A 461,373-nucleotide genomic window follows, 5' to 3' on the forward strand; every position below is an offset into this window, starting at 1 on the left:
GCGCGTCTTCAAGTCGCTGGCCGCGCAGAAGCCCGCGCTGGTGCTCGCCCTGGGGCCGCTGGCCGCCAACGCCGCGCGCCGCTCCCTCGGCGAGGACATCCCCGTGCTCTTCGCCATGGTGCCGTACCACGAGAAGTACGGCCTGGAGGCGTCCAACGTCACCGGCATCGCGCTCACCAGCGACTTCGGACCGGAGCTGGCCGCGCTCAAGGCCGTGGCTCCCGGCGCGAAGCGCGTGGGCATCCTGCATGACCCGCGCTCCTCGGCGGGCGCGGTGGCGCAGGCCCGCTCCGCTGGCACCGCCCTGGGGCTCACCATCGTCCCGCTGGCCGTGGAAGCGCAGGAGCGCGTGGGCGAGGTGCTGGAGGGCGCGGCGGGGAAGGTGGACGGCCTCTTGATGGTTGCGGACAAGACCGTGGGCAACGCCTCCGTCGTCCAGGCGCTCATCGCCTTCAGTGCCTCCCACAAGGTGCCGCTGGTGGCGCTCACGGCCAGCCAGGTGAAGGAGGGCGCGACGCTGGCCCTCGCTCCGGCCCCGGTGGGGCTCGGTCAGCAGGCAGGGAGGCTGGCGAATCGCATCATCCTCGAGAAGGTCGACCCCGGCGCGCTGGCGGTGGCGCGGCCCGAAGGCCTGGACCTCTCGTTCAACCTCACCGCCGCGAAGAAGTCAGGTCCGTCCTGTGACGTCGCGCTGGAAGTGCTCCGGTTCGCGGCGCGCCGGGACTTTGCCGTGAAGGTCTACGAGTGATTCCACGCTACAGCCGTCCCGAAATGGCCTCCCTCTGGTCCGACGTCGCCCGCTACCGCCGCTGGCGCGACGTGGAGCTCGCCGCGCTGGAGGGCATGGTCGCGCAAGGCCTCGCCCCCAAGGAGGCGCTGGCGGACTGCCTCGCCCGCGCCGGTGACTTCACCGAGGCGGACGCCGCGCGCATCGAGGAGATCGAGCGCACCACCAAGCACGACGTCATCGCCTTCCTCACCTTCGTGGAGGAGCGCGTGGGCCCCAGCGCCCGCTGGCTGCACCTGGGCATGACGTCCTCGGACGTGCTGGACACGTCGCTGGGGCTCACCCTGCGCGACTCCCTGGACCTGCTCCTCAAGGGCATGGACCGCGTGATGGCCGCGGTGGAGAAGCGCGCCTTCGAGCACAAGCACACGCTGCAGATGGGCCGAAGCCACGGCATCCACGCGGAGCCCATCACCTTCGGGCACAAGCTGGCCATCTGGTACGACGAGCTGCGCCGGGGCCGCACGCGCCTCGAGCACGCGCGCGACACCATCGCCGTGGGGAAGATCTCCGGCGCGGTGGGCACGTTCGCGCACCTGCCGCCGTCGGTGGAGGAGCACGTCTGCCAGAAGCTGGGCCTCAAGCCCGCGCCCGCCTCCAGCCAGGTGGTGCAGCGCGACCGGCACGCGGAGTTCTTCACCGCCATCGCCCTGGTGGGCGCGAGCCTGGAGAAGTTCGCCGTGGAGATCCGCCACCTCCAGCGCACGGAGGTGCGCGAGGCGGAGGAGCCCTTCACGCCGGGACAGAAGGGCAGCAGCGCCATGCCGCACAAGCGCAACCCCATCCTGTCGGAGAACCTCACGGGCCTCGCGCGCCTCTTGCGCGGCTACGCGGTGAGCGCCATGGAGGACGTGGCGCTGTGGCACGAGCGGGACATCTCGCACTCGTCGGTGGAGCGCGTGATTGGTCCGGACGCCACCATCCTGCTGGACTTCATGCTCCACCGCTTCGCGGGCCTGGTGGAGAACATGCGCGTCTACCCGGAGCAGATGAAGAAGAACCTGGACCTGCTGGGCGGCGTGGTGAACTCGCAGCGCCTGTTGCTGGAGCTCGCGCGCAAGGGCATGGACCGGCAGGCCGCGTACGTCGTCGTCCAGCGCAACGCGATGAGGATGTTCGAGGAGGGCGTGGACTTCCGGCAGGCCCTGCTCAACGACGCGGACCTGCTCAAGATGATGACGCCCGAGGAGGTCTCCGACTGCTTCTCCCCGGGCTACCACACGCGTCAGATGGACGCGGTGTTCCAGCGCGTCTTCGGCCGCGCGAGCTGAAGCGCGCGGCCTCGGGCGAGGGGGCTAGAGGTAGCCCTTCGCCCGCAGGTGCCCTTCGATGCGCGAGTGCACGTCGCCGGGCGTCAGCGCCAGGGACGTGCCGGTGATGCGCTCGTAGGCGGCCACGTACTTGGTGGCCAGGTCCACGCGCACGTCGTCCGGGATGGCTGGCAGCGCGCCGTGGCCGGAGAAGTTCCGCTCGCGGATGAGCCACTGGCGGATGTTCTCCTTGTCCAACATCTTCTGGTCCTCGCCCTTGGCGAAGCGCGCCTCGTACTCGTCCGCCACCCAGTAGCGGCTGGAGTCCGGGGTGTGCATCTCGTCGATGACGAAGAGCTCGTCGCCCACCTTCCCGAACTCGTACTTCGTATCCACCAGGATGAGGCCGCGCGTGCGCGCCCACTTCTGGCCCTCCTGGAACAGGCCCCGCGCGGCATCCGTGATGCGGGCCCAGTCGCGCGGCGTGGCCAGCCCGCGCGAAAGGATCTCCGCCTCGGAGATGGGCTCGTCGTGCTGGCCGTACTCGGCCTTGGTGGACGGCGTGAGGATGGGAGCTTCGAACGCGCTGTCCTTGCGCAGGCCTTCCGCGAAGGGCACCCCGTAGGCGGTGTGCGTGCCCTTCTCGTAGTCGCGCCACAGGCTGCCCGTGAGGTAGCCGCGCACCACCACCTCCACGGAGAAGGGCTGGCAGGCGCGCGCCACGGTGACGTTCGGGTCCGGCACGTCCAGCACGTGGTTGGGGACGATGTGCTTCGTGCGGTCGAACCAGAAGGCCGCCAGGCGGTTGAGCACCTCGCCCTTGAAGGGGATGGTGGTGAGCACGTGGTCGAACGCGGAGAGGCGGTCGCTCGTCACGAGGATGAGCGTGTCGCCCTTGCGGTACGTGTCGCGAACCTTGCCCTTGTAGGGCGTGCCGAGCGACGGCAGGTCCGTCTGGCGAAGCGTGTGGGTGAGTTGCGCGTGGAGGGCGGAGGTGTTCACGTCGGAGGCGCCTCGCGGCCCCGGTCACTGGCCGCCTGAAAGAGGCGGCGTCAGCGGGGCCAGCTCATGAGGCGCGCGACTCTACTGGAGGCCCGCCGTCATGGAAGCAGGACCGTAGGCCGTTGCCAGATAGAGGAACGCCGGGTTGATCCGCAGGATGCCGTCCACGTAGGCGACCGCGTATGGCGCGCCCGCCGCCCGGTCCACCCGCACGGCGCCCTCCGGCTGGATGCCCCAGAGCGCCAGCAGCGTGCGCGCCACCAGCTCCGCGGCCTCGCGCTCCGACAGGCCCTGGAGGCTCTCCCGACGGTCCTCCGGCCAACGGTCGCCCGTCCGCGCGTCGAAGACGAACTGGAGGCCGCTGCCCGCGTCCGGCGGCTGGAGCAGGTCCGCGCGGGGCTCGAAGCCCGGCGCCGCGACGAACTCGTTGCCCTGGATGATGGGGAAGAGCGCCACGCCCTGCGCGGACTGCCCGGCCTGCTGCTCCGACTGGCGGGCGATGTCCCGGAAGAGCTCCAGGCGGACGGCCGGGGACTCGAACTCCACCACCTCTGGCGAGCTGCTCAGCGCCTGCCGCGCCGTGAGCGAGGAGCGCACGGGCGCACCCGTCCCGTCGCACGCGGTGGTGAGCAGGGACAGCGACAGGAGCAGGCCAGGGACCCAGCGACGCATCAACGGGAATATACCGATCACGCCGACGCACCACCAGCTAAACTCCGGTGCATGCGTCCAGGTGCGGAGCTGACTGTCGTCCTTCATCAGACCCGTTCACCCGACAACCTCGGTGCGGTCTGCCGGGTCATGGCGAACTTCGGTTTCGAACGGCTCGTCCTCTCGGAACCCGTGGTCCAGGACTTCAGCCTGGCGGAGAAGATGGCCGTGAAGGGCGGCCACATCCTTTCGGGCATGCGCGTCACTCCCACCCTCCAGGAGGCCCTGGAGGACTGCGTGTACGTGGTGGGCACCACGTCGCGCACCCAGGTGGAGAAGCGCGCCCCGCTGACGCCGGAGGACGCGGCGCGGCGGTTGGCGGAGGAGAGCACGCGGGGCCGGGTGGCGCTCCTGTTCGGCGGGGAGCAGCGCGGGCTGTCCGACGAGGACCTCACCCACTGCCAGGATCTGCTCGTCATCCCCACGTCGGACGTGCAGCCGTCCATGAACCTGGCCCAGTCCTCCGCGGTGCTGCTGTACCTCTGCCACCGGCAGGGACTCACGTCAGCGCCCGTGCTGCCCCAGGAAGAGGAGGCCGGCGCGCGGCTGGGGACGCTCAACGCGCTGAGCGGGCGCATGCGCGCGGCGATGCTGGCGGCGGACTTCCTCAACCCGCAGGCGCCGGAGCACGTGCTGCATGAGCTGGAGCGGACGTTGATGCGTGCGCGGCTGACCCAGCGTGAGGCGGAGCTTTGGCTCAACGCCTTCAAACACCTGGGCCGCGCGGTGGCGCCGGGGACCTCCCGCGGTTGAGGCGGGGGGCCGGCGCCACGCGAACAGCCGGGGCGACTTAAGCCGCCGCGTCCTTCTTGTACGTCTCGGCGTAGTGCTTCTCGCACAGACCGGCCTTGGGGCCGACCTTGGCGCGGCACTCCGGCTTGGAGCACACGCGGTAGCGCGTGTGGGGCAGCTCACCCTGGCGCCACTTCTTGAAGTGGAAGAAGCAGTAGTTCTTGGCGCGGTAGGGGCGCTTGCAGCCCTCCACGGTGCACGCCTTCTTGCCGCCGCCCTTGGCGGTGCGCGGCCAATGGGTGAGCTTCGTCGTCTGGGTGGCCTCGGCCATGGTACGGACTCTCCTGCGAAACGATGCTTGAAGACCCGTGACGCCACCTGTGGGTGGATCCGCCACGATGTGAAGGCGGACGGTGTATCGCCGGGTTTCGCGGAACGCAAGGAGCCTGGAGACCCGCCAGGGCCCTGGAGGCCCCATCCGTCAGGGGGCGGCCAGGCCTTCATCCGCCTTGGGAATGCCCCCGGACCGCCCGGAGGGGGTGCGCGGCACCGGGGAGAGCAGCTCCTCCAGCACGGAGCGGGCCCCGGCGGCGCGCTCGCCCGGCGTGCCACCCGAGGCCAGCGTGGACGGCGGCGCCTCCACCAGGGGCAGGTCCTCCAGCTTCACCCTCAGCGTCATGGGGCGGCCCAGCCGGCGCAGGTGGAGCCGGATGTGTTGGCCCACGCCGCGCGCGGCCACCTGCCAGCGCAGGGTGTGCGCCCGCTCCACGGACAGCCGGTCCATGTTCAGGATGACGTCCCCGGTGCGCAGGCCGGCGCGGGCCGCGGGGCCGTCCTCCACCACGTCCGTCACCACCACGCCCCGGCCGCGCGGGTTCAGGTTGAACGCCTGCGCCACCTCCGGGGAGAAGTCCTGCACGCTGATGCCCATCCACCCGCGGCGCATGCGCCCGTGGGCCTTGAGCTGCGGAATCACCGTCTTCGCGATGTCGATGGGGATGGCGAACCCGATGCCCTGGCCGGATACGTTCACGGCGTTGGCCACCGCCACCACGTCGCCGTGCAGGTCCAACACCGGTCCGCCGGAGTTGCCCGGGTTGATGGAGGCGTCCATCTGCAGGTAGTCGAAGTCGCCGTCGCGGCCGTTGGGCGTCACGTCCGTGCGGCCCACGTAGCTCACCACGCCCACCGTCACCGAGTGCGCCAGCCCGAACGGGTTGCCGATGACGACCACCCAGTCCGCGATGCCCACGTGGGACGCGGACGCGAGCTTCAGCACCGGCAGCTTGCGGGGCGCGTCCACCTTGAGCAGCGCGCAGTCCGTGCGCTCGTCCTCGCCCACCACCGTGGCGGGGAACTCCTCCACGTAGCCGTTGGCGCTGCGGATGGAGATGGTGACCTCCGAGGCCCCGTCCACCACGTGCGCGCTGGTGAGGATGTATCCGTCCGGATGGATGATGAACCCGGAGCCGATGCCGCGCTGGGGCTCCTCGCCGGGAGCCACCTCCGCCATGTCCTGGCGCGTGGTGATGGACACCACGGCCGGCATGGCATTGCGGGCCACGTCACTGAGGTTGGAGTGCTGCCGGGAGACGGCGCGGTTCTGCGACTCCAGCCACAACTTCCCGGGCGTGCGGGCCCCGGCGCTGCCCGCTGTCCCCAGCGCGCACGCCAGCACCGCCCACTTCAAGCCGCCCCCGAACCGCGTCCAACCCATGGGCCCCGCCTTCCCACCACCGTCCAACCCAATGCCCCGGCGCAACCTAGGCACGGGGTGGGGCGGGCGGAAGGGGGAGGCCGGCGATCAGCAACCGGCCCCGCGGTGCGGCCCCTACTTCTTCTTGGCGATGATGTCGTTGATGGCCGCGCGGTCCTCGGCGGTGATGCGCTCGCGCGGGCCCGCCGCGTTGGCGGACTTCTGGGACACGGCGCCCTTCGCGCTCTCCACCGCGTCCTCCACGCCGCCCTTCACCTTGTCCAGGGTGGAAGGGTTCACCGAGCGCTTCCAGGTGCGCTCCATGTGGTCCAGCGGAGACCGGCCGCCCACGTTGCCCCGCGCCAGGAAGACGCCGAGTCCCACCGCGCAGGTCGTCCAGACCAGGAACTTCAACACGCCCATGATTCACATCCTCCTACGTCGTCTTACATCGGCCAGGGGCACATGGCGAGTTTCCGGACCTGTCGCTCCACAGTCGCTGACAGGGGGCCTGGGGGCCCTTAAGGTCCACGCGCTTGCAGCCCGAAGAACTCATCAGGGCCGCCCAGACGCGGGCGGCGGGATTGGACGTGGGGCGGGGGGACGCGGCGCTGGAGCGCGTGCGGGCCCTGGCCTCGGCGTTGTTCGCGAAACTGCCGGAGCCCCCGGTGTACCGGCGGGCGGAGGACCCGTCCCGCAAGGCGGCCCAGGCGCTGCTGCCGGAGATGGAGCGGGTGCTGGCGGAGGCCTTCGCGGTGGCGCGCGAGCCGGCGGTGTCGCCGCTGGTGGACCGGCTGGTGGCGGCCCTGCGCGCGCACGCGGAGGCGCTGGTGCACACCGCGGACGGCCGGCTGGAGGCGGCGGAGCTGGCGTGGCGCAAGGCCCAGGAGCTGGAGCGCGCCGCGCACCCCACGCGGCAGATGGTGGGCCAGCCGTCCCGGCCGCCGCCGGTGTTCGACAAGGGCACGGGCCTGTCGCGCTACGACCCGCGCAACGCGGCCCAGGCCACCGTGAAGCTGGTGTGCCCCAACACGGGCTGCAAGCGCATGGGGGACTACGCCTTCATCCCGACGCACGCCTACCACCGCTTCGTCTGCCCGGCGTGCCGCGTGCCCTTCCTGGCCTACTTCGGTGAGTTGAAGGGGCTGGAGGTGGAGCACCGGCGCAGCTCCAAGCGCTACCGCTTCACGGTGGATGAGGTGGGCAGCACCGTCACCACGCGCATCGACTTCGAGGAGGCGGGCGGACAGGAGTTCCCGGCCGCGCGGCGCGACCTGCTGGCCTTCCTCTACACGGAGCAGCGGGAGCTGAAGGTCGTGGTGAACCTCACCAACGGCAAGCTGATGTGGGTGAGCCCCGCGTCGTCCTGCTTCGTGGTGACGGCGGCCTTTGGCGAGGGCGCGCCGGAGCTCACGGCCTTCCGCGCGTTCCGCGACGACGTTCTGCGGAAGAGCCGGCTCGGCCAGGGGTTCATCGACGGGTACTATTACTGGGGCCCTCCGCTGGCGGCGTGGGTGGTGCGCAGGCCGCGGGTCCGGGCCGGGGTGCGCTGGGCCCTGACGCGGGTGCACGGCCGCCTGACACGGAAGGAACGCGGATGACACAGCAGGCTGGGACGCAAGAGACGCCGCCGCCGCCGGGCGCGCGCGGGGACAAGGCCAAGACCGCGCTGTCGGTGGTGGCGGTGCTGGGGCTGGCGGCGCTGGCGTTCCTGGGCGTGCGCGAGGCGCAGCGGGCGCGGCTGGTGCCTGACGGAGTCTCGCCGCCGACCTTCCAGCTCACGAAGCACGAGGGCGGCTCGCTCGCGCTGTCGGACCTGAAGGGGCGCGTGGTGATGCTCGACTTCTGGGCCACGTGGTGCCCGCCGTGCCGTGAGGAGATGCCGTCCCTGGTGAAGCTGGCCAAGGAGTACGAGTCCCAGGGGCTCGTCTTCGTGGCGGCCAGCCGGGACGAGGGCTCCACGGCGTCGCAGGAGGTGGACTACTTCCTCCAGCGCTTCCAGCCGGAGCTGCGGCCCTATGTCGTCTACGCGGACGACAACGTGGCGCGCGCGTTCCAGGTGAACGCGCTGCCCACGCTCTACTTCCTGGACAAGGACGGCAAGGTCATCGACGCGCAGCGCGGCATGCTGTCCGAGGACGGCCTGCGCCGCCGCATCGAGCGCGCGCTCAAGAAGTAGGCGGGTGCGTCAGAGCACCTGGCGCACGGCCTCCTCCAGCTTCGCCCTGGGCACGGCGCCCACCACCTGCTTCACCACCTTCCCGCCCTTGAAGAAGAGCAGGGTGGGCATGGCGCGGATGCCGTACTGCTCGGGCGTCCGCGGATGGTCGTCCACGTTGAGCTTGGCCATCTTCATCCGGCCCTTGTACTCGGCGGCCAGCGAGTCGATGACCGGCGCGAGGACGCGGCACGGCGGGCACCAGGTGGCGGTGAAGTCCACCAGCACCGGCTCCTCCGACTCCAGCACCTCGCGTTGGAACTCCGCGTCTCCCAGTTCGATGACGTTTCCAGCCATGTGCCCCGTCCTTGTGGGTGAAGGGCGCGGGGCCCCTTGGGCGTGCCGCGCCTCGTGCACACGGGATGTAATCGCGGGCGGGAGCGCGGACGAGCGCCCCGGGCGGGACGCATTGTTCCGCCAGGAGCCCCCTATTCCTCTTCCCACGGGAGCGCGGCGCCGCGCGCGGACAGGAGCTTCAAGAAGGCGCGCACCTTCAGGGGGAGCTGCCGGCTGCTCGGGTAGACGGCGAAGATGGGCAGGCCCGGGGGCGTGTCCGCTTCCAGCACCGGGACGAGCAGCCCCGCGCGCACGTCGTCCGCCACCAGCGACGCCGCGAGCCGCACGATGCCCAGCCCCGCGCGCGCCGCCGCCTGGCCCGCGCGCTCGCTCGGCACGCGCAGGCGGCCCGTCACCGGTACGGTGCGCGCGCTCCGGCCCTCTCCGAAGAACCACACCTCGTCGGTGCCGGACTCGGCCAGGAGGATGCACTCGTGCGCCGTCAGCGCCTCGGGCGTCCGGGGCGTGCCGTGACGGCTGAGGTAGTGCGGGCTGGCGTAGTAGCCCGTGCGCAGCCGCCCGAGCCTGCGCGCCATCAGCGACGAATCCGCGAGCGGCCCGGTGCGCAGCGCCAGGTCGTACTCCTCCGCGATGAGGTCCACGTGCGTCTGCGCGAGCGACACCTCCACGCGCAGCCGGGGCTGGTGCAGGAGCAGCTCCGCGATGACGGGCGTGAGCAGCTCGCCCAGGAGCGACAGGGTGGCGATGCGCAGCGTGCCCTGGGGCGTGCCGCGCGACTCGCTCACCGCCGCGTTCACCTCGCGGGCCTCGGCGACGAGCCGCGCGCAGTGCGCGTGGTATTCGCGGCCCGCTTCCGTGAGGCGCAGGCGGCGCGTGTTGCGCTCCAGCAGCCGGATGCCCAGGCGCTCCTCCAGGGCGGCCAGCCGGCGGCTCACCGTGGACTTGCGCAGGCCCAGGCGCTCCGCCGCGGAGGTGATGCTGGCCGTCGCCACCACCTCCGCGAAGAGGACCATGTCGTCCAGCAGGGGCGGGTTCGCGGCCACGACCGCGAGCCTATGCTCCGGCTGGAACGGGCGCGAGCCCGCGGTGTCCCTGCCGTCAGTCGTTGGCCGCGCCCGCGAGGATCCACGAGCGGACCAGGATGTTCAGGCCCGGGTGCTGGTCGAAGTACTCCGGCTTGCCCGTGGGCATGCGGTCCCCGCACACCGTGCCCTCCATCTTGCGCACGAGCGCCGAGTTGTCCGGGTCACCGGGCATGACGCGCTGGAGGGTGCCGCAGGCCTTGGCGGTGACGTTGACCAGGCTCGCGTGGCTGCTCATCGGCGCCAGGCTCAGGTTGCCGGCCTTGCCGTGGCAAGTCGTGCACTGCCCGGAGTCCCACAGCGACTGGACGTCCGCGGCGTAGTGGGGCACCGACACGGGCAGGGTGACGGTCCGCACCACGGGCAGGTTCACGCCATCCGAGACGCTCACGTGGAAGGTGAACGCCGTCTGTTCGCCCACGACGGGCGAGTACCACTGCGCGCTCTCGCCGTGGGTGCCGCCCACCCAGGTGCCCTGGGGGACGGGGTCGACCTGCATCCACGTGTAGGTCAGCGGGTCTCCATCAGGGTCGCTCGCTGTGATGGTCAGGGTGCCCGTCGTGCCCGCGACCAGGGCCGTGGGCGCGGAGATGGTGTCGCTCACGGTGGGCGGTTGGTTGGACGTGGAGGCGGCATCATCACCACAGGCGATGACTCCAAGCCCGATGACCAGCAGGGTTGGCAGGAACCGTAGGGAAATGTGCATGGGGGTCCTCGGAACACGAGTGGCCCGCCAAGCTGGAGACGGTGGTGATTCCCACCCAGTGGCCGTGGGGGTTGGCCAAAATCAGGCTGAAGCACGTTCAGGCTGTTCTTGAGTGCCTGCCACCCTGACAGGCCGCCAGGGCAGGGGCCGTGCGGTCAGGAACCGGAGGGCGCGCTAGATTATCCAGTCACCCATGTTCCTCATCGAGACCGAGAAAGAGTTCCTGGACGCGTTCCGCCCCCGGGACCGCAAGTTCGTCGAGCTGCCGAAGGACACCCGGTTCCCGCTCTTCGTCCGGGACTACCTCGCGTGGGTCGACCCCTACGGCGTGCGCGTCTTCCTGGTGTTCACCGCCCCTGGCAGCAAGCGGCCCACGGGCATCGCCTTCCGGCGTGATCAGCAGGGGGACCCGGCGTCGCCCCACATGTGCGAGTGGTGCCACACCTCCACCGGGGCGGACGTGGGGCTGCTCACCACGGATGCCAACTCGAAGCGCAGGGTGGGCACGAACCTCTGCCTGGACCTGCGCTGCGGCGAGCGGCTGGAGGCCGTGACGAACCGCGCGGGTCAGAGCGTCCTCGACAACAACAAGAGGCTCGTCGAGCGCATGGCCCGCTTCGCGAAAGAGGCCCTGGGCATCGACGGGAACCCGGACGCCTGAGGACGCGCGGGACGGCCCGTGAGTCGGGCCGTCCCAAACACGGGGCTACTTCTTGTCCGCGGGCGGCGCACCCGGTCCGGGCACCGGCTCGGTGCCGGGCGGCGGCGGCTGGCCGTGGGGGACGATGGTCTCCTTCGGGCCGGTCTCGAGCTCCGACTTCACCAGCTTGAAGTCCACGCGCCGGTTCTTCGCGCGGCCGAGCGCCGTGTCGTTGGTGGCGATGGGCCGGTCGAACCCGAAGCCCTGCGACGTGAGGCGCTTGCGGTCGATGCCCTTCTTCGTCAGGTACTCGAGCACCGACTTCGCGCGACGGTTGGACAGGTCCATGTTGAGCGCGCGCGAACCCTTGTTGTCCGTGTGCCCTTCAATCTGCACGGGGCCCAGCGTCGGGTTCTTGGCGAGCACCGTCGCCACCTCGTCGAGCAGCGGGTACGACTGCTTCTGGATGACCGCGGAGCCCGTCTCGAAGAGGATGTTGCCCTTGATGCGGATGCGGTCCGACTCCACCACCACGTAGGGCGGAGCGTCGTACGGGCAGCCATTGTTCTCCGGCGGGCCGGCCACGTCGGGGCAGTCGTCCTCGCCGTCCGGAATCTCGTCGAAGTCCGTGTCCGGGCAGCCGTCGAAGTCCTTCAGGCCGGGCACCGTGACGCACTTGTCCAGCGGGTCGATGACGCCGTCGCCGTCGGTGTCCTTCTCCTCCACCGGGCAGCCCTTGTTCTCCTTCGGGCCGGGCTTGCCGGGGCACATGTCATCGCCGTCCGCCACGCCGTCGCCGTCGTTGTCCGGATCCGGGCAGCCGTCGAAGTCCTCGAAGTCGTCCTTGTCCTCGGGCTGCGTGGGGCAGCGGTCGCGCACGTCGGGCACGCCGTCGCCGTCGGAGTCCGGGCCCTCGTCCTTGAAGGTCTTGTCGTAGCGCACGGCGAACATCACCCGCAGGGCCTCGCGGCCGTAGCCGGTGGTGACGTTGAGGCCGCGGCCCACGTCCAGCTCCACGCCCCAGTCGCCCCACACCTTGGCGCGGGCGCCCACCAGCAGCTCCCACGGCGACTTGAGCGAATCCGCCTGGTCGAAGTTGAAGGGGCGCGCCAGCGGCGTGCGCAAGTGCATCTCCGCGGTGGCCTTCACCTCGCGCAGCCGGCTGATGTCCGGCAGGTCCACGATGCCGCCCGCGCCCAGCGTCAGCTCGTCGTCCACGCGCAGGTTGAGGTACTGCGCCGCGGGGCGCACCAGCACGCCCGCGTTGCCCAGGACGCGCACGGGCCCCAGCCGCTTCTCCAGGGCCAGGCGCGGGGCGAACACCACGCCGCTCTCACCCGTGAAGCTCCGCGCGCTGCCGGTGGGCAGCCGCACCTCGGTGACGAGCGCGAGCCCCAGCGGGAAGCGGTCCGGGTTCAAGAGGCTCACGCGAGGCAGCACGCGGATGTCGCCCAGCGTGGTGCCGCTGACGCCCGCGGCGCCGGGGAAGTCCGGCGAGTTCAGCGCGTCGCCCAGGAGCGAGAAGTTGTCGCCCTGGATGAGCGTGACGGGCAGGTCCACGCCCAGCTCCAACCGCTCCAGCAACTGGTAGGAGAACAGCAGGTGCGCGTCCAGCCGGTACGGCAGCAGGTTCCCCAGCTTCTCGTCACCCAGCTTGAGCGCGAGGATGCGCCAGTTGAAGTCGAAGAGCAGCGCGCCCCGGTAGCTGCCCACCGGTTCCACGGTGGCGCCTTCCAGCCCGATGCCGCTGGACTGCGCGGCCGTCGGTTTCACCGGGACGGCGTCGAAGCCTCGGGAGAAGGGGTCTGGCTGGGCGTGGGCCGCTGCCGTGGTGAGCAGCAGGCCCAGGACCGCGAGTCGCAGGGCCGCGCCGCACGCGGACCGGCTCCATGAAGGGTGGGAGTCGGGGCATTGCATCCTGAGGCTCTTAGCACCCACCTCCCCCCGCCGGAAGAAAACCCACCCCCGGAAGTGCATGAGCTACAGCCTCATGCCATTTCTACAAACCCCGAGCCCTTCGGATCCGCCGCGTGTCTTGTTGCTTACGACACATTTCACGAGGGGCCTCCGGTTTCCCGGCGCGCGTGACGCCGTGCGAGCAGCGAGAAGAAGGGCCATGAACCGGTGGCTCCTGTGGGGATGTGTCCTGGTCGCGGGCTGTGGCACCCGCGAGGCGAACGTGCGGCGAGACGCGCTGCCCGCCGCGCCCGCGAACACGGTCGTCTTCGAAGGCAGCTGTGACGCGTCCGGCGCGGTGGAGCTGGGCCACGGCCTGTTCGTGGTGGCGGACGACGAGGACAACATCCTGCGCGTCTACGATGCGCGGAAGGGCGGACGTCCGCTGCGCACGGTGGACCTGTCTCCGTCGCTCGAATTGCCGGTGAAGAAGAAGCCGCCGGAGACGGACATCGAAGCGGGCTCGCGGCTGGGCAACCTGGCCTTCTGGCTCACGTCGCACGGCCGCAACAGCGCCGGCAAGAAGCAGCCCGCGCGCCTGCGCTTCTTCGCCACCGGCGTGGAGGACCCCGAGCACGTGCAACTCGTGGGGCAGCCGTACACGCAGCTGCTAGAGGACCTGCTCGCGGACGCCCGGCTCGCGCCGTACGGGCTCGCTCGGGCGGAGCCGCTGCCGCCCAAGGAGCCCGGTGGCCTCAACATCGAGGGCATGACGGCGATGCTGGACGCGCCCGGGATGCTGATTGGCTTCCGGAGCCCGCTGACGCAGGGCAAGGCGCTGGTGGTGCCGCTCCTGAACCCGGAGGCGGTGGTGCGCGACGGCGCGTCCGCGCGCTTCGGGGAGCCCCATCTGCTGGAGCTGGGTGGGCTGGGCATCCGCTCGCTGTCGTCGTGGCGGGGGCGCTACCTCATCATGGCGGGGGCCACCTCCTCCGAGGCGAAGTCGCGCCTGTTCACCTGGAAGGGCGGGGACGACGCTCCAGTGCCGGTGACGTCGGTGGACCTGTCCGGCGTGAACCCGGAGGCGTTCTTCACGCCCGACACGTCGGAGGACATCCTGCTGCTCAGCGACGACGGCACCGTGCGGGTGGACGGCGTGGAGTGCAAGCGCCAAAAGGATCCGGCGCTCAAGCGCTTTCGCGGCGTGTGGACGGCGTTGCCGGAAAACCCCTGAGCGCCGGAAGGGGCGCGGTCGTCAGCGCTCCATGAACTCCGCCGCCGGGAGAATCTGGACGGCGTCCGGGCGCACCGGCAGCTTCTGCTGGAGGATGAGCTCATCCAGCTTGAGCAGCTCCGGCGGCTTGGGTGACGCGTAGGTGATGGGCGAAGGCGCGCCGGACTTCAGCTTCTGCGCCAGCCCCTGCGCGTCCTCCGTGACGTACACGAACGCCAGCTTCTCCGGCGAGAGCTGCCGCTTCACGGCGGCCTGCACGGACTCCGGCGTCATCGTCTTCAGCGCGGAGCGGTAGGCCTCCAGGAAGTCCGGCGTGCCGTAGTAGAGCGAGTCGATGGCGTAGCCCAGCCGCCGCTGGTCGGTCTGCTCCCACAGGCGCGTGTAGCCCTGGAGGAAGCCGCGCACCAGGTCGAAGCGCTCCGGGGTGAGGGGCTCCTTGGACATGCGCTCCAGGAAGAACACCGCGCCGCGCGTGGCGAACACGCCGTTGGCGGGCACCACGGGGCGCAGCCAGATGGACACGTCCTGCTGGGTGCGCACCAGGTTGGTGCGGTTGAAGGTGCCGTTGCCCCGGTCCTCGATGAAGTGCTCGGCGTAGGCGTAGTCGCCGTAGTTGAAGCCGCGCTGCTCGCGAAGCTCGTTGAAGAGCACGCCGATGAACTGGCGGTGCTCGCCCAGGTTCGACAGCGCGAACGCCACCGGGAAGAAGTCCGGGTCGCCCCGGCGCATCGGCGTGACGAAACCCATGCTCACGGCGGTGGAGAGCGTGGGCTTCTGGAGGATGAGCGTGCGCCCCGCGGAGGACTTCACGGTGGGCAGCTCCACCCGGGGCGCGCCCTTGGCGGGCAGCGCGCTCAGGCGCGACGTCATGGTCTGCTGGAGGTTCGCGTCCACCGGACCCGCGAGCCCGATGACGAGCCGGTCCTGCGTGAAGACGCGGCGCGCGTGCGCCTTCACGTCCTCCAGGGTGATGGACTGGAGCCCCTGCACGGTGCCGCCGGTGTAGTGGGCGTACGGGTGCCCGGCGTAAAGCAGCGCGTCCAGGCCCACCTTGCCGAGCGTCTCGTCGTCTTCACTGCGCAGGCCGTTGCGCACGGCATTGAGCGCGTTGGCGCGCAGGCGCTCGAACTCCGCGGGGTCGAAGCGCGGCTGGAGCAGCGTGTCCGTGAAGAGCAGCAGGAACGAGGGCAGGAAGTCCTGGTGGACGCGGCCGGAGAGGGTGGTCATCTCCTTGTCGGTGACGACCTTGAGCTCGGCGGCCATGGGGTAGAGCGCTTCCAGGAGCTGCGCGGCGGTGAGCTGCTGCGTGCCGCCCTCCGCCATCAGCTTCGCGGTGAGGGCGGTGAGGCCCTCCTTGCCCTTCGGGTCGTCGATGGAGCCCGTGTGGAAGACGAGCCGCAGGCTGACGATGGGCGTGTCCGCCCGGGCCTGCACGACGAGGTGCATCGGCGGCGGCTCGTTCAGCGGCACCGCGGGCACCGAGCCCGGCTCGGGAGGCGGCGGCGTGGGGGCGGGCGCCGGGGGCGGTTCCTCGGCGGGCTTGTGGTGGGCGCAGGCGGCGAGCGACAGCGCGGCGGCCAGGACGAGCGACACGGTAGCGCGGGTCTTCATCACGGCGTCCCTCCGGCGGAGACGGCCTTGGGGGTCAGGGTGAGCACGGTGAGGTTCTTGTCCTCGAGGTACTTCCTCGCGAACAGGGTGAGCTGCTGGGGCGTCACGCTGCCCAACTGCTTCAGATAGCTGGCGAGCGCGTCGGGGCGGCCCATCACGCCCGCGTAGAGGGCCAGGTCGATGGCCACGTCGCGCGGCGTCTCCAGGTCCATCAAGAGGCCGTAGCGCAGGTGGTCCTGGATGGCCTTCAGGCGCGCGCCGTCCACCGGAGCGCCGGCCACGGCCTTCACCTCGCGGCGCAGCACGGCGTCCACGTCGGCGCGGAACTTCTCGTCCTGCAGGGTGGCGTCGATGGGGAACAGGTACGGGTCGCGGTGCGGCGTCGTGTAGACGTTGAGCGACTCGACGTACTGCTTCTCCAGCACCAGCTCCTTGTACGCGGGGCTGGTGTCGCCCACGAGGTACTCGGCGAGAAGGGTCTGGATGGCGGCGTCGGGCGTGTCCGCGCGGGCGGCGGGCGTGTGCCACGCGAGCACGTGGCGCGGCTGCGTGGGCTGCGGCCAGTCCACGTGGACGGTGCGCTGCTTCGTCTGCGGGGGCTCGGTGGGGATGCTGACGCTGGTGGGCTGGCGCTGCCATCCGCCGTAGGCCTTGGTCACCTGGGCGACCACCTGCGCGTCGTTGAAGTCACCGACGATGAAGAGGGTGGTGTTGGCGGGCGTGTACCAGCGCTCGAAGAACGAGCGGCTGTACGCGTACGCCTTGGGCATCGCCTGGATGTCTTCGTAGAAGCCCAGCGTGGTGTGCTGGTACGTGTGGCGCGTGAAGGCCGTCTTCGCCAGGGCCTCCTCCAGCTTGAGGTCCGGGCCCGCGGCGTTCTTGTGGTACTCGCCCAGGACGGCGAGCGCCTCCGTCTGGAAGGCCGGCTCGGAGTACTCCAGGTTCTGGAAGCGGTCCGCCTCCAACTCGATGAGCTTCTCCAGGCCGGCGGTGGGGCCGTACACCTGGTACACGGTGATGTCGTCGGTGGTGAACGCGTTGTCGTCGAAGCCGAAGCCGCCGAGGATGCGCTCGCGCTGGCCCTCCGGGTTCGCCTTCGTCCCCTTGAACATCATGTGTTCGAAGAAGTGGGCGAAGCCGGTGCGGCCGGGCTCCACCTCATTGCGCGAGCCCACGCGCACGGCGGTGACGTACGCGACGATGCCGGGCGAGTTGAACGGCACGCGCACCACGGTGAGCCCGTTGGGCAGGCGCGTGGTGTTCAGCGTGTAGGGGAAGAAGCGGGAGGCATCTGGAGGCTGCTGCTGCGCGGAGGCCGGGAGCACCGGCATCAGGAGCAGCAGCAGGAGGGGCAACAGGCGGCGCATGCGCGGACCCTTTCGGTGCTGGGGACGCGCGGGACGTTACGCCGGAGGTTGGCCCGAGGTGGGACGCTTTCTGACGGCGCCTGTCACCTGCGCGCCAGTGCGTCGCCTCAGACGGTGATGACAATCTTCCCGAAGTGGCCGCCGGACTCCATGTACTGGAGCGCTTCGCGAGCCTGGGCGAAGGGGAAGGCGCGGTCGATGACGGGCCGGATCTTCTCCTGCGTCATGGCCTTGAGCATGTCCTCGAACATCTCGCGGCTGCCCACGTAGGTGCTGACGACGCGCAGGCGTCTGGCGCCGGTGGCCGTGGTGTCCGGCTTGCCGGGAGCCCCGGTGAGCAGCCCGATGAGCGCGATGTGGCCGCCCTCCCTGGTGGCCTGGATGGAGCGGGGCAGCGTGCCCGCGCCGCCGACCTCCAGCACATGGTCCACGCCCTGGTTGCCGGTGAGGGTGAGCACGGCCTCCTCCCAGTCCGGCGTCGTGCGGTAGTTGATGAGCCCCTGCGCGCCCAGCTGTTTCGCGCGCTGGAGCTTGGCGTCCTGGCTGGAGGTGATGAGGACGCGGGCCCCGAAGTGGTGGGCGAACTGGAGGGCGAAGATGGACACGCCGCCGGTGCCCTGCGCGAGCACGGTCTGGCCGCGCTTGAGGCCGCCCTGGGGGACGAGCGCGTTCCAGGCGGTGACGGCGGCGCAGGGGAGGGTGGCGCCCTCCTCGTAGGAGAGCCAGTCCGGCAGGAGCACCAGCCCTTCGGCGTCCAGGCAGACGTACTCCGCGAGGACGCCGGGGACGCTGCCGCCGAGCGCGTGGGCGACCTTCTCCGGGGTGCGCTCGCCGTCGGTCCACACCTGGAAGAAGGTGGGAGCGACGCGGTCGCCGGGCTTCACGCGGGTGACGCCGGAGCCCACGGCGACGACCTCACCCGCGCCGTCCGAGCAGGGGATGAGGGGGAGCTTGAGGCCGGGGTAGGTGCCGCGGGCGATGATGAGGTCGCGGTAGTTGACGGAGACCGCGTGGATGCGGACGAGCGTCTGGCCGGGGCCCGGTTGGGGCTGGGGCGTCTCCACGAGGGTCCAACTGGAGGAGCCGGTGGGGGTGTGGAGCTCATACGCCTGCATGGGTGTGCCTCCGGAAAAGGGGCTGCCTGGAGGGCAGGCAGGGGAGGGGATGATGCGGGAGCGGCCGTCGCGTCTTCAGGAGGATTGACGGAGGGCGTTCAGCGGTTAATGTAGGACGGGTGCGGAGCAGATGGGGCCGCATGACGTACATCGAACCGGGGGCGACCTGGCTTCGACGGGGGCAATGACGTTCGAGACGCGTGCCGAGCTTGTTGGGTGCTCGTAAAACTTCCGACAACAACACAAAAGCCAACGACAACGTTGAGCTCGCGCTGGCTGCCTAACTAGCAGTCTCTAGTGCGCGGTCCCCCTGCTCTCGGTCCGTGGGGTAGGGATGGGCCGTCATAATGCGGACTGGTCGCCAAGGGTGCCTGGGCCCGAGGTGACGAGATCTTTCCAGGACCGGCATCAGGGATCCCGTCCGTGGGAGCCCGGGTGACGTAGCAAATCGCGGACTACGCACGTAGGGTCGAAGAGCCGACGGCTTTCGGACGAGGGTTCGATTCCCTCCGCCTCCACAGTGAAGCCTGGCAATCCAGTACGGGTTGCCAGGCTTTTTCTTTGGGCGGGAGCCACCGTGAGCAACGTGATGCCGTACGACGACCTCTGTCCCATCACCTGTGACGCTTTCGCCCGGGCGAAGCTGGATGCGCTGCCCGAGGCTGTTCGTGAACGTCTGGAGCAAGCCGTGAAGGCGGATGCCGCCGTGCGCGGCTATCCCGTACCGCGTCTGGTGGATCCGGTCGTGCCTCGCCCGCAGATTGCTACTGCTGTGCGCGTGGAGGGTTGGCGCGCCAGATACGTGGTGGACTTCTTCAAGAAGACCCTGGTGATCACGAGCGTGGAGCAGATGGCCGACGACACCCGTAAGTAGGGGGACGACACTCCGCGCCACTGCCATTCCGGCGTCACCGTTCTTCCATTGCCCTCCAGCGGGATGTTGGCCTCTAAACGACCGCTCGTAATTCTCGAACGGTCTCACGCTGCGCGTCGAGCAGGTGCGGCGCGCAGCAAGGGGCTGGCCGTCTTCTGCGTGTTGCGCGCGTCGAGGTAGGCGTCCACCTCGGTCATGAGCGCCTCCATCTTCTTGCAGCGATGGTTGGGTGACGTTGGCGTGCACGTCCCACCACAGGCGTTCAATGCGGTTGCCCTCCGGGCAGTACGGCGGCAGGAAGTGCAGCACCAGTCGCTCACCCAGTGCCTCCAGCGCCTTTGCGCGTCTTCTTGCTGGAGTGGGTGGCGGCATTGTCGAGGATGAAATGCAGACGCTTCGCTCTGGGATAGCCGGCGTCCACGGCGCGCACCAGGTCGATGAAGAGCGCACTCGTCTTCTTCTCCCCCTGCACCCAAGTCACCCGAGCCGTGCGCGCGTCCAGCGCCCCCGCCACGAAACGCTTCTGGTTGTTGCCCGGGGTAACGACCTCTCTGCGCTGTCCAGGCAACGTCCAGTCGGGGCCGATTTTCGGGTTGAGGTGCACGTCCATCTCATCCTCGAAAAACACGGGCTCGCCGGGCCGGGCGAAGGCCGCACGGCATTTCAGCTGCCAGAGGCGCCGTCGGCGTCTGCGCTCCGGCCAGGGGCAGCGCACCACGGGACGTGGACGCCTTCTCTGGGCTCCCACCGAGGCCAAGGCGCGTCCCATCGTCGCGGGCGAGACACGTACCCGGCCTCGCCTCTCCACCTCACGAACCAGCAACTCGCGCGTCCACGTCGTGCGCCGCCAACCGGACTGCTGCGGCGTGCCTTCCAGCACCCGGCACAACGTCTGCCGGAATCGCTCGTCCACTTTGCGCTGCCCATTCTGAGCGCGCCCGTCCAAGAGGCCTTCTCGGCCTGAGTTCTGGAAGCGCTGAACCGCAGCCACCACCGTGGACATGGCGCACAGCAACTGCCGCGCGGCTTGCGTCCGTGACTGACCACTGGCCACCTTCGCGACCGCCAGACACCGCCGCAGGGTGAGCGGGCAGCCAGTCCTCTCTCCCCAGCGAATCAGCCGCCTGCGGTCAGGACATCGCAGGCGTAGCTGTTGCCTTCCCTGAGGCAGGGCTCGCTTCTTCATCCGGTTCTTGCGCACACAAGGCCGAACGGTGCGAGCTCCTGCCCCTTTCCTTCGGCTCCCAGCGCCTGCCTACCCTCCGAGCCGATCGGGATTCATGCGCGGTCGTTTAGAGCACCTGGACCTCTTCCGCCTGCATCCCATTCTTTCCCCGCACGGCGATGAAGCTGACCAGTTGCCCCGCATTGAGAGTCTGGACTCCGTCCGACTGAATGGCCCTGACATGCACGAAGAGATCGTCTCCGAACTGGGGCGTGATGAATCCAAATCCCTTCTCTTCGTTGAACCACTTCACGCTTCCCGTCTGCCTCTCCGACATGCGGCTATCCCCTTGCGCTTCGCCTGGAGAAATCCAGGTCGTTGTCGTGAATTTGGGAGTGACATGATTGGAGCCACCTTGGCCTGAAGTCGCATGGCACCGCCCCTTCAGGCCCGGCATGACCAACTACCCAGGCCGCATGACGGTGACGGACCATGAGGGGCGCGAGGTGGGTGCCCTGGAACCCGTGGCTCCGTGGATCGATGGGCTCCTGTACGACAGCGGCATCCTCCAGGAGCGCGTCCAGGAGGCCGTGGGCCGCCTGCACCTCGGCTGGTTCGGATGGGACTCCGACGGCCGGGACGCGGAGTCCGCGCGATGAACGAGCGCCGCTTCCCCCTCCTCGTGATTCAGAAGGACTTCGACAACGGGATACCCAGGACCATCCCGTGGGCCCTGCCTGAGCGCGCGTACGCCGAGTACTCCAGGCGCTACCGCACCACCGAACAGTCCCTGGAGCGGCTCGCGGAGCGTGGTGGGTTCGCGCCCGGCGAACTGGACATGTTCGTGCCCGGCTGGCGTGCGGAGCTGGGGCTGTGACGCCCTGTTCCTGCCCCCGCAAGCGCAAGGACCTGCCGTGCCCGATGCCTGGGGGCTCCGCGGGCGTGGTGCTCCCTCGCGGCTTCCACCGAGGCCCGGGCGGCAGACGATGGCGCCGCGAGCTCGTGCCCGGCCCGGCCGGAGAGGTGTCTCGGTGGGCGTGGACGCGCTGGACGCCCGCTGGGCCTCGCAGCCCACGTGCCCCAGGGTGAGGCGCCGCCCCTTCTGTGGGGCATGCCCCCCGTCAGCACCGAGTCCGCCGTCCTCATACTGGCCGTGAGCCAGCTCCTGGTTCCGCTCCTCAATGGCCTGCTCTCGCGCCGGCAGCAGCGGCAGGAGGCCGCCGTGGATCAGGTGCCCCTGCTGGTGCAGTCGCTAGGCCGTGTCTGATGGATGCAGGTGGCGCAGGTAGGAGAAGATGAGCGCCACCTGCACCAGGGCCAGGTAGTTGAGCGCGAGTTTGTCGTAGCGGGCCCCGATGGCGCGCTTGTCCTTCAAATGGCCGATGGCCCGCTCGATGACGTTGCGCTGCCTGTAGAGGGCCGGGTCGAAGTGAGTGCGGCATCGCGCGTTGAAGCGGGTCTGGTCCGCGCGACGCGGAAGCATGGCGCGCACGTGGTGCTTTCGCGCCCAGGTGCGCACGGCCTCGAAGCTGTAGCCCTTGTCCGCCACCAACGTGCCCGGCCGCTGGCGCGCGCGTCCTCGTGGGCCTTGGACACGGACCGCGTCCAGGGCGGGGACGACTCCCGTCAAGTCACTGGCCTGCCCCGCCGTCAGGGCGATGGAGAGCACGTGGCGGTGACTCTCACAGGTGAGGTGGAGCTTGGTGGAAAAGCCCCCGCGCGAGCGCCCCAGGGCGTGGTCTTCGGGCTCGTGCGGGCCCCCCTTTTGCCGCCTCCGGCGGCTGCGCGGGTGGCGCGCACCACGGTGGAATCGACGAAGAGAACGCTCATGTCCAACTCGTCCTGGGCTCGCAGTTGCGCTTGGAGCGTGTGCATCAACCGCAGCCAGGTGCCGTCCTTGCGCCAGCGCACGAAGCGGTCATAGACGGTCTGCCAGGGGCCATAGCGCGAGGGCAGGTCGCGCCAGGGGGCGCCCGTGTGCAAGCGCCAGAGAATCCCATTGAGCACGCTGCGGTGGTCGCTCCAGGCCCCGCCTCGCCCCTGATGCGGCAGCAGAGGAGCCAAGGCCCTCCACTGCCGCTCGTTCAGCTCGTAGCGCATCATCCCGGCTTGCCTCCTTCTGGGAGACAACACCTGGAGACGCCCTATTCATCAGACACAGCCTACCGGCACGCGGCACCTGGTGTTAGCGAGCGCCGAGCAGGGCAGGCGCCCCAACCTCCGCGCCGGGCGCTGCCGGTGCGGCACTCAGGTGGCCCCGAGCGAGGGCCCGCTCGTGCTGAAGGAGATGACTCGCGGGACCACCTTCAGGAAGAAGTGGTTGGTGCTGTGCCCGCGGTGCGCGTGAGCGCCAGTCAGTCCAAGTCCTCCAACTCCAGCTCCGCTAGCTCACGGTAGAGAGGCACCACCTCCACGGCGAGCAGGTCCTCCAGCAGCTTCCGGGCCCCGGCTCTATCGCCCGCCTTCGCAAGGTCTCCAGCCAGCATCCGCGTGCGCGCCAGTCGCATCGAGCCCTCGCGGATCCGCGAGCGAGCCTCGCGCAGAAGCGCGGTCGCAGCAGCCGCGTCCTGGACGGCGGCCTGTGCATCCGGCTCAGGGATGGCCACCTCGCGCGCAGTACGCAGCAGCAACTCACGCACGTCCGCGGTGAGCGCGAGTGCTTCGCCGGCCTCGACGCGCGCGGCGAGCGCACGCACCTCGTCCCAGTTGATGTCCTGCCTCATGCCGCTACCGCCCCTTCCGTTGCCGGAATCATCTGTCGTGTGGCCATTCCCCTTGCTGGCCCTCACAGAGGCGGAAGCAGTCGTAGCAGGAGCCTATCCAGTCCTGCTCCTGGCACTTCGCGTACTCGTTCATACAGTAGCGCTTCCACTCCGGCAGGTCCTCCCGGGCCAGCTCCTTGGCGACCCTGGCGCCAAAGAGGATTTCCTATGCCTCGAAGTCGGTGGCCCCGCAACGAGCGGGGTTGCCCGGGTGCGTCTTCACGCAGCAGCTCACCGTGGAGTCCTGGGGGCCACACTGCGCCTGGGCCAGGTACACCGCAGTGGCGCTGGGCTCGGCGGCGCTCGCCCGGGCATGGGCACCGCCACCGCAGCTCGCCCCCACCAGCGCGAGTGCCGCCACGACCATGGTCACGAATCGAGTGCCCTGATTGTGCATGTATGGCGGTCTATGTCTGTTTTGGTTGAAGTTCAATCCCTCTCAAGAGGGCGCGGGGACCGCGCACGGAGGCCGCCCCCGAGGCGCGGTGCACCTGCGCGATGAGCGCGGGCAACTTGTCGCCCGGCTTCGGCTGCGGATCCAGCACGTCCCCTTGCTTCGGCGCGAAGTCTAGCGAGTGGAAGCTGATGAAGATGGGCAGCGGGGCCGTGGCCTCTACGCTGGTCACCTCAGCTGTCGCCTCCGTGCCCTTGAGGCGCACGGTGTCCCCCTGGTGGACCTCGCGCAGGCCGCGCTCCACCGCCAGCGTGGTGCCTGCGGGCGCCCGGCGCCGCTCCGGCGGCGTCTTCGTCTCACTGTGGGTGGGCACGACGCGGACATCGCACGCGCGGGTACGAGTGTCGAGGGTGTCGGTTCTACCGGCATCCCAGGCTGCTGGCTTTCGTCGCGCCTGCGCCCAGAGGATGTGTTCGCGGAAGCGAAAGGCCAGGAGCAGTAGAGGCCCCGCTCCTGGCTCTTCGAGGCCATCCCGAGCCGGCAAACCCGGGTGCAACCAGCCATCCTGCAAACTACCTCCGACAGCAACGCCAAGCGAGGGCCTCCCGGGCGGGGAGGGGACCTCAGTGGACGCGCGCCGGCGTCTCTTCGCGCGCCGCCGGGTGTGCTCGTGACACGGCGGCCCGGGCCTTGGGCGCGTGGGCCACGCCCTCCTCGCGGTAGCGCCGCACCAGCGTTTCCAGGTGCCCGCGGTCCAGGGAGGTGTGGAGGGCCTGCGCGGCCTTTTGAAGCAGGGCCCGCTCGGGGTCGGTCACGGAGAGGTCCGCGGCGGCGAGCGCGTTCAGGGACTCCTGGAGGACTTCACGCGCGCTGGCCGGTGCCGAGCGCAGGCGTTGGAGCCAATCGGACTCGTCGTCCACGAAGCGCACCCGCGTCTCCCTTCGCCGCGCCGGGGTGAGCCGGGAGAGTTCGTGGGTGAGCACGGCGGACTCCTCCTCGCGGAGGCGGCCGTCGGAGATGAAGAGGAACCACGCGCTCTCCAGCAGCAGGCTCTCGTTGCGCGGCGCCACCTTGCGCAGCGCCGCGTTGGCCTCCTCCAGCGCGTGGCGCAGCCGCACGTAGCGGAGCATGGAGTCGCCCAGCCGCCGGGTGCGCCGCCAGTTGTCCACGGAGGACGTCACCACGTTCAGGAAGGGCACGATGTTGCGCGCCACGCTGTCACCCAGCAGCTTCGCGCCCAGGTCCTCGCCCAGGTCGGTCGCCTTCGCTTGCGTCAGGTGCTCCACGCGCTCCAGGCCGAGCGGGTCCTCTTCCTCGTCGTGCTCCCCACCATGGAAGAGGGAATAGAGTCGCGAGAAATCCGCGGGGTCCTCCGGGTCGAAGCGGATGTGGAAGGCGCTGGCCAGGTCGCACGCCAGCCGCAGGTGGATGAGGGCCCGCACCATCATCTCCGCCGTGACGACCAGCCCCGAGGCGGGAAGGGCCACCATCAACCCGGCGACGCCCGCGTCCGCCGAGGCCGCGGTGATGCCGGTGGTGACCGAGCCACTCCCCGCGCCGGTGAGGAAGGCCGCCTCGCAGGCCTGCCGGATGAGGCTTTCGGTGGTGTCAGCGCCCGTCCCCTTCGCCGCGGCGACCGCGTGCAGCCGGTGCGTGTCGTAGTGCCGCAGGTAGATGGACAGCAACTGGGTGAACCAGCGCCCCGTGCGCAGGTCCCTGGGGGACAGCTCCTGCAGCAGCGTCCTCGTCAGCTGCCAGGAACGCACAAGGACCGCCGCGCCTTCCTCACGCTCCCCTGGGACGACTTCCAGTGTCTCCGTCATGGTTCCTCCTCGCGGACTCGCAGCCGCAGTTGAAGGATGTGGAGACCTGGCTGACCCGACACCCGGCCCCCTGAAGTCCCCCAGACCCGCGCGAGCGACCGCCGCATGGATGGGGAAGCAGCACGTCCGTCAGGTGGATCGCTTCCAGGCCCGGACGGTAGGCTGCCGCCCCACTCGAAAGGGGTTGCCGTCTTTCATTCCAATCCCTTGGGGGAGAACCATCGTGTCGTTGCTTCGACGTGCCCTGTGGCTCGCGGTGTCTGGAGTTGTCATCAATGGATGTGGTGGAGAGGTCCAGGCGCCCATGCGGGAGCCGGACCTCTCCGTGAAGTCGGATGCGCTCTATTCCGAGAATGGAGTCCAGCTCTGGTCGCTCACGGACCCGGTCATCCCGGTCTGCTGGCTGACCCCCGGCTACGACGTGGACAAGCAGCTCATGATGGAGTCCCTCGCGCGCACCTGGGAGTTCGAATCCCAGGTCCGATTCATCTGGACCGAGGAGTGCCCCACCACGGGCACCACGAAATACGTCCGCCTCGAGTTGATACCGAGCGCGCCCCCGGATAGCGGAGGAGGCATCGTGGGCGTGGGGATGGCGAATACCTTGCTCCTGCCATCGCAAGGCAGATCGGGCTTCATCGACCTGCCCGGGACCAACTTCTCGGGCCGGCTCAGCCGCCTGCAATATCTCGCCTCCCACGAACTCGGGCACGTCATGGGCTTCAACCACGAGCAGCACCGCGACGACGCCCAGGCCCCGTGCAGCGCGAATGTGAACCTCGGTCCGGCGTACACCCGCTACGACCGCAACTCGCTCATGCAGTCCATGAACGCCTGCAACAGCAATATGTCCGAGACCCTGAGCGCGTTCGACAAGGTGGGCGTGGCCAGCGTCTATGGCCCGAGGCGCTGGACCGACCAGTTCTGGACCCTGGGTGATGCTCCCGGGGAGGTCCTGCGCCAGTTGGCGGACGTGGATGGGGTCGCAGGCGACGAACTCATCTACTTCCACAGCAACGGCGTGCGCGTGGCCTCGGCGAACGCCTCGCAGCGGACCTTCCAACTGGCCCAGGTCTGGCTGGCGGACTTCGGGACCAGCGCGGGCTGGAGCGGCACCCTGCACCCCCGCTCCGTCGGCGACGTCAACGCAGACGGCCGGGCCGACATCGTCGGCTTCGGCGAGAACGGCGTCTCGCTCTCCTATTCCACGGGCTACAGCTTCACGCCGGGCGCCTTCAGCTTCGTCGGCTTCCACCACGCCAGTCCGGACTGGCCGAGCGCCCTGGCCGCGCCGCGCATGCTCGCGGACGTCAACGGCGACGGCACCGACGACATCATCGGCTTCAACGGCAGCGGCACCGTGGTCTCGCTGTCGCAGTGCACGGGAGCCCTGTGCGCCGCGAGCACGCAGTTCGCGGCCCCCGTAGTGGCCCTGGCCGCCTTCGGCAGCTCCGCCGTGCAGGGCGGCTGGGACGGAGTGCGCCACCCCCGCCGGGTCGCCGACGTGAATGGCGACGGCAAGGCGGACATCGTGGGCTTCTCGGAGTGGGGCGTCATCGTGGCGCTGTCCACCTCCACCGCGACCACCGCCTCCTTCGCGCCGCCGGCCCTCTGGGTCGCCGACTACGGAGCGGATCCCAGCGTGGGAGGCTGGGCCACGGCGGATTACCCGCGGTACCTGGGCGACCTCAACGCGGATGGCCGCGCGGACATCATCGGGTTCGGCCATGACTACGTCTGGGTCTCGTTCTCCACCGGCACGACGTTCCTCCCGGCGCAGCGGGTCCTGAAGAATTTCACGGTCGCCAGCGGAAGCTGGCAGGCCGCCTTCCCACGCTTCATCGGTGACGTGGACCACGATGGGAAGGTCGACCTGGTGGGAAGCCGCCCGCTGGGCACCCAGGTATTCCTGGGCAAGACGTTCGACGCGAACGCCCTCGCGCCGTAGCCCCCTCGGAGTCACCGGAGCGGCGCCGTCCTCGCGAGGCCGCCGCTCCGCGCCAGCCCGCTCGCTTGACCGCCCGCGCGGAGGACGGAGAACATCCGGAACCACGAGGGACGCGGATGCTCTTCTATTACGAATGTCAGCATTGCAAGCGGGTCAGTGATCTCTTCAACGCAGGGGAGGCGCTGCCGCAGCCGCCCCCCTGCAGCGAGTGCGCGAAGAAGTTCGGCCCGACGCCCTCCGTCCAGAAGTCCATCAACGCCTACCTCTTCAACTGCCGACGGTGCGCGTACACCTCCGGGCTGTGCTCCGCGGACGACTACCCGACGCTCAAGGGCGCGCGTCCCCTGTGCCCCAAGTGCGGCCAGGCCGACGAGGTGTTCCTCCTCAAGCCGCACGTCGCGAAGAAGCCGACGCGCCTGCTCAAGCGCAAGGCGCCGGGGCAGTTGGACCCGACCCAGGTGAACGACCTGGACCTCTACGGCACGGAGGACGTGGACACCTCGATGCTGGAGGCGTTCGAGCAGCACACGAAGAAGAAGCGCAAGCTGGAGCTGGGGCCGGAGGACGCGACGGTCTACGAGCAGCCGTTCGAGGTCGAGGACACCTCCGACAGCGCGCGGCTCGCGACGAGCGAGGCGGTGTACCAGTCCCGCAAGCGCTTCCGGCGGAAGTTCGACGCGAAGTACGGCGCGCTCAACGACACGTCCAACCCGCTGAAGACGGAGCTTCACACCGGCAAGGTGGTGTCGTTCTCCACGTACAAGAAGAAGCTGAATGACTCGGAGACGATTGGCACGAAGTCCTACCCCCGCGGGGGCAGCTCCATGCCCACCGTCGTCAACGCGGCGAAGCTCATCGAGCGCGACGTCACCTGGGACTACCGGGAGCTGGGGCCCAATTCGTTCCTGCGCAGGCTCAGCTCGCTTCTGTTCGTCATTGAGTTCAACGGCGGAGGCGACACCAACGTCCCGGTCGAGGTCCAGGCCATGTGGGCCGCGGGCTCCCTCTTCCTGGCGTCCAACAACATCACGTACTCCGATGCACTGCTGAAAGAGCTCCAGACGCAGACGTCGCTCAAGACGTTCCTCGCGGACATCAAGCTGCCCAAGTCATCGTCCGGCACCTACGCGACGAAGATGCGGAAGATTGGCAAGCTGCACGCCGACAAGCTCCCCCAGTACCAGCGGGAGTTCAACAGCGGCGTCTATCCGTCCTACTTCCAGTACAAGTGGCCGTACGTATTCAACGCCCTCACGCAGTCCCTGTCGTTCGGCTCCGCGAACACGCTGGGGCTGACGGTGGCCAACCACGCGAATGGCTTCGAGCACTGGACGCTGGAGGGCGCTCCCGTCCAGGCTGGCAAGGTCTACGTGGTGCTCCCCAAGAAGTTCGGGAAGGGCACGGGGGACACCCACTTCACCAAGAAGGACATCCACGCCGAGGAGCTCTTCTACCCGGTGCTCACGGCGCTGGATGGGGCGGGGAGCCTGACTTCGTTGCAGCCCGCGTTCATCGGCGGGGTCAAGACCCCCTGCCGGACCTGCGCCATGGTGTTGGAGACGGCGGCGAACACGCTGGGTGACAAGCTCATCCTGCCCACGAATGCGTTCGGGCATTACTGGTCGGGGTCGGGGATGCACGTCCCCAACAAGACCTTCAACCCGAACGACGAATCGATCATGTTCGGCAGCAAGGCCAAGATCCAGAGCGGCTCCCACGCCATCTACGCCACGGAGATGCCCAGGTCCCCCGAGCACAAGTGATGAAGTGGAAGCGCCTGGCAATCCGATAGGGGTTGCCAGGCTTCTTCCTTGGGCGCTCAGCGCCTCAGGGGCACTTGCTCACCATCAGCTCGCCGCCGTTGTTGCTGGCATTGATGCGGAAGCTGAACACGTAGTCGCCGGCCTCTGGAATCGCGAGTGAGGACTCCTTGCCGGGGCCCGCGGCGAGCGCCATGGGCTGCTCGGAGGCAATCACCACCGGGTTCCCACCCAACACCGCGAGCTCCGTGGACCAGTCCGCGCTGGCGAACTTGAAGGTATACGCGGTGACGTCCGGCTCGTTGACCACCACCTGGTAGATGTTGTCGCCCTTGTAGGCGAACCGGCGGTTGGCGGGCGTCGCGCCGAAGTTGTCTCCGCCGACATAGCTGCCCCGGATGAAGAGCTCCTTGCCGAGCGGCCCAAGCCCATCCACCGTCGGGGCGTCGCAACGCGCCAACGGCCCCTGTCCAGAGAGTCCACCGCCCGGGCCTGTCTGCGGGCCTTCCGCCGTCGGCGAAGCGATGACGAAGAACCGGCCCTCGAACGGCCTCAGAGCGATGTCATGGTGCCCATCCACGAGGGCCACGTCCTCGCCTCCCATCAGCCCGACGAGCGCTCCCGCACTGCCAATGGCCGTCCCAGCAACAGTGATGACGGCGGGCGTTGCCTTCACGTTCAACACATACAGGACGTGGTCGCTGCCCGTGTCCTTGCGGTCGATGTAGACGGTGTCGTCCGAGTAGATATGCGTCCGGCTGCCGTTCGCCAGCGCCGGATGCGCATCGCGCAGCGCCCACAGTGACGAAACATACAGCTTCAGGTCCGCCTGCGCGGGCGTGAGCACCGTGGCGGGTGCTCCCACCGTGGTCGGAATCCCATCCACGATGGCGGAGGTCCGGGAGACATGGTCGTCGCAGAGTCCCCGGACGGCACAGGTTGCGTTGTCCTCCTTGGCCGCGAAGCCCGGCAGCTCCTGGCCGACCTCGTCACCGTAGTAGAGGGTGATGGGGCCGCTGTACCCGGCCATGAAGCTGAAGGCGGCCTTGTGCCGCGCCCACCAGGAATTGTCCTCGGGCTGCGCCAGGCCTCCTCGCTGGAGGAGGTCGCCGAAGCGGACCAGGTCGTGGTTGGTCAGCATCAGGTTCGGCATGGCGTGGGCCGGATAGGCCAACTGGTTCTGATACCCCGCCTGGAGGTTGTTCGCTCCACGGTTCCCCGTGCCGGACTCCTCGACGGCCAGCGTCTGCACCAGGCTGTAGCGCACCGGAAAGTCGAATGCGGACAGCAGCGCGGGGCTCGCGGCGGGGCCATAGCCGTTGCTGGCGATGTCCGCCGGCCCGCTCCAGATCTCCGCCACCATGTACCCCAGCGGATGGACGGACTGGCCCGCCGCGTTCGTGTAGCTCACGTCCGCCGCGGCCTGGGCGACGGCGGTCCGCAGGTCGTCCCAGTACTGCACCGGGACCTGTGCGGCCTGATCCAAACGCCAGCCGTCGACCTTGTAGGTGGTCACCCAGTGCGCGGCGACCTCCTTGAAGAACTCGAGGTCGTCCGGATAGACCGCCGAGCGTCCCGTGCCTCCCTGCTGCCCCGTGGTGGAGAGCTTGCGGCCCTGCGGCGAGGGGTAATCACTGGCGTTGACCTTGTAGTGACCGAACACACCGTCCAGGAAGACATACATTCCCCGGGCATGCGCGCCGTCGACCAGCTCCTGGAGTCTGGCGTTGGTGCCGAACTTCGGGTCGACGTTGAAGTAGTCCGACGCGAAATATCCCGTGGCATCCAGGCGGCTGGCCCAGTCGTCCTGGCCGTTCACGGGAACGCTCGCGAAGACGGGTGTCAGCCAGAGTGCGTTGACGCCAGTGGACTTGATGGCGTCGAGGCTGTTGATGATGCCCAGCAAGTCCCCCTTGTGATGGCTGGTTCCGTAACCGGTGTTGTAATCCGCGGTGCTGTCGGCATCGACGAAGGCCTCGACCATGACCTGGTACAGGCGAAGGCCGCACGCGGGTTCGCCGTTGCCCTTGAAGCAGGCCAGGCGGCTGTCGGCCCGGGCCGCGGCGGTGTCGACGGTGGCGGTGTACGGAGTGCCCGCATCCACTCCCGCGTCCACCCCGCCATCCTCCACGCCAGCGTCCTCACCCGCATCCACCGGAGGCGGAGGCTGGGTCCCACCATCGCTTCCACTGTTCCCGTCATGGCAGGCGGCCAGGACACCCGCCATGGCCAGCGTGAGAAGGGACTTCCGCCAATGCATGAGCTGCGCTCCTCTGGGGACGACGCCCCATGAAAATCCGGAGCGCAGCATAACGGCGGCATGTCGAGGCCCATCCTCCAAGCGCATCGCGAGGTTCAAGCCGTGACACGGACGCCCTGTCGCAGGGACTTCAGAATGGATATCAGCGCATACGCATTCGGGATGCGACCGAGTTCCATCCACCCTCCACCGCTCACCTGCACGCGCACCTGCCCGTCGATGGCGCGCGCCTGCAACACGTCCGAGATTGCGACCTACCGACTGTTCGCGATGAGTCCCTCGGTGGAAAGACTCACCGTGTTGCCCACGGAGATTCGCTCCCCCTGGCGAAGCTGCTCCATCCAACGCTCCGTGAGCACCGGATCCACTTCGTCGAGTACCGCCTTCACGAGCTGGTAGAAGCCAGTGAGCGAGCCCGCTCTCCGTTCTTCGCCAGCCGGGACCAGATGGCCTGGGACAGTGACCCGCCAGCATGAGGGTTGTGCGTCAGGTGCACTTCGTATCGCACCACCTGCTGCCACGTCAGACGCACCGCGCCCTGCCGCTGATGGTGAACGAGCCCCTCCGAATACAACTCCACCCGCTGCTGCCGCAGAAACCACAGGAGGGCGAAGAACGCGCCCCACACGACGACGACAATCAGCCACGCGATGATGATCTCGAAACGGCTGTAGGCAGGCCGCTTCGCCATCACGGCATTGTGCAGCGACAGGAAGAGGAAGACAGCGAAAATAACCACCGCGATCCAAGGCGAGATGCAGTGGACCCGCAGGGGCTGGCGTCCAGGTGTCATGAATCCGCGAAATCTAGCAGCGGCATGAACAGACGAAAATTGCTCGGGCCTGTTCACGGCGCGCCGACCTGAGTTGGCGGCAGGCACGACGCCCGGTCACGACCCTTCCTCTGGGCATCAATGCCATCCACCCCGGCGACCATGTCGTTCTTGGTCACATGCCGTCCCGAACCTGAGTTTCGCTCGCAGCCTTCGATTGTGCTTCGGACCTTGTTCACTCGCGATCGGGAACGAAGTTCGGTGCTTGGTCCTCGTGGAACACCCTTTCCAAGTGGATCAGGGCACCTGTCCCATCAAGTGTGGCGACGAGTTCCAGCGGCCCGCTGCCTTGCTTGAACTCTTCCCCGAATTGCTCCTTCAAGGTCCAGACGGCCTCGTTCACCAGGTTGGTGCCCTCGGATAGATTGCGCTCCGCCCGATTCAGCAAGCCGCGCAGCACTTGCTGGTGCTTTGCATCAGTGGAGTCCCAGGACCATGCCCCTTGCAGCTCAGGCACGCGGCGGTTGAGCATCTGGAGGAAGTTCTGCTGCCGTTCGACTTGCCGCTGGAAGTCCGATCCAAGGCCGTCAAGGCGAAGCCGTGCGACTTCTTTCGCGAGCGGGAGCGCGGAACGCACTTGGATTGCTGCGCCCCGCACAAACGCGGCGAGGTGGAGCTCCTTGGCGCGGCGCTCGAACATCAGCGCATGGTCCTGAGCCGCCGCCGAATGGTTCTTGAGGCCCCTCCCGGTAAGGTTCATCTTCTGGGCTTCGACAAAGCGCTGGTCGAGGGCCGGCTCCAAGGCCGCCATGGTCTGCTGCGCCTCGCGCTCGATAGCCTCAAGCTGATTGGCGAAGGCGATGATGTCAGCCTCGGAGAGGTCACTTCGATGAACGGCCTCCGCCAGTTGTTTGAGGTAGGTAAGGCTTCCCTGAAGACCGCCGAGCCGTTCTTGCTCAAGCCACTCTTTCAGGTCCGCGATGCCGCTCTCAATGGAGGCAAGCCGCTTGTTGATGTCCGCGAGAAATTTCTGCGCGGTGATGATGGCGAGTCCCTGCCATAGCGCCAGGGTCACTGCGCCGGCTTTCGACACAGCCTCAAGACTTGCCTGTGAGACGACCCGCCCCTTTTCATTGATGACATTGGCTCGGATGCCACCCAGCTTCGAGGGCATCATCTTCAAAGAGCCATCGGCCAGTCCCTTGGATGCCTCGGCGGTAAATCGGAGCGTGTAGCGATTCGTGAGCATCTGCCCCGCCGATGAGGCCAGTGCAGGCGCCCCTTGAAGGAGCCCCTCCACGCCATCACGCAGCGCCCGGTTGATGACCATTTCTTCACGCCGCGTGCCTTCCAGGTGGGCGAGACGGGTCACCGTGCCGAGCTTCATCGACCCGATTGACCACTCGATGGCTGTCCCCGGCGCGTTGTCCCCAGATGCCGCTTCTGGCGCGGCTACGAGTTGGGGCGGGACATCCAAACGCGTCGCCAGGACTCCTCTGACCGCCTCTCTGGCCCCCGCATTCGGGCTTACAGAAAGCCTTGCGCCTTCTGCCCGACGGAATCTCCTCGCCATGGTCCACGCGACGAAGCCTGTGACGCCCACTCCCACAAGCAGCCCGACAAACAAGTACATCCAGGTTTGCACCAGCCCCCCTTGGCAGCGTTCCTGCCTTCTTACCAGGAAGGGCCGAAGGCACGCGCCCCGTCGAGGTGCAATTCCAGCGCACCGGTGGGATGGATGCGATGTGGAAATCAAGGGCCGCTGACGGGAGGCCGCCCGGGCCGTGAGCCCTCTCGCCACCAGCCAGGCTTGCTCAGAGTGTCTTCTTCACTGGGGCCTCACGGAGCCTCCGCGCGAAGAAGGACAGGATTTCATCCCGTGCCGCGAGGGTCGGCTCTCCGGCCGCGTCGATGAGGTGCGCGGTCACGACGCTGTGCGCGCCGCCAACGATCCGCTCGAAGAAGGGTGGGGGACTGGGGTTCGCGGACGACGACGGCAGCACCCGGGGCTGGAAGCGAGGCCCCAGCGCTTCGGCGTACGCGGCGAAGCGCTGCGCCGTGCAGAAGCGATCGCCGTCGAAGCGGTAGGCGAGCACCGTCAGGTCCTCACGCTCGAGCCGCTCCTTCACGGCCGCGGCCTCCTCGGGGGCGATTTGAATCGCTCCTGGAGCGTCGAGCGGCAGCGAGGGCTGGCACAGGACGGGCGCCAGCACCGCGGGCTCGAGCATCATGCTGAGCGCGAAGTTGCCGGTGAAGCACATGCCGATGGCGCCGACGCCGGGTCCTCCACATTCCTGGTGCGCGAGGCTCGCGAGCGCACGCAGCCACTGCGTCACGGGGCTTGACGCATTCGCCGCGAACGCGCGGAACTCCGCGCTCACGCAGGCCCGTTTCATCACGGCGAGCCCCGCCTCCGCCCGCGGATAGGCCCCATCCCTCCCGAACAACGACGGCATGTAGACCGTGAAGCCGGCGTCCCGGACCCAGCGTGCGAAGCGCGCGACGTGAGGGCTGATGCCGGGCATCTCGGCCATGACGATGACCGCGGGACCTCTTCCGGCGACGTAGACGGCGCGCGGGGTCGACTGGAGCGTGATGGTGCGTCGCTCGAAGTCATCCAGGGGATCGTCGGCGGTGGGCTCGGGTGCGGGAGGAGTCATGCCCGGACGATGCGGGAAATCCTCCCTGGCGAGCCAGTGGCGGCATTGACAGCTTTCGGTCTACTCTTGCCAGGTATGATCTGGCATGTCGTGCTGGATGGCGTGGCCGAGGGCCCGCTGGGTGTCGGCCTCGATGTGATCAACACGGCCGCGCGCCTGCTGGAATCAGGCCTCGTCCCGGGCGCTCCCCGCGCGAACCCGCTGCGTCAACGCGTGGTGTCGCTGGACGGCCGCCCGGTCCGCTCCGGCACGGGGCGCCCTGTCTGCGTGGATGGCGCGCTCAGCCTGCGAAGCGTGAAGGCGGGAGATGTGCTGCTGGTGCCCGGACTCTCCGCGGCCAGCGAGCGCGCCGTCGAACAGTTGCTCTCCCGCTCCGACACCGCGCGCGGCATGGAGCTGCTCGCGCGAGCGGCGGCGAAGGGGGCCAGGGTCGCGGCATCGTGCTCGGCGACCTTCGTCCTGGCGGCGGCGGGGCTCCTCGACGGACTCAACGCGACGACGACCTGGTGGCTGGTGCCCTCGTTCGTGCGCCGCTTCCCCCAGGTCACCGTCCGCGCGGACCGGATGGTCATCGAGAGTGACGGCGTCCTCACCGCGGGTTCAGCCTTCGCGCACGCTGACTTGATGCTGGCCATCGTCGCGCGCGTCGCGAGCCCGTCACTGGCGCACCTGGTGGCCCGCTACCTCGTGCTGGATGAGCGCGTCTCTCAGTCCCGATACATGGTGATGGAGCACCTGCGCGTCTCGGACCCGGCGCTGCGCTCGGTCGAACGGTTCATCGCCGCGAACCTCGGCCGGCAGTTGTCGTTAGCGGAACTCGCCCGCGCCGCCGCCACGTCCCCGCGCACGCTCGCGCGGCGGGTCCAGGCGGGCCTGGGCATGACGCCGCTCGAGTTCGTGCAGCGGGTCCGCGTGGCGCATGCCTCCCACCTGTTGGAGACGACCCGGGACTCGGTCGATGACGTCGCGGCGCGGGTGGGCTACGCCGACGCGGCTGCCTTTCGGCGCGTCTACCGGCGATACGCCGGCGAGAGCCCCCGCGGCAGACGGCCAGGGCCCAGGCCTTCACGGGCTACCCGTAGGGCGTCTCTTGATGGCGCTTGAACGGGTACGCCAGCTGTCCCAGGTAGGTCTCCGGCGGCTGGAACTTCGTGGTCCCGTACTTCGAGGGCCAGTGGGCCGGCATGTGCGCGGTGCCGAAGATGACGTCGATGAAGGACAGGAAGACGGCGAAGTTCTTGTCGATGCCTTCGTCATCCGACGTGTGGTGCCAGTGGTGGAACTCCGGCGTGGCGAAGATCCAGCGCAGGTAGGGCCAGCGGTGGTTGACGTTGGCGTGGATGTACACCGCGTGGAACGACACGAAGACGAGGTAGCCGTAGATGGCGGACGGGTGGAAGCCCAGGAGGAACACCGGCACGAAGCCCGCGAAGCGGTTGACCAGGGTGTCCACCAGGTGGCTGCGCGAGCTGGCCAGCCAGTCCATCTGCAGCGGCGAGTGGTGGATGGCGTGGAAGTTCCACATCCACCCGAAGGTGTGGAAGGCCCGGTGCACCCAGTAGCTCACCAGGTCGATGACGAGCAGGATTTCGAAGAACTGCAACCAGATGGGCTGCGCGGCCACGTGCGCCTGGAAGTCGAGCTTCACGGCCCAGGACAGGAACACCTGCACGGGGATGAGCACCGCGAAGGAGATGAGCTGCACGCCCACGTGGCTGACGAAGAAGTGCTTGAGGTCCGTCTGCCAGCCGGTGCGGAAGATCTTCTGCTCGTGCAGCCCCCACAGCCGCTCCATGGGAATGAACACGAGCCCGAGCACCAGCAGGTCCAACGCGAAGAAGTCCAGGCCCGCGCTCATCGCGCGTGGCGTGTGCGTCAGGGGCTCCGCCTCGCTGCCCCCCAGAAGCAGCGCCACCATCGCCAGCACCATGGCGATGCCGCCGTGCGCCTTGGAGCGCAGGGTCATCACGCTGAAGGTGCCCAGCAGGAAGGTGGCGACGATGGACACCTGGAGGATGCCCCGGAAGACCTCCAGATGCTCCACGTAGAAGGCCCGGCCATCGTTTGACACGAGCACGTGGGGGAACAGGAAGCAGAACTCCGCGACCACGCAGAGCACGCCCAACAGCCCGCCGGTGACACCGGCGCGCTTGCCCAGGTCGATGCGCCGGGCGGGAGCAAGAAGCATTTCCAAGGAGGACCGTCCAGAAGGAGTGCGGCGGGGCGTAAGCCTACACCACCCTGGCGAAAGAGCAGGGTCAGGGCAGGAACTCGATGTACCCCTCCGTGCCATGCACGCGGATGCGTTGCCCGTCTTGAATCCGCCGGGTCGCGTGCTCCACGCCGACGACGGCCGGCAGGCCATACTCCCGGGCGATGACCGCGCCGTGGGTCATGAGTCCTCCCACTTCGGTCACCAGACCCTTGATGGACACGAACAGGGGCGTCCAGCTGGGGTCCGTGAAGGGCGTGACCAGGATGTCGCCTTCCTCCAGCTCCGCGTCCGTCATGTCCAGGAGGACGCGCGCCCGTCCCTCCACCACGCCCGAGGAGACCGCCAGCCCGACGAGGGCTCCGGCGGGGAGGCCGGCTCGCTTGTACGCACCCGTGACGATCTCTCCATCGGAGGTGATGACCCGCGGGGGCGTCAGCTTCCGGTTGCGTTCGTGTTCGTCCTTTCGCTGGCGGATGAGCTGGCCATCCACCTGGTTCGTGCGCACGACCTCGCGAAGCTCCTGGAAGGAGAGGGAATAGATGTCTTCCTTTTCCTGGAGCACGTGGGCCTGCACGAGCCGCTCGGCCTCCTTCAGCAAGGCCTGCCTGTAGACGAAGTAGCGATTGACGATGCCGTACTTCGGGTACTCGCGGTAGCCGATGAAGTTCCGGAGCCGGCGGATCATCCGTTCTGTTTCTCCGGCCTTCTCTTCGCCTTCCGGCAGTTGCCGCAACCGCGCCAGGAGCTCCTGTTCCTTCTTCAAGGCCTCCTGCTGCCCCTCCTCGAACTTCCGGCGGCTGGCTCCGGGCGTGAAGGCCTTGATGTTGCCAAGAATCAAGGGGACGAGCGTCGTGGGGCTTTCGCGCCAGCGCGTCCGCGTCACATCAATCTCCCCGACGCAACGCATGCCAAATCTGTCGAGATACGCGGAGATGGCGTCGTGGGCAGCCTGCCCACCCTCCAACCCGGCCAGGCCTTCCAGGAAGCCTTCATCCCGGGCGCTTCGCAGGTACTCGACCACCTCCGGATGCGGCCGGATCGCGTCCGCGACATCCAGGAGCGCCAGCCCCATCTCCGAGGTGATGTTGTTCGGTACGGACTGGGACAGCGTGTCCGCGGCGCTCTTCTCGCCCAGCCAGGCCTGCATCTTCTCATTGAGCCAGGACGCGGCGTTCATTCCTGACATGAGCGCGCCAAAGCTTCGAGGCTCGAACAAGCTCCGCCGCAGGGGCTGGAAGTCTTCCAGGATGAAATCCAGCAACTCCATTCCGGATTTCGTCTGGATGTTCTGCTTCAGCGCTTCGATTGACGCCTGGCTCTGGGCAATCAGGTCAGCGACGACGGCCGGGTCGTCATGGACAGGCGGAGGCGTCCCTGGCTTGCCTTGAGCAGGCTCCGGGGAGGGCAGGGGTTGGATGAAGTCGCCCCGTGCGATGAGGGTCTCGAGGGCGTCCCGGATGATCGGCTCGGAGCGGCCCAGCATCTCCAGCATGGCCCCCCGGCTCGCCGGTGACGCCAGCTCCTTCATGCAATCGACGAACAACCTCCCACCCGCGGCGTACATGGGGCGAGCAGCGGTCAACTGCCACAAGGACAGCCCCAGGGGCTTCATGGGGTCGGTCATCATCTGCTGGTGGCCGACGGAGACGAAGATGTGGTTGCCGCCGTCTCCCACGTCCGGGATGGGGTACAGGGTCGTGATGGGCCGGCTCTGGACAAAATAGAACGTGTCGTCGAGCAGGCACCACTCGATGTCCTGGGGATGCCCGAAGTGCGCTTCGATCCGTCTCCCCAGGTGCTCGAGCCGCACGATCTGCTCAGCCGTCAGCACGGGGCTGTTCCGCCGCTCGGTGGTGGCGAGGGTCTTCTCGGTGATCCGTCCGTTCCGCACCTTGTAGCCATCGGCGTTGACCAGACCGGAGACCAAGGCCTCCCCGAGGCCGAAGGTCGCCTCGATGGAGGACACCTTCCGGTTCGACGTCACCGGATCGGCCGTGAACAGGATTCCGGCCGCCTGCGCGACGACCATCTTCTGCACCACGACCGCCATGTGGACCTTGCGGTGGTCGAAGCCGTGTTGGATGCGATAGGCGACTGCCCGCTCCGTGAAGAGTGATGCCCAGCACCGGCGGATGTGCGTCAGGATGGCCGCCGTCCCGATGACGTTCAGATACGTGTCCTGCTGGCCCGCGAAGGACGCCGTTGGCAGGTCCTCCGCCGTCGCGCTGGACCGGACGGCATAGGACACCTGCTCGCCAGTCCTGGAGAGGAAGCGGGTGATGGCTTCCTGCACGTCCTCGGGGATGGCGGTCCCTTCGATGACCGCTCGAAGCTCCGCGCTCACCGCCCGGAGGCCCTCCCGGTCTTCTGCCTTCAGCAGCGACAGCCGTTCGAGCCATTCGGCTGTCGCCGGTGCTTCGCCCAGGATCCGCTTGAAGGCTTCGGTCGAGACGCAGAAGCCCTCCGGGACGTGGACTCCTTCCAGCCTGGAGAGCTCCCCCAGGCTCGCGCCTTTCCCTCCGACCTCCATGATTCGAGTCCGGTCGATCTCCTGAAAGCCAAGCGCGTAAGCAGTCATCCCTGCACCTCCCTCGTGAAGAGGCCGCGACTATAGGCATGACAAGCTTTGAAGCTGACTGGTTGGCGCCTATTTATTTGGAACTTCAGGTCGACCTGGATTTCAGGTAGAAGAGGCTGAGTCACAGGGGCTGGCCAAGAGAAAAGGGCTGCGTTGGATTGCAGCGGCAGCTACTGTCGCCTCATGAAGACCGTGGATGAATGGAAGGCAACGCTGCGGGCCGCGATGAAGGAGGCCCTGCGCACCCGGAACGCGCCCGCCTCGGCGGTGCTTCGGGAGACACTCGCCGCCATCGACAACGCCGAGGCGCCCGACATGAGCGTGGCTCCTGCCACGGTCGGTGGCGACTTCGCCGGCAGCGCGGGAGGACTCGGAAGTGGAGAGGTGCCCCGGCTGCTGTTGTCGCCGGAGACGGTGGAGGCCCTCGTCCAGCGTGAAGTCCAGGAGCGTCGCGACGCAGTGGCGCTCTACACCCGGCTCGGCAAGCACGAAGAGGCCCGGACACTCCAGTCGCAGGTGGACGTGCTGCTGGCGCTTTGAGCGCGGGCGGTCCACCTCAGCCATGGCGAGATTCCGAGGATCCTCGCCAGTCCGTTGGCCACATGCCTGCCAATGGAAAGTTGCCGCATCAGCAGACAGTCCATAATCGAACGTCAATGTAAGCGCATGCGTTCAATGCCAATTGGCAATGTCTATGCTGAAGGGCTCCGGCTCTTGCTGACCCAACAGCAAGAACTGGCGAACGAGTCTGGACACATCCCCCTCCACCCACCTCGTGCCAGAATGACAAATGAAAAGCGCAATGATAGGGAAGTCATGTCCAACCGTGTGCGCGCCTTTGGGGCACTCACCCTCGCGTGCCTCACGCTGGCTGCGTGCTCAGGTGGCCCCGAGGCGAGCGGGCCCGAACAAGCACCACCGTCATCCTCCGTGATGGAGCGGCGTGATGAGTTGAAGCTCAAGTTTGGCAAGGCCCTCGCGTCCGCGATCGCCAGCGACGCCTCGCTTCGCGAGTTGCTCAAGAACGAAGCAATGAAGATGTTCGACAGGGACTACGACGTCCTCTATCGCTTGATTCAAGATCGCGAACTCGCGACCGGGAAGACGGTCCGGGAAACCCTGCTGGAGCACTTCGAGTCGGAAGACCTGCTCGCGGAGGTCGACGCGACCCTTCCTCTCTTGACGATCTTCGTCCCGACTCTTCCGGAGAACAGCTTCTCGGCCGCAGCCTGGGATCCCGCGACCCAGGTGCCCTCCGTGGGGGTCACCACCCGGCGCACGAACGACGTCGCCATCATCAACGCCACGGGCGAAATCTACACCCTGGAGTCCCAATACATCCCGGGGTTCCCGGTGGTCGTCGTGAAGGAGAACGAGCGCGTCGTCCAGGCCTCGAACGCGGCACGGGCATCCGCCACCGGAAGAGAGCTTCTTGCGAGCGACGGTACGAAGTTCACGTTCCTGGCCGACTGCTTTGATGGGACACGGGTTTCCGCCAAGGCCATTGATTGGCTTGCCATTGATGCGGATGCGAAGCAGCTTGCCGCCTACAATCTCTACAACCCTTACGACGGCGTTGACGGCTGGCAGCGGGATTACATCTATTACAACATCACCCCCAGCCAGCCGACGGGCGCGTTTTCATATGCCTATCAGGAACATGTCGGAAGTTTCCGTCTGGTGGGCGACCCTGCCTCCGCGTACTCGAAGATCGCCGACCAGACCGGGGATCCAGTCCTCAAGTCTTATACGACGAGTCCGAACTCAGGGTGGACCGGGGGCTACTATGAATTCAAGGTACGGACCCTCTTCAATGCGAAGAACGGGCTTGGAACAGAGCTGATCAATTACTTCAGCGCCACCCCCGACGAGCTGTTTTTCGTTGAGTACGTTCGAACGGGCTTCCTCTACATTCCCAAGGTTACGTTCCTGAACGTCAAGTTCATCAACCTTCCATTGTTCTCGTGGGACCTCAATGACTACGCCACGACGATCTCTGTTGAGATTGAAGAGGTCGACACCACGGAAACATTTGTCAGCACGGAGTCCAAGACCGTCAAGTTCGCAGCCAACTTTGGGATTGAGTTCTCGATCCTGAAGAAGATTGGTCTCAAGTTTGGCGCCAGCCTGGAGCAGACGCAGACGCAGACAACTCAGCGGACCTATTCGCTGGGGAACGACCTTCTTGGGGCGGTCGTCGTCAACTTCGCGGACAACTTCCTGCTGTACCCCATGCCCGGCAGCCCTGGAAACCCGCCGATACACGTGGTGAGGGAATACAATTCGGGGTGGTACAGCATCAGTGTCTTCCCCAAGCGGGTGCAGTGAGATTCAGGCTGCGCGCCTTCCCGCAGAGTTCCTTTCACGAGGTGAGGACCCCATGAAGCATCTCCTGGCTGTGGCTGCGTTCCTGGCGTCGGGTCTGGTGGCGTGCGGAGGTGATTCCGGCCTGGAGGGCGCCGGGAACGAAGCACCGCGACCCGCGGTGGTCTCCGAGTCCGGCGGCTCCGTGAAGGCAAGCGCCTGTACCCAGTATTACGTCCCCCGGCTCACCACCTATTGGGACTCCTACCCCATGCGAGACGATGGGCTGCTCGGTCAGTGCGAGCTGGATGCGTCCTGCAATGCCACCTGCTGGGGCGTGGAGAGTGCCTATCCCGTGTACACCGACTACTTCTATTGCACGCGTTGCCTCTGAGGCTCACACAGGCCAGGGACGCCCCTCACTCAGTACTCGGAGCTGGGGGGCTTCTTCTTGGTTCCCTGGAGGTCCGACGGCGCCAGGCCCGGCAGGCTCCCGAAGCTGGCGCGGCGCCTCAAGACGGGCCCTCCTCGCGGTGCCTCCACGTGCAGCCGACGGTCCCCGGGGGCGACCGGCAGGTCCAGGGCCCGGGCCGCCGCGATGTCTGTGTTGTGAGCCTGTCTCAGCTGTAGCGCGGCGGCCCTGCGGTTCCCGCTGGCGGGGGGCAGGACATGTCCGTTGCGCACCAGGTGCACCGCCAGATGCACGCCCCAGGCGCCGCAGCTGTCCTGGCCCCTCTTCAGCGGCCCATCGTTGTCATCCTGATACTGGATGGCGCAGTGCTCGATTTCGATTCCGGGGAAGGGCAGTTGCAGCAGACGCAGGTCTTCCACGGGCACGTCGTCGGGGTGAAGCGGGTCCAGATAGAGCAGCCTCACCTGGCGGCCCCCGAGCGGGTCGGGCGCGCCCAGCGTGAAGTAGAGCAGGGCCCAGTGATTGCCACCCCGGTTGAGCGGCTGGACGATGATCCGCGTGTTCGTGGTGATCGCCGGGTGCACGCCGGTGGTGTACGCGGCGGGGCCCATCTGCAGCCACTGCGGCCTGCTGACCCCTGGCAGGACCGCGACATCCGCCCGGTCCCGGAGCAGGTACCGCTGGAGGTTGTAGATGTCGTCCTCCTCGTAATAGTAGCCGGGGGCCTGGAGGTCCGGAGCCTCTTGCGACGGGGCCTCGAACGACCCCAGCGCCGCGAATTGCTTCTTCAGCGACTCGACATCCTGCTCCTTGCTCGGCTCCTCCCGCGCTTCGGCGCTGGCTGACGAGACCTCCTTCTTCTTCGAGCCATCGACGGGAGCGGGCGCCACCAGGGGACGGAGCGCGACCCGCCGCACCTTGCCCATGTTCCGGATGGCCAGCAGCGGGAGGTCCGTGATGGGACGCGGTACCGCCGGCGCATCCTCGGCCCCGCCGGGTTTGGAGCCACCCGATAGGGAGCCGCCGAGCTCGGAGCCCCCAGGGCTGGCGGTGCCGCCCGTCCGGAAGAGGTCTCCGTTTCGCATCACCAGCCGGTTCGCGAGCATCGCCCGGCGCGCGAGCGTCTCACTGTCGTCCAGCACCGTCAGACCGTAGGCGCTGGAGGTGTTGCTCATGATCTCCAGGTGGTGCTTGAGGAAGTTGGTGAAGAACGCCCTGACCGACACGCGGGTCCCACAGATTCGCATGACCCCGTGAACCAGGTCTCCGCCCGTCGGGTGCTTGCTGGCGCTTTCGACCATGAACAGCAAGCCACCCGGCTTCTTGGCGTCGGGTGCGCTCGCCAGCAGCGTCTGGAAGAAGGCCAGATACTCCGCCTTCTCGCTGGAGGTGTTGTTGGTCGTGTCGATGATGACGGCGCCCAACTGCTTCTGATTCGGGAGGGCATCCTTGGGGATGTTGATGGGGTTCGGCGCGCCGTCCATGACGAGCATCCGAACGCCATCCTTCACGGGGACTGCCTCGTAGATGGAGTCATGGTCGAGCTCGAAGTACGGAGCCCAGGCATGGAGCAATTGCGTGCCTGTCAATCCGCTGTCCTTCATGCTCCCCTTGGCGTTGAACAACGCCTTGGAATAATGCATCCCGTAGAAGCTGGCCATCCGGAGCGCGGCCATGCCGGAGAGCACGGAGATCTTCTTCACGGTGAAGCCTTCGCGGGTCGCGACCTCCTCGTCACCGTCGCTCTTGCCGCTCTTCTTCTTCGGCGCCGGTGCGTCGTCGTCCTCGTAGTCGGACTCCGACCCGTAACCGGAGTCCTCGGGCTCGGGACGGCGCTTCTTCTTGGGACCCCTGGCGATGGGCAGCGCGTCGGGGAGCGCGTAGGCGATGTTGGCCTTGAGCGCGGGCAGCGCGCAGTCCGCCGGGCGGCCGGTGTACCTCGCGACGGCCGTCGCATAGGTACCGCCGTCGGCCCGGGGCGTCGTCAGGGCGTGGTCATGCAGGACGGACATCAGGCGGTCGACGGCTTCCAGGGCCGCGGAGGTGTAGCCATTCAAGGTGCCAATGGAGTCGGGCACCTTCTGCTTGCGCATCTCGGTGATGAACTGGTCGGTGACCACGAGCGCCGCGGCGATGGCCGCCGCTCCCGTGTCGGGCGGCAGCAGCCCCGGATCCAACCGGATGCCGTCCGGGAGGTCCGCGAGCGTCGGGAACACCGAGCCGAACCCCTCCCGCGAGACGACCTCGATGCCAATCCCCCTGGCACGAATCTGCTGGGTCAACACCGCGCCGAAGACACACTGGACCGCCCGCCATTCGCCCTGGTCCTTCGGGAAGACCTTGCTCGGCCCTCCGATGATGCAGAGCATGGGGTAGCCGTGGATCCGCCAGTCCGGGCTCCGGCTGTCCACGTGGGGACTGCCTCCGCTGAGCTCGAAGTTCAGGAGCTTCTTGCCCTTGCAGGCCCGGATGGCCTCCACGCAGACCGCCCGCTTGGACTGGATGGCGATGTCGCTGAGCGGAATCGGGAGGTCCCGGGTCCCTGGCGCGAACAGGTCGCAGAGCTCGAACACGCGAGCCCCGTCGACATGGTGGCGGCCACCCGCGCGAGCGGAGGTGTCGACCGGGAGCTTCGGGCCCAGGATGAACCCGGGGGTGGCGGAGCGCGGATAGGACCGGGACGGAAAGCTTCGGCCCTTCGCCTTGCCCACGGAGAAGAACGTGAACGGCACCATCGAGGTGGCGGACACGGTCATGACCGAGAGCAGCCAGTCCAGATCGTATTGGATCCGGGCCGTGCCGGTCTTGGGGTCGACTTCCACATTCCAGGCCATGCGCTGGAGGATGTCACCTCGGGAGCGGCGAGAACATGACCTGCCGAGGGGGCAGGGGGCGCGGAGCCTGGAGGGACAGCACGGACGGCACGAAGTCGGGCGCGGCGAGGCGCAAGAGCCCCATGCCGATGCCGGCCAGTCCCAGCATCAGCCCTGGCGCCTCGGTGAACCTCGGCAGGCCGCAGCGCCACACTCCGTCCTGGCCCTGGGCCAGCACCCGCGCGGCCCGCGAGCGCGCGGCCTCCTTCCAGGCCCCGTCTCCCAGCACCTCACCCGCCAGATGCAGCACCTCCAGGTTGCCCACGTCCCCGTGGCACAGGCAGTGGCTGCCGCCGAAGCCTTCGCGCTGCACGGTGGCGAGCCCCGCGACGACCTCGTCACGCAGCCGCGAATCGTCCAGGTGGCGCAGCGACAGCAGCCGGGCCAGGACTCCGCCCGCGGCCCCGTTGCACCAGGCCGTCATGAAGCCGCCGGGCACCAGCGGCTCGCCTTCCTTCGACGTGCGCAGATCCTTCCAGTTGCCGCGCTCCGGGACGAACAGGGCCCGCTCGAAGGCCAATCCCTGGCGCGCGGCCTCCCGGTAGCGCTCGTCGCCGGTGAGCGTGGCCAGCTCCAGCAGCGCCCAGACCAGGCCGGCCGCGCCGTGGGCCAGGCCCGTGAGCGCGCGCCCGGCGGCGGGCACCACCCAGGCGCGTCCACCGTGCCCGGTGTCGCTCGCCGTCTGGAGCATCCGCTCGCCGCACTTGCGCGCCAGACGGAGCGCCTCCGCGCTGCCGGTCTGCTGGTGGAGCCGCATCAGCACCAGCGCGGTCCCCGCGACGCCCGCGACCAGGTCCAGCGCCGTGTCCGCGTCGATCTTCGCCTCCAGCGAGGCCAGGCCCGCGTGGACTTCGTCCAGCAGTTCGGTGTCGTCCAGCGCCACGGCGAGGTGGCCGAGGACGTAGACGTTCGCGGCGCGTCCCGCGAACGCTCCCACGCCGGAGGGGTCCTGGGACTCGGGCGCGCGCCACTGCTCGCGCACCGGCACCGCCGCCCTGCGCGCCAGCACCGCGAAGTCCTCGCGGCCGGTCACCGCCGCCAGGTAGCCGAGGAAGAGCGCCACGCCTCCCACGCCGTCGAAGAGGTCCGTGCGCAGGGGAGAGAGCCCCCAGCGACGGCGCTCCAGGTCCTGGAGGCCCACGCCAATCCAGCCCACGTCGTGGGCCCCATGGATGGCGCGGGCCGCCAGCAGTTCGCCCAATTGAATCGCGCCGGCCAGGCACGCCTCGGGCGTGGCGGGCGGGGGCAGGGCATCCCCGGCGGACCCCGACACGCGGGGCGCCACGGGCTCCCGCTCGCGTTCGAGCGTCACCAGCGACTGGCGGATCAGCGCCACCTGGTCGGCGCAGTCCTCGGGGCCCATGTCCGCGAGCAACTGGCGCGAGCCCTCCAGGCCGGCGCTCGGCAGATGATCCGGGATGCAGAGCCCCCGGCTGTCCCAGACGTGGCGGGAACCCGGCCGCGCGGTGAAGACAGGCACGTCTCCCAGCCGGAGGTCCTCGTGCTCGGAGGGCGTCAGCCGCGCCAGCGCGGGGCGCACGCGGACCTCCGCCCACAGCTTGTCGAGCAACTGGTCCCGGTCGAGCGCGTCGCGCAGGAAGTCCGGGTGCAGGCCCTCCTGGAGGAGGAAGCCGTAGCGCATCGTCGCCCGGGCGATGTGGCGCACCTCCACGTCCCGGAACCCCTCGAGCCTCCGCGCCACTTCCCCGCGATGCTGGAGCAGCAGCCCGTATGTCTCCTGGAAGCCCTCTTCGATGCACGGCCCGAACTCCGTGACGTCCACGGGCCGGCCCTCCAGCAGCGGGCGGTTGTGGGCCCCCGCGGTGGCCGGCTGTTTGCGGACGACGTGCAGGGTGTCCCGGGCGCGGTCCTCCAGCATGGGCGCCGCGTGCGGGAAGAGCTGGCCGGCCTCGCCGCCCAGGCCACTCAGCTCCACGCCGGCCCGGCCCTCCCTGCCGAACATGAGCGTGGGCAGCAGGCCGCTGCTGATCACCGACCGCTCCAGGAAGCGCGCGGCACGGGACGCCGCCGTGTCGTCGGCGCGGGGTGGGGGCAGCTGATGGAAGAGCCCCTCCAGGTCCACCAGCACGGGGAACTCCCCGGCGGCGAGGAGGTTGCCGGAGTGGAGGTCCACGCCGCGCAGCAGATACAGCAGAGCCAGTTGGCTGCCCTGCCGCCAGTAGAAGCGCGCCACGGCGTCGCGGTCGTCGCATCCGCCGGTCTCGACGTGCTCCACCCAGCCGTGGGTCGCGCGCGTCAGCACCTTCAGCCGGCGGTGCGGATGGCGCAGGCCCCAGCGCTCCAACTGCTCCAGCAGGTCCTGGTAGCGCGCCTCGATCTCCAGCGACCGCGGCTTGTAGACGACCCGTAGACCGGAGCGGAAGGTCAGCAGCGCCACGCTGCGGCCCTCGCGGTGCGAATCCCCCGCGCCGGTGCGCGCCTCCACGAGCGGCCCTGGATCCACCCCCGCGCCGAGCACGGCCACCAGGGACTCCCGGTCCTCCGCCAGGTGCGTCAGCAGCTCCAGGCTCGTCTGGATCCAGCGCTCCAGCGACGTCACCAGGAGCCGCGCCAGCACCGGGTACTCCTCCAGGAACGCGGCGAGCCGGCCCGGGGTCTCCAGGTGGTGCAGGGCGAAGTGCTCGAAGCGCGCCTGGGGTGTTTCACCCTGCAGCTCTCCGCGCAGCCGGGCCACGTTGAGCTCCAGCACCAGCGACCGGGTCGCGGTCTGCATCAGCCGCTGCTCCAGCGCGTCCACGAGCCAGGCTTCAGCGCGCGCATCCAGCAACGCGTCGGCGGCCAGGCCGGTCCGGGCGGACAGCGCATCCACGCCGGCCCGCAGCCGCCGCAAGCCCAGTTGGAGGAACCGGCGCGTCAGGGACGACACGCGCATCCGCGGACCAGGATCCACGGAGGAGGGGAGGGCGACGTCGGCCGCGCCATCCGACAGCACCTCTTCCAGGAGCGGCAGCCAGGTCAGTGCTTCCGGACGCGGGGTGCTACTCGCGAGCCTGCGCACGAAGGACGCCGCGTCCAGCCCCACGCTGCGGAGCCGCTCGTCGAAGGACGCCTCGTCTCCCAGCGTGCTGCGCCGCCACGCCTGGAGGCGCGACTCGGCCTTCTGGATCGCCGGGGCGGAAGGGCCCTCTTCCGTGGCCTCCCGCTCATGGAGGAAGGCAGCCTTCTCCCACGCACCCATCTTCGAGCCTTCTTTCATGCGCGCCCTGCACGTCCGTATGGACCTGGAAAAAAGACAGGCGCGAGGACCGGAGCCCCCGCGCCTCGGGTGGAACGGAGCGACTCCGGTGGGAGCCGCCCGTCACACACCGTCCATCAGCACATCGAGAACGTGAGGTTGGTGCAGATGTACTCACAGGAGTTGGTGGCGGTGAAGCCGATGTCGATCCGGCCGCCGACGACGTCCATCAGCTCGGTCTCGCTCAGCTCGTTCAGCGTCGCGCCGGAGGGGTTCGCGGGCAGCTGGGCGCGCTGCTCGGCGGTGAGGCTCTCGCGGAACGACGGGTCCTTCCAGGCGCGGATGATCAGGTCGGGGGTCATCATGTTGGGCCGCCTCCTTTTTGACGGCCCTTCCAGGCTAGCCCGCGAACTCCGGCTGCTACAAACGTCCGCGGCCTTTTCATGTATCACCGGGTGTTTCCGGTATGAGTCGCGGGCACCCCATTCCTCCTGGCTCGTGGAAGGGAAATCACGCGTGGTGAAACGCCCCGCGCGAAAGGCCCTCCGGGACTACTCCTCGGGTGGGGCTTCGGGCGGCTTGTGCATCGACTCACGTGCGCGAGCCCGCTCCTCACGCTGCTTGTCGACCAGCGCTCGCGCCTTCTCCTTCTGCGGCTCCTCCAGGAGCGCTTCGATCTCGCGGTACGCCGCCGTCTCGTTGTCCTCCATCGCCTGGAGCAGGAGCTGTTGCCGCTTCAGCTGCTCCTCGTTCAAGGGGGCGGGAGGCTGGGCCGGAGGCCTGTACGCAGGCCGGCCTCCCCGGCCCGCGGGGCCAACCCTGACAGGCATGGCTCCCGGCGGCGGATTGCCCCCCATCGGAGGAGTCCAGATTGCCCGCAGCTCTTCGCGCAGGGGCCTGTTGGTCACGGCCAGCGCTTCGTCCCGCTGGCCGATCTTGATCAGCTGGTCCGTGCTCAGCCCCAGCTCCTGATAGTGCTCGAGCAGCAACGCGAGGGGCGACTCGAAGAGGACTCTGGGCGGCGGCTGCCTGCGCTGCTCCACCGACGGGGACGATGCGCAGGCTGTGACAAGGGCCACCAGCAACAACCACGGCGCGAGATGACGCGGCGACATCGGTCCTCCTTGGGAAATGAGCACGGGCGTGGAGCTTCGCTCTCTGACGTAGAGTACACGGGTGACGTTTCCGCCTGATGACTCCGCCGGCCTGAATGACGGCTACGTGTACCGCGAACGGATTGGCGCCGCCGCCGTGGGGCGCACCGCGCTCGCCTGGCTGGCAGGCGCGTACCGGCACTCCACCGAAGAGGAGTGGCGTGCACGCTTCGCGCGCGGCGAGGTGCGGCTGGACGGCGTCATCGCGACTGGCGACGAGGTGCTGCGGGCCCACCAGGAGCTCTGCTGGCACCGGCCGCCCTGGCGGGAACCGCAGGCGCCCGACAGCTTCGAGCTGGTGTACGAGGACGCTTCGCTGCTCGCGGTCATCAAGCCGAGCGGACTGCCGACGCTGCCCTCTGGAGGCTTCCTCAAGAGCACGCTGCTCTCGCTCGTGCGGCTGCGCTGGCCGGAGGCCTCCGCCCTGCACCGGCTGGGGCGGGCGACCTCCGGGCTGGTGCTCTTCTCGCGCACGCATGAAGCCGCCGCGAAGCTCCTGCGCGACTGGCGCGAGGGCGACGTGGAGAAGCGCTACCGGGCGCTCTCGGACGGGGTCGCGGTGCAGGCGTCCTATGACATCCACGCGCGCATCGGGCTGGTGCCCCACCCCTTGCTGGGGTCGGTGCACGGGGCGACCGAGAACGGCAAGCCGTCACACAGCCACGCGGAGGTCCTGGAGCGGCGTGACGGGCAGACCCTCTTCGAGGTGCGCATCCACACGGGCCGCCCCGAGCAGATCCGCATCCACCTGGCGTTCATCGGCCATCCGCTCACGGGAGATCCGATGTTCTCCTCGGGAGGTCTTCCTCGCGAGCGGGACCCCGGCCTGCCCGGAGATGGCGGCTACCTGCTCCACGCGGAGACGCTCGTGTTCACGCATCCGCTCACGGGAGAGCGCGTGCGGCTGCACGCCCCTCCTCCGGCCGGGTTGAGGCTGGCGTCGGAGGGCTGAGCCCCACACGCAATGGCATCAATAGGTGCCCCAGCGCGTGGGAAGCGGTCCGCTCCATTGCGTCTGGGTTCCCGGGGTCGTCAGCGGCGCGGTGCCATTGATGCGCATGACGCTGGAGCTCGCATTATTGAGGCCGGACCAGTCCGCGGCGATGTTGCGGCAGTAGCGGTCTTTCGCGAACCCGGTGGTCATGTCGTGGATGCAGGGCGTGGCATCCCAGACGCGGTCCGCCTGCAGGCGCTGGACGGCGGTGACGACGCTGGCGGGCATCTCCCCGGAGGCCCGGACGAAGGGAACGCCATCGACGGGCACGCCCTTCGACGACAGCAGCTCGAACACCTTGCCGGAGTAGCTCAGCGTGCCAGGCATGCTGAAGTCCCAGCCACTGGCGCTGAAGGGCTGGGTCTGTCCACAGGAGGCCGGGTTGCCGGGAGCGTCCGTGCAGGTCCCGCCGAGGTGCAGCACCAGCACGGCGCCCGTCTCCACCGTGTAGCCCTGGGGGAAGGTGAAGGCGAACTCGGAGTTGGTGAGCTCCTGGAGGGAGATGCCGGTCAGCGTCCCGCCGGAGACGGCCACCAACTCGATGAGGTCCTGCGGAGCGTCAGGGTTGATCTCGGTGATGCGGAGCGAGGCCTCCGGCGGAGGCTCCCCCGCATCCGGGGAGCCCGCGTCGCCGGAGCCCGCGTCCTCGGTCCCCGCGTCCGGAGTGCTGGCGTCCATGCCCGGGTCACCCGTGCCTGCGTCCCCTGTCCCCGCGTCCGGCGCGGAGGCCTGAACACAGCGTTCTTCAGCGCAGACGATGTCGGGGCCCCGGGACGCGCAGTCCGCCGTGTCCGTGCACTCAGGGTCGGAGCAGGCGGAGACGAGCGGGAGCAGGGCAAGGGCTGCGAGGCGGGGGCGGAGCATGGGGCGGACCTGGGGTCGGGGTGTGGGGAGCGGGGATGCGCGCTGAAACATAGGAGAAATGGGCTCGCGGGTGAGGAGGAGGGCGCTGGCCCGGCTCCTGGCCGCCCGTCACCTGGAGATGGAAAGTGGCGTCGCGGCCCGCCGAAGTACAATGAGACACTGGTTTCGCCTCGCCTCGCCTCACCTTCCTTCGACCTGCCCCCTGGAGCCCGTGCGAGCCGCCCCCCGCATGACTTCCGTCTGATGTCACGACGCACGATATGGATGATGGGCGTCGTCGCCCTGGTCTTCCTGGGGGCGCTCCTGCTCATCCGGTGGCACGGCGGCCGTGGCGCTTCGGTCGTGGCCCGGCCGGGAGTGGCTGCCTCGCGGGAGCTCGCACCCCGTGTGACGCAGCCGGCGTCACCGCGTGAGGGCTTCCTGGGCGTCATCGTCGCCAGCGGCAGCGTGGACGTCGCCGCCCGGATGGAAGGCACCCTCGAGCGGATGAACGCGCAGGTCGGGGACACCGTGCGCCAGGGCGCGGTCCTCGCCCAGTTGGACACGCGGGCCCTTCAGCGCGAGCTGGCGGTGGCGCAGGCGTCGCTCCAAGCAGGGGAGGCGGAACAGCACATCGCCTCCATCGCGCTCACGGAGATGCAGGAGCGGCTCCAGCGCCGCTCCGATCCGAAGCAGCGCGCCCTGGGCGCCCTCTCCGAAGAGGAGCTGGCCACCGCGCGCTTCCAGGAGCAGACCGCCGTGGCCCGCCTGCGCGCGGCGGAGGCGATGGTGGCGGAGCGCAAGGCGCGCGTGGCGCAGATGGCCCAGCGGATCTCCGATGCCTCCGTGCTCGCGCCCTTCGACGGGCAGGTGGCGAACCGCTACCTCGACACCGGCGCGATGGTGGCCCCCGGCCGCGCCGTCTTCCACCTCATCCGCTCCGGGGCGCAGCAGGTGCGCTTCGCCATTCCGGAGGACCAGGCGGCGAGCCTCCCGGTGGGCACGCGGCTGTCCGTGGAGGTGCCATCCCTGGGGCAGGTCCTGGATGGGCGGGTGGAGAACCTTGCGCCGGAGGTGGACGCCGCCTCGCGCATGGTCCTCGCCATCGCGAGCGTGCCCCGGGAGGGGCATGGGCCGGTGCCCTCGGGCGTCGTGGTGCGGGTGTTCGTCCAGAAGGACGCCGCTTCCCAGGCGGTCACGCCATGACGTCCAGGCCGAGCCCGTATCGCAAGGAGGCGCTGGAGTACCGGGAGCGGGCCCACGCGGAGTCCGGCGGCGACCTCTTGCGGATCAGCCCCGCGTGGACCCGGTGGGCCTACTGGGTGCTGGTGGGCGCGCTGGCCTGTTCGCTGCTCTTCTTCTGCGTGGGCACGCTCTTCGAATACGCGGCGGGCCCCGCGCTCATCCGCGTGGAGGGCAAGACGGACCTGACGGTCGCGTTCTCCGGCGTGGTGCTGACCGTGGACGTGCAGCCCGGCCAGCGCGTCGTCGCGGGCGAGCCGCTGGTGCACTTCGCGTCCGAACAGGAGCAGGGGACCCTGGCGCGCATCTCCCGCGAGTTCGAGCTGCAGCTCGTCCGCTACCTGCGCGACCCCTCGGACGAAGGGGCGCGCCAGGCGCTCACGGGCCTCCGGGCCGAGCGCGAGCTGGCCCAGGCCCGGCTGGAGGAGCGGACGCTGCGCGCACCGCACGCGGGCGTCGTCGGGGACCTGCGGTTGCAGCCCGGCCAGTACATCCCCTCCGGCACGCGCGCGCTGTCGCTCCTGGGGGACGACGCGACGGTGGTGGTGCTGGGCTTCCTGCCGGGGCAGTACCGGCCGCTGCTCGTGCCGGGCATGGACCTGCGCCTGGAGCTGCAGGGCTTCGCCTACGAGTACCGCGACCTCGTCATCGAGTCCGTGGGTGATCAGATCATCGGGCCCGGAGAGGCGCGGCGCTACCTGGGCTCGGAGCTGGGGGACGCCATCCCCTTGGAGGGGGCGCTGGTGCTCGTGCGCGCGCGGCTGCCGCTGCGGACGTTCGTCCGCGAGGGCCGGACCTTCAACTACTACGACGGCATGCCGGCGCGGGCGGAGGCGCGGGTGAAGTCGGAGAGCATCCTGCTCACGCTCGTCCCCGGACTGAAGGAGCTGCTCCCCCATGGCGGATGAATCCGGACGGGGGCTCGTGGATCGCTTCCCCGCGCTGCGGAGGCTCCAGGCGGCGGCGCGCGGACAGCGCATCCCGGAAGTGCGGCAGATGACGCCCGCGGAGTGCGGCCTCGCCTGTCTGGCCATGGTGCTGGGCTTCCACGGACGGGGCGTGGGCCTGGACGAGCTGCGGCGCGTGATGGGGACCGCCCAGGATGGGCTCGCGGCGGCGCACCTGCTGACGGCGGGACGCGCCTTCGGTCTGAGGGGGCGGGGCGTCTCCGTGGACCTGGACGGCGTGCCCTTCCTGCCCGAGGCGTCGGTCCTCCACTGGAAGTTCACCCACTACGTCGTCCTGGAGCGGTGGGCCCACGACGGCGTGCACATCGTCGATCCGGCACAGGGCCGCCGCTTCGTGTCCATGGAGCAGTTCCGGCAGTTCTTCACCGGCGTGGCGCTGCTCTTCGAGCCCGGCGAGGGCTTCGTGCGGGCTCCAGGCAGACCCAGGCGCAGGTCGCGCTACGTGGAGAAGTTCGCGCGCCAATCCCAGACGCTCACGCGGGTGTTCGTCCTGTCGTTGATGTTGCAGGTGCTGACGCTCTCCATCCCCCTCTTGACGGGCCTGGTGGTGGACCGCGTCGTGCCCCGGGGCGACTACCACCTGCTGCTGGTCCTGGGCGTGGGCCTGGGCGCGCTGGTGTGCTTCCACCTGCTGACCTCGCTGGTGCGAAGCCACCTGCTGCTGGAGCTGCGCACGCGGGTGGACTCCGACATGACGCTCGGCTTCCTCGAGCACCTGGTGTCGCTGGCGTACCCCTTCTTCCAGGTGCGCGCCGCGGGCGACCTGATGGCGCGCCTCAACGTCACCGCCACCGTGCGAGAGGTGCTCTCCTCCAGCCTCGTGTCCACGCTGCTGGATGGCCTGCTGGTGGTGCTCTACTTCGTCATCCTGACCGTGGCGAGCCCGGGCACGGCCCTCCTGGTGGGCGCCCTGGGCGCGTCGCAGGTGCTGGTGTTCGAGGTGTCCCGGCGCCAGCAGCGCAGCCTGCTCGCGCGCAACCTGGAGCTGGAGGCGCGCAACCAGAGCTACCAGATTGAAATGCTGACGGGGATGCAGACCCTGAAGGCCTTTGGCGCGGAGCACCGCGCCGTGCAGCACTACTCCAGCCTCTTCGTGGATGTGCTCAACGTCTCCCTGGCCCGGGGCCGGCTGACCGCCTGGGTGGACGCGCTCTCCGGCACGCTGAAGCTGAGCGCGCCGCTGCTGCTGCTCTGCCTGGGCGCGCTCCAGGTCCTGGAGGGGCGGATGAGCCTGGGGACGATGCTGAGCCTCAACGCGCTGGCCGTGGCCCTGCTCACGCCCCTGGCGAACCTGGTGACCACCCTGGGGCAGCTGCAGTTGGTGGGCAGCTACATCGAGCGCATCGACGACGTGCTGGACACGCCCGTGGAGCGCGACCCGGCGCGGCCGGAGGCGAGCGCGCAGCTGCAGGGGCGGATTGAGATGGAGCGCGTCTCGTTCCGCTTCGGGCCCCTGGCGCCGATGATCGTCCAGGACGTGTCCGTGCGCATCGAGCCCGGGCAGCTGGTGGCCATCGTGGGGCGCTCCGGCGCGGGGAAGAGCACGCTCGCGAACCTGCTCCTGGGGCTCTACCTGCCCACGGGCGGGCGCGTGCTCTACGACGGGGTCGACCTGGAGCAGCTGTCCCTGAGCGCGGTGCGGGAGCAGGTGGGCATCGTCCTGCAGGAGCCCTCCTTCTTCGGGGCGACGCTGCGCGCGAACATCGCGCTCGGGGACCCCGCGGCGCCCCCGGAGCGCATCGTGAGCGCGGCGAAGCAGGCGCAGATCCACGATGAGATCCTGGCCATGCCGCTCCAGTACGACACGCCGCTGGCGGACCGGGGAATGTCCCTGTCCGGAGGGCAGCGCCAGCGGCTGGCCCTGGCCCGTGCCCTGGTCCGCGATCCGAAGATCCTCCTCCTGGATGAAGCGACGAGCGCCCTGGACTCCGTCACCGAGCACCAGGTCCAGGACGCGCTGGCTTCGCTCCACTGCACGCGCATCGTCATCGCGCACCGGCTGAGCACCATCCGCAAGGCGGACCTCATCCTGGTGATGGAGAACGGGCGCGTCGTCGAGCAGGGGCGCCATGAGACGCTCGTGCAGGAGGGCGGGGCCTACGCCCGGCTGGTGTCCGCCCAGCTCTGATTGTTTGAAGGTTATCTCGATTTGCAGCTATTCCTTGTAGAGGACTGCCATTCACCTAGAGTGGTGGCAACCCTCACCAAGGAACATCCATGTTTTCAAGAAGGGTCGTGCTCGCGGCGGGCTGCATCGCATTGGGATTCGGCTGTGGTGAGCCGTCCGACGAGACGCAGGAGATTCTCGGCAACCTGGTCCAGGCTGGCTTCCCGTCGCATGACATCCAGGTCGTCGACGGGAAGGTCTACGTCGGACGGGACGCCGAGGTGTCGCTGGCCGCCTCGCGCGAGATGGTCGCGGCGGGCTCGACCACGGAAGAGCAGTACCGCACGAACAACCTCGTCAGCCCGTCCCTGACGAAGATCTGCGTCGACGGCCCGGGGTTCACCGGCGCCTTCAGCACGGCGCTGGATCTCGCCATCCAGAACTACGACGAGCTCGCGCTCCCCTTCGCCATGGCGCGCGCCCCGAGCACCGGCTGCAGCTTCACCATCAGCGCGGTCATCAACCCGAGCTTGAACGGCGGCTCGGCCGGGTTCCCGTCAAACGGAAATCCGTATGGGCAGATCATCATCGGAGGCCTGCTCAGCCAGTACGGCGTCGACGTCATCGAGCACGTCATCACGCATGAGATTGGCCATACCCTCGGCTTCCGCCACTCGGACTACTACAACCGCAGCATCAGTTGCGGCAGCGGCGGCGATGAAGGCGACGCCGGCATCGGCGCGGTCCACATCCCGGGCACGCCGACCACGGCGTCCGTGGGGGCCTCGATCATGAACTCCTGCTTCCGCTCGGTGGAGTCGGGCGAGTTCACCGCCAGCGACCTCACCGCGCTGTCCACGCTGTACCCGGCGGCGGCGGTCCCCAGCCTGGTCAGTGGCCTGGCCTCGAACCGCTGCCTGGATGTGACCGGAGGCAGCTCCGCGCAGGGGACGTCCACCCAGCTCTGGGAATGCAACGGAACCGCCGCGCAGCAGTGGACGCTGACCGCGCAGGGGGAGCTGCGAAGCAACCTGGCGCCCAACCTGTGTCTGGACGTCGCTGACGGAAACCCCGCGCAGGGCACCCGCGTGCAGATCTGGGGATGCAACGGGACGGCCGCCCAGCGGTGGACCCGGGTGGGCTCCACGCTCCAGAGCGGGCTGGGGGCCAACCTCTGCCTGGACGTCTTCAACGCCGACACGACGCCGGGCACCCGGATCCAGATCTGGGCGTGCAACGGGACGAACGCCCAGAACTGGTTCACGCGCTGAACCCGGGGCCCTGGCCCGGTCTCAGCGTCCGCGCGTCATGACGCCGCCCTGCTCCAGCAGCCCGAACAGCTCGAGCAGGGCCTCCACGGGAAAGACATACCCGTACTCGGCATGGGCCGCGTCGCGGATGTCCGCCACGGAGCGCTTGCCGTCGGCGTAGCTCGCGAGCGCATCCGCCAGTTGGTAGAAGCGCAGCTCGCTCTCGCCCTGTTCGCGCAGCGCCGTGGCCGCGGCGTTCATGGCGGCCTTCACCATGTCCACCCGGGCCTGCGAACCGGGGGCGGCATGGCGCTCCAACTCGTCGAACGACGCGAGCTCCTGGCCCTTCACGCGGCGCGGAACGAAGGCCCGGGCCTTGCGCTCGGCTTCGCTGGGGGAGGGCTCCTTCAGGGACACCCCGCGCGCCTTCGCGTCCGCTTCCAGCCGCTTCAGCGCCTGGGACTCGGCGGTCTCCAGGGCCTGGACCAGCGCCTTCACCGGCTCGGCGGGCGCGCCCAGGGCCAGGCAGGAGCGCAGGGCGTCGCGTTCGCGCTGGTAGCCCGCGCGCACCCCGGCGCGGGCCAGACGGGCGAAGCCGGGCACCCCAGCGGCGGGCGTCGCGGCCAGCTCGCGGCGGGCCCGGAACTCGTCCTCGGCCACGCGCTTCGCGCCGTGCACCGCCACCAGGCGCGAAAGCTCCAGGGCGCCCGTGCCCTCGGCCCACGCGGCGACGGTGATGGTTGCCAAGCCCGCGAACGCGGCGCGGTGCAACTGGGTGGGGTCCACGTTCTCCGGCCGGTCTCCACTGGTGTGGTAGCCATCATCGGGCCACGTGGAGAAGGCGACGCCGGGGATGCCGTGGTCGTTGAAGAGCTGGTGATCCGAACCGCGGCCGTAGCGGTCCATGTGCGCGTCCATCGGGTCGCGCGAGCCGGTGACCGACCCGATGCGGAAGTCCTTCCTCACCGGGTAGGCCACCGCGTTGAAGCGGTTCATGAAGGCCACCGTGGACTCGGACACGGCGTTCACGAAGCTGCCATTCCAATCCGGCGTATAGGAGACCTGGAAGCGCGAGTGGACGCGGGTCAGGCTGGCGCCGAGCATGTCGAAGTTGAACTGCGCCACCCGCCGCACCGGATCCGCGCCGTGATGGGAGAACCACTCGCGGGTGCCCTCGAACTCCGGCAGCCACAGCACGCGCAGGGTGCGCACCGGCCGGGGCAGCACGCCCTGGCGGATGAGCGTGGTGTACGTCCGCACCAGCTCCAGCAGCGTGGCGGAGCCGGAGGCGTTGTCATCCGCGCCGGGCTTGTAGTGGTCCAGGTGGGCCGTGAGGACGACCTCCTCTCCCGCCAGCGTCCCGGGGATGACGCCGCTGACGATGCTGAGGTGCCCCGTGGGCGCTTGCGTGGCGACGCTCACGTCCACCTTCACCGGTCCCTCCCGCAGCTGGGTGCGCAGCTCATCCGCCTGCCGGTTCGACACCATGAACAGGAAGGGCGTCCGCATGCCCTGCGGGATGAGGCTCCGGGGGACGGCGGCCCAGCCCACCTGATCCGGGAAGTCGCCGTCCATGCGGTGGGGCGCGTTCCAGGGCGGCGTCGAATAGGAAGACACCACGCCCACGGCGCCGTACTTCACCACGGCGGTGCGCAGCGTGGCCGAGATGGAGCCCTGGCTGAGCACCACCTTGCCCTTCACGTCCTTGCCCGCGTAGTCGGCGTCCTGGGTGCCCATGCCCACGTCGACCAGCTCCAGGTCCTTGCCCTCGAAGTTGCCGCTGCCCATCGCCAGGGACATGGGCAGGTCCGCGTGGGATGTCACCCGGTACCGGTGGGGACCCGCGACCCACAGCTCGCCGCGCGTGGCCCGCCACTGGGGTCCGTCCTTCATTGCCTCCAACTGGACGTCCTGGAGCCCCGCGGCCTCGGCGGCGGCCTTAGTCCAGGCGGCTGCCTCCGCGTAGCCGTCCACGCTGTCCCGAGCGATGAGGGACAGCCGCTGCACGCCGTCATGGATGCGGTCGCCCGAGCTCTCCTGGATGAGCGCACGCACCACGTCGTCCCGCAGCACCAGTCCGGTGGTGGGAGAGATGGGCCCCAGCGGAGACGCGGGCGCCTGGGCGGAGGCGCTGAGGGAGACAGACAGCGCGAGGAGGGCGAAGGGCAACGGGCGGATGGGCATGTTGTCGCCGTTCTACACCGTGCCCGTGGGGAAGGGCCTCACGCGGACGCCGGGGCCGAATCCGCCGCGAACCCATCGCGATTCCCGCGATGGGCTCATGGCCTCAAGCGCGAGACTTAGTAGCAGTCTCCACAGGCGTAGATGCCCGTCGGGCCGGCGTCATACGTGTCCGTCCCGTTCGTGCAGTACAGGTGCTGCTCGTTGTAATAGCCGCCGTAGGAATAGCGGCAGGGCGCAGCGCCCGCGGGCAGGAACGGACACTCCCAGATGGGCAGGCTCGTGTAGCCCGCGGCACAGGTCGGCCGGAGCGACTGCTCCTGGCTGGCCGCCGGATCCTGCATGCCCTCGGCGGTGTCCATCTCGGTCCCGCCGCAGCCCGCCAGCAGCCCCGCCGCCAGCATCCATCCACCGATGAGCGTCTTCGTCTTCATGCTTCCTCCCAGGTGTATCAGTCTGTGGTGTTTATACGGCTTTCCAAGGCTGACACGTCTGGAGAGGGAATTCCAAGGCCGGTGGGGATGGAGTGTCACACGTGCTTCATTCCGGGGGGATGGCTCATGCGCTGACTGCGTTCAGGGCAGGATGCAGATCTTCTTGCCGGAGGGCTCCGTGGAGGAGCGCTCCCGGCAGATGAGGTCCGGATTCACCGCGGTGCAGTCCGTGTCCGTCTCGCAGAGTCGCGTGCAGTAGCCCTCGGGGTTGCTGTCAATCGTGTAGCAGAAGCCGTTCGCCGGACAGCCGGAGCCGGCGCCCGCCTTCGGACACCAGGTGACGATACATCCCAGCTCCAGGAAGCACTGCAGGCCCGCCGGGCAGGTCTCCGGCGCGTCCTCCTGGAGAATGCGCGCCGTCGCCGGACGCGGAAAGCAGAAGCCCAGCAACCCGGTGGGGTTGCTGGGCCTCTGGACAGCCACTTCCTGGCGGCGGACTACCGGACGACGGTCAGCGCCGTGTCATCGATGAAGAAGCTCGTCTGCAGCGACGAGTCCTCCGTGCCGTTGAAGTAGATGCGGACGGTCTGGCCCTTGTACGCGGCCAGGTTGAACGTCCGCTGAACGTAGGCCGTGCCCTTGTCCAGGTTGCTGTACGTGGCCAGCGTGGCCAGCACCGTGCCCGCGCTGTTGCGGACCTGGACGGCCAGCTTGTCGTAGGCCGTCGTGGTCGTCGTCTCCGCCGTGGTGATGCGCGCCCAGAAGGTGAACGTGGCGCTGCACGCCGAGGCGGGGATGGTGACGTCCTGGTAGGCGAACTCGGTGCGCGTGGTGCCGTAGCCGTTCATGTAGGCCTTGTACGTGCCCGTGCGCGGCGCGCTGCCGGACGTGGTGCCGTCGATGACGCCGGACGACGTCGTCCAACCCGTGTTGCCGCTCTCGAAGCCCGCGTTGGCGAGGAGCTGCTCGGTGATGGAGCAGCTGCCCGTGCCGTTGTTCACCGTCACCGACACCGTGGCGGACGTGCCCACGTTGTTCGCCGCGTCATACGCCTTCGTCGTCAGCGCGTAGGTGCCGTTGGCCACCGCCGTCGTGTTCCAGGAGATGCTGTACGGGGCTGCCGTCGCCGTGCCCAGCAGCGTGGTGCCCGCGAAGAACTCCACGCGCGACACGCCCACGTTGTCGGTGGCGCTGGCGCTCAGGCTCGCGGTGCCGCTCAGCGTGGCGCCGCCCGCGGGCGAGGTGATGGACGTCGTGGGCGGGGTGGTGTCGCTGCCGCCGCCACCGGTGATGAAGAGCGTGTACAGCAGCTTGTTGGGAGAACCGGTCCCCGGGCTGGTGACCTTGTTCGGCGTGGCGTTGTTCACCAGCGCGTCGCGCACCTGCGCGGGCGTCGCGGTGGGGTTGGCGCTCAGGTAGAGCGCCGCGGCGCCGGCCACGTGCGGAGACGCCATGGACGTGCCGCTCATGGACGTGCTGGACGAGTTGCCGGAGTTCGACGCGGAGGTGATGCTCGAGCCCGGCGCGAAGATGTCCACGCACGTCCCGTAGTTGGAGAACGACGAGCGGGCGTCGCTGCTGGTGGTGGAGCCCACGGTGATGGCGTTGGGCGTGCGGGCCGGCGAGTAGTTGCAGGCGTTGGCGCTGTCATTGCCGGCGGCGACCACCGTGGTGACGCCCGCGGCGATCAGCCGCTCCGTCGCGTCGTCGATGGCCTGGATGCCCACATCGCCCAGGCTCATGTTGGCGACCGCGGGCTTGACGTGGTTGGCCGCCACCCAGTCGATGCCGCCAATCACCTGCGCGTCGTTGCCGTAGCCCGTGCAGTCCAGCACGCGCACGCCGTGCAGGGTGACCTTCTTCGCCACGCCCCAGGTCGTGCCGCCCACCGTGCCGGACACGTGCGTGCCGTGGCCGTGGCAGTCGGACGGGTCGCTGTCGTTGTCGATGAAGTCGTAGCCGTTGCCGATGCGGCCGGTGAACTCCGTGTGGGTCTGCCGGATGCCGGTGTCGATGACGTACGCGTGCACGCCGGTGCCGTCGACGTTGTACGTGTAGGAGCTGTTGCGCGGCAGGTCCCGCTGGTCGATGCGGTCAATGCCCCAGGTCGCGTTGGTCTGCGTCGCGGACACGTGGATGAGGCCGTTCTCCTGCACGTAGGCCACGCGCGGGTCGGACAGCAGGCGGCGCGCCTCGGCCTCGGTCATGTTCGCCAGGAAGCCGTGGATGGAGTGCTCATAGGTCCGCAGCACCCGGCCGCTGGTGGCGGACACCAGCTCCCGGGCGATGTTCGCCGCTCCCTGCTGCCGGACCTCCTGCGTGGCGTCACGCAGGACCACGATGTACTCGTTGGGGATGGCCCGCTCGCGGCGGATCATCTGCGCCGTCTGACCGATCTGCTCGCTGTCGGACTCCGGGCCCTCCGGCATCGGACCGCCGCACGCCGCGGCCAGAAGGGAGATGACGCTCACCGCCTGGGTCAGTTTCAGTTTCATTCGGCCTCTCAGGGAACGTGCGGGCACCGGGACGGAAGCCCTCGCACAAGCGGTGAAATTATATTTTCATGAAAAAGCGGTCAATCCCGTGGGGCCCCGCACGGGAGCGCGAACTGACACACTGTCGGCTGGATGGAGGTGGACGAACGGTGGCTGCATCGAAGTCGATGGTGGGATTGACCGCGGGGCTGCTGGTCGGCGGTCACAAGGCGGCCAGGCTGTTGGAGGCCGAGCTCGAAGCCACCGGGCTCAGCGCCGGTGAAGCGGTCCTGCTGTCCGTGCTGGCGTCGGGCGCCATGACGATGACCGGCGTCATGTCCACGCTGCACATCGGGGCGTCCACGGCGACCAGCCTGGTGTCGCGGTTGGAGAAGCACGGCTACGTGCGGCGCTCCCGCAACCCCGAGGACGGACGCTCCCTGCTGGTCGCGATCACCGACTCCGGAGCCGTCCAGTGCAAGGCGGCGGAGTCGGCCTTCTCCAAGGTCGACGCGAAGCTCGCGGAAGCAGGCCGTGACGCCGTCCGGGGGCACACCGCGCTGATGAAGCGGCTCTCCGATCTCTCCTGAAGCTTTCGCTTACTACGAAAGTGTAATACGTTTTCGTAGTAACGAAGGAGGAGGGAAGGGTCATGGACGACGGCGTTTTTCTCGAACGATTCTCGCGCGGGGAGCTGAGCGGCTTCGCCCACCTCGACCATGTGCGGGTGGTCTACCTCTACACGCTCAGGGCGGGGCGTGACGCGGCCGTCGAGCTCACCCGCGCGGGCCTGCGGGCGCTGACGGGCCGGCTCGGAGTCCCGGAGAAGTACCACGAGACCATGACGGTCGCGTGGGTCCGGCTGGTCAGTGCGCGGGCAGCGGCAAGCCCTGGCCACGACTTCACCGCGTTCATCCACGACAACCCGCGGTTCCTGCGCAAGGACCTGCTCGTGGACCACTACTCGCGCGAGGTCCTCTTCGGCGCGGAGGCGCGGGCCCGGTTCGTCGAGCCGGACGTACAGCCCCTGCCGTAGGGGGCCGGGGCGGCGTGCCGGACTGGGTCCTTTACATTGAGCGAACGTTCACTCAATGATGCGAGGCATGCCTCGTACGGCTGACGCCAATGCAGTCCTCCGGGAGAAGACGCGGGAGCGCGTGCTCCAGGCCGCGGTGCGGCTCTTCTCCCGGCACGGCTTCGATGGGACCAGCGTCCGCGCGCTCGCGCAGGAGGCAGACATCGCCGTGGGGCTGCTCTATTCGCACTTCGAATCGAAGGAGGCGGTGCTCTCCGCGCTGATGCAGTCGTCGATGCTGGACGTCGCGCACACGCTGGAGGCGGCGGACCGCGAGCCCTCCGCGCGGGGCTTCGTCACGGCCCTGCTCACGTCCGCCGTGGAGATGCTGGACGCGCACCGGGACCTCTGGCGGCTGAGCCAGGGGCTGCGTCACCAGCCGGAGGTGCTGGCGCGGCTGAAGCTGCCGCTGGAGCACTTCCTGGACGCCACGCACCAGCGGCTGAAGGAGGCGCTGGCGGCGCGCGGGGTGCCCGAGCCTGACATCGAGGCGCGGGTGCTCTTCGCCCTGGTGGAAGGCATCTCCCAGCAATACGTGCAGCACGAAGGCGGCTACCCCGCCGCCGCGGTGATTCAGGCCGCGGCCCGCAGGTGGCCCGCGGCTCCCTCACGCAAGCGAAAGGCAGACACCCCATGAAGCGGCTGAAGGTCCCAGGCGGTGAGATGGCGTGGCATGAGGAGGGGCAGGGCACGCCGGTGGTGCTGGTGCATGGAACGCCGTCGTCCTCGCGTGAATGGCGGGACGTGGCCCGGCGGCTCTCGCCGTCGTACCGCGTGCTCGCGCCGGAGCACCTGGGCTTCGGTGACAGCGAAAGGCCCGGGGACTGGCGCACCTATTCGCTGCCCTGGCACGTGGAGAACCTGCGCGCGTGGTTCGACCAGCTGTCGCTGGGGCGCTTCCACCTGGTGGTGCATGACTTCGGGGGGCCCATCGCGCTGCCGCTCGCCATCGCGGCGCCGGAGCGGGTGCTGAGCCTCACCGTGGTGCAGAGCTGGCTGTGGGACCTGAAGGGCCCCAATGTCGACAACGCGCTGATGCGCTGGCTGTATCTGTCCTGGAACTTCTCCGCGCGGACGCTGGTGAAGATGTCCTGGGGACGCCGCGCGAAGCTGACGCGGGAGCTGCACCAGTCCTTCATGTCTCAATTCCCGGACCGGGCGTCACGGATGGGCACGTGGGGCTTCGCGCGCTCCATCTCCCACGAAGGCCCGTGGATGGATGAGCAGGGGCAGGGCCTGGGCCGGCTCGCGGACATCCCGGCGCTGGTCGTCTGGGGCAAGGCGGACAAGGTCGTGAAGCCGGAGCACCTGTCGCGGTGGAAGCAGGCGCTGCCCCACGCGCGGGTGCTGGAGCTGGAGGACGTGGGCCACTTCCCGCAGCTGGAAGCGCCTGACGCGGTGGGTGCCGCGCTCATGGAACAACTGGCCCGTGTGGGTCAGCCCCGCTCCATTGACTCCCTGTCACCAGCGCCCGTTTGATCCACGGCGTCCGCTGTTGCTCCCCAGGAGTCACCCCGTGCCTCATCCCAATGCCCAGACGGCCCTGGACATGCTGGAGTACTGCCGTTTCGCCTACAAGGCGTACGCCCAGGGCTGTGTCTACCCGATGGATCCGTTCTACGAATCCCACGGGGCCGGGATGTGGCAGGGCGCGAGGGACCGCGTCCTGGCGCAGGTGCACAAGCTGCTCGGCAGCGAAGCGGACATCCACAAGTTCGACCCCATCGAATACGACCTGAAGACTCCGCCGGACCCCACGAACGGGGTCGTGTACCGGGGCGGTACGAAAGACGCTCCCTACATCCTCTTCCAGCCCCGGCCGCTGGACCGCTCCATCTCCTTCTCGAAGGGCGTGGACCTGGAAGGGGAGGACATCCCCATCAAGGTCGAGGACTTCTTCGGGGAGAAGACGCTGCTGGGCCTGGAGCACGCCGCGGCGACCGGTTCGAAGCGGTGCTGCTACTTCCAGGGCAAGACGGGGATGACGCAGACGCATCCCACGGCGGGCTGGCCCAGCTGGATGGGCGCCGCCATCTACGACCCCGACCTCGAGCGGTTGACGGTCGTCTTCCGCGGGAGCCGGAGCGGCAGCGGCGGGCGCGCGCTGGGGCAGGCGCTGGTCAACAGCGCGGGCAGCCCGGACTGGGTCACCGACATGAACCACCTGAAGGAGGTGAAGGTCGGCCGGTTCAGCAACGCGACGCTCTCCGCTGGCTTCTGGTACGCCTACGCGAGCTGCCAGGAGTCCCTGGCGGCGGCCTGCCTGGAGGCGATGCACGGCCGCGTTCCCCGGGAGATTGTCTTCACCGGCCACAGCCTGGGCGGCGCGCTCGCGCAGTGCGCCTATCTGGACCTGGCGGGCGGTGAGCTGCTGGAGAAGGTCTACGCGAAGATAAAGAGCCGGGTGAGCGTCTGCTGCTACGCCATCTCCGCGCCGCCCGTGGTGCTGGGGGAGAAGTCGAAGGAGAAGCTGGAGCTGCACATCGGCGGGCCCGCGCAGGTGTTCCACTACTTCTCGCCGTACGACGCCGTCCACAACAGCAAGAAGGTGAAGACCTCCGCGGTGACGGCCGTGAACTCCATCGTGGGCGTCACGACCCATCCGCTCACGTCGCCGTGCCATCTGGGCGTGGAGATCCCCCTCAAGGACTGCACGCTCGCCTTCCCGGACGCGCATGAGCCGGTGGAGGTGCGCAAGGGGCTGGTCGGGCTCATCCGGAAGGAGAGCCACATGGGCCTGCCCGCGGACCCGGGCTTCTGGCCCACGTTCGACTTCAACCCCGTCGGGGCCTGGGGCGCGTCGGTGCGGCCCGGTGGGGACTGGGCCGCGGAGGCGCTCGCGGCGCACCTGAAGATCGCGCTCATCACCAGCGTCTCGGAAGAGCGGGCGCGGCTGCGCGCGCAGCTCTGGGCGGACGTGGTCAAGGGCAGTGGAAAGAAGAAGGACGACTACGCGGTCCTGGACGACATGGACGGGGCGTCGTTCGATGCCTTCGCCGATGCGTGCGGCCTGGTGTCGGAGCTGAGCAATCCCTTCACGGACAACCGCTCGAAGAACAAGACGCAGCTGCGGGACCTGCGCAACGAGATGATCAAATCATTTCGAGGGGCCTCGGGACACAAGGCCTCCTCCAGCGTCTACTTCGTCATGCTCCAGTACCTGACCGCCGCGCAGTACGGCCTGGATCTCGGTTGATTCAGGGGCGCCCGGAGGACTCACTTCCGGTTCGCGCAGAAGGGGGCGTCGAAGGTTCCCGACAGAGCCGTCCTCGTTCCGTTGGACTTCTCCAGGACCTGGACATCGAAGGTTCCCACGAGCCGGTCCGTCGTGGCGGTCGTCAGCTGGATGCTCCCGCTGGTGGCCACCGCGAGCGTCTCCGTTCCTCCGTCCGTGAGACGCTGCTGGATCTGGACGAACCCGGGACCGGTATCGGTGCCGACCTCGAAGGTCCCTGTCGCGGGGGGGCCGAGGACCCAGACCGATGCGAAGCGGGACGGCGGAAGGACATAGCCGGCGTCCGCTGGGGTCGTGCAGAGCCCGGAGAAGTCACTGTCGGCCAGGACGGCAATCGAGAAAGCGGTTCCCCCGTCGGGGTTGCGCGGCAGGAGCTCGCCGGACCAGGTCACCGGGAAGGCCATGTCGCCCTGCAAGGACCCCACGCCCTCCGCCTGCTCCGACTTGGAGTCACAGGCAGGAAGGAAGAGCAATCCGATGACGGGCAGGAGGTTCAAGCGCATGAGGCGTCCTTGATGAGCGGGGCGGGTGTTCTGGGGAGCCTATGCGAGCAGTGGGAACGCGTTCCGGCCATTGTACCGGGGCCCGGGAGACGCCACGCAGCTAGGCCGCTGTCGCGACGATGAACAGCCGGGGGAAGGGCAGCAGGACCGTCCCGTCGGGCCGCGCAGGGTAGGCCCGGGCAATCCCTTCCTGGTATCGGCCGAGGAAGTCTGTCTTCTCTCCCGCGTCGAGCGGTTCGAGGAAGGGCCGGAGCCCCGAGCCCTTGAACCACTCCACCACCGCGCCAGCGCCTCCGGTCAGCGGGTGGAAGTAGGTCGTGCGCCAGACGTCGACCGTGGCTCCGGCGTCGCGCAGCACGCGGAAGTACCAGCCGGCATCATGGCGCTCCGTCCGGGCGCTCGCGGCTGCCTTCAGCTTGTCCGCCCAGGGCCCCGCGCTGGCGGTCTCCCGCATCAGCCGGTGGGACGGCTCCTCCAGGTTGTCCGGCATCTGCACCGCGAGGCTTCCACCCGGCGCCAGCTTGTGGAGGAGCGCGGGGAACCGCGTGCCGTGGTCCGGCACCCACTGCAGCACCGCGTTCGCCAGGATGACGTCGTAGGGGCCCGGGTCGCTCCAGGTCGCGATGTCTCCCAGGTCGAACCGCACGTCCGGCAGACGCTTGCGCGCCGCGGCGAGCATGTCCGGGGAGCTGTCCATTCCGGTGACGGCGGCGTTGGGGAAGCGGGCGCGCAGCAGCTCCGTGGAGTTGCCGGGACCGCAGCCGATGTCCGCCGCGCGCTTCACGTCGGCCGTGAGAATCCGCGCGAGCAGGTCCCGGATGGGGCGGTTCCGTTCGTCCTCGAATCGCGTGTACTGCGCCGCTGACCAATCCATGGGCGTCCCCTTTTTCTTGGGAACCTACCGCGTCATGGCGGTGTCATGGGTTGTCCATGTCTTGGCGGGCATGAGCCTGCCATTCTCGGATGGGTTAGCGTTCAACCATGCGCTTTTATCGTGCTTCCGCTGTCGTGTTGCTGATGGGGGTCCTCGCCTCGGGATGCAAACGGGACGCGGAGGTTCCTCCTCCCAAGGCCGCTGCCCCGGCTGAAACACCCGCGCCCTTCGTCCAGGCGGGTCTGGTGGCCCCCGCCACCGTCGCGGGACAACCGGACACGGGTGAGGTGGATCTCGCTGCGCTGCGTGACTCCGTGGCGGATCCGAAGGTGCTCTCCGAAGAGGAGGTCGCGGCGCTCTCGCGAACCGCCGCCCGCCCACCGGAGGACCCCGCGCGCGTGGCCGCACCCCCTCCGGCGAGCCCGCGCGCCCGCGAGGCCCCGGGGCTGGGGGAGGCGGAGCTGTTGGACGCCACGATGGGGGAGGAGATGGAGCGCCGCCAGCGGGATGCTCGCGCGGACCGTGCACGGCTCGCGGCCATGCCCGCCGCGCAGGCTTCCGCCGAGCCGGAAGCGGACGGGGTGGAGGGCGGTGTGGCCGGGGGCGTCATCGGAGGCGTCGTCGGAGGCCTGCTTGGAGCGCCGGCCCCTTCGGGTGCCGCACCGCCTTCGGAGGAGCGCCGCAATCAGATCATGCAGGGCATCAGGGGCTTCGGTAGCGGCGGCGGTGGCGCTGCTGCCCCTGGCTCCAGGGCCGGGCTGAAGCCCGCGAAGAAGCAGGCCGCCAAGGCTGAAGAAACCCCGAAGCCCGTGCTGCCCCGCGTGGAGGCCGCGCCTCGCGCCGCCAAGGTGCTGGTGATGGGGGATGACGGCCGCTACCAGCCCCTCAAGGCCCGCGCCGTGCGCGTCGTCACGTACATCCAGGGGGCCCGGGCGCGGACCGTGGTGGATCACCTCTTCGAGAACGACTCCGGCCGCAGCCTCGAAGGCACGTTCTATTACCCGCTGCCCGGCGGCGCGACGGTGGCGGGCTTCGCGCTGTACTCGGGGGCGGTGGCGGTGGACACGCCTTCGCTGTTCCAGTCGCCGGACCTGCTGCCTCCCTTGGGAGATGCGCCAGCGGAGCCGGAGCGGCTCTCGGCCTCCGCGCCGCCCTCGGTCCGTGGCGCGAAGCGCTCCTGGGGTGACATCCAGGAGGCCCGCGTCGTGGAGCAGAAGCGCGCGCGGGAGGTGTACGAGGACGTCGTGCGCCGCAACGTGGACCCCGCGCTGCTCGAATGGTCGGGCGCGTCCACCTTCAGCGCCCGGGTCTTCCCGCTGCCGCCGAAGTCCCTCAAGCGCGTTGTCATCGCGTATGAGCAGACGCTGCTCTTCGACGGGACCCACCTGCGCTACACGTGGCCGCTGCCTCCGGACGCGGGCAAGGAGTTGCGCGTCAGCGCCCGCGTCCACGTGGACCCCAACCTGGTCTCGCAAATCCTCGTGCAGCCGGAGGCGGTGGTTTTGAAGCGCAGCAAGCTGGACGCCTGGTGGGTCCAGGACATTCCCAACCTCTCCGGGGACGGCGCGCTGAGCGTGGCCCTGGCACCTCGGGAGAAGGACGCGGACGTGCTGGTGGGCTCGGACGACGCGGGCCTTCCGGGCCGCGCCTTCCACGCGCGGGTGCGGCTGCCGGAGCGGCTCACCTCTGGCGCGGAGGGGCCTCCCACGGGCCGCGCGGTGCTGGTGGTGGACACGTCGCTGTCCGCCGAGGACGGCAACGCCTGGGCCATCCAGGCGGCCACGCTGCGCGCCCTGCTGGAGAAGGACGCGACGTTGAAGGAGTACGCGGTGCTCCTCTTCGACGTGCGTCCGCGCTGGCTGCACGGGCCGGGCTTCCGCCCCAACGACGCGGCGAACCGCCAGGCCAGCTTCGCGGAGCTGGAGCGCGTCTTCCTGGAGGGCGCGTCCCATGTGGATGGCGCGTTGGACGAACTGGACCGGGCCGGGCGTGAATGGCTCAAGCCCTCCGCCGCGGGGGAGCGGGTGACGGCCTTCCTGCTCTCCGACGGCAACATCACGTGGGGGCAGAGCCGCGTGGACGCGCTCCTCTCCCGGCACCCGTGCGCGGAGTCCCTGCGCTGGGTGACGTACCGCTTCGGGGAGGCGGCGGTGAACACGGAGCTCTTCGACGCGCTGGCGCGCTCCAGTGGTGGGCGTGTCGTGACCGTCCTCTCCGCGGCGGAGGTGGATGCCGCGGCGAAGGCGCATCGCGCTGCGTCCGTGGTGCTGTCCCGCGTGTCGGTGGTGGGCGCGGACGTGAAGGACCTGGTGGTGGCGGGCCGGCCCCGGCTCGTCTTCCCCGGGCAGGAGCTCCAGGTCGCGGGGCGGCTGCCGGGCAAGGGCGAAGCGGCGCTGGAGGTGGTGACCCAGGCCGGCACCGGGCCCGAGCGCACCCTGAGCATTCCCCTGCATGGATACGGGGGCAGCGGGTTCGCGCCCCGGGCGTGGGCGGAGCTCTTCGTGTCCCAGTTGGTGTCCCTGGATGACGAGCGATTGGACCGGATGGTGGTGGCGCTCAGCCAGCACTACCGCCTGGCCAACGCCCGCGCGTCCATGCTCGTGCTGGAGTCCGAGGGTGACTACACGCGCTACGCCGTCCGCGACGAGCAGGTGGACCTGGCGAACCTGGAGTCGCTGCGTCGCAGGGAAGAGGACCAGCGCCGCGACAAGCTCCTGGGCATCGCGCTGGATGGCGTGCCCGCCGAAGGCCGCGCGGTGGTGGCCCAGCTCGCCGGGCAGAAGGGCCTGCCCGCGCTCCTGCGGCGCCAGCCGCTGAAGGACGCGCCCTACGCGGGCGGTGACGAGCGGCTCCAGGCCGAGCTGGCCTATCGCAAGGCTCGGCGGGAGAACCGCGACGACGTGATGATCTACGAGGCCGTGGCGCGCAGGCGTGCCTTCTCCGGGGACACCTGGGGCGCGGTGCGTGCGCTGTCGTCGCCCGTGGAGCTGCGGCCTCGCGACGCGGAGGCGCTGCGGCTGGTGGGGTACGGACTGCTGGCGCTGGGGCAGTACCCGGCGGCGGCGGAGCTCTTCGAGCACGTGCGCCTCAGCCGCCCCTTCGAGGCGCAGGCCTTCCTGGAGGAGGCGCTCGCGCTGGACGCGGCCGGGCGCTATTCGGAGGCCGCCCGGAACTACGAGATCGTCCTGGCGCGTCCCTGGAAGCGTCATGGCGACGAGCTGCGGACGGTGGCGGGCTTCCACTACGCCCGGATGCTCGCGGGGCTGGAGCGGCAGCCCCGGCTCGCGCAGGTGGCCTCCGTGCTCAAGGCGCGCCGCGCCGGGCTCAAGGGACCTTTGGGCGAGGGGATGTTCGCGGAGGCCCGGCCCATCGACTACCAGCTCACCACGCACTGGAACTCGGACAGCACGGACATCGACCTGTGGGTCATCGAGCCGGACGGGGAGAAGTGCTTCTACCAGCACAAGCAGACGTCGCTGGGCGGGCAGCTGTACTGGGACATCACGGATGGCCTGGGGCCGGAGCTGTACCACGCGCGCAAGGCGGCGCCGGGGCCGTACCACGTGCTGGTGCACTACTACGGCAACCGCTCGTCGCGGTACGTGGTGCCCACCGCGCTGCTGCTCGTGAGCGACCGGAACGTCTTCACGGCCGACGACGCGGCCCAGCGGCGCTTCCAGGTGCGCATCCTGCCCAACACGAACGCGCGTCTGTTGTTGCGGCGCGAGGAGCTGGTGGCGTCGAAGGACCGCGTGACGGCGCAACCCTCACCGTGACATCCGCTCGCGCGGCGTGCCCCATGCCGGGCACGCCGCCAGCGTTTCAGCTCACGCCATCACGGGCACTGCGAGATGCAGTAGGCGCGGTAGCTGTTGCAGTAGTAGGGGTCGCCGCCGCCAAAGTAACACTGGTAATACTTCTGGTCGCACGCGTCGGTACAGGCGCTGGGGACCGCCATCTCGACGACGCGCTGGGTCTCCTCGGGGCTCATGGGCTCCATCTCCTCGGCGCCGCCGCAGCCCGCAAGCAGTCCAACGGCCATCAGTCCGGCAATGATTGCCACTCGCATTCGCTTCTCCTGGTCTTTTGGGGGAATGGGTGCTGCCCCGCCAGGATAGCGCTGTCTTTCAATGCAGGACAATGGGCAGGCGTCTCCAGGAAAGCCACGCGGTCCCCGGAGACCCGTGGCGGACATTGTTTTCGAGCACCCGCTCGTGGCCGTTGTCGAAGCGATTGTTATCCTTCAGCGCCCTGCGAGAGGAAGGATGGAGACCCATGACGAAGACCCCCGCCACCCGGACCGGGCTGAGGGAGGACCTGCGGCGCTTGGGCCTGGAGGAGGGTGACCTGGTGATGGTCCATGCCGGCCTGCGGAGCCTGGGGCCCGTGCTGGGCGGGGTGAACACCGTGGTGCAGGCGCTGCAAGACGCGGTGGGCCGCCGGGGCACGCTCATGGCCTATCTGGACTGGGAGATGGGCGTGGAGCCGGAGGACTTCGAGGACGCGCGCCTGCGCGATGAAATCCCCACCTTCGACAAGCGCACCGCGCGGGCCGCCCGCGACCACGGCATCCTCGCGGAGACGCTCAGGACCTGGCCCGGCGCGGTCCGCAGCGACCATCCGGACGCGGGCATGGTCGCCATCGGGCCTCGGGCGGAGTGGCTCTGCGCGGACCACGCCTTCCAGTATGGCTATGGCCCACGCTCGCCGCTGGCCCGGCTGGTGGAGGCGGAGGGCAAGGTGCTGATGCTCGGGGCGCCGCTGGAGACGCTCACCCTGCTGCACCACGCGGAGCACCTGGCGGACCTCCCCGGCAAGCGCGTGGTCCGCTACCAGCGGCCGCTCCAAGTCGACGGCGAGCGGCGCTGGGTGGACTTCGAGGAGTTCGATACCAGCGAGCCGGTGACGGACGCCCTGCGCGCGTCCAGCGTGGACCCATTCACGCGCATTGGAGAGCAATGCCTCGCGGAGGGAATCGGCCGCTCCGGAAGCGTTGCCCGGGCCGTGTCGCATCTCTTCGACGCCCGGCGGCTGCTGCACCGGGGCGTCGCATGGTTGGAGGCGTACCCCAGGCTCAAGGACAGCCGGAGCTGACCTCGAGCGCGTCATAGGCCATCCAGCCGTTGCGGCGGGTGCCGGTGGCGGCGATGACATAGCCGTAGATGAACTTCATGGTGCCGGACTGCTGGCGGTAGCGCCCCGCGCTGTCCAGCACCCAGAGCGGGATGTCGATGGACGGTGCGCCCGAGTTCGTCGGCACGTCCAGGCGCTGGAACTTCGTGCCCGCGGGGAAGTGGTCCACCGCGACGCCGCCCAAGCCGAAGCCCGGCACGTTGAAGGTGAGGTTCGCCGAGCGCAGGCCGTTGGCCCGCACGAGCGGCAGGTAGTCCCCCGCGCGCTCGTTGGACGACGTCGTGTCGTAGACCACCTTCTTCACTTCGAGCGCCGGGTCGTGCCAGTTGCGCACGGCGTAGCACGCCATCTTGCTCAGCCCGGAGCTCAGCGCGGAGACGTGGCCGACCTTCTCTTGGAAGGAGGTGAGGCCCAGGATGGCGGACATGGGCAGCCAGCCGGAGCTGGAGTTGGACGTCGACGTCGCGAAGGCGTGCAGCTCACCCGCGAACGTGCGCGTCTGGCCGTAGTTGAAGAGGGAGCGCGTCCGCGTGGACGTGCCCACCACGGTCCCGTTGCCGTCGCGGATGGGCACGCCCGTGGTGATGCCCCAGGAGTCGTCATCGTCCGGGTCGTTGGTCTGCACGCGGTTGCCGCCAGAGGGCCGCAGCTTGCAGTTGTACGGGCTCTCCTCGCACACCGTCCCGTTCACGCCGGAGAAGGCCGCCTGCCGCGTGGTGGCCAGATCCTCCGCCGCGACCGTCTCACCCTCGAAGGCCTCGCCGCCGCACGCGACGGAGGCCAGCACCACCGTGCACAACACTGGCTTTCTGAAGTTCATGGTAAAAATGGAAGTCTGATTTTGCTGGTTTTGTCAAATGACGCGGCGGAGCCAATGCCGGGTGGGTGGCATGGCCGGAATGCGTCGCGCACGCGCAGTGCGTTCAGCGATTGTTCCGGGCAGGAAACGCCACGGCGTGGAGGTGCTCTGGCAGATGTTGTCGCTGCCAGTCGCGTTCCCGGGCGGTGGCTTCGGCGGCGTCCGAGACGTCGCCCACGCCATGGGCGGCGGCGGTGGCCGCGAAGGTAGCGGCCTGTGACGCGTGGCTGGCGGCGTGGACGGTAGCGGCGGCGTGTCCCGCGGCGCGGGCCGCGGCGCATGCGGCGGCGTGCGCGGCGGCATCCGAGGCAGCGGCGTGCGCGGCGATGGCCGCCGCATGCACATCGGTGATCAGCAGCTCTCCCCGTTGCCACGCCCGTGCCGCCTCGATGGCGTGGCGGGGGCGGTGGTCCTCCGGGAACTTCTGTTCGAAGCAGGGGAGGACCCGCTCGGCGCAGTCAGCGGCCCAACGGGCCAGGCACTCATGGTCGGACCTGTCGAGCTCCATGCTCAGCCCCTCCCGGCGTCACACTGCTTGCGTATTCACTGTCATTCCCGCCTCTCAGGTCAATGTGTGGCTCGACTGCCTTCATGTGTAAGGGGAAGACCGCGCCGGAGCCGTGAGCCTTCAGCGCTCCGGCTCCTCGCCTTCGTTCAGGAGGCCGTGCTTGCGGAGCTTGTCGTGCAGCGTCGCGCGGCCGATGCCCAGCGCCTTCGCGGCCTCCGTGCGCTGGCCCTTGGACGCCGCGAGCGCCGCGAGGATGAGCTCGCGCTCGTGCGCATCCAGCTTCTCGCGCAAGGTGGTGCCGGTGTGGGCCGGAGCCTGGTGCGTGGGCGCGCTGGTGCCTCCGGGCAACAGCTCCAGGTCCAGGGTCCCGTCGGCGGACAGCACCACGGCGCTCTCCAGGGCGTTCTCCAACTCACGGACGTTGCCGGGCCAGGGGTGGGCCGTGAGGCGCTCCAGGAGGGCGGGCGTCAGGGGCACCGGTGGCATGTGGAAGCGCTCGGTGTGGCGGGCGAGGAAGTGCCTCGCGAGCGCGGCGATGTCCTCCGGGCGGCTTCGCAGCGGGGGCACCTGGAGCGTCACGACCTTGAGGCGGTAGTAGAGGTCCTCGCGGAAGCGGCCCTCCGCCACGCGCTGGGGCAGGTCGCGGTGGGTGGCGGCCAGGACGCGGACGTCCACCGGGAAGGAGCGGTCCTCGCCCACGGGCCGCACCTCGCCCTCCTGCAAGACGCGCAGGAGCTTCGCCTGGAGGGGCAGCGCGAGCTCTCCCACTTCGTCCAGGAGCAGCGTGCCTCCGGAGGCCTCGCGGAAGAGGCCGGGCCGGGCTCGCACGGCACCGGTGAACGCGCCTCTCGAATGGCCGAAGAGCTCCGCCTCCGCGAGTTCCGGCGTGAGGGCGGCACAGTTGAAACGCACGTAGGGCTTGTCCGCTCGCGGGGAGGCGCGCACCAAGGCCTCTGCGACGCGCTCCTTGCCGGTGCCGCTCTCTCCTGTGATCAGCACGGTGACGTCGCGAGGGCCTACGCGTTGGATCAGCAGGGCCAGCCGCGCCATCGACGGTGACACGAAGACCAGCGAGCGCAGCAGGTTCACCTCGCCGGACAGCCGCTCGTTCTCCGCCTCCAGGCGGACCCTCCCGAGCGCCCGGCGCACCACGGCCAGCACGTCGTCCACGTCGAAGGGTTTGCGGAAGTAGTCCAGCGCGCCCAGCTTCATCGCCTCCACGGCGTGACGTTCCGAGCCATGCGCGGTGATGAGGATGACGCGGGGCGCATGCGGACGCGCGGCGACGCGGCGGAGCAGTTCCATGCCATCCATACGCGGCATGCGCAGGTCGCTGAGCACCAGATCCACGGGCGGCTCGGAGTCCAGCCGCGCGAGCGCGGCCTCGCCGTCCACGGCTTCCTCCACGGTGAGCCCGTCATCCTCCAGCAAGCCGCGCAGCGTGTAGCGCACGCCCGCGTCGTCATCCGCTACCAGCACGCGGGCCTTCATGGCAGGGCCTCCTTTCGCGGTGATTGCGCGGCCGGGAGGCTCAGCTCCGCCACGCAGCCTCCGCCCTCACGGGCGCGCAGGTTCAACTCTCCGCCGTGCTGGCGCATCAGCGCTCGCGACAGGGCCAGGCCCAGGCCGGAGCCGTGGGGCTTCGTGGTGATGCCCGGCTCGAAGACGCGCTCACGCACCTCATCCGCGAGCCCGGGACCCCGGTCCCGTACCTCCACCCGGCCGCCACCTTCCCGTGACGTCCATGCCTGGAGCTCCACGGTTGTTCCCCGAGGCGCGGCGTCCAGCGCGTTCTGCACCACGTCGATCAACACCTGCCGCACCTTGCGCGCGTCGCACCACGCCTCCACCGGCGGCCCCTCCGCGACCCTGAGCCCCACGCCCCGCTCTCCCGCCATGCCCTCGTGCAACTCCGCCACCTGCCGGCACAGGCCATCCAGCGGCACGTGGGCTTCATTGAGCGGGAGCAACGGCCGGGAGAAGTTGAGGAACCCTTCGAGGATCTCCTGCATCCGGTCCACCTCCCGGCGCAGCACCGCGAGCCGCTCCGCGGGCCGGCCCTCCACCTCGCGGGCAATCATCGCGGCCAGGCCCTTCACGCTCGCCAGCGGGTTCTTCAATTCGTGGGCAATCTCTCCCGACAGCGTGGTGAGCGAGCGCACCCGTTCCTCATGGGCGTTCAGTGCTTCATCCCGTGCATCCAGCGCCGTTCGCACCATGCCCCGGAACGTGCGCCGCAGGTTCGTGCCGACGAAGTTCGTCCACAGGACGAGGAACCCCGTCACCGCGAGCATCGTCAGGAGCAGCGCGGTGTTGTGCCCCGCGCGCGGGCCTCCACCGAAGAGCGGGGGCACCAGGTCCTCCACCGTGCCCGTCAGCGTCACCGCCGCCTGCACGCCCACCAGCGCGAGCAGGTAGCCCGCCCACCTGCGGGCCCGCGCGGGCGTGAAGAGGATGGCCGTGGCCAGGGACACCGGCAGCACCAGGGGAATGAGCGGACTCTCCAGTCCTCCCAGTGACAGGTTCACCACCGTGAACAGGGGGAACGCCACCAGCGGCAACATCCTGCCCGACTCATGCGTCACCACCGGCTGACGCCGCCACGCCGTGACGACCCCCAGCCCCACCACCACGAGCGCCAACGCGAGCGCCACGCACCACCGGCGCCACACCGCCGTGTCTCCAATGAGCCCCAGCGAACCCATCACCACCGGCAGGGGACTCAGGACCGTCAGCACCCGCGTCACCTGGCGGAACAGCCGCGAGAACGCCTCGCGTTGAACCTGCTCGATTCCGGCGGTCGTGGGCTGGGTTGGGGAATGCAAGGCGCGTCCTCCTGGACCGTGGGCGCTACCCTATGCCCAAGCAAGGCGGATGCCCCAGCCCGCGTGCCCCGGGGCTCCTTCCTCCATGCGCTCTTCGTGTCCGGGGACCCGGCGCCGGGCGTCGGAAATCCGAACAGGGAAGGCCCTGCCCCCGGGGGCTCCCCTGGCGTTCAGTGCTGGCACGTCCAGTGCTCAAGGTGACGCCAGGACACGGGTTGAGGACCTGCCCGTGAGCCGGACGCGGACCCCCGGGCCGGGCAGGCGTAGCGTGGCCACGCCGCGCTCGGGGGGCGCTCCCATCGCGGCGAGGCCGCGCCAGGAGGCACGGGTGTCGGGACCGGGCAGCAAGAGGAAGCACTCGAAGCGGGGCATCGTCGCGGGGGCGGTGCTCGTCGCCGTCATCATCAGCGGCATCCTGTGGCTGCGGCGGCCGGCCCCGGAGCCGCCGCCGCGCTTCACCGGCTACGTCGTCAGCGACAACGTCTATCTGTCCTCGCCGGTGGCCGGCATGGTGGCGTCCGTGGCGGTGGTGCGCGGACAGCGCGTGGAGGTGGGCACGCCGCTGTTCCGCATGGAGCCCACGTCGCTGACGGCGCGGGCCGACCAGGCGCGGGCGCAGGTGGGGCAGATTGAAGCGCAGTTGCTCGCGCGCCAGTCGGACGTGGCCCGGGCGCGTGCCTCGCTCGCCGCGGCGCAGGCGGAGGCGGACCGCGCGGACGCGGAGCTGGCCCGGCTGGTCGCCGTCCAGAAGGCCATGGAGGGCGCGGTGACGCCCCAGCAGTTGGACCTGCTGCGCGCCACGGCGACGCGCGCCCATGCCCAGCGCGACGCGGCCCGCACGGACGTGGCGGCGGCGGGCGCGCAGTTGGAGGTTGTCCGCGCCCAGCTCGCCAGCGGACGCGCGGGTGTCACCGCCGCGGAGCAACAGGTCGTGGAGCTGGCGCCCGTGTCCCCCGTGGTGGGCCGCGTGGAGGACGTCCTCTTCCAGCAGGGCGAGTGGGCCATGCCCAACGCCCCCGTCGTCAGCATCATCCCGGACGCGAAGCTGAAGGTGCGCTTCTACGTGCCGCAGGGGAGGGTGGCGTCCTTCCCGCCGGGCACCGACGTGGCCATCGCGTGCGATGGCTGCGACACCGGGATGACCGCCCGCGTGGACTTCGTCGCTTCACGGCCGGAGTACACGCCGCCCATCATCTACAGCCTGGAGACGCGGCAGAAGCTGGTGTTCCTGCTGGAGGCGGTGCCCTCCGCGCCCACGCGCCTGTTGCCCGGGCAGCCCATCGACGTGACGCCGCTGACGCAGGCGCCCGTGCAGGTGGACCGATGAACGGGCGGGCCATCGACGTGCGCGGGCTCAACAAGTCCTTTGGCGACCGGCACGTCGTGCGGGACGTCTCCATCGCCGTGGACGCCGGACGCATCACCGGCTTCCTGGGCCCCAACGGCTCCGGCAAGACGACGACGCTGCGGCTCCTGTGCGGACTGCTCACGCCCGACAGCGGCGAGGGCACCGTGCTGGGCCTGGACTTCCGCGCCCGGGGTGACGCCATCAAGCGCCAGACGGGCTACATGACGCAGAAGTTCTCCCTCTACGAGGACATGACGCTGGAGGAGAACCTGGCCTTCGTCGCGCGCGTCCACGGCCTGGACCAGCGGCGTGAACGGGTGGGGGACACGCTCCACCGGCTGGGCCTCTTCGACCGGCGGAATCAACTCGCGGGCGCGCTCTCCGGTGGCTGGAAGCAGCGCCTGGCCCTGGCCGCCGCGACGCTGCACGAGCCCCGCCTGCTGCTGCTGGACGAGCCCACCGCGGGCGTGGACCCCAAGGCCCGCCGTGAGTTCTGGGACGAAATCCACACGCTCGCCGCGGGCGGGCTCACGGTGCTGGTGTCCACGCACTACATGGACGAGGCGGAGCGCTGCCACGACATCGGGTACATCCTGTATGGGCGCCTCATCGCGCGGGGCACGGCGGACGCGCTCATCCGCGACTCCGGGCTGGTGACGTTCCTGGGCGAGGGGCCCGGCATCGACCGCGCGGCGCACCTGCTGGCCCAGGCGGACGGCGTGCTCAGCGCCTCCGCGTTCGGCGCCGCCGTGCACGTCAGCGGCCTGAAACGCGAAGCCCTGGAGGCCGCGCTCGGCCCCTGGCGCAAGGAGCCCTACCGGTGGAGCGAGGTGACGCCCTCCCTGGAGGACGTCTTCATCCAGCTCATGGGTCGCGAACGCGACGAACGGTATTCGTCATGACGGGCTCGCTTCCGCGCATCCTGGCCGTGCTGCTCAAGGAGTTCACGCAGCTGCGGCGCGACCGCATCACCTACGCGATGATCCTCCTCATGCCGGTGATGCAGTTGCTCATCTTCGGCTACGCCATCAACATGGACCCCCGGCACCTGCCCGCCGCGGTGCTGTCCCACGACACCAGCACCGTGGCGAACTCCGTCGTCGCGGCGCTGGAGCGCACCGGCTACGTGGACGTGCGCTACCTGCCGCGCTCCGACGAGGAGTTGGATCAGCTCATCCGCCGGGGACAGGTCATGCTCGGCATCACCATCCCTCCGGACTTCACCCGGCGGGTGCTCAAGGGGGAGCGCGCGCAGATCCTCGCGGAGGCGGACGCGTCCGACCCGCAGGCCGCGGCGGGGGCGCTCGCCGCGGTGAGCGTGCTGCCCTCGGAGGCGCTGCGGAACGAACGGCTGGGTCTGGGCCCGCCCCGGTCCACCGCGCCCCCCTTCGAGGTGGTGGTGCACCGGCGCTACAACCCGGAGAGCCGCTCGCCGGTCCACATCGTGCCGGGCCTCCTGGGCATCATCCTGTCCATGACGCTGGTGATGATGACCGCCATGGCCGTCACCCGTGAGCGCGAGCGCGGCACCATGGAGACGCTGCTGTCCACGCCCGCCACCCCGGCGGAGATCATGGTGGGCAAGCTCACGCCCTACGTCGTCGTGGGGCTGGTGCAGACCGTCGTCGTGCTGGGCATGGCGCGGGGGTTGTTCTCGGTGCCCATGGCGCGCACGCCCGCGGGATGGCTGGCCCTGGCGTGCGGCATCGTGCTGTTCATCGTGGGCAACCTGTCCCTGGGCTACCTCATCTCCACCGTGGCGCGCAGCCAGCTGCAGGCGATGCAGATGTCCATGTTCTACATGCTGCCGTCCATCTTCCTCTCCGGCTTCGCCTTCCCCTTCCTGGGCCTGCCGCCGTGGGCGCGGGTGCTGGGCGAGATCATCCCCGTCACCCACTTCCTGCGCATCGTCCGGGGCGCGCTGCTCAAGGATCAGGTGCTCGCGGACATGGGGAACGACCTGCTCGCGTTGGGTTTGTTCGTGCTCGCCGTGGCCGGTGCGGCACTCGCGAGGTCACGCACGACGTTGGATTGATTGACGCCACACGTCGAGCATGACGCAGCCGCGAAAGTGGGGGGCCTGGACGGACGGACGATCCAAACGGACCGCTGTTTGCAACCTTACTTCCGCACCGGAGCCACGTTTCATGTGGTTTCACGTGGTTTCGCGGGGGGTCGGCCCCGCGTCCGGTCTGGAGATGCCCATGTCCCGTGACGACTTCTTCGCGGTAGGTGCGGTGCGGACTTCGCGCCTGCTCGTGGCCCTGTTCGTGGCGTCCTTCGCCGCCGGCTGTGGGGACGACGATGACGACTGCGTGCCCAGGACGTGCGAGTCGCAGGGTTTCAACTGCGGCGATGCGACGGACGGCTGTGGCAAGACGCTCGACTGTGGCACCTGCGGAGCGCCCGCCACCTGTGGCGGCGGCGGCGAGGACAACGTCTGCGGTTGCCCCGACATCAAGACGGCGTGCAGCCCCGGGAACGAGTGCGGCACCGAACCGGATAACTGTGGTGGCACCGTCTCCTGCGGCACCTGCGCGGCGCCGGAGGTGTGCGGCGGGCGCGGCGTGGCGCAGACCTGCGGCATCCCCTCGGAGGCGCGCGAGTGCAGTGACGGCTGGTGCTGGGAGTATCCGCTGCCCCACGGCTACAGCTTCAAGGGCGCGCACTTCAGCGCGGCCAATGACGGCTGGGCCGTGGGCGAGGACGGCTTCATCCAGCACTGGGATGGAACGCGCTGGACGCGCGTGGGCAGCGGGACGCTGAACACCCTGCGCGACGTGCACGCCCTCTCCGGGACGGACGTGTGGACGGTGGGCGCGGGCGGCACCGTGCTCCACTCCACGACGGGCAGCGCCTTCTCCGCCGTGGGCTCCGGCACGACGCGCGACCTGAACTCCGTGTGGGCCTCCGGGCCGGGGAACATCTGGGCCGTGGGCGCGGGCGGCACCGTGCGGCGCGACCAGGGCAGCGGCTTCCAGGGCGTGGACGCGGCCACGACGAAGGACCTCAACGGCGTGTGGGGCAGCGGGCCCGCGGACGTCTGGATGGTGGGGCAGTCCGGGACGCTGCGCCGGTATGACGGCAACGCGGTCTCCGGCATCGACGCGGGCACCACGGACATCGACTTCCACGAGGTGACGGGCACCGGCCCGGACGACGTCTGGACGGTCGCCTCGGATGACCCCTGCATCTTCTGCGACGACTTCGGCCAGGTGTTCCGCACCACGCCCGCGGGCATCGAGCAGTCCCTGCGCTCGTCGGATCAGTTGTTCTACGTGTACGCCGCGTCGCCCTCGCTGGTGCTGTCGGGCGGAGAGGACTTCGGCTACGTCTACAACGGCACGAAGTGGACGGACACGGACGAGGACGCCGTGGGGCCCATCGCCGGCAGCGGGCCTGACAACGTGTGGTCCTTCGGTTCGGGCGGGCAGGTGCAGAAGTGGAGCGGGCAGGTGTGGACCTCCCAGGCGCCGCTGCGCACGTTGAGTGTGGCGCGGGCCATCCATGGCACGGGGCCGTCGGACGTCTGGGCGGTGGGTTCCCCGGGCCGCGTGCTGCACTGGAACGGCGGCGGATGGATCGAGCCGCAGCTGGACTTCTCCCCCGTCGACAGCGTCTCGGGCGTCTACGCGGCTTCGCCGACCGACGTCTGGGTGACGTCCTCGTTCCATGACCGCATCTACCGGTTCGACGGGGCCCGCTTCATCACGCAGCACCAGTCGGAGAACTCGCTGGCCCTGAATGCCATCCATGGCTCGTCCGCGACGGACATCTGGGCGGTGGGCGATTCCGGCCAGGCCATCCACTTCGACGGCGCCGCCTGGACGCGCAAGCCCACGGAGAGCACGGCGGCGCTCCAGGCCGTCTGGGTGCAGGGGCCCTCGCTGGCCATCGCGGTGGGCGACGCCGGCACCATCCTTCGCTGGGATGGCACCGCCTGGAGCACGATGACCTCCAACACCAACAAGGGCCTGAAGGCCGTGTGGGGCAGCGGGCCCTCCGACGTCTGGGCCGCGGGCGCGGACGGCACGCTGCTGCGCTACAACGGCGCGCTTTGGCTCCCCATGGCCAGCGGCACCACGTCCCAGCTCAACGGGCTGATGGGACGCTCGGCCACCGAAATCTGGGCGGTGGGCGACAACGGCACGTTGCTGCGCTTCGACGGCGGCAAGTGGACCTCGGAGACCACCGGCACCCGCCGCGTCCTGCGGGCCGTGTGGGCGCCGTCCTCGTCGGAGCTGTGGATGGTGGGGGACACGGCCGTCCTGCACAGACCCTGACACCACGCGAGCAGGCTTGAGCGCGTGACGCCGCAGGGGCTCCCGGGCGGCCGGGGAGCCCCTGCCGTGCCGTGTCCCGAGCACGGCCTTGCATCATCACCATCGTCTTCTGGTACCCCCATCAGAAGGAGACGGGTGATGTGTTGCAACACACGGATCTGGCATTCCCACCACTGCATCCTGCCGCCGTACGTCAGCCGGCAGATTGCGCAGAACGGCTCCCCGCAGCAACGCGCGCAGGCCCTGCGGACGCTCTCCATCGACAACACCCTGCGCGCCATCCGCTTGTCGAGCAGCGGTGCACCGCAGGCCGCGAAGCGGTTGATTCCCGGCCCCATGGTCGTGGAGAGCCAGAAGCTGCGCACCGTCTACGACGTGAAGAACACCGAAGCCCTTCCGGGGACGGTGGTCCGCAAGGAGGGGTCGGACGACGTCAGCGACGCGGCGGTCGACGAAGCCTACGTCGGCCTGGGCGCGACCTACGACCTCTACTGGGACGTCTACGGGCGCAACTCCATTGACGGCAACGGCATGCCGCTGAACGGCCACGTCCACTATGGCAGCGGCTACGACAACGCCTTCTGGGACGGCGAGCGCATGGTGTTCGGCGACGGCGACGGCGACCTGTTCAACCGCTTCACCATCTCCGTGGACGTCATCGGGCACGAGCTGGCCCACGGCGTGACGGAGCACGAGGGCCCTCTTGCCTACTTCTCCCAGGCGGGCGCGCTCAACGAGCACATGTCGGACTGCTTCGGCTCGCTCGTGAAGCAGCGCCTGTTGAACCAGACGGCGGACCAGGCCGACTGGCTCATCGGCGCGGGGCTCCTCACGGACAAGGTCAAGGGCAAGGCCCTGCGCTCCATGAAGGACCCCGGCACCGCGTTCGATGATCCGGTGCTGGGCAAGGATCCGCAGCCGGCCCTGATGAAGGACTTCGTGAACACGTGGGAGGACAACGGCGGCGTGCACATCAACTCCGGCATCCCCAACAAGGCCTTCTGCCTCGCGGCCATCAACCTGAAGGGCTACGCGTGGGAGAAGGCGGGCCTCATCTGGCTGGAGACGCTGCGTGACTCCCGGCTGAAGCCCAACGCGTCGTTCCTCTCCTTCGCCCGGCTCACCGTGACGGCGGCCGTCCGGCTCTACGACAGCGGCGACGAGGAGCAGATCGTGCGCGACGCGTGGAACCAGGTGGGCATCAAGGTCTCCAAGGAGCGGGCGGGCGCGCCGGCCTGGACGCCGCAGGTGCCGAAGCAGGCCGCGCAGCAGCCGGTGCAGCGCAAGCACTGAACCCTGGAGTCGACGGAATGCGAATCCAGCTCAAACGGGAGGGAGGCATCGCCTTCTTCCCGGGCCTCACCAGGCCTCGCACCGTGGAGCTGACGGCCCTGCCTCCCGCCACGGCGGAGGCGCTCCAGCGCGAGGTGCGGGAGGCCCGCTTCTTCGAACAGCCGGCCACCGTGGGCGGCGGTCCCACGGCGGGCGCGGACCGGACGAGCTACGCCGTCACCATCGAGGATGACGGCGGGAGGAAACATTCGGTCCGGCTGGTGGAGCCGGTGACGGAGCCGCACCTGCGCTCCCTGCTGGCGCTCATCCAGAAGGCCGAGCAGGAGCAGCGCGCTCCCTAGCGAGTGCGGAGGACGTTCTCCCCCCGTGTCACGAACGTGTGACGCGGCTCGCTCGTTCATGTGACAGGACGAGGGCGCCGGTAACGGTGTGGCAACAACAGGGGGCGGTGCGTGGCGGAAGGCGGCGCCATTCGGTAACGGGAGCGCCACATCGGGACCGGGCGGGTCCTTCCCTGTTCCCCGCCGGCTCTCACGCACCCATGTCCTTCGCCTCGTCCCACCGCTCCGTCCTTCAGGCCCTGCTGGCTGGTACCGCGCTCCTCTTCTCCCACTCCGCCCTGGCCCAGGAGACCCCGCCCGAGCCCGCTCCCAAGAGCGAGGCCGTGCCTCCCGCCGCCCTGCCGCCTCCCGCGGAGGAGAAGGAGAAGGAAAAGGAGAAGACCAAGCCCTGGTACGAGACCCTCCGCCTCCGGGGCTACACGCAGGTCCGCTACAACCGGCTGCCCAGCTTCCGGGTGAACGACGCGCTCATCAACGAGCAGGGTGACCGCTTCCTGGGCAAGGACACCGGCTTCGGCATCCGCCGCGCGCGGCTCGTCGTCTTCGGGGACGTGCACCCGCACGTGTCCATCTACCTGCAGCCGGACTTCGCCTCCGTCATCGGTGACCAGTACAACGTCGCCGTCATGCGGGACTGGTACGCGGACATCTTCGTGGACGCGAAGAAGGAGTTCCGCTTCCGCGTGGGCCAGTCGAAGGTGCCCTTCGGCTTCGAGAATTTGCAGTCCAGTCAGAACCGCCTGGCGTTGGACCGCAACGACGGCATCAACAGCGCGCTGAAGGACGAGCGCGACCTGGGCGTGTTCTTCTACTGGGCGCCCGCGCACATCCGCGAGCGCTTCAAGTTCCTCGTCGACAGCGGCCTCAAGGGCTCTGGCGACTACGGCGTCGTGGGCCTGGGCGTCTTCAACGGCCAGGCGGCCAACCGCGCCGAGCGCAACAACAGCCCCCACGCCGTCGCGCGCGTCACCTATCCCTTCCTCTTCGGCTCCCAGTACGTGGAGGCCGGTGTCGGCGGGTACTACGGCCGCTTCAACACCACCGCGACTCCGCGCGATGACGCGGCCTATGCGCTCGCGCGGGGCCCGAACATGGTGGATGCCCGCGGCATCGTCAGCCTGACCGTGTACCCGCAGCCGCTGGGCTTCCAGGCGGAATACAACTTCGGGCGCGGGCCGTCGCAGGGCTCGTTCCCGGACGAGGCGCTGCTCATCGACAGCCGCAAGCTCCAGGGCGGCTACGCGCAGCTCATGTACAAGCTGGACGGGGTGGGGGGCGTGTCGCTCATCCCCTACGTGCGCGGCACGCTCTACAAGGGCGGCAAGAAGTTCGAGACCAACGCCCCCCTCTACGACGTGCGCGAGCTGGAGCTGGGCGCGGAGTGGCAGATCTGGAAGGCGCTGGAGCTGACGGCCGCCTACGTCATCGCGGACCGCACCTCGTCGCGCTACCCGTATGCACAGGAGCAGGGGCACGTGACGCGCCTCCAGCTCCAGTTCAACTACTGAGTCAGAGGCGCGGGTCGACGGGCTCGCTCTCCCGTGTGACGGGGTCCACCTCCAGGAGGAGCGCCGCCGTGGCGCGGCTGGCGGAGGCCTCCGGGGAGAAGACGTGCGCCAGTCCGAAGGGCCCCTGACGGAAAAGGGGGCCCCTTCTTCCTGCGCCTATCCGCCGACCGCCTGGTCGATGGCGCCGAAGATGCTGGCGCCCGAGTCATCCCGCATCTCGATGCGCACCCGGTTGCCGCGCTTGAGGAACGGCGTCTTCGGCGCGCCGTCCCGGAGCGTCTCCACCACGCGCACCTCCGCGATGCACGAGTAGCCCGCGCCGCCGTCCTTCACCGGCTTGCCGGGACCGCCGTCCGGGCCCCGGTTGGACACCGTGCCCGAGCCCACGATGCTGCCCGCGCACAACGAGCGCGTCTTCGCCGCGTGGGCCACCAGCGTGCCGAAGTCGAACGTCATGTCCACGCCCGCGTCCGCGCGGCCGAAGGGCTCGCCGTCGAGGGAGACCTCCAGGCGGCGGTGCAGCTTGCCCTCCCGCCACGCGGTGCCCAGCTCGTCCGGCGTGACGAACACCGGTGAGAAGGCCGACGCGGGCTTGGACTGGAAGAAGCCGAAGCCCTTCGCCAGCTCGTTCGGGATGAGGTTGCGCAGGGACACGTCGTTGACCAGCCCCACCAGCACGACGGCGCCCAGGGCCTGCTCGCGCGTGGCGCCCAGCGGCACGTCGCGCGTCACCACCACGACCTCGCCCTCCATGTCGCAGCCCCATGCCTCGTCGGCGAGCGGGATGGGCTGGCGGGGCCCGAGGAAGCCGTCCGAGCCGCCCTGGTACATCAAGGGGTCGGTCCAGAACGAGGGCGGCAGCTCCGCGCCGCGCGCCCTGCGCACCAGCTCCACGTGGTTCACGTACGCGGAGCCGTCCGCCCACTGGTAGGCGCGGGGCAGGGGCGCCGCGCACCGGGCGGGGTCGAAGGCGGCTCCGGGGACCTCTCCGCGCTCCAGCCGCTCCGACAGCGCGCGCAGGGCCGGCGCGTGGCGGTCCCAGTCATCCAGCGCGGCCTGGAGCGTGGGCGCGATGGCGGACGCATCCGCCTGCCGGGACAGGTCCTTCGTCACGACGACCAGCCGCCCGTCCCGTCCTGCTTCAAGAGAGGCGAGCTTCACGGCTGGCCGCCTCCGGACGGGGACATCTTCGCCTTGGGCAGGTCCGCCCAGCAGGCGTCGTAGTCCTTCTGGAGGACGGGGCTCTCCATCGCCTGGCGCGTGGGCGCGATGACCCAGCGGGTCTCGAACATGAAGGCGAGCGTGTTGTCGATCTTCTTCGGCGTCAGCTCCGCGGCGACGGCGGCTTCGTACGTCTTGCGGTCCGGGCCGTGGGCGCTCATGCAGTTGTGGAGCGACGCGCCGCCGGGCAGGAACGCGTCCGCCTTGGCGTCGTAGACGCCGTGGACCAGGCCCATCAACTCGCTCATCACGTTGCGGTGGAACCAGGGCGGCCTGAAGGTGTTCTCCGCGACCATCCACCGGGGCGGGAAGATGACGAAGTCGCAGTTCGCCGTTCCCGGCGTGTCACTGGGCGACGTGAGCACCGTGAAGATGGACGGATCCGGGTGGTCGTAGCTCACCGTGTTGATGGTGTTGAAGCGCGCCAGGTCGTACGTGTACGGCGCGTAGTTGCCGTGCCACGCCACGACGTCGAACGGCGAGTGGTCCAGCGTCGTCTCCCAGAGGTTCCCCTGGAACTTCTGCACCACGCGCGTGGTGCGCTCCACGTCTTCATAGGCCGCGTGCGGCGCCACGAAGTCGCGCGGGTTCGCCAGGCCGTTGGACCCGATGGGCCCCAGCTCCGGGAGCCGGAACTGCGCGCCGTAGTTCTCGCAGATGTAGCCGCGCGCGGGACCGCCGGGCAGCTCCACCCGCATGCGCATGCCGCGCGGGATGACCGCGATGTGGCCGGGCGGGACCTCCAGCACGCCCAGCTCCGTGACGATGCGCAGCGTCCCGGACTGGGGGACGATGAGCAGCTCGCCGTCCGCGTTGAAGAACGCCGTGTCCGTCATGGACGCGTTCGCCGCGTAGAGGTGCACCGCCGCGCCCGCGCCTTCGGACGGGGAGCCGTTGCCGCCCAGCGTGAAGAGCCCCTCCAGGAAGGTGGTGGGCGTGGTGGGCATGGGCGCCGGGCTCCAACGCAGCCGGTTGGGCGAGGGTGGCACCTCCCGGAACGGCCCGCTCTTCAGCGTGCGGGCGTCCACCTGCCGGTACGCCGGGTGGCCCGCGCTGGGCCGCAGCCGGTACATCCACGTGCGCCGGTTCACGCCGCGCGGCGCGGTGAACGCAGTGCCGGAGAGCTGCTCGGCGTAGAGGCCGAACGCGACGCGCTGGGGCGTGTTCTGGCCCACGGGGAGCGCACCGGCGACAGCCTCCGATGCGTGCTCGTTTCCAAAACCTGTCAGGTGGCGGACGTTTTCCATGGCGTCCGAAATAGTAACAGATGTAACCAACCCGGCAAGGCTCAGGGGCCGGGCTTGAGGGCTCGGATGGCGGCGCGCTCCACGCGCTCCAGCAGGGAGCGCAGCACCTGTCGTTCAGCGGGTGACAGCTCCGCGAGCACCTCCGCCTCCGCTTCGAGCGCGGCGGGGGCGACGCGCTGGTAGAGCCTGCGCCCCGAGGCGGTCAGCGTCAGGCGCCGCGAGCGGGCGTCGCTCTGGCTCGTGGCGCGCCGCACCAGGCCACGCTCCTCCAGCGAGCGCGCGGCCCGGCTCACCGGGACCTTGTCCATGCGCGTGCGCCGGACGAGCTCCAACTGGGAGCGCTCGCCGTCCTCGCCCAGGACGGCGATGAGCCGCCACTCCTGCGTGGAGAGGCCGTCCTCGGCCGCGTACACGCGGGCGATGCGCTGGCTCACGACGTTGTCCGCGACCGACAGGCGATAGGGGAGGAAGTCATCGAGGGTGAGGCTCGCGGCGCGTGCTTTCTTCATCGGGCGACGGACTATAGCCAGCCACCCAGGCAGGCGGACGCGCTGGGCGCATTGCGTGAGGGGCCGGTGGCGCGGACCTTCAGGGGCAGGGAGGCCAACAAGGTGAAGCGTCAGAAGGCGAAGACGTGCTGAGTCGTCAGGCCTTGATGGACAGGAGGACGGTCTTCAGGGGAATGCCCGGGTGCTAGTGTCGAGCACCCATCCGTCCCTGGAAGGAGTGCGCTCCATGCTGTCGCTGCTCGCCACCGTCCTGCTCGCGTCCGCGCCCGTGACTGCTTCGTTGTCGCTGCTCACGCCGGAGGACGCGCCCGCGCACTCCGCGCGACTGCTGGTAGCGCAGGCTGCTGAGACCGGCGTTCAGGAGGTCCCTGTTCCCTCGACTCCCTTTCCGGACCGGAGCCTGGATGCGCGCATCCAGGAGCTGACGCAGCGGGTGGGCCTGCTCCAGGAGGAGATCGACGGCATCCGCCTGGGCCGCCCGCGCAGCTCGAAGATCATGACGACCATCGGCTTCATCCTCGCGGCGACGCTGTTGATTGGCCTGCCCATCGTGATCGACGGCCTGATGGATTCGGGCTCGGATCAGAAGACGAAGCTGCTCGTGGGCCTGCCCATCACGGCCGTGGGCGTCGTGGGCGTGGTCCTTGTCGTCGTGGGCTTCAGCCGGGGAGGGCGCATCGCGCGGGAGAACAAGGCCCGGCGCAACGCGCTCATCGAGGAGAAGACCCACCTGGAGTCGGAGCTGCGGGACCTGAGGGCCCGCCGCGATGGCCTGCGCTCGCGACAGTGGCAGCCCCGCCCCTCCGTCCCCCTCATCGCCGTGAGCTTCTAGTAGGCGCACGCGCGGTTGTTGCACCACCCCTGCGTCGTGCCGCAGACGCAATCCGAGTCGTCGATACAGCGGGTGGACGGGCACGTCGGGCCGCCGCCACCGCCGCCACCCGGGAGCTGGTAGGAGCAGGCGTTGCGCGTACACGCCACGGACTGCGCGTTGGGACACGCGTTCCAGCAGTCATCCACCGAGGAGCACCGGACGGAGATACAGAGCAGGCCCGCGGCCTCCTCGGGCGTGGGCTCGGAGGCCAGCGCCTCCGACGCGTCGCTGGCGGCACACACCGCCTGCGTGGCCATCTCCAGGGCCGGCGCGGACGGCTCCGCGAAGGCCGCGGTGGCCGCGAAGGACAACAGGACGGCGACACTCCAGGACAGGCTTCGACGGGACGATGACATGGCGGCGGGCTCGTTCCTCCCAGTGAAGCCATGCGGCACTGCATGGGGAATCCTGGGAACACCAAATTAACATGGCTGTCCGGGATGGGCCCGCGCGCCCCCTGGTGACCGCGGCCATCAGCCCCTGACGGCGGACATCAGGGCCGGGCCTCCAGGCGCGGGCCAACCCACTGGAATCACGTGAGGGACATGCGCTCCGGGGGCGGCACGACGGTTGCTGTAGGGGAGGGCACACGACGTCTTCGCATTCCGAGGCCCACCATGAAGCTCCGCTCCTCCTCCTTCTCCGCGCCGTCCCTCTCCTCCGGCTCCCGCACGCGCAGCCCCAGCGCGCCTCCGAAGCTGGAGACGGTGACGCCCCGGAAGGCGCCCTCTGCGCTGGAGCTTCAGGATGGCAAGAGCAAGCTCAAGCCGGCGGACCACGGCGTGGTGCACCCGGACCTGCCGGGCATCCGGACCCGCCGTGACAGCCGTCAGTCCGGCGCGGACTTCGCGGACTTCACGCAGGACGCGCGCAACTCCACGCACACGCTGATGAGCCGCCCCGTGGGCAACCAGATGCTGACGGAGCTCAACGGCCGCACGCAGCACGTGAACCCCGGCGCGACGGGCACCGCGCACAAGCCGCTGACGGTGGCGGACATCTACTCCGGCCGGGACGAGGCCATGCCCATGTCGCACCGCCCGCGCCACGACGGCACGCTCCAGTCGCTGCGCCCGGCGTACCGCCAGGACGGCCAGGCGGGTACGGGCCAGGCGAGCCGCATCAACTACAACGAGAACCAGCCGAGCCAGCGCTTCAACAGCCTGGGCCACGAGTCCGTCCACGCCTGGCGCGCCGCCAACGGCGTGCAGGTCAGCCCCCTGGCCGTCAGCACGCACTCGGACGCGGAGGTGTTCAAGCGCTACCCCAGCCACTCGGCCGCGATGAAGGACACCGTGGAGACGCGCCTGCAGCTCCAGGAGGAGTTCGAGACCGTCGGCCTGCGCCCCACGCCGCGCATGCCCAACGCCCCCTCGGAGAACCGCATCCGCGCCGAGCACGGGCTGCCCGCGCGCCAGGACTACTCGGGCTTCCGGCCCGGCGCGAACAGCAACCAGCAGAACTTCGAGAACTTCGACGCGGGCTCGGATGACCGCGGCCGCTTCCAGAAGTTCATGGGGACGCCGTCGCCGCTCGGGCGGATTGTCGGCGACCTGGAGAAGTAGGCGCTCGCGACGACACCCTGCCTGACGCGGATTGCCGCGCGCGCGCAGTCCCCCCACCGTTCCTGAAAAGACCGCAGGCCCGGGGGGACCTCATGCGCGCGCGACTGCTGTTCATCCTCATCCCGTCCCTGATTCTTCCGGGGACGTACGCCGGAGCACGGGATGCCAGCCCGGCCGCGCACGGCGCGCATGGCAGGCCCTCCGCGATGTCGAGCCTGAGCTCGCTCGCGGAAGGCGCGGTGCTCTTCGACAACCTGGGGAACTTCCAGCGGAAGGTGACGACCCGGTCGCCCGAAGCACAGGCCTTCTTCGACCAGGGCATGCGGCTCACGTATGCCTTCAACCACGACGAGGCCGCGCGCTCGTTCGCCCGCGCCGCGCAGTTGGACCCCTCGTGCGCGAGTTGCTTCTGGGGCGTCGCCCTGGTGCTCGGGCCCAACTACAACGTGCCCATGCTGCCGGACCGGGCGGCGACCGCGTGGACGGCGCTACAGAAGGCCCAGGCGCTCGCCCCCACGGCGACCCCCACGGAGCAGGCGCTCATCGGCGCGCTGTCCCGGCGCTACGGCGGGCCGGAGCCCCGCACGCCCGAGGAGATGAAGCCCTTCTCCCAGTCCTACGCCAACGCCATGCGCGACGTGGCGAAGCGCTTTCCGGATGACGACGACGTGCAGGTGCTCTTCGCCGAGTCCCTGATGGACTTGAACCCGTGGAAGCTGTGGACGCTGGCGGGCAAGCCGGAGCCGGGGACGGAGGAGATTGTCTCGCGGCTGGAGTCGGTGCTCGCGCGCGCGCCGAAACACCCGGGCGCCAATCACTATTACATCCACGCCGTGGAGGCCTCGGAGCACCCCGAGCGCGCGCTGGCCGCCGCGGACCGGCTGCCGGGGCTGATGCCCGGCGCGGGCCACGTGGTGCACATGCCGGCGCACATCTACCAGCGGGTGGGCCGGTACGCGGACGCCTCGGAGAGCAACCGCCGCGCCGTGCAGGCGGACAATGACTATCTGCGGCAGGTGGAGCCCATCGGGTACTACCCCATGTACCTGGCCCACAACTGGGGCTTCCTGTCGTTCTCCTCCTCCATGGAGGGACGCGCGGGGGAGTCCATCCGCGCCGCGCGCGAGTCCGCGAACGTCCTGCCGCCGGAGATGCTGAAGGAGATGCCGGGCATGGACTTCTTCGCCGCCGAGCCCCTGCTCGCGATGGTGCGCTTCGGGCACTACGACGCGCTGCTCACGGAGCCCCGGCCGGATCCGAAGTACCCGGTGCTGACGGGGCTGTGGCTGCACGCGCACGGACTGGCGCTCGCGGCGAATGGGGAGTTCAAGGAGGCCCGCGCGGAGCACGCGGAGCTGGTGAAGCTGGCCGCCAGCGTCCCCGACACGATGACCGCCGGGAACAATTCGGCGAAGGACGTGCTGGACGTGGCGGCGCGCGTGCTCGACGCGTCCATCGCGGAGCGCCAGGGCTGCTCGGACGCGCTGACGCGCTGGGAGGACGCGGTGCGCGCCGCGGATCAGCTGGCCTATTCAGAGCCCAGTGACTGGTTCTACCCCGTGCGCCACTTCCAGGGCGCGGCGCTGCTGGACGCGAAGCAGTACAAGGCCGCGGAGGCCGTGTACCGCGAAGATTTGCGCCGCAACCCCGGCAACGGCTGGGCGCTCTTCGGGCTCGCCCAATCGTTGAAGGGCCAGGGGCGCACGGCCGAGGCCAACGCCGTGCAGCAGCGCTTCAAGACGGCCTGGGCAGGCTCCGACTTCGCGCTCACCCGCACGGCCTTCTGACGTCAGCGGGCCCCGGCGCGGCGGAAGCCGTACACCCATGCGCCCGCGGCGACGAGCGCGGGCAACACCACGGACACCGTGAGCGCGCCGAACACGGCGTCGTTCACGGGCTGCCCGATGAGGTCCACGCCGGACACCCGCAGCCACGCCTTCACGCAGGTGATGCCCCAGTTGGCCCAGTTGGCGACGATGACCGCCCAGGCCAGCCGCCGCTGTCCCACGGGACCGTAGCGCAGCATGGGCAGCGTCCACGCGACGCCCAGCAGGAAGAACGTGCCCATCAGCGCGTTCAGGTGCGCGGCGAGCGCCATCCCTGGATCCGCTGGCACCTTGCCTGTCATCGCCGCGGAGACGTAGCCGCCGGTGAGCAGGCCCACCAGCATCAGCCACGCGGCGGCGTGGGCCATCAGCCGGGCCACGGGCTGGACGAGCGGGACGACGGGGGACTCGGGAACGGCGGCCTCGGAGAGGGGACGGGCGGAAGCAGTGCGCATGGTGGGCGGAGCGTCATCCTCGCACCCGGCCTCGCGTGGACGCCAATCCCCCCTCCTGACTCCCAGCGTCAGAAGCGCGCCTGGAGCAGCACGCTGACGCCCACCGCGTTGGCGGGCTGGAAGACGGGCCGGGCGACGCCGAGATCGTCGGACTCGAAGAGGGTCCGGTTCGGGTCGTGCGTGTAGGAGACCTCCGCCAGCACGCCGGCCACCGGCCCCAGGTCCCAGCGCAGCGTGGCCTTCGCCGTCACCACCAGCTTCGGGTCCTCGCCCACGGGCAGGAGGCTGAGCATGTTGGGGCCCTGGAACACGGCGGTGTAACTGCTGCCAGGGAATCCCAACGGTGCGGCCTCGAGCGACGCAGGCCGGGTGACGCGCATCAGCAGCCCGGGCGTCAGCCCCCAGTCCTGGAGGTGGTAATCACTGCTCAGCGTGCCGGAGACCTCCGCGCGGGTCTCCGCGTCGTTCAGGAAGTCCTGGTACGGAGGGAACCCGGGCACGTCGACCTGGATGAAGCCGAGGGAGCGGACGTAGGCCAGCGCATGCGCCCGCCAGAAGCCCTGCTTCACCCGGGCCTCCAGGGCTCCGGCCCCCGACGTCTGGGTGCGCCGCTGGGGCGGGTCGGATTCCCGATCATGCAGGCCCTGGGACACGATGCTGCCTTCCAGCGACACCGACGCGGCGAAGCCGCCGGGGTAGGTCTCGGGCTGGAAGAAGCGCTCGAAGAAGGTCGGGTCGCCCGTGTAGAGCTTCAGGTCGACGTTGTTCCCGATGGGGGCGCCCCGGTGCCAGACCGCGCCCAGCGAGGCCCCGCGCACGGGGACGTGCATCTCGATTCCCAGGTTCGCGACGCCGGGAATCTGTCCCCGGTCGAGCACGGTGCCCTTCGCGGCCAGCCGCACCTCGGGTGTGACGTCCAGGAAGCCGCCCGCGAGCAGGGCGTAGCGGCGCGAAACCTCCAGCTCCAGGTCGTCGAGCACAGGGGCGGACTTGAGCGCCACGAAGGCGTCCCACCGCCGCCGGGACAGGCGCAGCTCCAGCGCGGACTCGGCGGCCGAGCGGCGCGGGAAGGCCTGCCGCTCCCACGTCACCGGGTAGGTGAAGCCCATGTAGAGCCGGGACGTGGACATGGGGTGGACCCCCACGGAGAGCCCCTCTCCTGCTTCCCAGCCCGAGGGCCGGTAGCGCACCCGGATGGTGCTGCCATTGTCCGAGAAGCCAATGCCCGGCGAGCCCCCCGTGATGAGGAAGAACGACAGCGCGGCCTCCGCGCGCAGACCCGACGCGAGCTCCGGCGTATGTCCTTCCAGCGCCGCGTGGAAGGAGGTGGCGGCGGGGGATTCCGGGGCGTCGATGTCCTCGTCGGTGCCGTAGAAGGACAGCCGCGCCTGGAAGGGCGCCTCGGTGGGTATGGCTTCAGGGGCCTGTCCCAGGCACAGCAGCAGGGGAAGCGTCAGGAGTGGGGACGTCATGGGCGCGCGCGTTTAGCACGCTCCTCCCGGGACTGGCATGACCCCCCGGCGCTTCAGGACGCGGCGTCGATGCGGCTGTGGCGCCGCGTGTCTGGCATCACCGTGTAGACGAGCAGCGAGCAGAAGATGCAGGCCGTGACGTACCAGAAGAACCACGGCTCGTGCCCGGCCAGCTTCAGGCGCGTGCCCACGTACTCCGCGGTGCCGCCGAAGAGGGACACCGTCAGCGCGTAGGGCAGCCCCACGCCCAGGGCGCGGATGCGCGCGGGGAACAGCTCCGCCTTCACCACGGCGTTGATGGACGTGTAGCCGGAGAGGATGACCAGCGCGGCGAGCACCAGCAGGAACGCGGTGAAGGCGTCCTTGGTCCGCGTCAGCGCCGTGAGCAGCGGCACCGTGCACAGCGTGCCCAGCACGCCGAACCCCATCAGCACCGGCCTGCGGCCCACCCGGTCGGAGACGAACCCCAGCACCGGCTGGAGGAACATGTAGAGGAACAGCGAGCCCGCGGAGATGAGCGTGGCCTCGTCCCGCGTCAGCCCCACGGAGTTCACCAGGAACTTCTGCATGTAGACGGTGTACGTGTAGAAGGCCAGCGTCCCGCCCATGGTGAGCCCCACCACGACGGCGATCTCCTTCGGGTGGCGCAACAGCTCCCGCATGGGGTGGTGCTCGGACTTCTTCGCGGCCTCGCGGGTGAAGGCCTCCGTCTCCACCATGTTGCGGCGCATGTAGAAGCCGAAGATGGCCAGCGCCGCGCCAATGCCAAACGGGATGCGCCAGCCCCAGGCCTCCAACTGCGGGCCCGTCAACACCCCCCGCTGCAACACCAGCAGCGTCAGCGTGGCCAGCAACTGGCCCATGATGAGCGTGACGTACTGGAAGGAGCTGTAGAAGCCCCGGTGGCGGGAGGTGGCCACCTCGCTCAGGTAGGTGGCGCTGGTGCCGTACTCACCGCCCAGCGAGAGGCCCTGGAGCAGCCGCGCGAGCATCAGCACCATGGGCGCCGCCACGCCGATGCTCGCGTACGTGGGGCACACGGCGATGACGAGCGAGCCCAGGCACATCAGCGTGACGGACAACGTCAGCGCGGACCTCCGGCCCCGGAGGTCCGCGTAGAGCCCCATCATCCAGCCGCCCACCGGCCGGATGAGGAAGCCCAGCGCGAACACCCCGGCGGTGTTGAGCTGCCGCACCAGCGGATCCGCGTCCGGGAAGAACGCCTGCGCGAAGTACAGCGAGAACGCGGAGTAGACGTAGAAGTCGTACCACTCGATGAGGTTGCCCACCGAGCCGCCGAAGATGGAGAGCAGCCGCTGCCGGACGGTGGACATCGGGCTTCGGGGCTCAGGCCTTCAGCGTGCGGCCGAAGAGGTCCTCGAGCCGCTTCCAGTGCGTCTCCGCGACCTCCGCGTTGAACTGGGGCGTGCCCGGCACCGAATAGCCGTGCTGCGCGCCGGGGTAGAGCTCCGAGCGGTACTTCACGCCCGCGTCCTTCAGCGCCGCCTCCAGCGTGCGGATGGCGTCCGCGGGCATGGAGTTGTCGTTGTCCGCGTGGCCGAAGTACAGCTCACCCTTCACCTGGTTCACCAGGCGGTGGGGGCTGTCGGGCGAGTCCGTGGCCAGGCGGCCGCCATGGGAGGACGCCACCGCGCCGATGCGGTCCGGGAAGTCCGCGCCCATGCGCACGGCGATGCCGCCGCTGAAGCAGTAGCCGGCCACGCCCGCCTTCGGGCCCTTCACGGAGGGCTGCCGGGCGAGGAAGTCCAGCTCCGAGCCCGCGTCCAGCTTCAGGCGCTCCGGCGTCAGCGCGCTGATGAGGCCGTAGAGGCGCTTGCGGAAGGCCTCGTCCGCGAAGGAGCCATGGGCGAGCTCCAGCTTCGAGCTGTGCCCCTCCCGGTAGAACACGTTGGGCAGCAGCACGACGTAGCCGGACTTCGACAGGCGCCGGGCCATGTCCTCGAAGACGGGCCGGATGCCAAAGGCATCCGGAATCATGATGACCGCCGGCCACGGCCCGGAGCCCTCCGGCTGGAACAGCTTCGCGTCCATCACTCCATCCGCGGTCTTGATGTCGACGTCCTGCATGGCGTGGGTGACCTCCAGCGCGGGCGGTGCGTGTGCCCGGCAGGAGGGTGACACCACACGCGCGGGCGTTGCGCCATCCGTTTCGCGGCGGGCCCCCACCTCCCCCGCGCGAAAAGGACACTTGCCTGCCTGTGCTCCTTTGACGCACGTGCGCCAGGCTCACGTGCCTTGGGTGTGCTCGCGCGCGGCTCCTGGCAGGATCGCGGTCCATGGAGCGGGAGGGCAGGGTGCTCATGCATCGAGAAGGCGCGGCCGTGATCCGGATGCTGGTGCTGCTGGGCGCGTTGGCCGGGGCCAGCGCGCGGGCGGAGGTGACGCGCGCGGAGTTCCTGGTGCCGTCGGAGGAGGGCATCGAGGTGTCCGTGCGCGAGGTGAAGGACGCGGGCATGCAGGTGGCCAACCTGCCGCCGCTCATCCTCCTGCACGGCGCGCGGGTGCCGGGGCGCGCCTCGTTCGACCTGCCCGTCGAGGGCGGCTCCATCGCGGCGGAGCTGGCCCGCGCGGGGCATGCGGTGTACCTCATGGATGCGCGCGGCTATGGCGGCTCCACGCGGCCCCTGGCCATGAGCACGCCCGCGAAGGGCCGGCCCCTGGTGGGCTCACATGAGGTCGTGCAGGACGTGCACGCGGTGGTGGGCTGGGTGAAGGCGCGCACGGGGCAGCGCCGCGTGGGGCTGGTGGGCTGGGCCACGGGAGGTCACTGGGCGGGCATGTACGCCAGCCTCCACCCGGACAACGTCAGCCACCTGGTGATGCTCAACGCGCTGTACGCGGGCAGCGCGGAGCACAAGATGCTGGGCAGGGGCACGGACTTCGAGGACCCGAAGCGGCCGGGACACTTCAACGCGGAGGGCATGGGCGCCTACCGCTGGAACACGGGCGCGTCGCTGATGGCGGTGTGGGACCGGCAGCTACCAGAGTCGGAGGAGGAGCGGGTGAAGTGGAGGGACCCGGAGGTGGCGGCGTCGTTCCAGCGTGAGGCGGTCACGAGTGATCCGCTGGGGCCGTCCCGCACGCCGTTCGCCTTCCGGGCGCCGTCCGGGGCGCTGGAGGACAGCTTCTACCTGGCCACGGGCCGGCAGCTGTGGGACGGCGCGTCCATCACGGGGAAGGTGCTCATCCTGCGCGCGGAGAATGACTTCTGGAGCCGGCCGGAGGACGTCACGCGCCTCCAGGAGCACCTGAACCACGCGGCCAGCGTGAAGGCCGTGGTGCTCCCGGGCGCGACGCACTTCGTGCACCTCGAGCGGCCGGAGCGGGGCCGCCGCCTCCTGATGGACGAGCTGCTGCGCTTCACCGGCGCCCGCGTCACCCCCGCGCCGAAGCCCCCGAAGCCGCCCCAGCCGTGAGCCGCTAGACTGGTGGGGATGATTTCCATCCGGAGACTCGAACAGGCGACCCCCGGGGAGCGGGAGGCGCTGGCCGAACTGCTCATCGACTCCGTCGAAGGAGGCGCGTCGGTGGGCTTCCTGCCGCCGCTCGCGAGGGACGCGGCGGTGGAGTACTGGCGGGGCGTGCTCACGGCGCTGGGGCCGGGGCTGCTGCTCTGGGTCGCGGAGGTGGACGGGCGCATCGACGGCACCGTGCAGCTCGCGCCGTCGCTGCGACCCAACGGGCTGCACCGCGCGGAGGTGCAGAAGTTGCTCGTGCACTCGCGGGCCCGGGGGCAGGGGCTCGCGTCGCGGTTGCTCCAGGAGGTGGAAGCGTACGCGCGGGGCGCGGGGCGCACGCTGCTGGTGCTCGACACGCTGGCGGGCTCGAAGGCGGAGGCCGTCTACCAGCACTTCCAGTGGCAGCGCGCCGGAGAGATTCCGGACTGGGCGCGGCACACCGACGGTGAGCTGCACCCCACGGTCCTCTTCTTCAAGCGCCTCGTGCCCTGACGCTCACTCACGGGCAACACGCATCTTCAGGGGTGATAGGGATAGCGCGCCAGGACCTTCCCGTCTGGCGACACGGCATACAACTCGTACCAGTGCGCGGAGGGATTGAAGCCCGGTGCTGCCCAGCCACACTTCGCGACGTTTCGCTTGATCTCCACGAAGTACATCCCGTCATGTTGGGCGACGGAGACCTCCATGGCCTTGGCGGTGTAGGAGCAGTCTTTCGCATACTCCTTGGGAAAGCCCGCCAGCAGCCGCTGCAGGGCAGCATGGGCAGCGAGAACCGCTGGACCGTCCAGCGTTGCCAGGGGACGCAGGTCGTCAGGCCACTCAATCCCCTCCGCGATGATGGGCGCGCGGGCGGTCGTGCCTCCGCCGGCATCCGTCGCCATGGCGCTGCCCCCGTCCTTCGCGGCAATGCCCGAAGAGGCAGGAGGCGTGCCTCCATCCAGCAGGAGCGTGATGAGAAGGACGTGATGAGGAAGCTTCATCATGGGGACAGGCTCCAGGTCACTTCTACCACTTCAACTCGGGTGAGCAGCGGGGCAGCAACATGCGGGGGCTGCGCATGCCGGAAGCCTCTTGTGGATGACAGTTCGCCTGGAACTCCCAAAGCGACTTGGCCTCATTCCATTGGAAGACCTCCCCCGCCGGGTTCCACTTGTAGAAGCGAGGTTCGTCCTTGTGTCCCGTGGCGAGCCAGGCCCATGCGGGAATCAACCGGTTCCTCGAGTCGCGCGCCAGTTGCCCGTCCGGGCTCGCGGCATAGGACACCATCGTCCACAGCCCGTCCGCCATCTTCACCACGGGGAATCGGGTCAGGTCGTCACTGCTCATGTTCGTCGCGCACGGGTGATTGTGCGCGAAGCCGACGATGGGCAGGTTCCGACCAAAAGATTCATCGTCGACGCCACCGAAGGGTGGCTGGCATGAGCTGCGTTCCTTCATGAGGTTGCGGATGGGCCAGGAAACACGCCAGTCCTGCGGCGTCTTGTAGAGGGCGACGCAGTATTCGGATGCATCCGGTCTTGGACCGCCGGTGTTCGGGTCGCAGGCATCCATCGCGCCCGGCAAGTTCATCAGGGCTCTGAGCGTTGGCAGCACCAGGTCATCCGGAATCGTGTCTGTGTCCGATACGACGACAGGGATGTCCTTGTGTGGCCAGGGACCTGGGGCCACCGCGAGGTCGAACCGCCCTTCCAGGATGGGGAGCTCGGAGCGCAGGTAGTAGAGGCGAGGGCCTGCGCAGGCCAAGAGCAGCACGAACATGAAGGCGCAGGTCCGCAGCATCGTTCCGCAGGATAGCGGGTTGCCCGGATGCCTGTGCGGAACTCAGTCCGCCCGGAGCACGACCGCGGGGGGCACGTGCGCGGCCCTTCGCGCTGGCAACAGCGCCGCGAGGAAGGCCACGGCGCCGAGCACCGCCACCACCACTCCATACGTGAGCGGATCCGTGGGCCCCACGCCGTTGAGCAGATGGGACAGCGCGCGGCTGGCACCCCATGCGAGCCCCAGCCCCAACACCAGCCCCACCGCCGTGAGCCGCAGGTAGTGGCTCAACACCATGCGCATCAGCTGGCCCGCCCTTGCACCCAATGCCATGCGGATGCCCAGCTCTCGCGTGCGCTGCACCACCGCGTAGGCCACCACCCCGTAGAGCCCCACCGCCGCCAGCACCAACGCCACCCCCGCGAAGAGGCTCGCCAGCAGGAGATAGAAGCGCAGCGGCGCCACCGTTTCATCCACCACCGACGCCAGCGTCCGTGTGCTTCCCACCGCCAGGTTCGCGTCCAGCCCCCGGACCTCCGCCCGCACCGCCCCGGCCAGCGCCAGGGGCTCTCCGGTCGTGCGGAGCACCAGCACCATGTCCGTCGTCCGCGCCTGCTCATAGGGCACATACACCTCCGGCGCGGCGGGCGCGGCCAGCCCCTCCGTGGCCAGGTTCGCCACCACCCCCACCACCCGGCCTCCGAACGCGCCGTTGCCCAGGTCCATGTCCAGGTCCAGCGTGCGGCCCAGCGGATCCTCTCCCGGCCAGAAGCGGCGCGCGGCCTCCGCGTTGATCAACACCGCGCGGCCACCCGCGCCCCGGTCCTCCGGCAATAGCCCCCGGCCGCGCAGCACGGACACCCGCAGCGCCTCCAACGCGCCCGGCGTGACGATGCGCATGCTGGCCTGCCAGGGCTCCGTGCCCGGCGCCACCGGCCGCTGAGGGTCTCGCACCGCGAGCGTCCACCGCTTCCCCTCCAGGGGAACCGCGTTCACCGCGCCCGCCACGCTCACCCCGGGCAGGCTGCGCAGCCGCTCGAGCAGCCCGTCGTAGAAGGCCGCGGGCGCCGCGCTGCCCATGGCGTAGCGGATGGGCGGCAGGCTCAGCTTCACCGTCAACACGCCCTCTGGCTGGAAGCCCGGGTCGACCCGCCGCAGGTGCACGAAGCTGCGCAAAAGCAGCCCCGCGCTCACCAGCAGCAGCACCGCCAGCGCCGTCTCCGCCACGATGAGCGCCGCGCGGGTGCGGTGGTGATGCGCGGCGCCGCCCGCGCCCTCGCCCGCGGTCCGCAGCACGCGCGCCAGCTCCACCCGCGATGTCTGCCACGCCGGCACCAGCCCGAAGAGCAGCGTGGTGAACACCGACAGGCCCGCGGTGAACGCCAGCACGGTGCCATCGAGCGACACCTCGTCGATGCGCGGGATGTCCCGGGGCCCGAACGCCGCCAGCGCATCCAGCGCCCACATCGCCGCGAGCAGCCCCGCTCCGCCCCCCAGCGCCGACAGGAGCGCGCTCTCCACCAGCAGCTCCCGCGCGATGCGCCCCCGGCTGGCCCCCAGCGCGAGCCGCACGGAGGTCTCCGCCTCGCGCGACGCGGCCCGCGCCAACAGCAGGTGCATGAGATTGGCGCACGCGATGAGCAGCACCAGCCCCACCGCGCCCAGCAGCAACAACAACGAGGGGCGCACCGGGCCCACCAGCACGTCGCGCAGGGACTCCACGCTCGCGCCCATGTCCGCGTTCGTCGCCGGATACCGCGCCGCTAGGCTCCGCGCGACCGCCGCCGCGTCGGCCCTCGCCCGCTCGAGGCTCACGCCAGGCCCCAGCCGCCCATACACCTCCAGCCAGTGCGCGCCGCGCGCCTCCGGCTTCGTCATGGACGCGTCCTGGACCAGCGGCGTCCACAGCTCCGCGCGCGACGGGAAGTCGAAGCCCGGCGCCATCACGCCCACCACCGTCCACGGCAGGAGGCCGCCCAGGTTCACCGTGCGCCCCAGCACGTCGGGACTGCCGCCGAAGCGGCGCTGCCAGAGCGCATGTGACAGCACCACCACCTGGGGCGCCCCCGGCGCGTCATCCCCGGCCTGGAGCGCGCGGCCCAACCGCACGCGAGGCCCCAGCACCTGGAAGAACCCGGCCGTCACCATCCCGGCCTGCACCTTCATGGGCGAGGCCTCCGTCCGGTCCGCCCCGAGCGTCACCTGCACGGGCGCCACGCCGGCGAGCCCCTCGAAGGTCCGCGTCTGCTCGCGCAGGTCCATCAGGTCCGGCGGTGACGTCGGCCCCGGCCCCTGCCGGCCGACGCTGAACAGCCGCACGAGCCGCGCGTCGTCGCGCAGGGGCAACGGCCGCAGCAGCACCGCGTGCACCACGCTGAAGATGGCGACGTTGGCGCCAATGCCCAGCGCCAGCGTGGCCACCGCCACGACGGTGAAGGTGGGGCTGCGCCGCAGCCGCCGCAGCGCGAACAGGAGTTCCTGGAGGAGGAGGGGAGCCATGGCGGACGCCGTTGAGCATGGCCCATGCCAGGGAGCCCGGACAGCCACGCCCGGGCCACACGACGGAGGAACTGACCGGCGCTGGGAATCCGCATCCCGCTTCCGGACACGGGCGCACGTGCCTTGCCGCACCCTGTCAGCGCGGCCCGACATCCACCCCGTCCCGCCGGAGGCCTCAGCTCGCGCGCGAGCGCTTGCGCCGGGTGGCCAGCGCGACGAGCGCCAGCCACGCGAGCGGGGCCACCGGGGCCGCGCCGCAGCCGCAGCCGGAGTCGTCCTCGGGCAGCGGATTGCCCGTGCCCGCGTCCGGGTTCCCCGTGCCGGCGTCGGAGGTCCCCGTGCCCGCGTCAGCGCCGGCATCCGGCTCGCCCTGCGCCGCCTCCGTGGTGATGCTGAAGGCCTGCTCAGCGTCCGGAGGCACGCCGTTGGTCGCCCGCACGAGCACGTCCACGGTGCCCGCCGCCGACGGCGTCCAGGTGATGAGGCCGGTGGTCGCGTCGATGCTCATGCCCGGCGGCACCGAGCCCTCCAGCGAATACGTGGGCTGCGGCCGGCCCACCGCCTCCAAGTCGTAGCGGTACTCGACGCCCTCGGTGGCGGTGGTGATGGGCGTGGAGGAGATGGTCGGCTGGAGCGGTTCGTCATCCGCCTCCACGGCCTCCAGCGTGCGCGCGTCCAGGCCGGGCAGGGCGAGTGTGATGGTGGCCGTGCCGTCCACGGTGTCCGCGTCCTGCGCTGCCTGGAGCGTGACGGTCTGCGGCGTGTTCCAGTTGGATGTCGTGAACGCGAGCATGGCCGCGGAGGTCACGGTGAGGTCCGGATCCCCCTGCGTCTTCGCCACGGTGACGGTGACGTTCGAAGAGGGGCGCTTGGACAGGGACACCTCGAACGTGGCCGTGCCGCCCTCGGGCACGGAGAGCCGGGAGGTGGACAGCACCAGCCGGGCCGCATTGGAGTCGATGGTGGTGGCCACCACCGACTCCGTCGTCAGGCCCTCGGAGGCCACCGTGAAGGTGGCGACGTCCTCGTCCTCGTCCTCGTCCACCACCGACTCGAGCACCACGACCCGCGGCGCGCTCCAGTTCTGCGCGGTGAAGCTCAGCGTGTCACTGCCTGCCACGCGCAGGTCCTCGGAGCCGCCCAGGGCCCGCGCCACGTTCACCGTCACGGCCGAGGTGGGCGCCTGGGCCAGGCGCACGGTGAAGGCCGCGCGTCCGCCCTCCATCAGGCGCAGGTTGAGCCCGGACACAATCAGCTTCTGGCCGGTGGCCGTGGGCGTCACCCGGCGCACCACGCCGTTGGTGTACCCCAGCGCGTAGAGCGCGCCGTCCGGCCCCACGCTCATGTCCACGTTGGCGGCGAAGCCCGTCCCCCACGCGTCCACCGTCGCCACCGAGTTGTCCGCCGCCAGCGTGGCGCGCGTCACCTGGGCGCTGTTGAAGTCGCCAAAGAAGTAGTTGCCCCGGTACTCCGGCGGGAAGAGCGTGGCGTCGTAGAAGACGCCGCCGGTGATGGAGCCGCCCAGCGCCTGCGTCGTCACGGTGCCCCCGCCACTGGTGGCGTCCGGCAGGCCCGGCTGGGCCACGGTGAAGGTGGTGGTGGTGGGCGCGTTGTTCGCGCTCGCGACGTAGAACTCGCCGTTGAAGCTCGTGTCGCCCACGCCCTCGAGCGTGAGCTTCTCCCCCTTGCGAAGGCCGTGCGGCGTGGTGGTGGTGAAGGTGGTGACGCCCCCGCTGCGCACCGCGCCCGTGGCGGTGACGTTGCGCGAGTCAAAACCGTTGGTGCGGTACTTGATGACCGGGGTGATGTAGTCGTTCCCGACGGGCTGGTTGTTCTCGTAGTCGTTGTAGCCGGCGTGGCTGCGCCGGTTCACGACGAGGACCTGCTCGTAGCCATCGCCCACGTCGTTGACCCACAGGAGGCCGGTGGTGGGCTGGAACGTGAAGGTGAAGGGGTTTCGCAGGCCGCGCGCCCAGATGTATTCGTTGTTGGGGCCCACGCCGTCGTTGAACGGGTTGTCATTGACAGGCGTGCCGTCCAGGTTGGCGCGGCCCACCTTGGCCGCCAGCGACGTCAGGTCCGCGTCCACGCCGGAGCCGTTGCCCAGGTCGCCAATGGCCCAGTAGAGCTTCCCGTCCGGCCCGAAGCCCAGCCCGCCGCCGTCGTGGTTGTTGCCCGCCGTGGGCAGCCGCGTGACGACCTCCGTGCGCGCGATGCCCGTGCCGTTGGAGTCCGTGTAGCGGACGATGCGCTGCTCGGAGGCGGAGACGGTGACGAAGAAGTAGACGTACCGGTTGACCACGTAGTTCGGGTCGAACGCGATGCCGATGAGGCCGCACTCGCTGTTGGTGTGGACCGTGGGCTCCGTGGCGAACGTGCTCGTCACCAGCGTGGTGGTGCCGGCCTCCGTCTCCAGGACGCCACCCTTCATGGCCACCGTCCGCACGACGCCGTTCTTCAGTGTGACGAACAGGCGCCCCGAGCCATCCGGAGCCCACGCCATGCCGGTGGCCGGCGTCAGGCGGCTGGACGAGTAGGTCGTCTCCACGAAGCCCGCCGGCACGGCGGCCCGGGCCGGCGCGGACATCATCAGGAACAGCAGTGAGGCCATGAGGGGGGTACGCATGGCCTCGAACCTACAGCACCCCGAGTAGAGCCCGTCGCCCTACCGCGTCGCGGTGAAGTTCCGCTTGATGTGGCACCTCAGGCTGTTGTCCTCGGAGGTTCCAATCAGCTCGTACTCGCCCGTGATGACCGAGGTGTCGGTCTCCGTCTCGGGCGCGGGCGTGGCCACCGCCGACTTGATGCTGCCGGAGTACGTGCGCGTGCTCGTCACGGACTTCGTCCCGTACAGTGTGAGCGGCCGGTCGGCCTCGTCGAAGTCGTAGTCGCCCGACAGTTTCATGCCGTCGAGGCCCGCCGAGACGGTCCGCCCGGAGCGCGTCAACTCCAGCGGCCCCGTGGGCAGGCCGAGCCCCAGCGTCTCGCAGACCTCCCCAGGGGGTGATGTGTCCGCGAACTGGAGCGTGTAGGTGCCCCCGATGGCGCAACCGCTCTCACAGACAGAATAGTTACTGCCACCACAGCCCGGGTTCCCCATGCCGCTGCCCATCGTCATCATGGCCACGGCGAGCAGCACCGGGATGCGGAGGAACGTCACGGCCTTCGGGGAACGGGCGCTGCGCGGGGATTCGATGTGCATGAAGGACTCCAGGTGGAACGGGAAGGCGTCAGACTAGCCAACGCCTGCCCGTGTCCGCACCTGGGGTCCGTGATGCTTCACGCCACGGCGTGGCGCGTTACAGCGTCGCGTTGCCGGACACCACCTCGGTGAACTTGCAGGGGATGTCGCTGGAGAGCGTGGCGCAGGTGGACGGCTGCGCCGGGGTCCACGTGGTGGCGTTCAGCTTGATGGCCGCCTGCGCACGCTGGCGGTAGACGCCCGCCGCGTAGGGCGTGGGGTTCGCCGTCTGGCCGCCGAAGTCCGTGTTCGTCTCCGGCCAGCAGCTGCGGCTGCCCGGGATGGCCGTCCAGGTGACCGTGCCCGTGCTGCTCACCGACCGCTGCTCCACGATGGAGCAGATGTAGATGATGGGGTAGTCCTGGTCGCAATCCCAGGCGGAGGCCTGGGCGCTGATGGGACCCCCGATGTCATACGTATAGGGCTTCGTCGCTTCGACCACGCACGTCGTGCCGGGGATGGCCTTCGTCACCTGTGACTGGACCTGCGCGATGTCGCCGCCGGCGGGGGCCGGCTCCGTCGCTTCCGGGGCGGGGCCACAGGCGCTGAACGCAAGGGCCGCCACGGCGAGGCTGCACGTCTTGAACTTGAACATGGGGGAGTGTCTCGGGGGATGTGAGGCTTTGGACGCCGTCCCCGCCCATCGTTTGAATCCCAGGCATATTCCTGGGTTCCAGGTGAGCGGAGATTAGCGCGCCAGCAAGGTAAAGCCTTTCATCCTCCGCCGTCCACCCACGCGGAGCGCGGGGGCGTGGGGAGCACGCCCCGTGAACTCAGGGCCTGCGGGACGCCACGGCGGGCGCTGCGCTCATCGCCTGGCTGAGCTTCCGGGCACCCTCCGAGAAGGCCCCGCGCGCGAGCTCCTGGCCGGAGATGCCCAGCACCTGGGCGAACACGCGGTTGAACCCCTTCTCCAGGCCCATGGACTTGTGGGGTTCACCCTTGGAGTCTGCGACCATGTAGAGCGACGAGTCCAACTCGGCGGGCGGTGCCTCGCCCTTCTGGCGGTACAGGTCCTTCATGGCGGCGAGCGACTCGTCGTGGCTCTTGCGGATCTCCCCGCGCGCCATGCCCTTGAAGAGGCCCGGGACGTCACGCAGGTCCACGTGGATGACGACGATGGGCTTCTTCTCCCGCACGGCGTAGATGAACTGGGAGGCGCGCTGGCGCAGCTCCTCCTTGGTGCTCTTGTTGGCATACAGCACCAGCGTGGGACGGCCCTGCCCGATGGGGACCTCCTTGCCGAACACGTCCTTGAGTTCAGCGGCGCTGGCCGGGAGTGCTCCCAGCAATCCGAGCAGGCAGGTCAGCACGGCGGTCTTCTTCATCATGCAGTGGCTCCAAAAGGTGAAGAGTCGCAATGGGTCCACCAACATCGCCATGTCCACCCTGAATCCCGGCCGATGAATTCAATCCGTCCCTGGTGAAGAGGGGCCGACGTAGCGAGCCCTGGGGCGCAGCAGATGGCCCTGCTCCCGCTGTTCCAGCACGTGCGCCACCCAGCCCGCCGAGCGCCCCACCGCGAACACCGTCGCCGCCGCGCCCTTGGGCAGCCCCAGCGCCTCCGCCAGCATCACCAGCCCCACCTCCATCGAAGGGGCGGGATGTCCCGCGTCGCGCATCACCTGCACCAGCGCGGAGCCCACGCGCACCGCCTTCGCCTCCGGGCGCAGCTCCCGCGCGGCCAGGATGAGCGGGGGCGTGCGTGGGTCTCCCTGGGGATACAGCCGGTGGCCGAAGCCCGGCACCGACCCGCCCCGGTGCACGTACGTGTCCACCACCTCCTTCGCCCGCTCCGGACGGCCCACCTCCGTGAGGAGCGCCTCCACGCGGTCGCACGCGCCCCCGTGCCTCGCGCCTGAGAGCGCCGCCATCGCCGCGCCCACGCACGCGTACAGGTCCGCGCCGGAGGAGGCCGTCACCCGGGCGGCGAACGTCGACACGTTCAGCTCATGGTCCGCGCAGAGCACCAGCGCCTGGTTCAATGCTTCCGGCGCGTGAGATGAGCGGGCGTCCCACGCGTGCGCCAGCGAGTCCGCCACCGTCCGCTGCCTCAGGGCGGAGGCCACGCGTTCCGGCGCCCGGGCCGCGCACACCCACGCCGCCAGGTGACGCAGCAGGCTCCGGGCCCGCTCGAGTTCTTGAGCCGGTGGCGCGGCGAAGCGCACCGCGTCCCGCGCGCCCAGCAGGGACACCAGCGTCGCCAGCACCTTCGCGGGAGGCGTGCCCTGGGGAAGGAGCGCCGCCAGCGCGGCGGGAGGGAAGGGGGCTCGCGGCGTGGGCCACGTCGTGTCCCGGTGTTTCGGCAGCGCGCCGGACCAGAGCAGCTCCGCCACGTCCTCGAAGGAGCGCCCCTTCGTGGCCAGCTCCACCGCGGAGTGGCTTCCCCGGTAGGCCAGGCCCTTGGCCTCCACGCGCGACACGGCGGAGTCGATGACGGGCTCGCCCCAACGCAGCGCTCCGGCCGCCACCGCCGCGTGTCCGGCCCTCGCGTCGTGGCGGACCTTCAGCCGCTCCAGGTCCGCGCGTGCGTAGCGGTTCTCCTTCGTCCCCTGCACCGGCACGCACCGCACCAGTCCGCGGCTCACGTAGGTGTAGAGCGTCGCGAGCTTCACGCCGAGCAGCGCCGCGGCCTCGCTCGCCGGCACCAGGGCTTCCTCTCGCTCAGGTCGATGGTCGAATCGAGATTGAGAGCGTCCACCGCGGCGTCTATCCATGCTCCATCCACCTCCTGGAAAGAGAGTGTCGGCGCGGCGCGTGGCCGCTGTCGACGTGTCTTTCCTCCAGGGACGCGTGGAGCCCTGAACCCTGGAGGACATGCCATGCAGGTGGACTTTGGCCGCACGTCGGAGGACTACGCCCGGCACCGCGCCGGCTTTCCGGAGGCCTTCTTCGAGCGGCTCCTCCGTGAAGGCATCTTTCATCCGGGCCAGCGCGTGCTCGACCTGGGCGCGGGCACGGGCACGCTCGCGCGGGGACTGGCGAAGCGCGGAGGGGATGTCACGGCGTTGGATCTCTCGGCGTCCATGCTGGATTCGGCCCGCCAGCTCGCGAGCGACGAGGGTCTGTCCATCGACTTCCGCGTGGCGCCAGCGGAGCGGACCGGCCTGCCGCCGGGGTCCTTCGGGCTCGTCACCGCCGGGACGTGCTGGCATTGGTTCGACCGCGCCGCCGCCGCCCGCGAGGCCTTCCGCGTCCTGGCGCCAGGGGGACGGCTGGTCATCGCGCACTTCGACTGGCTGCCTTTGCCGGGCAATGTCGTGCAGGTCGTCCACACCCTCATCGACACCTTCAATCCCTCCCAGGTCGCGCCCTACGTCGAGTTCGGGCACGACGCCGGCATCTACCCGCGCTGGTTCCAGGACGTCGCCATGGCGGGCTTCACCGGCCTGGAGTCCTTCTCCTTCGACACCGTCGTCCACTACTCCCGCGAGGCCTGGATGGGGCGGGTGCGCGCCAGCGCCAAGGTGGGCCCGGTGCTTTCGGATGAAGAGGCCGCCCGCTTCGACGCCGCGCACGCGGAGCTCCTCGCGGAGCGCTTCCCCCAGGCGCCGTACGCCGTGCCGCACCGCGTGTTCGCCCTGGTGGCCACGCGGTGAGTGACAGAAGTGGAGGCCCGGGGTGTTTGAACCGCCAGCACTTCGCTGGAGGCCAGAGACCATGGGCATCACACTGGACCGTCGCTCCCTCATCCAAGCCAGCCTGGGGCTGACCGGGGGGCTCGCGCTCCTCCGGGGCGCTCCGGCCGCGGCGGCCACGACCGCATCTTCCGCCTCGTCCGCCACGCCGGGTGACGAGCCCCGGCCCTGGTGGGAGCTGGGGCTGATGGCGGACCCCATCATGGAGAGCCAGCTCCTGCACTTCCTGGCCGGGACGTACAGCGCGCAGTCGGACATCAGCGAGGTGCTGGAGACGGCGACCCGCATCGTCGCGGGGGATGACTGGAGCTGGCCCAACGAGTGGGTCGCGACCGCCGACCGCATCCGCGCCATGGGCGACGTGAGCCTGTCCCGCCGCCACGCCATCAGCGCGGGCAATGCCTACCTGCGCGCCGCCAACTACTACCGCGCCGCGCTCATCCACCACCCCGAGCCTGGCCACCCGAGCGTGGTCGCCACCGGGCGCAAGGCGGTGGACGCCTACAACAAGGCGCTCCACCTGCTGAAGATCCCGGGCACGCCCGTGCGCATCCCGTACGAGGGCACCACGCTGCCCGGCTACTTCTTCCGCGCGCCGGGCGCCCGGAGCATCGCGCCGCTGCTCATCTTCCAGCAGGGCCGCGACGCGTGGCCGGAGGAGTCCAAGTACGTCATCGACGCGGCGCTCGCGCGGGGCTACCACTGCCTCATCGTGCACGCGCCCGGCCAGGGCATGGCCATCCGCGAGCAGGGGCTGCCCTTCCGCCACGACTGGGAGAACGTCATCCGCCCGGTGGTGGACTTCGCCCTGTGCATCGCGGGCGTGGACTCGCGGCGCATCGCGCTCCTGGGCTGGAGCATGGGTGGCGCGCTGGTGCCGCGCGCCGCCGCGTTCGAGCGGCGCATCAAGATCCTCATCCCCAACCCCGGCGTCCTCAACTGGGGCGAGTCGTCCTTCGAGCAGTTCAACATGTACTTCCCGGAGCTGATGCCGCTCCTGGACAGCAACCCCCAGGCTTTCGACGCGGCCATGGCCCAGCTGATGGAGCAGGTGTTCCTCTACCGCTGGTACATGAAGGACTCGATGTCCAAGCACGGCGTGAGCACGCCCTCGGCCCTGCTCTTCGAGCTGCGCCGGTTCAACAACGAGCCCATCGTCCACCGCATCCGCTGCCGCACGCTGGTGATGGACGGCACCGCCGAGGCCTTCTCACAAGGCCAGGCCCGGCTGCTCTTCGACGCGCTGGAGTGCCCGAAGGACTACATGCTCTTCACCGCCCAGGACACGGGGCTCCTGCACTGCCAGGAGGGCGCGCAGGCCGTGGCCAACCACCGCATGTTCGACTGGCTGGACGAGTACCTCTAGCGCCGCGTCATCGCAGGCTGCTGCCCAGCACGACGCGGAAGACGGCCTCCACCTCCTGCGCGTCCACGCCCAGCTCCCGGGCCCACGCCCGGCGCACGGCGAGCAACGTCTCCGTGCGAGCGGGCTCGTTCCCGGCCTCCTGCGTCCGGCGCTGACGGCGGGACAGCTCCTCGCGGCGGGCGAGCAGCTCCACCAGCTCGCGGTCGAGCGCATCGATGTGCTCGCGCGGCTCGCGGGGCGCGGGGGCTTCCGGTTCCAGCCCGGGCACTGCGACGCCCGCCGCCTCGGGCGCCTGGGCCACCGTGGGCGTTGTCTCCAGGTCGCGGTGGATGCCCTGGAGCGCCGTGAGCAGCTGCCCTCGCGCCTGTGTGGCGAAGGGGTTCTCCTGCTGGATGGCGTTGAAGAGGTGGCCCGCGTCCGCGCGCACGGTTTCGATCGTGCGCGACAGCGCCTTGAAGCTGGCGGGCGCGAAGGGCACGTCCGCCGCCGCGCCGGAGTCCACCATCCCCTTGGCCACGAAGAAGGTGAGGGCATGCGTGCGCGCCATCACCTGGTCATGGCCCTCCGGCGTCTGCTCAATCACCTCGCAGCCCAGTCCTTCGTAGAAGCGCCGGGCTCGCGGGGCGGCCTCCGGATGCAGCGGGTTGGGGCAGAGCACGACGCGCATGGGGCGCTCGGCCATGGCCAGGCTCAAGGGGCCGAAGAGGGGATGCGTCCCCACCCAGGGCACCTGGGCGCCCAGCACCTCCGTCAGCGCCTCCACGGGCTTCACCTTCACGCTGCCCACGTCCAGCACCAGGTGCTCCGGCCTCAAGTGGGGCCGCAGGGAGCGCAGCACGTCCCGCATCTGGGGCACTGGCACCGCCACCACCACCAGCTCCGCCCCTTCCAGCAGCTCACGCACCGAGTGCGCGCGGAGCGGCTCCGGGATGTCCGCCACCGGGTCCAGGGCCCGGTGCTCCACGCCCACCGCCTCCAGCAGCGTTCCCAGCGCGCGTCCAAAACGTCCGTAGCCCACGAGTGCGACATGCGACATGCACCGGAGTCTACGCGGGCACGGGGCCATGAACGACCGCCGGATCCCTCGGGATGAGGGACCCGGCGGAGGACGACCTGCCAGGACGGGAGGACCTGGGACTACCGGGCGCGAACCATCTCCGCCGTGAGGCAGGAGGGGGTCGTCTCCGGGATGACGAAGAAGGGCTGCGGGCGGCTCAGGCCCTGGGTCGTGCCCAGCCAGCCGTCGCCAATCTGCCCGGCGCCGTCGTACACCAGGGCCAGCCAGTCATGCTGAGACGCCGGGAAGGTGTCCAGGGTGTCGAAGTCGCGGTTGAGGTCCAGGGCGTAGGACGTGGTCTGGATGACGCCGTTGTTGTTGAGGTCCAGGTTGGCGCTCGCGGTGCCCGCGACCTGGACGCCCTTGATGCGCACGCCGATGTGGGCCAGGTCCGCCTCCGTGGTGGGGGCGACGGGCGCGAAGGCGGACGTCTCGTTGAGGGACGACTCGCTGACGGCGGCCACCCGGACGCGCGAGTAGTCCAGCACGTTGTCCACGCCGTCGATGCGCAGGCCGACCGTCTGGTACTCGTAGTTCATCACGCTCAGGTAGTTGGCCTTGTAGTTGGCCCCGTCGTTGCCGCCGTGCTGCAGGCCGATGTTGTGCCCCAGTTCGTGCATCAGGGTGCCCGCCTGCTGGAGCTCCGTCCCGCCCGCGGGGAACCAGCTGCCCAGGGTCACGATGAGGTCATGGCCGGGGATGCCGCGGGACAGGCCGCTGGAGGTCGTCCCGCCGTAGGTGTTCGCGAACAGGGCGTAGTGGAAGAAGGGCGCCCGGCGCGACGCGAAGTACTTGCTCTTGATGCTGTCGACGCCCACCCACCCGGTGTCCAGGTTGGAGATGGCGTCCGCGGCGGCGATCTGCGAGTCCAGCACCAGGTGAAGCGCGATGCCGGTGGAGCCATTGGGGTTGGACACCGGCGCGTTGGCGAAGGCCGTCGTCACGCGGTCCAGCACGGCCTGGCTGGGCTTGCGGTCCGCGTAGTAGTCCACCTCCACGAAGACGTCCTTCTTGCGCGGATCCGCGCCCCAGTAGTGCAGGTCCACGCCGCCGTAGCCGTACAGCTCCGCCAGGTCACTGATGCGGTCGCCGTCCGTGTCGGAGCTGTTGGGGTTGGTGCCGTAGCGGGCCTCGGCCGCGTCGCAGATGCCGTCGCCGTCGCTGTCCGGCGCGAAGAGCGCGCACAGGTACACGGGCTGCACGGCGGAGACGTCATAGCTGTTCCCGTCCTGCGTCATCGTCTCGTACTTGGGCCGGTGGTAGACGGTGACGGTGCGGTAGCCCGTGCGCGAGTAGACGAGCCGCAGGGCCTCCTCGCCGGAGGCCGGCAGGATGATCTGGATGTGGTCCTCGCCGTTGTGGTTGCCGTACGCGTCGAAGACGTAGAGGCCGGACGAATCCGTCTTCTGGAACGTGGGGTTGGTCCCGCAGCCGTTGCCGGAGCAGATGCCGGAGGCGACGGTCACCGTCACGTCCTGCACGGCGCTGCCGGACGCCGCGTCGTAGATGTAACCGTAGACACACCCATTCAGACCGACGAGCGCCATGGACGCCGTCAGCAGGCTCTTGTGAAACGTGGACATACGTCCCCCTCGGGAGGAGTCAGGGGCTGGCTTCTGGCGCCAGCCGCCACATCTACGGCGGGCGTGGCGGATATTCTTTCGGGGATTTATTTCCGGGTCCGGAACACGGTGGAGGCCGCCGGGTTGACAGCGGGGGCTGTCTGTCTTACTCCTGTCTCATCATGAGGCCCGTCAACATCCATGCCCTGCCTGTCCTGAGCGCCTTCGCGCCGGCGGCGGACGTGCGCCTCGCCCCCCGTCACGAGGTCCTGCTCGATATTTGAGCAGGCGGACCGGAGTCCTCCGGTGCGCGCGTGGCTGGTTGCCCGTGCACCGTGAGCTCCGTCTCCGCCCGTCCCCTCCCTGGGGGTGCCTTCGTGTGTCCTCGCGCCTTTGCCGTGGCGGCCTGATGTGCCGCCAGGGGCCCCGTGTGCGCGTGCGCGCCTGAAGACAGCCACCGGTCCATTCCTCTCATCCAACCGGCGTCTCAATCCAATACACACCCGCGGGCCCTGCTGCCCGGACGGGAACGGGAGTCTTCCATGTCTCGCACCACGCGCATCGAGCGGTACCGCAACATCGGCATCATGGCCCACATCGACGCGGGCAAGACGACGCTCACCGAGCGCGTCCTCTTCTTCACCGGCCGCATCCACTCCACGGGAGAGGTGCACACGGGCTCCACGGAGATGGACTGGATGGAGCAGGAGAAGAAGCGCGGCATCACCATCACCTCCGCGGCGACGACGGCCTTCTGGCAGCCGCGTCACGGGCGTGAGGCGGGCGTGCCCCACCGCATCAACATCCTGGACACGCCGGGCCACGTGGACTTCACCATCGAGGTGGAGCGCTCGCTGCGCGTGCTGGACGGCGCGGTGGCGGTGTTCGACGCCAGCCAGGGCGTGGAGCCGCAGTCGGAGACGGTGTGGCGCCAGGCGGACCGCTATGGCGTCCCGCGCATCGCGTTCATCAACAAGATGGACAAGGTGGGCGCGGACTTCGCCCTGAGCGTGCAGTCCATGGTGGACCGGCTGGGCGTGCGCCCGGTGGCCGTGCAGTGGCCCGTGGGCGACGGCGCGGACTTCCAGGGGCTCGTGGACCTGGTGCGCATGCGCTGGGTGCGCTTCCAGGGCGACGACGGCGGCTTTGACGACGGCGCGCCCGTGCCTCCGGAGTTGATGGAGGCGGTGCTGCCGTACCGCATGCGCCTCATTGAAGTCTGCGCGGACCTGGACGCGGGCGTGATGGAGAAGTTCGTGGACGGGCGGGTGGAGGACATCACCGCGGAGGAGCTGGAGCGCGCGCTGCGCTCGGGCACGCTTTCGCGGACGCTGGTGCCGGTGCTGTGCGGGTCGGCCTTCAAGAAGAAGGGAGTGCAGATGCTCTTGGATGCGGTCGTCAGCTACCTGCCGTCCCCCGCGGACGTGGCCGCCGTGGAGGGCTTTGCGCCCGTCACCGGCGAGCGCGTCAGCCGTCCCGTGTCGGACTCGGGGCCGCCCACCGCGCTGGCGTTCAAGCTGATGAGCGACAAGGCCGTGGGCGGCATCGTGTTCCTGCGGGTGTACTCGGGCACGCTGCGCGCGGGCACCGTGCTCCTCAACCCCGTCAGCGGACGCAAGGAGCGGGTGGGGCGCCTGATGTTCATGCACGCCAACCGCCGTGAGGAGGTGGCGGAGGTGCACGCGGGCGACCTGTGCGCGGCGCTGGGGCTCAAGGGCGTGCGCACGGGCGACACGCTGTGCGACCCGGAGGCGCCGGTGGTGCTGGAGGCGTTGAACGTGATGGAGCCCGTGGTGCAGCTCGCCGTGGAGGCGCGCTCCCCCGCGGAGCTTCCGAAGCTGGAGGAGGGCCTGCAACGGCTGGCGGCGGAGGACCCGTCGCTGCGCCTGGGCGTGGACCCGGAGAGCGGCCAGGTGCTGCTGTCCGGCATGGGTGAGCTGCACCTGGAGGTGGTCGTGGACCGGTTGAGGTCGGAGTTCGGCGTGGAGGCGCGCGTGGGGCAGCCGAAGGTGGCGTACCGCGACACGCTCGGGGGCGCGGTGCGCCAGGAGTACCGCCACGTCCGCCAGTCCGGCGGGCCGGGGCAGTACGCGCGCGTGGTGCTGGACGTGGGGCCGGCGCCGCGAGGGGCGGGGCTCGTCTTCGTGGACGCCACGAAGGGCGGCTCCATCCCCCGTGAGCTGGTGCCCGCCATCGAAAAGGGCGTGGCGGGCGCCATGGCGAAGGGCGTGCGCGAGGGCGTGCCGCTGGTGGACGTGGAGGTGCGGCTGGTGGATGGGGACACGCACGTGAAGGACAGCACGCCGCAGGCCTTCATGGTGGCGGGCTCGCTGGCGCTTCAGGAGGCCGCGCGGCGCGTGGGCGTGCAGGGGCTGGAGCCGGTGATGGAGGTGGAGGTGGTGACGCCGGAGGAGTTCCTGGGCGACGTGCTGGGCGACCTGGCGTCGCGGCGGGGGCGGGTGCTGGGGATGGAGGCGAAGGGGACGGCGCGGTGCGTGTCCGCGCGTGTGCCCATGGCGCGCCTGTTCGGCTACGTGACGGCGCTGCGCGGCCGCACGCAGGGACGCGCCGTGGCGAGCATGCGCCTGGGGACGTACGAGCCGGTGCCGGAGCCGGCCGCTGCCCTGGCGGCCGAGGCGCGGGCGTGAGGTGGCGGCCCCGGGCTTCCCGAGGAGGGAGGCCCGGGGCCGTGCTGTCTTCGCGGAAAATCGGACCCCGTGTCGATTTCCGGGGCGCCCGTTCGACGTGCATTTGATTGAGTTCGCGCCGTGACGATGTCCAAGGCGCAGGCCGCGGTGCACGCGGTGTGGAGAATCGAGTCCGCCCGGCTCATCGCCGGGCTTGCGCGCATGGTGCGCGACGTGGGGCAGGCGGAGGAGCTGGCGCAGGAGGCGCTGGTCGTGGCGTTGGAGAAGTGGCCGGTGTCGGGCGTGCCGGAGAACCCGGGCGCGTGGCTCATGGCCACCGCGAAGCGCCGCGCCATCGACGAGATGCGCCGTCACAAGCTGCTCGCGCGAAAGCACGAGGAGCTGGGGCATGGGCTGGAGGAGGCGGAAATGCCAGACCTGGACGCGGCCCTGGACGACGACGTCGGCGACGACCTGTTGCGCCTCATCTTCACGTCCTGCCACCCGGTGCTGTCCCCGGAGGCGCGGGTGGCGCTCACGCTGCGGCTGTTGGGTGGCCTGACGACGGATGAAATCGCCCGCGCGTTCCTGGTGCCGGAGCCCACGGTGGCCCAGCGCATCGTGCGGGCCAAGCGCACGCTGGCGGAGAAGGGCGTCCCCTTCGAGGTCCCCCACGGCGCGGAGCTGGCGGAGCGGCTCGCGTCGGTGCTGGAGGTCGTCTACCTCATCTTCAACGAGGGCTATGCCGCGACGGCGGGCGACGGCTGGATGCGGCCGGAGCTGTGCCTGGACGCGCTGCGCCTGGGGCGCATCCTCGCGGAGCTCGCGCCGGGCGAGCCGGAGGTGCACGGGCTGGTGGCGCTGATGGAGATTCAAGCGTCGCGGTCCCGGGCGCGGGTGGGGCCCTCGGGGGAGCCGGTGCTGCTCCTGGAGCAGAACCGCGCGCTGTGGGATCAGCTGCTCATCCGCCGCGGGCTCGCGGCGCTGGAGCGCTCGGAGAAGGCGGGGCCCGCGGGGCCGTACACGCTGCAGGCCTCCATCGCCGCGTGCCACGCCCGGGCGCGCACGCCGGAGGAGACGGACTGGCCGCGCATCGCGGCGCTCTACGCGGTGCTCGCGAGGCTCACGCCATCGCCGGTGGTGGAGTTGAACCGCGCCGTCGCCCTGTCGATGGCGTTCGGACCCGCGGTGGGGCTGGAGCTGGTGGATCAGCTCGTGGCCGAGCCGTCGCTCAAGCACTACCACCTGCTGCCGAGCGTGCGCGGCGACCTGCTCCAGAAGCTGGGGCGCCTCAAGGAGGCCCGGGCGGAGTTCGAACGGGCGGCGTCGCTCACGCGCAACGCGAAGGAACAGGCGCTGCTGCGCGCGCGGGCCGCGGCCTGCTCGAGCGAGAAGCCGTCGTAGTCCCGCGCGCCACGGTCGCGGCGACGTCCGCGCAGGGAGCGGCGGGCATCCGTGAAGCATGCCCGCCCTCCCATGCGTCACGCGCTCAGGGGAGCGGAGACAGCTCCAGGTTGTCGAAGTTCGTGTCCCAGCCGTTGGACGTCATCAGCGTGAAGACGGTGCACGGCTGCGTCCAGGTGGGCACCACGTGCGTCACCTGTCCCGCCGTCAGGGGGAAGGTGAGGGTGGGCAGGTCAATGCACTTCAGCGTGAGCGTGGCGCCGCTGTCCCAGGTGAAGGCATCCAGGCCCAGGATGCGACGCTGGCCGAAGATGGACAGGTTGGCCTGGGTGAGGCCGCCGCCGTTGAAGGAGATGCTCTTCGTGTCGAACCCGCCCCAGGGCGACGCGATGTACCAGCGGTCGAGCCCGAAGTGGATGGGGCCGTGCGGGCCGTTGAAGGTCTCGTCCTGGCCGGGGAAGGTGTCGAAGGTGACGAGGTTGGTGGACGGGCCCACGGGGATGGCCAGCGCGTGCGTGTTGTTGCCCGGCACGAAGTCCGCCTCCGAGGAGGAGATGGTGGCCTGGCTGGTGAACGTCCCGGCGCTGAAGGGGATGGCCTGCACGTGGATGGTGAAGCTCGCGCCCGGCGCCAGGGTGGGGGCGCCACACTGCAGGTCGCTGAAGAACCCGCAGTGCCCGCCGTTCACCGGCGGCGCGTTCGCTGAATAGAAGAAGTAGCTCAGGCCCGCGGGGATGGGGACGTCGAGCACGACGTTGGTGGCGGTCGCCGGGCCATTGTTCGTCACGGTGATGTCGTAGAAGAGCACGTCACCGTTGGCGCCCGCGCCGTCGGGGAACGACTGCGTCACGGCCAGGTCCACCGTCGCGGGGCCGGTGGGCTCCGAGGGGACGAACGTCACGTCCACCCAGAAGTTGGTGTTGAGCCACGCCTCCGTGGGGAACGCGCTGCCGTTGAGGTTGCGAACGCCGTTGCCGCTGGCCTCCAGGGTGGAGGGTGCGTGCAGCGGGGGCATGTCCACGCCCGCGGTGCTGAAGTAGTACGGGGTGATGGCATAGCGCCCGCCGGTGGCGAAGTACGACACGACGTAGGTCGTGTTCGCGGCGAGGCTCACCGGCGTGGGGAAGGACAGCTCGCGCCAGCCGAAGCCCGTCTCCGCGGGCGTCGTCTCCGTGGTGGCCAGCAGAGTGCCGGTGGCGCTCCACAGGTGGCCCACGTGCGGGCCGGTGTCGGTGCTGCCCTTGTAGTAGCGGACCTTCGTCACCGTGCCCGCCACGTCGGTGCGGAACTTCACGCCGACCTCCGTGGGGGTGGCGTCGGCGTTCTCGTACTGCGGGTCGCCCGTCACGCTGTTCCACAGGCTGCACGGGTTGCAGGCCATGTTGGGGAGCGTGGTGGCGGTGATGACCGTGGAGGATGCACTGAGGTTGCCGGCGGCGTCACGGCCGCGCACGGCGTAGTTGTACCCGGTGGAGGGCGTCAGGCCGGTGTCGCGGTATCGCACGGTGGTGCCGGGCAGCTCCGCGATGAGCTCGTTGTTGCGGTACACCAGGTGCCAGCGGGCATTGCCCTGCGTCTCACCCGAGCCGTCCACGGACGCGTACCACGTCAGGTCGATGGCGGTGGACGAGCTGGGCACGGCGGTGACGTTGGTGGGCGCGCGCGGCGCCGTGGTGTCGTTGGGCTGGAAGGCCACGTCCACCCAGTAGTTGCTCGCGTTGTACGAGCTGGTGGGGAAGCCGCTGGTGCCGTAGCGGTAGAGGCCGTTGCTGGCCGCCTCGGCGTGCAGGGGCGGCGCATCCAGCGCGGACGCGAAGCCGTTGCTCGTCACGGCGTAGTGCCCCGCGGGCGCGTGATACGAGACGACGTAGTTCGTGTCGGCGGCGATGGTGACCGGCGAGGCGAAGCGCACCTCCTGCCAGCCGGAGGCCGCCTCGTTCTGGAACGTGGCGGTGGCCAGCAGCGACCCGGACGCCGTCCACAAGTTGCCGGTGTGCGTGCCCGTGTTGCCCGGGCCCTTGTAGAAGCGCACGCCCATGATGCGTCCCGGAGCGTCGCTGCGGAAGCGAACGCCGAGCTCCACCGCGGCGCTGTCATCCGCGGCCGTCACGGCCGGGAGCGCGGTGGTGCCCAGCAGCGACCGCTCACCGGTGAGCAGCGGCTGCTCGGCGGTGGCCGTCTCCGGTGTTTGCGCGGTGGGCGGTTCCGCGGGGGCACAGCCCGTCTGAATCCAGGTGAAACCCAGTATGACTGTCGCAACCCAGCGTGATGCGTGTCGAAGCACGTCGGACTCCTGATATGAGTAAGGCGACGGTGGCTTCGCATGGCGTCAACTCGGAATCCAAGTTTTTCATGGATGGTTGACAATTCTTGCGTGGCTGACAGCGAAAGGTCAGGGTCCCCGAGACAATTCCGCCAGGAATTGAAACAACACCGCTTGTTCGCGTCCGCGCCGCTTCAGCCCTGAGAGCCCAATGCCAGACGCCTCCTGGTCTCAGTGCAGCAGGGCGTTGAGGGTGCTCGCCAGCATGAGGAGGAAGGGCGGGCCGAACAGGAAGAGGAGGATCAGCCACGCGACGACCTTGCGCTTCCGGCCGCGCTGGAGCTCGGCGCCCGAGCCCTTGCGCTCGGCGCAGTCCTCGCAGAGCCCGGTGCTCGCCCCGTCGCAGCTGGCGCACAGGAAGGTGCCGCACCGCTGGCAGGTCCCCGTGGAGCGCTGGGCGTGCAGCGCGCAGTGCGCCTCCTCGGAGCCGGCGTCCGGTTCGGAGGCGAAACCCACCGGCGATTCGTCCCGCGCCACGCTCTTGAGCAGCTCCCGCGCATGATCGAGCTCCCCGGCCGGGACGAGCACCCGCAGCTCGATGAAGGCCCCGGCCACGCCAAGCATCGAGCGGTGCTGTTCGCCCTGGACGATGCACGGGATGTTGTCGGCCTGGAGCAGGGCCCGCACGAGCGCGGCCTCGGATTCGTCGCCGCAGGTCGTGAGCAGTTGGAAGTCGTGATCGGGGATTCCCAAGAACGGGCTCCGGTGGGGCCCCTCGGGGGCCTCCAGTCGATGGCGGTACACGAGTCTCCCGTAGGACGGACGCCCCGGGCAAACGGGCCGGTCCTCCTCTGGGCGGCCCCGTTCCTTCACGCTCCGCGAAGGAGCTTCCACTGTTGGACATCCTCCGGGACGTGGGCGGGCCTCGGGGGGTTGTGGGGCTGGGGCGCGTGCCTAGCTTGGCCGCGTCCATGACGAACGAAATGCACCCGACGGCGCGCCCGACGCGCGTGGCTCACGTGATGTATGGCCTGGAGATGGGCGGACTCGAACAGCTGGTGGTCCGGCTGTCGCAGCATGGCCGTGAGAGGGGCATCGAATCCGTGGTGCTGGCCCTGGGGCCGGACGGTCCGGTGCGCGAGCTGCTCCAGCGCGCCAACGTCCCCACGGTCTGGTTGGGAGGCCTCGCTGGCATGACGCCCGCGGCCATCCGCCGGCTGGCCCAGGAGGTGGATGCCTTTGGCGCGGACGTGGTCCACGGCCACGACGTGGGGCCCTGGCTCAACGCCGTCGCCACCCGCACGCTGCGCCCGCGCACGCCGGTGATGGGCACCTTCCATCAGACGGTGGAGCCGCAGGGCAAGCTGCGCCCCGCGGCCATGGCCGCCGCCATGTTCACCCAGTCCCTGGTCGCGTGCGGCAGCGAGGTGCGCGCCAGCCTGGAGCGCTGGAGCCCGAAGCTGCTCTCCAACGTGGTCACCATCGAGAACGGCGTGCCGCTGGAGGTCGCCACGGGCGAGGAGGCTCGCCGGGCCGCGCGTGAGCGGCTGGGGCTGCCGCAGGACGCCCGGGTGGTGGGCTACCTGGGCCGCCTCTCCGAGGAGAAGGGCCCGGACCTGCTGGTGGACGCCTTCCTGCGCCACTTCGCGGACGAAAAGGACACGCACCTGGTGATGATTGGTCCCGGCCCGATGGAGGCCTCGCTGCGCGCGCGTGCCGCCGCGTCTCCGCTGGCCGGACGGGTGCACTTCACGGGCGCGCTGCTGGAGGCGAGCAAGCTTCTGCCCGCCTTCGACGTCTACGTTCAGCCGTCCCGTCGCGAGGGCCGCTCGCTGTCGCTGCTGGAGGCGATGGCGGTGGGGCTGCCCACGGTGTCGCACGCGATTCCGGCCATCCGCGAGGTGCACCGCGATGGCCAGACGGCGCTCCTGGTGAAGTCCGAGGATGTGGATGCGCTCGGCGGCGCGGTGAAGCGCCTGGTCCACGACGCGGAGCTGCGCTCGAGCCTGGGTGAGGCCGCGAAGCGCGAGGCACAGCGCTACTCGCTGTCCACGATGGTGGACACGTACGCGAAGCTCTACCGGGGTGCCGCGGCTCGCGCCCAGGCGTGAGCGGGCACTGGAGAATCACGCGTGCCGCACTCCACCATCCTCCATGTGCGCAGCACCTGCGGCCTGTATGGCGCGGAGCGAGCGCTGCTGTCGCTGGCCGCGTCCACGCCGTCGCCGTGGCGCGCGCTGGTGTGCAGCCTCGTTCCGCCCGGGCGGGCGGACGTGCTGTCGGGCGCGGCTCGCGAGCAGGGGCTGGACGCGCTGACGCTGGAGGTGCCCGGCCGCTTCAGCGCGATGGCCGTGGCGACGCTCGCCTCGGAGGTCCGCCGACGCGGCGTGGGGCTGCTGCACGCGCATGACTACAAGTCGCTCACGTTGGGGGCCGCCGCGAGCGCGCTCGCCGGAGTGCCCCTGGTGGCGACGTACCATGGGGATACCGGCGCCACACCCGCGCTGGTCGCCTACGAGGGCTTCGCGCGCGTGCTGGGCAACTGCACACGCGCGGTGGCTGCGGTATCGCGCGAGCTGACCGCGCGCCTGCGCCGGTACGTCCACCGCTCGCCGGTGGTCTACATCCCCAATGCGCTGCCGCTCGCGGACGAGTGCACGGACGCGGAGCGGCTCCAGTCTCGCGAGGCACTGGGGCTCGCGCCGGAAGGCTCTGTCATCGCGATGGTCGGACGCCTGTCGGTGGAGAAGGGTCCCCAGGTGTTGATGGACGCGATGCACCGGTTGGCCCGGACGCCCGGCGCCACGGTGCCCACGCTGCTGCTGGTGGGCGACGGTCCGCTGCGTGATTCGCTGGAAGCGCAGGCTCGAGGTCTGCCGGTGCGCTTCCTGGGGTTCCGCTCGGAGGTGCGCAGCGTGTACGCGGCGGCGGACGCGGTGGTGATGCCGTCCCTGCGCGAAGGCATGCCGCTGGTGGCGCTGGAGGCGATGGCGCTGGGACGGCCGCTGGTGGCGTCCGGGGTCGGAGAGCTACCTCACGTGCTGGGGACAGGGCGCGGGCTCGTGGTGCCACCGGGAGACGCGGGCACACTGGCCTCGGCGCTCGCGGGATTGCTTTCGGCGCCTGGCTGGCGCAAGCGGATGGCGCAGGCGGCGCGTGAGTACGTCGTGGCCCACCACGCACCGGAGCGGATGGCGGATCGCTACATCGAATCCCTCTACCTGCCCGCCCTGACGGACCCGCGCGAAGAGCAGGTCGCGGCCGGGTAGGGCAACCGGGGCATCAGCGCTCGTCCCCAGGGCATCGCAGCGGAGCCCCTCCTGCCCGGTGCGGCCTGAACCTGTCGGACAGTCGGACACGTTTCCAAGACCCGGATGGGCCTCTGCTCCCGCCAGCCGAGGCCGCCCGGAACCTGTCGGACAGGTCACCACGGCTTCGACGGACGGCGGCACCCACCCTCCGTGGCTGCTGAAAACCTGTCGGACAGTCGGACCGGTCTTCAATGCCCGGCTGGGCGGGGGCACCCGTCGAAGGTGGTCGCCCAGAACCTGTCGGACAGTCGGACCGGTTTCCACGCCTCGGGTGCGCGGCCGTCCCCTCGGCTGCGGCCGCTGAAAACCTGTCGGACAGTCGGACCGGTTTCTACGCCTCGGGTGCGCGGCCGCCGCTCCGGCGGTGGTCGCCCAGAACCTGTTGGACAGTCGGACCGGTTTCCACGCCTCGGGTGCGCGGCCGTCCCCTCGGCTGCGGCCGCTGAAAACCTGTCGGACAGTCGGACCGGTTTCTACGCCTCGGGTGCGCGGCCGCCGCTCCGGCGGTGGTCGCCCAGAACCTGTTGGACAGTCGGACCGGTTTCCACGCCTCGGGTGCGCGGCCGCTCCTGCCGGCGATGGTCGCCCAAAACCTGTCGGACAGTCGGACAGGTTTTCGCGGCGCGCTCCCGGCGGGCGAGTCCCCAGGTGTCATCCATGGCGGGCCTGGACGTGCGGTGGCTGCTCTCCGCACGCTGCCCCGTGGCTCAGACGGCTTCCTCTCTGGAGAGCTTCTTCCCTTCGCCACTCGCGGACACGGCGTTCAGGTAGAGCTCGCCCAGCCCGGCCCCGATGCCGTCCCATGCGAAGGACTCCGCCATCCGGCGGGCGTTCTGCGCGAGCCGGCTGCAGAGGTCCGGATCATTGCGCAGCCGGCGCAGCGCGGCGGCGAACTCCTGAGGAGACTCCGCCAGGAGGACATGCTGCCCCTCCACCACCGGCAGGCCTTCCACCGCCAGGCGCGTGGCCACCACGGGCACACCCGCCGCCGCGGCCTCCAGCACCTTCAGGCGCGTCCCGCTGCCCGCTCGCAGCGGAATGGCCGTTGCCAATGCCCGCGCCAGGTACGGCGCCACCGACGGCACCGAGCCCGTCACCACCAGCCGCTCGTTCTCCAGGGCTCGCACGGACGCGGGCGGACTGCGGCCCACCACCATCAACTTGCTGGTCGACAGCTCCGACGACACCAGCGGCCACACCTCGCGCGCCAACAGCAGCACCGCGTCTTCATTGGGCCACCAGTCCATGGAGCCCACGAACACGAGGTCGTCGCCCTTGCTCTCCCGGGGCGCGAAGTCCGGCAGCTTCACGCCGTTGGGCACCACCTCCACCCGCTTCGCTCCCATGGCGCGCAACTGCTCCGCGTCCACGGAGGAGCACGCCAGCACGGTGTCCGCCTGGCTCACGCACTCGCGCTCCAGCCGCTCCACCCGGTTGAACTGCCAGCGCAGGAACGGCCGCATCGGCGGCGGGCTCAGCGGCGCCATCCGCGCGAGCAGCTGGCTCTCCACGTTGTGCTCGTCGATGACCAGGTGCGCGGACGGGTTGAGCCGCCGCGCCAGCGGCAACAGCTGCGCCATGTGCAGGTGGTCGAAGTGGATGATGTCGAAGGGACCGCGCTCCGCCAGCACCCGGCGCAAGGCGTCCTGCACGCTCTGCCGCGCGAAGCGGACGTAGGTGAGCGGCGTGCCCCGCAGGAAGGCCCGCGTGCTGTTCAGCGTCTCCTCGGGCGCCACGCGCGGCAGGTCCACCAGATGCAGCCGCGAGGCCGGCACGCCCAGCTCTCCCAGCCAGCGCTTGAAGCCCTCGGCATCGTTGCCCGCCCGGTGCACCGCGAACACGTCCAACGTGAAGCGCGAGGCAAGGGCACGCACAAGCTCGAGCGTGCGCAGGGTGCCGCCCGTATCCGAAGGCAGCGGAACGTAGGGAAGGATGGCGAGTACGCGTCGCACGGTGGGAATCCAGGCCTGCTTCAGGAGACGGGTGGAACCGGCCGCGTGCTCCTCACCGCGGCCACCGGCTTGGTAAGCACCCGGAGGCAATGGGCCCAGGCCCACGCGGCGCTTTCCCGTCGATGGACAACACATCGCTCATTCGCGATGCAACGGGATGATGCACCGCGTCTTCCGAGCAACAGCCGTCTTCCCGGCGGTCTTGACCCACGCGGTGGCCCCCTGCCCGTGAGGGGCCTCGAAAAGACGCGCGGTTTGCGGCATGAGGACGCACGACGCAACGACGGAGGACGCCATGGGCCTTGAGCAGACGCAGGGGGCCGCGGCGCGCGAGCGGATCGCGCGGGTGCGGCAGGTGATGCGGGAGCGCGGTGTGGCGGCGGTCTGGGTCCCGACGAGCGACCCGCACCTGTCCACCTACGTGCCGGCCCGCTGGAAGGGACGGGAGTGGGCGTCTGGCTTCACCGGTTCACTGGCCACGCTGGTGGTGACGGAGGATTACGCCGGCCTCTGGGTGGACAGCCGCTATTGGGAGCAGGCGGACACCCAGTTGAAGGGCAGCGGCATCGCGACGGTGCGGGCGACGAGCGCGCCCGGGCAGTCACACCTGGACTGGCTGGCCGCGAACGTGCCGCCGGGGCAGACGGTGGCGGTGGATGGCGCGGTGCTGGGACTGGGCGTGGCGCGCTCGGCGGCCTCGCAGCTGTCCGCGGCGGGGCTGGTGCTGCGCACGGACCTGGACGTGGTGGCGGAGGCGTGGACGGACCGGCCGCCCCTGCCCGCCGCGCCCGTGTTCACGCACGCGCTGTCGCCCGTGGCGCGGACCGACAAGCTGCGGGCCGTGCGCGCGGAGATGGGCGTGCTGGGCGCCACGCACCACTTCATCTCCACGCTGGATGACGTCGCGTGGCTGATGAACATGCGCGGCGCGGACGTGGAGCACCTCCCGCTGTTCCTCGCGCACCTGCTGGTGGAGCCCGGTGGCGCCCGGCTGTTCATCGGGGAGGGGAAGGTCCCGGAAGCGCTGCGCGCGGAGCTGGAAGCGGACGGCGTCACCCTCCACCCGTACGACGAGGCGGCCCGCGCGCTGGGGGCGCTGCCGGACGGGACGCGGCTCCTGGTGGATCCGCGGCGCATCACCCACGGGCTGCGGCAGGCGGTGCCCAAGGGCGTGAGCGTGGTGGAGGGGCTCAACCCGTCCACCGTGGCCAAGTCGCGCAAGACGGACGCGGAGCTTGCGCACTTCCGCGACGCGATGGAGCAGGACGGCGCGGCGCTGTGCGCGTTCTTCGCCTGGTTCGAGTCCGCCCTGGGCCGCGAGCCCATCACCGAGCTGACCGTGGACGAGCGCCTCTCCGCGGAGCGGGCGCGGCGTCCGGGCTTCGTCTCGCTCAGCTTCTCCACCATCGCGGCGTACAACGCGAACGCGGCCATGCCGCACTACCGGGCCACGCAGGACTCGCACGCGACGGTGTGCCTGCCGGGGCAGAAGCCGCAGGGCCTGCTGCTCATCGACTCCGGCGGCCAGTACACGTCCGGCACCACGGACATCACCCGCGTGGTCCCCGTGGGCGAGCCCACGCCCGAGCAGCGGCGCGACTTCACGCTGGTGCTGCGCGGGAACATCAACCTGTCCCGCGCCCGCTTCCCCCGGGGGACCCGTTCCCCGAACCTGGACGCGCTGGCGAGGGCGCCGCTGTGGGCGGAGGGGCTGGACTATGGCCACGGCACGGGCCACGGGGTGGGCTTCTTCCTCAACGTCCACGAGGGGCCGCACGGCTTCTCCCAGGTCCTGTCCAATGACATCACCACGGCGATGGAGCCGGGGATGATCACCTCCAACGAGCCCGGCCTCTACCGTCCGGGCCGCTGGGGCATCCGCATCGAGAACCTCCTCGCCGCCGTGCCCGACCGCAAGACGGAGTTCGGTGAGTTCCTGCGCTTCGAGACGCTGAGCCTCTGCCCCATCGACACGCGGCTGGTGGACCCGTCCCTGCTGTCCCGCGAGGAGGTGGACTGGCTCAATGCCTATCACGCCACCGTGCGCGAGAGGCTCCAACCCCACGTCGAAGGCGCGGCGCGCGACTGGTTGAAGCAGCGCACCCAGCCGCTCTGAGCCTCACTGCTCGCGGCGCTGGACGCGCCGCCCCACGGGGGCGCATGCTGGGCCGTGCAGGGGGCCGGCCCTGCATGTGATTGGAAGGACTTCATATGCGATTGACCCGAGTGCTGTTCCCCCTGCTGGCGGGGCTCCTCCTCCTGGCCTGTGGAGACAGCACGGGCGGCGTGGGTGAGGGTTGCGGCGAGGAAGGCTGTGACGCCGGGCTCTCCTGCCGCAGGGACTTCCCCGGTACCTTCTGCGCGCAGGACTGCACAGCGGAAGGGGAGGGCGGAGGCTGTCCGTCCGGCACGCTGTGCACGCGCCAGTTCGACACGCTGATGTGCTCGCCTGTCTGTGACTCCGGCTCCGACTGCCGCGAGAGCTTCGCCTGCAATGGCGTCAGCAACACCAACCTCAAGGCCTGCCAGGTCAAGCTGTAGACGCGGCCGGAAGTTCCGCGGCTCCAGCTCTTGATGCCGTCCAGGCGGACAGTGTCCGCTGGCGGGGATTGGCCAGGCCCCCGGACATGGGCTGGATTGGGCCCATGTCCACGTCCCCGTCGTCGCACCGCTGGATGCTGACCGCCTTTCTCGTCTGGCTCCCGGGCCTCGTGCACGTCTTCCCGCTGCTGGGCGTCTACATGCTGATGTTCAACAAGGCCTACGGCCTGGCGCTGTTCGTGGGCTTCGCCCTCACCGGGCTCGCCCTGGGCCTCATCCAGGGGCTCACGCGCGGCCTCAGGGCGCTGTGGCTCACCCCGGCGTCCTTCCTCGCGGGGTGGTCGCCGCTGCCGCTGCTCATGACCCTGGACGCCCCCTTCGGCGTCGCGTGGGCGCTGACCCTGTTCACCTCCGCCGGGTGCGTGGGCCTGGGCCAGTGGATGCTCCGCTCCGAGGACCGGGCCTGACTCGCCCTGGAGGGCATGACGCGGCCGGACAGGGGCGGGGCACCTCCTGGAATTTCCATAGCGTCCGCTATGCCTTCCCGCGTCATGCCGGGCCCGCGCGATCCATGTAACCCGCCAGGCGACACCGACGTATGGCCTGCATCGCTCCGGGATTCACGCGATTGCGGAGAGTCAGGCAACATTCGCCGCGAAATGTAGAGAATCCCCGGGGACTTTCTCGATTCCCGAAAAGGTAGGAGTTCTGCCCATGACCACCCCCATTGATGGTTCCGCCGCCGCCGCTGCCCGTGCCGCCGCCGAAGCCGCCGCGCGCGCCGCCGCCGAGGCCGCTGCCCGCGCTGCCGCCGCGAAGGCCGCCGCCGAAGCCGCCGCGAAGGCCGCCGCCGAGCAGGCCGCGAAGCAGCAGGCCGCGCAGCAGACGAAGCAGCCCACGGTGAAGCTCTTCAATGACGGCTTCTCCTCGGGCGGCGCGCAGAACAACCGCAACGGGGTGAACCGGCTGACGGGAGAGACGACGAACCCGTTCGCCACGCCGCTGGGCACGACGGGCGGCCACGCGCGTCCGCTCACCGGCCCGGTGACGGGCAACGCCAACGGCGCGGTCCCGGTGCGGGCCGACGTCAACGGCGCGCCCCCGGCGGCGGATCCGAAGCCGCCCCACGCGGAGGCGCTGCCGGACAAGCCGGAGGACCTGCCCAAGCTCTTCCCGGAGCTGAAGGACAAGAGCAAGGACGACCTGAAGAAGGCCTACGACTCGCTCAACAAGCTGGGCACCGGCACCTTCTCCGAGAAGGCCACCGCCCTGGGCGAGCTGGCCTCGCAGTTCCCGGAGACGGTCCCCAACGCGCTGGAGCGCCTGGGCGTCAAGGACGACAAGCTGGCGAAGCTGGCCACCAACTCGGACGCCCTCACCTCGCTGGGCAAGCTGACGGACCCCAAGGCGAGCAAGGTGGACAAGGCGCAGGCGGCGCTCACCCTGGCGAAGGTCACCGGCGACACGTTCGCGCCCGAGGACCTCAAGGGCGTGCTGGACACCGCGCTCAAGGGGTTGCCCGCGGCGGAGAAGCTGGTGGGCGCCATTGGCAAGTGGACGGACCCCAACGCCTCCGCCACCGACAAGGCCACCGCCACGCTGGAGCTGGGCAAGGCGCTCAAGGACTTCGCCGGGGACAAGTTCCCCGCGCTCGCCAATGACCTGCGCAAGCTGGACGGGTCGCTGCGCGCCGCGGGCGCCGCCATCACCCTGGCGGACCCCAACGCGTCCACGCAGGACAAGGCGCTGGCCGCCGCGCAGCTGCTGGCGGAGGTGCCCGACCTCAAGAAGGACCTCAAGGCCTTCGCGGACGTCCTCAAGAACGCGGGCGTGAAGAACGCGACGGACGTGGCCCAGCAGGGCGCGCGCATGGCCGACGTGAAGGTGAAGGGCCTGGATCCGCAGCTCGCGTCCAAGCTCACGCCGGATCAGCTGAAGAAGCTGGAGGCCGCCGCCACCAAGCTGGGCGGTCCGGAGTCCCTGGAGTCCGCGCTCAAGGGCATCACCGACCCCAAGGCCCTGGACAACCTGGTGGGCCAGCTGGGCAAGGTGGACGCCGAGGCCGGCAAGAAGCTGGTGAGCGCCCTGGGCGGCATGGAGCACAAGGTCCTCAACGAGGTCCTGTCGGATCCGAAGACCACGGAGCAGTTCGCGAAGCTCGCGGGCAAGCTGGACGACGACGCGGCGAAGATCGTCTCCAAGCTGGTCACGGACATGGACGCCGGCGCCGTGAAGTCGCTGCTCAAGCTCACGGACAAGTTCGGCGCGGACGCGCTCAACACCACCGTGAAGACCCTGGGCCCGCTGCTGGACAAGGCGGGCAGCAAGCTGGTGGGCCAGGGCCTCAAGGTGATGGACAAGGTGCTGGGCAAGATTGGCGTGGAGATCACCGCCGACGTGGCCGGCAAGGTCTTCAAGAACCTGGCGAAGGTCGTCCCGGTGGCGGGCGCGCTGCCCAACGCCATCGACGCGGCGAAGTTCGAGAAGGAATCGCTGGAGCTGCACGGCAAGAACAACGACCTGGGCTACTTCGCGCACACCGCCGCGGTGCTGAACACGGCGGACGGGGCCCTGGGCATCGCGTTGGATCTCACCGGCGTGGGCGTGGCCGTGGACGTGGGCGCCAGCGTGCTGCTGGGCGCCGCCGAGCTGGCGATGGACATCGGCTTCACCCAGGAGAAGGCCAAGTACGAGGCCGACCCCAAGGGTTACGAGGCCCCGGACTGGATGAAGGCCGTGAACCTGGCGGGCGCCGCGGCGCAGGGCCCCGCGGGCCTGGCCCACATGACCGCGTACTACGGTCCGGAAGGCACCGCGCAGCTCATCCAGTGGGGCGTGGAGAAGGCCGCCAAGGGCGCGGTGAAGGCCGCCGAGTTCGTGGGCGTGTCCCAGGCGGAGCTGGCCGGTGAAGGCCTCAAGGGCGCCGCGAAGGTCATCCACAAGCTGGCGGACGTGGTGCGCAACCCGTCCAAGTACGGCGAGGCCGCGGTGAAGGCGGCCACGGAGGCCTTCAACACCGCCATCGAGAAGGGCGGCGAGCTGGCGAAGGAGGCCAAGCAGGTCCTCGACAACGTCATCGACGGCGCGAAGAAGCTGGGTGAGAAGGGCCTGGAGACGCTCAAGTACATCGCCCAGAACCCGGGCGAGGCCGCGAAGAAGGCGCTCGAGGGCATCAAGAGCGTCGTGGACTCCGGCCTGGACCTGGCCACGGACGCCGGCAAGGCGCTCTACAAGCAGGCCGTCTCCACGCTGAACGACCTGAAGGCCGGCTACGACAAGCTCACCGGCGCCGCGAAGGAGAAGGCCAAGGAGCTCATCGACGGCGCGACGACGCTCGTGTCCAACACGGTGAACAAGGCCAAGGAGCTGGGGGAGAAGGGCCTGGAGCTGCTGGCCTGGACCGCCCAGAACCCCGGCGAGGCCGCGGCCAAGGCGAAGGAGGCCATTGGCGACGCGCTGGCCAAGGGCGGCGAGCTGGCGAAGAAGGCCTGGGAGTCCGTGAAGGACCTGGGCGCCAAGGGCGCCGAGCTGGCGGAGGGCCTGGTGAAGGGCCTGGCCAACGCGGGCGAGAAGGCCGTGGAGACGCTCAAGTACATCGCGGAGAACCCCGGCGAGGCGCTCACCAAGGCCGGCGAGTGGGTGGGCGGCGCGCTGTCCGACCTGGCCCGCAAGGGCGGCGAGCTGGCGGACGCCGCGGCCGGCGCCCTCAAGGACATGATCGACTTCGGCGGCCGGCGCCTGGAGTGGGCCAAGGGCTTCGCCCGCGACCTGCTCAAGGACGGCGTGGAGTCCTTCATGAACGTCGCCAAGGCCTGGAAGGACAACCTCTCCGAGGGCGGCAAGGAGCTGCTCCTCGCCGTGGCGGACCTGGGTGACGCGGGCGTGGACGCGCTCAAGGACCTGGCCGGCGTGGGCGGCAAGCTGGCGGAGGCCGCCGTCGGCCACCTGGGCGACCTGGCGAAGAAGAGCATCGACGGCGCCAAGGAGGCGCTCGAGACGCTGGCGGACCTGCCCGGCGAGGTGGGCGAGCTGGCCGGCGATGTCTTCAACGGGGTGAAGGACTTCCTCGGCGACCTCATCCCGGACGACATCCCGGGCGTGCCCTTCATCTGATTCACCGCGTCACAGGCCTGTAGCACCGCACGGGGTCTGTTCCTTCACGGGAACAGGCCCCGTTCGCGTTCGTGGTGTGTGATTGGATTTTTCCACCCAACGCCCTGGGTCAGCGGCCGTGAAGCCAGACAGACCCGGGGTGTCTTTGTTGCCCGTTTGTGACGCGTCATCCAATCCAGACAAGTTTGAGCGGAAAATTCCGTACGGGTTAAACTGTGAGATCTTTATTTCCAGATCTCACGCAACTCGCGGGGAGGGGTCTGGATAATCGGGGCAGGAATCACAGCCTCCAACGAGGAAACCCCGAATGAGCCTCTCCGCGACCACGTCCCAGCGCACGAACTCTGTCTTCTCGAATCGTTCCCAGGCTGTGACGACGAGCGCGGTTCGCAACAGCGCGAACCCCAACGCCATCCTGTCCCAGTACCAGCCCACGGGCGCCTCCGCGCGCACGGCGCGGCAGGACGGGCTGCAGCCGGGCGTGGCCGCGTCGACGAAGATGGCGCAGACGGACCTGGCGCGCCTGAAGCAGTACAAGGGCAACATCGAGGCGGCGGCGGCGAAGCACGGCCTGCCCCCGGCGCTGCTGGCGGCCATCGCGAGCCGCGAGTCGCGCGCGGGCGCGGCGTTGGATCGCACGGGCCACGGCGACGGCGGCAACGGCTTTGGCGTGATGCAGGTGGATCACCGCTACCACACGACCAAGGGCGGCCCCACCAGCGCCGAGCACATCGACCAGGCGGCGGGCATCCTCAAGGGCTACGTCAACGACATGAAGAAGGCGCACCCGGACTGGTCCGAGGCGCAGCAGCTTCGTGGCGCGGTGGCCGCGTACAACTCCGGCCCGGGCAACGTCCGCACCCAGGCGGGCATGGACGTGGGCACCACGGGCGGTGACTACTCCAACGACGTGTGGGCGCGCGCGCAGGCGCTGGCGCCGCACTTCGGCGGTGCCGCGACGCCCGGCGCCACCAACACGAACACCAGCACCCCCACGCGCCCGCAGCACACCGCCGACACCTTCGAGCCCGCGAACACCCCGCAGCGGCCGGGGGCGAAGACGTGGACCCCCGCGCCCTCCATGGACCAGGTGAAGGTGCGCGGCAACAACCTGCGCGAGGGCATGCAGGGCCCGGCCGTGAAGCAGCTCCAGGAGATGCTGGGCGTCCCGGCGGACGGCAAGTTCGGCCCCGTGACGAAGAAGGCCGTGGAGGACTTCCAGCGGGCGAACGGCGTGCGCGCGGGCAGCAACGCGGGCCAGGTCGGCCCCGACACGCTCAAGGCGCTGCAGGGCAGCCGCCCCGGCACCACGAACAACACCCAGGGCACGAACAACACCCAGGGCACGAACAACACCCAGGGCACGAACAACAACGGCGCGGTGCTGGGCAACGGCGTCCGCATCGACACGAACAACGCCACGCTGAAGAAGCTGGCCACGTCCCGCCTGAACAACGGCCAGACGGGCTACTGCGTGCGCACCACGCTGGACAACATGACCCGGCTGGGCATCCCGAACACGCCGGCGGCGACGGGCAATGACCCGAACAACCCCCGCGGCGGCATGGCGCAGATGCTGCGCAACGGCTGGGAGTCCATCCCGTTCCCGGGCGCGCAGCAGAAGGCCATCAAGAGCCCGTACGGCAACGCCACCGCGAACGTCGTGAGCGCGGACCAGTACCGCAAGCTCGTCGCGGACGGGAAGGTGCCGGACGGCGCCATCATCTTCCAGACGCGCCACGGCTGGGACTACAGCGGCGGCTCCAAGGGCAACGACATGGGCATCGTGCGCAACGGCGGCAAGACGACCCACAACTACCAGGACATGAACTCCATCATCTATTCGGACTGCAAGGAGGTCGTCATCCTGGTCCCGAAGGGCGCCATCCAGCGCGACTGAGGATGTCCTGATGAAGCGGGGAGGGGGCCGGGGCTGAAAAGCTTCAGGCCCCCTCTTGCGTCAGCAGCTCCGCGCCCAGCTTCTTCGCCGCGTCCAGGAACTCGTCGCCCAGCTTCGTGCCCCGCACGGCGCGCGACAGGGACAGCGCGCCGAACATGAGCGCGATGGCGGCCAGCGCCTTCTCCCGGCGCCGCGCCCCGGACGGCAGCAGGTCCGCGTACGACTGGACGAACTCCTGCAGCTCCGCCTCCAGCGCGCCCCGGTAGGGCTCGCCCGCGCGTGACACCTCCGAGGTGATGCTGGGCAGCGGGCAGGTGGGCGTGACGCCGTCGCGGTGCTTGCGCGACAGGTAGCGCACCAGGACCTTGAGCGCGGGCGCGTCCGGCGCGTCCTCCTTCGCCTTGCGCAGCAGCGCGTTCCACGTGGTGCGGGCGGTGGCCCGGAGGGTCTCCGTGAACAGGTGCTCCTTCGAGTCGAAGTGACCGTAGAAGCCGCCCACGGTGAGCCCGGCCCCCTTCATCACGTCCATGATGGAGCTGGCCTGGATGCCCCGCTCCAGGAGCAGCGTGGCGGCGGACGCGAGGATGGCGTCATGCGACTTCTGCTTCTGCTCCGTCTTCTGGGTCATGATGGATGACGGCAGTAATATTGCCGCCATCCTCCGTCAAGACGGCGCTCCCTCGCGCGCCTGCTACTTCTTCTTGCGCGAGCCGTCTTCGTGGAAGGCCTCGTCCTCCACGAGCCCGCCGTCCGGGTTCCAGCGCTTGCGCGCGGTGACGCGGTCCTTCGTCCACTGCGAGTCCTCGATGAGGGTGCCGTTGTCCGCCCACACCTGGCGCCGGCCCTCCGCCTTGCCCTTCACGTACTGCTCGCGGCGCTCCGTGCCGCCGTCCGGGAAGAAGGCCTCCGTCACGCCGTCGGGGTCGAAGCCGTTGTGGAAGTCCCCCTTGATCAGATTCCGCCGCTCGCGCAGCGAGCCGTCGTCCTCGAAGAAGGACTCCACCGCGCGGTCTCCCGTCACCACGAGCTCATGCTTGCGCTCGCCGTTCTGGAAGTACTCCACGCGCTTCACCTGCTGGCGGTTCTTCCAGGTGACGACCTGCTTCTTGCCGCCGTCGTTGAAGAACTCCGTCTCGTCACCCTCCCGCTCGCCCTTGGCCCAGGTCGTGGAGGTGAGGGCCTTCCCGGCGGAGTACCGCGTGCTCACGCCGTCGAGCACGCCCGCGGCGAACGCGTTCGTCGCGGTGCGCTGCCCGTCCTGGTCGAAGAGCTCCGTGACGCCTTCGCGCCGCCCGTCCTTCAGCTGGATGACGGCGCGCTTCTGGCCGTTCGGATGGAAGAACACCAGCGGGGAGGGGCCCTTCCAGACGCAGTCCTTCAGGCCCGCCTCCCAGGACGACCGCAGGCCGCAGCCCGCCTTGGCCAGCCGCCCGGTCTCGTCGTAGTCCGCGTAGGTGCTCTTCGCGTCCTCCGGCTGCCGGTCCACGCGCCGGGACACCTTGCCGTTGGGGTGGTAGCGCAGCGACTCGCCCTGCTCGTTGTCGTCCACGTAGTGGCTGGTCTCCACCAGCCGGCCGTCCTCGTAGCGCTTGAAGCCGCCGTGGCGCTTGCCGGCCTTGAACTCCTGCTCCACGGCGCGGCCGTCGGACCAGCGGCGCACCTCCCAGCCGTCCTGCTTGCCGTTCTTGAACGAGACGGTGTGCGTCTCCTTCTTCGTGTCCTCGTCCACGCAGCGCACCGTGCCGGTGAGGTCCGCGGTGGAGTGGCCGTTGTCCAGGTTGATGGGCTTGCCCTGGAACGCGCAGCGCTCGATGGCCCACGCGGGCGCGGAGAAGAGGGGCACGGACAGGAGGACGAGTCGCATCACGGACGGCGCGCGCATGGGTGGCTCACGAGAAGGAGGAGGGGTGCACCGTAGCCGCGAGCCCCCGGGTCCTGGAACGGCTTCCGGGCCCACACCCGCCATGGAGATGGCGAGGGGGCCCGGAGGGGAGACTGCTCAGGCGGATGCTTCAGCGCGAGGCGACGGACTCCGGCTTGGGCTCCAGGGTGGCCTTGGCGGCGTCGATGGCGGCCTGGATGTCCAGCTTGCCGCCGGTGATGACCTTGCCCTTGAGGTCGGGGTCCTGCTCCACCGTCTTGAGGATGAGGTCGCGCACCTGCACGGCCGTCAGGTCCGGGTTCTCCGCGAACATGCGCGCGGCGGTGGCGGCCACGGTGGGGGTGGCCATGGAGGTGCCGCTCATCTCCTCCCAGTCGTTGCCGGGCACGGTGCTGAGCACGTCCTCGCCCACGGCGGCCAGGTCCACCACCTTGTCGCCGTGCGACGAGAAGCGGGCCAGCTTGTCGTTGTTGCGGTCCATGGACGCCACGGTGAGGACGTTGGGCAGGTCCACGTTGGCGGGCATGTCCGGCACGTTGTTCATGTTGCTGCCGTTGCCGTTGGCCGTGGCCGCGAGCAGCAGGATGTCCGCGTCCGCCAGCTTCTGGATGGCGGCCTCCCAGCGCTTCTGGGACGCGGCGTCGCGGTAGGAGTCACCGAAGCTCGCGTTGGCGGCGCGGATGTTCACGCCGTGCTCGGTCTTCATCTTCACCAGGTAGTCCACCGAGCGCTCGAAGTTGGTGAGCAGGTCCGCGCCGTCGTACAGGCCGCCCACGCTCAGAATCTTCGCCTTGCCCGCGGCGATGCCGGTGTTGCCCTCGCCGTTGTCCTCGGCCGCGATGATGCCCGCCACGTGCGTGCCGTGGTCCGTGCCCTCGCCCTTGAACGGGTCGCCCTTGCCGGTGCCCACGTTGAAGCCGTGGATGTCATCCGCGATGCCGTTGCCGTCGTTGTCGATGCCGTCCCCCGCCACCTCACCGGGGTTCGTCCACATCGCGTCGTCCAGGTCGGTGTGCTTGTAGTCCACGCCACCGTCGATGACCGCGATGACCGGCTCGCCCGTGAGCTTGGGCCTGGGCTGGGACGGATCCACCGGCTTCGTGTCGGCGACCTTGTTCGCTCCCGGCTTCACCGCGACGTTGCCGCCGCCAAAGGCGAAGGCCGTCGCCGGCACGCTGGCGCCCGGGGTCGCGGGGCGGCCCGTCGGGCGGTCCACGAAGTTGGAGGGGCGCGCACCCTGGGAGTCGAAGCCGTCACGCACCGTCAGGGGCTTCGCCTTGGGCGCCTGGGCACGCGAGGTGGCCGTGTTGGCGGTGGGGGCGATGGAGGCGGGCGACTTGCGGTTGATTTCCATGGTGTTCCTCCGGGGGGGATGAGGAGCGGCCTACTGACTCCTACATTGTCGCATCGCGCTCTTTTAAGTTTCGTCCCCAATGGTTTTTCCGGGGGACGAGGCCGTTAGGAGAGGTCCACTTCCCAAGGAGGACGCATGAGCCAGGAGCAGTGGACCCAGGTCGACCGCTACATCACCGACCACATGGTGGCGCCGGACGCCGCGCTGGAGGCGGCCCTGGAGGCGAGCGCGAAGGCGGGGCTGCCCGCCATCAACGTGGCGCCGAACCAGGGCAAGCTCTTGATGCTGCTGGCCCGGATGCACGGGGCGAAGCGCATCCTGGAGGTGGGCACCCTGGGCGGCTACAGCACGCTGTGGCTGGCGCGGGCGCTGCCGCCGGAGGGGCGCATCATCACGCTGGAGGCGGTGCCGAAGCACGCGGAGGTGGCCCGGGAGAACATCGCCCGCGCGGGCCTGTCCGGCGTGGTGGAGGTGCGGCTGGGCAACGCGGTGGACACGCTCGCCCAACTGGAGAAGGAGGGCCAGGCGCCGTTCGACCTGACCTTCATCGACGCGGACAAGGTGCGCACGGCGGAGTACTTCGCGTGGGCGCTCAAGCTGTCGCGCCAGGGCAGCGTCATCCTCACGGACAACGTCGTGCGCAAGGGCGGCGTCGTGGACGCGGACAGCACGGACGCGAACATCCAGGGCATGCGCCGCTTCTACGAGGCCGTGGCCGCCGAGCCCCGCGTGAGCGCCACCGCCGTGCAGACGGTGGGCAGCAAGGGCTACGACGGCTTCTCGCTCGCGCTCGTCACGGGGTAGCGCTGAACACGGGCGCGTCGCAGAGCGCCTTCACCGTGCGCCGAAGCCAGACGTGCGCGGGGTCCCGGTCGAAGCGGGGATGCCATGCCTGCGCCACGGTGACGCGGGGCAGGGGCAGCGGCACGGGGCGCGCCTTGACGGGCATCAGCCGGGCCGCCGCGCGCGCGAAGGCGCCGTTCACCGTCGTGACGGCGTCCGTCCCCGCGACGAGCGCCGCCGCGGCGAGCATGTTGGGCACCACCGCCGTCACCCGGCGCGAATGGCCGTGCTGCTCCAGCGCGTCGTCCAGCGGCGTGCGCAGCTTCCCCCGCCGCGACACGCCGATGTGCTCGGCGCGGGCGAAGCGCTCCAGCGTCAGCCGCCCCCGGGAAAGGGGCGACGCGCGGCCCACGAGGCACATGAAGGACTCCTCGCCCAGCCGCTGCACGCGGATCTCCGGCCCCAGCGCACCCTGCACGCCGATGTCCAGGTCCACCTCTCCGTCGCGCAGGGACTCCACGTCCTCCAGCCCCTCCGCCACGAAGCGCAGCGTCAGGCCGGGCGCCTCGGCGCGCGCCCGCTGGTGGAGCGCGGTGCCCAGCAGGGGGATGACGCCGTCGTTCACCCGCAGCGTCAGCGTGCGCGTCAGTTGCTCCGGCGCGGTGGGCGTGCCGGGCGCGAGCAGCGCGGTGGCGTCCCGCACCACCGCGCGCACCTGCTGCTGGAGCGCCAGGGCCCGGGGCGTGGGGACCAGGCCGCGTCCCGCGCGCACCAGCACCGGGTCTCCCAGCGCGGTCCGGATGCGGGTGAGCGTGCGGCTCATGGCCGGCGCGCTCAGACCCAGCCGGTCCGCGGCGCGCGCCACGCTGCCCTCGCGCAGGAGGGCGTCGAGCGCCACCAGCAGGTTCAGGTCCAGGTCCGCCATCCGGCCATCCTAATCGTGGGCCGTCACGCGGCGCGCACGGCGAAGAGGCAGTCGTCGTCCTCCCAGGGCAGGGGAATGGTGACGTAGCCGTGCTCCGGCCGCGCCAGGTGCGCCGCGAACTCCGGGCTCATCTTCACGTTGTCCGCGACCAGGATGGCGCCGGGCCCGAGCTTCGGCTCCAGCAGCCGCAGGAGGGGCAGGTAGAGCGGCTTCGCGCCGTCGAGGAGCACCAGGTCGATGCCGTCCGGTACGTCCGTGCGCAGCGTCTCCAGCGCGTCACCCACGCGGAACTCCACCAGGTCCACGAGCCCCGCCTGGGTGAGGTGCTCCTTCGCCCGGTGGACCTTGGAGGCCTCGTACTCCGTGGTGATGAGCTTGCCGCCTCCGTTGTCGCGCAGCGCCGCCGCCAGGTGCACCGTGGAGATGCCGAAGGACGTGCCGAACTCCACCACCGTGCGGGCACGCCGTGCGCGGGTGAGCGCGTAGAGCAGGCGGCCCAGTTCCTCCGACACCGGCAGGTAGGCCTCCGCGACGCTCGCGTAGAAGGCGCGCGGGTCGCCGTCCAGCCGGGCCCTGCGTTCTTCCGCGGGAAGGGCGCTGAAGGGCGCGAGCACGGCGGCGTCCGTCTTGCGCGCGTCCGCGAAGAGGTGGGTGAGCAGCGAGGCGACAGGGGGGGAATGAAGGGTCGTGGTCATGCCCCCACCGTGCGCCCGCGCTGCTTCAGGCACCAGTGCACCGGACGCACGGCCTTCGTGCGCCCGGTGCAGGTGGGAAGCGGACTACCAGACCTTCACGCGCTGCTCCGGCGTCAGGTACAGGCCCTGGCCGGGCTTCACGCCGAACGCCGGGTACCAGGCGTCCAGGTTGCGCACGGTGGCCGCGCGGAACATGCCGGGCGAGTGGCCATCCGTCACGAGCAGCCGGCGCAGCAGCGGCTCGCGGAACTTGTTGCGCCACACCTGCGCGAAGCCCATGAAGAAGCGCTGCTCGCCCGTGAAGCCCTCCAGCGTGGCCGCGGGCTTGCCCTCCAGGGACATCACGTAGGCGTCATGGGCGATGGAGACGCCCGCCACGTCGGCGATGTTCTCGCCCAGCGTCAGCTCGCCGTTCACGTTCATGTCCGGCAGGGGCTTGTACGCGTTGTACTGCGCGGCCAGCGCCTTGCCCGCGGCCTTGAACTGCTCCAGGTCCTTGGGCGTCCACCAGTTGGCCAGCTTGCCCTTCGCGTCGAACTGCGCGCCCACGTCGTCGAAGCTGTGGACGATTTCGTGCCCGATGACGGAGCCGATGCCGCCGTAGTTCACGGCCGGATCCGCGTTCGGGTCGAAGAACGGGGGCTGGAGGATGGCGGCCGGGAAGATGATGGAGTTCTGCTGCGGCGAGTTGAGCGCGTTGACCTCCTGGGGCGTCATGAACCACTCCTTGCGGTCCACGGGCTTGCCCAGCTTGGCCAGGTTGCGCTGGTGCTCGAAGAGCTCCGCGCGCTCCGCGTTGCCGAAGGCGTCTCCCTTGATGATCTCCAGGCCGGAGTAGTCACGCCAGGTGTCCGGGTGGCCAATGCCCACCTGCACCGTGCCCAGCTTCTCCTTGGCGCGGGCCTTGGTCTCCGGGGACATCCACGCGAGCGCGTCGATGTGGCGGCCCAGCGCGGCCAGGATGTTGCGCACCATCTGGTCCGCCTCGGCCTTGGCGGCGGGCGGGAAGTGCTTCTCCACGTAGCGCTTGCCCACGGCCTCGCCCATGGCGAGGTTCGCGAAGTTCACGCCGCGCTTCCAGCGGTCGCTCAGCTGCTGCGCGCCGGAGAGCGTCTTCCCGCTGAAGTCGAAGCCCGTGTCCACGAAGGCCTTCGACAGGTACGGGGTGCCCTCCATGATGGCGTGGAAGGCCAGGTAGTCCTTCCATGTCTGGAGGGGCTCGCTGCCCACCAGCTTCGCGATGCCGGTGATGGCGGACGGCTGCCAGACGATGAAGTCCTTCTGGGACGCCAGGCCGGCGCTCGCGAAGTACGCGGCCCAGTCCATGCCCGGCGCCTTCTTCGCGAAGTCCGTCTGCTTCCAGGGATTGTTCACCTTCTCCACGTCCTGCGTGTCCTGCGCGGACCAGTGGATGTTGGCGATCTTCATCTCCAGGCCGAAGATGGCGCGGGCCTTCGCCTCCGCGTCGGGGATGCCGGCGTTCTTCAGCTGGGCCGCGATGTGCTGCTGATACTTCTCACGCACCTCTTTGAAGCGCGGCGTGTCCTTCAGATAGAAGTCGCGGTCCGGCAGGCCCAGGCCGCCCTGGAGGAGATAGGCGGCGTAGCGGCTGGGGTCGTTCAGGTCCTCCGCCACCCACAAGCCCAGGAGGCGGCCCGTGGTGGCCTGCCCGGTGTTGAGCGGATCCACGTCGCTGCGCAGCGTGGTGCCCAGCAGCGCGGCCAGGCTCTTGCGGTTGGCGACGGCGGCGATGCGGTCCAGCTCCGGCTTGAGCGGCGTGGCGCCCTTCGCCTCGATGGCGGCCTCGTCCATGAAGCTGGCGTAGAAGTCACCCAGCTTGCGCTCCTCGCTGCCGGCGGGGGCGTCCGACCTGCCGGCGGCCTCCAGGATGTCGCGCGTCTGCTTCGTGGCGTCCTCGGTCAGGCGCGTGAACATGCCGAAGGCGGAGCGGTCCGGCGGAATCTCCGTGGAGTCCACCCACTTGCCGTTGACGTAGCGGTAGAAGTCGTCACCGGGGGCGACGGAGGTGTCCATGCCCGGCGTGTCCACGCCGAAGCTCCCGAAGTGCGGCTTGGGAGCGGCGGGGGCGGCCGGAGCGGGGGTGGCGGCGGCCTGGGCCGGCGGCGGGGACTTCTCCGCGGGCGTGGTGGAGGCGCACGCGGTGATGAGCGCGGACGCGCAGACGCCGAGCGTCATGCGCGCGGCGCCAAACGGCGGTCTGGAACGGAACGACATGAAGGCTCCTGGATGTGCCCGTTACGGGGTGGCGCACTCTGGCGCACGCGGGCGTGTCCCCAACAGCGCAAACGGCGGTTTCATCCCAGCCATTGCGTTCTGTGCGTCCGGGGCACGCGCGGTCCCGGGATGGGACCCGGGGACGATGGCGCGGCGCGGTGTCCCGCCCGTCTCAAGTCCTGATGGTGCCGCCCCGGGGCGTGACGTCCTCGCGGCCCGCGCGGATGAGCGCGCCGCCCGAGAGCAGCAGGGCCAGACCGAAGAGGAGGAAGCCCACGTCCCACGCGGTTTGGGACGGGCCGGTGCGCACGTGGTGCACGCCGAGGAGCTGGTGGTCGATGAGCCCTTCGACGACGTTGAAGAGACCCCAGCCTCCCAGCAGGCATCCCGCGAAGGTTCGCGAGGACCACGGCACGTCCGTCCGGAGGCCCGCGCGCCAGAGCAGCACCAGGCCGCTGAAGGTCATGAGCCAGGTGAAGGCATGGAAGAGGCCATCCCAGAACATGTTCACCTTGGCGTTCACCAGCGTGTCCGGCGGCAGGTGGCTGGAGAGCATGTTGTGCCATTGCAGGATCTGGTGCAGGAGGATGCCGTCCACGAAGCCGCCCAGGCCCACGCCCAGCATCACGCCCGCGGAGAGCAGTGGCCCCCGGTTCATCGCTCACGTCCCAGGCGGTGCAGCGGCGCCACGACGCACAGGATGACGCCGAAGGGCAGCAGCGTGATGGCCAGCCGGCCCCAGAAATGCTCGTTGAAGATGCCCGCCTCCACCGCCGGCCGGCATGTCTCACAGGCGAACAACGTGAGCGCGTTGAAACCTTGCATGCGATGCTCCAGGGCCTGGCTCCGGTAGGGGTTCGAGCCATTCGAGGGACGTATGCCTCCCACCGCGTTTCGTCCTGCGTATACGGTCAGGACCGAGCACACCGTGCTGCGTTGCTGGTCTCCGACCGATGCGCCGCTGGCGCTGCACGCCATCGAATCCAACCTTGAACACCTGCGTCCATGGATGGAGTGGGCCAAGCGCTATCCAATGAACGTCACGCAGCAGGCCGGGCAGCTCCGCCGGATGCGCGGGCTGTTCGACCTGGGACAGGACTTCGCCTACGGCGTGTTCAGCCGCGACGGCTCCGAGGTTCTTGGCGGCACCGGCCTGCATCCCCGGGTGGGCGAGGGCGCCCTGGAGATTGGCTACTGGGTTTCAGCGAGCCACACGGGCCGGGGGCTGGCGACGGAGATCGCCGGGGCGCTCACCCGCGTCGCCTTCGAGGTGGAGGGCGTGCGCCGGGTGGAGATTCATTGCGACCCCCGCAACGTCCGCAGCGCGGCGGTCGCCAGGAGGCTGGGTTTCGTTCACGAAGGCACCTTGAGACAGCGGCTCGTCGCACCCGACGGTGCGCTCCGGGACACGATGCTCTGGACCCTGCTCGCCGGGGAGTACCCCGCCAGCCCCGCCGCCGCGAACATCGCGGAGGCCTTCGACGTGCTGGGGCAGAAGCTGCTCTGAGAGGACAGACATCGCGCCTGGTTTGGGTGGCTGCCCGTGCCCCGAGGTTGGACGTGCCGACGCGCTGACGGGGACGGGAGGGCGCTTGTCTTGGCGCCCTCCGTCGTTCCAGCGGGCGTGCCCGGTGTGTTAACGCTCCCGGCGTCCATGGGAACCGCCGTCTCGGAACGCACCCGCGCCGTCCTGCTCGTCCTCGCTGGCGGCGTGCTGGCCCTGTTGCTGTCGCACCATCCCGCCATCCTGTCCGGGCTTCGCCTGGTGCAGGGGGACGAGGGCGACGTTCGCTTCAACCACTACGTCCTGGAGCACGGCTGGCGCTTCGTGACGGGCGACCCGGCGCACGCGCGCTTCTGGGACCCGCCCATGTTCCACCCCGAGCCCAACGTCGCCGCGTACTCCGACGTGCTCCTGGGCGTGGCCCCGTTCTACTGGGTGTGGCGCGCACTGGGCCTGGGCGCGGACCTGTCATGGCAGGCGTGGTCGCTCACCATGGCGGCGCTCAACTACGCCGCGGCGGTGTGGCTCCTGCGGCGAGGGTTTGGCCTGCGCGTCCTTCCGGCGGTGGTGGGCGCGGTGCTCTTCACGGCCGGCGCGCCGCGCATCAACCAGCTCAACCACCCGCAGCTGGAAGGGCAGTTCTTCGCGCTCCTCGCCGTGGGCGCGGTCATCGCGCTGACGCGGCCGGAGGTGGATCGACGGCGGGGGATGGCCTGGTCCGCGCTGCTGGTGGGCGCGTTCGTGGCGCAGCTCTACGCGGGCTTCTACTGGGGCTGGTTCCTCTTCTTCTTCCTGCTCCTGGCGTTCATCGCCGGGCTCGCCTTCCGGGACACGCGCGGCCCGCTGCTGACGGCGCTGCGCCGCCACCTCCCGGCGCTCGCGGGCTTCGGAGTCGTGGGGCTGGCGCTGCTCGTGCCGCTCGTCCTGCACTCGCGTCAGGCCATTGGCACGGTGGGGCTGCGCACCTTCGCGGAGGTGTCCCCCATGGTGCCGCGCTTCTGGAGCTGGTTCTTCGTGGGGCAGGACAGCTGGCTGTACGGGTGGACGAACGGCTTCTCCAAGTTCCAGCGCATGCCCGTGGCGTGGGAGCACCGCCTGGGCTTCGGCTTCGTCACCCCGGTGCTCGCGGGCATCGGCCTGTGGCAGGCGCGCTCACGGCCCGCGGTGCGGCTGCTGCTCGTCGTGGCGGTGGCCACCGTGCTGCTCGCGTCGCGCTACACCGGCGGCTTCACGCCCTGGTGGCTCGTCTTCCACGGGGTGCCCGGCGCGGCGGCCATCCGGGCCCTGGCCCGCATTGGCATGTGGCTGCTGGTGCCCGCGGCCGTGGGGCTGGCCCTGTACCTCCAGCGCCAGTGGGAGTCCGGCCGCGCGGCGCTGGCGGTGGGCCTGGGCGCGCTGTGCCTCCTGGAGCAGGGGCTCGCGAGCCCCGCCTATGACAGACACGAAGCCCGCGCGGACGTGGAGGCGGTGGCCGCGCGCATCGCACCGGGCTGCGCGAGCTTCTTCTACGCGCCGACGTCCGGTGAGGCCCAGGAGTGGAAGTACCAACTGGATGCCGTGTGGGCGTCCGGCGAGCACGGCGTGCCCACGGTGAACGGCTACTCGGGCAACTACCCGCAGGGGTGGAAGCTCCAGGACAACCGCCGCTTCGACGCGGAGGCCGCGGCGCGCATCGACCGCGACCTGGAGGCCTGGATGCGCTCGCGGAGCCTGGCGCCCGGGAGCGTCTGCCGCATCGAGGTGCCCGCGCGGCGGTAGGGCCCGCCGCGCGGAAGCAGCCTTCAGGGCTACTTCGAGATGGTGGCGTAGTCGCCCTTGAGCGCGACGCCGGTGACGAAGCTGCCGGCGTGGCACTCGATTTCGGTGGCGCTCTTGGACTCCACCTTCTTGTAGTAGCTGACGATGTTGACCACCGCGTTGGCGCCGTTCTTCTTCGCGCCCTCCTGCAGGGCGATGAGCGCGGAGAGGGCGGCCCACTTGCAGGCGTAGTCGTCCGACTTGCCCACGCCGTTGGTCTTCTTGTTCGTGGTGTCGCTGCCCAGCGTCTTGAGCACCTTGGGCGTCTTCGCGCCGTCCAGGAAGAACTTCACCGAGCCGTCCAGCTTCTCCTTGGCTTCGGGCAGGGCCATCACGTCCGCCAGCTTCACCTTCGTCACGGTGTCGCGCGCCAGGGCGGGGCTCGCGGCGGTCAGGGCCAGCAACAGGAGGGCTTTCTTCATGGCGGGGGCTCCAGTCATCAGGGCCAGCGGCGGAAGATCAACGACGTGTTGATGCCGCCGAAGGCGAAGTTGTTGCTCATCACCAGGTCCGTCTGCAAAGCACGTCCCTCACCCGTGACATAGTCCAGCGGCGCGCACTTCGGATCCACGGAGTCCGCCGTCAGGTGCAGCGTGGGCGCGAACCAGTCCGAGCGCATCATCTGGATGGACATCCACGCCTCCAGCGCGCCGCAGGCCCCCAGCGTGTGGCCCATGTAGCTCTTGAGGCTGGAGATGGCGACCTTCTCCCCGAAGACGGACTTCGTCGCCGCGCTCTCCGCCACGTCGCCCGTGTCCGTCGCCGTGCCGTGCGCGTTGACGTAGGGGATGGCGGACGCCGGAACGCCCGCGTCCTCCAGCGCCAGCCGCATGGCCTCCGCCATGGTGTCCGCGTTGGGCTGCGTCACGTGGCGGCCGTCGCTGTTGGTGCCGTAGCCCAACAGCTCCGCGTGGATGGTGGCGCCGCGCGCCTTCGCGTGCTCCAACTCCTCCAGCACCAGCGTGCACGCGCCCTCGCCCAGCACCAGCCCGTCGCGCTCGGCGTGGAAGGGGCGAGGGGACTGGTGCGGCGCTTCGTTGTGCTTCGTGCTGGTGGCGAAGAGGGTGTCGAACACCGCCGCGCCCGTGGCGTCCAGTTCCTCCGCGCCGCCCGCGAGCATCGCCACCTGGCGGCCCAGTTTGATCGCCTCGTACGCGTAGCCGATGCCCTGGCTGCCGGAGGTGCACGCGCTGGACGTGGTGATGATGCGCCCGGTGACGCCGAAGAAGACGCCGATGTTCACCGCCGCCGTATGGGACATCATCCGCAGGTACGTCGTCGCGGTGATGCCCTCCGTCGTCTTGTGGGTGATCATCTTCCCGAAGTCGCCCATGTTCTCCGGCGTCCCCGCGGAGGAGCCGTAGGCGATGCCCATCTTCCCGCTCTTCACCAGGGGGCTGCCCAACAGGCCCGCGTCCTGGAGCGCCAGCTCGCTGGCCCGCGTCGCCATCAGCGCCACGCGGCCCATGGTGCGCGTCGTCTTGCGCGAGTACGTGGACGGGGGCAATTCGAAGGGCTGGGCGGGCGCGCCCAGCCGCGTGTTCAGACCTTCGTACTGCTTCCAGGGCTCCATCACCTGGACGGCGTTCTGGCGCGCGCGCAGCGACGCCTCGACCGTCTTCCAGTCATGGCCCAGGGGGCTCAGCGCACCGACTCCGGTGACCACCACGCGCTTCATCCGATCATCCCCCCGTTCACCGAAATCACCTGCCGCGTGATGTAGGCCGCGTCTTCCGCCATGAGGAAGGCCACCGCGGCGGCGACCTCCTCGGGTTTGCCCATCCGGCGGGCGGGAATGATCTTCAGCGCCTCCTCCAGCACCTCCGGAGGCACCATCTCCGTGTCGATGAGGCCCGGCGCCACGCAGTTGACGGTGATGTCGCGCTTGGCCAGCTCCACCGCCAGCGCCTTCGTCGCGCCGATGATGCCCGCCTTGGCGGCGCTGTAGTTCACCTGGCCCCGGTTGCCCATGAGCCCGGACACGGACGACAGCGTGACGATGCGGCCCGGCTTCCTGCGGCGCACCATGGGCATCGTGAGCGGGTTGAGCACGTTGTAGAAGGCGTCCAGGTTGGTGTGGATGACGCCGTCCCACTCCTCCGCCGTCATCGCGGGGAAGGCGTTGTCGCGAGCGATGCCCGCGTTGCACACCACGCCGTAGTAGCAGCCGTGGGCCTCCACGTCGGCGAGCAGCGCGGCCTGCGTGCCGGCGCGGTCCGCCACGTCGAACTGGAGCACGCGCGACTCGCGGCCGGCCTCACGCACCTGGGCGGCCACCGCGTCCGCCTCCTCGCGCTTGCTGCGGCAGTGCACCACGACGTCGTAGCCGTCGCGGGCCAGGCGCAGCGCGATGGCGCGGCCGATGCCCCGGCTGGAGCCCGTCACCAGCACCGTCTTGTCACCCATCTGTGTTGCCCCTTCCCAGGTCCTGCCCCGGTTGCGGCTCGTAGACCGTCAGCGCCGCCGTGGCCACCTGCTCCGTCCCGATGCGCAAGGTGCAGTCGAACTGGCCCAGCCCGTTGTCCGCGGAGAACTGGCGGTGGACCTCGACGCGCAGGGTCTCGCCCAGCTTGAAGACGGGGCGGCTGCACTCGAAGCGGCGCGTGCCCAGCAGGAAGCCCACCCGGGGCGTGCCGCCGCGCTTGCGCGCATGCCACCCGGCCCACGCGGCCACGGCCTGCGCCATGTACTCGATGCCCACCCAGCCGCCCACGACGCCGTCCGCGTAGAAGAGGCTGTCCTCGCGCACGGTGACCTCCGCGAGCAGCGAGTCCGCGTCGCCCTCCAGGACGCGGTCGAGCAGCCGCATGCGGCCCTGATGGGGCACCAGCTCCTCGACGGGCTGATCAATCACGATGCGCATCATGCGCGCTCCAGCACGAGGGCGGCGTTGCTGCCCCCGAAGGCGAACGAATTGCTCAGCACGCTCTTCACCGGGCGCCCCAGCGATTCCCCCGGCTTCACCAGCGACAGCGCCGGCAGCGCCGGGTCCACGGCGCCGTCCCAGAAGTGCCCGGGCAGCTTGCCTTCCGGGTTGTCCACCAGCGTGAGGTACGCGAAGGCCGCCTCCAGCGCGCCCGCGGCTCCCAGCGTGTGTCCGGTGAGCGGCTTGGTGGAGCTGGCCTTCACGTCCGGCCCCAGCAGCGTGTGCACCGCGCGGCTCTCCATGGCGTCGTTCTGCGGCGTGGCGGTGCCGTGCAGGTTCACGTAGTCCACCTGCCCTGGCGAAAGCCCCGCGCGCTTCAGGGCCTCCTGGATGGCGGCCATGGCGCCCTTGCCGCCGGGCTCCGGGGCGGAGATGTGGTGCGCGTCGGAGGACTCGCCCCAGCCGGACAGGCGCACCGGCCCCGGCTCGAGCGTCATCAGGAACAGCGCCGCCGCCTCGCCGATGTTGATGCCGTGGCGGTGGGCGCTCATCGGGTTGCAGCGCTCCTCGCTCACGGAGTCCAGCGAGCGGAAGCCCGCCACGGTGAAGCCACACAGCGAATCCACGCCGCCCGTCAGCACCGCGTCCACGGTGCCCGCGCGCAGCATCCGCGCCGCGCTGGCCAGGGCCTTGGCGCTGGAGGAGCACGCGGTGGAGATGACGTACGCGGGGCCGCAAGTGCCCAGCACGTGCGCGAGCGCCAGCGCGGGGGAGCCCAGCTCCTGCTGCTGAAGATGGAAGTGGGCCGGCAGCTCGCCCGTGGCCAGGTGGGCGGCCATGGCCGCTTCTCCTTCGCCAACGCCGGACGTGCTGGTGCCCAGCACCACCGCCACGCGCGCGGGGCCGAAGCGGGCGATGGCGGCGTCAATCCCGGGGCGCACCTGCTCCAGCGCGGTGAGCAGCAGCGCGTTGTTGCGGCTGTGCTGCGAAGGGGGCAGCGCGTCCTGCGCCGCGAGGGGGGCGGTGACGACGCCCAGGTGCAGCGGCCGGTCCGCGTACCCGGCATGCGAAGCGACGCCAGAGACGGTGTCCGCGAACAGCGCCCGGGCCACCTCCTGCTTCCCGGAGCCCAACGCGCAGACGAGGCCCAGCTGGTTGAGGAAGACAGGAGGAGGCATGGGGTGTCACTCGTCGGCGACGTGCGAGTCGATGGTGAGCTGGTAGTGCTCGGAGTGGTTGATGAGCTGCGTGCGCCCTTCCCAGCGCGGGGTGCCATCGTAGCGCACCGTCACCCATTCCCTGCCGTTCTTCGACAGGGTCCGCCGGGTGGGGCCATCCTCCAGCGTCCAGCCGGCGGGCAGGGCGGCGCGCACGGCGTCGGCCGGCCAGTAGACGAGCTGCACGTCCCGCAACACCAGGGCGGAGTTGAACTGGGCGGGCACGCGGGGGTCCCGCTCCTCGTCCAGGCGGCTGCCATCCCAGCGCAGGGTGAGGATGCGGTGCCCCATGGCCAGCCCGGCCAGCTGCATCCGGGCCGGGTCCACCTCCAGGAGCGCCTCTAGCGAGCGGGGGCCTCCGGGGTCCTGCTCGTGCGCGAACACGAGCTGCTGCGCCAGGCTCACGGACGTGCCGAGGGCGGCGGGGGCCAGGCGCAGCTCCGGCAACGGCTCGCCAGGGGCGGAGGGCCGGGGCCGGGGCGGGGTGGTGCAGGCCATCAGCCCCGCGACGAGGAGGGCGGTGATTACGCCGCGCACAGGGACTCGAGGACGGTCAGGCGCCGCTTGCTCTCCGCGACGTAGGGGTTGTTCTTGTCCCACGCGTAGCCGGCGAGGATGGCGGAGATCATCCGGCGCACGTCGTCCGACGGGTTCGGGTGGAAGATGATGTTCTGGAAGCCGCCCTCGTACCAGGACTCCACGAAGGTGCGGAAGGTGTCCACGCCCGCCTTGAGCGGCTTCGCGTAGTCCTTCTCCCAGTCCACCTGCTCCCCCGCGAACTCCCGGGCGATGCAGGCCGACGCGAGGCTCGCGGACTTGAAGGCGATGGTGACGCCCGAGGAGAACACGGGGTCCAGGAACTCGCCCGCGTTGCCCAGCAGCGCGAAGCCCGGGCCCCACAGCGACTTCACGTTGGCCGCGTAGCCGGTGAGCTTGCGCGCGGGCGTGTCCCAGACGGCGTCCTTCAGGAGGTTCTGCAGCGACGGCGCCTCCTTCACGATGGCCTGGAGCCGCTCCGTGTCCGTGCCGGTGTACTGGTCCAGGAACTCCTTCTTCGCGACCACGCCCAGCGAGCAGCGGCCGTCGGAGAAGGGGATGGTCCAGTACCAGACGTGCACGTGCTCCGGGTGCGTCGTGACGCGGATCTTGTTCCGGTCGAAGGTGCCGAGCGGGACGTTGTCCTGCACGTGCGTGAAGATGGCGCCGCGCACGGGGAAGTTGGACGGCGTCTCCAGGTTCAGCAGGCGCGGCAGCACGCGGCCGAAGCCGCTCGCGTCCAGCAGGAAGCGCGCCTTCACCTGGTACGTCTCGCCTTCGGGGGAGCGCGCCGTCACCACCGGCTGCCCGCTGGAGAAGTCCACGGACAGCACCTCGTGGCGGAAGCGCACGGTGGCGCCCTTCTTCTCCGCGGCCTGGGCCAGGAGTTGGTCGAAGCGGGCGCGCTGCACCTGGTAGGTGGTGCCCCAGCCGGGGCTGAACTTGTCGCGGAAGTCGAAGTCCGTGTACCGGCCGGCGCGCTCGAACGCGGCGCCGTTCTTGTACTGGAAGCCCGCCTCCACGATGTCCTGGAGGAAGCCGGCCTCCTGGATGTACTCCATGCTCTGCGGCAGCAGGCTCTCGCCAATGGAGAAGCGCGGGAACTGCTCGCGCTCCAGCACGAGGACGTCACGGCCCTGCTTGCGAAGGAGGCCCGCCGCGACGGAGCCCGCGGGGCCCGCGCCGATGATGAGGATGTCCGCTGTCTCGGTTTTCAATGTGTGGCTTTCCCGGGTGGAAGTCGGAAACAAGGGGTGAGGATCCAGATGGCGACCTCGCCCACCAGCATGGCGAGGCCGAAGGAGCGCAGCGCGGGCGTGGCGGACAGGCCCAGCAGCCCGAAGGAGAGCAGCGTGCTCACGCCGGCCAGCGCCACCGCGAGCCACGCGGAGCCGTCACCGGGGTGCTCCAGGAGGAAGATGCCGTAGTCCACGCCCATGCCCAGCAGCAGCACCAGCCCGAGCACGGTGAAGAGCTGCAGCGGCGCGCCCACCCACCCGAAGAGGGCGAGCGTCAGCAGCGTGCCCAGCACGGAGGGGATCCATGCGCGCCACGCCTGACGGCCGAAGCGGGCCACCAGCGTGAGCAGCACCGCGATGTAACCCGCGACGATGAGCCCGCCCATGATGCGGCGGTAGCGGCTGAGCAGGCCTGAAATCTCCGCCGTCTTGTCCACCCAGCGGACGCCGTCCAGGCCGTGGGCCACCTCTTCCAGACGGGGCAGCACCTTGGGGTCGTTGAGGCCGCGCAGCATGAGAACGCTGTATCGCGCCTGTCCCAGCGTCCCCAGCCACTGCTGCCGGATGGCCGCGGCGGCGGGGCCGGACAGGAAGTGCTGGAGCGTGAGCGGCTCCGGGGAGAAGGCGGCGCGCGTGGGGGCCTCGCCCGTGGATTCGCTGACGGCGGCGACGGCCAGGGCTTCCGCGCGGGCGCTCAGGGCCGCGTCCTCGCGCTGCTGCGCTTCTGACGGGAGCCAGTCGGACACGGCGCGGTAGCCCGCGAACACCTTCTCGGAGACCAGCGCGTCCAGCTTCGTCTTCAGCACGGCCTCGCGCGCGAGCACTTGTTCGTCGCTGTCACCCTGCACCAGGAAGAACTGCGCCGGGCTGGGCAGCCCCAACAGGCGCCCCAGCTCCCGCTGATCCGCGATGAGGTTCGCGGGCGCGCCCTGCAACTGGCGCAGGTCGTCCCGGGGCTCCAGCTTCCAGATGCCCACGGCGACAAGCACCGTGAGGATCGCGCCGGACACCCACCAGGCCGGGGTGGACGCGACGCGCGGCCAGCGGGTGATGGACGCGGAGAAGCGCTCGGAGAACGAGGTGACGGGCAGGGCGCCCGTGTCCAGCGAGGGGAACCAGCACACCACGGTGAGGAACGCGGCGGTGAGGCCGGCGGCGGAGAACACCGCCATCTGCCGCAGGCCCGGGAAGGGCGCGACCCCCAGCGCCAGGTACGCCACCACGCTGGTGACGAGCGCGAGCACCATGCCGGGCAAAAGCGCGCGCATCACCGGACCGCGCTCCGACGGGGCCTTGCCCTGGCGCGCGGCGAAGTAGTGGAAGCCGTAGTCCTCCGCCACGCCCACCAGGCTGGAGCCGAAGACGAGCGTGAGCAGGTGCACCCGGTCGAACACGAGCGCGGTGACCGTCAGCGCCACCGCGCAGCCCAGCGTAAGCGACACGCCCACGAGGAGGATGGGCCGCAGCGAGCGGAAGGTGAGCCAGACGAGGATGAGCACCGCCGCCAGCGACCCGAAGCCGATGGTGGACATCTCCCAGCTCGCCTGCGAGGCGGCGGCCTCCGCGTACAGCGGCACGCCCGCGGCCACCAGCCGTCCACCGGGCACCGCCGCTTCGACTCGCGAGCGTGCCCGCTCCACCGTGGCGGTGACGCGCGAGCCGTCCCCCAGCGCGAAGGCGGACACCTTGCTCTTCCACAGGAGGAGCACCCACTCGCGCCCCTCGCCGGACAGCCACATCCGTCCGTCGCGGGGCCGGGCGGACGTCTCCGCCGCGCGGGCCTGCCACCAGTCCTGCCACAGGCCCAGCGGATCCGCGTTCCAGTCAGTCAGCCGCGCGCCCGCGGGCTGGTACAGCTTCATCAAGGCCGTGCCGCCCAGCTCCTCCGGCGTCGCGCGCGTCAGCCACTGGCGCTGCGCGGGCGTGAGCAGCCGGTCGCGGTAGGGACGGTAGAACTCCACCGCCTGCTCCAGCGAGGAGGTGTCCACCACCGCCGGCTCCAGCAGGTCGGAGGCCTCCGTGAGCACGCGCGTGGCCTCGTCCGCGGCCTTCTGCGCGGACGGCCAGTCGTTGGCGCCCACCAGCAGCACCACCTGCCGGCCGGCGTCGTCGGCGAGCTTGCGCGTGGCGGCGTCCACCTCCGGCGCCTGCTCGTCCTCCGGCAGGAGCGCGAGCACGTCCGTGTCCAGGCTCGCGGAGCGCCAGAACTGGACCTGGTGCACGCCCACGGCGAGCACGACCAGCGCCCACAGGATGGCCAGCTTATTTGCCAAGGCGTTCCGCTTCCGTGGCGTCGGGGGGAGGCGTCTGCGCGAGCTGCTCGAAGGTGATGACGCTGCTGTCGCCGCGCGTCTCGTCCAGCTGCACCTGGCGCACGTACCCGTCACCCTCCAGGTGGATGTGCTTGAAGACGCGCGCGAGCCCCGCGTCCGTGGGCGTCAGCTCCAGCTTCCAGCCCTTGTCGCCCACCAGCTCGCCCGCCACCGTGAAGCGCTTCTGGAGCGCCGCGACGTCGCCGGACAGGAGCGCGAAGAGCAGCTCGTTCACCGCCGCCAGCGCGGGCTCCTTGGTGGAGTCCAGGTGGTAGGCCGCGCCGCCCGTGGCCTGCTGCGCGCTCAGCGACTTGCGCGTGAGCGTCAGCGTGGAGGCGAACGGCGTGCGCGTGTTCCACAGCACGCCCTGGTCGCGCGCGAGGAGGAAATCCCCCTTGGACACCAGCGGCTTCTTGAAGCCCTGCACGGTCTTCTTCTGTTCGAACCGGCCGCGCACGAGCGGCGCGTCCACCAGGCGCGAGCGCACGTCCTTCACCAGGTCCGCGGCGTGGGCGCTCACGGACAAGAGCGACAGCATCAACACGAGGAAGGGCTTCATCCCGGCCACACTCCCAGCTTCTTCCAGAGGACTTCCGGACAGACGTATTCCATCTCGCCCGTCTTCAATGAGACCGCGACCTGGATGGTGTGGGCCTGGTTCACCTTGCGGCCGGTGTCCGCGTCGCGCAGCAGGTAGTCGAAGCGCAGCCGGTTCTCCCACTCGGTGATTTCGGCGCGCACGATGATGCGCTGCTTGTAGTGGATGGGGGAGACGTACTTGAGCTTCATCTCCACCACGGGCCAGCCGTACCCGGACTCGCGCATCTGCGGCCAGTCGTAGTCGTGCTTGCGCAGGATGACGGCGCGCGCCAGCTCCAGGTACTTCACGTAGTGGCCGTGCCAGACGATCTCCATCATGTCGAGATCGTGGAACGCCGGGTCGATCTCCAGCTCGCAGCTCAGGTCAGGCTTCATGCAGCCTCCACTCCCGGCGGCGGATGGCGGTGATGAGGCCCTGCAGCTCGCCGTCCAGCGCCCGGTCCTCCACCAGCAGAGGAATGCGCGCTTCCAGGTCCGCGTGCATCGCGGCCAGGGCGGGGCCGGGCTTCGCGTCCGCGTCCAGCCGCTGGCGCAGGGTGACGCCCTGGCGCGCGGCGATGAGCATGGCCGCGGCCACCTGCTCCGTCAGCTCCAGCACCCGCAGGCAGTCGCGCGCGGCGATGGTGCCCATGCTCACCTTGTCCTGGTTGTGGCACTCGGTGGAGCGGGAGAAGACGGACGCGGGCATGGTCTGCTTCAGCGCCTCCGCGGTCCACGCGGAGACGCTGATCTGCGCCGCCTTGAGGCCGTGGTTGATGGCCGCGCGGGCGCCGGTGGACGCGGAGAGGTTCGCGGGCAGCCCGTGGTTGAAGCGCGGGTCCACCAGCAGCGCGAGCTGCCGATCCAACAGGTCCGCCACGTTGGCCACCGCGTTCTTCAGCCCGTCCATGGCGAAGGCGATGTGGCCGCCGTAGAAGTGGCCGCCGTGCAGCACCCGCTCGCCATCCGGGTCGATGAGCGGGTTGTCGTTGGCGCTGTTCAGCTCGTTCTCGATGAGCGTGCGGAAGTACGGCAGCGCGTCCTCCAGCACGCCAATCACGTGCGGCGCGCACCGGAGCGAGTACCGGTCCTGGAGCCGCTGCTCGTTGCGCGAAGGCCGGTCCGTGACCAGGTCCGCGCGCAGCCGGGCCGCCACGCGCTGCTGGCCCGCGTGGGGCTTCGCCGCGAAGAGCGTCTCGTCGTAGTGGTGCGCGTTGCCGGCGCTCGCCAGCACGTTGAACGCCGTGAGCCGGGTGGCGAGCCGCGACAGGTACTCCGCGCGTTCCCACGCCAGGCACGCCAGGGCCGTCATCACGGCGGTGCCGTTCATGATGGCCAGGCCTTCCTTCGGCCGCAGCTTGAGGGGAGAGATGCCCAGTTCCTTCAGCACCTGCGCCGCGGGCTTGCGCTCGCCCCGGTGCCACACGTCGCGCTCGCCGCAGAGCACCGCCGCCACGTAGGACAGGGGCGTCAGGTCGCCGGACGCGCCCACGGAGCCCTCGGCTGGAATCAGCGGCAGCACGTCGTGCTGGAGCAGCAGCTCCAACTGGGTGAGGAGCGCCACGCCCACGCCGGAGAAGCCCTGTGACAGCGACGCCAGCCGCGTGGCCAGCACCGCGCGCGTCTCCTCCGGGGTGAGGAACCGGCCCGCGCCGATGCCGTGGTACGTGTAGAGGTGGTGCGGCAGCTCCGCGACGAGCGCGGGCGGGATGGACACCGTGACGGAGTCGCCGTAGCCGGTGGTGACGCCGTAGATGACGCCGTCCTCCGCCAGCAGCCGGTCCAGGAACGCGGCGCCCCTGGCGATGCGCTGGCGGAAGGCGGGGGCCGTGCCCAGCTCCGCGGGGCGCTCGCGGCGCGACAGGGCGCCCACGTCCTCGAGCGTCAGCCGCGTTCCGTCGAAGCGGACCGGGGTGTCAGAAAGTGGGGGGCTTCGCGGAGACATGCACCTGATCCCAGAAGGGAAAGAAGTTGAACCAGTCGTAGGGCGCGCGCTTCAGCAGCGCCGTCACCCGGCCTGCGTAGTGCTGGGCGCAGTCGGTGAGCGCGGCCTCGCGCTTGCCCCGGGGCAGCACGACGCGCTCGAAGAGGCGCTCGAAGTGGATGGTGTAGCCCTTGCCCTCATGGATGCAGCCCAGCAGGTAGAGCGGACACTTGAGCAGCGCCGCCAGCACGTAGGGGCCCACCGGAAATGGCGCCGGGTGGCCGAGGAAGTCGACGCGCACGGTCTGCGCGGAATTCACCGGGATGCGGTCGCCCGCGATGACCACGAACTCGCCGGCCTCCACGCGCTCGTTCAGCGCGACCGCGGTGGCCGGGCCCATGTCCGTGACCTCCATCAGCCGGAAGTCGTTCTCCGGGTTGAGCCGCTTGAGCAGGCGGTTGAACTGCTCCGCGTGCAGCGTGTGCACCAGGATGTTGAGCTTCACCTCGCCCCGGCGCTCCGCCATGGAGCGGCACAATTCCAGGCAGCCCATGTGCGCGGTGACGATGACGCCGCCCCGGCCGGACTTCGCCGCCTGGTAGAACTCCTCGCGCCCTTCCGTGCGGACGCTCTCGAAGCGGTAGCGCCCGCTCACCGCGAGCAGCTTGTCCAGCATGGTCTCCGCGAACATCAGCACGTGGCGCACGCTGTCGCGCCAGCGGGGCGCGTGCCCCAGGGCCCCGGTGGCGGCCTGCATCCGCTCCAGGTACTGGCCTGACGCCTGACGCAGCGCCGGGCGCCTGAGCCAGTTCACCAGCACCACCGGGTAGAGGCAGAGGCGGAAGGGCCAGCGGCCCAGGAGGCGGTGGATCCAATAGAGGATCCAGATGCCGGCGACGAAGGTGGTCTCTCCCATCTCCGCCCAATGGCGGGACTTCATCTGGCCACCTTGCGCCAGAGCAGGACGGGCAGCCGTCCCAGCATCCCGAAGAAGAGCCGGGCGTGCATGCCGGAGATGCGCACGTTGTCCCAGAGCACGTCGAAGTGGGAGATGCCGTCGGTGGGGTAGCGCACCTGGGTGGGCTGGTTGAGGATGCGCATGCCGCGCCAGAACAGGCGCACCAGCACCTCCACGTCGAAGTCCATCCGCTTGCCAATCCTCACCGAGTCGATGAGCGCCACGGTGGGCTGGAGCGGATACACGCGGAAGCCGCACATGGAGTCGCGGATGGCGAACGAGAGCGTGTTGATCCACACCCAGATGTGCGTGGCGTAGCGGCCGTAGAGCCGGCCCTTGGGCACGGACTCGTCATAGACGGGCGTGCCGCACACGAGCATGTCCGGCTGCGCCTTCGCCAGCGACAGGAAGCGCGGGATGTCGTTGGCGTCGTGCTGGCCGTCCGCGTCGATTTGGAGCGCGTGGCTGTAGCCTTTGGCGAGGGCCGCGCGCAGGCCCGCCATCATCGCGCCGCCCTTGCCCTCGTTCTGGGGCAGGCGGACCACCTCCACGTGCTCGCTGTCCTCGCGCGCCAGGCCGTCCAGCACCGCCGCGCAGCCGGGCTCGCTGCCGTCGTCCACCAGCACGCAGGGCAGCCCGTGGCTTCGCACGGCCTTCACCACCGCGCCCACGGCCTCGCCGTGGTTGTAGACCGGAATCACCGCGCAGACCTTCATCCTGCCGCTCCCCCCAACACGATGCGGCCACTGGCATGCGAGCCCGCGGCCGACGTCAACTTGAACCCCAGCCGCCCGGACTCCTTCGCCCAGGTGAGCTCCAGCGACAGCAGCGTGCCGGGGGGAATGACCTGCTGGAACTTCAGCGTCTCGATGCGAAGGAAGTCCGGCGGCAGCGCGAAGTGCTCGCGGCCCAGGAGCAGCGCCCACTCCACCTGCACCACGCCGGGCAGGATGGGCGAGCCCGGGAAGTGCCCGTCGAAGTAGGGCGAGTTCGCGGGGACCTCCACCGCCAGCAGCACGCGCTCGTCGGAGCGCTCCAGCACGCGGAACGGGGGACGCTTCGGGTCGAAGAGCGCGGCGAGCGCCGCCTCGGTGGATTTGCCCTGGGAGTTGACCGGCATGGCCTCCAGATACCGGAACCGGCGCGGCAAGGCACTGGACTCGAAATGCGGGGCCAGCTTCTCGCGCAGCGCCTGGCTCAGGGAGCGCCTGCCCCCCGTCTGCTGGAGCCGCCAGCCTTCCGCGTCCGGCACGCCCACCACCGCCAGAATCACGCGGTGGCCCTCCGTGAGGGGCAGCACCCGCGCCTCGCGCAGAAGGCCCCCGGCCACGAGCGTGCGCTCCATGGCGGAGAGCGACACGCGCTTCTCCTCCAGCTTGAGCAGCCGGTCGCGGCGCCCCAACAGCTCGAAGCCGCCGGGCACGGGGCGCGCGCGGTCCTCCGTGGTGAACCATTCGCCCGGAGGCAGGTCCAGGTGGGGGGATTGGACGCGGAGCGCGTCGTCTTCCGCGCGCACCTCCACGCCCGGCATCGTGCGCCAGGACGCGGTGTCGTCCGTGTCGCGCCGGCGCCACGCGACGCCGCCCGTCTCCGAGCTGCCGTACACCTCCACCGGCGCCCGGCCCAACAGGTCGCGGCAGGCGTGGAGCGCTTCGGGGGTGAGCGGTCCGCCGGAGGAGAACAGCCCGCGCAGGTTCCCGCGCACGGCCGCCCAGTCCAGCGTCGCAGGCAGCCGCTTCAGGTGCGCGGGGCTCGCCACCAGCAACCCGGGGCCGGTCTGGAGCGCGGCCAGGATGTCCTCCGGATAGGGCAGGGATTTCGCGTCGAACGGGCGGCCGGACGTCAGTGGCCATAGCACCCGGAACAGCAGGCCGTAGATGTGCTGGTGCGACACGGTGGCCAGCACCGGCACGTCCCCCACGGCCTCGTCGAACAGGCGGCCCAGCGTGGCCACCTCGCTGGACAGCTGCGACAGGCGCTTGGGGATGGCGGTGGGCTCTCCGCTGGAGCCCGACGTGTAGACGACCAGCGCGGCGAGCCGGGGCGACAGCGGCTGGAGCGCGGCGGCGGTCCCGTCCTCGTTCATCGCGGGTGCGAGCGGCCCCTGTCCCTGGGGGGCCCGGCCCGCGAAGCCGTCCACGTGGGCCTTCAGCGCGTCCAGCGTGGCGGGGCGCGCGTCCGCGGGCAGGTAGACGCAGACGCCCGCGTGCCAGGCGCCCAACAGCGCGGCGGCGAACTCGAAGGTGTCCTCGGTGAAGAGGGCGTAGCGCTGGCCTCCGTGCGCCGCGAAGGCCGAGCGCCAGCCGGCGACCCGGGCGCGCAACGCAGCGAAGTCCCGCACGCCGTCCTCGCTCCGGGCCACGGGGTGCCCGGCGGGACGGCCGTGGACGAGGAGGGTTTCGAGCGCGAGCGGCTCAGCCATGGGCGTGCCGTGCGCGCACCCGCTGCCGCACCACCCATTCGCCCGCGAACAAGAGGCCCATGAGGCCGTAGGCGATGAGGCCGTTGTAGAGCGCCCACGTCGCGTCGCTCGCGAAGAGCGCCGTGGTGAGCGCGAGCGCGCCGTTGAAGACGAAGAAGCCGCACCACACCTGCGTCACCCGGCGCGTGTAGGCCACGCCCGAGGGCGGCAGGTCCTTCTCCCGAAGCCGCGCCAGCCGCTCAATCACGCTGGGCGGATACGCGAGGCTGGTGGCGAAGACGGCGAGGAGCACCCCGTTCACCAGCACCGGGTAGAGCTTCAGGGGCAGGGCGTGGTTGCCCAGCATGCTGGAGCCCGCGAGCACCAGCGCGCCCACCGCGGCCGCGAGCCACATCTTCTCCCGCGTGGCCACCGCGCGCACCACCGCCATGGCCGCCAGGGGCAGCGCCATCCAGCGGGGCTCGAAGTGGCCCAGGCCCAGATAGACGAGCGGCGGGTAGGCGAGGCTCAAGAGCCCCAACAGCACCGGACGCAGACGCTTCACGCCGCGGCGGAGTCGCTGCCGAGCAGACCGTACAGCGCGTCCACCACGTCCTGGATGGTGCGCACGGAGCGGAAGACTTCCGGCGGGACGCGCTGGCCCGTCACCGGCTTCAGGCGCACCAGCAGGTCGATGGCGTCAATGCTGTCGATGTCGAGGTCGTCGTGCAGACGCGCCTCCGGGACGATGCGGGACGGCTCGATGTCGAAGGTTTCCTGGAGGATGGCGCTCAGGCGCTCGAACAGCTCGTGCTTGGTCATGGGGTGACTCCTCGCTTTGGTTTTGAACGGGGCTGCCTAGGAACGGGTGCGGTGGGTGCTGACGAAGTCCGCGAGCGCCCGAACACTTGCGAAGTGACGGCGATTCTCCTTGGAGTCGCTCGCCAGCACGACGCCATAGGACTTCTGCAACGCGAGGCCGAGCTCGAGGGCGTCGATGGAGTCCAGCCCCAGCCCCTCGACGAACAGCGGCGCCGCCGGATCGATGTCGTCCGGCTTGACGTCCTCGAGGTTCAACGTGTCGATGACCAGCCGCTTTATTTCCTGCTCAAGCTCCAACATGTTCCTGGTTCCCCCTGGAGAAATGGTCGTGCAAACGGGTGGTGAGCTGGCGCGCGGCCCTGGCCGCCTCGCCCGCCTCCACGTCGTGGGCCGGCACGTGGATGTCATCCTCCACGCGGATGACGTAGTGCATGGGCTTCGCCGGCACCTTCCACCAGGGCGTGCCCTTGGTGAGGCCCCGCGGCTCGCACTGGATGATGACCGGCGTGATGTCACACGGGCCGCGCACGGCGATGTTGGCGGCGCCGCGCTGCAGCTGCATGTTCCCGTCGAGCGGCGTGCGCGAGCCCTCCGGGAAGATGATGAGGTTGTTGCCGGCCTTCACGGAGGCGATGCAGTCCTGGATGAGCCCGGGCCCGGAGTCGTTGCACAGGTAGCGCGTCGCCCGGATGGGGCCGCGCGTGAACGGGTTGTTGGCCAGGCTCGCCTTGACCACGCAGTCCGCGTTGGGGACCAGGGAGATGAGGAACACCACGTCGATGAGCGACGGGTGGTTGGCCAGGATGAGCAGCCCGGAGCGCGCCAGCTTCTCCACGCCCTGCAATTCGTAGCGCAGCACGCCCAGGGCGCGCATGTAGCCGATGAAGAAGCGGAACGTGTAGTGCACCGCGAGCCGCGCCAGCCGCTGCTGCCGCGCCGGGTCGCGCACGAAGAGCGCCAGCAGCGGGAAGTAGAGCAGCCGCAGCGCCAGCCCTCCCAGCCCGAAGGTGGCGAAGGACAACCCGGTGGCGAAGATGCGCCACGGCCGGTCGAGCTTCTCAAGCATGGCGCGTCCACCGCCAACACCGGCCGCCCGCCGCGTGCTCCCACCGCGAGGCGCCGGAAACGAGGAAGCGCAGGGCGCGCAGGTCCGCCGGGAGCTCCGCGGGGTCCGCCGCCGCGACGGGCGCCTCCGGGGGGCCGGCCGCGCAGTCCAGGTGGATGGCATCCGCGCCCGTGCTGGCGGAGAGGAGGCAGGCCCATGCATGGGGAAACGCCACATCCCGGCAGAAGTGTTCCCACGGCGTGGGCACGGGCTCGTCGTAGACGACGACCATCACCCGGGGGACACCGTCGGACAACAGGCCACACGCCTCCGTGAAGGCGGCCTCCACCGTCTCCTCGCCCGCGGCGATGGCGGCGTAGGCGGACGTGTCCCCGCGCGCGATGGAGTAGAGCGCCCCGATGGCGTTGTGCACCGACAGGCTGAAGGAGGTGGGCGACAGCGGCTCCGAGCGCGCCAGCTGCGTGAGCAGCTCCACCGAGCGGCCCAGGTCGCCATGACGCGACGCGAAGACGACGGGCGCGTCCGGCGCGTCCACGTGCGCGTCATAGGCGGCCTGCAACGCGATGCGGCCCAGCCGGTCCACCCGGCGGCGCATCATCGCGGGCATCGCCGCGAGCGCGGGCGTGCCTTCCGCGGGGAGCGGATGCGGGGTCGCGAGCCACGTTTCCCAGGCAGCAGGATTGACGAGTCCGGGGGCCCAGGCGGCCCAGCGCTGTACGGAGAATCCCACCATCGTGACGGAGAGGCCCCAATCGCCCCCAAAGACAACCTTTACCAAACCATTCACAGGGTGACAATTGGGCGCCCGGTCCGAGCAGGCCGGACGCCGGAGGCCTGTCGCCCCGCCTGCCCCGCGTCGGTTGCAACTCCATGTTCTTGTTGAGGATGGACGCAACGGGGCCTCGGCCTTCACGTTCTTCCGGGTTTGTCCAGGGTGAAGACGCGCCCGTGTGTCGCGCGGGGTGTGAAGCGCTCCGCGAGTCATTCGAAATGGGCGGTGGAAACGGGTTGTGACGGTGGCCTGCGTGACGTGGCGGCGGGCGCGCGTATTCACGCGCCGCGTGCTCCCCGCCGCGTGTCTCAGGACTCGGGCGGGAAGAGGGCGCGCAGCTCGCGGAGCGTGCGGGGGCTGGCGCCGCGGGGGCCGGTGACCCAGATGCGCTCGGGCGCCAGGGCGAGTTCGCGCCAGGACACGGCGCCGCCGTCTGGCAGCAGCACCTCTCCATCCAGGCGCACCACCGAGTGGCGCCGGGACACGGCCTCCAGTCCGAACAGCAGCCGCTCCACGTCCGACCAGCGCGCGGGGGCGAACAGCAGGTCCACGTCCGACAGCGGCCGCACGAAGGGCATGCCCGAGCGGTGCTGCCAGGCCAGTGAACCGAACACGCCCACCGTCAAATCCAGCGCGGCGCCCAGGGCGATGACGTCGTCCAGGGCGGGGCCCCAGGCCGCGGGGGCCGTGTCGCGCACCTCCTGCACCGTGGGCGGCGGCAGGTGGCGCTCCACGGCGGCCAGCGTCACGTGCAGCGACAGGTGGCGGCGGTCGGGCAGGGTGAGCCCCAGCCGCAGGTCGTCCTCCCGGTCCGGCAGGTCCTGCCGGGAGACGGCGAAGGGCCGGCCTTGATCCCGCCACGCCGTCACCTGCGCGAGGACGTCCGGGGCCAGGGACGAGCGCAGGGCTTGCGCCCAGCCGGCGCCCAGATACACCCAGTCGTGCCGCACCGGACGTTCACCGCCCATCAGCGGGCACCTCCCGCCGCCAGGAGGAAGCCGGGCCCGCTTCCGCGACGCGGGACGGGGCTGCCCCCGGGACATGCGGAAGCGGAAGCGGTGGTGCTCACTCCCTGATTCATTACCCGGATTCACGCCGCCGGTGGGAGCGATCCTGCACCGCGCCGCGCCGGTTGCTCGCGTCCGCGTGAATCTCCCCGGAAATCCGGGTGGGAGCCGAGCGCACGCCTCAGGGGTTTCCCTGACGCGCGGTGCGCTATCGGGGCTTCTGGAGGATGGGGCTCACGGCGCTCACGTGCTGGCGGCGCATGTCGATGAGGATGTCGTAGTTGCGCGGCTCCGGGGCGACGGGGCCGGCGGCGAAGCGGTAGAGGCCGCTCACGTCGCGCTCGCGGGGGAAGCGCTCCTTCACCAGGGCCTTGAGCATCTCCTTGGCCACCCACTCCGCGTCCACGGAGACGGAGCCGAACTCGTCCAGGTAGTGGAAGGGCGCGGTGGAGTCCGACTGCTTCGCGGTGAGGACGAAGACGCGCGGCTTCTTGTCCGGGACGACGAGGCTCGCGCCCTGCTCCATCACCGCCAGCTCCCGGCCCTGGGGCAGGGCGAACAGCTCCAGGGACTGCTCGTGCGCGAGCAGGGCGCTGAAGGCCACGAACGCGGTGAGCAGGGCCGTGGCCATGCGCGGGCCATGCCGGGGCCAGATGGTGCCCAGGTTCGCCAGCGACGCGGCGAAGAACACGGCCCAGACGCCCGTGAGCGCGTTGAGCGTGCGGTACGTGGGCCACCGCTCCCCGGCGAGGAAGCTCACCGAGTACGCCGCGCCCGACAGCGTCACCAGCGCCAGCAGCCAGCGCCCCACGCCCCCAAGCCCCGAGCGGCGCCCCTCCACCGCGATGCCCACGCCCAACAGCGTCAGCGTCAGCACCACCATGGCCCGGTAGCCGTCCATGTCACCCACCGGCGCCTCGTTGAGCGCGGACAGCGCGAGCGCGTTGGGGAACACGTGCGTGAGCGCCCAGACGGTCTTGTCCACCCAGTGCTTCTCGAAGCTGATCCGGGGCGAGGGCGGGAAGACGCCCGCCTTGAACAGCACCTGCGTGACGGCGTACGCGAGCGCCAGGCCCGCGCCCATCACCAGCAGGTGCTTGAGCATCCAGCGCGCGGTGTCCTTCAGCGACACGTCGCGGTGCACCACCAGCGACGCCGCCAGCAGCACCGCGGAGAACAGGCCGCTCACCTGATAGATGAGCGTCGCGGTGGCCATGGTGCCCACCGCGGCCAGCGCGTACGGCCACCGGACGGGGGCCCGCGCTCCCGGAGGACCGAGGGCGCGGCGGGCGAAGGCGAACGCGCCCAGGCCCAGCATCAGCGCCAGGGCCTGCGGCCAGCAGATGCTCCAGTTGGCGATGACCTGCGCGGACGGCGTCACCGTGAGGAACCCCGCCAGGAGCGCGGCGGAGCCCGGCCGCCAGCCCTCCCTGCGCAAGAGCAGGAACACCGCCGCCGCGAGCACGCCCAGCCCGGCCACGCCCATGAGGCGCAGCCCCATCAGCCCGTCGATGCCTCCGGCCGCCTTCGCGGACGCCTCCAGCATCCAACCGTAGAGCGGGCGGCCCTGGGAGGCGCAGACGCGGAGGATCTTCCCCGGCTCCTCGCGCGCCTCGCGCAGGATGGCGTAGTCGTCACGCAGGCCATACCGGTGGATGACCGCGCTCCAATAGATGAGCCAGGGAAGCAGGAGCAGCAGGGCCACGGTGCCGGGAACCCCCAGCGCGCGCGGCGGGACACGCTTCATCAACGAGAAGGCCATCGAAGTTGACGCACCGTAGCAGAAGCCTCCCACCGACTCCCGGAGGAACCGGGACACGGCAGGGTTCCAGTCACGGTGAGAAGGGCGGGGCTCCAACTTCCTGCGTGTCCTCACCGAACCCGGGGCCCCGGGGCGCCCTCACGACGGTGAGCACGGGCCGCGCGTCCGCGAGGGACGGGGTGAAGAGGGAGGGCTGGTCGGGGTCCGCGAACACCGTCGCGAAGTCCTCCGGGGCCAGGCCTCGCGCGAGCCGGGCCGCGAACGAGTCCTTGAGCAGGCGCACGTAGTACTCGACGTCGTAGTCGCGCGCGTCGTCGCCCGCGGGCTCGCCCGGCGCGGGGCGCGGGGCAATCTCGCCGTCCTCGGTGAGCGCTTCCGGGAGCAGGCCCGCGCGGCCGCCGGTGGCGCGGTAGATGCGCACGCGCTCGCCCAGGGACCAGTGCTCGCGGCCGTTCGTGAGCAGCGCTTCGTACGGCAGCTCCCGGCGCTGCTTGCGCGTGGCCAGGTACTGCGAGGGGGACTTGGTCAGCCGCACCTGCGCGGAGAGCTCGAAGGTGGGCACCTGGCGCCGCCGCAGCGCCATCACCGCGTCCACGTAGGTGTCGCGCACGGCGCGCACGTCGCCGGCCAGCAGGTGCTGGAGGGCGCGGCGCAGGAAGTCTTCTCCATAGGGCTCCGCGCGGCTGGAGCGGAAGGCCACGCCGCGCAGGAGCAGCGGCCCGGCGTAGGGCTGGAGCGCGTAGTTCTTCGGTTCGTGCGACAGCATGGCGGCGTAGCGCCCGTCGAACTCCAGCTTCACGCGCGGCGGCAGCAGGCTCGCGACCTCCGTCACCACGCGCCGCTCGTCCGCCTCCGTCCAGGCCTCCGGCACCGCGAAGTAGACGCCGTCCGTGTCGGCCTCCAGCAGCGTCACGCCCCGCTGCGCCAACTCGCGGCACATCAGGCCCAGCAGCTCGCGTCCGCGCCGCGTCACCTCGTTGGCGGCGTGCACGTCCGAGAAGCGGGTGAGGCCCACCGCGCCCAGGTAGCCGTAGGCGGAGTTGATCAGGATCTTCATCGCCGCCGAGATCGCCTCTTGCGTGTGGCGCTCCGGGGAGCCGGGCGGGGCCTTCTTCGCCTTGCCCTTCGCGTCCAGGCGTTGGTCCACCAGCCGGTCCACCAGCGCGAGGAGCACGTTCAGCCGGTCGCGCTTCGGCCCGATGCGGTACTGGCGCATCAGCGACGGGTAGAGGCTTGCCACGTCCGCCTTCACGATGTGGCGCGCGACGCCGGTGGCGAACAGGTGCAGCGCCGCGCCGCTGTGGGACGTGCCGTCGCCGGATTCGTGCGCCGGCAGCGCCGCGCCCGAGCGCACGTAGGCGCGCACCATCAGCGGGTCCAACACGCCCGTCGCCGGCCCCGCGTCCGCCAGCCGCTCGTAGCGCCGGGGGGCCATGCGCGCGAGCGCGAACGCCGCGCCGCCCAGCAGGTGCGCCAGCCCCGCGGCCTCCGTCACGTCCTCGCGCGCGTAGCGGCGCACGCGCTCCGGGTCCTTCAGGAAGACCTCGTGGATCCGCGCGCCGGGGATGAGCTCGCGGTCGGGCCCGGACAGGCCCAGGTGCCGCGCCACCGCCTTCAGGCCGTGGCCCGGCAGGTCGCGGGCGGCGAAGTCGTGGCGGCGCACGGCGTCCAGCGTGTCGATGAACTCGCGGCCGGGGACGGTGTAGCGCGCGCGGCGCATGGCGTCCGCGTCACGGCCTCCGGGCCCCCGGTTCAGCGCGGCGCCTCTGGCGGAGGGGCGGTGGCGCAGGCCCGGCAGCCCCGCCCGGCCCAGCGCCAGCGGCACGTTGAGCCGCTTCGCGCGCTGGTCCAGGAAGGGCAGGTCGAAGCCGTGCAGGTTGTGGTTCTCCACCACGTCGGGGTCCGCCTCGCGGATGCGCGCGACCAGCCGGCGCAGGAGGTCCGCCTCGCCCGCGTCGCCGTCCGCCGTCACCTCCAGCGTCTGCGCGCGGCCGTCCGGGTCCCTCAGCGCCACCAGGAAGATGCGGTCGCGGGAAGGATCCAGGCCGGTGGTCTCCAGGTCGAACTGGAGCCTTCGCAGGTCGTCGAAGACCAGGTCGCGGAAGTACGTGCGGCCGGTGGCCACCAGGTACTGCTCCTCCGGAGGCAGCACCAGCGCCGCGGCCGGGCCCAGGTCGCGCAGGTGGCCCACGCGTTGGTCCAACCGCTTCGATGCGCCCTTGAGCACCGCGGACGCCAGCGCGCGGCCGTCCTCCGCGCTGACGAGGAAGCGCAGCGCGCCGGGCCCCTCCAGCTCCCGGTACGTCACGGCGCCTGGCACGGGCGGCGGGCCCTCCGGGCGGAGCGCGTCCCCCAGGTGTTCCAGGTCCTGGAGTGACGCGAGCAGCAGCCAGGGCCGGTACCTCGCGTCCTCGCGCAGCCGCGCGTGCGTGCCCGGCTGCCGCTTCCAGATGAAGGCGCGCCCGTCCGGCTCCGCCCAGACGGACACGATGCCCGGCGTGGGGTCCCATCCCCACAACCACTCGTCCTCCAGCGGATGGGGGGGCGGGACCATGGGCGGGGACTCTTGGGACGGAAGGCACTTCGCGCGGACGCTGCTCCCGGCGCTCTTAGGCGCGCGGGTGCCCGCTTCGCAAGGGTGGGCGGACAGGAGCGGCGTGGCGCTGTCGGAGGGGCTTCGCATCGCTGGGGCTCGGCCCCAGCTTGAGGGCGGTGGCTGACAGCGGTATGTCAGGTTTCACCGTCATGCAGCGCACCGAGCGACTCTTCGCCCTCGCCGAGTACCTGAGGGGCCGCCGCACCGGCGTCACCGCGGAGGTGCTGGCGGAGCGCTTCAGCGTGACGGTGCGGACCATCTACCGGGACCTGGACGCGCTGCGCGCCGCCGCGCTGCCGGTGGGCGCGGAGCGGGGCCGGGGCGGTGGCTACGCGCTGGACCGGGGCTACAGCCTGCCGCCGGTGAACTTCACCGCGCGCGAGGCGGCGCTGGTGGTGGCGCTGGGGCGGTTCGCCATCGACATGCGGCTGCTGCCCTTCACGGGGACGCTGGAGTCGGCGCTGGACAAGGTGCGCTCGGCGCTGTCCACGTCCGCGCAGCGGGAGCTGTTGGCCCGGCTGCGCGAGCTGACGTTCCTGGGCGTGCCGTCCCTGCCCACGCGCAAGCCCGTGCGCGAGGCCCTGGAGCGCGCGTGGTTCGAGCGGCAGCCGCTGCGCATCACCTACGTGGACGGCAACTTCCTGGAGACCGTGCGCGAGGTGCGCATCGAGTCCGTGGTGATGGACCGGCACGAGACGCGGCTGGACGCGGTGGACCTCGCGTCCGGGGAGCGGCGCCACTTCCGGCTGGACCGCATCACCCGGGCGGAGGTGGTGGGCGCCTGAAGCGCGAGGAAGGGGCCGCGTCCGTGGCGCGGCGCCCTCCCGTCCTGGACCTCAGCCGCGCGAGGGGAAGACGCCCTGCGTCGCGATGATGAAGTTCACGCAGGTGTACGGGTTCTGGACGGGCACGGGCTGGCTGCCGCCGGCGATGCCCACGGCCTGGGGGCCCATCACCGTGCTGGGGGTCGTCGAGTAGGGCGTGGGCGTGCTGCCCGGGGGATAGGCCGCGAGGTACGCGCCCTCCGGGCTCTCCGAGTTGCCCTCCTGCATGCTGGCCATCAGCGGGTGGGTGTGCGCGGGCATCTGCGTGGAGATGAGCGTCACCGACGGCTGGCCGGACGCCTCGCCCAGCGTGTGCGGCGCGAGCCCGGGGCCCTGGCCGGGCGCCATGGGGAAGCGGCCGCGCAGGTCCGGCAGCGCGAACGTCGTCCTCCCATCGCCGCCGTAGGTGGTCCCCAGGATGGCGAAGAGCGCCTGGTTCTGCGCGATGGAGAGCAAGGCACCGTTGCAGAGGAGCCAGCCCCTCGGCGCGAAGTCGCCTCCGAACATGATGATCTGCCCAACGTATGGCTCGGACATGGTGCCCCCGGGTGTGACGGATTGTGTGAGCCAGCGAACAGACCATGGGCGGCCACGCGATGAAAGTGCGCGGCGCGTCATCAGAGAAACCGACCCTGCGTGTGCGAAGGTTCACAGTTCGTGAGAGCATGAATTCCTACGCCGCACGTCACCGCGGCGGCTGTCCTTGGGGAGGACCTGTTCCATGTCACTTCGAGCTTTCGTGCCCTTGCGTGGGGTGTTCTCGCGTTTTCGCGTGCTGTCGCTCTGCGCGACGTTGATGGTGACCGCCTGCACGGAGGGGATGGCGGGTGATGGCCCGGCGGGACCGGAGGGTCCTCCGGGGCCCGCGGGCGCGACGGGGCCCGCGGGTCCGGCCGGCCCACGGGGTGAGAAGGGCGCCACGGGTGAACCCGGCCTGATGGGTCCCGAGGGGCCACAGGGCCTGGCGGGTGCGGAGGGCGCGCCGGGGCCCCAGGGACTTCAAGGCGTGCAGGGACCGGCGGGCGCGACGGGCCCCATGGGGCCCATCGGTCTGACAGGCCCGATGGGGCCGCAGGGCGCGGCCGGGCCCACGGGTCCCACGGGCGCGAAGGGCGACATGGGCCCCACCGGTGAGAAGGGTGACACCGGCGCGACGGGCCCGGCGGGAGCCAAGGGTGACACGGGGCCCGCGGGTCCGGAGGGCGCGAAGGGCGATACGGGCGCGACCGGTGCGACCGGCGCGACGGGCCCCGCTGGCGCGAAGGGCGACACGGGCCCGGCAGGCCCTACGGGCGCGAAGGGAGACACGGGCGCGGTGGGAGCCACCGGTCCGGCGGGTGCGAAGGGTGACACGGGAGCCACGGGCCCGGCAGGTCCGACGGGGGCCACCGGCGCGACCGGCGCGACCGGCCCCGCTGGCGCGACGGGCCCCGCGGGCGCGAAGGGAGACACGGGCCCGGCAGGTCCGACGGGAGCGACTGGCGTGGTCGGCCCCGCTGGAGCCACCGGTGCAACGGGCGCGAAGGGCGACACGGGCCCCGCTGGCCCGACGGGCCCGACCGGCCCCACGGGCGCCGTGGGACCCGCTGGCGCCACCGGTGCAACGGGGCCCGCCGGGCCGACGGGTGCGTCCGGGGCCCAGGGCCCTCAGGGGCCCGCGGGCACGCAGGGGCTCTACGGCGATGGCTCCGCGGGGGCGTTCAACGTGAGCGCGGGCCAGACCGTGGACCTCTCCACCTCGCTGGGCGTGAGTCAGCTTCCCGCGGGCTTCAACCTCCAGTTCACCACCATCACCGTCGCGGCCTCCGGAACGCTCCGGGTCCCCAGCGGCACGGTGCTGCGCGCCACGGGGGACATCACCGTGAGCGGGAGGATCGTCGTGCTGCCCGCGGCGGAGGACCTGGGTAACGGAGAGGCCCCCGCGGGCGTCGCCCGGGTGGCGGCGAGCACCTACAACGGAGGCGAGGGCCTGACGATGTTCCAGGCGGCCCAGGTCCGCCGGGTCCAGTCCGCGTCGGGCGGCGCGGGAGCGCGCCTCTACGCGGGCGCGAACGCCGACGGCGGGGCGGGCGGAGGCGCGGTGCTGCTGGTCTCGCGCACCAACGTCCGCGTCACCTCGGGCGGGTCCATCGAAGCGAAGGGCGAGGGCGGCGTGAACCCGCAGACGACTGGAGCGTCCATCGTGGGCACGGGCGGTGGCGGTGGCGGCGTCGTGCTGATCGCGGCCAAGGGGAGCATCACCCTGGCGGGCACCATCAGCGTGCCGGGCGGCAAGGGCGCGGATGGCTTCAATGGCAACGGCGGCACGGGTGAAGGCGGCGGTGGCGGCGGCGGCGGCGGCATCGTCCACTTCATCTCCCCGGTGTCCCCCACCGTGACGGGAAGCGTGGATGTGTCGGCGGGCGGGGCTGGCAGCAACGCGGCGGCAGTGTCCCCTTCGACCACCATCCTCTCTGCCGGTGGCGGCGGTGGCAGCGGCGGCAACGGCGGCACCGCGGGAGGCATCATCCCGGGCACCTCGGCGAACGGGAACGCCACCGCGGGGACGGCTGGCTACTTCATCCAGACGATCGCCCCGGAGCCGGAGTCGCTGCTGGGCCTGTGAGCGAAGGCCCTCACCGGACCGGCGGGCTCACCTGCCGCCGGTCCCCGAGTCGCCCTCCGGAGCCCGCCACTGGAGCTCCAGGTAGGGCGACGCCGGGTCGCTTCCCGGCGCGGGCGTGAAGCCGTGCCGGGTGTAGAGCCGCAGCGCCGGATTGTCTCGCGTGACGTGCAGCCGCACGGGCACGCGCGACAGCGCCGCCTCCGCTTGAATCGCCTTCAGCAGCTGCGTGCCCAGGCCGCGTCCCTGATGCTCGGGGAGCAGCGACACGTCCACGAGCAGCAGCTCCGCGGCCGTGCGCACGAGCCACTGGCGGCCCACGGGCACGCCCTCCACCTCGATGATGGCGTGGCCTTCCGGGGAATGGGTCGCCGCGTAGTGGCGGGCCTGGGCCTGGTGCTGCATGCGCAGGAACGGCTCCGCCTGCGCGGGCGGCAGGCCCCAGGCGGCCAGCTCGCGTGCGCGCGTGCTCACGTAGAGCGTGAAGAGGAACGGGTCATCCGCGGGCGTGACCGGGCGCAGTCGGGGCGCGAAGGGCAGGGGCGTCTCCACGGCGGCGAATCCTCCCACGTCTGTCCGGGGCGCGGGCAGCCCCCTCGACCCGGTGGGCCGTGCCGGGTGGAATGTGCACAGCATGAAGGTCAGGGGCTGCGTGCCCCACCGCTCCCAGGAGGTCCGTCCGGTGTCTTCCCGTCTTCCGCGGCACGTGCGCGTCGCCATCGTGGGCGCGGGCTTCGCCGGGCTGGGCATGGCCATCCGGTTGAAGCAGGAAGGCTTCGACGACTTCGTCATCCTGGAGCGCGCGGGTGACGTGGGCGGCGTCTGGCGCGACAACGTCTATCCCGGCTGCGCGTGCGACGTGCAGTCGCTGCTGTATTCGTTCTCCTTCGCGCCGAACCCCGGCTGGTCGCGCGTCTACTCACCGGGCTGGGAGATCCAGGCGTACCTGCGCGATTGCGTCAGGCGATTCCAACTGGAAGCCTTCCTGCGCTTCGGGCACGCGGTCCTCTCCGCGAAGTGGGATGAGACGACGCGGCGCTGGGTGCTGGAGACGTCCCACGGCGTCCTCACCGCGGACGCGCTCGTGGTCGCCGTAGGCACCTTGAGCGAGCCCGTGATTCCACCCCTGCCCGGGCTGGATCGCTTCCAGGGCAAGGTGATGCATTCGGCGCGGTGGGAGGCCGGCTACGCGCTGGCCGGACGCAAGGTGGGCGTGGTGGGCACGGGCGCGTCGGCGGTGCAGATCGTACCGGCCATCCAGCCGGAGGTCGGCCGGCTCGTCCTCTTCCAGCGCACGCCCGCGTGGGTGCTGCCCCGGGGGGACAAGCCCATCGGAGCCCTGCGAAAGGCCCTGTACCGGTGGGTGCCGGGCTCGCGGTGGCTCCTGCGCGAGGCGCTGCGCCTCCTGCGCGACAGCCTGGCCGTGGCCTTCGAGCACCCGTGGATCTTCCGGCTCGCGCAGCGGTGGGTGCGGTGGCACATGCTGAAGGGGGTGAAGGACCCGTCGCTCCGCGAGCGGCTCACGCCCCGGTACACGATGGGGTGCAAGCGCATCCTCGTCTCCGATGACTACCTGCCGGCCCTCACCCGCCCGAACGTGGAGGTCGTCACCGCGCCCATCCGCGAGGTGCTCGAGGACGCGGTCGTCACCGGCGATGGTGAGGTCCACCCGGTGGACACGCTCGTCTTCGGCACCGGGTTCCAGGCGACGGAGATGCCGCTGGGGCACCACCTCCAGGGGCGTGACGGCCGGACGCTCGCGCGGGTGTGGGCGGGCAGTCCCCGGGCCTTCCTGGGCATCACCGTGAGCGGCTTCCCCAACCTCTTCCTGCTTCAGGGGCCGCACACCACCCTGGGCCACACTTCTGTGTTGTTGATGATGGAGGCCCAGGTGGAGCACGTGCTGGGCGCGCTGCGCTACCTGGAGGCCCGGGGCGCGGCCGCGGTGGAGCCGGAGCCACGTGCCCAGGACGCCTTCGTGCGTGAGCTGGAGGCGCGACTGTCCGGCACGGTGTGGAACCAGGGCGGATGCCGGAGCTGGTACATGGATGCCACGGGGCGCAACTCCGCCCTCTGGCCCGGCACCGCCAGGGCCTTCCGCCACCGGGTGGAGCACTTCGAACCGTCGGACTACGTCACGCTTCCCCGGCCGGACGCGCCTCGCACGCTCCGGCCGTGAGGCGATTGGCGGGGCTTCAGGACTTCTTCGCGCGCTTCCGCGTCGCGGGCTTCTTCGCCGTCGCGCGGCGGGCGGCCACGGCGGTCCGCGTCTTCTTGGCGCCGGAGCGTTTGGCGGCGGGCTTCGCTCTCTCCTGCGCCGCGTGGTAGCGCTCCAGGAGCTTCGTGCCCTTGGTGGCGAGCCGCTTCGCTCCCGCGCTGTCCTTCGGCACGGGTTCGCCCCAGGCGCGGGCGGACAGGGCGAGGCGCGTGGGCTTGCCGTGGTCATCCACCATGGGCCCGCGCGGGTGCGCGAAGTGACGGCGCAGGAAGCTGCCCTTCCTGCGCATCTTCTCCGGCGTGTCCGCCTTGCCCTTCACGCCGGGCTTGAGGTTCGCGCCTTCCTTCTCGTGGAACCACTCACGGCCCGCGGCGGTGAGGCCGCCCTTCGGATCCTTCAGGCGCCGCGTGCGCGTGACGCTCTTGCGGGTGGGAGACCGGGTCGGCATCAGGCGTGCTCCTCTTGGAACAGCGGTGAAGACTTCCGCATGAGAGGTAGGTCGTCCCGGCCCTGTTGGCACGACGTGACAGGCTGCCTGCTTCCTACGGCGTGGGCTTCGCCTCCGGAGGCACCAGCGAATCCGCCAGCGCACGGAGGGCGAGCGCATGCGAGTGCCACAGGTCCTCGCTCTTGAAGACCTCCAGAGGGCGCTGGGGCGGCAGGCCCCGGGCCTCGTACTCCTGGCCCTGCGCGTCGGCGTAGTGCTCGTTCGACAGGTGCACCGTCCATCCGTTGGGCAGCGGCTTGACGAGCATGTCGGAGAACGCGCCTCGCGTGGCCGTGCCCACGTGGACGACGTTCGGGAGCGCTCGCAGGGCCAGCGTGAGGACCTCGCCCGCGCTGACCGTGACGTCGCTCGTCACCACGTACACGGGCCCGTGGAAGGACGGACGCGACGAGGGCTGGAGCGTGAACACCTGCGGCGGAACGCCCTGCGCCCCCGTCGCCCACTTGGAGTACGCGCGCACGGGGCGGGCCGTGAAGCGCTCCGCGACGGCGCGGGCCACGGCGTCGTAGCCACCCCGGTTGTTGCTCACGTCCAGGATGACCGCGTCCGCGCCCGCGAAGGCTGTCAGCGCCGCGTCCAGCGCCGGCTCCAGCGCGGCCAGTTCCTGGTCCAGCGTGGGCGTCTTTCCCTCCTCTCCGGCGACGAAGCCGCCCATCGTCAGCAGGTTGAGGTAGGCGACGCGGGGTGCGGCGAAGCCCCAGAGGATGCGCTGGTTCGCGACGTGATGGCCCTCTCCGCGCAGCACGGTCTGGAGGATGCCGTCGCGGTACGCGCGCATCCATTCGCGCTGCACCTCCCTGGCGGGACGCTCCATGGCCACGGCCGCATCCGCCAGCATCTCGAACGTGCCCGTGGGACGGGGCTCGTACGTCAACGTATCCGAGGACGCGTCGTCCGCGACCAGCTCCACGTGCGCATCGTTGAGCGAACGGAGCGCGTCCGCGAAGAGGGTGAACAGCGCGCGGCCGTCCATGCCCGGTGTCACCCGCGAGCGCTGCGCGTCCAGGTGGGCCAGCCAGTCCGGGTCTCGCTGGGGGAAGGCGGCGTAGTGCTCCGCGAAGGTCGCCCGGAACACGTCGAACATCTCCAGCGCGCTCCACACGTGCGGCGTGTCGCAGCGGGCGGGCAGGGCCGTCAGGCGGTCGAAGCGGTAGCGCGTCTCCCCTGGCCCGGCGAGGAAGTCCCGGACGTCCGCCGAGGGCCCCGGCTCCCGCACACCGAACATCTCCATGAGCTCCGCCGGTGTCGCCGGATCCGGATAGCACCCCGCCGCCGTCTCGTGGTGCAGCCGCAGTCCCTCGGGCGTCACCGTGAGCAGCCAGCCGTAGCCGCGCGAGCGCCACACGCCGTACCCGTCCGCGGCGCTGGCCTTCGATGCGGCGTGCGGCGTGGCGCACGCGGCGAGCAGCCCCGCGACGACGAGGAGAATGGCTCCGCGCCCACTTCCTCCACCACCCGACACCCGGCCGTGCGCGGGACGGGGGGAGGCGGGGCGTGCGCTATAAACCCCGCGTGGGGTGGGGGTGGCCTGCCCGCTGATGGGAGACATCATGGGTGGAGTCGCTCGGAAGTTGGGGTGGGTGGCCCTGGCGCTGGCAGGGGCCTTCTGTCTGGGCGTGGTGGCGCTGCACCGGGGTGAGTCCATCAGCGCCATCTGGCTGGTGGTCGCCTCGGTCGCGGTCTTCATGCTGGGATATCGTTTCTACGGCCGCTTCATTGCCGAAAAAGCGCTCCAGCTGGACCCCTCGCGCGCCACCCCCGCCGAGCGCCGCAACGACGGCCTGGACTACGTGCCCACGGACCGCTGGGTCGTGTTCGGCCACCACTTCGCGGCCATCGCGGGCGCGGGTCCGCTGGTGGGCCCGGTGCTGGCGGCGCAGATGGGCTACCTGCCCGGCACGCTGTGGATCCTGGCGGGCGTGGTGGTGGCCGGCGCGGTGCAGGACTTCGTGACGCTGTTCCTGTCCGTGCGCCGTGACGGCAAGTCGCTGGGCGACATGGTGCGCATGGAGCTGGGGCCCGCGGCCGGCGTGACGGCCATGGTGGGCGTGCTGATGATCATGATGATCATCCTCGCGGTGCTGGCGCTGGTGGTGGTGAAGGCGCTGACGCACAGCCCCTGGGGCACCTTCACCGTGGCGATGACCATCCCCATCGCCGTGGCCATGGGCCTGTACCTGCGCTACGTGCGGCCCGGCAAGGTGCTGGAGGTGTCCATCGTCGGCTTCGTCCTCTTGATGCTCAGCATCTGGCTGGGAGGCCAGGTCTCCGAATCCACCACCTGGGGCCCCTGTTTCACCTTCGACAGCCGCACGCTGGCGTGGCTGCTCATCGGCTACGGGTTCTGCGCGGCGGTGCTGCCGGTGTGGCTGCTGCTCGCGCCGCGCGACTACCTGTCCACCTTCCTGAAGATTGGCACCGTGCTGCTGCTGGCGGTGGGCATCGTGCTGGCGGCGCCGCACATGAAGATGCCGGCGGTGACGCGCTTCGTGGACGGCTCCGGGCCGGTGTTCTCCGGCAGCCTCTTCCCGTTCCTCTTCATCACCATCGCGTGCGGCGCGGTGTCCGGGTGGCACTCGCTCATCGCGTCCGGCACCACGCCGAAGATGCTCGCCACGGAGGCCGACGCGAGGCTCGTGGGCTACGGCGCCATGCTGATGGAGGCCTTCGTGGCCATCATGGCGCTCATCGCCGCGTCGGTGCTGGAGCCGGGCGTCTACTTCGCCATGAACTCGCCCGCGGCGCTCATTGGCACGGAAGCGGCGCAGGCGGCGGCGACGATCAGCCAGTGGGGCTTCGTCATCACCCCGGAGGTGCTGGAGCAGACGGCGCGCGACATCGGTGAGACGACCATCCTGTCCCGCGCGGGCGGTGCGCCCACGCTGGCGGTGGGCATGGCGCAGATCCTCCACGGGCTGGTGTCCGGGCAGGGGATGATGGCCTTCTGGTACCACTACGCCATCCTCTTCGAGGCCCTCTTCATCCTCACCACCGTGGACGCCGGCACGCGCGTGGGGCGCTTCATGATCCAGGAGCTGGCGGGCCTGGTGTACGCGCCGCTCAAGCGCACGGAGTCCTGGGGCGCGAACCTGCTGGCCACCGCGCTGTGCGTGGCCGCCTGGGGCTACTTCCTCTACCAGGGCGTGGTGGATCCGCTGGGCGGCATCAACACGCTGTGGCCGCTGTTCGGCATCGCCAACCAGATGCTCGCCGCGGTGGCGCTCACGCTGGGCTGCGTGGCGCTGGTGAAGATGAAGCGCGAGCGCTACGTCTGGGTGCCTGGCATCCCCGCCGCGTGGCTGGTGCTGTGCACGCTCACCGCCGGCTTCCAGAAGGTGTTCGGCGGCGACGTGCGCGTGAGCTTCGTGGCCCACGCGCGGGCCTTCTCCCAGGCGGTGGCCGAAGGCCGTCTCATCGCCCCGGCGAAGTCCGTGGAGGAGATGGAGGCCATCATCCACAATGACTACCTGGATGCCGGCCTCACCGTGTTCTTCATGGGGGTGGTGGTGGCGACGATCCTCTTTGGCGTGCGCGCCGCGCTCCGGGCTCGGAGCTCGCCGGTGCCCACCTCGCACGAGACGCCCTACGTGGCCGCCGCCGTCCCGGTGGAGCCGTGAGGCGCGCGCTCACGCAGGCGCTCCGGCACGGCTGGCGGCAGGCCGTGCGCACCGCGCGCTCGATGATTGGCGTGCCGGATTACGACACCTACGTCGCCCACATGCGCCGTCACCATCCGGACAGAGCGGTGATGACCTACGCGGAGTTTTTCAACGACCGCCTCCAGGCCCGCTACCGCGCTGGCGGTGGCCGGTGCTGCTGAGCGGATGAGTCGTTGAGTCTTCCGGATAAAGCTGCTTAGTGGGTTTTACGGGTCAAGCCCGTTCAACCCCTTCGCAGGAGTCTGCCGTGTCTCGTACCTCGACGCCGTTCCGGACGTGGGCGCTGGGCGCCGTGTTTCTCGCATCGCTGGGCGGCTGCTCGGGCCCGGAGGACGCCCCTGCCGCCGGGGAGCCGGTGGGGAAGGTGGAGTCCGCCGCGCTGTCGACGCGGGTGGTGGGCTACCTGCCGACGTGGGCGGGGGACGTGAACGCGTTGCAGTACTCGAAGCTGTCTCACATCAACTACGCGTTCGCGCTGCCCACGGCGTCCGGCGGGCTCACGGGGGTGAGCAGCTCCGACGCGCGGCTGCGCTCGCTGGTGACGCAGGCGCATGCGCAGGGCGTGAAGGTGCTCATCGCCGTCGGCGGCTGGAACGACGGCAACGACAGCGGCTTCGAGCAGATGGCCGCCAACGCGAGCACGCGCACGGCGTTCGTGAACACGGTGGTGAACTTCGTCAACGCGGCCGGGCTGGATGGCGTGGACATCGACTGGGAGTACCCGGACCCCGGCACGTCGGGGAACAACTACGCGGCGCTGATGCGCGAGCTGGGCACGGCCATGCACAGCCGGGGCAAGCTGCTCACGGCGGCGGTGGTGGCCAATGGCTACACGGGCGGCGGCGTGCAGGCGTCTGTCTTCAACGACGTCGATTTCCTCAACATCATGGCGTACGACGGCGGGCAGCCGCATTCGACGTATGACCTGGCGGTCCAGTCGCTGAACTACTGGAAGGGGCGCGGGCTGCCGGCGTCCAAGGCGGTGCTGGGCGTGCCGTTCTACGGGCGCTCGCCGTCCAGCTACGTGGCCTATTCGGAGCTCGTCGCCCGCGATTCGCAGGCGCCCTACAAGGACAACGTGGGGGACGTCTATTACAACGGCATCGCGACCATTCAGGCGAAGACGCAGCTGGGGAAGCAGAACGGCGGCGTGATGATCTGGGAGCTGTCCCAGGACACGTCCGGGAGCACGTCGCTGCTCAACGCCATCTACTCCGTGGCGCAGGGCACGGGCGGCGGCACGGGCGCGTACCGGCTGGTGAACAAGGCCTCCGGCCGGTGCGTGGACATCAACGGCCCCAGCACGGCGGACGGCGCCACCCTCCACCAGTGGACCTGCCACACGGGCGCGAGCCAGCAGTGGTCGATGGAGGCGACGGACAGCGGCTACTACCGCTTCGTGTCGCGCTACAGCGGCAAGGCGCTGGACGTGCGGGACGCGAGCACGGCGGACGGCGCGGGGCTCCAGCAGTGGTCCTACGGCGGCGGGGCGAACCAGCAGTTCAAGCCGGTGGACCTGGGCAATGGCTACTTCCGGCTGGAGGCGCGCCACAGCGGCAAGGTGCTGGACGTGACGGGCTGCCAGCAGGGCAGTGGTGACGGCACGCCGCTCCAGCAGTGGACCTGGTTCAACAATGCGTGTCAGCAGTTCCGGCTGGAAGCGCTGTAGCCCCTTCGCGGATGGCGGGCTCCGCGCCAGGCGGGCCCCGCCATCCTACCTGGGGGGGATTCTAGAAGTGACACGGATGGTGTAGGGGCAGAGGCGATGCCTGATTCATTGTCACCGTGGGGACGCCTGCTGCGCCGTCCCATCGATCTGGGATGGGAGCGACTGCGCGCCCCGTATGCGACGGCGTTCGGGGTGTGCTTCGCGATGCTGCTGTTGCGCTCGCACGAGCGGCTCGCCCAGGCACACCTCTGGGCGGAGGACGGACGGACGTTCCTGGGGGAGGCGTTCGAGCACGGTCTGGGCGCCACCTTCATGCCCTACGCGGGCTATCTGCATGTCGTCCCTCGGCTGGTCACCTGGGTGCTGTCGCTGCTGCCCATCGAGACGTACGCCGTGGCGCTGACGAGCGTCACCCTGGCGCTCAACGCGGCGGTGTTCGCGCTCATCGCGAAGCCGTGCCACCGCGGGCTGGTGTCCCATGACGGGGTCCGCGTCCTTGTCGCCGTGGCGTTCTGCTTCCTGCCGGGGACCTGGGAGGTGACGGGCAACGTCGCCAACCTCCACTCCGTCCTCTTCTACGGAGTCATGCTGGTGGCGCTCCAGGACCTGGACCGCCCGCTGGGCTTCGCGGAAGTGCTGGTGGTGCTCGCGGCGGCCACGAGCGCGGGTGAGGCCGTGTTGCTGGCGCCGGCCTTCCTGCTGCGCGGGTGGATGCGGTGGCGCGACGGCCGGCCCCTGCGCGAAGCGGTGGGGGAGGCCCTGGCGGTGGTGGCGCTGACCGTGCCGGCCGCGATGAACGCGTTGCTCTATCAGTCCGGCATGCCCGTGGCGGACTTCGCCTCCTGGCCGCTCTCCCGCATGGCGGAGCACCTCTGGACCACCTTCAACGACCGGTACGTGCTGCACCCGGTGCTGGGCGATGGGGGGACGATGTCCTATTTCCGCCGTCCGCTGGGGGTGCGGATCGCGGTCACGGCCGGGTTCGCCGTCGTGCTCGTCCTGGGCCTGCGCCGGGTGCCCGCGCGTCCGCGTGCGCTGATGCTGGCCGCCTGCGCGTGCGTCTTCCTGTTGATTCCGCTCACCTGGTACGTGCGCCCCGGCGCGGCGGAGTTCCCCACGTTTGGCGCGCTCCGGGAGCCGGGCGTCATGGACGCCCGCTACATGCTGTTCGCGCTCCCGGCGGGCGTCGTCCTCTGGGCGGCGGCGCTGGCGCGGTTCCGGGCCATCTTCGCCGCGGGGTTGTGCGTCTGCGTGGTGGTGCTGGCCTTTCCTCGCTGGACCTTCGAACCGTGGGGCACCGAGCGCGACTGGGCGACGAGCGCCCGGATCATCCGCGAGACCCGCCAGACGCCAGGCGCGGAGGCGACCGTCCCCACCAATCCCCCCGGCTGGTACATCTCCGTCCACGGCCCCTCTCGCGCCGCGAAGTGACGCCCGTCAGGGCTCCCGGGCCTTCGCGAGCGCGTCGCGCAGCCTGGCGGCCAGCACGTGGAGGTGCGGGGGCTTGAGGAAGGAGTAGTGGTCTCCGGGCACCGTGTGCGCGTCCAGTCCGCCGGGCGCATAGGCAGCCCAGCCGTGGTCCCAGCGGGAGGCCTCCGCTTCGAAGCTCGTGAAGGGGCCGCTGGCCGGAGGCGGGACGTAGACCCAGCCCGCGTTCAGGTGGACCTCGAACGCGTGACGCAGCAGGTGCAACGACTGCTCCGCCGCGAACAGGGGCCGGCTGGCCTCTTCCAGGACCTCCCTCCACCGGCTGGAGGAGAGGCCTTCGTTCGGCGGCAGCGGCTGTCCCGAGGCGCGCAACAGGTCCTCCAGGAAGTGCGCGCTCAGCCGCGCCTTCGCTTCCCGGTCGTCCGGGTTGCCGAAGTGCAGGCTCGCGGACGCGTCGAGCAGCGCGAGCAGCGCCACGGTCTCTCCTTCGCGACGCAGTTGGTGGGCCATGTCCCACGCGACGCTGCCTCCCAGCGACCAGCCGCCCAGCAGGTAGGGGCCGTGGGGTTGGACCTCGCGCACCGCGCGCACGTACAGGGCCGCCATCTCCGCGATGGATTCACACGGCGGTGCCTCACCGTCCAGGCCCCGGGCCTGGAGCCCGTAGAACGGCTGCTCCGGTCCCAGCGCCCGGGCCAGCTCCGCGTAGGGGATGACGCTGCCGCCCACGGCATGGACGCAGAAGAAGGGACGCACGCCCTCCTTGCCCTTCTGGAGCGCGACCAACGGTGTCCAGGGCGTGGCGTCCCGGAGCGTGCTCGCGAGGTGCTCCACGGTGGCGTTCTGGAAGAGCGCCGCCACCGGCAGCGTCCGGCCCAGCCGCGCGTGGATGGCCGACTGCACGCGCAGCGTCAGCAGCGAGTGGCCGCCCAGCTCGAAGAAGTTGTCGTGCACTCCAATGGGCTGCACGCCCAGCACCTCCTCCCAGATGCGCACGAGCTGGAGCTCCAGGGGCGTGCGGGGACCCACCACGGCTCGCGTGGGCTCGCGGCCTGCCTCCGGCGCGGGCAGCGCCTTGCGGTTCACCTTGCCCGAGGGCGTCAGCGGCAAGCGCTCCATCGCGACCCAGCGCGCGGGCACCATGTATTCCGGCAGCCGCTGCTGGAGGAAGCTCCGCAGCGCGCCGGTGTCGAGCGGCTTCCCTCCGGCGGCCACCACCCAGCCCACCAGCCGCTTCTGGCCGCTGCCGTCATCCCTCGCGTCGACGACGCAGTCGCGCACCGACGGGTGCTGCGCCAGCGCTGCTTCAATCTCTCCCAGCTCGATGCGGAAGCCGCGCACCTTGAGCTGCGCGTCGCGCCGGCCCAGGTACTCCAGCGTGCCGTCCGGAAGATGCCGCGCCCAGTCGCCCGTGCGGTACAGCCGGCCTCCGGGCGTGGCGCCGAGCGGATCCGGGATGAAGCGGTCGGCGGTGAGGCCGGGCTGGTTCAGGTAGCCGCGGCAGACCTGGACGCCGCCCACGTACAGCTCGCCCGTGACGCCCCGGGGCACGGGCTGGAGGTTCGCGTCCAGCACGTACACGGGCACGTTGAGCAGGGGGTGGCCAATGGAGGGCAGGGCAGGCCAGGTGTCCGGGTCTCCCTTCAGCGACAGCGACGTCACCGCGTGGGCTTCGGACGGGCCGTAGTGGTTGTGCAGCACCGCGCCCGTGCGCTTCATGAAGCGACGGATCGCCGGAGTCATGCGCAACTGCTCGCCCGCGACCATGATCTCCCGGACGCGCGTGGGGAAGGTGCCTTCACGCTCGGCCACCTCCGCCAGGTTCTGGAGCGCGACGAAGGGCATGAAGAACCGCTCGATGCCCGCGCCCTCCAGCAGGGCCAGCAGTTGGCTGGCGTCGCGGCGGACCTCGTCGGTGAGCAGCACCAGCTCACCGCCCGCGGCCCAGGTCGCGAAGAGCTCCTGGAACGACACGTCGAAGCTCAGCGCGGAGAACTGGAGCGTGCGGGCCCCGGGCGCCACCGAGTCCCCCAACTGCCAGTGCAGCAGGTTCACCAGCGCCTCGTGGTGCATCGCGATGCCCTTGGGCGTCCCCGTGGAGCCTGAGGTGAAGATGACGTAGGCGAGCGCCTGCGCGGTGCCCCGGGCGTCGGGCCGCGTGCCGGGTTCCCGGGCCAGGGCCTCCGCCCGCGCGTCGAGCTCCAGCACCCGTGCCTCGCTGGCGCCCAGCACCTCGCGCAGCTCGCGCGAGGTGAGCAGCACCGCCGCGCCCGAGGCCTGGAGCATCGCGGTGAGCCGCTCCGGCGGATAGGCCGGATCCAGGGGGACGTAGGCGCCTCCCGCCTTGAGCGTGCCCAGCACCGCCACGGGCAGCTCCAGCGAGCGCCGCAGGTGGATGCCCACGCGGACGTCCGTCCCCACGCCCAGGCCGCGCAGGTGGTGCGCGAGCTGGTTCGCTCTGCGCTCCAGCTCCCCGTAGGTGAGGGACTCGCCTCCGAAGCGCACCGCGATGGCGTCAGGCGTCCGCGAGGCGGTGGCCTCGAAGAACGCGTGGATGCCCGGCACGGCGGGGAAGGATTCCGGCTGGTGTGCCCACGCCGCGAGCTGACGCCGCTCCGCGTCCGCGAGCAGGGGCAGCGTGCCCAGGGGCGCGTCCGGCGCCGCGAGCGCGCCTTCGAGCAGCCGCGTGTAGTGGTCCGCGAATCGCGCCACCGTGGCCTCGTCGAAGAGCGCGGTGTTGTACTCCCAGAGGGTGGACCAGCCCTCCGGCGCCTCACGCACGAAGAGGGTGAGGTCGAACTTCGCCATCCCTGGCTCGAAGGTCAGGGCGCTCACGCGGACGCCGGGCAGCTCCCAGGGCGCGCCCCCGTTCTGGAAGACGAACATGACCTGGAACAGCGGCGAGCGGGCCAGGTCCCGCGTGGGGACCAGCGCGTCCACGAGCTGTTCGAACGGCATGTCCTGGTGGGCATAGGCGCCCAGGCACGCCTCGCGCACGCGGCCCAGCAGCGCGCGGAAGCTCTCCGCGCCTGAGGCATCCACGCGCAGGGCCAGCGTGTTGGTGAAGAAGCCGATGAGGTTCTCCACCTCGCGCTGGCCGCGCCCCGCGATGGGCGTGCCGATGACGACGTCGTCCTGTCCGCTGTGCCGCGCGAGCAGCGCGTGGAAGCCCGCCAGCAGCAACATGAAGGGCGTGACGCCCGCGTCGCGCGCCAGGGACTGCACGGCGGCGGGGATGGAGGCGGGCAGGGGGCGCGGAAGCTGGAGGCCCTGCCAGGTCTGCACCGGGGGCCGGGGCCTGTCGGTGGGCAGCTCCAGCGTCGGCGGCGCTCCCTCCAGGTGCTGCATCCACCACGCGCGCTGGGCCTCCAGCGGCTCGCCCGCCATCACCTGGCGCTGCCACCCGGCGAAGTCCGCGTACTGCACGGGCAGGGGCGGCAGGGTCAGCGCCTCGCCCTGGTGGCGTGCCGTGTAGAGGGCCTTCAGCTCGCGCACCAGGATGTCGATGGACCAGAAGTCACACACGATGTGGTGCATGGCGAGCAGCAGCGTGTGCCGCTCCGGCGCCGTGCGCACCAGCGTGGCGCGCACCAGCGGTCCGCGCTCCAGGTCGAAGGGCTTCTTCACCTCCGCCTCCGCGCGCGAGCGCAGCAGCGCGTCCCCGTCCAGGGACTCGAGCGCGAGCGTGAACGGACGGTGCTCCGCGACGTGCTGCACCGGGTGGCCCTCGGCGTCGCTGAACGTGGTCCTCAGGGACTCGTGCCGTTGGATGAGCGCATCCAGCGCGCCCTCCAGCGCCGGGACGTCCAGCGGGCCGTCGAGGTGGAAGAAGAAGGGCACGTTGTACGCGCTCCCCCGTGGATCCAACCGCGCGAGGAACCACAGGCGCTGCTGCGCGAAGGACAGGGGCCGCGGCTTGTCCCGCCCCCCCGCGACGATGGGCGGCACTGGCGGGCCGCTGTCTCCCTTGCGCAGGGCCTCCAGCCGCTCCGCGAACCCGGACACCGTGGGCGACTCCAGGAGCAGGCGCAGGGGCACGTCCCGCTGGAGCACGTCCCGCAGCCGCGACACCACGCGCGTGGCGAGGAGCGAGTGTCCGCCCAGCTCGAAGAAGTGGTCGTGCGCTCCCACGCGGGGCACGCCCAGGAGCGGCGCCCACAGCTCCGCCACCAGCGTCTCCCAGCCCTCGCGCGGCGCCACGTAGGCGTCCGGGCCCGACCGCGTGTCCGGCGCGGGCAGGGCCTTGCGGTCCACCTTCCCTGATGGAGTCAGCGGCAGCCGCTCCAGCTTCACGAACGCGGAGGGCACCATGTGCGCGGGCAGCCGCGCGGCCATCTGGGCGCGCAGGTCGCCCGTGTCCACGCGCGCGCCGGTGACGTAGGCCACGAGCCGCTTGTCTCCGGGGACGTCCTCGCGCACGACGACGCCCGCGTCCTCCACGCCTGGTGAGTCCTTGAGCGCGGATTCAATCTCCCCTGGCTCGATGCGGAAGCCGCGCACCTTCACCTGCGAGTCGGTCCGGCCCAGGAAGTCGAGGACGCCCTCCGGCCGCCACCGCACCCGGTCTCCCGTGCGGTACAGCCGCGCGCCCGGCGTCGTGCTGAACGGATGCGGCACGAAGCGCTCCGCGGTCTGCGCGGGCTGGTGCATATAGCCCCACGCGAGGCCCTCGCCTCCCAGGTACAGCTCGCCCGCCACGCCCACCGGCACCGGGGCGCCCAGCGCGTCCAGCACGTAGGCCTGCGTGTTCGTGATGGGCCGGCCGATGGGCACGGGGCGTCCGTCGTCCAGCATGCCCTCCAGCGAGTGGGCGGTGGAGTAGGTGGTGTTCTCCGTGGGGCCGTAGACGTTGATGACGTCCCGGCCCGCCTCGCGCACCTGCCGCGCGGCCAGCGAGGACATGGCCTCGCCGCCCGTCATCACCTGCCGCACGCGCGCGAGCGCCCGGGGCTGGACCATCGCCATCTGGTTGAAGAGGGCCGTGGTGAGGAAGAGGGTGGTGATGCCCTGCTGCTCCAGCACCCCGGCCAGCTCCTCCAGCGAGGGCGCGTGCGCAGGGAAGACCACGAGCTTCGCGCCATGCAGGAGCGCGCCCCACAGCTCCAGTGTCGACGCGTCGAAGGAGATGGGCGCCAGTTGCAGGAGGACCTCCTCCGGACCGAAGCGCGCGTACGTCGCCCCCTTCACCAGCCGCACCACGCCCCGGTGCGGGATGCACACGCCCTTGGGCCGGCCGGTGCTGCCGGACGTGTACATGACATACGCCAGCGCATCCGCGGGCACGGTGACGCGCGGGGCCCGCGTGGACTCGCGCGAGAACGCGTCCCACGACGGCTCCAGCGCCACCACGCGCGCCTCCAGCCCCGCGAGCTTCTCCTCCTGACCGGGCTGGGCCAGCAGCACCGGCAGGCGCGTGTCCCGGGCCATGAAGAGCAGGCGCTCGGTGGGGTAGGCGGGATCCAACGGGACGTAGGCGCCGCCCGCCTTGAGGATGGCCAGCGTGGCCACGACCATCTCCAGCGAGCGGCCGGTGCACAGGCCCACCGGCGTGCCCATGTCCACGCCCAGCGCGCGCAGGTGGTGCGCGAGCTGGTTCGCGCGCGCGTCGAGCTCCGCGTACGTCAACTGGCGGCCCTCGAACTCCACCGCGATGGCCTGGGGCCTTGCCCGTGCCTGTTCCTCGACGAGCGAGGGGAGCGACGCCTCGCGGGGATAATCCGCGTGGGTGTCGTTCCAGGTGAACAGCAGCCGCTGGCGCTCCTCGTCGGTGAGCAGCGGGAGCCTGCCCACGGGCTCCTCCAACCGCGCGACGGCGGCCGCGAGCAGGCCCGTGTAGTGCCCGGCCATGCGCGCGACGGTCGCCTCCTCGAAGAGGGCGGTGTTGTACTCCCAGACGAAGTCCAGGCCTTCGGCGGACGGCTGGGCGAAGAGGGTGAGGTCGAACTTCGCCATCCCCGTCTCCACGTCCAGCGGCGCCACGGACACGTCCGGCAGGGCGCGCGCGGCGGGGCCTCCGGCGTTCTGGAGCACGAACATCACCTGGAACAGCGGCGCGCGGCTGGGGTCGCGTTCGGGCTGGAGCGAGCGCACCAACTGCTCGAAGGGCATGTCCTGGTGGGCGAAGGCCTCCAGCGTGCGGTCGCGGACGCGGCCCACGAGCTCGCGGAAGCTCGCCTCCCGGGACGCGGTGATGCGCAGCGGCACCGTGTTGATGAAGAAGCCGACCAGCCCCTCCAACTCCTGGCGCTCGCGGCCGGCGAGGGGCGCGCCGATGACGACGTCATGCTGGCCGCTGTAGCGGGCGAGCAGGGCGTGGAAGCCCGCCAGCAGCAGCATGAAGGGGGTGGCTCCCTCCTGCTGCGCCAGCGCCTCCAGGGCCCGCGACAGCGCGGGCGACGCCTTCCGGGACAGGTGCGCGCCCTCGAAGGTCTGCACCGCCGGGCGTGGCCGGTCCGTGGGCAGGTCGAGGAAGGCCGGTGCGTCCTGGAGCCGGGCCTTCCAATACCCGAGCCGTGCCTCCACCTCCGCGCCTTCCCGGTTCCGTTGCTGCCAGCGCGCGAAGTCCGCGGGCTGGAGGGACAGGGGCGGGAGCTCCGCCGCGCCGCCGCCGGTGGCCTCGCGGTAGAGCGCCGTCAGCTCCCGCTCCACCACGCCCAGCGACCATCCGTCGCAGATGATGTGGTGGAAGGTGACGAGCAGGGCGTGCTCCCCGTCCCGCACGCGCACCAGCGTCGCGCGCACGAGCGGCCCTTGGGCCAGGTCGAAGGGAAGGCGCACCTCCGCCTCCGCGCGTCGCACGAGCTCCGCCTCCGATGACACGCGCTCGCGCCGCAACGGCACGTGCAGCTCCGGGGCGATGCGCTGCACCGGCTGGCCCTGGTGTTCCACGAAGGTGGTGCGCAGCGCCTCGTGACGCCGCACGAGCGCCTGGAGGCATTGCTCCAGCGCGCCGTCATCCAGCGGCCCGCTCCAGCGCGTGAACCAGGGCAGGTTGTACGAGAAGCCGTCCGGATCCATCCGGGTGAGGAACCACAGGCGCGCCTGGGCGGAGGACAGCGGCGGGACCTCGTCGCGCGGGCGCGGCACGAGCGGCGATGCCTCTCCGTCCGCCTTCGGCTTCAGCGAGGCCAGGTGGGCGGCCAGCTCCTCCACGGTGGGGAACTCGAACAGGACCCGCACCGGCAGCTCCACCTGGAGCCGGTCACGCAGCCGCGCGGTGACCTGGGTCGCCAGGAGCGAGTGGCCGCCTCGTTCGAAGAAGTGGTCGTGCGCGCCCACGCGCGGCAGGCGCAGGAGCGCGGCGAAGACTCCCGCGACCTCCGTCTCCAGCGGCGTGCGGGGGGCCACGAAGGCCTGGGCCTCGTCCGCGTCCTCATCCGGAGCGGGCAGGGCGCGCCGGTCCAGCTTGCCGCTGGGGGTGAGGGGGAACGCGTCCAGCAGCACGAAGGCCGCGGGCACCATGTACTCCGGCAGCCGATCGCGGAGCACCGCCTTGAGCCCGGCCGCGTCCACGTCCGCTCCGGGCTGCGTCACCACGTAGGCCACCAGGTGCTTGCCCCGCGCCGCGTCCTCCCGCGCGATGACCGCGACGTCCTTCACGCCCGGCAGCTTCGCCACCGCCGCCTCCACCTCCGGCAGCTCGATGCGATAGCCGCGGATCTTCACCTGGGCGTCGCGCCGGCCCAGGAACTCCAGGGTGCCGTCTGGCAGGTACCGCGCGAAGTCACCGGTGCGGTACATCCGCGCGCCCGGATGCGGGCTCAGCGGATCCGGCAGGAAGCGCTCCGCCGTGAGGTCCGGCCGGTGCAGGTAGCCGCGCGCCAGCCCCGCGCCGCCGATGAACAGCTCGCCGGCGACGCCCACGGGCACCGGCTCCCCGCGCGCGTCCAGCAGGTACGTGCGCGCGTTGGTGATGGTGCGGCCAATGGGCGGCAGGTCCGGCCAGGCGTCCGGGTTGCCCTTCAGCACGTGGGCGGAGGCCGCGTGCGTCTCCGTGGGGCCGTAGTGGTTGTCCAGCACGCACCCGTCCAGCGCGTGGAGCAGCCGCCGCAGCGCGGGCGTCATCCGGAGCTGCTCGCCCGCGGTGTTGATCTCCTGGAGCGACGTGGGCAGCAGGCCGTCCGAGTCCGCCACCTCCGCCAGGTGCTGCAAGGCGACGAACGGCAGGAAGATGCGCTCCACGCCCTGGTCGCGCATCAGCGTGAGCAGGGCCCGGCCGTCGCGCCGCGTGTCCTCCGAGACGAGCACCAGCTCCCCGCCCGCGGCGAACGTGGGCAGCATCTCCTGGAAGCACACGTCGAAGCTCAGCGCGGAGAACTGGAGCGTGCGCCCCCGGGGCGCGCTGGAGCGGCGCACCTGCCACTGGATGAGGTTGAAGAGCGGGCGGTGCGGCATCGCCACGCCCTTGGGCACGCCCGTGGAGCCCGACGTGAAGATGACGTAGGCCAGCGTGTCCGGTCCGCCCGCGGGCGTGGGCGCGGTGTCCGGCGTGGACAGGCCGTCCTCCAGGAACAGCCGCTCCGCGACGCCCTCCGGCAGCCCCGCCGCCAGGGAGCGCCGCGTGACGAGCACCTTCGCGCGCGACGTCTCCAGCATCAGCGCCAGCCGCTCCGGTGGGTACGCCGGATCCAACGGGCAGTAGGCCGCGCCCGACTTGAGGATGCCCAGCACGCCCACCGCCAGCTCCAGCGAGCGGTCCACGCACAGCCCCACCGCCGTGTCCGGCGTCACGCCGCGCTGGCGCAGCGCATGGGCGACGCGGTTGGCCCGCCGGTCCAGCTCCGCGTAGGTGAGGCTCGCCTCCCCGAAGCGCACCGCGATGGCGTCCGGACTCCGGCGCACGCTGGCCTCGAAGAGGGCGTGCACGCCGGGGTGCACGGCCACGTCCGCGCCGGTGTCGTTCCAGTCCTTCACCGCGCGTTCCCGCTCGCGCGCGGTCAGGAGCGGCAGCGCGGACACGGGAGCGCCGGGGTTCGCCACGGCGCCCTCCAGCAGGCGCGCGTAGTGCGCGGCCATGCGCGCGATGGTCGCCTCGTCGAAGAGGTCCGCGTTGTACTCCCAGCGCGCCTCCAGGCCGCTGGGGTCGTCGTAGAGGAAGAGGGTGATGTCGAAGCGCGCGACGCCGGGCTCGAAGTCCAGCTCCGTCACGGTGAGGCCGGGCCACTTCAGCGCGGCCCACGGCGAATTCACATGCACGAACATCGCCTGGAACAGCGGGGAGCGGCTGGGGTCGCGCTGCGGCACCAGCAGGTCCACCAGTTGTTCGAAGGGCATGTCCGGGTGCGCGTACGCGCCCAGGCACACGTCGCGCACGCGGCCGAGCAGCGCGAGGAACGCCGGGTCGCCGGACGTGTCCAGCCGCAGCGCCAGCGTGTTGGCGAAGAAGCCGATGAGCCGCTCCACCTCCCGCCGTCCGCGCCCCGCCACGGGCGTGCCCACCACCAGGTCCTCCTGGCCGCTGTAGCGCGACAGCAGCACCTGGAACGCCGCCAGCAGCGTCATGTACGGCGTGACGGCCGCCTTGCGGGAGAGCTCGCGGATGCCCGTGGCCAGGGCCTGGGGCATGGGCAGGCGGTACACCGCGCCCCGGGACGTCTGACGCGGCGGGCGCGGCCGGTCCGTGGGCAGCTCCAGCGCGGGAGGCGCGCCCGAAAGCCGCTCCTTCCACCACGCGCGCTCGGCCTCCAGGACATCCCCGGTGAGCGTCTGGCGCTGCCAGTGCGCGAAGTCCGCGTACTGCGCCGGCAGCTCCGGCAGCCGGGGCGGCTCGCTCCGGACGGCGGCGGCATAGAGCGCGCTCAGCTCGTTCGCCATCCACCCCAGCGACACCGCGTCGCAGACGATGTGGTGCGTGACGAAGAGCAGCGCGTGCTCCTCTTGCGACAGCCGCACCAGCGTGGCCCGTGCCAGCGGCCCGTGCTCCAGGTCGAAGGGCGTGCGCGCCTCTGCTTCGGCGTGCGCGCGCAGGTCCTGCTCCCGGCCGGTCAGGTCCTCCCGGCGGAGCCTCAGATCGAGTGAAGCGGCGATGCGCTGCACCGGCTGGCCGTCCACCGCGGCGAACGTGGTGCGCAGGGATTCGTGCCGGTCCACGACCCCCTGGAGGGCCCGCTCCAGCGCGTCCGCGTCCAGCGCGCCCTGGAGCCGCACGAAGAAGTAGACGTTGTACGTGGCGCTCGTGCCCTCCATCTGCGCCAGGAACCACAGGCGCTGCTGCATGAAGGACAGCGGCAGCGCCCCCGTCCTGGGGACGAGCGGCAGCGGAATGCGCTTCTTGCCCGGGGCAACCGGCGAGGAGGTCGTCATCGTGAAGGCCCTGTCAGGTCTCGTAGGCGGCGAAGCCGCGCGAGCGCAGCGTGCGCAAGAGGACGGTGAAGAGGAGGAACCCGAATGCCGCGCCCCCCATGACGGCCCGGACGCCCAGCCGGTCCGCGAGCGCGCCCTGCGACCACACGCCCACCGTGAAGCCGACGAAGAGCAGCATGGAGTTGAGGCTGGCGATGCGCGCCTGGAGCTCGCCCGACACGCGCGCCTGGCACACCGTGGCCAGCCCCGTGAGCGTCAGCATGTACAGCGAGCCCAACAGCAGCACGGCCACCGTCGCGACCCCCAGCGACGGGGCCAGCCAGTACGCCGCCGCCACCGGACCGATGAGCAGCAGGCTCACCTCCAACAGCCGCGCCCGTCCCATCCGGTCCGCCAGCGTCCCCGCGGAGAGCGCCGCGAGGAACGCCCCCGCGCCCTGCGCCGTCACCAGCATCGACGTGGCGCCCGCGTCCTGGCCGAACACCCGGATGGCCATCACCGGCGCCAGCGCCGTGAACGGGGCGATGCAGAGCGCGATGGCCAGCGTCCCGCCCATGGCCATGAGCAGCGCCTCATCCGCGCGCGCCACCTGGAAGCCTCGCGCGATGCCCGCCCACAGCCCCTCCGGCGACGCGGGCTTCGCCACGGCCGGGGCCCCGCGCACGCCCAACAGCGACAGCACCACCGCGGCGAAGGACAGCGTGTTGAGCAGCAGCACCCAGCCGATGTCCGTGTGCGCGATGAGCAGCGCCGCCAGCGCCGGGCCGCAGATGCGCCCCAGGTTGGCCTGGGCCGAGTTGAGGCTGAGCGCGCTGTGCAGGTCCTCCTTTGGCACCGAGACCGCGATGAGCGCGGAGAACGCGGGCATGAACAGCGTCACCGCGCAGCCGTTGAGGAACGAGATGACCGCCACCCAGCGCACCGTCAGCCCGCCGGTGAAGGCCAGCGCCGCCAGCGTCCCCGCGAGCACCATCTGCACCAGCGCCCCCAGCCCCACCGCGCGCCGCCGGTCGAAGCGGTCGCCCAGCGCGCCCCCCAGCGGTGACAAGAGGATGGACGGCAGCCACGTCAGCGCCGCCACGCCGCCCGTCCACTCCGCCCGGCCCGTGACCTTCGTCACGTACACGCCCAGCGCCAGCACCTCCATCCACGTGCCGATGTTGGACAGCGCCGCGCCGCTCCACAGGAAGGCGAAGTCGCGGTGCTTCAACGCGCGCAGCGAGGACAGGCGGGACGGAGGAGGCGTGGACACGCCTCGCTTTCTAATTCACCGAGAGCGCCGGGTGTTCATGGACTTCCAATCTGGTCTGTTTAGATGGAGTTTCGGCGGAAACGTGCAGTGCTGCTTCAGTTCCGCCGGGGCAGGCGCAGGGTGAACGTGGAGCCTTCACCCAGGGTGGAGCGGGCGGAGAGCGAGCCGCCGTGCAGTTTCGCGAGCGCCGCGGCGATGAAGAGGCCCAGGCCGTGGCCGCGCCCGCGGTCCTCGTCCGCGCGTTGGAAGCGGTCGAAGACATGGGGCAGGGCGTTGGCGGGGATGCCCACGCCCCAGTCGCGCACGTGGACCAGGACGAGGCCCGGGTTGAGCGTCAGCCCCAGCTCGACCTGGCGCGACGTGCCGCTGTACTTCACCGCGTTGGACAGCAGGTTGTTGAGCACCTGGCGCAGCCGGTCCGCGTCCAGCATCAGCGGCTCCACCGGCTCCAGGGCGTGGAAGGAGAAGTCCATCTCCGGTTGCAGCTCGCGCCACTCCTGGATGAGCTCCTGGAGGAAGGGCGTCAGCTCCGTGGGCTGAAGCTTCAGCTCCAGCTTCCCGTCCGCCAGCCGGGAGGCGTCCAGGATGGACGTCACCAGCCCGTTCATCCGGTCCAACTGGCGCAGGACGGCCTCCGCGGAGCGGCGCTCGTCGTCGATGCCGCGCTTCTGCACCTTGCGCAAGAGCAGCTGCGTGTTGAGCCGCGCGGAGCTGAGCGGCGTCTTCAGCTCGTGCGCCACCCAGTTGAGCATCTCCTCGCGGGCCAGGCCCAGCGCGTTGGGCGCCTCGCGCGCGGCGGGGGCCGCGTCCTGGCGGGCCGCCACGCGGTGCTGGAGCGCGGTGCTCACCGCCTGCTCGAAGGTGGACAGGTCCACCGGCTTCGCGAGGAACGTCTGCGCGGCTTCACGCCCCTGCGGACGCGCCGCGCTCAACAGCAGGAAGGGCACGTCCGACAGGATGGGCTCCGCGCGCATGGCGTGCAGCAGCTGCATGCCCGTCTTGCGCGGCATCATGTGGTCGCTGACCACCAGGTCCGGCGTCTCCGTGCGGGCGAGCAGCAGCGCCTCCTCGCCGTTGTGCGCGCGCACCACGCGGTGGCCCAGGTCCTCCACCACCTCGGAGAAGACCTCCAGGAGCGCCTCTTCATCCTCCGCGATGAGGACCAGGCTCATTCACCCACTCCTCCAATGGCGGTTCCCAGCGGCCGGGCCTGACCGGTGAGCAGGCCCGTGGCGGAGCGCAGCGGGGCGAGCACCTTCATGCCTGAGTCGTTGATCTGGAACTCGCGCAGGTCCGCGGAGTATTCGCTGTCGCGCATCTTGAGCACCGACATCAGGCGGTGCATCTGGCCGTGGAGCTCCACGTAGCGCAGCAGCAGCAGGTTCTCTCCCAGGCTGGCGACGGGCGCGTCGTTGAAGTCCAGCTCCGTGCCCACGATCTTCGACACCTCGCGGGTGAACACGGTGGTGATCCCACGCATGCGCAGCCGCATCGCCAGCGACGCCAGGAAGGTGCGCCGCCGCATGGGGTCCAGGATGGCCAGCTCCAGCTCCGTGAGCCCGTCCAGCACCAGCCGCTGGATGCCGAGCGCGTCCACCTGAGCCAACAGGTCCTGGATGATCTCGTCCGCCTCCATCTCCATGGGCGGCAGGTAGTGCATCGTCAGCCGTCCGTCGTCCAGGAGCGGGACCACGTCCAGTCCCACGCGCTTGGCGCGGGCCTGGAGCATGGCCGGAGCATCGAAGAAGGAGACGAAGAGCGCCTTCTGCTCCCGGCGCGCGCCATCCGCGGCGAAGTGCAGGGCCACCAGCGTCTTTCCAATGCCCATGCTCCCCGCGAGCATCGTGGTGCTGAGCTCCGGAAGCCCCCCGTGCATCAGCGCGTCCAGCTCTGGAAGCCCGAACCCCATGCGCTTGAGCGTGGGCGGCTCGTCCCGGAGCTCCAGCGGGACGGCCTCCAGGCGCGGGATGAACTCCACGCCGCTCTTGCGAATGAGCATGAGGTGCTCACCGGCGAGGTGGGGCCGGCCGCGCAGCTTCACCACCTCCACCCGGCGCACCCGGCGGGAGCCGTGCGGCTGGACGGACAGCGCCACGATGCCGTCCACCGTGGTGGCCTCCGGCAGCTCCATCAACCGGCCCAGCGGGTACTCCGTGGTGAACAGGCCAATGCAGTTGCAGGCGGCCAGGCCGATGCCCAGCTCGTAGAGGAACTCGCGCAGCCGCGCCTCGTCCTGCCAGAGGTCCCGGATGGAGCGCAGCCCGTCGATGAAGAGCATGGCCGCGCCGCGCTCGCGCACCGTCTGGAGGATGAGCTCCCGGGCCTCCTTGGGGCCTCGCTTGAGCGCGGAGTAGGCGCTGATGAGGAAGAGCTTCTCGCCCAGCAGGTCCGGCTGGAAGAAGGAGAAGGCGGACAGCGCCTCCATCAGCTTGTCGTGGGGCTCCGAGGTGACGGTGACGACCACCACGGGCGTGCCGCGCGCCGCGGCCGCGAAGGCCACCTGGCTGCACAGCACCGTCTTGCCCGACCCCGGCGTGCCGGTGACGATGAAGGACTGGCGCGGAGGAATGCCTCCGCCCAGCAGGACGTCGAAGCTGGGGATGCCGCTCGGAAAGAGAGGTGTCTTGCTGCTGGGCATTCCGGGTCCATCAGACGGCGAGTGCCTGCGCGCGCGCTTCCGCCGTTCAAAAGAACGCGCCGGGACAAGGTGCGCACGAGGGGCGAGCAGGGCATGCCCGAAGCGCCCTGCGTTGGCTTCGTGGCATAACCGACACCCCTGGTGGGAGCCAGTCCGGTGATTCCACACCCCGGACGGACCGGCGACCGGTCAACATACGGGCCGCCGGGCAGGCGTCCCACCCGGCCTCAGCGTGACGGCATGGGACGTTCGTCCAGGGGGCTGACGCGGGCGCTGAAACCCCGGAAGAGCCTGAGAGACACCACGAGCCCCACCGCGCACACCGCGGAGACGTAGTGCGCGGGCGCGAGCGGGCTCTGCTTCAGGGCCAGTGTCACGGCGAGCGGCGTGAGGCCGCCGAACAGCGCGTAGGCCACATTGTAGGAGAACGACAGGCCGGAGAAGCGCACCGCCGGAGGGAAGGCCTGCACCATCACCGCGGGCACCACGCCAGCCACGCCCACGCAGAACCCCACGCCTGCGTAGAGCGGCACCAGGAGCTCCGGCGCGCCCGCCACGCCCCGGTAGAACAGCTGCGCGGCGACGAGCAGCATCCCCGAGCCGATGGCCATGGCCCGCGTGGGCCCCAGCCGGTCCGCGAGCAGGCCGAAGCAGATGCAGCCCGCCGTGAGCGTGAGCGTGGCCACGCTGTTGGCCGCCAGCGCTTTCGCGGGAGGGATGCCGTGCAACTGCTGCATCAGCGTGGGCGTCATCAGGATGACCACCACGATGCCCGCGGTGAGCACCCAGGTGAACAGCATGGACACCACGACGGCGGGCGCGTGGCCCCGGAGCGCGGCCTTGAGCGGCAGCTCGCGCACCAGCGCCTTCTTCTGGCGCATCTCCTCGAAGACGGGCGTCTCCTGGAGCCAGCGGCGCAGGAACACGGCGAAGAATCCGAACACGCCCCCCACCACGAAGGGAAACCGCCAGCCGTACGCCAGCACCTGCTGGGGCGTGAAGGCGGTGTTGACCGCGGTGGCCACCAGCGAGCCCAGCAGGATGCCCAGCGTGAGCCCGGAGGTGAGCGTCCCGCACGCCAGGCCCACGCGGCGCTCCGGCACGTGCTCGGAGACGAACACCCACGCGCCCGGCACCTCGCCGCCCACCGCCGCGCCCTGGAGCAGCCGCAGCATGAGCAACAGGAGCGGCGCCGCGTACCCGGCCGTGGCGAACGTGGGCAGCAGGCCCATGCACAGCGTGGGCACCGACATCAGGAAGACGCTCAACGTGAACATCCGCTTGCGCCCGGTCCGGTCCCCGAAGTGCGCCATCACGATGCCGCCCATCGGACGCGCCAGGTACCCCGCCGCGAACAGCCCGAACGTCTGCAACTGCCGCAGCCAGTCCGCCGTCTCCGGCGGGAAGAACAGCTTCCCCATCACCGCCGTGAAGAACACGAAGATGATGAAGTCATAGAACTCCAGCGCGCCCCCCAGCGCCGCCAGGCCCAGGGTGCGGATGTCCCGGGCGGACAGCGGACGGGGAGCGGCCAGCGGGGACGGGGCGTCGGAAGGGAGGGTCGCCATGCGCTTGAGGACCCGGAGGATATGCCGGACGCCCCGTGGGTCGGCGATCCATCACGTTGTTAAAGTGTATTCTCCGTAAAACCTGTTGACACGTTGTGCGAAACTTGTGGGGAGGTCTCGGCATAGGTATCTTCCGGGAATTGCGAGTTCCGTCCCGGGAGTACAATTTGGACAGGGTTGATACCGCGACGCCTTCGCCGGCCACACCCGGGGTGGACATCCTCTTCGGGAAGTACCGAATGGTGCAGCGGCTCGCCACGGGCGGGATGGCGCACCTGTTCCTGGCGACGATTGACGGGCCTGACGGCTTCTCCAAGGCGTGCGTCATCAAGCGCATCCTGCCGGAGTACGCGAACCTGGAGCCCTTCGCGCGGATGTTCGCGGACGAGGCGAAGGTCGCGGCGCTGCTCACGCACCCGAACATCGTGCAGGTGTTCGACTTCGGGAAGATCGACGGTCAGTACTACCTGGCGATGGAGTGGATCCAGGGCCAGTCGTTGGACCGCATCATGCGGCACGCGGCGGCGGCGAACATCCCGCTGGGGCCCCGGGTGACGGTGGACGTGGGCCTGGCCATGTCGGACGCGCTCACGTACGCGCACGCGAAGACGCTGTCGGACGGGACGCCGCTGAAGCTGGTGCACCGGGACATCACGCCGGGCAACGTGCTGGTGTCCCGCGACGGCATCGTGAAGCTGGCGGACTTCGGCATCGTGAAGAGCTCCGTGAACCTGGAGCGCACGGTGGCCGGGGTGGTGAAGGGCAAGTACGCGTACATGTCCCCGGAGCAGATAACGAACCGGGAGCTGGACCACCGCTCGGACCTGTATTCGCTGGGCATCGTGCTCTACGAGGCGTCCACCGGGCGCCGGCTGTTCAAGCGCGACTCGATGGAGGCCACCATCATGGCCGCGTCGGCGGGGGACGTGCCGCCGCCGTCGCACGTGGCCCCGGGCTTCCCGCCGGATTTGGAGCGCATCCTGCTCAAGTGCCTGGCGAAGGACCCCGCGCAGCGCTACCAGACGGCGCGCGAGCTGCACGACGACCTGGAGCGCTACCGCACGGCGCAGCACTGGACGTCCGGCGGCCGGGAGCTGGCGACGCTGATGGCCACGCTCTTCCCCCCGGATGCCTCCGGCCGCGTGTCCACGGCGCTGGCGGTGCCGGGGTCCATGGTGGGCTCGTCGCCGGGGGCGTCCGCGGACGCGTCGGGCATGGGCTCCACGCGCATGCCCAGCGGCATCTCCGGCCCGTCGCCCTTCGCGCCGCCGGAGCACCCGGTGGACCTGCACGAGCCCAGCGCGCTGGTGCCCACCGGCATGCTGCCCCGGAGCACCGGGACGGGCTCCACCACGGGCGTCATCCCGCCGCCGGAGCAGGCGGCCTCGGCGGGGGCATTCCCCTGGGCGCTGGCCGCGGCGGCCGGTATCGCGCTGGTGGGCAGCGCGGTGTTCTGGCTGTTCATCGCGTGAAGGGCGGGCGCACCGTGTCGTCGTGGGAAGTGGGACTTTGAACGTGAAGAATCAGAAGACCTGGGTCGCCGTCATCCTGCTGGGCACCGTGGCCGTGAACGCCGGGGCGTACCTGATGGTCCGCTCGCGCAAGGCCGCGCGGCCGGAGCCCGTCGCCACGCGGCTTCCTACGCCCCCGCCCGTCGAGACCCCGCCTCCCTCCGCGCCCCCGCCGTCGGAGGACGCGAACGCGGGAGTCGTCCGTGCGCTGCGCGCGTCAGGGCTGGCCGCGCTGGAGGACCGCGACTACGAGCGCGCGGTCGCGCAGTTCACGGAGGCGCTCAAGCTGCGCCCGGATGACAAGGACAGCGACCTGACGCGGCTCTTGGGCATCGCCACCGACCTGCGCTCGCGCGAGCAGTCGAAGACCGCGCAGGCGCCCACGCCGCGTGAGTCAACGCACTCCCGCGCGACGCCCCGCACGCGCGCCGCGAAGCTCGCCGCCGCGCGGGCCGCCCGCGAGCCGCAGGCCACTCCGGCCGCCGCGCAGGAAGAGGCGAGGGGCGGGCTGCTGCTGGTGACGTCCACGCCGCCGGGGCTGGTGGTGATGGTGGATGGCAGGGCGGTGGACCTGACGCCGGCGCGGCTGCCGGTGTCCGCGGGCGCGCACCGCGTGGTGCTCGCGCAGGGCGACCGCCGCCTGTACGAGGAGACGGTGGAGGTGGACCCGGACTCGGTGCGCTCGCTCAACCGCGACCTCTCCGAGGAGCTGACGCCGTCCTCGCCGAAGCCGGCCGTGGCGCCGGTGGCCGCCGTGACTCCGGCCTCGCCCCCGGCGGATGTCCCCGCGGCGGCCCCGCGCGACCCGGAGCCCGCGAAGCCGCCGGAGCCCTCCGTGGCGAAGGCCGCCGTGGCGCAGCGGGGCGACCTGGAGGTGACGTCTCCGGGGCTCTACGGCGAGGTGTGGATCAACGGCCGGCCCTATGGCTTTCCGCCCATCTCCGCGCAGGCCCTGCCGTCCGGCCCCGCGAAGGTGGAGGTCCGCGTGAACGGCGAGGTGAAGCGGCGCATGACGGTGGAGGTCGAGCCGGGCCGCAGCACCCGCGTGCGCGTGAAGTGAAACAAGGCTCACCCCCGCATCCGACGCAGTGAACGCAGTCCCAGAGGTTCCCCCCACTTCGAGAAGGTTGTTTCGTATGGGTTTCACCAGGCACGGGCGTCGTGTGTGTGTATGGCTTGCGCTCTTGGGCGCGGGCACGGGCTTCGCGCAGACGGCGCCGGAGCCCACCCTGGACCCCGGGCCGCCGGAGACGCCCTCCGCCCAGGAGCAGCTGGAGGAAGAGCCGGAGGTGCACAGCCAGGTGGCGTCGTTCGCCATCACGAAGCTGCATGACTCGCCGGCGGTGGTGACGGCCATCACCGCGGATGAAATCAAGGCCTCCGGCGCGCGCGACCTGATGGACGTGCTGCTGCAGGTGCCCGGCTTCTTCTTCGGCGTGGACGTGTCCGGCACGGTGGGGCCGGGCTTCCGCGGCCTGTGGGGCCAGGAAGGCAAGGTGCTGCTCATCATCGACGGCAAGGAGATGAACGAGCAGCTCTACTCCACGATGCAGCTGGGCCACGAGTTCCCGGTGGAGCTGATTGAGCGCATCGAGGTCGTGCGCGGCCCCGGCTCCGTCATCTACGGCGGCAACGCGGAGCTGGCCGTCATCAACGTCATCACCCGGGGCATCCAGGGCAGCACGGACGCGCTGGTGGTGGGCACGTACGGACAACTGACGCACGGCCTGGGCCGGCGCAGCCTCACGGTGTCCGGCCGCAAGGTGTTCGAGAGCGCGCCGGGCCTGAGCGCGTTCGCGTCCGCGTCCGTGGGGCAGGGGCAGCGCAGCGACGCCGTGTTCGACGACTTCTACGGCGACTCCGCGAGCATGAACGGCGCGTCGGCGATGGACCCCACGGTGGTGCAGGCCGGGGTGGGCTACCGGGACCTGCAGCTGAGCATTCTGTACCAGCGCCAGGACACCACGTCCGTGGTCTCCGTGGACGAGGTGCTGCCCACGCCCGCGAACACCGACTTCGAGTCGTTCCACGCCGAGCTGAGCGACCGCTTCCGGCCCACGGACCGGATTGAAATCATCCCCCGGCTGAACCTCACGCTGGGCGAGTCCTACCGGGACTCCGACGAGTCGTCGGACTTCTTCTACGACAAGCGCTACCGGCGCCTGCGCGGCCGGGCCCTGGCGCGCTGGGCGGCGTTCGACTTCCTCCAGCTGACGGGCGGCGTGGACCTGGCGTTCGACCAGGGGCAACTGCGCGGCCCGGCGGGCCTCGGACAACAGGAGCCCTTCAACGGGGACGAGGACGTCGTCTCCTACCGCAACGTCGCGGCCTTCATGGAGGTGTACTCGGACAACCCCATCGCCACGGTGGTGGCGGGCGCGCGCTTCGAGGACCACAGCGCCTTCGGCAGCTCGTTCGTGCCGCGCCTGGTGCTGCTCAAGTCCTTCGGGCCGGTGAGCGGCAAGGCGCTGTACAGCCGCGCCTTCCGCGCGCCGGGCATCGAGAACATCTCCCTGGGCGACGACGTCCGGCCGGAGCGCACCACGGTGTACGAGCTGGAGGCCACGCTGCGCCTGGGCGAGGGCCAGAGCCTGAGCGCCAACGCCTTCGACGTGGGCGTGACGGACCCCATCATCTATTCGTACGACCCCATCACCGCGTCGGAGGCGTACCGCAACCTGGGCCGCCTGGGCAGCCGGGGCATCGAGCTGGACTACCGGCTGCGCGGCTCCTGGGGCCGCGCGCAGGCGGGCTATTCGTTCTACCGGCCGGGCGGGCGCAACGACGTGGAGGACTACCTGGTGCCCGGCCAGCCCAATGCCTTCACCGGCCTGCCCACGCACAAGGTGACGCTGACGGGCACGGCGAAGGTGCTGCCGTGGCTGTCCGTCAGCCCCACCGCCGTGCTGGTGGGCCAGCGCTTCGCCGTCGGGGCCGCGGACGAGGAGGGCGTGTCGGAGGTCCAGACGCTGTCGCCCCGGCTGTTGCTCAACCTCTTCGTGCGCGCGGAGAACGTGGGGACGAAGGGCCTGGAGATTGGCGCGGGCGTCTACAACCTGCTGGGCAGCGACTTCCGGGTAGCCCAGCCCTACAACGGCGGCCACGCGCCCCTGCCGGTGTTCAGCCGCGAGTTCCTGGTGAAGCTGACCTACTTGTTCGAGCCGTCCTACGACGACGAGTAGCCTGGCCGTCATCCGGACCGCATCCGACGTTGCGCGAGGGCGTGGCGGGGCGTAGGGAAGCCGCCTGCCATGTCCGAGAACACCCAGCTCCTCGAAGCCGTCCGGAAAGAAGCCAAGCCGGGCCTCTGGTCCAAGGGCGTCAGCCTCGCGCGGGATGGCGCGGTGGCGCTCCAGTCGCGCACGGGCTCGGAGGTCGAGCTGCGCGTGAAGGTGGCGGGCCGGGCCGTGGCCTTCACCGTCGTCCTCTACCCGGGCGACGAGGCGTGGGAATGTGACTGCCCCAGCCCGGTGGACCCGTGCGAGCACGTGGTCGCGGCGGCCATCTCCCTGGACAAGGCGGAGAAGCAGGACGCGCCGCTGGAGGCGGTGTCGGAGCGCTGGTCGCGCGTGGTGTACCGCTTCACGCGCGTGGAGGGCGGGCTGCAACTGCACCGCGTCCTCGCGCACGCGGACGGCACGGAGGAGCCGCTGGAGGACCTCACCGGGCGCCTGGCGAAGCCCCAGGCCGGCGTCACGTTGCAGGTGGAGCAGGTCGACCTGGTGATGGAGCGCCTGCTGGAGCGGCGCACCCGGGGGCCGCTGCTCGCGGAGAAGCTGGACGCGCTCTTGAGGGCCCTGGAGCCCGCGCGCAACGTGCTGCTGGACGGCCGGCCGGTGGCGGTGTCCGGCGAGGTGCTGCCCCCGCGCGCGAAGGTGGAGGACAAGGGCCAGCAGTGGGTCATCACCATCACGCGCGACCCGCGCATCACGGAGGTGGTGAGCCCCGGCGTCGCGCTGACGGCGGAGTCGCTGGTGCGCCTGGGCGAGACGGCGATGACGGGCGCGTGGCTCCAGCACCTGCCGCTGGTGCGCACGTATTCGCCGGAGCAGCTGGGGGAGCTGTCCGCGAAGATTCTCCCGGAGCTGGCGCGGCGCATGCCGGTGGACATGAAGAGCCGCCGCCTGCCGCCGCTGGACCGCGACCTGAAGCCGCGCATCCTGCTGGAGCTGAACCAGCTCACCCAGGGCCTGTCGGTGCTGCCCACGCTGGTGTACGGCGCGCCGCCGACGGTGCGCATCGACAACGGGCGCATGGTGTACCTGCGCGGCGCGGTGCCGCTGCGCGACGAGGCCGCGGAGCAGAAGCTGCTCCACCAGCTGCGTGACGAGCTGAACCTGGTGCCCGGGCGAAGGCTCACGGTGCAGGGCCCGGAGATGATGCGCTTCGCGGACAAGCTGCGGAAGTTCCGCGGCGACCTGGGCGGCGACGCGGCGGGCATCGTCAGCCCGGACATGCGCCTCAAGCCTGCCTTGCGCGTGGAGGGCGGCGCGTCCGGCGCGGGCGTGCCGGAGGTGCGCTTCACGCTGGAGTTCGAGGTGGAGGGCGGCAAGGGCGGCGCGCGCACGGTGGACGCGGCGGCGGTGGTGCGGGCGTGGACGGAAGGATTGGGGCTGGTGCCGCTGGACGGAGGCGGCTGGGCGCCGCTGCCGCGCGCGTGGCTGGACAAGAACGGGCAGCGCGTGGCGGACCTGTTGGCCGCGCGTCAGGCGGACGGCCGCGTCGCGAACCACGCGCTGCCGGAGTTGACGCAGCTGTGCGAGTCGTTGGACCAGCCGCCGCCCCCGGGGCTGGACAGGCTGGCCCCGCTGGTGGAGGGCTTCGAGAAGCTGCCGCCGCCGGTGCTGCCCACGGAGCTCAACGCCACGCTGCGCGCGTATCAGCAGCAGGGCGTGAGCTGGCTGTCGTTCCTCAAGGGCGCGGGGCTGGGCGGCATCCTCGCGGACGACATGGGCCTGGGAAAGACGCTCCAGACCATCTGCATCCTGGGGCCGAAGTCGCTGGTGGTGTGTCCCACGAGCGTGCTGCCCAACTGGGTGGCGGAGCTTGCGCGCTTCCGGCCGTCGTTGAAGGTCTGCGTGTACCACGGCCCCGGCCGCAAGCTGGACCCCACGGCGGACATCACGCTCACCACGTACGCGCTGCTGCGCCTGGACGCGGCGGTGCTGGGCGCGCCTACGTGGGAGGCGGTGGTGCTGGACGAGGCCCAGGCCATCAAGAACCCGGAGAGCCAGGTGTCGCGCGCGGCGTTCGGGCTCAAGGCGAACCTGCGCCTCGCGCTCAGCGGCACGCCGCTGGAGAACCGCCTGGACGAGCTGTGGAGCCTGATGCACTTCACCAACCCGGGCCTGCTGGGAGGCCGCCGCCAGTTCGAGGAGAAGACGGCGCAGCCCATCGCGGACGGCAAGCCCGGAGCGGCGGAAGGACTGCGCCGCCGCATCCGCCCGTTCATCCTGCGCCGCCTCAAGCGGGACGTGGCGCCGGAGCTGCCGCCGCGCACCGACTCCGTGATGCACGTGCAGCTGGATGCGCGCGAGCGCTCCGTCTACGACGCGGTGATGGCCGCGACGCGCGCGGAGGTGGTGGCGCTGCTCAACGAGGGCGGCAGCGTGCTCAAGGCGCTGGAGGCGCTGCTGCGGTTGAGGCAGGCGGCCTGTCATTCCGCGCTGGTGCCGGGGCAGGTGGCGAAGACGTCCTCCAAGGTGCAGACGCTGGTGGACGCGCTGGAGACGGCGGTGTCGGAGGGCCACAAGGCGCTGGTCTTCTCCCAGTGGACGTCGCTGTTGGACCTCATCGAGCCGGGGCTCAAGGCAGCGGGCATCGGCTTCGAGCGGCTGGACGGAGCGACGGCGAACCGGGGCGAGGTGACGTCGCGCTTCCAGGGTCCGGACGGAGCGCCGGTGCTGCTCATGTCGCTGAAGGCCGGAGGCACGGGCCTGAACCTCACGGCGGCGGACCACGTGTTCCTGATGGACCCGTGGTGGAACCCGGCGGTGGAGGCGCAGGCCGCGGACCGGGCGCACCGCATCGGGCAGGAGCGGCCGGTGATGGTCTACCGGCTCGTGTCCCAGGGCACGGTGGAGGAGAAGATTCTGGGCCTCCAGGAGAAGAAGCGAGCCCTGTTCGAAGCCGCGCTCAGCGAGGCCGCGGGCGCCGCCGCCATCACCCGCGAGGACCTGCTCCAGCTGTTCGCATGAGCCCTGCCCGGGCCAGCAGTTCGCGCACCCGCCGCGCCAGGGCGACGTGCTCGGGGTTGGCCACGGTGAAGCGCTCGGGGGTGAGGATGATCAGCGTGCCCTTGTCCTCCACCGGCTCGATGCGCACGGGGGCGGGCAGGGGGGCACGGTGCCTCGGTCACGGGAGAGGTACGTCACCCAGCCAAGCCACGGGTCGTCTTGGCCCTGCCTTCCGTCCATCCCCCGATATGTCTCGGACATGGCCACCGCCCAGTCAGGTTCCCAGGCCAGCGCCATGCTGCGCGTCACGTCCGTCAGCATGGAGGCTGTGATGAGGCGCTCCGCGCTCTCTCCCTTCGATGGGAGAGACAGGACGCAGACGTTGGCGGACTTGCGCTGCGAGTAGCTTCCGCAGGTCATCCTCACGGACACCATCTCATTGGGAGGCCCATCGTTGTAGGCACTGACCGTCAGCCCCAATTGCTCGAAGGCCGGTCCGCCCGGCTCGCGGTTGACGCCACGCCGGAACGCCTCCGTCAGCGTGGGCAGGTCGGGAGGCATGAGAGGCGTCTTGCGTCCCTTGCCGCGCGGCTTGGGGATCTTGTTCCAGTTCGCCAGCAGGGGATCGCATGCGGCCAGCAGGTTGAATAAGGCCGCCGCACGCTGGGCACATTCCTCGGGAGACTCTCGTCGCGACCCCCAGTAGGCACCTGCGTAATAGGTCTCTGGATAGGTTCTGGAATCAGCGAGGGTCGTCATGAAGAGCAGCTCTCAATGGCTCAGCGGGCGCACTGGGGCACATGTCCAGGGCCGGTCTGGGCTAGTTCGTGCTGATCTCGTCCTGGGACGGCTGGATGCCACGAGGGCGCCGCATGCCCAGTTCGACCATCACCTCGCGGGCTCGCTTCGCCATCTCGTGCAGCTCCGCCACTGCTTCGTTCTTGCCGTAGGCGGCTCCCTCTCCAATCCATCGACGCAGGTCCGCCGCAAGTTCGCGCGCCGTCTGGTAGCGGTCGTCGGGCCGGGGTTGAAGGAGCTTGCGCAGCGTCACGCGCAACCCCTGCGGAAGCGGCTCCGTCAGTGCCTCCAGGTCCGCCTGTGTATAGGTCGCCGCGCGCCAGATGGCATCCGCAACCATGGGCGGGCTCCCCGCGAGCTGGGCCCGCTTGATGGCATGCCGAACGCGCCTGCGCTGCCGGACCGAGAGCGCGCTCTTCACCTCTTCGGTCAAGTCATCCGGGGCATCGAGGATGTTCTTCCCGGTCGCCAGTTCAAGCAGGACATTGCCCAGGGCGAAGAGGTCTGAACGCGCATCCACGCGGCCTGACAGGAGCATCTCCGGGGAGGAGTAGAACGCATCACCCTGCGGCCGGCGCACCGTGGACGAAACACGGCCGGGCAGGTCCGACAGGGCGAGCCCGAAGTCAGAGACCCGCACATCGCCGTTCCAATCGACGAAGAGGTTCTCCACGTCGAGCGCCCGGTGGACGATGTGGAGAGGGCGCCCCTGCTCATCCTGCGCCTCGTGGGCATGCTCCAGGGCCTCCGCGACGCGAGCCCCGACATGGAGCGTGAAGAGGGGCGAGAACCGGCGACCGCACTCTCCGGCGAGCGTCAGCAGGTTGCTGATGCTGTGCCCTGACGGATGCTCGGTGATGACGTACCAGCACCCTTCCGCCTTGTGCAGCCCGTGGACGCGAAGAATGGCCGGATGGTCGAGGTACGTCGCGAGGCGCACCTGTTCTTCCAGCTTCGTCCGCGCACGCTTGATGCGGGGCAGGTCCGCCAGTTTCGGAACGCCCGCCGCCTTGAGCAGCACCTTGCCTCGGATGCTGCCCTCGGGAGTGCGGCGCCGGGCCAACAGGAGGCTCAACCCGTGGTGGACCTCTCCCAGGTCTTCGCGGAACTCGTACTGGAAGCCATCCCGCGTGAAGAGAATGGCCCCGCGTGGAAGCCTGAACTCACTTGCCGACATGCTCTTTCCTCCTCTCGCGCAGGCATTCAAGCCAACGCGTCACGGCGGACGTTACCCGTGGGATGGGAAGAAACGGAACGACCCTGGGAGGTCATGTCGCGCTTGCGGAGAAGAGGCCCCAAACCGGACACCTACCCACTACGTCCCCCGGAGCCGTTCAGGGCCAGCGGCGCACGACCTCACCGCCGCCCCGGTTGATCGCCTTCACCTTGCCGTCCTTGAACACCACGGGCCCCTTCTCCACCACGAAGCAGATGGGGTACTCGTCCTGGCCCGGGAGCTTCACGCGGTCATACCGGATGACGAGTGCTGGCCCATCCGCACGCCCCATCTTGTCGGAGAGGTAATAAACCTTGCCGTAGAAGCGCGTCCCAGTCGGGGCGATCTCCTTTTGCCTATTGCTGGCCAGTCCTTTCGGAACCACCCCCACGACCTCCGCGCCAGCGGTGAGCCACACGTCTTCCTGTTCCGGTTGGCGGTCGTCGTATCGGATGGTGAAGCGATCTCCGTATTTCCAGTGGAGCTGCTCCCGCATGGCCTCTTCCGCACCTGCCGGACAGGTGAAGGACTCGGGCCGGATCTGGGCACCGGGGCAACCCGCCATCAGCGCGGCGGCGAGCGACAGCGACGCGCACTCGACGGCGGCAACAGCCCTCTTTGTCATGCGAGGTGTGCGGCCTGAGGGCGGCGTTTCAGTCGGCGGGGTCTTCACGGTTGAACCTTCCTTCAGAGCAGCGGCGATTGAGGGCCCCGGGGCCGTCACGGGCGAGGGGCTGGGGGTGGACATAGCAGGAGGGCTTGTCTTGGGCGGTGCGGAACGGGCAGTGACGGGAGAGCGCTCACCCGTGGCGACGCGCGGCTCGACAGGGCTCCAGGAAACGCCCCCCGAGGCGCGCCAAAGGAGCGCGACAACGACAAGCGCGACAACGCCGGCGAGGACCGCACTCCACCGGCCCCGGCCTCGCGGGCGCTCAACCCGGGCGACGTGTCTCTTGAGGGACCGGGGGGCAGAGGGCAACGCCAGTGCCGCGGGGGCCGCCCCTCCGTGACGCTGTTCCGAGGGCGGATGCCCCGGCACGTCGTATTCAGCGCTGGGGTCGGCCCGGAGTTCCGCCAGCTCGCGGCGCAACGCCTCGGTGTCAACCGGGCGCCGTTTGGGATCCAGGGCCAGCATGCTCTCGATGAGATCACTCACCGCCTCTGGAACCCGCGCATTCGCCGAGCGGGGCGACGGCGGAGGAAAGGCCTCGTTGTTCAAGTCGAAGCGTGGACGGAACTCCGTCGGTCGCGGGTCCGTCAGCAACTCGTGGAGCATGACGCCGACCGCGAAGATTTCGTCGGCGACCTGGAAGGCGTAGCGGGCCCGCTGCTCGTCCCTGTGCTCGCGCAGGAAGTGGAACTGCTCGGGCGCGCGGTAGCGGTCCGTGCCCGGAGGCAAGCCCCCGTCCGTCAGGTCTTTGGCGAGCGTATAGGTCGCGCAACTGAAGTCGATGATGACGGGCTCGCCGTCGCTCTTGCGGATGAGCACGTTGGACAGCTTCAGGTCCCGATGCAGGATGCCCCGGCCGTGCATGTACGCCAGCGCACCCACGAGCTTCTCGAAGACTCCGAGGACTTCGCGCACGGTCGGATGCTTGCGTTCCGCCCACTCCGCGAGCGTCCAGCCCTCCACGTAGTCGAGCGCGAGGTAGAGGTTGCCACTCTCCGCGAAGCCATGCCCCTGCGGTCTCACGATGTTGGGGTGCTCCAGCATGAGCAGCACCGTCAACTCCCGCAGCGTCCGCGCATGGGTCTGCTTGAAGTCGCCGCTGGCCTCCCGGTGTTGTGCCACCTTGATGGCACGGTGCCGGCCGCTCTTCTCCCCCAGGAAGACGCGGGCAAAACCTCCGGCCCCCAGGGGTTTGGCCACCTGCCACCCGTCGATCAAGGAACCCGGAGGAGGGTCGAGCAACGTCGCGCTCATCGGGCGGCTCCTGCGACAGGCAGCGGGAAGCGCACGCCCGGAATCGTCAAACGACGCCCACCCTCCCCGCGCACTTCCAAGGTGAAGACGAGGTCCGCTTCCGTCTCTGGCACTTCCACGACCGCGAGCACGCGCCTGCCCTCTCCTGGAGGAATGGGGCCCGGATTCTCCGTCACGAGCCGCGCCCGCAGGGGCACGCCCACACGCCCCAGGAACGTCGCCTCCTGGGGTGACCATGCGGATTGGCTGGAGCGGTTCAGGATCCACATGTCCGTCAGAATCCAACCGGCACCCCGAAAGGCGTAGAGCGATTCCAAAGCAAGGCCCTGCACAAACTCCGATTTGACTTGGATGCTGGACGTTGTGACGCCGCCCTTGTCCACGTAGCCGAGCAGCACGAAGTCTTCCGGCTTCGGCGCGGGGGCCTGGGGCATGGGCTGGCAGGCCGTGTTGGGCGGCTCCGGGCGCTGCACGTCGATCCGCGAGTCCACTTCGGCGGGGTCGGTCACGAGCACGAAGGCAGCCCGTGTCCGCGCCTGGCCGTCGGCGAAGAAGACCCCGATTTCCTGTCGCTCGCCCTCGCGGAGGTCGGCCACGGGCTGAACGATGACGGAGCGCTCGCCGGCATCCAGGACGCGGAGCCGGGACTCATCAAAGGTCAGGGTCTTCTTCTGGATGGGCGAAGTGAAGAGGAACAACGTCGGCGTGTCCCCCGCCACATGGACGATGGGCAACGGATCGGCCGACGTGCTCGCGATGGTCACAGCGCGCTTGCGCTCAGCGCGTGTCCTCGTGGCCTGCTGGGCCTGCGCGGTGGCTCCCCAGGCGAGCATGAGCGTCAGGGGAAGAGCCAATCTCAAGGGTTGGAGCAAGGATGCGTGACCTCCCACATGGGGAGGCTACCATCGCCAACCTCCGCGCAGGGGGGCTCTCTACGCGCGACCGCCAGACCCAACGGGACACGGTGATGGATCCGGGTGCCAAGGGGAGCGCTTCACGGCAGCGGCGTTGCATGGGCCCGCTGTCTGGACTCGCTGCTGCCTGCACGCCATCACCCGCGAGGACTTGCTCCAGCTGTTCGCATGAGCCCTGCCCGAGCCAGCAGTTCGCGCACCCGCCGCGCCAGCGCGACATGCTCGGGGTTGGCCACGGTGAAGCGCTCGGGGGTGAGGATGATCAGCGTGCCCTTGTCCTCCACCGGCTCGATGCGCACGGGGGCGGGCAGGGGGGGCACGGTGCCTCGGTCACGGGCGAGGTACGTCACCCAGCCAAGCCACGGGTCGTCCTGGCCCTGCCTGCCGTCCATCCTCCGATATGTCTCGGACATGGCCACTGCCCAGTCGGGTTCCCAGGCCAGTGCCATGCTGCGCGTCACGTCCGTCAGCATCGAGGCGGTGATGAGGCGCTCCGCGCTCTCTCCTTTCGATGGGAGAGACAGGACGCAGACGTTGTCGTTTTGCTCATAGGCTCCGCAGTGCGTGCTGACGGACACCATTTCCCCGGGAGGGCCATCGTTGTATGCGCTAAGCACCATGCCCAGGCGCTCGATGGCGGGCCCGCCCGGCTCGCGGTTGACGCCACGCCGGAACGCTTCCGTCAGGGTGGGCAGGTCGGGAGGCATGAGGGGCGTCTTGCGTCCCTTGCCGCGCGGCTTGGGGATCTTGTTCCAGTTCGCCAGCAGGGGATCGCATGCGGCCAGCAGGTTGAATAAGGCCGCCGCACGCTGGGCACACTCCTCGGGAGACTCTCGTCGCGGACCCCAGTAGGCACCTGCGTAGTAGGTCTCAGGATAGGTCCTGGAATCAGCGAGGGAGGTCATGAGGTGTATCTCTCAAGGCTTCAACGGGTGCACCGGGGTAGGGATGATGATGATTTCCGTAGCGTTCTTGCCCTCTAGCAGCTTCCGAATGGAGTCTGCCGCATGCTTCTCGGCGACGTGCCATTCAATCCGGATCCCCATTCCGCGGACGGCATCGACCTGCCGCCGCGCTTGGGTCGCGAGTTCCTCGGCCTTGCCCGAAGAAATGAACCAATCCTTGGGGGAGAGGTCCTCATTGAAGAACGCCGAGTAGCCAGGCCCCTTGGCGTCCAGGAGCACGTCATCCCTGAACCCATCGAACTTGACGCCTCCGTCCTTCGTACTCGTGCCGCCGACCCAGTACGCCTCATCCGCTGTGTGTCCGGTGATCTGCTCCTGGTAGGCCCGGGCACGCGGAGACATTGACTCCCTGGCGGGCGCCCACTGCCCGGGCCCCTTGGATGGAGCGGCGCCACTGCCAGTCGTGTTCGCGCGCTGGAGGATGATGGCCGCCCCGGGCCCGCCGCTCAGGGCCGCCGCCGCGCGCCCCGCTGGAACCGAGATGCGCTCAAGTGCCAGCGCCCCCTCCGCCGACAGTGAGAGCACCGGCACCGAGACTTCCGCGCCGAACGTCATTCCCTTCAGCGTCCGCGAAGTGGCCGATGCCGCGCCCCCGGTGAGGAGCAGTCCCGTCGTCAGCCGCGACACTTCGCGGATCTGCTCGCCACGGGTCATGGACTGGAAGCGCTCCCAGTACATGGGCGTAGACGCGATGAGCGCCGCCACGCCCGTTGGCAGGTTGCGCAGGCCCGCGAAGCTGTCCACGGGACGAGTGAGTAACTGTCCCAGCGCGTGGTACAGCTCCACGAAGGCGTCCTCGGCTCCGTCCAGCGTGCGGCTGATGACGTCCGCGTCGTCGTACACCTCGGCCAGGGGCCGCCAGTCCGAAGCCTGGAGCTGTGCGTCCACGGCTCGGAAGGCACCGCCCTTGCCGCTGTAGAAGCGGCCCAGCTCGAAGCCATGCGCGCGGAAGGCGCCATCCCTCCACTCAACCGCCGCGACCTTCTGCTGGGTCCGCCCGGTGTGTGCCCAGGCCAGGTAACCGTCGGGGCGTAACACCGCGATCCGCTCCCGGGAAAAGCGCTCCGCCCGTCGCGACAACTCCTGACGTGTGACCGCGCGTCCCCCCATCACCTCGCGCAGGATGAAGCCCGCGGCCATCCGGGGCGGGAAGGTGCTCAACGTGATGGGCTTGCCCAGGAGCACTCCCATCAGTCGCGTTGCTTGCGTGGGCGTCAGCTCGCCTGCCAGGGGGCGTTCGTCTCGCGCCTCCAGCCCCGCGTTCGTCAGCAACTGCTCCCACGCGTCCGGCTGTGCGTCGTCATGACGGGGGACCTCCGCCATGGCCACCGCGCGAACGGGGCTTGCCCCCGTCGTCAGTTCGCGCTCGGCCTTGCGGCGGTACAACGGCTGAGCTGCCTTGGAAGGCGCAGTGCTCGACGCCGGAGCGGATGCGCGCGGCGCCTCATCGCTCGACGCGCGCGCGCCAGGGGATGCGGCGGCCGTGCGAGGTGTGTAGCTCAGCGAACCCCCATGCCTGGGAGGCGCCGAGGCGCAGCCGGTGACGAGGAGCGCCACGCACGCAAGCAGGACGTCAGCGCGCATCGTTCGCCCCCAGGCCCACTCGCGGTGACCCATTGCTCGCGCCTCCTGACGGCACACCGCTCTGGCGTGCGGAGCCCGGTCATAACCGCCAGGTCCGACAACCCGGCCAGGGAGGAGTCGAGGTGTTCCTCGACGCGGCTAGGTGGCGAACCGCACCGCCACCTTCGCGGCGTCCGGGTCGCTGAAGCGCAAGAGGTCCTCTCCCTCCTGCGCCAGGGCGTCCTTCGCTGCCTTCTTCAGCGGCTCGAATGGCTTGCACACCAGGGTCGCGATGCCCTTCTTGCGCTCGGTGCTCCACGAGCCGGCGACGTGCCCGTCCACCAGGAACACGTTGAGCACGCGCAGGTTCTTCGTGGACAGCTTCTCGCGGTGCTCCTCTGGCACGACGCGGGTGCGGTCCGCGTGGGAGAGGATGAGGTTGTCGAAGTCCGGCAGGAAGCGCACCGGCGCGGGCGTCTCTTCCGGCGGGCGCGGGGCCTTGGGCAGGTCGAAGAGGACGCGCTTCTTCTCGTCGCGGAACTCCACCAGCTTGCCGCGTACCTTCTCGAAGGCGTCCTTCAGCGGCTTGATGCCGGACCAGGACTGCATGTCCGCCACGGTGGCGGGACCGAAGGCCGCCAGGTAACGCAGCACCAGCGGCGATGCGTCGTCGTCCGTGGAGAGCTCCTCGCCCAGCCAGGACTCCGCCAGCGTGAAGCAGGAGTTGCCGGGCCAGCCCCACTCCAGCCCCGCCTCGGGCACCTGCACGAGCGGCAATCCAATCCGCGTGGCGAAGCCCATGGCCCTCTCGTCGCCGTCCACGTGGTGCTTCATCAGGTGCTCGCGCACCTCCTCGAAGGTGCGCGGCTGCTCCTGGAGGAAGGGCTTCGCCGTGGCCAGCAACGCGGGCAGGTCCAGCGCCGCGGCGCGCTCCTTCAGCACGGAGTTCATGGCCGCGTTGAGCAGGGGCTGGAAGAGGCCCCGGTAGCGCAGGTAGTCCTTCGCGGTCATCAGGTGCAGCGTGCCGCGCATCATCGTGCCGCGCGCCAGCTCCCGCTTCAGCGCCAGCTTCGTGAGCGCGTCACGCTGGAAGCCCTGCAAACGCGACCAGAGGGCCAGGTACGGCGGACGCGCGAGCTGGGCCTGGAGTCCCACCAGGTGCTCGATGGCTCGCGGCACGGTCATCTTCTCGCGCGTGAGCAGCAGTTGGCGCGCGAGCGTGGCGCGGTTGAGGGCCTGACGGGACAGCACGTCGGTGGGCATGCTCCCGAGCATAGTGCGGGTCTGCAGGTCCCCTTGGAAAACCTGGGGACGCCAGTCTGCCTGGACTCCTGGCCGCAGTGAATGGATGGAAAAATCCCTCCAAAAGAAACACGGGTGGGCGGGTTTTACTTGGGTCTCTTGATGATGTTAGAGATTCGCGCGTGAGTGAGAGACGGTTGGGAATCCGCCAATGAAAGGCATGTGAGAATGCGCGTCCATGGATGCTTGAAGGCGTTGCTGCTGTCCCTGGTGGCGGCTTGTGGAGACCCCGCGTCTCCCCCTTCCGAAGAGGCTGCTTCCCAGCCGCGTCAGGGAGAGCGGGTGACGGCGGATGTCGAGCTGCCAGGGCTCGGGGTGCAGCGAATCACCTATGAACGGCGGGATGGAAGGGCGCTCTTCGAGGGGGACATCATCATCCAGGAGCGCCCGGGGAACAGGCTGAGCGCCGAATCCATCGGACAGGCAAACAGCTATTCGCGCTGGCCGGACAGGACGATTCCGTACGTCATTGACTCGAACCTGCCGGATCCGAGCCGGGTGTTGAACGCGATTGCCCATTGGCAGGCGAATACGTCCATCCGCTTCAAGGCCCGGACCACTGAATACAGTTACGTAAGGTTCGTTCGCTGGCCGGATGGTTCGAATTGCGCATCCAGCGTGGGCATGGTGGGCGGAGAGCAGTCGGTGACCCTGGAGGACGCTTGTGGCGAAGGGGCTGTGATTCACGAAATCGGTCACGCGGTCGGGCTGTGGCATGAGCAAAGCCGGTCCGACCGTGACGATTATGTGACTGTGAATACCGGAAACATCCTTCCGGGCCAGGAGCACAACTTCGCCAAGCGGACCACCAATGTGCTGAATGTCGGCCCGTACGACTTCGGTTCGATCATGCACTACGGCGCCACTGCCTTCAGCTCCAATGGCCTCCCCACAATCGTTCGCAAGGACGGAAGCACGTGGGGAATGGGGCAGCGTGACGGCTTGTCCAGTGGGGACATCCAGGGGGTCGAGTATCTCTATGGCCGTCCCAGCGTCATCCAGAGCCTGCTGGACGAGACCCGCTGCCTCGAAGTGAAGGATGGCAACCCCGCTTCGCAGACCCCCGTCCAACTCTGGGGCTGCAACGGCACGCCCGCGCAGAACTGGTATCGGACAGGCCAGCAGGAGCTGCGAAGCGCCCTGGCCCCGAACCTCTGTCTGGACGTGGTTGGTGGCTATCCCACCAGCGGAACCCGGGTGCAGGTCTACGAGTGCAATGGCTCACTGGCCCAGAAGTGGACCATCGTCGGAGCGCAGCTGCGGAGCGCCCTGGGCTCGGACCTGTGCCTGGATGTCATCAATGGAGATCCCACGCCGGGCACGAAGCTCCAGATCTGGACCTGTAACTACACGAATGCCCAGTACTGGCATCCGCTGCGCTGGTAGCGCCCGAGGCGTCACGCGGAAGCGGCGGGACTGGGGGCCGGCCGGGTCCCCAGCCTTCCTCTTAGCGCATGAGCGCGGGAATCACCTTCTCACCGAAGGCCTCGATGAAGCCGTCCTGCTCGCGGTTGACGTTGTGCAGGTACAGCCGGTCGAAGCCCAGGCGCAGGTCTTCCCCCAGCCAGTCCACGTGCTGCTGGAGGCTGCTGGAGACGCGCAGCGGGCCGTCCAGGTCGTGCGGCTGCACCACGTCCGCGGCCTCCTGGAACTGCGCGGGCGTGCGCAGGTCCGTGAGCACGCTGTTGGCGAAGATGTTCGACGCCCACTGGTTGTACGCGCCTTCACGCGCGAGCTCGTCGTCCTTCGCGTAGGACAGCTGCACCTTGAGGAACATTGGCTTGCCCTCGCCGCCGCCTTCGCGGAACGCCTCCACCACCTTGCGCAGCTCCTCCGGGGGCCGCGCGGTGGTGATGAGGCCGTCCGCCCAGTTCCCCACCCACTTCGCCGTCTTCGGCGTGACCGCCGCGCCGATGAGCAGCGGCATGTCCCTGGGGCGCGTGTAGAGCTTCGCCTCCTCCACCGTGACGAGCCCCCGGTGTGTCACCGTCTCGCCCCGGAAGAGGGCGCGCAGGATGTCCACGCACTCCTTCAGGCGCGCGTTGCGCAGGTCCTTCGCGGGCCAGCCCGTTCCGGTGATGGCCTCGTTGAGGTACTGGCCGCTGCCGAGCGCCATCCAGGCCCGGCCGGGATACATCTCGTTCAGGGTGCCCAACGCCTGCGCGACGATGGCCGGGTGGTAGCGCTGGCCCGGCGCCGTGACGGAGCCGAAGGACAACCCGGTGGTCGCGAGCGCCGCGCCCATGAACGCCCAGGCGAAGCCGCTCTGCCCCTGCGCCTCCGTCCACGGGTGGAAGTGGTCGGAGTTGAGCGCGGCCTGGAAGCCCGCGCCCTCCGCCTTCTGGCAGAGGCGCAGAAGCTCGCTGGGCGGGAACTGTTCGTGCGACGCGTGAAAGCCGATGAGGGGCATGCGGGCGCCACCCTGGAGCGGGAGCGCTCCCTCGGCGAGGCCTGTCTTCGCGCGAGTGTTGGCTGAACGAAGTCCGATGGCCCCCAGGTGTGGGGTTCCGCACGGCGCTCCCATCCGGACGGCCACGTCCGCGAGGGGAGGGCTAAACGGAACGGATGATTGAAGACCTCTGGTACAAGAACGCGGTCGTCTACTGCCTCGACGTCGAGACGTTCATGGACGGCAACGGCGACGGCGTGGGGGACTTCACCGGCCTGCGCCGCAAGCTGGACTACCTGGCGGGCCTGGGCATCACCTGCCTGTGGCTCCTGCCCTTCCAGCCCACGCCCAACCGCGACAACGGCTACGACATCAGCGACTACTACGGCGTGGATCCGCGCCTGGGCGACCTGGGCGACTTCGTGGCCTTCACCCACGAGGCGAAGCTGCACGGCATCCGCGTCATCATCGACCTGGTGGTGAACCACACGTCGGATCAACACCCGTGGTTCCAGGCCGCGCGCAAGGACCCGGACAGCCGCTACCGCGACTACTACGTCTGGTCGAAGAAGAAGCCCAAGGACGCCAACAAGGGCATGGTCTTCCCGGGCGTGCAGCCCTCCACGTGGACGTACGACAAGGAGGCGCGCCTCTGGTACTTCCACCGCTTCTTCGACTTCCAGCCCGACCTCAACGTGGCGAACCCGGAGGTGCGCGAGCAGATCCTCAAGGTGATGGGGTTCTGGCTGGAGTTGGGCGTGTCCGGCTTCCGCGTGGACGCGGTGCCCTTCCTCGTGGAGCTGAAGGGCGTGAAGAACCCGGACGTGAAGAACCCCTACAAGCTGCTGGAGGAGATGCGCGAGTTCCTCTCCTGGCGCAAGGGGGACGCCATCCTGCTCGCGGAAGCCAACGTCACCATGAACGAGGTGGTGGAGTTCTTCGGCGACAACGACCGCATGCAGATGGTGTTCAACTTCCTGGCGAACCAGAACTTCTACCTCGCCCTCACGCGAGGGGACGTGACGCCGCTGGTGCAGGCCCTGAAGTCCTCTCCCAAGCTGCCGCACACGGCGCAGTGGGCGAACTTCCTGCGCAACCACGACGAGCTGGACCTGGGGCGCCTGCCGGACAAGGACCGGCTGGAGGTGTTCCAGGCGCTGGGGCCGGACAAGGGCATGCAGCTGTATGACCGGGGCCTGCGCCGCCGGCTCGCGTCCATGCTGGACGGGGATCGCCGCCGCATCGAGGTGGCGTACAGCCTGATGTTCTCCCTGCCCGGGACGCCGGTGCTCTGGTACGGCGACGAGCTGGGCATGGGGGAGAACCTGGCCCTCGTGGAGCGGCAGGCGGTGCGCACGCCCATGCAGTGGAGCCCGGAGCCGCACGGCGGCTTCACGCTGGCGGATGCGCCGGTGAAGCCCCTGGTGTCGGAGGGGCCGTTCGGCTTCCGCCAGGTGAACGTGGCGCAGCAGCGCCGCGACCCGGGCTCGCAGCTCAACTGGACCGAGCGCATCATCCGCGCGCGCAAGGAGTGCCCGGAGCTGGGGTGGGGCGCGTGGAAGGTGCTGCGCACCGGCAACAAGGGCGTGCTGGCCATCCGGTACGAATGGAAGGGCAACGCCCTGGTGGTGCTGCACAACCTGGCCGCCCGGCCCTGCACGGTGAAGCTGGATCCGGGCGGCGAGGAGCCGTGCACGCTCTTCAACGTGCTCAGCGAGGACCACTCCGAGCCCGTGGACGGCCAGCGCCACGTGCTCACGCTGGAGGGCTACGGCTACCGGTGGTTCCGCGTGGGGTTGGAGAACCCCGCGCGCAAGCACCGGACGGAGCCGCTGCCCTAGCGGAGGCTCACAGCATGCTGGCGATGTCCTTCACCGGCTGCGGGGCGGCCTCGGTGTTGGCCAGCGCGCCCGTATAGGCTCCGAAGAGCATCCCGGCCGGGTTGGCGCGGCCCTTGGTGATGGAGCCGATGACGCCCTCCGCGGCGCCCTTCAGGGTGTTGACGTAGCCCTTCGCGGCGCCCTCGAGGACGCCCTTGAAGCCGCCCTCCGAGTTGCCGACGCCCGTCAGGACGTTGCTGACTCCCGGAATGAACCAGAGGGCCTTGCCCGCCTCGCCCGCGGCCCACTGGAAGTTGTCCTTGTTGCTGCCGTCCGCCTTGACGTGGGTGTCCTTGGTGGTCGGCAGCTGGTGCTCGCCCAGGAAGGAGTAGCCCTTCTCGGCGAAGTCCTTGAGCATGCCGGCCTCCGTGCCGTGGCGCGCGTCGCCGTCCTTGGTGATGCCCTCGATGTTGCCGTCACCCATGCCGCCCTTGACCTTGCTGTCCCGGTCTCCGCCCGTGGAGGCCTTGGCGCTGTCGATGAACTCCAGCACCTTGGTCAGCCGGTAGACGCCGTCGGCGTTCTGCTTCGGGTCCTTCAGGTCGAGCTTGGGGTCCACGCCGGTCTGCTTGCACAGCTGCTCGAACTTGATGTCCTTCTGGCGGCCCAGGTTCTTCAGCACGGGCGAGTCGTCGACGATCTGCGCCGCCGTGCGGTTGTCGCCGGCCGGGCGCTTGTCATTGGCGCTCGGGACGCCGTTGTTGGTGGGCTGCGGCGCCGGAGGCTCGGCCTGGACCGGGACCTGCGCCCGCGCCGGACCCAGGTCCCGCAGCTCCGGGGGGAGCCCGCGGTACGCGAGAGGGGCCGGCGCCAGATTCTGGAGCTCCGGGGGAAGTCCCCGGGGAGCGAAGGCGTCCGGAGCCGGCGCCAGGTCCATGAGCTCCGGAGGGAGTCCCCGAGGGGCGAAGGCGTCCGGAGCCGGCGCCAGGTCCATGAGCTCCGGAGGGAGTCCCCGAGGGGCGAAGGCGGCCGGGGCGCTGAGCATGTCCGACGCACCCTCCAGGGCGGGCATCCCGCGCGGCTGGTGACGGCTGATGATCTCCGGCTGGAACGAGTCCGCCTGGCTGAAGCCCCGCGCGGGCATGCTCCGGGAGGCGTCCGCGACGGGCCCTGCGGAGAGCTGCGCCTTCGGGCTGACGAGCGCGGACTCCGTGGTGGTGGGGCGCAGCAGGGAGGAGGAGCGGGCCGTGGCCTTGAGGTCGATCATGGTTATCACCTGGGGTCTGGGTTGCGACGTTGCCTGACCTCATTGCAGCGCCCGTGCCGACCGGGTGGCCCGCGTAACCCCTGGACTTCACAGGGAGGGGTTGCTCGCGACAGGCATCCTGCTGGTGACCGCAGTCACCAGCAGGATGGCGCGAGTCATCAGTTCAGCTCGACCTTCTGGAAGAGCAGCTCCGGCGGGGCGATGCCGTCGGAGAAGTCCAGGATGGAGGTGTAGTAGCCGGGGTCGTTCCAGGCGCCGATGAGCACCTGGTCGTGGCCCAGGCCACGGAAGTCACCCACCAGCATCCGGTTGGCCATCGAAGGCGCGTAGAAGCTCACGCCCTGCGCCTCGCTGTAGCGCACCTCGGCGGGGGCGACGCCGTCGAAGAAGTCCGCGATGAGCATGGCCGTGCCGGTGGTGCCGTTGTTCACCAGGATGAGCTGGTCGTAGCCCAGGCCCCGGAAGTCGCCGGCCGCCTGGTTGTCGTCCGCGTCCATCAGCCCGTCGAGCACGGTGAAGGCACCGGACGCCTCCACGTAGCGCACCTGCGCCGGCGCCACGCCCGCGCTGAAGTCGAGGATCTTCACCCGCGCGCCCGTGCCGGAGCGGTTGAGGCAGAGCACCTGGTCGTAGCCCCGGTTCTGGAAGTCGCCCACGTAGAAGCGGTCGTCCGGCTCGGAGCAGTCCTCGAAGGAGTTCGGGGTGCCCCAGGCCTCGTGGTAGCCGGTCTCCGAGGGGGCCACGCCGTCGCTGAAGTCGGTGATCATCACGCGGCCGCCCGCGCCGGAGCGGTTGAAGAACAGCACCTGATCATGCCCCCGGTTGAGGAAGTCGCCCGCGAGCTGCAGGTCCTCCGGGTTGTGCCAGCCGTCGAGCAGCGCGCTCTGGCCCCAGGACTCGTGGTAGCGCACCTCCGAGGGGACGGCGCCGTCGCGGTAGTCGGTGATCATCACCCGGCCGCCGTAGCCGTCGGTGTTGATGAAGAGCATCTGGTCGTAGCCCAGGCCGCGGAAGTCACCCTGGAGCTTGATGTCACCGGGGTTGTGCCAGCCATTGAGCAGGGCCGACGCGCTCCAGGCCTCCTGGTAGTGGGTGTTGGGGAAGCCGTTGGCGTTGACGTAGCCGGAGACCAGCACGCGCGGGCCATAGCCCGACCCGTCGACGGCGATGAGCTGATCCGCGCTGCCCGTGCCCGCGAAGACGCCCGCCTTGTAGACGGAGGGCATGGCCAGCCGGAACGTCCTGGGGGCGTTGACGAGCAGCGGGCTGTGGCGGCCCTGCTGATCCAACGCGTAGATGCGCAGCGTGTGGTCCAGGCCGTCCACGTAGAGGTCCGGGATGCGGAAGGAGAAGCCGTTCGCGCCTGACGCCATGGGGTAGGCGTTCTTCACGTCGGAGCGGTAGAGGTTCGCCACCACGTTGGCCACGGACGCCGGGTTGCCGTCGATGGAGTAGTAGACCGTGATGGACGCCGACGGCGAGTCCAGGTCCAGCGCCCAGCCCGTCACCGTGCCGTCGTAGGCGATGTTCTCCAGCGTGCCGAAGGCGCCCGGCAGGTTGAACGTGCGCGGCGAGCCCGCGAGCAGCGGGTTGTGAAGGCCCTGCACGTCGAGCCCGTAGACGTACATCGTGTGGTCCTGGCCGTCGCGGAAGTACGCCGGCACGGGGAAGTAGAACCCGTGGTCGCCCAGGATGCCGTCGTACGCGGTGTTGACGTCCGGGCGCGCGACGTTCGCGAGCGCGGAGCCGCCGAACGCTCCAGCGCCCGCCGGCCCGTCGATGTAGTAGTGCACGTCCACGGAGACGGACGGCGACGCGGTGTCGAAGGTCCAGCCCTTCACGTAGCCGGTGGAGGTGATCTCCTCGAAGTTGCCCTTCATCTCGCCCGGGTACATGGACGCGGCGGAGGCGACGTCGCCCGCGCTCAGGCCGCTGCGCTGGCCAATGGACTGTCCGCCCTTGGTCTGGAGGGTCACCCTTCGCACGCCGGTGACGGGGTCGGGGATGCCGAAGTCCCTGGCGCCGTAGTGCATGATGGACCCGTAGTCGTAGGCCCCCACGTCGTCGCCGTTGCTGATGTGCTGCTCGAAGTTGTGCTCCTTGCCGGACTCGATGTTGGCCCAGAGGATGTCCACGAAGCTGTCGCGGTCCTCGCGGCTCTGCTCGTGCCAGAAGCCGATGGCGTGGCCCAGTTCGTGGATGACGGCGCCCAGGCCGCACCCGCCCTCCAGCGTGATGTATTGCCGGCCGCCCTGGCGGCCCACGGCGGACGAGCAGCCCTGGCCCTTCACGAAGTAGATGTGGTCGGTGGAGGTGGGCGTGGTGGCGGAGACGGGCACGAAGCGCAGGCCCGTCTTGCGCTGCCAGTGCCGGACGGCGTCGTTGATGACGTAGTTGTCATCCAGCGACCCGTAGACGTGGACGTACGGGACGACGCCGTTGGGCCAGCGCTTGCTGCTGCCGGTGACCTGGATGCTCTCCGCGGAGACCCGGTTGGCGGCCTGGGCCTTCACCTTGGGCGACTCGCGCTCCACGTCCTCCACGGTGCCCAGGACGATGTCGCCCTCGAAGAGGGCCAGACCGTTGATGGCCTCGTACTTCACCTCGCGCGCCTCGGCCTTGGGCCCGATGCGGACCCACGCGGAGCGCACGCCGGAGATGGCGGGCGACTGCGGTGCTGGCGCGGGCGGGGTGGTGGGTTCGGTGGCGTCCTCGGGACGGCAGGCGGTGCCAAGGCAGGCCACGGCCGTGAGCGCCCGGATGAACCGGGCGTGATGGGTGATGCGCATGGGTGATTCCCCCTCGTTGGGAGTCGCGATGACTCGCGGTGCGATACGGAGGGACTCGCGGAAGCTGGCTGTGGGGTGGTGACGTTTCCCGCGCTATGAGGGGTCACCGTCATGAGCCCCGCTCCTCCTTCTTCACGTGTCGCGCTGCGCCGTGCACTCGCGTTCGCCGTGCTGTTCGCCTGCTACGAAGCGCCGGAAGGGATTGGCGGGCGCCTGCTGGGGAGCTTCGCGGTGACGGCGGCGCTGATGCTGCTGTTCCACGCGGTGGCCTGGGGTGTGGGGCGGTGGCTGGGCTACCGCAATGGCTTCCATGCGTATGCGTTGGAGTGGCGTGGCTCCGCGCTCGCGCGGGCGCTGGCGGTGATGCTGGTGCTCAAGCCGCTGTCCGTGCTGGTGGGCGTGTGGCTGGGCCTGATGCGCGTGCAGCCGCTGGAGACGCCGCTGATGGGCACGGCGCTGCTGGTGGCGGCGCTGGGCGTCATGGTGTCCACGTTCGTGCCGGCATTGGCGGAGGACATCGTCGCGCGAGGCTTCTGGTTCCGCGCGTGGCCGGTGGCGGGGCAGGGCGCGGGCTACGTGGTCCTGTCCGCGGGCGTGTTCGTGCTCACGCACGTGTACCGGCTGGGCAACGGTCCGCTGGAGTGGCTGATGTTGTTCTGCACCGGGCTCGCGTACGCGGCGGCGGTGGCCCGCACGGGCTCGCTCTGGGGCGCCGTGGGGCTGCACTGGGGATGGAACCTGGCGAACGGGCTGCTGGACCTGCAACTGGACGTCAACGCGGTGGGGCAGGGCGGCCGCATCCTGTCCACCGTGACGGGGCTGGTGGCGCTGGGGCTGGTGGTGCTGCTGCCGAAGCGACGTGACGCCACGGTGTAGGTGGCGGGCTCTGGAGCTTCGGGTTACAGACTCGAGGGAGGAGGCTCGCGATGCCCGCTCCCCTGACGCGGCGCCCGGAGACGAAGTCGTTCAGCATCGAGGACCTGCTCGACCGCGTGAGGCGCGGCGAGGTGCGCATCCCCGACTTCCAGCGCCCCCTGCGTTGGACCGCGGAGGACGTGCGCGACCTGCTGGACAGCGTGTACCGGGGCTATCCCATTGGCACCTTGTTGTTCTGGCGCCGGGAGGCCCCCGCCGCCAACGTCAGCTTCGGCCCCGTGCGCATCGACGCGCCCTCCACCAGTCAGGGCCTGTGGGCCGTGGACGGACAGCAGCGCGTGACGGCGCTCGCGGGCGTGCTGCTGCATCCGTCCTATGGCGACGAGGCCGGACGCGACGACTTCCACCTCTACTTCGACCTGGAGACGGAGGAGCTGCACGCGCCTCCGGACGCCGGCCCGACGCCACCGCATTGGCTGCCGATGAACGAGGTGCTGGACAGCGAGTCGCTGCTCCACTGGCTCAACCGCTACCCGGGCCGCGAGGCGCACCCGGAGCACCTGCGCGCCGCCATCCGCCTGGGCAAGGCCATCCGCGAGTACCAGGTGCCCGCGTACGTCGTGGACACGGCGGACGAGAAGGTCCTGCGGATCATCTTCAAGCGCCTCAACACCGCGGGCCGCCCGCTCACGGATGAAGAGGTGTTCAACGCGCTGTACGTCGGCTCGCGCTCGCTCAGCCTGGAGTCCGTGACGGAAGGGCTGCGGGAGCTGGGCTTCGGGAGCGTCCCGGAGTCGCTGCTGCTGCGCGCCGTGCTGGCCGTGCGCGGCCTGGACTTCACGCGCGGCTACCAGGAGCAGCTCAACCAGGACGACGAACTCACGGAGAGCGTCCGCCGCACGGACCGGGCCCTTCGCGACGCCATCGTGTTCCTCAAGCGCGATGCGTTCATCCCGCACCTCAAGCTCCTGCCCGCGCCGGAGAACTCGCTGGTCCTGCTGACGCGCTTCTTCCAACTCCATCCGGAGCCGACACCGCGCTCCCGGGAGCTCTTGTCGCGCTGGATCTGGCGCCACATCGTCTTCGGCGGCTGGGAGCTGAAGCCCCCGGAGGCCCTCCAGGTCTTCTCGGCCATCCGCTCCGACGAGGAGCGGTCCCTCCAGACGTTGCTGGGCCAGATTCCGCCGCCGCTCATCCGCTGGTGGATGGAGACGGGAATGCCCATCATTCCCAGCACCCCCGTGGGACCTCCGCTGGTCCTGCGCATCGCGATGCTGTCCCTCCAGCCACGCGACCTGCGGACGGGGGCCGTGTTGGAGCCCGGAGAGCTGCTGGAGCTGCCGGGCGAAGGACTCCAGCCCATCCTCCCTCCGGGGGACATGCGGTGGATGACGCCCGGAATCGTGGACCGCCGGATGGTCCGGCGCGTGATGGACGGGACCTTCGGCTTCCTCTTCCACCCGCCCGTTCCGGGACGCCCGCCCGTCCAGATGCTCGAAGCCTGGCCGCCCCTGGCGGAGGACATCCTCCAGAGCCACGGGCTCACCCAGCAGGCCATCGGCGCCCTGAGGCGCAATGACGGGCTGGAGTTCCTCCAGCTGCGCCAGGCGGTGCTGGAGCCCATCCTGCGCCAGTTCATGGAGGCCCGCACGCGCTGGGACGACTCGGACCGGCCTTCGCTCCAGTCGATGATCATCGACGACGATGAGGACTGACATGGACCCCACGCTCCCCGTGTCCACCACGGGCATCCTCGACGTCCTCATTGGCGACGTGCACGTCGGCACGCTCACGCTGCTCGCGGACGAGCGCATCGAGTTCAGCCTCTCCGAGGACTACCGCCAGCGCTACCCGCGCCCCGTCCTGGGCCAGTTCTTCGAGGACGACCTGTCGCGCCGCCACACCAGCCGCATGCGGCTGCCGCCGTTCTTTTCCAACCTGTTGCCCGAAGGCCCGCTGCGCGACCTCATCTCCGAACGCCAGCACATCGCCCGGCAGCGCGAGTTCTTCTTCATCGCCCACCTGGGCGCGGACCTCTCCGGCGCCGTCATCGTCCGCCCCGCGGGCGAACTCGCCGGCCACGACGCGCCGCTCGCGGACGTCCCCGCGGAGCCCGTGTCGGACGGAGAGCCGCTGCGCTTCTCGCTCGCGGGCGTGCAGCTCAAGTTCTCCATGCTCCGGCGCGACCGGGGCATGACGCTGCCCATGGGCGGCCTGGGCGGTGACTGGATCGTCAAGCTCCCGGACAACCGCTACGACCGCGTGCCGGAGAACGAGCTGTCCGTGATGACCTGGGCCCGCGCCACCGGCATCGACGTGCCGGAGCTCCAACTGCTCCCGGTCTCCGACCTGCACGGCCTCCCGGAGGGCATCACCCTGCGCGAGGACCTGGCGTACGCCATCCGCCGCTTCGACCGGCCGTCCCCCGGCCGCCGCGTGCACATGGAGGACCTGGCGCAGGTGCTGGGGCTGTACTCCGACGAGAAGTACAAGAAGTACAACTACGAGACCATCGCCAACGTGCTGCTCAAGGTCGCGGGCCTGGAGGCGCTCCAGGAGTTCCTGCGGCGGCTGGTGTTCATCATCGCGTGCGGCAACGGCGACGCGCACCACAAGAACTGGTCGCTCTACTACCCGGACGGCACGCGCCCCACGCTGTCGCCCGCGTACGACTTCGTCTCCACCATCCAGTACATGCCGCAGGATCAGCTCGCGCTGAACCTGGCGAAGTCCAAGCGCTTCGAGGACGTGTCGCTCCAGAGCTTCGAGCGCCTGGCGCGCAAGCTGGGCCTCTCCGACGAGGACGTCCTCCCGGTGGTGAAGGGCGCCGTCGAGGTCGCGCTCGACGCGTGGACCACGCTGCGCGCGGACCTGCCCATGCCGGAGCTCTTCAAGCAGCGCATCGAGGAGCACTGGAAGCGCGTCCCGCTGCTCCAGGGCAACGTGAAGCGCAGCGCGGGCGAGCTGCGCCAGACGGTCAACGCCTTCTTCACCCTCTACAACGAGCTGCCCCGCCTGGGCCCCGGCAGCGACGCCTGCACCCTGGAAGCCCTGCGGCGTCTGTCCCCGCTGCCGCCCTCGCCGCGCGTGCTGGACCTGGGCTCGGGCACCGGACGGCAGTCGCTGGTGCTCGCGCGCGAGCTGAACACGCGCGTCACCGCCGTGGACCTGCACCGGCCCTATCTGGACCGGCTGGAGCGCGAGGCCCGTGAGCAGGGGCTGTCGGACGCCATCGTCACGCGCCAGGAGGACATGCGCGCGCTGTCGCTGCCGCCGGCTTCCGTCGACCTCATCTGGTCCGAGGGCGCCATCTACCTGGTGGGCTTCGAGCAGGGCCTGCGCCAGTGGCGGCCGTTGCTCGCGCCGGGGGGCGTGGTGGCCGTCACCGAGTGCACCTGGCTCACGGACGTCCGGCCTCCGGAGGCGGTGCGCTTCTGGTCCTCCGGGTACCCGGCCATGGGCAACATCGCCCAGAACCGCGCCAGCGCGGAGGCGGCGGGCTTCACGGTGCTGGACACCTTCACGCTGCCCGCGTCCGCGTGGTGGGACGACTACTACACGCCGCTCCTCCAGCGCATCGAACGGCTGCGCCCCACCGCGGACGCGGCGCTGCGCGAGGTCATCGCGGCGGCGGAGCAGGAGGTGAACCTGTACCGCCGCCACGGGGACAGCTACGGCTACGTCTTCTACCTGCTGCGTCCGCGCGAGGCCTGACGCCTGGGGCCTGGGTGGCGCGGAAGGGGACGAACGGAGAGGATGGGCCGCGCATGCCGGCCCCCGCCCCCCGAGCCGTCCCCGCCGAGGACACCCCCACCGACGCCTCGCTGACGCTGCTGAGCATCCCCGGCACGACGCAGGCGGAGGTGGACACCTACTGGCTGAAGCACGTGTATCAGGGCGACCGGCTGCCGCAGCTCACCCTGCGCGCGGTGCTGCTGGGCGCGGGGCTGGGCGTGCTCACGTGCGCCACCAACCTCTACGCGGGCCTGAAGACGGGCGTGGCGTTCGGCGTGGCCGTCACCGCCGCGCTGCTCGCGTCCGCGACGCATGGGGCGCTCCGGCGCTTGAGCCCCCGCGTCGCCGGGAACCCGCTGTCCCTGCTGGAGCTGGGCTGCGCGCAGACGGTGGCGTCGTCGGCGGGGTACGCGACGGGCGGCGCGCTCGTGTCGGTGCAGGGGGCGTGGTTGTTGACGACGGGGCACCACCTGCCCGGGGTGACGCTGCTCGCGTGGACGTTCCTGTTGTCCGCGCTGGGCGTCCTGTTCGCGGTGCCGCTCAAGCGGCAGCTGGTGGACCGGGAGCAGCTCCCGTTCGCGTCCGGGACGGCCGCGGCGGCGACGGCTCGCGCGCTGCATTCGGGAGGCGAGGCGGCGGGACCCCGGCTGCGCATGCTGGGCGTGGGGGGGCTCGTCGCGGGCGTGTTGACGCTCGCGCGGGATGGGTTCGGGCGCGTGCCGTATGCGTATGCGTTTCCCGGGACGCTGGGGGGCGTGACGCTGGAGCGGTTGGGGTTCGCGCTGGAGACGGGGTTGATGCCGGTGGGCGGGGGCGCGCTGCTGGGCGTGCGCGTCACCGCGTCCATGTGGCTGGGGGCGCTCGTGGTCCATGGCGTCGTCGCGCCCCGGTTGATGGCGGCGGGCGTGGTGGCTCCGGACGGGGACTTCCTCGCGTGGGCGCTGTGGCCGGGTGCGGCGGCGCTCACCACCGCGTCGCTGTTGCAGTTCGCGCTCCAGGCCCGCGTGTGGGGCCGGGCGCTGCGGGGGCTGCGCGGACCGGGTCAGGCGCCGCATCCCATTGAAGCGCTCCAGGTTCCCGGGCGGTGGTGGGTGGCGGGGATGCTGGTGCTGACGCCCGCGACGGTGGCGCTGGCGCGGGTGGGCTTCGACGTGCCGGTGCCGCACGCGCTGCTCGCGGTGGCGCTGTCGTTCGTGCTGTGTCTCATCTCCTGTCGTGTCACGGGTGAGACGGACGTGAGCCCCGTGGGGGCGCTGGGGCAGGTGACGCAGCTCACGTATGGCGTGCTGCTGCCCGGGGACGTGCGCGCGAACCTGGCGACGGCGGGCATCACGGTCAACGCGGCGTCCTCGTCCGCGGACCTGCTCACGGACCTGAAGGCGGGGCACCTCCTGGGTGCGAATCCACGCCGCGTGTTCCTGGCGCAGCTGGTGGGGTGTGTCGTGGGGGCGCTGGTGGTGGTGCCGCTGTTCTACCTGCTGGTGCCGGAGCCCTCCGTGCTCGGGTCGGAGCGCTTCCCGGCGCCGGCCGCGACGGTGACGGCGGGCGTGGCGAGGGTGCTGGCGTCGGGGCTGGATGCCGTCTCGGCGGACCTGCGGCTCGCCATGGCCTGGGCGGCGGGCGCGGCGGCCGTCCTCACGCTGGGGGAGCAGGCGCTGCCGGAGCGCTTCCGCCGCTGGATGCCCTCGGCGGTCGGGGTGGGGCTGGCGTGCCTGCTGCCTGCCTCCACCTGTCTGGGATTCTTCCTGGGCGGGCTGGGGTGGGAGCTGGCCCGGCGGTGGCGGCCCGCGTCGGACGGGCCGGGCGTGACGCTGGCGGCCGGGCTCATCGCGGGGGAGGGGCTGGTGGGCGTGGGCATCGTCCTGGCGCGGGCGCTCTGGTAGCCTTCGGGCATCCGCATGCGCTGTCCGGTCTGCCACCGCCGCCTCGCGCCCGGCGCGGCGTGTCCCGTGAATGGCGTCGCCTCCGGGTCCGGTCTCCCCCTGGAGCCGCTGGCGATTCCCGACGTCCCCGGCCTGTCCGGTGCCGCCCTGTTGGGGGTGGGGGGCTTCGCGCACGTCTTCACCGCGGTGCGCGAGTCGGACGGCCGCGAGGTGGCGCTCAAGGTGGGGCTGGGGCCGCACCATGCGCGCTTCGCCCACGAGGCGGAGGCGCTCCGGCGCGTCGGGCCGCCCACGGTGCCGGAGGTGCTGGGAGAGGGGCGGGTAGGCAGCAGGCCCTTCCTGGTGCAGGAGCTGTTGCGAGGGCAGACGCTCGCGGCGTGGATGGCGGCGCTGCCGGGGACGGGCGCGGCGTCCGTGGCGCGGGTGCGGGAGCTGCTGACGGGGCTGTGTCCGGCGGTGGCGCGCGTGCACGCGGTGGGGGTCGCGCACCGGGACCTCAAGCCGGAGAACATCTTCCTGCGTGAAGGTGGCGCGCTGAGCCTGCTGGACTTCGGGCTCGCGCGGTGGACGGACGCGGGGCCGGCGGAGGAGGCGGGGAACCGCGCGGGCACGACGGTCTACATGGCGCCGGAGCAGTGCCTGGACGCGCGCGAGGCGGGCCCGGCGGCGGACATCTACGCGTTGGGCGTCCTGCTCTTCGAACTGCTCACGGGCACGCCGCCGTTCAACGGCACTCCGGACGAGGTGCGCGAAGGCCACGTGAGCCAGCGTCCGCCGCGCGTGTCGGAGCGGGCCTCTGTCCCGGTGGCGCTGGACGCGGTGGTTGCGCGGTGTCTGTCCAAGGAGCCGGCGGAGCGGTACGCGAGCGCGGAGGAGGTGCTGGCCGCGTTCGAGGCCGCGTGCGCGGAAGGGCCTTCGCTGGCCGGTGTGGTCGGAGCGAGGGATGCGCGGCCGGCGCAGGCGCTGGTGACGTTCGCGGGCGCGCGTCCGGTGGCGGTGCTGGGACTGCGCACGGCCGCGTCGGTGGAGGGGCTGGCGGCCACGCTGGAGCCATTCGGCGGAGTGCTGGCGCGGGTCGCGGCGGGGGGCTACCTGCTCGTCTTCTGCGAGTCGTTGTCCGCGGAGGCGAACGTGCGCGCGGGCGCGCTCGCGGCGCGGCGGTTGGTGGAGTCCGGAGAGGCTTCGGCGGTGCTGCACGTCGCGGTGCTGTACGTGCATCCGGGCACCACGTTGCCGCGCATCGCGGGCGCCGCGCTGGAGCGGCCGGAGACGTGGTGGGGAAGGGCACTCGCGCAGGGCGAAGTGCGGGTGACGCCAGAGGCGGTCGCGCGGCTGGAGCCCGGTTGGATCGAGCCCGTCAGCCGCGAGTCCACGCCCCCGCAAGCGGCTGTAAGGGACGAACGCGCCGCGATGGAGACGGCGAGGACACGTGAAGCCTCCGTGCCGCATGTGGCCACGGAGGGCGCACGCGCCTTGGACTCCGAGCGCGAGACCGAAGCGGTCTTCCGGCTGCGCCTCCACGAGGAGGACGGAGCACGCGCGGATGGCGAGCCTCCTCCGTTCGTGGGCCGCGACGCGCTGCTGGAGGCACTGGTCGCGGACGCTGCTCGAAGTCTGTCGTCCTCGGCTCCGGGCCTGAGCGTGCTCACCGGTGAGGTGGGGCATGGCAAGTCTCGGTTGCTGAAGGCGCTCGCGCTCCAGTTGGAGTCCGCGGGCCATGCCCGGGTCGTCCGTCTGCGCGCGCCTCCGCCGGATGCGTCGCTGTCCAACTCCCTCCTGGATGCCCTGCGCGCCGTCGTGGGCCGTCCTTCCGCGGAGCCCCGCATCCTGGGCGAGGCGCTCGTCGCGCAGGCCCGTGAAGCCCCGCTCGTGCTGTTGCTGGATGACGCGCACCTCGCGGATCCCCTGAGCCTGGATGTGCTCGAGCGCGCCACGCTCGCAGGGCCTCGGGCACCCCTGTGGATCTGCGTCGCCGGACGTCCTTCGCTGCTGGGCCTGCGTCCCCACCTGGGCGAGCGCAGCGCCCACGCCTCTCGTCACACGCTGCCGCCGCTGCCTCCGGAGGCCAGCCGCGCGGTGCTCGTCCACCTGCTGCGCCCGGCGGAGCACATCCCCGAGCCCGTGCTCGCGCGCCTGGAACTCCTGGCGCAGGGCGTGCCCCTGTCGCTCGTCGAGCTGGCTCGCGCGCTCCGTGCCGCCGGGGCGCTGCGTTCAGCACCGGGCGGCGGCTGGTACGTCGCGCCGGACGCGCTGCTGGACGTCTCCGTCACGCCGCTCTTTGAACGGCTGGCCCCACGCGCGCTCGCGGGCCTTCCGGAAGCCCACCGGGTGCTCGCACGGCTGTGCGCGGTGCTCGGCACGGAGGTGGATGTCGCGCGCGTGGACGCGGCCCTGCGCCACCTGACCACCGGTCCGGAGCTGTCGCGTGCCGCCGCGCTGGACGCGGGCGCGGGCCTGCAACGGCTGACCCGCGCGGGCCTCCTGCGTCCCACCGGCCCGGGCCGCTTCACCTTCCGCCACCCGCTCCTGCGCGAGGCCCTGGAGGCCCTGCTGCCTCCCGCGCCCCGCCGCGCGCTGCACGCCGCCGCGCTCAAGGCCAGCGTGGGCGAGGACGTGGCCGAACGCCGCCGCCGCGCGCACCACGCGGCCGTCTGCGGCGCCCACCTGGAGGCCTCGCGCGACTACCTGGCGCTGGCGGAAGAAGCCCGCTCCGGACACCTCTCCGTGGAAGCGGAGCAGCACTACACGCGCGCGCTCGCGCTCCTCCCGGAGTCCGACGACGCACGCAGGGCCCAGGCGCTCGCGGGCCGGGGCAAGGTCCGCCACCGCCTCCAGCGCTTCCGTGAGAGCCTCGCGGACCTGTCCGCCGCGCGCGCCCTGGCCCGCACCCGGGGCGACGCCTCGCTCGAAGTGGACCTGCTCCTGGAGGAAGCCACCGCGCGCGACTGGATGGAGGACTCGGACGGCTCCGCCGCCTGCACGCGCGAAGCGCTCGACGCCATCGAGCCCCTGGACGCGCCGCGCCTGTCCCTCCGCTGTGGCCTCGCCCGGGGCCGCCTGCACGTGCGGCAGGGCGAGTGGGCCGCCGCGGCCCGCGTGCTCACCTCCACCGCCGAAGGCTCCGAGCGCGCCCGGGACCACGAGACGCTGGTCGTCTCCCTGGCCCTGCTGGGCGCCGCGCTCACCTTCCTGGACCGCGCGCCGGAGGCCGCTGAACGCTTCGACGAAGCCCTGGAGCGCTGCGAGGCCGCGGGCGACGGACTGCACAAGGCCGCCGTGCTGAGCAACCGCGTCCTCTTGTGGCTCCGCCAGGGCGACGTGTCCCGCATGGAGGCGGACCTGCGCCGCGCCATGGCCCTGGGCCGCGAGCTGGGCCACGCGCAGATGGAGCGCTGGTCCACCTTCAACCTGGCGGAGGTCCTCTACATGCAGGGCCGCCTGGACGAAGCGCTCCCCCTCGCGCAGCGCGCGCATGAGCTGGGCGTGCGCTTCTTCCGCGAACACCCCGTGCCCGTGGACGCGCTGCTCATCGCCCGCATCCAGGCCGCCGCGGGAGACGAGGCGGCGGCGGCCCGCCAGCTCGCCTGGATTTCGGAGCGCTGTCCGCCGGAATCCCTGCCGCCCACCGCCATCATGCGGCGGCTCGTGGAGCTCCAGGTCCATCAGCAGAGCACCGGCGCCTTCCGCGCGACGGACTGGGCCGCGCTCCACACGGAAGCGGACGCGCTGGCCTCGCCGGATGAGAAGGCGGAGATCCTCCTGCAGGCCACCGGCATCGCGCGGCGCACGGGCGCCATGGACGAGGCCCGCGCATGGCTCGAACGCGCCGGGCCCGCCGTGGCCGAAGCCCCCCTGTGGGCTACGCGTTTCCACGCATTGCGTGCCGCGCTCGCACCCCCAGCGCTGTAACGGGAATCGTTACACGGCGCCGCTCCCGTAACCTTTCGCGCTACAGGGAGACAAGAAGGCCGCGCCTGGGGTTTCCTTCCCATCCCATTTCCAAATCCTGCCCAAGGAGTGTTCACGCGATGGCCTCCTCCGTCCTCCGAGTCCCCTGGTGTTTCCTGTTGCTGGCCCTGACCGGCTGCGAGCCCGCGCTCCCGGAAGACACCACCGCCAGCACCGATGCCGACGTGGCGCTCGGCACGAGCCAGGCGGACATCCGCATCGCCAACTCGCTCACGACGCGGGAGCTGGTGCTCAACGCCCTCGCCGCGAACCACGACGCGAACGCGGCCCTGTCCACCCACTCGCTGGAGTCCCTCTTCGACCCCGACGTGATGGTCCCGGGCGCGGACACCGCGCTCGTCAACAACCAGCTCCGCGACCCCTACGCGCAGCGCTTCATGGCGTACCTGGTGAGCTGCGCGTTGGGCGAGGGCGAGACGCTCGAATACCTCAACCCCTTCCAACCCGCGGGCTCCCAGCGCGGTGAATGGGCCGGCGCCGCGGGCCTTTGTCCGTGGTGGCGCACGCAGGCGCCGGGCGACGCGTGCCTCCGGCGCGTGACGGCGTGCCTCCTGTCGCGCAACAACGGCCTGGGCTACCGCGTGGAGCTGTCCATGCGTGGGGAGATCCATGAGCCCGCCCAGTCCATGGCGGAGCCCTTCTCCCTGGACGCGTGGACGGTGCCGCTGGACCACGTGCCGACCACGACCGCGTCCATCAACAGCGCCGTGCCGTGCGACGAACAGACGGTGGGAGCGGAGCGCAACTGCGGCTGGACGATGCACTCGGTGGGGTGGTGCCCGGCGGGCCAGACCATCTCCGTGGGCGCGGGAGGCCCGGCGGTCTGCCCGTCCGGGACGCCGCTGGGCTCCAGCTCCGAGACGCGCATGATGCTGCGCGTGTGCCGGGGCATCGCCGGCTGCGACAAGACGGACGCGCGGCACGTGGAGTCCAGCCAGGGCTGCTCACCGGAGTCCACGGACCCCTCGTCGTCCTCCGACACGGATCCCTCCGTGACCTTCACCTGCCCCGCGTCGGGTGGGTACTTCACGGTGATGACCGCGCCCTGGGACAGCGCCGCGGAGGGCGCGGCGACCGTGGGCGTCTCGGCCGGGGTGCAGGCCCCCCTCTCCGAGCGCGCCGTGTACCGGGTCCGCGAGGGCGCCTTCTACGGCAACCTCTTCGGCAAGGACGCGCTGCGTGACGACATCAACGTGACGGTGACGTTGGTGACGGGGTCGAAGGACCGCTACACCGTCAACCGCCCGAAGGGCCGCCAGTCGAAGCCCGTCTTCAAGGAGCTCTACTCCTGCTACGACCCGGGCTGGGTGTATGGCCGGGCGTACGCGACCTATCGCGTGTGCGCGCTGCCGGGCACGGAGGAGGACTGCGCGGCCACCGTCACGGGGCCGTGCTGGAGCACCGACCCGAGCGTCCCCTCCCAGTGCAAGACGCAGGACGGTTCGCTGCTCACGGGCGACGGCGACTTCGAGGCGTGCAAGGACACGTCCCACCAGGTCTGGGAGGAGCCCGTCACCGTCTTCCTCAACGGCGCGTGCGACCTGGTGGATGATCAGCATCTCCAGCTGTGCAAGCGCTGGACGGAGCCCGCGCCGCCCCAGGAGACCTCACGGGGCAAGCGCTAGCCCATGGCGGGCAATGGCGAGGAGGCCCTCTACGGCGAGGAGCTGCGGCCCGGCGCGCTCGTGGGGGAGTGGGTCGTGGACCACGTCCAGGTGCACGGCCCCGTGTCCGCGCTGTACCGGGCACGGCACGCGCGCTCCGGCGTGCCCGCCGCGCTGAAGGTGCTGCACCCGCAGGTGGCCGCGGCGGCGGTGGCGCTGCGGCGCTTCCGGCGAGAAGCGGCCACGCTCCAGCGGCTGAGCCACCCGCACATCGTCACGGTGCTGGGCTACGGCGAGCTGTCTGACGGCCGGCCCTTCATCGCCATGGAGTGGCTGGAAGGGCAGGACCTGGCGGCGGAGCTGGCCACGCGAGGCCCCCTGTCCCCGCGCGAGGTGCTGGAGGTGATGGAGCAGGTGGGCGCGGCGCTGCGGGTGGCGCACGCGGCGGGCGTGGTGCACCGCGACCTGAAGGTGCAGAACGTGGTGCGGCTCGCGCCGGGGCGCGGCGGCCCCGCCGTGAAGCTGGTGGACTTCGGCGTGGCGAAGGGGCTGGTGCCGGGCGCGCCGGGCAGCTCGTCGCTCACGCACACCGGCGTGGTGCTGGGCACGCCGCTGTCCATGGCGCCGGAGCAGATCCGCGGCGAGGTGCCCGATGCGCGCACGGACCTGTACGCCGCGGGCGTGCTGCTCTTCCAACTGCTCACCGGCATGCCGCCCTTCCAGGGCACCACGCGCCACGAGGTGGAGCAACTGCACCTGCACGCGCCACCGCCGCGCCCCGGAGAGCACGCGCCGGTGTCCGCCGCGCTGGACGCGGTGGTGCTGCGGTGTCTGAAGAAGGCGCGCGAGGAGCGCCACCCGGACGTGGACGCGCTCCTGGAGGACCTGCGGGGCGCGGTGCTGGGAGGCGCGGCGCCGGTGGAGGTGCCGCGCGCGGTGGGGCTGTACGTGGAGGCACGGCTGACGGGAGAACCGGACGCGGGCTCCATGGAGGACCTGGACTCAAGCCTGGAGCGCGCGAGCACCCTGGCGCGCGAGGCCGGGCTGGAGGTGCGGGTGATGGGCGGCGCGTGCCTGCTCGCCGTGGCCAGCCTCCCGGACGACGTGCGCCGTGAGCGGGAGCTGCGGGCGCGGGTGCTGGACGTGGGGCTCGCGCTGACGGGAGCGAACGCGTCCCCCGCGCGCCTGCACGTCACCGTGCACGTGGACCGGCTGACGTCGCGGGAAGAGGCTCACGGTTGGGCGGAGGCCTCGGGCTCCGCGTGGGACGCGGGCGGCGGGGAAGGGGGGCTGCTCCACCTGCCCGGCTGGGTGCGCGACGCCGGTGAAGACGCCACGCCCATCGTCACCGGCCCGGCGCTGCGGGGCCTGGAGGCGGACTTCGTTACCCATCCGGTGCCTGACGCGCCCGAGCGCTGGTGGCTCTCCTCCCGGCGCCAGGCTCCCGGACCTCCCGGCTGAACCCCTTCAGCTTCCGCGCTCCAACCCGTGCAAGGCACTCAAGGCGGGCTCCGAAGAGCTCAGTCTCCGCTTGGGGAGCCGGGAGCGGAGCCACTCCACGCTGAATGGCCGGTCGAAAGGCCGAAGCAACAGGATGCACGCACCGCACATGATGAGCGCGAAGCTGATCAACCCGTGACAGACCGCGATGGCCGCATGGAAGGCAACGCCCAGCGGCAACAGGACCCGTTGGCTCTGCCTTCCGAGGATCAGCCCCAGCGAGAGACACAACTCCAGAGCCAGAACGGACCAGGTCAGAAGCGCGACGATGGGGTGGCTCAAGACCGGTAGCAGCAGACGGCTCAGCCAGTCTGGCGCGCCAATGCCAGGGTCCAACAGCCAGTAGTAGAGCGCGGTTCCATCCACCCACTCCTGCACCTTGAACTTTCCGACGCAGGCATGGAAGTAGATGACAGCGACCTGCACCCGGATGGCGAGCCAGGAGGCGCGTGCAACGAGCCGCCACGCCTCGTCCTGCCCCTGGCCTGACGGAGCTTCATCCCAGTGCCACCGCCTCCCATCCGTCAGCGTCAAGGGGAGCATCAGCAGTGACAGCACGGCCGCGATCTGATCGCCGCCATCCGTCAGCACCGCGGACCAGAACAGGCTGACCGCCACCCACCAGTGCACCAGGCCGGTGATGCGCGGTCGCCAGCCCGACGCCACGACGAGCAGGAGCAACACCGCGATCCACCGGGCGGCCTCCAGCCAGCCGCCGGGCATCAAGCAGAAGAGGGACGCCCCGCGAATGCCGTCGCAGATGGGGGCCTGGGGGACTCCCACGGCGGGCCGGAAGAGGGTGCTCGAATGGCTGAAGGCGAGGGTTCCACAGGTCCCCAGCGCGATGAGCGTCCGGGCCAGACCCTGGACATTGCTCCAGGGCGGCGGCCCCGACACCCAGGCGCGCGCGCGAGTTCCAAGTCCGGTCAGCATTCGACGTCCAATCTCAGCACCTTCGAGGGCATGACAACGGCCTTCCCGCGATGGGACCGGCTCCAGGCCCAGGGGACGGCGGGTTGAAAGACAATCCCGAGCTGGCCGCAGAAGGTGGGGTTCGGGCTCTCGTTGCGCAGCGTTCGTTCAGAGGGCGCGCGTTCCAAACACTTCAACGGATCTTCCTCGCACGCATGTCGGCCCAACTGTCGGGTGGCCTCTAGCAAAAGGCCCATTTCCACGCCTTGGGCCCGGGCAGCCCGGTCAATGCCAAAGGCGTTCCGAGGCTGGAAGTTGGGCGTCTGGTTTGCCCTGACCCATTGTCCGCCCGGAGTGCGCAGATAGGAGAGGATGCGCTCATCGCGCGGATCCCGGGTGAAGAATGCCCATCCTTCGGGGAGCACCAGCCGGATGTCGAAGCGATCCTCGAAAGGCAGTTGCAGGGGATTGTAGGGTAAGGCCGCGTGCAGGGCGTAGGCCGCCACGCTGGACCCGCCGAACAGCAGTCCCAGGGCGAGCAGGCCCATGCGACGCGTCCTGACGACTTCAGGAACACAGGGAGAAAGAGGAGGCACGGACATGCTCTGGCAGGAGGGCACCGGATGCCCCTCCGTGTTGGACGGAGGGGCATCCGGAGGTCATGGGTTACAGGGCGTCGAAGCTCTTGTTGGCCAACTGGTCCACCCAGGTGTCACGGCGCAGGGCGCTTGCCTGGTTGTCGCCCACCACCGGCGTTACATCGATCTGGGTGACCACGACGAGCAGGACGGCCGCGATGGCCACGGCCACGACGGTCTCCTCGTAGAACCACGTTCCCTTCTCTGCCTGGGCCGCGCTCGCGTTCACGTCACCCGGCAGGCCGGCTTCCTTCCGGAGTTCGGTCGCCGCGGCCTGGGTCCGCTCCTTCGTCTCCGTGAGCAGCCGGTTGATGGTCACGTGATCGCCGCTGCGCAGGTCGCGCCCGAAGCGATCGAAGAACGTGGCGTCCTGCGCGGCGATCTTCGCCATGAGGACGTTGGCCGCCTCCTCGCGCTTCGCGACCTTCTCCGCGTCTCCAAGCCGGGCCTGGATCTCCGGACGCTTCCAGAGTTCGTCGAAGTGTCGCGCTGCCGGGCCCACTCCGAACACCATGCCCCGGAAGAGGTCCTGTCCGGAGGCAGGCTGGCGCTGGACCCGGGTCGATGCGGAGGACGTATCCTCGTCCAACGGGCCACCGCAGCCGGTTCCGAGGGTGGTGAACGTGAAGGTCATGACGGCCATCGCGGCCGAGGTGAACTTCCTCGGGAAGAGAGTCTTCAATCGCTGCTCCTGGATGTGTGGGGAATGCGCGGACGCGGCCTTTTCAGGCGGTTGCGCATGATTCAGGGATAGCAATTTTTTGGTTTGAATTGCAACTGGTGGCGGGGATTCGCGGTCTGGCTCTCTCGGAGTGTCTGTGAATGTCGCGCATGTCAGGGCTGAGCCCTTGCTCTCCATCCGGACAAGGGGGCGAGAGAGTGATTGGCGCTTGTGATTGGGATTCGCCCGCGGCGAGCCCTGCGGCCCGTGAGACAGGTGGGCGGGGTGTCAGCCTCGAGGTGTCTCGTGTTGCGTGTCGTGCAAGGGATTCAGGGCCAGCGCTCCTGGGAGCGCTGGCCGCCGGTGACAGCCCCGGGGATTACACCCCGCTCAGGGCTTGATGCCGTGCCGGCGCAGGAGCCGGTAGAAGTGCACGCGGTCCATGCCGGCGGTGACGGCGGCCTGGGCCACCTTGCCCTGGTGCTTCTCCAGGAGCGCCCGCAGGTATCGCCGCTCGAAGTCGTCCACCACGCGCCGCCGCTGCTCCGCGTACGGCCGCGACAGGTCCAACTCCAGCGGGCTGCCCTCCGGGCGCGAGTCCTCCTCCGCCAGCGGCAGCGCGTCCTCGAACACCAGGCAGCGCTCCAGGTGGTTGCGCAGCTCGCGCACGTTCCCCGGCCACGCCGCGTGCCGCAGGCGTGACAGGAACTCCGGCGTGCGCAGCGCGCCCGTGCGCTCAGGATCCGCGCCCAGCGACTCCAGGATGCCCGACACCAGCATGGGCAGGTCCTCCGGCCGCTGGCGCAGGGACGGCATGGCGAGCCTCAGCACCGCGAGCCGGAAGAACAGGTCGGAGCGGAAGCGGCCCGCGTTCACCTCCGCGCGCAGGTCGCGGTGCGTGGCCGCGATGAGCCGCACATCCACCGGCAGGTACGTGTTGCTGCCCACCCGGCGGATCTCCCGGTTCTCCAGCACGCGCAACAGCTTGGGCTGCAACTCCGGGGGCAATTCGCCAATCTCGTCCAGGAAGACGGTGCCGCCGTCGGCCTCCTCGAAGACGCCCGCGCGCCGGCTCACCGCGCCGGTGAAGGAGCCCTTCTCGTGGCCGAACAGCTCGCTCTCCAGGATGTGCGCGGGGATGGCGCCGCAGTCCACGACGAGGAACGCCGCGTCCTTGCGCCGGCTGGCCTGGTGGATGGCGAGCGCCGCCTGGCTCTTGCCCGTGCCCGTCTCGCCCTCCAGCAGCACCGTGACGTCGCGCGCGGAGGCCCGCTCCATCATCGCGAAGCAGCCGCGCATGGCCACGGACGTGCCCACCAGCGTGCCGAAGCGCGTGAACTCCGACAGGGGCAGCCGGTTGCTCTCCGCGCTGAAGTCGAACCGCAGCACCACGCGGCCCAGCCGCAGCAGGCTGCCGCTGCGCAGGATGCCCTCCACCACCTGCACGCCGTCCACGATGACGCCGTTGAGGCTGTCCAGGTCCTTCACCTGCGGGCCCTTGGGCCCGATCCGCACCTCGCAGTGGAAGCGCGACACGGTGGAGTCCTCCACCGCGAAGTCGTTGAGCGGATGCGAGCCCACCGAACAGGTGTCCGCCGTGGACTCCCACACCATGCCCACGCCCGGGCCCTCCACCACGGACAGGCGGAAGCGGCGCACCGTGGGCAGGTCCCCCGGACGGCGGGCCTGCTCATACGGCAGCGTCACGTGGAGCGCGGCCTCCTGGCCCTCTTCGTCCGGGCGGGCGCCCTTGTCCTTCGACTCCCCGGGGGCCCCGTCGACGCGGGTTCGATCCGACACAGACATGCACTCGAAACTACCACGTCCGGGCCACACGGGGCGGAGCAGGCAGGTGTCCGCCAGGACACAGACGCGCTGCGCGCACGCAAAGCGTCAGCTCAGCGTCACGTCCAGGAACATCATCAGCACGAAGCCCACCATCAGCCCGGCGGTGGCCTCCTTCGCGTACTCCTGGCGGTGGCTCTCGGGGATCATCTCGTCGCTGACGACGTACAGCATGGAGCCGCCCGCGAACGCGAGCGCCCACGGCAGCACGCCCGACGCGAACGACGTGGCGAAGAAGCCCACCAGCGCGGCCACGCCCTCCACCAGCCCCGTGTAGAGCGCCACCAGCACCGCCTGCTTGCGGCTGTACGCCACGCCCATCAGCGCCAGCGCGACGACGAAGCCCTCCGGGATGTCCTGCAGCCCGATGCCCACGAGGATGGGCGCGGCGATGGCCATGGAGCGGCTGCCCACGCCGGTGCCCACCGCCAGGCCCTCCGGGAAGTTGTGCAGCGCGATGGCCAGCACGAACAGCCAGATGCGCTTGAGGTTCGCCGCCTGCGCGTTGCCCTCCTGGCCCTTGATGAAGTGCTCGTGCGGGATGAAGCGGTTGCACAGGTGCAGGAACAGGCCCCCCACCAGCATGCTGCCGCCCACCACCAGCGCGGGGAAGAAGCGCGACGTGGAGCGCTCCTCCGCCAGATGGATGGCGGGCACGACGAGCGAGAAGGCCGTGGCCGCGAGCATCACGCCCGCGCTGAAGCCCATCAGCACGTCCTTGGTGCGCTGGGAGATGCCGCCCATGGCCAGGGCGGGCACCGCGCCCAGGCTGGTGGAGAGGACGGTGACGGCGCTGCCAACGAGCGCCAATGCGAGGGTGGACGAGCCGAAACCGCTGTCGGACATGGCCCCCCCAACCTGTCGCACTCCCCGCCGCCCGGCCACCTTTTCAGCGGGGCCGGGCGCGAACGTGTCCGTGGGGACGCACTCAGGGGGACAGGCGCTGCTTTTCCCGCAGGATGAGGTGCCACTCCTGGAGGTTCTTCTGGAGCGCGGACAGCCACGCGTCGATCTCCGGATCCAGACGCTTGTCCACGCCGCGCAGGGACTCCAGGACCGGGCGGGACCCGGCCTGCCCCAGCCTCGCGATGCCCTCCAGCGAGGCCTTGCGCACCGCCAGGTCGCTGTCACCGCGGTACAGCGAGGTGAGCGAGCGGCGCGCGCCCGCGGACTCGGAGCCCGGCACGCCGCCCAGCGCCTTCGCCGCCGCCGCGCGCAGGCCCGCGTCCTCCGAGCGCAGCTGCCCGGTGAGCTCGCGCACCACCTCCGGGCTCGCGGCCTCCATGGAGACCTCGCCCAACAGGCGCGACGCCACCGCCGGGTCGCCCGATGCCGCGGCGACCTTCACCGCCGCTTCCGCCAGCTCCGGGTTGTGGCCGAAGTAGATGCCGGCGCTCTCCGTCACCAGGTTCTCCACCACCGCCCGGCGCACCTCCGGCGCGCTGTCACGCACGAGCTGCTCGTAGGTGACGACGTCGCCGTTCTTCGCCATGAACTCCACGGACGGTGAGCCCTGGAGCGCGCGCACGGCGGCGGCGCGCAGGCCGGGGTCCGCGTCCTGGCTCGCGCGGGAGAGCAGCGGCTGGAGCAGCTCCGGCTTCTGCGCGTTGCTCGCCTTGGTGGCCAGCGCCGCGCCCACGGCCTCCAGCACGGCGGGGTCGCGCTCCTCGCTCACCGCGCGGCCCAGGGTCTCCGGCGGCATCGCGAGGGCGGCCTCCTTCAGGCGCAGCCGCGCGTACTTCCGGTACGCGGGCGAGCCCGTCTTCATGGCCACGCGCACCTCGTCCAGCATGCCCTCCACCGTGCAGGCCGTCTTGGTGGGGACCGGGGGCGGCGTGGCCTGCGCCAGGGCCAGGCCGGGCAGCAGCGACAGCCAAAGCATTCGCGAACCCATCAGTGCGGCGCTCCTTCCTCGACCACGCAGTCGTGGTGTTCCTTCTTGCCCAGCCAGATGCGCGCGAAGTCCGTCGTGCCGGTGGCGTACAGCGCCTTGAAGTCCAGGTAGTCCTGCCGCAGGCGCGGGTCCTTGCGCGCGAACTCCTCCACCAGGGGCAGGGCGTCCGCGCCGGCCGCGCGCACCGCGAAGCGCAGGAAGGCCCAGCGCACGCACAGGTCCTGTTCGCCGTCGAAGGCGGCGCGGTACGCGGCCAGGGCCTTCTGGGGGTCTTCCGTGACGGCGAGCCGGAAGGCGGCCATCTCCCGCACGTCGCGCTCCTTGTCGGTGCGCATCACCTTCGCCAGCGCGTCGATGGAGTCCGGGTCGAGCAGCGGGTCGGAGTACGACGGCATCTCCAGCGCGAGCAGCCGCACGGCCGTGTCGTCCGACGTGGTGCCGATGTCCAGCAGGTCCTTCCAGTACGGCGCATACGTGCCCGTGCGCTGGTAGTCCTCCTTCATCACCCGGCCCAGCGTGCGCGTGGCCACCCACGCGGCGGAGTCCGCGGACTCATCCAGCGCGATGGCCTTGATCCGGCCGCGCGTCTCCGGCGTGAAATGGTGCTGCGTCTCCAGCGCGTCCAGGATGGCCGCGCGGTCCTGCGTGAACAGCGACTTGTTCTCCGCCACCGCCAACAGCTTCTCCGTCACGCGGGGATGGCGCACGGCGGGCGCGGCCTTGAGGGCCTCCAGGTAGATGGACGGCTCCGGGGGCGCGGCGTTCACCGCCCACGCCACCAGTTGCAGCGCGCGGTCCGGGTCGTTGCCCACCAGCTCCGTCAGGCGCTCCTGGAGGTAGGCCACCAGCGCGGTGTCGCGCGCCCGGATGGCGGTGGCCACGGCGGCGTGCAGCGACTCCAGCGTCGCGGACCTGTCCAGCGCGGCCAGCCCGTCCCAGCAGCCGGGCATGGGGATCTCCTCGCGCGCTCCGGCATGCGCGGCCGGTGGCGGTGCGACTGCGTTTCCGGCGCTGACCGAAGGGGCGGGGGGCGTCGCCGCGACAGGCGGCGGGGGACCGGCGTCATCGGCCCTGTCCGCGCCCCGCCACCACACGACGCCCAGGGCGACGAGGAGGACGAGGCCGGCGAGCGCGACCTTGAAGAGGGGACGGGAGGTCATGTCGAAGGGGGCTCACACGGTGAGGAATGGAGGGGCGCACGCGCGCCGGAAACAGCCGGGCGGGGCACACGCGGCCCCCGCCCGGAAGACACACGGGCTACAGTGTGGGAACGCCCAGCCGGTTGTTGCAGTACGCGTTGGTGCCGCACGTGGTGCCGACGCTGGTGTACCAGGCCGACTTGCGCGTGCCGTACTGGCGGTTGTCCGCGTGCACGTGCGGGCCGGTGGCGTTGCCCGTGCCGCCCACGAGCCCCAGCGCGCAGCGGTCGCACGTCTTCGTGCCGGAGCTGACGTTGGCGTAGAAGTGCAGCTGGCGGAAGTCCCAGCCGCTCCCGCCGGACACCACGTAGTAGTTGCCCGCGCCGCCGTTGCAGGTGGAGCCGTAGCAGGCCGCCGCGCAGCCGCCGTAGTAGTAATAGTAGTAGTTGCCCACCAGCATGCCGCGGTGGTTCCACTCGCCGCAGGTGCCGTTCCCGATATCCAGCGCCGTGTGGCTGCTCCCGGTGCAGCTGTAATAGGTGGTCGAGTTCACGTAGGCCGCCGTGTCGCAGATGGGGCCGTTCGCCGTGGCCGCCACTCCCGGACTGGCCCACGCCGCGGCGGCCAGTGCCACCCCGGCGGACAGCAACGTCTTCAGCTTCATGCGGTGCTCCCTCCCGTCATCCGTCCTCCGTTCCCCGACGAATGGGGAGGAGGCGGTGAAGCCGTAATACACGAAAAACTGGAAATCGTCTCGGGGATTGGGAATTGAGAAACACAACGATTCCAAGGGCTTCCGTGCCGCGCCGTGTCGTTTCGCGGTGGGTGCCGCAACTGGCGGCAAACGTTCACGACAATCTGGAATGTCGGCGTTCGGCCGACCCTGGCGACCCGCCGCCGGGACCCTCCGGCCAGGTGTCTCCGTCACCTGGGAGAAGCGACATGACCACGATTGGCAAGCCCGGCTCGCGCACGACGTCCCCTGTCAGCACCCCGCAGCCGAAGACGCTCGCGACGCCCGCGAAGCCCAACGCGGTGAAGGCCGCCGTCACGCAGCGGATGTCGGACGGCTTCGACGCGGGGCCCCGCGCGGGCTCGCGGCCCCCGCTGACGGAGGTGCGCACCACCGAGACGGCGGTGAAGAAGGACAAGTCCGGCGGCGGCTTCCTGGGCGGCATCGCGTCGAGCCTCGGTTCGGCGCTCGACTCGATTGGCAAGGGCGTGCAGAAGGCGCTCGCGCCGCAGGTGAGCACGAACGCGGATGGGCGCACGGTGGTGGACCTGGGCGCGGGCAACAACACCGCGAAGGTGACGCAGAACAAGAACGGCGGGCTCACCATCACGTCCGGCAGCGACACGGTGAACCTGACCGCCGAGCAGGCCCAGGGCGTCATCATCAACGGCGGCGCGGGCAACGACTCCATCACCGTGGACAAGAGCGTCACCCAGGACATCACCCTGGATGGCGGTGAGGGCGACGACAAGCTCACCGGCGGCGCGGGCAACGACACGCTCATCGGCGGCGCGGGCAACGACACCGTCATTGGCGGCGAGGGCAACGACACGCTGAAGGGCCTGGACGGCGACGACTACCTGGAGGGCGGCGCGGGCGACGACCGCATCATGGGCGGCGAGGGCCGGGACGTGATGTACGGCCTGGACGGCAACGACACGCTGTCGGGCGGCGCGGGCCGGGACTACATCGACGCGGGCGCGGGCAACGACCGGGCCTTTGGCGGCGAGGGCGACGATCAGGTCATTGGCGGGCGCGGCGATGACACGCTGTCGGGCGGCGCGGGCAATGACGCGGTGGCGGGTGGCGAGGGCAAGGACACGGTCCGGGGCGGCAAGGGCACGGACAAGCTCTACGTCGAGGAGAACGAGGCCACCTGCGACGCGGCCGAGGGCGAGCGCGAAATCGTCGACATGACGGACGCGGACCAGCGCGGCTCCTCCGTCTCCGTGACGGGCAGCGCGGAGTTCCAGGCGCGCGTGCAGTCGGACCTGGACGCGATGCGCTCGCTGCCTTCGGGCCAGGAGCTGCTGGGCACGCTGGACGCCAGCGGCAAGAAGACGGTCATCCGCGAGACGTCCAGCGGCAACAGCGCGGGCGGGACGAACTTCAACGACGGCTTCATGAACGCGGACGGCACGCCGGGCAAGGGCACGGACGCGCAGGTGAACTACAACACCACGCGCATCTCGCTGGGCAGCGAGGAGTGGATGAACCGCCCGCCGGTGGTGGGCCTGTTCCACGAGCTGGTGCACGCGTCGGACATGAACAACGGCACGCTGGCCCTGGGCTCCAAGAACGGCACGCGCAACCTGGAGACCTCCGCGGTGGGCCTGCCCATCGACCTGGACCAGGACCCGTCCACGCCGGACGTGGTGCAGGGCGGCCGTCCCGGAGAGAACGTCCTGCGCGACGACCTGAACCTGCCGACCCGCCCGCGCTACTAGGATGCGGGGGATGAAGACCTTCCGCCGCGCTGGTGCCATCATGGCGCTGGCGATATTCGTGGGCTGCGCGCGGGCGCCGGAGCGGCCCGCGCCCCCAGCGGACCCCGGAGGACAGCGCGTGGCCCAGGCGGACGTGGAGCTGAAGGTGGAGTCGGTGGCGCGCGAGGCGGACTCGCTCGCCGTCACCTACGCGGTGCACAACCGCACCCAGAAGGCCGTGCTGCTCACGGACGGCCTGTGGGACGTGGGCTTCAGCGGCCACCTCACGCTGGCTCCCGAGCGGGCCTACGTGGACCTGTCCGGCGGCAAGGTCGTGCTGTCGCGGATGTTGCTGCCGGTGCCGGAGGATCTGGCGGTGGAGGCGCCGGAGGTGCCCGCGGTCAGCCGCGTGGAGCCGGGCGCCACGGCGAGCCGCCGCGCGGTGGTGCCGCTGCCCCTGCGCACCGCGCTGCCGTACCCCACGGGCCCGGAGGAGACGCGCGAGCTGTCCGACGTGCGCGAGGTGTCCCTGCGCGTGGGCTACCTGCCAGACGCGGAGGCCATCCCGCTGAGCCAGGGGAAGGACTCACAGGGCACGCCCATCCAGACGCCCCATTACGGGCCGGCGGTGACGGCGCAGCGGGTGCTGGACAGCGGACCGCTGCCGGTGACGGACGCGAAGTAGGGAGCCCGGGTCCTGGCGTTGGATGAAGAGAGCGATGATGGCACCGGGCCCGTCATCGTCACCGAGGACGCGCAGGGACGCCGCTCGCTGCGCTTTGGCGACGGGGGGGCGCGCCAGAGCGTGGTCTGGCCCGGCGAACCGCTGCGGCTGGAGCTGCCGTACACCCGCATGGCGATGGTGGCGCTGGCGTTCGTGCCCCGGCCGGAGAACATCCTCGCCATCGGGTTGGGGGGCGGCTCCATCCCCATGTTCCTGCGCGCGGTGCTGCCGGACACGCACATCGACGTGGTGGAGCTGGACGCGGCGGTGGTGGACGCCGCGAAGGAGTACTGCGGCTTCCAGGAGGACGCGCTCCTGCGCGCGCACGTGGCGGACGGGCGGGCCTTCATCGAAGCGGACGGGCCGCCCTATGACGTCATCATCCTGGATGCGTACGGGGCGGATCAGATTCCGGGGCACCTGGCCACGCGCGAGTTCCTGGGCGCGGTGCGCGCGCGGCTGACGCGGGGCGGGGTGGTGGTGAGCAACGTCTGGGAGTCCGCGGGCAACCCGCACTACGACGCGATGGTGCGCACCTACCAGGTGAGCTTCCACGGCCTGTCCATCTTCGAGGTGCCCACCACCACCAACCGCATCCTGGTGGGGTTGGAGGGGCCGCGGCGGCTGACGCGCGAGGCGCTGGTGGAGCAGGCCCGCCGGGTGGAGCGGGAGCGGAAGCTGCCGTTCCGGTTGAGCACGCTGGTGGCGCAGCGCTACCGGCCCCTGACGCGGAGGCTGGGGCGGGGGCGGGTGCTGACGGACGCGGGGCTGGGGCCCGGCGGCCTCATCCCGGAGGAGTGAGGCCGCTCTGCTGGCCAGTGAGCACGGCCCCGCCCGGCCGCGGCTGAATCAGGGGGCGGCGCTGCTAATCTTGAAGGCTCGGTACGTCAGCATCCCTGCGGGAGACGTGATGAACGGCGCGAACGACGGACGACCCGGCCAGCCCTCTGCTTCCTCCGAGGCCGAGGCGTCGTTGGCGGACGGCGAGTCCGATGCCGCGGGCCTGGAGGCCCGTCCGAAGCAGAAGCCCATCTACGTGTTGGAGGGCAACACGTTGAGGACGCGGCTGACGCGCGAGCTGGGCATCCACTATCCCTTCGCCGGGGCGGGCATGGCGTTCGTGTCCCTGCCGCCGTTGGTGGTGGCGGTGTCGGAGGCGGGCGGCCTGGGAATGCTGGGCACGGCGCCGGAGCCGCCGGGCGTGCTGGAGGCGCGGCTGAAGGCCATCCAGGCGGGCACGCAGCGCCCCTACGGCGTGGACTTCATCGTGGACAAGCTGGAGCCGCACGGCTTCACGACGCGCGACCACGTGGACACATGCATCGCGGCGAAGGTGCCGGTGGTGGTGTTCCACTGGACGATGCCGCCGCGCGAGTGGATTCAGGCGCTGCAGGCGGCGGGGACGCGGGTCTGGGTGCAGGCAGGCACGGTGGAGCTGGCGAGGCAGGCATTGGACGCCGGAGCGCAGGGGCTCATCGCCCAGGGGCGGCAGGCGGGCGGGCGCAACCTGGGCAGCACGCCGACGTTGGTGTTGCTGAAGGAGTTCCGGAAGCTGACGGACGCGGTGCCGGTGCTGGCGGCGGGAGGCATCGCGGACGGGTTCAGCGCCGCACGTGCAATGCATCAGGGCGCGGACGGCGTCTGGGTGGGCACGCGGCTGGTGGCGTCGGTGGAGGCGTACGCGCATCCGCTCTACAAGCAGCGGCTGGTGGACGGGGACGCGGGTGACACGGCGTTGACGACGCTGTTCGGGCCGGAGTGGCCGGGCAAGCGCATGCGGGTGATCCGCAACCGCGTGGTGCGCGAGTGGGCGGGACGCGAGTCGAGCGTGCCGGCGACAACGGAGTCAGAGGCCATCGGGACGACGCGGCTGTTCCCGGGCGTGCTGGACGTGCAGTACGTGATGCCGAAGTTCAGCTCGTTCCTGCCCACGCCGGACACCCAGGGAGACCTGGAGGAGATGAGCCTCCCAGCGGGAGGCGCGAGCATGGCGCGCATCGACACCGTGCAGCCCGCCGGGCAGATTGTCGTGGAGATGATGGAGCGGGCCCGGCGGCTGTTGGAGTCGCCAGAGGGGCTGGATGAGGCGGACGAGGAGGACCGGGGTTAGCGCTTTTCGAGGCCGCGCTTCAGCCTATCAATCGAGTCTTCAATAATGATCAGCGGGGGAAGCGCGCCGTCAGCCTCTCCTGCCACGCATCCAGCGCCTGATTCACCTCCATGCGCTCCGTAGCGGTCGTGGCGTTCGCCGCGGACTTGTAGATGTCCACCACCTGCTTCGTGAGGTCCGGCGCCACGTCCTGGCCCTTCGTGCGTTTGCGCAGCTCCGCGACCAGCTTGTCCAACCGCTGGGCCAATCGCTGCTCGGACACGTTGGTCCGGGGCAGGGTGGGCAGCGCGGGCAGCACGAGCGGTGGAGTCTTGGGCATCTCCGGGACGACGACCACGGGCGGGGCGTCATGCAGCGCGATGCGCTGGGTCAGCTCCTTCTCGATGCCATCCAGCGCCACGTGGATCCGCGTGCGCTCGGAATCCTTCGTCGCGTCCGCGGCGGCCCGGTACTGGTGGATCAGCTTGCCGCGCAGCTCTCCCTCCGCGTCCACGTCCTTCGCTCGCGCCCGCTGTTGCTTAAACAAGCCGAACAGCCGCCGCGCCAGCTTCTTCTCCGACGCCGTCGTGAGCGGCAGCGGAGGCAGTCCTGTCTTCACCTCCGTCTCCGACGCCTCTTCTTCCGTTGCCTCCGGCTCGGGCTCGGGCTCGGCTTGCACGACCGGAGCAGGAGGAGCGGGTGGCACCACCGGCTCTGGCGCCTTCACCACGGGCGGGGCCGGAGTGGGTAGACGCTGCTCCACCTTGGGCGGCGCCTCCGCGGGCCGCGTCACCCACCAGAGCCCCGTGCCCAGCAGCGCCACCCCCGCGACCGCCGCCACCGCGAGCGGCACCACCTTCCGGCGATCCGCGAGCATCACCGCGAGCCCCGGCGGCCGGGGCGCCGTTGGTGCCGTGGGCTCCTCCCGCTTCGGCTCCACGGCCACGGACGGGCCCAGCGCGCCCGGAGGCTGCTCCAGGGACAGGGCCTTCAACCTTTGCCGCACCTCCTCCGCGGAGGCGGGCCGCTTCGCCGGATCCTTCTCCAGCAACTGGAGCACCAGCGCGTCGAGCTCCGGCGGCAGACCCTCCACCTTCGACGAGGGTGGCTGCGGTGCCTGTTCGATGTGCGCGAACAGCACCTGCACGTTGTCGCCCTGGAACGGCCTCGCGCCCGTGAGCATCTGGAACGCCATCACGCCCAGCGCGTACAGGTCCGTGGCCGGGCCCACCGTGCCGCCGCGGATCTGCTCGGGCGCCATGAAGTCCGGCGTCCCCAACACGGAGCCGTCCGCGTTCGTCAGTCCCTCTTGCGACTGCAGCACCTTGGCGATGCCGAAGTCGACCAGCTTGAGCATGGGCGCCGCGTCTGGCCGCTCCGCCATGAACACGTTCGCCGGCTTCAGGTCCCGGTGCACCACCCCCGCCCGGTGCGCGGCCCCCAGCGGCGAGAGGATCTGATCCAACATCCAGACCGCTGTCCCCACGTCCAACCGGCCCCGCGCGCGCAGCACGGCCGCGAGCGACTGGCCCTGGAGCAGCTCCATCACCACGTACGGCCGCCCGTCCGGCAACGACCCGAAGTTGAAGATGTCCAGGATGCCCGGGTGACGGATGGCGTTGACCGACCGCGCCTCCACCAGCAACCGCTGCGCCTGCTCCGGCGACATCAACTCCGCGCGCAACACCTTGATGGCGGCTTGCTTGCCAATGATGGGGTGCTCCGCCCGGTAGACGACCCCCATCCCACCCGCGCCAATGCGCTCCTGGATGACGAACTCACCCAGCTGCGCCCCCAGCAGCGGATCCACCTTCGGCGCCGTGGATGCCATTGCCACCGGCACCTCACGCTCCGTCACCGACCGGTGTGCCCCCGTCTCCGGAATTCTTCGCGTCTTCATGGAAAGCCCGTTTACGGTGACAGTACCGTGATCCAGGGGACGCCGTCGCGTGCCCTGAAGGCTTGCCGGTTGTTCGCTCGTCCGCCAGTCGACGCGGGATTGCCTGTACTTCCAGTGGGGCGGTCGTTTTCCTCTCGTCCGCTCCCGACGATGCACGCCTCGATGATCAGCGAGGGAAGCGCGTCGTCAATCGCTCCTGCCACGCATCGAGGGCCTGATGCACGGTCATGCGCTCGGTGGCGGTCTGGGCCTTCGCGGCTTCAGTGAAGATGTCCACCAACTGCTTCGTGAGTTCCGGCGCGACGTCCTGGTTCTGCGTGCGCTTGCGCAGCTCCACCACCAGCTTGTCCATGCGCTGGGCCAGCTTCTGCTCGGAGGCATTGCCCTGGGGCAGGGTGGGGAGCTTGGGAATCACGAGCGCCGGGACCCGGGGCGCCACGGGTGGCGCGACGACGGCGACGACGGGCGCAGGGGGCGCATCGTGCAGTGCGATGCGCTGGGTCAGCTCCTTCTCGATGTCATCCAGCGCGACATGGATGCGCGCACGCTCGGAGTCCGACGTCGCCTCCGCGGCGGCCCGGTACTGCTGGAGCAGCCTGCCGCGCAGCACTCCCTCCGCGTCCACGTCCTTCGCCCGCGCCAGCAGCAGCTTGAACAGCCCCGCCTGCCGCTGCTCCATCTTGATCTCGGAGGGAGTCACCGCCGGCAACGGTGGCAACTTCGTGGACTTCGCCAGGGTCGCTGTCGCGGTCTCCGCCTCCTCGGGCGCGGCGTCGTCGACGACCTCGGGCTGCGCCTCGACAGGGGGCTGCGTCTCCGTGACTGGCGGCGGCTCCACTGGAGGCACAGGTCTCGCGTCCACCAGCACCTGCTCGGAAGGCCGAGGCGGTGCAATCACTTGCAGCTGCTCCGCCTTCCCCGTCCGCGCTCCCAGCCCGTAACCCACTCCCAGCAGCGCCACCCCTGCGACCGCGGCCACCGCGAGCGACATCCCGTTCCGGCGAGCCGGAGCCACGATGGCCATGGGCACTGCCGGTACGGCCGGTGACTCCAATGGCGGTTCCGCGCTCCCGGACGGCACGGGCGGTCGCGCCAGGCTCCGGAGCTTCAGCCGCACGTCTGTCGCGGTCGCGGGCCGCTTCGCCGGCTCCTTCGCCATCAACCGCGCCACCAGGTCATCGAGCTCCGGCGGGATCCCCTCCACCCGCGACGACACCCGGGGCGGGATCTGCTCGACGTGCGCGAACATCACCTGCACGTTGTCACCCTGGAACGGCCGGGTGCCCGTGAGCATGTGGAACGCCATCACGCCCAGCGCGTACAGGTCCGCGGCCGGGCCCACCTCGCCTCCGCGGACCTGCTCCGGGGCCATGAAGTCCGGCGTCCCCAGCGTGGAGCCATCCGCCCGCGCCAGCGCGTCCTGCTCCTGCATCACCTTGGCGATGCCGAAATCCACCAGCTTGATCAGCGGCGCCGCGTCCGGCTGCTCCATCAGGAACACGTTCGCGGGCTTCAGGTCGCGGTGCACCACGCCCGCCCGGTGCGCTGCCGCCAGCGCGGCGAGGACCTGCTCCAACACCCAGGCCGTGGTCCCCACATCCATCCGGCCCTGCTCGCGCATCCGGTCCGCGAGCGACTGGCCCTGGAGCAGCTCCATCACCACGTACGGCCGGCAGTCCGGCAGCGTCCCGAAGTTGAAGATGTCCAGCACGCCCGGATGCCGGATGGCGTTCACCGCCCGCGCCTCCACCAGCAGCCGCTGCTCCTGCTCCGGGGACACCAGCTCCGCGCGCATCACCTTGATGGCCGCGTGCTTGCCAATCAGCGGGTGCTCCGCCCGGTAGACGACCCCCATCCCGCCCGCGCCCACGCGCTCGTGGATGACGAACTCGCCAATCTTCGATCCCACCAGCGGATCCACCGATGGCGTCGTTGGGACCTCCTCGTCCGTCACCACCTCCGGTGACCCCGCTTCTGGCAATCGTTGGCGTTCATGGGGGCCCCCAATGGTACCGGGCCCGGGCCATGACGTCGCGCGTCCAAGCGGGCCCGCTGCCCGCTCGGCCGCCGACCTATCCTCGCTGATCAGAGAATCCAGTTCTCCGAGAGCGGAAATGGTGATCCGTGGGGGCGTCCCGGCCTCAAGGAAACGGGGGGGACCCGTTGTAGAATCAGGTCCGTCCTTTCCTGGACGTTCCCGGGTCGCGCCTTCCGGATCCCTGCTCCCCAGGGACCGCACCCGAGGGGGAACATGGCACCGGCATACGACGCCCTGGTCATCGGCACCGGGTTTGGCGGGGCGGTGGCGGCCTGTCGGCTCGCGCAGGCGGGTTTGTCCGTGCGCGTGCTCGAACGCGGCCTGCGCTACCCGAAGGGCAGCTTCCCGCGCGACTTCGAGGACCCTCGCAACGGCTGGCTGTGGCAGCACCGCCAGGGGCTCTTCGACATCAAGCTCCTCAAGGGGATGAGCGTGGTGCAGGCCGCGGGGTACGGCGGCGGCTCGCTCATCTACGCCAACGTGCACCTGCGCCCGCCGCCGGACGTGTTCGCGTCCGGGTGGCCGGAGGGCTACAGCCGGGAGTCGTTGGATCCGTACTACGACCTGGTCGCGCACATGCTGGACGTGCAGCCCATCACAGCCTCCGCGCGCGGGCTGCCGCCCAAGACGAAGCGGATGCAGGAGGTGGCGAAGAAGCTGGGCCGCGAGGCGCAGTTCTTCTACCCGAACCTCGCCGTGCGCTTCGCCCCCGCGGGCGAGCCCCTGCCCAACAAGTTCGGCGTGCTCCAGGAGGGCTGCAGCTACTGCGGCGAGTGCGACATCGGCTGCAACCGCCGCGCGAAGAACACCCTGGACCTCAACTACCTGGCCGTCGCGGAGCAGCGGGGCGCGGAGGTCACCACCCAGGCGGAAGTCACCCGCATCGAGCCCCTGTCGCCGGGCTACCGCGTCACCTTCACCGACCACGCGAGCGCTGGCATGCAGCGCACCGTGGACGCCCGCCGCGTCTTCCTGTGCGCGGGCGCGGTGAACTCCACGGAGCTCTTGCTGCGCAACCGCGACGTGCACGGCACGCTGCCGGACCTGAGCGCGCGGCTGGGGTCGCGCTACTCGGCCAACGGAGACTTCCTCGCCTTCGCCTTCGACACGAAGGAGCCGTGGGACCCGGCGGTGGGCCCCACCATCACCACCGGCATGGTGGTGGAGGAAGGGCAGGGCAAGGACAAGACCTGGTTCCTCTTCCAGGAAGGCGGGCACCCGGTGCAGGCGGCGGGGCTGATGATGGCCATGGATCCGGACCGTGCGATGTCGCTGCCGGCGGACCTGCTCCAGCGCGAGCTGGTGAAGGTGCTGCGCACGCGCTCCAGGGAGATGGCCGCCATCGAGAACGAGCGCGGACGCTTCCAGGCCGTGTTCCTGGCCATGGGCCGGGACAAGTCCAACGGCCGGCTGACGCTGTCGCCCCTCACCCGCGAGCTCCAGGTGCAGTGGGACGTGCCCGCGAACCTGCCGCTGTACCGCACGCAGGAGCAGCTCTGCGAGGACGTGGCCCGGGCGCTGGGCACGCGCGCCGCCTACAACCCGCTCTGGGAGCGGCTGCACCTGCCGGTCTCCGTGCACAACCTGGGCGGCTGCGCGATGGCGGAGGAGCCCGCGTACGGCGTGCTCACGCCCGACGGCGAGGTGCACGGCTATCCCGGCCTGTACGTCATGGACGGCGCGGCGCTGCCGGTGGGCGTCGGCGTCAACCCGTCCTCCAGCATCGCCGCGGTGGCCGAGCGCAACGTGGAGCAGGTCATCCGCCAGGTGAAGGACGCGCCCAACTGGGTGGCGCCGGAGCGCGTGCCCGTGAAGTCCGCGCCCGCGTACCCGCCCCGCGTCAGCATGCGGATGATGCCGGAGGTGGAGGCGGTGGCCTCGCCGGTGGTACCGGGGACGGATCCGCTGGGCGAGGTGGTGATTCCGCCTGGCGGCACGGTGGCGTCCCCCACGCCGGTGGTGGGCCTGCGCTTCACGGAGCGGATGAAGGGCTTCCTCCAGCCGAACCACCCGTCACCGGAGGACTTCGCCGGGGCAGCGCGGGCGGGCCAGCGCGCGGGGCAGACGGCGGAGTTCGTCGTCACCATCACGCTGCCCAACCTGGACCGCTTCCTCGCGCAGGAGTCCCACGGCGGCATCGTGCAGGGCACGCTGCACGTGCGCGGCTTCACGCCGCCCGGGGGCGCGCCGGTGGAGAACGGCGTCTTCAACCTCTTCGTGGGCACGGAGCGCTTCTACGAGCGGCGCATGCTGTACCTGATGCCCTTCACCGGCGTGGACGGCCAGCCGTACCTCCTGGATGGCTACAAGGAGGTCAACGACGACGCGGGCTTCGACGTGTGGAGCGACACGTCCACGCTCTACACCGTGCTGCGCAAGGGGCATGAGCGCACCGGCCCCATCGTCGCCACCGGCATCATCCGCCTGCACCTGCCGGACTTCCTCCAGCAGCTCACCACGTTCTCCGTGCTGGGCACGTCCTCGCCGCTGAAGCAGGCGGACGCGATGCGGCGCTTTGGCGGCATGTTCATGGGCACGCTCTGGGACGTCTTCGCCCGCGCGAAGTTCGACTGAGGGGGAACACACCGTGGGCATGGCGAAGAAGTACGACGTGGTGGTGGTGGGCTCCGGCTTCGGCGGTTCCATCACCGCGCTGCGGCTGGCGCAGGCGGGCAGGTCCGTGGCGGTGCTGGAGCGGGGCCGCCGGTACAACCCGGGCCAGTTCCCCCGGGACGTCACGCGCGCGGATGAGCTGCTCTGGCGCCATCCCATCCGCCCGGAGGCGCGCGGGCTCTACGACGTGCGCTTTTTGTCCGGCATCGGCACGGTGACGGCGAGCGGCGTGGGCGGCGGGTCGCTCGTGTACGCGAACATCCACGTGCGGCCGGACCCCATCGTCTTCGACCATCCTCGCTGGCCCCGGGGCTTCAGCCGCGAGGCGTTGGACCCGTTCTACGACAAGGTGGCGCGCGAGCTGGACGTGAAGCCGTTCCCCGCGTCCGAGCCGCTGAAGAAGCGCGACCTGTTCCAGCAGGCCGCGCGGCGCATGGGCCGTCAGACCTTCGACCCGGACGAGGCCGTGTCCTGGACGGAGCCCTCCGCTCCAGGCCGCAAGGCGTGTCAGCGCTGCGCGGAGTGCGAGTTCGGCTGCCAGTACGGCGCGAAGAACACCCTGGACCTCACCTACCTGGCGCGAGCGGAGAAGCTGGGCGCCACCGTGTGGCCGGGCCTGTCCGTCTCCCACGTGCAGCGCGTGGCGGGCGGCTACCGGGTGCACTTCAAGGACCTGGCCACCGGAGAGAAGACGTCCGTGGAGGGCAGCCGCGTGGTGCTGTCCGCCGGCGCGCTGGGCACGGTGGAGATATTGCTGCGCAGCCGCGACCGGGCCCGCACGCTGCCGCTGGTGAGCGATTGGCTGGGCCGGGGCTACTCCGGCAACGGCGACTTCCTGGGCTCGCTGCACGGCAGCCGTGAGGAGATATTGCCGTGGCAGGGGCCGGACGTGGCCACGGTGATGCGCTTCTTTGACGCCGCGCCGCGCTTCACCATGGTGACGGCCACGTTCAACCAGCCGGCGACGGCGGTGCTCGCGGGCATGGGGCAGCCTCGGCTGGGGCTGCTGGGCGGCGTGGGGGCTCCGCTGTGGCCGAAGCTGTGGCCGCTGCTGCACGGCGCGTTCGCCAAGGGGCTGTTCAGCAAGCCGCTGGGGACCGGCGTGGATCCGGCGCGCACGAGCAACCTGTTCGCCATCGGCCAGGACAATGCCAATGGGCAGATGGTGCTCAAGGGCGACCGGCTGGACATCGAGTGGGACTACGCGAACGAGAACCTGGCGCTGGTGAACCGCATGACGTCCGCGATGCAGGAGCTGGCCTCGCAGTACGGCGGGACGTTCGCGCCGCTCGTCACCTGGGAGCTGTTCCGCCGGCCGTTCACGGTGCACTCGCTGGGCGGGGCGCACCTGGCGGAGTCGCCGGCCCGGGGCGTCGTGTCGACGGAGGGCGAAGTGTTCAACTACCCAGGACTGTACGTGGCGGATGGCTCCGTCATCCCCACGTCCATCGGTTTCCATCCGGTGATGACCATCAGCGCGGTGGCCGAGCGCATCGCGGAGGCGGTGGCCCATGGCTTTTGATTACCGAAGCAGCGCGGCGGTGTTCCGGACGCGGTCCCAGGATGTGACGCTCCAGGGACTGCCCATGGCGGAGCGGTACGACTTCCTCTCGGGCGACGGCGTGCCCCTGAAGCTCACCCGCTTCGTGGGCGGCACGAAGGGGCCGGTGCTGCTGGTGCACGGCGCGGGCGTGTGGAGCGGCATGTTCATGCTGCCCACGCTGAAGGAGAACTTCGTCCAGTACCTGGTGCGCCACGGCTACGACACGTGGCTGTTGGACTGGCGCGCCAGCGTGCAGCTGCCCCTGCGCCAGTTCACGCTGGACGACGCGGCGGACCACGACATGCCGGCGGCGGTGCGGCGCATCCGCGAAATCACCGGCGCGGAGTCGGTGCAGGCGGTGGTGCACTGCGCGGGGTCCGCGGCGTTCTTCATGTCCATGGCCGCGGGCCACCTGCCGGACGTGCGCACCGTGGTGGCGTCGCAGGTGGCGCTGCACCACCACACGCCGGCCTCCACGCGCTTCAAGGCGCTCCTGCGGGTGCCGGAGTTGCTGGACGCGGGGCTGGATTCGCTCACGCCGGATGACGCGTCCCGCACGCCGCTGTTCCAGGCGGCCTTCACGAAGGTGTCCGGCTTCCTGCGGATGGAGTGTGACAGCCCGGTGTGCCACCGGCTGTCGTTCATGTACGGCCGGCTGTACCGGCACGCGCGCCTCAACCCGGAGACGCATGCGCGGCTGGAGGAGCAGTTCGGCAAGTGCAACCTGCTGACGTTCCGCCACCTGGGGCAGATGGCGCGCGGCGGCCACGCGGTGAAGTTCGACTACGGCCGCTCGGAGAACCTGCGGCGCTACGGGCAGGCCCGGCCGCCGGACTACCTGGACCCGGAGCCCTTCCAGCGGCCCATCACGTTCGTCTCCAGCGAGCAGAACCGCACGTACCTGCCGACGTCCACGGAGCGCACCTTCCAGTGGCTGCGCGAGGCCAATGGCGCCCGCTGGTACCAGCGCCGCATGCTGCCGGGCTACGGCCACCTGGACACCTTCATGGGCAGCACCGCCGCGGACGACACGTACCCCGTGCTGCGCGAGGCGCTGGAGTTCCAGCCCCGCTGACTGGCCGCCGCCGTCCAGGGGAGCAGGAGGCGGAGCGACCGGCCGCCGACGATGGCGGCCCCTTCGCGGGTGCTTACCGTTGGGCCGACGTTGGAAGTCTCTTCCCTCGCTCGGTGGACGTGGAGGCCCGGATGAAAGCGGTCGTGCTCAAAGGCTATGGGGACGTGGACGTGCTCGCGGTGCAGGACCTGCCCGAGCCGAAGGTGGGGCCGGGCGAGGTGAAGGTCCGCGTCACCGCCGCGAGCATCAACCCGGTGGACTGGAAGATCCGCCGCGGGGACATGAAGGGGCGGATGGACCTGAAGTTCCCGGTGGCCATCCTCGGGCGCGACGTGGCCGGTGAGGTGGTGGAGGTCGGCACGGGCGTGGAGGCCTTCGAGCCGGGCGACCGCGTGATGGGCCTCGTGACCGCGGGCTACGCGGAGACGGTGGTCGCGCCCACGGAGGCCTGGGCGAAGGTGCCCGAGAACCTGGACCTGAAGGACGCCGCCGCGCTGCCGCTGGTGACGCTGACGGGCACGCAGCTCATCGAGGAGCACGTGCAGCCCTCGCAGGGGGACACGGTGCTCATCACGGGCGCGCTGGGCGCGGTGGGGCGCTCGGCCGTCTTCGCGGCGCGGGCGCGGGGCGCGCGCATCTGGGCGGGCGTGCGCAAGAAGCAGGTGGAGGAGGCCCGGAAGCTGGGCGTGGACGGCGTCGTCGCGCTGGATGATCCGAAGGACGTCGCGAAGCTGCCCACGCTGGACGCGGTGGCGGACACGGTGGGCGGCGAGGCCGTGGCGGCGGTGCTCGGCAAGGTGAAGCACGGCGGGACCGTGGGCACCGTGGTGGGCGAGCCGAAGGGCGCGAAGGAGAAGGGCCTCGTGGTGCGCAGCTTCATGGCCCATCCGGATGCGCGCCGGCTGGAGCAGATCGCGCAGAGCGCGGCGAAGGGGGACCTGGTGATTCCCGTCAGCCGGACGTTCAAGCTGGACGACGCGCGCGAGGCCCAGAAGGTCGCGGAGCAGGGCGGCGTGGGCAAGGTGCTGCTCGTCAACTGACGTGCGCGTTTCAGAACGGGGCGGCGCGGGTGAAGGACACGCGCTGCCCCGTCGCCGGATGCACGAACGACAGCGTTTCGGCGTGCAGGTGCAGGCGCAGGCCCGCGTGTCCGTACAGCGGGTCTCCCACGATGGGGGCGCCCAGGCCCTGGGGATGGGCCGCGTGGACGCGGAGCTGGTGCGTGCGGCCGGTGCGCGGATGGAAGGCCACGCGCGTGTGGCTCGCCGCGCGGTGGAGGACCTCCCAATCGGTGACCGCGGGCTTGCCGTGGAGGGAGTCGACGATCTGCCGGGGGCGGTCGTCCAGGTCCACGCGCAAGGGAAGGGTGATGGTGCCCGCGTCGCCGTGCACGGGCCCGTCGATGAGCGCCACGTAGCGCTTGGCCACGTCGCGGTGCAGGAACTGGCGTTGAAGGGACGCGTGCGTGCGGCTGTCCAGCGCGGCGACGAGCAACCCGGACGTGTCCAGGTCCAGCCGGTGCGCGAGCAGCGGTCCCGTGGCGTTGGGGTATCGCGCGCGCAGGCGGGTGAGCACCGAGTCCAGCAGTGAGGCATCCCGGCCCGGCACGGACAGCAGGCCGCAGGGTTTGTCGATGACGACGAGCCACGCGTCCTCGAAGACGATGGAGAGGTCCGGCGTGGGCGCGGGTGGCGGGACGAAGACGCGAGGCGCGGAGACCTGAAGGCCCTCCAGCATGAACGGGAGCAGGGGACCACACTTGTCGCGGCACGCGGGATAGAACGCGCCCTGGATGCGGCCACCGGACGCGGGCGGCGTGCCCCACCAGAACTCCGCGAGCGCCACGGGCTGGAGTCCCTGCGCGAAGGCGTACGCGAGCAGCTTCGCGCCCGCGCAGTCGCCGGCACCGGACGGGGGCTCCGCGCCGCCGTAGAGCAAGCGAAGGGGGCGGGTCTCTCCCCGGGCGTTGGTGATGGCGTAGGTGTCGTGGAACTGCTTCATGAAGCCGCGGGAGACGATGCGGCGCAGGCGGTCCAGCGCGCGCACCCGACGCTCCGCCTTCTCACGGGCGGGGGCGAGCTGGCGCCGGGCTTCCTCCTGCGCCGCGTCCCATCTGCGCTTCTCCGCCTTGTCGCCCCGGCTTTCCTGGTCGAGCGCGTGCAGCGCCCTCGCGCGTTCGGCCTCCGTGAGCGCGGATTGCGGCGACTGTGGCTCTTCGCCCAGGGGCTCCGTGCGCAAGGGAATGGCCAGGATTTCCGCACGGCGTTCGTGCCGCTGTACGCGCCGGGCATCGTGGCGCAGGCGCATGGCTTCGCGCTCCGTGGCCTCGCGTGACTGACGGGCGTCATCGTCCTCACGCAGGCGGCGCAGTTCCTCGGAGGTGCTCCACGCTTCGGCTCGGGCCAGGAGGGACTTCACCGTGGCATCGGCCACCGGCTCCACGCGGGCACGTGCCTCGCGGTCGAACACGGGAGGCACGAAGCCCGGGACGTCCCAGCGTCCCGCGAGCATCGCGGAGAAGGCGCGGAGCACGCCGAAGGTTCCATCCGGCTGCCGCACCACGAGCACGCCGAACATCTTCCCGCCGTCCGGCCCCTGGAGGATGTCGCTGGTCAGCCCTGGCGCGATGCAGCCCTCACGCAACGCGGCCTGCAGCGACTCCGCGGCCCTGCGCGCGAGGGCGTGCGGGCCCACCGCGTCGAAGGGGCTCGGGAACGCTCCTGGAACTTCATCCGCCCGGGGCGCCGGTTCGAGTGCGGTGAGATGCGGGGCCACGGCTCCGGAGTAGCATGAAACCGCACGCGGTCCCCACCGGTCATGAAGGCCTGGCGGGCAGGCTGGCCCCTGTCAGAATTGCGCGTCCATTCATGCCCATGCTCACTTCATCCGCGAAGTCTCGCTATCGGCTCGCCGTGCTCTTGACGGTCTTCGCCACGAACCTGGCGACCGCCGAGGAACCCGCGCCCTCCAGCAGGGCCAGCCCGGACGCATGTCCACTGGCGCTTCGCGTCGTGGTGGAGCCCCAGGAGCTGAAGAAGCAGGTTCGCGGCGCGAAGACGGTTTCCGGTTTGCGGAAGCTCCTCCACCCGCTGGGATTGGACTCCGCGTGGGAGCGGCAGGAGTGCATGAAGGAGGATGGAGCGGCCTCCGCGCAGCTCGACGTCTTTCGCGCACGCATCGTGTCGGCGGACGCGCAGGACATCATCCTCCAGGTCCGGGGACAGGCGTGTGATGGGCTGAAGTTGCTGGATGGCGTGGTGCTTCATCCGCTCGGCGCAAAGAACACCTTCTGCGCTGTCCGGATGGAGTTCCTGCCGGGCGTGGTGGAGAGCCAGGCCTTTCGCGTCGTGTTCTCCTTCGAGAACCTCACCGACCCGGTGCGGCAGGTCTTCCGGGTCGAGCAGCACGACGCGGACTCGCGCAACGAATACGAGACGCTGTCGTACTGGGAGGCGCAGGAGGGCGCATTGCGCTCCATCTTCACCATCGAGTCGGGCAGCCACATGGGCTTCGTCAACGGCGCGACGGAGGTGAAGGTCACCCCGGTGGGAGACGCCTTCCCACGCTTCCTCCAGGTCAAGGAGTCCAGCCGGGACTGCGGCGGTTTCGTCGACATGCCCTCGGGCGAGAGCGTCTATGAGGACAGTTGCAGGGACGCCGAGAACGAGGTGCGCATGTGCTACCGCCGCAAGTCGCCCGGTGCCCCAGGGGTCTACGACAAGTGCTAGGCCTTTGAATCCCGCGTTCAGGCGCCCACGGTCATGGAACAGGGATACGCCCCGAAGTGCGTCTCCTCGCGGGTGTGCACGGCCCCAGTTCCAGGTCGCGGTCCTCGGGCGGCGTCGATGCATGACCGTGAGCCATATGTCGGTAATGGCGTGGCGCGCTGCCCGTCACTCGCTTGAACGCGTTGCTGAAGGCACTCTCGGAGGCATAGCCGAGCGAGGCCGCGAGCTGGCTGATGGTGACCGGGTCTTCGCGCAGGGCCCGCTGGGCGAGCCGCATCCGCCACCGCGTGAGATACGAGAGGGGTGCCACGCCGGCGACCGCCTTGAAGTGCGTGGCGAAGCCGGTCCGCGACATGGCGGAGGCCTTGGCCAGCTCGCCGAGGGTCCACTTGTGTCCCGGATCGCCGTGCATGAGCCGGAGGGTGGGGGCGATTCGCTCGTCGCGGATGGCGCGGAGCCAGCCCGACGGCAGTTGGCCGGTGCCTCCCAGATGGGCACGCAGCGCCTGGACGAACAGGAGCTGCGCGAGCAGCTCCGAGGAGACAGCCCTCCCCGGGCGCACGCCCCTGCGCTCCTCGAGGATTTGCTCGAGGAGCCATTGAATCGGCGCCGCTTCGGGTGAGGCTCCGCGCACGTGGACCAGCGCGGGGAGCACCTCCGACAGGAGGGAACCGCTCGACGGGTGGGGCGACACGACCCCCGAGAGCACCACGCACTCGGGCTCTTCGCCGTCTCTGATTCCCGCGAAACCGTCTGTCATTCGCCGTGCGTCTTTCGGCGGAATGGAGAGATTGCTGGCGAGCACGAACCCCCGCTGCCCCGGCAAGAAGACGACATCCCCCTCCTCGAGCCGGACGCAGCGTTTCTGTCCGTCGAGCTGAAGCAAACAGGTGCCCCGCGCGACGGCCGCGAGCTTGAGTCGACCGAGCGATGGGAAGCGGAGCGCCCAGTCCCCTCGGGCGGAGAAGCCGCCGGACATCACGGAGCTCGCCTTGATCAGCCGCAGGATGTCGGCGAAAGGGTCGCTCGCGCTGTCGGGCGTGACGGGGACAGCGCGCTCGGGCTCGCTCGTCGATTGCTGGAGTTCGCAGCCGCCCCGGACCAAGGGCGCACGCGGCATGGGTGTCGTGGCGGCCCGCCGGCCCGTCGTGGCTGGGGCGCGAAACGAGCTGTCTACGCTTCGAGGTCGCATCAGCTCCTGAAGTAGCTCCCCCGCTTGAGATCTTCCAGCAGAGACGGATGGGTCGGGTGCCAACCCAGACGCTCTCGCGTCAGCTGACTCGACACCTGGCCATTCATGCTGGCGAACATCGCATACGCTCCGAAGTGCTCTACCGCTGCCTCTGGAGACTTGGAGACCAGGGGGACGCCGAGGCGCTTCGCGATGACGGCAGCGATCTCCCGGAACGTGACGACGTTCTCGGCCACTCCGTGGTAGCGGGTGCCCGCTGTACCCTTTTCGAGCGCGAGTCGATACAGCGTGGCGATGTCGCGGACGTGCACGGTGGGCCAGTGGTTGTCGCCCTGGCCCACGTAGGCCGAGACGCCCTTTTCGCGCGCGAGCCTGATCAGCGTCGGAAGGATGTGCAGGCCGCGGTCGCCCTCGCCGTAGACGAGCGAGACGCGCACCACCGATGCGCGCACGCCTCGCTCCGCCAGGGCGGTCGCCGTCTCCTCGGTGGCGGCGCGGGGAACCTCGGTGGAGCTGAATATGGACGCGTTGTCCTCGGTGGCGACGCGACCGGGCTGGATGACGGCGGTTCCGGAGGTAATGACCAGGGGCCGGTCCGAGCCAGTGAGCACGGCCCCAAAGGTCTCAATGGCTCGCCGGTCGGCCTCGGAGGCTGCCCCGAAGCGCGAGAAATCGGGCTCGAAGCCAGCATGAATCACGCCGTCGGCGAGCGCGGCGCCGCTCCGCAGGCTGTTCGGATCATCAAGGTCCCCTCGGTGCACCTTCGCGCCCGCCGCGGTCAACGCCTGTGCCGCCGCCTCGGACCGTGCGAGGCCGAGCACCTCGTGCCCGGCCCTCTTGAGCTCGGGGATGAGGGCGGAGCCAATGAAACCCGTACCTCCGGTAACGAATACTCGCATTCTGTTCTCCTGGAGCGACGGCACTGGAGGCCGACGCGCATGGGCCACAGCAATAGCGCCGGCTTCGCGAACGTGGAATGCGCCAAAGGCCAGAAGACTTGCGCGTTCGTTCGACGCGGGAATCGTCGACCCACGCAGGGATGGACGCACGACGCAGTGCCCGGATTCCAATCAGGCACAGGCAGCGGCGGAGGGGAATCGATCTACCAGGCGGTGGCGGTCCAGCGTTCGGGTGATGCGTTTGTTGTCTTCTTCTTCGAACTCCCGGAAGCGCTGATGTATCTCGAGGAGAATGCCGTTGAGGTGAGACGGCGATTTGAAACATTGGAGCTTGCCCTTGCCTTTCTGGAGGAGGCTTCGGGAACAGACGTGCGCGATATGACGCCCATGAAGGGGGGCAAGCTCTTCAGGTTGAATGAGTAGATTTTGATTCTAGACTCCGGCCCCATGGCCACTGCCCGTCCTGTCGCTGTTGGCATCCTGCTGTTGACCGCGCTCCTCGTGCCAACGGGGACCGTGGAGGCGCGCGCTGCCATCCTGAAGGCAGGGGAGGGATGGAGGCTGGAGGTGGATGGCCAGCCCTATGTGGCGAAGGGCGTCACGTTCAGTGGCACCGGTGGGCCCGCGAACTTCGACAAGGATTGCGAGCGGCTGCGCGCCATTGGCGTGAACACACTGCGCACCTGGGGCACTGGCGAGGAGACGGCCGCGCTGCTCGATGCCGCGCACAAGCATGGCCTGCGCGTGCTCGTGGGCCTATGGCTGCGGCCGGGCCGCGCGGGCATGGAGAATGACGACGCCTTCGACTACGTGCGTGACGCCAAGGGCCGTGAGGCGCAGCTCCAGGCCACGCTCGCGCAGGTGCGCCGCTTCAAGGACCATCCGGCGGTGCTCGCCTGGGGCGTGGGCAATGAGGTCATCCTCAATTCGCCGGATGAACCATCGAAGGTCGCCTACGCGCGCTTCCTGGAGAAGGTCGTCCGCGCGGTGAAGAAAGCGGACTCCGCGCACCCGGTGCTGTCCGTGGATGCCTGGACGCTGGGCGTCCCGTTCTGGGAGAAGTACGTGCCCTCGCTGGATGCGTATGGCTTGAATGTCTACGGCCGGGGCATCCACGCGCTGGCGGACGCGGTGAAGCAGGCCGGTGGGCGCAAGCCGTGGTTCATCACGGAGTTCGGCGCGCAGGGGGAATGGGAGGTCCCCAAGGACGCTCGCGGCGTGCCCCAGGAGCCGGGTGACGGAGAGAAGTACGACGTCATCGTGGACGGCTGGCGCAACGCGCTCGCTCCGCACGTCCAGGCAGGCCGGTGTCTGGGATTGTTCGTCTTCAACTACAGCGCCGCGCTGGACCACGGAGGACTGTGGTTGGGGATGCTGTCCGGCACCTCCACGCGGCCGGCATGGCACGCGGTGCGGGAGGCGTACACGGGCGTGAAGCCAGTGCCCGCGCTGCCCGTGCCGGTGCGCCTGGAGGTCCGGGGCGTGGAGAAAGACTGGGCGACCGTGGCCTTCGACGTCACCTCCACCACTCCGCTGGAGGTCTCCTTCGCTTACAACTTCCGGGGCGCGGCGACCCGGGCGGAGCGGGACCGCGTGACGGTGCTGGAGTCCCGGAAGGGGATCACTCCCGGTACGTGGCGGGTGCGCCTGCCAGTCGTGACGGGCGCCATCAAGCTGTATGCCCTGGCGAAGGACGGGGCGGGGAACCTGGTCGCGGCCACGACGTCCGTGGCGGCTCCCGCGGCTCCCTGAGGCAATGCGCTACAGTGCGCCGCCATGTCCTGGCGTCTGCTGTTCCTCTTCCTGCTGTGTCTTTCAACGGGTTGTGGCCACTACGGTCTTCCCCCCTCCACGGCGAGTCACGGTCATCTGTCGCTGGCCATGGCTGCCTACCTGGACGACCCGAACTCCTACGAGCGCCGCGTCGCCCAGGGCACGAACTTCGGGTTCGTCACCACCGACGCGCTCGCTTCCTTGAAGTCCCCTTCCGTGGACGTGGAGCCCGACCAGGCGCCTCGTGTCTTCGAAGAGGTCATCCAGCTCCTGAAGGGAAATCCCTCCGACGCGGAGCTTCGCCGTGCCTTCGGGGAGCTGCGAGCCGCATGCGATGCGGACTACGAGAAGGCGTGCATGTTCTTGAAGGAGCAGGTGCAGCCTTCGGTCCTCCTTGAAGCAGCGGCGGTGCGTCCCATGAATCGGGAGCCGCGGTTCACCCACGCCCAGTACGCGCTGATCATCCTCGGCTGCCGGCTGGAGGTGGATGGCCGCCTGCGCGACTGTCAGGTCATCGAGAGTGGGCCGGAGCATGAAGCGGAGCACCTCATCGCGCAGCTCTCAGAGGACCGGTACACGCCGTGGAGGCTGGCGGGACATCCGATGAGCCGCCCCTACACCTTCAACTTCCATCCCGTTTACGGCAGCAATCGAAGCGCGGACCTGTCCACGGAGTTGAAGTTGGAGTGGGCCCGGAAGCGGGTGGGGTGGGCCCCCACGAGCACCTCGGCCTGGACCAACCTGGCCGCGCAGCTCGCCATCCATGAACCGGATCATCCGCATTATCCTCGGGCGCTGGCCCGGGCCTACGCGCTGGCGCCCGAATACTGGTGGACCGCCACGGAGATGGCCTGGCAGCACGTCCAGGCGGGCCAGCACGCTGACGCGCTGAAGGCCCTGCGACCTGCCCTCCGCCGCTCCTCGTTTGCGCTAGGCGAGCACCCCAACCCCTACGTGCTGGAGACCGCCGCCGCCGCGCACTTCGGGCTGAAGCAGTGCACCGAGGCGCTGGCACACCAGCGCAAGGCGGTGGAGCTGCTGCCCGCGAAATGGCCCGCGCCAGAGCGAGAACGCTTCCAGGCCAGGCTCCAGGACTACCAGGCCGCCTGCGCCACGTCCCCGGCCACGCCCTGAAGCACCGCGCTCAGGGCTTGAGCGGCCCGTCCTCCGGGAACTGCCGCATCCACCCGGGCGCGAGGTTGGCATTGGCCTTCAGCGCGGCGTCCCGGTCCGCGCGGGCCTGGGCCGAGCCCGGGTCCTTCGTGCGCAGCAGCGCCGCGCGCAGCAAGAGTGCTTCGGCCCAGTTCGGACGCTCCGCGAGCAGCGCGTTCGCCAGCGTGAGCCCCTTGGACAGGAGCGGCTCCGCATCCTGCTTCGCGGCCTTGCGCGCCACGGCCCACTCACGGAACAGGTGCCCCTCCTCCAAACGGACCTGCTGATTCGAGGGCTCGACCTTGAGGGCCTCCTCGTAGTTCTGCTCCGCGCCGCTGAACTGCTCTTCCGCCTTCGGCTGGTTCGTGCGCGCCGAATAGCGGGCCATCACGCGGAAGAACTCGCCAGTGGCCCGGTGTTGCACGACGCGATCCCGGCTGAGCCACTCCATCGCGTCATCCTCGGCGTGCGGATGCCTGAGCGTGGGCTCCGGATCGCGGCCCTGCTCCAGCAACTGGCGCGCTTGGAGGTGGGCCATCTTCGCGAGCCCCTCGAATCGCTCATCCTTCCGCGCTCGCAGGGTGGGTTTCGTCTGGAGGTAGAGCGCATCCGCCCGGGCCGCCGCCGCGGTGGGATCCGCTCCACGCCACCAGGCGTACTCCGCTCGCAGCGCGTGGACCTCCGCCTGCCCGAATCTTCCCAGGTCCAGGTAGGACGCCAGCTTCGTCGCCTCGACGTGGGCCGCCTCCGCCTTGTCGAGCAGCGCGCTGGGATCGCCTCCGTGCTCCCAGGTCTCCTTCGCCTGCTCCAACAGGATCCGTCCCAGCTGATGATGCAGGTAGGGATTGCGTCGCTGGCGGATGAACTCGGAGTCGAGGAAGGACGCGACCTTCTCCAGTTCCGGTCCTGCCTCTTCCCCCCGGGCCCGTCGCCGCTGGGCCTGCGCCACGCGGATGCGCGCTTCCAGGAGCCACACCTCGGGGGCCCTCGTGTTGACCCTGACGGACTTCACCCAGGCGGCTTCCGCCTGCTCCAGGTCCGCGAGCGCGTCCTTCGTCGCCGGATCCATCGCCCGGGCCAGGAGCAGCTCCCCCAGCCGGACCCAGTACGTCGGGATGCGCTCCTCGAGCGCGAGCGCGCTCCGGTAGGCTTCGATGGCTTGATCGCGTCGCTGCGCACCCGGCGACCCGGGCTGGAGCCTGGCCAACTGGGAGAGGTTGTCCGTCCAGGCGCCGAGGAGCCGGGCGCGGAGCAACTGGTACGCGAAATCCCGTGCGGACGGAGGCGTGGTCTCTAGCAACTCCAAGGCCTCCTTGAGCTGGTAGCTCCCACCGGTGCCCCGGCTCGTGGCCTCCTCCGTCTCCAGCACGAACGCCCGGCTCCACTCCACGCGGCCACAGGTGCTCGCCGCATCCAGCTCCAGGGCGTGTTTCGCGGCCTCGATGGCATCCTGGCGCAGGGCTCCGGAGAAGGGCTCGTCGCGGTCCGGCCGCTCCGTCAACGTGTTGAGGAAGCGCGCCTTCTCGCAGGCGAAATCGGCGTTGCCGGGATCCACCCGGGCCGCCAGGTCCAACGCCTCAACGCCCCACTTCATCGGGCCCGGGTCTCCACCGGTCAGGAGCAGCACGGCGCCGGAGAAGTCGGGGCGGGTGAGGTTCAGCGCGGCGGTCTCGAAGCGCGCCCGCGCAAGGTATGCCGGAGCGAAGCTCTCCGCGGTGGTCGCGGCCTCCGTGAGGGCCTGGCGTCCGGCCATCAGGTCCTCGCGGGCATGGACCTTGTCGTTGCTGGCCCAGCGTTGGGCGGCGCGCAGCAGGAACACGTCCGCGCGCAACAAGCGCGCTTCCACGAACCACGGATGCCGTGTGCCCACGGACTCCAGGAGCGCGAGCGCCGCGTCCAGGCGGTCCTCGTGCAGCGCGACGAGCGCCGCGCCGAAGTCCGCCGACGGGACCTCCGCCCCCGAGGCCTGCCGCAACAGCGTGAGCACCGGCTGCCGGTACTGGCGCTCCACGTCCTTCTCTCGCACCTTGCGTTCATCCGCGTCCGGCGTGGCAATCGCAGCCAGCCGCAGCACGCGGTAGTGCTCGCTCAGGGCCTGGGCCCGGGCCCACGCCACGTGAGGCTCGCGGAAGCCCGCGTTCCAGGCGGCCTCCAGGTGTGTCCGTGCCTCCGCGTCCTGGCCCAGCGCGCGCGCCCCGCACCCGAGCGCGTAGTGCCCGGGCCCCTGCGCCTCGGCGCCGCCCAGGGCCATCTCCTTCGACAGCGTCTCCATCCAGCCCCGCAGCTCCGCCTGCTCCGCGCGCACGTCGTGCATCCGGGTCAGGCCCACCACGTGAGCCCGTGCCTCGATGCGCTCGGCCGCTTCGGTGAAGTGCGACGCCCAGGAGGCTTCCCGCTGGAGTGACTTGTCCGCCGCGCACGCCGAGGTCAGGACGAACACCAGGATGGGCAACGCCCGGACGGTGTGCCAGGGCCAGCCTGCGGTCGTGTCGTTGGGGGTGTCTCTCACGGCGACGGCTCCAGGTGCGTTTCGGAAGATGTCTATTCCCAGATGACGCAGCCTCGCGTCATCACGGTTTGCTCATGGACGCCTGATTCGTCCGGCACTGCCTCGTGGTCTAGAGTACGGACCCATGCGTTGGAAATGGCTGTTCCTGTCCCTTTTGCTTGGATTCACGGGATGTGCCCATTCGGGCGTCCCGACCCTGCCCGCGAGTCATGGCCACCTGATGTCCGCGATGGAGGACGTCCAATCGAAGAGGGGCCTCCCGTCGACGGGACTCTGGAACCTCTCGGTAGAGGACGAGGTCGCCTCGCGGCCGCCGCTCAAACTGGATCCAGCACAGGCGCCTCGCGTCTTCGAGGAGGCGGTCAAGACGCTGCGGGGCACCCCCGGAGAGGATGCGGTCCTCAGCGCACTTCGGGACATCTCGGCCGCGTGTGCAGCGGAGCTCGCTGAAGCTTGCGCGTTCTGGTCCGGAGCGTTCGCCCCGCCGGAGCCGATCTCGCCGGCGGCCTTCAGGTATCCCGAGGCGTTTCTCAGGCAAGGTGCGTTCGCATTCATGGTCTTCCAGTGCCGCATCGGCACGGATGGCCAGGTGCGTGACTGCACGGTCGTGGAAGGGGCTCGGCTTCCCGGCATCGAGGAGAACCTCGCGGCGCTTCAAGCGGCTCGATACCGTCCCGCGACCCTCTCGGGGCACCCCGTGAGTGTCGACTACACCTTCAATGTGCGCTTCGTGCCGCAGGGGATCACGTTGAACAGGCACCAAGAGATGGACTGGGCCCGGCTGCGGGTCCGCCAGAATCCCGCGAGCCGTTCGGCATGGCTCAACCTCGCCCGGGAGCTCGCGAAGCATGCTCCAGAGGATCCGCTCTATCCCCAGGCCGTCGCCCGCGCCTGGTTCCTGGCGCCCAGGAGTGGGTGGGCCGCCAGCGAGGCCGCGTGGCAGCTCGTGCAGTCAGGCCAGTACGCGCCGGCCCTCAGCGCGGTGCGTCCCTTCCTGCGCCGCAGCCACAATCCCTATGTGCTGGAGACCGCCGCCGCCGCGCAGTTCGGGTTGAAGCAGTGCACCGCCGCGCTTGCCGAACAACAGAAGGCCGTGGAGCTGCTGCCCGCGGAGTGGCCCGCGCCGGAGAGGGAGCGCTTCCAGCGCAAGCTTCAGGACTACCAGTCCGCCTGCGCTCCTTCCGCGTCGGCGACTCCCTGACCTGACGCGCTCTCAGGGCTCCTCGAGCCCATCCTCCGGGAACTGCCGTCTCCACGCGGGCGCGAGGTTGGCATTGGCCTTCAGCGCGGCGTCGCGGTCCGCGCGAGCCTGCGCGGAGGCCGGGTCCTTCGTGCGCAGGAGCGCGGCGCGCAAGAGCAGGGCTTCGGGCCAGTTCGGCCGCTCCTCGAGCAACGCATTCGCCAGCGCGAGCCCCTGTTTCAGCAAGGGCTCCGCGTCCTGTCCCGCGGCCTTTCTCGCCACCGCCCGGTACCGGTTCAACTCACCCATGGCCAGACGGACTTCCTGACTCCGGGGCGCCTTCTCCAGGGCTTGAGCAAGGGCCTTCCGCGCCGTGTCGAAGTCCGTCTCCGCCTGACGTGGATCCGTCCGGGCCGTCCACCGGGCGCGCAGGAGGGAGTCCTCTCCCCAGGTGCGCAGGTATAGGGACCGCCTGAGCAAGGCAATCCGGGCGAACATGTCGACAGACTTCCTGTCGCGTTCGAAGGTGGCCAGCGGATCCCGGCCCTGCTCCAGCTCGTAGCGCGCCTGGAGCTGGAGCACCCGCATGAGGCCCAGGACGGCCTCCGCGTTCGTGGGCCCCTCGGGCATGGCTTGGATATAGAAGGCTTCGGCCCTGTCCACGTCGCGCGAAGGATCCTCTCCTCGCCACCCGGCGTACTCCGCTCGGAGCGCGTGGATGTCCGCCTGCGCGAGCTTCCCCGGGCCATGTCCGGAGTCCAGCTTCGTGGCTTCCACCTGCTCCGCCTCCGCCGCGTCGAGCAGCTCCTCGGGACTGCCTCCGTGGGCCCAACGCTCCTTCGCCTGCTCCAGGAGGACCTGCCCCAGGCCGTGATGCAGGGAAGCGTCATTCGGATTCACGGTGAGGCCCTCGCGGAGGCGGGCCCTGGCGCTCTCCCATGCGTCATGGGCATCCCCGCCCCGGGCGCGGCTTCGCAGGGCCTTCGCCATCTGGACGTGGGCTCCCATCAGCCACACCCCGGGCGTCTTCGTGCGCAGGGCGCTCGCCTTGCGCCAGGCCCGCTCCGCCTCGTCCAGGTCCTCGGTGCCGTCCACCGTCAATGGATCCATGGCCCGCTCCACGAGGAGCTCCCCGAACTGGACCCAGTACGCGGGGATGCGTGCTTCGCGCGCGAGGATGTTCCGCCAGACGGCGAGCGCCTGGTCCCGGTGCGCGCCGTACAGGTCTCCGACCCGGGGGCCTCCCCAGTCGTTTTCGGTCGCCACCCAGTGGGCCAGGATCCGGGCGTGCAGGAGGTGGAACGCGAGGTCCCGCCCGGCGGGGGGGACGGCCTGCAGCAGGTCCTTCTCCTCGGGCGTCCCGGTCGCGCCGTAGCGTCCCTGTCTCCCCAGCTCCACGTCGATCATATGGGCCTGGATCCGTTCCAGATGGCCGCAGGGGTTCGTGGGGTCCCGGGCCAGCATCGCGTCGGCGGTCTCGTTCGCCTCCAGGGTCAGGTGGCCCCTAAAGGCCTCCTTGCGGAGGGGATGCACCGCCAGCGCATTGAGCAGCCGCAGCCGCTCGCAGGAGGGGCCGGAGTCCGCGGGGTCCAGCCGGGCCGCCGCGTCCAGGGCGCTGAAGGCTCGGCCCGCGGGTCCCAGGCCCTCGGTGTCGAGAAGGGGCGCGGTGCCGGGCGGGTCGGTCCGGATGAAGGCGATGACGGCGGACTCGAGGCGTGCCTGCGCCAGGTGGGCCTCCCTCCGGCTCTCCGCCATGCTCCTGGCGGTGGCGATGGCCTCACGAGCGGTCTCCAGATGCGCCCGGGCCGCGCCCTCCTGGCCTTGCTCCCACAGCCAGGCGGCGCGGAGCAGCAGCGCGTCCGCGCGCAGCAACGGCGCCTCGACGAACCAGGGATGCGTGGTGGCCATGGGCTCCAGGAGGACCGCCGCCGCGTCCAGCCGGCCCTCGTGCAGGGCGGCGAGCGCCGATGCGTAGGCCGCTGACGGAGCGTCCTGCTTCCCGGCCTGACGGAGCAGGGCGAGCACCGGCTCGCGGTACTGACGTTCCAGGTCCTGCTCGCGCACCCTCCGCTCATCCGCATCCAACACGGTCAACGCCATGATGCGCTGCTCGCGGTAGCGCTGGCTGAGGGCCCGGGCCCGGGCCCACGCCACGGACGGCTCGCGGAAGCCCTCGCTCCACGCGGTCTCCAGGTGCGTGATAGCCGCGGCCAGGTCGCCCAGGGCCAGCGCCCCCCGCCCGAGGGCGGCGTGTCCGGGCCCCTGTGCCGCCGGGCCCGCGAGCGCCATCTCCTTCGACAGGAGCGCCATCCAGCCGCGCAGCTCCGCCTGCTCCGCGCGCACGTCGTGAGACCGGGTCAGGCCTATCGCTCGGGCCCGTGCCTCGATGCGCTCGGCCGCGACGGTGAAGTGCGAGGCCCAGGCGGTGTCCCGTTGGGAGGGCTTGTTGGACGCGCAGGCCGAGGCCGCGACGAACAGCAGGACCTGCAAGGCCAGCACCGCGCTCCAGGGCCATCTCGTGGTCGAGTCGTTCGGGGAGTCTTTCAAGCAGACGGCTCCAGGTGCATTCCGGGGAGGTCATTCCGGAACGCCCTTTATCCACGCGACGCAGCCCCCATGTCGTCATGGTTTGCGCATGAGAGCATCATTGGGTCAGCGCTGGACCTGACCAGGGACGTCAGCGCAGCGACGGGTCCTCGCTGATCCGCGCCACCGCGCCGTGCAGGATGCCCAGCTGCCGGGGCACGCGCTCCAGGAGCGCGCCCAGCACGGGGTCGTCGCTCGTGCGTGGCAGCGCCAGGGCCGGTAGGGGAGGGGGCTCGCGCCGCTCCTGCAACGCGCGGGCGAGCAGCTCCAGGCTGTCGCTGGCCCGCTGCGCCAGTTGCTGTGGCAACACCGACGTCGTCCTTCCCTCGAAGCGCCCCGTGCCCAGCGCCGTCACCGCCAGCGCGAACCTGCGCGCGTAGGTGAGCAGCGCCATGCCCGGCTCCAGGTGCCCGGGCGGGCCCCGGTACTCCGTCATCAGCCGCTGGAAGGACGACTCCGCCTCCAGCAGCGCCTGGTCCAGGAGGCGGCGCTCCTCGTTCACCGCGGGCTCCGTGCCGCTGCGGTGCGTGGCCAGCTGTTGCAGGTACTTCCCGTCCGCGCGCAGGGCGGAGGCCGCCGCGTCCGGGAATCGGCGGCGCTCCGGGCTGGGCCACAGCGTCCAGGAGCCCACCAGCGCCAGCGCCCCCGCGATGAGCACGCCCAGCGAGCGCTGCGACGCCACCGTCCAGTCCCCGGAGCTGAGCGTGGCCATCAGGAGATAGTCCGGCGTGAGCAGGACCTGGAACGCGCCGAAGTTCAGCGGCAGCAGCGCCACGGAGATGGCCGTCAGCACGCTGATGACGCCAATCATCATGGGCGGCGTGTGCACCAGCGTCGCGATGAGCGCCGCCAGGCTCGCGCCCAGCAGCGTCCCCAGCGTGCGCTGCAGCACGCGCTCCTCCGTGCTGCCCGCGTAGGGCTGGAGGATGGAGATGACCACGAGGCTCACCCAGTGCGCGTCGCCCACCTGCAACGCCCGCGTCAGCCCCAGCGCCGCCGTGGCCACCATCCCCGTGCGCAGCGCGTGCCGCAGCACCACCGAGTCCGGGTGCAGGTGGTCGCGAATCGGCTGCCACAGGGAGAACCCTGGCGTCTGCCTGGGGCCGCCCACCGTGCCCCGGCCTCGCGGCGACACCGGGTCCCCGAAGAGCAGGCCCGACGCCGTCTCGTGCGCCACGCCCGCGTGCTCACGCAGCCGGTCCAGCAGCGTGGCGACGTGCGTGGACAGCGGCCCCTCCGCGCTCTGCCGCACCGGCGGCGCGGCCATCCTCGCGGGCTGCCGGCGGCGGGGCCTCAGCGCCAGCCGGGGCGGCTCGCGCATGCCCTCGTTGCGCTCCTGCCGCAGCGCCCGTGACACCCATCGGTCCATCGCGCCGAAGGCCTCGCACAGCTTGATGACCCGCTCGCGCGTCGCGTGCAGGTGCGGGTCGCGCCCCACCACCTGCATCGCCTCCGCCAGCGCGCTGAGCAGCGCCACCATGGGCTCCACCAGCTCCACCAGCACCAGCAGGTGCTCGCCGCGCCTGGTCTCGTCCGGCCTCCCGCGCCGCGTGGCCGCGAGCACCTCCCGCGCCCGTTCGATGTCCGGACGGATCCGCGCGTGGCGCTTCAGCCCCTCCGCCCACTCCTCGGCCGTGGCGCCGTCCCGCGTGGCCCTCTCCAGGTCCTCCGCGGCGATGGCCAGCTCCGCGTACACCTGCGCCACCGCCTGGCGCGCGGGGCGATAGGGCCTGAGCGGCCACAAGAGCAGGGACAGCGCCATCGCCCACAGGCCGCCCAGCAGCAGCGCCGCGCCTCGCAGCATCGCCTCTCGTGGCGAAGCGGCGGGCGCGCCCAGCGACACGACGAAGATGACGGCCAACTGCCCGCCCACGGAGCCCGCGGTCTCGCCGTAGCAGCGCGCGAAGTTCGCCGCCGTGACGCCCACGAGCAGCAGCGTAGCGTCCATCACGTAAGTGTAGCCCGCGGGCGCGGCGAGCAGGCCGACCAGCGCCCCCAGCACCGTCACCACGCCCATGACGCGCGCCCGCACGCGGTAGGAGCCGCCCTTGTCCGCGAGCGTGACGAGCAGCGCCGTGAGGCCCGCCCAGCCGGCCTGGGGCACGGTGGTCAGCAGCGACAAACACAGGGGCAGGGCGGTGGCGACGGCGGCCCGGATGCCCGCCCACAGGGCCGGTCGTCCGGGCTCCACCCGGAGGAACGACCGGAGGTGTCTCCGCAGTCGGTGGCGCATGGGTTTTCAGGGGAGCGGCGGGCCGTCACCCCAGAGGGTGGCCACGGCCGTCCCCGTCCACAGGCGGCGGGAGCCGCTCTCCCCCCATGCTCGGGCGCCGCCCGGGCGGTACCCCGGGCCCCGTTCCACCAGCCCCTCCCTCCCGGAAGCCGGGGGCGGAGGGCCCGGCGTCAGCCCGTTCCCAGGGCCGGCGCATCCTCGTCCGGGGCGTCCTCCGCTTCGAGCGCGGTGCCGTCCCAGGGGATGTAGCGCACGCCCGGCATCGGCTCCGGGGCGTGAAACTCCAGCGCGCCCACGGTGGAGGTCAGCTTCCCGGTGGGCTTCCACGCCGCGAAGGGGTGGGGCCGGGAGAAGCGCTGCACCTCGCAGCGGGCCACGTCGCTCTGGGCCACCAGCACGTCCCAGCCCTTGGGGTCGCGGTACGCGTAGCCCACCAGCGTGCGCGGGTCGCACCACGCGCGCCCCTCCATGGCCACGGTGGCGGACGCCGCGCGGAAGGACAGCTCCCCGGACGCGGGCGACGACACGCGCGACAGGAGCACGTGAGGCACTTCATGGAACGTGTGCTCGCCGTCGCGCGTGCGCAGGTAGATGGGCGACAGCTGGGGGTGGCCCCGCTTGCGCTTCGCGCGCACCGCCATGATCTCCAGCCGCGCGTCCGGGTCCTCGGCGAAGCGCGGGCAGTACAGCCACGTCAGCTCCTCCAGCCGCCGGTGGCCCCACAGGTGCTTCTGCAGGCCGGGCGCGCCCTTCACGTCGATGCGCTCGCCATCCACCGTCACCGTGCCTTCGAAGAGGACGTCGTCGTGCACGTGGGCGACCCGCGTGGGCAGGGGCAGCAACCCGGTGCCTCGCGGCTCGCGGCGCACCGGTCCGGGGTGGCCGCCCTGGAAGCGCAGGTCCCACGCGATGGCGTGCCCGCCGCTCTTCACCTGGCCGTGGACGTGGCCGGGCGTCAGCTCCGAGTCCGCGATGCGCACGCCGCCGCCGGGCAGCGCGCTGAACGCGGAGGCCGGATGGATGGCCTTGAGCGCCACCGCGGGCCGGTCCTGGGATGCGCAGTCGAACGCCGCCGCCCACAGGGTGGCGCGAGGCTCACCGCCGCTGCCCGGCGCGGGAGTGAAGAGCGTGTAGCGCAACCACCAGGCACGGTCTCCGCCCGGGTCGAGCACCACCAGGAACCAGATTTCGAAGAACCCCCGCTGATGACCGTTCCAGCGCGGCAGGTTGGCGCGCTTGCTCGACGGCATTTGGATGAATCCCCCTCTTCGCGCGGCCGTTCACGGCCCGGACGCCGCGCGCAGACCCTCACGCTGGCAGATGGGGCCCGGTGCGGGCAAGAGGGCCCGGAGTCGCGGATCCGCGAAAGGGGACCGCCCTTGTCTCAGGATCCCGGGGCGCCCCAGGACACGCGGTAGGTGACGCTGTCATCGTCGAACTGGACCACGTCCACCTGCGTGGCCGGACCGCTGGCGGCGCGCACCGTGGCCAGCATCACGCCCTGCTTGAAGTAGCGCAGCAGGCCGGGCTCGTTGAGCCACAGGTCCGCCTCGCGCTCGCCGCGCTCGGTGATGGCCACCTCGGTGTAGTTGTTGCCGCTGCGGAAGCTGTGCTGCGCGCGCATCAGCATCCGCTTGGGCCCGATGAGCCGCAGCACGCCCAACAGCGCCCGGCCCACCATCGTGTCGCGGTAGCCGTCAATCATCCGCTCGCCGAGCATCCGCCACGCCACCGCGTCCGGCTGGTCCGGATGCAGCGTCTTCGCCGTCAGCGCCACGCAGCGCGTCCACGTGTCCAGCGAGTACGCCGGCTGCAGGGGCCGGTCCAGGTCCAGCCCCTCCTTGCGCAGCTGCTCCTTGAGGGCGAAGGGCACCTTCCCGGAAAGTCCCCGGACGAAGAGTCCTTCGACGATGGTCGGGAATACGAGTTTCTCGGCGGTGGCCATGGGACCATTCCGCCCAGCACCGCCCGTTCTGGTCAAGACCTACCGCCCGGGTGGCGTCCAACGCCCGAAAGCGGGGTCGCCCTCCAGGGCCATTCCGCCCGTTCCGGTCTCCGTGAAACATCGCGTGTAACTCTGAAATTCACGCAAGGTGCGTAAACACTCCCAACCCTCGCGGGGCACGTCCATCTGCTAGCGTCCGGGGGCCCTGGCTCCCCCTGGCTGACCTCCTGATGACGTCCCGTGTCCTGACGTGCCTGCTCCTGTCCGTGCTGTGCGCGTTCCCGGCCCTGGGCGCCCGGCCGGTGCCCGCGCCCGCCGCGGAGGGCATGGCGATGCTCCAGCGGGTGGACACGGCGAGGGTCCAGGGCAGCCCCAGCACGCTGCGCACGGAGCTGGACGCCCAGCAGGCGAAGGCGCCCAAGGACCCCATGCCCCGGGTGTACCGGGCCTTCCTCGCGCTGCCGTCGGACGAGAGCTTCGCCGAGTTCAAGGCGCTGGCGGTGATGTACCCGGAGAACCCGTGGCCGCACGTGGGGATGGGGCTCGTCTACGTGCGCTGGGGCATGGTGAAGGACGCGGCCGCGCCGCTGGAGACCGCGCGCAAGGCGGTGCCCGGCTTCGCGCCCGCGCTCTGGGCGGACGGCCTGCGGCTCCAGGCGGAGGGCAGGCCCGCGGAGGCGGAAGGAAGGCTGCGCGAGGCGCTGGCGAAGCTGGACATCCCGCGCTTCCGCACGGACCTGGCGCTGCTGCTGGCGGGCCGTCCGGGGAGCGCGGCGGAGGCGCGCGCGCTGCTGGTGCGCTCGGTGAAGGACTGGCCCGAGCAGCCCGAGGCGCTCCAGGTGTTGTCGCGGCTGGCGCGCGAGGCCGGGGACGCGAAGGCGGGCGCGGAGGCCGGGGCGCTGCTCGTCGCGCTCCAGCCGCATGACCGCGAGGCGCACCGGCGGCAGGCGGAGGCGTGGCTCGCCGCGGGCGACAAGGCGCAGGCGGTGAAGATGCTGGAGCGCTACGCGACGCTCGGGGGCGCGGAGCCGGCGGTGCTCGCCACGTGGGTGAAGCTCGCCGTGGAGCTCGACCGTCCGGACGAGGAGGCGAAGGCCCTGGTGCGCCTGGCCGCGGCGACGCCCAAGGACCCCGAACCGCTGTTGCGCCTGGCGACGCTGGCGGAGGCGAAGCAGGACGTGGCTGGCACCGAGGCGCGGTTGGATCAGGCTGCGGCGCTGGCCCCGGAGCGCGCGGACATCCAGGTGCGGCGGGCGCGGCTGCTGCTCAAGCTGGAGCGCTACTTCGAAGCCATGGCGGCGTACCGCGCGGCGCTCGCCGCTCCGGAGCGCCCGGTGCCCGAGGCGGCGGAGGAGGCCGCGCAGTTGACGAAGAAGCTGCACCTGCCCGCTTCGCCCGCGAAGGGCACGGTGGAGCAGATCTACGACCGGGTGTCCCTGGGGCTGGTGGCGCTGTACCTGGAGCACCTGATGGAGAAGCCGGACCTCAAGGGCAACCTCAAGGTGCGCGTGGACCTGGACCCCACCGGGAAGGCCACGGGCGTGGTGGTGCTCTACGACAGCCTCCAGGACGTGCTCATCACCCACAGCGCGCACGTGGCCTTCATGGACGCCCAGTACCCGCCCGGCAGCGAGCCGCAGGTGTACCAGTACGTCTTCCGTCCTCCTCCGCGCTGAGGCGGACATCCGGAGCGCTCCCTGGCCTGAGGCGGATTGACGCTCGGCTCCGAGGACGGCACAGACTGGGAGGCCTCGTGCCAGGAGCCCGCCCGTGAACGCCGCACCGCTGACGCCCGCCGCCCTGTGGCCCCGCACGCTGGACGTCACCCGCCACGCGCTGGAGACCGGGGCGCTCCAGCCCATCGCCACGGAGGCGCGCACGGTGCCGGTGGCGGGCACGGAGTTCCAGGTGCGCGTGCTGGGGCGGGTGGCGCTCAAGGAGCGCAAGCGGCCGGCGCCGTCCAACGCCGAGCCCTTCAACCCGTTCGCGAACCCGGAGCCGGACCTGGTGCTGGGGGACGTGGGGCCCGCGCACGTGTGCCTGCTCAACAAGTTCAACGTCGTGGAGCATCACCTGCTGTTGGTGACGCGAGCCTTCGAGTCGCAGGACGCGCTGCTGACGCCCGCGGACTTCGACGCGCTCTCCACGTGCCTGGAGGGGCTGGACGGGCTGGCCTTCTACAACGCGGGCGAGACGGCCGGCGCGAGCCAGCGCCACAAGCACCTGCAGCTGGTGCCGCCGCTGGGGCCGGACCGGCTGCGCGCGCCCGTGGAGGCGCTCCTCCCCGTGCTGCCAGGACCGGGCCGCGTGGTGGCCGCGGAGTCGCTGCCGTTCGCGCACCTCCTGGCGGGGCTGGGGCCGTGGGGCGCGCCGGGGCAGGGCGCGCGGATGCTGGCGGCGTACCGGCTCCTGCGGGACGCGCTGGGCCTGGCGGAGGGCGCGCCGTACAACCTGCTCGTCACCCGGGACTGGATGCTGCTGGTGCCTCGCGCCCAGGCGGAGCACCTGGGCGTCAACGTCAACGCGCTGGGCTTCGCGGGGTCTCTGCTGGTGCGCACGCCCGAGCAGTTCGACGCGGTCGCCGCGCTGGGGCCGCTGGAATTGCTGCGCCAGGTCGCGGGCGTCGCTCCGTAGGAAGGGTGCATCCGCGTAAGCGGACCGGCACAATGCCCGGAACCCGATGGAGCGACGACCATGGATGTGAACGAGCTGGCCCGCGTGCCGGGCGTGAATCCCCAGGTTCCCGACGCTGCACGCATCTACGACTACACGCTGGGCGGCACCCACAACTTCGAGGCGGACCGGCAGGCGGCGGAGTACATGTTCTCGCTGCTGCCCTCCACGCGGAAGTGGGTGCGGATGCTGCGCGCGTGCCTCCAGGGCGCGGCGAAGCGGCTGTCCGCGGAGGGCTTCACGCACTGGGTGGACTTCGCGTCCGGCCTGCCCACCAACGACCACGTGCACGGCGTGCTGCCGCCGGACGTGAAGGTGCTCTATTCGGACATCAACCCGCTGACGATGGCGCAGGCGCGCGTGCTGTTGGGCAACGACCCGCGCGTGCGCTACCTGGAGTGCGACATCCGCCAGGCGAAGTCCTTCCTGGAGCGCCCGGACGTGCGCGACTTCCTGGGCGGCGAGCGCAAGGTGGCCCTGGGCGCCAACGGCATCACCGTGTTCCTGAAGGCGGAGGAGAACCGGAAGTTCTTCCGCGACCTCTACGACTGGGCCGCGCCGGGCTCCCGGCTCTTCACCACCTTCGAGACGAAGGACCCCTCGAAGACGACGCCCCAGTGGGAGCAGTTCGTGGGCATGTTCCAGAAGATGGGGGAGAGCTTCGAGCTGTTCTCCCTGCCGGAGTACCTGGAGCTCTGCAAGCCGTGGACGCCGGGCCCTGGCGGCGTGCAGCCCGTGAGCCGGTTCCTGGGGCTGCCGGATGATTACATCACCGAGGAGGACCGGCAGGGCGTGGGCATCGAGTTCTACGCGGTCATCCTGGAGAAGAAGTAGCCGCCGCCTTCGCGCGGTAGCGCAGGCCGATGAGTGCCGCGACGAAGCCCGCCGCGGCGCCCACGCCCAGCGCCTGACGCGGACCGAACGTGTCCGCGACCCACCCGACGATGGGGGCCCCCAGGGGCGTGCCGCCCAGCGCGATGGCCAGGAGGATGGCGAGCACGCGCCCGCGCATGGACGGCTCGGTGGACAGCTGCACCAGGCTGTTCGCGGTGGTGGTGAAGGTCTGCGCGGACACGCCGATGACCACGAGCATGACGCCGAAGAGGGCATAGGCCGGCATCAGCGCCGCGAGCGTGAGCCCCGCTCCGAAGACCGCGGCCCCCGTCACCAGCAGGCCGATGCGCGGCTGCGCGCGCCGGGCGGAGAGCAGCGCGCCCGTCACCGAGCCGATGGCCATGATGGACGTGAGCAGCCCGTAGCCGCCGGCGCCTTTGCCGAAGACGCGCACGGACATGGTGGAGATGAAGATGGGGAAGTTGAGGCCGAAGGTTCCGATGAGGAAGAACATGCTCAGCACCGCCACCAGGTCCGGCCGCTTCCAGACGTAGACGAAGCCCTCCATCAGGCTCCCGCGCTTGTGGAGCGCCCGGTCCCTCACGTGCAGTTCGCTCGCGCGAAGCAGGCTCAGGGAAAGGAGCACGGCGCCGAACGAGGCCGCGTTGAGGACGAACATCCACCCGGAGCCCACGGCGGAGATGAGCAGGCCCGCGATGGCGGGGCCCAGCATGCGCGCGGCGTGGAACGAGGTGGAGTTGAGCGCCACGGCGTTGGCGAGGTCCTCCTCGCCCACCAGCTCCGAGACGAACGTCTGGCGCGCGGGGGCGTCGAACGCGGTGACGCACCCCAGGAGGAACGCGAATACGTCCACGTGCCACAGCCGGATGTGCCCGGAGAGCGTGAGCAGCCCCAGGCCCAGCGCCAGCGCGCCCAGCGCCGCCTGCGTGGCGAACAGGAGCTTGCGCCGGTCGAAGTGGTCCGCCGCGAAGCCCGTCAGTGGGAGGAACAACAGCGGCGGCGCGAACTGGAGCGCCATGACCACGCCCACGGCCGTGGCGTTGTTGTGGGTGAGCTGGGTGAGGACGAGCCAGTCCTGGGCGGTGCGCTGCATCCACGTGCCCACGTTGGAGACGAGCGCCCCGGCCGCCCACGTCCGGTAGTTGTAGCCGCGCAGCGAATGGAAGGTGCCCTTCATCCCGCCGGAGACCTTATCCGCATGACTCCCCGTTGGGGGCGCAGCGGCCGGACGCGCAGGGCGTGAAGGATGCGCCGGTGCAGCCAGTGGGCTCGCAGCGGCAGGTGGTGACACGGTGGGTGAGCGGGTCGCAGCACGGCTCGTAGGACACCGGCGGCGTGCCCGCGTCCGTGCCTGCGTCGGTGGTGGTGCCTGCGTCGGTGCTGGTGCCTGCGTCGGTGCTGGTGCCTGCGTCTTCGATGACGCCGCCGCCGTCGGCGGTGCCCGCGTCGACGCCGGCGCCTCCGTCGTAGACCTGGCCGCCGTCCAGGCTGCCGTGAATGGACTCGCAGCTGTCCCGGAGCGACGGCGTGCATGTGCCGGCCGAGCAGGCCTGGAAGGCGACCTCACAGCCGTTGGGGTCCTCGCAGAGGCAGGTGTCCACCTGGTTGCGGACGCAGCAGACGGCCCAGGACTCCTCGCCCAGTTCGTCAGGGTCCTCGTAGAGCGGGTCGAAGCAGGCGCCCAGGAGCGCGACGAGGGTGGCGAGGACGAGTCGTTTCACGGCGATTGGGACACCCGGTGCGGCCGGCCTGGGACATGCCGCTGGGGTGCGACTAATATCCCACAGCCCATCGCGGATGCGATGCGATGTCCCAGGCCGCCGGGGCCGGGTGTCTCAAGGACGAAAAGGAAGGTCGGACCCATCGGATGGCGAGCGGGCTCGGTGCGGAGGAGCTCAGGGAGCTCTACGAGCGCTTCGCGCCCGTGGTGCACCGTCGCGCGCTCGCGCTGCTGGGACGCGATGCCGACGCCTGGGACATCGTCCAGGAGGTCTTCGAGCGCATGTTGACGGCTGGCGCGCGGTTCCGACGGGAGGCCCGTCCCATGACGTACGTGTACCGCGTCACCACCAACCTGTGCCTCAACGCGCTGCGCTCGCGCCAGTTGCGGGAGCCGGTGCTCCTGGAGGCGCCGGAGGCCGCGGCGCTGACCCCCAGCCAGTGGGAGGCCGCGGACTTCATCCGGCACCTCGTGGGGCGGATGGGCGAGCGCGAGCTGGAGGTGGCCACGCTGCACTTCTTCGACGGGCTGACCCAGGAGGAGATCGCCGGGATGCTGGACGTGTCGCGCAAGACGATTGTTCGCGACCTGGACTCCATCCGGAAGAAGGCGGCGGAGCTGGGGCGGCTGCCGGAAGCGCTGGAGGCGGAGCGTGGCTGAGCACCTGACACGGCTGGAGTTGGACGAGTGGCTGTCGGGGCTGGATGCCTCGGGTCGCGCGGAGCGGCACGTGGCCGCCTGCCCGGCCTGCGGGATGCTCGCTGAACGGATGCGGCAGGCGCGAGCGTCGAGCCTGGCTCAGCCCCAGGCGAAGGCAGTGCTGGCGAGGTTGGAGGAGAAGCGAGCCCGGTCCGCGAAGCCCTGGTGGCGCTGGGGCGTGCCGCTGGTGACCGCGCTGGCGGTGGGGCTCGCGCTGGTCGTGTACGTGCCGCGAGGCGCGGAGGACGGCGTGCGGCTGAAGGGGACCGTGGCGCTGCGGCTCTTGTCCGTGCAGGGCGCGCCGGTGCAGGACGCGAGGCCCGGTGAGCAGGTGACGCTCGCGGTGGGCACGGGGCCGTACCGGAACGTGCTGGTGCTCGCGGTGGATGAAGCGGGCGCGGTGGAGCCGCTCTGGCCGAGGGACGGCAAGACGAGCGGCACGGTGGATCCGGGGGCGGAGGTCCGGTTGTCCCCCGCGTTGGAGGTGACGCCGGGGTCGGTGGCGTTGCATGCGTTCTTCTCGGATGCGCCGCTGGACGTGGCGCAGGCGCGCGAGGCGCTCATGTCGCGCGTCGCGGAGGCGCGCGGGAACGGGCAGGGACCGTTGGAGGTGGCGACGCCGGAGGACATCGGGACGGCCCGGGCGCGCACGCTGCTGAGGGTCGTGCCGTGAGCCGCGCGCTGGGCCTGGGCGTCCGGGTGCATGCGGCGCCGAACGCGCCCCGAGGGACCGCGGAGATGGGGCCGCGCTGCTGGGGGCTGGGCGCGTGGGGACGGCTGCTCGCGGTGTTGCTCATGGTGCTGGGACCCGTTCCGAGCGCCGCGGAGGAGGCGCCGCGCCGTTGGGCGCTGATCGTGGGAGAGAACCAGGGTCTGGCAGGCGAGGAGCGCCTGCGCTTCGCGGAGACGGACGCGCAGCGGATGCGCGAGGTGCTCCAGGAAGTGGGCACCGTGGCGCCGGAGCGCACGGTGACGCTGCTGGGCGCGGATGCCGCGAAGCTGCGCGAAGCCCTGGCGCGCTTCCGGGCACGGCTGGCCGTGGAAGCCTCGCAGAAGGATTGGCTCCTGCTCTACGTGTCGTCGCACGCGGGCGACGGCAGCCTGCACCTGCGAGGCACCGAGCTGCCGATGCGCGAGCTGGTGGACTTCCTCAAGGGCGCGCCGGTGGGCGTGGGGTTGCTCATCCTGGACTCGTGCCGCTCCGGTGTCGCCACGCGCTTGAAGGGCCTGAAGCCGGTGGCCGCGCCGGTCACGATGGAGGCCTCGGACCTGGAGGGCCGGGTCGTCATCAGCGCGTCTGGCGCGGATGAGTACGCGCAGGAGTCGGATGCGTTGCAGGGCTCCTTCTTCACGCACCACCTGGCGGTGGGGTTGCGCGGAGCGGCCGATGCTTCGCGGGATGGGCGCGTCACGCTGGAGGAGGCGTATCGCTACGCCTACGCGAGGACGCTGGAGTCCACGCTCGTCTCCCCAGGTGGCATGCAGCGTCCTACGTTCCGCATGGACCTGAGCGGGCGCGGAGAGCTGGTCCTCTCCGAGCCCCAGCGCGCGCGAGGCCGGCTGACGCTCGACGTGAAGGCCCCGGGCCGTTGGCTCGTCATGGCGTCGGAGAGTGGCGCGCTGGTGGCGGAGTTGGAGAAGGGCGAAGGCCCTACGACGCTGGCCGTGGCGCCCGGCGCATACCGGCTGCTGCTGCGAGCGGAGGACGGATACCTGGAGCGGTCGGTGCGAGTGCCGCTCGACGGTGCGGTGTCCGTGGGCGGCGAGCCGCTGGAGCAGGCCGCGAGGATGCGGCTCGCGCGAAAGGGCAGGGCGGGGTCGGAGTTGCTGGTCGCGGTAGGGCCCTCGCTGACGTCGGGAATCGTGACGGGCCTGTCGTCGCTCGCGGGGCTGGACGTACGCCTGGTGCGTGAAGGGCGGCTGTTCACCGGTGTGGACACCTCGGGCCTGGGGCTCGCGGTGCGGCGCGGGACGGGCAGCAGGGTGTCCTTCCAGCAGACGGAGCTGGAGCTGCGGCTGGGCGCGGGGCCGCACTGGAAACTCGGAGCCTGGACGTTCAGCGGCGCGCTGGAGGCCGGGGCCCTGGCCGTCTTCCAATCGCGCATCCCGGACGAGGATGCGCGCTTCGGGCTGGAGCCATTGGGGCTTGTCACCGGAGGCGTGCGGCTGGACGTGAGAAGCCGCCTGTCCATGCTCCTGAGCGCCTCCGCCGGAGGCGTCCTGGTGAAGCGGGCCTCCGGTACGGCGCTGGTGCCCAGGGCCTCCGCGTCACTGATGGTCGGCTACGCGCTCTAGTTCGCACCGCCGCTTACTTGCCCGGGGACAATCGATTTTTCCTTGGGTCAGAGCGGAGACGGCTGTGGCGCTAGGTGTCATCTAGTCAGCCACGGAGTGCGGAGGTACGCGCCATTGACGAAAGGACGCGTTGACGTTTTGTGTGCCTAGGTCGTAATAGGACGTCCGTGAGCACCAAGCTGCGTGACATCGACGTTCGCAACGCTCTGCATGCGAAAGTCTTGGATGAACACCATGGTGATCCCAACACGCTCGTACTGGACGAGCTAGGCCTCTGGTACGGCGTGGCCCGGGTCGACATCGCGGTCGTAAATGGCCGTATGCATGGATTCGAGATCAAGAGCGATCGAGACACCCTTGATCGGCTTCCCGAGCAGGCGCGCATCTACGGTCGGGTGCTCGACCGCGTTACCGTCGTCGTAGGGCACATACACGCAGAAGCAGTGCGGCACATCATCCCTGAGTGGTGGGGCATCAAGGTGGCGACTCGTGGTCCGCGAGGCGCCGTACACTTTGCTGACCTCAGGGCGCCAACAATGAACCCTGCGGTTGATCCGGTGGCGGTCGCGGCTCTTCTTTGGAGAGAAGAACTCCTCGAAATACTGGATGGAATGGGTGCCGCGCGAGGCCTGCGCGGCAAATCCCGGGATGTGCTCAGTCGACGGCTTGTGGAACTGCTACCGTTGGATGACCTCCGTGCGACGGTACGGGCCCGGCTGAAAGTGCGACCGCTGTGGCGAGTTGACGCACCACAAATGTGATGTGGTGATTTGTCGCGACCGTTTTCCAAGTCGTCAGGCTGCCGGTTCCTACCGTTCCATTCGCACATTGAGCGATATGGTTATCGCCATGGCTGAACGCCGCGCCGCAATAGATGGGATCAGCCACTAGTTGGCGGGACAAGCCGACAAATTGGCTAAAGCCACCATATGCGGCACCTGCTAATGCCCGTCCACGCACAATCAGCCATGAATCCGTGGTCGTGTAGCGTATAGCCGCACTCCCGAGAAACCGATTTGACGGATCAAACTCAGGGCTTTGGGCCGCATAGTCGCCGAATAGGATCGAACGCGTAATTCCTGGGTTGTTGCGGATGCGCACCCATGCGAGCCACTCCGTTCTCTGAATGGAGCCGACACCAACTCCGATTTGCTGGAGCGTCCTGGGGAATGATGATGCAGCAAAGGTAATAGTGCGCCATGCAGCAAGGCTGGGCAAACCAGTTATGATGCCCGAAGCTGCGGCAGCTGTAGAGCCTTGCTGATTCTCGGCAATGGCTTGCCAGTCAAGAACCAAGTCGACATCTTGAGGAGCAAGCCCAATGGCGTTGGTGGCAGCCGACAGATCTGCACTGAAGGTAGGCTCAAACACCTCATCCTGTGTTGCGCGCATGCCTGCACCGCGGCGATCGGTCGTCGCGACTGTGGCAACTGCACTTTGAAATGGGTTGTCGCGGTATGGGCCTGTGATGGGGATAAGCTGTAGTCCCGCATTGCGCGCCACAGTGAAGAAGTACTCGACGGGATGGACACCGCCTGGGGCCTGCTGGTCCGGCTCAAGCGCCCCCAAGTCCACGAATGCGGGCGCATTTCCCCATGCATTTGCGATCTGGTTGACGACCTTGACGTACGGGTCATGTCCAGGTTGGTCGATTTCAAGTGTGTCTGATAGGATTTCCAGAATTGGTCGGACAAGAGATTTGTCGTTCGGAAAGAGGTTCGCGAGCGCCGACTGCTCGCCACGCTTCCACTTCAAAATGGGCATGTAAGGGTGGTGATTTCTGTTAGCCATCTGGAGCCTTTGGGTTGATGCGCAGGTGCTTGGCGGGGTGGGCCGTGATCGGAGGTTGGCGGGTTGTCATTTGTGAATATGTGCAGGCGGCTTGTTGTGATTCCATTCCCCGAAAGGGGTAGGTTTGGCTGCTGCTTGGGGGCAGGTCTTACGCCGGAACGGAAATTCTGTTGAGTGAAGTAGGCGCTGAGTCTTCACTGCTAGGGGTGCGTAAGTGGTGGGGTGTTGGGCAGGGCCACTACTCTCCATGAAGAGTTCGTAACCGGTGTCAACTGCGGTGCATGACTGGAGGCGTAGTCGGGAGAGAAGGATGAGCAGGCGAGCTGCTTCCAGGTAGAACACGCCTCGCCTGTCTTTCACCGGAGCCATCTATGTCCCTGCGCCGCCACCTCCTGCTCTCCGTCACGCTGGGCCTCACCCTGGGCTGCGCGGGTGCGAAGCCCACCGCGCCCACTGCCGCTGAACCGGGCGCGCTGGAGCGGGTGGCGCTGGTGCATGGTGGCGCGGGTCCGTGGGCGGTCGCGGGTTACCGGATGGGTGATTACGCGCTCCAGCAACTGGGCCTGCCTCGGGGCAGCTTCAAGCTGGAGGTCATCCATCACAGCCCGGCGAAGGTCCAGTACACCTGCGTCGCGGACGGCGCGGCGGCGGCCACCGGCGCCAGCCTGGGCAAGCTCAACCTGTCGCTGGTGACCGCGCCCTCTCCGGAGGACGTCGCGACCACGTTCCGCAACCGCGACACCGGCCAGTCCCTCACGCTGCGCCCGTCCGCCAGCTTCGTGCAGCGCTTCCGGGACGTCCCTCGCGAGAAGCTGGGCGAAGCGGGTCAGGCCGTCCTCACCCTGCCGGACGCCGACGTCTTCGAGACCGTCACGCCCTGAGCGAAAACGCTGCTCAGAAGGCGACGAGCGCGATGGCCAGCGCCGGCAGCGCGCCCTGGACGAGGCTGGCCGTGAAGAACTTCCGGTTGCTGCTCACCAGCACCACCGCCGCCAGCAGCATGCACGCGCAGCCGAACACCACCGCCGCCACGCCCGACGCCACCGCGCCCCGGTGCACCAGCACCACGCCCACCAGCACGCCCAGGGCGAGGAACAGGTTGTAGAAGCCCTGGTTGAGCGCCATCGGCTTCACCACGTCCGCGTCCGCCTGCGACTTCAGCCCGAAGCGCTTCCACACCTTCGGCCGCGAGAAGACGATGCTCTCCATCACGAAGAACAACACGTGGATGAGCGCGGCGATGACCGCGAAGACCTGCGCCATTGGCGACATGATGACTCCCCCTCCGGGGTTGGGTTATTCTGAACCAGTCAGTTCCGAATTTATATTGAAACGGTCAGTTCAGAATTGTCAAGGAGGGTGACGTGGCGCGTACGCGGGCGTTCGACGAGACAGAGGCGGTGCGGGCGGCGCTGGGGGTGTTCTGGTCGCGCGGCTACGAGGCGACGTCGCTGTCGGACCTGGAGTCCGCGACAGGGCTGAACCGCTCCAGCCTGTACCAGACGTTCGAGAGCAAGCGCGGGCTGTTCGCGCGCACCATCGCGCTGTACCTCCAGGAGGTCATCGGGCCCCGGCTCGGCGTCTTCGCGAAGGACTCGCCGGGCCTCGCGCAGGTGACGGAGTACTTCGAGTCGCTCGCGGCGACCATGGCCACCGCGCCGCCGGCCCTGACTCGGCGGGGCTGCCTGCTGGTGAATACGGCCACGGAGCTGGGCCCGCATGACGCGGAGGCGAAGCAGGCCGTGGAGGACTACCGGGCGCTCCTGCGTGGCCACCTGACGCGGGCCCTGGAGGGCGCGGCCCGGGCAGGTGTGCTGCCGCGCAAGACGGTGGCGCGCCGGGTGGAGCTGCTGTTGGGGGCGGTCATCGGGGTGCTCGTCACCGCGCGCGTGGACCCTGCCGCCGCGGCGAAGCTGGCCCAGGCGACGGCGAGCGAGGTGGCGGGCTGGGCGGGGTAGGGGCGCCGGGCTTGTCCGGCGTGGGAAGGCTGCTAGAAGGGCGCGATCTCCCGAGGCGCCCCGTGCCTCCGTCCCCCGAGGCTCCGATGGAATTCTCCGCGCTCGCGCTGTCACCCCCGCTGCTCCAGGTGCTGGAGGAGCTGGAGTTCAAGACCGCCACCCCCATCCAGGCACAGAGCATCCCGGTGCTGTTGCAGGGCAAAGACCTGGTGGGCCAGGCGCGCACGGGCAGCGGGAAGACGGCGGCGTTCGCGCTGCCCATCCTGCAGAAGGTGAAGCTCACGCAGGACCGGCGGCTCCAGGCGCTGGTGCTCTGCCCCACGCGCGAGCTGTGCGCGCAGGTGGCGGGGGAGATCCGGCGGCTGGCGCGGCGGATGCCGGGCGTGCAGGTGCTCGCGCTCGCGGGAGGCTCGCCCATCCGGCCGCAGGTGGAGGCGCTGGAGAAGGGCGTGCACATCGGCGTGGGGACGCCCGGGCGCATCCTGGACCTGCTGGACCGCGAGGTGCTGGACACGCGGCACCTGGCCACGGTGGTGCTGGATGAAGCGGACCGGATGCTGGACATGGGCTTCCGGGAGGACATGGAGCGGGTGCTCGGGGCGACGCCCGCGAAGCGGCAGACGGTGCTCTTCTCCGCGACGTTCCCGGACGACATCGAGAAGCTGAGCCGCGCGTTCCAGAAGGACCCCGTGCGGGTGTCGCTGGCGCAGGAGGAGTCCGCGCCGGACATCCAGCAGGTGGCGTACGCGTGCACGCCGGAGGAGAAGCAGGCGCTGCTGCTGCGGCTGTTGCGCCAGCACCAGCCGGCCTCCGCCATCGTGTTCTGCAACTTCAAGGCGGTGGTGGTGGAGCTGACGCGAGCCCTGGTGCAGGCGGGCGTGAGCGCGGATGGGCTGCAGGGCGACCTGGAGCAGTTCGACCGGGACCGGGTGATGGCGAAGTTCCGCAATCACAGCACACGCGTGCTGGTGGCGACGGACGTGGCGGGCCGGGGCATCGACGTGGAGGCGCTGGACGCGGTGGTGAACTACGAACTGCCGCAGCAGCCGGAAGCGTACGTGCATCGCATCGGCCGCACGGGGCGCGCGGGCCGTCGCGGGCTGGCGCTGTCGCTGGTGACGCGCTCGGACAGCCGCAAGGTGGAGGACATCGAGGCGACGACGGGCGTGAAGCTGGAGAAGGGGGACGTGGACGCGCTGGTGCCGGAGAACGTGCCGGGCGTGTCGCTCATCTCCGGCTGGGAGACGCTGTCCATCTCCGCGGGGCGCAAGGACAAGATGCGGCCCGGTGACATCCTGGGCGCGCTCACGGGCGAAGCGGGTGGGCTGAAGGCGGAGGACGTGGGCAAGATTGAAATCCACGACCATCACGCCTTCGTCGCCGTCTCCAAGCGCGTGGTGAAGATGGCGTTCCAGCGGCTGAGCGAGGGCCGCATCAAGGGCCGCCGGCACCGCATCGAGCGCGTGCGGTAGGGAGCGAAACGCGTTCCGCTGTCATCCGCCCGGCGCGCTCTTGCGCTCCGTCGCGACGGGCGCCTCCGTGTGCTTCGCCAGCGCCTCCATGATCTGCTCCGCCTTCCACCCCGGATCCAACACGGGGCAGAAGTAGCCCGGACCCGCGCGCTCGCGCACGGCCCAGGCGAAGAAGTCCCTCGCCACGGTGTGCACTTCTTCGGGCAGGAAGAGCGCCGCGACGTCGTACTCCGTGAAGCGCAGGAGGCCCGGGACGCGCCACTCCCGCTCCCAGTCGAAGCGGTAGCTGTAGGGCGCGTTGTGCGCGTCGCCCTGGATGTCCACGAAGGGCGTCACCGCCCACACGGGCTCTTTCTGGGGCTCCTTCGCCGCCAGGGCCTGGTCCAACTGGTGCTTCATCGCCAGGTGCGCCGGCGAGCCGTACTGCACGTACCAGACGGGGCCTCCGCCCTGCGACAGGATGAAGCTCTTGCGGAAGGCGATGCCGTACAGGCTCCGGCGCTGCACCAGCCTCGCGAGCTGATCCAATGGAATCTCGCTGAAGCACACCGAGCGATGCCGGTCCGCCACCACCGCCTCCCGCCGCGCGATGCCAAAACCCTCCGCGCCCGGGATGAGCGTGCGCGCTCCCAGGATGCTCATCATGTTCTGGTAGGCGTCGTGGTACGGGGGCCCCGGCTTCGTGAAGTGCACCACGAAGTCAGACATGTCCCGCCACTGCGCATTCGCCTGATACCCGAGCATCGCCTCGCGAGTCTCCCGGCCCGGTCCCCCCTTCGCAACACAACGTGGCGGGTTGTCCCAAGGCCTGCCCGCTCTCCTGACGTGCGAAGGCCCTACGGCAGGCGGACGGGCGCTGGCTCCCTCGGCCGCGACAGGCGCATCAACGCCACGCCCGCGAGCACCGCCACCGACGCCACCGCCGCCTCCCGCCCGCTCGCGCCGAAGGCCACCAGCGTCAGTCCCAGCACCAGCGTGGGCACCGCCAGGAGCGCGTGCACCGGCCGCAGGTCCCGCTCGCGCCGCAACGACAGCACCGCGAGCGCCGCCGCGGTGACTCCGAATTGCATCAGCACCGCGATGGCGGAGAGTGCGAAGAGCTCCGACAGGTCCCCCAGGTTCACGAATCCCAGCACCAGCGCCCACGTCACCGTCAGCGCCCGCATGGGCACTCCTGACGCCGACATGCGCTCCAGCCCGAACAGCGAACGCTCCCCAGAGGCCAGCGCGGACAGGTAGCGCGGCGTCGTCACCATCATCCCCACGCAGATGCCCAGCGCGGACACGCTCGTCCCCGCGCCCACCAGCCGCTCCAGCCCCGCGCCGCCCCACACCCCCGCGGCCTGCGCCAGCGGCGCGCTCGCGCTCGCCAGGTCCGGCAGCGCCGCGACGCACGCCCACACGAGTCCCACGTACAGCAGCATCGCCAGGAGCAGCGAGCCCACCGTCGCCATGGGCACCGTGCGCTCGGAGGCGCGCACCTGTCCCGCGATGACCGGGACGATTTCGAAGCCCTGGTAGGCGAACATCACCGTCAGCCCCGCCTTCAGCCAGGACGCTCCCGTGGCGGGCAGCGGCGGCGGCACATCCCTGTCCGGCAGGAGGAAGAAGAACGCGCCCAGCAGCGCCGCCAGCGGCAGGAGCTTGAGCACCGTGAGCGCCGTCCACGTCCGCGCCGACACGCGGATGCCCGACGCCACCAGCGCCGCCAGCCCCGTCACCAGCGCGGAGGCCAGCAGCCGCTCGCCCACGGGCCCTCCCAGGCCCACCGACGGTGCCACCGCCCGCGCCAGGCCCGCCATCACCGCGGACGTGCTCAGGAAGGCGCTGACGTAGGCCACCCAGCCGACCAGGAACGACACGCGTTCGCCGAACGCCGCCCGCGCGAACACCACGGGCCCTCCATCCGAGTCGAACCGCCGGCCGAGCACCGCGAACGCGAGCGCCACCGGCACCAGCGCCAACCCCGTCAGCGCGAAGGCCCACACCGCGCCCAGGCCGGGGGCCTGCGCCGCGACCTCCGCAGGCGCGAAGAAAATGCCGACGCCCACGATGCCGTTGACGCCCAGGGCCAGCAGTTGGAAAGGCCCGATGGTGCGCTCGGGCGCGACGCCGGAGGGAAGGGTGGACACTGCATGGACTTCACTACACCCGCGCCCCGTGCACCATCGCCGTGCTCAGGGATGGGCGAGCAGCACGCTCAGCGCCGCCATGCGCCCGGTCGCGGGCTCCTTCTCCAGCGACTTCGGGATGGCGACGAAGACGTCGTTGTCCCGCTGGTCGCCGCAGGCGCGCGTGCCCCGGTAGTGCTTGCGATCCCTCTCGATGATGAGGTTGTAGCCGCACGGCCCCACCGACCCCGTCAGCTCGTCCGGGCTGAGCGTCAGCGACGAGGGCTGGCCCGCGAAGGTGCCCATCATCTCCACGACGTCCGGACGCTCGGTCACGGTGAGCTCCACCGGCTTCCCTCCCACCGTGCCCTCGATGCGCCGCTCCGACAGCTTCAGGTCCACTGGGCGCTGGAAGGCCTGGCCCTTCAACGCGTTCTCCGACAGTTGGAGCTTCAGGTCCGGGCCCTGGAGACCCTGCGCGTCGACGTTCGCACGCACGGTCGTCCGGGGCGTCCGCAGCTCCACGGTGTCGTTCTTCTTCGCCACGGCGGATCCGCCCGCGAGCAGGGCGGCAACGGTGAGGATGCGAGCGATTCTCATGCTCCAAAGCTGGGGCGTCGGGCCGCGCGTCACCAGGGCCATGCTCCGGCTGCTCGGCGGGCCGCACGTCGTGATATCCGTGCGCACGTGTCCCGCACACGCCTGCTGGCCCTCCTCGTCGCACTCGTCGCCATCGTGGTTGCTGTCTGGCAGCGCTCCCGGGCGGTGGAACGGCTGGGCCAGGACTTCGACGAGGCGGTCTACCTGCCCATCGCCTTCACCTATGCCGGGATGATGGACGAAGGGCGCTGGAGCGACATCGGCCAGCTCCGGGAGAACTTCGAGCACCCGCCGCTGGTGAAGCTGCTCTTCGCCGAAGCCGTACGCATGTCAGGCGCTCCGGACCCGGACTGGCGGGAGGTCCCCATGGGCCGGCCCATCCCGGACGCCGCGCGCCCCGCGTTCAACGTGACGCGAGGCCTGTCCGCGGTGGCCGGCGTGCTCCAGGTGGGGCTCGTCGCCCTCGTGGATCCGTTGGGCGCGCTCCTGCTCGCGTGGGACCCGTATCACACGAAGTACACGTCGCAGGCATACCTGGAGGCGGTGCCGGGGCTGCTCGCGGTGCTCGCGCTGCTCGCGTTCGAGCGCGCCCGGCGGAGGGGCTTCGCGCCGGGCTGGACGGCGGTGTCCGGCGCGCTGCTGGGGCTCGCGGCGGCGGGGAAGTATCCGTATGGCCTGGTGGGCGGGCTCACGTTCCTACCCTTCCTGGTGGCGGGCGCGCGCACGCGGTGGCGCCCGTGGGCCGCCATCGTCGTGTCCACGGCGGCGGTGTTCATCCTGGTGAACCCGGCCCTGTGGGCGTCTCCGTTCGCGTCGCTGTGGGAGTCCATCACCTTCCACTGGAACTACTCCCACAACGAGCACGTGCGCCGCGCCGGGCTGCCCTGGTACCAGCCGCTGGTGTTCCTCACGGACACGTGGCTGTCGGCCTCCGACGCGGGCATCTACCTCACGCACTTCAACGCGCGGGCGCTGTTGGCGCTGGCGGTGCTGGGCCTGCCCCGGACGTGGCGCGAGCGGCCCGTGTGGGCCGTGGCCGCCGTCGTGGGGCTGGTGTTCCTGCTGCTGTGGAACACCAAGTGGCCGCAGTACCTGCTGCTCGTCATCCCCGCGCTGTGCGTCTGCGCGGGCAGGGGCGTGCGGACCGTGGCCAGCGGGGCCGTGTGGCTCTGGCGCAGGGTCCAGGGCTCGCGCGTCAGCGCAGGTGCGTGAAGACGCACGGGTCCGCGGGCAGGTCCATGTCGCAGGTGGGCATCAGGCACGTCACCTGCGCGCGGCGGGGCAGCGGCACCCAGCCCGAGCGCAACAGCAGACAGGCCGTGGTGCCGGGCCCGCGCAGCATGCCCGCGAACGCCACGCCCCGGCGCTCCATGTCCTGCATGGCCACCTGGAGCAGCCGCTGCCGGTCCTCGGCGGACACGGAGGCGTGGAAGGCCATCAGGTCCACGACCTCCGCGGTGAGCTCTCCCACGCCCGTCATGAGCAGGCTGTGTGAGCTGACCAGGCCGCGCACCTCGCCGTCCTGCTCCAGCACGAAGGTCCGGGGCACGTCGCGGTACTGGAGCTGGGCCGCCAGTTGCTCGGTCGTGTACGTGTAGCCCAGCGTCACCGGGCGCAGCATGTCGTGGACCAGCGCCGTGCAGCGGCCCAGGTCCGTTGGCTGGTAGGGGCGGATGCCCTGGGGGGCCGCCTCTCGGAAGCGGTGCCTCAGGAGGGGATGCGCCAGCGTGAACAGCCTCCGCTCGTTGTCCGTGAAGGACCAGCGGGCGAGCGCCTTCGCATCAAAGGCATACATCCACATCCCCAGGCCCCCGAAGAGGCGGGTGTTCCACGCGCGCCGCCAGAAGCCCGGCGGGCGGGGCTCCGTGGTCGTGAAGCCCAGGGTGAGCCGCGCCGCCCGGTCCTGGTGGCGCTTGAGCAGCTCGTGCGCGAGCTTCGCGCCAATGCCCTGTCCGCGATGGGAGTTCGTGACGGTGGCCCGCAGCCCATAGCTGCCGTCCACCTCCAGGCGTCCCAGGCGCAGCTTCGCGGGCTCCGCGAAGAGGGTTCCCACGAGGGTCCTCCCCTCGTATGCGGCCAGCAGGTAGTCGCGCGGCGCCTGGCCGTCCCGGAACAGCCGCCAGTCGCAGAAGCGCTTGTCCCAGACGGGGAGCGGGGCCGTCTTGCCGTAGGTGGATTGCCAGACGCGGTTGAGGAACCAGGACGCCTCGGAGGCGTCACCCTCGAAGGTGCGCACCTCAATCATGGCCTGCCCTCCGGGACGGGATGCCAGAGCGCCCGGGGGTGGCGTGCCGCATGCGCCATGCGATTGCTGTTCATGGCGAGGAAGGTAGGGAGGGGGGCCGGGCTGGAAATCGGCCGCCGAGCACGGCTCCTCCCTGGCTGTCATTGCCGCGTCAAAGCCAGGCCCTCCGCGTGCGGTGGTCCACACGCACCGCGCTGACAGGGCGGGGGAGTGTGCGGGGCCCGCCGTCCCGCGCGCGTCAGGGCGCGGTGAGCGCGAAGTCCGCGTACACCGCGCCGTGGTCGGAGCCGCCGTAGCCGCCCGTGGGTTCGCGGGCCACACGGAAGGAGCCCGGCACGTAGGCGCCGCCCGCGTTGGGCGCGAGGTAGAGGTGGTCGATGGCCTGGCCCCTGCCGGAATAGAAGTACGTCCAGGTCTCGTTGTCCGGCCGGTCCTTCGCGACGCGCAGCAGGGCCTGGTCCAGCGCGTTGATGGGCTCCGAGCCGGGGACGTCGTTGAGGTCTCCACCGAGCACGAGCATCGCGTCCGGGAACTCCTTCGCCGATTCGAGGACGATTTCCCGCGCGGCGGTGGCCTCCGCCATGCGGCGGCCGGGATCGTCGTCCACCTTGGAGCGGAAGTGCGCCGCGAAGACGATGACCCGCTTGCCGTCCACGTCCAGGTGGACCTCCAGCAGGTCGCGCGAGAAGCGGGTGGCGGAACCATCCGGCCGGTAGATGTACTGGCTGCGGTGGCTGCGCACTTCCGTGATGGCGTGGCGGGAGAGGACCGCCACGTCCACCGAGGCCGGGGTGTACGTCTCCCCGAGCTTCGAATGGGGGAACTGCGGCACCTTCTTCAGCAGCCCATCCAGCGAGTTCTGCGTTTCGACCTCTTCCAGCAGCACGATGTCCGCGTTGAGCGCGGTGATGCCCCGGCCGAGCTGGGTCACCTGGGCGTCGAACTCCGCCTCCGTGGGCAGCTCCTCGTAGTTGCCGCCGCCGCAGGAGCCCGTGTCGCAGACCGTGTCGAAGAGACGGTGCACGTTGAACGCCGCGATGCGCACGCGGGGGCCGGACGGATCCACCGGCGAGCCGCTGTCGGGCTGCGGGCAGTTGCCCTGGACGCAGGCTCCCGCGTCGGGGACCGGCAGGGTTTGAGAGGAGCCGTCACAGCCGGCGAACGCGAGCACCAAGCCCCACAGGGCGAGGGTCGAGCGGGGACGGAAGCGGAAGGGGAGCCGCGGCGGGGGTGACATCGGGGCGGCAACCTACCATCGGGTCTTCCCGGGCGCCGCGCGGACCCGCCCGGCATGTCCTGCGACGCGGCGCGGCTCGCCTCTGTGTCCCGGGCGCGGACTCCAGGTCCAGGTGATGCGGACCCCGGGTGGGACTGCCTCCGCCGCTCCAGCCCCGGGACGCGCCGACCGGCCACGGGAGACCCGGCGCCGTTCGGCGTGGCTCCGCGACCGCTCGCCCCCGAGGCCCCCGGCCGTGCCACCGGGCGTGTGCATCCTGGCGTCGTCCCGGGTGCTGACGCGCCCGCGAGGTGCCGACGCCATGAATCCGTCCGTTCCCATGTCCCCGCTTCCTCCTTCTCCTGCTCCCACTGTCACGGCACCGGCCCGGCCGCTGCTGCCCTGGGTGCGCGCCCCGCGCCGGACGCTGGCGGCGTCGCTGGCCCTGGGCGTGCTCGCGGAGGTCCTGCTCGACAGGGCTCGCTGGGGCCTGGGCTTCCCGTTGCTGGTGGCGGCCCTGGTCGGCGCACTCGCGTGGCTGGGCGGACGTGAAGGCTGGCAGCGGGCCCGGCCCAACGCGTGGCTGCTGGCGCCGCTGGGCCTGGTCAGCGTCTTCGTGGCGGTGCGGGACAGCTCCTGGCTGCTGGCGCTCAACGTGATGACCGCGGCCGTGCTGCTGATGATGCTCTCGCACTTCTGGGCCGCGGGCCGCGTGCAGCGGCTGGGCCTCGCTGACTACCTCCTCGTCTTCTTCGGCTCCGCCGCGCAGAGCCTGCTCTATCCGCCGGTGCTCGTCCGGGACGGCGTGAACGTGGGCGGGCTCAAGACCCACTCGCGCCTGCTGGGGGGGCTGTCGCGCGGCCTGCTGCTGGCGCTGCCGGTGCTGCTGGTGTTCGGGGTGCTGCTGCAATCCGCGGACGGCGTCTTCTCCTCCACCGTGCAGCGGCTGCTGTCGTTCGACCTGGACCTGGAGCGGCTGGTGGGGCGCGGCATCGGCGTGGCGTTTGGCGCGTGCGTCGCGGCGGGGGTGCTGGGGCATGCGCTGCGCCGCCGCGCCACGAAGGAACTGGGGGACGCGGAGGTGACGCCGGCCACGCCGCGCCTGGGGCTGATTGAGGCGCTCACGCTCATCTTCGCCGTGAACGCGCTGTTCTTCGTCTTCGCGGCCTTCCAGGTGGCGTACCTGTTCGTCGGTGACGCGTCGTCGCCCGCGGCTGGCTACACCTTCGCGGAGTACGCGCGGCGCGGCTTCTTTGAACTGGTGGTCGTCGCCTCGCTGACGCTGGCGCTGGTGATGGCCCTGACGCGCTGGACGCGGCGCGAGACGCGCGTGGCGCAGACCGTCTTCCGCGCGAGCACGTCGCTGATGGTGGTGCTGACGCTCATCATCCTCGCCTCCGCGATGCGGCGCCTGTCGCTGTACGAGGACGCATTCGGCTACACGCTGCTGCGCGTGCACACGCACGTCTTCATGGTGGCGCTGGGCGCGGCGCTCGCCTGGCGCGCTGTGACGCTGTGGTGGAAGCCGGAGCGCTTCGCGGTGGGCGCCTTCGCCACGGCCCTGGGCTCGGTGCTGGTGCTCAACTTCCTCAACCCGGAGGTCTTCATTGTCCGCCACAACCTGGAGCGGACCGCACGCACCGGTGGTTCGCTGGACACCGAGATGTTCTTCGATTTGTCCGCGGACGCCGTGCCCGGGCTGGTCCAGGCGGCCTCCACTCTCCAGAATGGGGACCAGTGGCGTCTGGAGACCGTGCTGAGGGAGCACCGGGAGCGGCTGTCCCAGCGGGACTCGGTCCCGGAGTGGAATGTCTCCCGCTTCCTCGCCCGCCGGGCGCTGCTGCGGTCAGGAGCCTGGAGTTCGCCCGGCCCTGATGGGTCGAATTGACAAAAAATGCGTCCGTTGTCACAGTGTCCGCATGGTGACGACGATGACGGAAGACGAGACCGCCGCGCGCCGAGCGAAGATCCTGCTCGCCGCGCGGTGGTGTTTCCTCAACTTCGGCTTCGCGAAGACGTCGTTCGAGGACATCGCCAAACGGGCGCACCTCTCGCGCACGCTGCTCTACCGGGTCTTCAAGGACAAAGAAGACATCTTCCGGGCTGTCTTCGTGGAATGGCTGGTGTCGCGCCATCCTTTGGCGACGCAGGCGGCGAACGCGCCGGACCGCACGCCGTATGAGCGCTTGCTCGACGTCTGCCGCGTGATGGTGATCGAGCCCTGGGCGGAGATGGTCGGGACGCCGATGGGGGGCGAGTTCCTCGCGGCCTGCGAGCGGATCGACCCCGAGACCGACGCGCTCCATCGCAAGGTCGCGCTGCGGTGCGTGGCCTCCATCCTGGGAGATGAGGCGAGCGCCGAGGTCTTCCTCCTCGCGCTCGACGGGCTCCTCGCGGACGAGCCCGGCACGGCGGTGCTGGAGCAGCGAACAGCGCTCCTCGCGGCGCGCTTCGCCCCTCCCGCGAAGGAGAAGGGGAGGCGGAAGTGAAAGTCATCCTCTTCGGTGCGACCGGAATGGTTGGAGCGGGCGCGCTGCGCGAAGCGCTCAATGCCTCCGAGGTCGAAGCCGTGCTGAGCATCGGGCGACAGACGTGTGGCGTCACGCACCCGAAGCTGCGTGAGCTGCTGCTGCCCGACCTCTTCGAGTTCGCCGCCATCGAAGACCAGCTCGTGGGCTACGACGCCTGCATCTGGGCGATTGGTGTCAGCTCGGTGGGGCTGGACGAGGCGGCCTACGCCCGATTGACCGAGGCGCTGACGCTCGTCTGGGCGCGAGCGCTCCTGCGGCTCAACCCCGGACTCTCCTTCTGCTACTGCTCCGCGGGTGGCGCTGGCGGGCGCTCGATGTGGGCGCGCGTCCGGCAGCGGGTGGAGGGCGCGCTGAAGTCCATGCCGTTCCGCCATGCCGGCGCCGTCCGTCCCGGGTTCATCCGCGCGGGCCCCGGCATCCGGAGCCGCACGCGGGCCTATCAGGTCGGGGTGGTCCTGATGAAGCCCCTGAACCCGCTCATGCCGTTCTTCATCCGCGTCTTCCCATTCCTGTTCACCACCTCCGAAATCCTCGGCCGCGCGATGCTGCGGGTCGTCGAAGGGAAGGCCGATCGCTTCATCCTCGAGTCGGCCGACATCAACAGGGTCGGCGCGTGAGCGCGACGGCTCGCTCGCTGCGAGTCGCGAGGTTCGGCGTCATCGCGCTGGTGCTCCTTGTGCTCGGGGGCGCCTGGTCCTTGGACGTCTTCGCGTGGCTCTCCGAGCCGAAGGCCCTGGCCCAGACGCTCGTGGAGCTGGGGGCCTGGGGCTACCTCGCGTTCATCGTCGCGTACACGGTGCTCCAGCCGTTCGGTGTCCCCGGTTCGATCTTCATCGTCGCGGCGCCGTTGATCTGGCCGTGGCGGACCGCCTTCGCGCTCTCGATGATCGGGACGATGGCCGCGAGCGTGGTCGGCTTCTCATTCGCGCGCTTCGTGGCGAAGGACTGGGTTTCCGCGCGCATCCCCGCGCGGTTCCGCAAGTACGACGACGCACTGGAGGAGCGCGCCTTCCAGACCGTCGTGGTGCTTCGATTGGTGCTCTGGATGCCGCAGGTGCTCCACGGGTTCCTTGGCGTCTCGAAGGTGGGGTTCTGGACCCACTTCTGGGGCTCGTTGGTCGGCTATGTGCCGCCGCTGCTCCTCGTGAGCTACCTCGGGAATGAGATGTTCGACGCGTCAGGGCGGATGCAGCCCGGTGCGTGGCCCATCCTCGGCGGCCTGCTCGCCGCCTCGCTGCTCTTCGCCGCGCTCGCCCGGTTCTTCGAGCGCGGACGTCACCCATTCAAACCCTGGAGCGGCTCATGGCGCAGGACCTCGCGGGAAAGGTGATGCTCATCACCGGAGCGACGGACGGCATCGGCAAGGCGGCGGCGAAGGACTTCGCCAGGCGCGGCGCGACGCTGACCCTTGTCGGCCGCAACCAGGAAATGTCGTCTACGCGCTCGCGAAGCCTTTCTCGAGCACGCCGGAGCAGGGCGCCGACGCCCTGGCTCGAGCCGCGTGAGGCGCAGCCCGTGTCGCTTGTTTCCGAGGGGCTCCAAGTACCTCTCCTGGCGGCCGTGGTGGCGGCGGAGCGGCCCGTCCCTCCCAGGATGCGCAGGGCGCTCCCGTGAACGAAGGCGTGGAGTGCGCCCGTGAATCCGTGAGGCCCCCTGGCTAGATTGCCGCGCCATGAGCGAAGTCGCCGGACGCCGTGTCCCAGCCCTGCCCCCCATCCCCGCGGTCCTCATCGCCGTGGTGAGCGTGCAGGGGGGCGCCGCGCTCGCGAAGGGGCTCTTCCCCGTGCTGGGCGCGGTGGGGGCCGCGGGCCTTCGGTTGGTGCTGGCGTCGGTGATGCTGCTGGCGTTCTTCCGCCCGCCGCTGCTTCGCTACACGCGGTCGCAGTGGGCGGCGGTGGTGCCGTATGGCGTGGCGCTGGGCGTGATGAACCTCACGTACTACCTGGCCATCGCGCGCATCCCGCTGGGGCTCGCGGTGACGCTGGAGTTCGTGGGGCCCTTCGTGCTCGCGGTGGTGGGGTCGCGCAAGGCGTTGGACTTCGTGTGGGTGCTCTTCGCGGCGACGGGCATCGTGTTGATTACGCCGTGGACGGCGACGCCCGGCGGGTTGGATCCGCTGGGCGTGGTGCTGGCGCTGACGGCGGGGGCGTGCTGGGCGCTCTACATCCTGGCGGGCGGAAGGCTGTCACGCCGCGTGCCGGAGGGGCAGGGCGTGGCGGCGGGCATGGTGGTGGCCATGCTGACGGTGCTGCCCTTCATGATGCGCGAAGGCCACCTGGAGCGGATGACGCCGGGCCTCTTCGCCGCGGGCGTGGGCGTGGCGCTGTTGTCCAGCGCGCTGCCGTACACCTTGGAGATGCTGGCGCTGGGGCAGCTCTCCAGCCGCACCTTCGGCATCCTGATGAGCCTGGAGCCCGGGGTGGCCACATTGGTGGGGTGGCTGTTCCTGCGCGAACAGCTCACCCCACTGCAATGGCTGGCGGTCGCGCTGGTGAGCGTGGCGTCCGCCGGGGCGACGCTGACGGCGAAGCGGCCCCCTCCGCCCTTGGAGGCGTGAGGAGGATTCTTCGCCATCCGCATCCTGGCGGCCTTGGGACAAAGGCGCTCAGCGCTGGGACTCAAAGGTACTTTTCGAGCGCCTGGGTCAGGCTCGCCTTGGGCACGGCGCCGATGACGCTGTCCACCAACTGGCCGCCCTTGAAGACCAGGGTCGTGGGGATGGACCGGATGCCGAACCGCGACGCGACAATGGGGTTCTCATCCGTGTCGAGCTTCAAGACCCGGGCCCTGTCCGTGTACTCCATCCCGATTTCCTCCAGGACGGGGGCCATCATCCGGCAGGGCCCGCACCAGGGGGCCCAGAAATACACCATGACAGGGGGGGCGCAATCCAAGACATCCTGCTGGAACGTCGCATCCGTCGTCGCGTTGATTGGCATCGAAATGGCTCCGGGTGAGGAATTGAGTCAGTGATGCCCGGGGCGTACTGGTACTGGCATGCCCCGAGCGTGTCCGTGTGACTGCTGGGAATGCCTCCCGCGGTGAGCACGAGGCCCTTCATGTCTATGAATGGGAGGACATGCGGGCGCCCCCGCCCGCGGTCGGAGGCCTGGACCGGGCGGCCAGCCTGGCCCGCCCCTGGGGCGATGGCGGCGCTCAGGCGCCGTGGACGACGCGCTCGACATACGGATACCCCGGCGTCTCCGCGAGGAGCGGACGCCCTGGGGCAGCGACGTGTAGACCTTCTCCCGCCAACCTGCGGGGGGCTCCCGGCATCAGGGAAGCGAGTCCAACGCCGCGAGCAGCCGGCCCACGTCCTCCGCCGTGTTGTAGTGGAGCAACGACGCGCGCACCGCGCCGTCAGGCATGAGCCCCAGCGCCTGGGCCGCCATCGTCGCGTAGTAGTGCCCCGCCGCGACGCCCACGCCCTGTTCTGCCAGGTGCTCGGCCACGGCGCGCGGTGACAGGCCGGTCACGTTGAAACAGAACGTGGCCACGCGCCCGGCGGACGTCTTCGGCCCGTAGAGGTGCACGCGCGGATGGCGGGACAGTTGCTCCAGCGTGGCCTCCAGCAGCGGCTGCTCCAGTTGCGCGATGTGCTGGAAGGCCCGCGTCAATCCCTCGCGTCCCGGCTGGCCACCGCCCAGCACTTCGCGCAGGTAGCGCAGCGAGCCCAGCCATCCGGCCCAGCCCTCGTGGTTCGCCGTGCCCGGCTCGAACTTCTGCGGACCGTCATCCGGCATGAACCACAGCTTGTCCGCCGGCAGCCCCGCGAGCAGCTCGCGCCGCACGAACAGACTGCCCAGGTGCGGACCGAAGACCTTGTACGGAGAGAACACCGCGAAGTCCGCGCCCCACGCGCGCACGTCCGGCAGGTGATGCGGACTGGAGTGCACCGCGTCCACGAACAGCCACGCGCCCACGCCGTGCGCCACCTCCGCCGCCGCGGCCACGTCCGGCGTCGCGCCCACGGAGTTCGCCGCCGCGGACACCGCCACCAGCCGCGTGCGCGGCGTGACGAGCTCGCGCAGCTCGGAGGCCTCCAGCCGCCCCTCCGGCCAGCTCGCGCGCCAGGTCGTCACCTTCACGCCCTGCGCCTCCAGCGCGCGCCACGGGGCCGCGTTGGATTCGTGCTCCAGCTCGGAGATGACCACCTCGTCGCCCGGCTTGAAGAGGCGTGAGACGGCCCGGCCCACCTGGAAGGTGAGCGCGGTGGCGCTGGGCCCGAGCATGACCTCGTCGGGCCGGCAGTTCAGGAACTCCGCCGTCTCCTCGCGCGCCCGGGCCTTGAGCGCCGTGGCCACGCGGGAGGCGGGGTAGGGCTGGCCCACGTTGCAGCTGCCACCCGTCAGGAGTTGATGGATGGCGTCGATGCAATGCGTGGGCACCTGCGCCCCCGCCGCGTTGTCCAGGTAGCTGAAGCCAGACCGCAGGGCGGGGAAGTGCTCGGCGAAGGGGGAGGGCATGGGCCGCGGAGCATAGCCCTCCGCCCTCTCGCGCGAACTACGGCGTGCCGAAGTCCTGCGTCCAGTACGCGCGGTACGTGCTGGACGGCGCGTTGTAGTAGCCAATGCCCGTCTGCTTCAGCGCACCGTTCATGATGTTGTTGCAATGGCCCGTGCTGGCCATCCAGCCGTCCACCACCGCCTGCGCGGTGCCGTAGCCCGCGGCGATGTTCTCCGCCGCCGTCCGGTAGCTGTAGCCCGCGGACGCCATGCGCTGCCATGGCGTGGAGCCGTTGGAGCCCGTGTGGCTGAAGAAGTTGTTCGTGCCCATGTCCTTGGAGTGCTTGCGCGCCGCGCAGCGCAGCTTCGTGTCCAGCGTGAGCGCGCCCACCGCCGGCTTCGCCACGCCGCCACAGGTGGCTCCCGCCGCGCGGCGCTGGTTGATGAGCGTGAGCACGTCGGTCTCGAACTGCACCCAGGCGGGATCCCAGGTCGTCACGTCGTCGCAATACGCGGCGCTCGCGCTCAGCCCGTTGCCGGCGACCTCCGTCTGGACCGGCGGCACCACGACCCCTTCCCCTTGCGGCGTGGGCGCCTCCTCGCCTCCACAGCCGCCCAGCAGGGCAGCGGCGCTCAGCAACGTCAGACACAGCGAACGGGACGAGGGCTTCATGGACAGACCTTTCGCCGGCGGGGGCCGGCCAGGGGGAGGGGTCAGCGAGATGCATTCTTGTCGGTGATTCCTGGTTTCTGCCATGGACCCTGCGTGTATTGTGATTGACGCGTGAAAGGGCGGGGTTGTGTCAGCGGTGTTGGTGACGGAAAGTTCTGTCACCGTGAAGACGCCTTCCGCTGCGACTGCCATTCGTTCCGTGGTGTTGGACACCAACGTGGTGCTGGACGTGTTCGTCTTTGATGACGTCTTCACGCGGCCGCTGGCGCGGGCGCTGCGCTCGGGTGCGCTGACGGCGTGGGCGGACCGGCACACGCTGAAGGAGCTGGCGCTGGTGCTCGCCTATCCCTCGTTCAAGCTGACGGCGGACGCGCAGCGGACGGTGCGCGACGCGTACGGCGCGCTCGTGCGCGTGGCGGACGGGGAGGGCGCTCCGGTGGAGCTGCCGCCGTGCCGGGACCGGGATGATCAGAAGTTCCTGGAACTGGCGGCGCGCGCGGGGGCTTCATGGCTGGTGAGCAAGGACCAGCGCGTGCTGTCCATGGGCGGTGGGCGGCGGCTGCCCTTCGAGGTGCTCTCGCCTCGCCGTGCCTCGCAGGCGCTGGAGACGGAGGGCCTCACACGGAGCGCTTGAAGCAGGCAGGCAGGGGTGCGTACGCGCAGTCAAAATCGCGCTCCGCGCTTGGTGACCCGGGCATCTCGGGCCATCCTGCGGCCCGGTGCGTTCCTCACTCCTGATCCTCCTGTTCTGCGCCGGCTGCGCCGCGCGTGTCGTCACCCCCGTCCCGGCGCCGGCTCCAGCCCCGGTCCAGGCCCAGACCGCGACGCCTCCCGTGGAGACGCCGGCCGCGACGCCGCCCGCGCAGGCCCCGGCTCCGGCCTCGTCCCAGGCCACGCCCGCCGTGAGCGCGTCCGGCGCCCCCGTCGCGATGCCTTCCCCGGCGGAGGTCGCCGCCGTCGTCACCGACGCCGCCGTGCGGGAGAACCCCTGCCCCGTGGACGCGGAGGAAGAGGACGACGAGGCCACCGCGGCCACCGACGATGAAGGCGTGAGCGAGGAGGGCGAGATGCAGGCGCCGCTCGCGCCCGCCGCGCCCTCGGGGCCGCTGTACACCGCGGACCTGTCCGACGAGGCGCTCACCGAGGCTTGGAAGAAGGACCCGGCCACGCTGGGGTCCATGTCCATTGGCTTCGTGGAGAGCGGCCGGCAGATCAACAGCGTGCGCGTGCCGGATGACAAGGATTGGATCGTGGTGTCGCCGGAGATCGCCTACGGCACGCAGGAGACGGTGGACTACGTGGTCGCCGCCATCCGCGCCGTGCGCGCGCAGTACCCGAACGTGCCCACGCTGCGCGTCAACCGCCTGTCCACCAAGGACGGCGGCTACCTGCGCCCGCACAAGAGCCACCAGAACGGCCGCGACGTGGACTTCGGCTTCTACTACCCGACCGCGGAGCCGGTGCGCGAGCGCGAGCGCGAGCGCTACATCGACGTGGCCATGAACTGGGCGCTGGTCCGCTCGCTGGTGGTGAACACCGACGTGCAGATGATCCTCGTGGATAAGCGCGTGCAGAAGGTCCTGTACGACTACGCGCTGTCCATTGGCGAGGACAAGGTGTGGCTGGACTCGCTGTTCAACGCGGGCTTCAACTCGCTGATCAAGCACGCGCGCCGGCACCGCGACCACTTCCACGTGCGCTTCTTCAACGGCCGTGCGCAGGAGCTGGGCCGCCGGGTGGCGCCGCTGCTGGCGCTCCAGCCGGACCAGAACCTGATGATGTACAAGGTCCGCAACGGGGACACGCTGGGTGGCATTGCGTTGCGTCACAACTCCAGCGTGGTGGCCATCAAGAAGGCCAACCGGATGCGCAACACGTTCCTGAGCATTGGCCGGCGGCTGGTGATTCCGCTGAAGGGCCCGTGCACGCACTGCCCCATCCCCCCGCCGGTGCAGCTGCCGCCGCGCCGGCTGCCTCCCGTGGCCGAGGCCCCCGCTTTGGTGAACACGACGCCCGCGGCTTCGGGCAAGCTGCCCAACCCGTGCACTCCCGCCGCGCCGGCACCGACGCCGGTGGCCGTTCCCACGGGTGTTCCCTCCGGTCTGTCGACCGGGCGCTGAAAGGCTTCTGCTTCCATGGCAACTCCGCACATCTCCGCGTCTCCCGGTGACTTCGCTGAAGTGATCCTCATGCCGGGCGACCCCCTCCGGGCGCGCTACATCTCCGAGCGCTTCCTGGAGAACGCGCGCTCCGTCACGGCGGTGCGCAACATGCTGGGCTTCACCGGCACCTTCCGGGGCAAGCGGCTGTCCGTGATGGGGCACGGCATGGGCGTGCCCTCCATCTCCATCTACGCGACGGAGCTGGTGAGGAACTACGGCGCGAAGGTGCTCATCCGCGTGGGCAGCTGCGGCGCGCTGCGCACGGACGTGAAGCTGCGCGATGTCATCGTGGCGATGGGCGCGGGCACGGACTCCAACGTGAACCGCATGCGGGTCATGGGCCACGACTTCCCGGCGGTGGCGGACTTCACGCTGGCCCGGCGCGCGGTGGAGGCGGCGGAGAAGCGCAACAAGCCGGTGCGCGTGGGCAACGTTTTCACCTCGGACCTGTTCTACCACCCGCAGGAAGCGCTCAACGCGACGCTGGAGAAGATGGGCATCCTGGCGGTGGAGATGGAGATCGCCGGCCTGTACGGCGTGGCTGCGGAGTTCGGCGCGCGGGCGCTGTCGCTGCTCACCGTGTCGGACCACATCCGCACCGGCGAGCACCTGTCCCCGGAGGACCGTCAGACGACGTTCGACGAGATGATCGAGCTGGCGTTGGACGTGGCCGCCTCCGAGGCGTGAGGACCTGAGCGCATGGCCTTGCCGCCCCGCAGGGGCCCGGGTTCCCCGCTGGCGCGCAAGGCCGCGCAGCGCACGCCGGGCCATCACTACAACGCGAGCTTCCTGAACTCGGCGGACCGCGCGGAGATATTGGCGTGGCTGGGGACGCTGCACCCGCTGTGGGAGGAGCGCTACTCGAAGCACTTCCCACCGCCGGAGGGCCAGCAGCAGCGGCGGTTGCTCCGGCCGGTGTACTGGCTGGGCAACTGGCAGTTCGCGTGCCTGGACTACTACCGGCCCCCGAAGGGCGTGCACAACCGCTGCGTGAAGGCGGAGCCGTTCCCCGCGGTGCTGCAGCGGCAGATTGAGAAGGTGGAGGCGCTGGCGCGGCGGATGTTCCGGGGCCCGGATATGCCGCAGGGCTGGCACCTCAACACGTGCCTGGTGAACTTCTACGGCAGCCGGTTGGAGGACGGGCGCTGGGTGGACACCGCGCGCGTGGGCGAGCACAAGGACTTCGAGCCGGGCCCGGTGGCGTCGCTGTCGCTGGGCGAGCGCGCGCTCATCCAGTTCGTCACGTCCACGCGGCCCGGGGAGCGGGACGCGGTGGTGCTGGAGCAGTGGCTGGATGACGGGGCGCTGCAGCTCTTTGGTGGGGCGCAGTGGAAGGAGCAGACGTTCCACCGGGTGCAGCGGGTGGACACTCGTGCGGGGCACGTGATGCCGCCGGAGCTGCCGGACTTCCGCACGCGGCGCATCAACCTGACGTTCCGCTACGTGCCGGACGTGCACGTGACGCCGTTCGCGAAGCTGAGCCCGGAGGCCCGCGAGGACGTGCGCCCGTACATGGAGACGCTCGCGAAGGGCAGCCGGTTCTTCCGCGATGAGCTGTCGCGCGAAGCGCCGCCGGTGAAGACGGAGTAGGGCGGGCGCCTCCGGCCGGCGCGGCTCAAAACCTGTCCGACAGTCGGACAGGTTCGCGCGGTGTGCCGCTGGCGGGGAGGCCTGGTAGGGCGCTCCCCTGACCGAGGGCTAGGAGGAGCCCGTCTCGGGATTCGAGGACGAGGCCGCGGGCGGACGGCCCACGTAGCTCACCTGGGGCGCGGAGGAACCCCGGGAGGAACGTCCCGCGCCGCGCTCCGGGCCCTGACGGGGCATCCGGGGACCGTTGTTGGGCAGGTTGCCGCGTGCCTCGCGGGGGCCCGGGCCGTTCTGGCGCGGCTCGCCGTTCTGCTGTGGGGCGCCGTCCTGGAAGGAGCCGTTGTTGCGCGGAGGCCGGCTGTTCATGCGCGCCTGCGCCCCCGGACCGTCCTGGCGAGGCCCGCCGTTCTGCTGCGGACGCCCATTCGCGCGCCACTCGTTGCGCGGCGGCCGGCCGTTGCCGTCCTGCTGCTGCGACTGGCCGTTCACACCGGACTCGCCACCGTGCGGCTGGCCATTCACGGCCGCCTCGCCTGCATACGGCTGACCGTTCTGGCGCGACTTACCGCCACGAGACTGGCCGTTCATGCGCGGCGGCCGGTCGTTCTGCTGCGCCGACTGGCCGTTCTCGCCCATCGGCTGACCGTTCATGCGCGGCGGCCGGCCGTTCTGCTGTGCCGACTGACCGTTCTCGCCGTAGGCCTGACCGTTCATGCCCGCCTCACCGCCGCGGGACTGCCCGTTCATGCGTGGCGGCCGGCCATTCTGCTGTGCAGGCTGACCGTCACCGTAGGCCTGTCCATTCGTACGCTGCGGCCGGCCGTTCTGCTGTGCAGGCTGACCGTCACCGTAGGCCTGTCCATTCGTACGCTGCGGCCGGCCGTTCTGCTGTGCAGGCTGACCGTCGCCGTAGGCCTGTCCATTCGTATGCTGCGGCCGGCCGTTCTGCTGTGCAGGCTGACCGTCGCTGTAGCCCTGTCCATTCGTACGCTGCGGCCGACCGTTCTGCTGTGCAGGCTGACCGTCGCCGTAAGCCTGCCCGTTGGTGCGCTGCGGCCGGCCGTTCTGCTGTGCCGACTGACCGTCGCCATAGGCTTGGCCGTTCGTACGCGGCGGCCGGCCGTTCTGCTGTGCCGACTGACCGTCGCCGTAGGCCTGTCCGTTGGTGCGTGGCGGCCGGCTGTTCTGCTGCGGGGCCTGAGCGGTCTCGCCCATCGGATGACCGTTCATGCGCGCCTCGCCGCTGGGCTGGCGCGGCGGACGTCCATCCCGGCGCGGACCGCCCTGCTGGGGACGCCCGTTCGCGCGGGCATCACCCTGCGCCACCGGAGCGCCCTGCGCCGCAGCGCCGTTGCGTGGACCTCCCTGCTGCGGACGCCCATTGTTGTTGCCGTTGGGCCGGTTGTTGCCGCCACCCTGCGGCGGACGCGCTCCCGCGTTCTGCTGGGGCCCCCCGTTCCCGGGCCTCGGCGCACTGCCGGTGCGCGGCGGCGGCTTGCCACCAAACCCACCACCGCGGCGGCGCCCATCCCTCGGGCTCGCCGTGACGACGGGCCGCCCGCGCTCGCCGCCACCCTGGCGCAGCACCAGCGCCTCCAGCGCGCGCAGCTCCGCCTCCTCCGCGCTGAGCCCTTCCTCCACCTCCACCACGGGCGCCGGAGCCGGACGAACCTCGTTGCGCCGGGCCTCCTCCTGCTGGAGGAACCGCTCCTGCCGGGTGCCCTGGCGGCCCGCGCCTCGCTGACCGCGCGGGGCTTCGCGGAAGGTGCCCGACGGCACGAAGTCCGTCGTCAGCTCGCGCCGCACGTACGCGTTCCAGATTTCGCCCGTGTCACCCGAGCGGCCCGCCAGCCGGGCCGAAAAGCCCGCCAGGAACTGCCGCACGTTGTCCAGGTCGCGGCGGAAGTAGAACTCCGCCTGGCTGTTGCGCGCCGCCGCCACCGTCTGCGGAAAGTCGATGACGGTCGGGCCGTTCCCACTCATCAGGATGTTGTAGGGCGACAGGTCCCCGTGAATGAGGTCCGCGCACAGGGTGCGAATCACCTGGGCCCGCAGGTCCAGGTAGAGCGCCTCGGCCTCCTCGGGGGTCTGGGGCGGGGCCTCCACGAGCCGGGGCGCGGGCTGGCCTTCCGCGTCCAGCACCAGCTCCATGAGGAGGATGCCCTCGTAGAACATCACCGGCGTGGGCACGCGCACACCCTGTGCGTGCAGCTTGTAGAGCGAGTCCGCTTCCGCGTTCTTCCACGCCTCTTCCGCGGCGGCCTGCCCGAAGCGGCTGCCCTTCTCCATGGCGCGGCGCGTGCGCGAGCTGCGCACCTCGCGGCCTTCCTTGTAGCCGGAGTTGTTGCGGAAGTTGCGCTCGTGGCGCTCCTTGTACAGCTTCGCTGCGACGACCTGGCCGGCGTGCTGGACGAGCCACACCTCCGCCTCCTTCCCCGTCTTCAGCTGGCCGATGACGGCGTCGATGATGCCGTCGGCGAGGAGGGTCTCGAGGGAGTCATTCATTCTTAAGCAAAAGGCCGGAACGGCACGGGGCGGGGAGCATCCGTCGCTGCGTACACCGGCGGCCCCTGCTCGCCATGATGCACGTTGGAGATGAGAACACCGGGCCGCCCCTGGTTTCCATCGCCGCTACGCTGAACGTCATCCAGAAAGCCCACGTACCGCTTGCTAGCAGCTTGGGAAGCAGGGGGCCAGGGGTGCCCCCGTGCCATGCGCCTGTTCGCCGCCCACCCCTGCCCAGGGACCGGATTGACGTCCGCCCGGCGTCAAACGGTTTTCAGCGAAGGAGCATTCCGCCCATGAAGGTCCTGCTCGCCTGCGGTGTCCTGTTGACCTCGCTGTGCGCCCACGCGGAAGACCGGGTCGCGGCGGCCCGCAAGCGCCAGACGGCCGGTCTTGTCCAGACGTTCAAGGCGGCGGGGCTGTCCTGGCCCCCGGAGGAGCTCTACCTGCGGGCCTTCAAGGTCGAGCGGGAGCTGGAGGTCTGGGCGGGCAGGCCCGGCCAGCCGCTGGTGAAGGTGCGCACCTTTCCCGTCTGCGCGGCCTCCGGCGACGTGGGCCCCAAGCGGGCCCAGGGCGACCTGCAGGTCCCGGAGGGCTTCTACACGGTGGACCTCTTCAACCCGAAGAGCGCGTACCACCTGTCCCTGCGGGTGAGCTACCCGAACGCCCTGGACCGCAAGCAGGGCGCCGCGAAGCCCGGGGGCGACATCTATATCCATGGCGACTGCGTGAGCATCGGCTGCCTGGCCATCGAGGACGGACCCATCGAGGAGCTGTACGTGATGGTGTCCGAGGCCCGCGCGAGCATGGGCCGCGACGTGCCGGTGCACCTCTTCCCACGCCGGCTGGACGCGGCGGGGCTCGCGGCGCTGGAGGCCCTCTCCAATGTCACCGACGCGCGCAAGGCCTTCTGGCGCGGCCTGGAGCCGGGCTACCGCTACTTCGAGGAGTCCCGGCGTCCACCGAAGGTGAAGGTGGATGCCTCCGGGGCCGCCTACGTCGTGTCCCCGGCCCCCCAGGTCCGGGCCCGCTGAGGAGCTGGTAGAACCGGGAGCATGGGAGGTCCGCCCCGCCGGGGCTGGCTCCAGGGGAGTGCTCGCACATGAAGTCATCGGTCCCGCTTCAGGAGTCCGGAGCCGCCGGGGGGGCTCGCGCGCTCATCACCCTCACGACGACGGAGCTGGCCGCCGCCCTGCGCGAGCGGCACGTCAGCGCGGTGGAGGTGCTGGACGCCTTCCTCGCCCGTGCCCGGGCGCACAACCCCGCGCTCAATGCCGTGGTGACGTGGGACGAGGCTCGGGCCCGGAAGCGGGCAGAGGCGGCGGACGCGGCGCTTGCCCGGGGCGAGCTCTGGGGGCCGCTGCACGGCGTGCCCTTCACGGTGAAGGACGCGTTCAGCACCGGGGGCCTGCGCACGACGTCCGCCCACCCGGCCTTCGCCGAGTACGTGCCCGCTCAGGACGCGACGGTGGTGGCCCGGCTCAAGGCGGCGGGGGCCATCCTCTTCGGCAAGACGAACCTGCCCCCGTTCGCGGCGGACTTCCAGACGGACGGGCCGCTCTGGGGCCGGACGAACAACCCGCATGACCTGGGGCGCACGCCGGGCGGCTCCAGCGGTGGCGCGGCGGCGGCGGTGGCGGCGGGGCTCACCCCGTTCGAGGTGGGCAGCGACATCGGCGGCTCCATCCGGCAGCCGGCGCACTACTGCGGCATCGTGGGCATCAAGCCCACGGAGCACCGCGTCTCCACCTTCGGTCACGTCCCGGATCCACCGGACGGGCCGCGCCACGTGCGTCACATGGCGTGCGCGGGCCCTATGGCGCGCTCGGTGGCGGACGTGCGGCTCATCCTGTCCCTCATCGAGGGCGTGGATCCGCGCGCTCCGGAGGTGCCGCCCGTCGCGCCGGTGGGGGCCGCGAAGCCCCGGGCCCTCGAGGGCTTGCGGCTGGCGTGGGCGGACACGCTGGGGCCCTTCCATGCCGACCGCGAGACGCGGGAGTTGTTCCAACGCTTCATCGCCGCCGCTCGCGCGAAAGGTGTCGTGGTGGAGCAGGCCGTGCCGCCGGGGCAGGACTTCACGGACCTGGTGGAGGTGTGGGGGCTGATGGAGGGCGGCGAGGTGGGCGCGCCCCTGCCTCCGTCCATGCGCGAGGGCTACCAGCAGCAGTTCGATCCCTTCGAAGGCGACCTGCTGGCGAAGGGCATCGTGCAGGGCACGTGCGTGGACATGGCGGGCTACGGCGCGGCGCTCAGCCGGCGGGACGTGCACATCGGCCTGCTGGAGGACTTCCTGTCCGGCTGGGACGCGTGGCTCGTGCCGGTGGCGATGACGGCCGCGCCGCCGCACACGCCGTTCGGGGCGCCGGTGGAGGTGGACGGCGCGCCTCGCGGATACCTGGAGGCCCTTGGCGGGTTCACCTGCCTGTTCAACGCGACGGGGAGCCCCGTGGTGGTGTTCCCCCTGGGGCGCACGGCGGCGGGCCTGCCGGTGGGGGCGCAGCTGGTGGGGCGGCGGTGGACGGACGGGGCGCTGCTCGACGTGGCGGAGGCGCTCCTGCCCCTGGGCGGAGGCGTGCGGTGGCCTCCGGCGTTCACGCCCTGAGTCAGTAGACGCGCAGCAGGCGCGAGCGGCATTCGAAGTGCGGGTTGCGCACGTCGATGACGTAGACCTCGCCGGTGGTCTCATCGAAGTTGCCGGCGAGGAATCCCGCGGCGACCAGCCCGGCGAGGTAGACGCTGTCCGAGCCCTTCTTCATCTCGCTGACCTTGCGCACATAGACGACGCGGCCCTCCACGGCCCACACGCTGCGGATGCCGTCCGTGTGCACGCCCATGGCGTCCGGGGGCGGCGCGGTGGCCTTCCCCAGCGCGGGCGGGACGGACTGGAGCACGTAGTCGTCGTAGGCGCGGTTGCCGCTGCGGCTGATGAGCTTCACCTCGCGCAAGAGGCCGTCCGGGCCCTGGAGGAGCTCCAGCGTGACGGTGAGCTTCATCGTGCTGACGCCGTGGGCGAAGTCCTGGAGCTGCTCGCCCGCCTGGGAGAGGGCGCGCAGGCGGTCGTAGCCGGGTTCGTCGCGGGCGCGCTTCGCGAGGAGCTCGCCCGGCTTGGGAGGCTTGCTGGGCCCGGGCATGCTCCCGGGAGAGCCGCTGGCGCCGAACCGCCGGGCCTTCTCCGCGTAGGAGTACATCAGCTGCTTGGGGAAGCTGGGCATGTCGAACAGGGGCGGGGCGTCCATCTGCTTCTCCAACTGCGCGCGCAGCTGGCCGAAGTAGGGGTGGATGCGGCCGGTGTCCACGCGGTCGCGCGCCCGGCGCTCATCGACGATGCCCTGCACGCGCTCCGATACGCGCGCGTGTTCCTGGGCGGCGAGGGATTCGGCGGACAGGCTCGGGTCTCCGGGGCGCAGCGTGCGGCCTCCGCCCCGGGAGTTCTCCGGCGTCGTGATGATGACCCCCGCGCTCGAGCCGGGAGAGGGGAGCAGGTTCGAGGGGAGGGAGCCCGGCGTCGGCGCGCGTGGCGCATCCACCGTGGGCCGGTCCCCGTCCGCGGCGGGCGCGCGGGTCGCGATGTCCAGGCGTGGAAGATCGTCCGCCGGGGCGCGCGGCGTGTCTTCGGGAGGCGCGGGCTCGCGCGTCGCGACGGGAGGCGGCGGCTCCGAGGGTTCGCGCGCCGCGGTCTCCGGAGGTGGCTCCGTCGGCGCGTCCTTCGCCGGAGCGCGCGGTTCACCGGGCGGCGGCGCGGACTTCGGTGTCTCTCGTGTCGCCACGGGGGGCGGTGCCGGAGGCGGGGCGTTCCTCGGCGGCGCACGCGTCGCGATGCCGGACGGTGGCGTGGCGGGTTCCTGGGCCGGAGGCGGTTGGACCGCCGGTGTCGCCGGGGGGACGGAGGGCGAGGGGGTGATGATCTCCACCTCGACGGCCTGCTCACGCGACCGGGCCGTGCGTCCGGTGGACGACGGATGAGGGTCCAGCGCCCACAACAGCCCGAAGAGGAGGGCGTGCAGCGCCAGCGATATCAGCCCGGCCCATCCGAGACGTCGCAACCGCCACATCCTCGGAGATTTCCCAGAAAGCGCCCCCTGTCTCAACACATTGGAACGCAGGCGTTCGCGAACCGACGTCCCACCCGCCGAGCAGGCGACCCTTCAACGCATGAAACGTCCCGGGGGTGACTCGACGCCCGCCGTGACTCCTGCTGTGCTGCCGCCCTCCACGTGCCTCCCATGCCCCTCGCCTGTCTGGACGAATCCACGTTCATGGACCTCCTGCTCGGGACGCTGCCTCCCGACAGGGCCGCGCTCGTCGACGAGCACCTGGACACGTGTCCTTCCTGCCGGCGCATGGTGTCCGAGGCGCTGAAGGTGCAACCGCCCGCGGACGCCTCCGGGCCCGCCGCTCCGGAGGAGGAGGTCCTCGACAGCCAGCTGGCGACGCTGGCCGTGGACCCGTGGCGTGGAAAGAAGCCGCGCCTGCGGTTGCCCACGCCGCCGCTCGCGCGCGGCACGGCGGTGGGCCGCTACCTCATCCTGGAGATGCTGGGCGTGGGCGGGATGAGCGTCGTGTACGCCGCCTATGATCCGGAGCTGGACCGCCGCGTCGCGCTCAAGCTCCTCCAGGTGGAGGCGCTGGGGCTGGGCGCGGAGGCCGGACGCACGCAGGTGCTGCGCGAGGCGCAGGCCATGGCCCGCGTCTCCCACCCGCACGTCGTCTCCGTCTTCGACGTGGGCACCTTCGGCCGGCAGGTCTTCCTGGCCATGGAGCTGGTGGACGCGCACACGCTGCGCAAGTGGGAGCACGACGGTCCGCACCCGTGGCGGCAGGTGGTGGAGCTCTTCCTCGCCGTGGCCCGGGGGCTCGCCGCCGCGCACGCGGTGGGCGTCGTGCACGGCGACGTGAAGCCGGAGAACATCCTCGTGGGCCAGGACGGCCGCGTGCGCGTCACCGACTTCGGCCTGTCGCGCATCATGTTCGGCGCCGCCGTCCCGCCGGTGATGCCGGGGACCCACACGCACCCGCGCGCCATGGAGGGCGGCACGCCCGCGTACATGGCCCCGGAGCAGTTCCCGCCGGAGGAGCGCACCGACGCGCGCAGCGACCAGTTCGGCTTCTGCGCCGCGCTCTACGAAGGCCTCTATGGCGAGCGCCCCTTCGCGGGCGCCACGGTGGAGGAGCTGTCCCAGGCGGTGCACGCGGGGCGCGTGAAGAGCGTGCCCCGGCACTCCGGCGTGCCCCAGTGGCTGCGCAAGGTGGTGGTGAAGGGCCTGTCGGTGAAGCCCGAGGACCGCCACGCCTCCATGGAGGCGCTCATCGCCGCGCTGGAGTCGGACCCGGCGGCGCGCCGGACGCGGCGGCTGCGCGTGGCGGGCGCGTCGCTGCTCATGCTGTCCGCGGTGGGCGTCACGCACGTCCTCAACCGCCGCGATGCCACGGGCTGCGAGGGCGCCGCGCGCGCCATGGACGGCGTGTGGGACGCTCCCCGGCAGCAGGCGGTGGAGGCGGCCTTCGTCGGCACCCAGCGCCGCTTCGCGCACGACGCCTTCCGGCACGTGCGCCGGGGGCTGGACGCGTACACCGCCGCGTGGGTGACGACGCGCACGGCGGCCTGTGAAGCCACCCGCGTGCGCCACGAGCAGAGCGAAGCGGTGATGGCGCTGCGCATGCGCTGCCTGGACGCGCGGCTGGCGGACGTGGCCGCGCTCACGCAGTTGTTCACGCAGGCGGACCCGGACCTGGTGGAGCGGGCGCCCCGCGCGGTGGAGGGGCTGACGCCGCTGGCGGGCTGCTCGGACGTGGAGGCGCTGACGTCGCGCGGCCACTCCTCACCTGACGATCCCGCCGCCAGGGACCGCACGGTCGCGCTGCTCCAGGCGCTCGTGGACGCGAGGGCGCTGCGCGCCGCCGGCCGCTATTCGCAGGGCGTGGCGCGCGTGGAGCCGGTGGCCCAGTCCGCGCGCGCCGCGGGGGACTGGGCCGGCGCGGCGGACGCGCTGCTGCTGCTCGCGGAGCTGAAGGACGGGGCCGGGGACTACCGGGGCGCGGAGGCCACGGTGCTCCAGGCCGCGTGGACCGCGGAGGCCGGCCGCAACGACGACGCCGCCGCCCGGGCCTGGACGCTGGCGGTGCGCGTGACGGGCGAACGGCTGGACCATTACGCCCAGGGACAGCAGGCCGCGGAGCGCGCCAGCGCCGCGGTGGAGCGGCTGGGCGGCAGCAGGGAGCTGGCCGGCGCGCTCGCCATGAACCTGGGCCGGCTGTTGTCGCGCCAGGGCCGCTACCCGGAGGCCCACGAGCAGCTCACCCGCGCGCTGTCCTTCCTGGAGAAGCGCTTCGGCCCGGAGGCCCTGGAGGTCGCGGACGTGCGCGTGGAGCTGGGCACCGTGCGCCGCTCCCAGGGGCGCGCGGAGGAGGCCCTGAGCCTGTACGAGCGCGCCCTGGGCACCGTGCGCGGCGCGCTGGGGCCCGAGCACCCGGACGTGGCGCGCATCCGCCTGGAGCAGGCCAGCGTGCGCTGGCAGCAGGGCGACTTCGTGCAGTCGGAGCGGCTGGCCCGGGGCGCGCTGGCGCTGCTGGAGCGCTCGCTGGGGCAGGACCACCCGCAGGTGGCGGACGCGCTCAACAGCCTGGCGCTGGCGCTCCAGTACCAGGGCAAGCGCGAGGAGGCGCTGCCCCTCTATGAACGCGCGCTGAACATCGCGGAGAAGACGGAGGGGCGCGACAGCTCCACGGTGGCCATCATCGTCAACAACATCGGCACGCTGCTGGTGCACATGGGCCGGCTGGAGGAGGCCACCCAGCGCTTCGCCACGGCGCTCGAGCAGGTGGAGAAGAGCCTGGGCCCGGACCACCCCACGCTGGCGCTGGTGCTCCGGGGCATGGGCCAGACGCTCAGCTACCGCAACCAGCCGGACCAGGCCCTGCCGTACTTCCAGCGCGCCGCCGCGCTCCAAACGTCCCTGCCGGATGACGTGAACGGCGGTTGGACGGGGGCGCTGGTGGACCTGGGGCGCACGTACATGGTGCTCGGCCGTCCGCGCGAGGCGCTGGCCCCGCTGGAGAAGGCCGTCGCCGGTTGGGAGCGCGCCCGGCCCCGTCCCGCGGAGCGCCCCGCCGCGCGCTACATGCTGGGCCGCGCGCTGTGGGACGCGAAGCAGAACCCGGCGCGCGCGGTGCAACTCGTCGCCGAGGCCCGCCAGGAGGCCGCCGCGCTGCCCGACGAAGAGTCCTCCGTGCCGGAGCTGCGCCAGGCGATGGACCGATGGATCGCCAGGCTGCCCCCCGCCGCGCGCAGGGACCTCAAGGCCGCCATGGCCACCCCCAAACCCGCGGATCCCGCCCGGGACGCGCTCGTCCGGTAATCGCCTCCCCAGAAGCGCCAGGGCCCGGGAGCGAGCGCGAACGGGCCACGTTATACGGAGGGTGGAATGACGCTCCTCACGGACTCCCCTGTCGCCGCCCTCCCGCCCGAAGCGGGGGTGGACGCCCTGGCCAAGCTGCTGCGCGGACGCCGCGTGGTGGTGCTCACCGGAGCCGGAATCAGCACCGAGTCCGGCATCCCCGACTATCGCGGCCCGGAGACGCGCCACAAGGTGCGCAACCCCATCCAGCACCGCGAGTTCCTGCACCGGCCGGAGGTGCGTCAGCGCTACTGGGCGCGCAGCCTGCTGGGCTGGCCGCGCTTCACCACCGCCCGGCCCAACGACGCGCACTTCGCGCTGGCCGCGCTGGAGAAGGCGGGCGTGGTGCCCGGGCTCATCACCCAGAACGTGGACGGCCTGCACCCCGCGGCGGGCAGTGAGCGCGTGCTGGAACTGCACGGCGCGCTGTCGCGGGTGCGCTGCCTGGCGTGTGGCGCGCAGGAGCCGCGCGCGTCGCTCCAGGCGCGGATGCTGGGCCTCAACCCGGACTTCGCGCACACCGTCGTGGAGCTGCGTCCGGACGGCGACGCGGAGCTGTCACAGGAGGCCGTGGACGGCTTCCGCGTCCCCGCGTGCACGCGCTGTGGCGGGACGCTGAAGCCGGACGTGGTGTTCTTCGGCGACAACGTCGCGGCGCCGCTGGTGCAGGACGCGTTCGCGCTCGTGGAGGAGGGGGACGCGCTGCTCGTGGTGGGCTCGTCGCTGACGGTCTACTCCGGCTACCGCTTCGTCACCCGCGCGGCGGAGCGCCACATGCCCATTGGCATCCTCAACATCGGGGAGAGCCGGGGGGACGGGCTCGCGGATGTGCGCGTGGAGGCGAAGGCGGGGGAAATCCTCCCCCGGCTCGCCCAGGCGCTCACCCGCACCTGACGTTCCTCCTCCCACACCGGGCGTGCAGCCATGCCCCGGTGCTCCAGGCACGGCACCGAATGGGCACGCCAGGGGAGGGGCCAAGTGTGCCATCATTCCCGGCTTCGCGAGGCACGCGCCCCAGGCCGTGACCGGGAACGGAGACACAGGGCTGATGGACACCGGGCGCCCGCTGGGCGGCAGGTACGCGCTGGAGCGCAGGATTGGCGGCGGTGGCATGGGCGCCATCTGGCGCGCGGTCGACCTGCAGCTCCAGCGGCACGTGGCCCTCAAGCTCATCGCCTCCGACGTCGTGGCGCGCACGCCGGAGGCGCACCGCCACTTCGAGCAGGAGGCCCAGGCCGTGGCCCGGCTGCGCCACCCGCACGTGGTGCAGGTGCATGACTCCGGCGTGGACGGCGGCGTGCCGTACATCGTCATGGAGCTCTTGGAGGGCGAGGACCTGGAGACGCGCCTCACCCAGCAGGGGCGCCTGTCCCCGGCCCGCGTGGCCGCGCTCGTCACGCCGGTGGCCCGGGCGCTGGCGGCGGCGCACGCGGCGGGGCTCGTCCACCGCGACCTGAAGCCCGCCAACCTCTTCCTCGCCCACGTGGACGGGGAGGAGGTGGTGAAGGTGCTCGACTTCGGGCTCGCGCGCTCGCTCAACCCCAGCGGCGCCCCCGCGCAGGCGGAGGGGCTCACCGGCACGCTGCGCTACATGAGCCCGGAGCAGCTGCGCGCGGATCCGGACCTGGACGCGAGGGCGGACCTCTGGTCGCTCGCGGTGGTGCTCTACCGCGCCCTCACCGGCCAGTTCCCCTACGGGCCTGAGTCCGTGGGCGCGCTCCTGCGCGGCGCCTTCCACCCGCCCGCGGTGCCCGTCTCGCAGCTGGTGGCGGAGCTGGGCGCGGCCGGTGACGCCTTCTTCCAGCGCGCCCTGCACCCCACGCTCGCGCAGCGCTTCACCTCCGCGCGCGAGCTGGCCGCCGCCTTCGTCGCGCTGGTGGAGGCGGGCCGCGCTGGACAGGCCGCCACGGTGCTGGTGGTGGACGACGAGCCGGACGTGGAGCTGCTCATGCGCCAGCGCTTCCGCCGGCACGTGCGCGACGGCGTCTACCGCTTCGTCTTCGCGCGCGATGGCGAAGAGGCGCTGGAGGCCCTGCGCCAGCACCCGGACACGCACGCGGTGCTGTGCGACCTGAACATGCCGCGCATGGACGGGCTCACCTTCCTGTCGCGCGTGGGGGAGGTGGATCCGCTGGTGAAGGTCGTCATGGTCTCCGCGTACGGCGACCTGCCCAACCTGCGCACGGCGATGAACCGGGGCGCGTTCGACTTCCTGGTGAAGCCGGTGGACCTGGACGACCTGGAGTCCACGCTGGCCAAGACGGTGCGGCATGTGGCGGAGCTGCGCCGCGCGGTGCGCTCCACGGAGGAGAACGCGCTCTTGCGCATGTTCGTGCACGGCGGCATCGTGGACCGGGTGCTGCCGCTGGTGCGAGGCCCGGGCGGGCTCGCGGGCGAGCAGGTGGACGCCACGGTGGCCTTCCTGGACGTCGCGGACTTCACCGCCGTCACCCGCAAGCACCCGCCGGAGTCCGCGCTGCGCCGGCTCAACGCCAACTTCGAGGTCATCCTCCCGGAGCTGGAGTCGCGCGGCGGCGTGGTGGACAAGTTCCTGGGCGACGCGGTGATGGCCGTCTTCCAGGGCGAGGGCCACGTGTCGCGCGCGCTGGACGCGTGCCTCGCGGTGAAGCAGCGGCTCCAGGGCCTGGCGTGGAGCGGCGGTGACGCGTCTCCGTACGCCCACGGCGTGTGCATGGGCGTGGACACCGGGCCGGTGCTGTCCGGCAACGTGGGCGCGGCCGGACGCGGGCGCCTGGACCACACGGTGCTGGGGGACGTGGTGAACACGGCGGCCCGGCTCGCCACCGTGGCCGCGCGCGACCAGGTGCTGGTGAGCGAGACGCTGGCCGCACGGCTCCAGGACGCCTTCGACTGCCGGCTCGCCGGGGACCGCCACCTGCCTGGGCCCGGAGGCCAGCCGCTCGCGGTGCGCGAGGTGGTGGCCCGCCATGGCAGCCAGTCCGCGTCATCCACGGACCGCACCTCCGAACAGGTGGTCCCCGCCGTCCTGGAAGCGCCCTCGGCCCCGCCCCGGCCCGGCGCCTTCACGGCCAAGGGGCCCACCTGATGCCCGTCTAGCCCATGCGCGTCGTCCTCAATCCAGGCCAGGTGGATGAACGGGTGGTGATGCTGCCGGAGGGCACCACCACCATCGGCCGCACCGAGGAGAACGGCATCCGCGTGCCGCACCCCAGCCTGTCGCGGCGCCACGCGAGGTTGGAGCGCGCGGGCGGGCGCGTGGTGCTCGTGGACCTGGACAGCAAGAACGGCACCTTCGTGGGGCCGCACCGCGTGTCGCGCCAGGAGCTGGGCCACGGCCAGTCCTTCCGCTGCGGCGAGGTGTGGTTCCAGCTGGTGTCCCTGGACACGCCGCTGCCGGACGGCTGGGGCCCCCTGCGCACGCAGCCCCTGGAGACGCGCTTCTTTGGCGGCCCCACCATGGAGGCGCTGCTCGACACGCGCTCGCCGGACCGCACCCGCGACAAGCTCCAGGTGCTCCTCAAGGTGGGCCAGATCCTGTCCTCCCCGGGCCCGGTGGACGGGCTCCTGGAGCGCGTGCTCCAGCTCGTCTTTCAAATCTGGGCGGTGGACCGGGCGGCGGTGCTGATGGTGGACCGCGACACGGGGGCGCTGGAGCCGCGCGTGGCCCGGGGCGCGCGGGGTGGGGCGCTGCCGGAGCGCTTCTACAGCCAGCACATCGTGGACTACGTGCACTCGCGAGGCGTGGCGGCCCTCTTCACCGACGCGCAGGACGACGCGCGGCTGGTGGGCGCGGACTCCGTCTTCCGCCAGTCCATCCGCGCCTCGCTGTGCGTGCCCCTGCGCACGCGGGACGCGGTGCTGGGCGTGCTGTACCTGGACAGCCTCAAGCAGGGCGGCCTCTTCACCGACGAGGACCTGGAGTTCCTCACCGCCTTCGCCAACCAGGCCGCCATCGCCCTGGACCACGCGCACCTGGCGCGGCGGCTGGAGGAGGAGGCGGTGCTGCGCAACGCCTACCAGCGCTTCTTCCCGCCGGACGTCGTGCGCCAGTTGAAGGCGCTCAGGGGCGTGCCGCTGGAGGTTCGCGAGGCGAACGTCACCATCCTCTTCTCCGACATCACCGGCTTCACCGCCATGTCCTCGCGCCTCAAGCCCCGGCAGGTGGTGGACATGCTCAACGCGTACTTCCCGGTGATGGCGGACGTCGTCTTCCGACACGAGGGCACGCTGGAGAAGTACATCGGCGACGCGCTGATGGCCGTGTGGGGCGCCCCCTTCGCCCGGCCGGACGACGCGGAGCGGGCCGTGCGCGCGGCCCTGGAGATGCAGCAGGCCCTGGCGGCCCTCAACGCCCGCTGGCGGGCCGAAGGCGTGCCGGAGATTGAGGTGCACATCGGGCTCAACTCCGGCCCCGTGGCCGCGGGCAACATCGGCTCGGAGCGCTACCTCCAGTACGCCACCGTGGGAGACGCCACCAACATCGCCGCCCGCGTGTGCGGCGTCGCGGGCCCGGGCGAGGTGCTCATGACGGACGCCACGCGGGCGCTCCTGGACGCGGGCGCCTTCGCGCTGGAGCCGCTGGCCCCCGTGCGGGTGAAGGGGCGCGAGGAGCCGCTGTCCCTCTTCCGCGTGCGCGGCTGACGGCTACTCGGCGTCCTGGCCCAGCCGCTCCGGCTGGAGGAGGACGATCTGCCCGCCCTCGAAGCTGAGCATCCCCTCGCGCACGTAGTAGCGCAGCCACTTGTTGACGCTCTCGCGGGTGACGCCGCACAGGTTGGCCAGCTCCGACTGCGTGAGCTTCGGCGTGATGACCAGCCCTTCGGGGGACTGCTTGCCTTGCGTCTTCGCCAGCTCCAGCAGCACCCGCACCAGCCGGCTGCGCGCGTCCAGGAAGGCCGAGTCGTACACGAGCTGCGTCGTGCGCCGCACCAGCCGGCTCATGTTCGCCAGCAACGCCAGGCTTACCTGCGGCCGCGTCTCCAGGTAGCGCCGGAAGTCGTCGCGCTGGAGCGTCAGCAGATGCGACTCCTCGCGCGCCATCGCGTCCGTGGAGCGCATCTCTCCATCCAGCAGTGACAGCTCTCCAAAGGCGTCCCCCCGGTCCAGCAGCGCTAGGGTGATTTCGCGCCCCTCGCTGGAGGACAGCCGGATGGCCACCTGGCCGCGCCGGATGATGAACAGCGCGGTGCCCACGTCTCCCCGGTGGAAGATGACCTCTCCCCTCGCGAAGCGCCGAGGCTGGAGGAGCGACGACATGTTCTCCAGGTCCTCCCGGCCGAGGCTCTCGAACATGGGGATTTCAGCCAGCAGCTGCGCGTAGGACATGAGGGGAGGTCCATTCTGCCCGGAATCCCTGGATGCAGGTAGGGAAGCCTCCCATCCAGGTCCGGCGGACAAGTCCGGCGGGTGTGAACGCCTTCACACCGGGCTTGTGGGCCGCTTCACAGATCGAATCAGGGGGTCCCGGTACTGTTCCTTCATCGCAGCACGGGAAGCAGGGGGGCCCGCGCAGCAGCGACACGGTGAGTCAGGGAGTCGGGGGACTTCTTAGCTCACCGCGGCGTGCGCGGGAAATGGGGGGGACCGCAGGGGCTGGCACATAGAAGGGGGAAGCGTCGAGTTTCTGAGGGGGAACTCGACGCGAATACGAGTGCCGGCTCCCGCTGGAGCCTGAAAGCAAAGAAGCCCGGGCCTGAAGGCCTGTCGCTCCGGGGGGAGTGACGGCCTTCAAGTCCGGGTTGTTTTATTTGGCCACCAGGGCCACCGCGGGCGTGAGCGTCAGCGTGGCCTCGCGGTGCTGCTCCACGGCCTGGCGCGTGTGGAGCATGGGGTGGAACTCCACCTTGCGGTTGAGCTCCATCAGGTCGTCGCGGTGCTTGTGGAACAGGTGCTCCGACTGCCCCGGCGAGTGGATGGACACGGAGCGGGACAGGTCCCCCAGGTCGACAATCATCCGCAGCGCGGTGCCGTGGACCACCTTGAAGGGCTGGCTCCAGAGGAACGAGGCGCCGTCCACGGAGTAGTTGTCGCCCCGGGCCGGCACCGGGCGGCTGTTGAAGACGCGCCGGATGGGGCCGGGGATGGCGGGCCCGCCGAGCATCTGGTGCGCGTACGTGAGCTGGTGCACCTGGCCCCAGGCCCAGGCCTCCGGCTTCGGGCCGTACGTCTTCGCGAGCCACGCGACGGCCGCGCCCAGCGCCGCGCGGAGGATGTCGTCGCGCGTCTCCTTCTCCGGCGTCTTCGGGTCATCCCACCAGGCGCTGTCCGGCTGGGACATCAGGCCGATGACGAAGGGCATGTGCAGGCTGCCGTGCCGTTCGTACTGGCCCATCAGGTATTCCTTCACCAGCGACGGCTCCAGCTTGTGCTGGAGCAGCTTGCGCAGCACCTCGATGTACCAGGCCTGGAACACCGTGGCGCCCACGGCCTCCGGCTCGAAGCGCAGGTCCCACGCCTTCAGCGCGTCCACCGCCTGCCGCTGGAGGTCATCCGCCGGGAGCGCCGCCGCCAGGAAGTAGGGGCGCAGCGCCTCCGCGGGCAGCGAGTACGTCTGCGCCTGGATGTCCCGCATGGACGCCACGGTGTGCTGCGTGCCCGCTTCAATCAGGTCGGTGATGCGCTTGGCGCGGTAGCCCGGGAACCAGTTGTGCGCGATGAGGTGCGGATAGTCGTCGGAGGTGATCTTGTTGTTCGCCGTGGCCGCGTAGCCCGCGGGCGGGTTGAAGGACGCGGGCAGCTCCTCGAAGGGGATGAAGCCCGTCCACTCGGATTCGCCCGTCCAGCCCGGCATGGGGACGAGGCCCGGGTGGCCCTGGCGGACGGGGATCTTCCCCGTGGCCTGGTAGCCGACGTTGCCGGCCGTGTCCGCGTACACGAAGTTCTGGCCCGGCCCCTCCCAGCACTTCATGGCGGCGCGGAAGGACTCCCAGTCGTTCGCCAGGTTGAGCTTCAGCACGGCGTTGATGAGCGGCTGGCATTCGCGGTGCGCCCACTTGAGCGCCAGGGGCTCGCTGTCCTTCAGGTCCTCCGCCATCACCTCGTTCATCAGCGGGCCGTGCCGGGTGCTCTTCACCTCCAGCACCACGGGGGCGCCGCCCTTGACGGGGATCTCCTCGCGGCGCACGTCCAGGTCGTGCCAGACGTCCTGGTAGAGGTACTTCTTCGGCGCCTTCGGGTCGTCCAGCTTCTCGATGTAGAAGTCCTGGGTGTCCGGCCCCAGGTTGGACATGCCCCAGGCCACCTTCCCGTTGTGGCCGACAATCAGCATGGGCACGCCGGGCAGGGAGAAGCCCACGTGCTGGAAGCGGCCGCCGTGCAGGCCGTTCTCGTACCAGGTGGACGGCATGCTCAGCGGGATGTGCACGTCGTTGGCGAGCAGCGGCTGGCCGCTCTGCGTGCGCTGGCCGTGCACCACCCAGTTGTTGCTGCCGGAGACGATGTTGGGGTCGCCCAGCACGTCGTCCACGCTGTCCAGGCCGGACATCGCCTTCACGTCCTTCAGGCCCGGCAGGCGCGCCTCCTTCGGGACGATGAGGGGCGTCTCCGGTGCGTTCTGCGGCAGGAGCGCGTTGGCCACCTCTTCCCCCACCGCCGCCACCAGCCGCGCGCGGAAGAGCTCGATGCGGTGGTTGCCGCCCAGCATCAGCGCCAGCATGTTGCCGCGCGCCAGCGAGTCCACGGGCGTCCACGGCGCGGGCGCCGTGTTCATCACGGTGAACTCGTAGGGCAGCGGCTCCGCGGCGATGCGCGCGTTCATGCCCGCGCTGTAGGCCTCCAGGATGGCGCGCGCCTCCGGGTCCACCTGCGCCCAGGACTTCTCCGCCATGTCGCGCAGGCCCATGGTGAGCAGGAACTTGTCCGCGCCCACGCCCATGGGCCCCAGCAGGGTCCCGAGCCGGCCGTCCACCAGCCGGCGGCCCATCTCCAGCTGCCACAGCCGGTCCTGCCCGTGCACGTAGCCCTGGGCGAAGAAGAGGTCGTGCTCGTCGTTGGCGAAGAGGTGCGGCACGCCCCACGTGTCGCGCAGCACCTCCACCTTGCCGTGCAGGCCGGGGAGGGTGAGCGTGCCCTCCTCGCGCGTCCAGCGGCGGCGGGCGAGCCAGGGACCCACGCCCGGGGTGGCCACGGCCATGGCGGACGGCAGCATGCGCAGCATGCGCAGAATCTGGGTGACGGCGCTCATGACGCGGAGGCTCCAGCGGTGGGGGCGTTGGGGGCGGCGGTGTCGTCAGGGGTGGAGGGCGGCGTGTCCGGGAGCGCGTCCGGCAGCTCCTTGTCCAGGTTGCGCAGGCGCGGGTTGAGCCACCCGGCCGCGACGTTCGTGAGCGTCAGCACGCCCAGGACGATGAAGATGACGGCGATGCCGCGCCCCGGGCCCACGCCCAGCAGGCGGCCCATGCTGCTGGCGAGCGCGCCCCCCTCACGCATGGCCGGCTCGAAGATGTCATCCGCGAGCGGCCCCGCGATGAGGCTCGCGAGCGGTGACACGCAGAGGATGATCATCCGCTTCACGGCGGCGGCGCGGCCCTGGAGGTCGGAGGGAATCTTGCGCTGCCAGATGGACTGGATGCCCGCCATCACGGGCGGCATGGTGAACAGGTAGAGCGCGGCGGCGGTGGCGACCAGCGGCACGCTGGGTGACGGCGCGGCCATGAAGAGCACCACGCCCGAAAACGCATGGAAGCCGAGGATGCCGTACAGCGGGTTCTTGGCGCCGCCCCACACGCCCATGCCGATGCCGCCCAGCAGCGCGCCCACGCCCGCGATGGACGCGATGCGGCCCAGCGTGGAGATGTCCGTGAAGGCGAGCACCAGGGGGGTGATGAGCAGCACCACCAGGTCCATGCACAGCACGGCCACGCCGGTGAAGGCCATCAGGGACAAGAGCCCCTTGCGCGCGCTGATAAAGGCCCAGCCCTGCTTCATCTCCGCGAGCAGCGACCCCTTGCCCTGCTGACCCTCCGCGGAGGCGGTGGGCCGCGGGAAGCGGACCATCAGCAGGGTGGTGACGGCGATGAAGAAGCTGCAGACGTCCACCGTCAGCACGCCCTTCAGGCCCACGCTGTCGATGAGCGCTCCCGCGATGATGGGGGAGAGGATCTGGCTGGCGCCGCTGGCCACCTCCGCCATGGCGTTGGCGCGGCCCAGGTGCTGCTTGGGCACGATGAGCGTCACCGTGGCGAAGAAGGCCGGCCAGCGGAAGGCGCCGAAGCACGCGCCCAGGGAGACGGGCAGGTAGAAGTGCCAGGTCTCCAGCTTGAACAGCCCCCGTTCGCTGGCCAGCAACATGCTGAAGATGAGCAGCGTGGTGAAGCCGTTGCCCAGGTCCGCCAGCAGCATGGCGCGGCGGCGGTCCCAGCGGTCGATGAGCGTCCCCGCGATGGGGGACAGCACCACCATGGGCGCCAGCGCGAAGAAGGACAGCAGCGCGAACTGCGTGGTGGAGCGCGTGTCGAGGAACACCTTCGCGCCCACGCCGAAGGACGTGAGACCGGAGCCGAGGATCGAGATGAGCTGGCCGAACCAGGTGATCCAGAAGACCCGCATGGGCTGGGTGATGGTCAGGCGTTGCGAGAGGCTCATTCCACGTCTCTTTCTCCTGGGGGGCAGGAGGGTCAAGGGCCCGCGCACCGTACTACGGGAGTGCGCGCGGGCCCGGCGTTCCAAGGGGGGATTTCAGCTCTGCTCCAGCTCCGCGAGCATGGCTTCCAGGGCTTCGGGATCGAGCTGACTGGCGCTCGCCTCCACGATGGCCACCGTCATCACCTCCACGGTGGGGGACTCGAAGAGGGCGCGCATGGACAGCTCGACCTGGAAGGCCTCGCGGATGCGCGACAGCAACTGCACGCCCAGCAGCGAGTGGCCGCCCAGCTCGAAGAAGTTGTCGGTGATGCCCACCGACTCCACGCCCAGCAGGTCCTGCCAGAGCGCGGCGACCTTCTCCTCGGTCTCGTCGCGCGGAGCGACGAAGGCGTTGGCCAGCGGAGGACGCGGGTGCTTGCCGCTGCCGCTTCCGCCCGCGCGGGAGGTGGAGGCACCGTCGCGAGCCACCTGTCGCCGCGCCTCCAGCGACCCGAGCGACGCGAGGAAGCGTCCCCCGGTGGGCTGGGTGAGCAGCGCGCGCAGGAGGCGGAAGCCCTCGGCGGGAGGGATGACGGCGTCGGGCCGGAAGCCCTCTCCCACGCCCCACACGTCCCAGTCCACGGTGTACCAGCGGGTGCCGCCCTGCCGGGCCTGCCGGGCCGCCACCGCGTCCATGCCGGCGTGCGCCGCCGCCACCGCGCTGACCGCCATGCCGCCCAGCACCACGGTGAGGGAGGACTGCACCACGACGAAGTCCGGCTGCCGCGACGCCAGCGCCTCCGCCAGCTGCGTGAGGCCTCCGAAGCGGCCGGACAGCAGCGGGGTGGTGGCCTCCGGCGTGGCCTCGGCCACGGAGATGCGGGTGGCCATGCCGCCGTCACCGGCCGCGTAGAAGACGCCGTCGATGCGGCCGAACTTCGCCTCCGCGACCTGGAGCGCCTTGTCGAGCTGACCGGGCACGCCCGCGTCCGCGCGAAGCGCCAGGACCTGTGCGCCGGAGCGCTCCAGCGCGCGCATGCGGTCGATGGCCCTGGACGTCGCGTCCTGCGCGTCATGGCCCGCGCGCCACGCGTCCCACTCCCCGGGGGCGGGGAGCGTGCGGCGCGACAGCAGCACGAGCTTCGGCTTCACCGCCTGCGTGAGCTGCTCCGCGAGCGCGAGCCCCACGCGGCCCAGGCCACCGACGATGACGTAGACGCCGCCGTCCTTGAGGCCGGCCTGTTCCGTGGGGGCTGGCGTGTCGAGGGTCTCGAACGCCTCGACGTGGCGGTACGGGCCGCGCAGCGCGACCACCGGGTCCTCGCCGGTGGCCAGCTCCGTCACCAGCCGCTCCAGCCACGGGCCCGACGCGGACTCGTCCGGCGCGGGCCAGGTGACGTCGACGGCGCGCACGGTGAGGCCGGGGTACTCCTGCGGCAGCACGCGGCTGGCACCGACCGCGGCCGCCTGCCAGGGCAGCAGCGGCTCCTCGCCCGTGACGTCCTGGGCGCCGGTGGTCACCACGTCCAGCGTCACGGGCGTCTTCGCCGCGCCCGGACCCACGGCCTTCCCCAGCGCGAGCAGCCCATGGAACGACGCCGCGAGCCCCGACTCCAGGTCGCGCGGCTCCTTCACCAGCGGCCACAGGTACGCGATGTGCGCGGGCGTCCAGTCCTCTGCGCTCAGGCGCTCCAGGTGCTCGCCCAGCGCGTCCGGGGACGAGGGATCCACGGCGAAGCGCTTCGTCACCGGATCCGACGCGCCCTGTCCCGCGACGAGCGACACCACGTCCGCGCCCGCCTGGCGCAGCCGCTCCGACACGCGCGCGGCCACCGGCGTGTCCGCCTCCAGCACCAGCCAACGCTGGCCGGAGAGCGACGGCACCTGCGGCGAGGCGCGCGTGCGCGGCCACGCGGGGACGGTCAACTCCACACCCTGCGTCGTCGCGGGCCGCGTGGCGGCGGTGCGAGGCAGCGCGGGCGGCGGACCCTTGAGCAGGTCGTAGCGCTCGCGCTGGAAGGGGTAGGCGGGCAGGGGGATGCGGCGGCGGGACTCGCCCTTGTAGACGCGGCCCGCAATCGTCTTCGCGCCCGCGAGCCACAGCTTCGCGAACGCATCCGCGGCGTGCGCGAGCGCATCCTGCTGGGCGTCGCGCGGCGCGGGCAGCGTCGTGAGGATGGACGGGAAGGTGCCTTCTTGTGCGTTGCGGCGCACCAGCGTGGCCAGCGCGTTGCCGGGTCCGACCTCCAGGAAGACATGCTCCGGGTCGTTCAACAGCAGCGTCGCCGAGTCCTGGAAGCGCACGGCGTCGCGCAGGTGGCGCGCCCAGTACGCCGGGCTCACCGCGTCCTCGCGCGTTACCCAGGTGCCGGTGACGTTGGACAGGTAGAGGTCCTTGGGCTCCTTGCGAGCGACCTTCGCCACCGCCTGGCGGAACTCCTCCACGATGGGGTCCATCATCTGGGAGTGGAACGCGTGCGACGTGTGCAGCCGCGACACCTCCACCTTCTGCGCCTCCAGCTTCGCCTGGAGCGCGTCCACCGCGTCGGTGGGGCCCGCCACGACGGTGAAACCCGGCGCGTTCACGGCCGCCACGGAGATGCGCGCGTCCATCAGCGGCGCCAGCGCCTCCGGCGTCATCCGCACGGACAGCATGGAGCCCGAGGGCAGCGACTGCATCAGCCGGCCGCGCGTGGCCACCAGCGCCAGCGCGTCGTCCAGGCTGAACACGCCCGACAGGCACGCGGCCACGTACTCACCGATGCTGTGGCCCACCATCGCCTGCGGCGTCACGCCCCAGGACGCCCACAGCTTCGCGAGCGCGTACTCGATGACGAACAGCGCGGGCTGCGTGAGCGAGGTCTGCTTGAGCTGCTCCGTCGCCTTCTCCCGTCCGTCCGCGGGCGGATAGAGCACGGTGCGCAGGTCCAGGCCCAGGTGGGCTTTCAGCTTCTCCGCGCACGCGTCCACCTCCGCGCGGAAGGCGGGCTCCTGCTCATAGAGGCCCCGGCCCATGTCCACGTACTGCGAACCCTGGCCGGAGAAGAGGAACACCACCGGCCGGCGCGTGTTGGTGCCGGAGCCGCCCAGCAATCGGCGCGCGTCCCGCAGCGCCGCCTTCGCGTCCGCCACGTCCTTCACCACCACCGCGCGCCGGTGCTCGTGCGCGTGACGTCCCACCTGGAGCGTGTAGGCCACGTCCGACAGGGACACGTTGGGGTTCGCGTCCAGGTGCGAGGCCAGTTGCTCCGTCGCCGCGTCCAGCGCCGCGGGCGTGCGGGCGGACAGGGGCAGCACGTGCCACGCGCGCTTGGACGGCGCGGGGGCTGCCGCCTTCGGGGCCTCCTCCAGGATGACGTGCGTGTTGGTGCCGCCGATGCCGAAGGCGCTCACGCCCGCGCGGCGCGGCCCGTTCGGGGACGTCCACGGCCGGGGCTGCGAGGGCACGAAGAAGGGACCCGCGTCGAAGTCGATGACGGGGTTGGGCTTCTCGAAGTGAGGGCTCGCTGGAATCTCGCCGTGCTCCATGGCGAGCACCGTCTTCACCACGCCCGCGATGCCGGCCGCCGCGTCCAGGTGTCCGATGGCCGCCTTGAGCGAGCCCAGCGCCACGCGCTTCTGGCCCGTCTCCTTGCCGCCGAAGGCCTGGTTGAGCGCGGCCACTTCAATCGGGTCGCCCAGCGGGGTGCCCGTCGCGTGGGCCTCCACGTACTGGATGTCGTCCGGCGTGACGCCGGAGATGGCGAGCGCCTCCGCGATGACCGCGGCCTGGCCCTCCACGCTGGGCGCGGTGAAGCCCACCTTGCCCGCGCCGTCGTTGTTCACCGCCGTGCCCAGCAGCACGCCGTGGATGGTGTCGCCGTCCTTCAGCGCGTCGGACAGGCGCTTGAGCACCACCACCGCCGCGCCCGCGCCGCGCACGGTGCCGTTGGCCTTCGCGTCGAACGCACGGCAGTAGCCGTCCGGCGAGAAGATCATCCCCTCCTGGTAGAGGTAGCCCGCCGTCTGCGGGAAGGACACGGACGAGCCGCCCGCGAGCGCCATGTCGCTCTCGCCGGACAGCAGGCTCTGGCACGCCAGGTGGAGCGCCACCAGCGAGCTGGAGCACGCGGTCTGCACCGTCGCCGAGGGGCCGCGCAGGCCCAGCCGGTGGGACACGCGCGTGGCCACGTAGTCCTTGTCGTTGGCCAGCATCACGCCGAACGAACCGGCCGCGTCCATCAGGTCCGGCTGCCGCATCAGCGCGCGCAGCAGGTACGAGCTCAGGCTCACGCTCGCGTAGACGGCCACCGCGCCCTTGAAGCGGCCCGGGTCGTAGCCGGCGTTGTCCAGCGACTCCCACGCGCACTCCATGAAGATGCGCTGCTGGGGGTCCATCAGCTCCGCCTCGCGCGGGCTGTAGCCGAAGAGGCCCGCGTCGAACTCCGTGGCGTCCTCCAGCACGTAGCTGGAGCGCACCCACTGCGGATGGGCGCGCAGGGCCTGGGGAACGCCCGCGTCATCCAGCTCCGCGTCCGTGGGCACGCGGCGCGCGTCGCCGCCGCGCCGGAGCATCTCCCAGAAGCCCTCCAGCGTTTGCGCACCCGGGAAGCGGCCCGACAGGCCGACGATCGCGATGCGCTCCTCGCCACCACCCACTGCGTCACTCATCCGCGTCTCCATCCGTTTCCACCCGACCGCGCGAGGCCCCCGCGCGGCGGTTGACCGTGCGTCGCGCCTCGGCACGGGAGCGGCCCGCCTGCGCCGCGTCCTCCGAAGGCGTGTCCTCCCGGCGCGACAGCCGCGCCGCCAGTGCCCGCACGGTGGGGTACTGGAAGAGGTCCGTGAGCGCCAGCGTCACGCCGAGCTCCGCCGTCAACCGGCGGTGCAACTGGAGCGCGAGCAGCGAATTGCCACCCAGTTCGAAGAAGGGGTCGTCCAGGCCCACCCGCTCCACGTGGAGCAGGTCCTTCCACGCCTGGGCGATCTGCTGCTCGATGGCCGTCCCCGGCGCCACGAAGGGCCGCGACGGATCCGCGCCACCGGCCTCCGGCGCGGGCAGCGCCTTGCGGTCCGCCTTGCCGTTGGGGCTGAGCGGCATGCGCTCCAGCACCACGATGTTGGACGGCACCATGTACTCGGGCAGCCGCTCCAGCAGGTACGTGCGCAGCGCGGCGCCCTCCGGCTTCCCGTCCTTGCCGGTGACGTAGGCCACCAGCCGCTTCTGGCCCGGCCGGTCCTCGCGCGCGAGCACCACCGCCTGGCGCACCGTGGGGTGCTTCTCCAGCGAGGATTCAATCTCGCCCAGCTCGATGCGCAGGCCGCGGATCTTCACCTGGAAGTCCGCGCGGCCCAGGTACTCGATCTCGCCGTCCGGCAGCCACCGCGCCACGTCGCCCGTGCGGTACATGCGCGCGCCCGGCACCGTCGCGTACGGATCCGGGATGAAGCGCTCGGCCGTCAGCGAGGGCCGCGCCAGATAACCGCGCCCCACCTGCACGCCGCCGATGTACAGCTCACCCGCGGCGCCCTGGGGCACCGGCTGGAGCTCCGCGTCCAGGATGCGGATTTGCGTGTTGTCCACCGGCCGGCCAATGGGCACGGAGCGGCGGCCGTCGTTCGCCCTACACGCATGGAACGTCACGTCCACCGCGGCCTCGGTGGGGCCGTAGAGGTTGTGCAGCCCCGCGCCGGGCAGCGTGCGCAGGCACAGTTCCTTTAGCTCCAGCGGCAGCGCTTCACCGCTGCACACCACGCGCTTGAGCGACGTGCACTCCGACACACCCGGCTCGTCCAGGAAGGCCTGGAGCATGGAGGGCACGAAGTGCAGCGTGGTGACGGACGCGGAGGCAATCAGCGCCTTGAGGTAGCCCGGGTCCTGGTGCCCGCCGGGCTTCGCGACCACCAGCTTCGCGCCCGTCATCAGCGGCCAGAAGAACTCCCAGACGGACACGTCGAAGCTGAACGGCGTCTTCTGGAGCACCACGTCCTGGGACGTGAGCTGGTAGGCGGACTGCATCCACAGCAGGCGGTTCACCACCGGGCCATGCGCGTTCATCGCGCCCTTGGGGCGGCCCGTGCTGCCGGACGTGAAGATGATGTACGCCAGCGAGTCCGGCATGGCGGTGGGCGCGGGCGCGGTGGTGGGCTCGCGGGCAATCTCCTCCCAGCCCGTGTCCAGCTTCACCACCTTCGCGTCCGACGCCGGCAGCCGCGCCAGCAGCCGCTCCTGCACGAGCAGCACTGGCGGACGCGCGTCCTCCAGCATCCAGCCCAGGCGCTCCTGCGGGTAGCCCGGATCCAGCGGCACGTAGGCGCCGCCCGCCTTCAGTGTGCCGAGCAGGCCCACCACCATCTCCAGCGAGCGCTCCACGCACAGGCCCACGCGGACTTCCGGACCCACGCCGTGCTTGCGCAGCGCGTGCGCCAGTTGGTTCGCGCGGGCGTCCAGCTCGCCGTAGGTGAGGCGGCTGCCCTCGAACTCCAGGGCGACCGCGTCCGGCGTGCGCGCCACCTGCGCCTCGATGAGCGACGTGAGCGTCGCGTCCTTCGGGTGCGTGACGGCGGTGTCGTTCCAGCCGTGCATCACGCGCTGGCGCTCGGCGTCGGGCAGGAGCGGCAGGCGGGAGATGGGCACGTCCGGCCGCGCGACGATGCCTTCGAGCAGCGTCAGGTAGTGGCCCAGGAGCCGCTCCGCCGTGGAGCGCTCGAAGAGGTCGGTGCTGTACTCGGCGGTGACGCGCAGGCCCTGCGGCAGGTCCACCAGCAGCAGCGACAGGTCGTACTTCGTCGTGCCGGTGTCCACCGGCTTCGCCTCCATCACCACGCCCGGGGCCTCCAGGGCCGGCATGGGCGCGTTCTGCAGGACGAACATCACCTGGAAGATGGGCGAGTGGCTGAGGTGCCGCTCCGGCTTGAGCGCGTCCACCAGCCGCTCGAAGGGGATGTCCTGGTGCGCGTACGCGTCCAGCGTGGACTCGTGCACGCGGTGGAGCAGCTCCTTGAACGTGGGCTTGCCGGACAGGTCCGAGCGCAGCGCCAGCATGTTCACGAACAGGCCGATGAGCCCCTCCACCTCCGCGCGCGGACGGCCCGCGATGGGCGTGCCCACCACGATGTCGTCCTGGCCGGTGTAGCGGGACAAGAGGACGTTGAAGGCGGACAGCAGCGTGACGAAGAGCGTGCGGCCCTCGCGCTGGCCCAGCGCCTTGAGCGCCTGGGTCAGCGCGGGGGACAGGTGCATCACCTGCCGCTCGCCCTTGGAGCTCATCAGCGCCGGACGCGGCTTGTCCTGCGGCAGCTCCAGCAGCGCGTTCGGGTTGAGGCGGTTCTTCCAGTAGGTGAGCTGGCGCTCCAGCTCCGCGCCCTGGAGCCACTCCTTCTGCCACGCCGCCCAGTCCGCGTACTGGAGCGGCAGGGGCTTGAGCGGAGAGGGCTGGCCCTCCAGGCAGGCTCGATAGAGCACGGCCAGTTCGTGCACGAGCACGCCCATGGACCAGCCGTCGGAGACGATGTGGTGCTGATCAATCAGCAGCACCTGCTCCCCGTTGCCCAGGAGCATCAGCACCGCGCGCAACAGCGGCCCCTGCTCCAGGCTGAACGGCTGCTGCGCGAGTGTCACCACGCGCCGCTGGGCTTCGGCCTCACGCTCCGTCACCGGCAGCCCTTGGAGGTCCATCACCTCCAGCGGCACCTCGCCCGTGGCGGCGATGACCTGCGCGGCGCCGCCCTCACGCTCCTGGAAGGTGGTGCGCAGCGTGTCGTGCCGCTCCACCAGCAGGGCCAGGGCGCGGCGCAGCGCGTCCGTGTCAACGGTGCCCGTCAGGCGCACCGCGGTGGGCATGTGGAAGGCCGCGCTGCCGGGGCTCCACTTGTCCAGGAACCACATCCGCTCCTGCGCGAAGGACAGGGGCGCCTGCTTCGAGGCAGGGCGCGACTTGTCCTTCAGGAGCTGCGCCAGGCGTGCTCGCTTCTCTTCGGGCGTCATGTTCAGGCCGCGTCCTCGCTGCTGCTGCTGTCACCACCGTCACCGCCGCCCGCGTCTTCCAGCACCGCGAGCAGCTCCGCCACCTGTTCGTCCGACAGTTGGTCCATGTTCTCCAGCAGCTTCTCCGCCTCGGCCGCCGTGACCTTCTGCTTCGCGGCGGGCGTGGCCACCGGCTGCGCGGCCACCAGGGGCTGCGTGGGCGTGGCGCCCTCCACGGAGTAGCCCAGCCGCTCGATGACGGCGTGGGTGGTGGCGTCGAAGGGGCGGGGCCACTTGATGCGCTTCCAGGACTCGCCCATCTTCTTCTCGATGCCCTGGTGCTGGAGGATGTTCGGGTCGCCCAGGCCGCCCATCATGCGGTCCTTCTTGCCGTCGTACGGCTGGACCATGCGCTCGTCGAACTCGAGCCCCAGGAAGTGGGCCACGCCGGTCATCACCTTCGTGGGGTCCGCGACCAGGTCCTCGTAGCGCACCCAGTGGCAGCGGTCCTTCCCGATGCCGTCGAAGAAGTGGAGCAGGTTCCGGTTGGACAGAGCCCACACCGTCTCCGCCACCACGTAGGGGTCCACGTCCGCGTCACCGAAGAGGCCGGCGGCGAAGAGGCGGTCGAAGCGCATCCGGAGGATGGACTCCATCACCGGGAGCGGGTGGCGGTAGAGGTAGATGTACTTGTTGCCCTCGAACATCCGCTCCGCGCGCTCCAGCGTCTCCACGTCCATGGCGTACGTGGGCGTCTTGTCCACGAGCAGCCGGGGCGACGACTTCTCCTGGAGGCGGCGGTAGACGTCCTGCGCGGACACGTCGTCAGCAACGAGCCGGTCCACCAGCGCGGCGCCGGCGGGCGAGTCCAGCTTCTCCAGCTCCATGAGCGCCCACTGCAGGCCGCCCGTGGTCCACTCCATCTCGGAGCCGAAGCCGATGTTCTCGCGCCACTCGCGCATGCCCTCGAAGAAGAGCAGGTTCACTTCCGGCGGGCAGAACAGCCGCGGGTGGCCCGCGAGCATCACGCGGAACAGCGTGGAGCCCGCGCGCGGGCTGGAGTGCACGAACACCATGGGCGGGTTCTTCTTCGCCGTGTTGGTGCGCTGCGCGCCGGACGTCTGGGCGCGGTAGGGCTTCAGCGGGTACGCGGACAGCGGCTTGTTCTCCGCGAAGCGCTGCGGGTCCTGGAGCCGGTCCATCTCCACCAGCAGGTACTTCGACAGCTCCGGGATGGACGGGTGCGCCTGCACCTCGTGCGGGTAGAGCTGGAACTTGAAGTCCTGCCGCAGGTCGTACTCCAGCTCCGCGCCCAGCGCGTGCAGGTCGTAGCCCTTGAGGCTGCCGTCGGCGGGCAGCTTGTCCAACGGGATGCGCAGGCCTTCGGAGATGTGGTGGCGCAGGTACTCGGTGAGCAGGGCGGGGCGCTCGGTGGGGAACGCGGTGCGCAGGCGCTCCGCGATGGGCTTCTCCGTGGAGGCCGCGCGCTTGCCCAGCTCCTGCTCCACGCGCCCGGCGACGCCCGCGACGGTGGGCGTCTCGAAGAGGCCGCGCAGCGACAGGTCCACCTTCAGCACCGCGTGGATGTGGTTGCGCAGCTGCGTGGCCAGCAGCGAGTGGCCGCCCAGCTCGAAGAAGTTGTCGTTGATGCCGATGCCGTCGATGCCCAGCACCTGCTCCCAGATGCCCGCGACGGTCTTCTCCAGCTCCGTGCGAGGCGCGGCGTACGGCGTGAGGATGGACGGGCGCGCGTGCTTGTTGCCCTTCGCCGCGTCCTTCTTGCCCTTCACCGTCTTCGCGGGACGCGGGCCCTGACGGCGGCGCGCGGCCAGGTCACCGGTGGAGACCGCGAGCCGGCCACTCTCGCCATGCGACAGCGCGCGGCGCAGCGCCTCCAGACCTTCCGCGGGCTGGATGGCGAACTGGGCCAGCGTGGGGGACAGCTCCGCCATGGCCTGCGCGTCCGCGAACTGCCACGCGTCCCAGTCCACGCTCAGCCACGGGTAGGCGAAGCCCTCCGTGCACGCTTCGGCGAACGCGTCCATGAAGGCGCTGGCGGAGGCCTGCGCCACCTGTCCCAGGCCGCCCAGGACGGACGACAGCGACGACACGAGCAGACAGAACGCGGGGCCTTCCTTCGGGAGCACCTGCTCCAGCACGCGCACGCCGTGCACCTGCGGGCGGAAGTGCCAGGCGCACTCGTCCGGGCCCGTCTCCGCGATGGTGCCCAGCGTGGCGCCCTGCATGCCTCCCGCCGCGTGGATGACGCCGTCGATGCCGCCGAAGCGCGCCACCGCCGCGTCCACCACGCCGCGCATGGACTCCACGTCGGTGAGGGACGCGGGCAGCACCAGCATCTCCACGCCCGTGCGCTCCAGGGCCAGCGCGCGCTGGATGCGGCGGGACACCGCGTCCTGCACGCCGTGCTTCTCCACCCACGCCGTCCACTGGCCGCGGCTGGGGAAGTCCGCCGTCTCCACCAGCGTCAGCTTCGCGTGGTGCACCGTCGCCAACTCGGACGCCAGCGCATGGCCGATGCCGGTGAGGCCGTCCGTGATGAGGTACGCGCCGCCGTCGCGCAGCACCTCCGCGCCGGCCGCCTCCAGGCGCACGGGCTCGAAGGTCTGCACCCAGCGCTGGCGGCCACGCAGGGCCACCACCGCGTCACGCGGTTCGGCGCCCAGCTCCGCGGCCAACCGGTTCGCCACCGCGCCCGCGTCGCCGGGCACCACGTCCACGAAGCGGCACGCGAGGTTCGGGTACTCCTGCGGCAGCACGCGCGTGGGGCCCACCAGCAGGGCCTGCTCCGGCAGCTGCGCGTCCGCCTGCTCCACGCGAGCCGAGCGGCTGGTCACCACGGACCAGGTGAGCGGCTCGATGTGGCCCGTGTCGCCCAGGGCGCGGGCGAGGAACAGCTGGCTGTGGAAGCCCAGGTCCAGCGCCTTCTCCTGCGCTGCCGACTCACGCGACAGGCTCCACAGGTGCACCACGTTGGAGAACGCGCGGCCCTGCTTCTTCAGCGCTTCCAGCACCGCGCAGTAATCCTCGCGGCGCGCCGGATCCACCGTGAACGTGCCGTCCGGGCGCTGCTCGAAGCGTGCGCCGGGGACGACGCGGAAGACATCCCCATTCAGCTTCGGGGCCAGGGCCTCCGCCACGCCGGTGTCGTCCGCGAGCACCAGCCAGCCCGCGCCCGCCGCGTCCTTCGCCTTGGGCAGCGGGGACAGCTTCCACGACGGCGCGTAGAACCAGTCCGCCACGTCCGGGCGCTTCGTCAGCGACGCGGGCGCGTCCGCGCGGGCTCCACCGCCCAGCGGCTTCGCGTCGATCCAGTAGCGCTCACGCTGGAAGGGGTAGGTGGGCAGCGGGACGCGGCGGCGCTGCTCGTTGGCCGCGAAGCCCTTCCAGTCCACCGTCACGCCGTTGAGCCACAGCCGGCCCAGCGCGCCCAGGAGCACCTGGAGGTCCGGCGCCTGCTCACGCGGGTGGCGCGTGGAGGAGATGATCACGCGCGCTTCCGCGCCCGGCTGCTGCTTCGCCAGCGTGGCGAGCACCGTGCCGGGGCCCACCTCCAGCAGGGCCGCCTGCGGCCACTTGCGGGACAGTTCCTGGAGTCCCGCGGAGAAGCGCACGCCCTGGCGCAGGTGGGTGGCCCAGTAGCCCGGGTCCGTCGCCTGCGCCGCTTCAATCCAGGTGCCCGTGACGTTGGACAGGAAGGGAAGGCCAGGCGCGTTGAGCTTCACCTGACGCACGCGCGCGGTGAAGGTCGCGAGGATGGGGTCCATCATCGCGGAGTGGAACGCGTGCGACGTGTGCAGCCGCGACACCTCCACGCCCTGCGCCTCCAGCTTCGCCTGGAGCGCGTCCACCGCGTCGGTGGGGCCTGCCACGACGGTGAAGCCCGGCGCGTTCACCGCCGCCACGCTGACGTTCGCGGGCAGCAGCGGCTTGAGCGCGGACTCCTCCAGCTTCGCGGACAGCATGGCGCCGGAAGGCAGCCCCTGCATCAGCTTGCCGCGCGCGGCCACCAGCGCCAGCGCGTCATCCAGGCTGAACACGCCCGCGAGGCACGCGGCCACGTACTCACCGATGCTGTGCCCCAGCATCGCGGAGGGCTTCACGCCCCAGGCCATCCACAGCTTCGCCAGCGCGTACTCCACGGCGAAGAGCGCGGGCTGCGTCAGCTCCGTGCGCGTCAGCGCCTGCGTCGCGGCTTCCGCCTTGGAGGCCTCCGGGAAGAGGACCGTGCGCAGGTCCAGGCCCAGGTGCGGCGTCAGCTTGTCCGCGCACGCGTCCAGGTGCCGCTTGAAGGTGGGCTCGGACGCGTACAGGTCGCGCGCCATGCCCACGTACTGCGAGCCCTGGCCGGGGAACAGGAAGGCCACCGGCCGCTCGTGCACGTCCGGCGCGTGCGTCCACTGGCGGGGGCTGTTCTCCACCTCCAGCGCGGCCAATGCGTCATCGCGGTCGCGGCACACCAGCACGCGCCGCTTCGCCATGGCCTGACGGCCCGTCTGGAGCGTGAAGGCCACGTCCGCCAGCGCCTGCGCGGGGTGCGCCTTCAGGTGCGCGGCCAGGTTCTTCGTCGCCGCGTCCAGCGCCGCGTCGCTCTTCGCGGACAGCACCACCAACTGCGCCGGGCGGGACGCGCCGGACGGCGGAAGGGCCGGGGCCTCCTCCAGCACGACGTGCGCGTTGGTGCCGCCCACGCCAAAGGAGCTCACGCCCGCGCGGCGCGGGTGCTTGGGGTTCGCCTGCCAGTCCGTGAGCTTCGAGTTGACGAAGAACGGGCCGCCCGCGAACGGGATCTCCGGGTTCACCTCCGTCACGTGGAGGCTGGGCGGAATCTGCCGGTTCTCCAGCGTCATCACCGCCTTGATGAGGCTGGACACGCCGGCCGCGTTGGCCAGGTGACCGATGTTGCTCTTGAGCGAGCCCACCGGAATCTTCGGAGGGTTCGCCTTCGCCGCCGCCGAGCGGAACTTGAACGCCTTGTTGAGCGCGCGCACCTCGATGGGGTCACCCATCTTCGTGCCGGTGCCGTGCGCCTCCAGGTAGCCGATGGTCTCCGGCGCGACGCCCGCCGCGCCCAGGGCCTCGGTGATGACGGTGGCCTGGCCCTCCACGCTGGGGGCGGTGAAGCCCACCTTCAGCGCGCCGTCGTTGTTGATGGCGCTGCCCTTGATGATGGCGTGGATGTGGTCGCCATCTTCAATCGCGTCCGCCAGCCGCTTGAGCACCACCACGCCCACGCCGCTGCCGAACACCGTGCCCTCCGCCTTCGCGTCGAACGCACGGCAGTGGCCGTCCGGGGACACGATGCCGCCGGGCACGAAGGGGTAGCCCTCCGGGTGCTTCACGTGCACGGACACGCCGCCGGCCAGGGCCAGGTCGCACTCTTCATTCAAGAGGCTCTGGCAGGCCGCATGCGTGGCCACGAGTGACGTGGAGCACGCGCTGGTGATGGAGTAGCTGGGGCCGCGCAGGTTGAGCTTGTACGCGACGCGGGTGGCCAGGAAGTCGCCGCCGTTGTTCACGTCCACCTGCACCTGGTCCATGCCGCTCAACTGGTCGAAGTTGGGGACCAGGTGGAACACCAGGTACGTGTTGGTGGCCGCGCCCGCGAACACGCCGACGGAGCCGTCGAAGCCCTCCGGCGTGTGGCCCGCCTTCTCCAGCGCCTCCCACGCGCACTCCAGGAAGACGCGGTGCTGCGGGTCCATCAGCTCCGCCTCGCGGGGCGTGAAGCCGAAGAAGCCCGCGTCGAACAGCTCCATGCCGGCCAATGCGGCGCTGGCCTTCACGTGGCGCGGGTCCTTGCGCAGGACGGGGTCCACGCCCAGCTTCTCCAGCTCCGCGTCGGGGACGGGCTGGATGGACTCCACGCCGTCGCGCAGGTTCTTCCAGAAGGAGTCCAGGTCGGGGGCGCCGGGGAAACGTCCGGCCATGCCGACGATGGCGATGGCCTGCGCGTCGATGTTCGATTCAGCGGACATGGGGTGTGCTCGGGCGGCGAAAGGTGGGGGAGGGGACGGCTACTCCTCGTCGGAGGCGCTGTCGCCCCGGCGGTTCGCGCGGCGCGCGCGGCGGCGCTCCCCGCGGCTGAGCGCCTCGGTCTCCTCGGGCGCGGCTTCCGTGTCCTCGCTGCCGCTGGCGGCCTTGAGCAGCTTCGCCAGCGCCCCCACGGTGGGGCCTTCGTAGAGGGTGACGGCCGGCAGCGCGACGCCGAACTGCTCGCGCACGCGGGCAATCAGCTTCACGCCGACGAGCGAGTTGCCACCCAGCTCGAAGAAGTTGTCGTGCACGCCGACCTGGTCGATGCCCAGCGTCGTCTGCCAGAGGCGGGCGATCTTCTCCTCCAGCTCGTCGCGAGGCGGCACGTAGGCGTTCTGGAGCGCCGGCCGGGGCGTGGTGCCCAGGGAGGAACCCACGTCCTGCTTCGCCTCCGCCTTCTCCTGCGAGGCGGCCGGCTGGGCCCACTTGCGCGCGCGGGCGCGCAGGTTGCTCGTGGACACGGCCACGTGGGAGACGGCGCCCAACTGGAAGAGCTGCTCGAAGGCGTCCTCGCCCTCGGCGGCCGTGATGGCCAGCGCGCCGAACGGGCTCTGCGCGCCGCCCGCGCGGGACTCGTACTGCCACGCGTCCCAGCCCACGCTCATCCACGGCACCGGCGACGTCTGCGCCTGCTTCGTGGCGAACGCGTCCATGAAGGACGTGGCCGCCGAGTACGACGCCAGGCCCAGTCCGCCCAGCACCGCCGCCAGCGACGACGACAGCACGCAGAAGTCCAGCGCGCGTCCGCGCACCGCCTCCTCCAGCGCGTACAGCCCGCGCACGCGGCCGTGGAAGGTGTCGCGTACGTCCTCGGGGCGGGTGTCCGGGATGGCGCGGAAGAGCGCCTGGCCCACGTCACCCGCCGCGAACACCACGCCGTGCAGCGCGCCGAAGTGCGTCAGCGCCACGTCCACGGTCTCCTTCACCTGGACCTTGTTGCCCGCGTCCACGGAGACGGTGTGCACCTGAGCGCCCAGCGCCTCCAGTTCGCGCACCTGACGGATGCGGCGGGAGACGGCGTCGTCCTCGCCATGCGCGGACAGGTGTGCGTCCCACTGCGAGCGCTCCGGCAGCGCCGTGCGGCCCGCGAGCACCAGCTTCGCCTTCGCGCGCTTCGCCAGCGACTTCGCGTGGGAGAAGCCCAGCGTGCCGAAGCCGCCGATGAGCAGGTACACGCCCCCATCGCGCAGCGGCAATTGCGCGGCCCGCGGCGCGTCCGCGGGCACGTGCTCGAAGTGCTGCACCCAGCGGGCCCCGCCCCGGTACGCGATGACGGTCTCCAGCTTGGACGGCGTGGCGGCCTCGGACAGCAGGGCCTCCACCAGCGCCGTCTCCTGCCAGCTGCCGGAGTTCGGCAGGCGCACGTCCACGGCCTTCGCGGACAGGTGGCCGTACTCCTGGGGAATCACGCGCACCGGGCCCAGCACCGTGGCCAGCTCCGGGTTGGGCGCCTCGTCACCGAGCGCCTGCATGCGGTTCGTCACCGCGACCAGCGACACGGGACGCGTGCCCGGCTGATGGCCCAGGGCCTGCGCCAGGGACAACAGGCCCAGGAAGCCCTTGCCCAGCGCGGACTCGAAGTCCGCCTCGCCGTGCGCGTCACCCAGGCCCAGCGTGCCCAGGTGCAGCACGTGGTCCGGGGCGCGGCCCTGCGCGGTGAGCGCCTCCAGCACCGTGGCCTCGCCGCCCAGCGCGAGCGACCAGTGGTGCTCGTCGTGCTTCGCGGTGACGGCGGCCGGGGTGATGCGCACCACGTCCTGGCCGGCCTCGCCCAGCTTGAGCGCTAGCCGCGCGCCCAGGCCTTCGTTGGAGTCGTCCGGGAGCAGCAGCCACCAGGTGGCCTTCTTCTCGCTCCAGGTGCCCTGAGGCGACGGCAGCGCACGCTGCCACGACGGCAGGTAGAACCAGCGGGCCACGGGCTGCTTCTGATCCGCGGACGCCCACTCGGCGCGCTCGCCGTCGGCGGCGGTCTCCTTGCGCGGGTCCACCCAGTGCTTCTGTCGCTCGAAGGGGGACGTGGGCAGCGCGATGCGCCGGCGCTTCTCACCGCCACGGAACGCGTCCCAGTCCGCCTCCACGCCCTCCAGCCACAGCCGGCCCAGCGTGGCCAGCACGTGGTCCAGGTCCGCGACCTGCTCCTTCGGGTGGCGCAGCGAGTTGATCAACGCGTGCTTCGCGCCCTTGTCCGGGTGCTGCCGCGCCAGCGTCACGAGCGTGTTGCCCGGACCGACCTCCAGCAGGATGGCGTCGGACTCCTTGAGCAGCTCGCCCACGCCGTCCGCGAAGCGCACCGCGCCGCGCAGGTGCTTGGCCCAGTAGTCGGGGCTCGTGGCCTGCTCGGCCGTCACCCAGGTGCCGGTGACGTTGGACAGGTACGGCTTCGTCGGCGCCTTCCGGGCCACCTTGCGCACCGCCTCGCGGAAGGCGTCCAGGATGGGGTCCATCATCGCGGAGTGGAACGCGTGCGACGTGTGCAGCCGCGAGGACGCCAGGCCCTGGAGCTTCAGCGTCTCCACGAACGCGTCGATGAGCGGCGTGGGGCCCGCGACCACGCACGTGGCCGGGCTGTTCACCGCCGCCACGGACAGGCCCTCGGGCAGCATGGGCGTCACGTGCTCTTCCGGCAGGGACACCGCGAGCATGGAGCCCGCGGGCAGCGACTGCATCAGCCGGCCGCGCGCGGCCACCAGCGCCAGCGCGTCGTCCAGGGTGAAGACGCCCGCGAGGCACGCGGCCACGTACTCACCGATGCTGTGGCCCACCATCGCGTGCGGCGTCACGCCCCACGACTCCCAGAGCTTCGCGAGCGCGTACTCGATGACGAACAGCGCGGGCTGGGTGAGGCCCGTCTGCTTGAGGCGCTCCGACGCCAGCTCGCGAGACTCCGCGGCCGGGTACAGCACCGTGCGCAGGTCCAGGCCCAGGTGCGGCTTGAGCTTCTCCGCGCAGGTGTCCACCTGGGCGCGGAAGAGCACTTCCGTCTCGTACAGCTCGCGGCCCATGTCCACGTACTGCGAGCCCTGCCCGGAGAACATGAACATCACCGGACGGCCGCTGTTCTCCGCGCTGCCGCTGAACACGCGGCCCGGGGTGCGCTCCGCCAGCGCGGAGGCCAGCTCCGCCGTGGTGCGCGCCACCACCGCGCGGCGCTTGCCGAAGCGCTTGCGGCCCACCTGGAGCGTGTACGCCACGTCCGCCAGGTCCACGTTGGGGTTCTCACGCAGGTGCGCGGCCAGCCGGTCGGTGGCGACCTCCAGCGAGGCTTCCGTGCGCGCGGACAGCAGCACCACCTGCGAGGGAAGGCGGGCCTTGTCGGTGGCGGGCAGCTCCGGCGCCTCCTCCAGGATGGCGTGCGCGTTGGTGCCGCCCATGCCCAGCGACGTGACGCCCGCGCGGCGCGGCGTCTCCCCGCGAGGGAAGTCGCGCAGCTCCGTGTTCACGTAGAACGGGCTGTTGGGGAAGTCGCACGCCGGGTTGGGCGTCTTGAAGTTGAGGCTGGGGGGAATCACCTTGTGGTGCAGCGTGAGGGCCGCCTTGATGAAGCCCACCGCGCCCGCCGCCGAGTCCAGGTGGCCGATGTTGCTCTTCACCGAACCCAGCGCGCAGAAGTTCTTCTTGTCCGTGCCCTGGCGGAAGGCCTGCGTGAGCGCCGCGACTTCAATCGGATCACCGACCTTGGTCGCCGTGCCGTGCGCCTCCACGTAGCCGATGGAGTCCGGATCCACGCCCGCGACGGCCTGCGCCAGCGCGATGACCTCCGCCTGGCCCGCGACGGCCGGGGCCATGTAGCTGACCTTCTGCGAGCCGTCGTTGTTCACCGCCGAGCCGCGCACCACCGCGTAGACGGTGTCACCGTCCTTGAGCGCGTCCGACAGGCGCTTGAGCGCGACCACCGCCGCGCCGTGGCCCGCGACGAAGCCCGCGGCCTCCGCGTCGAAGGTGTGGCAGTGGCCGTCCGGCGCCGTGGTGCCACCCTCGTGGTACAGGTAGCCCGCCTTCTCCGGGAAGTGGATGGACACGCCGCCGGCCAGCGCCATGTCGCACTCGAACGACAGCAGGCTCTGGCAGGCGTAGTGGATGCACGTGAGGGACGTGGAGGACGAGGACTGGACCGTGACGGCCGGCCCCTTCAGGTCCATGCGGTACGCCACTTCCGTGGTGAGGCTGTCCTTGTCGTTGCCGATGGACGCCTGGAGGCTCTCCACCGACGCGACGTGCGCCAGGTGCGAGTACAGGTTGGAGAGCAGGTACGTGTTCATGCTCATGCCGCCGAACACGCCCACGCGGCCGGGCTGGCGCTCCGGGCTGTAGCCGGCGCTCTCCATGGCCTCCCACGCGCACTCCAGGAAGACGCGGTGCTGCGGGTCCATCAGCGCGGCCTCGCGGGGGTTCATCCCGAAGAAGGCCGCGTCGAACTGATCCGTGTCGCCCAGCGTGCCGCGGGCCTTCACGTAGTTGGGCGCGCGGACCATGGCCGGGTCCGCGCCCTCCGCGATGAGCTCCTCGTCGGTGAAGAACGTGATGCTCTCCACGCCGCCGGTGAGGTTCTTCCAGAACTCGGCGATGGTCTTCGCGCCGGGAAGCCGGCCACCCAGGCCGATGACCGCGATGCCATCCACTTCGGGGGTGTCAGTGCTCATGGAGCCGTCCTTCGAAACCTGGGGGGTGTGTCTGAAAGTCGTTCGTTACTTGCGGCCGCGCGCCTGCTGACGCCGCGCCTGGGCGGCCCGGCGGCGCTCCGCCTCGTCCTTGATCTTCTGGGAGGCCGCGCCCGAGTCCTCGCCCTTGTTCGCGAGGTGCTGGGCCAGCGCGCTCACCGTGGTGAACTTGAACATGTCCACCAGCGCGAGGTCCGCGCCCAGCTCCTCCTTCAGCCGCCGGTGGGCCTGCGCGATGAGCAGCGAGTTGCCGCCCAGCTCGAAGAAGTTGTCGTTGAGGCCGACGCGCTCCACCTTGAGCACCGACGCCCAGATGGCCGCCACGCTGCGCTCCACCGCGCTCTGCGGCTGGGCGTAGGCGACGCCGGAGGCGAGGCGCGCCCCTTCCGGCGCGGGCAGCGCCTTCGCGTCCACCTTGCCGTTGGGCGACAGGGGCAGCGCGGACAGCGGCACGTACGCGGACGGCAGCATGTACGGCGGCAGCCCTTCCGCGAGGAAGGTGTTCAGGTCGGAGTGCGTGGGCGCGGGCTCGCCCAGCACCACGTAGGCCACCAGGCGCTTGTCGCCGGGCGAGTCCTCGCGCGCCATCAGGAACGCGTCCTTCACGGCCGGGTGGCGGCGCACGGCGGCCTCCACCTCTCCCAGTTCGATGCGGAAGCCGCGGATCTTCACCTGATCATCCGCGCGGGACAGGAACGTGAGCACGCCGTCCGGCAGCCAGCGCGCGCGGTCGCCCGTGCGGTACAGGCGCTCGCCGGCATGGAAGGGGTCGGCGATGAAGCGCTCGGAGGTCAGCTCCGGCCGCTTCCAGTAGCCGCGCGCCACGCCCAGGCCGCCCACGTACAGCTCACCCGCGACGCCCACGGGCAGCAGGTTCTTCTCCGCGTCCAGCACGTATACGTCCGTGTTGATGACGGGCCGGCCGATGGGAACCCACGCGTGGCCCTGCAGGTCCTCCACCGCCATGCGGTGGTAGGTGGAGCACACGGTGGTCTCCGTGAGGCCGTAGCCGTTCACCACCGGCACCGTGGCGAGCAGCTTCTCCACGTCGCTGGCCACCAGCGCCTCGCCGCCGGAGAGCACCAGCTTGAGCGGCGGCAGTTGCTCCAGGCGCGCGTTGAGCCCGGCGATGACCGCGGGCACCGTGCTCACGATGGTGACGGTGTGGCGGGTGATGAGCTGGAAGAGCTTCTCCTGGTCGAGGATCTCATCCTCGGTGGGCAGCACCAGCGCGCCGCCCGTGCACAGGAGCGGGAGGATCTCGCCCACGAAGCTGGCGGAGGCCACCGACGTGAGCGGCAGCATCCGGTCCGTCGCCGTGGGCGCGTAGGACTCCACGAACGAGCGGACGAGGTTCGCGAGGCCGCCGTGCTCCAGCATCACGCCCTTGGGCTGGCCGGTGGAGCCGGAGGTGTAGACGAGGCACGCCAGATCCCCAGCCGCCACAGTCGCGGCGGGCGCGGAGGACAGCTCACCGTCCAGCGGCTGGTCCACGAACAGCGTGCGCGCGGACGTGCCGGAGGGCAGCGTGCGCTGGAGCCACGACTGCGTGATGAGGACCGGCGCCTGCGTGTCGCCCAGGATGAAGGCCACGCGCTCGGAGGGGTAGGCCGGGTCGATGGGCACGTACGCCGCGCCCGCGGCCATCACGGCCAGCACGGACACCAGCGTCTCCACCGAGCGCTCCAGGCAGATGCCCACGATGTCGCCCGGCTTCACGCCCGCGCCGCGCAGCCACGCGGCCAACTGACCCGCGCGAGCATCCAGCTCACGGTAGGTGAGCTGGGCGTCCTTGAAGAGGACCGCGACGTGGTCCGGCGTGCGCGCCACCTGCGCCGCGAAGAGCGCGGGCAGCATGTCCGCCTGCGTGAGCGGCACGCGCGGACCCTTCCAGGTCTCCAGGAGCTGCTGCTGTTCGGCCTGCGTGAGCAGCGGCAGCCCCGCGAGCGCGCGTCCCGGCTGCGCGGCGATGCCGGACAGGAGCGTGGCCAGGTGCCCGGCCATGCGCTCGATGGTGCCGGCCTCGAAGAGGTCGGTGTTGTACTCGAAGGAGGCCACCAGCTCGCCGTCCGCCTCGCCCATGGTGAGCGTGAGGTCGAACTGCGCGCCGCCGTGCGACAGCACCAGCGACTCGATGGGCAGGCCCGCCACGGTGGACTTCGCGCCCGGGATGTCCAGGGCGAAGGGCGTGAGGCCGCGCTCGTCCAGCTTGGAGGCGCGCTGGTAGACGAACATCACCTGGAACAGCGGCGAGCGGCTCTGGTCACGCACCGGCTGCAGCCGGTCCACCAGCGCGCTGAACGGGTAGTCCTGGTGCTCCAGCGCGCCCAGCATCGTCTGGCGCGTCTGGGCCAGGTAGTCCGTGAAGGACAGCGACGGGGACGGCCGCGTGCGCACCACCAGCGGGTTGACGAAGTAGCCGGTGATGCCCGCCAGCTCCGCGCGTCCGCGGCCCGCGCTCACCACGCCCAGCGTGAAGTCCTGCTGGCCGGTGTAGCGGTGCAGGAGCACCTGGAACGCCGTCTGGAGCACCATGTTCGGCGTGGCGCCGTGCTCGCGCGCCAGCGTCTTCACCGCGCTCGCGACGTCCGCGTTCAGCCGGGTGGTGTGGACGCGGCCGTTGAAGGTCTGCACCGGGGGACGCGGGTGGTCCGTGGGCAGGTCCAGCACCGGCGGCGCGCCGGACAGCTGCTCGCGCCAGTACTTCTCCAGCGCCTGGCCACGAGCGCCGGTGAGCATCTCCGACTGCCAGCGCGCGTAGTCCGCGTAGGTGCGCGCGGGCTGCGCCAGCGTGGGCCGCTTGCCCAGCTTGAGCGCCGGGTAGAGCGCGTCCAGCTCCTCCGCCATCACCGCGAGCGACCAGAAGTCGGTGACGATGTGGTGCATGGAGATGAGCAGCGCGTGGTCCTCCGCGGACCGCGACACCAGCCGCACGCGCAGGAGCGGACCCTTCTCCAGGTCGAACGGGCGGCGGGCCTCGGCGGACAGGTGCTCCGCGACCTGCGCGTCGCTCCAGCCCTTCGCGTCCGTGACGACGAAGTCCAGCGGCAGCTCCGCGTGCACGCGCTGCACGGGGCCGGTGGCCGCCATGACGAACGTGGTGCGCAGGGCAGGGTGGCGGGCCACCAGCGCCTCGAAGGCGCCCTTCAGCGCGTTCGCGTCCAGCCCCGCGCGCACACGCACCGCGACGGGCACGTGGTAGGCGGCGCTCTCCGGCGCGAGCTGGTGCATGAACCACAGCGCCTGCTGTCCACCAGACAGGGGCGCGTCCCCCGTGGCGGACGAGGCGGCCACCGCGTTCGAGGCCTGCTGGGACGGAGGCGCCGACATCAGCGTCACCACCACCTCCGCCAGCTTCGACAGCGACACGCCCTGGAGCACGTCCGACAGCGGCAGGTCGATGCCCAGCCCCGCGTCCACCGCGCTCTTGAAGTCCACCGCCATCAGCGAGTCCACGCCGTAGGCGTGCAGCGGCTTCTGCGCGTCCACCTGCGCGGTGGGCAGCCGCAGCACCTGCGCGGCCTGCTCCTGGAGGAACACCGCCACCATGGCCCGGCGCGCGGTGACGTCCGTCACCACCGCCAGCATCTTCTGGAGCATGCTGGTGTCCGGGCCCACGGGCGCGGGCGCGGCGGCGGCTTCCGGGGCCGCGGTCTTCACGGCCTCGGGCGCGGGGGCCGGCGCGGCGGCAAGGACGCTCTTGTGCAGCGCCTCCAGCGTGTCCGCGACGTACTCCGCGCGGGTGGCGAAGCGTTGGATCTTGCCGCTGGACGTCTTCGGGATGGCGCCCGGCCCCAGCAGCACCACTCCCTGGGCCTGCAGGTCATGCCCGGCCGCGACGGCCTGCCGGATGCCCTGCGCCAGCGCGTCCAGGTCCACGCCATCGCGCTCCACCGCGCGGCGGTCCACCTCGGTCACGACGATGAGGCGCTCCTCGTCATCCTGCTCGATGGAGAACGCCGCCGTGCAGCCGGGGCGGATGGCGGGGTGGGCGGACTCCACCGTGCGCTCGATGTCCTGCGGGTAGTGGTTGCGCCCGCGGATGATGATCAGGTCCTTCAGGCGGCCGGTGACGAACAGCTCGCCGTCCGAGAGGAAGCCCAGGTCGCCCGTGCGCAGGAACGGCGTCGGGTCGCCCGTGCCGGCCAGGGGCTGCTGGAAGGTGGTCCGCGTCTGCTCCTCGCGGCCCCAGTAGCCCTGCGCGATGCTGGGCCCGGCGACGCGGATCTCGCCCACCTGGCCCGCGGGCAGTGGCGCGCCCGTCTCCGGATGCGCGATGACCAGGCGCTGATCCGTGAGGTTGCGGCCGGAGCCCACCAGCGTCTGGGCGCCGGGGCTCGCCGCCTCCTTCGCCACCACGCGGTTGTCCTTCAGCGCGCCCCCATCCACGGTGCGCTGCACCGGCAGTTCGCGCTTGTCACCGCCGGAGGCGATGAGCGTGCCCTCCGCCAGGCCGTAGCAGGGATAGATGGCCTCCGAGCGGAAGCCCCGCGGACCGAACGCCTCCGCGAAGCGCCGGAGCGTGTCCGGCATGATGGGCTCCGCGCCGTTGAAGGCCAGGTCCCAGTGGCTCAGGTCCAGCTTCGCGCGCTCCTCCGGCGTGCTCTTGCGCACGCACAGGTCGAACGCGAAGTTCGGCCCGCCGCTGGTGGTGGCCTTGTAGCGGGAGATGGCCTCCAGCCAGCGCATGGGGCGCTTGAGGAAGTCCACCGGCGAGAACAGCGTCACCGGGAAGCCGCCGTACAGGGGCTGCAGGATGCCGCCGATGAGGCCCATGTCGTGGTACGGCGGCAGCCAGATGACGCCCTGGCTCTTGTCCGAGTGACCGAAGCACGAGTGGATCAGCTTCGAGTTGTGCAGCAGGTTGCCGTGCGTCAGCACCACGCCCTTGGGCGACGACGTGGAGCCGGACGTGTACTGGAGGAACACCCGCGTGTCCGTGGCCACGCCGGGATCCTTCCAGCCCTCGGCGACCTCCGCGTCCAGCGTGTCCGTGGCGATCCAGTGCAGCTCCCGCAGCTCCGGCGCCTGCTCGAAGAGCATCTCCCCCATGCCGTAGATGAAGTCGGTGGTGAGTGCGATGGTGGCCTGCGCGTCCTGGCTGATGGCCAGGAGGCGCGGCAGCGTGCGCGCCAGGCGCATGGGGTCCGGCGGATAGATGGGGACCGCGATCACGCCCGCGTACAGGCAGCCGAAGAACCCGGCGATGTAGTCCAGCCCGGGCGGGTACAAGAGCAGCGCCCGCTGGCCCTGGGCGCCGCGCGCCTGGAGCGCCGCCGCGATGGCCCGGGCCTTCTGATCCAGCTCCGCGTACGTCAGGTGCGCTTCGTCCGTTTCCCCGTCCAGCAGGAACGTAAAGCCCCGGCGGTCTCCCTGGGTGCTCGCGCGGACGCGAAGCAATTCAACCAGAGTGGAAAACGCAAAGTCGGGGACCGGGGAAGAACCGGGCGTGGTTCCGGTGGACATGGACGCGACTCCTGGGAGGCGGGGGGTGTTCCGTGCGCGGGGAGCACGGAGACGCGGATTCAGGGGCCGGGGGGGTGCTGTCTCCCGGCAAGACAGGGTTTCAAGGGCTCAGTCGCAATCAGCACCCGCCGTGAAGGGGCGTTGTTTCGCGCATGTATCGCCTGGCGCGCGCGCGAGCAATCCCCCCCACCCACATTGGCGCCACTCCGGATTTAGGGCACGGCGGAAAGCGCGTGATTCTGGAGCGGGGCAGGGTGCGAATTTCATGGGGACGGAATTCGGAGAGCGTCTGAGCCGCGAGTCACTTCATCGCGCGAATGGAGGGACATTCAAATGACCCCCAAGGTCGGAAACCCGGGGACCTCCCCTGTTCGCGGGATAGTGGGCGCGGTGTCCGTGTAAACGTGACACATCGGATCATGCGACGGGAACACGCGGAGTGTATGGGTCCGCCTCCCCGCGAGCGTCTTGCCATGGCGGAATCGCTCAGTCCTGTCTGTGTCTGTGAATTGCCAGTGAAAATAGGATTCCTTGGATTCGCCAGGTGAGTGTTTGAAGAGGATACGGGGTGGGTCCGACACGTCCCTGCGCGCTCTTGCCGCACGGGGGGCATACGGCGTGCGTGGTAGGCGCTACGCGGGAGCGTGAGGGCCATGCCGGGATGGAGTCGCGACGTGATGCGGTGGACGTGGAGAGCGCTGCTCCTGGGGGGCGCGTTGGGATGTTCGGCGGCGCCGGAGATGGCGGTGGTGTTGGACGTGGACGTGGACGCGGGCGTGGAGCCGGGGCCCGCGCCGACGACGTGCGCGAGCGGAAGCCTCTGGACCGAGGCGACGGGCGGCACCGGAGCCACCATGGCGCCAGGCCTCGCCTGCCGGAACTGTCACCTGCGGCAGGCGCCCTCCATGGCGTACTTCTTCATGGGCACGGTGTTCCCGTCGCTTCACGAGGCGGACGGGTGTGATGCCCGGCTCGCGGAGCCGGCGAAGGTGAAGGTGGAGATCCTGGACATGGAGGATCAGGTCCGGCTCACGCTGGTGCCGAACGCCTCGGGCAACTTCATGTCCACGACGCTCCAGCCGCCCTTCCCGATGCCGTACCGGGCGCGGCTGGTGGGGCCGGATGGCGCGTCGCGGAGGATGGCCACGCCGCAGGGCAACGGTGACTGCAACAGCTGTCACACCGAGCAGGGCGCCCAGGGCGCTCCGGGGCGCATCGCGCTGCCGTGAGGCGGCCCGGTACGGGTGCTGCGACAAATGACCGCAGCGGCCTCGCCACGGGAGGCTGCTATCCGGGATGCTCCTTTTTTCCCGGAGTCACCCGATGAAGTCTTTCCTGGGGCCGTTGTGTGTCGTCACGGGTTCGCTGCTGTCCTCGTCCGCCTTCGCGCACGCGGCGGTGGCGGGGGCCACGCCTCCCTATGCCGGTGCGACCTTCGAGGCCGACATCACGGTGAGCCACGGCTGTGACGGCGTGGACACGTCCAAGATGCGGGTCCAGATTCCGGAGGGCGTGACGGGGGTGCGCCCGGTGGACTCCGTGTTCGGCACGGCCGAGGTGGAGAAGGACGCCAACGGCAACGTGACGGCGGTGACGTGGACCCGGCCCTCGGGCGCCGTGAAGGCGGCGGACACGCACTTCTTCCACCTGGGGCTGCGCATGAAGCTGCCCTCGAAGCCGTTCACCACGCTGTTCTTCCCCACGACGCAGACGTGCAGCACGCCAGCGGGCGTGGAGACGGTGGTGGCGTGGACGAGCACGGCGGGAGGCGAGCACAACCACGACGGGGACGCGGGCACGGGGGCTTCCGAGAACCCGGCGCCGTCGCTCTACCTGCTGCCTTCGCGGCTGCCGGGTTGGAACCAGTACACGGTGGACGAGCACGTGCATGACCTGACCGTGTTCAAGGACGCGCTCATCGTGTGGTCCGGCACGCAGGCGTACAGCTTCAACCCCGTCACGCAGGCGCTCATCGAGAAGGAGCCCGGCGTCACCGCGCTCACGCAGATCCATCCGGGCACGGTCATCTGGGTGAAGTACTAGGAGCGACCATGCGCCACTGGCTCTTCGTGTTGTGTGTCGGAGTTCTCGTTGGCTGTTCGGACAAGCCCTCGCCGCCCACGGGGCAGAGCGACGCGGGCACCATCGTGGAGGACGCGGGCACGGCCTCCGGCGTGGAGCGGCCGGGGGCGCTGGAGCGTCCGCCGCTGGAGCGGTTGCCGGACGACCTCAAGCCGCCGGCTCAGTAGCGGGCGTGGCGTTCGGCGACGCGGTAGAGCTGGGTGAGGGAGTGGTCCAAGAGCGCCTGCGTGGACCGCATGTAGCGGTGCGCGCGGGCGAAGGGCAGCCACACGCGGTCTCCGACGCGGACCTGGGCTTCCATCCACTGCTTGCGGGGAAGCCACTGTCCGCCCAGGTGTTTGACCAGCACCTCGCCCAGGTAGGCCCCCACGGCGGGCACCGCGATGGCATCGATGTTGTGCCGCTCGAAGGTGTCCGGGAAGGTCTCCTTCCAGAAGTGGAGGTCGATGTCCGTCAGGGACTCGGGGGACCCCTTGAGGACGGAGGGCACCGGCGTGTGGAGCAGCGCCACGAGGCGTTCCGCGAGGGAGGCGTACTGGTCGAGAGCGGCCTTCGGGTCGGCCACGTCCGGAGGCAGGGCGGCGTCGAGCGGGAGCCACTCGTCCGGCTCTGGCGGGACGTAGGCGTTGAGCTCAGCGATGCGCCGCTGACGCTGGGCCAGGGACACATATTCGGGCAGGCGTGAGAGCAGCGGGGCGACGTCTGGAGCGAAGCGGGGTTCGACGGGTGCGAGGGTCGCGCTCCGTTCGCGGAGGGTGGCCATCACGGTGTCGAAGTCCAGGTCCGGCCGCAGATGGACCCAGGCGCGGGCCTGGGCGACGCGGGCGGCCTCGGTGGCGAAGTCCGCGGCGGTGGGCCAGGTGACGAGGAGGATGGAACCGTCCGGGAGCTCTTCGACGCGGTGGGCGGGAGTGGAGCGCATGCGCTCTCGGCCGACGGTGTCCACCAGCTTTGGGCCGAAGAGGTTGAGCCAGTACACGGCGTGGATCTGGTCGAATCCGTTCTTCCGACCGAGCCGTTCCTCCCTTCCATAATGGGGAGCCCCCGACAGTTCGCTGTCCGCCGCGCTATGCGCATAGGCATGGGATGCCACCGGATACCGGATGGCCCAGGCGCGGACCATCTCCACGAATGACCGGCAGTGGCCTTCATCCGTGAAGGGGACGAGTGACTTCACGTTGAGCCATGTCTCCAAGGCTGGAGGCAGGGGCGGAAACCAGAGCAGGAGTGTCATGTCCAGCTTGGGCTCCGTGGTGCGATAGAGTCCGACGGAAGTGCTGTTCTCGTCGCGTGACTCAGACAGAGCCTTCATCACCGCCGCACGTGTGTATCCACGGCGCCGCTTCCCCTTGGTGATGTCCGGCATCCAATCGCCAGCTTCCGATTCCAGCGCGTCGAAAAAGGGGCTCAGCTCGCTCAGCGGATCGGCGAGGGCATCGAAACCCCCTTTGAAGATGAAGAGGAACTCGTCATCCATCATTGGAACTGGATCTCCACGCCGCGGGCAGCCGTTTCGGCGGCATTCAGGGCGGACTCCAGTATTTGCTCATTCCGAGGTTTGAAGACGTTTCCTTCATAGATGAGGTGGACTTTCTGGATGCGCACCATGCCTTCAAGTCCCGGCCGGCGGATGTCCACGGTTTCACCGTAATAGCGGAGGGCTCCAGTCGCGTCCGCTTTCATCTGGGACAACAGTGCCTTCGAGACGAGCGAACGTAGGTCGCGGCTCTTGAAGCTGAAGGTCTCCATGCGTGGCGGTTGCCCTGAGGGTGGCTTCGTCTCGATGACCAATGCATCCGCGAAGCGCAGGTCCGCCTTCGTCATGCCCACGTGCGTTTCGATTCGCGGCTGATCAAAGTCCTGGAGCCACCGACGTTGCGCTCGGGGCAGTGCCGCATCCGCCCGCAGCCGGGCGACCATGGCCCGCTCGAACATCAGCCCCCGGATGAACTGCCCGCGCAGGTCCAGGTAGCCCTCCCAGCGCAGCGGGCCTTTGGCGGGCGTGCCCCGTTCCAGCTCTGCGAGCCGGGCCTCGCGATAACTCACGTACTCGGTCCAGAGCGGGTGACCTTCGGCTCCTCGGGGCGCATCCCGCTCCGGTGGATGGTTCTTCAGGAAGGACACATCGCGGGACAGGCGGGGACCCGTGGCCTCCCACTCCACCTGCGCGAGCCTTGCCTCCAGGACCTCCGGCGGCACTCCCGCGAAGTCCTTCGACAGGGCGGAACCGCCGGTACTCTTCTGTGCACCTCCCGGACGTTCGCGGCTTGCCTCCGCAAGCAGGGCCTGGGCCTTCGCCGGGTTGCCTCGGGCCTCATAAAGCGCCAACGCTCCGGCTTCTCCCCACTCGGCGGCGAGGTGGGCACCTTCCCGGCTTGCCCGGAGCTGACGCAGCAGCTCTCGCGTGGCGTTCACTCCGAGCTGTTCCTCCAGCCGCTCCACCGCCGCCTTGAGCGCCTCCACGTCGAAGGTGGGCCGGTCTCTCGCGGCTTTGCCTCCCGCGTACAGCGCCACCATGAGCGCGGCGGGCGCCAGCTCCCGCGTGGCCTGTTCGTACCTGCCCTTCGCGAGCGACGACGCTCCCTGCGCCGTCCCCGCGACCAGATGGAGGAAGCCCATCGGGACGCCGAAGGTCAGGTGGTCGAATCCACCTCGCACCACATTGCCCGGTGAGAAGTGCCCCGCCATCAGAGCCCTCTCCACCGCGTCGAGCGCTTCCTGGTAGGGCGGCGGCAATTGCGCACGCATCGCGGAGAACTCCACGTAGCGGGCCCCCGCGCTCACGTCAGTGCTGGACAGCGCGTCCCGCCCCGCGCGCTCCAATCCCCGCAGGACGTCACCGGCTCGCTCTTCCCGCTCCGGAGACGCCGAGACCTTCAATCCCCGGCGCAGCAGCTCCTCGCGCACGGTGGGCATGCCAACCAGCGTCTCCCCGAGCTGCTTGTCGCGGGCCAGTCGCTGGACCAGGTCCCGCAACTCATCATCGAAGCTGGCGTGCAGGATGAAGAGGGCGAACACCTCCGCGCGTGGAGCGCCATACTTCTCGACCGCGCTGACGAGGAAGGCCGCGCGCTTGCGCTGAAGGACGCTGGAGGCCTTCGCATCCAACGGCCCCAACGCCCCCAGCCGGACGGCGTCCCAATCATCCAGGGACTCCACCAGCCGGGCCATGTCCACGCCTCGCTGCATGGCCAAGAAGGCCGCGGGCGAGGCACAGGCCAGGAACGGCCCGAGGCGCTGTTCACTGCGCTCCAGGTCGGGCCAGCCTTGAGGCAGGGGACGGCCACCACAGGCCCATCCCCTGTCGTCACGCGACCCAGCCGAAGCCTTCCGGACACCTCCAGCCCACGGCCGCCAGGATGCCCGCGCCACCGGGGTTCCGTAGCTCCAGGTGCCACCCTGTGACGGTGCTGAAGCACAGCCCGCGATGAGCAAAGCCATGCATGCCAGCGCCGCCCACCGTCGCACGGTGGCGCCACAGGGGATGTGCGATTCGTGAATCAGAACAGCGGTTCGTAGCTGGCGTATGCCGTGAGGATGCCCGACCACTGATCTGTCCAGGTGTCATAGACCTGCATCCGCTGGCTCACCGTCTGGTAATGCGAGATGGTCTGCAAGCAGGTGTAGCCCTCGTCGGGGGAGTACCCCGCGTAGGAGCAGGTGCCATCCAGGAACTGGATGACATAGCGACCGCCAGATTGGTCGATGCCCAGGACCCCGAAGGTGACGTACCTCCAACTGTCACTGCCCAGGGCCCCGCAGGAGCCCGCCGACAGGTAGTCCCATGCGAACGTATCCACGTAGCAGGCCGCGACCGCGTCGCTCGCTCCCAACGACTGGATGCCTTCAGGCGCGGGCAGCGTGTCCGCGGCCCAGGCAGCGGACGACAGCGACAGCGCGGCGACAGCGGAGACTCCAGCAAACAGACGGCGCATGGCACCTCTCCTGTGGAAGGGGAGGTGAAAGGCTAGCGATTGAACCAATGGCAATCAATGTGAGGCCAATCGTATTGCGGCGCCGCGGTTCAACTTTCGCGGCTTGCTGGATGTCTGGCCTTGGCTTGGCATGCCCTGTCACGGCACGGTGGCGGGGTCCGCGAAGCGCGGGTCGGTCAGGAACGCCGTGTCCGTGAGCGACTCCAGGAACGCGATGACGTCCGCCTTCTCCTCGGGCGTCAGGTCGAAGCCGCGCACGAAGGCGCTCTGCAGGGGGCTCGGCTGTCCGCCGTTCGCCGCCCGTGCCCGGCCTCCCGCGGCGTAGTGATCCAACACGTCGGAGAGCGTCTCCACGCTGCCGTCGTGCATGTACGGCCCGGTGACGGCCACGTTGCGCAGGGACGGCGCCTTGAAGCGCCCCATGTCCTCCGGACGGAACGTGATTTCGAAGAGGCCCGTGTCCCCGGCGGGATACGCGCCCTGGCCGTCCTCGTTGTAGAGCCCCGTGTTGTGGTACGGCAGCACCGGCTCCGCCGTCGACTCGTGCACGGTCGCGTCCTGGAAGTTGAAGCCGGAGTGGCAGTGGTCGCACTCCAGTCGCTCGGACAGGAACAGCTGCAGGCCCCGCTTCGCCGCGGGGCTCAGCGCGTCCACGTCCTTGCCGTACAGATAGCGGTCATACGCCGACGTGCCGGAGATGAGCGACCGCTCGAACGCGGACAGCGCCCGCGTCAGCGTGGCCAGCGACACCGGCGTGGACTCGTTCGGGAAGGCCTCCGCGAAGCGGGCCGTCAGGTCCGGATCCGCGCGCAGCCGCTCCAGCAGCACCTCCTGTTGATCCGCGAAGCCCAGCTCCACCGGATCCCTCCCGAACAGCGGCACCAGCGCCTGGGCCTCCAGCGTGGTGAGCGCGGAGTTGGCCCAGGTGAGGCTGGTCGCGTACGCCACGTTCGCCAGCCCCTGCCCGTTGCGGCGGTGCGCCTGTCCCGTGCTGCCCACCGCGTGCACGCGCCCGTCCGTGAAGGCCCGGGCCTGCTCGTGGCACGAGCCGCAGGACTGCGTGCCGTTCATCGACAGGCGCTTGTCGTAGAAGAGGCGCCGGCCCAGCTGGACCTTCGCCTCCGACATGGGGTTGTCCTCCGGCACGCGCGGCTTGGGGAAGCCCGCCGGCAGCTTCCAGTCGTAGGGCGCGGGCTCCTCGGTCGGCCCCGAGGGATCCGCGCAGCCCGTGGCCAGCAACGCCACCGTCGCCAGCGCCTTCCACGCCTGTCCTTGTCGTCGTGCCACGTCGGACGTCCTTCCTGCTACTCGGCCCGGATGAAGGTCTGCGCGGACGGGTTCGCCGCCTGGCCGCCGAAGCCCAGCCCCAGGGGCTGGAAGAGAGGACCGCAGTCCGCGTCCATGGGGGACGACATGCAGCCCGCGGACGTGCCGGGCGCGTTCACGTCCAGGTTGGAGCCCGCGAAGAGCGTGGCCAGGTCCATCACCACCTTGTTCTTCGTCACGTCGAAGCCGTCCAGGTGGAACTCCGGACGGTTGTTGTTCGCGCAGCCGGCGGTGCCCTGCGTCTGGCCTTCGGGCGGCGGCGCGCAGGCCGTGCTGCCCAGGTGCATGACGTGCTCGGGAAGGCCCTGCGTGCGGCCCTCGATGCGCGTGAAGATGAAGCCGCTCTGCCAGTTCCAGTGCAGGCCCGTGTCATCCATGGGCTTGCCGAGCGTCGTGGGGTCGCCGTGGTTCAGGTCCTCCGGGATGCCCAGCGTGAAGCGCAGGCCCGTGTAGTCACCCTGGGGCGCCGTGCCCTGGATGGACGCGTTCATCGCCGCCGTGCCCTGCGTGCACAGCCCGTCCTTGTTCGCGAAGTCCAGCAGCACCACGCCCGAGTGCTGCCACGTGCCGTCCTCCGTCAGCGTCACGGGCACCTCCTGTCCGGCCCGCGTCACCAGCCGCACGTCGTGCACGAACACGCGGAAGTCCATGGGCTCGTACGTCGTCCCCGTCGTCCCGACGTTCGTGTACGTCTTGCCGCACGCGAAGGCCTCCGTGCCCACGCGGGCGACGACGGGCAGGTTCACCGTCAGCACCTCGGGCGTCTGGGGTTCGTCGTCCCCACAGCCGAGCGCGCCCACGAGGGCCAATGGAAGGAGGAGGCGGGAGCGGAGCAGGGAGCGCATGGCAATCATCCTTAGGAAGGTGCTCCCGTCTAACGCACGGGCCGGGAAAGCTTGCCGTGGCATGTTGCCGCACCCGCCGCCCGGCTCATGCCACCTCGCGCGCCTCGTCCGGGACCGGGAGCCCCGCGCCTTGCGCCTTGCGCTGCTGGATGGCCAGGAAGAGCGCCTCGTGCGTGGCGGGCGAGGGCAGGCCCACGTCGCCGCCCGGCGCTCCGAAGGCGGCCACCGCGTCGCGCAGCGCCTCCCGTACGGACAGGGCCAGCATCAGCGGGGGCTCGCCCACGGCCTTGCTGCCGTGGATGGTGCCCTGCTGCCCGGCCCGCGCCATGAGCTCCACGCGCAGGTCGATGGGCGCGTCGCTGAACGCGGGCACCGCGTAGGTGCTGGCGGAGTGCGTGAGCAGCCGCCCGTTCGCGTCCCACTTCAGCTCCTCGCCGGTGAGCCACCCCATGCCCTGCACGAAGCCGCCCTCCACCTGGCCCCGGTCCACGCCGGGGTTGAGTGAGTCCCCCACGTCCTCCAGCAGGTCCGAGCGCAGCACGCGCTTCATGCCCGTGTCGCCGTCCACCTCCACCTCGCTCACCGCCGCGCCGTAGGCGAAGTAGAGGAACGGCTTGCCCCGGCCCAGGGCCCGGTCGTAGCCGATGCCCGGCGTGCGGTAGTAGCCCGTGACGGACAGGCCCACGCGGTCGCGGTAGGCCTCCTCCACCACGGCCGCGAAGGACAGCCCCTGGTCCGGCCGCGACGCCGCGGCGATGCGGCCGTCCTCGAACACCAGCGCGTCCGGCGACACCGCCTGCCCGTGCAACTGCACCAGCATGCGCGCGGCCACCGGGGCCAGCCGCTCGCGTATCTGGATGCAGGCCTCGCGCACCGCCGCGCCGTTGAGGTCCGAGCCGCTGGAGGCCGCCGTCGCGGACGTGTTGGGCACCTTGTCCGTCGCCGTCTGCGCCACGCGCACCATTTCCGCCGGCAGGCCCAGCTCACGCATGGCCACGCCTTGAATCTTGGTGTGCAGCCCCTGGCCCATCTCCGTGCCGCCGTGTGACAGCAGCACGGAGCCGTCGCGGTACACGTGCACCAGCGCGCCCGCCTGGTTGAGGAAGGTGGCGGTGAAGGAGATGCCGAACTTCATCGGCGTGATGGCGAGGCCTCGCTTGATGCGCGGGCTGGACGCGTTGAAGGCCTCCACCTGCGCGCGGCGCTTCATGAAGTCGGACGACTCCATCAGGTCGTTCCACAGCTTCGGCAGCCGGTTGTCCTCCAGTTCCTGGCCGTAGTGCGTGGTGTTGGTCTCGCCCACGCCGTCGTAGAGGTTGCGCTGGCGCACGGCCTCGGGGGCCAGGCCCAGGGTGCTCGCGATGCGCGCCAGGATGTCCTCCATCACCAGCATGCCCTGCGGCCCGCCGAAGCCGCGGAACGCCGTGTTGGAGACCAGGTGCGTCTTCGCCACGCGGCCGGTGTAGCGCACCGACGGCACGTAGTAGCCGTTGTCCAGGTGGAAGAGGGCGCGGTCGGTGATGGACTCGGACAGGTCCAGGGACCAGCCGCCGTTGGACGTGAGGTCCGCCTTGAGCGCGAGCAGCCGGCCCGTGGCGTCGAAGCCCACCTCCCAGGCCGCGTGGAACGGGTGGCGCTTGCCGGTGACGACCATGTCCACGTCGCGGTCCAGCATCCACTTCACCGGCCGGCCCGTGTGCACCGCCGCCAGCGCCACCAGCGCAGCGGGCGCGTTGCCTTGCGTCTCCTTGCCGCCGAAGCCGCCGCCCATGCGCGGCGCCTTCACCACCACGCGGCTGCGCGGCAGGTGCAGCACGTGCGAGAGGATGGCCTGCACCTCCGACGGGTGCTGCGTGGAGGACGTCACCGTGACGTCGCCGTCCTCGCCCACCTCCGCGTAGGCCGCGTGCGTCTCCAGGTAGAAGTGCTCCTGGCCGCCCATCGTCAGCTCACCGGCCAGCCGGTTCGGGCTGGAGGCGAGCGCGCTGTCCACGTCGCCCCGGCGGATGACATGCGGGTCGGTGTGGAAGCTCTCCTGCTTCAGGGCCTCGGCCAGCGTGAGCACCGCGGGCAGGGGCTCGTAGTCCACCACCACCTGGCGGGCGCCCTCGCGGCAGGCCTCGGGCGTCTCGCCGACGACGAGCGCCACCACCTGCGCGTGGAAGAGCACCTCGTCCTTGGCGAGCAGCGGCTCGTCGTGGCGGATGGGGCCCGTGTCGTTCATGCCCGGGATGTCCTCCGCGAGCAGCACCTTCACCACGCCGGGCACCTTCATCGCGGCGCTGGCGTCGCGGCGGAGGATGCGCGCGTGCGCATGCGGCGACAGCACCGGCCACACCGTCAGCATGGGCCGGCGCTGCGCGAGGTCGTCCACGTACTGCGCGCTGCCCGTCACGTGGCCCAGCGCGCTCTCATGGCGCAGCTCGCGGCCCGCGTCCGCGGTGGCGACAGGAGCGCCCGGGGCGAAGGTGGGGCGTCCGTCCAGCACGGGGCTGCGCGCGCCGGACGCGAACTTCTCCAGCAGCGACACCACCAGCCCTCGCCGGTACTCCGCGCTGCCGCGCAGGTCCGTGAGCGGACTGAATTCACGCTCCAGCGTGGCGCGCACGCGGGCCACGGCCTCCGCGTTCCACGGGTGCCCCAGCAGCAGTCCTTCCGTCTGCTTCGCCCGCGCGGGCGTGGCCGCGACGCCGCCGTAGCCCAGCCGCGCGGTGCGCACGAGCCCCAGCGCGTCCGTCTCGATGCAGAAGCCCGCCGCGACGATGCTGATGTCCAGCTCGCGGCGCTTGGACACCTTGAAGCTGTCCGAATGGCGCGTGAGCCCGCTGTCCTTCGCCGGGGCGTGGGGGATGACGACGAAGCGGACCACCTCGTCCGGCTGGAGCGCCGTCTTGCGGTAGGCGAGGAAGAAGTCCGACAGCGCCACCGTCCGCTCGCCGCGCACGGAGGCCAGCACCAGCCGGGCGTCCAGCGCGAGCAGCACCGGCGCCGTGTCCCCGATGGGCGAGGCCGTCACCAGGTTGCCCGCGAGCGTGGCGCGGTGGCGGATCTGCCGCGAGGCGAAGACGTTGAGCATCTTCGCCAGCTCCGGCACCTCGTGGCCCAGCGCGTCCTCCACGTCCACCAGCGACGCGGCGCCGCCCACGTACCAGCCGTCCTCCTCGCGGCGGACGGCGCGCAGGGCCTCCACGCCCTCCGTGGAGATGAGGAACGGGTAGCGGCGGGACTTCTTGGTGATGTCCACGCCCAGCTCGGTGGCGCCGGCCACGAGCATCGCCTCCGGGTGCAGGGCGCGCAGCGCGAGCAGGTCCTCCCACGTGGTGGGGCGCAGGAACAGGCCATCGCGGGCCTCGTAGCGCAGGGGCGGGGTGGGGGAGGGCGGCCCCTCCAGCGAGACGCCGGGGAGCCCCGGGCCCGCGCCCTTCGCGTCGCGCGTGGCGAGCGCGTCCACCATCGCGTCACGGATGGGGCGGTAGCCGGTGCAGCGGCAGATGTTGCCGCAGAGCTGATCCGCGATGGCCTCCGGCGAGCCCGCGTCCTTGCGACAGTACGCCTCCACCATGGAGACGACGAAGCCCGGCGTGCAGAAGCCGCACTGCGAGCCGTAGTGCTTCACCATCGCCTGCTGCACGGGGTGGGGCGCGGCGCGGCTGCCCACGCCCTCCACGGTGACGAGCTCGCGCCCGGCCACCATGGGCAGCAGCGCGATGCAGCTGTTGAACGCGCGCAGCGTCTTCTGGCCGCTGACGTCCCGGTCCACCATGGCCACGGTGCAGGCGCCGCAGTCGCCCTCGGCGCAGCCCTGCTTCGTGCCCGTCAGGCCGCGCGCGCGCAGGTAATCCAGCAGGGTGGTGTTGGGCGACGCGTCGTCAACCTGGACCGTCTGTCCGTTGAGCCGGAACTCGAAGGGGGTGCTCATTCCCCCGAGGATAGCAGGGGCGCGGGCGCTGGCTGAGCGCCTGCTTCCTGGGCCAGCCCATGATGGAGCTGGAGCAGTCCGGCCGCGATGCTCACGGCCACCTCCTGCGGTGACTTTCCGCCGGTAGGCAGCCCCATGGGGCACTGGACGCGGCCCACCTGCCGGGCGGGCATCCCCTTCGCCTCCAGCCGCTGCCGGAAGCGGGCCCACTTCGTGTCACTGCCGATGAGGCCGATGTAGCGCGCCGGCTTCTGGATGGCGAAGGCGATGATGTCCTGATCCACGTCGTGGCGGTGCGTCATCACCGCCACGTAGGTGCGCTGCGCGTCCCAGGCCGCGCGCGACGCGAAGTCGTCCCACGCCTCCTCGTGACGCACCACGTCCGAGGGCACCCGCGGGGACTGGATCCACTCGGCGCGTTCGTCCACCAGGTGCACGCGAAAGGGCGTGCCCTCCAGGATGCGGCACAGCGCCTGTCCCACGTGGCCGGCGCCGAAGAGGTACAGCTGGGGCCCGTGGTTGACGGGCTCGACGAAGACGTCCACGACTCCTCCACAGCACTGCCCCAGCTTCGCGCCCAGCGGATAGCGGAAGGTGCGCGCCTCGCCCCGGGCCAGACACGCGCGGGCGTCCTCCAGGACCAGCTGCTCCAGGTGGCCGCCGCCAATGGTGCCGTGGAAGGTGCCGTCCGCGCGCACCAGCAGCTTCGCGCCGGAGGGCGCGGGCGTGCTGCCCTTGACCTCCGTCACCGTCACGACGGCGAACGGCGTGTCCTCCCGTGCCCACTCCGCGAGTTGGTGAACCCAGTTCCACATGCCACCCGGGAGTCTGCCATGGCCGCCGCGCCGGTGGCGCCCCGTTGGACGCCTGCCCTGGGGACAGGGAAGCGAGCCCCCGTTGCCGGGCCGGTGAGGCACACCACCTTTTGCGCCAGACGTTTTCAACCCATCCGACTCAAGGAGATGACGTCATGGCCAATGCCGCCGCCGAACTCGAGACGCTGAACTCCTTCCTGCGCGGTGAGATCTCCGCCGTGGAGACCTACCGGCTCGCCTCGAAGCACATCGAGACCGAGGTCGCGAAGACGGAGGTGGAGGCCTGCCTCCACGACCACGAGAAGCGCGTCGAGGCCCTCAAGGAGCGCATCGAGAAGCTGGGCGGAAAGCCCGCGGAGGGCTCCGGTCCCTGGGGCGTCTTCGCCAAGGTCGTCCAGGCCGGCGCGGACCTGCTGGGGGAGAAGCGCGCCATCGACGCGCTGGAGGAGGGCGAGGACCACGGCCTGAAGGACTACAACCGGGACGTGGACAAGCTGCACGGTGAGGCGCGCACCTTCGTGCGCCAGCAGCTGCTGCCTTCGCAGAAGCAGACGCACGCGCGGCTCAGCGCGCTGAAGAAGAACCCGACCCTGCACTGAGGGTAGGGGTTGCGCATTGCCGGACATCCCAAGGTGCCCATCCCGGTGGAAGGGAGGGGCACCTTGTGGTGCATCGCACGTCCCCGCATCCAGGCCTGGAGGCTTTCAGGGGGCGTGCGATAGTCGGAACATGGGGCGTGAGCACACGGTGCCGGGGCCGAACGGGCCCGGGGCCGTCACCGACAGCGAGGACGCGGGGACACCGGCTCCCCGCCCGCCCGACGTGCGCGCCGAGGGCGCTCCCTCCATTCCCTCCCCGACGACCGCCGACACCAGCTACGCCGCGGGCGCCCTGGGCACCGGCGTGGAGGTGCTCTTCACCACCTCCGAGCGCGCCCTGCAGTGGGCCTGGCGCGTGCTCCAGCTCGCGCGCGGCGTGATGGAGGCCACGCCCCGGGGGGACGCGTTCATCCGCGAGGCCCGCGCGTCCGTGGTGGACTTCCTGGACCACATCCCGCCGCACGTGCGCCGCAGCGTCGAGGAGGTCCTCGTCTTCTGCAACCTGTGGCAGGCCGTGGGCGTGCGCCTGCGCCGCCGGGGCGGCTTCCCCGCCGGGGACGACACGGCCTGGCGCCAGCTCTGCGAGGACGTGGAGCTGCTCCAGCGCGCCGCCCAGGCCCGGCTGGGCACCGCCGCGGCGCTGGAGCAGGGGCTGCTCAAGGACCTGGGCCGCCTGCGCGAGCTGGCCCTGTCCTGCGGCGACAGCGCCAACGAGGTCACCGTGGGCATGGAGGTGTTCACCCGCTGCATCGCGGAGCTGATGGCCGTGGCCAGCGCCGTGCGCCGCGCGTGGGAGGCCGCCGCCCATGAGCTGGCCGAGTCCGCCGCGTGGCTGCGCGCGGGAGACCCGGCCTTCAGCGCGTGGCTGGCGGAGCACCTGGTCGCCGCCGAGCCCGCGTGGGAGCGCACCCAGAAGATCGCCCGCTGGCTGCGCGACGTGGGCGCCTTCGCGGGCCAGCCCTGAGTCGTGGCGTCGTGGCCCGCTCAGGGCTCGATGAGGATGCGGTGCCGGTGCAGCTCCAGGAGGATGTCCGGATCCAGGTCCGCCTGCTTGTGGTCGCGCAGGTGCTGGCGGACGGCGTCCACGGGCTTCTGGCCGGTGAACTCCACCAGCAGCGAGTAGGCCTCCCCCGGCAGCGCCACCGCGTCGTATTCGCTGTAGGAGCCCAGCGCGACGCTGCCGTCCGGCAGCCACTTCACCGTCGCGTCCGGGTTGAAGCGCAGCACGCGCGGCAGCGTGGGCGCGGTGGCCTGGGTGTGCAGCTTCTCCAGCACCTTCTGCTCGATGGTGCCGTCCAGGCCCAGCATCCGCTCCAGCCCGTCCCGGGACACGGCGCGCACGGCGTCGTAGCAGGCGCGGTAGAAGTCCTTCTCCATCCCGGCGTAGCCCTTCCAGAGCGCGGCGTACACCTTCGCCGGGGGCGCCGCGTCGTCCAGGTCCTCCACGGACAGCGGGGCGGTGGCCACCTCCGCCTTGTCGCGGCCGTCCAGGAGGAACTCCGGCATCAACTGGAGCAGCGCGTGGCGCGACAGCTGGAACTCCGCCAGCGTCAGGTACGTCTTGAGCGACATCCAGAAGCGCTGCCCGTCCCGGCCCGCCACGTACTTGCAGAAGAACGTGGAGCAGACGGACTCGCGGTACGCCCAGATGGTGCAGCCGCCGGACTCCAGCGCGTAGTACGGGCAGCGCAGCGACGACGCGCGGCCGAAGAACTGGTGCGCGTTCTTGTACAGGTGGTTGAACTTCGCGGGCGGCTTCACCCACTGCGGGCTCACGCCGATGCGGCTGTCGATCTTCGCCTCGATGCGCCGGCGCCCCTCCGCCATCTGCGGCGAGTCATCCGACAGGAGCGCGCCCACGAGGTAGTTGGGCAGCCGCGGCTGGTACGTGCAGCACTTGGTGTCCGGCCGGAACAGGTGCTCCGCCCCGTCCACGGACTCCACCGTGGCCTGCGCGGACGCGCGGCTCATGGCGCAGTTGGAGCAGGTGGCCTTCGTCTCCGTGGGGGCGTCCTTCTGGAAGAAGGCCGGCAGGAGGTCCTGGTAGAGGGCGGGCAGCGTCGAGAGGATGGAAGACATGAAGGCTGGGTGTCAGGCGGACCGGTCGGCCCACTCCAGGTGATAGGTGGCGGAATCAGGTGAGTGGCGGGTGCGGTGCAGGGTGAGGCCCTGGACCCCCACGCGCAACATCCCTTCTTCCAGCACGCCGTCCACGAAGCCCTCCAGGGCCTCCGGTTCGTTGAACCAGAGGTCCGCCTGGGCGGGGCCCAGCACGGTGAGCCGCGTCTCCGTGTAGTTGTTGCCGCTGCGGAAGTTGTGCTGCATCCGCTCGAGCGAGCGCATGGGCCCCACCACGCGCGCCAGCGTGAGGACCGCGCCGCCCACCAGCGTCTGCGCGTAGCCCTCCACCATCCGCCGGCCCATCAGGCGCCGGCCCTGCTCCACCGTCTGGTCGGGGTGGAGCGTGCGGGCCGTGTCCGCCAGGCAGTCCACCCAGACGGCCAGCGGGTACGCGGCGAGCAGCGGGGCGTGGAGGTTCATCCCCCGCGCGCGCAGCCGGTCCACCAGCTCGGGCGTCAGGGAGGGGGCCAGCACCTTGCGATACAGGCTGTCCACGCTGCTGCTGAAGATGACGCGCTCGTCCCTCATGGCCCTCCGTCCTTGCCGGGACCCCCACGCGGCCCCGGGCGCGCATTCTTCGCCCAGGGCCCGGGAGGAGGCCAGCCCCCTCGCGCCCACCCTCACCGCCGGTACGCGGTGAGGGGAAGCGCCCGGTGTGTCACCAGGCCACGGAGAGGCTCACGCCGCTGTAGGCGCTGTAGCCCCGCAGCAGGATGTACTGCCGGCCCGCGGTGGGCCGAGCCACCAGGTTGCACGTCTCGTTGTTCCCCGACAGGTAGGGGCGGCAGTCATAGATCTGCGTCGTGGGCGCCATGGCGAAGCGCGTGTAGAGGTCCACGTCCCCCGTGCCGCTGGAGATGGACACCGTGGAGGGCGTGTTCGCCGGCACGTCGAAGCAGTAGTACTTCTGCGACGAGGCGCTGCCGGAGAGGAGCGACACCGTGGTGTTGTTGGGCAGCGGAGTGCAGGAGGGCGTCGTCGTGACGCCCACGCCCACCGCGCTCCACGCCGCATCCACCGCGTCCTGGACGGCGGTGCTGTAGCCCAGGCTCTGCGCCGCCACCCGCGTCGCCGTCCTGGCCGCGTAGAGGTTGGTGTTGCGGGTGAAGAGGTTCATGTTGGCGTACCAGAAGATGTGGGCCGCGGCCTGCACGCCGATGGCCGGCACGTTCACCAGCGTCTTGCCTCGTGGGTGCACGCCTCCGGTGGCCATCAGCTTGAACGCCAGGTTGGCCACGCCGGAGCCGTAGTGCACGTCCGTGCCGCTGTTCAGGTCCGGGGCGTAGTCCACGGAGGCGCCATCCGCCGCGGGGTCGTTCATGTAGCGCAGGGCATCTCCGGACGTGCCGGGGGTCCAGGCCGTCTCCGCGATGTGCCACACGGACGTCGCCGTGCTCCAGGTGCCCGAGGCCCAGCTGCCGCAGGTGGCGGCGTAGATGTCCGACAGGGACTCGCTGAGCGCGCCGGACTCGCCGCTGTAGATGAGGTCGGACGTGGTCTCGGTGACGCCGTGCATGAACTCGTGCACGACGATGTCCGGGTCCTCGCACGGCTGGCCCAGCTGGGGCAGGCTGCCGTCGCCGCAGACGAGCTTCGCGCCGTCGAAGTACGCGTTCGCGTAGCTGGTGCCGTAGTGCACCTGCGCCAGCAACTGGGCGCCCATGCCGTTCCACGAGTCACGGCCGAAGTTCGCCTGGAAGCAGTCGTAGAAGAGGCCCAGGTTGTCGTACGTCTTGTCGATGGCCGTGTCGCCGGTGGCCCCCTGGCCTTCAATCCGGCACGTGCCGCTGTTGGGGCCGCCCACCGAGCACACCTTGCGGTTGCGCGCGGCGTGGAACTCCGGCGCGCGCAGCACCTCCTGGCCGTCCGCCGCGCTCACGTAGACGCGGTCGCGCAGGGGCATGCCGTCCGCGTCCTGTCCGGACACCACCACCTCGAAGGCGCGCACCAGGGCCGCGTCCGGATCCGGCCGGACGAAGACCTCGCGGGGGGCTTCCGCGCGGCTGCCCGGCGGGGACGCCGCCAGCGCCGCCGCGCTCGCGGCCTCCGGAGCGATGCGCGCGGCGGCCGGCAGGGGTTCTCCGTCACGCGCGGTGCCGTTCACCGCGTACACCTGACCCTTCGCGTCCAGGTGGACGATGAGCTCCTCGTTCACCACCGGGAGCCCGCCCTTGGTCTGCGTGTAGCGCAGGTGGGTGTTGCCCAGTTCGTCCGTGTGGATGCGCTTGGGCACCAGGTCCTTCGCCGTCAGCCGGAAGGCGGGCAGCACGCGCAGCAGGGTGGGCTCCAGGAGCGCGTGCGCCTGCCAGGCGCTCGCACCGGAGAGGGGCCGGCCCGCCGTCCCGAGCTCCCCCTGGATGAACTGGGGCACGCCGTCCGCGTGTACTCCCCGCACCTCCGCCCCGGGCAGCGCTCCCAGCGCCGACTTCAGGTCTCCCAGCCGGGCTTCGGAGGGCGCTGGAGGCGCTTCCGCGTCAGGTCCTCCCGCACCACATGCGGACAGCGTGAACGTCAGGCCGGCAAGGAGCCAGCGGTGCCTTCGCGTCATGACATGCCCCCAGTGTGACGAAACGAGTCTTTGAAGCCTGGAGAGCAAATCATGGAGTACTGACTTGGAGGTTAAATCCTGGATGGCTGGGAGTGTGGTGGGGCGGTCCGGGACGGAGGAGCGCCCACGTCGGCGGTGGTTCACCCACCTGGGGGCTGTGCGGGCGTCCTGGCACGAACTCCGGACGTTGTGACGCGGGGCGCGGTGATAAGGACGGCCCCGCTGTTACCTCCCGTCACCCGTTCGCAAGGACCTTCATGCTCACGCTGCGCGGGGCTCCGGCCCTCTCCGAATTCAGGCTCGCCAAGCTGCTCGCCCGTTGCCGGGAGCGGGTGCCTACGGTGGCCACCCTCTACTCGGAGTTCGTGCACTTCGTGGACGCGTCCGCGCCGCTGACGCAGGACGCGTCCGAGCGGCTGGGGCGCCTCTTGGAGTACGGCCCCCACACGGCGAAGCGCGAGCGCACGGGCACGCTGCTCCTGGTGGTGCCGCGTCCGGGCACGGTGTCGCCCTGGGCCTCCAAGGCGACGGACATCGCGCACCACTGCGGCCTCACGCAGGTGCGCCGCATGGAGCGCGGCATCGCGTTCTTCCTCACCGGCCCGGGCGGCCGGGAGCTGGACGCGAACGAGGCGGAGGGCGTGCAGGCGGTGCTGCACGACCGGATGACGCAGGCGGTGCTGCCCCGGCTGGAGGACGCGGAGGTGCTGTTCCGCACGGACTCGCCCCGGCCGCTCACGCGCGTGGACGTGCTGGGCGGAGGCCGCGCGGCGCTGGCGAAGGCCAACGGCGAGCTGGGCCTGGCGCTGGCGGAGGACGAAATCGACTACCTGGTGGCGCGCTTCACGGAGCTGAAGCGCAACCCCACCGACGTGGAGTTGATGATGTTCGCGCAGGCGAACAGCGAGCACTGCCGCCATAAAATCTTCAACGCGTCGTGGACGGTGGATGGAGAGCCGCGCGAGCGCTCGCTGTTCCAGGCCATCAAGAACACCTACGCCCAGAGCCCGGGCGGCGTGCTGTCCGCGTACAAGGACAACGCGGCCGTCATCGAAGGCTTCGAGGTGGAGCGCTTCTTCCCGCAGGGCGAGGCGCGCGAGTGGGGCACCGTGCGCGAGCCGGCCCACATCATGATGAAGGTGGAGACGCACAACCACCCCACCGCCATCTCGCCGTACCCGGGCGCGGCCACGGGCGCGGGCGGTGAGATCCGCGACGAGGGCGCCACCGGGCGCGGCGCGAAGCCCAAGGCGGGGCTCACCGGCTTCTCCGTCAGCCACCTGCGCCTGCCGGACTTCGCGCGGCCGTGGGAGGTGGCCTACGGCAAGCCGGACCGCATCGTGTCCGCGCTGGACATCATGGTGGACGGCCCGCTGGGCGGCGCCGCGTTCAACAACGAGTTCGGCCGGCCCAACCTCACCGGCTACTTCCGCAGCTTCGAGCAGCACGTGCCCACGCCCCAGGGCGTGGAGGTGCGCGGCTACCACAAGCCCATCATGCTGGCGGGCGGCCTGGGCAACATCCGCGCGGACCACGTGAAGAAGGCCCCGCTGCGCGCGGGCGACAAGCTCATCGTGCTGGGCGGCCCGGCGATGCTCATCGGCCTGGGCGGCGGCGCGGCGTCCTCCATGGCGCAGGGCGCGAGCGCGGCGGACCTGGATTTCGCCTCCGTGCAGCGGGACAACGCGGAGATGGAGCGCCGCTGCCAGGAGGTCATCGACCAGTGCTGGATGCTGGGAGAGGCGAACCCCGTGCGCTCCATCCACGACGTGGGCGCGGGCGGCCTGTCCAACGCGCTGCCGGAGCTGGCGCACGACAACGAATTGGGCGGCCGGCTGGAGCTGCGCGAGGTGCCCAACGACGAGCCGGGCATGTCCCCGGTGGAGATCTGGTGCAACGAGGCGCAGGAGCGCTACGTGCTAGGCGTGGCGCCGGAGGACCTGCCGCGCTTCGCCGCGCTGTGCGAGCGCGAGCGCGCCCCCTTCGCCGTGCTGGGCGAGGCCACGGCGGAGCAGGTGCTCACGCTCACGGACCGCGAGCTGGGGGACACGCCCATCGCGCTGCCCATGGACGTCCTCTTCGGCAAGGCGCCGCGCATGCACCGCGACTTCGCGTCGCGCCCGCTGAAGCACGCGCCGCTGAGCCTCCCGGCGGACCTGAAGGCCTCGGCGCACGCGGTGCTGTCGCACCCGACGGTGGCGGACAAGTCGTTCCTCATCACCATTGGCGACCGCTCCGTGGGCGGCCACACCGCGCGCGACCAGATGGTGGGCCCGTGGCAGGTACCGGTGGCGGACTGCGCGGTGACGCTGTCGTCGCTGATGTCCGACACGGGCGAGGCCATGGCGCTCGGCGAGCGCACGCCGGTGGCGCTGGTGGACGCGGCGGCCTCCGCGCGCATGGCGGTGGGCGAGGCGCTCACCAACCTGGCGGCGGCGCGCATCGGGAAGCTGTCGGACGTGAAGCTGTCCGCGAACTGGATGGCGGCGGCGGGCAGCCCCGGTGAGGACGCGAACCTCTACGCGGCCGTGCACGCGGTGGGCATGGAGCTGTGCCCCGCGCTGGGCATCGCCATTCCGGTGGGCAAGGACTCCATGTCCATGCGCACGCAGTGGCAGGAGGACGGCCAGAAGAAGTCCGTCACCGCGCCCCTGTCGCTCATCATCACCGCGTTCGCGCCGGTGCTGGACGCGCGCGTCACGCTGACGCCGCAGCCGGTGGACGTGGCGGGTGACACGCGCCTCCTGCTCCTGGACATCGCCAAGGGCCGGCAGCGGCTGGGAGCGTCCGTGCTGGCGCAGGTGCACCAGCAGGTGGGCCCGGAGTGCCCGGACGTGGATGACCCCGCGGCGCTGAAGGGCTTCTTCGCGGCGGTGCAGGAGCTGCACTCCGCGGGCGCGCTGCTCGCCTACCACGACCGCTCCGATGGCGGCCTCTGGGCCACGCTCGCGGAGATGGCCTTCGCGGGCCACTGCGGCCTGGACGTGGACCTGGCCTCGTTGGGTGGCGACGCGGTGGCGGCCCTCTTCAACGAGGAGCTGGGCGCGGTGGTTCAGGTGCGCGCGTCCGACGTGGCCCGCGTGCGGGAGGTACTCGCCCGCCACGGCCTGGGCGCGCACGTCCACGAGCTGGGGCGCCCCACGGTCCAGCAGGTGGTGCGGGTGCGGCACGGCGGCCAGGAGTTGCTCGCGGAGGAGACGGTGGCGCTCAAGCGCACCTGGTCGCGCGTGAGCTACGAAATCCAGAAGCTGCGCGACAATCCCACCTGCGCGGAGGAGGAGTACGCCGCGAAGTGCGACGCGGGCGACCCGGGCCTGTCACCCAGGCTCACGTTCGACCCGAAGGTGGACGTGGCGGCGCCGTACATCGCCAGGGGGGCGCGGCCTCGCGTGGCGGTGCTGCGCGAGCAGGGCGTCAACAGCCAGCAGGAGATGGCGGCGGCGTTCACCCGCGCGGGCTTCGCCGCGGTGGACGTGCACATGAGCGACCTGTTGTCGGGCCGCGTGTCGCTGAAGGACTTCCACGGCGTGATGGCGTGCGGCGGCTTCAGCTACGGCGACGTGCTGGGCGCGGGCGGCGGGTGGGCGAAGTCCATCCTCTTCAACCCGCGCACGCGCGACGCCTTCTCGGAGTTCTTCGCGCGGCCGGACAGCTTCGGCCTGGGCGCGTGCAACGGCTGCCAGATGTTCGCGCAGCTGCGCGAGCTCATCCCCGGCGCGGACGGCTGGCCGCGCTTCGTGCGCAACGCGTCCGAGCAGTTCGAGGCCCGCCTGGGCACCGTGGAGATTTCTCCGTCGCCGTCGCTCTTCTACAAGGGCATGGAGGGCAGCCGGATGCTCATCGTCGTGTCGCACGGCGAGGGGCGGGCGGAGTTCGCCAACGCGGACGCCGCCGCGCGCTTCAACGCCTCCGGGCTGGTGACGACGCGCTGGGTGGACAACCGGGGCCAGGTGGCGGCGAAGTACCCGGCCAACCCCAACGGCTCGCCGCACGGCATCGCGGGCATCACCACGAAGGACGGGCGCTTCACCATCACCATGCCGCACCCGGAGCGCGTGCACCGCACCGTGCAGCACTCCTGGCACCCGGCGGAGTGGGGCGAGGACGGCCCCTGGATGCGCATGTTCCGCAACGCCCGCGTCACCCTGGGCTGACGCGGGCTCGCGTCACTCCAGGAAGGCGTCCCGCACGGCGTCCAGCAACGGGTTGGCACCGGTCTCTGGATCGGTGCAGCCCTGGTTGACCGTCCAGATGATGACGCCGCCGTAACCCTCCTCCTTCGCGAACTGGCCCTTCTCCGCGATGGAGCGGGGGCTCTCGTGGGAGATCCACCGCACCGTCCCGTCCTCCACGCACGCGTCCTGCGCGAAGGTGACGTAGGAGGCACGGGCCGCGTCGTCCCACTGCTCCGTGCCCTTCTCCGACAGCGCGAGCACCTTCTTGTACGTGAAGACGTTGTCTCCGCCGACATAGTCGGACCCGCCCGTGAAGGGCTGGCCCGGGCCGGTGATGTGGCGCCACGCCATGCCATAGAAGGGGATGCCCAGGCCCAGCTTCTCCTTGGGGATGCCGGCCTTCACCCACAGGTCCAGGGTGGACGCGACGGACGTGGGGTGCTCGGGTGTCTCGCCTCGCAGCGCGGACGTGTGCCAGGAGTGCCAGCCCTCCCATGGGCCAATCATCTCGTAGGACATGACGTTCACCTGATCCAGGTACGGCGCGAGCCGCGCGAACCAGGGATCCGCGTCCTGCGGGAAGTTGGTGTTGATCCAGTGGAGGGGGAAGGTGAGGACCAACTCCGGACGCTCGGCACGCAGGGCCTGCACCAGCGCCAGCAGCTTCGGCTGGTCCTCCTTCTCCACGGGCTCCCAGTCCAGATCCAGTCCGTCGTAGCCGAAGTCGTCTACCGCCTGGAGCAGCGAGCGGACGAACGTCGCGCGGTTCGCGTCGGACGCGGCGCCCACCCAGCCGTCGTGCTCACCGGCGCCGCCCACCATGATGATCGCCTTGCGGCCCGCCTCGTGCGCGCGCTTCGACAGCGCGCGGGCGATCTCCGGCCCCTGGTCGTTGTCGAACTGCGTGTTGAGCGTGCCATCCGCTCGGGGGGTGGCGCGGCCGACCATCAGGTGCGTGATGGCGCTGAAGTCCACCTTCTCCGGCGGGTAGAGGTCCGTGTTCCATCCGGTGTAATAGCCGGACACCCACTTGCCCTCTCCGGGCATGCCCTCGGTCCGGACGTGGATGGCGGCGCGCGCCACCTGCTCCGGGGCCGCGCGGCTGCGGGCCACCACGTGGTACGTGCCCGGCTCGGACGGCGCCGTATAGACGCCATCGACGGTGATGACGCCTCCCGCCCCGGGCGGCTCGACGCTCCAGTCCACCGAGGTGTCATCACTCCCGCTCACGGTGGCGGTGAAGGCGCGTGAGCCGCCCGGGGCCAGCACCGCGTCCGGCGGGCTCACGGTGACGCGCACGTCTTCCGGAGGCGCTTCCGAGTGCTCCACGCCAAGGTCGTCGAAGAAGAGGGGCGGCAGCGTGTTCCCGTTGTCCTCCTGGAGCCACAGGCCCGTGATGCGGGTCTGCCCCTCGGGAAGCAGCAACGCGAGCGGCACCCGGCACGTGCTCCAGCGCCCGGCGTGGATGGCGCCGCCCTCGCACGTGGGCCCCAGGGGGAGTCCCACTGGCTGCGCGTCACCCACGACGGCGCGCACGCGCACCGCCGCGCCCTCTCCCTCGCTGCCGCCGTGCACCTTCAGCACCAGCGTGTCCCCGGGCGCCACGTCCAGGCCAGGGTGCGCGAAGTACAGCGCCTCCCACGGCCCCAGCGTCACGGAGATGGCGTGGGCACCGGAGGCCACGGGGTCGGTGGCGCTCAGCGAGTGCTGGGCCCAGGAGTAGTCCAGCCACGGCGACTCCAACTGCTCCTGGTAGATCCACGTCGTGGCCGCGCCCTGGATGCCCGCTTCGGTGGGCGCTCGCGGCGCTCGGGGGCGGGTCGCCAGGACCAGCCCCGTGAGCACCGCGAGGACCACGGCAACGAGCCACCACTCCTTCGAAGGTCTGCGCATGGCACTCCCGGGACGTGAACACGCCTCGCCGGAATGGCGGGTGCCATGAGGTTCAGCCTGGAGTGCCTCGCGGACACCCTGCCCGGGAGGAGCGCTGGAGCTGCCCCGGGGGCGGGGCTACGGGAGGAAGGCCGCCTTCACCGCGTCCAGCAGCGGGTTGGCGCCCGTCACCGGGTCGACGCAGCCCTGGTTGAGCGTCCAGAGGATGGTGCCGCCGTAGCCCTCCTGCTTCACGAAGGCGCCCTTGGCGGCGATGGCCTGCGGGCTGTCGTAGGAGATCCACGTCACCGTGCCGTCCTCCACGAGCTTGTCCGGAGCGAACGTCACGTAGCTGGCCTGGGCCTTCTCGTCCCACTGGTACTTCCCCTGCTTCGAGTAGCGGAGGATCTTCTTGTACGTGAACGAGTTGTCCCCGCCCACGTAGTCGGACCAGTTCGTGAACGGCTGGTACGGGCCGGTGATGTGGCGCCACGCGAGCCCGTAGAAGGGGATGCCGATGCCCAGCTTCGCCTTGGGGATGCCGGCCTTCACCCACAGCGCCAGGCTGGACGCGATGGACGTGGGGTGCAGCCCCTGTTCGCCCCTCAGCGCGGACGTGTGCCAGGACTTCCAGCCGTCCCACGCGCCAATCATCTCGTAGGACATCAGGTTCATCTGGTCGAAGTGCGTCGCCAGCTCCGCGAACCATGGGTCCGCGTCGGTGGGGAAGTTGGTGTTGATCCAGTGGAGGGGGAAGGTGAGGAGCATCTTCGGCCGCGCCTCGCGAAGGGCCTTCACCAGGGCCAGCAGCTTGGGCCGGTCCTCCTTCTCCACGGGCTCCCAGTCCAGGTCCAGGCCGTCGTAGCCGAAGTCGTCCATCGCCTTGAGCAGCGCGCGGACGAACTTCGCGCGGTTCGCGTCGGACGCGGCGCCCACCCAGCCGTCGTGCTCACCGGAGCCGCCCACCATGATGAGCGCCTTGCGGCCCGCGGCATGCGCGCGCTTCGACAGCGTGCGGGCAATCTCCGGCCCCCGGTCGTTGTCGAACTTCGTGCTCAGCGTGCCGTCCGCCTTCGGCGTGACGCGGCCCACGAGGATGTGCGTGAGCGCGCTGAAGTCCACCTTCTCCGGCGGGTAGTCATCCGCGTTCCAGCCCGTGTAGTAGCCCGACACCCACTTGCCGCCCTGGCCCGGAGGACCCTTCACGGCGGTGGAAGCGCTCACCACCACGCTGGCCTGAGCCACCTGGCTCGGGTCCGCCTTGCTCCGGGCCATCACCCGGTACGTGCCCGGCTTGCGAGGCGCGGTGTAGACGCCCGCGGCGCTGATGGTGCCCCGCTCGTTGCCGGGCTCCACGCTCCAGGCCACCTCCGTGTCCGTGCTGTTCGTCACGGTGGCGCTGAAGGCGTGTGTGGCGCCCGGCGCCAGGAAGACGGCGGGCGTCTCCAGCGTGAGGGACACGGTCCGGGGGCCCTGCTCGACACCGATGTCGTCGAAGAAGAGCGGCGGCAGCGTCTTGCCGCTGTCCTCCTGGAGCCACAGGCCGGTGATGCGCGTGCGGCCTTCGGGCAGCAGCTTCGCCAGCGGCACGCGGCAGGTCGTCCACTTCCCGGCGGGGATGGCGCCGCCCTCACAGGTAGGGCCCAGCGGCACGCCCACGGGCTGCTCGGCGCCGATGACGACGCGCGCGCGCACCGCCGCGTTCGCGCCGTCCTTCCCGCCGTTCACCTTCAGCACCAGCGTGTCCTCCGGTGCCACGTCGAAGCCCGGGTGGCCGAAGTACAGCGCCTCCCAGGGCCCCAGCGTCACGGAGATGGCGTGGCTGCCCGAGGCCCCTGCCACGGTGGCGCTCATCGCGTGCGCACCGGCCCACGTCAGGTCCTCCCAGGGCGAAGCCAGCCGGTCCTGATAGAGCCACGTCACCCGGGGCGGCTTGGAGGGCGGAGCCCCCTGGGAAACACCGCCCAGGAGCAGCGCGGTGAAGAGCATCCAGGGGCCGGCCGGAGGTCGTCGCATGGCCTCCCATCCTCGCAGAGGGAGGGGAGGCCCGTCCTGCTTCAGCCGCTCAGGCCTTGACCAGCTCGATGGGGCTTCCTTCCGGGACGTGCTTCATCGCCACGGAGTTCATGCAGTAGCGCAGCCCCGTGGGCGGCGGGCCGTCCGGGAACACGTGGCCCAGGTGTCCGTCGCAGCGCGCGCAGCGGACCTCGGTGCGGATCATCCCGTGCGACACGTCGCGGATCTCCGTGACAGAGTCCTCCGACAGCGTCTGCGTGAAGGACGGCCAGCCGGTGCCGGACTCGAACTTCGTCCCGGCCTTGAACAGCGGGTTGTTGCAGCCCGCGCACACGTAGGTGCCCGGCGTCTTGGTGCCGAGGAAACAGCCCGTCCCCGGGTACTCGGTGCCGTGCTGCCGCAGCACCTGGAACTCCTCGGGGGTGAGGCGCTTGCGCCACTCGTCGTTGGAAAGAATGAGCTTGTCCGCCATGGGTCCTCCTCCACGTTTCGGGCCTTCAGCCCGGAGCACGGCCTTGGATGCACCGCAGGCCTTCGCGTCGCACCCTATACCAGGCGGACAGGCAGGGGGCCGGCCCCTTGGTTCTGCTCCTCACGGAACGGCGGGCCTCCAGGGCAATGGGTTGGATGTCCGTGCGCCGGTTGTACTGCTTCGAGACGCGGGCGCGCGTCACCAGGAGGTCTGCCCATGCGGATTTCGGAGTGGATGCAGAGGGACGTGAAGACCATCGACGCGGATGAGTGCCTGCGGTCCGCCGCCGAGCGGCTGGACACCGCCAGCCTGGGGGCGCTGCCCGTCACGGAGCACGGACGGGTGGTGGGCCTGCTCACCGACTCCGAACTCTCCCTGTGCTCCACCGTCCACGGACATGACCCCGACGTCACCACCGTGCGCGAGGCGATGCGGGCCCCGCTCGTCACCTGCCCGGAGGACGCGCCGCTGGAGGCCGGCGAGCGCCTGATGGAGCAGCATCACTTGAACCGCCTGGTGGTCGTGGACGCGGAGAACCACGCGGTGGGGCTCCTGAGTCTGGACGACGTCGCCTCCGAGCCCCTCACGCTGCTGCGGCCCGGCGAGCCGCTGGAATACCTGAGCCTCTACTCCTGAGCCCACCACGGAAAGGCCCGGCGCCCCCTTCGCGTGAGGGAAGGGAGCACCGGGCCGGTGCTTCAGGGACGGCCGCTCAGCCCGCCACGGCCGGTTGGCACGCGGCGGACAGCCACGCCACGGCGTCATCCCAGGGCAGGTCGCGCTGCGAGCCATCGCGCTGCCGCAGGCGCACGCCCTTCGACTCCACCTCGCGGCCACCCACCACCGCGAGGAACGGCACGCCGTCCTCGTGCGAGCCCAGGACCTTCTTCGACAGGGACTCGTCCCGCACGTCCGCCCGCGCGCGGCAGCCGGCCAGCCGCAGCCGCGCCGCCAGCCCTTCCGCGTACGCGGCGGCCCCCGCGCCCACGGAGGCCACCACCACCTGCTCGGGCGCGAGCCACGCCGGTAGCGCGCCGCCATGGTGCTCCAGCAGCACGCCGATGAAGCGCTCCAGGCTGCCGAACAGCGCGCGGTGAAGCATCACCGGGCGCAGGCGCTCTCCGGACGCGCCGACGTAGTGCAGGTCGAAGCGCTCCGGCAGCACCAGGTCCAGTTGGATCGTCCCGCACTGCCACGCGCGGCCCAGCCGGTCCTTCAGCACGAACTCCAGCTTGGGCCCGTAGAAGGCGCCCTCGCCGGGCTGGTCCACGTACTGGAGACCCGCCTGCTTCGCCGCGGACTGGAGCCACGCCTCCGCCTGGTCCCACAGCGCGTCACCGCCGGCGCGCATCGCCGGACGGCTGGAGAAGGCCACCTGCACGTCGTCGAAGCCGAAGCCCGCGTAGAACGCCTTGAGCGAGCGCACGAAGCGAACCACCTCCGCCTCCACCTGCTCCGCCGCGCAGAAGATGTGGCCATCGTCCTGCGTGAACTGGCGCAGGCGGAACAGCCCGTGCAGCGCGCCGCTGGGCTCGCTGCGGTGCACCAGCCCGAACTCCCCCAGCCGCAGGGGCAGGTCGCGATGGCTGGGCGCCATGCGCTGCACCAACTGGATGTGGCCCGGGCAGCTCACCGGCTTCAACGCCAGGTGCCGGTCACCTTCCTCCATGCAGAACATGTTCTGGCGGAAGTTCTCCCAGTGGCCGCTCTGCTCCCACAGCGGCTGGGAGCACAGCTGCGGCGTACGGACTTCGCGGTAGCCCTCCTCGCGCATGCGCTGGCGCACGTGGTCCTCCAGGAGCCGGTACAGCATCAGTCCGCGCGGGTGCCAGAACACCATGCCCGGGGCCTCCTCCTGCAGGTGGAAGAGGTCCAGGCGCTGGCCCAGCGCGCGGTGGTCGTGTTCGTCGAGCATCGTCGTCTCCGTGTGTCGGTCGGGATGAAGCAGCCGGGGCCGGACACGGGGCGTGTGAGGTTGCACGGTCGCCCCGGCCGGACTTCGGCGGGGCGGGAAACCGTGCGCTCGTCAGGACACCGACACGCGCACCGCACCCACGCCCGCCGAAGCGGTGGTGGTCGTGGTCGCGGTGGTGGTGATGACGAGGTTCACGGGACAAGAAGTGCTCCCGGAGTCACGGAAAGTCAAGCCGTGCTCCGGGGCAGGGGACTTCAGCCCAGCAGGGACAGCAGGCCGGCGAGGCCGACGAAGAGGTAGAAGAGCGACTCGCCCGCGATGAGGCCGCCGCCCACCAGCGACATGGTGCTCATGTCCTCCGGCAGCACCGCCTCGCCCGGCGCGGGCTCCTTGCGGAAGCGCTTGGACACGGTGTTGAAGACCGACGTGAGGATGCCGCCCATGCCGAACCAGATGGCCGCGGGCAGCGCGATGAAGCCGCCGAACGCGAGCGCGTAGGGGCTGGCCAGCACCAGCGAGTCCAGGGTCCAGCCCACGCCGAACCCCGTGCGCGAGCCCTGCACGTAGCTCAGGTACGCGGGGCGGCGGCGCACCACCTTGCGGATGACCTCCAGCGTGAAGCCGATGGACAGGCCCACGAGCAGCGCCGTCACCTTGTGCGCGGACAGCGTGCCCAGGTCGCGGATGGCGCCCACGAACTTGTACGTCATCGCGGAGCTCCACTGGGCCACCTTCACGTCCGGGTGGTCCAACTGGTTGACGGACAGCACGGGGTAGGCGCCCATGAACACGCGCGCCAGCACCACGCACAGCACCGCGCCCATGAAGATGCCAAGCACCTGGTAGCGGAACTGCACCACGCGGTTGGTGCCCAGGCGCCACCCGGTGGAGCGGTCCTGCTGCATATCGCAGCCCACCGACGTGGAGATGAGCAGGATGGAGGACGCCATCAGCCCCACCAGCGGATCCTTCAGGCCCAGGAGCGACATCAGCAGCACCGACACCACGAAGGCGCTGGAGATGGGGTTGTTGTCGCTGATGCCGTAGGCGATGCCGTTGATGAGCACGAACAAGAGCGACAGCACGAGCCCGAAGAGGATGAAGCCCGGGGGCTGGTGCAGCACCTGCGTGGCCACCACGACGACGGCCGCGCCCCAGCCCACCACCCAGGCGATGAGCCGGGGCACGTTGACCTTCTTCCACGCGGGCTCGTCGTTCGCGGGCGCCTGCGCGCGGCCCCGGATGCGGTCCGCCGCCTGCACCGCGAGCAGCGCCAGGTCCACCAGCGCCGCGCCGCAGATCATCGCCAGCGAGATGAGGAAGCCAATCTTCCGGTACGGGTCATCCGGCCCCAGCCACCCGATGCCCTGGAGGTACGGAGAGATTGCGTAGCCGATGAGGCCCATGAGCATGGCGGGCACGGTGATGCGGCTGCCCACCACCATGCCGGCGCCCACCGTGGAGCTGCTGATGCTCAGCGCGGCGATGGCCGCTACCTTCTCCGTGAGCCACGCGGCCAGGATGCCCAGGCCGGTGCCGCCGCCCAGCTTCGCGATGGAGGCCTTGAGCAGGCGCTTGTCCGTGAGCGCGCGCAGGATGTTGGCCACCGCGTAGCCGGACGGGTAGTCCAACTGGAGCCGGTCCACGAGCAGCGGCGTGTAGAGCATGCCCACGCCCACGCCGAACATGCCCACGCAGCCCACGAAGAGCATCAGCTGCCACGCGGGCGGCTGGGGCATGCCCAGCCACACCATGGATTGGATGAGCACGGACATGGCGCACAGCGAGGCCACCGACGCGGCCATCGTCTGCATGTAGTTGGCGCCGTGCTTGCCCTCCGCGCCGTAGCCGTAGGTGACGACGCTGCCGAGGATGCCGGACAGCACCTGGCTGGCGACGAAGAAGCCCAGGCTGAAGTTCATGTACGACGCGGCCACGCCGCCCAGCGGGCCCAGGATGAAGATGGCCACCGACGCGAGCAGCAGGTGGTACTTCCACGTGCCGACCGCGGGCAGGAAGCGGAAGCGCGGCGCGACGGCGTCGGGCACGGAGGACAGGGGGGCGGAAGGCTCCGGCGGGAGCGGCTCGGCGGGGTGGGCCATGGGTGCGCGGAAGGGTACCGGCCTCCCTGGGGCGCCACAACCCGCGAGGTCGCGGGCGGCCCGGCGGCCGGGCGCAAGCGTCATCCCTTGCGAAGGGCCGGGCGCCATGCGACGTCGCATGCATGCGATTCACCCTGCACCGCGGCGTCAGCCTGGCCGTCCTCGCCTCCGCCCGCACGGAAGCCGACCACCACGAGGACCTGGGGTGCAGCATCCAGGGGCCCACCGCGCGCCCGGTGCGCCGCGCGCAGGTGCCGCTGAAGCGCCACATCGCCGCGCTGGGCCGCGAGGGTGCGCTGCGCGAAGCGGACGCGCTCATCCGCTGGCTGGAGGACACGCCCCGCTATGCCGCCCTCTGCCAGGGCACGAAGCGGCGCATGGGACGGCGCGTGCTGCGCGAGGACGTCCTCTTCCCGGATCCGCTGCGCCACCGCCCGCGCGTGCTGCACCTGCGCCAGGACTCGCTGGGGCTGGACGTGCCGGTGCGCGCGAAGGACTGGCCCGGGGTGGCGGACCTGTTCGCGGCGCTCGCCCGCGGCGCGACCCGCGAGGAGCTGCGCGCGCTGGCCACCGTGCCCGTCGTGGGCGAGCTGCTCGGCGACCTGTCGCAAGCCGGCTGGCTCGTGCGCCACGCGGGGCCGGTGGACGTGCCGGGGCCGGGCGCCCTCTTCGTGGGGCACAACACGGTGCTGGTGTCGGGCAGGGAAGGGCGCGTGCTGGTGGACCCGTACTTCCGTCCCACGGGCGAGGCGGACCTGCCCGGCTATGGGGCGTTGCAGGCGTCGGACCTGGGCCGGGTGGACGCCGTGGTCATCACCCATTCCCACGGGGACCACTTCCACCTGGGCTCGCTCTTGCCCCTGCCTCGCGACACGCGCATCTTCGTGCCGGCGGTGGCGCGCGAGAGCCTCTTCTCCACGGACTGCGCGCTGCGGCTGAAGCAGCTGGGCTTCACGCACGTGGAGCCCCTTCGCTGGGGCGAGTCGCGGCAGGTGGGCGACGTGACGGTGCACGCGCTGCCCTTCCACGGCGAGCAGCCCACCGACGGCGAGGGGCCCCACCCGGACCTCTACAACGAGGGCAACACGTGGCTCGTGCGCTCCAAGGACTTCTCCGCCGCCTTCTTCGCGGACGCGGGCCATGACGTACGCGGGGACATGGACGCGGTGTGCCGCCGCGTGCGCAAGCAGCAGGGGCCGGTGGACGTGCTCTTCTGCGGCGTGCGCGGCTTCCGGCTGCCGCCCATCTTCTTCGGCTTTACGACGCTGGATGCGTTCCTCGTCAACGTGCCGCGCGACGCGCTCACCACGCCGCAGCGCCTGATGGCGGGACCGGAGGAGGCGCTGCGCTACGGCGCGCTGCTGGGCGCGCGCTACGTGGTGCCCTGCGCGGACGGCGGCGCCCCCTGGTACTGGCGCGAGGGCATGGGCCCACGCTACGCCGGCTATCCGGGCGCGCCCGTCGAGGGGGCGAGCAACATGGACGAGAACCCGGACGCGGATCCGTATCCGGAGCGGCTGGCCGAGGTGCGTAAGGCGCAGGGCCAGGGGCCGCAAGCGCTGCTGCTGCGGCCCGGCGAGGCCCTGCGCTGGCGAGGCGCGCGCAAGCCGGAGGTGCTGAGCACGCCGGGCTTCGAGTGGCCCTTCGGGAACTGGCGCGAGGCCGCGCCTCAGCCGCGCAGCAGGTCGCGGGCCCGCCAGAGCGAGACGAGGTAGAGCACGACCAGGGCCGAGAGGCAGACGGCGCCCACCGCGACGTAGCCGCGGATGACGTTGCCGACGGTCCAGCCGTAGGTCTCCACCAGGGTGCTGGGGTCGCTCAGGCCCACGCCCTCGATGCGGCCGAAGGGGATGCGGTCCACGTTGGTGCGCGCCGCCCACCACTGCTCGAAGCCGTCCATGAACGCCGCCGCGCCCATGACGAGGAACCCCCAACGCAGCTGGTGCCGGTGGAGGTAGTGGCCCGGCGGCACGTAGAACGTGGCCATCAGCAGCGCGCCCAGCACCATCAGCCCCGCGTCACCGCCGAAGAAGACGACGGCATGGGCCTGGGTCTGGGTGAGCCTGAACCTGCCCATCCAGTGCACCGCGAGGAGCCCCGCGCCCACGCCCAGCCACGTCCACCGGCGGCGCTTCCAGCCCTGCCAGACGAGCGCGCCCAGCAGCCCCGTCAGCACGACGGTCATGAACGTCGAGCGCTCGTCCGACACGTGGGTCACCCACAGCGTGGGCGTGGCGCTGAAGCCGCAGAACCACGCCGTGACGGCGTGCCCCACTTCGTGCACCGGCATCGTGAAGAAGATGCGGAACAGCGAATGGAAGAGGGGCGAACGCACCGCGACCCAGGCGATGCCGAGCGCGACGGGCAACACGGCCAGCCGCAGCCGCGCCTCCAGGAGGCCCTCGTCATCACCGGTGTACTCGCCGTGGAAGGTGATGCCCTCCGTGGCCGGGTCCGGCGGGGGCTGGGCCGCCACCAGGGGGGAGGCGAACGTGGGGACGGTGTGGGCCTCCAGCGCCTCGCGCAGCGCGGCCCGCTGGTCCTCGGCCTCGCGCTGGGCCGCCTCGCGGGCCTCGCGGTCGCGGGCCTCGGCCTGACGGGTGGCGGCGCGGACCTCCGCGCGCAGGTAGATGACGCCGCATGCCGGGCACTCGGGCCCCGCCACGCGGGGGGCGCCACAGCGGGGACAGGTCGCGGACGGAGGGCTCACGAACCCCGTCCTCTAGGTGCGCCGCGGATGGGACGAAAATCGCACCGCCGGGAACCCATGAGGCTCCCGGCGGCGGAGCGCGGGACTAGAAGCCGTAGTAGCTGCTGTAGTCCGTGCCGAACAGGTCGATGACCGTGACGCCCCACGAGTGCACGATGACGACGATGATGGTCTTGCGGAAGCGCGTGAGGTTCCAGTCGTTGATGGTCTGCTGCTGGATGCCCACGCTCATCGGCGAGCCGTAGCGCGCGGACTTCACCGCCGTGGGGAACGTCTCGATGACCGTCGCGCGCTGCGCGACCTCCTTGCCGTCCTTGTCGATGAGGCTGGCGATGGCCTTGTACTTGCCCACCTTGATGTCTTCCGGGTTGGCGCGGACCTTCACGCGGTAGTGACCCGCCGGGATGCCCGCCTCCTCGGAGTCGATGTAGACGAAGGCCGCGTCCACGCCCTTCTCGTACTCCGCGGCGGGGACGTTCTCGTAGCCCGCGATGGCCGTCGCCACGACGGTGGCCTTGTCCGTCGTGAGGGTGCCGATCTCCTCCTCGTTGAGCGCGACGCCCTGCGCCTTCGCGCCCTGCATCAGCTCGGTCTTGAGCTCGGTGCAGGCAGCCGCGGCGGCCGACGTGTACCGGGGCTCGCCCGCGAAGGCGGAGCCGGAGAGGAGGAGGGCGGCAACGAGGGAGGAACGCATGAAGCTGGAAGTGATCATGGGGGACGGAGAACCAATCTCTTGGAGGGGACTGCGGTCACGGATGCCAGGGACTGCGGCACCGGCGGCTCCCCTGTGCAGCGGTGATGCCAAGCCCTCACATGGCCGCGCTCCCCCCGGCTCCAGAGGGAGAACCCGCGGAGGCCACAAGGCTTGTGACGCGGGTTGTGACATGTCGTGTTACGGCGCGGGCCCCGGCAATGACGTCCCGCGCTACAGTGCGTCCATGGCTCAGGAGCTGGACACCCGCACCCGGGGGAGGACCGCACGGGGGCGTCTGCGCGCACTGGACGCGTACCTGTGCCAGTCCGAGGCCCCGCTGCTCACGCGTGACGATGGCCCGTGGGCCCGCGCCGTCTTCGTGGACGTGGGCTTCGGTGAGCACCCGTGGACCACGCTGGAGAGCGCCGCCGCCTTCCGCGCGCTGAACCCGGCGCTGTCCGTGGTGGGCGTGGAGCTGGAGCCCGAGCGCGCCACGGCCGCCGCGCGAGACCACGCGGAGGCGCGCACGCACTTTCGCGAGGGCGGCTTCGCGCTCCCGCTGTCACCGGACGAACCCGCCCGCCTGGTGCGCGCCATGAACCTCCTGCGCCAGGGCCCGCCGGAGCGCATCCCGGAGGCCCACCGCGCGATGTCGCGGCATCTCCTGCCCGGCGGGCTGCTGGTGGAAGGCTCCTCCGACACGGACGGCGCGGTGCTGGTGGCCCACCTGCTGCGCCGGACGCCGGACACGGAAGCACCCACGCGCGAGGGCCTCCTCTTCCACACCGACTTCTCCCGGGGCTTCGCGCCGCTGCTCCTGCGCGACTGGCTGCCCCGCGACCTGCGCCGCCGCGTCCGCCCTGGCGACCCCATGCACGCCTTCTTCCAGGCATGGGAGGCGGCGTGGAAGGCCGCGCGCGAGGAAGGCCACACCGCGCCTCCGGACGCCTTCGCCGAGTCCGCCGTGCGCCTCGCGCGGATGACCCCAGGGGTCGCCACCGATGCGTGGCTGCTGACCCGGGGCTGCCTGCGCTGGAGCCCCCCCGGCGGTACTCCGGCGTGAGCCCGGCCACTCACTCCTTGGGGGTCCAATCGTGCGGAGGCCGGTCCCACGCACCGTCGGAAAAAGGTACTCTGTCGGGAACTGGAATTCCGGCGGCCCCCGAATCGCTGGAAGCAGACGGCTCGACATGACCAGGCACCTTCTGACGCTTCTCGCCGCGGGGCTGATGGCAAGCACCTCGTCCGCCGCCGGCCCGGCGACCTCCGCGCTCGGAGGGGGCCGTCTCTCGTCGCGTCCCCACCGTCAATCCCGTCGTTCCTCCGCGCGCCCGCGCCACGAGGCCGACCCCGCGAAACTGGAGCATGAGATGGAAGAGGCCGCCTACTCCGATGAGGCCCCCGCGGCCATCATCGCGGCCCGGCCCCCCGCGTTGCTGTTCTCCGCCAACTTCTACGGCACCCTGGCCGCCGCCCGCTGTCTGGGCCGCCACGGCGTGGACGTGACGGTGGCGGACACCGGCCGCCTGGGACCGGCCAGCTACTCGCGCTTCGTCAGCCGCCGCGTGCAGTGCCCGCCGGAGTCCCAGCCGGAGGCCTTCCTCCAGTGGCTGGTGGACTTCGGCCTGCGCGAGCCCGTCAAGCACGTGCTCTACCCGACGAGCGACGAGCTGGCGTGGCTCATCTCCGCGCACCGCTCCAAGCTGGAGGACCTCTTCCACCTCTACGACCCGGGCGTGGACGCGGTGTACGGCCTGCTCAACAAGCGCCGCCTCTACGAGGTGGGCACGGAGGTGGGGCTGCACCTGCCGCGCACCTGGTTCCCGCAGTCGGAGGAGGACCTGGAGCAGGTGCGCCGCGAGGCGAACTTCCCGGTGCTGCTCAAGCCCACCACGCAGATCCTCCACGCCACGCACCGCAAGGGCCAGCCGGTGTCCTCGCCGGACGACCTGGCGCGCGAGTACCGCGAGTTCGCGCGGGACACCTACGCGCCCATGCTCGTGAAGTTCGACCCGGCCGTGGTGAACCCCATGGTGCAGGAGTTCCACCCGGAGGCCGCGGAGGGCATCTACAGCCTCTCCGGCTTCGTGGATGAGTCCGGCGAGCTCTTCGAGGCCCGCGCCGCGATGAAGGTCCTCCAGCGTCCGCGCCGCCTGGGCGTGGGCGTCTGCTTCGAGTCCGCGCCGCTGCGCCCGGACCTGGTCGCGGGGCTCACCCGGCTGTGCAAGAAGCTGGGCTACCACGGCGTCTTCGAGGTGGAGTTCATCCAGACGAAGGACTCGTACCTCCTCATCGACTTCAACCCGCGCTTCTACGGGCAGATGGGCTTCGACATCGCGCGGGGGCTGCCCCTGCCGCTGCTCGCGTACCACGCGGCCACCGGGGACAAGGACGCGCTCCGGCGCGCGGTGGAGGACGCACGCGACGCCAGCGCCGCGCACGAGGACGCGGTGTTCTGCAACCGCATCGCGCTGGAGATGCTGCTCAACCTCCAGCGGCTGTCCGGCGCGCTGCCCGCGGACGAGGCCCGGCAGTGGCGCCAGTGGTTCAACACCCACAAGGAGACGGCGGTGGATCCGCTCATCGACCGGGACGACATGATGCCCGCGGCGGTGGAGCTGGCCACCATCTCCTATGGGGCCGCGCGCCACCCCCGCGCCTTCCTGCGGATGATGGTCTTCAACCGCTGAAGGGGACCGTCACCCCGCGGCACGGGACGCCGAGGGCACCGGATCATCGAAGGTGATCAGGTCCTCGTGCGTCTCCGCCCGGCGCAAGCGGCGCACCTTCCCGCCCTCCACGCTCACGATGGCCGGCTGCGGGAAGGAGAAGGACGTGCCGAAGGGCACGAAGTACGCGCCCGCGTCCATGATGGCCAGCGTGTCGCCCACCTTCAGCTCCGGCAGCCGCACCGCGTGGTACAGCGTGTCCGCCGGGGTGCAGATGGGGCCCACCACCGTGTACGCCTTGTGTGCCGGCGCGGCCGGCCGCTCGACGTGGAAGAGCTGGTGGTACTCGTTGCGCACGCATTCGGCGTGGTTGATGCCCATGTCGAGCACCGCCCACGTCCGCTCGCCGCCCTCCTTGAGCGCGTGCACGCGGCCCAGCAACAGCTGCGTGTTGCCCGTCATCGCGCGGCCCGGCTCCAGGAAGATGCGCGGGCGCCTGCGGCCCTTCTTCGCGTAGTGCGTCTCCACCTGGGCCACCACCTTCGCCACGTACCGCTCGATGGAGAGCGCCGCCGCGAAGTCCGGCGCGGGCAGGTCGCGCTGGAAGGTGAGGTTGAGCCGCCAGTCCCGCTGCTCGATGTGCTCCACCGTCGGCGTGCAGAGGCTGCCGCCCAGGTCCAGCACCTCCAGGTCCAACCCCAGCTCGCGGTGCAGCTCGTCCGCGAAGTCCAGCACCGAGCCGACGAAGCCCTCCAGCTCCGCCTCCGTGCGGATGAGCTCGCCCCGGTGCGCGTGCAGGCCCACCACGTCCAGGTTGCCGGAGGCCATCGCCTGCCGGTACGCCGCCATGGCCTGGCCGCCCGCGATGGGCGTGCCGAACTGTGACGTCCAGCCCGACATGGTCGTCACCCGCACGGCCACGCGCGGGCGCTTGCCCACTTGCGCCGCGTGGCGTGAGAAGACGTCCAGCTCCTCGCGGTGGTTCGCGGCCAGCAGGCCGATGCCCCGGGTGATGGACTCGCGGATGGACGCGTCCGACTTCACCGGGCCGTTGTAGACGATGCGCTCCGGCGCCACGCCCAGCTTGAGCGCGAGCCACAGCTCATAGGCGGAGATCACCTCCGCGCCCACGCCGCGCGCGTGCAGCGCGGACAGCACGCCCGGCACGGGGTTGGTCTTGTACGAGTAGTACACCTCGCAGCCGCCCGCCGCGCCCGGGGGCACCGCCTGGAACGCGTCCGCGTTGCGGTGCAGCGCCGCCAGGTGCACCACGTGCAGCGGCGAGCCGTACTCCTGGGCCAGCTGGGACAGCGACACTCCCTCCAGGAAGAGGCCCTGGCCGCCGCGCGACTCCAGGCCCCACGTCTCCGGGGGGAGGAAGGCGCGGGCGGGGGCCATGGCGCGCTGCACGACGGGCCCCAGGGTCTGCTTCAACTGGCGCTTGGCGGTTCCAACGAGACGACGACGCAGGCTCACGGGGAGAGGCCCTTTCAGGAAACGCTTACGGCAGCTTGAGGGGGAGGTAGCGCGTGAGGCCGAAGCGGCCCTTCAGCGCGCGCGTGGCCATCTGCAGGAGCCGGTACTCCAGCTCGCCGTGCTCGCGCCGGTACTTGTTGTGGATGATGGCGTTGGACTCCGCCACGGACTTCTCCACCTTCGCGCCCGTCTTGCCCAAATCATTCATCAGCGACGGCTTGCCCACCCGGTAGTTGAGGATGGGCCGGTTCACGTACACGTGGCCGTAGCGGCGGATGCCGCGCATGTAGAAGTCCACGTCCTCGTAGACGGGGATGTTCGGATCGAACCCGCCCAGGGGCTGGAAGTATTCGCGGCGCACCATGCACGCGGAGTTCACGTACAGCGTGCCCAGGAACAGGATGTGCGCCACCGTCCACGCGCTGTTGGGCGTGGTGGCCCCCACCTTCGCCACGCGCTCGAAGTAGGTGCTCTTGTCCTCCAGCCACTCCGGGTCCTCGCTGAAGGGCACCACCCAGCCCACCGCGACGCCCGCGTCCGGCCGCGCGTCCAGCGCCGACACCATGGCCTTGAGCGCCCCTTCGGCGAGCAGGTCGTCGTCGTCCAGGAAGTGCAGGTAGCGGCCCGTCGCCAGTGTGGCGCCGTGGTTGCGCACCAGCGCGGGGCGCCCCTTGGACGGCACCTCCTGCTTGAAGTAGCGCACGCGGGCATCGCCAATGCCCCGCACCGCGTCCCGGGCCGTGCCCTCCGCGGAGTCGTCCAGGACGATGACCTCCACCTGGACGCCTTCTTGACGCAGCGCGGAGTGGATGGCCTCCACCACGTCCTTCTCGCGCTTGTACGTGGGCATCACCACCGAGACGTCGACCGATGACATAGGCCCCGGTTTATACCGGTGGCGCCCCACGACTGAGAAGCCAGCCAGGCCTCACGCGCGTGGGGCATTCCGCCACCCGGGGGCATTGCGCCCCGGCCCCTGTGTCCGGGGTTACCCGCCTGCTGTCCGGGGAGGCGAACACAGGGTGTCGGTCTATCGGTTTCTCGGAAGTTTCTACGGCCTCAGCCGGGGGCGGACCGGAAAAAATCACGGTCGGATCGCGACAGGGCTGCCACACCGTGGCTGCCCGGCCACGGGTTTCTCAGTAGCTGGCGACGGCGAAATCGAACGCGTCCAGGTCGTCCACGGCGTCGGCTCCGGCGGCGTGGTGGAAGGCCTCGTCCTCCTCGTGGAAGGCGTCATCCAAGAGGGGGCCCTCGGCCTCCTCGGGGTCCAGCGGCAGCCATCCGGGATGCAGTTCCTCGCGGGCCATGTGCGTTCGTCCTCTTCCGCAAGCGGTTCGGCTCCAGCCGGTGACTTGCAGTCGGTGTGCCACTTCTGGATACGGAACGGCCCACCTGAACGGGTCGTTTCCGACGGAAGGTGGGTCGCCGGACGGGCAGGCATGGCTTGACGCCGGAGCCTGGGGCCGACAGGAAGGGAACACCGATGGCCGTCCTGCTGGCACACGAAATTGAAGAACCGCGCCCGTGCAGCTACCTGCCGGGGCGGGAGGCGTCGCTGGAGACGCTGCTGATGCGCAACGTCACGGCGCAGGAGTACGAGCACCTGCTCGTGCGCGGGTGGCGCCGCTTCGGCCCGCAGTACTTCCGGCCCGCCTGCGCGTCGTGTCATGAGTGCGTGTCCCTGCGCGTGCCGGTGGAGGGCTTCACGCCCAACCGCAGCCAGCGCCGGGCCCGCGCCGCGTGCGCGCACCTGCGCGTGGAGGTAGGCCCGCCGCGCGTGGACGAGGAGCGCCTGGCGCTGTACCGGGCGTGGCACGCGGATCGCGAAGCCTCCCGCGACTGGGAGGCGTCCGAACTGGGGGCGCGCGAGTATTCGCTCCAGTTCGCCTTCCCGCACCCGTCCGCGCGCGAGGTGGCCTGGTACGACGACAGCGACCCCACGGGCCCGAAGCTGGTGGGGCTGGGCCTGTGCGACGAGACGCCGCGCGTGTGGAGCGCGGTGTACTTCTTCTACGACCCGGCCTACGCGCGGCTGTCCCTGGGCAAGGCGAGCGTGCTGTTCCAGGTGGAGCTGGCGCGAGAGCGGGGCATCCCCCACGTGTACCTGGGCTACCGCGTGCTGGCGTGCGACTCGCTTCGCTACAAGGCCGGCTTCCGCCCGCATGAGCTGCTGGAGGGCCGGCCCGCGCTGGACGCGCCCCCGGAGTGGCGTGCCGCGGTTGACGCGCCAGAAGCCGCGGCTGACGCGCAAGCGCCGGAGTGGGTGGGGCCGGACGCGGGGGTCAGGAGCCGCTGAGCAGCGCCGCGCCGAAGAAGTCGCGCAGGTGGCGCGCGTACTCCTCCGGGGCCTTCTTCGCGTACTCGCCGTGGTGCGCGCCGGGCACCACCCAGTAGGCCTTGGGCTCGCACGCGGCCTGGAAGAGCGCGTCCTGGAGGAACGCAGGCGCGTACTCGTCGACGTCGCCGTTGATCAGCAGGAGCGGCCGGCCCTTCAAGTCGCACAGGCGCTTCATGGGGTCCACCGCGTCCACGTCCACGCCGGACAGGCGCAGGGTCCAGAGCACCGGCTGGACGCTCAGCGGCCCCCACTTGCCGTAGCTGTACCGCGTGTCCGCCTCCAGCGACGGGTAGGCGCCCGCGGCGGCCACCGCCTTGAGGCGTCCGTCATCGAGGGCGCCCAGCATCGCGGTGGTGCCGCCCATGGAGAAGCCCAGCACGCCCAGGCGGGAGGGATCCACGTCGTCGCGCCGAGAGACGAAGTCCACCGCCGCGCGCAGGTCCTCGCGCTCGCGGTCGCCCCAGGTCACCAGGTCGCCCTCGCTCTCACCGTGGCCGCGCGAGTCGAAGAGCAGCACGCCGTAGCCCGCGCGTGAGAGCACCTCCGCCTCGAAGAGCATCTGCGTGCGGTTCTCCGCGAAGCCGTGCATCACCACCACCGCCGCGCGGTTGCGCGAAGGCAGGTACCAGCCGCGCAGCGACAGGCCGTCCCGCGTGCGCAGCACCACGTCCGTGCGCTCCGCGAGCACGCCCTCCGCCACCGGCTTCAACGGTTGGCGCGCGGGGTGCAATACCGCGCGCGCGGTCCGGACGTTGCGATACGCGATGACGGCCGCCACCGCGAGCACGCCCAGCAGGGCGAGCGCGATGAAACGGGCGGGACGGAGGCGGATGGGGTTCTTCACGAGGATGGACTGTGAGCCTATACCCGGAATCCCGTTCCTGGCAGGTCCCCGGGCTCGTTGCGTCCCCAGGCAACGAGCCTCGCCCTTTGACACGTCCAGCGCCCCCTGACACGTCAACGCTGGGGCTCGCCCGGCGGGCCGCCACCCGGGTGTTTCAACGGTGTATCAGGGGGCTGCTGGCAGCCGCTGTTCCGGCATGGCGTGTGCGCCCCCGGGAGATCCACCGGAAGGGCGCCGTGCAACTGTCTGCTGGGTGGCGGCGACAGGTGACCTTCGCTACCTATCGCAAGGTGCGTGGGCTAATGATCAACGCCCCACTCCCGAGGTGGGCTCGGCGCACATCCGAACCCCGTGCGGGAGGTCAGAAAATCGTTTCTTACCGGGAATCCCAGACATTGGAACCGCAGGCGCGGCAAGAGATGGCGGTCCCGGCTCCCGGGCGGCGGCGCGTGTTGTTCACGCTCGTCTTCATGGGGACGGGGGGCATCGAGCGCTCCGTGTGCAACGTGTTGGCGGGCCTGGACCGGGAGCGGTTCGAACCCTCGCTGTTCTTCCACCACGGGCCGCCGCCGCCGGACACGCGCGGGCGCATCCCCGCGGACGTGCCCATTTCCTGGGGTGTGGGCGTGGAGGCCTACCGGCGCTGGGAGCTGCCTCGGATGTTCTGGCGGCTTTTCCATGAGGCGCGCAAGGCGGACATCATCGTCTCCGGGCAGGAGGGCCGGGCGGCCCTGCTGGCGCGGATGGCGGGGGCGCTGTTGGGCAAGCCCGTGTTGGGGATGGTGCACTTCGACTGGGGCGCCTTCCACCGCGAGCAGCCGAAGCGCCAGCTCTGGGGCCTGAAGGTGCTCTACCCGGGCATGGACCGCATCGTGGCGTGCGGCTACGACTCCGCGAAGGCGTTCGCGGAGCTGGTGAACGTGGACCGCGAGCGGCTGGAGGTCATCCCCAACTTCGTCGACGCGGACCGCATCCGCGCCGCGGCGGACGCGCCCCTGCCCGCGTGGGCGGTGCCGGTGTTCAAGAAGCCGGTGATCATCGCGGTGGGGCGGCTGGAGCCGCAGAAGTCCTTCGACATGCTCCTTCGCGCGCACGCCCGGATGCGGGCGGCCGGGACGGACACGCACCTGCTCATCCTGGGGGTGGGCTCGCAGGAGGCGGCGCTCAAGGCGCTGGTCGCGCAGCTGGGCGTGGAGTCCTCCGTGTTCATGCCGGGCTACGCGGACAACCCGCACGCGCTGATGCGGCGGGCCACTGCGTTCGCCCTGTCCTCGCGCTTCGAGGGGCTGCCCATGGTGCTCCTGGAGGCGCTCGCGCTCGGCTGCCCCATCGTCAGCACGGACTGCCCCTCGGGCCCCGCGGAGGCCCTGGCCGGGGGGCGGGCAGGGGTGCTGGTGCCCATGGGGGACGACGCCGCCATGGCCCAGGCCCTGGGCCGGGTGGTGACGGATGCCCGGTGGCGCGAAGGGCTGCGCCAGCGGGCCCTGGACCGGGCGGACGAGTTGTCCGCTGAACGGGCCCTGAAGGCCTGGGAGTCCCTGCTGGCGGAGGTCTGATGCGAGGGGGCAGGAAAACCTTGCTCCCCTGGTTCAGCTTCCCAGAGGATTCGCACCATCATGACGACGACGAACGAGACGCAGGGCCTCAACTTCCTCCAGGAAGTCGTTGAGGAAGACCGGCGGACGGGAAAGCACGGCGGACGCGTGCACACCCGCTTCCCGCCCGAGCCCAACGGCTACCTCCACATCGGCCACGCCAAGTCCATCGTGCTGAACTTCGGGCTGGCGCAGCAGTATGGCGGCAAGTGCAACCTGCGGCTCGACGACACCAACCCGCTCACCGAGGACACCGACTATGTGGAGTCCATCCAGCGCGACGTGCGCTGGCTCGGGTTCGACTGGGACGACCGGCGCTTCTTCGCCTCCGACTACTTCGACCGGCTCTACGCCTTCGCGGAGCAGCTGATTTCGCAGGGCCAGGCCTACGTGTGCAGCCTGTCGCCGGAGGAAATCAGCCAGTACCGCGGCAACTTCACCACGCCGGGCAAGGACAGCCCGTACCGCACGCGCACGGTGGAGGAGAACCTGGACCTGTTCCGCCGGATGAAGGCGGGCGAGTTCCCGGACGGCAAGCACACGCTGCGCGCGAAGATCGACATGACGTCGTCGAACCCCGTGCTGCGCGACCCGCCCATCTACCGCATCCGGCACGCGCACCACCACCGCACGGGCGACACGTGGTGCATCTACCCGCTCTACGACTTCGCGCACTGTCTGTCGGACGCGATTGAAGGCATCACGCACTCCGTCTGTACGCTGGAGTTCGAGAACCGGCGCGTGCTGTACGACTGGATCGTCGACGCGCTGATCAAGGGCGACCGGCCCTACCAGTACGAGTTCGCGCGGCTGAACCTCACCTACGCGGTGATGAGCAAGCGCAAGCTGCTCCAACTGGTGCAGGAAAAGCGCGTCTCCGGCTGGGATGATCCGCGCATGCTGACCATCAGCGGCCTGCGCCGCCGGGGCTACACGCCCGCGGCGCTGCGCGACTTCGCGAAGCGCATCGGCGTGAGCAAGTCCGACAGCCTCATCGACATGGGTGTGCTGGAGCTGTCCATCCGGGACGACCTCAACGAGACGGCGCCGCGCGCCATGGCCGTCCTGCGTCCGCTCAAGGTGGTGCTGGAGAACTACCCGGAGGGCCAGACGGAGGAGCTGGAGACGGCGAACCACCCGAAGCGCGAGGACATGGGCACGCGCAAGGTGCCGTTCATGCGCGAGCTCTACATCGAGGCGGACGACTTCCAGGAGGTGCCGGAGAAGGGCTTCTTCCGCCTGGCGCCGGGCAAGGAGGTGCGCCTGCGCTCCGCGTACTTCATCAAGTGCGAGAAGGTCATCAAGGACGCGGCGGGCAACATCACGGAGCTGCGCTGCACCTACGACCCGGCCACGCGCGGGGGGGACTCGCCGGATGGCCGCAAGGTGAAGGGCACGCTGCACTGGGTGCCGGGCAACGCGCCGGTGGCGGAGGTGCGGCTGTTCGACCGGCTCTTCTCCGTGGAGCAGCCGGACCGGGACGAGACGAAGGACTTCAAGGAGTTCCTCAACCCGAACAGCCTGGAGACCCTCACGGGCGCGCGCGTGGAGCCGATGCTCGCGGACGCGAAGCCGGGCGACCGTTTCCAGTTCGAGCGCCTGGGCTACTTCTGCGCGGACGCGGTGGACTCCAAGCCGGGCGCGCCCGTGTTCAACCGCACGGTGACGCTGAAGGACTCGTGGGTGAAGGAGCAGAAGAAGTAGGGCGCGCGCTTCGCGCTCAGGCGCTGGGCGGCGTCTCCCGGGTCATCTCCACCATGGTGGGGCGCCAGCCCAGCCGCGCGAACAGGCGTTGCGCGGCTTCGTTCTTCGCGGCGGTGTGGAGCACCACGCGCGGCGCGCCCATCTCCGTGAGCCGCTGGACCATGGCCTCCGCGAGCAGCCGGCCGGTGCCGGTGCCGCGCGCCTTCGCCTCCACCCAGATGTCGTGCAGGGCGCCGCACCGGTCGAGGAGCATGTTCCAGTCCACGCCCTCCATCCGGCCGTAGCAGTAGCCCACCACTTCGCCGTCCAATTCAGCCACGAGCACCACGGCCTCCTGCGGACGGCGGGCCTCCTTGCCCAGCCACCACCGGTAGCCGGACTCCACGTCGTCCGGGACCATGAAGCGCTGTGGGTCGAACCCGTGGTGCTGGCGCGCGAGCGCCGCGCCCATGCGGCCCAGCGCGGGCGCGTCCGAATCCTTCGCGGGGCGGATGGTGACGGGCATGCGTTCTCCAGGAAGCGGGTGTCCGCTCCAGGTTGCGCATCGTGGGCCGCGTCTGTCGAAGCCTTCCGGAGAAAAGTGCTCAGCGGGCCACGCGAACGGCGGCCCGGCGTCGTCTAGCGGGCCTTCGCGCGCATCTGGGGGACGGCGCGCTTGCCGTCGCGCAGGGTGGAGCGGGCCATCTCCACCAGGCCCCAGCCCGCCACGAGCGCGAACGCCGCGCCTCCCAGCGTCAACATGTAGTTCACGAAGCCCGTGTCGCCGCACTGGAGGCACGCCACGGACGGGTCCTCCGGCTCGTAGTGCAGCGTCACCGGGGCGCCCGCCGTGTAGTGACGCGACACGGCCTGCGCGTCCGCGAGCCCGCCCGCGCCGTGGCCGTCGAAGGCCACCGTGTCGGAGGTGTACGGGACGCCGTTCACCTCGTAGCGGTAGCTCACCTCCGGGCGGAAGCTCACCGCGCGCTTGCTGCGCAGCGTCTCCACGCGGGAGCTCACCACGGTGCCCTGCACGGTGGGCCAGTCCTTGCTCACCTTCGAGCGGTACACCATCCGGCCGCCCGCGAACGCCAGCGCCACGCCGATGCCCAGCAGGGCCAGCCCCATCAGCCACTTCATCATCGTTCGAGTCCTTGCTTGTCTCCCGCCGCGCTGCCCGGGGCAGGGAAGGCGAATCCGCCTGGGAAGTGCAGCCCCCGGGCCAGGGCCTCCACCCCGGAGCGAGGGGGCCGCGAGGCGGGGCAGATTTCCCCACGGGGGCAATCTGCCCCGGTAGACTCACCGGCCTCCATGTCCGCACTCGCCCACGAGCTCGAAGTCGCCCGGCGCATCGCCCGCCAGGCCGGTGACATCCTCCTGCAGGTCTACGCCACGGACTTCTCGGTCACGGACAAGGCCGGAGGCGCCGGGCCCGTCACGGTGGCGGACGAGCGCGCCAACGCCTTCATCGTGGGCGAGCTGCGCAAGGCCTTCCCGGCGGACGGCGTGGTGGCGGAGGAGAAGGAGGATGTCTCCGACGCGAAGCGCTTCAGCCGCTGCTGGTTCGTGGATCCGCTCGACGGCACGCAGGAGTTCGTGAACCGCAACGGCGAGTTCGCCATCCACATCGGGCTCGCGGTGGAGGGCCGGGCGGCGCTGGGCGTCGTCTACCGGGCGGTGGGGGACGTCCTGTACTCCGGCATTGTCGGCGAGCAGGGATATGTCGAGGACCCCCAGGGCCGCCGCGCGCTGCGCGTGTCGGACGTGGCGGACCCGGCGCAGCTGCGGCTCGTCGTGTCGCGCTCGCACCGCTCGAAGACGACGGACGCGGTGGTGCAGCGGCTGGGCATCACGAAGGAGCGGGAGTCCGGTTCGGTGGGGCTCAAGTGCGGCCTGCTGGCGGAGGCCCACTGCGACCTCTACGTGCACGTGAGCGACAAGAGCTACCGCTGGGACAACTGCGCGCCGGAGGCCGTCATCCGCTCCGCGGGCGGCGTGCTCACGGACCTGGCGGGCGACGTGTACCTGTACGACGGCTCCGAGCTCCAGAACCGCCGGGGCCTGCTCGCGTGCAACGCCGCCGCCTTCGACAAGGTGCTGCCCGTGGCCTCGCAGGTGGCCCGCGAGGCCGGCCTGCTGAAGTAGTCAGCGCGTCCCGGCCGCGCGGCGCAGCTCGCCGTACAGCCGCGCGAGGTCCGGGAGCTGGTAGCTGGCGTTTAGCCCGCTGGGATTGGGCAGCACCCACAGCCGCGTGTCGCCCAGCGTCTCCTCCTGCGGACCGAACCTCGCCTTCGGCCGCGAGAAGGCGGTGCGGTACGCGCCCAGCCCCAGCACCGCGAGGTACTTCGGCCGGTAGCGCTTCACCTTGCGCGCCAGCGACTTCGCGCCTTCCGCGTACTCCTCCGCGCCCAGCTGGTCCGCGCTCGCCGTGGCCCGGTCCACCACGTTGGTGATGCCCAGGCCCAAGACCAGCAGCTCCTCCTGTTCCGCGGGCTTGAGGACGCGCGGGGTGAAGCCCGCCCCGTGCAGCGACGGCCAGAAGCGGTTGCCCGGCCGCGCGAAGTGCACGCCCACCACCGCGGAGTAGAGGCTGGGGTTGATGCCGCAGAAGAGCACCCGCAGGTCCGGGGCCAGCAGGTCCGGCATGGTGCGGCCGGTGGCGGCGAACAGCTCGTCCTTCGTGGGGCGGTGGAGCTTCATGGAGTGGGCAGTCCAGGCCGGAACCTAGCGGGTCGGGTGCCGCCTCGCACGCCCATGCGCCTGGACGCGCGCAGGGCAGGGAAGGGGACGAATGCCTTTCCCAGCGACAGCGCCCGGTCCTCGCGGGCAGAGTCACGCTTCGTGTCCGCACCGACATCGTCCGAGCCCTCGCGGCTGACGCCCAGGCACTGGCTCGCGCTCGCGGTGGCCGTGTCGCCGCTGGCGTTCTACGCGTTCTCCCCACGCGAGGGCGACCTGCCGCTGTACTTCCGGACGGCCCGCGCGTTCCTGGACGGCGCGGTCCCCAACCGCGACTTCCGCTTCGAATACCCGCCCTACGCGCTCCTGTGGTTCGTGCCCGCGACGTGGGCGGGCGGCGACCTGCGCGGCTTCATCCTCGCGTTCGGACTCCAGCTCACGCTCATCGACGCGTTCGTCAAATGGCTGCTGCTGTCCGAAGGCGTGCGCCGGTGGGGGACGGCGTGGCGCGCGTGGGTGCCGTTCGCGGCGTACTCCGTCGTCAGCTGGCTCCAGAGCGTGCACTACCTCAAGCGCTACGACCTCATCCCCGCCGCGCTCGCGCTGGCCGCGTGGGTGGCCCTGATGCGCCGGCGCGAAGGCTGGGCGGGCGCGGCGCTCGCGGTGGGCACCGTCACCAAGCTGTACCCGGCCGTGCTCGTGCCGCTGGCCCTGGCCATGTGCTGGCGGCGGGGCGCGAAGCCGGCGCGGGCCCTGCTCACCGGACTCATCGCGGGCGTGCTGCCGCTCTTGCCCCTGAGCTTCGTGTGGCCGTGGTGGCGGTTCGCGGCCTTCCACGTCGAGCGGGGCCTCCAGGTGGAGGCCTTCAGCGCGGGCCTGCTCTGGGCCGCGCACCTCCTGGGCTTCGCCCACGTCCAGTGGGTCCACGCCCCCGCCGCCTATGAGCTGCACGGCGCGGACGCCGAAATGGTCCGCGCGGTCACCCGCCAGGTGTGGGTCGCGGGCCTGCTGCTGGCCGTGGCGGTGTCCGTGCGCGCCGCCTGGCGCAGGCCCCTGGTGCACATCGAGGACCTGGCCCGGCTGTCGCTGGTGCCGCTCGTGGCCTTCGTCATCCTCAACCCGGTGCTGAGCCCGCAGTACCTCATCTGGCTCACCGGGGCCGCCGCGCTCGCGCTGCTCTCCGGAACGGTGTGGCCGTCCGCCGTGCTGCTGGTGGCCGCCGCCATCACGCGCGGGCTCTTCGCTGGCAGCACCTACAACACGGGCTGGCAGCCCTCATTCACGCTGCTGCTGCTCGCACGCAATGCGATGGTGCTCCTCGCGGGGCTCGCCTGGGCCCGCGAGGCGTGGCGGTGGGGACGCCCTGGCGCCACGGCGCCTTCGGAGGCGAAGGACGCACCCGCTCCGACACCGCCTTCCTGAAGCCCGGTTGCCTGCCGGGCATGGACCGGAGCGCCAATGCGAGGGCGGGGGCTCGTGGTTATTGGGAAGGCATGGCCCGTCCGGTGAACATCAACGCCCTGTTGCCCGTGGAGGTGGACTTCCAGCGCGAGCGCGCCTCCGGGCTGCGCCGCTCCGGCGACAAGCTGGAGGACGCCCTCGCGCAGGTGACCCAGGCGGAGAAGGAGCTGCGTGCCCTGCATGGCGTGGCGCGGGTGGAGCGCTACGCGGCGTACCGCGCGCTCTGGAAGGAAGCGGAGCGGCTGCGCTGGAACCTCACCGTGCAGCGAGAGGCCTGCGGCCTGCGCAACCACCGCGACCTGGACGTCATCTATCCGCTGCCGCCCCTGCTGCGGGAGTGAGGCGGGCTGTCCCCTGCTTCACGGTGAGGTGCGCCACGCGGCCACGGCGAAGAGCGCCCAGCCCGCGAGGAAGCCCAGGCCGCCCAGCGGCGTGATGGCGCCCAGCACCCGCACGCCGGACAGGGCCAGCGCGTACAGGCTGCCGGAGAACAGGACGATGCCCGCGAGCATCGCCCAGCCCGCGGACTCCAGGAGCGCGGAGGGGCGCACCGTGCCCAGCAGGCCCACGGCCACCAGCGCGAGCGCGTGGTACATGTGGTAGCGCGCCCCGGTTTCGAAGATGACCTGCAGGTCCTGGGCGAGCCGGGCCTTCAGCGCATGCGCCCCGAAGGCGCCCGCCGCCACGGCCAGGAAAGCGTTCACCGCGCCCACCACGATCCACCACCGCATCATCGAGTGCCTTTCTTCGCGCGCTTGACTGCGGCACGCTACACCGCGCTTCACGGCAGCGTCCTGGTTGAACACGCACCCGCCCCAGCCGCGCCCCTACTCGCGATGATGACTTCTTCATCCTTCCAGCCGACCCCGTCGATTCCCTTCGAGCTGCGCCAGTCCCCCATCCAGGGCACGGGCGCCTTCGCCACCCGCCGCATCCGCAAGGGAGCGCGCATCATCGAGTACATCGGTGAGCGCATCACCCAGGCCGAGGCGGACGTCCGCTACGACGACGAGTCCATGGAGCGCCACCACACGTTCCTCTTCAACCTGGACGACGACACGGTGCTGGACGCGGGGACCCTCCACAACGAGTCGCGCTACATCAACCACTCGTGCGAGCCCAACTGCCAGTCGCTCATCGACAAGGGCCACATCCACATCTACGCGCTGCGCGCCATCGAACCGGGGGAGGAGCTGACGTACGACTACGCGTACGAGCGCAGCCCGGAGATGGACGCGGAGGCCGAGTCGCTCTACGTCTGCCGCTGTGGCACCCCCTCCTGCCGAGGCACCATCCTCGCCCCGGAGAAGAAGGCCCCCGCGCGCCGCAAGAAGGCCCCGTCCAAGGCCAGGTCGGCCTCCAAGTCCAAGCCCGCGTCGAAGGCCAAGTCGACCTCCAAGGCGAAGTCCGCCAAGAAGTCGAAGGCCGCGCCGCCGGCCGCCGCGAAGAAGAAGCGGGGCACCCAGCGCTCGAAGTCCCCGGGCCGCCGCGCCGCGAGCTGAGGGCCCGCGACGGGAAGCGCGCACGCTCCGGAGCCGGGCATTAGACTGGAAGCGTGAAAGACGTCCTGCGCTTCCTGCTCACCGAGGCCCCTGACTTCCCCGCGCTCGACTCCGTGGAGGCCTGGTGGCGCCGGCACCTCGCGGTGCTGCCACGCTTCCCGGTGCCCGCGGACCTGGCGCTCGCCAGCGGTTTCCGGATGGACCGGATGGGGTTCGCGTTCTCCTCCGGTTATCAGGCCGCGCTGCGTTCGCTCTTCCCGCAGCTCCCGGCGGACAAGCGCGCCGCGCTCTGCGCCACGGAGACCGGCGGCGGGCACCCGGGCGCCATCGAGACGAAGCTCACGCCGAAGGGCGCGGGCTGGACGCTCGATGGCGTGAAGACCTACGTCACGCTGGGCACGCACGCGGAGGTGCTGCTGGTGGTCGCCTCCGAGGGCCGGGACGCCCAGGAGCGCAACCGCCTGCGCATGGTGCGGCTGGACGCGCATGCGTCCGGGGTGACCGTGGAGCCGCTGCCGCCGCTGGGCTTCGTGCCGGAGGTGCCGCACGCGGCGCTGCGGTTGGGCGGCGTGGCGGTGGCGCCGGAGGACGTGCTGCCCGGGGATGGCTACACCCGCTACCTCAAGCCGTTCCGCACGGTGGAGGACTGCCACGTCAACCTGGCGGTGCTGGGCTGGCTGGTGAAGGTGGCCCGCCGCTGCGGCTGGCCGGTGGCGCTGCGCGAGGAGCTGGTCTCCCTCGCGGTGATGATCCACGCGCTCGCGCTGGAGGACCCCAGCGACCCGGCCGTGCACGTGGCGCTGGGCGGAGCGCTCGCGCAGATGCACCGCGCGCTGGAGCGCTGCGAGGTGGCCTGGGAGGGCGTGGACGTGGAGATGCGCGAGCGGTGGCAGCGGGACCGGCGCCTGCTCGACCTGGCCTCCAAGGTGCGCGCGAAGCGGCTGGAGGTCGCGAGGCAGCGGCTGGCTGGCGGCGCGGGCGACGACTGACGCCTGAAAAGAGAAGCCCGCGAGGGGAGGGGCTTCATGCCTCCTCCGCCGCGCGGGCTCCTGGGTGCTACGGGTGTGTCAGTACCGCCCGCCACCCAGCGCGGAGACGATGGCGGACAGGACGCGGTTCTCCACGCCCCAGACGGCCTTGTTCATGCCCTTCACGCCCGCGCCGCGCATGTAGTCCGTGAAGTCGTGCAGGGCGGTGGAGCGCTGCATGCGCTCGGTGCTGGCGGCGTAGAGCAGCGGCGTGTTCGGCGCGCCCGTGAGGCCCAGGTCCGGACAGGCCTCCGACAGCGCCGCCCGGTCGATGCCCGTCACCGCGGACAGCATCGCCACGGTGAAGTGGTGCACCGGCAGCTCGCGCGCGTTGGGCACGCGCTCCAGCACCTTCGCGCGCGTCGCCGGGTCCGTGGCCAGTTGGGGCAGCGTCACCCGGGACATCTCCAGGATCTGCTCGTTGGTGACGTGCTTGTTGTCCAGGATGGCCCGGTCGAACAGGCTCTGCGGCGTGTCACCCTTGATGGTGATGTTCACGTCGGACAGGCGCTGACGCATGGTCTGGATGGCGCGCCCCACCTCCGTGTTGGGGCCGCCGCGCCACGAACCCGGCGTCGCCTGCACCGGCGCCATCGTCGCGCGGGTGCGCGCCAGCTCCGCGCGGTTGAGCACCTCCGCGCGTGACGCCTCCGTGACCTGGTTGGCCCGGGCGGGCTGCGCGGCCGGCGCCTGCGTGCGGGCCGGAGCGACGGAGGGGGCGGCGGGACGGTTGCGGATCTGCGTCATGGAGGCACCTTCTACCCTGGATGTCGGAGTAACGGATTATCGCCGGCAGAGCAGGGGAGTTGCCTCGCCACGCCCTCCCCAGCGCGTGCGTTCCGCCCCCGTCCCGGTATGGTGCGCGCCATGTCCCCGCGCCTGCCCACCCAGTTCGCCGACCTCCTCACCCCGAAGGGCCGCCGCATTCTCGAAGGCCGAGACTCCGAGACCCGCGGAGCGCTCCTGGACCCCACGCGGCCCTTCATCGCGCTGCAGGGCGTCATCGACGTGAAGAAGGCGGCCGAGGCCCGCGACCTCCTGGACGCCGCGCTGCGTGACACGCTCGTCACCATGGAGGACCCCATCCCGGAGGACTCCATCTCCGGCATGGTGGAGAACTACACGGAGGCGCTGCCCAAGACGGTCCGCGTGCGCACCGCGCTGCTGGAGAGCCGGCGCTCGCGCTCGTGGCGCGCGGCGGAAGGCGTGGGGCTTCAGGCGCTCCTGCGCTCGGACACGTTCGCGGCCTTCGCGGCGGCGGTGAGCGGCCGGCCGCTCAAGCGGGGCTGGGGCATCCAGGTGCTCTGCTACGGCCCGGGCGACTACACGGGCCCGCACAACGACCACCACCCGGAGGAGGCGGACGCGCGCGACGGCTACGTGGACATGCACGTGAGCCTCACCCAGCCCGCCGTGGACCACCAGTACCTCGTGTACGCGAAGGACGGGCACTTCTCCGAACTGACGAAGGTCAGCACCGTGGGCGGCGTCACCGTGTACCGGCTGCCCTTCTGGCACTACACGACGCCGCTCGCCGCGAAGCCGGGCAGGGAGGACGCGGCGCGCCGCTGGGTGCTCCTGGGTACCTTCCTGGACGCCCCTCCCGGGACGCGCCCCTCCTCCACCGTCCTGCCGGCGGGCGCCCCTCCGCCTGTCCGGGCGGTGACAGTCGGACGTGGCACCGGGGCCGGACGGCGTTAGCGTGCCGGGCCCATGAGCCCGACTGACATCGACACGCAGGCCAACGACCTCCTCCAGTACATCGACGCGTCGCCCACGCCGTACCACGCCGTGCGGGAGACGGCGCGCCGCCTCACCGCCGCGGGCTTCCGCGAACTGGACGAGCGCGAGTCCTGGTCGCTCAAGCCCGGCGACAAGGTCTTCGTCATCCGCGGCGACACGAGCATCGCCGCCTTCCAACTGGGCACGAAGCCCGTGGACACCACCGGCTTCCGGCTGGTGGGCTCGCACACGGACTCGCCCAACCTGCGCCTCAAGCCCAACGCGCCCGTCAACCGCCACGGCTACCAGCAGCTGGGCGTGGAAATCTACGGCGGGGTGCTCCTGCACACGTGGACGGACCGCGACCTGTCGCTCGCGGGCCGCGTGGTGACGCTGCACAACGGCCGCCCCCAGCACCACCTGGTGGACTTCCGCCGGCCGCTCCTGCGCGTGCCCAACCTGGCCATCCACCTCAACCGCGGCGTCAACTCGGACGGCCTGAAGCTGAACCCCCAGGAGCACATGGTGCCGGTGCTGGGCCTGGAGAGCGCGGGTCCTGCGGAGCTGAAGGGGCTGCTGGTGGAGGAGCTGGGCCGCTCGGGCGTGAAGGCCGCCGCGGACGACCTCCTGGGCTACGACCTGTGCCTCTACGACGTGCAGCCGTCCACGCGCTCCGGCCTGCACGGGGAGTTCCTCCACGCGCCCCGCCTGGACAACCTGGCCAGCTGCCACACCGGGCTCACCGCGCTCTTGAAGGACACCGGCCCGCGCGAGGCCACGGTGGGCGTGGTGCTCTACGACCACGAGGAGTGCGGCAGCCGCAGCGCGCAGGGCGCCGCGTCGCCGTTCCTGAAGGACCTCCTGGAGCGCATCGTCCAGGCGCACTCGGATGGCAGGGCGGACGCGTTCCACCGCGCCATCCGCCGCTCGTTCATGGTGAGCGCGGACATGGCGCACGCGGTGCACCCCAACTATTCGTCCATGCACGAGCCCAAGCACCAGCCGCAGCTGGGCGGCGGCCCGGTCATCAAGACCAACGTCAACCAGTCCTACGCGACGGACGGCGAGTCGTGGGGGTACTTCGCGGCGCTGTGCAAGGAGGCGGGCGTGACGCCCCAGCACTTCGTCACCCGCACGGACCTGGGCTGCGGCAGCACCATTGGCCCCATCACCGCGGGGCAGCTGGGCATCCGCACGGTGGACGTGGGCAACCCCATGCTGTCCATGCACTCCATCCGCGAGCTGGCCGCCGCGTCCGACGTGGCCCGCATGGTGGCGGTGCTGTCGCGCCTCTTCGCCTGAGCGGCAAAAGGAAGAGGCGGGCCCGGTGGTGACCGGACCCGCCTCGGGTGCTTCAGGATGCTTCCGTCAGCGGACGACTAGTTCACGCCCACCGCGGTCCAGGCGTCCTTCACCTTCGCCACCTGGTTGGAGTCCGCGCCGTACAGGTCGGTGGCGGCCTTGATGGTGGCCTCGCGGGCCTGGGCGAACGTCGTCTTCGGCGTCATGTACGTGGTGAGGGCGCGGCCGAAGATCTTCAGGCCGTCCTCCATGCCGATGCCGCCCTTCACTTCCAGGCCGGAGGTGCGGTTCTTGCCGCCCTCGACCAGCAGGTAGAAGGCGTTGTTGGAGATGCCGCTGGAGCCGTGCACCTCCGTCTGCTTCGGGTAGTTCTTGTAGTTGTCGACCGAGTAATTGTCCTTGGTCGGGTCGTTCATGTAGCGCAGGCCGTCCTCGGAGTCGCCGTTGTTCGGCGTCCACGCGGCCTCGCCCACGGTCCAGTTCCACTTGGCCTCGGGGTTGTTCTGCGCGGCGTACCACTCCACGCCCGTGCCCATGATGTCGGAGAAGGACTCGTTCAGGCCGCCGGACTCGCCGCTGTAGATGAGGCCCGCGGTGCGCTCGGTGAGGCCGTGCGCGATCTCGTGGCCCGCGATGTCCAGCGTGGTGAGCGGGCCGGACTGCTTCCCGTCGCCGTCGCCGTAGCTCATCTTCTCGCCGTCCCAGTACGCGTTCACGTAGTTGTTCTTCACGTGCACGTAGTTGACGAGCTTCTCGCCGGCGCCGTCGATCGAGTCACGGCCCAGGACGTTCTTCAGGAAGTCGTAGGTCATGGCCGCGCCGTAGTGCGCGTCGATGCCGGCCTTGGCGCGCGCCGGGTCGGTGGCCTCGCCCCACTTGTCGTTGTTGTCGGTGATCTTCGTCTGGCCGGACGCGGTGGACTTGTTGTTCGCGTCGTAGGTCACGATGCCCTTGCCGCGCGTCGAGTCCTCCAGCGAGTACGTGCCGTCCGCTTCCTTCTTGGTCTTCAGGTCCACGTGGCCGCTGTACATGGACAGGTCGTCCGCGGTGCCCGTGGGCGGGTTCTGCGGATCCGTCGGAGGCGTGGTCTCCTTCGCGGTGATGTTCAGGCTCCAGTTGTTCAGGGTGCCCGTGTCACGCGCGGCCTTGTCCTCGACCGTGATGGTCCACTCGCCCTTGGCGCTCTCGCCCTTGAAGGCCTCCGAGAGGTCGAACGAGCCCGCGATGTCGTCCTTGGAGCCGCCCTTGCGGTCCTGCAGCACGGCCGTCTTGCCGGAGGGGCTGGTCACGGAGACCTTCAGGTCGCCGCTCCAGGTGTGCTTGATGTTCAGGTCGACGGACAGCTTGTCCACCGTCACGCCGTCCGGGATGTTGATCTTCGACTGGACCTGGCCCTTGTCCGGGATGGCGACGTTGGGGCTGGCCGTGCCGTTGACCTGCAGCTGCGCCGCGGCGGACTTCGACCAGCCGCCGATCTTGTTGAAGCTCTCCAGCACCTTCCCCGTGTTGGCGTCGATGATGTAGTTCTGCTTCTTGGGCTTCTCCTGCCCGGCGATCTGCGTCACTTCCACCTGGTAGGCGGAGTGGTACTTGCCTTCCGCGTCCTGGTAGATGACGCGCTCGGAAGAGGGCTGCTTGTCGGCCTTGCCGCCCAGCTCCTTCTTCGCGATGTCGATGGCCTGCTGCGGCGCCAGCTTCGGCTTCTGGGTCCCCAGGCCCGCGGGGATGGGGTTCTGCTCACCGGTGATGCTGGACACCTTGCCGTCCGTGCCCAGGTGGCTGATGAGCTGCTCGCCGAAGACCTTCACGCCCTCGTGCATGCGGTCCAGGCGAACGTGGGTCATGCCCAGCTCGTCGACCTCCACGCTCTTGGGGGCCAGCGTCGGGCCGGTCTTGTTCGCCGCCAGCAGCGACGAGGCGGTCATCGGCGGGGTGAGGGCCTTCAGCGACGTCTGGATGGCGGCCTGCGCCTCCTTGCTGTCCAGCGCGAGGCGGCCGGTCTGCGCGGAAGCGGCCCCCGTCGTGGAAGCCTGCGCCGTCGTCGCGGCGGCGGCGGTGGGCTGAGCGCCAGCGGCGGCGCCCGTGCGGGAGACGGACTCGAAGCCGTCCTTCACGCGAAGGACGTTCTTCGCCTTCGCCGGCGCGGAGGTATCGGTGGTGGGACGGAGAGAAACGGGCGTCGAACCTTCGGTGCGGCGAATGGTCATGGATCACTCACACTGCAAGGGGGATGAACAATTCTCGCACGATGAACACCGAGAGTTTCCGATGGCTTGAAGAAGTTAACGCGGCAGCCCAGGAATCAGGGGATAGAGCCAGTGGACTTCCGGTGAATTCAACGGTTGACACCGAATTTTTGCTTTCAGTCCGGGTCCCTCGTGACCCGAATTCCCGGAATCCCCGACGCGAGCCGTCATGGATCAGCGCGGACGGGGCGGGAAATGGCGGAAGAAATCATTGGAAAAGTCCACAACAGCGGCAACCAGGCGGGCAGGCCCGGCGGGTGGAGGCTGATACACTGAGACACGGTTTCCCGGCCGGGATGGTGCGGGGGCTGGACCCTGGGGGGGTTGAGAGACATGGAGCCGTGGATTCATCCGGAGACGCGGGAGGCGCCAGGCCTGCCGCCGCTGCTGGTGCGGGTGCCGCGCCGGAACTTCGAAGGTCTGTTCGAGCACTCACTGCGGCCGTCGGGCCCGTTCGCGCAGGCGCTGCGGGACGTGGGCTACGACCCGGACACGGTGGAGGAGCGCATTCCGCTGGAGGTGTGGCGCGCGTCGCTGGCGGTGGCGCGGCGGCATGCGTGCCCGGGCCTCGCGAGCGAGGACGCCAACCGCGTGCTGGGCACGCACTATGTGGAGGGCTTCGCGCAGACGCTGGTGGGGCGCATCTTCGCGGCGGCGGCGCCGCTGTTGGGCGCGGAGCGGTGCCTGGCGCGGCTGCCCACGTACCTGCGCGCGGGCCGCGAGGACATGAAGCTGGTGCTGGAGCCGGTGCGCGCGCGGGAGTGGCGGGCGCGCGTGGTGGACGCGGATCCGCTGCCGGACTTCGTGGCGGGTGTGGTGGAGCAGGTGCTGCGCCGCACGCGGGTGCTGCCGCGCGTGGACGTGCTGGAGCGCGCCGAGCACACCTATGCGCTGCGGATCCGCTGGGACGAGGCCTGAAGAGGCCCGCGCATCCCCCCGCCGCTAGTTGAGGTACGTCTTCGGCGGGGGGCGCTTGCTGGCGGAGGTGGGCAGCGCCGGGCGGGACTGGCGCCACCGGCCGATGACGTCCATCAACCCGTCGAACGTGTCACGCAGGGCCCAGGCCCGGTCCTCCATGTCCCGCAGGCCCTCGCAGCGCAAGAGGCCGTCGCGCAGCGCGCGCTGGACGCCGGGGCAGTCGTCTCGCTCGTCGATGAGCTGTTCGGCCGTGTGCGCGTAGAGCCGGTAGCAGCCCTCCACGTCGCCCCGGTTGTAGGCGGGCGCGCCCACGTTGATGGCCTGGCCCAAGAGCGAGGCCACGGACTCCACGGCCGGCGTCGCGCAGCCCTCCAGCAGGCCCACGGGATGCTGCGGCACCTGGCGCACGCGGGTGGAGCGCTGCCGGGGCGCGTCCAGCGCGGACAGCGGGCGGGGCGGGCCGGGCGTCTTGAGCAGCGGCGCGATGTAGCGCACCGGGATGACCAGCCCCAGCGCGCGGCCGTTGGCGAGCGCCGCGGTGGCCAACCCCACCACCTGCCCCCGCGCGTCCAGCACCGGCGAGCCCGACGCGTCCTCGGGCAGCGTGCGGGACAGCTCCAGCAGGGTGAGCCATTCGCCCAGCACCTGCACCGCGCGGACCTCCAGGTGGCGCGGCTCCGGGGGGTGGTCCGCGTGGGCCTGGATCACCTGCAGGGCCTCGCCTTCCGAGGGCAGCGTGGCGGGGCCCAGGGCCAGGGCGGGCACCAGGTCCGGCACGGACAGGCACAGGAGGGCCAGGTCGCGGCGCTCATCCACGGCCGCCACCTGCACCACCGGGGAGCGCAGGCCGTCCGGCAGCACGGCGGTGATGGCGCGCGCGCTGGCCACCGCGTGGAGGCTGGTGACGACGTGGCCTTCGGAGGAGATGACGAAGCCCGTGGCGGTGTGGCCGCCCAGGTCCAGCAACACCAGGGAGGCACTCGTGCGCTGAAGGGCCTCTTCGGCCCGCGCACCGCGTGCCTGGACGTCGTCGGACATGGCCACCCCCGTTCGGCCGGCATTCCCACCGAGACTCATTCGATGTGACGGGCCGCATCACGTTGTATCAGCCTGCCCGCTCCCCACCCAACCCACCCGGGCGGGACGATGTTGGCCGTCATGTTGTGATTGGCGCGCGAGTGTCCGGTCGTTAAACCTCCGGCCGGCATGCACAAGACCCACCTCGTCGGCGCCCGCACCCACAACCTCAAGGATTTGTCCGTCGATCTCTCCGAAGGGGAGTTCGTCTGCGTCACCGGCGTGTCCGGAGGCGGCAAATCGAGCCTCGCGCTGGACACGCTCTACGCGGAGGGCCAGCGGCGGTTCGTGGAGAGCTTCAGCCCGTACGCCCGGCAGTTCCTCGAGCGGCTGGAGCGGCCGCCCATGGACGCGCTGGAGCCGGTGGCCGCGGGCGTCGCGGTGGACCGGCGCGCGCCGGTGAAGAGCTCGCGCTCCACGGTGGCCACGCTGGCGGACGTGGAGCCGTACCTGTCCGCGCTCTTCACCCGCGAGGCGATGCCGGTGTGCCCGGACTGTGGCCTGGAGGCGGTGCGCACCGACGCGCGCGTGGCGGCCCTGGCGGCCCTCCGCGAGCACCCGGAAGCGCAGGGCGTCTTCACGTACCCGGTGCGCATCCCGGACACGGCCGCGTTCATCGACGCGCGGGCCCGCCTGCTGAAGGACGGCTACCACCGGCTGATGGTGCAGGGCGAGGTGAAGGAGCTGGAGACGCTCAAGCCGGGCGAGGCCACCGACCCCGCGGGCGTGGCGCAGGTGGTGGTGGACCGGGTGAAGCTGACGGACGCGAACCTGTCCCGCGTCACCCAGGCGCTGGAGGATGCGTGGGCGCGCGCGGACGGCGAGGCGCTGCTCTTCCTGCCGGAGACCGCGCCCAGGAGGCTGCGCCGGGGCCTGGTGTGTCCGAAGTGCGCGCGGGAGTTCGAGCTCGCGAGGCCGGGCCTCTTCAGCTACCAGAGCCCGGTGGGCGCGTGCGCGCCGTGCCGCGGCTTCGGGCGCACCATCGGCATCGACTGGGGGAAGGTGATCCCCAACCCGGGCTTGAGCCTGGCGCAGGGGGCCATCCGTCCCTGGTCCGGCCAGTCCACCAGCTGGGAGCGCGAGATGCTCCAGCGCTACTGCAAGCAGAAGGGCATCCCCTTCGACAAGCCGTGGGAGAAGCTCACCGCCGCCCAGCGCGAGGCGGTGCTCCAGGGCGAGGGCGACTACGACGGCGGCCGTGTGTACCCGGGCGTGCGCGCGTGGTTCCGGTGGATGGAGGGCCGCACGTACAAGATGCACGTGCGCGTGCTGCTGGCCCGGTATCGCGCGTACACGCTCTGCGAGAGCTGTCACGGCGCGCGCCTCAACGAGCAGGCCCGCGCGTGGCGCGTGGGCGGGCTGGACCTGCCGGCGTGGCACGGGCTGGAGCTGACGGACGCGCTGGCCCGGCTGGATGGGCTGAAGACGCTGACGGGGCAGGGCGACCTGGCCCGGCGCGAGCTGTCCGCGCGCCTGCGCTATCTCCAGCGCGTGGGCCTGGGCTACCTCACGCTGGACCGGCCCGCGCGCACGCTGTCCGGCGGCGAGGCGCAGCGCGTGTCGCTGACCGCGGCGCTGGGCACGTCGCTGACGGGCGCGCTGTTCGTGCTGGACGAGCCCACCGTGGGCCTGCACCCGGGGGACGTGCCGCCGCTCACGGAGGCCATCGCGGAGCTGGCGGACCGGGGCAACATCGCGCTGGTCATCGAGCATGACCCGTTGATCATCCGCTCCGCGCACCGTGTGCTGGAGCTGGGGCCGGGCGCGGGACGCCATGGCGGCAAGCTGTGCTTCGACGGCACCCCGGAGGCGCTGGCGAAGCGGCAGGACCTGCCCACCGGCCGCATGCTGTCCGGGGGCGCGGAGGCGCCGCGCACGCCGCGCACCCGCACGGGCGAAATCGTCATCCGCGAGGCGCGCGAGCACAACCTGAAGGACGTGTCCGTGCGCGTGCCGCTGGGCGTGCTGTGCGCCATCACCGGCCCCAGCGGCTCCGGCAAGAGCACGCTGATGGACGAGGTGCTCTACCGGCACCTGGCGCGCGGGCTGGGCGTGAAGGACGTGGAGGCCCCCGGCGCCGTGGCGGCGGTGGAGGGCGGGGCTCAGGTGGAGGCCATCACCTTCGTGGACCAGTCCCCGCTGGGGCGCACGTCGCGCGGCAACGCGGCCACGTACACCAAGGCGTGGGACCGGCTGCGCGAGCGATTCGCCTCGGAGCCCGACGCGGAGGTGCGGGGCCTGACGTCCGCGCACTTCTCCTTCAACGTGGACAAGGGCCGCTGCGAGGCCTGCTCCGGTGAAGGCTACGAGACGGTGGAGATGCAGTTCCTCGCGGACGTGGCCCTCTTGTGCGCGGTGTGCCGGGGCCGGCGCTTCAAGGAGGAGGTGCTCGCCGTCCGCCACCAGGGCTTCAGCGTGGCGCAGGTGCTGGAGATGACGGTGGACGAGGTGCTCCAGCATTTCGGTGACGACTCCGCGCTCAAGCGCACGCTGGGGCCGGCGCAGCGGCTGGGCCTGGGCTACCTGCCCCTGGGCCAGCCCCTGTCCACGCTGTCCGGTGGCGAGGCGCAGCGGCTGAAGCTGGCGCGCGCGCTGGCGAGCGACGCGAAGGGCACGCTGTTCCTCATCGACGAGCCGAGCGCGGGCCTCCACGCGGAGGACGTGCGCCACGTGATGGCGTCGCTGCACGCGCTGGTGGACCGGGGCGCGAGCGTGCTCGTGGTGGACCACGACGTGTCGGTGATGAAGGGCTCGGATTGGATCATCGACCTGGGGCCCAAGGGCGGCCGGGACGGTGGCCGGCTGGTGGCGGAGGGCACGCCCGACGACGTGGCGAAGGTGAAGGGCAGCGCCACCGCCGCCGCGCTCCGGGGCGAGGGCAAGCCGCTGGCGAAGGCGGTGAAGCTGCGCCGCCCGGGGAAGGAGGCGCCGCCCGCCATCGAGGTGGAGCACGCGCGCGAGCACAACCTCAAGGACGTGTCCTGCCGGATTCCCCTGGGGAAGATGACGGTGGTGACGGGGCCCAGCGGCTCCGGCAAGAGCTCGCTGGTGTTCGACGTCGTCTTCGCGGAAGGGCAGCGCCGCTTCCTGGAGACGCTGACGCCGTACGCGCGGCAGTTCCTGCCCACGCTGCCGCGCCCGGACGTGGAGCGCATCAGCAGCATCCCGCCCACCGTGGCGCTGGAGCAGCGCACGTCGCGCGCGGGCTCCACCAGCACCGTGGCCACCGTCACGGAGGTGGCCCACTACCTGCGGCTCATGTACGCGAAGATTGGCGAGCCGCACTGCCCGCATGACGACACGCCCATTGGCGCCACCACGCCGGCCGCGCTCTATGCGCAGGTGCTGGCGACGAAGGGCGACGGCCAGGTGCTGGCGCCCGCGGTGCGCGCGCGCAAGGGCACGTACCTGGACGTCTTCACCGCGGCGGCTCGCGCGGGCATCACCCAGGCCATCGTCGACGGGGAGCTGGCGTCCACGGACAACCCGCCGCGCCTGGCGAAGACGAAGGAGCACGACATCGACCTCGTGATGTACGAGGGCAAGCTCGCGAAGTTGCCGCGCGAGCTGTTCGAGGCCTCGCTCAACTGGGGCAAGGGCGCGGTGAAGCTGCGCACGGGCAGGGCGGAGACGCTCCTGTCCAGCGAGCGCACGTGTCCGAAGTGCGGCACCGCCGTGCCGGAGCTGGACCCGCGCTGGTTCTCCTTCAACACGAAGCAGGGCCGCTGCGAGTCGTGCGAGGGCACGGGCGTACAGGGCGGCGCCGCCGCGATGGCCGAGGGGGAGACGGCCCCGTGCCGCACGTGCGATGGCACCCGCCTGTCCCCGGTGCCGCGCGCGGTGCGGCTGGAGGGCGCGCGCTACCACGAGGTGGTGCAGGCGTCGGTGACGACCACGCTCGCGCGCGTGCGCACCTGGAAGCTCAAGGGCGACCGGGCGCTGCTGGGTGAGACGGCGCGGCAGGAGATGCTGCGGCGCCTGGAGTTCCTGGAGCGCGTGGGCCTGGGCTACCTGTCCCTGGACCGCAACGCGGCCACGCTGTCCGGCGGTGAGATGCAGCGCCTGCGGCTTTCCGCGCAATTGGGTGCCGGCCTCACCGGCGCGATGTACGTGCTGGACGAGCCCACCATCGGCCTGCACCCGCGCGACACGCACCGGCTGCTCGACAACCTTCGCGCGCTGGTGGAGACGGGCTCCACGGTGCTGGTGGTGGAGCATGACTCGGACACCATCCGCGCCGCGGATCACCTGCTGGACCTGGGCCCCACGGGCGGCCGGGGCGGTGGCCACATCCTGGCGGAGGGCACGCCGGACGTGGTGCTGGAGTCGGACTCGCCCACCGCGCAGGCGCTGCGGGCCGCGCAGGTGCGGCCTCCGTCCGGCCGGGGGGAGCCCAAGGCCTGGGTGGAGCTGAAGGGCGCTCGCGCGAACAACCTCCAGCGCGTGGACCTGCGGCTGCCGGTGGGGCGGCTCAACGTCGTCTCCGGCGTGTCGGGCTCCGGCAAGAGCACGCTCATCCGGCAGGTGCTGTACCCGGCGCTGCGCGACAAGCTGGGGCTCGTCACGGCGAAGGCCGGCGCGTTCGACGTGCTCAAGGGCACGGAGTCCATCAAACGGGTGCTGTCGGTGGACCAATCGCCCATCGGGCGCACGCCGCGCTCGGTGCCGGCGACGTTCCTGGGCATCTGGGACGAGCTGCGCCGCGTGTTCGCGGCCACGCCGGAGGCGAAGATCCGCGGCTTCGGGCCCGCGCGCTTCTCCTTCAACACGGCGGCGGGTGGCCGCTGCAAGGTGTGCGAAGGGCAGGGCGCCATCTCCCATGAGATGTCCTTCCTGCCGGACGTCGTCACGCCGTGCGAGGCCTGCAACGGGGCGCGCTTCGACGCCGCCACGCTGGAGGTGCGCTACCACGGGCTCACCGTGGGCGACGTGCTGCGCCTGTCCGCGGACGAGGCCAAGGACGTCTTCCGCGCGCTGCCCAAGGTCGCCGCGCCGCTGGAGTGCCTGGCGGACCTGGGCGTGGGCTACCTGCAACTGGGACAGGGCTCCAACACGCTGTCCGGCGGCGAGGCGCAGCGGCTCAAGCTGGCCGCGGAGCTGACGGCCACCTCCCGCCACGAGCCCACGCTGTACGTGCTGGACGAGCCCACCACCGGCCTGCACCTGGGCGACGTGGAGAAGCTCATCACCTTCATGGGCCGGCTGGTGGACCGGGGCGACACGCTGGTGGTCATCGAGCACCACCCGTCGGTCATCGCCGCGGCGGACCACGTGGTGGAGCTGGGGCCGGAGGGCGGCGAGGGCGGAGGCCGCATCGTGGGCGAAGGCACGCCTCGCGAGGTGGCGAAGCTCAAGACGCCCACGGGGCGTGTGCTCAAGTCGGTTTTTTCCGCTGAAGAACCCAAGGCGCGCGTCGCCTCACGGGGACGGTGAATCCATGCGCTCCTTCCGGCATCCTGCGTTCGCCATGCGAACTCCCCTGCTGTGCACCGTCGCGACGGTGCTCTCCCTCTCCACGGCGGCCACCGCCGCGGACAAGACCGAGAAGAAAGCCATGTCCTTCCACCAGCTCTCCGCCAACCGGCTCGACGGCAAGCCCGAGAAGCTGTCGGACTTCCAGGGCAAGGTCGCCCTCGTCGTGAACACCGCGTCCGAGTGCGGCTACACGCCGCAGTACAAGGGCCTCCAGGCGCTCTACGACAGCTACAAGGACAAGGGCGTGGTCGTCCTGGGCTTCCCGTCCAACGACTTCGGCGGCCAGGAGCCGGGCACCTCCGAGCAGATCGCGAAGTTCTGCGAGCTGCGCTTCAAGGTCTCCTTCCCCATGTTCGAGAAGGTGAAGACGAAGGGCGAGGGCCAGTCCCCCGTCTACGCGTTCCTCGCCAAGGACCATGGCGAGCCCAAGTGGAACTTCCACAAGTACGTGGTGGGCAAGGACGGCCAGGTGAAGGCCGCCTTCCCCAGCAGCGTCACGCCGGACAGCCCGGAGCTGAAGGCCGCCATCGACAAGGCGCTCGCGGAGAAGTGACGGGCGTCGGACGTCCGACGTTGGCTCCGCCCCGGGGGACTGCTCGGCGGCGGAGCAGGCCGTGCGCAGCTTGGGGCCCGGCCCATGTCCCCGGTTCTCCCTCCCGCGCGCGTCGTGACCGTGGTGCTGCTCACGGCGCTGTGCGGTGGCTGCGCGTCGCTGGAGCCACAGCGCTCGGAGCTGACCACGCGCGTGGGCCGGTCCGACCTGTCCGTGGCGGTGATGCGCACGCGGGTGCGGGACCTGGCCCGGCGCTTCTCGGGACTCATCGAGGCCCTGGCGGACGACCTGGCCGCGCGCTCCGGCTCACCGCGGGTGGCCTCGGCCATGCTGCGCTTCAAGGCCAACGCGGTGCCCGCCGTGCAGAGCGCGCTCTTCCAGCCGGATCCATTGGCCGCCCTCATCGACACCTGGGCGCTGTTGGCCCAGTTGGAGGACTACCTGCCGCGCAACGCCGAGGGCGCATCGCCGGAGTTGCTGGCGCACGCCCATGACTCGCTGGTGGCGCTGGAGTCCGAAGTGGAGGCCGAGTGGCGCGTGGTGACAGGCCGCGAGGACGTGACCCAGACCCGCGACCGGGTCCACGCCTGGGCCGCGGCGCATCCGCTGACCGGGCCGCTCGTCACGCGCGTGTCCACCACGGGCCTGCTGGCCTCCCTCACGGATGTGACGGGGGGAGGCCTGCGGACCACGGCGGCCGGACTCGTCGAGGACACGCGCGACCTCACCGCGCGCGTGGACCTCTACGCGGCCAGCCTGCCCAGGCAGGCGCGCTGGCAGGCGGAGTTGGTCGCCACGGATGCCCTGCATGCACCCACGGTCCAGGCCGCGCTGGCGGAACTGGGGCGCACGGTGGACCTGCTGGACCGGGTGGGCGCGTTGGCCGCGAACTCACCCGCGCTCATCGAACGCGAGCGCCGCGCGGCGCTGGACGCGTTGCACGCCGAACGCATGGGCCTCCAGGAGTTCGTCACCGGCGAGCGCCAGGCCGTGCTCTCGGACGTGGGGCGGGAGCGGCAGGCGCTGGTGGACGCGCTGCACGCCGAGCGTGTGGCCGCGCTCCAGCAGATGGACGGACTGGCGCGCGGCTGGGTGGACCACGCGTTCGACCGGCTGGGCCCGCTGGTGGACCGCGTGTTGCTCTGGCTCACGCTCTTGGGCGCGGGCGGCCTCCTGGGAGGCCTGCTGCTCACGCGGGCCTGGCGTCGCGCGCGCTGAGCGCGCGCCTACTTCTTCTCCTTCGGCTCGGGCGGGAAGTCCTTCAGCATCTTCTCCACGCCTTTTTCAATCTTGCCACTGTTGGTCTGGGCGCTCGGGCTGTCGCCCAGGTTCGCCTGGGCCGTGCCGCGCCAGACGAGCTTCTTCTCCTTCGCGTCCACCACGTCGAGGATGAGCGTTCCCACGTCGTACTGGCGCACATACGTCTCCGAGGGCCCGTAGTACGAACCCCAGAACGGATCCCACGGGTAGCCCCAGTAGTTGTCCACCGTCTCCGCAGACAGCCGCGTGTCGATGGCACCCTGCCAGCCGATGAGGAAGTCCGGGTTCGCGCTCGCATCCACCTTCTGGTAGCCGCGGGCCTGGAGGTCGCGGTCCACCGCGCCCGTCACCTGGGACTCGGTGATGTCGTTGTTGATGCGCGAGTCCTTCGTCTGCTGGGGATGCGTCAGCCACGCATACGTGTGGAACTCGTTGATGCGCTGGACGGCGGCGGGGTCGTAGTTGGTGCCGACATCGACGCCCGCGCAGGACGCGAGCCCCAGGCCCACGAGCACGGGAAGAACACGGGACAGCAGACGCATGGCGGACTCCAGGAGGAGGGGGGCGTCCCTTGGGGGGGGACGCGGTCAACGCCATGACGTTGGGGATGCCCCCCGGGGCGGACTGGCCGTGCCCGCCCGTCCGCCTCCGACCTTGGGGAGGGACGTCCTCAGTCGCCGCGCGATTGCTTCGGTCCCTTGGCCTTCAGTCCCTTCATGCCCTCGGAGCGGGCCATGACCACGGCCAGCCGCGCGCGCTTCTCCGGGGTCAGGTCCCTGGCGAGCGCCTGGTACAGCTCCCGGTCCAGCGCGGCGATCTGCGCGCGCGCGTCGAAGACCTTCTGCGCCGCCGCGTCCACCTGACCCAGCGCCGCGCTGTCGCCCCGCGACGCCAGGTGGAGGATGCGCGCCGAGTCCCGCACCTGCTCCCGCAGCGGACGGCGCCGGTCCTCGAAGCGGCGCAGCGTCTCATCCATCTTCAGGGCCTGCGCGCTGTCCAGCTCCAGCGTGTCCGCCAGCTCCAGCACCTGCCGCAGCCGCAGCCGCTGCTCGGCCCGGGCCATGCGGTCGGAGTCGCGCGCGCCCGCATCCTTCGGCCCGGGCTGCGCCAGCGCCATCATCGGCAGCGCGAACACGAGCGCCCAGGTCATCCGCTTCATCGTCTTCACAGTGTCTCTCCCAGGTCGAAGTCCCCGTCCAGGCCGGAGTCATCCCACGACAGGTCCTCATCCAAGCCGTACCCCGAGCCGTCATCCTCCAGCGGATCCAACCCGGCCCACGCCTCGAAGGCGGCCAGCGTCTCCGCGTCCACGTCGTCGCGGGCGCTCGCGGACGGCACGGAGGCCGGCGTCGCCACCGGGGGGGGCGCCTTGAGCCGCTCCAGCGCGGACGGCCCCAGCATCAGCGCCACCACCGCCGCCACGGCCGCGAGCGAACCCAGCGCCCGGCGTCCCATCCCCCGGCGCGTCTGCTCCCGGCGCCAGGCCGCGAGGGTCCTCGCGCCCAGACCGTCCTGCGCGCGTACCTCCACGGGCGTCTGGGGCGGCAGCGCCACCAGGCCCAGGACCTCGCGAGCGGAGGCCACCTCCGCCTGACAGGCCGCGCAGGACTCCAGGTGGGCCTGGAAGCGCGCGGCCTCCTCGCCCTCCAGCGCCTCCGCGGCGTGGAGGCTCGCCTGCTCCTCGTATTCCACGCACGCACCCATCACCGCGTCTCCCCGGCCACGTCGGCCTTCAACCGTTTCACCGCGAGGTGGAACTGCACCTTCGCGTTGTTCTCCGTGATGCCCAGCGTCTCCGCGATGTCCTTGAACGGCAGACCGCCGTCCACGCGCAGCGTCAGCACCTCGCGCTGACGGCGGGGCAGGGCGAGCACCGCCTGGCGCACCCGTTGGCCCTGCTGGGTGCGCTCCAGCGACGCGTCCGCGCCCTCGCTCATGTCCGCCGCCACGTCATCCGTCACCGACTCCACCAGCACCGGCCGCCACCGCAGCCCCTGGCGCGCGTGGTTCTTCGCCAGGTTGAGCGCCACCCGCACCAGCCACGAACGGAACGGCGTGGGCGTGGTGGGCGTGAAGCGCGCGAACACCCGCCGCGATGCTTCCAGGGCCCGGAGGAACGCCTGCTGCGTCAGGTCCGCCGCGTCCTCCGCGCTCACGGTGTAGCGGCGCATCAGCGAGAAGACGAGGCCCCGGTGCCGTTCGAAGAGCTGGCCGAACGCCGTCGCGTCCCCCGCGAGGAAGGCCCCGCACAGGGCCTCATCCGAGAGAGCGCTCACGGCCCCACCGGGCCGCACCAGTCCTAGGACCCGTCCGCTCACAGGGGCTCCAACCCTCCAGGGGACGGAAGGTTATTTTCCGGTCCGTTTTTCGCTTTTGGAGATGTGGGGGAGACGTCCGGTACCGGGCAGGCGGGCGGGCCCTAGGCCTCAGGCGGAGGCGGTGTCGCCGCCCGGGGTGGGGTGGGCCTGGAGGTATTTGAGCACGTCGTCCAGGTGGCGGTAGACGCGCACCTCGTGGTGGATGACGTGTTCGACGACGCCGTCCGCGCCGATGATGAAGGTGACGCGCCGGTCGATGTTGAGGACCGGCCACAGCACGCCCCAGGCGCGGCTGATGCGCCGCTCGTCGTCTCCCAGGAGGGCGAAGTGGATGCCCTCCTGTTCAGCGAAGTCGCACTGGGTGGTGAGCGTGTCCACGGAGACGCCGACAAGCTCCGCGCCCAGCGAGCGGATCCGCTCGTGGTTGTCCCTGAAGGCGCGGTTCTCGATGGTGCACCCCACGGTGAAGGCGCGGGGGAAGAAGAAGAGCACGACGCGCCGGCCTCGCAGCTCCGACAATCGAACGGTCTGCCCGTGGCAGCCGGTCGCTGCGAAGTCCGGTGCGAGTTCTCCGACGGCAATCATTCGATGCGCGCTCCATCCCGAGACGGCGGGGCTGCCCTTCCCCTACCACGTTTTCCCCGTCATCCCATGCCGCGCCGCGCCGGGTGTCCGCTAAGGTGCCCCTCCGTGTCGCCTGCCTTGATGGAATCCATCTCCCCCGCCTTCCTCGATGCCCTGGCCCGGGGCCTGGGAGTGACCCGGGTCGCCCGGGTCACCGGCCTGGACCGCACCGGCGTGGAGGTCGCCTGCGCGGTGCGTCCGGGCGGACACGTGCTCCAGGTGTGTAATGGCAAGGGGCTGACGTTCGAGGCCGCGGCCCGGGGCGCGCTCTTCGAGACCGCGGAGCTGTGGGCGGCGGAGACGGTGCGGCCGGAGCGGCTGCGCTGGGGCTCCCAGGCGGAGTTGGAGAGGGCGGGCGACACCGTCTGGGGCGTGGAGTCGCTCGGGTCGGCGGGCGCGGTGGTGGCGCCAAGGCTCGCGGGGCCGGCGGTGCGGCTGGCGTGGTGCGAGGCCCGGACGCTGGTCGGGGACGAGCGGGTCTGGGTGCCGGCGCAGGGGGTGTACTGCCCGCCTTCCGGGACGGTGGCGCTGGGGCCGGTGTCGGTGGCGTGGACGACGAATGGCTCCGGTGCGCATCCGGAGTCGGACCCGGCGCTGCTGCACGCGCTGCTGGAGGCCACGGAGCGTGACCAGTTGTCGCGGGCCCTGCCGGAGGGCTGGTCGGAGGAGGGCGTGGTGGGGCGGATGCTGCGGCCGGAGGACCTGGAGGACGGGGCCCCGCGCACGGCGGCGCTGAGGGACGCGCTGAAGGCCCAGGGGTTTCGGGCCTACCTCTTCGATGTGACGCCCGCGCCCCGGACGAAGGGGAGGGTGGGGCTGCCCGTGGCGGCGGCGGTGCTGGTGGACGCGGACGAAGGGCCGGTGCCGCTCACGGCCGGCTACGCGTGCGCGCTGGACCGGGATGAGGCGTTGCTGAAGGCCTTGCTGGAAGCGGCGCAATCGAGGCTTACGGACATCCACGGAGCCCGTGAGGACGTGGCGGCGGCGGACCGTGATGCGGCGCTGGGGTTCGCGCAGGCGCTGTCCGAAGTGAGACCCCGTCGCGGAGTGGACGCGATGCCGGACGCGCTGGACCGGCGCGCGAAGACCGCGGCGGCGAAGGTGCGCACGGTGTTGTCGCTGCTGGACGGCGCGGGGTTCACGCAGGTGGCAGGCGTGGCGCTGGATGCACCGGTGCCCGGGTTGCACGTGTGGAAGGTCGTGGTGCCGGGCATGCGCGTCTCGGAGCTCCTGTGAAGCGGCGGTCCGGTGTGAAGGGTTCAGGGGCCGTGGTTGCTGGCGTCGCGGATGCGGCGGGCGGGCCTGTTCGTGATGGAAGCCGCGTGAAGCGCCGGCCGGACGACCTGGTGGTGTTCCTGGGGCCTTCGTTGCCCGCGGCAGAGGCGCGGCGGATCGGGCCGTGCACGGTGTTGCCTCCCGCGCGGCAGGGAGACGTCTGGCGGGCGCTGTCGCTCAAGCCCCGCGCGCTGGTGCTGGTGGACGGCGTCTTCGAGGCGCAGCCGTCCGTGTGGCATCACGAGCTGCTCGCGGCGCTGGAGGCCGGTGTAGCCGTCTTCGGCGGCGGGAGCATGGGCGCGCTGCGGGCCTCGGAGCTGTCCGAACACGGCGTGGTCGGCGTGGGCCGCATCTTCGGCTGGTATCGCGACGGCGTGGCGGTGGACGACTCGGAAGTGGCGCTGCTGCACGCGGACGCCGAACACGGTTGGCGTCCGCTCACCGTTCCCCTGGTGAACGTGCGGCACGCGGCGGAGCTGGCGCGGAAGGCGCGCGTATTGGGCCGTTCGGGGGCACAGGCCCTGGTGGACGCGGCCTCGGGCATCTTCTACCAGGAGCGCACCTGGCCCCGGATCCGCGAGGCCGTGGAGCCCGCGTGGACCCGGTCCGTGCGTGACGCCTGGGACGCCTGGTTCGCGGGCGGCGTGGAGGACCTCAAGCGGCTGGACGCCATCGAGTGCGTGCGCGCGGGCTCGGAGTTCGTGCGCCGTGCGCCTCCGATGCAACCTGGAGCGCGGCGCAATCCTTCGTCGCTGGTGCGGCGCCGGCGCCTGATGGAGGACGTGACGCGCGTGGGCTCGCGCGCCGTGGACTCCGGGCGCGTGATGGAACTGCTGCGCGGCGCGCCCGACGCGGAGTCCTGGGCGGAGGCGGGCCTGCGGCGGGCGTTGCTCGCGGGCTGGGCGCGTTCGCTGGGGCTCGACGCGACCGAGGAGGAGATCGCCGCGGAGGAGGCCGCGTGGTGGAACGAGCGGAACGTTCGTGCCTCGCGCCGTGAGGCCTTCCTCGCCGCGAACGGGCTCGACGCGCTGGAGCTTCGCCGCTTGTGCGAAGCCCGCGCGCTGGAGCGCCTGGCCTTGAAGCACGCGTCGCGCCTGCTGCCGGATGGTCCCTCCTGGGACGAAGCCCTGGCTTCCGAGGCGCGACTGGGAGGCCAGTGGGAGCAGGCTGCCCGAGCGCTGGCGGAGGCGGACGACGCGTCCGACGAAGGCGAATAGCCGGCCCCCGCGCAATCCCAGACAGGGGGCCGTCACATCCGGACGGGCTGAAACCTGTTTCACGAACCTCAGGCTGCCTGGCGGGTTGGACGCCTGTTCAGGGTCGACCCCCCTGCTGCGTCACGAAAAAACGTGACAGCCCCGCAGGGCCAGATAGGGTCAACCCCGGAGGTTGTCCGCATTGAACACCGCTCCCTGGGTGGTTCCGCCAAGTGGGTCCGCGCCGTCATCGGCCGGGCACGCTCGCGGATTGCGGGGAATCCGACCTCCGCGGTGGGGTGTGGCAGGGAAGTCGCCCTCGCCGGTCCTGAAAACCCGCATGGCCGTCCCCACCTCCCAGGTTGTGTCACGGCTTGAGCCAGGGTCATGACCACGCCGCTCCACCCGGACCAGCTTGAAGTCGGCCACAGTGTCGGCCCCTGGCGGATCGTCGGGACGCTCGGCGCGGGAGGCTTCGGCCGGGTGTTCAAGGTGGAGCGGGGTGGGAACGTCTACGCGCTGAAGCTCGCGTTGCGTCCGGCGAACCAGCACGCCAGCGATGAAGAGGACGTCAACGGACGGCTCGCGCGGGAGGTGGCGGCGCTGCTCGCGTGCGCGCCGCATCCCAACCTGCCGCGCGTGCACGCCGTGGATCGCTGGCCGGAGCCACCGGACGGCTACCTCTTCCACGTCACGGACTTCGTGGACGGCGAGACGTTCCACGAGTGGCGCTGGCGGGTGAAGCCCTCCGCCGCGCACCTGCTGACCGTCTACACGGAGGTCGTGCGGGTGGTGGCGGATCTCCACCGGCGGGGTGTGCACCACCGCGACCTCAAGGCGGACAACCTGCTGATCCGCCGCCTGGATGAGCGCCCCATCCTCATCGACCTGGGCACTGCGCGCATCCCGGGGGCCTCCACGCTGACCGTGGGTGTCGCGCCCGCGTCGCCGCACCTGCTGCCGCCCGAGTGCGTGACCTTCCTGCGCGAAGGCTCCTGGAAGTCCGGAGCGAACTTCGATGCGGGCATCCCGGGCGACCTGTATGCGCTGGGCGCGCTGCTCTACGAGTCCCTGACGGACGGCTACGCCTTCGACCCACGCCTGCCCTACGAACGGTTGCTGCCCGCCATCGAAACGGTGGTGCCGAGAGCGCCGAAGGACATCAACCCCAAGGTCCCCTCCAGCCTCTCGGACATCGCGATGCGGCTGCTCTCCAAGCGCCCCGAGGATCGCTACTCGGGGACGGAGACGCTGCTGCAGGCGCTCTGGGATGCGGCCAAGGACAAGCGCCACTCGGACTGGAAGGTCTCGCTGGACGTCCCAGCGGCCCCAGATGAAGCCGGGTTGGACCGGGGTGTCGTATCGCTGTCCAAGTTCCCCGGGAGCGCTCCGGTGCTGACAGCGCAAGCCCGGGAGTCAGCGCCCGCGGAGCCGTCCTCACCCGCGAAGGCCGTCGAGCCGAAGCGGCGCCGTCGCAACGGGGCGGTGCTCGGTCTGGGAGTACTCCTGCTGGGCTTCTTGATCTTCGGGCTGGCGCGACTGACGCCGGACCGGCCTCCACCTGTCGTAGCGCCTGTGTCTGAGAAAGGAAGTTCGTCCGTGACACCAGCCCCGAGTCTTCCCGATGCCGCCGTGCTCGCGGTGGCGTCTTCGCCGGATGCGGGTGTTTCCGCTGCGGCGGAGCCGACTCCGCCCGCGCCCACCGAGATTGCGACCCCGTCCGTGAAACTCCCGCGAGCGGACGGCGGTGTCATGCGGAAGGTCGCTGGAGCGGCCGTAGCGGCCTGCGTGGGCGTGTCATGCGCGGGCGGTGGTGCCAACACCCGCCAGGATCAGAGCGAACCGTGCCCGGCGGGAGCCAAGGAGGCCATGGTGGAGTTGAAGTCCGGCTTCAAAATCTGGCACGGCCTCTGGCTGAAGGAGGCGGAGAGGTTCGAGAGGGAGGTCCGTGAAGGGCCCATCCAGGGCATCGTCCATAATGCGGCGGCGAGGCGCGGTGCCTTGCCGATAGGGACGATCGTGAAGGGCCGCGCGATTTTCGATCCGCTGATCACCCGACTGCTGTTCACGGAGGCCACCCTACCTGACGGGAGGGTCTTCCCCATTTGCATGGAGTACATTGACGAGGAGAACGGTCAATTTGGCCACCCGGTGAACGACCAGGGCTACACCCCGGACACCGCCACGACCCGGTGGGTCCCGAACCAGTTGTACGGTGTGGTGGGGGTCAAGCGTCTCAACGTGTACTACGAGCCCAGGTAGTCGGCACTTCGCCGCATCGGTGCCTACTCGTGGAGGTGAGTCATCCGCGAACAGCGGGTACGCGAAACGCCCCGTGATAGAAGGGAACTCCTGCTGCCCCGGTTCGAGGAGCCCTCCCCACCGTGCCCTCCTGTCTGTTCGTCGCGCTTCCGGTTCTTCTCTGGTCGACTCATGTATTGGCGGCTCCTCCCGTCGGGAACGATGCGGTTGAGGGGACGCTCCGGATGGAAGTGGGAGCGGACGGCCAGGGGACGCGCCCCATCCACATCGGGCCTGGGGTCAGCACGACGCTCCTCTTCGATACCGACATCCAGCAGGACCAACTGAGCCTGGAGTCACGAGCACGGTTCGCACGGGTGAGCACGGGCAGTTCCGTTCTCGTGCTCGTTCCGTCCAATGACTTGCAGGGCGGGGACCGCTTGAAGCTGTCCATTCCCTTCAAGGCTACGGACTCGGCGCTTCCCTCGATGTTGTCTTTGACCTTGGTGGTGGATTCAGGTGCCGTGGATCGGCAGGTGGAGGTCTACCGGCGGGCGCGTTCCGCGGAGTCGTACCACCAGGAAGTGCAGCAACTTCGCGCGGAAATCGAGCGCTTGCGGCAGGAACACGTTTCCTCGGGAGAGGGCGCGCGTGAGCCGATGGGCCTTCGGGGGCTCCTGATCGCCTCGACGTCGCTTCCTGGCATTGGGGTCGACGGTAAGTGGATGCGCATCAACTGCAGGCGCCCGTGCTCATTCCAGGTTGAGAGAGGTGCGGTGTTCACGTCGGGCCCGCGGAGGGCCGTGCAGTTGTTGCTGAGGACGGCCGACAAGAAGCCATGGACCATTGGGAAAGCCGTGCTGGTGGACCGGAAGGGAAAGGAGTGGCAATCCTTTCCGCCTTTTCAGTCCGGCCCCATCACGGACGAGTCTCAGGCGACCTTGGTCCTGGAGTTCGATGTCAACAACGCGGAGCTAGATGGCTATCAACTGAGCGTCACGGATGTGGATGGCGTCCGGACGGCGCGGTGGAGTGGCATCAACTTCCCCTGAGCCTGAAGCCCCGCTCAGTCCAGGAACCGGCGCTCCCATCGACGTTGTGCTTCGGTGTCTCGCCAGCGGCGGGAGTCGCCCTGGAAGTACAGCCAGGGCTCCAGGACGCGGGCCAGCTCACGGTAGGCCGGTAGCACGGGGCTCTGCGTCACGTCTCCCGCGTCAGGTTCACTTCCCAGGGTGATGACCGCACGCCCACCGGGCAGCGACTGCACCGTCGTGCCAGGGCTCCTGAGCCGTCCACGAAGAGCCTCCACGCCCCCCAGCTCCGTGAGCACCGGGGGACCCAGGAAGTTCATCCAATGGACGCCGGGAACGCATTGGCCCAGGTAATGAGATGCGGACTCATCCGGGACATCCATTCCGGGATGGAGCAGGCGTTCGCGATGAACCAGGTCGCCGACACCCAGGAGGTCGAGCTGGCCATTGAATGCGAGTCCCGCATGCCCGGAGGCAAACGGCAGGTCCGCTGAGAGTTTCAGCGCCAGCTCGTGGACGACAGGCGACCCTTGCGCCTCCAGGAACTCCGTGGGGAGCCAGAAGCTGACGGTGCTCAACCTCCGTGCCGCGTCACGGGAATCAGGCTGCTCCCTCCACTGGCCGTTATAGAAGAATTTGTAGTCGCCCACGCCGTTGACGTGGTCCGCCAGTCGAACATAGGCGAAGTGGGGGGCATGGAATTCATGCTCGAGGAACTCGCGCCCGGTGCTGTCGAGCTCGTGGAAATCCCCTTCGTAGTCGCAATACCAACTCAGGGATGCCGGGGCGATGGCCTGCTGAAACACATGGAGGGCGTGTTCAATGCGCTGGGTAATGTCCTGGTGCGAATGCCTCAAGTAGAAGGCAATGTTGACGCCATCCCGGAGCAACATGCCTCCGTGCCCTGCGCGAATCCTGATGCGGGGATGAGAGCGAGTCACTGGGATGCTCCAAGGATGGGGACGACAAGCCAGGGACGAATGCCCAAGGCCTGCTCATACATCTGACCTTGTGTCCTCCCCTCGTAAGGATGGTTGCGGGGATAGCGCCGCCAACTCGCGGAGTTACTGATGGGGCAAGGAAACTTGAAGTCGAACGCATCTTCGGGGGCAAGCGGATCTCCCAGATGGATGACGACGTCCGGAATGAGCGTGCCCAGAAGCTGGCCCGCCTGTCCGGACCGAAGCCACGCTTCTGCTTCCGCGCGGGTGATCAGTCGGAGCGCTCCCGTCCTCATGTCGTAGCCGTACCGCTGTTCCAGGCTGAAGCCACCGGGCCGCTCAACGGACAGGTGCTCCTGAACGCAGCGGAGGGCCACCTCGTGCTTCTCCCGGCCCAACTGCATGGCCCGGGTGATGGGTTTGCCCGCCGCATCCGTCCCGACCTGCTCCTCGCACTGCTGCGCCGTGGGCGTCTTGCCGTCGAGCAACCGCAGGTTCACCTCCTGGTCCGCCAGGGTCGCGCACTTCTTCAAGATGTCATGCAGGCGGCTTTGGGTCGCCGCATCCATGACCTTCAGCGCCCCTGCCACGGATGCACCGGCTTGTGCCGTGGTTCGAACGCTCGCGGGCATGACCGCGCAGTAGGCGGGGTTGTGCCGGCACGCGTTCGTGCCCGAATCCAGCGTCTGCTGGTACTCCCGCCGCGCCGGGACGCCGCCCGCGGAGTGGCACCCGCAGAGCAGCAGCCAGCCCAGCACGGCCTCGATGTGACGAACCCGCATGGCCGCCGAGCGTGCCAGAATCCCGCCGCCCCCGTCCCCATGCCGGGTAGGGTGCGGCTCCACACGATGACCTCCGACCTCACGCCCGAATCCCTGCGCTGCGTCCGCGCCGACGCGCGCGAGCCCGAGGGCTACCGGGCCGCCCTCGGCGACACCCGCGCCTCGCTGCTCCACACGGACCCGCCCTATTGCCTGCTCACCCGGCGCCGCAAGGGCGGGGACCTGCGCGACCCCCGCGCGAACAAGAAGATCGACCGCAACCCCATCGTGCGCTTCGAGTCCGTGCGCGACTACCGCGTCTTCTCCGAGGCCTGGCTCACCCGCGCCACCGCGCACCTCACCCCCGACGCGCCCCTCATCATCTGGACCAACCTGCTGGGCAAGGAGCCCATCCTCACCGCCGCCCACGGCCTGGGCTACACCCACCTGCGCGGCGAATACGTCTGGGGCAAGCGCACCACCGACAAGAACGCCAACGAGCAGCTGCTGCGCGTCTACGAGGTCGCCCTCGTCATCGCCCGCACGCCCGCGCCGCAGCTCGCCCCCGGAGACGCCCCCACCGTGTGGGCCGTCGTCGGCGGCTACGACGATGACGCCGAGGCCACGCAGTGGGGCGGCCACCCGCACCACAAGCCCTTCTCCGTGCTGGAGCCCCTGGTCCGCACCTGGAGCCGCCCCGGCGAGACGGTGCTGGACCCCTTCGCCGGCAGCGGCTCCATGCCCTCCGCCGCCCTGCGCCTGGGCCGCCGCCCCGCCTGCATGGAGGTCGAACCCGAGTGGGCCGAGCGCGTCACCCACCGCCTGCGCGAGACCGCCCGTCAGCTGGCCAGCGCCCGGTAGAAGCGCGTTTCGCTCCACCGGGGCACGTCCGTGGGACGGTGGCCCCACCAGTTCATCACCAGCGTGCGCCGCTCGCGTGAAGGCCCCTGCAGCTTGCCGTCCGGGACCTGGTTGTTCGCGTCCAGCACCCCGTGCGTCAGCGTCCCGTCGAACACCACCAGCCGGTTGGGGCGCGGCGCCACCAGCGTCAGGTCCTCCAACCGCTCCGGCGCGAGCGACGGGTTGTCGTCACACGGCAGCTCCCGCGTCACCGCCAGCGCGCCGCCCCGCACCCGGTTGAGGAACAACACCGACGAGCGCACCGGGTGCACCAGCTTGCCCGTGGCCAACGCCAGCCGCTCGTCCCGGTCCTGGTGGAAGTCCACCCGCACGTCCGTGGCCCGCATCCGCGACAGCCACCACTCCACACCAGAAATCTTCCAGCCCTTCGTCACCCGGGGCCGCAGCGTGTGGATGACCTCCTCCACCACGTTCTCCGGAGGCCCGAAGGCGTACCAGAACGTCGTCTGGTACGTGTGACGCAGGCGCTCCCCCTTCAGGTCCCCCACGCGGCGGGACAGCCGCTGGAAGAGGGGCGGGGGCAGGGCGGGCTCGGTGAGCTGGACGAGGGGTTCCACGATGGGGCGGAAGCTTTCTCCTGAACGCGAGGTGGGCGCCACCCCCTTTCACCGGTAGGCTTCGCCCCCTCATGAAGCCCCATCAGAAGATGCTCCTCGGGATTTCTGTCGGCGCGGCGGCCGGGCTCGTCTGCAACGCCGTGTTCGGGAGCGCGGACTGGCTCACCTGGAGCGTCGAGCACGTCACCAACCCCCTGGGGCAGATCTTCATCCGCCTGCTCCTGATGCTCGTCGTGCCGCTCCTGTTCTCCGCGCTCGTGGTGGGCGTGGCGGAGCTGGACCTGAAGCAGGTGGGCCGCCTGGGCGCCCGCACGCTGGGCTACACCGTCGTCTTCTCCGTCATCTCCGTGGTCATCGGCCTGCTCCTCGTCAACACGCTCAGGCCCGGCGACGGCCTGAGCGACGAGGCCCGCGCCCTGGCCCGCACGGGCACGACCATCAAGGCCGCGCCGCCCCCCGGGGACACCTCCGCGGGCGCGCTCTTCATGTCCATGGTGCCCACCAACCCGCTGAAGGCCGCGGCGGACGGGGACATGATTGGCCTCATCGTCTTCTCGCTCATCTTCGGCCTGGGCCTGGCGCTCACGCCGGGGGAGCCCGCGCAGCGGCTCAAGGACGTCGTCCAGGGCCTCTACGACGTGATGATGAAGCTCATCGACGGGGTGCTCAAACTGGCCCCCGTGGGCGTGGGCGCGCTGCTGTTCTCCATGACGGCGCGCCTGGGCTTCCACATCCTGGGACAGCTGGCGTCGTACGTGGGCGTGGTGCTGCTGGCGTTGGGCATCCACATGTTCGTCATGTACTCGCTGTCCGTGCGCTTCCTGGGCGGCCTCAACCCGGTGGAGTTCTTCCGCTCCTGCCGGCTGGCCATCGTCACCGCGTTCTCCACGTCCTCCTCCAGCGCCACGCTGCCCACCGCCCTCAAGGTGGCGGAAGAAAACCTCAAGCTGCCGCGCAACGTGTCGCGCTTCGTGCTCACCGCCGGCTCCGCGATGAACCAGAACGGCACCGCGCTCTTCGAGGGCGTCACCGTCCTCTTCCTCGCGCAGGTGTATGGCGTCCCGCTGGGGCTCACGCAGCAGGCGACCATCATGTTCATCTGCGTGCTGGCGGGCATTGGCACCGCGGGCGTGCCGGCGGGCTCCATCCCCGTCATCGCGATGATCCTCGGCATGTTCCACATCCCCGTGGAGGGCCTGGGCCTCATCCTCGGCGTGGACCGCTTCCTGGACATGTGCCGCACCGTGCTCAACGTCACCGGAGACCTGGCCGCCGCGGTGTACGTGTCGCGCGGCGAGCCCCCCGACCGGCCGGTCGGCGAGGAGGCGGCGGAGTCGTCCTCCGCCGCCTGACGTGGCGTCACCCCGTTTCCAACTTTGACCGAAGTCCCATCCGCCGTCCCACGAAGCCAAGGAGCTTGAGCCGCATGAAAGTCTCGAACGGTCGCGTCGTCGCGCTCGACTACCGCCTCCACCTGGGTGATGGGCAGATCATCGACCAGAGCGCCCCGAACCAGCCGCTCGCCTATCTGCACGGGCACAAGCAGATCGTCCCCGGCCTGGAGAGCGCGCTGGACGGCCTGGGCGTGGGGGACAGCAAGCAGGTGGTGATCACTCCGGAGCAGGGCTACGGCATCCACAAGCCGGAGGGCGTTCGCAACGTCCCCCGCACCATGCTGCCCACCACGTACCTGCCGCAGGTGGGCGGCACGCTGATGGCCCAGACGGAGGACGGCGACGTTCCCCTGCGCATCATCGCCGTGAACCCGGACCACGTCGTGGTGGACCTGAACCACCCGCTCGCGGGCAAGACGCTCCACTTCGACGTCACCGTGCGCGAAGTGCGTGACGCGACGCAGGAAGAGCTGGCGCACGGCCACGTCCACGGGCCGGGCGGCGCGCACGGGTAGTGCCTTTTCCATCCGTGGGGCACGGAGCGTTTCGTGACCCCGGGGGGCGTGCACTATCTTGCGCCCCCCATGGTTCCTCCCGTCCCGAACCCCAGCCAGCTCCGCGTCCCCGCGCCCGACCCCGGCGCCGTCCCCGACCGGCCCGGTGCCTCCGCGGCCATGGATCCGGAGCTGTACTGGCGGGAGCACGTCTACCAGGGCGGCGCGCGGCAGCTCACCGTGCGCGCCGTCATCGCGGGCATGCTCATTGGCGCGGTGATGTGCCTGTCCAACCTCTACGTCATCCTCAAGACGGGCTGGAGCCTGGGCGTCACCATCACCGCGTGCATCCTGGCCTTCGCGGTGTTCGGCACGCTGCGCTCGCTGAAGCTCTTGCGCAACGAGTTCACCGACCTGGAGAACAACGCCATGGGCTCCGTGGCGTCCGCCGCGGGCTACATGACGGGCGGCGGCAACATGGCCGCGGTGCCCGCGCTCCTGATGCTCACCGGCACGCTGCCGTCCTCCGGCTGGCTGATGGTGTGGTTCGCCGTCATCTCCGCGCTGGGCGTCTTCGCCGCCATCCCCATCAAGCGCCAGCTCATCAACATCGAAGCGCTCCCGTTCCCCACGGGCACGGCCACGGCGGAGACCATCCGCGCGCTGCACGGCCACGGCGATGTGGCCCGCCGCAAGTCGCGCCTGCTGGGCCTGGCGGGACTGGTGGGCGCGTTGCTGGTGCTGGTGCGCGACGCGCGCTTCACCTGGCTGAAGAACCTGCCGGAGAAGGTGAGCCTGCCGTTCAGCATCCTGGGCCGTGAAGCGGGCAAGTGGTCCCTGTCCTTCGACTTCAGCCTGCTGCTCATCGGCGCGGGCGCGCTGGTGAACTTCCGCACCGGCTGGTCCATGTTGCTGGGCGCCATCCTCAACTACGGCTTCCTCGCGCCGGCCATGGTCTCCCAGGGCGTCATCCCGGAGGTGACGTACAAGGCCATCAACAGCTGGTCCCTGTGGACGGGCTCCGCGGTGCTGGTGTCGTCCGGCCTGCTGTCCTTTGCCTTCCAGTGGAAGAGCGTGGTGCGCTCGTTCTCCGCGCTGGGCGGGCTGGTGGGGATGAAGCCCAAGGAGGGCGCTCGCGAGGATCCGCTGGCGGACATCGAGTGCCCCCCGGCGTGGTTCCCCCTGGGCTTCGCGCTCCTGGGGCCGGTGGCCGTCTTCCTCATGGCCTACCTGTTCCAGATTCCCTGGTGGGCGGGCGTCCTCGCGCTCCCGCTGGCGGTGGTCATGGGCGTCATCGCGTCGCGCGTGACGGGGGAGACGGACACCACGCCCACCAAGGCGCTGGGCCCCGTCACCCAGCTCATCTTCGGAGGCCTGGCGCCGGGCAACATCCCCGCCAACGTGATGAGCGCCAACGCCACGGGCGGCGTGGGGCTGCACTCGGCGGACCTGCTCACGGACCTCAAGTCCGGGTGGCTGTTGGGCGCGTCTCCGCGTCAGCAGTTCTTCGCGCAGCTGTTCGGCGTGGTCGCGGGCGCCCTGGTGGTGGTGCCCATCTTCAAGCTGCTGGTGCCCACCGCGGACGTGCTGGGCACGGAGCAGTTCCCCGCGCCCGCGTCCATGGTCTGGGCCGGCGTGTCGAAGATGCTCGCCTCGGGCGTGTCCGCGCTGCACCCCACCGCGCGCATGGGCGCCCTGTGCGGCGCGCTCCTGGGCATCACGCTGGTGCTGCTGGAGCGCTGGGCCCATCCGAAGGTGAAGGCCTTCATCCCCACCGCGTCCGGCCTGGGGCTGGCCATCGTCATCCCCGGCTCCAGCTCCATCAGCCTCTTCGTGGGCGCGGCGCTGGCGGCGTTCATCCGGCGAGTGAAGCCGAAGCTCGCGGAGGACGCGGTGCTGCCCGTCAGCTCCGGCTTCATCGCGGGCGAAAGCCTGCTGGGCATCGCCATCGCGATGGTGAAGGCCTTCGGCTTCATGCCCAAGTAGGGGACGGCTCAGTCCACCTTGCTGGTGGCCCAGGACACGCCCGCGACGAAGCGGAAGGTGGGCGTGTCGAACCCCGCGCCCACGCCCGGGCCGCCCATCACGTACAGGTCCAGGGTGGACAGGGCGTGGCGGCGGATGGCGATGAGCAGCTCCGCCCCCACCCGGCCCCCGTTCAGCGGGATGCCGGTAATCACGCTCACCTCGCCGCGCGTCGTCTCGCCGTGCAGCGACGTCACCGTGGCGCCCAATCGCAGCTCATTGCCCACGATGTCTTTCGGGTCGTAGGACACCGGGCCCAGGTCCTGGCGCTTGCGCAGGAAGACGCCGGCCTCGCCGCCCACCTGGAAGCCCTCGCCCACGTAGCCCAATTGCAGACGCGGCTGCCACGCGTAGTCCTCGTGCGCCTGCGCCTCGCGGCTGCCCACCGGCAGCCCCGCGGTGAGCCCCACCGACAGGTTGATGGGGGCGCCCTTCGACTGGCGCAGCAGCGCCGCCCGGGCCGTCAGCCAGGGCGTGGCGATGCCCCCGGTGTTCGGCCCGTAGTACTCCAGCGTGGGCTTCCCCCCCTGCGTCAGGACGAAGGGCAGCTCACCGCCCACCTCCAGCCAGGACAGGATGCCGAGGCCCACCGTCAAATGGGCGGTCATCTTGTTCTCGACCAGGCCCGTGCCCTCGCCGGGCTCCCAGCGCGTCTGGAAGTGCATGGGCAGCTGCTCGTAGTGGTAGTTCAACGCCACGCGCAGTTGCCCCGACTCCAGCGTCCGGCCCGTCCCCACCACCAGCGACCCCAGCGCCGCCGGGTCCAGGCGCAGGCGTTGCAGGTCGAACATGGGCAGCGGACTCTTGGGGCCGCTTTCCAGGGCGTGGGCGGAGAAGGGGACGGACAGCAGGGCAGCGGCGAGGACCGAGGCCGGACGAAACACGTGACGACTCCCGAGGCGGAGGGACGCGGACTCTAGCCAGAGTCCCTCGCCGCGAAAATCATGCACGGGTGCCACCGATTGATGGTTGCCCCGCGCAAATATCGCCGCGTCAGGCAGTTCCCGCCGCCAGGTCCTGCAATTCCTGCCATCGCGTATAGAGCCGGTCCACTTCGGCGGTGGTGGCCTCCAGGGCCTGGTTGACTTCCGCGACCTTGGAGCCCTGGCTGTAGACGGTGGGGTCGGCCAGCTTCGCCTCCAGCTCCGCCTTGCGCTTCTCCGCGGCCTCGATGGTGGCCTCCATGCCGTCCAGCTCGCGCTGGTCCTTGTAGGAGAGCTTCCCGGGCTTCTTCTGCGCGGGCTTCTGGGCGGGCTCCTCGCGGGGCTCGTCCTTCTTCTGCTCGTCCTTCTTCTGCGCGGCGGCGGCCTTGAGCGCGGCGGCCTGCGACTGCTCGCGCAGCCGCTTGTACATGTCGTAGTTGCCCTCGTAGCGGGTGACCTTGCCCTCTCCGTCGAAGGAGAGGATGGCGGTGGCCACCTTGTCGAGGAAGTACCGGTCGTGCGTCACCAGCAGGGTGCTGCCCGCGAAGTCCAGGAGCAGCCGCTCCAGGATGTTGAGGGTGACGATGTCCAGGTCGTTGGTGGGCTCGTCCAGCACCAGCACGTTGGCGCCTTCCAAGAAGAGCCGCGCCAGCAGCAGCCGGTTGCGCTCGCCGCCGGACAGCGCGCCCACCTTCATGCGCTGCATGGGCACCGGGAAGAGCAGGTCCTCCAGGTAGTCGCGCAGGGCCACCTTCCGGTCCGCCAGCTCCACGTGGTCCTCGCCGTTGGAGGCCGCGTCGTACACCGTCTGCTCCGGGTCCAGCTGGGCGCGCTGCTGATCGTAGTAGGCGACCTTCGTGTTCTTCCCGATGACGAGCTTGCCGCTGTCCGCCGGGATTTCGCCCAGCAGCACGCGCAGGAAGGTCGTCTTGCCCACGCCGTTGGGGCCCAGGAAGCCCACGCGCTCGCCGCGCTGGAGCCGGAAGTCCACGCCGTCCAGCACCTTGCGGTCACCGAAGGACTTCTTCAGCCCTTCGGCCTCGATGACGGTGTGGCCCAGCCGGGGCGCGGCCACCACCTTCAAGTCCGCCACCTTGGGGCGCTGGAAGCCCTTCTCCGCCAGCAGCTTCTGCGCCCGCTCGATGCGGGCCTTGCTCTTGGTGCGCCGCGCCTCCGGGCCCTTGCGCAGCCAGGCCACCTCCTGGGCAATCCAGCGGCCGCGCTTGTGCTCCGCCGTCTCCGCGTTCTCCTGGGCCACGAGCTTCTGCTCCACGTAGGCCGCGTAGTTGCCGGGGTAGGAGACGAGGCCGCCGCCGGGCTGGATCTCCACGATGCGGTCCACCAGGTCGTCCAGGAAGTAGCGGTCGTGCGTGACGAGCAGGAGCGCCCCGGGCAGCTTGTCCAGCTCGTCCTCCAGCCAGTCCACGGTGTCCGCGTCCAGGTGGTTGGTGGGCTCGTCCAAAAGCAGCAGGTCCGGGCGCGTGAGCAGCGCCCGGGCAATGGCCACGCGCTTGCGCAGGCCTCCGGACAGCTGCGCCACCGGACGGTCCCAGTCCTTCACGCCCAGGCGGTCCAGCAGCGTCTTCGCGTGGTGCTCCGTGTCCCAGCCGCCCGCCTGCTCAATGCGGTCGCTCAGCGCGGACAGCTGCTCCAGCATCTTCGGGGTCGCGTGCGCGGGGTCCGCCTCCAGCTTCCGGGACAGCTCCGCGTGAGCGTCCAGCGCCTCCTTCAGCGGCGCCTGGGACACGGCGAGCTCGCTTTGCACGGTGGCGCCTTCGGGGAACTCCGGCTCCTGGGGCAGGTAGGTGACGCGCGCGCCCCGGCGCAGCTGCAGCTCGCCCAGGTCCGGTTTCGCCGCGCCGGCCAATATCTTCATCAGGGACGACTTGCCGGAGCCGTTGACGCCCACGAGGCCCACGCGCTCGCCCTCCTCGATGGTGAAGGTGAGGCCCTCGAAGACGGTGCGGCTGCCGAAGGCGAGCTGGACGTTGGCGGCGCGAAGCAGCGTCACGGAAAGGAACCTTTCGAAAAGGGGGAGGGGAAAAGCGAAAGGGCGCCCCCCACTTGAAGCGGGGAGCGCCCTTCCTACAGCCAGTGCGGCGTGGGCACCCGGACTACTTGCGGGCAGCCTGCTCCGCGGCCTGCTTCTCCTTGTACTGCGTCATCAGGGCCTCCGCCTCGTTGCGGGGGACCGGCATGTACTTGGAGAACTCCATCGTGAACTCGCCCTTGCCCTGGGTGGCGGAGCGCAGGTCGGTGGAGTAGCCGAACATCGTGTTCAGCGGCACTTCCGCCACGGCCGTGACGTAGCCTTCCGCGGTGCCCGTCTCCAGGATGGTGCCGCGGCGCTGGTTCAGCTGGCCCACGACGGAACCCTGGAAGTCTTCCGGAGCCGTGACTTCGACCTTCATGATCGGCTCGAGGATGACCGGCTTGGCGGCGGCGTAGCCCTCGCGGAAGCCCATGATGGCGGCCGTCTTGAACGCCATTTCGGACGAGTCGACCGCGTGGAAGGCGCCGTCGTTGATGACCACGCGCAGGCCCACCACGGGGAAGCCGATGAGGCTGCCCTTCTTCACGGCCTCCTGGAAGCCCTTGTCGCACGCGGGGATGAACTCGCGCGGGATGGAGCCACCGACGATGTCGTCCACGAACTCGTACTGCTGCACGGCGTCCGAGGGCAGGGGCTCCACGTAGCCGCACACGCGCGCGAACTGACCCGAACCACCGGTCTGCTTCTTGTGCGTGTACGCGAACTCGCCCTTCTGGGAGATGGTCTCGCGGTACGCCACCTGGGGCTTACCGGCGACCACCTCGCAGTTGTACTCGCGCTTCATGCGCTCGATGTAGATCTCCAGGTGGAGCTCGCCCATGCCGCTGATGATGGTCTGCGCGGACTCTTCGTCACGGCGCACGCGGAAGGTGGGGTCTTCCTTGTGGAAGCGGTTGAGCGCCTTGGAGAAGTTCGCCAGCGTGTCGCGGTTCTTCGGCGTCACCGCCAGGGAGATGACCGCGTCCGGCACGAACATGGACGTCATCGTGTACTGCACGGTGCCGTCGGTGAACGTGTCGCCGGAGGCGCACTCGATGCCGAACAGCGCGACGATGTCGCCGGCCGTGGCCTCGTTCACGTCGTGCATTTCCGACGCGTGCATGCGGACGATGCGCGGAACCTTGACCTTCTTCTGGTTCACCTGGTTGATGATGAAGTCACCCTTGCTCACCTTGCCCTGGTAGATGCGCATGTAGGTGAGCTGGCCGTAGCGGCCGTCTTCCAGCTTGAACGCCAGACCGACGAAGGGCTTGGCCGGGTCCGACTCCAGGATGACCTTGGCCTCGTTGTTCTTCTGGTCGAGCGCCTCGTTGGTCGCTTCCTTGGGGTTGGGCAGGTAGCTGCACACCGCGTTGAGCAGCAGCTGCACGCCCTTGTTCTTGTACGCGGAGCCGCACATCACCGGCGTCATCTTCAGCGCGATGGTGGCGCGGCGCACGGCGGCGCGCAGCTGCTCCTCGGTGATGGAGCCCGGGTCCATGAGGAAGACCTCGCCCAGCTCGTCGTCGACGTTGGCGATGCCCTCGATCATCTCGTCACGGCGCAGCTTGGCCTCGTCCAGCATGTCCGCGGGGATGGCCTCCTCGCGAATGTGCTCGCCGTTCTCGCCGTCGAAGTAGAACGCCTTCATCGAGAGCAGGTCGATGAGGCCCTGGAAGCGGTCCTCCGCGCCGATGGGGTACTGGAGCTTCACCGCGTGGTGGCCCAGCTTCTCCTTCAGCTGCGCGGCGACGCGATCGTAGTTCGCGCCCGAGCGGTCCATCTTGTTGATGAACGCGATGCGCGGAACCTTGTAGCGCTTCATCTGGCGGTCCACCGTGATGGACTGCGACTGCACGCCCGACACGGAGCAGAGCACCAGGATGGCACCGTCGAGGACGCGGAGCGCGCGCTCCACCTCGATGGTGAAGTCCACGTGTCCCGGGGTGTCGATCAGGTTGATGTTGAAGTCGCCCCACATCGCGTACGTGGCGGCGGACTGGATGGTGATGCCCTTCTCACGCTCCAAGTCCATCGAGTCCATGACCGCGCCCACGCCGTCCTTGCCGCGGACCTCGTGGATCTCGTGGATCTTGCCCGTGTAGAACAGGATGCGCTCGGACAGCGTCGTCTTGCCCGAGTCGATGTGGGCGGAGATACCGATGTTACGAATCTTCTCGATGGGTACGTTGGAGGCCACGATCCGGTCCTTCTTCGATTGAAAAAATTGCCTGAGGGAACAGAGCAGGCGGGGCCCTTACTTCCCACAGGACCCAGTTACCAGACAAATCCGCATGACGCGGGGCGTACATCCGCCTACTTTCCGCTGTCCCTGTTCCGACTGAGGTCTCATAACAATGAGCGCGAGCGAAAACTTCTCCCTGGCCCGGGCATGGCTCAAGGCCTTCAACGCCCACGACGTCACCGCGCTGGTGGCGCTGTACGCGGAGGATGCAACACACACCTCGCCCAAGATTCGCGTCCTGCACCCGGAGACGGGCGGGCGCCTGGTGGGCCGGCCGGCCCTGGAGCGGTGGTGGAGGGACGCCATCGCCCGGCTGCCGGGTCTGCGCTACGAGGAGACGGCCCTCACGGCGGACGGGGACCGGGTGTTCATGGAGTACCTGCGCCACGCCCCCAATGAAGCGCCCCTGCCGGTGGCGGAGGTGCTGGAGGTGAAGGGCGGGCGCATCGTCGCGTCGCGGGTCTACCACGGCTAAGGTGCCCCCCATGGCGACCCCCAATTTCGACCGGGACTTCGGATACCTGCTGCCCTTCATGGACAAGGTGGCGGCGGCCGCCGCGGACCTGCCGGACGCGGGCGCCCGCGAGGAGCTGGTGCGGCTGGTGGCGGAGGAGAAGGTCCGCTGGGAGCGGATCCGCTCGCTGCTCCAGGGCGCGCCGGGGCAGGGCGGCGGTTCGAAGGGGGCGGCCCCCAGGGTCGCGGCCTCGAAGGCCCTGGCACCCGCCGCCGCGCCCCCGCTGGCCCGGGTGTCCTCGGACGGGGTGAACCGGGTGGCCCCCCGCGAGTCGGGCCTCACGGTGGGCAGCCTCAAGGACTCGCGCTAGCGGCTCCGCGTTGAATCAGGCGCTGCTCACGCGGACCTGATCCAACGCGTCGTAGGTGGCGGCCTTGTAGGCCTCCGACAGCGTCGGGTAGTTGAAGCAGGTCTCCACGAAGAGCTGCGCGGTGGCGCCGGTGAGCAGCGCGGTGAGCCCCACGTGCACCAGCTCCGAGGCCTGCTCTCCCAGCACGTGCACGCCCAGGAGCTTCAGGTCGTCGCGGTGGAAGAGCAGCTTCAGCAGGCCCTGCTTCTCCCCGATGATCTGCCCGCGCGGGTTGGTGTCGAAGGTGGCGCGGCCGACGACGTAGGGGACGCTCCGCGCGCGCAGCGACTCCTCCGAGTCGCCGGCCATGGACACCTCCGGGATGGTGTAGATGCCGTAGGGCAGGATGGGCGTGAGCGTGCGCTTGCCCGGGCCGAAGGCGTGCTCCACCGCGATGCGGGCCTGTTCCATGGACGTGGAGGCCAGCGCGGGGAAGCCGATGACGTCCCCCACCGCATAGATGTGCGGCACGGCCGTCTGGTACGCGAGCCCCACTTCAATCTGGCCGCGCTTGCCCTGCTTCACGCCCAGCGCCTCGATGCCCAGGCCCGCGGTGTTCGCGGTGCGGCCGGAGGCGACCAGCACCTGATCCGCCTCCAGGACCTCGCCCGTGGACAGCTTCAGGCGGATGGGCTCCGTGTGGGACTCCGGCACGTGCGCGGACTCCACCGTCTGGCCCAGGCGCAGCCGGACGCCCAGCGTCTCCATGCAGTCGCGGAGCAGTTGGCCGATCTCCGCGTCCAGGAAGTTGAGCAGGTCGTTCTTCACCTCCACCAGCGTCACCGGGATGCCCAGCGCGGCGAACATGCACGCGTACTCGCAGCCGATGACGCCGCCGCCCACCACCACCAGCGTGCGGGGCAGGGTGGTGATGTCGAGGATCTCATCCGAGTCGTGCACGCGCGGGTCGCCGAAGGGGTACATCGGCGGGCGGTAGGGCGTGGAGCCGGTGGCGATGAGGACGGTGCCGGCGGTGAGCCGGGCGACCTCCGCGCCCTCGCGCTTCACCGCGACGGTGTTCGCGTCCACGAAGGAGCCGGCGCCCTGGAACAGCGTCACGCCGTGGCGCTGGAGGTTCTTGTGGATGCGCTCTCGCTCCATCTGCTTCACGCGGCGCTCGCGGAAGAGGAAGTCGGAGACGGTGGCCTCGTGGCGCAGCGTCGCGTCCACGCTGTAGAGGCCGCGCGCCTTGAAGCCGGACAGGTGCAGCGCTGTCTCGCGCAGCGTCTTGGAGGGGAGGGTGCCGGTGTTGGCCGCGGTGCCGCCGAGCACCGGCTCCCGCTCCACCACCGCCACCCGCTTCCCCGCGAGCGAGGCCTGCACCGCGCCCCATTCACCCGCGGGGCCTGAGCCGATGACCACCAGGTCGAAGTCCGCCATGGGCCCACCCTAACCCCAGGCCGGGGGGCCAGGGCACCGGGAAGTCAGTCCCGGCCCGAGTAATTCAGCTTCTCGCGGACCTCCTCCTCGGTGAGCAGCCGGAAGCCGCCCTCGGGGATGTCGTCCAGGGTGATGTCGCCCACGGCCTCCCGGTGGAGCGCGCGGGCGGGCAGCCCCACGGCGCCCAGCATGCGCTTCACCTGGTGGTGGCGGCCTTCGGTGAGCGTCACCTCCACCGTGTGCTCGTCGCGCACGCGCACCTTGGCGGGGCGGGCGGGGCCGTCATCCAGCATCATCCCCTGGCGCAGCGGCTCCACCTTCGCGTCGTCCGCGGTGCTGAACACCGTGGCCACGTAGCGCTTGGGCAGGTTCGTCTCCGGGGACGTGGCGTGGGCCACCAGCTTGTCGTCGTTGGTGAAGAGCAACAGGCCCGTGGTGTCCACGTCCAGCCGGCCCACGGCGTGCCAGGTGAAGCGGTTCAGCTCCAGGGGCAGTTGGGGCAGGAGCAGTTCGAACACCGTGCCCGTGCGGTGCTGGCGCGCGGTGGAGGTCAGCACCCCCGCGGGCTTGTGGAAGGCCAGCACGTGCGTGGGCGTGCCCTTGCGCACCGGCATCCCGTCCACCTTGATGACGGCGTCGGGCGGCACGGGCGTCAGGGGCGTGGTCGCCACGCGGCCGTTGACCGTCACGCGGCCCGCCTTGATGGCGGCCTCCGCCTCGTCCTGGGGCATGGCGCCCGCGCGGGCGAGCGCGCGGGAGAGCCAGTCCGGCTTCTCCTTGCCCTCCCAGCGGTTGGGGCGGGGCGGGGACTTCGGGGGCCGTTCGGACTTGCGAGCCATGGGCGCGGCACTGTAGCCGCGCTTGAGGCGGCGGCGTGTTCCTTCCGTTAGCGGCGGACCGGCTCGTCGGGGTCATCCCCCTCGGCGGAGCCCGGCGTCGGGCCCGGCTCGTCGCCGTTCGCGATGCGGTGGGGCTCCTCCTCCAGCCCGCCGTCCTCCGCCGTCCCAGGCGTGCGGCCGGGTTCCTCGAGAATCTCCTCGGGGGCTGGCGCCTGACGGCCAGGGCTGGGCTCGGTGCCTCCCACGATCATCGACTCGTAGGGCATGTGGTTCACGCGGTGCTCCCTTCCGTGCGGTTCGGACGTTCCCGGAAAGGTAGCGACGCGCGGGCATCCCGCCGCGCGGGGCCGCGAGTCCCCCCGCCTGCTCAGGGGTCGTCCCTGCCCGGGAAGTGCTTGCGCACGGTGTGCAGCGCCGCCAGCCAGAGGCGGGCCTCGTGGCGCGTGAGCCGGGAGCGACGCAGCGGCGCGACCAGGTCCCGCACCGCCGTACGTCCGGGCTTCTCGTCCACGAGGAATCCGCCCGCGCTCAGGAGCGTCTCCAGCGTCGCCTCCACGCGTGAGAGCTCCGCGTCCGTGGCGGCCAGGGGCAGGGGACCCGGCGGCGGCGCGCTGTCCGCCAGGTGCGCCATGCGGACCTCGTAGGCGTAGAGCAGCACCGCCTGCGCCAGGTTGATGGAGGGCTGCTCTGGCGCGGTGGGCACCGCGGACAGGTCGTGGCAGCGCTCCACCTCCGCGTTGGTGAGGCCGCTTCTCTCATCCCCGAAGACGAGCGCCACCGGCCCCTGCCTGGCCCTCGCCACCAGCTCCTCCCCCACGGCCCTGGGCGACAGGCGGCGCTTTCCCTCCACCTTGCGGGAGCTGGTCCCCACCACCCAGACGCAGTCGGACACCGCCGCGTCCAGCGAGTCCGGGCGCTTCACCCCACCCAGCACGTCCTCCGCGTGCACCGCGAGCCGGTGGGCGGGGCCCAGGTCCTCCACCTCCGGCGTCACCCAGGCCCAGTCGGACAGGCCGCAGTTCTTCAGGGCGCGGGCGGCGGCACCCAGGTTCTCCGCGTTGCGCGGGCGCATGAGGACGAATCGGACGGGCAGCACCATGGCCGCGCACCCTACCGCCCCGGTGCACGTCGCAGGGACCCCTGTTGACCTTCGAGGTGTCTCACCGCCAGTCTGCACCGCGAAATCCCGCGTCCCGTGCGTCCAGCAGGCCACCCGCGAGTGTGGCTGCCCGGACACCCTGTGGGCCCGCGGACGCGCATGGGGGAGCGCCGGCACGTGGTCGCCGGGCCGCACTTCCCGTGCGCCTCCTCGGCCCCACGCGCGGCACGCGGCATGAAATCGGTTCCGCCGCCACCCCCTGGAGGAAACATGTCCCCGCAGTCCGCAGTCCCGCCGAAGGCCGCGCGCACGCCCCGTGCCCGCTGGCTCCTGCCGGCGTTGCTCGTGGGCGCGCTCGCCGCCGGCTGCAAGCAAGAGCCCGCGAAGACGCCGCCCGCTGAGTCATCGACCGCCATGGCGACCGACGCCGGCACCCCGTCCCCGTCCACGCCCGCGCCGGTGCAGGCCGCGAAGCTCACGCCCGTCATCCACGAGCTGGCCAGCGAGAACGCCGTGCCCACGGGCGTCGTCATCGAGTTCGCGCTGCCGGTGCGCCCGCGCTACGAGAGCGTCGACGGCAGCGTCGTCACGGTGTCGCCGGAGGTCCCGGGCAGCCTGCGCTGGACGGGCCCGTCGTCGCTGCTCTTCACGCCGTCCACCGGCTTCGCCGCCGGCACGACGTACACGGTGTCCGTGGACGCGGTGAACACCGACGGGGGCATCATCAAGCCGTCGTCCGCGCGCGAGTGGCGCTACAACTTCACGACCTACGCCTTCAAGTTCTCCCAGGTCTACCCCACGCGCATGGACCCCCTGAAGGGGCTGGTGGAAGCGCACGTGGACTTCTCCGGTCCGGTGGAGCTGGCCGCGGTGCGCTCCCGCACCAGCTTCCGCGTGGGCGACAGCGCCATCAGCGACGTGAAGTGGAGCACCCGCGCGGACACGCGCAACTCCCTGTCCGTGGCGCTCACCCACCCGAAGCTCAAGCCCGGCGCGACGGTGCAGTTCTCCCTGCGCGAGGGGCTGACGCCCGTGGGCGGCGCCTCCACCGTGCAGGCGCCCGCGGCCACGAGCAGCTTCGGTTTGAACGGCGGCAAGCGCCTGGACATCACCTACGTGAGCCTCCAGGAGGGCTCCAGCGGCTACTTCTACGAGGTGAGCTGCCGCGACGTGGCGGCGGACGCCCCGGCGAGCCCCACCGACGAGCAGTGGGACTCGTACTACTACGACGATGACAACAAGGGCTGCAGCTTGAGCGACGCGGTGGCCCAGGACGCCATCCGCTTCAAGCCCAAGGTGAAGTTCACCGTGGCCCCGTCGCGGCGCGGCTTCCGCATCTTCGGTGACTTCAAGCGCGGCCCCCACACGCTCTCCATCGCGGAGGGCACGCTGTCCGTGGGCGGCGGCACGCTCATGGGCGCCTGGTCGCGCGGCTTCTCCGTGCCCGCGCGCCAGTCCCAGGTGCGCTTCAACGCCAACGGCCGCTACCTGCCGCGCAGCGCGTGGCGCAACCTGCCCCTGCAGCACCTCAACCTGGAAGAGGTGACGCTCACGGTGCGCAACATCCCGCCGGAGAACCTCGTCTTCTGGATGGGCAGTGACTACTCGGAGAGCGCGGACGAGCGGACGAGCAACGTGCTGGTGCGCAAGAACGTGCCGCTCAAGTCCACGCCGGACGCGCTGCTCACCACGTACATCGACGTGGCGTCGCTGGTGCCCGCGAACACGCGCGGCCTGGTCGAAATCCTGGCCGAGCGCGGCGACTACAAGGCCGCCGCCCGCATCCTGCTCACCGACCTGAGCCTCGTGGCCAAGCGCGGCGGTCCCGCCGTGGGCTCCAAGGACTCCGGCGAGGTGTGGGTCTGGGCCCTGGGCCTGGAGAGCACGGAGCCCCTGTCCGGCGTGGAGGTGACGCTGGTGAAGAAGAGCGGGCAAGCCGTGGCCCGCTGCACCACGCAGGGCGACGCGGGCTGCCAGCTCAAGGTGCCCGCGCCCGGCGTGGACGACAGCGCCCCGTTCGCGCTGGTGGCGCGCAAGGGCGACGAGCTGACGTACCTCAAGTACGACGAGCTGAAGACGGAGATCGCCAACTCGGACGTGCAGGGCGAGCCGTACCGCGCCGAGCAGCCGTACCGCGCCTCCATCTGGTCCGACCGCGGCGTGTACCGCCCCGGTGACACCGCGCACGTGGCAGCGGTGCTGCGCGGCCAGGACAACCTGGCGCCGCCGGTGGGCATGCCGGTGGAGGTGCGCGTCATCGACCCGCGCGAGCGCGAAATCCGCAAGGTGACGCTGAAGACGAACGCGGCGGGGCTCGTGGCCTTCGACCAGACCTTCGCGGCGTTCCAGGACACCGGCCACTACTGGGTGCGCCTCAAGGTGGCGGACCGCGACCTGGCCTCCTACGCGGTGAACGTGGAGGAGTTCGTCCCGGAGCGCATGAAGGTGACGGCCAGCGCCAGCGCGCCGGGCTACGTGCAGGGCACGGAGATTCCGGTGGGCGTGGAGGCCGCGTACCTCTTCGGCGGCTCCGCCGAGGGCAGCCCGGTGGAGATGACGTGCCGGCTGGAGTCCGTGCCCTTCAAGCCCAAGCAGAACGCCCAGTACACCTACGGCGTCTGGCGGCAGGACGGCAATACGCCCCGGCCCGTGACGCTGGGGCAGGTGAAGGGCACGCTCGACGCGAAGGGGCAGGCGCTCCTCAACTGCCCGGCGCAGGCGGCGTCCGGCCCCATGAAGGGCGCGGCGCGGCTGTCCGCGGTGGCCAGCGTCTTCGAGTCCGGCAGCGGCCGCTCCACCATCGGTGAGGCCACCGTGCCGGTGCACCCGGAGGCGTACTACCTGGGCCTCCAGGCCAACACGCAGAAGGTGAAGGCGGCCACGCCCTTCACGCTGACCGGCGTGGTGGTGGACTGGAACGGCCAGCCCTTCACCGGCGACAAGGCGCCGAAGACGGTGCAGCTGGAGTACCAACTGCTCGAGGAGAACTACGGCTACTACTACGACGAGGAGTCCGGCTACGAGCGCTACCAGCGCTACCTGCGCCCGCAGCGTGAGGGCGAGGCGACGGTGAAGGTGGAGAACGGCCGCTTCACCGCCACGGTGCTGCCGGGCCGCGACGGCGCGGGCTACCTCGTGCGCGCTCGCGCGGGCAACACCCAGACGGACCTCGCCATCGAGGGCGAGGGCCGCTACTACTGGTGGGGCGAGGGCTCGCGCGTGGACCAGACGCCGCGGCCCCTGAAGCCCACGGCGCTGGACATCTCGCTGCCGGCCAGGGGCAGGGTGGGCGAGGCCCTCACCGTGAAGTTGAAGGCGCCCTACCGGGGCCGCGTGCTCTTCACCGTGGAGACCGACCGCGTGCTCACCACCGCGTGGAAGCAGGTGGAGCCCGGCGAGGTGTCCTGGTCGTTCACGCCGTCCGAGTACGCGCCCAACGTGTACGTGAGCGCGTTCCTGGTGAAGGACCCGCACCTGGAATCCGCCCAGGCGTTCATGCCCGACCGCGCCTTCGGCGTGGGCAGCATCGCGCTGGAGCCGGTGGACTTCACCCAGGCCGTCTCGCTGACGGTGCCCAAGGAGGTCCGCAGCAACGACACCCTCACCGTGGACGTCGCGGTGGAGGGCGTGGAGGGCCCCACCTTCGCCACCGTGGCGGTGGTGGACGAGGGCATCCTCTCCCTCACGCGCTTCCAGAGCCCGGATCCGCTGAAGGAGATCTTCACGCGGCGCGCGCTGGGCATCCAGACCTACGAGACGGTGGGCTGGGCGCTGCTGGTTCCGCCGGGCGGCAACTCCAGCTCCACCGGTGGTGACGAGGGCGGCGCGGAAGGCCGCGTGCAGCCGGTGAAGCCGGTGGCCCTGTGGAGCGGTGTGGTGGAGGTGCCCGCCAACGGCAAGCTGAAGGTGCCCTTCAAGCTGCCGCAGTACCGGGGCGCGGTGCGGGTGATGGTGGTGACGGCGGGCGCGAAGCGCATTGGCCGGGCCAGCGCGCAGGTGCTGGTGCGCGACCCGCTGGTGCTCCAGACGACGCTGCCGCGCTTCCTCACCCAGAACGACGAGATTCAAATCCCGGTCTTCGTCACCAACCTGTCCGGCAAGGCGCAGGACGTGAAGGTGTCGCTGTCCGCGGAGGCGCTGGCGGTGCCGGGGCTCGCGATGCCGGACGGCCTGGGCTCGCCGCTGGAGCTCAAGGGCAAGAGCGAGGGCCGCGCGAAGCTGGAGGACGGCAAGTCCCGCACCTTCGTCTTCCAGGGCCGCGCGGTGCAGTCGGTGGGCGCGGCGCGGCTGGTGGTGACGGTGGAGGGCGGTGGCTACACGTCCACGGAGCAACTGGACGTGCCGCTGTCGCCCGCGGGTCCGCGTGAGCGTCACATCCAGCAGGTGGAGCTGGCGCAGGGCACCACGGACCTGAAGCCGCTGCTCGCCGGGTGGGTGCCCACCACGGAGCGCACCAACGTCTGGGTGACGAACAATCCGTACGCGAAGTCGCTCCAGCACCTCTCGTACCTGGTGCGCTACCCGTACGGCTGCATCGAGCAGACGACGTCCTCCACCCGCCCGCTGCTGTTCGTCAGCCAGCTGGTGGAGCGCGTGGATCCGACGCTGGTCTCCACGGCGAAGGTGGAGGACATGGTGCAGTCGGGCATCAACCGGGTGCTGTCCATGCAGACGCCCTCGGGCGGCTTCGCGTACTGGCCGGGCCAGACGGAGCCGGTGGCCTGGGGCACGGCCTACGCGACGCACATGCTGTTGGACGCGCGCAAGCTGAAGTACCCGGTGCCGGATGACCGCGTGGAGAGCGCCCTCGCGTGGATGGGGGACGAGCTGACCCGCAAGGAGGGCCGCGTGAATGACGACCACTACGGCCAGCACTCGGAGGCGTACATGCACTACGTGCTCGCGGTGGCGGGCAAGGGGCGCAAGGCGCGGGCGCAGGCGATGGTGAGCGCGCTGGAGACGGCGGCGAAGAAGGCGGCGCTCGGCGGCGAGGACCAGGAGGACCTGTACATGCTCAAGGCCGCGCTGTGGCTGTCCGGCGACCGCCGCTACGAGAAGGAGCTGCGCAACCCGGACGTGTCCACCGTCACCGATGACCGCCGCAACAGCTGGTCGTTCTATTCGGACCGGCGCCGGCGCGGGATGATGCTCAGCACCTTCCAGGACCTCTTCGGCGACGCGCCGGAAGGGGAGCCCCTGGCGCGCATGGTGGCGACGGCGTTGTCGACGCGCACGTCGGCGTACTACTCGACGCAGGAGCTGGTCTGGGGCATCACCGGCCTGGGCAAGCGGCTGCAGGGCACGGCGACGAGCTTCTCGCCGCCCACGCTCACGGTGGCGGGCAAGACGGTGGCGCCTGTCGCGGAGAAGGACGCGCGCGTGTCGGACCGCACGTGGGCGCTGGCCCGCGCCAGCGAGCGCGCCAGCATGACGCTGGACCTGAAGGAGAAGGGCGGCGGCAACGTCTACCTCATCCTCAACAGCGAGGGCGTCCGCACCACGCCCGAGGCGAAGGCGGGTGGCGAGGGCCTGACGCTCAAGCGCACCTGGCGCTCGCTGGATGGCACCGCGCTGGACCTGAAGGCGCGGCCGGTGAAGCTGGCGGACCTCATCTACGTGGAGCTGGAGGTGACCAACACCCGGGGCGAGCGCGTGCAGAACATCGCGCTGGTGGACCGGCTGCCGGCGGGCTGGGAAATCGAGAACGCTCGCCTGGGGCGCGGCGGCAGCGTGGACTGGGTGGACGCGGATTCGCTGTGGGCCGCCGACTACGTGAACGTGCGCGATGACCGCATGGAGGCGTTCGGCACGCTGCAGGCCCATGAGACGAAGAAGCTCGTCTACGCGGTGCGCGCGGTGACGGCGGGCAGCTTCACCCTGCCGTCCGCGGAGGCGGAGGCGATGTACGACTCCTCCATCTGGGCCCGTGAATCCGCGGGCACGGTGCAGGTGACGGGGCCCTGGAAGGACGACCTGCTCTAGGCCCATGCGTCGCGTGCGTCTCAACGTGAAGAGGTGGGCGGGGGTGGCGCTGGCGGGGCTCGTGCTTTTGGGCGCGGGCCTCGTGGCGGCCTGGTGGGTGCCGTTGCCGGAGCGGTTGGCGGCGCCCCCCTCGGTGGTGATGGCGTACCGGGACGGGTCGCCCGCGTACGTCTTCCTCGCCCCGGACGAGCGGTGGCGCATCCCCGCGCCGAAGGACCGCGTCGACCGGGCCTATGTCCGCGCCCTCCTGGCGCTGGAGGACAAGCGGTTCTTCCAGCACCCGGGCGTGGATCCGCTCGCGGCCCTTCGCGCCGTCGGGCTCAACCTGAGCCGGGGGCGGCGGGTGTCGGGGGCCTCCACGTTGACGATGCAGTTGGTGCGCGTGCTGGAGCCCCGTCCCCGCACGTTCACCTCGAAGGTGATTGAGTCGTTCCGCGCCGCCCAGTTGGAGGCGCGGTTGTCCAAGCAGGAGGTGCTGGAGGCGTATCTCCAGTTCGTGCCCTACGGGCGCAACGTGGAGGGCGTGGAGGCGGCGGCGCTCGCGTACTTCGGGCACACCGCCCGGCACCTGAGCCCGGCGGAGATCGCCACGCTGCTGGCGGTGCCGCAGAACCCGAACCGGCGCTTCCCGTCGCGGGAGAACCGGGAGCGGCTGCGCTCGGCCCGGGACGACATCGCCCGGAGGCTGCTGGAGTCCGGAGGCCTGGCCGTGGAGGGCGTCGCGTCCGACACTGTGCTGGCGGAGGTGCGGGCGACGGCGGTGCCGGACGTGCTCACGCCGTTTCCGAGGGAGGCGCCACACGCGGCGGTGTGGCTCAAGGCGCAGCGGCCCGGGGAGACGTGGCTGGCGACGACGTTGGACGCGGGCACGCAGCGGTTCGTGGAGCGCACGCTGGGCGAAGCGGCCCGGCGGTTGGACCGGCAGGGCATCCACAACGGCGCGGCAGTGGTGGCGGACCGGGAGACGGGCGAGGTGCGCGCGCTGGTGGGGAACTTCGACTTCTTCGATGAAAAGCACGGCGGGCAGATCATCGGCTTCGCCACGCCGCGCTCGCCGGGGTCGGCGCTCAAGCCGCTCCTGTACGCGCTGGGGATTGATCAGGGCCTCGTGGGGCCGGAGATGCTGGTGCCGGACATCCCGGTGGCGTACGGCGGCTACCAGCCGCGCAACTTCGACGGGCGCTTCCTGGGGCTGGTGCGGATGGAGTCCGCGCTGTCGCAGTCGCTGAACCTGCCGTTCGTGAGGCTCTTGGAGCGGCTGGGTGTGGAGGGCTTCCTGGGTTCCCTGCGGCAGGCGGGAGTCACCAGCCTGGATCCGCGGCCGGGGCACTACGGCCTGTCCGCGGCGGTGGGCGGCTTGGAGTTGACGCCGCTGGAACTGACGGGTGTGTACCTGGCGCTGGCGGGGGATGGGCAGGTGCGTCCGCTGCGGGTGCTGGAGCAGGACACGGCGCCGAAGAAGGCCCCGGCGTTGGTGTCGCCGGGAGCGGCGTGGCTGACACGGCAGGCGTTGGCGTTGAGGGATCGGCCGGACTTCCCGGAGCGGCGGCGGCTCACGGGGTTGCCGGCGCGGGTGCACTGGAAGACGGGCACGAGTTTCGGCAACCGGGATGCATGGGCGGCGGGCTCCGGTCCGAAGCACACGGCGGTGGTGTGGCTGGGCAACTTCGACCACGCGTCGAGCGTGCACCTGGTGGGCGCGGAGAACGCGGCCCCGCTGCTGTTCGACATCCTGGAAGGCCTCGGCCCGCGAGGCACGGCGGTGCAGGAGGAGGACACCGCGCCGCCGAAGGACCTGGTGAGCGTGGAGGTGTGCGCGTACTCGGGGCACCTGCCCACGGACGCGTGCACGCAGCGCAAGCGGGTGGACGCGGTGCGCACGGCGGTGCCGACGACGCCGTGTCCGTACCACCACCGCGTGGAGGTGGACGTGGCGTCGGGCCTGGCGGTGGGGCCTGGGTGCAGGGACGGACGCAAGACGGAGTCGCGCGTGTACCTGACCTGGCCGTCCAGCCTGCGCCGGTGGCTCGCGGAGCAGCAGCGCCAGTTGCCCGAACCGCCGCCCCTGGCGCCCGGCTGCGTCGCGGGAGGCGAGCGCGACACGCCGACCATCCTCTCCCCACCGGAAGGGCAGGTGGCGCTGCTCATCCCGGGCATGAACACGGAGGAGCAGAAGATCCCCCTGGAGGCGGAGGCCGCGCACGACCGGGAGCTGACGTGGTTCGTGGACGGAGCCGTCCTGGGAACCGCGAAGGCCGCGGAGCGCCTGTGGTGGAAGCCAAGCGTGGGCACCCACGACATCCTCGTCACCGACGACCGAGGCCTCACCGCCCGCCGCACCTTGGTGGTGCGCGAGCGGCAATGAGATTCAAGACGCGGCGAACCGCCAGCCTCGCCATCCATGGCATTCAGGTGGTGCGCGAGCGGAGGAAGACTTCAGCGTTCAGCGATCTGCCTCGCCAACGCGACGCCGCTGAGGAACGCGCCCTCCACACGGGGACCCTCGCACCAGTCGCCACAGGCGCCCAGGCCCAGCGCCGCGTCGTATAGCGCGGGGGCGTCCAGCGGCGGTGAAGGCATCGCGAAGCGCCACCGGTGCGCCACGGCCTCCACGGTGCGCACGTCCCGGCCCAGGGCCTGGCCGAACGCCTCCACGAGCTTCGGAGCCATCGCCTCCGCTGTCTCCTCCAGGTGCGCCGCGCTGAACTCCGGCGACCCGTGAAGCACCCACCGCTCACCGGGAGCCCGCCCAGGCTTGCTCGTGTCCCGAGCCGCCCACGACAGCGGCGAGTCCTCCACGAACGCGCCATCCAACTCCACCGCCACAGGCGCATCGAACCGGGCCATCACGGCCCAACACGGAGACATCCGCGCGGTCCCAGCCTGGGCCGCCAGCGCGGGCGCTCCCGCCAGCAACGGCACCGCCTGCGGCGCGGGCACCGCGGCCACCACCACCTCCTCGAGCCCCAGGTCCTCGCCCGTCTCCGACGTCAGCCGCCACGCCTGGCCTTCACGAGCCACGCGCTCCACCCGCACCCCGGTGTGCACGTCCAACCCGTCCGCCAGCGCCTTCGCCACCGCGCTCATCCCCGGCACGCCCACGTACCGCACGGACTCCTTCGCGGGAGTCACCTGCCCACGCGTCAGCGTCCCGATGCGCCCGCGCCACTCCGCCGCCACGCCCTCCGCCACCCATGCCTCCACCAGCGCGCGGAAGAGCGGATCCCTCGCGGTGAAGTACTGCGCCCCGTGGTCGAACGCGCCGCCCTCCGCGCTCCTCCGCGTGGACAGCCGTCCTCCCGGCCCGCGCCCCTTGTCCAGGACCCGCACACCGAAGCCCGCGCCCGTCAGCACCCGCGCGAGCACCAGCCCCGACATGCCCGCGCCAATGACGGCCACGCGGGGCAGGGGACCGGAACGGCGCGGCAACAGCTCATCCAGAACGCGAGAGGCGGGCATGGGCCGGGTGCTAACCCGTCCCTGCCCGCCCCGCACGCCTGCTCAACAACCGATGTCCGCGCGTCGACTCAGCGCACCTCCCAGCCCTCCGCGCCCCGGGCGTAGTGCTTGCCTGCGGGTAGCTCGCCGTAGAACAGCGCGTCCTTCATGCCCACCACCGACGTGCCGTTGAACAGGCCCACCTCGCCCTTGGCGGGGAAGGTGATGCCCAGCGAAGCGGCCGTGAGCCGCACCGTCTGACCCGGCGCCACCGTCGTGTTGCCCAGCACCGCGCCGATGGGAGCCTTCACGATGGTGGGCGCGTAGTCGCCGCCCGCCAGGCTCACCCGCAGGTTCGTGGTCAGCGTCATGCCCTGGAGCGACACCGCCTGCGTGCCGTGGTTGGCCACCTCCACCCAGCCCGCGCGCGGGTCGAACGCCTCGAACACCAGCGTGGACCGAGCCGCCTTCAGCCGCTTCACCTCCGACATCACGAACTCGCGGCGGAACTTCACGAAGCGCTTCATGTACGCCTTGCCCGCGCTGAACTTCGCGTAGTCCATGTACGGGTCGGTCTTCATGGACGCGTCGATCAACGCGTGGAGTTGGTCGATGTACGGGTCCATCACCTTCGAGGTGAAGAGCTCGTCCATCGCCTTGTCCAGCCGCGCCTCCAGGCGGGCGCGCAGCACGGGGTTGAGCACCACGCGCGTGCCCATGTTGGAGAACGTCGGCAGGTAGCCCGGGTAGCTGCCCTGTTCCAGCTTGCGCTGCTGGTACATCTTCTCCACCCAGCCATCCAGCAGCGTGAAGTTGAACAGCGGGTGCTTCATGTTGCTCGTGGAGGCGGACTGGTCCTCCACCGTGTTCGTGTACCACCAGCGCGCATCGACGTTGTTCAGGTCCCACGGCACGTAGCGCCAGCGCCCGGTGATGTCGTCGTGCAGGAAGTAGCTCTCGGAGTCCTCCACGAAGTTGTTGGACATCAGCGCGTCCAGCACCATGGAGCGCACGTAGGACTCGATCTCCAGGTTCTTCTCCAGCGCGGCCACCAGCTGCGGCTCCGGCGTGTGGTTGATGACGTCCAGCACCTCCCACAGCGCGTCGTCGGGCTCGCTCTCGTTCGTCTTCTTCACCCAGTCGCCCTGGTAGGGCACCTTCCACGTCTTGAACTCCGTGTCCTTCCAGCCCGCGCGGTAGATGGTCGCGTCGTCGTCCGGGAACTGCCGCGCCTTGACGAAGGCCTTGTTGACCTGCTCCACCTCCAGGAACACACCCTCGTAGCCGCCGTTCACGGAGAGCCGCACGAACGTCGCCTTCGACGCCGGCACCCGCATCGCCGCCAGCAGGTCGTAGGAGATCTTCTCGGCGATCATCGAGGCGTCGGCGTACTCGGCGATGAGGTTGAGCGACGTGCGGCCCTCGAACTTGACCCCATCCGGGAAGCTGACGTTCCAGCTCTTCTTGTCGAAGTAGCGCGCGGAGGCCCCGCGCAGCCGCACCTTCACCGGGATGGACTTGCCGTTCGCCACGAACGTCGCGTCCTGTTCCTCGGTCAACGGCTCCCGCATGAACTTCTCCAGCACCTCCGGAGGCATGATCAGCGAGTACTCCGGCACCGTCGTCTGGAGCTTCGGCAGCGTGTAGGGCCGCTCCACCTCCGGAACAGGCTGCGGATCCGTGCCGGCATCCGTGCTCCCGCCGTCCCCGGGGCCGCTGCCCGCGTCCACGGAGCCGCCGTCGGAAGCCCCGGCGTCCGGAGTGCCCGAGTCCTCGGAGCCCCCGTCGGGAACCCCGGCATCCGAGTCGCCGGGGTCCGTGATGCCGGGGTCGGTCACGGAGGGTTGTCCATCATCGGGATTCGCCGAGCCGCCACCGCAGGCGGCCAGCAGCATCGACAGGCTGATCAGGAGTCGTAGGCGCATCATCGTCCGACCCATGAGCAAGGCCCATGCCTCCCTGCCAGGGAGGCGAAGGGAAACCGCTGTCGCCTGCACGGAACGCCACGGGGGTGACGCATGGGCCGTGGATCGCCCAGCGGATGGAAAACTCTTTCCCTCCCCGGAATGCTCGCCTGCCCATCCCGGGCCTGCCTGCCTGCCCTCCACGACAGGGGGTGGAAGGCGTCATCGCCCCAGGGGCGGGCAGCCGGGCAACGGCCACGGCGCGCCGCGCTGTGCACGGACACAGCCGCAGGACCTAGCTTCCTGGGAGCAGGCTGGAGGACGGCCCGAGTCCGTCAAGGGAGCGATGATGGAGTCCTGGAACCAGACCTCGACCGATGCCGTGCGCACCCACGCGCCTTCCACGATGAACCGGCGCATCGACGTCCACGTGGAGTCGTGTGTCCGCTACATGGCGGAGCAGGGGGACCGCTCGGAGATGAGCCGGTACCTCGAAAAGCTGGAGCACGAGTGGGACGTGCACCGGACCCTGGTCGTGAGCGTCTCCGGGCTGGCGCTCGGTGGCCTGCTCCTGGGGCGCAAAGCCGGCCGGGGCTGGGGCGTGCTCGGCGGCGTCACCCTGACCCTGCTCCTCCAGCATGGCCTCACCGGCTTCGGGCCCCTCTCCGTGCTGGTGCGAGCGCTGGGCGTGCGCACCCGCCGGGAGATTGACCTGGAGAAGTTCGCCATCAAGGCCCTGCGCGGGGACTTCGAACGCATCCCCAGCGACGGGGGGCCGCTGGCTCGCGCCAACGCCGCCCTCGTCGCCGCGCAGTCCTGAACCTCAGTGCACCATGGGCGTGGTGTAGCCGCCGCCCAGGGCGGGCATCAGCGCCGGTCCCGGCGTGGACGAGCCGGGCCTGCGGTCACCCTTCGTGTCGAAGAAGCCGTTGAGGCCGGCGACGCCGATGGAGAAGTTCGTCACCCAGCCCTCGTCGGGCTTGCCCTCGGCGGCGTTGATGTCGAAGGGCCGCGCGAAGTGCAGGCGCAACAGCAGGGGCCCCAGGGACAGGTTGAAGCCGACGACCGCGTTGAGCACGCGGTGGTCCCAGAGGTCCCTCGCGCCGTCGCCCACGCCGCCCATGTCCACCGCGGCGATGGCCTCCAGGTCGCTCAGGAAGGCCACGCGGATGATGTCGTTGAGGGGCAGCTGCGCCTCCACCGTGGAGTAGACGAAGTGCTGGCCCAGCAGCCACCGCTCGTCGCCGAAGTTCACGCCGCGCAGGGTGTCGAAGCTGGACAGGTAGTAGGAGCGCGCGTAGCGGCCGCCCACCGTGGTGCCCGCGCCCAGGCGCGCGAAGAAGTTGGTGCGGCCGTAGATGGGGAAGTACCGCTCCGCGTCCAGGCGCAGGTTGCCGTACGCCTGACCGTCGAAGGGCTGCACGCCGGCGGTGGCCTCCAGCAACACGGAGCTGCCGGAGAGCGGCCCCGTCGCGTAGTGGTACTTGATGCTGTCGTAGCCCACGCGCCCGCTCAGCTCCGTCTGGAAGCGGATGTGCTGGTTGTCCGCGCGCCACGCGGACAGCAGCTCCATGTTCGACTCGTTGCGCTCCGGGAACGCCAGGTAGAACTCGCTGTAGTCATCCAGGAAGTACTTCGTGCCGCCGATGCTCAGGTCGCCCTGGAGGTAGAAGAAGGTGCTGAGCGGGTAGCGCAGGCTGCCCAACGCGCCGAAGTAGCGCTCCGACGACACGAAGAACGGCCGCTGGTCCGCCGGCAGGTCGTCGAACGTCTTGTCCACGCGGAAGCGCAGTGACTGGAACAGACCGGCGCCCCACGTCGTGCGCTTCTCGTCGTTGACGTAGAGCAGGAGGCCGTCCGTCAACTCGAAGGAGCCGTACACCGCCAGCGTGAGGACCATCTGGTGGTCGCGCAGCCGGTCGGAGGCGGACGCGAACACCTGGCCCACGAAGCCGCCACCGCCCGCGCCCGCGAAGCCGAAGATGGGCCCCAGCTCGATGTTCTCCCGCGTGAAGGGCCGGTAGGCCTGCGCGTCGGTGAGCGGCTTGAGCGCCATGGGGGAGGGCGGATCCGCCGCCGGCTCCTTCGCGCTCTCCAGCGACAGCATGCGCGGCGGACGCAGGAGGGACGGCTTCCGCTCGCCGCTCATGTGGAAGAGCATCCACAGGCCGCCGTCGGGGCCGGGGCCCGGCTCGAAGACGCCCGTCGTCAGGTCGGTGCGCCGCACGATGCGCCCATCCGCCAGCCGCTCGTGCAGGTCGGAGCTGCTCTTGTTGAAGGCCACGAAGAACACGCGGCCGTCCGGCAGCGCCAGCGGATCCGCCTCGTCGCGGTCCTCGCTGGTGAGGCGCTCGGCCTGTCCCACCGGCGCGTCCGGCTTGATGCGGAAGAGGTTGTACTTGCGGTGCGACGTCGCGTCGGACGTGTAGATGATGCCGGACGGGCCCCAGGTGACCTGGCGCTCCGCGAAGACGTCGTCGGTGAGCTTGCGGATCTTCGCGTCCTCGCCCTGCGTGAGGTCCACCAGGTACAGGTCGCGCAGGCCCGTGTCGTTGATGCCGATGAACGCGACGTAGCGGCCGTCCGGGGAGAAGGCCGGCGAGTAGATGGCCAGCACGCCCTGCTTGTCCACGCGGTACGCGTGCCGGTCTCCCGTCTCCAGCGTCACGTTGAGGCCCACCTCCGTGCCAATGCCCGTGCGCACCGCGGAGCGCCGCACCAGCACGTCCGTGGCCCGCTTCTCGGATTTGTGTACGTAGTCCTGCACGTACAGCACGTCGCGCCCGGTGCGCTCCGCCACGAACGCGAGCTTGTCCTTGGTCAGCGCGAAGTTGCGGCCGGACACCGGGTGCAGGGACTCCACGCCCGGCACGCCGTCACCCGCCACCTTCACCGTCTTGCCCGGCGTGCGCGGATCCGTGAGGTACAGCCGGCTCTCGCCCGTCTCCGGGATGATGGTGCGCAGCGCCAGCACGTTGCCGTCCGGACCGCTGGCCATCGCGGTCACGATTCCCGGCGTCTCGCCCAGCGAGTCCAGCGCGGGCGCCGTCTGCGACGACTCCAGGTACGTCTTGAACGACCGGCGCTTGAGCCAGTTCTCGAAGCGCGCGGAGATGCGCTTGGGGTCATCCCCCGTCAGCCGCTCCAGCAGCTCCTCGAACTTGAGCGACGGTGAATCGCGCGAGCCGCCCACCAGCCGAGGCGCCTCCTCCAGCAGCCGCTGGGTGATGCCCGCGCCGTACTCCTCCTCCAGGAACGCCACGCGCGCCTGGCCGACCTTGTAGATCCACAGGTAGCCGTAGGGCCCGGGGGAGAAGAAGTCGAGGAAGGCATAGCCCTTCATCAGGTCCGGGTTCACCAGCAGGTCCCGCACCATCATCTCCGCCTCGGGGTCCAGGCCGCGCTTGGCGTAGAACTCCGCCAGACCTTCGATGAACCACAGCGGATAGCCGCCCAGCGGATCACCGAACGTCTTGGCCTGCTCGGCCACGGTGCGCACCTTCTGGATGGTGAACTGGTGCGCCAGTTCGTGCGTGCTGACCTCCTCGAAGAGGTGGTGGTCGCCCAGGTACGGCAGGGACAGCTTCAGGTCCTCCGTGGAGGTGACGCCCAGCGTGCCCTCGGAGACCGCGAACACGTTCGTCTGCAGGAACTCCGCGTAGCTGCTGTAGAGGATGTACGGGAACGTCTCGGTGGGGACGTACTTGAACTGATCCACCAGGTACCGGTACGCCTCCTCGATGATGGGGGCGGCCCGCTCGGCCACCTCGCGCTCGCGCTCGTAGAAGTAGAAGCGCACGCCGCCCGTCTTCGCGCCCAGGTCCTTCGCGTAGGTGTATTTGAAGCCGGCATCCGAGCTGCCCAGCATCAGCGGCGCGCCGGAGAACACCGCGCCGCCGTCCTCGCCGGTGACACCCGCGAGCGTGCCCGCGTCGCCCACCGTGCCGCCGTCCGCCAGCGCCACCACGCCCGGGGGCGGGATGCCGCCGTCGGGAAGGCCCGTGACGGTCGGAGGGATGCCGGCGTCGGACGCGCCCATGTCGAGCGCGACGCCGTCCGTCCTGGGCAGGGAGTCACCCGGCCGCTCCGTGGGGACGTTGCCGGACGGGGTGACCTCCGGGCCGCCCGGCGGGGACTGCGGGTTGCTCGTCTGGGGCGACGTGGTGGGCGCCTGTGGATTGGCGCCGCCCTGGGTACCGGGCGGGTTCTCATGCGCGGTGTGATCCGCGGGCTTCGCCAGACCGGTGGCGGCGGGGCCCACGAGGATGTCGACATGCCGCCACTCGAACTCGTAGCTGTTCACGGGCGTCTTCCCCGCGCGGCGGGGAACGACGAAGACCTGGGCCAGCGCGAACTCCGGCAGGAGCAGGGCCAGCAGCACGGCGATGACGTGCGGACGGGGGTTCAAAAAGCACCTCGGTACGGCGAGGAGACAGGCTATCAGGGGCCTGGAGGAAGGCTCCCTCTCCCACCGGAAACGCACAAGCGGTCCTTTTGTTTCTTTGCGTTGCGGTGGACGTCCCGGCGCTTCTCCCTCTGTGCACGCCGGGGGACTTGGCGGCGGTCGGGATGGCCCGGTATGGAGGAGGGAATGAATCGTCTCTCTCTCGTCGCCGCTAGCGCGCTCCTCGCCTTCGGTTGTGGCAAGGACAGTTCCGACAACAAGGCCGAGTGTCAGCTTGAAGCCATCGACCTGACCGGTTGTGACAGGTCGACGTTGAGTGTTGTCCAGGCGGAAGGCGTCTGGAACACGAACATCAACCTGAACGACGGCTACTCGGGCCCTTCGTCCATCCGGTTCTCGCCCGGCGATCCGCTCCTCGTCGGCCTGCCCATGTCGACGAAGCAAGTCACTCCGGACACCTTCTTCCTGGCCGCCGACGTGGCGGGCAGCGCGGAGGGCTCGTCGGTGCGCTACGCGTTCGCCGGCTGCAAGGCCTCCGGACCGGGCGAGGTGCTGGGGGTGGTGCGCGTGTGCGGCAACGGCTCGACGGTGAGCCAGGGCACCTTCACCGCCAGGCGCGTCGTGCGTCGCGAGGGCGAGGCGGAGTCCGACCGCGTGGCGCTGCTGGGCCAGGGTGCGCTGCCCCGAGGCGCCGCCAACGGCGTGGCGGTCGCGAACGGCTACGCCTACGTCATCGCGGGCAGCGAGGGCATGTTCGTCTTCGACGTGAAGGACCCCGCGAACCCGAAGCTGGTGTCCGAGCACAAGCTCCCCACGGAGACGTACACCAGCACGCTCATCAGCGGCACGACGCTCTACCTGGGCACCTACTCGAAGGGCATCCGCATCTGCGACCTCGGCAAGCCGGAGGCCCCCACCTGCGACAAGACGGTGCTGGCGGACCTGTCGGTGCGCGCGGACAACATGGTGAAGGACGGCAACCTGCTCTACGTGGCGTCGCCCCTGCCCAGGGCGGACATCGTCATCCTGGACGTGACCCAGCCGTCCGCGCCGACCCTCGTGGTGCGCTACACGGTGGAGGGCGCCTCGGCCGACCTGAGCGAGTACCCCTACGCCCTGGCGGTGCAGGACAACCGCCTTTACGTGAGCAACTGGAGCTACGGCCTGACGGTGACGGACCTCGCGCCCCTGGCGACGACGGCGAAGTTGCCCAAGCTCCTGGGCCGCTTCGCCGGGCCCTCCACCAGCGCCCTGGCGGTGGGCAAGCTGGGGGATTCCACGGTCGTCTACCAGGGCTCGGACGCATGGGGCTCCTCCATCCTGGCGCTGGACGCCACCAGCCCGGGGTCCATCGTGCAGCGCGGCGAGCTGCCGCTGCGGCCCGAGGCGACGCTGGGCGGCATGGCCCTGTCGGGCACCACGCTCTACGTGGCCAATTACCAGGACGGCCTGCGGGTGTACGACGTGTCCACGCTGGGGACGCCGAAGGCCGCTGGGTACTTCAACACCTGGAACGAGACGGACGCGGGCCGGGGCAAGAGCTACTTCGACGGCTTGCAGGGCGTTCATGTCGCGGACGGCCTGGTGTATGGGTGGGACACGACGCGGGGCCTGCTCATCTTCCGCCACACCCCGTGACGCCAAGGCTGTGTCATGACCCCGTTGAACGGATGCGGCCGCTGCCAGACCCTGCCCGAGACGCCGGACGTACCGGGGCGTCTCTTCCTGTGGCCGCCGTTGGGCCACAGCCTGGGCAAGCTGGTGGCCCACCTGCGTGATTCGGGGGGCACCTTCCAACTGCGCACCGACGCTCAGTGTGTCGTGGTGGGGATGGAGGAGGGCGGCCTGCGGAAGCTCTCCGCGAGCCTGCCCAACGTGCTGACGGCGGAGGAGGTGCGGGGCACGCGCGCCCTCTTCGTCGAGGGCGACGGCGAGCCCGGCATGGCGGACTTCCCGCGCGTGGACTCACTTCAGCGGCTCACCACGCTGCATCAGTCCGGGTGGCTGGTGGACATGCTGGCGGAGTCGCGGCTCACCACGTTCTTCCAGCCCATCGTCCACGCGCAGGACACCTCGCGCGTCTTCGCGCACGAGGCGCTCCTGCGAGGCCGGGACCGGGAGGGGGGGCTGGTGCCTCCGAACCGGCTGTTCGACACGGCGCGCGAGGCGGACCTGCTGTTCCAGTTGGACCTGGCCGCGCGCACCACGGCCATCCGTGAGGCGACGCGGCACCAGCTGCGCACGCACCTGTTCATCAACTTCACGCCCACGGCCATCTACGATCCGGCCTATTGCCTGCGCTCCACGGCGGCGGCCATCCGCGAGTCGGGCATCCCGGAGTCGCACGTCGTCTTCGAGATCATCGAATCCGACCGGGCCGCGAACGCGGCGCACCTGCGCGCCATCGTGGACTTCTACCGCGCGGCGGGCTTCAAGGTGGCGCTGGACGACCTGGGCGCGGGCTACTCGTCGCTGAACCTCATCCACCAGCTGCGGCCGGAGTTCGTGAAGCTGGACATGGAGCTGGTGCGGGGCGTCCACGCGGACCCCTACAAGGCGTCCATCGTGGAGAAGCTGCTGGAGATCGCCCGGCAGCTCGGCATCCAGACGGTGGCCGAGGGAATCGAGACGGCCGAGGAGCTGTCCTGGGTGCGCCGGCACGGGGTGGACTTCGTGCAGGGCTACCTCATCGCGAAGCCCGCGGGCGCCCCCGCGAGCAGCACCCCGCGCATCATGGATTGAGCAGCGTGTTGGACGTGCCCGAGCGCTCCAGGCTCGCGGCGCGCGCCAGCCGCAGCTCCTCGCCCGCGCTCTGCAGGGCGACGCGCGCGGCGTAGATGTCCCGGCGGTTGGCGGCATCCCGGGCGTAAGCGATCTGCGCGCGGATGCGCTCGGCCTGGACCACGACGCCGCCCTGCCCGAAGGCCGCGGCGTTCTGGCGCACGACGGAGAAGTCCTCGTCGGCGATGTCGAGGGCGTTGTCCACGTCCAGCTCGCCCTGTTCCAGCGCCTGATCCGCCGCGAGCATCCACTGACCGCCGGATTGGATCCGCGCCAGCCGCTGCTGCCGCGCGCGCTCGGCCTCGTAGGCGCGCTGCTCATGCGTGTCCACCTGGGTCTGCACGGCCTGGGTGCGCTCGGTGGCGCGCGTGTCGCGGGCCTCCATCTCCTGCTCCAGGTCCGCGATGCGCTGGCGCAAACGCGTCACTTCCTCCTCATTGGCAGCGGCGGCCTGAGCCGCCTGGGCCTGCCCCTGCGCTGCCTGGGGCGCCTGCGTCGTCTGGGGCTGCCCCTGTGCCCCCTGGGGCGCCTGCGTCGTCTGATCCGGCGCGGTCGTGCCCGTCGGAGCGGCGGCGCCGGTGCCGGCCGTACCCGAGCCACCTGTCGCGGTGCTCGGCGCAGGGGTTCCGGTTTCAGTGGTACCGGCTGTCACCGAGCCGCCGGTCGCGGTCCCCGGTTCCTGCACCGTCACGCTCGACGTATCCAGCGGTGCCCCGCCCGTGCCACCCGGAGAGACGTTGCTCGGAGCCGTCGAGGAAGCCGCGCCCGTGTCGTAGGCGCCGCCGAAACCAGGGGCATTCGCCTCGGTCGTGCCCTGGGCCGGCGCGGTCGTACCGGCCGCACCCGAACCCGTGGCGGGCTGTTCCGTCGAACTCCCCGCGGTTCCAGCGCCTCCCGTGCCCGTCTGGGGCTGCGCGGCCTCCGTCTCCGTCGACTCACTGGGAGCGGGCTCCTGCTCGAAGACGGTGGGGACGGGCGGCGGCACATACGTCTGGGACTGCTGGATCGCGACGTCGCCCGAAGTGACCGGCGGGTTGCCATCGGACATCCTGGGTGTCAGAGAGTAATAGTTGCCCTCGGTCGGATCCGTCGGGGCCTGGATGACATAGCCCTGGGGTGGGCGCGCACCGTTCCGGTCATCCGCGGCCTGCTCATAGGCATCCTGCAGTGCGGCGGCGGCCGGGTCCCTCACGGACGGATCATCCGGAGGCAACGGCTCCGGGTCGTATGCCTGGCCCATGCTCAATCCCGCGACGATGGCGATCCAGAGGCGCATGCCTCGAAGATGTCCACGCGCGAACGCTTCCACATCACCGCCAGCGCCCCTCCGCCTGCTCCTCCGCCAGGAGGACAAGAAGGGCTCAAGCCGTCGAGCGCCGGGCCAGCAGCTCGTCCGCCGCGCGCCGTCCCGTCTCGAGCGCACCATGCACGGTGCCCTCGTCGCCGCCCACGTGCGTGGCCTCGCCAGCGAAGAAGAGGGTCCGGCCCACGGGCCTCGCGAGCGCCTCGACGGCATCCATCGCGCCAGAAGGGATGACCGCGTAGCCGCCACGCGTGTACGGCTCCGCCTGCCAGTCCTGCACGTGCCACGCTTCCAGCCGCGCGTGCAGCTCCCGCACGGAGAGATGGAAGAGCTGCGACAGTCCCTGGAGCGCGCGTCCCAGCACCACCTTCTCGCTCGAGCGGGACAGCGACGCGGCGGCAGGGCCTCCACTCCAGCCCACCAGGTGCCGCGTGCGCCGGTGGGGCGACAGCGTCCACCACGTGGGGAACGCGGATGCGGGCGCGTGGAAGAAGCCGAAGCGCGCGGTGGCCTCCTGCTCCCGCCAGAACGCCCCGCGAAAGCGCAGGATGACCTTCACCAGGGAGCCCATCGCCAACCGGTTCCAGGCCCGCTCCTGCTCCCTCACGCGAGGCACGAATCGCACGGCCCCCGGCGCGGGCGGCTTCGCCTGCAACACGCCCACGGGAAGCGTCACCACCGCATGCTTCCCCTGGAACGTCCCGAGCGGAGTGCCCTGCCGGGTCCGGGCCCGCACGAGGACCGAGCCCGGTCTCCAGCGGACCTCCTCGGCCACGGCGTTGAGGAACAGCGTGTGCGGCTTCGCGAGCAGCTTGGCGGCCATCGCATGCGGCACGCGGTCATACCCCTCCAGCACGTGCGATGGCGTCGTGCCCCCGGATTCATCCGCGGTCCGCTCCATTCGCGAGATGGCGAGCGTGCTCGCGACATCCGGATCCGCCGCGTAGAAGCCTCGGACATACGAGCGCGCCATCGCGCACGCGACAGGGGGCCACCGGTGGATGCGCGCCTGCTCCGCCACCCACGCCGCGATGGGACGGTCCGGCCCCTTCGCGGACATCAGGGGCTCCTGGAACGCGAAGGCGTCCTCTCCGTCACCCAGCCTCCCGCGCCACAGGAGCGCATGCGTGTCGTTGCAGGGGCTCACCGTCAGCCCCGCCCGGTGGATGCGCCTCAGCAGCCCGGCGGGCTTGCCATGGACGAACTCCGCGCCCAGCTCCAGGGGCACGTCCGCCACCGTGTCCCGGAGCGTCGCCACGCGGCCGCCCACGCGGTCGCGCGCCTCCAGCACGATGACCCGCAGGCCCTTGCTCATCAGTCGTTCAGCCGCGGCGAGCCCCGCGGCGCCGGCCCCCAGGATGAC

The 461,373-nt window shown here is 70.6% G+C and carries 357 protein-coding genes and 1 other RNA gene (2 of these 358 only partly in view); 155 read left to right on the forward strand and 203 right to left on the reverse strand.

The features are described from left to right. On the forward strand, positions 1–748 hold the 3' portion of the coding sequence (locus tag JYJ93_RS13270; protein ID WP_206790655.1) for an ABC transporter substrate binding protein. The gene continues 215 nt to the left of window position 1, outside the view; only the last 748 of its 963 coding nucleotides appear in the window; its start codon lies beyond the left edge, outside the window; it ends in the stop codon at positions 746–748. Continuing rightward, positions 745–2,058 carry an adenylosuccinate lyase gene (gene purB / locus JYJ93_RS13275; protein WP_206790657.1) on the forward strand — a complete coding sequence of 438 codons (1,314 nt, stop codon included), beginning with the start codon at positions 745–747 and terminating at the stop codon, positions 2,056–2,058. The genes JYJ93_RS13270 and purB overlap by 4 nt, the downstream gene beginning before the upstream one ends. A 24-nt stretch (positions 2,059–2,082) precedes the next feature. Here the strand turns inward: purB and JYJ93_RS13280 are convergent, their stop codons facing one another. Both JYJ93_RS13280 and JYJ93_RS13285 read right to left on the reverse strand, forming a co-directional pair. Further along, positions 2,083–3,039 (reverse strand): phosphoribosylaminoimidazolesuccinocarboxamide synthase, encoded by a 957-nt coding sequence (locus JYJ93_RS13280; protein ID WP_206790659.1) that lies wholly within the window; start codon positions 3,037–3,039, stop codon positions 2,083–2,085. Between the two features lie 81 nt (positions 3,040–3,120). Beyond that, positions 3,121–3,711 carry a hypothetical protein gene (locus tag JYJ93_RS13285; RefSeq protein ID WP_206790660.1) on the reverse strand — a complete coding sequence of 197 codons (591 nt, stop codon included), beginning with the start codon at positions 3,709–3,711 and terminating at the stop codon, positions 3,121–3,123. 51 nt (positions 3,712–3,762) lie between these two features. Here JYJ93_RS13285 and JYJ93_RS13290 point away from each other — a divergent pair, with 51 nt between their 5' ends. Next, a complete protein-coding gene (locus JYJ93_RS13290) occupies positions 3,763–4,503 on the forward strand; it encodes an RNA methyltransferase (RefSeq protein ID WP_206790662.1) in 741 nt (246 codons plus the stop codon). Between the two features lie 37 nt (positions 4,504–4,540). On the opposite strand, the gene JYJ93_RS13295 is transcribed toward JYJ93_RS13290, so the two are convergent. From JYJ93_RS13295 to JYJ93_RS13305, 3 genes are all read right to left on the reverse strand, one after another. Next, positions 4,541–4,813, reverse strand: a complete 273-nt coding sequence (locus tag JYJ93_RS13295; RefSeq protein WP_206790664.1) for a vegetative protein — start codon at positions 4,811–4,813, stop codon at positions 4,541–4,543. Positions 4,814–4,963: 150 nt separating this feature from the next. Continuing rightward, positions 4,964–6,199 (reverse strand): trypsin-like peptidase domain-containing protein, encoded by a 1,236-nt coding sequence (locus JYJ93_RS13300; RefSeq protein WP_206790666.1) that lies wholly within the window; start codon positions 6,197–6,199, stop codon positions 4,964–4,966. A gap of 114 nt (positions 6,200–6,313) precedes the next feature. Further along, positions 6,314–6,601, reverse strand: a complete 288-nt coding sequence (locus JYJ93_RS13305) for a hypothetical protein (RefSeq protein ID WP_206790668.1) — start codon at positions 6,599–6,601, stop codon at positions 6,314–6,316. 113 nt (positions 6,602–6,714) lie between these two features. Here JYJ93_RS13305 and JYJ93_RS13310 point away from each other — a divergent pair, with 113 nt between their 5' ends. Continuing rightward, positions 6,715–7,779 carry a CFI-box-CTERM domain-containing protein gene (locus JYJ93_RS13310; RefSeq protein ID WP_206790670.1) on the forward strand — a complete coding sequence of 355 codons (1,065 nt, stop codon included), beginning with the start codon at positions 6,715–6,717 and terminating at the stop codon, positions 7,777–7,779. Beyond that, entirely contained in the window at positions 7,776–8,357 is a 582-nt protein-coding gene (locus JYJ93_RS13315; protein WP_206790672.1) for a TlpA disulfide reductase family protein, read from the forward strand. Before JYJ93_RS13310 ends, JYJ93_RS13315 begins: the two co-directional genes overlap by 4 nt. A gap of 9 nt (positions 8,358–8,366) precedes the next feature. On the opposite strand, the gene trxA (JYJ93_RS13320) is transcribed toward JYJ93_RS13315, so the two are convergent. The 3 genes from trxA (JYJ93_RS13320) to JYJ93_RS13330 form a co-directional block, all read right to left on the reverse strand. Then, positions 8,367–8,693, reverse strand: a complete 327-nt coding sequence (trxA, locus tag JYJ93_RS13320) for a thioredoxin (RefSeq protein ID WP_206790683.1) — start codon at positions 8,691–8,693, stop codon at positions 8,367–8,369. Positions 8,694–8,824: 131 nt separating this feature from the next. Beyond that, entirely contained in the window at positions 8,825–9,736 is a 912-nt protein-coding gene (locus tag JYJ93_RS13325; protein ID WP_269012793.1) for a LysR family transcriptional regulator, read from the reverse strand. A gap of 55 nt (positions 9,737–9,791) precedes the next feature. Beyond that, positions 9,792–10,481: an Ig-like domain-containing protein gene (locus tag JYJ93_RS13330; RefSeq protein ID WP_206790686.1), complete on the reverse strand. Its 690-nt coding sequence runs from the start codon at positions 10,479–10,481 to the stop codon at positions 9,792–9,794. Positions 10,482–10,674: 193 nt separating this feature from the next. On the opposite strand from JYJ93_RS13330, the gene JYJ93_RS13335 reads away from it, so the two are divergent. Continuing rightward, positions 10,675–11,142 (forward strand): FBP domain-containing protein, encoded by a 468-nt coding sequence (locus JYJ93_RS13335; protein WP_206790694.1) that lies wholly within the window; start codon positions 10,675–10,677, stop codon positions 11,140–11,142. A gap of 45 nt (positions 11,143–11,187) precedes the next feature. On the opposite strand, the gene JYJ93_RS13340 is transcribed toward JYJ93_RS13335, so the two are convergent. Next, the gene (locus JYJ93_RS13340; protein ID WP_206790696.1) at positions 11,188–13,038 is read right to left on the reverse strand and encodes an OmpA family protein; all 1,851 of its coding nucleotides are present in this window, start codon (positions 13,036–13,038) and stop codon (positions 11,188–11,190) included. A 199-nt stretch (positions 13,039–13,237) separates the two neighbouring features. Between JYJ93_RS13340 and JYJ93_RS13345 the strand changes: the two genes are divergently transcribed. Beyond that, entirely contained in the window at positions 13,238–14,251 is a 1,014-nt protein-coding gene (locus tag JYJ93_RS13345) for a DUF3616 domain-containing protein (RefSeq protein ID WP_206790698.1), read from the forward strand. Between the two features lie 21 nt (positions 14,252–14,272). Here the strand turns inward: JYJ93_RS13345 and JYJ93_RS13350 are convergent, their stop codons facing one another. The 3 genes from JYJ93_RS13350 to JYJ93_RS13360 all read right to left on the reverse strand — a co-directional run bounded on the left by JYJ93_RS13350 (position 14,273) and on the right by JYJ93_RS13360 (position 18,344). After that, positions 14,273–15,862 carry a pitrilysin family protein gene (locus JYJ93_RS13350; RefSeq protein ID WP_206790699.1) on the reverse strand — a complete coding sequence of 530 codons (1,590 nt, stop codon included), beginning with the start codon at positions 15,860–15,862 and terminating at the stop codon, positions 14,273–14,275. Further along, positions 15,862–17,229, reverse strand: coding sequence for a pitrilysin family protein (locus JYJ93_RS13355; protein ID WP_206790701.1), 1,368 nt, complete (start codon positions 17,227–17,229; stop codon positions 15,862–15,864). The genes JYJ93_RS13350 and JYJ93_RS13355 overlap by 1 nt, the downstream gene beginning before the upstream one ends. 107 nt (positions 17,230–17,336) lie before the next feature. Further along, entirely contained in the window at positions 17,337–18,344 is a 1,008-nt protein-coding gene (locus JYJ93_RS13360) for an NAD(P)-dependent alcohol dehydrogenase (protein ID WP_206790702.1), read from the reverse strand. A gap of 157 nt (positions 18,345–18,501) precedes the next feature. Here JYJ93_RS13360 and ssrA point away from each other — a divergent pair. Both ssrA and JYJ93_RS13370 read left to right on the forward strand, forming a co-directional pair. After that, positions 18,502–18,865: a transfer-messenger RNA gene (gene ssrA, locus JYJ93_RS13365) on the forward strand. 56 nt (positions 18,866–18,921) lie between these two features. Then, positions 18,922–19,218 carry a hypothetical protein gene (locus JYJ93_RS13370; protein ID WP_206790703.1) on the forward strand — a complete coding sequence of 99 codons (297 nt, stop codon included), beginning with the start codon at positions 18,922–18,924 and terminating at the stop codon, positions 19,216–19,218. Positions 19,219–19,534: 316 nt separating this feature from the next. Here the strand turns inward: JYJ93_RS13370 and JYJ93_RS13375 are convergent, their stop codons facing one another. Both JYJ93_RS13375 and JYJ93_RS13380 read right to left on the reverse strand, forming a co-directional pair. Further along, positions 19,535–20,404 carry an IS630 family transposase gene (locus JYJ93_RS13375; protein ID WP_242543787.1) on the reverse strand — a complete coding sequence of 290 codons (870 nt, stop codon included), beginning with the start codon at positions 20,402–20,404 and terminating at the stop codon, positions 19,535–19,537. A gap of 106 nt (positions 20,405–20,510) precedes the next feature. Then, a complete protein-coding gene (locus JYJ93_RS13380; protein WP_206800285.1) occupies positions 20,511–20,720 on the reverse strand; it encodes a cold-shock protein in 210 nt (69 codons plus the stop codon). Positions 20,721–20,838: 118 nt separating this feature from the next. Here JYJ93_RS13380 and JYJ93_RS13385 point away from each other — a divergent pair, with 118 nt between their 5' ends. The 3 genes from JYJ93_RS13385 to JYJ93_RS13395 all read left to right on the forward strand — a co-directional run bounded on the left by JYJ93_RS13385 (position 20,839) and on the right by JYJ93_RS13395 (position 21,650). Then, entirely contained in the window at positions 20,839–21,042 is a 204-nt protein-coding gene (locus JYJ93_RS13385) for a hypothetical protein (protein ID WP_206790704.1), read from the forward strand. Next, positions 21,039–21,260: a hypothetical protein gene (locus JYJ93_RS13390; RefSeq protein ID WP_206790705.1), complete on the forward strand. Its 222-nt coding sequence runs from the start codon at positions 21,039–21,041 to the stop codon at positions 21,258–21,260. The genes JYJ93_RS13385 and JYJ93_RS13390 overlap by 4 nt, the downstream gene beginning before the upstream one ends. A gap of 234 nt (positions 21,261–21,494) precedes the next feature. Then, positions 21,495–21,650: a hypothetical protein gene (locus tag JYJ93_RS13395; protein ID WP_206800719.1), complete on the forward strand. Its 156-nt coding sequence runs from the start codon at positions 21,495–21,497 to the stop codon at positions 21,648–21,650. On the opposite strand, the gene JYJ93_RS13400 is transcribed toward JYJ93_RS13395, so the two are convergent. From JYJ93_RS13400 to JYJ93_RS13425, 6 genes are all read right to left on the reverse strand, one after another. After that, a complete protein-coding gene (locus JYJ93_RS13400) occupies positions 21,636–22,115 on the reverse strand; it encodes an IS5 family transposase (RefSeq protein WP_242544391.1) in 480 nt (159 codons plus the stop codon). The genes JYJ93_RS13395 and JYJ93_RS13400 overlap by 15 nt on opposite strands. Then, the gene (locus tag JYJ93_RS13405; protein ID WP_206790713.1) at positions 22,034–22,486 is read right to left on the reverse strand and encodes an IS5 family transposase; all 453 of its coding nucleotides are present in this window, start codon (positions 22,484–22,486) and stop codon (positions 22,034–22,036) included. The genes JYJ93_RS13400 and JYJ93_RS13405 overlap by 82 nt, the downstream gene beginning before the upstream one ends. A gap of 251 nt (positions 22,487–22,737) precedes the next feature. Further along, on the reverse strand, positions 22,738–23,106 hold the full coding sequence (locus JYJ93_RS13410) for a DUSAM domain-containing protein (RefSeq protein WP_206790714.1): 369 nt from the start codon (positions 23,104–23,106) through the stop codon (positions 22,738–22,740). A gap of 205 nt (positions 23,107–23,311) precedes the next feature. Next, positions 23,312–23,512, reverse strand: coding sequence for a hypothetical protein (locus JYJ93_RS39985; RefSeq protein ID WP_242543788.1), 201 nt, complete (start codon positions 23,510–23,512; stop codon positions 23,312–23,314). A 40-nt stretch (positions 23,513–23,552) separates the two neighbouring features. Next, entirely contained in the window at positions 23,553–23,912 is a 360-nt protein-coding gene (locus tag JYJ93_RS13420) for a hypothetical protein (RefSeq protein WP_206790716.1), read from the reverse strand. A 250-nt stretch (positions 23,913–24,162) separates the two neighbouring features. Next, positions 24,163–25,362: a hypothetical protein gene (locus tag JYJ93_RS13425; protein ID WP_206790717.1), complete on the reverse strand. Its 1,200-nt coding sequence runs from the start codon at positions 25,360–25,362 to the stop codon at positions 24,163–24,165. A 223-nt stretch (positions 25,363–25,585) separates the two neighbouring features. On the opposite strand from JYJ93_RS13425, the gene JYJ93_RS13430 reads away from it, so the two are divergent. Continuing rightward, complete coding sequence (locus tag JYJ93_RS13430) at positions 25,586–27,310, forward strand: FG-GAP-like repeat-containing protein (RefSeq protein ID WP_206790719.1); 1,725 nt, start codon at positions 25,586–25,588, stop codon at positions 27,308–27,310. 116 nt (positions 27,311–27,426) lie between these two features. Then, on the forward strand, positions 27,427–29,073 hold the full coding sequence (locus JYJ93_RS13435; RefSeq protein ID WP_206790720.1) for a hypothetical protein: 1,647 nt from the start codon (positions 27,427–27,429) through the stop codon (positions 29,071–29,073). A gap of 64 nt (positions 29,074–29,137) precedes the next feature. Here JYJ93_RS13435 and JYJ93_RS13440 read toward each other — a convergent pair whose 3' ends face one another. From JYJ93_RS13440 to JYJ93_RS13455, 5 genes are all read right to left on the reverse strand, one after another. Then, positions 29,138–31,330, reverse strand: coding sequence for an alpha-amylase family glycosyl hydrolase (locus JYJ93_RS13440; protein ID WP_206790722.1), 2,193 nt, complete (start codon positions 31,328–31,330; stop codon positions 29,138–29,140). A 254-nt stretch (positions 31,331–31,584) separates the two neighbouring features. After that, a complete protein-coding gene (locus JYJ93_RS40575; RefSeq protein ID WP_269012792.1) occupies positions 31,585–31,719 on the reverse strand; it encodes a hypothetical protein in 135 nt (44 codons plus the stop codon). Continuing rightward, positions 31,716–32,123 carry a DUF6585 family protein gene (locus JYJ93_RS13445; protein WP_206790724.1) on the reverse strand — a complete coding sequence of 136 codons (408 nt, stop codon included), beginning with the start codon at positions 32,121–32,123 and terminating at the stop codon, positions 31,716–31,718. Before JYJ93_RS13445 ends, JYJ93_RS40575 begins: the two co-directional genes overlap by 4 nt. Positions 32,124–32,337: 214 nt before the next feature. Beyond that, positions 32,338–33,489, reverse strand: coding sequence for a hypothetical protein (locus JYJ93_RS13450; protein WP_206790726.1), 1,152 nt, complete (start codon positions 33,487–33,489; stop codon positions 32,338–32,340). A 427-nt stretch (positions 33,490–33,916) separates the two neighbouring features. Continuing rightward, on the reverse strand, positions 33,917–34,762 hold the full coding sequence (locus tag JYJ93_RS13455) for a dienelactone hydrolase family protein (protein WP_206790728.1): 846 nt from the start codon (positions 34,760–34,762) through the stop codon (positions 33,917–33,919). Positions 34,763–34,837: 75 nt separating this feature from the next. Between JYJ93_RS13455 and JYJ93_RS13460 the strand changes: the two genes are divergently transcribed. Continuing rightward, complete coding sequence (locus JYJ93_RS13460) at positions 34,838–35,866, forward strand: helix-turn-helix domain-containing protein (RefSeq protein ID WP_206790730.1); 1,029 nt, start codon at positions 34,838–34,840, stop codon at positions 35,864–35,866. Here the strand turns inward: JYJ93_RS13460 and JYJ93_RS13465 are convergent. Together JYJ93_RS13465 and rph are read right to left on the reverse strand one after the other, a co-directional pair. Then, positions 35,835–36,950, reverse strand: coding sequence for a sterol desaturase family protein (locus JYJ93_RS13465; RefSeq protein ID WP_242544393.1), 1,116 nt, complete (start codon positions 36,948–36,950; stop codon positions 35,835–35,837). The two genes, JYJ93_RS13460 and JYJ93_RS13465, sit on opposite strands and share 32 nt — an antisense overlap. A gap of 70 nt (positions 36,951–37,020) precedes the next feature. Next, positions 37,021–39,555, reverse strand: a complete 2,535-nt coding sequence (gene rph, locus JYJ93_RS13470; RefSeq protein ID WP_206790733.1) for a rifamycin-inactivating phosphotransferase — start codon at positions 39,553–39,555, stop codon at positions 37,021–37,023. Between the two features lie 183 nt (positions 39,556–39,738). Between rph and JYJ93_RS13475 the strand changes: the two genes are divergently transcribed. The 3 genes from JYJ93_RS13475 to JYJ93_RS13485 all read left to right on the forward strand — a co-directional run bounded on the left by JYJ93_RS13475 (position 39,739) and on the right by JYJ93_RS13485 (position 42,253). Further along, positions 39,739–40,095 (forward strand): hypothetical protein, encoded by a 357-nt coding sequence (locus JYJ93_RS13475; RefSeq protein WP_206790735.1) that lies wholly within the window; start codon positions 39,739–39,741, stop codon positions 40,093–40,095. A 276-nt stretch (positions 40,096–40,371) separates the two neighbouring features. Continuing rightward, positions 40,372–41,883, forward strand: a complete 1,512-nt coding sequence (locus JYJ93_RS13480; protein ID WP_206790736.1) for a hypothetical protein — start codon at positions 40,372–40,374, stop codon at positions 41,881–41,883. Positions 41,884–41,935: 52 nt separating this feature from the next. Beyond that, positions 41,936–42,253, forward strand: coding sequence for a hypothetical protein (locus JYJ93_RS13485; RefSeq protein WP_206790738.1), 318 nt, complete (start codon positions 41,936–41,938; stop codon positions 42,251–42,253). A 29-nt stretch (positions 42,254–42,282) separates the two neighbouring features. On the opposite strand, the gene JYJ93_RS13490 is transcribed toward JYJ93_RS13485, so the two are convergent. The 4 genes from JYJ93_RS13490 to JYJ93_RS13505 all read right to left on the reverse strand — a co-directional run bounded on the left by JYJ93_RS13490 (position 42,283) and on the right by JYJ93_RS13505 (position 49,455). Further along, the gene (locus JYJ93_RS13490) at positions 42,283–45,105 is read right to left on the reverse strand and encodes a hypothetical protein (protein WP_206790740.1); all 2,823 of its coding nucleotides are present in this window, start codon (positions 45,103–45,105) and stop codon (positions 42,283–42,285) included. 13 nt (positions 45,106–45,118) lie between these two features. Beyond that, entirely contained in the window at positions 45,119–48,361 is a 3,243-nt protein-coding gene (locus JYJ93_RS13495) for a type 2 lanthipeptide synthetase LanM family protein (protein WP_206790742.1), read from the reverse strand. 116 nt (positions 48,362–48,477) lie between these two features. Further along, on the reverse strand, positions 48,478–48,705 hold the full coding sequence (locus JYJ93_RS13500) for a mersacidin/lichenicidin family type 2 lantibiotic (protein ID WP_206790744.1): 228 nt from the start codon (positions 48,703–48,705) through the stop codon (positions 48,478–48,480). Between the two features lie 186 nt (positions 48,706–48,891). Beyond that, complete coding sequence (locus tag JYJ93_RS13505; protein WP_206790746.1) at positions 48,892–49,455, reverse strand: hypothetical protein; 564 nt, start codon at positions 49,453–49,455, stop codon at positions 48,892–48,894. A gap of 61 nt (positions 49,456–49,516) precedes the next feature. On the opposite strand from JYJ93_RS13505, the gene JYJ93_RS13510 reads away from it, so the two are divergent. After that, on the forward strand, positions 49,517–50,446 hold the full coding sequence (locus tag JYJ93_RS13510) for an RluA family pseudouridine synthase (protein WP_269012791.1): 930 nt from the start codon (positions 49,517–49,519) through the stop codon (positions 50,444–50,446). An 18-nt stretch (positions 50,447–50,464) separates the two neighbouring features. Here JYJ93_RS13510 and JYJ93_RS13515 read toward each other — a convergent pair whose 3' ends face one another. Beyond that, positions 50,465–51,352, reverse strand: a complete 888-nt coding sequence (locus tag JYJ93_RS13515) for a hypothetical protein (RefSeq protein ID WP_206790748.1) — start codon at positions 51,350–51,352, stop codon at positions 50,465–50,467. A 243-nt stretch (positions 51,353–51,595) separates the two neighbouring features. Here JYJ93_RS13515 and JYJ93_RS13520 point away from each other — a divergent pair, with 243 nt between their 5' ends. From JYJ93_RS13520 to JYJ93_RS40580, 4 genes are all read left to right on the forward strand, one after another. Further along, the gene (locus JYJ93_RS13520; RefSeq protein ID WP_206790750.1) at positions 51,596–52,537 is read left to right on the forward strand and encodes an efflux RND transporter periplasmic adaptor subunit; all 942 of its coding nucleotides are present in this window, start codon (positions 51,596–51,598) and stop codon (positions 52,535–52,537) included. After that, the gene (locus JYJ93_RS13525) at positions 52,534–53,481 is read left to right on the forward strand and encodes an HlyD family efflux transporter periplasmic adaptor subunit (RefSeq protein WP_206790752.1); all 948 of its coding nucleotides are present in this window, start codon (positions 52,534–52,536) and stop codon (positions 53,479–53,481) included. Before JYJ93_RS13520 ends, JYJ93_RS13525 begins: the two co-directional genes overlap by 4 nt. Continuing rightward, the gene (locus JYJ93_RS13530) at positions 53,471–55,669 is read left to right on the forward strand and encodes a peptidase domain-containing ABC transporter (RefSeq protein ID WP_206790762.1); all 2,199 of its coding nucleotides are present in this window, start codon (positions 53,471–53,473) and stop codon (positions 55,667–55,669) included. The genes JYJ93_RS13525 and JYJ93_RS13530 overlap by 11 nt, the downstream gene beginning before the upstream one ends. An 89-nt stretch (positions 55,670–55,758) precedes the next feature. After that, positions 55,759–56,919, forward strand: a complete 1,161-nt coding sequence (locus JYJ93_RS40580) for a M57 family metalloprotease (protein WP_206790764.1) — start codon at positions 55,759–55,761, stop codon at positions 56,917–56,919. A 21-nt stretch (positions 56,920–56,940) separates the two neighbouring features. On the opposite strand, the gene JYJ93_RS13540 is transcribed toward JYJ93_RS40580, so the two are convergent. The 4 genes from JYJ93_RS13540 to JYJ93_RS13555 all read right to left on the reverse strand — a co-directional run bounded on the left by JYJ93_RS13540 (position 56,941) and on the right by JYJ93_RS13555 (position 62,008). Beyond that, complete coding sequence (locus JYJ93_RS13540; protein ID WP_206790766.1) at positions 56,941–59,082, reverse strand: M28 family peptidase; 2,142 nt, start codon at positions 59,080–59,082, stop codon at positions 56,941–56,943. Positions 59,083–59,198: 116 nt separating this feature from the next. Then, entirely contained in the window at positions 59,199–59,513 is a 315-nt protein-coding gene (locus JYJ93_RS13545) for a hypothetical protein (RefSeq protein ID WP_206790776.1), read from the reverse strand. Positions 59,514–59,654: 141 nt separating this feature from the next. Next, positions 59,655–59,996: a hypothetical protein gene (locus JYJ93_RS13550; protein WP_206790778.1), complete on the reverse strand. Its 342-nt coding sequence runs from the start codon at positions 59,994–59,996 to the stop codon at positions 59,655–59,657. A 14-nt stretch (positions 59,997–60,010) separates the two neighbouring features. Continuing rightward, positions 60,011–62,008: a S8 family serine peptidase gene (locus tag JYJ93_RS13555; protein ID WP_206790786.1), complete on the reverse strand. Its 1,998-nt coding sequence runs from the start codon at positions 62,006–62,008 to the stop codon at positions 60,011–60,013. 149 nt (positions 62,009–62,157) lie between these two features. On the opposite strand from JYJ93_RS13555, the gene JYJ93_RS40000 reads away from it, so the two are divergent. The 5 genes from JYJ93_RS40000 to JYJ93_RS40005 all read left to right on the forward strand — a co-directional run bounded on the left by JYJ93_RS40000 (position 62,158) and on the right by JYJ93_RS40005 (position 66,258). Continuing rightward, positions 62,158–62,577 (forward strand): MarR family transcriptional regulator, encoded by a 420-nt coding sequence (locus tag JYJ93_RS40000; RefSeq protein WP_206790794.1) that lies wholly within the window; start codon positions 62,158–62,160, stop codon positions 62,575–62,577. Between the two features lie 62 nt (positions 62,578–62,639). Further along, on the forward strand, positions 62,640–63,023 hold the full coding sequence (locus JYJ93_RS13565; protein WP_206790796.1) for a hypothetical protein: 384 nt from the start codon (positions 62,640–62,642) through the stop codon (positions 63,021–63,023). Positions 63,024–63,090: 67 nt separating this feature from the next. Beyond that, positions 63,091–63,699: a TetR/AcrR family transcriptional regulator gene (locus JYJ93_RS13570; RefSeq protein ID WP_206790798.1), complete on the forward strand. Its 609-nt coding sequence runs from the start codon at positions 63,091–63,093 to the stop codon at positions 63,697–63,699. Further along, positions 63,696–64,541, forward strand: a complete 846-nt coding sequence (locus JYJ93_RS13575; protein WP_206790808.1) for an alpha/beta fold hydrolase — start codon at positions 63,696–63,698, stop codon at positions 64,539–64,541. The genes JYJ93_RS13570 and JYJ93_RS13575 overlap by 4 nt, the downstream gene beginning before the upstream one ends. A 37-nt stretch (positions 64,542–64,578) precedes the next feature. Next, positions 64,579–66,258 (forward strand): hypothetical protein, encoded by a 1,680-nt coding sequence (locus JYJ93_RS40005; RefSeq protein ID WP_206790810.1) that lies wholly within the window; start codon positions 64,579–64,581, stop codon positions 66,256–66,258. 20 nt (positions 66,259–66,278) lie between these two features. Here the strand turns inward: JYJ93_RS40005 and JYJ93_RS13585 are convergent, their stop codons facing one another. Both JYJ93_RS13585 and tam read right to left on the reverse strand, forming a co-directional pair. After that, complete coding sequence (locus tag JYJ93_RS13585; RefSeq protein ID WP_206790812.1) at positions 66,279–66,800, reverse strand: hypothetical protein; 522 nt, start codon at positions 66,798–66,800, stop codon at positions 66,279–66,281. 100 nt (positions 66,801–66,900) lie between these two features. Continuing rightward, positions 66,901–67,674, reverse strand: coding sequence for a trans-aconitate 2-methyltransferase (gene tam / locus JYJ93_RS13590; protein ID WP_206790813.1), 774 nt, complete (start codon positions 67,672–67,674; stop codon positions 66,901–66,903). A gap of 245 nt (positions 67,675–67,919) precedes the next feature. On the opposite strand from tam, the gene JYJ93_RS13595 reads away from it, so the two are divergent. Further along, positions 67,920–71,450, forward strand: a complete 3,531-nt coding sequence (locus JYJ93_RS13595) for a VIT domain-containing protein (RefSeq protein ID WP_269012788.1) — start codon at positions 67,920–67,922, stop codon at positions 71,448–71,450. A gap of 59 nt (positions 71,451–71,509) precedes the next feature. Here the strand turns inward: JYJ93_RS13595 and JYJ93_RS13600 are convergent, their stop codons facing one another. Beyond that, a complete protein-coding gene (locus tag JYJ93_RS13600) occupies positions 71,510–71,743 on the reverse strand; it encodes a hypothetical protein (protein WP_206790818.1) in 234 nt (77 codons plus the stop codon). A 206-nt stretch (positions 71,744–71,949) separates the two neighbouring features. Between JYJ93_RS13600 and aac(3) the strand changes: the two genes are divergently transcribed. Further along, positions 71,950–72,768 (forward strand): aminoglycoside 3-N-acetyltransferase, encoded by an 819-nt coding sequence (gene aac(3), locus JYJ93_RS13605; RefSeq protein WP_206790820.1) that lies wholly within the window; start codon positions 71,950–71,952, stop codon positions 72,766–72,768. On the opposite strand, the gene JYJ93_RS13610 is transcribed toward aac(3), so the two are convergent. From JYJ93_RS13610 to JYJ93_RS13625, 4 genes are all read right to left on the reverse strand, one after another. Continuing rightward, positions 72,749–73,627 (reverse strand): hypothetical protein, encoded by an 879-nt coding sequence (locus JYJ93_RS13610; protein ID WP_206790822.1) that lies wholly within the window; start codon positions 73,625–73,627, stop codon positions 72,749–72,751. The genes aac(3) and JYJ93_RS13610 overlap by 20 nt on opposite strands. A gap of 103 nt (positions 73,628–73,730) precedes the next feature. After that, positions 73,731–74,174: a putative immunity protein gene (locus JYJ93_RS13615; protein ID WP_206790824.1), complete on the reverse strand. Its 444-nt coding sequence runs from the start codon at positions 74,172–74,174 to the stop codon at positions 73,731–73,733. 120 nt (positions 74,175–74,294) lie between these two features. Beyond that, entirely contained in the window at positions 74,295–75,665 is a 1,371-nt protein-coding gene (locus JYJ93_RS13620) for a sigma-54 dependent transcriptional regulator (RefSeq protein WP_206790826.1), read from the reverse strand. Next, positions 75,662–76,999, reverse strand: a complete 1,338-nt coding sequence (locus tag JYJ93_RS13625) for a HAMP domain-containing sensor histidine kinase (protein ID WP_206790828.1) — start codon at positions 76,997–76,999, stop codon at positions 75,662–75,664. The genes JYJ93_RS13620 and JYJ93_RS13625 overlap by 4 nt, the downstream gene beginning before the upstream one ends. 328 nt (positions 77,000–77,327) lie before the next feature. Here JYJ93_RS13625 and JYJ93_RS13630 point away from each other — a divergent pair, with 328 nt between their 5' ends. From JYJ93_RS13630 to JYJ93_RS13660, 7 genes are all read left to right on the forward strand, one after another. Continuing rightward, positions 77,328–78,326 (forward strand): HlyD family efflux transporter periplasmic adaptor subunit, encoded by a 999-nt coding sequence (locus JYJ93_RS13630; RefSeq protein ID WP_206790830.1) that lies wholly within the window; start codon positions 77,328–77,330, stop codon positions 78,324–78,326. Continuing rightward, the gene (locus JYJ93_RS13635; protein ID WP_206790832.1) at positions 78,323–79,249 is read left to right on the forward strand and encodes an ABC transporter ATP-binding protein; all 927 of its coding nucleotides are present in this window, start codon (positions 78,323–78,325) and stop codon (positions 79,247–79,249) included. The genes JYJ93_RS13630 and JYJ93_RS13635 overlap by 4 nt, the downstream gene beginning before the upstream one ends. After that, a complete protein-coding gene (locus JYJ93_RS13640) occupies positions 79,246–80,382 on the forward strand; it encodes an ABC transporter permease (protein ID WP_206790834.1) in 1,137 nt (378 codons plus the stop codon). The genes JYJ93_RS13635 and JYJ93_RS13640 overlap by 4 nt, the downstream gene beginning before the upstream one ends. 169 nt (positions 80,383–80,551) lie before the next feature. Next, positions 80,552–82,630, forward strand: a complete 2,079-nt coding sequence (locus JYJ93_RS13645; protein WP_206790836.1) for a hypothetical protein — start codon at positions 80,552–80,554, stop codon at positions 82,628–82,630. A 138-nt stretch (positions 82,631–82,768) separates the two neighbouring features. Beyond that, positions 82,769–83,923, forward strand: coding sequence for a M4 family metallopeptidase (locus JYJ93_RS13650; RefSeq protein ID WP_206790845.1), 1,155 nt, complete (start codon positions 82,769–82,771; stop codon positions 83,921–83,923). 17 nt (positions 83,924–83,940) lie between these two features. After that, a complete protein-coding gene (locus JYJ93_RS13655) occupies positions 83,941–84,264 on the forward strand; it encodes a protealysin inhibitor emfourin (protein ID WP_206790848.1) in 324 nt (107 codons plus the stop codon). A 200-nt stretch (positions 84,265–84,464) separates the two neighbouring features. Continuing rightward, complete coding sequence (locus JYJ93_RS13660; protein ID WP_206790849.1) at positions 84,465–85,772, forward strand: porin; 1,308 nt, start codon at positions 84,465–84,467, stop codon at positions 85,770–85,772. Position 85,773: 1 nt separating this feature from the next. Here the strand turns inward: JYJ93_RS13660 and JYJ93_RS40585 are convergent, their stop codons facing one another. From JYJ93_RS40585 to JYJ93_RS13680, 4 genes are read right to left on the reverse strand one after another with little or no spacing between them, the layout of a single operon-like run. Then, a complete protein-coding gene (locus JYJ93_RS40585) occupies positions 85,774–85,932 on the reverse strand; it encodes a hypothetical protein (RefSeq protein WP_347402714.1) in 159 nt (52 codons plus the stop codon). Then, complete coding sequence (locus JYJ93_RS13670) at positions 85,929–86,933, reverse strand: fumarylacetoacetate hydrolase family protein (RefSeq protein WP_206790852.1); 1,005 nt, start codon at positions 86,931–86,933, stop codon at positions 85,929–85,931. The genes JYJ93_RS40585 and JYJ93_RS13670 overlap by 4 nt, the downstream gene beginning before the upstream one ends. Beyond that, positions 86,930–88,240, reverse strand: a complete 1,311-nt coding sequence (gene hmgA, locus JYJ93_RS13675) for a homogentisate 1,2-dioxygenase (RefSeq protein WP_206790867.1) — start codon at positions 88,238–88,240, stop codon at positions 86,930–86,932. The genes JYJ93_RS13670 and hmgA overlap by 4 nt, the downstream gene beginning before the upstream one ends. A 41-nt stretch (positions 88,241–88,281) precedes the next feature. Then, on the reverse strand, positions 88,282–88,749 hold the full coding sequence (locus JYJ93_RS13680; protein ID WP_206790868.1) for a MarR family winged helix-turn-helix transcriptional regulator: 468 nt from the start codon (positions 88,747–88,749) through the stop codon (positions 88,282–88,284). 226 nt (positions 88,750–88,975) lie between these two features. Here JYJ93_RS13680 and JYJ93_RS13685 point away from each other — a divergent pair, with 226 nt between their 5' ends. After that, on the forward strand, positions 88,976–89,581 hold the full coding sequence (locus tag JYJ93_RS13685; protein ID WP_206790871.1) for a hypothetical protein: 606 nt from the start codon (positions 88,976–88,978) through the stop codon (positions 89,579–89,581). On the opposite strand, the gene JYJ93_RS13690 is transcribed toward JYJ93_RS13685, so the two are convergent. Continuing rightward, positions 89,578–89,979, reverse strand: a complete 402-nt coding sequence (locus JYJ93_RS13690; RefSeq protein ID WP_206790872.1) for a hypothetical protein — start codon at positions 89,977–89,979, stop codon at positions 89,578–89,580. The two genes, JYJ93_RS13685 and JYJ93_RS13690, sit on opposite strands and share 4 nt — an antisense overlap. A gap of 261 nt (positions 89,980–90,240) precedes the next feature. Here JYJ93_RS13690 and JYJ93_RS13695 point away from each other — a divergent pair, with 261 nt between their 5' ends. After that, positions 90,241–91,188, forward strand: coding sequence for a M91 family zinc metallopeptidase (locus JYJ93_RS13695; protein WP_206790874.1), 948 nt, complete (start codon positions 90,241–90,243; stop codon positions 91,186–91,188). A 92-nt stretch (positions 91,189–91,280) separates the two neighbouring features. Next, a complete protein-coding gene (locus JYJ93_RS13700) occupies positions 91,281–92,975 on the forward strand; it encodes a hypothetical protein (RefSeq protein WP_206790877.1) in 1,695 nt (564 codons plus the stop codon). 2 nt (positions 92,976–92,977) lie between these two features. On the opposite strand, the gene JYJ93_RS13705 is transcribed toward JYJ93_RS13700, so the two are convergent. From JYJ93_RS13705 to JYJ93_RS13720, 4 genes are all read right to left on the reverse strand, one after another. After that, complete coding sequence (locus tag JYJ93_RS13705) at positions 92,978–93,469, reverse strand: hypothetical protein (protein WP_206790879.1); 492 nt, start codon at positions 93,467–93,469, stop codon at positions 92,978–92,980. A 68-nt stretch (positions 93,470–93,537) separates the two neighbouring features. After that, complete coding sequence (locus JYJ93_RS13710; protein ID WP_206790880.1) at positions 93,538–94,941, reverse strand: hypothetical protein; 1,404 nt, start codon at positions 94,939–94,941, stop codon at positions 93,538–93,540. A gap of 53 nt (positions 94,942–94,994) precedes the next feature. After that, positions 94,995–96,275: an MFS transporter gene (locus tag JYJ93_RS13715; protein ID WP_206790882.1), complete on the reverse strand. Its 1,281-nt coding sequence runs from the start codon at positions 96,273–96,275 to the stop codon at positions 94,995–94,997. A 13-nt stretch (positions 96,276–96,288) separates the two neighbouring features. Further along, a complete protein-coding gene (locus tag JYJ93_RS13720) occupies positions 96,289–97,029 on the reverse strand; it encodes a dienelactone hydrolase family protein (protein ID WP_206790891.1) in 741 nt (246 codons plus the stop codon). 233 nt (positions 97,030–97,262) lie between these two features. On the opposite strand from JYJ93_RS13720, the gene JYJ93_RS13725 reads away from it, so the two are divergent. Next, positions 97,263–98,378: an alpha/beta fold hydrolase gene (locus JYJ93_RS13725; protein ID WP_242543790.1), complete on the forward strand. Its 1,116-nt coding sequence runs from the start codon at positions 97,263–97,265 to the stop codon at positions 98,376–98,378. An 18-nt stretch (positions 98,379–98,396) separates the two neighbouring features. Next, on the forward strand, positions 98,397–98,912 hold the full coding sequence (locus JYJ93_RS13730) for a GNAT family N-acetyltransferase (RefSeq protein WP_206790905.1): 516 nt from the start codon (positions 98,397–98,399) through the stop codon (positions 98,910–98,912). Between the two features lie 26 nt (positions 98,913–98,938). Here the strand turns inward: JYJ93_RS13730 and JYJ93_RS40010 are convergent, their stop codons facing one another. The 8 genes from JYJ93_RS40010 to JYJ93_RS13770 all read right to left on the reverse strand — a co-directional run bounded on the left by JYJ93_RS40010 (position 98,939) and on the right by JYJ93_RS13770 (position 108,569). Then, a complete protein-coding gene (locus JYJ93_RS40010; protein WP_242543791.1) occupies positions 98,939–99,406 on the reverse strand; it encodes a hypothetical protein in 468 nt (155 codons plus the stop codon). A gap of 22 nt (positions 99,407–99,428) precedes the next feature. Next, positions 99,429–100,181 carry a hypothetical protein gene (locus JYJ93_RS13740; RefSeq protein ID WP_242543792.1) on the reverse strand — a complete coding sequence of 251 codons (753 nt, stop codon included), beginning with the start codon at positions 100,179–100,181 and terminating at the stop codon, positions 99,429–99,431. A 63-nt stretch (positions 100,182–100,244) separates the two neighbouring features. Next, positions 100,245–102,680: an ABC transporter permease gene (locus tag JYJ93_RS13745; RefSeq protein WP_206790909.1), complete on the reverse strand. Its 2,436-nt coding sequence runs from the start codon at positions 102,678–102,680 to the stop codon at positions 100,245–100,247. Positions 102,681–102,855: 175 nt separating this feature from the next. After that, positions 102,856–105,306, reverse strand: a complete 2,451-nt coding sequence (locus JYJ93_RS13750; RefSeq protein WP_206790917.1) for a PQQ-dependent sugar dehydrogenase — start codon at positions 105,304–105,306, stop codon at positions 102,856–102,858. A 39-nt stretch (positions 105,307–105,345) separates the two neighbouring features. Then, positions 105,346–105,882 carry a hypothetical protein gene (locus JYJ93_RS13755; protein ID WP_206790919.1) on the reverse strand — a complete coding sequence of 179 codons (537 nt, stop codon included), beginning with the start codon at positions 105,880–105,882 and terminating at the stop codon, positions 105,346–105,348. A 97-nt stretch (positions 105,883–105,979) separates the two neighbouring features. Then, complete coding sequence (locus JYJ93_RS13760) at positions 105,980–106,516, reverse strand: hypothetical protein (RefSeq protein WP_206790921.1); 537 nt, start codon at positions 106,514–106,516, stop codon at positions 105,980–105,982. A 178-nt stretch (positions 106,517–106,694) separates the two neighbouring features. Continuing rightward, positions 106,695–107,252 carry a hypothetical protein gene (locus JYJ93_RS13765; RefSeq protein WP_242543793.1) on the reverse strand — a complete coding sequence of 186 codons (558 nt, stop codon included), beginning with the start codon at positions 107,250–107,252 and terminating at the stop codon, positions 106,695–106,697. A 78-nt stretch (positions 107,253–107,330) separates the two neighbouring features. Next, positions 107,331–108,569, reverse strand: coding sequence for a citrate/2-methylcitrate synthase (locus tag JYJ93_RS13770; protein ID WP_269012780.1), 1,239 nt, complete (start codon positions 108,567–108,569; stop codon positions 107,331–107,333). Between the two features lie 174 nt (positions 108,570–108,743). Here JYJ93_RS13770 and JYJ93_RS13775 point away from each other — a divergent pair, with 174 nt between their 5' ends. Together JYJ93_RS13775 and JYJ93_RS13780 are read left to right on the forward strand one after the other, a co-directional pair. Continuing rightward, positions 108,744–109,520, forward strand: coding sequence for a class I SAM-dependent methyltransferase (locus JYJ93_RS13775; protein WP_206790924.1), 777 nt, complete (start codon positions 108,744–108,746; stop codon positions 109,518–109,520). 61 nt (positions 109,521–109,581) lie between these two features. Then, positions 109,582–110,925, forward strand: a complete 1,344-nt coding sequence (locus tag JYJ93_RS13780) for an alpha/beta fold hydrolase (protein WP_206790926.1) — start codon at positions 109,582–109,584, stop codon at positions 110,923–110,925. A gap of 7 nt (positions 110,926–110,932) precedes the next feature. On the opposite strand, the gene JYJ93_RS13785 is transcribed toward JYJ93_RS13780, so the two are convergent. Both JYJ93_RS13785 and JYJ93_RS13790 read right to left on the reverse strand, forming a co-directional pair. After that, entirely contained in the window at positions 110,933–111,961 is a 1,029-nt protein-coding gene (locus JYJ93_RS13785) for a prephenate dehydrogenase/arogenate dehydrogenase family protein (RefSeq protein WP_206790929.1), read from the reverse strand. Between the two features lie 101 nt (positions 111,962–112,062). After that, entirely contained in the window at positions 112,063–113,565 is a 1,503-nt protein-coding gene (locus tag JYJ93_RS13790) for a hypothetical protein (protein ID WP_206790931.1), read from the reverse strand. Between the two features lie 521 nt (positions 113,566–114,086). On the opposite strand from JYJ93_RS13790, the gene fusA (JYJ93_RS13795) reads away from it, so the two are divergent. Both fusA (JYJ93_RS13795) and JYJ93_RS13800 read left to right on the forward strand, forming a co-directional pair. Then, positions 114,087–116,192, forward strand: a complete 2,106-nt coding sequence (fusA, locus tag JYJ93_RS13795) for an elongation factor G (protein WP_206790933.1) — start codon at positions 114,087–114,089, stop codon at positions 116,190–116,192. A 126-nt stretch (positions 116,193–116,318) separates the two neighbouring features. Then, positions 116,319–117,575 (forward strand): RNA polymerase sigma factor, encoded by a 1,257-nt coding sequence (locus tag JYJ93_RS13800; RefSeq protein ID WP_206800293.1) that lies wholly within the window; start codon positions 116,319–116,321, stop codon positions 117,573–117,575. Positions 117,576–117,660: 85 nt separating this feature from the next. Here JYJ93_RS13800 and JYJ93_RS13805 read toward each other — a convergent pair whose 3' ends face one another. Beyond that, a complete protein-coding gene (locus JYJ93_RS13805) occupies positions 117,661–119,859 on the reverse strand; it encodes a DUF4082 domain-containing protein (RefSeq protein WP_206790935.1) in 2,199 nt (732 codons plus the stop codon). Positions 119,860–120,069: 210 nt separating this feature from the next. Then, the gene (locus tag JYJ93_RS13810; RefSeq protein WP_206790936.1) at positions 120,070–120,591 is read right to left on the reverse strand and encodes a DUF2007 domain-containing protein; all 522 of its coding nucleotides are present in this window, start codon (positions 120,589–120,591) and stop codon (positions 120,070–120,072) included. 218 nt (positions 120,592–120,809) lie between these two features. Here JYJ93_RS13810 and JYJ93_RS13815 point away from each other — a divergent pair, with 218 nt between their 5' ends. Then, positions 120,810–121,949, forward strand: a complete 1,140-nt coding sequence (locus tag JYJ93_RS13815; protein WP_206790938.1) for a glycosyltransferase — start codon at positions 120,810–120,812, stop codon at positions 121,947–121,949. 21 nt (positions 121,950–121,970) lie between these two features. Next, entirely contained in the window at positions 121,971–123,107 is a 1,137-nt protein-coding gene (locus tag JYJ93_RS13820) for a glycosyltransferase family 4 protein (RefSeq protein WP_206790940.1), read from the forward strand. A 749-nt stretch (positions 123,108–123,856) separates the two neighbouring features. Here JYJ93_RS13820 and JYJ93_RS13825 read toward each other — a convergent pair. Next, a complete protein-coding gene (locus JYJ93_RS13825; RefSeq protein ID WP_206790942.1) occupies positions 123,857–125,101 on the reverse strand; it encodes a glycosyltransferase family 4 protein in 1,245 nt (414 codons plus the stop codon). A 262-nt stretch (positions 125,102–125,363) separates the two neighbouring features. Between JYJ93_RS13825 and JYJ93_RS13830 the strand changes: the two genes are divergently transcribed. From JYJ93_RS13830 to JYJ93_RS13850, 5 genes are all read left to right on the forward strand, one after another. After that, a complete protein-coding gene (locus JYJ93_RS13830) occupies positions 125,364–127,217 on the forward strand; it encodes an aminopeptidase P family protein (protein ID WP_242543795.1) in 1,854 nt (617 codons plus the stop codon). Between the two features lie 95 nt (positions 127,218–127,312). Then, positions 127,313–127,642 (forward strand): hypothetical protein, encoded by a 330-nt coding sequence (locus JYJ93_RS13835; RefSeq protein ID WP_206790945.1) that lies wholly within the window; start codon positions 127,313–127,315, stop codon positions 127,640–127,642. A 104-nt stretch (positions 127,643–127,746) separates the two neighbouring features. Next, positions 127,747–128,109 (forward strand): hypothetical protein, encoded by a 363-nt coding sequence (locus tag JYJ93_RS13840; protein ID WP_206790947.1) that lies wholly within the window; start codon positions 127,747–127,749, stop codon positions 128,107–128,109. A gap of 247 nt (positions 128,110–128,356) precedes the next feature. Then, positions 128,357–131,755: a Dauer Up-regulated gene (locus tag JYJ93_RS13845; protein WP_206790949.1), complete on the forward strand. Its 3,399-nt coding sequence runs from the start codon at positions 128,357–128,359 to the stop codon at positions 131,753–131,755. Positions 131,756–132,062: 307 nt separating this feature from the next. Continuing rightward, entirely contained in the window at positions 132,063–133,655 is a 1,593-nt protein-coding gene (locus JYJ93_RS13850) for a peptidoglycan-binding protein (RefSeq protein WP_206790958.1), read from the forward strand. Between the two features lie 43 nt (positions 133,656–133,698). Here JYJ93_RS13850 and JYJ93_RS13855 read toward each other — a convergent pair whose 3' ends face one another. From JYJ93_RS13855 to JYJ93_RS13865, 3 genes are all read right to left on the reverse strand, one after another. Further along, positions 133,699–134,283: a TetR/AcrR family transcriptional regulator gene (locus tag JYJ93_RS13855; protein ID WP_206790959.1), complete on the reverse strand. Its 585-nt coding sequence runs from the start codon at positions 134,281–134,283 to the stop codon at positions 133,699–133,701. 63 nt (positions 134,284–134,346) lie between these two features. Further along, positions 134,347–135,537, reverse strand: coding sequence for a hypothetical protein (locus tag JYJ93_RS13860; protein WP_206790960.1), 1,191 nt, complete (start codon positions 135,535–135,537; stop codon positions 134,347–134,349). A gap of 130 nt (positions 135,538–135,667) precedes the next feature. Further along, on the reverse strand, positions 135,668–136,891 hold the full coding sequence (locus tag JYJ93_RS13865; RefSeq protein WP_206790961.1) for a S8 family serine peptidase: 1,224 nt from the start codon (positions 136,889–136,891) through the stop codon (positions 135,668–135,670). A gap of 135 nt (positions 136,892–137,026) precedes the next feature. On the opposite strand from JYJ93_RS13865, the gene JYJ93_RS13870 reads away from it, so the two are divergent. Continuing rightward, entirely contained in the window at positions 137,027–137,695 is a 669-nt protein-coding gene (locus tag JYJ93_RS13870) for an O-methyltransferase (protein ID WP_206790962.1), read from the forward strand. Here the strand turns inward: JYJ93_RS13870 and JYJ93_RS13875 are convergent. The 5 genes from JYJ93_RS13875 to JYJ93_RS13895 all read right to left on the reverse strand — a co-directional run bounded on the left by JYJ93_RS13875 (position 137,685) and on the right by JYJ93_RS13895 (position 142,354). Further along, the gene (locus JYJ93_RS13875; RefSeq protein WP_206790963.1) at positions 137,685–138,599 is read right to left on the reverse strand and encodes a LysR family transcriptional regulator; all 915 of its coding nucleotides are present in this window, start codon (positions 138,597–138,599) and stop codon (positions 137,685–137,687) included. The two genes, JYJ93_RS13870 and JYJ93_RS13875, sit on opposite strands and share 11 nt — an antisense overlap. 23 nt (positions 138,600–138,622) lie before the next feature. Then, positions 138,623–139,294 carry a class I SAM-dependent methyltransferase gene (locus JYJ93_RS13880; RefSeq protein ID WP_206790964.1) on the reverse strand — a complete coding sequence of 224 codons (672 nt, stop codon included), beginning with the start codon at positions 139,292–139,294 and terminating at the stop codon, positions 138,623–138,625. Between the two features lie 84 nt (positions 139,295–139,378). Continuing rightward, positions 139,379–141,529 (reverse strand): M13 family metallopeptidase, encoded by a 2,151-nt coding sequence (locus JYJ93_RS13885; protein WP_206790965.1) that lies wholly within the window; start codon positions 141,527–141,529, stop codon positions 139,379–139,381. Between the two features lie 172 nt (positions 141,530–141,701). Continuing rightward, the gene (locus JYJ93_RS13890; RefSeq protein WP_206790967.1) at positions 141,702–142,187 is read right to left on the reverse strand and encodes a DUF2243 domain-containing protein; all 486 of its coding nucleotides are present in this window, start codon (positions 142,185–142,187) and stop codon (positions 141,702–141,704) included. Next, entirely contained in the window at positions 142,184–142,354 is a 171-nt protein-coding gene (locus JYJ93_RS13895) for a hypothetical protein (RefSeq protein ID WP_206790969.1), read from the reverse strand. The genes JYJ93_RS13890 and JYJ93_RS13895 overlap by 4 nt, the downstream gene beginning before the upstream one ends. Before the next feature lie 103 nt (positions 142,355–142,457). Here JYJ93_RS13895 and JYJ93_RS13900 point away from each other — a divergent pair, with 103 nt between their 5' ends. Beyond that, a complete protein-coding gene (locus JYJ93_RS13900) occupies positions 142,458–143,036 on the forward strand; it encodes a GNAT family protein (RefSeq protein ID WP_269012763.1) in 579 nt (192 codons plus the stop codon). Positions 143,037–143,183: 147 nt separating this feature from the next. Next, entirely contained in the window at positions 143,184–144,791 is a 1,608-nt protein-coding gene (locus tag JYJ93_RS13905) for a hypothetical protein (protein WP_206790973.1), read from the forward strand. A gap of 29 nt (positions 144,792–144,820) precedes the next feature. Here JYJ93_RS13905 and JYJ93_RS13910 read toward each other — a convergent pair whose 3' ends face one another. The 22 genes from JYJ93_RS13910 to JYJ93_RS14015 form a co-directional block, all read right to left on the reverse strand. After that, positions 144,821–145,252: an excinuclease ATPase subunit gene (locus JYJ93_RS13910; protein ID WP_206790975.1), complete on the reverse strand. Its 432-nt coding sequence runs from the start codon at positions 145,250–145,252 to the stop codon at positions 144,821–144,823. 17 nt (positions 145,253–145,269) lie between these two features. After that, positions 145,270–146,508 carry a beta-ketoacyl-ACP synthase gene (locus JYJ93_RS13915; RefSeq protein WP_206790977.1) on the reverse strand — a complete coding sequence of 413 codons (1,239 nt, stop codon included), beginning with the start codon at positions 146,506–146,508 and terminating at the stop codon, positions 145,270–145,272. Then, positions 146,505–147,236 (reverse strand): 3-oxoacyl-ACP reductase FabG, encoded by a 732-nt coding sequence (gene fabG / locus JYJ93_RS13920; protein ID WP_206790979.1) that lies wholly within the window; start codon positions 147,234–147,236, stop codon positions 146,505–146,507. Before fabG ends, JYJ93_RS13915 begins: the two co-directional genes overlap by 4 nt. After that, on the reverse strand, positions 147,229–147,696 hold the full coding sequence (locus JYJ93_RS13925) for a hotdog family protein (protein WP_206790983.1): 468 nt from the start codon (positions 147,694–147,696) through the stop codon (positions 147,229–147,231). The genes fabG and JYJ93_RS13925 overlap by 8 nt, the downstream gene beginning before the upstream one ends. After that, entirely contained in the window at positions 147,693–148,874 is a 1,182-nt protein-coding gene (locus JYJ93_RS13930; protein WP_206790985.1) for a beta-ketoacyl-ACP synthase, read from the reverse strand. The genes JYJ93_RS13925 and JYJ93_RS13930 overlap by 4 nt, the downstream gene beginning before the upstream one ends. 6 nt (positions 148,875–148,880) lie before the next feature. Then, a complete protein-coding gene (locus JYJ93_RS13935) occupies positions 148,881–149,450 on the reverse strand; it encodes a DUF3261 domain-containing protein (RefSeq protein WP_206790987.1) in 570 nt (189 codons plus the stop codon). Then, positions 149,438–150,667: an NAD(P)/FAD-dependent oxidoreductase gene (locus tag JYJ93_RS13940; RefSeq protein ID WP_206790989.1), complete on the reverse strand. Its 1,230-nt coding sequence runs from the start codon at positions 150,665–150,667 to the stop codon at positions 149,438–149,440. The genes JYJ93_RS13935 and JYJ93_RS13940 overlap by 13 nt, the downstream gene beginning before the upstream one ends. Next, positions 150,664–152,961, reverse strand: coding sequence for an MMPL family transporter (locus JYJ93_RS13945; RefSeq protein WP_206790999.1), 2,298 nt, complete (start codon positions 152,959–152,961; stop codon positions 150,664–150,666). Before JYJ93_RS13945 ends, JYJ93_RS13940 begins: the two co-directional genes overlap by 4 nt. Then, positions 152,951–153,559: an outer membrane lipoprotein carrier protein LolA gene (locus JYJ93_RS13950; protein ID WP_206791001.1), complete on the reverse strand. Its 609-nt coding sequence runs from the start codon at positions 153,557–153,559 to the stop codon at positions 152,951–152,953. The genes JYJ93_RS13945 and JYJ93_RS13950 overlap by 11 nt, the downstream gene beginning before the upstream one ends. Next, complete coding sequence (locus tag JYJ93_RS13955) at positions 153,556–153,975, reverse strand: thioesterase family protein (protein WP_014398647.1); 420 nt, start codon at positions 153,973–153,975, stop codon at positions 153,556–153,558. Before JYJ93_RS13955 ends, JYJ93_RS13950 begins: the two co-directional genes overlap by 4 nt. Continuing rightward, entirely contained in the window at positions 153,965–155,524 is a 1,560-nt protein-coding gene (locus JYJ93_RS13960) for an aromatic amino acid ammonia-lyase (protein ID WP_206791003.1), read from the reverse strand. The genes JYJ93_RS13955 and JYJ93_RS13960 overlap by 11 nt, the downstream gene beginning before the upstream one ends. Next, complete coding sequence (locus JYJ93_RS13965) at positions 155,496–156,443, reverse strand: acyltransferase (RefSeq protein WP_206791005.1); 948 nt, start codon at positions 156,441–156,443, stop codon at positions 155,496–155,498. Before JYJ93_RS13965 ends, JYJ93_RS13960 begins: the two co-directional genes overlap by 29 nt. Then, positions 156,440–157,177, reverse strand: a complete 738-nt coding sequence (locus JYJ93_RS13970; RefSeq protein WP_206791007.1) for a glycosyltransferase family 2 protein — start codon at positions 157,175–157,177, stop codon at positions 156,440–156,442. The genes JYJ93_RS13965 and JYJ93_RS13970 overlap by 4 nt, the downstream gene beginning before the upstream one ends. Then, positions 157,174–158,883 (reverse strand): AMP-binding protein, encoded by a 1,710-nt coding sequence (locus tag JYJ93_RS13975; RefSeq protein ID WP_206791017.1) that lies wholly within the window; start codon positions 158,881–158,883, stop codon positions 157,174–157,176. Before JYJ93_RS13975 ends, JYJ93_RS13970 begins: the two co-directional genes overlap by 4 nt. Continuing rightward, complete coding sequence (locus tag JYJ93_RS13980) at positions 158,876–159,427, reverse strand: hypothetical protein (protein ID WP_206791019.1); 552 nt, start codon at positions 159,425–159,427, stop codon at positions 158,876–158,878. The genes JYJ93_RS13975 and JYJ93_RS13980 overlap by 8 nt, the downstream gene beginning before the upstream one ends. Continuing rightward, positions 159,424–159,684, reverse strand: a complete 261-nt coding sequence (locus JYJ93_RS13985; RefSeq protein ID WP_120563604.1) for an acyl carrier protein — start codon at positions 159,682–159,684, stop codon at positions 159,424–159,426. Before JYJ93_RS13985 ends, JYJ93_RS13980 begins: the two co-directional genes overlap by 4 nt. A 36-nt stretch (positions 159,685–159,720) precedes the next feature. After that, positions 159,721–159,984 carry a phosphopantetheine-binding protein gene (locus tag JYJ93_RS13990; protein WP_206791021.1) on the reverse strand — a complete coding sequence of 88 codons (264 nt, stop codon included), beginning with the start codon at positions 159,982–159,984 and terminating at the stop codon, positions 159,721–159,723. Further along, positions 159,971–160,750: a lysophospholipid acyltransferase family protein gene (locus JYJ93_RS13995; protein WP_206791023.1), complete on the reverse strand. Its 780-nt coding sequence runs from the start codon at positions 160,748–160,750 to the stop codon at positions 159,971–159,973. The genes JYJ93_RS13990 and JYJ93_RS13995 overlap by 14 nt, the downstream gene beginning before the upstream one ends. Beyond that, a complete protein-coding gene (locus JYJ93_RS14000; RefSeq protein WP_242543796.1) occupies positions 160,743–161,483 on the reverse strand; it encodes a beta-ketoacyl synthase chain length factor in 741 nt (246 codons plus the stop codon). Before JYJ93_RS14000 ends, JYJ93_RS13995 begins: the two co-directional genes overlap by 8 nt. A 347-nt stretch (positions 161,484–161,830) precedes the next feature. Then, positions 161,831–162,490: a malonate decarboxylase holo-[acyl-carrier-protein] synthase gene (gene mdcG, locus JYJ93_RS14005; RefSeq protein ID WP_206791024.1), complete on the reverse strand. Its 660-nt coding sequence runs from the start codon at positions 162,488–162,490 to the stop codon at positions 161,831–161,833. Positions 162,491–162,737: 247 nt separating this feature from the next. Beyond that, entirely contained in the window at positions 162,738–164,348 is a 1,611-nt protein-coding gene (locus JYJ93_RS14010) for a hypothetical protein (RefSeq protein ID WP_269012753.1), read from the reverse strand. 13 nt (positions 164,349–164,361) lie between these two features. After that, positions 164,362–166,845 carry a ribonuclease H-like domain-containing protein gene (locus tag JYJ93_RS14015; RefSeq protein WP_206791026.1) on the reverse strand — a complete coding sequence of 828 codons (2,484 nt, stop codon included), beginning with the start codon at positions 166,843–166,845 and terminating at the stop codon, positions 164,362–164,364. 191 nt (positions 166,846–167,036) lie between these two features. Here JYJ93_RS14015 and JYJ93_RS14020 point away from each other — a divergent pair, with 191 nt between their 5' ends. Further along, a complete protein-coding gene (locus JYJ93_RS14020) occupies positions 167,037–167,672 on the forward strand; it encodes an HTH domain-containing protein (protein ID WP_120563765.1) in 636 nt (211 codons plus the stop codon). A 51-nt stretch (positions 167,673–167,723) separates the two neighbouring features. Here the strand turns inward: JYJ93_RS14020 and JYJ93_RS14025 are convergent, their stop codons facing one another. After that, the gene (locus JYJ93_RS14025) at positions 167,724–168,248 is read right to left on the reverse strand and encodes a tail fiber protein (RefSeq protein WP_206791028.1); all 525 of its coding nucleotides are present in this window, start codon (positions 168,246–168,248) and stop codon (positions 167,724–167,726) included. Between the two features lie 184 nt (positions 168,249–168,432). Here JYJ93_RS14025 and JYJ93_RS40590 point away from each other — a divergent pair, with 184 nt between their 5' ends. Further along, complete coding sequence (locus JYJ93_RS40590) at positions 168,433–170,316, forward strand: collagen-like protein (protein ID WP_277989466.1); 1,884 nt, start codon at positions 168,433–168,435, stop codon at positions 170,314–170,316. Positions 170,317–170,343: 27 nt separating this feature from the next. On the opposite strand, the gene JYJ93_RS14035 is transcribed toward JYJ93_RS40590, so the two are convergent. Then, a complete protein-coding gene (locus JYJ93_RS14035; RefSeq protein ID WP_269012747.1) occupies positions 170,344–170,865 on the reverse strand; it encodes a GNAT family N-acetyltransferase in 522 nt (173 codons plus the stop codon). A gap of 130 nt (positions 170,866–170,995) precedes the next feature. On the opposite strand from JYJ93_RS14035, the gene JYJ93_RS14040 reads away from it, so the two are divergent. Continuing rightward, complete coding sequence (locus JYJ93_RS14040; protein WP_269012745.1) at positions 170,996–172,492, forward strand: NAD(P)/FAD-dependent oxidoreductase; 1,497 nt, start codon at positions 170,996–170,998, stop codon at positions 172,490–172,492. A 16-nt stretch (positions 172,493–172,508) separates the two neighbouring features. On the opposite strand, the gene JYJ93_RS14045 is transcribed toward JYJ93_RS14040, so the two are convergent. Continuing rightward, positions 172,509–172,979: a DUF6321 domain-containing protein gene (locus JYJ93_RS14045; RefSeq protein ID WP_206791033.1), complete on the reverse strand. Its 471-nt coding sequence runs from the start codon at positions 172,977–172,979 to the stop codon at positions 172,509–172,511. A gap of 94 nt (positions 172,980–173,073) precedes the next feature. Next, positions 173,074–174,501 (reverse strand): S41 family peptidase, encoded by a 1,428-nt coding sequence (locus JYJ93_RS40795; RefSeq protein ID WP_206791035.1) that lies wholly within the window; start codon positions 174,499–174,501, stop codon positions 173,074–173,076. 88 nt (positions 174,502–174,589) lie between these two features. Here JYJ93_RS40795 and JYJ93_RS14055 point away from each other — a divergent pair, with 88 nt between their 5' ends. The 4 genes from JYJ93_RS14055 (at position 174,590) to JYJ93_RS14070 (ending at position 179,798) form a co-directional block, all read left to right on the forward strand. After that, a complete protein-coding gene (locus tag JYJ93_RS14055) occupies positions 174,590–176,656 on the forward strand; it encodes a carbon starvation CstA family protein (protein ID WP_206791037.1) in 2,067 nt (688 codons plus the stop codon). After that, complete coding sequence (locus JYJ93_RS14060; RefSeq protein WP_206791039.1) at positions 176,653–176,859, forward strand: YbdD/YjiX family protein; 207 nt, start codon at positions 176,653–176,655, stop codon at positions 176,857–176,859. Before JYJ93_RS14055 ends, JYJ93_RS14060 begins: the two co-directional genes overlap by 4 nt. An 86-nt stretch (positions 176,860–176,945) precedes the next feature. Further along, positions 176,946–178,367: an RICIN domain-containing protein gene (locus JYJ93_RS14065; protein WP_206791041.1), complete on the forward strand. Its 1,422-nt coding sequence runs from the start codon at positions 176,946–176,948 to the stop codon at positions 178,365–178,367. A gap of 96 nt (positions 178,368–178,463) precedes the next feature. Then, the gene (locus JYJ93_RS14070; protein ID WP_206791049.1) at positions 178,464–179,798 is read left to right on the forward strand and encodes a hypothetical protein; all 1,335 of its coding nucleotides are present in this window, start codon (positions 178,464–178,466) and stop codon (positions 179,796–179,798) included. A gap of 6 nt (positions 179,799–179,804) precedes the next feature. On the opposite strand, the gene JYJ93_RS14075 is transcribed toward JYJ93_RS14070, so the two are convergent. From JYJ93_RS14075 to JYJ93_RS14095, 5 genes are all read right to left on the reverse strand, one after another. After that, the gene (locus JYJ93_RS14075; RefSeq protein WP_206791058.1) at positions 179,805–190,097 is read right to left on the reverse strand and encodes a non-ribosomal peptide synthetase; all 10,293 of its coding nucleotides are present in this window, start codon (positions 190,095–190,097) and stop codon (positions 179,805–179,807) included. A 13-nt stretch (positions 190,098–190,110) separates the two neighbouring features. Next, complete coding sequence (locus JYJ93_RS14080) at positions 190,111–191,349, reverse strand: MFS transporter (protein ID WP_206791060.1); 1,239 nt, start codon at positions 191,347–191,349, stop codon at positions 190,111–190,113. A gap of 95 nt (positions 191,350–191,444) precedes the next feature. Beyond that, positions 191,445–192,521, reverse strand: coding sequence for a hybrid sensor histidine kinase/response regulator (locus tag JYJ93_RS14085; protein ID WP_206791061.1), 1,077 nt, complete (start codon positions 192,519–192,521; stop codon positions 191,445–191,447). Beyond that, a complete protein-coding gene (locus JYJ93_RS14090; RefSeq protein ID WP_206791063.1) occupies positions 192,518–193,987 on the reverse strand; it encodes an ATPase domain-containing protein in 1,470 nt (489 codons plus the stop codon). The genes JYJ93_RS14085 and JYJ93_RS14090 overlap by 4 nt, the downstream gene beginning before the upstream one ends. A gap of 227 nt (positions 193,988–194,214) precedes the next feature. Then, entirely contained in the window at positions 194,215–195,555 is a 1,341-nt protein-coding gene (locus JYJ93_RS14095) for an MFS transporter (protein ID WP_206791065.1), read from the reverse strand. 239 nt (positions 195,556–195,794) lie between these two features. Here JYJ93_RS14095 and JYJ93_RS14100 point away from each other — a divergent pair, with 239 nt between their 5' ends. From JYJ93_RS14100 to JYJ93_RS14115, 4 genes are all read left to right on the forward strand, one after another. Continuing rightward, positions 195,795–197,027, forward strand: coding sequence for a serine/threonine-protein kinase (locus JYJ93_RS14100; RefSeq protein WP_242543797.1), 1,233 nt, complete (start codon positions 195,795–195,797; stop codon positions 197,025–197,027). Between the two features lie 43 nt (positions 197,028–197,070). After that, positions 197,071–198,126, forward strand: coding sequence for a PEGA domain-containing protein (locus JYJ93_RS14105; RefSeq protein WP_206791069.1), 1,056 nt, complete (start codon positions 197,071–197,073; stop codon positions 198,124–198,126). Between the two features lie 124 nt (positions 198,127–198,250). Continuing rightward, positions 198,251–200,248 carry a TonB-dependent receptor gene (locus tag JYJ93_RS14110; protein WP_242543799.1) on the forward strand — a complete coding sequence of 666 codons (1,998 nt, stop codon included), beginning with the start codon at positions 198,251–198,253 and terminating at the stop codon, positions 200,246–200,248. A 69-nt stretch (positions 200,249–200,317) separates the two neighbouring features. After that, positions 200,318–203,263, forward strand: a complete 2,946-nt coding sequence (locus JYJ93_RS14115) for a DEAD/DEAH box helicase (protein ID WP_206791080.1) — start codon at positions 200,318–200,320, stop codon at positions 203,261–203,263. Here JYJ93_RS14115 and JYJ93_RS40030 read toward each other — a convergent pair. The 8 genes from JYJ93_RS40030 to JYJ93_RS14150 form a co-directional block, all read right to left on the reverse strand. After that, on the reverse strand, positions 203,229–203,390 hold the full coding sequence (locus tag JYJ93_RS40030; protein WP_347402695.1) for an Imm52 family immunity protein: 162 nt from the start codon (positions 203,388–203,390) through the stop codon (positions 203,229–203,231). The two genes, JYJ93_RS14115 and JYJ93_RS40030, sit on opposite strands and share 35 nt — an antisense overlap. Continuing rightward, positions 203,354–204,001, reverse strand: coding sequence for an Imm52 family immunity protein (locus tag JYJ93_RS40035; protein ID WP_242543800.1), 648 nt, complete (start codon positions 203,999–204,001; stop codon positions 203,354–203,356). The genes JYJ93_RS40030 and JYJ93_RS40035 overlap by 37 nt, the downstream gene beginning before the upstream one ends. 61 nt (positions 204,002–204,062) lie before the next feature. Beyond that, positions 204,063–205,217, reverse strand: a complete 1,155-nt coding sequence (locus JYJ93_RS14125) for a protein kinase (protein WP_206791088.1) — start codon at positions 205,215–205,217, stop codon at positions 204,063–204,065. 157 nt (positions 205,218–205,374) lie between these two features. Next, positions 205,375–207,180 carry a serine/threonine-protein kinase gene (locus JYJ93_RS14130; protein WP_206791097.1) on the reverse strand — a complete coding sequence of 602 codons (1,806 nt, stop codon included), beginning with the start codon at positions 207,178–207,180 and terminating at the stop codon, positions 205,375–205,377. Next, the gene (locus tag JYJ93_RS14135) at positions 207,177–208,052 is read right to left on the reverse strand and encodes a DUF2381 family protein (RefSeq protein ID WP_206791099.1); all 876 of its coding nucleotides are present in this window, start codon (positions 208,050–208,052) and stop codon (positions 207,177–207,179) included. The genes JYJ93_RS14130 and JYJ93_RS14135 overlap by 4 nt, the downstream gene beginning before the upstream one ends. Positions 208,053–208,231: 179 nt before the next feature. After that, complete coding sequence (locus JYJ93_RS40040) at positions 208,232–208,999, reverse strand: immunity 52 family protein (protein WP_242543801.1); 768 nt, start codon at positions 208,997–208,999, stop codon at positions 208,232–208,234. Positions 209,000–209,011: 12 nt separating this feature from the next. After that, entirely contained in the window at positions 209,012–210,643 is a 1,632-nt protein-coding gene (locus tag JYJ93_RS14145; protein ID WP_206791107.1) for a Tox-REase-5 domain-containing protein, read from the reverse strand. A 138-nt stretch (positions 210,644–210,781) separates the two neighbouring features. After that, positions 210,782–211,885, reverse strand: a complete 1,104-nt coding sequence (locus JYJ93_RS14150) for a winged helix DNA-binding domain-containing protein (protein WP_242543802.1) — start codon at positions 211,883–211,885, stop codon at positions 210,782–210,784. A gap of 225 nt (positions 211,886–212,110) precedes the next feature. Here JYJ93_RS14150 and JYJ93_RS40045 point away from each other — a divergent pair, with 225 nt between their 5' ends. Continuing rightward, entirely contained in the window at positions 212,111–213,310 is a 1,200-nt protein-coding gene (locus JYJ93_RS40045; protein WP_242543803.1) for a M12 family metallopeptidase, read from the forward strand. A gap of 61 nt (positions 213,311–213,371) precedes the next feature. Here the strand turns inward: JYJ93_RS40045 and JYJ93_RS14160 are convergent, their stop codons facing one another. Beyond that, a complete protein-coding gene (locus JYJ93_RS14160; RefSeq protein WP_206791118.1) occupies positions 213,372–214,334 on the reverse strand; it encodes a TIGR03885 family FMN-dependent LLM class oxidoreductase in 963 nt (320 codons plus the stop codon). Between the two features lie 155 nt (positions 214,335–214,489). On the opposite strand from JYJ93_RS14160, the gene JYJ93_RS14165 reads away from it, so the two are divergent. Further along, positions 214,490–216,154 (forward strand): alpha-amylase family protein, encoded by a 1,665-nt coding sequence (locus tag JYJ93_RS14165; RefSeq protein WP_206791126.1) that lies wholly within the window; start codon positions 214,490–214,492, stop codon positions 216,152–216,154. A gap of 7 nt (positions 216,155–216,161) precedes the next feature. Here JYJ93_RS14165 and JYJ93_RS14170 read toward each other — a convergent pair whose 3' ends face one another. Continuing rightward, the gene (locus tag JYJ93_RS14170) at positions 216,162–217,400 is read right to left on the reverse strand and encodes a hypothetical protein (RefSeq protein WP_206791128.1); all 1,239 of its coding nucleotides are present in this window, start codon (positions 217,398–217,400) and stop codon (positions 216,162–216,164) included. Between the two features lie 158 nt (positions 217,401–217,558). Next, complete coding sequence (locus JYJ93_RS14175) at positions 217,559–220,189, reverse strand: M12 family metallopeptidase (protein WP_206791129.1); 2,631 nt, start codon at positions 220,187–220,189, stop codon at positions 217,559–217,561. Positions 220,190–220,300: 111 nt separating this feature from the next. On the opposite strand from JYJ93_RS14175, the gene JYJ93_RS14180 reads away from it, so the two are divergent. The 7 genes from JYJ93_RS14180 to JYJ93_RS14210 all read left to right on the forward strand — a co-directional run bounded on the left by JYJ93_RS14180 (position 220,301) and on the right by JYJ93_RS14210 (position 233,717). After that, complete coding sequence (locus JYJ93_RS14180; protein ID WP_206791131.1) at positions 220,301–221,065, forward strand: type II CAAX endopeptidase family protein; 765 nt, start codon at positions 220,301–220,303, stop codon at positions 221,063–221,065. A gap of 50 nt (positions 221,066–221,115) precedes the next feature. Continuing rightward, positions 221,116–222,780 (forward strand): DUF262 domain-containing protein, encoded by a 1,665-nt coding sequence (locus JYJ93_RS14185; protein WP_206791133.1) that lies wholly within the window; start codon positions 221,116–221,118, stop codon positions 222,778–222,780. Between the two features lies 1 nt (position 222,781). Then, positions 222,782–224,779, forward strand: coding sequence for a HipA domain-containing protein (locus JYJ93_RS40050; protein ID WP_242543804.1), 1,998 nt, complete (start codon positions 222,782–222,784; stop codon positions 224,777–224,779). Positions 224,780–224,832: 53 nt separating this feature from the next. Beyond that, positions 224,833–226,683 (forward strand): OPT family oligopeptide transporter, encoded by a 1,851-nt coding sequence (locus JYJ93_RS14195; protein WP_206791135.1) that lies wholly within the window; start codon positions 224,833–224,835, stop codon positions 226,681–226,683. A gap of 15 nt (positions 226,684–226,698) precedes the next feature. Then, positions 226,699–230,592 (forward strand): serine/threonine-protein kinase, encoded by a 3,894-nt coding sequence (locus JYJ93_RS14200; RefSeq protein WP_206791142.1) that lies wholly within the window; start codon positions 226,699–226,701, stop codon positions 230,590–230,592. Between the two features lie 119 nt (positions 230,593–230,711). After that, positions 230,712–232,277, forward strand: a complete 1,566-nt coding sequence (locus JYJ93_RS14205) for a hypothetical protein (RefSeq protein ID WP_206791143.1) — start codon at positions 230,712–230,714, stop codon at positions 232,275–232,277. Between the two features lie 3 nt (positions 232,278–232,280). Further along, positions 232,281–233,717 (forward strand): serine/threonine-protein kinase, encoded by a 1,437-nt coding sequence (locus tag JYJ93_RS14210; RefSeq protein ID WP_206791144.1) that lies wholly within the window; start codon positions 232,281–232,283, stop codon positions 233,715–233,717. 6 nt (positions 233,718–233,723) lie between these two features. Here JYJ93_RS14210 and JYJ93_RS14215 read toward each other — a convergent pair whose 3' ends face one another. From JYJ93_RS14215 to JYJ93_RS14250, 8 genes are all read right to left on the reverse strand, one after another. Further along, positions 233,724–234,689 (reverse strand): sporulation-delaying protein SdpB family protein, encoded by a 966-nt coding sequence (locus JYJ93_RS14215; protein ID WP_206791149.1) that lies wholly within the window; start codon positions 234,687–234,689, stop codon positions 233,724–233,726. After that, entirely contained in the window at positions 234,683–235,216 is a 534-nt protein-coding gene (locus JYJ93_RS14220) for an SdpA family antimicrobial peptide system protein (protein ID WP_242543805.1), read from the reverse strand. Before JYJ93_RS14220 ends, JYJ93_RS14215 begins: the two co-directional genes overlap by 7 nt. Positions 235,217–235,334: 118 nt before the next feature. Continuing rightward, on the reverse strand, positions 235,335–235,988 hold the full coding sequence (locus JYJ93_RS14225; RefSeq protein ID WP_242543806.1) for a sporulation delaying protein family toxin: 654 nt from the start codon (positions 235,986–235,988) through the stop codon (positions 235,335–235,337). Between the two features lie 369 nt (positions 235,989–236,357). Beyond that, positions 236,358–237,773, reverse strand: coding sequence for a sigma 54-interacting transcriptional regulator (locus tag JYJ93_RS14230; RefSeq protein WP_242543807.1), 1,416 nt, complete (start codon positions 237,771–237,773; stop codon positions 236,358–236,360). 87 nt (positions 237,774–237,860) lie between these two features. Continuing rightward, complete coding sequence (locus JYJ93_RS14235; protein ID WP_206791161.1) at positions 237,861–238,658, reverse strand: ZIP family metal transporter; 798 nt, start codon at positions 238,656–238,658, stop codon at positions 237,861–237,863. Between the two features lie 82 nt (positions 238,659–238,740). After that, positions 238,741–239,706, reverse strand: coding sequence for a HEAT repeat domain-containing protein (locus tag JYJ93_RS14240; RefSeq protein ID WP_206791170.1), 966 nt, complete (start codon positions 239,704–239,706; stop codon positions 238,741–238,743). After that, positions 239,706–240,866, reverse strand: a complete 1,161-nt coding sequence (locus JYJ93_RS14245) for a HEAT repeat domain-containing protein (RefSeq protein WP_206791172.1) — start codon at positions 240,864–240,866, stop codon at positions 239,706–239,708. Before JYJ93_RS14245 ends, JYJ93_RS14240 begins: the two co-directional genes overlap by 1 nt. Before the next feature lie 97 nt (positions 240,867–240,963). Then, on the reverse strand, positions 240,964–241,509 hold the full coding sequence (locus JYJ93_RS14250) for a peptidase M23 (RefSeq protein ID WP_206791174.1): 546 nt from the start codon (positions 241,507–241,509) through the stop codon (positions 240,964–240,966). Between the two features lie 278 nt (positions 241,510–241,787). Between JYJ93_RS14250 and JYJ93_RS14255 the strand changes: the two genes are divergently transcribed. The 4 genes from JYJ93_RS14255 (at position 241,788) to JYJ93_RS14270 (ending at position 246,118) form a co-directional block, all read left to right on the forward strand. Then, entirely contained in the window at positions 241,788–243,305 is a 1,518-nt protein-coding gene (locus JYJ93_RS14255) for a M91 family zinc metallopeptidase (protein WP_206791176.1), read from the forward strand. A 10-nt stretch (positions 243,306–243,315) separates the two neighbouring features. Then, positions 243,316–243,969, forward strand: coding sequence for a hypothetical protein (locus JYJ93_RS14260; RefSeq protein ID WP_206791178.1), 654 nt, complete (start codon positions 243,316–243,318; stop codon positions 243,967–243,969). Between the two features lie 18 nt (positions 243,970–243,987). Beyond that, positions 243,988–244,809, forward strand: coding sequence for a fused MFS/spermidine synthase (locus JYJ93_RS14265; protein WP_206791194.1), 822 nt, complete (start codon positions 243,988–243,990; stop codon positions 244,807–244,809). Positions 244,810–244,918: 109 nt separating this feature from the next. Further along, positions 244,919–246,118 carry a nitronate monooxygenase gene (locus JYJ93_RS14270; RefSeq protein ID WP_206791196.1) on the forward strand — a complete coding sequence of 400 codons (1,200 nt, stop codon included), beginning with the start codon at positions 244,919–244,921 and terminating at the stop codon, positions 246,116–246,118. Between the two features lie 49 nt (positions 246,119–246,167). On the opposite strand, the gene JYJ93_RS14275 is transcribed toward JYJ93_RS14270, so the two are convergent. Both JYJ93_RS14275 and JYJ93_RS14280 read right to left on the reverse strand, forming a co-directional pair. Then, positions 246,168–247,997, reverse strand: coding sequence for a serine/threonine-protein kinase (locus tag JYJ93_RS14275; protein ID WP_206791198.1), 1,830 nt, complete (start codon positions 247,995–247,997; stop codon positions 246,168–246,170). A gap of 166 nt (positions 247,998–248,163) precedes the next feature. After that, on the reverse strand, positions 248,164–249,978 hold the full coding sequence (locus JYJ93_RS14280; RefSeq protein WP_242543808.1) for a serine/threonine-protein kinase: 1,815 nt from the start codon (positions 249,976–249,978) through the stop codon (positions 248,164–248,166). Between the two features lie 270 nt (positions 249,979–250,248). Here JYJ93_RS14280 and JYJ93_RS14285 point away from each other — a divergent pair, with 270 nt between their 5' ends. The 4 genes from JYJ93_RS14285 to JYJ93_RS14300 all read left to right on the forward strand — a co-directional run bounded on the left by JYJ93_RS14285 (position 250,249) and on the right by JYJ93_RS14300 (position 256,306). Continuing rightward, entirely contained in the window at positions 250,249–252,609 is a 2,361-nt protein-coding gene (locus JYJ93_RS14285) for a GMC family oxidoreductase (protein WP_206791199.1), read from the forward strand. A 19-nt stretch (positions 252,610–252,628) separates the two neighbouring features. Beyond that, complete coding sequence (locus JYJ93_RS14290; protein WP_206791201.1) at positions 252,629–254,170, forward strand: FAD-dependent oxidoreductase; 1,542 nt, start codon at positions 252,629–252,631, stop codon at positions 254,168–254,170. Next, a complete protein-coding gene (locus tag JYJ93_RS14295) occupies positions 254,160–255,266 on the forward strand; it encodes an alpha/beta fold hydrolase (protein WP_206791210.1) in 1,107 nt (368 codons plus the stop codon). The genes JYJ93_RS14290 and JYJ93_RS14295 overlap by 11 nt, the downstream gene beginning before the upstream one ends. A 131-nt stretch (positions 255,267–255,397) precedes the next feature. Then, complete coding sequence (locus JYJ93_RS14300) at positions 255,398–256,306, forward strand: NADP-dependent oxidoreductase (protein ID WP_206791219.1); 909 nt, start codon at positions 255,398–255,400, stop codon at positions 256,304–256,306. A gap of 10 nt (positions 256,307–256,316) precedes the next feature. Here JYJ93_RS14300 and JYJ93_RS14305 read toward each other — a convergent pair whose 3' ends face one another. Further along, the gene (locus tag JYJ93_RS14305) at positions 256,317–258,041 is read right to left on the reverse strand and encodes a pseudouridine synthase (protein ID WP_330166746.1); all 1,725 of its coding nucleotides are present in this window, start codon (positions 258,039–258,041) and stop codon (positions 256,317–256,319) included. Positions 258,042–258,133: 92 nt separating this feature from the next. Here JYJ93_RS14305 and JYJ93_RS14310 point away from each other — a divergent pair, with 92 nt between their 5' ends. After that, positions 258,134–258,994 carry a hypothetical protein gene (locus tag JYJ93_RS14310; RefSeq protein WP_206791220.1) on the forward strand — a complete coding sequence of 287 codons (861 nt, stop codon included), beginning with the start codon at positions 258,134–258,136 and terminating at the stop codon, positions 258,992–258,994. A 31-nt stretch (positions 258,995–259,025) separates the two neighbouring features. Here JYJ93_RS14310 and JYJ93_RS14315 read toward each other — a convergent pair whose 3' ends face one another. Both JYJ93_RS14315 and JYJ93_RS14320 read right to left on the reverse strand, forming a co-directional pair. Beyond that, on the reverse strand, positions 259,026–260,114 hold the full coding sequence (locus JYJ93_RS14315; RefSeq protein ID WP_206791222.1) for an AraC family transcriptional regulator: 1,089 nt from the start codon (positions 260,112–260,114) through the stop codon (positions 259,026–259,028). 71 nt (positions 260,115–260,185) lie between these two features. Further along, positions 260,186–261,085 (reverse strand): SDR family oxidoreductase, encoded by a 900-nt coding sequence (locus tag JYJ93_RS14320; RefSeq protein ID WP_206791224.1) that lies wholly within the window; start codon positions 261,083–261,085, stop codon positions 260,186–260,188. Positions 261,086–261,124: 39 nt separating this feature from the next. Between JYJ93_RS14320 and JYJ93_RS14325 the strand changes: the two genes are divergently transcribed. The 3 genes from JYJ93_RS14325 to JYJ93_RS14335 are packed head-to-tail and all read left to right on the forward strand — an operon-like array spanning position 261,125 to position 263,992. Next, on the forward strand, positions 261,125–261,508 hold the full coding sequence (locus JYJ93_RS14325) for a hypothetical protein (RefSeq protein WP_206791226.1): 384 nt from the start codon (positions 261,125–261,127) through the stop codon (positions 261,506–261,508). Between the two features lie 24 nt (positions 261,509–261,532). After that, a complete protein-coding gene (locus JYJ93_RS14330; protein ID WP_206791228.1) occupies positions 261,533–262,837 on the forward strand; it encodes a glycoside hydrolase family 2 TIM barrel-domain containing protein in 1,305 nt (434 codons plus the stop codon). Between the two features lie 24 nt (positions 262,838–262,861). After that, positions 262,862–263,992, forward strand: coding sequence for a hypothetical protein (locus JYJ93_RS14335; protein WP_206791230.1), 1,131 nt, complete (start codon positions 262,862–262,864; stop codon positions 263,990–263,992). 10 nt (positions 263,993–264,002) lie between these two features. Here the strand turns inward: JYJ93_RS14335 and JYJ93_RS14340 are convergent, their stop codons facing one another. After that, positions 264,003–266,519 (reverse strand): hypothetical protein, encoded by a 2,517-nt coding sequence (locus JYJ93_RS14340; RefSeq protein WP_206791232.1) that lies wholly within the window; start codon positions 266,517–266,519, stop codon positions 264,003–264,005. Positions 266,520–266,643: 124 nt separating this feature from the next. On the opposite strand from JYJ93_RS14340, the gene JYJ93_RS14345 reads away from it, so the two are divergent. Beyond that, the gene (locus tag JYJ93_RS14345; protein ID WP_206791241.1) at positions 266,644–267,720 is read left to right on the forward strand and encodes an energy transducer TonB; all 1,077 of its coding nucleotides are present in this window, start codon (positions 266,644–266,646) and stop codon (positions 267,718–267,720) included. Between the two features lie 12 nt (positions 267,721–267,732). On the opposite strand, the gene JYJ93_RS14350 is transcribed toward JYJ93_RS14345, so the two are convergent. The 4 genes from JYJ93_RS14350 to JYJ93_RS14365 form a co-directional block, all read right to left on the reverse strand. Then, on the reverse strand, positions 267,733–270,246 hold the full coding sequence (locus JYJ93_RS14350; RefSeq protein ID WP_206791249.1) for a hypothetical protein: 2,514 nt from the start codon (positions 270,244–270,246) through the stop codon (positions 267,733–267,735). A 130-nt stretch (positions 270,247–270,376) separates the two neighbouring features. Next, entirely contained in the window at positions 270,377–272,518 is a 2,142-nt protein-coding gene (locus JYJ93_RS14355) for an FUSC family protein (RefSeq protein ID WP_206791251.1), read from the reverse strand. Positions 272,519–272,688: 170 nt separating this feature from the next. Then, complete coding sequence (locus tag JYJ93_RS14360; protein ID WP_206791275.1) at positions 272,689–273,768, reverse strand: hypothetical protein; 1,080 nt, start codon at positions 273,766–273,768, stop codon at positions 272,689–272,691. A 134-nt stretch (positions 273,769–273,902) separates the two neighbouring features. Beyond that, a complete protein-coding gene (locus tag JYJ93_RS14365; RefSeq protein ID WP_206791277.1) occupies positions 273,903–274,463 on the reverse strand; it encodes a DUF2378 family protein in 561 nt (186 codons plus the stop codon). A 230-nt stretch (positions 274,464–274,693) separates the two neighbouring features. Here JYJ93_RS14365 and JYJ93_RS14370 point away from each other — a divergent pair, with 230 nt between their 5' ends. The 3 genes from JYJ93_RS14370 to JYJ93_RS14380 all read left to right on the forward strand — a co-directional run bounded on the left by JYJ93_RS14370 (position 274,694) and on the right by JYJ93_RS14380 (position 277,970). Next, positions 274,694–276,139, forward strand: coding sequence for a hypothetical protein (locus JYJ93_RS14370; protein ID WP_206791279.1), 1,446 nt, complete (start codon positions 274,694–274,696; stop codon positions 276,137–276,139). Positions 276,140–276,233: 94 nt separating this feature from the next. Continuing rightward, complete coding sequence (locus tag JYJ93_RS14375; RefSeq protein WP_206791281.1) at positions 276,234–277,097, forward strand: ATP adenylyltransferase; 864 nt, start codon at positions 276,234–276,236, stop codon at positions 277,095–277,097. A gap of 60 nt (positions 277,098–277,157) precedes the next feature. Next, positions 277,158–277,970, forward strand: coding sequence for an SAM-dependent methyltransferase (locus JYJ93_RS14380; RefSeq protein WP_206791290.1), 813 nt, complete (start codon positions 277,158–277,160; stop codon positions 277,968–277,970). Here JYJ93_RS14380 and JYJ93_RS14385 read toward each other — a convergent pair. Both JYJ93_RS14385 and JYJ93_RS14390 read right to left on the reverse strand, forming a co-directional pair. Beyond that, positions 277,951–279,168 carry an MFS transporter gene (locus tag JYJ93_RS14385; RefSeq protein ID WP_206791292.1) on the reverse strand — a complete coding sequence of 406 codons (1,218 nt, stop codon included), beginning with the start codon at positions 279,166–279,168 and terminating at the stop codon, positions 277,951–277,953. The two genes, JYJ93_RS14380 and JYJ93_RS14385, sit on opposite strands and share 20 nt — an antisense overlap. 13 nt (positions 279,169–279,181) lie before the next feature. Continuing rightward, the gene (locus JYJ93_RS14390) at positions 279,182–279,712 is read right to left on the reverse strand and encodes a hypothetical protein (RefSeq protein ID WP_206800720.1); all 531 of its coding nucleotides are present in this window, start codon (positions 279,710–279,712) and stop codon (positions 279,182–279,184) included. A 146-nt stretch (positions 279,713–279,858) separates the two neighbouring features. Between JYJ93_RS14390 and JYJ93_RS14395 the strand changes: the two genes are divergently transcribed. The 4 genes from JYJ93_RS14395 (at position 279,859) to JYJ93_RS14410 (ending at position 283,466) form a co-directional block, all read left to right on the forward strand. Then, the gene (locus tag JYJ93_RS14395) at positions 279,859–280,371 is read left to right on the forward strand and encodes a sigma-70 family RNA polymerase sigma factor (protein WP_120576415.1); all 513 of its coding nucleotides are present in this window, start codon (positions 279,859–279,861) and stop codon (positions 280,369–280,371) included. Beyond that, a complete protein-coding gene (locus tag JYJ93_RS14400) occupies positions 280,364–281,083 on the forward strand; it encodes a hypothetical protein (RefSeq protein WP_206791294.1) in 720 nt (239 codons plus the stop codon). The genes JYJ93_RS14395 and JYJ93_RS14400 overlap by 8 nt, the downstream gene beginning before the upstream one ends. Continuing rightward, complete coding sequence (locus JYJ93_RS14405; protein WP_206791305.1) at positions 281,080–282,705, forward strand: caspase family protein; 1,626 nt, start codon at positions 281,080–281,082, stop codon at positions 282,703–282,705. Before JYJ93_RS14400 ends, JYJ93_RS14405 begins: the two co-directional genes overlap by 4 nt. Positions 282,706–282,872: 167 nt before the next feature. After that, complete coding sequence (locus tag JYJ93_RS14410) at positions 282,873–283,466, forward strand: sce7726 family protein (RefSeq protein ID WP_269012706.1); 594 nt, start codon at positions 282,873–282,875, stop codon at positions 283,464–283,466. On the opposite strand, the gene JYJ93_RS14415 is transcribed toward JYJ93_RS14410, so the two are convergent. Further along, positions 283,360–284,469 (reverse strand): beta family protein, encoded by a 1,110-nt coding sequence (locus JYJ93_RS14415; RefSeq protein WP_206791307.1) that lies wholly within the window; start codon positions 284,467–284,469, stop codon positions 283,360–283,362. The genes JYJ93_RS14410 and JYJ93_RS14415 overlap by 107 nt on opposite strands. A 398-nt stretch (positions 284,470–284,867) precedes the next feature. Here JYJ93_RS14415 and JYJ93_RS14420 point away from each other — a divergent pair, with 398 nt between their 5' ends. Beyond that, complete coding sequence (locus JYJ93_RS14420) at positions 284,868–285,377, forward strand: FmdE family protein (protein WP_206791309.1); 510 nt, start codon at positions 284,868–284,870, stop codon at positions 285,375–285,377. 13 nt (positions 285,378–285,390) lie between these two features. Here JYJ93_RS14420 and JYJ93_RS14425 read toward each other — a convergent pair whose 3' ends face one another. Further along, positions 285,391–285,768, reverse strand: coding sequence for a DUF1304 domain-containing protein (locus JYJ93_RS14425; protein WP_206791311.1), 378 nt, complete (start codon positions 285,766–285,768; stop codon positions 285,391–285,393). 92 nt (positions 285,769–285,860) lie between these two features. On the opposite strand from JYJ93_RS14425, the gene JYJ93_RS14430 reads away from it, so the two are divergent. Both JYJ93_RS14430 and dbpA read left to right on the forward strand, forming a co-directional pair. Further along, entirely contained in the window at positions 285,861–286,454 is a 594-nt protein-coding gene (locus JYJ93_RS14430; protein WP_206791313.1) for a TetR/AcrR family transcriptional regulator, read from the forward strand. Positions 286,455–286,540: 86 nt separating this feature from the next. Then, positions 286,541–287,926, forward strand: coding sequence for an ATP-dependent RNA helicase DbpA (gene dbpA, locus JYJ93_RS14435; protein ID WP_206791315.1), 1,386 nt, complete (start codon positions 286,541–286,543; stop codon positions 287,924–287,926). A 21-nt stretch (positions 287,927–287,947) separates the two neighbouring features. On the opposite strand, the gene JYJ93_RS14440 is transcribed toward dbpA, so the two are convergent. From JYJ93_RS14440 to JYJ93_RS14450, 3 genes are all read right to left on the reverse strand, one after another. Further along, positions 287,948–288,634 (reverse strand): abortive infection system antitoxin AbiGi family protein, encoded by a 687-nt coding sequence (locus tag JYJ93_RS14440; protein ID WP_242543809.1) that lies wholly within the window; start codon positions 288,632–288,634, stop codon positions 287,948–287,950. Positions 288,635–288,762: 128 nt separating this feature from the next. Further along, positions 288,763–290,019 carry an APC family permease gene (locus JYJ93_RS14445; protein ID WP_206800309.1) on the reverse strand — a complete coding sequence of 419 codons (1,257 nt, stop codon included), beginning with the start codon at positions 290,017–290,019 and terminating at the stop codon, positions 288,763–288,765. Positions 290,020–290,103: 84 nt separating this feature from the next. Further along, entirely contained in the window at positions 290,104–290,637 is a 534-nt protein-coding gene (locus JYJ93_RS14450; RefSeq protein ID WP_206791320.1) for a hypothetical protein, read from the reverse strand. 87 nt (positions 290,638–290,724) lie between these two features. Here JYJ93_RS14450 and JYJ93_RS14455 point away from each other — a divergent pair, with 87 nt between their 5' ends. Continuing rightward, the gene (locus JYJ93_RS14455; RefSeq protein ID WP_206791322.1) at positions 290,725–291,849 is read left to right on the forward strand and encodes a hypothetical protein; all 1,125 of its coding nucleotides are present in this window, start codon (positions 290,725–290,727) and stop codon (positions 291,847–291,849) included. Here JYJ93_RS14455 and JYJ93_RS14460 read toward each other — a convergent pair. Both JYJ93_RS14460 and JYJ93_RS14465 read right to left on the reverse strand, forming a co-directional pair. After that, the gene (locus JYJ93_RS14460; protein ID WP_206791325.1) at positions 291,833–292,882 is read right to left on the reverse strand and encodes a GNAT family N-acetyltransferase; all 1,050 of its coding nucleotides are present in this window, start codon (positions 292,880–292,882) and stop codon (positions 291,833–291,835) included. The two genes, JYJ93_RS14455 and JYJ93_RS14460, sit on opposite strands and share 17 nt — an antisense overlap. A 238-nt stretch (positions 292,883–293,120) precedes the next feature. Further along, on the reverse strand, positions 293,121–294,119 hold the full coding sequence (locus tag JYJ93_RS14465; RefSeq protein ID WP_206791333.1) for an endonuclease/exonuclease/phosphatase family protein: 999 nt from the start codon (positions 294,117–294,119) through the stop codon (positions 293,121–293,123). A gap of 301 nt (positions 294,120–294,420) precedes the next feature. On the opposite strand from JYJ93_RS14465, the gene JYJ93_RS14470 reads away from it, so the two are divergent. From JYJ93_RS14470 to JYJ93_RS14495, 6 genes are read left to right on the forward strand one after another with little or no spacing between them, the layout of a single operon-like run. Continuing rightward, the gene (locus tag JYJ93_RS14470; RefSeq protein WP_206791335.1) at positions 294,421–295,986 is read left to right on the forward strand and encodes a DUF4173 domain-containing protein; all 1,566 of its coding nucleotides are present in this window, start codon (positions 294,421–294,423) and stop codon (positions 295,984–295,986) included. A gap of 43 nt (positions 295,987–296,029) precedes the next feature. Next, positions 296,030–296,587: a TetR/AcrR family transcriptional regulator gene (locus JYJ93_RS14475; RefSeq protein ID WP_242543810.1), complete on the forward strand. Its 558-nt coding sequence runs from the start codon at positions 296,030–296,032 to the stop codon at positions 296,585–296,587. After that, a complete protein-coding gene (locus tag JYJ93_RS14480) occupies positions 296,584–297,246 on the forward strand; it encodes a hypothetical protein (RefSeq protein ID WP_206791339.1) in 663 nt (220 codons plus the stop codon). Before JYJ93_RS14475 ends, JYJ93_RS14480 begins: the two co-directional genes overlap by 4 nt. Next, on the forward strand, positions 297,243–297,959 hold the full coding sequence (locus JYJ93_RS14485) for a VTT domain-containing protein (RefSeq protein ID WP_206791341.1): 717 nt from the start codon (positions 297,243–297,245) through the stop codon (positions 297,957–297,959). Before JYJ93_RS14480 ends, JYJ93_RS14485 begins: the two co-directional genes overlap by 4 nt. Then, positions 297,959–298,243: an SDR family NAD(P)-dependent oxidoreductase gene (locus JYJ93_RS14490; RefSeq protein WP_242544416.1), complete on the forward strand. Its 285-nt coding sequence runs from the start codon at positions 297,959–297,961 to the stop codon at positions 298,241–298,243. Before JYJ93_RS14485 ends, JYJ93_RS14490 begins: the two co-directional genes overlap by 1 nt. A 58-nt stretch (positions 298,244–298,301) precedes the next feature. Further along, positions 298,302–299,186: a DMT family transporter gene (locus JYJ93_RS14495; protein WP_206791352.1), complete on the forward strand. Its 885-nt coding sequence runs from the start codon at positions 298,302–298,304 to the stop codon at positions 299,184–299,186. Between the two features lie 61 nt (positions 299,187–299,247). On the opposite strand, the gene trxA (JYJ93_RS14500) is transcribed toward JYJ93_RS14495, so the two are convergent. The 3 genes from trxA (JYJ93_RS14500) to JYJ93_RS14510 form a co-directional block, all read right to left on the reverse strand. After that, the gene (trxA, locus tag JYJ93_RS14500; RefSeq protein WP_206791354.1) at positions 299,248–299,568 is read right to left on the reverse strand and encodes a thioredoxin; all 321 of its coding nucleotides are present in this window, start codon (positions 299,566–299,568) and stop codon (positions 299,248–299,250) included. Positions 299,569–299,904: 336 nt separating this feature from the next. Further along, positions 299,905–301,095, reverse strand: a complete 1,191-nt coding sequence (locus tag JYJ93_RS14505; protein WP_206791356.1) for a cysteine desulfurase-like protein — start codon at positions 301,093–301,095, stop codon at positions 299,905–299,907. A 37-nt stretch (positions 301,096–301,132) separates the two neighbouring features. Then, positions 301,133–301,747, reverse strand: a complete 615-nt coding sequence (locus JYJ93_RS14510; RefSeq protein WP_206791358.1) for a CAP domain-containing protein — start codon at positions 301,745–301,747, stop codon at positions 301,133–301,135. 163 nt (positions 301,748–301,910) lie between these two features. Between JYJ93_RS14510 and JYJ93_RS14515 the strand changes: the two genes are divergently transcribed. The 4 genes from JYJ93_RS14515 (at position 301,911) to JYJ93_RS14530 (ending at position 305,499) form a co-directional block, all read left to right on the forward strand. Further along, the gene (locus JYJ93_RS14515; protein ID WP_269012684.1) at positions 301,911–302,381 is read left to right on the forward strand and encodes a putative toxin-antitoxin system toxin component, PIN family; all 471 of its coding nucleotides are present in this window, start codon (positions 301,911–301,913) and stop codon (positions 302,379–302,381) included. 85 nt (positions 302,382–302,466) lie between these two features. Continuing rightward, positions 302,467–303,867: a LysM peptidoglycan-binding domain-containing protein gene (locus tag JYJ93_RS14520; protein WP_206791362.1), complete on the forward strand. Its 1,401-nt coding sequence runs from the start codon at positions 302,467–302,469 to the stop codon at positions 303,865–303,867. A 15-nt stretch (positions 303,868–303,882) separates the two neighbouring features. After that, entirely contained in the window at positions 303,883–304,596 is a 714-nt protein-coding gene (deoD, locus tag JYJ93_RS14525; protein ID WP_206791364.1) for a purine-nucleoside phosphorylase, read from the forward strand. A 12-nt stretch (positions 304,597–304,608) separates the two neighbouring features. Further along, complete coding sequence (locus JYJ93_RS14530) at positions 304,609–305,499, forward strand: alpha-ketoglutarate-dependent dioxygenase AlkB (protein ID WP_206791366.1); 891 nt, start codon at positions 304,609–304,611, stop codon at positions 305,497–305,499. A gap of 108 nt (positions 305,500–305,607) precedes the next feature. Here the strand turns inward: JYJ93_RS14530 and JYJ93_RS14535 are convergent, their stop codons facing one another. Then, a complete protein-coding gene (locus JYJ93_RS14535) occupies positions 305,608–308,001 on the reverse strand; it encodes an RIO1 family regulatory kinase/ATPase (protein ID WP_206791368.1) in 2,394 nt (797 codons plus the stop codon). Positions 308,002–308,297: 296 nt separating this feature from the next. Here JYJ93_RS14535 and JYJ93_RS14540 point away from each other — a divergent pair, with 296 nt between their 5' ends. Then, the gene (locus tag JYJ93_RS14540) at positions 308,298–309,035 is read left to right on the forward strand and encodes a L,D-transpeptidase family protein (RefSeq protein WP_206791370.1); all 738 of its coding nucleotides are present in this window, start codon (positions 308,298–308,300) and stop codon (positions 309,033–309,035) included. A 68-nt stretch (positions 309,036–309,103) separates the two neighbouring features. Then, entirely contained in the window at positions 309,104–310,603 is a 1,500-nt protein-coding gene (locus tag JYJ93_RS14545) for an amidase (protein ID WP_206791372.1), read from the forward strand. Position 310,604: 1 nt separating this feature from the next. Here JYJ93_RS14545 and JYJ93_RS40055 read toward each other — a convergent pair whose 3' ends face one another. Beyond that, entirely contained in the window at positions 310,605–312,044 is a 1,440-nt protein-coding gene (locus JYJ93_RS40055; protein ID WP_242543812.1) for a hypothetical protein, read from the reverse strand. Positions 312,045–312,224: 180 nt separating this feature from the next. On the opposite strand from JYJ93_RS40055, the gene JYJ93_RS14555 reads away from it, so the two are divergent. The 4 genes from JYJ93_RS14555 to JYJ93_RS14570 all read left to right on the forward strand — a co-directional run bounded on the left by JYJ93_RS14555 (position 312,225) and on the right by JYJ93_RS14570 (position 320,018). Next, entirely contained in the window at positions 312,225–315,356 is a 3,132-nt protein-coding gene (locus JYJ93_RS14555) for a tetratricopeptide repeat protein (RefSeq protein WP_206791374.1), read from the forward strand. Positions 315,357–315,422: 66 nt separating this feature from the next. Next, positions 315,423–316,289, forward strand: a complete 867-nt coding sequence (locus tag JYJ93_RS14560) for an NAD-dependent protein deacetylase (RefSeq protein ID WP_206791383.1) — start codon at positions 315,423–315,425, stop codon at positions 316,287–316,289. 154 nt (positions 316,290–316,443) lie between these two features. Next, the gene (locus tag JYJ93_RS14565) at positions 316,444–318,462 is read left to right on the forward strand and encodes a protein kinase (protein ID WP_206791392.1); all 2,019 of its coding nucleotides are present in this window, start codon (positions 316,444–316,446) and stop codon (positions 318,460–318,462) included. Positions 318,463–318,476: 14 nt separating this feature from the next. Next, positions 318,477–320,018 (forward strand): adenylate/guanylate cyclase domain-containing protein, encoded by a 1,542-nt coding sequence (locus JYJ93_RS14570; protein ID WP_206791403.1) that lies wholly within the window; start codon positions 318,477–318,479, stop codon positions 320,016–320,018. Positions 320,019–320,021: 3 nt separating this feature from the next. Here the strand turns inward: JYJ93_RS14570 and JYJ93_RS14575 are convergent, their stop codons facing one another. From JYJ93_RS14575 to JYJ93_RS14610, 8 genes are all read right to left on the reverse strand, one after another. Continuing rightward, positions 320,022–320,702, reverse strand: coding sequence for a Crp/Fnr family transcriptional regulator (locus JYJ93_RS14575; protein ID WP_206791405.1), 681 nt, complete (start codon positions 320,700–320,702; stop codon positions 320,022–320,024). A 418-nt stretch (positions 320,703–321,120) separates the two neighbouring features. Continuing rightward, on the reverse strand, positions 321,121–323,559 hold the full coding sequence (locus tag JYJ93_RS14580; protein ID WP_206791407.1) for a penicillin acylase family protein: 2,439 nt from the start codon (positions 323,557–323,559) through the stop codon (positions 321,121–321,123). Further along, a complete protein-coding gene (locus JYJ93_RS14585) occupies positions 323,556–324,959 on the reverse strand; it encodes an MFS transporter (RefSeq protein ID WP_206791409.1) in 1,404 nt (467 codons plus the stop codon). The genes JYJ93_RS14580 and JYJ93_RS14585 overlap by 4 nt, the downstream gene beginning before the upstream one ends. Before the next feature lie 93 nt (positions 324,960–325,052). Further along, positions 325,053–329,588, reverse strand: a complete 4,536-nt coding sequence (locus tag JYJ93_RS14590) for a type I polyketide synthase (RefSeq protein ID WP_206791411.1) — start codon at positions 329,586–329,588, stop codon at positions 325,053–325,055. Next, positions 329,581–332,904: a non-ribosomal peptide synthetase gene (locus tag JYJ93_RS14595; RefSeq protein ID WP_206791413.1), complete on the reverse strand. Its 3,324-nt coding sequence runs from the start codon at positions 332,902–332,904 to the stop codon at positions 329,581–329,583. Before JYJ93_RS14595 ends, JYJ93_RS14590 begins: the two co-directional genes overlap by 8 nt. 2 nt (positions 332,905–332,906) lie before the next feature. Beyond that, positions 332,907–338,879 carry a type I polyketide synthase gene (locus JYJ93_RS14600; protein WP_206791423.1) on the reverse strand — a complete coding sequence of 1,991 codons (5,973 nt, stop codon included), beginning with the start codon at positions 338,877–338,879 and terminating at the stop codon, positions 332,907–332,909. Between the two features lie 39 nt (positions 338,880–338,918). Beyond that, entirely contained in the window at positions 338,919–343,577 is a 4,659-nt protein-coding gene (locus tag JYJ93_RS14605) for a type I polyketide synthase (protein ID WP_206791424.1), read from the reverse strand. Positions 343,578–343,622: 45 nt separating this feature from the next. Beyond that, positions 343,623–348,995, reverse strand: coding sequence for a non-ribosomal peptide synthetase (locus JYJ93_RS14610; protein ID WP_206791426.1), 5,373 nt, complete (start codon positions 348,993–348,995; stop codon positions 343,623–343,625). A gap of 719 nt (positions 348,996–349,714) precedes the next feature. On the opposite strand from JYJ93_RS14610, the gene JYJ93_RS14615 reads away from it, so the two are divergent. The 3 genes from JYJ93_RS14615 to JYJ93_RS14625 all read left to right on the forward strand — a co-directional run bounded on the left by JYJ93_RS14615 (position 349,715) and on the right by JYJ93_RS14625 (position 351,310). Continuing rightward, complete coding sequence (locus JYJ93_RS14615) at positions 349,715–350,290, forward strand: hypothetical protein (RefSeq protein WP_206791428.1); 576 nt, start codon at positions 349,715–349,717, stop codon at positions 350,288–350,290. A gap of 94 nt (positions 350,291–350,384) precedes the next feature. Next, on the forward strand, positions 350,385–351,104 hold the full coding sequence (locus JYJ93_RS14620) for a DUF1775 domain-containing protein (RefSeq protein ID WP_206791430.1): 720 nt from the start codon (positions 350,385–350,387) through the stop codon (positions 351,102–351,104). Between the two features lie 8 nt (positions 351,105–351,112). Continuing rightward, complete coding sequence (locus JYJ93_RS14625) at positions 351,113–351,310, forward strand: hypothetical protein (RefSeq protein ID WP_206791432.1); 198 nt, start codon at positions 351,113–351,115, stop codon at positions 351,308–351,310. On the opposite strand, the gene JYJ93_RS14630 is transcribed toward JYJ93_RS14625, so the two are convergent. From JYJ93_RS14630 to xdhC, 7 genes are all read right to left on the reverse strand, one after another. Then, positions 351,304–352,620 (reverse strand): hypothetical protein, encoded by a 1,317-nt coding sequence (locus tag JYJ93_RS14630; protein WP_206800311.1) that lies wholly within the window; start codon positions 352,618–352,620, stop codon positions 351,304–351,306. The two genes, JYJ93_RS14625 and JYJ93_RS14630, sit on opposite strands and share 7 nt — an antisense overlap. Beyond that, positions 352,620–354,332, reverse strand: coding sequence for a hypothetical protein (locus JYJ93_RS14635; protein WP_242544419.1), 1,713 nt, complete (start codon positions 354,330–354,332; stop codon positions 352,620–352,622). The genes JYJ93_RS14630 and JYJ93_RS14635 overlap by 1 nt, the downstream gene beginning before the upstream one ends. 311 nt (positions 354,333–354,643) lie before the next feature. Further along, a complete protein-coding gene (locus tag JYJ93_RS14640; protein ID WP_206791434.1) occupies positions 354,644–355,078 on the reverse strand; it encodes a hypothetical protein in 435 nt (144 codons plus the stop codon). Positions 355,079–355,216: 138 nt separating this feature from the next. Next, the gene (locus JYJ93_RS14645; protein WP_206791436.1) at positions 355,217–356,365 is read right to left on the reverse strand and encodes a methanobactin export MATE transporter MbnM; all 1,149 of its coding nucleotides are present in this window, start codon (positions 356,363–356,365) and stop codon (positions 355,217–355,219) included. A 17-nt stretch (positions 356,366–356,382) separates the two neighbouring features. Continuing rightward, positions 356,383–357,249 carry an MbnP family copper-binding protein gene (locus JYJ93_RS14650; RefSeq protein ID WP_206791438.1) on the reverse strand — a complete coding sequence of 289 codons (867 nt, stop codon included), beginning with the start codon at positions 357,247–357,249 and terminating at the stop codon, positions 356,383–356,385. Between the two features lie 85 nt (positions 357,250–357,334). Further along, the gene (xdhB, locus tag JYJ93_RS14655; RefSeq protein WP_206791439.1) at positions 357,335–361,168 is read right to left on the reverse strand and encodes a xanthine dehydrogenase molybdopterin binding subunit; all 3,834 of its coding nucleotides are present in this window, start codon (positions 361,166–361,168) and stop codon (positions 357,335–357,337) included. Further along, positions 361,165–361,983: a xanthine dehydrogenase accessory protein XdhC gene (xdhC, locus tag JYJ93_RS14660; RefSeq protein ID WP_206791441.1), complete on the reverse strand. Its 819-nt coding sequence runs from the start codon at positions 361,981–361,983 to the stop codon at positions 361,165–361,167. The genes xdhB and xdhC overlap by 4 nt, the downstream gene beginning before the upstream one ends. Positions 361,984–362,138: 155 nt before the next feature. Between xdhC and JYJ93_RS14665 the strand changes: the two genes are divergently transcribed. Both JYJ93_RS14665 and JYJ93_RS14670 read left to right on the forward strand, forming a co-directional pair. Next, a complete protein-coding gene (locus JYJ93_RS14665) occupies positions 362,139–362,582 on the forward strand; it encodes a DUF2383 domain-containing protein (RefSeq protein ID WP_206791443.1) in 444 nt (147 codons plus the stop codon). A 130-nt stretch (positions 362,583–362,712) separates the two neighbouring features. Beyond that, positions 362,713–363,546, forward strand: a complete 834-nt coding sequence (locus tag JYJ93_RS14670; protein WP_206791445.1) for a hypothetical protein — start codon at positions 362,713–362,715, stop codon at positions 363,544–363,546. Between the two features lie 20 nt (positions 363,547–363,566). Here the strand turns inward: JYJ93_RS14670 and JYJ93_RS14675 are convergent, their stop codons facing one another. From JYJ93_RS14675 to JYJ93_RS14685, 3 genes are all read right to left on the reverse strand, one after another. Then, positions 363,567–364,661, reverse strand: coding sequence for a hypothetical protein (locus tag JYJ93_RS14675; RefSeq protein ID WP_206791447.1), 1,095 nt, complete (start codon positions 364,659–364,661; stop codon positions 363,567–363,569). A gap of 12 nt (positions 364,662–364,673) precedes the next feature. Continuing rightward, positions 364,674–365,231, reverse strand: a complete 558-nt coding sequence (locus JYJ93_RS14680) for a DUF2378 family protein (RefSeq protein ID WP_206791449.1) — start codon at positions 365,229–365,231, stop codon at positions 364,674–364,676. Between the two features lie 130 nt (positions 365,232–365,361). Next, positions 365,362–367,251 carry a M4 family metallopeptidase gene (locus JYJ93_RS14685; protein ID WP_206791454.1) on the reverse strand — a complete coding sequence of 630 codons (1,890 nt, stop codon included), beginning with the start codon at positions 367,249–367,251 and terminating at the stop codon, positions 365,362–365,364. Positions 367,252–367,508: 257 nt separating this feature from the next. On the opposite strand from JYJ93_RS14685, the gene purL reads away from it, so the two are divergent. Next, a complete protein-coding gene (gene purL / locus JYJ93_RS14690; protein WP_206791455.1) occupies positions 367,509–371,405 on the forward strand; it encodes a phosphoribosylformylglycinamidine synthase in 3,897 nt (1,298 codons plus the stop codon). Positions 371,406–371,417: 12 nt separating this feature from the next. Here purL and JYJ93_RS14695 read toward each other — a convergent pair whose 3' ends face one another. The 3 genes from JYJ93_RS14695 to msrB all read right to left on the reverse strand — a co-directional run bounded on the left by JYJ93_RS14695 (position 371,418) and on the right by msrB (position 375,786). After that, positions 371,418–373,319, reverse strand: a complete 1,902-nt coding sequence (locus JYJ93_RS14695) for a glycosyl hydrolase family 18 protein (RefSeq protein ID WP_206791457.1) — start codon at positions 373,317–373,319, stop codon at positions 371,418–371,420. A gap of 117 nt (positions 373,320–373,436) precedes the next feature. Beyond that, complete coding sequence (locus JYJ93_RS14700) at positions 373,437–375,314, reverse strand: glycoside hydrolase family 18 protein (RefSeq protein ID WP_206791459.1); 1,878 nt, start codon at positions 375,312–375,314, stop codon at positions 373,437–373,439. A gap of 49 nt (positions 375,315–375,363) precedes the next feature. After that, a complete protein-coding gene (gene msrB / locus JYJ93_RS14705) occupies positions 375,364–375,786 on the reverse strand; it encodes a peptide-methionine (R)-S-oxide reductase MsrB (RefSeq protein WP_206791476.1) in 423 nt (140 codons plus the stop codon). 216 nt (positions 375,787–376,002) lie between these two features. Between msrB and JYJ93_RS14710 the strand changes: the two genes are divergently transcribed. Next, positions 376,003–376,422 (forward strand): CBS domain-containing protein, encoded by a 420-nt coding sequence (locus JYJ93_RS14710; protein WP_206791485.1) that lies wholly within the window; start codon positions 376,003–376,005, stop codon positions 376,420–376,422. Positions 376,423–376,498: 76 nt separating this feature from the next. On the opposite strand, the gene thrS is transcribed toward JYJ93_RS14710, so the two are convergent. Together thrS and JYJ93_RS14720 are read right to left on the reverse strand one after the other, a co-directional pair. Next, a complete protein-coding gene (gene thrS, locus JYJ93_RS14715; RefSeq protein ID WP_206791487.1) occupies positions 376,499–377,701 on the reverse strand; it encodes a threonine--tRNA ligase in 1,203 nt (400 codons plus the stop codon). A 254-nt stretch (positions 377,702–377,955) separates the two neighbouring features. Then, on the reverse strand, positions 377,956–379,803 hold the full coding sequence (locus JYJ93_RS14720; protein ID WP_206791489.1) for an OPT/YSL family transporter: 1,848 nt from the start codon (positions 379,801–379,803) through the stop codon (positions 377,956–377,958). Between the two features lie 122 nt (positions 379,804–379,925). Between JYJ93_RS14720 and JYJ93_RS14725 the strand changes: the two genes are divergently transcribed. Next, positions 379,926–381,518, forward strand: coding sequence for an MBL fold metallo-hydrolase (locus JYJ93_RS14725; RefSeq protein WP_206791491.1), 1,593 nt, complete (start codon positions 379,926–379,928; stop codon positions 381,516–381,518). Here JYJ93_RS14725 and JYJ93_RS14730 read toward each other — a convergent pair. Together JYJ93_RS14730 and JYJ93_RS14735 are read right to left on the reverse strand one after the other, a co-directional pair. Further along, positions 381,473–382,513: a hypothetical protein gene (locus JYJ93_RS14730; protein WP_206791492.1), complete on the reverse strand. Its 1,041-nt coding sequence runs from the start codon at positions 382,511–382,513 to the stop codon at positions 381,473–381,475. The genes JYJ93_RS14725 and JYJ93_RS14730 overlap by 46 nt on opposite strands. Before the next feature lie 85 nt (positions 382,514–382,598). Continuing rightward, positions 382,599–383,207: a hypothetical protein gene (locus JYJ93_RS14735; RefSeq protein WP_206791494.1), complete on the reverse strand. Its 609-nt coding sequence runs from the start codon at positions 383,205–383,207 to the stop codon at positions 382,599–382,601. 244 nt (positions 383,208–383,451) lie between these two features. Here JYJ93_RS14735 and JYJ93_RS14740 point away from each other — a divergent pair, with 244 nt between their 5' ends. Both JYJ93_RS14740 and JYJ93_RS14745 read left to right on the forward strand, forming a co-directional pair. Next, entirely contained in the window at positions 383,452–384,270 is an 819-nt protein-coding gene (locus JYJ93_RS14740; RefSeq protein ID WP_206791496.1) for a class I SAM-dependent methyltransferase, read from the forward strand. A gap of 307 nt (positions 384,271–384,577) precedes the next feature. Further along, on the forward strand, positions 384,578–385,897 hold the full coding sequence (locus JYJ93_RS14745) for a carbamoyl-phosphate synthase (protein ID WP_206791498.1): 1,320 nt from the start codon (positions 384,578–384,580) through the stop codon (positions 385,895–385,897). Between the two features lie 9 nt (positions 385,898–385,906). Here the strand turns inward: JYJ93_RS14745 and JYJ93_RS14750 are convergent, their stop codons facing one another. From JYJ93_RS14750 to JYJ93_RS14760, 3 genes are all read right to left on the reverse strand, one after another. Next, positions 385,907–387,352 (reverse strand): pyridoxal-dependent decarboxylase, encoded by a 1,446-nt coding sequence (locus JYJ93_RS14750; RefSeq protein ID WP_206791500.1) that lies wholly within the window; start codon positions 387,350–387,352, stop codon positions 385,907–385,909. Between the two features lie 25 nt (positions 387,353–387,377). Next, on the reverse strand, positions 387,378–388,229 hold the full coding sequence (locus JYJ93_RS14755; RefSeq protein ID WP_206791502.1) for a glycosyltransferase: 852 nt from the start codon (positions 388,227–388,229) through the stop codon (positions 387,378–387,380). A gap of 262 nt (positions 388,230–388,491) precedes the next feature. Beyond that, positions 388,492–388,662, reverse strand: a complete 171-nt coding sequence (locus tag JYJ93_RS14760; RefSeq protein WP_206791504.1) for a hypothetical protein — start codon at positions 388,660–388,662, stop codon at positions 388,492–388,494. A 176-nt stretch (positions 388,663–388,838) separates the two neighbouring features. Between JYJ93_RS14760 and JYJ93_RS14765 the strand changes: the two genes are divergently transcribed. Then, the gene (locus JYJ93_RS14765; RefSeq protein ID WP_206791506.1) at positions 388,839–389,651 is read left to right on the forward strand and encodes an arginyltransferase; all 813 of its coding nucleotides are present in this window, start codon (positions 388,839–388,841) and stop codon (positions 389,649–389,651) included. Here JYJ93_RS14765 and JYJ93_RS14770 read toward each other — a convergent pair. Then, entirely contained in the window at positions 389,638–390,537 is a 900-nt protein-coding gene (locus JYJ93_RS14770; RefSeq protein WP_206791508.1) for an alpha/beta fold hydrolase, read from the reverse strand. The genes JYJ93_RS14765 and JYJ93_RS14770 overlap by 14 nt on opposite strands. 419 nt (positions 390,538–390,956) lie before the next feature. On the opposite strand from JYJ93_RS14770, the gene JYJ93_RS14775 reads away from it, so the two are divergent. Further along, on the forward strand, positions 390,957–392,093 hold the full coding sequence (locus JYJ93_RS14775; RefSeq protein ID WP_206791510.1) for a glycosyltransferase: 1,137 nt from the start codon (positions 390,957–390,959) through the stop codon (positions 392,091–392,093). A 60-nt stretch (positions 392,094–392,153) separates the two neighbouring features. Beyond that, entirely contained in the window at positions 392,154–393,836 is a 1,683-nt protein-coding gene (locus JYJ93_RS14780; RefSeq protein ID WP_206791513.1) for a glutamine--tRNA ligase/YqeY domain fusion protein, read from the forward strand. 16 nt (positions 393,837–393,852) lie between these two features. On the opposite strand, the gene JYJ93_RS14785 is transcribed toward JYJ93_RS14780, so the two are convergent. Next, positions 393,853–394,341 (reverse strand): GNAT family N-acetyltransferase, encoded by a 489-nt coding sequence (locus tag JYJ93_RS14785; protein ID WP_206791515.1) that lies wholly within the window; start codon positions 394,339–394,341, stop codon positions 393,853–393,855. Between the two features lie 113 nt (positions 394,342–394,454). Continuing rightward, positions 394,455–394,958 carry a DUF3592 domain-containing protein gene (locus JYJ93_RS14790; RefSeq protein WP_206791517.1) on the reverse strand — a complete coding sequence of 168 codons (504 nt, stop codon included), beginning with the start codon at positions 394,956–394,958 and terminating at the stop codon, positions 394,455–394,457. Positions 394,959–395,126: 168 nt separating this feature from the next. Between JYJ93_RS14790 and JYJ93_RS14795 the strand changes: the two genes are divergently transcribed. Further along, positions 395,127–395,960, forward strand: a complete 834-nt coding sequence (locus JYJ93_RS14795) for a 3'(2'),5'-bisphosphate nucleotidase CysQ (RefSeq protein WP_206791519.1) — start codon at positions 395,127–395,129, stop codon at positions 395,958–395,960. Here the strand turns inward: JYJ93_RS14795 and mug are convergent, their stop codons facing one another. Next, on the reverse strand, positions 395,961–396,515 hold the full coding sequence (gene mug / locus JYJ93_RS14800) for a G/U mismatch-specific DNA glycosylase (RefSeq protein WP_277989467.1): 555 nt from the start codon (positions 396,513–396,515) through the stop codon (positions 395,961–395,963). 141 nt (positions 396,516–396,656) lie between these two features. On the opposite strand from mug, the gene JYJ93_RS14805 reads away from it, so the two are divergent. After that, positions 396,657–397,916 (forward strand): glycosyltransferase 87 family protein, encoded by a 1,260-nt coding sequence (locus JYJ93_RS14805; RefSeq protein ID WP_206791527.1) that lies wholly within the window; start codon positions 396,657–396,659, stop codon positions 397,914–397,916. 71 nt (positions 397,917–397,987) lie between these two features. Beyond that, the gene (locus JYJ93_RS14810) at positions 397,988–398,296 is read left to right on the forward strand and encodes a hypothetical protein (protein WP_206791529.1); all 309 of its coding nucleotides are present in this window, start codon (positions 397,988–397,990) and stop codon (positions 398,294–398,296) included. 18 nt (positions 398,297–398,314) lie between these two features. Here the strand turns inward: JYJ93_RS14810 and JYJ93_RS14815 are convergent, their stop codons facing one another. Continuing rightward, entirely contained in the window at positions 398,315–398,689 is a 375-nt protein-coding gene (locus JYJ93_RS14815; RefSeq protein ID WP_206791531.1) for a DUF423 domain-containing protein, read from the reverse strand. A gap of 105 nt (positions 398,690–398,794) precedes the next feature. Here JYJ93_RS14815 and JYJ93_RS14820 point away from each other — a divergent pair, with 105 nt between their 5' ends. Both JYJ93_RS14820 and JYJ93_RS14825 read left to right on the forward strand, forming a co-directional pair. Further along, positions 398,795–399,457: an SET domain-containing protein-lysine N-methyltransferase gene (locus JYJ93_RS14820; RefSeq protein ID WP_206800313.1), complete on the forward strand. Its 663-nt coding sequence runs from the start codon at positions 398,795–398,797 to the stop codon at positions 399,455–399,457. Between the two features lie 53 nt (positions 399,458–399,510). Continuing rightward, entirely contained in the window at positions 399,511–400,446 is a 936-nt protein-coding gene (locus tag JYJ93_RS14825) for an acyl-CoA dehydrogenase family protein (protein WP_206791534.1), read from the forward strand. A gap of 78 nt (positions 400,447–400,524) precedes the next feature. Here the strand turns inward: JYJ93_RS14825 and JYJ93_RS14830 are convergent, their stop codons facing one another. Beyond that, a complete protein-coding gene (locus JYJ93_RS14830) occupies positions 400,525–401,232 on the reverse strand; it encodes a hypothetical protein (protein ID WP_206791536.1) in 708 nt (235 codons plus the stop codon). A gap of 120 nt (positions 401,233–401,352) precedes the next feature. Between JYJ93_RS14830 and JYJ93_RS14835 the strand changes: the two genes are divergently transcribed. Next, on the forward strand, positions 401,353–402,186 hold the full coding sequence (locus tag JYJ93_RS14835) for a hypothetical protein (protein WP_242543813.1): 834 nt from the start codon (positions 401,353–401,355) through the stop codon (positions 402,184–402,186). Between the two features lie 12 nt (positions 402,187–402,198). Continuing rightward, positions 402,199–403,509 (forward strand): M18 family aminopeptidase, encoded by a 1,311-nt coding sequence (locus JYJ93_RS14840; protein WP_206791540.1) that lies wholly within the window; start codon positions 402,199–402,201, stop codon positions 403,507–403,509. A 77-nt stretch (positions 403,510–403,586) separates the two neighbouring features. Here JYJ93_RS14840 and JYJ93_RS14845 read toward each other — a convergent pair whose 3' ends face one another. Continuing rightward, the gene (locus tag JYJ93_RS14845) at positions 403,587–405,716 is read right to left on the reverse strand and encodes a M4 family metallopeptidase (protein WP_206791550.1); all 2,130 of its coding nucleotides are present in this window, start codon (positions 405,714–405,716) and stop codon (positions 403,587–403,589) included. Between the two features lie 372 nt (positions 405,717–406,088). On the opposite strand from JYJ93_RS14845, the gene JYJ93_RS14850 reads away from it, so the two are divergent. Next, positions 406,089–406,673, forward strand: a complete 585-nt coding sequence (locus JYJ93_RS14850; protein ID WP_206791552.1) for a DUF2378 family protein — start codon at positions 406,089–406,091, stop codon at positions 406,671–406,673. Positions 406,674–406,697: 24 nt separating this feature from the next. Here JYJ93_RS14850 and JYJ93_RS14855 read toward each other — a convergent pair whose 3' ends face one another. After that, entirely contained in the window at positions 406,698–407,711 is a 1,014-nt protein-coding gene (locus JYJ93_RS14855) for a serine protease (RefSeq protein ID WP_206791560.1), read from the reverse strand. A gap of 168 nt (positions 407,712–407,879) precedes the next feature. Between JYJ93_RS14855 and uvrA the strand changes: the two genes are divergently transcribed. The 3 genes from uvrA to JYJ93_RS14870 all read left to right on the forward strand — a co-directional run bounded on the left by uvrA (position 407,880) and on the right by JYJ93_RS14870 (position 414,996). Further along, on the forward strand, positions 407,880–413,183 hold the full coding sequence (uvrA, locus tag JYJ93_RS14860) for an excinuclease ABC subunit UvrA (RefSeq protein ID WP_206791562.1): 5,304 nt from the start codon (positions 407,880–407,882) through the stop codon (positions 413,181–413,183). A 34-nt stretch (positions 413,184–413,217) separates the two neighbouring features. Then, entirely contained in the window at positions 413,218–413,778 is a 561-nt protein-coding gene (locus JYJ93_RS14865; RefSeq protein ID WP_206791564.1) for a glutathione peroxidase, read from the forward strand. Between the two features lie 84 nt (positions 413,779–413,862). Beyond that, a complete protein-coding gene (locus JYJ93_RS14870; RefSeq protein WP_206791572.1) occupies positions 413,863–414,996 on the forward strand; it encodes a chemotaxis protein in 1,134 nt (377 codons plus the stop codon). 8 nt (positions 414,997–415,004) lie between these two features. Here the strand turns inward: JYJ93_RS14870 and JYJ93_RS14875 are convergent, their stop codons facing one another. From JYJ93_RS14875 to JYJ93_RS14895, 5 genes are all read right to left on the reverse strand, one after another. Continuing rightward, positions 415,005–415,580 (reverse strand): DUF4136 domain-containing protein, encoded by a 576-nt coding sequence (locus tag JYJ93_RS14875; protein WP_206791575.1) that lies wholly within the window; start codon positions 415,578–415,580, stop codon positions 415,005–415,007. A 128-nt stretch (positions 415,581–415,708) separates the two neighbouring features. Then, positions 415,709–416,197 (reverse strand): hypothetical protein, encoded by a 489-nt coding sequence (locus tag JYJ93_RS14880; protein WP_206800314.1) that lies wholly within the window; start codon positions 416,195–416,197, stop codon positions 415,709–415,711. A 5-nt stretch (positions 416,198–416,202) separates the two neighbouring features. Next, complete coding sequence (locus JYJ93_RS14885; RefSeq protein WP_206791577.1) at positions 416,203–416,742, reverse strand: zf-HC2 domain-containing protein; 540 nt, start codon at positions 416,740–416,742, stop codon at positions 416,203–416,205. Then, positions 416,742–417,314, reverse strand: coding sequence for a sigma-70 family RNA polymerase sigma factor (locus JYJ93_RS14890; protein WP_206791579.1), 573 nt, complete (start codon positions 417,312–417,314; stop codon positions 416,742–416,744). Before JYJ93_RS14890 ends, JYJ93_RS14885 begins: the two co-directional genes overlap by 1 nt. A gap of 150 nt (positions 417,315–417,464) precedes the next feature. Then, positions 417,465–417,941: a peroxiredoxin gene (locus tag JYJ93_RS14895; protein ID WP_206791581.1), complete on the reverse strand. Its 477-nt coding sequence runs from the start codon at positions 417,939–417,941 to the stop codon at positions 417,465–417,467. A gap of 120 nt (positions 417,942–418,061) precedes the next feature. On the opposite strand from JYJ93_RS14895, the gene JYJ93_RS14900 reads away from it, so the two are divergent. The 4 genes from JYJ93_RS14900 (at position 418,062) to JYJ93_RS14915 (ending at position 423,744) form a co-directional block, all read left to right on the forward strand. Further along, entirely contained in the window at positions 418,062–419,216 is a 1,155-nt protein-coding gene (locus JYJ93_RS14900) for a YcaO-like family protein (RefSeq protein ID WP_206800315.1), read from the forward strand. Between the two features lie 86 nt (positions 419,217–419,302). Further along, positions 419,303–420,472: a TfuA-like protein gene (locus JYJ93_RS14905; RefSeq protein ID WP_206791582.1), complete on the forward strand. Its 1,170-nt coding sequence runs from the start codon at positions 419,303–419,305 to the stop codon at positions 420,470–420,472. A 366-nt stretch (positions 420,473–420,838) separates the two neighbouring features. Then, positions 420,839–422,713 (forward strand): serine/threonine-protein kinase, encoded by a 1,875-nt coding sequence (locus JYJ93_RS14910; RefSeq protein WP_206791591.1) that lies wholly within the window; start codon positions 420,839–420,841, stop codon positions 422,711–422,713. Positions 422,714–422,835: 122 nt separating this feature from the next. Further along, the gene (locus JYJ93_RS14915) at positions 422,836–423,744 is read left to right on the forward strand and encodes a DUF2381 family protein (protein ID WP_206791593.1); all 909 of its coding nucleotides are present in this window, start codon (positions 422,836–422,838) and stop codon (positions 423,742–423,744) included. Between the two features lie 14 nt (positions 423,745–423,758). On the opposite strand, the gene JYJ93_RS14920 is transcribed toward JYJ93_RS14915, so the two are convergent. Next, positions 423,759–424,613, reverse strand: coding sequence for a DUF3396 domain-containing protein (locus JYJ93_RS14920; protein WP_206791595.1), 855 nt, complete (start codon positions 424,611–424,613; stop codon positions 423,759–423,761). 47 nt (positions 424,614–424,660) lie between these two features. Continuing rightward, on the reverse strand, positions 424,661–425,446 hold the full coding sequence (locus JYJ93_RS14925; protein ID WP_206791597.1) for a hypothetical protein: 786 nt from the start codon (positions 425,444–425,446) through the stop codon (positions 424,661–424,663). A gap of 66 nt (positions 425,447–425,512) precedes the next feature. Here JYJ93_RS14925 and JYJ93_RS14930 point away from each other — a divergent pair, with 66 nt between their 5' ends. Continuing rightward, positions 425,513–426,286 (forward strand): DNA methyltransferase, encoded by a 774-nt coding sequence (locus JYJ93_RS14930; protein ID WP_206791599.1) that lies wholly within the window; start codon positions 425,513–425,515, stop codon positions 426,284–426,286. On the opposite strand, the gene JYJ93_RS14935 is transcribed toward JYJ93_RS14930, so the two are convergent. Beyond that, positions 426,265–426,903, reverse strand: a complete 639-nt coding sequence (locus JYJ93_RS14935; RefSeq protein ID WP_206791601.1) for a hypothetical protein — start codon at positions 426,901–426,903, stop codon at positions 426,265–426,267. The genes JYJ93_RS14930 and JYJ93_RS14935 overlap by 22 nt on opposite strands. A 71-nt stretch (positions 426,904–426,974) precedes the next feature. Between JYJ93_RS14935 and JYJ93_RS14940 the strand changes: the two genes are divergently transcribed. The 3 genes from JYJ93_RS14940 (at position 426,975) to JYJ93_RS14950 (ending at position 430,777) form a co-directional block, all read left to right on the forward strand. Continuing rightward, entirely contained in the window at positions 426,975–428,255 is a 1,281-nt protein-coding gene (locus JYJ93_RS14940; RefSeq protein ID WP_206791604.1) for a dicarboxylate/amino acid:cation symporter, read from the forward strand. A gap of 74 nt (positions 428,256–428,329) precedes the next feature. Then, positions 428,330–428,812 carry a peptidylprolyl isomerase gene (locus tag JYJ93_RS14945; RefSeq protein WP_206791606.1) on the forward strand — a complete coding sequence of 161 codons (483 nt, stop codon included), beginning with the start codon at positions 428,330–428,332 and terminating at the stop codon, positions 428,810–428,812. Between the two features lie 69 nt (positions 428,813–428,881). After that, the gene (locus tag JYJ93_RS14950; protein WP_206791607.1) at positions 428,882–430,777 is read left to right on the forward strand and encodes an OPT family oligopeptide transporter; all 1,896 of its coding nucleotides are present in this window, start codon (positions 428,882–428,884) and stop codon (positions 430,775–430,777) included. A gap of 8 nt (positions 430,778–430,785) precedes the next feature. Here the strand turns inward: JYJ93_RS14950 and JYJ93_RS14955 are convergent, their stop codons facing one another. The 3 genes from JYJ93_RS14955 to fusA (JYJ93_RS14965) form a co-directional block, all read right to left on the reverse strand. Continuing rightward, positions 430,786–431,607, reverse strand: coding sequence for a flagellar motor protein MotB (locus tag JYJ93_RS14955; RefSeq protein WP_242543814.1), 822 nt, complete (start codon positions 431,605–431,607; stop codon positions 430,786–430,788). Between the two features lie 202 nt (positions 431,608–431,809). Further along, positions 431,810–433,750: an ABC-F family ATP-binding cassette domain-containing protein gene (locus JYJ93_RS14960; protein ID WP_206791611.1), complete on the reverse strand. Its 1,941-nt coding sequence runs from the start codon at positions 433,748–433,750 to the stop codon at positions 431,810–431,812. A gap of 103 nt (positions 433,751–433,853) precedes the next feature. Continuing rightward, positions 433,854–435,971, reverse strand: a complete 2,118-nt coding sequence (gene fusA, locus JYJ93_RS14965) for an elongation factor G (protein WP_206791613.1) — start codon at positions 435,969–435,971, stop codon at positions 433,854–433,856. Positions 435,972–436,128: 157 nt separating this feature from the next. Here fusA (JYJ93_RS14965) and JYJ93_RS14970 point away from each other — a divergent pair, with 157 nt between their 5' ends. Continuing rightward, on the forward strand, positions 436,129–436,491 hold the full coding sequence (locus tag JYJ93_RS14970; protein ID WP_120528677.1) for a nuclear transport factor 2 family protein: 363 nt from the start codon (positions 436,129–436,131) through the stop codon (positions 436,489–436,491). A gap of 10 nt (positions 436,492–436,501) precedes the next feature. Beyond that, on the forward strand, positions 436,502–436,840 hold the full coding sequence (locus JYJ93_RS14975; protein WP_206791615.1) for a hypothetical protein: 339 nt from the start codon (positions 436,502–436,504) through the stop codon (positions 436,838–436,840). A 15-nt stretch (positions 436,841–436,855) separates the two neighbouring features. Here the strand turns inward: JYJ93_RS14975 and sthA are convergent, their stop codons facing one another. From sthA to JYJ93_RS14995, 4 genes are all read right to left on the reverse strand, one after another. After that, positions 436,856–438,259, reverse strand: a complete 1,404-nt coding sequence (gene sthA / locus JYJ93_RS14980) for a Si-specific NAD(P)(+) transhydrogenase (protein WP_206791624.1) — start codon at positions 438,257–438,259, stop codon at positions 436,856–436,858. 44 nt (positions 438,260–438,303) lie between these two features. After that, positions 438,304–439,098 (reverse strand): pseudouridine synthase, encoded by a 795-nt coding sequence (locus JYJ93_RS14985; RefSeq protein WP_206791626.1) that lies wholly within the window; start codon positions 439,096–439,098, stop codon positions 438,304–438,306. Positions 439,099–439,145: 47 nt separating this feature from the next. Beyond that, the gene (locus tag JYJ93_RS14990; protein WP_206800316.1) at positions 439,146–439,364 is read right to left on the reverse strand and encodes a hypothetical protein; all 219 of its coding nucleotides are present in this window, start codon (positions 439,362–439,364) and stop codon (positions 439,146–439,148) included. A gap of 101 nt (positions 439,365–439,465) precedes the next feature. Continuing rightward, entirely contained in the window at positions 439,466–440,197 is a 732-nt protein-coding gene (locus JYJ93_RS14995; protein ID WP_206791628.1) for a TrmH family RNA methyltransferase, read from the reverse strand. 270 nt (positions 440,198–440,467) lie between these two features. Here JYJ93_RS14995 and JYJ93_RS15000 point away from each other — a divergent pair, with 270 nt between their 5' ends. Together JYJ93_RS15000 and pbpC are read left to right on the forward strand one after the other, a co-directional pair. Continuing rightward, on the forward strand, positions 440,468–446,179 hold the full coding sequence (locus tag JYJ93_RS15000) for an Ig-like domain-containing alpha-2-macroglobulin family protein (protein ID WP_206791630.1): 5,712 nt from the start codon (positions 440,468–440,470) through the stop codon (positions 446,177–446,179). Positions 446,180–446,183: 4 nt separating this feature from the next. Continuing rightward, complete coding sequence (pbpC, locus tag JYJ93_RS15005) at positions 446,184–448,544, forward strand: penicillin-binding protein 1C (protein ID WP_206791632.1); 2,361 nt, start codon at positions 446,184–446,186, stop codon at positions 448,542–448,544. Positions 448,545–448,615: 71 nt separating this feature from the next. On the opposite strand, the gene JYJ93_RS15010 is transcribed toward pbpC, so the two are convergent. Next, positions 448,616–449,608, reverse strand: coding sequence for an FAD-dependent oxidoreductase (locus tag JYJ93_RS15010; protein WP_242543815.1), 993 nt, complete (start codon positions 449,606–449,608; stop codon positions 448,616–448,618). Positions 449,609–449,706: 98 nt separating this feature from the next. Further along, complete coding sequence (locus JYJ93_RS15015; protein WP_206791652.1) at positions 449,707–451,545, reverse strand: CotH kinase family protein; 1,839 nt, start codon at positions 451,543–451,545, stop codon at positions 449,707–449,709. A 325-nt stretch (positions 451,546–451,870) separates the two neighbouring features. Between JYJ93_RS15015 and JYJ93_RS15020 the strand changes: the two genes are divergently transcribed. Next, entirely contained in the window at positions 451,871–452,341 is a 471-nt protein-coding gene (locus JYJ93_RS15020) for a hypothetical protein (RefSeq protein WP_206800317.1), read from the forward strand. 3 nt (positions 452,342–452,344) lie between these two features. On the opposite strand, the gene JYJ93_RS15025 is transcribed toward JYJ93_RS15020, so the two are convergent. Beyond that, positions 452,345–455,929 (reverse strand): PD40 domain-containing protein, encoded by a 3,585-nt coding sequence (locus JYJ93_RS15025; protein WP_206791661.1) that lies wholly within the window; start codon positions 455,927–455,929, stop codon positions 452,345–452,347. A gap of 183 nt (positions 455,930–456,112) precedes the next feature. Between JYJ93_RS15025 and JYJ93_RS15030 the strand changes: the two genes are divergently transcribed. Both JYJ93_RS15030 and JYJ93_RS15035 read left to right on the forward strand, forming a co-directional pair. Beyond that, positions 456,113–457,564 (forward strand): hypothetical protein, encoded by a 1,452-nt coding sequence (locus JYJ93_RS15030; protein WP_206791663.1) that lies wholly within the window; start codon positions 456,113–456,115, stop codon positions 457,562–457,564. A gap of 15 nt (positions 457,565–457,579) precedes the next feature. Continuing rightward, on the forward strand, positions 457,580–458,668 hold the full coding sequence (locus JYJ93_RS15035; protein WP_206791665.1) for an EAL domain-containing protein: 1,089 nt from the start codon (positions 457,580–457,582) through the stop codon (positions 458,666–458,668). On the opposite strand, the gene JYJ93_RS15040 is transcribed toward JYJ93_RS15035, so the two are convergent. Together JYJ93_RS15040 and JYJ93_RS15045 are read right to left on the reverse strand one after the other, a co-directional pair. Continuing rightward, positions 458,658–459,983, reverse strand: a complete 1,326-nt coding sequence (locus tag JYJ93_RS15040) for a hypothetical protein (RefSeq protein WP_206791667.1) — start codon at positions 459,981–459,983, stop codon at positions 458,658–458,660. The two genes, JYJ93_RS15035 and JYJ93_RS15040, sit on opposite strands and share 11 nt — an antisense overlap. Before the next feature lie 85 nt (positions 459,984–460,068). Then, a protein-coding gene (locus JYJ93_RS15045; protein WP_242543816.1) for an NAD(P)/FAD-dependent oxidoreductase crosses the window boundary here: on the reverse strand, positions 460,069–461,373 show its 3' portion. It continues 21 nt past the right edge of the window; the window shows 1,305 of its 1,326 coding nt (coding positions 22–1,326); the start codon falls outside the window, past its right edge; its stop codon occupies positions 460,069–460,071.

This window comes from Corallococcus sp. NCSPR001 (genome assembly GCF_017309135.1).
GTDB lineage: Bacteria > Myxococcota > Myxococcia > Myxococcales > Myxococcaceae > Corallococcus.

Bases quoted from the DNA above. Each gene is read 5' to 3' on its own strand.
- JYJ93_RS13680 (WP_206790868.1), bottom strand. From the start codon at position 88,749: ATGAAGAAAGCACGCGCCGCGAGCCTCACCCTCGATGACTTCCTCCCC.
- JYJ93_RS14130 (WP_206791097.1), bottom strand. From the start codon at position 207,180: ATGAGCGCGACGTTGCTCGACCCTCCTCCGGGTTCCTTGATCGACGGG.
- trxA (WP_206791354.1), bottom strand. From the start codon at position 299,568: ATGCCAATCAACGCGACGACGGATGCGACGTTCCAGCAGGATGTCTTG.
- JYJ93_RS13970 (WP_206791007.1), bottom strand. From the start codon at position 157,177: ATGAAGGTCTGCGCGGTGATTCCGGTCTACAACCACGGCGAGGCCGTG.
- JYJ93_RS13455 (WP_206790728.1), bottom strand. From the start codon at position 34,762: ATGACTCCTCCCGCACCCGAGCCCACCGCCGACGATCCCCTGGATGAC.
- JYJ93_RS13860 (WP_206790960.1), bottom strand. From the start codon at position 135,537: ATGCGCGCGCCGTCCGTGATGCGACTCGTCCTCCTGTCCGTGCCCCTC.
- JYJ93_RS13685 (WP_206790871.1), top strand. From the start codon at position 88,976: ATGCTGTCGCTGCTCGCCACCGTCCTGCTCGCGTCCGCGCCCGTGACT.
- JYJ93_RS14240 (WP_206791170.1), bottom strand. From the start codon at position 239,706: ATGGGTTCGCGAATGCTTTGGCTGTCGCTGCTGCCCGGCCTGGCCCTG.
- JYJ93_RS13340 (WP_206790696.1), bottom strand. From the start codon at position 13,038: ATGCAATGCCCCGACTCCCACCCTTCATGGAGCCGGTCCGCGTGCGGC.
- JYJ93_RS13380 (WP_206800285.1), bottom strand. From the start codon at position 20,720: ATGTCGGAGAGGCAGACGGGAAGCGTGAAGTGGTTCAACGAAGAGAAG.
- JYJ93_RS13525 (WP_206790752.1), top strand. From the start codon at position 52,534: ATGACGTCCAGGCCGAGCCCGTATCGCAAGGAGGCGCTGGAGTACCGG.
- JYJ93_RS15015 (WP_206791652.1), bottom strand. From the start codon at position 451,545: ATGATGCGCCTACGACTCCTGATCAGCCTGTCGATGCTGCTGGCCGCC.
- JYJ93_RS14490 (WP_242544416.1), top strand. From the start codon at position 297,959: ATGCTCATCACCGGAGCGACGGACGGCATCGGCAAGGCGGCGGCGAAG.
- JYJ93_RS14945 (WP_206791606.1), top strand. From the start codon at position 428,330: ATGAAAGTCTCGAACGGTCGCGTCGTCGCGCTCGACTACCGCCTCCAC.
- msrB (WP_206791476.1), bottom strand. From the start codon at position 375,786: ATGGCGGACAAGCTCATTCTTTCCAACGACGAGTGGCGCAAGCGCCTC.
- JYJ93_RS14290 (WP_206791201.1), top strand. From the start codon at position 252,629: ATGGCGAAGAAGTACGACGTGGTGGTGGTGGGCTCCGGCTTCGGCGGT.
- JYJ93_RS13785 (WP_206790929.1), bottom strand. From the start codon at position 111,961: ATGTCGCATGTCGCACTCGTGGGCTACGGACGTTTTGGACGCGCGCTG.
- JYJ93_RS13850 (WP_206790958.1), top strand. From the start codon at position 132,063: ATGAGCCTCTCCGCGACCACGTCCCAGCGCACGAACTCTGTCTTCTCG.
- JYJ93_RS14880 (WP_206800314.1), bottom strand. From the start codon at position 416,197: ATGAAGCGGATGACCTGGGCGCTCGTGTTCGCGCTGCCGATGATGGCG.
- JYJ93_RS13360 (WP_206790702.1), bottom strand. From the start codon at position 18,344: ATGCAGGCGTATGAGCTCCACACCCCCACCGGCTCCTCCAGTTGGACC.
- JYJ93_RS13710 (WP_206790880.1), bottom strand. From the start codon at position 94,941: ATGACGTCCCCACTCCTGACGCTTCCCCTGCTGCTGTGCCTGGGACAG.
- JYJ93_RS14530 (WP_206791366.1), top strand. From the start codon at position 304,609: ATGGCCTTGCCGCCCCGCAGGGGCCCGGGTTCCCCGCTGGCGCGCAAG.
- JYJ93_RS13330 (WP_206790686.1), bottom strand. From the start codon at position 10,481: ATGCACATTTCCCTACGGTTCCTGCCAACCCTGCTGGTCATCGGGCTT.
- JYJ93_RS13375 (WP_242543787.1), bottom strand. From the start codon at position 20,404: ATGAAGAAGCGAGCCCTGCCTCAGGGAAGGCAACAGCTACGCCTGCGA.
- JYJ93_RS13960 (WP_206791003.1), bottom strand. From the start codon at position 155,524: ATGTCTCCGCGAAGCCCCCCACTTTCTGACACCCCGGTCCGCTTCGAC.
- JYJ93_RS14230 (WP_242543807.1), bottom strand. From the start codon at position 237,773: ATGTCTGTGTCGGATCGAACCCGCGTCGACGGGGCCCCCGGGGAGTCG.
- JYJ93_RS13540 (WP_206790766.1), bottom strand. From the start codon at position 59,082: ATGCCCATCCGCCCGTTGCCCTTCGCCCTCCTCGCGCTGTCTGTCTCC.
- pbpC (WP_206791632.1), top strand. From the start codon at position 446,184: ATGCGTCGCGTGCGTCTCAACGTGAAGAGGTGGGCGGGGGTGGCGCTG.
- JYJ93_RS14055 (WP_206791037.1), top strand. From the start codon at position 174,590: ATGGGTGGAGTCGCTCGGAAGTTGGGGTGGGTGGCCCTGGCGCTGGCA.
- JYJ93_RS13495 (WP_206790742.1), bottom strand. From the start codon at position 48,361: ATGAAAGAAGGCTCGAAGATGGGTGCGTGGGAGAAGGCTGCCTTCCTC.
- xdhB (WP_206791439.1), bottom strand. From the start codon at position 361,168: ATGAGCACCCCCTTCGAGTTCCGGCTCAACGGACAGACGGTCCAGGTT.
- JYJ93_RS13815 (WP_206790938.1), top strand. From the start codon at position 120,810: ATGACGAACGAAATGCACCCGACGGCGCGCCCGACGCGCGTGGCTCAC.
- JYJ93_RS14775 (WP_206791510.1), top strand. From the start codon at position 390,957: ATGGCGGTCCCGGCTCCCGGGCGGCGGCGCGTGTTGTTCACGCTCGTC.
- JYJ93_RS14450 (WP_206791320.1), bottom strand. From the start codon at position 290,637: ATGAGAATCGCTCGCATCCTCACCGTTGCCGCCCTGCTCGCGGGCGGA.
- JYJ93_RS14795 (WP_206791519.1), top strand. From the start codon at position 395,127: ATGTCCGCACTCGCCCACGAGCTCGAAGTCGCCCGGCGCATCGCCCGC.
- JYJ93_RS13575 (WP_206790808.1), top strand. From the start codon at position 63,696: ATGAAGCGGCTGAAGGTCCCAGGCGGTGAGATGGCGTGGCATGAGGAG.
- JYJ93_RS13840 (WP_206790947.1), top strand. From the start codon at position 127,747: ATGTCCACGTCCCCGTCGTCGCACCGCTGGATGCTGACCGCCTTTCTC.
- JYJ93_RS14045 (WP_206791033.1), bottom strand. From the start codon at position 172,979: ATGCCGACCCGGTCTCCCACCCGCAAGAGCGTCACGCGCACGCGGCGC.
- JYJ93_RS14630 (WP_206800311.1), bottom strand. From the start codon at position 352,620: ATGGATGACGAGTTCCTCTTCATCTTCAAAGGGGGTTTCGATGCCCTC.
- JYJ93_RS40035 (WP_242543800.1), bottom strand. From the start codon at position 204,001: ATGACGACCCTCGCTGATTCCAGAACCTATCCAGAGACCTATTACGCA.
- JYJ93_RS13570 (WP_206790798.1), top strand. From the start codon at position 63,091: ATGCCTCGTACGGCTGACGCCAATGCAGTCCTCCGGGAGAAGACGCGG.
- JYJ93_RS13875 (WP_206790963.1), bottom strand. From the start codon at position 138,599: ATGGCGGACCTGGACCTGAACCTGCTGGTGGCGCTCGACGCCCTCCTG.
- JYJ93_RS14895 (WP_206791581.1), bottom strand. From the start codon at position 417,941: ATGATTGCCGTCGGAGAACTCGCACCGGACTTCGCAGCGACCGGCTGC.
- JYJ93_RS13700 (WP_206790877.1), top strand. From the start codon at position 91,281: ATGCGCGCGCGACTGCTGTTCATCCTCATCCCGTCCCTGATTCTTCCG.
- JYJ93_RS14465 (WP_206791333.1), bottom strand. From the start codon at position 294,119: ATGTCACCCCCGCCGCGGCTCCCCTTCCGCTTCCGTCCCCGCTCGACC.
- JYJ93_RS14115 (WP_206791080.1), top strand. From the start codon at position 200,318: ATGTCCGAGAACACCCAGCTCCTCGAAGCCGTCCGGAAAGAAGCCAAG.
- JYJ93_RS14990 (WP_206800316.1), bottom strand. From the start codon at position 439,364: ATGCCCTACGAGTCGATGATCGTGGGAGGCACCGAGCCCAGCCCTGGC.
- JYJ93_RS14145 (WP_206791107.1), bottom strand. From the start codon at position 210,643: ATGCGCGCTGACGTCCTGCTTGCGTGCGTGGCGCTCCTCGTCACCGGC.
- purL (WP_206791455.1), top strand. From the start codon at position 367,509: ATGCTCACGCTGCGCGGGGCTCCGGCCCTCTCCGAATTCAGGCTCGCC.
- JYJ93_RS14125 (WP_206791088.1), bottom strand. From the start codon at position 205,217: ATGTCGGCAAGTGAGTTCAGGCTTCCACGCGGGGCCATTCTCTTCACG.
- JYJ93_RS14575 (WP_206791405.1), bottom strand. From the start codon at position 320,702: ATGTCCTACGCGCAGCTGCTGGCTGAAATCCCCATGTTCGAGAGCCTC.
- JYJ93_RS14785 (WP_206791515.1), bottom strand. From the start codon at position 394,341: ATGCCCGTCACCATCCGCCCCGCGAAGGATTCGGACGCGCCCGCGCTG.
- JYJ93_RS14440 (WP_242543809.1), bottom strand. From the start codon at position 288,634: ATGTCTGACTTCGTGGTGCACTTCACGAAGCCGGGGCCCCCGTACCAC.
- JYJ93_RS13855 (WP_206790959.1), bottom strand. From the start codon at position 134,283: ATGACCCAGAAGACGGAGCAGAAGCAGAAGTCGCATGACGCCATCCTC.
- JYJ93_RS13780 (WP_206790926.1), top strand. From the start codon at position 109,582: ATGGGCATCACACTGGACCGTCGCTCCCTCATCCAAGCCAGCCTGGGG.
- JYJ93_RS14835 (WP_242543813.1), top strand. From the start codon at position 401,353: ATGTCCCCGCGCCTGCCCACCCAGTTCGCCGACCTCCTCACCCCGAAG.
- JYJ93_RS14650 (WP_206791438.1), bottom strand. From the start codon at position 357,249: ATGCGCTCCCTGCTCCGCTCCCGCCTCCTCCTTCCATTGGCCCTCGTG.
- JYJ93_RS14195 (WP_206791135.1), top strand. From the start codon at position 224,833: ATGCCGGCCCCCGCCCCCCGAGCCGTCCCCGCCGAGGACACCCCCACC.
- JYJ93_RS13870 (WP_206790962.1), top strand. From the start codon at position 137,027: ATGAGCCAGGAGCAGTGGACCCAGGTCGACCGCTACATCACCGACCAC.
- JYJ93_RS13895 (WP_206790969.1), bottom strand. From the start codon at position 142,354: ATGCAAGGTTTCAACGCGCTCACGTTGTTCGCCTGTGAGACATGCCGG.
- JYJ93_RS14830 (WP_206791536.1), bottom strand. From the start codon at position 401,232: ATGACGCAGATCCGCAACCGTCCCGCCGCCCCCTCCGTCGCTCCGGCC.
- JYJ93_RS13990 (WP_206791021.1), bottom strand. From the start codon at position 159,984: ATGTTGGAGCTTGAGCAGGAAATAAAGCGGCTGGTCATCGACACGTTG.
- JYJ93_RS13925 (WP_206790983.1), bottom strand. From the start codon at position 147,696: ATGATGCGCATCGTGATTGATCAGCCCGTCGAGGAGCTGGTGCCCCAT.
- JYJ93_RS14940 (WP_206791604.1), top strand. From the start codon at position 426,975: ATGAAGCCCCATCAGAAGATGCTCCTCGGGATTTCTGTCGGCGCGGCG.
- JYJ93_RS14590 (WP_206791411.1), bottom strand. From the start codon at position 329,588: ATGAGTGACGCAGTGGGTGGTGGCGAGGAGCGCATCGCGATCGTCGGC.
- JYJ93_RS13315 (WP_206790672.1), top strand. From the start codon at position 7,776: ATGACACAGCAGGCTGGGACGCAAGAGACGCCGCCGCCGCCGGGCGCG.
- JYJ93_RS14090 (WP_206791063.1), bottom strand. From the start codon at position 193,987: ATGCCCAGCAGCAAGACACCTCTCTTTCCGAGCGGCATCCCCAGCTTC.
- sthA (WP_206791624.1), bottom strand. From the start codon at position 438,259: ATGGCGGACTTCGACCTGGTGGTCATCGGCTCAGGCCCCGCGGGTGAA.
- JYJ93_RS14100 (WP_242543797.1), top strand. From the start codon at position 195,795: ATGGTGCAGCGGCTCGCCACGGGCGGGATGGCGCACCTGTTCCTGGCG.
- JYJ93_RS14355 (WP_206791251.1), bottom strand. From the start codon at position 272,518: ATGCGCCACCGACTGCGGAGACACCTCCGGTCGTTCCTCCGGGTGGAG.
- JYJ93_RS13730 (WP_206790905.1), top strand. From the start codon at position 98,397: ATGATTTCCATCCGGAGACTCGAACAGGCGACCCCCGGGGAGCGGGAG.
- JYJ93_RS14215 (WP_206791149.1), bottom strand. From the start codon at position 234,689: ATGCTGACCGGACTTGGAACTCGCGCGCGCGCCTGGGTGTCGGGGCCG.
- JYJ93_RS14170 (WP_206791128.1), bottom strand. From the start codon at position 217,400: ATGATCGACCTCAAGGCCACGGCCCGCTCCTCCTCCCTGCTGCGCCCC.
- deoD (WP_206791364.1), top strand. From the start codon at position 303,883: ATGGCAACTCCGCACATCTCCGCGTCTCCCGGTGACTTCGCTGAAGTG.
- JYJ93_RS14220 (WP_242543805.1), bottom strand. From the start codon at position 235,216: ATGGGCCTGCTCGCCCTGGGACTGCTGTTCGGCGGGTCCAGCGTGGCG.
- JYJ93_RS13480 (WP_206790736.1), top strand. From the start codon at position 40,372: ATGTCCAACCGTGTGCGCGCCTTTGGGGCACTCACCCTCGCGTGCCTC.
- JYJ93_RS13865 (WP_206790961.1), bottom strand. From the start codon at position 136,891: ATGGAAATCAACCGCAAGTCGCCCGCCTCCATCGCCCCCACCGCCAAC.
- JYJ93_RS14780 (WP_206791513.1), top strand. From the start codon at position 392,154: ATGACGACGACGAACGAGACGCAGGGCCTCAACTTCCTCCAGGAAGTC.
- JYJ93_RS15035 (WP_206791665.1), top strand. From the start codon at position 457,580: ATGACCCCGTTGAACGGATGCGGCCGCTGCCAGACCCTGCCCGAGACG.
- JYJ93_RS13465 (WP_242544393.1), bottom strand. From the start codon at position 36,950: ATGCTTCTTGCTCCCGCCCGGCGCATCGACCTGGGCAAGCGCGCCGGT.
- JYJ93_RS13690 (WP_206790872.1), bottom strand. From the start codon at position 89,979: ATGTCATCGTCCCGTCGAAGCCTGTCCTGGAGTGTCGCCGTCCTGTTG.
- JYJ93_RS14745 (WP_206791498.1), top strand. From the start codon at position 384,578: ATGGAAGAGGCCGCCTACTCCGATGAGGCCCCCGCGGCCATCATCGCG.
- JYJ93_RS13755 (WP_206790919.1), bottom strand. From the start codon at position 105,882: ATGCACATCGAATCCCCGCGCAGCGCCCGTTCCCCGAAGGCCGTGACG.
- JYJ93_RS13845 (WP_206790949.1), top strand. From the start codon at position 128,357: ATGACCACCCCCATTGATGGTTCCGCCGCCGCCGCTGCCCGTGCCGCC.
- JYJ93_RS14580 (WP_206791407.1), bottom strand. From the start codon at position 323,559: ATGAGCGCCGTCACCCAGATTCTGCGCATGCTGCGCATGCTGCCGTCC.
- JYJ93_RS13995 (WP_206791023.1), bottom strand. From the start codon at position 160,750: ATGCTTGAGAAGCTCGACCGGCCGTGGCGCATCTTCGCCACCGGGTTG.
- JYJ93_RS13765 (WP_242543793.1), bottom strand. From the start codon at position 107,252: ATGATGAAGAAGACCGCCGTGCTGACCTGCCTGCTCGGATTGCTGGGA.
- JYJ93_RS14160 (WP_206791118.1), bottom strand. From the start codon at position 214,334: ATGCCCCTCATCGGCTTTCACGCGTCGCACGAACAGTTCCCGCCCAGC.
- JYJ93_RS13435 (WP_206790720.1), top strand. From the start codon at position 27,427: ATGCTCTTCTATTACGAATGTCAGCATTGCAAGCGGGTCAGTGATCTC.
- JYJ93_RS14600 (WP_206791423.1), bottom strand. From the start codon at position 338,879: ATGTCCGCTGAATCGAACATCGACGCGCAGGCCATCGCCATCGTCGGC.
- JYJ93_RS13615 (WP_206790824.1), bottom strand. From the start codon at position 74,174: ATGGAGCTCGACAGGTCCGACCATGAGTGCCTGGCCCGTTGGGCCGCT.
- JYJ93_RS14335 (WP_206791230.1), top strand. From the start codon at position 262,862: ATGTCCTGGCGTCTGCTGTTCCTCTTCCTGCTGTGTCTTTCAACGGGT.
- JYJ93_RS14200 (WP_206791142.1), top strand. From the start codon at position 226,699: ATGCGCTGTCCGGTCTGCCACCGCCGCCTCGCGCCCGGCGCGGCGTGT.
- JYJ93_RS14665 (WP_206791443.1), top strand. From the start codon at position 362,139: ATGGCCAATGCCGCCGCCGAACTCGAGACGCTGAACTCCTTCCTGCGC.
- JYJ93_RS13585 (WP_206790812.1), bottom strand. From the start codon at position 66,800: ATGCGCTTGAACCTCCTGCCCGTCATCGGATTGCTCTTCCTTCCTGCC.
- JYJ93_RS14345 (WP_206791241.1), top strand. From the start codon at position 266,644: ATGCGTTGGAAATGGCTGTTCCTGTCCCTTTTGCTTGGATTCACGGGA.
- JYJ93_RS13715 (WP_206790882.1), bottom strand. From the start codon at position 96,275: ATGTCCACCGTCCGGCAGCGGCTGCTCTCCATCTTCGGCGGCTCGGTG.
- JYJ93_RS13955 (WP_014398647.1), bottom strand. From the start codon at position 153,975: ATGAAGCCTGACCTGAGCTGCGAGCTGGAGATCGACCCGGCGTTCCAC.
- JYJ93_RS14615 (WP_206791428.1), top strand. From the start codon at position 349,715: ATGCCGGGATGGAGTCGCGACGTGATGCGGTGGACGTGGAGAGCGCTG.
- JYJ93_RS13355 (WP_206790701.1), bottom strand. From the start codon at position 17,229: ATGCGCCGCCTGTTGCCCCTCCTGCTGCTGCTCCTGATGCCGGTGCTC.
- JYJ93_RS13395 (WP_206800719.1), top strand. From the start codon at position 21,495: ATGCCCCCCGTCAGCACCGAGTCCGCCGTCCTCATACTGGCCGTGAGC.
- JYJ93_RS14275 (WP_206791198.1), bottom strand. From the start codon at position 247,997: ATGAAGACGCGAAGAATTCCGGAGACGGGGGCACACCGGTCGGTGACG.
- JYJ93_RS14625 (WP_206791432.1), top strand. From the start codon at position 351,113: ATGCGCCACTGGCTCTTCGTGTTGTGTGTCGGAGTTCTCGTTGGCTGT.
- JYJ93_RS14165 (WP_206791126.1), top strand. From the start codon at position 214,490: ATGATTGAAGACCTCTGGTACAAGAACGCGGTCGTCTACTGCCTCGAC.
- JYJ93_RS13650 (WP_206790845.1), top strand. From the start codon at position 82,769: ATGTGTTGCAACACACGGATCTGGCATTCCCACCACTGCATCCTGCCG.
- JYJ93_RS14635 (WP_242544419.1), bottom strand. From the start codon at position 354,332: ATGCAGCGAGGCGTGGACATGGCCCGGCTGGTGGAGTCCCTGGATGAT.
- JYJ93_RS15000 (WP_206791630.1), top strand. From the start codon at position 440,468: ATGTCCCCGCAGTCCGCAGTCCCGCCGAAGGCCGCGCGCACGCCCCGT.
- JYJ93_RS13520 (WP_206790750.1), top strand. From the start codon at position 51,596: ATGTCACGACGCACGATATGGATGATGGGCGTCGTCGCCCTGGTCTTC.
- JYJ93_RS13610 (WP_206790822.1), bottom strand. From the start codon at position 73,627: ATGAACTTCAGAAAGCCAGTGTTGTGCACGGTGGTGCTGGCCTCCGTC.
- JYJ93_RS14310 (WP_206791220.1), top strand. From the start codon at position 258,134: ATGCCCATGCTCACTTCATCCGCGAAGTCTCGCTATCGGCTCGCCGTG.
- JYJ93_RS14570 (WP_206791403.1), top strand. From the start codon at position 318,477: ATGCGCGTCGTCCTCAATCCAGGCCAGGTGGATGAACGGGTGGTGATG.
- JYJ93_RS14955 (WP_242543814.1), bottom strand. From the start codon at position 431,607: ATGTTCGACCTGCAACGCCTGCGCCTGGACCCGGCGGCGCTGGGGTCG.
- JYJ93_RS14535 (WP_206791368.1), bottom strand. From the start codon at position 308,001: ATGAATGACTCCCTCGAGACCCTCCTCGCCGACGGCATCATCGACGCC.
- JYJ93_RS13565 (WP_206790796.1), top strand. From the start codon at position 62,640: ATGGACGACGGCGTTTTTCTCGAACGATTCTCGCGCGGGGAGCTGAGC.
- hmgA (WP_206790867.1), bottom strand. From the start codon at position 88,240: ATGGAAAACGTCCGCCACCTGACAGGTTTTGGAAACGAGCACGCATCG.
- JYJ93_RS14815 (WP_206791531.1), bottom strand. From the start codon at position 398,689: ATGATGCGGTGGTGGATCGTGGTGGGCGCGGTGAACGCTTTCCTGGCC.
- JYJ93_RS14930 (WP_206791599.1), top strand. From the start codon at position 425,513: ATGACCTCCGACCTCACGCCCGAATCCCTGCGCTGCGTCCGCGCCGAC.
- JYJ93_RS13410 (WP_206790714.1), bottom strand. From the start codon at position 23,106: ATGAGGCAGGACATCAACTGGGACGAGGTGCGTGCGCTCGCCGCGCGC.
- JYJ93_RS13890 (WP_206790967.1), bottom strand. From the start codon at position 142,187: ATGAACCGGGGGCCACTGCTCTCCGCGGGCGTGATGCTGGGCGTGGGC.
- JYJ93_RS13345 (WP_206790698.1), top strand. From the start codon at position 13,238: ATGAACCGGTGGCTCCTGTGGGGATGTGTCCTGGTCGCGGGCTGTGGC.
- JYJ93_RS13975 (WP_206791017.1), bottom strand. From the start codon at position 158,883: ATGGCTGAGCCGCTCGCGCTCGAAACCCTCCTCGTCCACGGCCGTCCC.
- JYJ93_RS14330 (WP_206791228.1), top strand. From the start codon at position 261,533: ATGGCCACTGCCCGTCCTGTCGCTGTTGGCATCCTGCTGTTGACCGCG.
- JYJ93_RS13800 (WP_206800293.1), top strand. From the start codon at position 116,319: ATGTCCAAGGCGCAGGCCGCGGTGCACGCGGTGTGGAGAATCGAGTCC.
- JYJ93_RS14925 (WP_206791597.1), bottom strand. From the start codon at position 425,446: ATGCGGGTTCGTCACATCGAGGCCGTGCTGGGCTGGCTGCTGCTCTGC.
- JYJ93_RS14315 (WP_206791222.1), bottom strand. From the start codon at position 260,114: ATGCCGCGTGCGCCCTTGGTCCGGGGCGGCTGCGAACTCCAGCAATCG.
- JYJ93_RS14560 (WP_206791383.1), top strand. From the start codon at position 315,423: ATGACGCTCCTCACGGACTCCCCTGTCGCCGCCCTCCCGCCCGAAGCG.
- JYJ93_RS14995 (WP_206791628.1), bottom strand. From the start codon at position 440,197: ATGGTGCTGCCCGTCCGATTCGTCCTCATGCGCCCGCGCAACGCGGAG.
- JYJ93_RS14370 (WP_206791279.1), top strand. From the start codon at position 274,694: ATGACGTCCCGTGTCCTGACGTGCCTGCTCCTGTCCGTGCTGTGCGCG.
- JYJ93_RS13880 (WP_206790964.1), bottom strand. From the start codon at position 139,294: ATGACCACGACCCTTCATTCCCCCCCTGTCGCCTCGCTGCTCACCCAC.
- JYJ93_RS14900 (WP_206800315.1), top strand. From the start codon at position 418,062: ATGGAATCCATCTCCCCCGCCTTCCTCGATGCCCTGGCCCGGGGCCTG.
- JYJ93_RS13620 (WP_206790826.1), bottom strand. From the start codon at position 75,665: ATGAAGGCCCGCGTGCTGGTAGCGGATGACGACGCGGGCGTGCGCTAC.
- JYJ93_RS13720 (WP_206790891.1), bottom strand. From the start codon at position 97,029: ATGCAGGACGTCGACATCAAGACCGCGGATGGAGTGATGGACGCGAAG.
- JYJ93_RS14380 (WP_206791290.1), top strand. From the start codon at position 277,158: ATGGATGTGAACGAGCTGGCCCGCGTGCCGGGCGTGAATCCCCAGGTT.
- JYJ93_RS14395 (WP_120576415.1), top strand. From the start codon at position 279,859: ATGGCGAGCGGGCTCGGTGCGGAGGAGCTCAGGGAGCTCTACGAGCGC.
- JYJ93_RS13445 (WP_206790724.1), bottom strand. From the start codon at position 32,123: ATGACACCTGGACGCCAGCCCCTGCGGGTCCACTGCATCTCGCCTTGG.
- JYJ93_RS14855 (WP_206791560.1), bottom strand. From the start codon at position 407,711: ATGTCCGACGACGTCCAGGCACGCGGTGCGCGGGCCGAAGAGGCCCTT.
- JYJ93_RS14735 (WP_206791494.1), bottom strand. From the start codon at position 383,207: ATGCGTTCCTCCCTCGTTGCCGCCCTCCTCCTCTCCGGCTCCGCCTTC.
- JYJ93_RS13555 (WP_206790786.1), bottom strand. From the start codon at position 62,008: ATGAAACTGAAACTGACCCAGGCGGTGAGCGTCATCTCCCTTCTGGCC.
- JYJ93_RS14760 (WP_206791504.1), bottom strand. From the start codon at position 388,662: ATGGCCCGCGAGGAACTGCATCCCGGATGGCTGCCGCTGGACCCCGAG.
- JYJ93_RS14085 (WP_206791061.1), bottom strand. From the start codon at position 192,521: ATGAGCCTGGTCCTCATCGCGGAGGATGAAGAGGCGCTCCTGGAGGTC.
- JYJ93_RS13740 (WP_242543792.1), bottom strand. From the start codon at position 100,181: ATGTTCGTGCTGCTCTTGGCCTGCGCAGGCCCTCGCCTCTACTACCTG.
- tam (WP_206790813.1), bottom strand. From the start codon at position 67,674: ATGGATTGGTCAGCGGCGCAGTACACGCGATTCGAGGACGAACGGAAC.
- JYJ93_RS14285 (WP_206791199.1), top strand. From the start codon at position 250,249: ATGGCACCGGCATACGACGCCCTGGTCATCGGCACCGGGTTTGGCGGG.
- JYJ93_RS13910 (WP_206790975.1), bottom strand. From the start codon at position 145,252: ATGAAGAAAGCCCTCCTGTTGCTGGCCCTGACCGCCGCGAGCCCCGCC.
- JYJ93_RS14555 (WP_206791374.1), top strand. From the start codon at position 312,225: ATGCCCCTCGCCTGTCTGGACGAATCCACGTTCATGGACCTCCTGCTC.
- JYJ93_RS14885 (WP_206791577.1), bottom strand. From the start codon at position 416,742: ATGGGTGCGTGCGTGGAATACGAGGAGCAGGCGAGCCTCCACGCCGCG.
- JYJ93_RS14585 (WP_206791409.1), bottom strand. From the start codon at position 324,959: ATGAGCCTCTCGCAACGCCTGACCATCACCCAGCCCATGCGGGTCTTC.
- uvrA (WP_206791562.1), top strand. From the start codon at position 407,880: ATGCACAAGACCCACCTCGTCGGCGCCCGCACCCACAACCTCAAGGAT.
- JYJ93_RS13485 (WP_206790738.1), top strand. From the start codon at position 41,936: ATGAAGCATCTCCTGGCTGTGGCTGCGTTCCTGGCGTCGGGTCTGGTG.
- mdcG (WP_206791024.1), bottom strand. From the start codon at position 162,490: ATGGGCGGTGAACGTCCGGTGCGGCACGACTGGGTGTATCTGGGCGCC.
- JYJ93_RS14260 (WP_206791178.1), top strand. From the start codon at position 243,316: ATGAAGACCTTCCGCCGCGCTGGTGCCATCATGGCGCTGGCGATATTC.
- JYJ93_RS14015 (WP_206791026.1), bottom strand. From the start codon at position 166,845: ATGGTCCCGCCCCCCCATCCGCTGGAGGACGAGTGGTTGTGGGGATGG.
- JYJ93_RS14185 (WP_206791133.1), top strand. From the start codon at position 221,116: ATGCCCGCTCCCCTGACGCGGCGCCCGGAGACGAAGTCGTTCAGCATC.
- JYJ93_RS14095 (WP_206791065.1), bottom strand. From the start codon at position 195,555: ATGGCGACCCTCCCTTCCGACGCCCCGTCCCCGCTGGCCGCTCCCCGT.
- JYJ93_RS14840 (WP_206791540.1), top strand. From the start codon at position 402,199: ATGAGCCCGACTGACATCGACACGCAGGCCAACGACCTCCTCCAGTAC.
- JYJ93_RS14505 (WP_206791356.1), bottom strand. From the start codon at position 301,095: ATGCCCTCCCCCTTCGCCGAGCACTTCCCCGCCCTGCGGTCTGGCTTC.
- JYJ93_RS14360 (WP_206791275.1), bottom strand. From the start codon at position 273,768: ATGCCGTCGAGCAAGCGCGCCAACCTGCCGCGCTGGAACGGTCATCAG.
- JYJ93_RS13745 (WP_206790909.1), bottom strand. From the start codon at position 102,680: ATGGCTCCCCTCCTCCTCCAGGAACTCCTGTTCGCGCTGCGGCGGCTG.
- JYJ93_RS14680 (WP_206791449.1), bottom strand. From the start codon at position 365,231: ATGAGGGACGAGCGCGTCATCTTCAGCAGCAGCGTGGACAGCCTGTAT.
- JYJ93_RS14180 (WP_206791131.1), top strand. From the start codon at position 220,301: ATGAGCCCCGCTCCTCCTTCTTCACGTGTCGCGCTGCGCCGTGCACTC.
- JYJ93_RS14755 (WP_206791502.1), bottom strand. From the start codon at position 388,229: ATGTCATCGGTCGACGTCTCGGTGGTGATGCCCACGTACAAGCGCGAG.
- JYJ93_RS14985 (WP_206791626.1), bottom strand. From the start codon at position 439,098: ATGGCTCGCAAGTCCGAACGGCCCCCGAAGTCCCCGCCCCGCCCCAAC.
- JYJ93_RS14025 (WP_206791028.1), bottom strand. From the start codon at position 168,248: ATGTCCGAGCCATACGTTGGGCAGATCATCATGTTCGGAGGCGACTTC.
- JYJ93_RS13490 (WP_206790740.1), bottom strand. From the start codon at position 45,105: ATGGCCTGGAATGTGGAAGTCGACCCCAAGACCGGCACGGCCCGGATC.
- JYJ93_RS13750 (WP_206790917.1), bottom strand. From the start codon at position 105,306: ATGCGTACCCCCCTCATGGCCTCACTGCTGTTCCTGATGATGTCCGCG.
- JYJ93_RS13695 (WP_206790874.1), top strand. From the start codon at position 90,241: ATGAAGCTCCGCTCCTCCTCCTTCTCCGCGCCGTCCCTCTCCTCCGGC.
- JYJ93_RS40010 (WP_242543791.1), bottom strand. From the start codon at position 99,406: ATGATGAAGCTTCCTCATCACGTCCTTCTCATCACGCTCCTGCTGGAT.
- JYJ93_RS14205 (WP_206791143.1), top strand. From the start codon at position 230,712: ATGGCCTCCTCCGTCCTCCGAGTCCCCTGGTGTTTCCTGTTGCTGGCC.
- JYJ93_RS13350 (WP_206790699.1), bottom strand. From the start codon at position 15,862: ATGAAGACCCGCGCTACCGTGTCGCTCGTCCTGGCCGCCGCGCTGTCG.
- JYJ93_RS13390 (WP_206790705.1), top strand. From the start codon at position 21,039: ATGAACGAGCGCCGCTTCCCCCTCCTCGTGATTCAGAAGGACTTCGAC.
- fusA (WP_206790933.1), top strand. From the start codon at position 114,087: ATGTCTCGCACCACGCGCATCGAGCGGTACCGCAACATCGGCATCATG.
- JYJ93_RS13515 (WP_206790748.1), bottom strand. From the start codon at position 51,352: ATGCTCCGCCCCCGCCTCGCAGCCCTTGCCCTGCTCCCGCTCGTCTCC.
- JYJ93_RS13530 (WP_206790762.1), top strand. From the start codon at position 53,471: ATGGCGGATGAATCCGGACGGGGGCTCGTGGATCGCTTCCCCGCGCTG.
- JYJ93_RS14250 (WP_206791174.1), bottom strand. From the start codon at position 241,509: ATGAAGCTGAAGACGTTGCTGTCCGCCGGGGTGGCACTGGCCGCCGCG.
- JYJ93_RS13965 (WP_206791005.1), bottom strand. From the start codon at position 156,443: ATGAAGTCCCGCCATTGGGCGGAGATGGGAGAGACCACCTTCGTCGCC.
- JYJ93_RS14495 (WP_206791352.1), top strand. From the start codon at position 298,302: ATGAGCGAAGTCGCCGGACGCCGTGTCCCAGCCCTGCCCCCCATCCCC.
- JYJ93_RS13500 (WP_206790744.1), bottom strand. From the start codon at position 48,705: ATGATGACCCCCGACCTGATCATCCGCGCCTGGAAGGACCCGTCGTTC.
- thrS (WP_206791487.1), bottom strand. From the start codon at position 377,701: ATGCTCGACGAACACGACCACCGCGCGCTGGGCCAGCGCCTGGACCTC.
- JYJ93_RS14175 (WP_206791129.1), bottom strand. From the start codon at position 220,189: ATGCGCATCACCCATCACGCCCGGTTCATCCGGGCGCTCACGGCCGTG.
- JYJ93_RS14950 (WP_206791607.1), top strand. From the start codon at position 428,882: ATGGTTCCTCCCGTCCCGAACCCCAGCCAGCTCCGCGTCCCCGCGCCC.
- JYJ93_RS13950 (WP_206791001.1), bottom strand. From the start codon at position 153,559: ATGAAGCCCTTCCTCGTGTTGATGCTGTCGCTCTTGTCCGTGAGCGCC.
- JYJ93_RS14875 (WP_206791575.1), bottom strand. From the start codon at position 415,580: ATGCGTCTGCTGTCCCGTGTTCTTCCCGTGCTCGTGGGCCTGGGGCTC.
- JYJ93_RS14415 (WP_206791307.1), bottom strand. From the start codon at position 284,469: ATGCCCATTTTGAAGTGGAAGCGTGGCGAGCAGTCGGCGCTCGCGAAC.
- trxA (WP_206790683.1), bottom strand. From the start codon at position 8,693: ATGGCTGGAAACGTCATCGAACTGGGAGACGCGGAGTTCCAACGCGAG.
- JYJ93_RS14420 (WP_206791309.1), top strand. From the start codon at position 284,868: ATGTCCCTGCGCCGCCACCTCCTGCTCTCCGTCACGCTGGGCCTCACC.
- JYJ93_RS14865 (WP_206791564.1), top strand. From the start codon at position 413,218: ATGCGAACTCCCCTGCTGTGCACCGTCGCGACGGTGCTCTCCCTCTCC.
- JYJ93_RS14670 (WP_206791445.1), top strand. From the start codon at position 362,713: ATGGGGCGTGAGCACACGGTGCCGGGGCCGAACGGGCCCGGGGCCGTC.
- JYJ93_RS14820 (WP_206800313.1), top strand. From the start codon at position 398,795: ATGACTTCTTCATCCTTCCAGCCGACCCCGTCGATTCCCTTCGAGCTG.
- JYJ93_RS14320 (WP_206791224.1), bottom strand. From the start codon at position 261,085: ATGCGAGTATTCGTTACCGGAGGTACGGGTTTCATTGGCTCCGCCCTC.
- JYJ93_RS13655 (WP_206790848.1), top strand. From the start codon at position 83,941: ATGCGAATCCAGCTCAAACGGGAGGGAGGCATCGCCTTCTTCCCGGGC.
- JYJ93_RS14425 (WP_206791311.1), bottom strand. From the start codon at position 285,768: ATGTCGCCAATGGCGCAGGTCTTCGCGGTCATCGCCGCGCTCATCCAC.
- JYJ93_RS13760 (WP_206790921.1), bottom strand. From the start codon at position 106,516: ATGTTCAAGTTCAAGACGTGCAGCCTCGCCGTGGCGGCCCTTGCGTTC.
- JYJ93_RS40580 (WP_206790764.1), top strand. From the start codon at position 55,759: ATGTTTTCAAGAAGGGTCGTGCTCGCGGCGGGCTGCATCGCATTGGGA.
- JYJ93_RS14075 (WP_206791058.1), bottom strand. From the start codon at position 190,097: ATGACGACCTCCTCGCCGGTTGCCCCGGGCAAGAAGCGCATTCCGCTG.
- JYJ93_RS14845 (WP_206791550.1), bottom strand. From the start codon at position 405,716: ATGACCATTCGCCGCACCGAAGGTTCGACGCCCGTTTCTCTCCGTCCC.
- JYJ93_RS14975 (WP_206791615.1), top strand. From the start codon at position 436,502: ATGGCGACCCCCAATTTCGACCGGGACTTCGGATACCTGCTGCCCTTC.
- JYJ93_RS39985 (WP_242543788.1), bottom strand. From the start codon at position 23,512: ATGGTCGTGGCGGCACTCGCGCTGGTGGGGGCGAGCTGCGGTGGCGGT.
- JYJ93_RS13440 (WP_206790722.1), bottom strand. From the start codon at position 31,330: ATGCATTGGCGGAAGTCCCTTCTCACGCTGGCCATGGCGGGTGTCCTG.
- JYJ93_RS13545 (WP_206790776.1), bottom strand. From the start codon at position 59,513: ATGAAGACGAAGACGCTCATCGGTGGATGGATGCTGGCGGCGGGGCTG.
- JYJ93_RS14210 (WP_206791144.1), top strand. From the start codon at position 232,281: ATGGCGGGCAATGGCGAGGAGGCCCTCTACGGCGAGGAGCTGCGGCCC.
- xdhC (WP_206791441.1), bottom strand. From the start codon at position 361,983: ATGTGGAACTGGGTTCACCAACTCGCGGAGTGGGCACGGGAGGACACG.
- JYJ93_RS13705 (WP_206790879.1), bottom strand. From the start codon at position 93,469: ATGCGCACTGCTTCCGCCCGTCCCCTCTCCGAGGCCGCCGTTCCCGAG.
- JYJ93_RS13460 (WP_206790730.1), top strand. From the start codon at position 34,838: ATGATCTGGCATGTCGTGCTGGATGGCGTGGCCGAGGGCCCGCTGGGT.
- JYJ93_RS14910 (WP_206791591.1), top strand. From the start codon at position 420,839: ATGACCACGCCGCTCCACCCGGACCAGCTTGAAGTCGGCCACAGTGTC.
- JYJ93_RS13290 (WP_206790662.1), top strand. From the start codon at position 3,763: ATGCGTCCAGGTGCGGAGCTGACTGTCGTCCTTCATCAGACCCGTTCA.
- fabG (WP_206790979.1), bottom strand. From the start codon at position 147,236: ATGGGTGACAAGACGGTGCTGGTGACGGGCTCCAGCCGGGGCATCGGC.
- JYJ93_RS14255 (WP_206791176.1), top strand. From the start codon at position 241,788: ATGACCACGATTGGCAAGCCCGGCTCGCGCACGACGTCCCCTGTCAGC.
- JYJ93_RS13725 (WP_242543790.1), top strand. From the start codon at position 97,263: ATGCATCGAGAAGGCGCGGCCGTGATCCGGATGCTGGTGCTGCTGGGC.
- JYJ93_RS13885 (WP_206790965.1), bottom strand. From the start codon at position 141,529: ATGTCGTTCCGTTCCAGACCGCCGTTTGGCGCCGCGCGCATGACGCTC.
- JYJ93_RS14740 (WP_206791496.1), top strand. From the start codon at position 383,452: ATGGCTCAGGAGCTGGACACCCGCACCCGGGGGAGGACCGCACGGGGG.
- JYJ93_RS13300 (WP_206790666.1), bottom strand. From the start codon at position 6,199: ATGGGTTGGACGCGGTTCGGGGGCGGCTTGAAGTGGGCGGTGCTGGCG.
- JYJ93_RS14235 (WP_206791161.1), bottom strand. From the start codon at position 238,658: ATGTCCGACAGCGGTTTCGGCTCGTCCACCCTCGCATTGGCGCTCGTT.
- JYJ93_RS15040 (WP_206791667.1), bottom strand. From the start codon at position 459,983: ATGCGCCTCTGGATCGCCATCGTCGCGGGATTGAGCATGGGCCAGGCA.
- JYJ93_RS14970 (WP_120528677.1), top strand. From the start codon at position 436,129: ATGAGCGCGAGCGAAAACTTCTCCCTGGCCCGGGCATGGCTCAAGGCC.
- JYJ93_RS14685 (WP_206791454.1), bottom strand. From the start codon at position 367,251: ATGACGCGAAGGCACCGCTGGCTCCTTGCCGGCCTGACGTTCACGCTG.
- JYJ93_RS13405 (WP_206790713.1), bottom strand. From the start codon at position 22,486: ATGATGCGCTACGAGCTGAACGAGCGGCAGTGGAGGGCCTTGGCTCCT.
- JYJ93_RS13830 (WP_242543795.1), top strand. From the start codon at position 125,364: ATGAGGACGCACGACGCAACGACGGAGGACGCCATGGGCCTTGAGCAG.
- JYJ93_RS13660 (WP_206790849.1), top strand. From the start codon at position 84,465: ATGTCCTTCGCCTCGTCCCACCGCTCCGTCCTTCAGGCCCTGCTGGCT.
- JYJ93_RS14325 (WP_206791226.1), top strand. From the start codon at position 261,125: ATGGGCCACAGCAATAGCGCCGGCTTCGCGAACGTGGAATGCGCCAAA.
- JYJ93_RS13775 (WP_206790924.1), top strand. From the start codon at position 108,744: ATGCAGGTGGACTTTGGCCGCACGTCGGAGGACTACGCCCGGCACCGC.
- JYJ93_RS14510 (WP_206791358.1), bottom strand. From the start codon at position 301,747: ATGAAGCCCTCGTCCCGTTCGCTGTGTCTGACGTTGCTGAGCGCCGCT.
- JYJ93_RS14365 (WP_206791277.1), bottom strand. From the start codon at position 274,463: ATGGCCACCGCCGAGAAACTCGTATTCCCGACCATCGTCGAAGGACTC.
- JYJ93_RS13640 (WP_206790834.1), top strand. From the start codon at position 79,246: ATGACGGGCTCGCTTCCGCGCATCCTGGCCGTGCTGCTCAAGGAGTTC.
- JYJ93_RS14850 (WP_206791552.1), top strand. From the start codon at position 406,089: ATGGAGCCGTGGATTCATCCGGAGACGCGGGAGGCGCCAGGCCTGCCG.
- JYJ93_RS14545 (WP_206791372.1), top strand. From the start codon at position 309,104: ATGAAGTCATCGGTCCCGCTTCAGGAGTCCGGAGCCGCCGGGGGGGCT.
- JYJ93_RS14270 (WP_206791196.1), top strand. From the start codon at position 244,919: ATGAACGGCGCGAACGACGGACGACCCGGCCAGCCCTCTGCTTCCTCC.
- JYJ93_RS14700 (WP_206791459.1), bottom strand. From the start codon at position 375,314: ATGCGACGACCTCCGGCCGGCCCCTGGATGCTCTTCACCGCGCTGCTC.
- JYJ93_RS13285 (WP_206790660.1), bottom strand. From the start codon at position 3,711: ATGCGTCGCTGGGTCCCTGGCCTGCTCCTGTCGCTGTCCCTGCTCACC.
- JYJ93_RS14245 (WP_206791172.1), bottom strand. From the start codon at position 240,866: ATGACCTCCCGTCCCCTCTTCAAGGTCGCGCTCGCCGGCCTCGTCCTC.
- JYJ93_RS13450 (WP_206790726.1), bottom strand. From the start codon at position 33,489: ATGAAGCTCGGCACGGTGACCCGTCTCGCCCACCTGGAAGGCACGCGG.
- JYJ93_RS14640 (WP_206791434.1), bottom strand. From the start codon at position 355,078: ATGCGCCGTCTGTTTGCTGGAGTCTCCGCTGTCGCCGCGCTGTCGCTG.
- JYJ93_RS14720 (WP_206791489.1), bottom strand. From the start codon at position 379,803: ATGGCCCACCCCGCCGAGCCGCTCCCGCCGGAGCCTTCCGCCCCCCTG.
- JYJ93_RS40040 (WP_242543801.1), bottom strand. From the start codon at position 208,999: ATGACCTCCCTCGCTGATTCCAGGACCTATCCTGAGACCTACTACGCA.
- JYJ93_RS14070 (WP_206791049.1), top strand. From the start codon at position 178,464: ATGCCTGATTCATTGTCACCGTGGGGACGCCTGCTGCGCCGTCCCATC.
- JYJ93_RS14460 (WP_206791325.1), bottom strand. From the start codon at position 292,882: ATGATTGAGGTGCGCACCTTCGAGGGTGACGCCTCCGAGGCGTCCTGG.
- JYJ93_RS40590 (WP_277989466.1), top strand. From the start codon at position 168,433: ATGTCACTTCGAGCTTTCGTGCCCTTGCGTGGGGTGTTCTCGCGTTTT.
- JYJ93_RS13505 (WP_206790746.1), bottom strand. From the start codon at position 49,455: ATGTCGCCGCGTCATCTCGCGCCGTGGTTGTTGCTGGTGGCCCTTGTC.
- JYJ93_RS14150 (WP_242543802.1), bottom strand. From the start codon at position 211,885: ATGCCCACCGACGTGCTGTCCCGTCAGGCCCTCAACCGCGCCACGCTC.
- JYJ93_RS14605 (WP_206791424.1), bottom strand. From the start codon at position 343,577: ATGAGCACTGACACCCCCGAAGTGGATGGCATCGCGGTCATCGGCCTG.
- JYJ93_RS14475 (WP_242543810.1), top strand. From the start codon at position 296,030: ATGACGGAAGACGAGACCGCCGCGCGCCGAGCGAAGATCCTGCTCGCC.
- JYJ93_RS13425 (WP_206790717.1), bottom strand. From the start codon at position 25,362: ATGACGGAGACACTGGAAGTCGTCCCAGGGGAGCGTGAGGAAGGCGCG.
- dbpA (WP_206791315.1), top strand. From the start codon at position 286,541: ATGGAATTCTCCGCGCTCGCGCTGTCACCCCCGCTGCTCCAGGTGCTG.
- JYJ93_RS14765 (WP_206791506.1), top strand. From the start codon at position 388,839: ATGGCCGTCCTGCTGGCACACGAAATTGAAGAACCGCGCCCGTGCAGC.
- JYJ93_RS13600 (WP_206790818.1), bottom strand. From the start codon at position 71,743: ATGCGAGTGGCAATCATTGCCGGACTGATGGCCGTTGGACTGCTTGCG.
- rph (WP_206790733.1), bottom strand. From the start codon at position 39,555: ATGACTGCTTACGCGCTTGGCTTTCAGGAGATCGACCGGACTCGAATC.
- JYJ93_RS14565 (WP_206791392.1), top strand. From the start codon at position 316,444: ATGGACACCGGGCGCCCGCTGGGCGGCAGGTACGCGCTGGAGCGCAGG.
- JYJ93_RS14810 (WP_206791529.1), top strand. From the start codon at position 397,988: ATGGCCCGTCCGGTGAACATCAACGCCCTGTTGCCCGTGGAGGTGGAC.
- JYJ93_RS14300 (WP_206791219.1), top strand. From the start codon at position 255,398: ATGAAAGCGGTCGTGCTCAAAGGCTATGGGGACGTGGACGTGCTCGCG.
- JYJ93_RS14725 (WP_206791491.1), top strand. From the start codon at position 379,926: ATGCGATTCACCCTGCACCGCGGCGTCAGCCTGGCCGTCCTCGCCTCC.
- JYJ93_RS14695 (WP_206791457.1), bottom strand. From the start codon at position 373,319: ATGCGCAGACCTTCGAAGGAGTGGTGGCTCGTTGCCGTGGTCCTCGCG.
- JYJ93_RS15020 (WP_206800317.1), top strand. From the start codon at position 451,871: ATGGAGTCCTGGAACCAGACCTCGACCGATGCCGTGCGCACCCACGCG.
- JYJ93_RS13645 (WP_206790836.1), top strand. From the start codon at position 80,552: ATGTCCCGTGACGACTTCTTCGCGGTAGGTGCGGTGCGGACTTCGCGC.
- JYJ93_RS13635 (WP_206790832.1), top strand. From the start codon at position 78,323: ATGAACGGGCGGGCCATCGACGTGCGCGGGCTCAACAAGTCCTTTGGC.
- JYJ93_RS13930 (WP_206790985.1), bottom strand. From the start codon at position 148,874: ATGCCTCCTCCTGTCTTCCTCAACCAGCTGGGCCTCGTCTGCGCGTTG.
- JYJ93_RS14620 (WP_206791430.1), top strand. From the start codon at position 350,385: ATGAAGTCTTTCCTGGGGCCGTTGTGTGTCGTCACGGGTTCGCTGCTG.
- mug (WP_277989467.1), bottom strand. From the start codon at position 396,515: ATGAAGCTCCACCGCCCCACGAAGGACGAGCTGTTCGCCGCCACCGGC.
- JYJ93_RS14540 (WP_206791370.1), top strand. From the start codon at position 308,298: ATGAAGGTCCTGCTCGCCTGCGGTGTCCTGTTGACCTCGCTGTGCGCC.
- JYJ93_RS14470 (WP_206791335.1), top strand. From the start codon at position 294,421: ATGAATCCGTCCGTTCCCATGTCCCCGCTTCCTCCTTCTCCTGCTCCC.
- JYJ93_RS13385 (WP_206790704.1), top strand. From the start codon at position 20,839: ATGACCAACTACCCAGGCCGCATGACGGTGACGGACCATGAGGGGCGC.
- JYJ93_RS13295 (WP_206790664.1), bottom strand. From the start codon at position 4,813: ATGGCCGAGGCCACCCAGACGACGAAGCTCACCCATTGGCCGCGCACC.
- JYJ93_RS14710 (WP_206791485.1), top strand. From the start codon at position 376,003: ATGCGGATTTCGGAGTGGATGCAGAGGGACGTGAAGACCATCGACGCG.
- JYJ93_RS14870 (WP_206791572.1), top strand. From the start codon at position 413,863: ATGTCCCCGGTTCTCCCTCCCGCGCGCGTCGTGACCGTGGTGCTGCTC.
- JYJ93_RS14675 (WP_206791447.1), bottom strand. From the start codon at position 364,661: ATGTCTTCCATCCTCTCGACGCTGCCCGCCCTCTACCAGGACCTCCTG.
- JYJ93_RS13905 (WP_206790973.1), top strand. From the start codon at position 143,184: ATGGGAACCGCCGTCTCGGAACGCACCCGCGCCGTCCTGCTCGTCCTC.
- JYJ93_RS13985 (WP_120563604.1), bottom strand. From the start codon at position 159,684: ATGACCAAGCACGAGCTGTTCGAGCGCCTGAGCGCCATCCTCCAGGAA.
- JYJ93_RS13475 (WP_206790735.1), top strand. From the start codon at position 39,739: ATGAAGACCGTGGATGAATGGAAGGCAACGCTGCGGGCCGCGATGAAG.
- JYJ93_RS14385 (WP_206791292.1), bottom strand. From the start codon at position 279,168: ATGAAGGGCACCTTCCATTCGCTGCGCGGCTACAACTACCGGACGTGG.
- JYJ93_RS14790 (WP_206791517.1), bottom strand. From the start codon at position 394,958: ATGATGAAGTGGCTGATGGGGCTGGCCCTGCTGGGCATCGGCGTGGCG.
- JYJ93_RS13835 (WP_206790945.1), top strand. From the start codon at position 127,313: ATGCGATTGACCCGAGTGCTGTTCCCCCTGCTGGCGGGGCTCCTCCTC.
- JYJ93_RS13790 (WP_206790931.1), bottom strand. From the start codon at position 113,565: ATGTCCACGTTTCACAAGAGCCTGCTGACGGCGTCCATGGCGCTCGTC.
- JYJ93_RS14020 (WP_120563765.1), top strand. From the start codon at position 167,037: ATGCAGCGCACCGAGCGACTCTTCGCCCTCGCCGAGTACCTGAGGGGC.
- JYJ93_RS14000 (WP_242543796.1), bottom strand. From the start codon at position 161,483: ATGGTGGGATTCTCCGTACAGCGCTGGGCCGCCTGGGCCCCCGGACTC.
- JYJ93_RS13335 (WP_206790694.1), top strand. From the start codon at position 10,675: ATGTTCCTCATCGAGACCGAGAAAGAGTTCCTGGACGCGTTCCGCCCC.
- JYJ93_RS14595 (WP_206791413.1), bottom strand. From the start codon at position 332,904: ATGACGCCCGAAGAGAAGCGAGCACGCCTGGCGCAGCTCCTGAAGGAC.
- JYJ93_RS13915 (WP_206790977.1), bottom strand. From the start codon at position 146,508: ATGAAGCGCGTGGTGGTCACCGGAGTCGGTGCGCTGAGCCCCCTGGGC.
- JYJ93_RS15030 (WP_206791663.1), top strand. From the start codon at position 456,113: ATGAATCGTCTCTCTCTCGTCGCCGCTAGCGCGCTCCTCGCCTTCGGT.
- JYJ93_RS40050 (WP_242543804.1), top strand. From the start codon at position 222,782: ATGGACCCCACGCTCCCCGTGTCCACCACGGGCATCCTCGACGTCCTC.
- JYJ93_RS13305 (WP_206790668.1), bottom strand. From the start codon at position 6,601: ATGGGCGTGTTGAAGTTCCTGGTCTGGACGACCTGCGCGGTGGGACTC.
- JYJ93_RS14295 (WP_206791210.1), top strand. From the start codon at position 254,160: ATGGCTTTTGATTACCGAAGCAGCGCGGCGGTGTTCCGGACGCGGTCC.